The sequence below is a fragment of the Francisella sp. LA112445 genome (assembly GCF_012224145.1).
GTDB lineage: Bacteria > Pseudomonadota > Gammaproteobacteria > Francisellales > Francisellaceae > Francisella.
The window spans coordinates 749730-1211102 of sequence record NZ_CP041030.1 but is presented as its reverse complement, the minus strand read 5'-3'; the positions used below and the strand labels follow the sequence as shown (position 1 = coordinate 1211102).

The window sequence follows — 461373 nt, the reverse complement described above, 5'->3', positions numbered from 1 at the left end:
TAGACAGGTTGATGTAGGCTTACCAACAGTCAAAGGTCGTGAATCTATATTAAAAGTACATATGAAAAAAGTAGCTCTTGGTGATGATGTGAGAGCAGACTGGATTGCTCGAGGAACTCCTGGTTTCTCAGGTGCAGAGTTAGCAAACCTTGTTAATGAAGCAGCTTTATTTGCAGCTAGAGAATCAAAAGAAAAAGTCACAATGGCTGATTTTGAGAAAGCTAAAGATAAAATCCTTATGGGTTCTGAAAGAAGAACTATGGCTATGACTGAGAAAGAGAAAAAACTTACAGCTTATCACGAAGCAGGCCATGCAATTATTGGTAGATTAATGCCTGAACATGATCCTGTTTATAAGGTAAGTATTATCCCTAGAGGTAGAGCATTAGGTGTAACTATGTATATGCCACAAGGTGATACTGTTAGCCAAAGTAGATTAGTACTTCACGGACGTCTGTGTAGTATATTTGGTGGTAGGATAGCAGAGGAGCTAATTTTTGGTTATGATCATGTAACTACTGGAGCATCTAATGATATTCAAGTAGCTACAGATATCGCGCGTAATTATGTAGCTCGCTGGGGCCTTTCGGACTCTATGGGTACAATCTTATACGATGTTGAAGATGATGGTCCATTCGGTGGTAATGGTGGCAAATCTGCTAAACTTTCAGATTCTACAATTCGTGAGGTTGACTCAGAAGTACGTAAGCTTATTGAGACAAGTTATCAGAAAGCTAAAAAGTTACTTGAAGAAAATATAGATATATTACATGCAATGGCAGATGCTCTAATGAAATATGAGACTATAGATGCTATGCAGGTAGATGATCTAATGACAAGACGAGATGTACGTGAGCCTGGAGATTATGGTGATAGCTATAAGCCAAAAGAAGAAAATGCTAAAGTTATTGCACCTATTGCTGCCGAGCAAAATGATTCAGATAATACTTCTTCAGAAGATAATCTTTAATATATAAACTCTTAATCTTAATTTAAATATTCCTTGTATAAATTAAGCATTTCATATAAATTAAAAATAATTAATTGTATAAATATATTAGAAAAATAAGAAAATTTTTTTAATTATGCTAATATAAACCAAGAGTTTTAAATATTACTATAAATAAGGAAAGAGATATGTCATTACCTACTCCTCATATAGAAGCACAAACAAAAGAAGAATTTGCTAAAACTGTAATAATGCCGGGAGACCCTTTAAGAGCTAAATATATAGCTGAGAACTATTTAGAAAATATTACTAGAGTGAATGCAGTTAGAAATATGTTTGCTTATACTGGTACTTATAAAGGTAAGAAAGTAAGTGTAATGGGTTCAGGCATGGGTATGCCAAGTATGGGTATTTATGCTTATGAGCTTTTCAAATACTATGATGTTGAGAATATCATTAGAGTTGGTTCTGCAGGTTCTTATAAAGCAGAATTAGAAGTGTATGATGTCGTTCTAATTAATGAAAGCTATGGTGAATCTGATTATATAAAAATTACTACTGGTGAAAATGTCCGTAATGTTTCTGCTAGTGAGGAGTTAAATCAAAAGCTAATAAAATCAGCAGAAAGGTTAAAGGTTGAACTTAAAGTTGCCAAAGCACACTGTAGTGACGTTTTTTATAGAAAAGATGAGCATGATTACAAACAAATAGTTAAAAATCATAAGTGTGGCTTAGTAGAGATGGAAACAGCAGCATTATTTGCTACAGCTAATGAGCTTGGTAAAAAAGCAGCTGCAGTTGTTACTATTTCTGATAGTTTCATCACAGGTGAATCAACTACTTCTCAACAAAGAGAACAATCATTTACAAATATGATGGAAGTTGCTTTAGGAATCGTTGACGAAAAATAACCTATAACTTTAAATCTTTTTTTAATTTTTCTATCGCTTGTTTAGTATATTTATTCACTGGTATAGCTTTGTCATTTTTAGGTTTACTATAATCTATAGTTATATCTATCCTATTCACTTTTGAAAAAAAAGTAGTTTTATTTAACATATTAATAAACTGATCATGAAGTTCTTTAATTTTTGATTTTAATATCTCTCTATCACTTTGTAGAATAATTTTTTGAGGAGAATAAAAAACAACTTCTGTTTCATTCAAATATGGTAAATTTAATTTTTTTAATTCTTTATTTGCAACTTCTAGAGTCGTTTTTAGATGTGAAACTTTACTTATAAGTTCTTTGCTAGCATAAGTTGAATTGGTTATTTTTGTGCGAGTTTTGTGCAAGTTAATTTTAGCGACTTTTTCAGGGACTACTTTTATGCTCATTATTTTTAGTAAACTCTTTTTGCATTCTCTAACTGAGAATAGAATATTTGAACAGCTTTGTCTATAGCTACTGACCGACCTTGTTTTGAGCATGCTTCAATTTTGTATTGTTTTGGATATATTTGTCCTGAATTTTCATCAGAAATTTGAAGTTCAACTTTATTGTTAATGCAGTAATTTTTGTTAATATAAGTACTGTTATAGTTCAGTAATTTTAGTGTAATATAAATATTTGCAAGATCTTTGTTATTAACAATTGTATAGTTATTAACTTTTAGGAACTTTTCTAATGAATTATAAAAAAATCCACTATTTTGTTTATCTACATATATTTGTATGCTTCTTTTAAAATTTATAAGTTCATTCTCTATATTATTTAATTCTAGTATTTGTTGATCAATATTTATATCAGGAGCTAGTATTAGTAATGTTCTGAGGCTACTTTTTATAGTTTTAACATTGCTATTTATTCTTTGTGCTATATCAAACCTATAAAGATAGCTTTTATTTTGTGTATTAACTAAAGATTTAGTTGCTTGTTTAATATTGCTGTTTATTATGTTTTGTAAGTCGATGATAGTTTGTCTTTTATTTATTTGTATTTCAATATAATAGGTGTTGTACGATTTTGCTTGATTGACAATATTGTAATTAGGGATGTTAAGTTTAGCTGTTTGAGTTGTGACTTGTTGGATTAGCCTTTGTGAGACATTATTGTTATTTATAATATTTTCAAAGCTTGTAGTTGAAGAAACTATAACCTGTAGCCTTTGGGTCATATCAGCTAAAGCATTGCTAGTTGCTTGATCTAGACTATCTCCTGTTCCAAAGCCATATAATAGATTATCTGAATTATTTTGTTCATTTATATACCAATTTGGGGCTATAGGGTTAGGCTTGTCTATAATATGATCAGGAGTTTTTATTGTATTTATTTTTGTTTCACTATTATTAAAATTAAGCGGATTATAATACTCATGTGCGGTACTACATCCTGAAAGTGCTATACAGGCTAAGCTAATAAATAAATACCTCATTATTATAAGTTTTTGCCTATAATTGTTATAATATTGTAACTATCTTAATTTAAATTTCTCACAAACTCTATATAATGTATGTTCAGAGTATTATATTTATTATAATTTTATAAGAGAGTTGGTTAAATAATAATGTTAGGTTTAGTTCAAAAAATTATTGGTAGTCGTAACGATAGATTTATAAAAAAGATTTCTAAAACAGTTGAAAAGATTAATTCACTTGAGTCTGAAATAGAAAAACTTACAGATCAAGAACTTAAGGGTAAAACAACTGAATTTAAAGAAAGGTTAGGTAAAGGTGAGACTTTAGATAGTTTACTACCAGAAGCTTTTGCTGTTGTTAGAGAAGCTGCAAAAAGAACTAAAAATATGCGTCATTATGATGTTCAGCTTATTGGTGGTATAGTTCTGCATCAAGGTAAAGTGGCTGAAATGAGAACAGGTGAGGGTAAAACTTTAGTTGCTACATTGCCTGCGTATCTAAATGCTTTGACTGGTGAAGGTGTTCACGTAATAACAGTGAATGATTATCTTGCCAAGCGTGATGCTGAATTAATGAGTGAAATTTATGAGTTTTTGGGTCTAACAGTCGGTGTAATTGTTGCTGATCTAGATCCTGAGCAGCGTAAAGAATCTTATGCCTGTGATATTACTTATGGTACAAACAATGAGTTTGGTTTTGATTATCTTAGAGATAATATGGCTTATGAGAAAGATCAACAAGTCCAAAGAAGCCGTAATTACGTAATTATAGATGAAGTTGACTCAATTTTGATTGATGAGGCGAGAACTCCTCTAATAATTTCTGGCGCCTCTGATGATAGTTCTGATATGTATAATCTTTTTAATAGATTAGTACCTTTCCTACAAAAGCAAGATAAAGAAGAAGTAGAAGAAGGACAAGAGCAGAAAGATTTTTACGTTGATGAAAAATCAAAAAATGCATATCTAACAGAAAAAGGTTATGCAAAGATTGAAGGTATGCTTAAAAAAGAAGGCGTACTTGAAGAAGATGATAACCTTTATAGCCCACATAATATTACAAAAATGCATTATTTAAATGCTTGCTTAAGAGCACAATCTTTATATCAACTAAATGTTGATTATATTGTGCGTGATCAAGAAGTTGTAATTATTGATGAAAGTACAGGTAGAGCGATGCCTGGACGTAGATGGTCAGATGGTTTACACCAAGCTATTGAAGCAAAAGAAGGTGTTAAGATAAATGCTGAAAACCAAACAATGGCATCTATCACATTCCAAAATTTCTTTAAGCTATATAATAAAATAGCAGGTATGACAGGTACTGCAGATACTGAGGCTTTTGAGCTTCATTCTATCTATAATCTAGAAGTTATAATTATACCAACAAATAAACCTCTAATTAGAAAAGATCATCATGATGAGATCTATGGAAGTGTTAGAGAAAAGTTTGATGCTATAGTTGTTGACATCAAAGAGAGAATTTCTAGAGGTCAACCTATATTAGTTGGTACAGCTTCTATTGAAGCATCAGAAGTTCTATCAACTTTATTGAAAAAGAAAAAGATTAAGCATAATGTCCTAAATGCTAAGCAACATGAGAAAGAAGCTGGTATTATTGCAATGGCTGGTTATCCAGGTAATGTGACAATTGCGACAAATATGGCAGGTCGTGGTACAGATATTATCCTTGGTGGTAACTGGGAAGTTGAGGTTGCAGAGCTAGAAGATCCTACAGAAGAAGATATTGCTAAAATCAAAGCTGATTGGCAAGAACGTAATGAGACTGTAAAAAAAGCAGGTGGTTTATGTATCATAGGTTCAGAAAGACATGATTCGCGTAGGATTGATAACCAGTTAAGAGGGCGTGCAGCTCGTCAGGGTGATCCAGGTGAGAGTAAATTCTATTTATCTATGGATGATAATCTTTTAAGGATTTTTGCATCTCAAGGTATGGCTGAGAGAGTTAAAAAAGGTCTTAAAGGTGGAGAGTCTTTAGCATTTGGATTTATGTCAAAAGTTATCTCAAAAGCTCAAGGGAAAGTAGAGAACTATCATTTTGATATTCGTAAAAATCTTTTAGAGTATGATAATGTTGTAAATACTCAGCGTAAGGTTATCTATGAGCAAAGACAGGCTTTCTTAGATGCTGATGATGTTAGTGATATTTTAGCTGATATACGCATAGATGTAGCAGAGCAATTATTCCATGATTATATCCCTGCAGGTTCTATGCATGAACTATGGGATTTAGAAGGTTTAGAAAAAGCCCTTAAATCAGACTTTATGATAGAGGTTGATTTACAAAAATTATATCAAGAAAATGATAATCTTGGTGAAGAAGATTTAAAAAAACTTGTAAGAGATGCAATTACTCTAGAGTTCGATGAAAAAACAAAAGAGTTAGAACCTGAAGCTGTTAAACAGTTTGAAAAATTCTCGTTATTACAAGGTCTTGATAATCACTGGCGTGAACATTTAAGCTCGATAGATCATTTACGTAATAGTATCAATTTACGTGGCTATGCACAAAAAGATCCTAAGAATGAATATAAGAAAGAAGCTTTTGAACTTTTCTCAAGTATGCTTGATAGTTTTAAATATGAAGTTATATCTTCTTTAGCTAAGATTAGAATCTCTACAGAAGAAGAGACTCAAAGAGCTCAACAAGAGTGGAAAGAATCTATGGGCGATATCATAGCAGAACATGAAAGTGTCATTGATAATAACCAAAGAGAAGATGAGCATGAGCAACAACAAGAAGAAGCTCCTAAAGTTCAGCAAGTCAAAAGAGAAGGTCCCAAGATAAAAAGGAATGATCCTTGTCCATGTGGTTCCGGTAAAAAATATAAACAGTGTCATGGGAAAGTAGAGTAGTTTCTTTATCGGGTTATACGATTTATCTTTGATATAATACTCATTTATTTATATATAAAAATTATGAAAAATTACTTATTACAAATAGAGTATTTCGGTAAAGACTATTGTGGTTGGCAAAGACAGTCTCATTCTCCTAGTATTCAAGAAGAGTTAGAAAAAGCTCTATCTAAAATTGCAAACCATCATATAGAAGTAACTTGTGCTGGTAGAACAGATACAGGTGTACATGCTACTTCTCAGGTCGTTAACTTCTATTCTGGTGCTGAGAGATCTTTAAGTGCATGGCAAAGAGGAGCTAATGCATTACTGCCTAAAGATATTAAAATATTAGATGTAAAAGAAGTAGCTAGTGATTTTAACTCAAGGTTTTCTGCTATAAATAGAACGTATAACTACATTATATATAACTCTACCATAAGTTCACCTATTTTTGCGGAGCATTGTTTATGGGAAAACCGCCAACTTGATATTAAAAAGATGAATCATGCTTGTAAATATCTTTTAGGAGAGCAGGATTTTAGCTCTTTTAGATCATCACAATGTCAGTCTAATACACCCTTTAGAAATATTCAAAAAGCGGAGTTTATTAAACAAGGTAATTTTATAGTTTTTGAAGTTATTGGGAATGCTTTTTTACATCATATGATTAGAAATCTAGTAGGCTCACTACTAAAAATAGGCTTAGGTTTGCAGTCACCAGAATGGATAAAAGAGCTTTTAGACGCAAAAGATCGAACTCAAGCTGCTGAAACAGCAAAAGCACATGGTTTATATTTTGTAGGAGTCGAGTATCCTAGTTTTCAATTTAAGCGCCAGATAATCAATTTATTTCTCTAATTAGCCCAGCTAACAGTTATTTTATTTGTATTACTTTTACAATCTATTGGTTATACTGATATATAGGTACAAAAACATAGATTTATAAGTATGAAAAAATTATCTACAATGGCTGTGATATTTATATCTACAGGTGGGATGATTGGAAGTGGCTGGTTATTTTCACCATATTATGGTTTCCAGACAGCCGGTCAAGGTGTTATAATTTCATGGCTTATCACAGCTTTACTTACTTTACTTGTAGCATTATGTTTTGCTGAAGTTGCATCTATGTTGCCGATAGTTTCTGGGGCAATGCGTTTTCTACGGATTACACATTCTCGAACATTAGGATTCTTATTTGTTGCTTTAGGATGGATAAGCTATTTGGTTTACTTACCACTTGAGGCTCAGTCAGTAGTTCAGTATTTAGGTTTTTGGTTTCCAAGTTTTGTTGATTCGGGGTCTAAAGGAGTATTCTTATCATACTCAGGAGTTGCTGTAGCATTTCTAATTATGCTAAGTTTGACATACTTAAACACTTATCAGCTAAAAAACGTTGCTAAGATTAACTCTATAGTTAGTATTTGGAAGATTTTCTTACCAATAGCTATTGCTGTTGGAATGTTAGCTGTTTATGGATCTTTTAAGAACTACCATGCTAATACCTCGCATATTACAGTTAATTTTGAACATATACTATTAGCTGTTACAGGCTCTGGCTTAGCCTTTGCTTTTTCTGGATTTCAAAATGGTTTAATTGTAGCAAACTCTGCAAAAAATCCTAAGTTAGCAATTCCTTTATCTTTAATAGCTCCAGTAGTAGTTGGCTTGACAATGTATATATCCTTATCTCTTCTTTTTATGTTTTGTATACCTGGATCGGTAAAAGGTTTTGATGGTGGTGTAGCTCCTTTGTTAGGTTTACTAAGTTTATTTAGTTTACATATTATTTATACCATATTATTTATAGATGCTATGGTTGCACCATTAGGTACTGGTAATGTTTATACGGCTGTAACGGGTAGGATTCTTCAAGCATTTGGATTAGAATTTTTTAAAAAATCAGTTTTAACAAGACTAAATAAAAACCATGTGCCAATATTTTGTATATGGATAAACTTTTTTGTTGGTTTGATATTTTTATTTCAATTTCCAACTTGGACAGCTTTAGTAAACTTTTTATCATCTTTAGTTTTATTTAGCTGTTTATCTGGACCTGTTGTTTTGATTATTTTTAGAGATAAGTTTCCTGAGATAGAGAGAAAATTTAAATTACCTTTTTATCAACTATTTGGCTATTTAGGATTTATATCTTGCTCATATTTTATATATTGGTCAGGTACTTTTAATTTATTATGTTTAGTTATACTTGTTATGCTAACTTGTATTTTCTATTGGTTTGTCTTTATGCGCAATCGCTTTATGGATGTGCTTAAACAAACGTGGTTTGTATGTGCATATATTATATGCTTATGGGGAGTGTCATTTGCACATGAGTTAAAATTAATAGCATTTCCTTATGATAACTTAATTGTCGCTATACTAAGTGCTGTATTCTTAAAATTATTTATCGTTACTCAAGCCTCAACAGAGACTATTCAGGAAAATATACAAGGTGTTATGTCAGAGGTTGAGAATCTTAAAAGTATGTAAATAATCATTTTTTCTTGTCAAAACCTAATTACAATTAAGTCCTTTTAGGATAAAATAACACATTAATCATTTCTTTATTTTTAGAAAAAATAATGACAGATATACATAATCATAAAATTTTGATTTTAGACTTTGGCTCGCAGTATACGCAGCTTATCGCACGTAGAGTTAGAGAAGTTGGCGTTTTTTGTGAGATTTTTCCTCATGATATAGATGATGAGTTTATTAAAGAGTATGGCGCAAAAGGTATAGTCCTTTCAGGTGGGCCTGAGTCTGTTTATGACTCTGATGTAAAAGCTCCTGAAATAGTTTTTGATCTAGGCGTTCCAGTACTTGGTATTTGCTATGGTATGCAAACTATGGTTATGCAACATGGTGGTGAGGTTAAAGGCTCTGATCAAAGCGAATTTGGTAAGGCAATGATCGATGTTTTAAAATCTGATAATAACATCTTCTCTAATTTAGAGAGTGAGCAGTTAGTTTGGATGAGCCATAGTGATAAAGTTACACAAACAGGTGAACATTTTGAAGTGATTGCGTCTTCAGTGAATGCTCCTGTAGCAGCTGTTGCCCATAAAACTAAGCCTTTCTTTGGTGTACAGTTCCATCCTGAGACAACTCATACAGAAAATGGTAAACAAATTGTAGAGAATTTTGTTGTAAACATCTGTGGTTGTGACACTTTATGGAATATTGATAATATTATTGAAAATGATATTGTTGAGATTAAAAAGAAAGTTGGTTCTGATAAGGTTATTTTAGGTTTATCAGGTGGTGTGGATTCATCTGTTGTAGCTGCAATTTTACATGAGGCTATAGGCGATCAACTAACTTGTATATTCGTTGATACTGGTCTACTTCGTTTGAATGAAGGTGATCAGGTAATGGAAGTCTTTGCAGAGCATATGGATATTAATGTTATTCGTGTAAATGCAAAAGATAGATTCTTAAGAGCTCTAGAAGGAGCTTGTGATCCTGAGCAAAAACGTAAAATCATTGGTAAGCTTTTTGTAGATATATTTGATGAAGAAGCTGCAAAAATTGAAAATGCTAAATGGCTTGCTCAAGGCACTATATATAGTGATGTAATTGAGTCTGCTGGTAACAACAAATCAAAAGCTCATGTTATAAAATCTCATCATAATGTAGGTGGTTTACCTAAAGAGATGAAGCTAAAACTTTTAGAGCCTCTAAGAGAGCTTTTTAAAGATGAAGTACGTAAATTAGGCTTAGGTCTAGGCTTACCATATCATATGCTTTATAGACATCCTTTCCCAGGTCCTGGCTTAGGTGTGCGTATATTAGGTGAAATTAAGAGAGAGTATGTAGAAACTTTACAAAAAGCAGATGCTATATTTACAGAAGAGTTATATAAGCATAACTTATACCATGATATTTCTCAGGCTTTTGGTGTCTTCTTACCAGTTAAATCTGTAGGTGTTGTTGGTGACCAGCGTAGATATGAGTATGTGATAGCTTTAAGAGCGGTTGTAAGTATTGATTTTATGACTGCAACATGGGCGAATTTACCTTATGATTTCTTATCTTTAGTATCTAATAGAATAGTGAACGAGGTGAAAAAAGTTTCTCGAGTTGTTTATGATGTGACAGGTAAACCGCCTGGAACTATTGAATGGGAATAGATAAACTCCCATAATATAAAGTAAAAGTTTAATTAGTATATATTTTTATACTTTTAAATTAGGTGAACATTTTTATACTATGTCAAAATATAAAATTTTAGATAAGATAAACACTCCAAAAGATCTAAAGCATATTCCTGAAAGTCAGCTTAAGGAATTATCATCAGAGCTAAGAAGTTTCTTGGTTGATACTCTTGATGTTAGTGGAGGACATTTTGCTAGTAGTCTTGGAGCTACTGAGCTAACAGTGGCTTTGCATTATGTTTATAATACACCACATGATAATATCGTTTGGGATGTTGGACATCAAACTTATATTCATAAAATTCTTACAGGAAGAAAAGATCAGTTAGTAACCATCAAAAAAGATGGTGGTATATCTGGTTTTCCAAAACGTAGTGAGAGTGAGTATGATACTTTTGGTGTAGGGCACTCTAGTACTTCTATTAGTGCGGCTATTGGTATGGCAATAGGTGATAGATTAAAAGGTAAACCATCTAACACTGTAGCTGTGATTGGTGATGGAGCTATTACAGGTGGTATGGCATTTGAAGCCCTAAATCATGCTGGTGGTATAAAAGAAGATGTATTAGTAGTTCTAAATGATAATGAAATGTCCATTTCTGATAATGTAGGTGGACTTTCTGCACATTTTAGTAAAATTATTTCAGGTGGTTTTTACAATAGTATTCGTGAAAAAGGTAAGGAAGTTCTAAAAAATATTCCTCCGATGTTTGAATTTGTCAAAAAAATTGAAACTCAAACAAAAGGAATGTTTGTTCCGGCAAACTTTTTTGAAGATTTAGGCTTTTATTATGTTGGACCTATAGATGGTCATGATGTTAATGAGCTAGTAAAAACTTTAAGAATTTTAAAAGACCATAAAGGACCTAAGTTATTACATATTATAACAAAAAAAGGTAAAGGCTATACTAAAGCTGAATCAGATCCTATTAAGTTTCATCATGTAGCACCAAGCTTTCATACTGGAGAGAGTAGTTCTAAAGCTTCAAAACCTACATATTCAAATATTTTTGGTAATTGGATTTGTCAAAAAGCAGCTCAAGATGAGCGTTTAGTAGGTGTTACTCCTGCAATGAGAGAAGGTTCTGATCTAATAAGATTCTCTCAAGAATATCCAAATAGATATTTTGATGTCGCTATAGCAGAGCAGCATGCTGTGACATTTGCTGGAGGTTTAGCTTGTCAAGGACTAAAACCAGTTGTAGCTATTTACTCTACATTTTTACAAAGAGCTTATGACCAGGTTATTCATGATATTGCTATACAGGGTTTAGATGTTTTATATGCAGTTGATAGGGCTGGTTTAGTTGGTGCCGATGGTGCAACACACGATGGTAGTTTTGATTTATCATTTATGCGCTGTATTCCAAATCATGTGATAATGACACCAAGTGATGAAAATGAAGCTCATCATATGCTTGATTTAGGTTATGAGTATAATGGACCAGCGATGGTGCGTTATCCACGAGGAGCTGGTATAGGTGCCAAAATCACAGATAAACTAGATTTAGAGTTGGGTAAATCAAAATTAGTAAGAGAAGGCTCTAAAATAGCTATATTAAATTTTGGAACTTTACTTCCAGTTGCTAAGCAAATTGCAGATAAGTATAATGCTACAGTTATAGATATGCGCTTTGTAAAACCTTTAGATGAAAAAGCTATAGATGACGTTTGTAAGTCACATAAAATAATCTTAACTTTAGAAGAGAATTCTATTGCAGGTGGAGCTGGATCTGCTGTTAATGAATATCTAGTAGCTAATGATTTGCATAAAGATCTAATTATAAGAAATTTTGGCCTTCAAGACCAATTTTTAAATCATGGAACAAAAGATTTACTATTAGATCAAAGTAATCTTTCTTTTGAGAAAATATCTAGAGAACTTGATAGTATTCTTAAATAATTAATTCAAAAGTCATATATATGTCTTATACTTATAATTAAAGCTATTTTAGTATAAGTGTGTAAATGAGAAAAATAATTATAGTTATTGTTGCTTGTATTATAATTTATCTAATTTATTATATCTTTTTTGCTACTAGTTATAATAATTGGCATATTATTAATAGCAATCCAAAAGGCAAAACTATAGTTGCTTTTGGAGATAGTCTAACAGCAGGTTATAGAGTCGATAAAAAAGATAACTATCCATCACAACTGTCTAGAATGATTAATAAGCCTATAATAAATATGGGAATATCTGGTGAAACAACTCAACAGGCTTTAGAGAGAATTAATAGTGTAGTAGCCAAAGATCCTAAAATTGTTCTTATAACTTTAGGTGGTAATGATCTTAAAAAAAGAGTTCCTGCTGGAGAGGCTTTTGATAACCTTAAGCAAATAGTCGATATTTTACAAGCAAATGGGGCACTTGTTGTTATAGGAGGGTTAGATATTCCATACTATACTAATGATTATGCCAATGATTATATTAAATTTGCTAAAGATAATGGTTGTTTGCTTGTTCCTAATGTTTTAGATGGATTGTTTGGTAATAAAGAATTAATGGTTGATACAGTTCATCCTAATGCAAAAGGGTATACAATTGTAGCCAAGGAATTTTATAATGTGATAAAAGATTATGTTAGTAGATAATATATTATGAAGGGAAACGAGTAATATTTCCTATTCCTTCTTTTTGATATACATGAGAAACATCTATACCTAATTCTCTTCTAATAAATGGCAATGAGAAATAGCCTCGAATATATTTTTCACCATTCTCATCTTTATCATAAACTACTATATGATGATATGCAGAGTGAATTAGTGTATTTAGTATATGCCCAATCTTAGCTCCCTTGATGATTGAGTAGGATACTACATTTACTTGTGAGATATGTAGTTTTGCATCATCAGCTGTTAGATCAGCAGGCTTAACTCCAGCATCTCTAGCTCTTTCTTGTAAAGCTTGACCTTCAATATAATGTAAAGCAATAGTTCCTGTGACTTTACCAGAAGCACTAGTTACTAAGGTAAAGTCCTTATGATTATCAATTAGTTTAGCTTTTACATCTTTTAGGTGAGTGTCTCCTCGTACAACTAAAGCTTTGTGTTTTTTGTAGTCTCTAAAAACTTCTAAAGCTGGACTGTCTAAATATAATAATTGATTTACATCATCATTAAGATATTCAACAGATTTAGCATCGTTAAAGTGAGAAAGTTCAATTTGTTTAAATTCTTTTAGATCCACTAGTTTCTCCTAGTATAAAGGTATGGAATAATAATTTAAATTTTAGACAAAATATTTGTCTTTTTCAAAGCTTATCAGCTATTATTTACTCAAGATAATATTTTAGTTGATATAGCATGGCAAACTATTTAGTTACTGGAGGGTCAAATGGAATTGGAAAGGCTCTTATTGATATACTAAAACAAGATGAAAATAATCATATTTTTAATGTTGATCTTGCTGAACCGCATGATAAAAGTAGTTCTAAATTTATCAAAGCTGATTTAACTAAAGAGCAAGATATCCAAGAAGTTGTATCTAGTGTTAAGAATATTTCATTTGATGGTATTTTTCTAAATGCAGGAGTATTAATCAAAGGGTCAATTTTTGATATTGATATAGAAAGTATCAGAAAAGTGTTTGATGTGAATGTTTGGTCTAATATCTATTTAATCAAAGGTTTAAAAGAAAATATCCGTCAGGGTGCTTCTATTGTGTTTAATGGTTCTGATCAGTGTTTTGTTGCTAAATCAAATAGTTTTGCTTATACAACAAGTAAAGGTGCTATAGCTCAGATGACAAAGTCATTAGCCATTGATTTAGCTAAATATAATATCCGTGTAAATGCAGTATGCCCTGGAACTGTAGATACAGATTTTTATAGAAATCTTATACAAAAATATGCTCAAAACTCAGGAATATCATTTGAACAAGCTCATAAAGGTGAAGAGAGCGAGTTCCCTTTACAGAGAATTGCACAACCACAAGAAGTAGCAAATTTAGTGTATTTTTTACTTAGTGATAAAAGTAAATTTATGACTGGAGGCTTGATTCCTATAGATGGTGGTTATACAGCTCAATAGTTTTACGATAAAATATATAACAGTGTTATACTTTTAGTGTAAGTACCTATAATTTATAGATTAAGATATGATTGAAACAGATAGAATAATTTCAGCAAATACTGTTCAGAGTAATGATGAAAATGTTATAGATAGAGCTATTAGGCCAAAGACTTTATCTGAGTATGAGGGTCAACCGACAGTTCGAGAGCAGATGGAAATATTTATCGAAGCTGCAAAATCTCGTAATGATGCGCTTGATCATACACTTATATTTGGTCCTCCAGGTTTAGGTAAGACAACTTTATCAAATATTATAGCTAATGAAATGGGTGTTGAGCTTAAACAAACAAGTGGCCCAGTATTAGAGAAAGCGGGCGATCTAGCAGCACTTTTAACAAATCTTGAAGAAAATGATGTTTTATTTATTGATGAGATTCATCGCTTAAGCCCAGTTGTTGAAGAGATTTTATATCCTGCAATGGAAGATTATCAGCTTGATATAATGATTGGTGAGGGTCCTGCTGCTAGATCAATAAAGATCGATCTACCACCATTTACATTAGTAGGAGCTACTACAAGAGCAGGATTACTCACATCACCTCTTAGAGATAGATTCGGTATTATTCAGCGTTTAGAGTTTTACTCGGTTGAAGATTTAGCAAAGATTGTTTATCGCTCAGCTAAGTTACTTGAGCTAGATATAACTGAAGATGGGGCACAAGAGATAGCCAAACGCTCGAGAGGAACTCCTAGAATAGCTAATAGACTATTGCGTCGAGTTAGAGATTACGCTCAAGTAAAAGGCTCTGGTGAAATAAATTATGAAACAGCTGACAAAGCTTTAACAATGTTAAAAGTGGATCCTGTGGGCTTTGATCATATGGATCATAGATACTTACTAACACTTATTGAGAAATTTGCTGGAGGTCCTGTTGGACTAGATACTATAGCTGCTGCATTAAGTGAAGAAAAAGGTACAATTGAGGATGTTATTGAGCCTTACTTGATTCAACAAGGTTATATAATGCGTACAGCAAGAGGTAGAATAGCTACTTTAATTGCATATAATCATTTTAAGTTAAAAATCCCAGAAAATTTAAGTTCAGATAAACAACAGAATTTATTGATTTAGTTCATCATCTTGGTATATAAGAATATCTCCTGGTTGACAGTCGAGATATTTACAAATAGCCTCTAATGTAGAAAACCTAACTGCTTTAGCTTTTTGATTTTTGAGTATAGAAAAGTTTTGTTCGGTAATTCCAATAGCTTGAGCTAATTCTTTTGATCTAACTTTCTTATCTGCCATAATAGCTGCTAAATTAATTTTTATAGCCATATTTAAAGTTATACCTTTTAGATTGTTAGTTCATTTTCTTCAGAGATTTCTTTGGCTTTTTGCATTATATATGCAATTATTATAACTCCACCACCAATTACAAGGTGATATATATCATCTGTATTAATTCCAAAGTATATCTGACGATCACTTGTATTATAAGTATAAATAATAGCTTCTATTGGTGTTAAGATCAGACAAGTTATAACCCAGCAAATTATACTCCATCCTAATTTTTTATATAAAGAAATAGTTTTTGATGAGAATATTTCTAGTTTTGTGTATTGATTAAAAAGGTTTATTAAAATAAGTATTATATATAGCACAAAAGCAAACGGTATCAGATCTATTAGAAATAACAAGAATTTACTAATAAAAACGATCTTTTCTGAAAAGTATTCGGTTGTCATATATATCGTAGTGTTATTAAAACTAAATTTATATTCACCATATAATGAATACCATATTTCAGCTACGATTTGAAAGATTAAAATAATGAATAAGATCCATTTAAATAATCTACTGATTTTTTGTATTTTTTCCATTTTTATTCTCCTTGGGCAAAGGTTATTATTAAAGTTTATCTTCTGTTTAAATTTAATATTTATTTAATTTTATTCGTAATATATATTAAAAAATATTGTTATTCAATAATAAATTATTGTTAAACAGTAAGTTTTTGTATTATTATAGAGAATGAAACAATAAATTAAGATCATAAAGGATATAAAATATGAGGCTTTTAATTATTATCATTCTCTGCTTTTTTATAAACACTTTACAGGCAGAAGATTTAGGAAATTATCTGATACGAAAATATGACTATCAAAAACTAAGCTTACTTGATAATTATAAAAATTTTCCTGCTCCGTATTTAATAGGAAAGATTAATAATAACAAAGCTTATATTTTGTTTGATACAGGCTCTAATGGGATAAGTATTTTTAATAGCGCTGTTAAACAGCTTAAGCTTAAAGAAGGCAATAGTTTAAATCATTCAAAGAATATGGCAGGTCAAACAAGTATTAATCATAATGTGATTTTGAAGCGAATAAAAATTGGTAATATTATTTTAAAAAATGTCAAAGCTGGGATAACTAACCAGCCTAAAAAAAAGCAATATCCGACTATTGTTATAGGGACTAATTTTTTAAATAAATACAATGCTATATTAAACTTCTCTAATAATAGTATATATCTAAGTACTAGGCAGATAACACCTAAAAATCATTATCTAATTAGTCAGAAATTACAAGCTAATAATTATTTATTAATTAATCTAACAAAACTACTTTCACAACATCAGATTATACCAATAGCATTTAATAAAAATTCTCCAGTGAATTGTTTGCTTGATACAGGGACTTCAGATCTTACAGTATCGGATGAATATAGTAAGAGTATTGGTTTAAAAACTACCTCTAAAGAGACAATTAAGGCAACAGATGGAACGCTTACAGTTGCTGATACTAGTATTGCTAGTCTTACACTTAATCCTTTAAACACATTTTATCAAAAGAGATTACAGTTATTTAATCTTAAGGCAACTTCAGCAAATATAGAATCTTTAAGTAAATTCCTAGGAGTGGTTTGTATTTTGGGATTTAAGGAGTTAAAAGAAACTAAGTCAATTTATGACTTTTCAGCAGCAAGGCTCTATATTCAAAGTGATTTATGATTTATTTTTCACTAAATACTTTTTTATAAAAAAGTAAAATTATCAGTGCTGCTAAAACTTTAGCAAGACAAGGCAATATACAGTAAATTAATCTTAGAATAGTATCAAGATTTGCAGGAGTTGAATAGCTAATAATAGGAAAGGTAATAATAGTAGCTATGGCAAAGCTAAATTTACCTATAAAAGCTAAAATTGCATAGTAACCATTTCCAAGATCCCTACGTTCAGGATAGCTATCTATCCATTTAGCTAATAATATACTTGGCAGTATTAATTCTGCTGCTAATCCAGCTCCTGCAAATAGGCAAATTAGTGTAAAAGCTATAAATTGCCCCGCAGATAAAATAAATACAAATGAAAAAACTAAAGCGTAAAGTATCAATACCATAGCCCAAATTTTTAAGATACCAAATTCTAAGGCTAGTTTTTTTATAATAGGAATAAATATAATAGCTCCTAAAAAATATGTAAAAAGATATACACCAGTAAAATCAGGAGTCTCTAAAACATATTTACTAAAAAAAACTAATGTAACAGCAGGCAGAGTAGAACCTACAGCACTTATTGTATATACAATGAACAATAAGACACCTTGCTTATCAAAATGGCTGATGTAGTTTTTTATATTAAAACTATATATTTTCTGTGTGTTATTATCCGTTAGGCTAGCTTTGTCTAACCATTTGAAGAAAAATATACTAGAGATAATTATCAAAATAATTGAGACAATTGCATAGAGAAAATAGCCACGTTGACTTGGTAGATAGATCAAAAATATTGACAATAATACTGATGCTGTCAAAACACCAATGATATTTGAGATTTCTCTAGCACCAATTATTATTGATTTACTATTATCATCCTTTAACCATAATGCACCTTTTGTAATAGAGAATATTGTTATATAGCTAAAAGCAAATGTCGATAAGAATATACCTATTGTGAGGTTCAATATTTTATTAGAAAATACAGGTACACACATAATATACACACCGATTATAAATGCCAGTATAACTACAACTAGGCTTATCTTACTTAGTTTATGAAATCTATCACAATACCAACCAATAAATGGATCTAGTACTGCGTCTAAACATCTAAGTATAAATAGAACAATGCTTAGTAATGTTAGATTTATAGCATAATTTGTATGGTAATAATCAGGTAAAAAGATATATATAGGAATACTAGCAAATGCTACGGGTAGGGCAATAAAAGCGTAATTAAAGATATCTTTTTTTTTCAATGACATAATTAATATCAAAATGCTTTGGTATTAATTAGGATAACATTATTAGAAATACTTATAGATTAAATGTTTGTAAGGTAAAGAGATACTACCAATTTATTTTTTTCTTAGGAACCCACTTGTCTAGTAGGGCTGTATATTTTTTCTCTAAAACTTCTTTAGGTGGTAGTTCAGGTAATTTTGAATACAAGTCAGCTTTCTGGAAAGCTTTTAATAAAGGTAGTAATAACCAATCTTTCTCACTAGCAAGCTCTTGATATGCTAATCCACCTGTTTGTGGTGTATGCCAAGGATAGAAAGAATGGTAGCGAAGAAGGTATAAACCTTCATAAGGTATATCACTACCTTGTTCAAAAACTTTATAAATATATTCATCATGGCCAAAACTCATATCAACATCATCAAAGCCACATCCTTTTTCATATTTTCCATAATGAGTTTCTGATTGTGAATTATATTTTTCATAATCTTTAGATTCTTTTACAAACTCTCTATGAGAAAAAACATTTGCATTAGCAAAAGGACAAGCAACTGGATATGTGTCTCCAACAGTTGACCATTGTGGTAATTGACCATACTCAGGTAATGTCATGATCTTACCTAAATCATGTACAAAACCAACTAATGGAAACCATGACCAATCTTTTATATGGCTATATAAATTGCTTAAACTTTGTTTCTCTGTATAGAAATCTTGCCAAACTTTAGGAAGACTTTGCCATTCATGATCTCTAAATAATGATCTAATTAAAGCGTTATCTCTAATTTCAGTGTCATTTTTCAAAAACTTATTTTGGCAAGCTTCAGCTGTTTGATATGCATGTTCAATTTGCGGTAGATCATTGTCAGGATCACTCTCATCATGAACATTTTCAAGAAGTTTAAATACTTCATAAACATCCATATTACCTAATTCAAGTTTAAAGTACTTCTCCTTCATTTGAGCAACATAATCAGGATTTTGATTAATATGCATTTCTCGATAAGTTCTTTCTACGCGGTCTTGGAACTTACTATCTGTATAATTACGAAATTCTCCAAAAGTATTCTCTGCTGCTTGAGACATTGTATTTCTCCTTAAAAATTAATTTGTAAATTTATAATCATCTTTACCTAAATATCTTGTTGGCACACCTTGATTAAGATTATTCTCAATAGTTTCAAGGTGTACACCTTTAGTTTCAGGAACAAAGAAATATGTAACAATAAAGGCTAAAGCTGCGATACAAGCATATATTCCAAAGGTAAATGATATTCCTAGGCTTGTTAATATAGTTAGGAAAGTTGCTGCAACAACAAAATTAGCTAACCATTGAATTGATGCAACAAAACTCATAGCAGAAGCTCTTACATTTAAAGGGAAAATCTCTGAGATAATTAGCCAGAAAAGAGATCCGACACTTATACAGTAACCTACTATATATATTAATAGGCATATCAAAGCTAGTATTGCAGTAGCTCCATTTGTAACATTATGTAGTAGATAAATCATACTAAATAAGCTCAATGCTGCCATAGCAGATCCAATTAGTAAGAACTTTCTTCTACCTAGTCTATCTATATATATAATTGTAACGATTGTAGCAATGAAGTTTACGAGACCTAAAGATAGCGTCATTAGCATCTTCATTTCATTACCCTGAAAACCTATATTTGACATGATATATGGTCCGTAATACATAACGGTATTTATGCCAAAGAACTGTTGAAATATACCAAGTGCTAAACCTATATAAAGAACAGGGCGAACAGTTTTATTAAATATAGCCGAGAATTTAAGTCGACTAGAATTTTCTAAATTATTTTTAATAGCAGATAACTCTTCAGAAACATCATGTTCAGTCTCACGGATTTTAGTCAAAGTTTCATAAGCTTCATTTTTTTTACCTTTAGAAAATAGCCACTTAGGCGAATATGGCATAAAACACATGCCTATGAAAAGTAAAATAGCTGGAATTAATCCTGTAGCAACCATAGCACGCCAGCTACCACTACTTGTGAAATAATAATCAACTAGAAAAGCAATAACTTGCCCACCAGTAAGAAAAGCACCATTCCAAAGTACTAAAGATCCTCTTTTAGAAGCAGGAGCAACTTCTGCAATAAATAAAGGTGCAGCAAATGAAGCAATACCTATAGCAGCTCCTAAGATAAATCTACCAAATATTAGAGTTTCTATATTTGGTGCCAACGCAGCTATTAAAGTACCAATTACAAAAAGTAGGCTTGTAGCAATCATTGCTTTCTTACGACCAAACTTATCAGTAAAATAACCACTTGTAAGAGCGCCAAAGAATGCCCCTAAGACACAGAAACTAACGACTAGCTCTAACTGCCAGTGTTCAGCTGAAAATTCTTTTTGGACAAATGGTGTTGCTCCGGCAATAATAGATGTATCAAAACCAAATAGTAAGCCACCAATTGCTGCTACAGCAACTATTATAATTACATATAACTTAGCTGATTTTTGTTGAGGTTGCATTTTATTATTTCTCCCTAATATTCATATTAAATATTTTAATAGATTGGGTATAAGTCAAGTCATAAGCTATATCTAAGGCATCTTGCTTAGATATCCTACCTAAAAGTACCATCTCAGCTAGATACACAGCATCAACACGTCGAGCTATATCATGTCTAACAGGGATAGATAATAGGGCACGAGTATCATCTATAAAACCTGAACAATTATAAAAACCAGCAGTTTCTGTTACAGCGTGACGGAATCTTTTCATCCCTTCAGCTGAATCATTAAACCACCATGGAGGACCTAAGAAAACACTAGGATAATGCCCAGCTAGAGGTGCTAGCTCGCGTGAGTATGTTGACTCATCCATTGTAAATAAAACTGTTTTAAAATTACGGTTATTTCCTACTTTATTTAGAAGAGGATATAAACCATTTACATAATCACATTTAAGAGGTATATCACAACCTTTATCATTACCGAATTTTCTTTGGATTCTTGTATTATGGTTTCTAAAAACACCAGCATGGATTTGCATAACAAGTCCATCATCTGTAGCCATTTTTGCCATTTCTGTAAGCATTTGCCCACTAAAAATCTGTTTTTCTTTAGCTGAAGCCGTATTAGATACAATTTTTTTAAATAAATTACGACGTTCGGTCTTATCTAAGTCATAAGTATTTGGCACTGTAACTCCATGATCTGAAGCTGTGGCACCATTAGCTTTAAAAAATTCACGTCTTTCTGCTAGGACTCTAATAAAGTCATCATATGAATCAATTTTTGTATTAAGTTTTTTAGATAGTTTTTTGATATTTTTATGAACAGGGTGTAACTCAGGGTTTGTAACACTATCAGGACGAAATGTGGGGATTATTTGACAGTCAAAATCAGAGTTAGCAATATTTCGGTGATGTGTTAAATCGTCAGCTACATCATCAGTAGTTGCGATAGCTTTTATGTTAAATCTATTACATATTTTACGAGGAAGAAACTCTTTCTGTTTTAAGCAGTTATCAATATGCTGATATAATTCATCAGCAGTTTCAGGTGTAAAAGGTTTGTTATAGTTAAATACGGTTTTTAATTGAGCATCAAACCATAGACCAACCTGTGTACCTCTAAATAAATACCAGTTTTGGGCAACTTTTTGCCATATCTCTTTAGGGTCTGTTTCAACTGCTTTGCCATCTTTTCGTGAAATACCAAAATCTTCTAATCTTAGCCCTTGAGAGTAAAACATTCTAAAAATGTAATGATCAGGTTTTATAAGTAACTCAACAGGATTTTCAAAGGGTTTATTTTCATCAAACCATGCAGGATCGGTATGTCCATGAGGGCTGATTATTGGTAGATTTTTGATATGATGATAAATCTCAAGAGCTAAATCTCTTGTTTGTTTATCAATAGGCATTAACACGTTATCGCTCAACATATATTCTCTCCTTTTATATTAACGATGAACTTCCTATCGCAATAACATTCTCCAGATCTAGATATTCCTGTTGGTTTTGAGAATTAACTCCTCCAGTAGCACAGAATTTTACATCAGCAAATACGAACTTATAGTTTTTTAAAACCTTTACTCCACCAAATGCTTCAGCTGGAAAAAATTTAACAGTCTTAAAACCATAGCTCATAGCAGTCATAATTTCAAAAGGAGTTATAGCACCTGGTAAATATTTAAGGTTGTGTTCACGAGCAAAGTCTAGTAAATCATGACTACTACCAGGAGAAACATAGAAATCAGCTTCAAGATACATAGCCTTTCTGAATTGTTCAAAAGTCGTTATAGTTCCTACACCAATAATTAAATCATGATTAGATCTAATGACTTGTCTAATAACATCAAAAGAGTTTGGAGTTCTTAATGTAAACTCAACTATATTAAGACCTTTTTCTTTAACTTTTTTGATTATATCATTTGCCTCTTCAAGAGTATCTGCCGAAACTACAGGAATTAGGGGGTTTTCTTTAAGTAATTTAGCTATTGGCATTTGTTAGCTCCTTTAACTTATTTATATATTTATCAGTATGCTTTTTATCAATTATAGCGCCATGATGCTGAATAATTTCAGCAGCGAAGTTTTGAGCAAATTTAATACTTGTTTCCAAGTCTAATTTGTTTGCAAAAGCTACTAAGAAAGCAGCATTAAAACTATCTCCAGCCGCTGTTGTATCTATAGGTGAAACAATCGTACTAGCCTCGATCAGATTGATTTGATCTTGATATTGTAAGACAGTGGGGTTTGTACCATGCTTTATAATAACTATTGGAATATTGAAGTTATTATACCTATCAAGAGTTTGCTGATAGTTAAGATCATCAAAAAGAAGCTCTTCATCATCAAAAGTCGTTAAAATTACAGTTACATATTTTAAAACCTTATGTAAATAAGCTTTTGTTTGCTCTTTTGATTGCCAGCACTTCGGACGATAATTTAAATCAAAAATAATCTCTTTATCTTCACCAGAGGACTTAAAATCTTTTAACCAGTTTACAAATATTTCTAACTGTTTATCATCCCATCTAGAAAGTGAAATACCAGAAAAATATAGATATTTATATTCTTTAGTATATTGCTTTAGATCTTCTACTGATAGATAGTTAAAGATTTCCTTAATAGGAGCTTGCTCGCGCCAGTAATAAAAACTTCTTTCTCCTTGCTTATCTGTTTGAATAGCGTATAAACCAGGGACTTTGTCTTTAATTTTTAAAACTTTTGAAGTATCAATATTTTCAGTATCCCAATGAGATATCATTTGAGCTGAAAAGTTATCGTCACCAAGAGCTGTAAGAAAAGATACATCTCCACTAAGCCTTGCAAAGTACAACGCAGTATTTAAAACATCTCCACCAAAGTTTAGTTTAGCCTGAGAGCCTAGCTCGATTTGACCACTAAGCTCAAGCATACACTCACCAATAGCTAAAAGTTTATTTTGACTCATTTTCTAATTCTCTTTTAACAGCATATGCAACACCACGAACTTCAGCAAGACCTTTCATACGTCCAATGCATGAATATCCTGGGTTAGTTTTTTTGTCTAAGTCTGAAAGCATTTGTTGTCCATGATCAGGACGCATATATATTGGTTGTGAATCTTTCTCAATCTTTAGTATCTCTTTGATAAGAGCATACATATCTGTATTGCCACATAAATGCTCAGCTTCATAAAAACTGCGATTATCAGGATTAAGCGCAACATTTCTTAAATGAGTAAAGTATATTCTTCTGCCAATTTTTTTAGCCATAAGAGGTAGGTCATTATCCCATCTAGAACCTAGTGATCCAGCACAGAATGTTATTCCATTAGCCATAGATGGGATATTCTCAAATAGCCAATCATAGTCCTTTATAGTACTAATAATTCTCGGTAAGCCAAATAGCTCAAAAGGAGGATCGTCAGGATGTATAGCAAGTTTAGCACCAACTTCCTCAGCTACAGGAATTACTTTTTTAAGAAAATAGATTAGATTTTCACGTAATCTTTCTTGATTAACATCTTTATATTCATCAAGGGCAGCTTGGAATTGCTCTAATGAAAAACTCTCTTCAGCACCAGGTAGACCTGCAATTATATTAGCAGTAAGTTTTTCTATTTCATCATTAGACATATTATTAAAATATTCTTTTGCTTGAGAGATGATATCAGCTTTATAATCGTTCTCAGCATTTTCTCTTTTTAGAATATGGATATCAAAAGCTGCGAATGCAACCTCGTCGAAAGATAATGTTTTTGCACCTTTAGATGTTTGCTTACCTAAGTCTGTGCGAGTCCAGTCAAGTACTGGCATAAAGTTATAGATAATTAGTTTAATACCACATTTTGCTAAGTTACGAATACTTTGACAGTAATTATCTATGTATTCATCACGAGTGGATTTACCTTTTTTGATATCTTCATGAACTGGTATACTTTCAACAACAGACCAAGTTAGGTTTGTTTTCCCTAACTTGGTAGAGTTTTCAACCTCATGTTGCCTTTTTTGAATTTCATCTATAGACCATACTTTACCATTAGGAATATGGTGAAGAGCAGTTACAATATCAGTAACTCCAGTTTGCATAATATCTTCAATACATACAGGATCATTTGGCCCAAACCAACGCCATGATTCTATCATTTTATTCTCCTAATTTAGCTAGAGTTTTAGTGACACTATTTTTATTGATTTGCTCAATAAAAAATATTATTTTTTCATGTAAGTTTTTATCTGTAGCAATCTTATCTGGAAATATACTTTTTAGTGATAAGAAGCTGTTAACTATATCTTTATATTGATTATTGTCTTGATATATGGATTTGTAAGTATCTTGTAATGGATCGCTAATTTGTAGATCTTTACCATGCTGATCTTTTCCACTACAGAATAATATCCATCCAGCTATACCAAGAGCTAAAATATCGTAATTTTGTTTGTTTTTTAAAAGGTGCTCTAAAGAGCCTAACCATCTTTGAGGGATCTTTTTAGAGCCATCCATAGCTATTTGCTCAGTTTTATGTTTTAGATGAGGGTTAGCAAATCTATGTAAAAGCTTATCAGCATATTCTGAAGTTGAGACTTCTTGAGGTAGACCTTCAACTAAAGGAGCAGCGATTTCTAACATATATTTTCTAATAAAGGTATAAAACTCAGGTTGGGATATAACTTCATCTACAGTTTTTAAACCTGCATATGCTCCAAGATAAGCAATCAAACTATGACTACCATTTAACATAGTTAGTTTTAATTTCTCAAATGGCTCGATATCTTTCACAAATTCAACCCCAACTTTTTCTAGAGCAGGTCGACCATTAGTAAAATCATCTTCAATCACCCATTGAGAGAACTCTTCAGTTGCTACTGCTGAGATATCTTTTTGGCCAATCATAGTTTCAATATTATCTAATGTTTGTTGTGTAACAGCAGGAACAATTCTATCAACCATAGAGCTAGGGAAGCTTACATTTTTAGATATCCATGAGCTCAACTCATTATCTAATTTGTTTGAAAACTCAAGAATAGCCTTTTTTAGGATCTTACCATTGTTTGGCATGTTATCACAACTTAGTAGAGTAATAGTCTCAGGGTTTTCTTGCCAGCGTTTATATAATCCAGCAACTGTAATCCCTATAGCAGTTTTGGGAGTTTTCATATTATCCAAATCATGAATAATATCTGGATTTTCAAAATCTAATTCTTGAGTTGATAAATCAACATAATAACCTTTTTCTGTTACTGTATAAGTGATTATCTTAATATTTGGATTTGAAATTTTAGCAATTAAATCTTGAGATTGGCCATTACCTGCAAAGTAGACATCTTTTAGAGCTCCTATTACAGTGTTTTTAGTTCCTGACTCATCATTAGTAGATAATGTATATAGGCAATCATTTGCTTTTAGATCATCTATTAGTTTTTGGTTAGTCCGAATAGTGCCACTTATATAGCCCCAGTTTAGGGCATCTTTATCGCCATTATTAAGTAGCTTATCAATATAAAATACTTGATGGGCTCTATGAAAAGCTCCTATACCAATATGTAATATTCCTTGCTTTAAATTATTACGCTCATATTTTGGTAAACTACAGTTGTGTAATTCTTGAAGATTAAGCATTATATTCTAAATCCTTATTCATATTAATTATTTCAGGTTGAGTAACTTTGAAGTTCTCGTGACCATTATATTTCCAACTAATATTCAGTTTAGCATTTTTATTTATCACTTTAATATATGTGATACCACTTTTATCATTCAGATATTCCATAGTCTCACCATCATCTAGATATATATGGTGATGTGTTGTTTCATCTTTTAAAGAAGGATAAACCTTATATGCTAAATCTTGCTTAAAGTGATTAAATTGAGCTTTTGATTTATTAACAACGATTATACTTCCTTCTTTGACGAATATAGGGATACTTTCTATATCGACGTTTAGACTAATAGTTTTACCACCTGGGTAAATTTCTCCAGTGTAGTAGTCATACCAGTTAGAGCCTTTAGGCAAATATATTTCACGAACTCTTTGGTGTTTTTCTAAAATATTTGCTATGAGCAGGTCACCAATCATAAAATCTGGGTTTTCTTGGAATGTTTTAATATCAGCTTCAAAATCATAGAATGTTGGTTTTATAATAGGTTTAGCATTTTTATGAGCTTGGTAGCAGAGTTGATAAATATATGGTATTAGTTCATTACGTAAATCAAAAGCTTTTTGTATAGTCTCTAAAGCTTCCGGATACATCCATGGAGTATTTACCGACTTATCGTCATTCCATGAGTGAATAGTGAATCTAGGGTAAAAAATACCATGTTGAATCCAACGTATTAGAAGTTCAGGTTCTGGAGCAGGACCACTAAATCCACCGATATCATGTCCAAAATTATAAATACCAGATAAAGATAAGCCTTTAGACATTTCTAAATTATATTTTAGAGTTTTCCATTCAGTATAGTTGTCACCAGTCCATGTTTGAGCATATCTTTGTAGTCCAGCGCATCCAGATCTTGTAATTAGGTAAGGGCGTTTATTAGGAGCAAAAGCTTTTTGAGCCTCAAAACTAGATTTAGTCATAAGAAGCGATTGAACTGGTTTAATATGTTTGATTTTTATCTCTTTACCAAAGCCGTAACATATAGCATCGCCATTATAGACTTCGTATTCATTATTATCATTCCAAGTAGACTCTATACCCTTTTCTAGAAGCTGTCTTGTAACGTTATCTTGCCACCAGTGAATAGTCTTTGGATTTGTAAAGTCTAGATAATAGCCTAACTCATCCCAGTATTGTACAAGCTCAGGTTTGGTATAGTACTTGTTATTAATAAAACCATTAAAACTAGCTACCTCATCTAATTTGGGGTGATCTTGGAGTAAGCATGGTTTAATGTTTGCACACAATCTAATGCCATTATTAAGATATTTTTGTGTAAAATCCTCTATATGAGGAAACTTTGAGTGGTTCCAATTAAAAACATATCTTTTATCACCAATAGAGGTATATCCCGAGCTTAACTGAAAAGAGCCGCATTGGATATTATATTTTTGGCAATCATTAATAAAGTTATCCATTTGAGATTGAGCGTCTGGAAGATCTGTATAAGTCATTGTAGAACCAGAATAATATAAGCTCCAGTAGGGTGGTAAGATGGTTTTACCAGTAATGGAACTAAAAGTTTCTGTAACATCAGCAATTTTATCACCGAGTATAAAATAGTAATCAAGGTCTCCAGCTTTTGCCTCATAGCTAATATATGGACCATGATAGTTATCAATCTCTTTACCAAAGTTAAAAGAACTATCACTTAAGTTATCATAAAAAATACCAAAAGATGTTTTAGCTATAGGATTGTGAGAGATGAAAAAAGGGATATGTTTATATAAAGGATCTGAGCATTCTGAATCATAACCCATAGGATCAATAGATTTCATCTCATAACGTTTTTTATCACGATTAAGAGAGCCAGTTTTTTCACCAAGACCAAAAAACATAGCATCAGAATCTTTCTTAATCGCGTGATAAGAACCTCTATCTGACCAGAAATCTAAGTTATATGCTTGAGTTTGTAGGTCTTGGGAAACTTTAACCCATTTGTCTAGATCTTTTTTGTACCAACTAATAATAAAACCATCTAAATCTATTTCACATTTTAGTTTGTTAGTTTGTATTGAAGCAAAAGTATCATCACCAAAAGCTTCAAATTCTGGACAACTAAAGCTAGATGTATCTAATCTATCAACTCCTTCAAAAGGTATGTCATCTTTTGTGATTGACCATGTTTTATCTAGAATTGGTTTTAAAGATTTAGTAAAGAGTACTCTAAAAATATTTTCTTCTAATACATAAACTCTTACAAAAATCTGTTTTTCTGGGAGCTCAAATAAAATATGATCGCCACGAGTGTCTTTAAGTTGAAATTTACAAATGTCTAACATAATTTAAAATCCTAAAATGCGTTGTTTCGGCCCCAAGTTTTTTTATGTGGCCAGCCAGTAAGTTCTTCTACGACGTTAATTGCTTCAACAGGAGCATCCTCTAAATCACCTCCATTTCTAAGTCGCTCTAGTTCACTAACTAATACCAAATGTTTTGCTTGAGTTAATCTAAATCTTGAACTTGCTATTGCCCCTATAATACAAAATAATATAGTTCCACCAATAAAACATATATTTATACCTAATAAGGCTGAACTAGATTGAACTGAAGCACCAGCTTTAAAGTTAAATATAGATAATGTAAAGCCCACAATTGCAAAGGCTAATGCTTGGATCAATTTACGAGATACAGTCATAGTACTTGCAAAAGTTCCTTCTCTTCTCTTTGTAGTTAAAGCCTCATCTATATCTGCAATAAAGTTATAAACATTCCACGGAGTAAAATAGCAACCAGCTCGAGCAAATCCTAATACAAATATAATTAAAACAAAAAGTATTAATGAAACAGTAGGGCTAAATATTGGAATAATTATAAAGCTAAACATACTTAAAATAAGACAACCAATAGAGACACGATAGCTCATAACACTACCAATTTTTATACATAAATAAGCAATTATTGGTACTGAGATTACTTGAATTATCGAAAAGCATGTATATACAATAGATGCTGAACTGACATCATAATGAAGAATAAATGTAAAATAATAAGCAAAACTTGCACCAAAAACATCTAGAGCTACAAATGCACCTATATACATTAAAAGATTAAGTCTAAAAGCTCTAACTCGAAGAGTTGAGAAAATATTAATAAAAATAAACTTAATTTCTTTGAATAACGAAGTATGTTCTTTTTTTGAAATTTCAATATCTCTTTCCCATGTGAATTTATATACAAAGATCCATGGCAACATAAATAAAAACGAACAGATAAGCCCCATAATTATAAAAGAAGTTTTTTCATTAGCAAAAAAGTACATAATTGCTGCAGGTAAAAAACCAGCTACAATATTTGAACTTTGTGAAAAAAGCATTCTAATCCCAGTCATTTTTGATCTAATATCATAGCTATCAGTCATCTCAGCTGCTAGAGTTTCATAAGGAACTTGAATCATTGAAAAAATAAAGTTAAATGCGATATATCCAACTAAGTAGTACCAAAAGCCAAATCCCGGTATCCATAATAAAGCAAATACCCAAACTAAAGGAGCACCTATGACAAAAAAGAACTTTCTTCTGCCGATAGGGCCACGCCAATTATCAGAAATATAACCCATAATTGGGTCAGCAAATACATCTAGACCTCTCCCTATGGCTACGATTAGCCCAGCCTCAGCAGCTGATAATCCAGCTATATTAGTATAAAAATACATTAACCATAAACCAAGAATAGTAAAGGCACCACCACCAAAGAAATCGCCTGAACCATAGGCAATCATATTAGGTAATCTTACTTGTTTATTTGACATTTGAAATATAAAAGCTAACAACACTGATAATTCAAATATAGAGTATTAAGTGATTTATTTAAATAAAAATAATAAAGTTTTGTACAAATCTATTACTATAAATGTTGTTCAAAAAATCTAAAAAAATTAAACATATAATATATAATCAATTTCAAATAAATCTTATATGGAAATCTTAATGTTAAATATTAGAAAGCAGAATCCATTCTTTTTATTATGCTTTTTTGAGTACTTTGAAAGGTTTGGCTACTATGGTTTTAGTTATACATCAATACTATTTTTCATGAGCTCTTATGGTTTTAATTTTACAGAAAAACAAGCTGTCGTATTATTTGGTGCATTTGCAGCATTAAGCTACGCCTTTAATGCTGTAGGTGGCTATATAGCAGATAGTGTACTAGGTATTAAGAGAACTATGTTTACAGGTGGTGTACTATTATTGTTAGGCTATGCTATGATAGGAGTAGGCGCCTTTGTAGCATTTAAAGGGCTTATATATATTGCTATAGCGCTAGTCATATTAGGTGCTGCATTGTTTAAGCCTGCCCCAACTAATCTTATATCTAGAATTTATACTGATCACTCGAAAATTGACTCTTTATATACTATATTTTATATGTCAATTAACTTAGGCTCATTATCAGCATCACTACTAATACCTGTATTATCAGCAAGATTAGGATATACATTTACGTATTTCTTATGTTCCTTTGGTTTTGTGATAGCTATTGTAAATACATTATTGAGCTACTCGAGCATCAAAGATATTGATAATGGTGTAGGTAGTGCAAAGTTAGATACTAAAATAATCTATGGTTTTATAATAGGGCTTCTGGTAACGATATTTGTCTTAAGCTATGTACTAAGGTATGGTTATTTATCAACTATTATTCTTTGGGTTGGAGCTGTATTTATATTTTTTATCTTTGTATCACAAATCTTTATTGAAAAAGATTCTATGGCAAAGAAAAAGATTATGGTTGCGATAGTTTTACTTTTCTATGCAGTAATATTTTATATAATATATCAGCAGAAATTTACAACAGTTTTACTATTTAACCTTCATCATGTAAATTTACACTTCTTGGGTATGGATGTGAATCCTCAACAAATTCCAGGAGTGTTAGATACACTAGGTGTTATTATATTCTCACCAATACTAGCTTTAATATATACAAAATTAAAAGATAGGGATCTTTGTTTGCCACATAAGTTTGCACTTGGTTTATTTTTATGTGGTTTGGCATATGGAACTATGTATTTGGCTTGTATATTTAATGCTCCAACAGCAAAAATAAGTATTTGGTGGGAAGTTTTATCTATTACAGTATTTTTTGCATCTGCAGAGCTTCTTATTGGTGCTTTAGGACTAGCTCTAATGGCTAAACTTCTGCCAAGAAGAATAATGGGTTTTGCAATGGGAACTTGGTTTGTGACATCTGCTATAGGTATCAAATTAGGGACTATGATTGCAGGATATGTGAGTAGTGGAGTTAGATATAATGCTAAAGTAGGTTTTGATACTCAAATGACTATTAATAGTTACCATAGTTATCAGCATTTATTTGCGATGATATCAATAATAGCGATAGTTATTTCTATTTTTGCTTTTATAATAGGTAAGAGATTAAATAAAATGATCCAAGAATAATTTTTATGCAAAAATATCTATCGATTAATAGAGCTTTAGCTTTATTACTAATAACTATTACTATGTGGTCAACTGCATTTATTGGTATACGCTATTTAATGTTAGAAGGTTTTAGTGCTGGGGCTTTATCTTTAGCTAGATATGCTATAGCAAGTATAGTTATGCTAATAATCTTTATTAGGCAAAAAAATAAAACTATTCCTACTTTTATGGATTTAGTCAAATTTGCGGTATTGGGCTTTTTTGGTTTTTTTTCATACAATGTTTTTTTAAACTCTGGTGAAGCTAGAATTACAGCTGCTAGTGCAAACTTTATTATTGCTCAAGCTCCTATCATTGTGGCTTTATTAGCTTATCTCTTTTTTAGAGAGAAGATTACAAAAGTTGGTATTTTTGGTTTTTGTATAGCATTAGTCGGTGCTGGCATAATCTTTTTATCAAATGATGATACTTCTTTTGAATTTGTAGGTATTTGTTTTGTTTATCTAGCATGTTTTTCAGGTGCAATATATTCTGTTTTTCAAAAAAGTGTATTAGCAAGATTTCATCCTATAGAGGCTGTGGCTTATTTTATCTGGTTTGGTACAGCAATGCTTTTGGTGTATTCAAAAGATGTCTACGTAGATGTTAGTTCTGCAAGTTGTACAAGTATTTTAGTTATAATTTATATAGGAGTTTTTCCAGGAGCTTTAGGATATCTGTTTTGGGGTTATGCATTTAGAAATTTAAAAGCAACAGTAGCTATAGCATCATTATATTTTATGCCAATAATATCAATATTTCTTGGTTGGATTTTTTTACATGAAACAGAAGACAGCTTAGGAATAGTCGGTGGAATAGTAAGTGTGATAGGGGCTTATATAATTAGTAAATATGGATTGAGTAAAAAAACTGATTAAAACCTTAAAAGTTTGTTAGTCTCAACATTTTAATAAAACCCTTTTTTGTCTATAATATCTCTCAAGTTTTGAAATAAAGGATAAATATGCAAATAGTTGATCAAATGAAAGATAAAGCTTTAGAAGAGCTTAATCTTGTCAAAGATAAAAAATCTCTAGATGATATTCGAGTAAAATACCTTGGTAAAAAGGGCGAGCTAACAGGTATGATGAAGCTAATAGCAACTCTACCTAATGAAGAAAAACCTAAGCTTGGTCAAGCAGTAAATGTAGCTAAACAAGCTTTACAAGAAGCAATCAATGCGAAACTATCTCATTTTGAAGAGGCTGAGCTAAATGAGAAATTAGCTAACGAAAGAATTGATGTGACATTGTCTGGCGTAGGACAAAACCAAGGTTCTTTACATCCTGTGACAAAAACTCTAAATAGAATAGAATCATTCTTTAAACAAAATGGTTTTGCAATTGAGTTTGGTCCAGAGATTGAAAGTGATTATTATAACTTTGAGACATTAAACATTCCATCACATCATCCAGCTCGTGCTATGCATGATACTTTTTATATTGATGAAACTCATGTTTTAAGAACTCATACATCTGGTGTACAGATTAGAACTATGGAAAAACAAGAGCCACCAATTAGAATAATTGCTCCAGGTAGAGTTTATCGTTGTGACTCAGATGTTACTCATACTCCGATGTTTCATCAGGTTGAAGGTTTACTTGTAGAGAAAGATGTATCTTTCGCTGATTTAAAAGGCTTATTACATGCATTTTTAAACTCATTCTTTGAAAAGGACTTAAAAGTACGCTTTAGACCATCATATTTCCCATTCACAGAGCCATCAGCAGAGGCAGATATGGAGTGTGTAATGTGTGATGGTAAAGGTTGTAGAGTTTGTAAACATACAGGTTGGTTAGAAGTACTAGGTTGTGGTATGGTTCACCCTAAAGTTTTAAAAGCTGGAAATGTAGATTCAGAAGAATATCAAGGCTTTGCTTTTGGTATGGGTGTAGAGAGATTATCAATGCTTAGATACGGGATAGATGATCTAAGAATGTTCTTTGAAAACGATTTAAGATTTTTAAAACAGTTTTAATTATTATTTGAGGTTTATAAATGAAATTTTCACATAATTGGTTAAATGAATATCTAACTGATACTCAAGATAGCCAAAACTTAGCAGACACTCTAACTTTAGCTGGTTTAGAAGTTGATGCTATAGAACCAGTAGTAGCAGAGAAAGTGACAAACGTAGTTGTCGGACAAATCAAAAGCATTATAAAGCATCCTGATGCTGATAAATTAAACATATGTAGTGTTGATGTTGCAGAAGGAGAACCTCTAACAATTGTTTGTGGTGCTAAAAATATCTATGAAGGTATGAAGGCTCCTGTAGCAAAAATAGGTGCTGTACTACCTGGTGATTTTAAAATTAAAAAGTCTAAGCTACGTGGACAGGCATCTTTTGGTATGATGTGTTCAGAAGAGGAGTTAGGCTTAGCAGAAAAAGCAGATGGATTGATGGACCTACCTGTAGATGCTCCTGTAGGTGAAGATATTAATGAATATCTAAAATTAAATGATAATATAATTGAAGTTGATTTGACACCAAATAGAGCAGATTGTCTAAGTGTATATGGTATTGCTAGAGAGGTATCAGCTCTTACAAAAGCTCAACTTAAAGAACTAGAAACTCCAAATATTGAAATAGATATCAAAGATACTAAAGAAGTAAATATCTCAGCTATTGATGCATGTAAGTCATATTACGGATGTATCATTAAAAATGTAAATAATGATATTCAGACACCATTATGGATGGTTGAAAAACTAAGAAGAAGTGGCATTGGAAGTATCTCATTTTTTGTAGATGTGACAAATTATATTATGCTTCTTACAGGTCAGCCAATGCATGCGTTTGATCTTGCTAAGTTAGATGGTAGTATAAATGTTCGTTATGCAAAGCAAGATGAAGATCTAACGCTCTTAGATGAAACTCAAGTTAAACTTGACTCAGATACTTTAGTAATTGCAGATGATAAAAAAGCATTAGCAATAGCGGGTGTTATGGGAGGACTTGATTCATCTATAACTTCAGGTACTAAAGATATATTCTTAGAAAGTGCTTTTTTTGTTCCAGAAAAAATTGCTGGTAAAGCGCGTAAATATAATCTACACACAGACTCTTCTCATAGATTCGAAAGAGGTGTGGATCCTCAGCTTGCCAAAAAAGCTATGAAATTAGCTATTAAATTAATTACAGAGTATGCAGGTGGGGATGTGGCTCCTATTCATGGTAGTGAAGATTTAGAAAGTCTGAATAAACAAGTTAAAATAAATCTTTCTATTGAAAAGCTAAATAGTGTTTTAGGTACTGATTTGACTATTGATTATGTTACAGAAGTTTTAGAATCTTTACATATGAATGTTGATATAACTTTTGATAGTAACTGTATCGAGGTAGTAGCTCCATCATATCGTTTTGATATGGAAATACCTGAAGACTTAATTGAGGAAGTTGCACGTATTTATGGATATTCAAAACTTCCTGAAACTATGCCTAAATATGCTGCTTCTAAAGTAAATATCTCAGAGACAGAGCTATCATTAGAGGTTTTAAATAATCGATTAGTTGATAGAGGTTATCATGAAGCTATTAATTATAGTTTTATAGATCCAAAATATGATGAATTTTTCTTTGAGCATAAAGGTATTGCTATTCAAAATCCAATATCTCAGGATTTATCTATAATGAGACAATCTTTGATACCTGGTTTGATAAATTCTTTTAAAGCAAATACAGCTCGTCAGCAAAATAGAATAAGAATATTTGAAAAGGGTGCTTGTTTTAAATTAGAGAATAACCAAAGAGTACAGTTTGATAGAATAGCTGGATTAGCATATGGTGAGTTATTAAATATAAATTGGTCAAATACTAAAAAAGTAGACTTCTTTGATGTTAAAGCAGATATCGAAGCTTTATGTAATGATATCACTGATCTAAGTTTTGAAGTTTGTGATGATGTTAACTGGCTACACCCTGGACAATCTGCTTATATCCTATCAGGCGACTCTAAGATTGGCTTAATAGGAACAACTCATCCAAGTGTGTTAAAAACTTTCCAAATCAAAGCTAAAGCTCCTGTTGTATTTGAGATTGATTTAGCAGTTTTAACCAAAAAACAAATACTAAGTTTTGAGAAAGTATCTAAATATCCATCAGTATCAAGAGATATTTCATTCTTAGTAGATAAATCTGTACTTGCTGGTAATATTACAAAAGCAATAAAAGATTTGGATATAAACATTCTAAAAGATGTTAGTATTTTTGATATTTATGAATCTCAAGAGAGTGACAGAAAAAGTATAGCTCTTAGTATGCTTTTCCAAGATAATACACAAACTTTAGATGATAAAGTAATTACTGAGAGTACTGATAAAGTTTTAGAAACTTTAAAAGCTAGTTTTGATATTGAGCAAAGAGTATAAATTATCTAAGATATATCTTTAATAAAATACTCACTTGCTCAAACTTTGGGGGAGTTAAAGATAAAGAGTTGGACAAGGAGTATTTATTAATATTTAGAAGGCTTGCGCTATGCTTGTAAAATTAAGTTTTCCTGTTTGCCTAAGCCTTCTATTTCTAGTTCAAGCACATCATTTTCTTTTAAGTAATGAGTTTCTTCACCAAGGATTTCATTCTCTAACTGCACACCTTGAGGTGTGCCAGTTAGAATAACATCACCTGGTTCTAAGGTGAAATATTCACTTAATTTAGATATTAGATGAGAAATACTAAAAATCATTGTTTGTGTAGAGCCATATTGAACAAATTGATTGTTTACTTTAGTTTTTATAAATAGATTTTTTGGATCTATTTCATCTTTAGTAACTAAATATGGTCCAAGAGGGCAGAAAGAGTCACAACTTTTTCCCATATTAAACTGTCCTAGTTTTTGAAATTGTAAGCTTCTATCTGATACATCATTGCCAATACAATATCCAAGAATATATTCATCAGCATTATCTTCTTTAATATTTTTTGCCGTTTTACCAATAATTACAGCTAATTCATTTTCATAATCTAATTTTCCACCAATTTTTGGAATGTATATAGGATCATATGGGCCTGTAATACTACTTGAAGGCTTTTGGAAAAATATAAAATTCTCAGGTTTGACTTTTGGGCCACCTAGAAAATCAACTCTTTCTAAATGATCTAAATAGTTCATGCCGATAGCAACAATTTTTCCGGGATTGTATATACAGTTTTGTATATTTTCTTTTTGGATTTTGTCTGTAAGTATTGGTAATGAATCTAAATTGGAGCTATTTATTATAGATTTTAGATTATCAATATTCTTAGGAGATATTTCTTGGATAAGATCTTTAATATTATATAGAGTATTATTTGATAGAATGCATGGATATATATTATTATTATATTTGTAATGTAAGAATTTCATGATATGTTCCTTTTATATAGATATCTGATTGAAAGAGAGCTTTCAAAAGGTTGTATTAAATTTAATATTTATGATACAGTGTATTGAAATATGGTACAATATTTTTTAGTAATTTATTGGTAAAGGATTAAAATTTTATGAATCAAATTAAAAAGGCTATATTAATTACTTTTGCTTCATGTATATCGATTTTAATTTTATATCTATTAGATATAAGTGATTTTATGATATATTTTTGGGCTATTATTTTTTCTATATTCTCAGCGGCTACTTGCTCAAGAGTAACTAAAATTGATCAGTTTTGGTTTATCTTAAAGTCTAGTCTTTTAAGTATTTTGGTTATTTTTGTAACTTTATTTAGTCTATATTTTTCATTACCAGTATTTTTGTTAGTATTATTTTTAGGTGTTTTTTTCTGTTATTCGATTCCTGCTGTTTTTAACTATTGTGATAGGCTAAGTGTTTTTTTAGTTGTTTATATTGTTACAGCATTTTTATTTAAAGCACAAGTACAGTTAGATTTTTGGTTAAGTGTGAGCTACTTTATATGTGGCGTATTCTTAGGGACAGCAACTACTATATTGTGCTTATTAATTTTGCCTAGAATTGATTTTCCAGAGGTTAGTAAAGTAGGATTTAATCAATATCATTTAGCCCTTAGAGCAGCATGTGCTATTTGCTTAGGTTTTTTAATATTTAATATAACCCCTTTATATAACTTTGCTTGGATTTGCTATTCTATCTTGGTTTCTTTGAGGCTTAATGTTGCTGATTCAATTAAAGTTAGTATCCAACGCTTATCAGCAACAATAATTGGTATAATATCAGGAAGTATATTCAGTTATGAAATTTTTATTTATTTTCCAAGTTCAATATATGCAACTACTATTCTATTATTGTTTTTAACAATAGTTTTTATTGAGAAGAATTATTTTTTGGGAGTATTATTTGCTACGATGATACTATCAAATGTTTTTTATATTATTAACCCTGTCGGATATACGATTACTAGCTATCTGTTAGTGAGAATTAGTGATACATTAGTTGGTTTGAGTATAGGTATATTTTGTTCTTTATTGATATTGCCAAAATATGTTTTTTATGAGTTAAGGCTAGAGTTGATAGATATTTTGATAGGGCTAAGTGAGATATGTAAAAACTCTAAGAAAGAGAATTTTGAAAATTTAGATTTATCATTTAATTCATTTAATACAAGCTATATTAAGTCTAAATATGAACCAGTTTCACTATTTTCTAATAGATTTCCTTTTTTAGAGGAAATGATGCCACATCTAGATCAGGTCTATAGGTTGATTAAAGACAAAAACTTTAAAAAGGCTAATAACTTAGATTTAGAAATACTTTCTAATAAGCTAGAGAATTTAATATACCTAATACAGACAAGAGGTAATCCAAGATTCCCTAGTTATCTATTAGATAAGAAAATTAATAGTAAGATCATATCAGATATTGACGGACATATTTGTGAAATACAAAAAGTTTATTTAGCTATGATAAAAGTTAAAGAATGGAAATTCGATTTTAAATAAGTATTTACAAATAAGCTTCTACAATGCCAAGATATTCATGAACTATTCTTTGAGTTATATAAAAATTATAAGCACTTGGTAATATTTTAAGATCAGGAACAAGTTTAGATGAAGCTAAACTAATAGTATTAATATTAAATTTATCAAAAAGTATTTTGGCTCTTTTATAATGAATGCCTCCAGTAACTAAACAATAAGTTTTATCCTTTTCTAAGAGTTCTTTAGTATATTTAGCATTTTGATATGTATTTTTAGATTTTTTTTCTAACAATATCTTCGAGTCAGGCACTCCTAATTTTTGTAGCTCTTTTGCATAGATCTCTGCTTCTGATATTTTCTCTCCACTAGGAACACCACCAGTTACTATAACCTTTTGTGGATATCTATTATAAACTTCTGCAGCTTTAAGAATACGGTCATATGCTCCAAGACTAGGCTCTATTTGTCCAAAAGCATCGTTTAGGCCAGCACCTAATAATATAATTCCATTTGTTTTAGCACATGCTTTGATATCTGATGTTTCTGACTGAAGAGGCTTTGCTAAAAAATATCCTATAATACCACTACCAATTAAATAGTAAATTATTGTTAAGGCTATTAAGAAATATCGTAAATATCCTTTTGAACAAATAACACAGATGATTAAAGCAATTAAAAACAAGCAACCGATATCTAATAAATGACTCATATTAAATCCATATTTATTTTGCAAAGAAACCACCAAGCATCTGAGTATAAGTTTCAGTATCTTTATTATTACAACCACGAAATGATACACAAGTATGTTTAGCAGATATTTTTACCGAAACATCTTCTGTACCAAGGATGAATTTTAGACTTTCAAATATTTGCGCTGTCATTCTTTCTTGTATTTGAGGGCGTCTTGCAAAAAAATCACAAATACTATTTATGCGACAAAGACCTATAATATTATTATTCTTTGGGATAAATGAAACCTCAGCAGTACCTTCAAATGGTACAAAATGATGTTCACAAAATGACATTATTGTAATGTTTTTTTGAGTTAAAATTCCATCATATTTAAATTCATTTTCATATAAAGCACAAGCCGGGAAGTTGTTATAATCTAGACCATTAAAGATCTCTTGAGAGAACATTCTTGCGATTCTAAAAGGGGTTTTGTCGAACTCTGAAGTATCAAGACCAAGAGTATCTAATATCTGTCGATATGCCTTAGAGATTTTCTCTATTTTTGTATTATTGTCTATGTTGAACTCTCTTGGTTGTTCTAAGCCTAGTTTTATAAGATGGTCACGAACATTTTTACCTAGCTCAGAGCAGTATGTATTTGCCATTTTTAGCTTTAAATCTCATATAATAGAGTATTAGCGATATTATATTATTTAATAAATCATCTTTATAGAGTAAATGTTGATTATTAGTGTTAATATAGCTAGGTTAAAAAATATAGGAAATAATAATATATGCAATTCTCAGACTTAGGTTTAAATTCTTCAATTTGTAGTGCTTTAGATAAAAAAGGTTACACAAAACCAACTACCATTCAGGAAAAGGCGATCCCATTAATTTTAAAAGGTAATGATGTTATGGCATCAGCACAAACTGGTACTGGTAAGACAGCAGGCTTCACATTGCCAGTTATACAAAAGCTTTTAGATCAACCTAAAGCCCAAGCAAATAAAATTAAAGTTTTAGTTCTAACTCCAACTAGAGAGCTAGCAGCTCAGATTCAAGATCAAGTTAGATTATATGGGGAAAATACTCATATACGCTCAGCAGTTGTATTTGGAGGAGTAAGTATAAATCCACAAATGATGAAGCTACGTAAGGGTGTAGAAATATTAATAGCTACACCAGGTAGGTTACTTGATTTATATGGTCAAAATGCTATTAAATTTGATAGCTTAAATACTCTAGTTCTTGATGAAGCAGATAGAATGTTAGATATGGGATTCATAAATGATTTAAAAAGAATTCATAAACTTTTACCTAAAAAGATCCAAACTTTAATGTTTTCAGCTACCTTCTCACCAGAGATTAAAAATTTAGCCCATGAATTTCTTAGTAACCCTCAGTCTGTATCAGCAGATGTTGTAAATACTACTGTCAAAAAAATTACACAGAAGATCTACACTTTAGATAAAGCCAATAAAATTAACGCATTAATAGCTTTGATCAAAGAGCAAGACTTGCATCAAGTATTGGTTTTTTCTCGCACAAAGCATGGCGCAAATAAAATCTCAGAAAAACTTAACAATGCAGATATAACAAGTAGTGCTATTCATGGTAATAAAAGTCAAACTGCTCGTACAAAGGCATTAGCAGATTTTAAAAATAAAGAAATAAATGTACTAGTTGCTACAGATATAGCTGCCCGAGGCATTGATATTGCACAACTTCCATGCGTTATAAATCTTGATTTACCAAATGTGGCTGAAGATTATGTTCATAGGATTGGTAGGACTGGTAGGGCAGGTCAAGATGGTTTAGCAATCTCTTTAGTTAGTGCAGATGAGGTAGAATCATTATCAAATATTGAGCACTTAATAGGTCATCTTTTACCACGTGAGGAGTTAGAAGGATTCGAGGCTACTCATAACGTACCTGTGACTAGTATGTCGCGTAAGACTAAAGCTAAAAAAATTGATGAAGTTAAAATAATTGCAGCAAAAAGAGCTAATAAGAATAATAGAAATAGTACTCAAAAGAAAACTTCTAACCATAATAACGACTTTGCTAAAAAAATTAGACAAAAAATTAACGCTAATAAAAGTGTTAGAAAATCAAAAGGTGAAGTTTCAAATTAAAAAATGATTAGATTTAAGTACAAGCCTTAAATTTTTCAGTTTTAATTTCTACATCTAAGTCTTTAATCTCTGCTAGGAAATTTTGGACGTGAGTAGATTCTAAATGAACTTTATGGCTATTATCATCTGTAAAAGCCATAACTTCAAATACCGTTCCTTCGCTATTACAACCTAATTCGTAATGAATGCATCCTAACTCAGCATTTATTGGTTTTATAAGTTTTTTAGCTAGGTCATAAAGTTCTTCATTTCGCCCATTTTTAGAGTGTAACCTAACAAATACAATTATCTTTTCTGACATAAATTTTCTATTGTTACATATAATGTAAATCAGTGTAGCATAACTTGGGCAAAATAATTACTTTATGAGGATCTAATCAATAATACAAATAAAATTTTATTAAAAATATTTTAATTTTGCCTTTAAATGTTTTGACAAAAAGCTTAGTCTTTTATACTATTCGTAACTAATAATCATTATCATGCCGAAATTTTTACTATATTGATTATTTCTTATATCTATATAGTCAACTTAGTCGGTATATTTAATATGTTTTAGGAGAGTAAATGCCTGACCAAACTAAATCGGCTTTGAGCTTTGTGCTATTAACTTGGTTCTTAGGAAATCTAAATGTTTATTTTTTCATGCCATTTTTACCATTGATTAAACATGACTTTATGGCTTCAGCAGTAATAGTGCAATACACCATCTCAATATTCTATATCTGTAAAGCTAGTGGAATGCTAATTTTTGGTACTGCTGGAGAAATAATAGGCCGTAGAAAAGTTATGCTGATTGGTATAGCTATGATTTGTATAGCTAGTTTTGTGAGCTTATTTATCACTGATATGAGAGTGCTTTTAGTTTGTAGAATGTTCCAAGGCTTAGGTGTAAGTGCTACAGTACTAATGGGTCGCACGATTATTAATGACATTTATGAAGGTAAAGAAGCTGCTCGCGTATTTAGCAAGGTAATGTTCGCTGCATGTATTATTATTACATTATTACCGATATTAGGTGGATATGTAGCCAAACTAAATAGCTATAGAATAGCATTTTTTGTAATAATGGCTTATACGTTAGTTATTGGATTATTCGCTTACTTTTTCTTACCTGAGACTTCTAAGCCAGAAAATAAAGATAAGTTTGAAATATCTGCAGTATTTAAATACTATCTAACAGTTATTAGAGAAAGATATTTCTTAGCATTTATTTTATGTACTATTTTTGTAGTAGCAGGGGAATCTGTATTTGATACAGCTTCACCATTATTAATGATGAATACATATGGTTTTTCAACTATTAGTTATGGGTATTTTGTAAGCTTTATGTCACTAATTAGTTGGATTGGTATTTTAGCGGCAGGCATGTTGCTTAAGAAATATTCACTAGAAGAGATTATGGGGATAGGTGCTATATTATCACTTATTTCTGGTTTAATTATACTTTTACAAATATTCTCAGGAACTATTCATTTAGCTTTCTTTATAATAAGTATGGTTGCATTTTTCTTAGGTAGTGGCTTTATACTTACAGTATTTAATGTTGGGGTAGTTAAAAATCACCAAAAAACAGTAAGTATTGCATCTTCAGCATCGCTTTTCTTATATTTTTCATGCTCTGCATTAGGAAGTTTTATCATTAGTCATTTCTCTAATAAGACTATTATGCCTCTTGCGATTGCAATGATTATATTGTGTTTTATTGTATTTTTATTCTGGCTTGTACTTTTAGCACCATTAATAAGACTAAATTCTGAACAGAATTATGCATAAGAGTTTATAAAAAAATAGACATGATAACCTATCTAACAACTACTGCTGTTCCATAGCAGAAAACTTCTGTACCGCTAGTGTTACCACCAAGGCTACTAGAGTCATATCTAATAGCAATAATAGCATTAGCACCTAGTTTCTTAGCTTCCTCTATCATCTCTTGTTCAGCATGTAGTCTAGCTTCCTTACAAACATTTGTATAGGAAGTATTTTTACCACCAATAATATTCTTTAGGCCTCCTAAGATACCTTGAGTAATAGTTGGTGTACGGACAATAATTCCTGTAACTAAGCCTTTATGCTCAAGAATTTCTCTTTTACCAAGATTATCTGCAGTAGTTAATAGCATGATGATATTTCCTTAATCGATAATAACTAGTATCAATATATCATCGATTAGTTTACTTTTTTAATAAATACAAAATTATTTTTTCTATTTTTAGGATCTACTTTAATTAGGAGATCATACTCTCTATTACAAGCATCAACAACCCACAACTCATTCCATATAGGGTGAGAATATTCAGGAGCTCCAGAAAGCCCATACCAATGAAGTGTAGTTGTACTTACTGAGGAGGCAATATATTTATCTATGTTGTTTACTCTACTAGTATTACAACTATATTTTGATAGCTCTTTTAAAATCAGAGGCTTCATATCATTTGTAAGAGCTCTACTCATTATACTACCTTTCATAATAGCTCCTAATGGAAGTCTATTTCTACCTATAGTATAAAAAGTAGTTGGATTATTACTAAAGCTATTCTCAAAGTAGTTTACAGTAGTTGTATGAGATACCCCACATGAGTTATATGACCATATTTCCTGCCAATTTATAAATTCTTGGTTTTTAATATATTCTCTATTAACTATTGAGGTATTTTTTATATTTTTCAGCTGTATCTTCTCTGAGCAGTGAAAGTCTAATAAAGACATTAGCGCAATATTTGAATATACTTTCTCACGTAGTTTGATCATTTTACCTTTATTTAATAAAATAGATTTATCACTTACTTTTGACTGAGCAAATATAGTGCTTATAAGTAAAGACAGAAGTATTACTAAGAATATTTTTTTGTTCATAATTTTAAACTAGAGTTACCAACTCCTCTGAACTAGTAGGGTGGATAGCTATAGTGTCATCAAAATCACGCTTAGTTGCACCCATATTAATAGCTACTGCAAATCCTTGAAGCATTTCATCAACATTTAGTCCGATCATATGACAGCCAACTACTTTTTCATTTTCACCAGTTACAACTAGTTTCATTACTGTTGGCATTCTATGACCTGAGATAGCACAGTATAAAGCTGTAAAACGAGATTTGTAAACTTTTACATTATCATCGCCATATTTTTCTCTAGCCTCTTTCTCAGATAGGCCAACAGTACCAATAGCAGGGTGAGAAAATATTACTGTAGGAATATTTTGAAGATTTGCTTTTAGGTCAGTTTCACCATTGAAAAGTCTACGAGCTAGATACCTACCTGTTTTAATAGCTACTGGCGTTAGTTGAGGAACACCTGAGGCATCACCTAGAGAATATACACCTTCAACATTTGTTTCAGACCACTCATTAGCAGGAATTATACCCTTGTCAGTTATTTCTATATCTGTGTTTTCTATACCTAGATTATGAGTATTAGGAGCACGACCTGTTGCCCATATTAGAGTATCAATATCTTCTAATACTTTACCAGTATCAGTAGAGATTTTTAGAGTTTCACCAACTTTTTCTACTTTAGTAATATTTGTATGGTTCATTACCTTAAGATTAGTCATTTCCATACATTCAACTAAAGCATCACTAATATCATTATCAAATTCCATTAGAGGCTTATCTCTGCGTACCATTATAGTAGTATCAGTACCATGAGCATTTAACACACCAGCAATTTCAACACCAATATAGCCACCACCAACGATAACAGCTTTTTTAGGAGTTTCTTCTAACTCAAAAAACTCATCTGATGTAATACCTAGTTCAGATCCTTCGATATTTTTTAGTACGATAGGGTACGCACCTGGAGATATAAAAATATGATCTGCAGTTATCTCAGTGCCATCATCTAGAACTATAGTTTTATTATCTTTGAATTTACCCCAGTTATTAAAGTGAGTGATATCCCACTTATCAAGTAATCTATCATAGAAGCCATGGATATTTCCGATATACTTAGCTCTTTTTTCTTTTAAAGTAGCCCAGTTAAAACCTTTAACCTCAACATCAAAACCATAACCTGCAACATCATGCTTTAACTGCTCTGCAATCATAGCACCATAAAACATTGCTTTTTTAGGAACACAGCCACGGTTTACACATGTGCCACCAAGTTCACGTTTTTCAATAATTGCAACTTTTTTACCAAATTTAGCAGCTTGTACAGCAGATGCTATGCCTCCAGAGCCACCACCTAAACTTATTACATCAAAGTGATTATTTTTCATTTTTCTTTCCTATATTCTCTTATTCTTGTTCAAAAAATATTTTTCTATTATCTGATTTTTGAATAGGTCTATCATTATTAAAAGTCAGAATATCTCTAAATGTTTGAACTTCTTTTTTAGATATCTTAGCTTTTCTTTTTAATATTATCCACTTAACTCCTTCAGTACATGGTGGAGTTGTCAAAGATCCTGTATATTCATAAAAAGAATGATGGCCATTAGGAAGTGGACTATCAGTCTTATTTACAGTAAAGCTAAATGTATTAGTTTCACCAACTTTTTTAGGAATATGTGGCCATATTTTGTTTATAAAAGGATTAGTTTTTGTATCACTATATTGATAAAGCAATGCTAATACAGCTATTTTGCCATCTTTTGATATATTTACAAAGTGAGCTTCAAAAGGATATTCTTTACCATCTACATAATTTTCACTAGGAGTATGGAAATGCATTTGCTTTAATTCATATTTCTGTTTTCCAATAAATATATAGCTACCTGGCTTAAATAAAATTTGTATTGTGTGGCCGTTATTTAGTATTGATTCAACATGTAAGTGATAATCAATTTTTACTTTATCTGCTTCACTACCTTTTACTGCTTTTGTTGTGACTAAGTTTATTGGAGATTGTTGTTTTCCTATAGCGCACTCTTTATATTTTTTAGACAAATCACCCCAATGTTCAGGGCCTTCAGCTCCAACATATCCCCATTGAGCAGTTTCTGTAGTTTTACTATTTGAATATGCAAAACTAAAAATACTAAAAGAAGATGCTAAAATTAATCCTTTAAAAATATTTTTATATTTCATTTTATTCCTTTGCTATAACTTCACTATTAAATTAAAAACTTTATAATTTTAACCTTTTAAACTATAAATATGTAGTGATTTAGTTACTTGGCCGTATTTATCTACTTCACCAAAACCTATAGCTTTTATTTTAAAGCTTTCTGGTTTTAGTTTGGTCTCTTGTATTATTTGGTTAAAATCATTTTCAAAACTAGCTCTAGCTTTATCACTATCTAAATTAGCTGCTAATATACTTAGATGAGGATTAAACTGATTAAATGTATTCGGTGAGCCATATTCTTTGAAAGATTTTAGTTTAGTTGGATAATATTTTACCCAACTAGGAGTAGGGTAGTCTTTATTTCTATATTTAGACAAATCAGTTACAACTTTATTCGATAATTTTTGAAGCTTTGGCGAGTTCTGAATATCTAACATTACAAAGCCACTTTTACCAGCGATAAACTTATCTGTTTTAATATCAAACGGAGATGTGTTTTTTGCAATTTTTACTAGTTGTTTTTCTATATTTGTAATATTTTTCTTATCAAAACTTGTTAAATAAAGCGTTAAATGTACAGGGTGGTTTTCAATAAAAGGCCTAGTATTATATTTTTTGAGAACATCTGTTTTTTCTATAGAGTTATCAAAACTTCTAACATATTTAGTTGCCTTATTAGAAAGTATAAGATAAATATTATATTGCTTAAGATTTTCTGCAAATACATTACAAGTTATAAGTATTATAGATATAGTTAGTAATAGTTTAGAAAATATTCTTTTGTTCATTATATTAATACTCCTTTATTTGATCTATTAAGATTTTAAACGAGTCTTCTATACTAGAATTTGCTGTATCAATTTTAATTATAGATTGATCCCAAGCTTGATAATTTCTACATAATACGTCTTGCCAAGTAGGGTATTTATTTGAACCTGATTTATATCTAGCTTCTACTCTATCTTGATGAGTTTGTTTATCACTACATATAACTTCAATATTTATTACTTTAGTGGAATTTACTTCAGATAGTTTATTCCATAATTCTCGAGATTCTAAAACAGGATTACAACAGTCTATAATCACACCTTTACCAAGCTCAAGATTTTCTTTTGCTTGATAGAATGCTATTTCATATCCTTGTTTAGTTAGCTCTTGAGGATATTCTTTTTTAAGATAGTATTCGATTGTGTCAATTCTAAAATAGGCAGTATTAGGTATAGCTTTTGCTAGTTGCTTAGCTAAAGTTGTTTTGCCTACTCCTGGTAAACCTGAGAATATATAAGCATTTGGCATATATTAACCTTTTTATTTAATGCTATAAGCTTCCACCACCATCAACACAAATAACTTGTCCAGTTATAAAGGATGCTTCTTTTGATAGGAGGAAAGCTATTGTTGCAGCTATTTCTTTAGGTTTACCTATACGATTCATAGGAATAGACTCTAAGACTTCTTTTTCTTCTTTGCTACCAATAGGTCTTGTTTTTCTAAATAGTTCAGTATCTACAGGGCCTGGTGCTATAGCATTTACACATATCCCATACTTAGCAAGCTCAAGAGCCCATGTTTTAGTACATCCAACTAAAGCTGATTTTGCAGCAGAGTAACTGGTACGATTCTTAACGCCAAAAATAGCTCTACTTGCAATATTAACTATTTTGCAATGTTTTTTTGATTTCATTTTCTCAATAAAAAATTGTGTTACTTGAACAGCACTTCTGACATTTAAGTTATAAACTTCATTTAGTGCAGAAATAGAAACTTTTTCTAATGCTTCTGGAATTGCAATACCAACATTGTTAATAATAGCGTTTGGACATCCATGAATTGCATTTATTTGAATAAGTGTTGATGCGGTTTGTTTTTCATTAGCTAAATCACATAGGAATAATTCTCCAGGAAAGCTTTCAACATAAGATCTTGCTATTCCAATTACTTTCCATCCCTGTTCTTTTAGATATAAGCTTGTAGCTAATCCAATCCCTTTTGTTGCACCTGTAATTAAAACAACCCTATAATTCATATTGAATACCTTTTTTAAAACTAAACCTCATAATCATAACTAATAGTCAAAGGCGCATGATCTGAAAACCAGTTTTCTTTGTAGATATAATCAGATTTGGGTACTACTTTATCTTTTAAAGCAGGTGTTGAAATATGATAGTCAATTCTCCAGCCGACATTCTTTGCTCTAGCTTGACCACGATTTGACCACCAAGTATAGTAATCAGGCTCTTGGTTAATAACTCTAAATGTATCAACCCAACCTAAATCATCAAATATATGATCTAACCAAGCTTGCTCTTCTGGTAATACCCCAGATGTTTTACCATAGTTAGATTTCCAATTTTTGATATCAATCTCTTTATGCACGATATTAAAATCGCCACAAACTATAAAATCTCTACCAGATTCAACTTGTTCTTTTAGTATCTCTTTGTATTTCTCAAGAAACTGCATTTTATATTCTTGACGTACATCGCCGCTAGAACCACTTGGCAAATATAAACTAGCAATACTAAAGTTTTCATAATCTAACTGTATATAGCGACCTTCATCATCTGCCCAATCAAGCCCAAGCTCTTTGATAACTTTTAGAGGCTTTTTCTTGGCATAAATAGCAGTACCACTATAGCCTTTTTTGACAGCATCTTTAAAGTAGCAATGATAGCCTTCGGGGAAATATTGATTATCTCCTTCAAGTTGATGAAACTGTGCTTTTGTCTCTTGGATACATAAAAAATCTATATCTTGTGATTCAAACCATTCCCAAAAACCTTTGCGTGTAGCCGCACGAATACCATTAGCATTAAAACTTGTTACTTTAATCATTATAAATTTAGATAGTTAAAATTATTTATTAATTAGAAATTCTAACATTTTTAGCGATGAAAAAGAGGGTGTTTTAAATAATAATTAGAATAAGCCTTTAGCTAACATCTGTATTGCAGCTAAGATAATTACAACAAAGAATGTTATTCTAAGAGCTTTTGTTGGAATATGAGGCATTAATTTTGAACCAATCATAGAGCCTAATAACGTACCTAAAGCCACTGGTAAAGTTATTAAACTATCTATATAACCAGCAAAATAATAAGTCGAAGTAGCAGCAAAAGCAGTAACTCCCATTATAAAATTACTTGTAGAAGCACTAACTTTAAATGGGATTCTCATAATATTATCCATAGCGATAACTTTAAAAGCACCTGCACCAATACCGAGTAGGCCACCAATAAATCCAGCTCCAGACATACCTAAAAAACCTAAAAGGGGTCTTTGGACATTATATTTTTCTTCTACACCATCTATATTAATACTATCATTAAGTTGTAATTTAACAGCCATCTTAGATATTTTTTCATTCTCCTCAGATATAGAGGGCTCTTTCTTTAAAAAACTTAATATGGCTACAAGTATTAATATCCCACCAAAGATTATAAATAGAGATTTAGATTGAAGCATAATAGCAATCTTAGCACCAAAGATAGAACCTATTGCTGTTGCTAATGCCAAGAATAATCCTAATTTTTCTTTAGTATAGCCATGAGATTTTAGTGAAACTATAGATGTTGCGGTAGATGTACAGATTATAGCAACTAAAGATGCGCCTATAGCATGATGGATAGAAACCCCCAAGACAGTTGAGAGTAGGGGAGTTATAATAAGAGCACCACCTAAACCGATTACAGATCCAATACTTCCACCTATTATGGCGATGACAAAAATAGCTATCTCAAAAAATACTTGTTGATCCATTCTACTATTATTAATAAGCTTTTTAATTTAGTATAACCTTTATTTTTAAAAGATTTGTATTTTAATTTAAATTCTTTTAAAATATAGGCTTATTGTTTTGTCTAAACGTATATTAACTAAAAATTTAACAAACTGGAGAAGAGGCCAATATGGCAAAAGAAGATTGTATCGAAATGGAAGGAGTTGTATTAGAAGCTCTTCCAAACACAATGTTTAGAGTTGAACTTGAGAATGGTCACGTTGTGACTGCTCATATATCAGGTAAAATGAGAAAAAACTATATCCGTATTTTAACAGGTGATAAGGTAGTTGTTGAAATTACTCCATACGACCTAACTAAAGGGCGTATCAAATTCCGTAGCAAATAATCCCAATCTCTTTATCTAGAGTACTATACTTTCTAATATTAATAAAATCGGTGTTAGGATAGTAAATATTAGTCCTATTGATATCGCTAGTGGTACTACTTTTGTACCATAATTATCTTTGATAACTGGTAAGCAAAAGTCCATAGCTGTATTTGCAGCATATCCAACTAATTCTACAGATAATATTCTCCTAAGTAATGGAATAAGTGTTATGACAAATATTTCACGCAAGAAATCTATCATAAAAGTTATCATACCGTAATATTCACCAAGGAAATTAGTATTAAGAACTACTGATAATGAGTACCATCCTAATCCAGAGCAGATCATAATACTTTGCTTAATAGATATGCCTGTAATGAGACTAATAATTAGTGCTGATGCTATAGATGTTAAAATGACTATAGTTACAATAATTAAGGCTGTCTTATTCTTAAAGATATCTTCTAAAGGTATTTTTTCTAACTTTAATAAAATACCAATAATAAGCATTAGACCTAAGAGCATTACAAATACGATATTATCGATAAATTTTGTTATATCAATATTTACTATTTCACCAATTATATATCCTAGAACCAAATAGATTAGGTATTTACTAGCTTTAAAAATATTCCAAAGTATATTACTTTTAATATTCTTTTGGGGAGTTGTTATAAAGTTGGTTTTTATATGTTTATTATAATAGCAGTATAGAGAAACACCAGAGATGTTTGCTATTAAAATGACTATACTATAGCCAAAACTTATACCAATAATTTCTAAAACAATACTATTTGTATTAGTGAAAATACTAAAATTATAACCAAGTAAGAAAATTATTGAGATAACAATGAAATTTAAAGATAAATCTATATATCTAATAGTTTTTTTAGCTGGCTTAAAGTTAAATAAGTAATAGCCAATAATTAATGTGACAAAAAGTAATAAAGATTCGAGCATTTATTTTTATCTATAGATTATTTTAGTTTGATTTTTCTGTATATCATAAATAGAACTACAGGAATAATAGAAAGTACAAAACACACCGAAAGTGTTTTTACAAAGTCCATAGGGTTATCATACATATTATCAGGTGGTATAAAGCCAATAAATACACATATTACAGTCCCTAATATACCTAAAAGACATGCAATAGACATTCCGACTTTGCCAAAAGGAATATTAAAATCATCTGTGTTTCTATTAGCATCTTTATTTGTTAACTTGAGTTTTAAAGCCGCAAAAAACATCATTAGATACATCAAAGAATATATCTGTGTGCTAAGCGCAGTCAATAACCAATAATAAGCTTGAACTGATGGAACTAACTCTAAAAGGGCACATATTATTGTCATGATAATAGCTTGAAGGATTAGGATCCCTCCAGGTACATCGTGCTTGTTTGTTTTATCTAAAAAACGCGGTAAAAAATTATCATCAGCAGCTTGTAGCAAACCTCTAGCTGGAGAAATCATCCAATTAATCATTGATCCTACAGATCCTACAACCACCATTAGACCTAATATATAGTAGAAAAATACAGGAATATCTAAGCTTTCTAGGTAAATTTGAAATGTTTTGATTGTGCCATGTACAACATCTATCTGATCTTTAGGGAATATAATAGCTACAGCTAGTGCTCCTAAAACCATAGTAAAAACTATAAAAATAACAGCTATTAGTAAAGCTAGGGGGAATGTCTTTTTAGGATTTATAACTTTTCTAATATGTACTGTTGCTAGCTCAAGTCCTAAAAAAGAAGCGATAATAGCTGTTAGACCCATCCAAGAGTCTGTTGTGGTGAAATCTGGTATAAGGTTATTTAAGTGAAAATGTATATTAAGAGAATAATTGTTTAATAACCAAATTAAAGCAAATATAACCATCAATAACATTGGGATAACCATACCTAAGAAAGTACAAATACTAGCAAAAACAGCAGATACTCTTAATCCTTTGAGGTTTAGTATAGTTAGTGACCAGAAAACAACTGTTATAAAAACTACAGTAAACTTTATATTTTGAGCTAGATCTGGATTAAATAAATAAGCAATAGTTCCCGCAAGGAAAGTCAAGATACTTGGAAACCATATCAAAGTATTTACCCATTGAAACCATATTGCTAACATTCCAACATTTGGTCCAAAAGCTTTCTTAACCCAACCATATACTCCTTCTTCACCTTTCTCTGTATATGTTGCGGTCATTTCTGCAGAAACTAATGCAACAGGTGCTAGAAATAATACTACGGCTATAGCAAAGAAAAAGAATATATAAGTTCCTGAAGTAGCTGTTGAGGGTAGGTTTCTAATATTATCAATAGCTCCTGTCATTAATAATATTAATAATATTAAGCCAATTTTTTCTTTTCCAGATACATTTGCTGTCATGGATTACCAACTAGTTATTATGAAATAATGCATATTAAAACATAATACTCAAGCACGTATAATTTAGCAATTGTTTAAGCTATATATAGAGGCATTACTTGAAAAAGTTTTTCAAGAATCTCTAGAGCATTTCTATTGTCTACTTTAACTATAAGTCTATCACCATCTTCAATTAATAAATCATCAGCAAAGAATAATGGTGTATTATCATTTTTCATTATCGAAAGTATTCTTATACCTTTAGGAAGTTTTAGTTCAGAAATATTCTTGCCTATCACGGTAGACATATTTTCTTGACCATGTACCTTTATTTCAATAAACATTTCTTCACTATCCTCTACCTCATACATTTTTAACATATCTACCTGAGTTAGAAATGCCTTAATTGTGGTATAAGAGAAATTATGAGGAGAAATAGATATATCAATAAGTTTTAAGTCACGAGTTATATCATAGTATTCAGCACTATTAACAGTTGCTATGGTTTTTTTAGCACCTAGTTTTTTTGCAAGAATTGATGACATTATATTAATTTCATCTGAATTAGTTAGAGCAAAAAACATATCTGCTTCATCAATTCCTTCAGCAATCAATAGATTATTGTTTACAGGGTTGTAGTGCAAAATAGTCGACTTTGAAAGCTCATTTAAGGCAAATTCACACTTTTTCGCACTAGGATCTATCATTTTTATGATATATCCTTTGGTCTCTAGAGATTTTGCTAGAGTAATACTTGCGTGGTTGATCCCTGCAATAAATATTTTTCTGACATTAGCTTTCTTGGGCTGAAATATTGATAAAATCTGAGATGAATATGCTTTTTCTGATAAATACATAACTCTATCACCAGGTTTTACAAGAGTTTCAATATCATCTATATCTAGCTTTTGATTACCTCTATATACAGAAATAATATCAACTTTAATATCACCTAGACCAAGATGTATGTCTTTGATAGAAAAACCAACTAGTGGTGAATCATCAGAAACCTCAACACCAATTACTTGAACTCTTTTATCAAAAAAACTTGAGATAAAGAAAGCCCCTGGTAAAAATATAAGCTGCTCTAGTCGTTTAGTAGCTTCGAAAAATGATTTTATAACTAGATCAATATTATTTAGTAGTTTAGGGAATCGGTTATATTCAGTATCTCTAATTCGAGCTATTTTGTATGGAGTTTTATAAAGTTTGTATGCCATGTCACATACAGCAATATTTGTAGTGTCATCAGATGTCACAGCTATGATCATATCTGTATCTTTGAAGTTTGCTTCCATCATGATGTTTGGCTTTGTAACGTCACCAACAATAGTTTGGACATCAAAAGCAGAGGATATAAATCCAAGTTTTTCTTCATCTAAATCGATAATTGAAACTTGGTGATCTAAGCTAAGTCTCTGAGTCAAATATATCCCTAATTGACCAGCACCTAAAATAGCAATTCTCATAATTACTTGTTATAATACCAAAATTGATAGTCTATTAGTCTAGCATACTAATCTAAGGCATTAAAATAATCAATTTTTTATTTACATTCAGCTCTTTTAAGACTATTATTGTACCAAAATGATACTAAATTGGTATAATTATGTAATCATGCTTAGGATAAGTAAATTACTTGACTACGGATTATTAGTTGTAGTAACAATAGCAAAAAACAATTCTGCTCCTTATAGTGCTGCAAAAGTTGCTGAAGTTACGGGGTTAAATATCCCTACGGTAAGAAAGTTGCTTAATCAACTTTCGATTGCTGAAATAGTAGCTTCAAAGCGCGGTATTGAAGGTGGATATATATTAGTTAGAGATTCTCGTGAGATTACAGTTTTAGATATAGTTGAAGCTATTGAAAAAGATGTTAACCTTACAGAGTGTTGTGATATCCACAAACAATGCAGCTTAAAAAGTTGTACAGTTAGTAGTTACTGGAAAGTTCTAAATAGCCAGCTATTAAAGATACTTTCAAGTACATCAATTTATGATATTGTCAACAATAAAGGCAAGAGCTAAGTAAAATGAGTGAAAATTTAGATAAAATTATAGAACAAGACTATGAACATGGTTTTGTAACAAATATTGAACAAGAAACAATAGCAGCAGGACTTAACGAAGATGTTATTCGTTTAATATCTGCAAGAAAAAATGAGCCTGAGTTTCTATTAGAATGGCGTTTGAAAGCTTATAAAAAATGGCTAGAAATGAAATCTCCTAGTTGGGCAGATTTAAACTATCCACCAATTGATTTTCAAGCTATTAGTTATTATTCATCGCCAAAGTCAATGAAAGATCATCCTAAAAGTTTAGATGAAGTTGATCCAGAAATTATTGATACATATAACAAGTTAGGTATTCCTTTACATGAACAAGAAATGCTAGCAGGGGTTAAGAATATAGCTGTTGATGCAGTATTTGATTCAGTTTCAGTTGTTACAACTTTTAAAGAAAAACTTGCTGAAGCAGGAGTTATATTCTGTCCAATATCAGAGGCTGTACAAAAGTATCCGGATCTTGTTAAAAAGTATCTTGGATCAGTAGTTCCTCAAGGAGATAACTTCTTTGCAGCATTAAACTCAGCTGTATTTAGTGATGGCTCCTTTGTATATATTCCAAAGGGCGTGACTTGTCCAATGGAGCTATCTACATACTTTAGAATTAATGCTATGAATACTGGTCAGTTTGAAAGAACTCTTATCGTAGCAGATGAAGGTAGTTATGTTAGTTATCTAGAAGGTTGTACTGCACCTATGCGTGATGAAAATCAGCTACATGCAGCAGTGGTAGAACTAGTTGCTCTAGATGGTGCTGAGATCAAATACTCTACAGTACAAAACTGGTATCCAGGTGATAAAGATGGCAAAGGTGGTATTTATAACTTTGTGACAAAAAGAGGAGTTTGTCATAAGAACTCTAAGATTTCTTGGACACAGGTTGAAACAGGTTCAGCTATTACTTGGAAATATCCTTCAGTTGTTTTACGTGGCGATAACTCTATTGGAGAGTTTTATTCAGTAGCTCTGACAAGACATGCTCAGCAAGCAGATACTGGTACTAAGATGATTCATCTTGGTAAAAACTCTAAAAGTACAATTATCTCTAAAGGGATTTCAGCAGGTAGAGCGTCTCAAGCATATAGAGGTTTGGTTAGAATATCTCCAAATGCATCTGATGCGAGAAACTTCTCACAATGTGATTCATTACTAATAGGTAATAAATGTGGTGCTCATACATATCCATATATTGAAAACAAAAGCAACTCATCGCAAATAGAACATGAAGCTACAACTTCAAAGATTTCTGATGATCAGTTATTTTACTGTAAGCAAAGAGGCTTATCAGAAGAAGATGCTATTGCTATGATTGTAAATGGTTTTTGTAAAGAAGTATTCAAAAAACTTCCTCTTGAATTTGCCGTTGAAGCACAAAAACTTATGGAAGTAAGTTTAGAAGGTGCTGTTGGTTAAGATTGTAAATTTTACATAATTGATGATTAAAAAGGTTAAAAAATGTTATTAGAAATAAAAGATCTACATGTAAGTGTTGGAGATAACAAGAAGCAAATATTAAAAGGACTAAACCTAACTATGAAAAAGGGTGAGGTTCATGCAATTATGGGGCCAAATGGTGCTGGTAAAAGTACTTTAAGTAATGTTTTAGCTGGTAAAGATGGTTATGAGATCACTCAAGGTTCTATTAAGTTTGATGGCAAAGATCTTGATGATCTAAGTATTTCTGAAAGAGCTGCTGCTGGAATATTTCTAAGCTTACAATATCCTATAGAGATACCAGGTGTTAGTAACGTTCAGTTTCTTAAAACAGCTCTAAATAGTATCAGAAAGCAAAATGGCGAAGAAGAAATCAATGCTATTGAGTTTATGAAAAAACTTAAGCAAAATATGCAGGTTTTAAAGATCGATCAAAAATATATGTCTCGTGGTGTTAATGAAGGTTTCTCTGGCGGTGAGAAAAAACGTAATGAGATGCTTCAGTTAATGATGTTAGAGCCTAAGTTAGCAATTCTAGATGAAACTGATTCAGGTCTTGATATTGATGCTCTTCAGGTTGTTTCCCAAGGTGCTAATACTATGAGATCTCAAGATAGAAGTTTCTTAGTCATTACACATTACCAAAGACTTTTAGATCATATCGAACCTGACTTTGTTCATGTTTTAGCAGATGGTCAAATAGTTAAGACTGGTGGTAAAGAACTTGCACTTGAATTAGAAGAGAAAGGATACTCTTGGTTAAACAGCTAAAGGTTAAAAAATGTTAATAGACAATAAATCTCTACCTACTACTAAGCAAGAAAGCTGGAAGTATACAAATATTGCTTCAATATATTCTAAAAATAATATTACAGAGATATTAAAAGAAGCTCCAAAAACAAAAGACTATCTTGAAGGTTTTAAGTTTGATACTCAAGAGAATGTAGTTATTATCTTAGATGGGTCTTTAGCTATTGATTATAACAAAAAGCTAAACCATATTAGTGCTCTAGAGTTTCATAAAGACAATAGAAATATGTCAAGATTAGCTATCGAGAACTCAAAGCACTTTGGCATAAAAGTGCCTAAAGATACTAAAGATACTCTTAGCCTTATTTTTATAAATACTGAAATGGCTAAGAATAAACTATCAAATGTTTCTTTAAAATTAGATGTTGGTATGTTTGCAAACCTTGATTTAGATATTGACTTTGTAAACCTAACAGAAGAATCTGCAATAAACTTATTTTTAGATATAAAAGTCGCTGAATCTGCTAAAGTTAATTTTACAAACAATGCCGATAATGCAAATAACACAAAGTTATTTACTACAGCAAACTATCTAATAAATCTTGATAGAGCTGCTGAGTTTAATGGTTTTAATTTACTTAATAAAGATGCTTTGTTGAGAAATGATTTTATTGTAAATCTAAATAAAGAGCACTCAAGGTTTGATATTAGAGGTTTGTATTTGGTTAGTGATAATGCTATTGCGAATGCTTGTTTCTTAGTTAATCATAATGCTTCAAATACCTATAGTAATGTTAATTTTCGTGGTGTTGCAAATGGTTCTGCTAAAGCTTGGTTTAATGCTAAAGCAGTTGTAAATGAAGGCATTGAGCAAATCCAAGCATTTCAAAATAATAAAAATATCCAACTAAGTAACAAAGCTGAGATAAATACAAAACCTGAGTTAGAAATTTTCTCAGATGATGTTGTTTGTACTCATGGTGCTACGGTTGGTCAGCTAGATAAAGATGCTTTATTCTATCTACAATCTAGAGGTTTAGAACTACATGAAGCTCAACACTTACTTTTAGAGAGTTTTGTTAAGTCTCAACTGACATCTGATGATTTTCCTTTTGAGAATGAGATCAAAGAAGAAATATCTGAATCTTTAGATGATGTACTAGACTCTATAATATAAAAATATTCTAATCTTTTTTATCTTTCTAATTAATTATATTTAGTAATCTGTTAAACTGAAAATAGTAAGTAAACGATAATAAAAGAGGGTATTATCTATGAAAAAAATTATTCCAATTACTTTAGTGAGCTTTTTAGCAACAAGTTCAGTTGCCTTAGCTTGTAATAAGGCTCAAGATTTTAATACTATCCAATATACAACTCAAGCTGAAACAACTGTTAAAAGCGATAGTATACTTGTTCAAGTTACAGGCTATGCAACAACAACTTTACAAGATCAAAATACCATTCAAAAACAAATTTCTGATGAAGTTAACAATATTGTTAAAGCTGATTGGAAAGTTAAAAATGTTGAGCAAAACACTAGCAATAGTGGTGCATTAAATATCACTTTACAATTACAGGCTAGAATATCACAAAAAAATCTTAACAGCTTACAAAAAGCATTAGAGAATCAAAAAGCTTCTGGTAAAAAGTTAGTTGTACAAGTTCTTGACTATAATCCACCTGCAAAAGCTATCCAAGCAGCTAAGCAAAAGCTTATGATTAAAATCTTTAAAAACACTCAAGAATACTTAAAAGATTTTAACAAAGAAACAAATAATAATTATACTATCCAATCAATCAAATATAGTGATACGACAAATGACTATAGACCAAGAAGTACAGTAATGTACATGAAAGCTGCGGCTAATGAAATGGATTCTAGCGCTAATAGTAATCCAGTAGCAGTTTCTCAAGATATAAATATTAGAGCAAATGTAACATTTATGGAGAAATAATATGGCTTTAAGTAATGTTATAAAAACTGATGAAGCTAATTTTGAAAAGCTTATAAATAGTACAGATAAACCTGTATTGGTAGACTTTTATGCTGATTGGTGTGGGCCTTGTAAAACTTTAGGACCTATTCTTGATCAGCTATCAAAAGACTATAAGAATGCACTAATTGTTAAAGTAAATGTTGATGATAATCAAAACTTAGCTGGACAGTTTGGTATTAGAAGCATTCCAACCATGATTATTTTTAAAAATGGTAAACAAGTTGAAACCTTAAATGGTGTTCAGACTGGTTCACAATTAGAGCAAAAACTTAAGGCTTATGAGTGATACTTTAGATCAAAATAATCTATTAAAATGGTACTTTCAGACAAGGTTTGAAATACCTATAAAACCAAAACAATATCCTAATCAGTTTGCTATTATCACAGCATATAATCCAATGAATCAGCTCCTTAGTGACTATCAGAATAATGTCAGAAATAAAATTTTAGAAGAAGAACTAAAACAGAAATATGATTGGGTTTATAAAATTAATGGCTTTGATGAAACTACAGATCATAAAGAAAATGGTTTTATGTTTAATTGTAATACCCTATATGAAGCTTGCAAGCTTGGTGAAAAATATTCTCAAGATGCTATTTATTATGTTTCAGATAATATACTCTTTGTCTCAAAATGTTCTCCAAAAGAAAGAAAGCTTGTACAAGTAGGAGATTTTTTAGGTAGGATAAAAGATTAGTTTATCTTTTAGGTTCTGTGCACAAAAAAAGCTAAATTAGATTGAAAATAGCTAAACCGTTGTTATTTAGAAGTTGAAAGACAATAAATACCAAGGGTTTAGCAAATGCATTATCATATAAAAGAAGTATTCTGGTCAAGTATTTTATTATTCTTAAAATCACAAAAAGGTATACATACCAATGATGAAGACAAATTAAGATTGTTTATTGAAGCAGTATTTTATGTATTACGTACAGGCTGCCAATGGAGAATGTTACCATTTTATTATGGTAAATATAGATCAATACATAAGCGTTTTAAGGATTGGAGTGATAAAGACATATTCTCTAAATTATTTAAGTCAGTGCAAAATCCTGATTTACAAGAAGTTATGCTTGACTCAACGATAGCAAGAGCACATGCCTGTGCTACAGGATATGACAAGAATGATAACCAAGCAATTGGTAGATCAGTTGGTGGAGTAACCACCAAGATTCATGCTATGACCGATGCTTTAGGCAACCCGCTGGAAGTATTACTGTCAGAAGGTAAAACTCATGATAGTAAAGTGGCAATAGACCTACTACAGAAGGTATATAATACAAAAGTTATCGCTGATAGAGCATATCACTCTAATGAAATTAGAGAACATATTCAAAATATATCCTCTGAAGCTGTTATTCCCTGCAAATCAAATACTATAAACCCTATAGATTTTGATATTCAAATATACAAAGAAAGACATTTGATTGAGAATTTCTTTTCTAAAATTAAGCATTTTAGAAGAGTATTTTCTAGGTTTGATAAAACCATTTCAGCATATCTGGGTATGATTAAATTAGCTTGTACTTTTATTTGGCTTCGATGAGAATTTATTTTTGTGCACAGAACCTATAATATTTCTTATATAAAATTGAAAATATAACTATCAATACAATACCTGAATATACAACCATTCTTTGATCTGGATCCCAGAACATACCGAAGATTACACATAAGTTAAATAATATACTTAAATATGGAATTATAGGAAAAGCCCAGGCCTTAAATTTTAAGTTTTTAACTTGTTCCTCTGATAGAGACTTTCTAAAGTATATATGGCACAAACTAATTATAATCCATATCATACAACCAACCATACCTGATGATGACACTATTAAAATAAATACTTTTGAGGCTCCTATAAATTTAGTGATTAAACAGAAGCAAGATAGAATAGCAACAAACATAACTCCATAAATAGGAACCTGCTTCTTACTTATCTTAGCAAAGATTTTGGGAGCTTGTTTTTCTTGAGCCATTGACCACATCAATCTTGCACATGTGTAAAAACATGAATTAACTGCTGATAAACTTGCTGTTAGAATTACTAGCTGCATTATAGTATCAACATATTTTATATTTACTAACTGTAGGACAGTTATAAACGGAGTATTTTCAACACCAGAATCTTTATATGGAATGATATAAGCAATTATAAATGATGAAAATACAAAAAATAGAAGAATACGTATAGCAACACTTTTTATAGCTTTACGAATATTCTTCTCTGGATCTTTTGTCTCCCCAGCTGCTATACCTACTAATTCAGCACCTTGAAATGTACATACTATTATCACTAATCCAAAAAGGAATGCTCTAAAACCATTAGGAAATAATCTATCAGCATAGAAATTAACCAATCCAGATATTGGTTTATTTGAATGTAAGAAGCCAGTTATAATTGCAATCCCTATAATTATAAAAACTAATATAGTGATAATTTTTATTGCAGAAAGCCAAAACTCGATTTCAGCAAAAACCTTTACTGTACATAAATTTAATAGACTAACAATAATTATTATGGCCAGACAGAATTGCCAAACAGTAATTCCAGGGTAGAAATTATGACAAATAATCCCTGCAGCCACTAAGCCTCCAGCAGCGGCAGTTAACCAGTTAAGTAAATACAGCCAGCCAGTTAGAAATCCTGAGTATGGTGATATAAATTTAGTAGCATAAGCTTGAAATGAACCACTTATTGGCATTTCTATAGACATTTCAGTAAGGCTAATCATTACAAGCATCATGATTAAACCACCAAGAAAAAAACCTAATACTGTACCAAAAGCCCCAACTGAATTAAGGATACTACCAATACCTAAGAAAAAACTTGCAGAAATAGTCCCACCTAAAGAGATCATTACAATATGGCGAGCAAGAATATCTCTTTTTAGTGTATTTTGGTTATTACTCATATTTTTAAAGGATCTATGTTTTTATTTTGATTATCCATAATATTTATATTTAAAGAAAGATTTTTTGATTATAGAAATTACTTTTTTGCTATTATTAATATTAATAAACAGATAAACATTTGGATATGTATGAAAAAAGTTTTATCCTTGGCAATAATAGCAAGTATTTGTTCATCTTGCTCAACAACTAATTTTTTTAGTAGTAAGTCTCAAAATAATCAATCTAATATATATAGTATTGATGAAGAAAAATATGATAGTCAAGCAGATAAACTTATATCACAAATGACTTTGGAGGAAAAGTTAGGTCAGTTAAACCTTGTTGATGCAGGTCAAGCAACTACTGGAGTTAGTAAAAAAGAGGATTTCTATAAGCTTATAGAGCAGGGGAAAGTAGGGGGGATATTTAACTTAAAATCTCCACAAGATATAAAGAAAGCTCAAGAAATAGCTGTTAATGATACTCGCCTGCACATTCCTCTTTTGATTGGTATGGATATTATTCATGGTTATAAAACAACTTTCCCTATCCCTCTAGGATTGTCGACTAGTTGGGATTTAGATATGATCCAAGAAACTGCACGAATAGCTGCGATAGAAGCAAGTAGTCAGGGGATAAACTGGACATTCTCACCGATGGTAGATATATCAAGAGATCCACGTTGGGGTAGAATTGCTGAAAGTAGTGGTGAAGATACATATTTAGGTAGCCAAATAGCAAAAGCTATGGTGCGAGGCTATGAAATGGATGATTTAGCAGATAATACAAGTTTACTTGCATGCGTGAAACACTTTGCATTATATGGAGCTGTTGAGGCAGGGCGTGATTATAACACGGTAGATATGAGCAAAGTTAAAATGTATAACCAATACCTACCTCCATATAAAGCGGCGATAGATGCTGGAGCTGGTAGTGTTATGGCGGCTTTTAATGATATCAATGGTATTCCAGCTACTGAAAATAAATGGTTAATGACAGACCTACTACGTGATCAATGGGGCTTTAAAGGCTTTGTTGTTTCTGATTATGCAGGTATTCCAGAGATGATGAATCATGGAGTTGGTAAAAACTTACAACAAGTATCAGCAGATGCATTAAATGCTGGTGTTGATATGGATATGGTAGGTAATGGCTATCTCACAACTTTAAAGAAATCTCTTAAAGAAGGCAAAGTATCAATGGCTGAGATAAATAAAGCCGTTAAGCGAATATTAATAGCTAAATTTGAGCTAGGATTATTTAAAAACCCATATAAAAATATTAATACCAAAGATGCTAAAAAACTAATTTTCTCTGCAAAACATAGAGAATTTGCGCGAAAAGTTGGTTCTGAATCTATGGTTTTACTAAAAAACCAGAATAACTTGTTACCTTTGAAAAAAACTCAAACAATCGCTGTAATTGGACCTCTAGCCAATGCTGCTAATAATATGGATGGGACATGGAGTATCACCGCCGATCAAGATAAATCTATATCATTATTAGAAGGCTTAAAAGAAGAAGTAGGGCACCAAGGTAAAGTTTTATATGCTAAAGGTAGTAACTTATCATACAGTAAGACATTTGAGAAAAATGCAACAATGTTTGGTAAATCTTTAGGTAGAAATAATGAAACTTCAGAGCAGCTATTAAAACATGCGTTAGAAGTCGCTAAAAAATCTGATGTAATTATTGCAGCATTAGGTGAATCTGCAGAAATGAGTGGTGAAAGTACTAGTAGATCACATATAGATATACCTAAAGCTCAAAGAGATTTACTTAACGCATTGCTAAAAACTGGTAAACCTGTCGTATTAGTACTATTTAATGGAAGACCTCTTGTTTTAACACAAGAAAGTAAAACTGTACCAGCTATACTTGATGTATGGTTCCCTGGTAGTGAAGCTGGATTATCAATAGCAGATGTATTATTTGGTAAAGTTAATCCATCAGGTAAACTAACAGCTTCATTCCCTCGAGATGTTGGGCAGATTCCTATTTATTATAGTCACAAAAATACAGGTAGGCCTTTAACAAATAAAGATAGTTGTAGATTTGAGAAATATCATTCTAATTATATGGATGTTTGTAATTCACCATTATATCCTTTTGGTTATGGTTTAAGCTATACTACATTTGATATTTCTAAGCCAGTTCAGAATAAAGAGATCATCAAAAAGGGTGATAAGTTAATTATTAAAGTTAATATCACAAATACTGGTAAATATGATGGTGCTGATGTGTTGCAACTGTATATTCATCAAAAAGTACGCTCAATTACACCTCCAGTTAAAGAATTAAAAGCTTTTAAAAAGGTATTTTTGAAAAAAGGACAAACTAAGACTGTAACATTTGAATTAGATGTTAATGATCTTAAGTTTTACAATAATGATCTAAAATATGTTTATGAACCAGGTGAGTTTGAGTATTTTATCAGCGATAGTTCTGATGGGAAGTTTACAAATACATTTACTGTTAAATAATTCTATTATAAACTTTCATACTTAGTAAGAATTCTAAAAGACTCAAAATGCTAGATACTATCAATAATAATCAGTTCTTGATGCAAAATATCCAAGAATTTACTGTTTTAATACAAATTTCTTTAGTTGCCCTTACTATAACTTCAATTATTGTTTCAGGATTATTTATATTATCTCAGCAAAAACTAGCTAAAAATCTCGCTAAGATTAATAATAGTGAAAAGATTCATCCAGCATGGTTATGGACACAGTTAATTCCAATATGGTCATCAATTGCATTTGTTGTAGCAGCTGTGAAGTTAGATGAGCATGTAAAAAAATATAACACAAATTATAATGAGAAATTAAAGTTTAAAGCTTCACTTGTTTATTGGTATGTCGGATTTTTAATATTAGGATTAGTCCCAGTAATCAATATTATAGCTGGCATAATTAATTTTTTTATATTTATAATTATTTGGTCAAATATTAGTAGTTCATCAAAACAGATCCAAAACCATTTTAAAAAGTAATAAATAAAATAAGTAATATAGTTTCCATAATTACTAATACATCATTTCGCATAATATATATTATGTTAAATTACTGGTTCGGTAATAAGAAAGAAGTTTTAAAACTAACCTAATATCCATAATAATATTTACTGTATTAGTTAGATGTACTCTCTTTTTAGTCTTTCAATTATTTCTATACTTGCAGGTAAAAAATTATAATTATTAAGCTCAGAAATATTTACAAGTTTTAATTGTTGGTTTTCTTTTGAGTATGGAATACCTTCATAGCCATCAATAATAAAAAATTCTAAATTAACTTCGATATTGTCTTTATTTATATGTTTCTTCTTTATATATGGCTTTATAGATTTAACAATAATTCCAACTTCCTCAAAAACTTCTCGTTTTATGCAGTCTGCAAAAGTTTCATTTTTTTCTACTTTTCCTCCAGGAAATTCCCAGTAATCACGATAGGTTTGAAATTTTTGTCTTTGACTTATGTAGACTTTAGTATGATATTCATCTAAAATAATCGCCACTGCAGCGTTTATACGTTCCATTTTATAAAAAATTAACATTGTTATTAAGAAATATAATATGTTCCAAAACCATAAAAGTGAAATTTTATTAGCAACACCTTTAATTAAAGATGATGCTATATTTACTAAATCTGTTATTTATTTATGCCAAAATGATCGTCATGGGGCTATGGGCTTGATTATAAATAAGCCTTTAGATGATAAATTAAAAGATGTTTTTGAGGAGTTAGATATACCTCATAATAATACTTTTGAAGAAATATTGAACCACCCTCTTTATATGGGAGGTCCAATAAGCCCTCATAAAATATTAATACTTCATACGACAAATGGGCGTAACTATAATTCAACTATAAAGCTTGATGAGGGTTTAGCTATTACAGCGTCTATGGATATCTTAGAAGATTTGGCAAATAATATTTTACCAGAATACTTCCTGCCGATAGTTGGATATAGCTGTTGGACAGCTGATCAGTTATCAGATGAGATAAAAGCTAGTGACTGGATTGTGACAGATAAGTTAAGTAAGAAAATACTATTTAATTATGAGAATAAAACTAAGTGGCAAAATCATCTAGAGCATGCTGGATATAGTTTGCAAAATTTAGATTCTCTATTTGAAAATATAGGTAATGGTTAGATGTTTCAATCTTTAATAGCTATAGATTTTGGCAAAGCTAGAATTGGCTTAGCTAGTGGCCAGATGATTACAAAGACGGCTACTCCTATTGGCACTGTTGAAGCTTATGATGGCGTACCAAACTGGATTGAGCTTGATAGAATCATTAAACGTTGGAACCCTTCAGATATAATAGTTGGTCTACCTCTAGATACACAAGATTTTGAGACAGATATTACTAAAGCTGCGAAAGATTTTGCTAAAGAGATAAAAGAGAGATATCAACGAAACGTTCACCTTATAAATGAGGCTTATTCTACTCGAGAAGCAAGGTGGCGTCTTGAAGAAGTCAAAAGTAAGAAAGTCAGTCATATAAAAGTAGATGCTCTAGCAGCCTGTGTAATTCTTGAAACTTGGATGGCAGAGAATTAAATAATTCTTTAACATAGTAATAATCTAGATATTTACTAAGTTTTAACTTAAAATATTCAGCATAATTTTTCATATTTATTATTAAAAATAAGGTTCTGTAATTCAATGAGTGAATATAATTTTGATCAAATAGAGCAACAAGCTCAAAGTTATTGGCGTGAAAATAATTCTTTTAAAGCTGTAGAAGATAAAAGTAAAGAAAAATTCTATTGTTTAGAAATGTTACCATATCCAAGTGGTACTTTACATATGGGACATGTAAGAAACTATACTATCGGTGATGTAATCGCTAGATATCAAAAAATGCAAGGTAAAAATGTACTTCACCCTATGGGATGGGATGCTTTTGGATTACCCGCTGAGAATGCTGCTATCAAGCATAAAAGATCACCGGCTGAATGGACAAAAAGTAATATTGCCCATATGAAGAAGCAACTTGATTCTTTAGGTTTTGGTTTTGACTGGTCAAGAGAAATTGCTACTTGTGATGAGGATTATTACAGATGGGAGCAATGGTTTTTTATCCAACTTTATAAAAAAGGTTTAGCATATCGTAAAAACTCAGTTGTAAACTGGGATCCTGTAGATCAGACAGTTTTAGCTAATGAGCAAGTTGTCGATGGTAGAGGTTGGAGATCTGGTGCCTTAGTTGAGAAAAAAGAAATACCACAATGGTTTTTGAAAATCACAGATTATGCTGATGAGCTTTTACAAGATATATCTAAGTTAGATAACTGGCCTGATGCTGTAAAAACTATGCAAACAAACTGGATCGGTAAATCAAAAGGTTTAACTGTTAAATTTAAGATTCAAGGCTCTGATGAAGAAATAGAAGTTTTCACAACTCGTCCTGATACTTTGATGGGTGTAAGTTACCTTGGAATTGCAACTGAACACCCTCTTGCTTTAGCAGAGGCTAAAACAAATTCTGAGTTAGCAAGATTTATTGAAGAATGTAGAAAATCCTCAACAATGGAGGCTGATTTAGCTACACAAGAAAAAAAAGGCTTTAAAACAAATATAAAAGTAATTCATCCTATTTCTGGTGAGACAGTAGATGTTTGGGTTGCCAACTTTGTGCTTATGGGATATGGTTCTGGTGCCGTGATGTCAGTTCCTGCTCATGATCAAAGGGATTGGGAATTTGCTAAGAAATATAATATCCCTCTAAAGCAAGTTATTAACTCTGATGATAAGAAAATCAAAGTTGATTTAGATGTTGAAGCCTTCACAGAAAAAGGAATATTAATAAATTCTGGTGAATTTGATGGATTAAACTTCAAGAAAGCTTATCAAGCAATTAAAAAATACCTTTTTGATAATAATAAAGGATATGAAACTACAAACTTTAGAATCCATGATTGGGGTATCTCTCGTCAAAGATATTGGGGCTGCCCAATTCCAATGATTCATTGTGATAGCTGTGGTATAGTTCCTGAAAAAGAAGAAAATTTACCGGTTAAACTGCCTACGGATGTAACCCTTACAGAAGCTGGTTCGCCGTTGAAAGATTTACCTGAATTTTTAGATGTTAAATGTCCAAAGTGTGGCTCTCAAGCAAAAAGAGAAACAGATACATTTGATACATTTTTTGAATCATCTTGGTATTATGCAAGATATACATGCACTACTGCGAATGAAATGTTAAGTGATGAGGCAAATTACTGGTTACCAGTAGATAAATATATTGGTGGTATTGAGCATGCGATTATGCATTTATTATATGCTAGATTTTTCCATAAATTAATGCGTGATGAAGGTCTGGTAACATCTGATGAGCCTTTTGTAAACTTACTTACTCAAGGTATGGTGTTAAAAGATGGTGCTAAGATGTCTAAATCAAAAGGCAACACGGTAGACCCTCAAGAACTAATAGATATGTATGGTGCTGATACTGTGAGATTATTTAGTATGTTTGCAGCACCTCCTGAGCAATCATTAGAGTGGTCTGAAACAGGTGTTGAAGGAGCAAATAAATTTTTACGTAAAGTTTTTAACTATGCTCAATCAAATAAAGAAGTATTATCGAAAAAAATAAATGTTGATATAAACAAATTATCAAAAGAAGACAAAAAAGCTCGCTTTGAAATACATTCAAACTTAAAGCAAGCTGTTTTTGATTTTGATAAAAGTCAGTTTAATACTGTAGTTTCAGCTTGTATGAAAATTCTAAATACTTTAAATAACTATGATAATCTTTGTGATAGTGTTAAGGCTGAGGGATATAGTATCTTATTAAGAATACTAGCACCATTTACTCCACATATTTGTCATTATTTATGGCAAGAACTTAAGTTAGGAGATGATATTTTACATACAGAGTTTCCTGTAGTAGATGAACAAGCTCTAGTCAAAGATGAGTTTTTGCTAGTTGTACAAATAAATGGTAAGCTAAAAGCAAAGTTAGAATTAGATGCATCATTAACTAAATCAGAAGTCGAAGCTGCTGTTTTAGAAGATGAGCATGTAAAATCATTTGTTGAAGGTAAGCAAATTATCAAAGTAATTTATGTACCTCAGAAGCTTATAAATATAGTAATCAAATAGAGAGACTAAAATGAAAAAATATATAATTTTAATATTTGCACTTTTATTAGGCTCATGTGGTTTTCATCCTCGTGGTGTTGTGAGCTCTTCGAATGCGGGAAATTATAGTAGCTTAGTTGGAACTAAGTTTTATATTGCTGCGAATGGTTATAATTCTTGGGCTAGTGATATTAAATCGGGATTACAACCATATAAAGCTATAATAGTAACTGATGAGAAACAAGCTGATTATATAATAAATATACAAGATGTTAAGAAAGATTCTAAGCTTACAAGTGTTGTAGGTGGAGCATCGAATAACACTTATCAATTATTCTACAACTTTACATATAATGTTGTTAAGCCTAATGATAAGACACCAGTAATACCAAATAAGACTATTTCTGCACAACAGTTCTGGCAATCAAACTCTGGTACGCAGCTAGCACAAAATGCTCAAGCTCAAAGAATATATGACTATCTTCAGTCAGGTATGGTAACAAATGTTATTAATCAAATTGCGGCATTATTACCAAGTAAGACCCCAGATATCTCATCTCAAGATAATGATGATGAATCTTAAAACTTATAAAGAGATAATCTAAATATAATCTTTAAAAGGACTTTATATGAATCAATTAAAAGATTTTTATGCAAACTTGCTTAGTAGTTATAGCGGGCTTGCAGGAATACTAAGTTTTTTGACAATATTTTTAATAATATTAATTTGTTCATGGGTAATTAATAAAATACTCAAACAATATATAGTTAATATCGTAAATAAATTTGTAGCTAAACTTGGCCCAAATTTGGGTGAAACCTTAGTAAAGTATAAGGTTTTTAATAAGTTATCTCATATAGGGCCTGGAATATTTATATATTTAGCTATAAATCTTGGAGTAAGCTCTGAGCATAACTGGACAGTAAGTGTTGTTGATGCAATTCAGTTAGTAGCACAAGTATATATAACATTAACTATAATACTATTTTTTATATCTTTTGTTGATGCTATTTTTAATTACTTTCAAAAGCTTCCATATTTTAAGCATCACTCTTTGAAAAGCTATGCCCAAGTTATAAAAATAATTTTATATTTCATAGCTTTTATATTGATAGTTTCTCAGTTGCTTAACAAATCTCCGATTGCTTTTTTAACTGGCTTAGGTGCTTTGTCAGCCGTATTAATGTTAGTTTTCAAAGATACAATATTAGGATTTGTTTCTAATATTCAGGTTGCTGCTTTAGATTTAGTACGAGTTGGCGACTGGATAACTATTCCATCGGCGGGTGTTGATGGAGATGTTATGGAAGTTTCTATTAATACTGTAAAAATACGTAATTTTGATAAAACGATCTCGACCGTTCCAACTTACACATTAATTAATAATAGTGTACAAAACTGGCGTGGAATGGTTGAAACTGGTGGACGTAGAATTAAACGCTCAGTAAATATTGACATCGATACTATAAAATTTTGTGATGAGAATACTTTAGAATCGTTATCTAAAGAGCCTCTTCTACAAGATTTTATTGCGAGTAAAAAAGGTGAAAAGCTGACTAATATAACTTTATTTAGAGCATATATTGAGAATTACTTACGTAAACATCCAAAGATACATACAGGATTGACTTTCCTAATTAGAGAGCTACAGCCTAGTGAAACAGGTTTACCAGTTGAGTTATATATTTTTACAAATGATACAAACTGGGTTAACTATGAAAAAATTCAAGCAGATATTTTTGACTATGTTTTTGCTAGTTTACATATGTTTGATCTAAAAGCTTTCCAGGCTATAACTGGTAGAATCTCTAAATAAAAATCATAATTTTCTGATATTATTTCCTAATAAAATTTTAAATTTAAAGAGAAATTATTATCTAATGAGCTTAAAATCTTTTACAACCTTTATACTATTGTTTATAGTAAATGTATCACTATGCCTTGCTGCTAATGTACCAATAGAGATGTTTGATTTATCCAAATACTCACAAGATGTAAATTATTACATTCCTAAGTCAGAGAAAGGATATGATAAACCTCTATTGACTAAGCCTCAGCAAGATAAACTTCTCAAAAAACTAATATCTCATTCTGTTGGCAGTGATTCTCCATGGTCAGAATCTTTCTATAAAGAGTATTTGCAACAAAATAGTCTAAAAGAATGGGCTACGGAGCAAATTAATGATATCAATAATAGTAAGCTACCAGATGATGAGAAGATTTATAAAGAAAATTTTAGACTTTTTACTAATCATGAATATCAAAATATTATTAAAAATATAAATTTTGATGATATTGATAACTTACATAAATATAACGTCAATAATAGAGCTATAGTTACAAGAACTGCAATGGGATACTCTGTGCCTTATGATAGACCATTATTTTTAAACTTCACATTGCCAGGTCAGGGATATCCATTTAGTAATATTAATGTTTCATCATTAAATATTGGTGAAGCTGTATATATAATTTCTGAGTCAAAAGATAAGCGATGGTATTTAATTCTTAGCTCTTCTTTTTATGCTTGGGTAAAATCTAACAGTATTTCTAGAATTTCAGAGAATAAAGTTAAAATTTGGAAAAGTGCTTTTATAAAGAAAAGTATATCTGTTAGACGTTTTGAAACTCCAGTATTTAATTTAGATAATAAACTAGTTAAAAATACTTATCCTGGAACAATATTGCCAGTATTAGAGAATGATAATAATTATTATAAAGTGTTGCTTCCAACACAAACAAAAACAGGAAGTCTAGCTTTCATAGATGCTAAAATAATAAAGCATGATGCTACAGAAATACCAACTCTAACTACACCTGAAAATTTTGCAAAAATAATTAAAGAAACTCAAGGTTATCCTTATGGTTGGGGAAATCAATATTTCTATAATGACTGTTCATCTGAATTAAGAGCTATATACCAAGCTTTTGGAATATGGTTACCAAGAAACTCTAAGGATCAATATAAGGCGTATAGTTCGTTAAATCTTGATCAAGATACTTTAGAGCAACGTAGTCAAATTTTATTAACAAAGGCGCGCCCTTTCTTAGATTTTATATATATAAAGGGACATGTGATGCTATATATTGGTAAAACTTCAAATCCATATAATCCAAAACAAATTGTTCCAGCAACTTATCAGCAAGTCTGGGGGTTAAAGGATAAAGATAATACTAAAAGATCTGTTATAGGTGAATCAGTTTTTTTACCATTATTAGAGAAGTATCCAGAAGATCCTACTTTAGAAAGTGAGCTAAAAAAACAACTCTTTAGAGTTATTCAAATAGCATAATATTTTTATCAACATTTAGGTAGTGTTACGCCCTCTTGACCTTGGTATTTACCACCTTTATCAGCATATGATGTTTCACACTGTTCATCTGATTGGAAGAAAAGCATTTGTGCAACACCTTCATTGGCATATATTTTTGCAGGTAATGGAGTTGTATTTGAGAATTCTAATGTTACATAACCTTCCCATTCAGGTTCTAAAGGTGTTACATTCACAATGATCCCACATCTTGCATAGGTTGATTTACCAAGACATACAACTAAAACATCTCTAGGGATTTTAAACTTCTCAACAGTACGTGCTAGAGCGAATGAGTTAGGAGGAATAATACAAACATCGCCTTTGAAATCAACAAAGTTTTTATTATCGAAATGTTTTGGGTCTACTATTGAAGAGTTAATATTTGTGAAAATTTTAAACTCATCTGCACAACGTACATCATAGCCATAACTAGATGTACCATAAGAAACTATCTTTTCATTATTAGCAACTTTAACTTGTCCTGCCTCAAAAGGTTCTATCATTGAATGCTCTTGGGACATTTTTTTTATCCATTTATCTGATTTTATAGACATTTTCTCTCTCTTAATTTTCTAATTTAACACCAATAGAATCTAAAGTACTTGCTTTAGGCAGTTTTTCAATCTCATTTAATATATTTTCAGCTACTGTCATATAGCTTGTATTAATATTATCATCTTTATCTAAGCTTACATAAGGTTTACCATGATCTGCATTCTCACGAATATCTTTATGCAGCGGTAAATTACCAAGAAATTCAATATTGTTTTTGCCACATAATAAATGTGCACCATCTTCACCAAATATATGATCACTATTGCCACATTTTGGACAAATGTAGTAGCTCATATTTTCTATAACACCTAATGTTTTGATATCAACTTTCTCAAACATGGCAACAGCGCGTCTTGCATCTATCAAAGATAAATCTTGAGGAGTAGTTACAACTACGGCTCCAGTTACTGGCATATTTTTAGAAATTGTAAGCTGAATATCGCCTGTACCAGGAGGTAAATCTAAAAATAGATAATCTATTTCTTCCCAGTTAGTGTCATTTAAAAGTTGCATTAAAGCTCTAGAAACTATAGGTCCTCTCCAGATCACAGCAGATTCTGAATCTATAAGATTTCCAATAGAAATCATTTTAACCCCATAACGTTCAAGAGGAATAATTTTTTTCTTATCTGTAGTTTGAGGATTTTCCTTTAAATCAAAAAGAGTTGGTTGGCTTGGACCATAGATATCAGCATCTAGAACTCCTACTTTAGCTCCCATTTTGGCAAAGCTGACAGCTAAATTTGCAGTAACTGTCGACTTACCTACTCCTCCTTTACCAGATGCTACTAAGATTATATTTTTAATATTAGGTAAGAGCTTTTGTCCTTTTTGAACTTTTCTTTTAAGAGTCTTTTCAATATTTATCATACTTTTTTACTAGCTTTTAATAATTAATTAGCTATTATCTATATAATTTGGGTTTAATTATACTTAAATAAATATGCTTAAAAAAGAAGATTTTAAAACGATTTTACTTACTAGTATAGGCGGAATGCTTGAGTTTTATGATTTTGTAATATTTGGTATGTTTGCAATCGTATTAGGTAAGACTTTCTTTCCACATGAGGGATCACCAGCATTAGAGGCACTATCGGCATTTACAGTATTTGCTGTAGGATATTTTGCTAGGCCTATAGGAGGTATATTTTTTGGTCATATAGGTGATAAATTTGGGCGTAAAAAATCTTTTATATTAACAATACTATTAATGGGGTTAGCTTCTTTTCTTATTGCGCTATTACCTTCTTATAGTAGTGTTGGGATTTTAGCTACATTATTATTTGTCTTGTTGCGTATTATTCAAGGAGCTGCAATTGGTGGAGAGATTCCTAGTGCGGTTGTCTTTGTAAAGGAGACCTTAGTTAAAAAAGGAGGTCTTGCGTGTGGTATTATATTTTGTTTTATTAATTTTGGAATATTTTTTGCGGAAATTACAAAAGTAATCACAACGTATTTCCTATCTGATCAATATGCTTGGCGTGTTGCTTTTATGCTTGGTGGTATTGCCGCGATTATTAGTTATTTTTTTAGAAAAGAAATACATGAGACAGAGACCTTTTTAAATAAAAAAACTGAATATAAGATTCCGTTAATAAGCTTATTTCAAACGGAGAAATTAGCAATCCTTAGGGCTATTGCAGCTATCTCAATATTTGCTATGGTTGTAGGCTTTTTTTCTCTTTATTTACCAACTTATTTTAAGTTAAATAATATACCGAATGCCTCTAGTTTAATACTATTAAACTTATTTACTTTTTCGATTATTTCAATTCCAGCGGGATATCTTGCAGATAAGTTTGGGCCATTAAGAGTGCTATTTGTTGGAGGGGTTGGATTGTTAATCTTTGGCAGTGCTTTTTACTATGCGATTGTTACAAACTCTAGCTATCTACTTATAATTATGCTTGTAAATAATATTTTCATGGGTCTAGTCGTTGGTGTAAGTGCAAATTATGCAAGTACTCTTTTTACTCCTGGTGTTCGCGCTAGTGGCTTAGGATTTGGTTATAATATTAGCTTTGCAGTTTTTAATGGAGCTTTTTTAGCTCTAGCAAGTTTTGGTGTGGCCGAAGGGATTATGTTAACACCATTGTATCTAATATTATCAGTGATAATTGTTTCTCTATTTATCTTAATTTTTACCTCAAAAGCATGCCAAAACATTTCTATATAGATCTACTATCTATGTGTTAGAATTTAACTATTAGCTTTAAAGATAAATATTAAAATATGGATAATTTTCTGTCTGGATTAATATATGTTTTAGAAGCAAACACTATTTTATTTATCTGTCAGGTTTTTACCATATTTGTTGTTTTGAAACTTATTGTTGATAAAAAATCAGCATCTAACATCATCGCTTGGATTTTAGCAATATTGTTTGTGCCTTATGTAGCAATCCCCTTCTTTTTTATATTTCAGCGTAAAGATAAACGCCGGTTTTGGCAAAAAAAGACTATGAGTATTAATGGCTCATCATCTTTTGAAAAGGTATGTCTTAATACTAATCATTGCCAAGAGCTACCTATGAATGTTATTACTACTTTTTTAAATCTTGAGTTACCAACGCTTACTATGCATAACTCTTTTGAAATATATACAGATGGTGTCCGATCTTTTGAAGCATTTATGCAAGCTATTAACTTAGCAACAAAAAGTATATATATCCAAACTTATATACTTAAAAATGATACAACTTCTAGGCTAGTTATAAATGCATTAGAGAAAAAGGCAGCAGAAGGCGTTGATATCAAAATAATGATTGACTCTTTAGGATCATTGTATGTTTATTTTCACAATAAAAGAATATTTAGAAATCTACGTTCACTAGGTGCAAAAATAGTATTTTTTATGCCTATACTTACAAACCCTTTACGTAATTATATTAACTATAGAAATCATCGTAAGATTTTTATCTTTGATAATAGTTTGGCTATGAGTGGTGGGATTAATATTGGTGATGAATATATGTCTGCCATGTATCATGATGGTATGTGGAGCGATCTTTTATTTAGTTTAGAAGGAGAATCTGTAGAGCATTTTCTAAAAGTTTTTCGCTCAGATTGGCACTTTGCTACAAATCAAGAGCTAGATTTTAAAGTAGAAAATATTATTAGTAAAAAATGCTTTACTCAAGTTGTACCATCTGGTCCAGATATGTATAGAAATCAGCTATATTCAGGACTTTTAACAGCAATAAACTCTGCACAAAAAAGACTTTGGATTATAACACCCTACTTGATTCCATCTTTAGATTTATTACAATCAATAACTCTTGCTAAATGTCGAGGAGTTGATGTAAAAGTAATTACCCCTAAAAACTCTGACCATAAAATAATTAATCGAGCGAGATCTAGCTATATTAGAGATTTGTTGGCTCATAATGTAGAAGTTCATTTTACTAAAAAAATGATTCATGCTAAGGCTATACTTATAGATTCAAATATTGCGATACTTGGTTCTATTAACCTTGATAATCGAAGTTTATTTTTAAATTATGAAATAGCTACTTTTATATATACTCCTAGTGAAGTAAAAAAACTTTATTTATGGGCTCAAAATATACTTAAAGATGCAAGTCAAAACTCATCGCATTTACCAACTAAACGTAGTAGCCTAATAATTGAAAGTATTATGAAAATTCTTACACCATTGATGTAATTCAAATGCTAAACTATCTAGAATATTTACACTATGCTAGAATTCATATAATAACGCTTATTTTTAAAAAGTTCGATAAATGGAAAATTTCTTTTTAAGTTTACTCTATATAGTAGAAGCAAATATCGTTTTGTTTGTCTGTCAAGCTTTGACAATTCTAGTTGTATTAAAGCTTATTGTCGACAAGAAATCTGCATCAAATATTTTAGCTTGGCTTTTAGCTATACTCTTTATTCCTTATATAGCAATCCCCTTCTTTTTTATATTTCAACGTAAAGATAAGCGTAGCTTCTGGCAAAAAGAGACTATGGATATTAGCCAACCTGCTATTCAGGAAATATGCTTAGCAAAAGAGCATAAATGTCAAAACCTACCTATGGATATTATCAATGTTTTTTCTAGTATGGGGTTACCAACTTTAACAGGAAAAAACTCATTTGAAATATATACAGATGGTGTTAAATCTTTCCAAGCATTTATAGATGCTATCAATTCAGCAGAAAAAAATATCTATATACAAACTTACGTTTTTAAAAATGATACAACATCTAAACTTGTTATAAATGCTTTAGAGAAAAAAGCTAGTGAAGGTGTTGAAGTCAAGATGATGATAGATTCGCTTGGTTCTTTCTATGTTTATAGACATAATAAAAAAATATTTAAAAACTTACGAAAGTTAGGTGCCGAAGTTGTTTTCTTTATGCCTGTTCTGACAAACCCTCTGCGTAATTATATTAACTACAGAAATCATAGGAAAATATATATTTTTGATAATAAAACAGCTTTTAGTGGTGGTATGAATATTGGTGATGAATATATGTCACCAATAGAGCATGAAGGAATGTGGGATGATTTATTATTTAAGATTCAAGGTGAGTCATTACTATATTTTTTAAAAGTCTTTTGCTCAGATTGGCACTTTGCTACAAATCAAGAATTAGATTTTAAAGTAAATACGGATACCTCACAGGACGGCTTCATACAAGTAATTCCATCAGGGCCTGACTTACAAGAAGATCAGCTATATTCAGGATTAATTACTGCCATAAACTCTGCCAAAGATAAGCTATGGATTATAACACCCTATTTAATCCCATCTGCAGAATTATATCACTCGATAGTTTTAGCTAAAAAAAGAGGAGTTGAAGTAAAAATTATAACACCAAAAGAGTCTAATCATAAAATAGTAGATAGAGCTAGAGCTAGCTACATACGAGATTTTCTAAAATATAATATAGATATCCACTTTACGAAGAATATGGTACATGCAAAAGCAGTTTTAATTGATAATAATCTTGCAATGTTAGGTTCAGTAAATTTAGATAATCGTAGTCTATTCTTAAATTATGAAATAGCTACTTTTGTTTATACTCAAAGTCATCTTAAACAGCTATATGATTGGGCAAATAGAATTTTAGCAGACTCTACAAAAGATACAAATCATATGACAACAAAACGCAGTAGTCTATTGATAGAGAGTTTAATGAAGATTTTAACCCCTCTAATGTAATTAATTTTTTTAATTTACTATATAATAATTATTAACAACTTAGACAGTTTTGGAGATATTAATGTCTGTAAAGAATAAAGTTACACTAATAACAGGTGCAGCCTCGGGTTTAGGCTTAGGTATGGCAACAGAGTTTGCAAAACAAGGAGCAAAAGTTGTAATAGCTGACTTAGATTTAGAAAAATCTCAAGAAGTAGCTAAAGATTTATCATTAAAATATGATGTAGAAACTTTAGCAGTACAAATGGATGTCACAAATGAAGACCCAGTAAATGCTGGTGTTGATAGTACTGTAGAGAAGTTTGGACGTATCGATACTGTAATCAATAACGCGGGTATTCAGATAATTTCACCAATAGTTAGCTTTAATGTTTCATCATGGAAAAAATTATTTGATATACATATGACTGGTACTTTACTAGTAACTCAAGCTGCAATGAGACATATGATTGATCTAAAAACTGGTGGTAGAATTATTGTAGTAGGATCTGTTCACTCTGTTCTTGCATCAAAAAATAAAGCAGCATATGTAGCAGCTAAACATGCTCAAGTTGGCTTTGTAAGAGCTCTAGCAAAGGAAGGCGCTGAACATAATATATCATCTAATTTAATTGGTCCTGGCTTTGTTTTAACTCCACTTGTTGAAAAACAAATTCCAGAACAGGCAAAAGAGCTAAATATCTCTGAAGAAGAAGTAGTCAAAAATATTATGCTTGGTGGAACTGTTGATGGTGAGTTTACAACAGTTCAAGATATTGCTGATACTGCTATATTCTTAGCTGGATTTAAAACAAATGCTCTTACTGGACAAAAGTTTTTAGTTAGTCATGGCTGGGGAATGTAAATTTAAACTATATTAATAAAATAGGAGAATAATTATGAAAGAAAATAATAATAATAACTCTTTATATATACCTAAATGTCTTTTAATTTTAATATTAATTCCTTTTTCCATATTAACTCTTTTAGCTGTTTGGCAAAATGGGATTACAGGTATATTTAAGCATGAATTTGCAAATTTAGGAGGAATACAGGTTTTAGTTGATTTAATAATCTCATGCGTCTTTCTTTTAGTATGGATGTATCATGATGCTCGTCGTAATAATAGAAAATTTTTACCATGGTTAATATTAACTTTAATTGCAGGATCTTTCGGCCCGCTATTATATTTACTATTTGATAATAATAAAAAATAGCACATAATGTATTCAAAAATAAGGAAAAAACTTGGTCAATTAATTATGATGGATTTTCGCCACTGGGGTGAAAATTCAGATAGTCAACCTATTCCTTTTATTAAAACAAATCAAACTATTAATAATCTTTTTAAGAATTATAATTTAAGTGGTTTTATTCTTTTTAAAGAAAATATTGAAACTAACGAACAGGTAATTTCTCTTTTAAGAGATATTCAATCAAATATAGCCACCCCACTCTTTTTTGCAACAGATCAAGAAGGTGGTCGAGTTAATCGTATCAAGCAAGGTACAAGTGGCTGTGGTAATATGGCTCTTGCTGCTACAAATAATCCAGAAAATGCCTATATTATAGCGAAGCTTATCGGTGATGAGTTGTATAGTTTAGGAATAAATACAAACTTTGCTCCAGTTATTGATGTTAATTCAAATAAGAATAATCCTATTATTGGAGTTAGAGCGTATTCTGATAATCCAGAGACTGTCATAGAATATGCTAATTATACTATTGATGGGTATCATGATGCTAAGGTTATCGACTGTGTTAAACACTTTCCAGGTCATGGTGATACATCTTCAGATAGTCATTTGGGCAGTGTCAGTGTAAATAAGAGTTTAGGTGATTTGGAAAAAACTGAATTATTACCCTTTCAGAAGTTAGTTAATAAATACAGTATGGTTATGTCGGCACATATCAGTATGCCCGCTTTAGATAATACTACTTATAAATCAGTTTCAACAGATCAAGATATTAGTATACCAGCTACCTTATCTCACAATATAATTACAAATCTCTTAAAAGAAAAAATAGGTTTTAAAGGGTTAGTTGTATCAGATGCTATGGATATGAAAGCTATTGCTACTCATTTTGGTTCTATAGAAGCTACTAAATTAGCAATATTAGCTGGAATTGATATTGTTCTTATGCCGGTAAGAGTATGGTCAGAGAAAGATATTTATAAACTTGAAGAGCTTTTTAAATCTCTTGAAAGTGAGTATACAAATAATACTGAATTTGCACTAGCAGTTGATAAGGCTTATGATAAAGTTTTGGAGTTTAAGCAGAAGCATAGTTTGCATAAGTCATATATCTATAAGCTTTCTAAAGAAGATCAAATTAACAGAGCAAATCTAGTTGTTAACTCTAAAAAACATCAAGAAATATCATTAAAGATAGCTAAACAAAGCATTTCTATAATTAAAAATTCAGGAATCATTCCATATCAATTAAATAGCAACCAAAATATTTTGATTGTAGATTCTGATAGACAAAGATTGAGTGAGTTTTATGAAATATTAGAACAAATAACTTATAGTCAGAAGTTAAATATAGATATTATTGCGAAACATATTGATGATGAGCTTGAAGCAAATATACAAAATAGCAATCTAATTATATTAATATCTGAAAGTTTAAAGAAGTATAGCCAACGATATTCTACTCTAACGTCTATAGCATCTAATAAAACTATAAATATAGCTGCTTTAACCCCTTATGATATTGATTATATTGATAATGTGAAAAATTATGTTTGTATATATGGTGCAACTTCTGTGGACCAAACAAATTATACTGTTACTTCTTTAAAAATAAATATCCAAGCAGCTTTAGAAAATATTTTTTGTAGTTAATTTTAGAAAGTTTTAGAGCCAAAAAATTCAAAATGGATATTATCATTATTTATGCCATTTTTTAATAATCCCTCTTGAATAGAAAGCATAAAGTCTGTAGGTCCACAAAAGAAATATTGTGCATTTGAAGCTTCATTTTCTAATTGTTTATTTACTATGTCTAAGTTAACTAGGCCTAGTTTAGCTTCATCTTTTTCAACACTTTCATAAAAGAAAATAGTCTTTAATCGAGGATTCTCTTTTGTTAATCTTTTTAATAGATCTGCAAATGGATGCTCTAATTTACTTTTCTTACCACAAACAAAAACTACTCTTCTAGTGTTGTTTGTTTTTAATTCAGATAAGAGCATACTTATTAGAGGAGTTATACCAATACCTGCAGATATAAAGACTAAAGGAGCATCTGATTTTTGTTCAAGATCTAAGAAAAATTCGCCTGATGGTGGTGCAACCTCAATACTATCTCCAACATTTATATCATTAAAAAAGTGCTGTGATATATTTCCTTTTTGTTCTTTTTTAACTGTTATTCTTAGATAATCTTCATTTGTTGCTGATGAAATACTATAGTTTCTCATAGTTGTAGTATTTTTATATGGGAATCTTACAGTTATATATTGACCAGGTTTGAAGTTAAAATTTTTAATAGAATCATTTTTCAGATAAAATGAGTATGTATTTATACTTTCTTTTTCTTTTTTGACAACACTAAACTTTTTAAAGTCATTCCAGCCATATTGTTCTAATTTCTCATTATAAATATTTTTTTCACGGTTTATTAATACTTCTGCTAGTAAATTATAAGCTTCAGTCCAAGCTATAATAACATCATCGTTATCAGATAAGTTTAATAGTTCTTTGATTGACTCTATTAGATTAGTTCCAACAATAGGATAATGCTCAGCTTTAACTTGTAAAGAAGCATGTTTTTGTGCAATTAATTCAACTGCTTGACCAAGAGCATCTAGGTTATCAATATTTCTAGCATAAGCTAGGATCGCTGCAGCTAGAGCTTCAGGTTGATTAGAGTTTTTCTGGCGAGATAGATTAAAGAATTTCTTAACTTCTGGATTATGTTCGAACATTCTATTATAGAAATGTCTTGTTAGAGCTACTCCATTTTCTTCTAACACTGGAATTGTTGCTTTTATTGTATCTACAGTTTTTTGGCTTAGCATAATTATTACTCCTGGTTAAACTTAAAATATAATATGCATTATAGATGCATATTATATTTGATGCAAATTTATTTTATACTTTCTAAAAATATTTTAGAAAATCTATATATGAACTTAACGTCATTTACTGACTATTCATTAAGAATTTTGATAATTCTAGGATCAAATCCAACGCAAAAATACAAAACTAAGGATTTGGTAAATATCTTAGATATAAAGCTTAATCATGCTACAAAGATTATAAATAATTTGTCGAATTTAAATTATATACAATCATATAAAGGTAGATTTGGCGGAATATCTATATCTCCTAATATTTACGATATTAAATTATCAGAGATTATTAAGAAATTAGAACCAATAAATATAGTTGAATGTTTCAACAAAGATAAAGCTTTAACATGTCCATTAGTACAAAACTGCAAACTTAAAGCTATTCTAAATCAGGCAACTAACGATTTTATTAAAAGATTAGGTAATTATACTTTTTCAGATATTTGTACAATTACAAGTGATACTCAAATTTTACCTAGTTAGAATTCTCATAAAAGAAAGTTTTAGCAAGATCGATAGTTTTTTGAATATCTTCATCGCTATGAACTATTGAAATAAATCCTGCCTCATAAGCTGAGGGCGCTAAATATACACCATTATCTAACATATATGCAAAAAACTTATTAAACATACTTAGGTTTGTTTTACCTAAGTCTGCAAAAGTATTAACCTCTACTTTCTCGCTACAGAAGAATAAACCAAACATTCCACCTAGGCATTTAGCATGAAAATTAAAATCATATAATTTTGCTGCTTCATTTAAACCATTTACTAGCTTCTGAGCTTTTGATTCAAGTTTATTATAAAAATCATCTTGTGATATTTTTTCTAAAGTTTTTAACCCTGCTACCATTGCAAGAGGATTTCCTGATAAAGTCCCTGCTTGATATACAGATCCAGCAGGAGAGATCATTTGCATAATATCTCTACGACCACCAAAAGCCCCTACTGGCATACCACCACCAATAACTTTACCTAAAGTTGTAATATCAGGCTTAACACTATAAATACTTTGAGCTCCACCTAATGCTACTCTAAAACCAGTCATAACTTCATCAAATATAAGTAGAGCATTATTTTCATCACATAATTCTCTAAGCTTAGCTAAGAAGTTATCTTTAGGAAATATCATATTCATATTACCAGCTATCGGTTCAACTATAATACAGGCTATCTCATCTTTATACTTCTCAAAAAGTGCTTTGATAGAGTCAATATCGTTAAAACTGGCTACTAATGTATCTTTGACAACATCTTCAGGAACACCAGGAGAATTTGGTTGACCTAATGATAGAGCTCCAGATCCAGCAGCTACTAGAAACTCATCTGCATGACCATGATAGCAGCCTTCAAATTTAATTATCTTATTTTTATTAGTATACGCTCTAGCAAGTCTAATAGCACTCATAGTAGCTTCTGTACCTGAGTTTACAAAACGAACCTGTTCAATATTTGGCATAATTTCTATTATCTTTTTAGCTAGCTCTATTTCTTGTTTACATGGAGCACCATAGCTTAGGCCATTTTCTAGCTGGTTTTGCATTGCTTCTAAAACATCTTCATCACCATGACCTAAAATCATTGGACCCCAAGATCCTATATAATCTATATATTTATGCCAATCCACATCATAAAGATAAGCGCCTTTTGCTGATTTGATGAATTTTGGATGATCTTGTCCGACACTTTTAAAAGCGCGCACTGGGGAGTTTACTCCTCCTGGAATATACTCTTGAGCTTGCTTAAATAAGTTTTCTGATTCTTCTATTTTCTTATCCATTTTCGTATCCTAGTCTAAAATTTATATCAAATAATTTCACTTTCTAAAATCTTTTTTGTACTTGCTTCAGCTAAAATATTATTCAAAAATCTTATTAAAAAGAAAAATATTGCAGCTATTATAAAAGCAACAAGTGCCATTACCAAGAATATATGCATATACATAGGATTAGTTGCCTGATATGACAATGTGGTAGCATTATCAGTTGATGCAATTGCATAGTTTGATATCGGTCCTGCTAAGTTAATACCAAAAGCTACATTTAAAAATAAATATCCTGTAAATAAGCCCTGGTGTTTAGGATCCATCATCTCACCTGCCATGGCATAATTTACGGCATTTACATGAATTTCTCCCATAGCAACAATAATCAATAATAAAATTGGGAAGATAACATTTGATTTGCCACCACCAGCTAAAAATATACCTAAAGGTATCATAAGAAAAGCTATAACATATACAGCTAAACCTTTAACAACTAAGAATCCTGGCTGATATGGATTATTATTTCTTTGTCTTCTTTTCATTGACATAGCAAGAATAAAACCAAATATAATAACTCCAAGACTTTCAAACATGTTTACTGTAGCTGGTGCCATTGGTATACCAAATAATGACTTTGTCGTATTAAATTCAACAAAATTTTCTAGTGCTGTTGATTGTAAGCCTTGAACACAAGCAAAGACCATACTTGCAACTGATAAAATTAGATAAACGTAGATTTTTAGCTTATATTGGTGCGACTGTTTCGCTGCAAAAATCAGCATAAAAATTAGAATCGCGATAAATGCTACATAGATAAGATATGATGCAAATACTGGATGATGCATTAGAATATAAGCAAAGACTAAACAACCTATTATTATCAAAGGAGCCACAAAAAATTTTTTATCTAATAAAGAAAACGTTTCGACAAAATATGTAGATTTGTCATTAACATACTTCCATGCAGATAAATGAATTACTGTTGCTATTAATAAACAAATAGCTGCAAAATAAAATGCTGCACTATATGAACCAATCCCTTGAAGATATCCAGCAATAAAGAAGCTTGCTACAAAGCCAATATTCATAAAGCTATAGTTTACTGAAAATGCTATTCTACGACGTTTATCATTTTGGTCAAAAAGTTGAGTCAGCATCATGTTTATACAACTAACGTTTAATCCAGATCCTGTAATAAAAGTTGCCATACCCATTAAAACGATTGCTTTAGTATGTATAGCAATTAGACATAATCCAACAAACTGTAAGAATAGACTTACAAAAAATAAGCCCCTAAAGCTCAAATATCTTCCACCAACAGTACCACCTAAAAAGTGAAATAGGAAATTAATTGCAAAAAAACTAGAAGTAAGAGTATTTGCTTCTGTTTTGCTTATACCAATATAGTTTGTTAGATAAAAATTTAATAATCCCATTAGCACAGCATAGCCAACTGTTGAGAATATTTGTATCAAGTTAATATGTAATACTCCCTTAGGAAGTTCTTTATAGTTAATCATAAGATTTACACCTAATAAGTTTAAGTTAAAATAATATTTTTAAAGAGTTTTTATAATAAAAGAGAGGTTTACTCAGTAAGTAAGCGAATCAGTATTTTTGACTTATTCACTATCCTTATTTTCTTCTCTCATTTTTTCAATTTTTTGTTCTACGGCTTGCATTAATAGGCTTGCGGCATTTATTTTTGTAGCTTTGTAAATCTCTTGTATGCCTGTTGGACTTGTAATATTAACTTCAGTAAGTTTATCGCCTATTACATCAATACCCGCAAACATTACGCCTTGTTTCTTAAGTTTTTTAGCAACTTTCTTAGCGATTTTATAATCACTATCTTTTAGTTCTCTAACTTCAGCTGTAGCTCCTGCTGCTAAGTTCCCTCTATTATCTTTTTCACTTGGAACGCGAGCTAGTAGATATTTTATAGGCTCCCCATTAACAATCAATATTCTCTTATCACCTTCTTTGATTGCTTTTTGATAATCTTGAACCATTATATACTTTGATTGATGTTCTGTTAAAACTTCTAAAATCACATTTTTATTTTTATCACCATCTTTAATTCTAAAAATAGAACTACCACCCATACCATCTAATGGCTTAACTATAATATCTTTATGTTTTTCATAAAATTTATTAATTTGATTGTAGCTTCTAGTGATTAGTGTATGTGGAGCAAATTTTGGATAATTTGAAATAGCAACTTTTTCATTAAAATCTCTTAAAGCTTGCGGATTATTAACGATTAAAACCCCATTTTTCTTAGCTAAATCTAGCATATATGTCACATAAATATACTCCATATCAAAAGGAGGATCTTTACGCATAAATATACAATCTAGATCTAATAATGAAAAATCATTATGCTGAGATAAAACCTCGTACCATGTTTGTTTATTTTTATGAATTTTTATTTTAAGAGAATTACCTTTCGGATCACCATTTATAATATATAAATCATCAAGATAAAATGTATAAACTTCCCAGCCTTTGTCTTGAGCTGCTTGTAACATCATAAAAGTACTATCTTTTGAAATATTAAAAGAATTTAAGTTATCTATTATAAATCCAACTTTCATAATCTATCCTATCTTATGTCCAATATATTTGCTTAAGTCATTACCATTTAAAATATCAGCTATTTCTAGCATTTTCTTATTTGGGAACTGTAACTGTTTAAATCTTATAACTTTATCACTAGTACAGATATCAAAACCTAATTTTGATATATTAAGTATCGTTCCAGGTGTTTTGTTACATGACTGCTCTAATATTTCAAACTGCCCTACTTTAACAGTTTGATTATCTAATATGAAAAATGCTGATGGCCATGGAGTAAATGCTCTTATATGACAGCTAATTTGCCAAGATGTTGTATTAAAATCTACCAAGCCTTCTTGTTTAGTTATTTTATGAGCATATGTTGGTTGACCTTCTTGAGGCTTATGCTTAATTGTTTCAATGGTATCTAGAGTTTCCATTAGAGGCTGTATTGATAATCTAGCAAACTTATCATATAAAGTTTGTGATGTGTCAGTATCTTGGATATCAACTTCTAGAATATTTAAGATATCTCCAGTGTCTAGGCCTTCATCCATTTGCATAATACAAATGCCGGTTTTTTTATCTCCTGATTGAATAGCTCGCTGAATTGGAGCTGCACCACGCCATTTTGGTAATAATGAAACATGTATATTTAAACAACCATATTTTGGAATGTCTAAAAATGCTTTTGGTACTATAATTCCATAAGCTATAACAACAATCACATCAGGTTTTAGCTCTTTGATTTGCTCTAAAACTTCTGGATTTTTCTTAAAAGACAGCGGTTGAAAAACTGGAGTATTATTTTCCAAAGCAATTTCTTTAACTGGTGAGAACTGAACTTTTTTACCTCGCCCTTTTGCTCTATCTGGTTGCGTAAGTACTGCTTGAATATTATGTTTAGTATTATATAAATCTTTTAGGAGTTGAGCTGATATATCGGGAGTCCCTGCAAAAATTATATTTAACTTACTCATTTATATTAGTTCCTAAATGCATACGCTCTTAATGAAACACTACTTAGCTCATTAATTTGTCCTTCTGGAAATAAGCAAACATATTTAATCTCATCTGCGCCATTTTCTGCAGCTAATAGTATTGCTTTATGAAGATTTTCATCACATAGACTTTGGAAATCTTTTTGGTTACTTACATGAATGGAAGTTCTAATTTGGCCTATGTTACCTTCAGTATCACTTTGATAACGTAAATTAAAAACTTTCATCTTATTAGGATCTGTAGGAGGTAGTTTTGCTGAATATGCTGGTAAATAAATTCCTTTTACCTCGTAACTACGGTTAAAAGTAAAAAAGTAGATACAAATAACAAAGATTACCACTAAGATAATCACATACATTAAATTCTGCTGAAGTCGTCCCATTAAGCTTTGTTTATTAAATAGTATTTATGCTAGCTTGATTTTACCATATATAGATAATATTGGCTAAACTATTAATGCTTAGATATTATTTATATTTAATCTCCCAACAATTATGAATATTTTTATTAGACAGGAAGTCTCTTGAAAGACATTTTTTATCAATATTTTCACAGCTGAACTTATCAATGATTTCTTGAGAAATTTTAAAGCGTCTATAGTTATTTGAAAAATATAGTACTCCATCCTTCTTAAGTGAATCCATAGCCAGATTTATAAGTAGCTCATGATCTCTTTGAACATCTAAAATATCATCCATACGTTTTGAATTTGAGAAAGTTGGTGGATCTAAGAATATTACATCAAACTTCTCAGTATTAGCTTTTAACCAACCAATACAATCAGCTTGGATAAAGTTATGCTTTTTATGATCGATATTATTTAGCGTAAAGTTGTTTTTACCCCACTCTAAATATGTATTAGACATATCTACGCTAGTTGTTTTAGCGCCTTTTAAAGCACTATGAACACTAGCTGTACAAGTATAGCTGAAAAGATTCAGTAAAGTTTTATTTTTAGCTGCTTTAGCAACTAGTTGTCTAATCTTACGATGATCTAGAAAAATTCCAGTATCTAAATAATCATCAAAATTTACATAAAACTTAGCATCAAATTCATTTATTACATGAAAATTATTTTTATCATTTTCTTTTTGATATTGCTTTTTACCTTTTTGACGTTGACGCACGCGAGTATGAATATTTTCATAAGCAATACCTAAAGTATTATGTATCTGGTAGATAGCTTGATAGAATCTTTGTTTAGCAATATTTTGATCTATAGTTGCATCAGCACGATATTCTTGTAAAAACACGTGCTCACCATATATATCTACAGCAACCGCAAAAGTTGGAATATCCGCATCATACAAACGATAACACTCAACTCCAGCTTGTTTTAACCATGGTTTTAAACTTTTAATATTCTTTTTAAGCTTATTTGAAAAATCTATATGTTCTTCAGATTTTTGTGCACTTGCTTCTGCTATACGGATATTTTTTTCAAGTTGACTTTCATGCTTAAACTTTGCATGCTCATTTATATCAAATTGATAAAGAGTTGTTTCAATAGCACCATTATAGAACTTATTGCGTTTTGTAGTACGAAGTTGCATTTCTTTGATTGAGTCAGCAAAGCTTGTAAGAATAGCTACTTTCCAACCATGAAAATCCTGAGATAATCTATCACCAAAGCCATTAAAAATATCTAAAAGTTCATCAAGTTGATCACCATATAATCTCTCACCATATGGAGGATTTGTAACTATTAATCCTTCACTATCAAACTCATTTTCAAGATCTCGAATATCTCTGCGTTTGATGTTTATAACATCATCAACATCAGCTTGATAAATATTTTTCTCTGCCTTATCTAATACATTATTATCAATATCATAACCTTGTATGATTGCATTAGTTGATATTTGAACTTTCTTTGCTTCATTTATAAGGTTTTCCCAAAGAATTTCGTCATAAATTTTTGAATCAAATATTTTGAATTCTTTATTCAATAGAATAGGAGCAGTATTTTTTGCCATAAGTGCAGCTTCGATAAGGATAGTCCCTGAACCACACATAGGATCTATAAGTATAGGTTGATCTTTTTTTAGCTCATCTAACCACCCTGCTTTTAAAAGTATAGCAGCTGCTAGAGATTCTTTAAGAGGAGCTTGACCCTGGAATTGTCTATAGCTACGCTTATGTAAGCTATCGATATTTAAACATAAAAACACATTTACAAACTGTTTATGTAAATGAAGTTTGATTACATTACTTGGGTTTTCAGTATCGATATCTGGACGTTGGTTTGTCTCTCTACGAAATTGATCAACAATAGCATCTTTTGTTTTTTGTGAGACAAACATAGTATTGTTAAAATCATAGTGCTTACCAGAAATTATGATTTTAAAAGATTTATCTACATCAAAGTAACTCAGCCAGTTTATCGAAGATATAAAGTCATATAAGCTTTGCTGATCAGTAACTTTCTCAGTAGCTATTTTTAGCATAACTTGGCTTGCTAAGTGTGAATATATACAAACTTTGTAAGCTTGTTCTAGTGTTCCTTCAAATTCAACACCAGCTAGTTTTTCATATGATGTGATATTTAATCTAAGTAATTCGTCTTTTAACAGTAGTTCGATGCCCTTTGCGCAACTAACAAAAAATGTGTATTTTTGCATAGAAAATATAATTTATAGAGATATGGCTTAAATAATATATTAATTAATATAAATAACAATTAGTATTAGGAAAGTTATTTTTTTTGCTTAGTACGAAAGATAATATCCCAAATAGGAAATGCCACTGAAAAATTTACATTTGGATTAGTATGATGCATCGCATGATGTATCTTGTACCAGTGCAATACTGACCCTTTCTTTGATCTAACATGATGTGTCGTATGATGAACTATAAAATATAGTAGTAGATCTAACAAAAAGGCACTAAAAATGATACTAGCATAGGCTATATTAGCAGTAATAATACATAATGGCATAAAAACACAGACCGTATACACAGGCAAAGATACATATGTAGGACTACCTATAAGCTCAATTGGCTTATCATGATGTAGTCGATGAAGCTCTTTAAATACAGGACAATGATGAAAAAGCACTCTATGAATAAAATACTCAATAAATGATCCAAGAATAATACCAATTATAAATAATACAGCTACAGTTTTTATATTAAAATTAAGTGTATATAAGCCATAGCAAAAAAATATAATTGTAGCTATTGGATAGACATAAAAATCACTCCAGTAACCAGTACTAAGAATATTTTTGAATTTAGCAGCATTCATAAAATAACTTAAAATATCTATTAATATAGCTATATATTAAATTATTTATAAGATTATATAAATTAGATTAGTCAAAAATAGTTACTTTATTAATAAATAGTATTGATTTTAGGAGATATGAAACTATAATATCGTCTTACATACTCGCATAGCTCAGTTGGTTAGAGTACTACCTTGACATGGTAGGGGTCACTGGTTCGAATCCAGTTGCGAGTACCACAAACTCTTCTCATTCATTCCCATCAAATCCTAAAACATAATAAAATAAATGCTTTCATAGGATTTTATGCTCTTAGCAAGTCTTGACATATCCAGCCAAATTCTGGACTTAGGGTATACAAAAAGGTATACTAAATCAGTTCTAAAAATTATGTATACCAATTATGACAATTGCAAAAGAAAAAACAGCACCTAAAAAGATTACAAAAGATGAGCATATTGAAGACTTAAAAGCTGAAGATAAGGAGTATAAAAGGTCTATAGGAGACGGACTCTATCTTAGAGTAGATATAAATGGTAAAAAAACATGGCAATCTCGATATACTATCGACAAAAAAAGAAAATGGTTTTGTCATGGATCTTTTGACAATATCAAAATTGATGATGCTAAAATTAAAAACCTAGAATTAAAGAAAAAAATTGCTAGTGGTGAAGATTTAGAAGTCAAAACTGAAAAACCAGTAAAAATAACCGTAGCGGATATGGCTAGAGAATATATTCTATTTCAAGAATCTAATAACCGTACTCCAGATTTTATCAAAAAAATGACTAATGTTATAAATAATCATATTATCCCACAAATTGGTAGTAGAAGTGTCAAATCAGTAAAAAGAAAAGATTGTATAGAATTACTATGGCTTCTAGCTGATAAAGGAGCAACAAGGAAAAAAACATTATCAGCTCTAAAAGGTATTTTTAGAACTGCTATATACAAAGACTTGATAGAACATAGCCCTGCTAATGAGCTATCTGATGCCTTGCCCAAGTATCAAGCTAAGCCCATGTCTCATATAAGTCCATTACACAATAAAAAACAGCTTAAAGCGTTACTAATAGATCTAGACAGCTATGATAAAGGAACGACTGTAATTAAACATGCTCTAATGCTACTACCATATATAGTATTACGACCAAAAGAAATAGTATCTCTCAAGTGGGATCAATATGATGCTGATAAATCTAGAATAATAATACCTGCTGAGGTAATGAAAATGCGTAAAGATCATATTGTTTGCTTATCAAAACAAGCTAAACAGATACTTGAGAATCTTAGAGCAGAAAGTTATGACAGTGAATATATATTCCCATCGTTTTATAGAGATAGGACTGGTCATATTTCTTATGAATCGCTTGGTAAGGCTATTAGGCTAATGGGTTATAATGGAATTGATAAGCCTAAGCAAACATTACATGGCTTTAGACATATATATAGTACGGCAATTCATGAGCTACAAGAGCAACATCATTTCAGTGAGTTAGCTATAGAGCTTGTACTAGCTCATAGTGATAAAAACAGATCTAGAGCTAGCTATAATTTCGCAGATAAACTTGGTGAGAGAGCTAAAATAATGCAAGTATATGCTGACTGGATAGATAATCTAAAAAACTCTTAGGTTCACCCTATTTAGCCGTGACAGCGTGACTTTCCAAGTAGCTTGGTATCTCAGCAAAATATTTAGTTCTGATTTTATGTTGTAGCTTTTCATCATCTCTAATAAATCTAAAAACTCTGTTTTTATAATTTGTAATAATTTTATTACCAACGAAACCTAGCATACCTTTGTTATTGTAATGCTTTAATGCCTCATCATAGTTTTGCTCAGCAATGATTTTATCCAATAATTCTAGATGCGCATCATAAAACTTTTTAGGATTAATTTTATTATTAATATTTTCAACAATTTCATCTTTAACCCTATTTATATCTTTAGCTGTATGGAGAGCATCTGTTAGAATCTCTTTGATTTGATGATCCATACACTCTCTAGATTGATGATCTTTTGTTTCCTCAATTTTCTTAAAGAGCTCTAATTTGGCATTTTCTAGATCTCCAGGCTCAGCTTTAACCTCATTTGAGATAAACTCAAGAATATGAGTGTCACAAAGTAAGTTTTCTACCTCCATCACATCTAAAACGTAAATAGAATCATCTTTCCATGCTAATATTCTTGCATCCGAATAAAAATCTTTATCAATTATAGCAATTGCCTCATTATCAAAAATCTTTTTTTGTTGATTAAAGGCTTTACAGTAAGCAATCGCCTGTTTGTGCCCGCCTGCTGGTACAACAGTATAATCACCAAATAAAATTGAATAAAGCTTATAATCAGCACTTGTTCTATCATTACCTTCACAAAATAATATAGGCTTTTTACTGCCAACAAGCTCAACAACTAATTCTTTTGATAATTTTCCATTATTATCGGTTATCTCCGTATAATCCCAAGTAGATGGAGCTAAATATTTTTTGACCCAATATATTTTTGCATTATTCCTAGCTGTTGCAAAATTTGGAGTATGTGTTAGATAAATAAACTGACAGTCTGGTCTGATTTCTTCTAATTTATCCCATAGTTTATTGACTATGTTCATATTGAGATGATTTTCAGGCTCATCAACTATTACATAACCATTCTCCTCTACGGTCAGTACATTAGCTATACAATAAAAAATACATTTCTCACCATCACTTAGTTCAATAAAATTATATGATGAATAGTTGAGCTTACTTTTAGCTTTAATACTTCCTTGTCCATCATATTCTAACTTTATATGATTAATTAAACTTTCCCATATTCCTATAGTTTTTTCTAATATAGAAGATTCTTTAGATAATCCTTTATGGGTATTATGAGCAACCTTTTGATACTCAGCAATTAGATAATTTATTAAGTTCTGAAAGTCAGAGTATAAAAAGTTTTGTTCCTTATAGTTTTTAAATAACTTATCTTGCTTTTGAGTTTTGTATAGCTCTGGTTGTGCTTTTCCAATTAAAGGTATAGCACTATTATTATCAATGAAAAAAGTTCTTTGAGCTGGAATAACAATAGTCGTATTATTCTTATAGTTAGAATTTATTTTTTGTTTTATATTTCGTGAAAATGTACTTTTCCCAGAGCCATTTGCTCCTATAAGTATTAAATTTTGATTAATTTCTTTTATTAAATCTAATGATATTATTATGTCTATGTTTTCTTTTAATTTTTGTAACCTACTTCTTAGAATTATTAAATTCGTACTCAAATTATAAATTTTAATATTAGCTTGATCACCGTTAATGATTAGAATTAGATTATCTAGGAATGATTTTTCTGATTCTAATATTTGAGCTAATAATCCTTCTGTAACATTTTTATAGTTATCTGATATTTTTGGATTCGTATAATCTTTTTGAATTGTATTAAGGTCACTTATAATACTATTAAAATTACACTCTTTAATTTTTTCTAAATTATCATTATAGTTCTTTTTATTTGTATGATAGCTAGATAGTTCTTGTTCATGAATTATACTTTCAATATTAAAAGAGTCAGTGTTCAAAGCTTCTTTAAATTGTTTTGCTTTTTGTATATATTCAATTATTTGAGGAATATTTATCATTATCAAATCTCTCTTAACTTATAAAACAACTCTCATACCAATCAAGCAACCTTAACTTGTCCATTCATAAGCATAGGTAAAAGCCAATCTCTAAGTTTTGCTAGTTCTTGGTTTTGTTGTTTATTATTTTCAATTTTATTAAATAGCAAACTTCCTACTTCCTCATATTTATTTAAATACTTCTCTGGAGGAATAATTACTTTTAATTTTGAAACTTGAGGAACTGTTAATTGTTGTTGTACTGAGCCTGAATTTTCAAAAACTAGTGTTTTTATTGATTGATAAAAATATACGATTTGGTTATCACTTTTTGGAGTTATTGAAATTAATCTTACAATAGGCAAATAAGGTTTAAATCTTATGCATGTATATCCAATTGTTCCTCTTGCGGATATTGTTATACTAGGTAATAGTACTCTTGCCTTATTTGTAAATCCATACAGCCCTTCGTTTTCTATACCATTTGAATATATAGGAATTGAAAAGTTTGTAGTTTCTACTGGAGAAAATTGCTTTGGCTTATCTCCTCCAGCCATAATGTTTGAAATCTTTTCTAATTCTTTAACCTCCCAACCCTCTGGAATCTCTTTTTTTAGCTCTTGATTATAAACCATCTTACCGCCTGATGATTTATACGGCTTACCGTCTTCATCTGGAAAATCAAACTGTACAAACCAATAGTCATAAAGAGTCTTAGCCATAGCTTCTAGTTCTTTATTGATTTTGTTGTTTAGTTCTATTTTTGCATCTAGGGATGATAGGACTTTTGCAATTTTTTGTTGTTCCTCAGAGGTAGGAAAATCGATTTTTAAATCTGTAATATGATCTAATCTAAGAGATGGAACTGTACTTCCAACGTTAACGTTTCTAAAATGTTTAGTCAAAGTTTTTAGTTTGTAAAATAAATATTTTGGTAAAAAACTATCATTAAAGCCATAAATCACATAGCATCTTTGATGTAAATTAAATTTTCCATTAAAATACTTAGGTTCAAATATCTGTCTTGAATCTTCACCAGGTATAATTATTGCCTCAGTATCGAATAAATATATATTACTTTTTTTAACTATTGAAGATCTATCAAAAAATAAATACTTACCATCTTCTATAGCATCTTTAACATCACTTTTGCCATTTGTAACCTTTGCAATATCTTTTATGAATAATGTATTACTCATATATAAACCCCAATAGATGATTTTTTATTTCATCTTCAAGTTCATTTGACTCTGCGAACATAGTGTTTAGATTGTCATTAAAACTTTTCATCTTAGCATCAAACTCATCTTTGGTAATATCAACATACTCAATCTTGACATCAAAATATTGACCTGCTGAGAAGCTATAGTTTTTAGCTTTGATATCATCATAAGACACAACAACCGAGAAATCATCTACCACTTCTTTATTATTAAAAGTATCTATAATTTGTTTTTCTTCTTCAGGTTGTAAAACTGTTTTTTGATTTTTGCCTTCTTTGATAGTTTTACCAAGATTTGAAGCATCTATAAGTACAACATCATCTTTGTTTGAGTCATCTATAAATACTATAGATACATTAGTTCCAGTAGTTGCAAAGATATTGCTAGGCATAGATACTACGCCACCTAGCATTTTATTATCTATCAAATATTGTCTTATTTTCTTATCTATACCACTTTGAGCTGTGATAAATCCAGTAGGCACTACAACAGCTGCTTTACCGCCTTTTTTTAGGCTATAAATTATATGTTGTAAAAATAGACTATATATAGCCATTCCTTCTTTTTTCTTAGCTGGAGTTTTTGGAATCCCTGCAAAAAATCTATCGTTATTTTCTTTAGTATCTATATCATCTCTAAAATCAGAGAAGTCCATCTTAAATGGTGGATTAGATACAATATAATCAAATTTTTTAAGTTCTGCTCCATCTTTATGGAATGGATGAAGTATTGTATTTCCTTGAATAATATTAGAAATAGAATGAACAAGATTGTTTAAAATAAGATTTAGTCTCAAAAGACTTGATGATTTCCGAGAAATATCTTGAGAGTAGATAGTACACTTATCTTCGCCTATAGCGTGAGCTATATTCATTAGTAGTGTGCCAGAACCTGCCGATGGATCATAACAAGATACATTTTGCACATCTTCTTTTACTAATATCTTAGCCATAATTTTTGCTACTGCATGAGGTGTATAGTACTCGGCATATTTACCACCACTATTTGTATTATAATCTTTGATTAGATATTCAAATATAGTCGCAAAGAAATCAAACTTTTGGTCAAATATATACTCAAAACTAAAGCCTGCTACTTTATTTATAACAGCTTTACAAAAACTATCTTTCTTTGAATCTGTATCTGAAATAAGATTACTTAAACCATCTTTCTCAAACAATGTTGTTTTTGCACCATCTTCATCTTTGACGGCAAAAACATCATTGTTTATTTTTGCTACACCTCTTAAAGCATCATCAAAGAGATTATGAAAATTTGCTTCATTTTGATGTCTGAAAAGATAAGAAATTAATTGTTTCGGCTCTAAAATAGCTACATCTGCACCTAGAGATAGAGCTAGCATTTCTCGATCATCATCACTTAGATTTGTATAAACCTCTTCCCACTTATCAGCCTTTGCTATATTTTCATCAATTTGTTTTAGCTGATACGCAAACTTATCATTTAAAAATTTATATAAAAAAATCTGGGTGATGATTTTAAACTCATTACCATCATTACCAAGACCATAATGAGCACAAGTACTTTTGAGATCATCAATTAACTGTTTTGTTCTTTGTTCGAATTCTACTACCAAGTTGATACTCCATTAAATTCATCAATATATTCTTTGACTACTAAATTATTTATATATTTTATTGTTTCTGGTGTTAGCTTGATTTTTTGTTCTTTATAAAATCTACTAACTATATTAGGAGACATAAGTCTACCAAAATAATCCTCATTATTTAGCATACTTGAGTTAGCTATTACTTTTTCATCTATATCATGCTTAACCCCAACTAGAGCTTCATATATCTGCGACTCTTTTTGTGAGATTTTGCCATTTTCTAATAATCTCTTGTGCAGGCGTACATATTTATCATCATTTTGATATTTGATTTTTAATAACTCATTTTGACGATTTAGCTCTTTTATCTTAGCGTGTATATCATCAAGCTCTGCTATGTTCTTAATCATATCGTCTTGCGAAATCTCACTGAGATTTTTCTTTTTAAAAAGTCTTTCTAATTCATCTTTTAGAGTTATAAACTCAGGATCTTTTTTATCAAGATTGCTAGCTAATGCCTCTCTAGTTTTCTTTAAAGCATTTTTTAATTTATCTGCTATTACAAGCTCTTCTTCACCAACTTTTTTAAAAGAAAAGATTACATCTTCTAAAGCCGAGTTAAGAAGTGTTTTTGTATCTATATTTCCAGAGTTTAGTTTAGCTCTTAGATTAATAGTTGCAAGCCTATTATTAGCTTCTCTATATAGTTGAGTTAGTTTTGCAAAATCTAGTTTTTCAAGTAAATCATAGTGCCCAAATAGTCTAATAAGATTATATAGGTTTTTAGCATGACCTAGAACTTTTACGACCTCTTGCATTTTGCTTGCATCATTTATCTGATCTATTTGCTGTCTAAAAATTTCAGCATTTTGTGTTTCAAATCTGAATAGTACATCTTTAATATCTACTATTTCACTCTCTATCTCTTCTTTTGATTTGAAAAGATTTGAGTAGTGTTCAAACTCATTACCCAACTCACTTTGCAATTCATCAAAATAGGCTTTGTTAGTAGCATCAAATTCACTCTTAATATCTGCAAAATCAACTACATAACCATATCTAAAATCTTTGTATGTTCTATTAACTCTAGTAAGTGCTTGTAATAAATTATGCTTTCTTAGAACTCTGCCTATATAGAGTTTTTTTAATCTCTTTGCATCAAAACCTGTCAAAAGCATATTAAAAACAAAAAGAAAGTCAATTTTGCCTTCTTTGAAGTCTTCGACCATCTGTTTTCTTTCTTCTTTACTACCAATATCATGGAGAATAAGCTTTGCTGTTTTTACAGTTTTTTTATTTGAGCTGGATCTATTAGCATATTTTTCATTAAAAATTTCAAACATTTGTTTAGCTTGTTTTGAGCTGTCGCAAATAACCATACCACCGATAGTGCTATCACCTGTAGCAACACGGCTTCTTTCAAAATCATTAATGATATAGTCTAGCATTGGCGAGACAAATTTTTCATGAGCATATAGTTCGGTTCTATCTAGATCACCTTGTAATATTTCAATCTCTTTTAATGCTTCTTCTAAAGCTAGTTTATAACTTGTTTCAACATCTTCTCTAATAAGCCTTAGAGTATAACCATCTGCTATAGAAGCATTATAGTAGTACTTATGGATATAATCACCAAATAGAGATTTTGAATTATAATCATCTCCTAATAATGGTGTACCTGTTAAACCAATTTTTATAGCATTAGAGTCAGATTCATTTAAATTTGCTAAGAAACTACCTTGAGGGTTATAACTTCTATGCACTTCATCTAAAAAGTAAACTCTTTGAATACTTATATCATAGTCATTTCTAGATATAACGCTTGGATCATCTTTAAACTTATGGATATTTACTACGGTTATTTCATTTTTGCCACTATCATTATGTACGGCGATATTATTTTTAATATCTTTGACAAAATCTTCTTTAGAGCTTATTGTATGAACTGTCAAACCTCGACTAGTAAACTCTCTATGAGCCTGTTGTAATAAATCTAATCTATCAACTATAAAATAGAACTTTGGAATGACTTTTTTATTTTGGAAATAGTCTGTCAAGTGCCTAACATTATAATAAGTAAGAGCTGTTTTACCACTTCCTTGAGTATGCCAAATAATTCCTTTTTTGATACCTTCATTAAGTTTATTTTCAATCGCTTTAGTTGCAAATATCTGAGGATATCTCATAACATGCTTTTCAATAGATTTACCTCTTACATAAGCAATTGAATATCTTAAAATAAATGCTAGCCTATCTTTAGATAATAACGATGTAGAAAGCCTATTAGTCGGAGTTTGCGGATCTTTATTTGTAATAAATTCTGCACTATGTTTTATAGCTGTATAATTTGTATCTCTTAGTACAAAATTTTCAATATTATCATCATGTGGTGATAATAACTTGCTTAAGTTAAGTTGCTCCTCTTCTCTGAAATAATTAAAAGATGGTTTTGAATAAGACGGTGTAGCATAAAATGCTCCTTCTATAGGCTCTGATGATTCATTATCATATTCCATATTATTTGAAAAAATCATCAACTGAGTGATATTTATAAATTTCTTAAAAGCTTTATTTTGAAATCTAGTTTCTAATCTATTTCTCTCAGCTATGACACCATCTCTATTATTTGGCTTTTTGACTTCAAGAAAAACTAAAGGCATACCATTTATTAATAGCGTAATATCTGGTCTAAATTCATCTTCACCATTTTTACATGGTAATTCCGTTACAACATGAAAACTATTGTTTTCAAAACACTCAAAATCAATAAGTTTAATTCCTGATTTTTCAGTTAATCTATTGTAAAAAGCCTCTCCTAAGTCATCATTCTCAAGAAGTAGAGATATATCATCAAATATTCTATTTATATCATCATTATTAAGTTCTATAGAGTTGTTTATCTTTTTTAGACTATCAATAAAAATATCTTTAAAGATATTTGTTTGTTTATCCCAAGAGTTATCTTTCAATGATAAGTACTTATACCCCAGCCTTATAAGATGTAATAATGCTGGTATTTTAACCCTAGAATCTTCATTGAAATTATTATTACTCATTATACAAACCCTATATTGATAGATATAAATTTTTGCTACAAGATTTATATTAATTCTTTTAAGAAAATATGTCTATATAAAGCTTATTCTATATGGCTTTTTGATCTTGTTCGAGACCATAAATATCTGCTGCATAAGATAGCCAACGGCAATAGTCGTAGTTGAATCTGGCGGTAATATTAGCTAAGTACCTATCTCGTCTTTTTGATTTGATATCAATTAACTTTGATATAAAACACGGAACATTCATACTATTAAATATTTCATCATATATAAATACTACCAGCATATAAAGATGACCTTGATCAATCCAAAAGTCATTTAACTGTTCTGTTAAGAGTTCTTTATTTTCTTGTAGTTCATTTGATTCAGTATAGAATTCTTCATATAACTCAGATGTTTTTTTTGTTTTATACTTTTGAAATATACTTAGTTTTGATAACTCATTTCTATACTCAGTAATAGATAATTCTATATTGCCAGCAATGCCCATTGAGTGTTGAATAAATGCATTTTGTGATTTTATGTTTGATTTAGGAAGTCTGTCATCATAAATAGCATCTTTATTATCTGTAGCAAAAGGGTTTGTTACACCTGATATATCATGAGAGTTAAATGTAAATATTTTATCTTGAATGTCTTTACCGTCTTTGAGGGATTTTAAATACTCTAAAACATACTCTAGTTTTGCGACTTCAATATCAGTTGTTGCTCCTTTTTCATACTTTCCATCATTAAGTTTCTTTTTTAACTTATCTGCTTCATAGAAATTTATGTATACTTTTGCATAGTTACAATAGCAAAGCAGTAATGAGAAAATTATATTTCTTAGCTCTCTAATTTCAAGATTTTTAAATTGTTTCTTAGATTTAGGATTTACTGAAAAAGTTAGTTTAGCCGGTCGGCTTAACTCGCTTCTCTTCAGAATAAATTTACTTATATTCATATCAAAATAATCAAATATTTCTCTAGAAAAACGGTTCTTACCCCAGTTATCTTGAAATATTTCACACATGACTTTTGTATGATACCCATATATAACTTTAGGAATAGTATTGTTTTCCAGATTATCATTATCCAAAAAATGATTTTCTATGCATATATTCTCAAGTTTATTTGGCTCAAAAACTATCTCTTTATATTCAATATCTTTGATTGGATAAATATCTTGATTATATTCATGCCATTCAAGAGCTGGTATATATTTTTTCTTCATCTTTAGGAAAAAATGAACAAATAAAGAAACATATGTAAGTATGAAATTATCATATTCTTTAAAAAGTTGAGTTTCTTTTTCAGATATTGGGGCTGAATTAATCTTTATAAGATTTTCATCAAAAGTATGCTTATGGTACATACCTATTAATTCTTGAATATTTAAAACAACTTCTGTCAGAATCGCTGAAAATATATACTTAGAGACACTTTCTTTATTATATGACACATTTAACTTACCAACATATCTAGATATATTCATATACTCATGCTGTAAAAATTTCTTAGCAGATATATTTGTATAACTCGTAAGATCAATATTATCTACATAATCTTTTATTATGTCTTTTATGGGAAGTAGTTCTTTTATTTCAGACAAGAAAAATTCTTTTTGACTGATTGGATATCTTATAATTAACTCTATTGGATTTTTTTCTTTCACTTCTGATTAACTTTTTAGTTATTTTACATGTTACTATAACATCGTAATATGACAGCATGTTGTCACATTTTTTGAGATTTCAAATATTCTTTCATATCACTAATAAGCTTATCTCTAAGAAAAACTGGTTCTAAAATATCTATTTTTGGTAGCCATTTTTTTATTATTGGTAAAATTTCCATTTCATGACTAATACTTAACGAAAGCTCGACATCTCCATTTTGATGTATTTTTTCAATCTTTTGTGATTTTGAAATAGGTAGTCTCTCAAAATACTTAATAATATCAGATCTGATAAGTAGCCTAACCTTAAAGTATTTATTTGAATTGCCAAACCAAATAGATAGTGACTTATCTAATTGTTGGTCAATATTGGTAGAAATATCAAAATTTATATTTGTTTTTTGAACATTGGATATATTCTTTAAATAATACTTTTTGATGATATTTTCACTCAAGGATAATAAATACCAATATCCATCATAATTAACTATCTTCAAGGGTTTTAGCTCAACTTCATAACTAGCATTATCTACTCTATATGTACATTTTAAAATTTGCTTTTTATCTATAGCATGCTCAATCTCAGATACTTGAAAAGCAATATCAGAGATATCTTCGATGTTTAGCTTAGTATATATTGAACTAATATTTGTATTAGTTACATTTGATAAAATTCTCTTAGTAGTTTTATTAAAATCACCTCCGATATTTTCTGCAAATTTATCAATGATAGATAATATTAAGGCATCCTTTGTACTCATATTATTATTCAAATCATAGCCTTTAACAAATCTCCATTTTCGAGCTTCTTTATATATTGGAAATGCTGATAATCTCTCAGATAAATCTCGTTGAATAGTTCTTATAGAAACATTTAACTCTGATGCTAGCTCACTTGATGTATAACCGTTTGGGTTATTATTTAGATAGTTTAAAATTATTAGAAGCCTATCAAGAGTTTTATTGTAATCACTTTTGCTTTTCATTTAAAAATAGCTTTTTAATGAGTTTTTACTTGTAGTTTAGCTAGGTTCTGTGCACAAAAAAAGCTAAATTAGATTGAAAATAGCTAAACCGTTGTTATTTAGAAGTTGAAAGACAATAAATACCAAGGGTTTAGCAAATGCATTATCATATAAAAGAAGTATTCTGGTCAAGTATTTTATTATTCTTAAAATCACAAAAAGGTATACATACCAATGATGAAGACAAATTAAGATTGTTTATTGAAGCAGTATTTTATGTATTACGTACAGGCTGCCAATGGAGAATGTTACCATTTTATTATGGTAAATATAGATCAATACATAAGCGTTTTAAGGATTGGAGTGATAAAGACATATTCTCTAAATTATTTAAGTCAGTGCAAAATCCTGATTTACAAGAAGTTATGCTTGACTCAACGATAGCAAGAGCACATGCCTGTGCTACAGGATATGACAAGAATGATAACCAAGCAATTGGTAGATCAGTTGGTGGAGTAACCACCAAGATTCATGCTATGACCGATGCTTTAGGCAACCCGCTGGAAGTATTACTGTCAGAAGGTAAAACTCATGATAGTAAAGTGGCAATAGACCTACTACAGAAGGTATATAATACAAAAGTTATCGCTGATAGAGCATATCACTCTAATGAAATTAGAGAACATATTCAAAATATATCCTCTGAAGCTGTTATTCCCTGCAAATCAAATACTATAAACCCTATAGATTTTGATATTCAAATATACAAAGAAAGACATTTGATTGAGAATTTCTTTTCTAAAATTAAGCATTTTAGAAGAGTATTTTCTAGGTTTGATAAAACCATTTCAGCATATCTGGGTATGATTAAATTAGCTTGTACTTTTATTTGGCTTCGATGAGAATTTATTTTTGTGCACAGAACCTAGATAAAAAATAAAAAGATATAAGATATTTTAAAAGAAAACAGCTACTTGATTATCAACTGCAAAAGTTGTGATATCACCTGATAGTTCAATATCACGAGCTAGTGATTCAAAGTCGATATAGTATCGTAGATATTCTGGAACTGATGAAATATCCGTAGTTTCTTCTGCATAGTCTTCAACTGAGTCATATAAGCCTATGAAACGATCGTTTATCATTTCGATAGCTTCATCAAGATGATTGGTGTATTTATAAGCTTCTATGAAAAGCTTACCATGTTCTACAATGTTTTGAGCTACTTGAGAAATAGTCTCTAAGCTTTCATACTCTGACAAACCTAAATTATCAAAATCTTCATAATCATGTATTGCCCATTCTTCAGCATCTGGCATAGGTGAATCTGCTAAAATCTCTTGGATTTCTTCTTCTAAAGCAGAAACATCTTGGTTTGCGTCAATCCATTTACCGTATAGGATACCATTGTTATAGCTTGCTAAACACGCGATATAAATTTGAGGCTCGTAGTTTGTTGTCATTTTTTGCTCCTTTTGCTTTCACTGTTACAACAGCTTGAAGGACAGCCAATTACAAAACATAGAAAATCATGGTGGAACTCACAGGCAAAACCTTGATTTTATATGGTATTGGCAAACTGGTTTGGTGTATTACAGTGATAAAAGGTATTAGTCAAAAAATACAAACGAAGAGCTTATTTTAGTCATCACATTAACTAAAACTATACGGTGATTATCTAGGTACTTATGGATTAGCAAAGTTAGATGTTTTTAGAAGTTAGAAATATTGGTTTTAGTAGTAACTATGATGGTGCTGTTTAGATGTTGCTTGATGAGTATATTTTATAATCATCTTTAGTTATTATATTTGCTTCATGATATGCAAATCTTGGTTAATAGTTTCAGATTCTAATAAACTTTGTCGCTGATGGTACTTTTTCCAGTATAAAAAACATATTTTAGCAATATCACATTGAATTATGGACTGATTTCTTGATTCACAAGCTTTACAGAATTGCTCTAGAGATGGTGTTGTTGCATTAACAATATTATTATATGCTGCAAAATAAACATTCATATTTTCGACTAAAATCTCTATTTCATGGTCTTGAAATGCTCTAGATATTGCTTCACAAACTTTATGCTCTTGATTTGCAAGCAAATATTTGCGATAAAGTTTTTCATAATCAGTAATTGGTTCTTTAACGTTATTTGCAACATCAATAAATAGGTTTTGTCCTTCTGTGAAAGCAGGGATCTCCCTATTATGAAGAGCCTCAAACCAACATAAATATTTTTGTAATGTTTGTAACTCACAAGTATCAAATATATTTTTGTATATATTTAATTTCTCAATAGAAGTTTTATTATTTTTGATGTATTCCTTATGCCTTTGTTGAATTATAATCGATATATTCATTTATGAAACTACCCTTCTCTTAAAAGCTCTTCTTTTAGGTGATTTATTTTTTCTTTACTATAGTTTTTAAACTCTTCAGTTTTTTTATAAACAGTCATCTGCTCATCTGATTGCTGATGTATTTTTTTTAACTTTATCAGACTTTCTTTGCTTAATAATCCGTTGGGTAAGATATCCCAACTCTGCTTTTGTGAGTCTTTTATAATCAAACTCATAACCAACCTCTTGTCTTATTATACTACTTAATACTTTCTCAAAATGTTTCGTAGCAATATTTTGTTTTGATTTATTAATTGCTTTATTATTAATTGCAATATTCTCAACACGAGCAGATATAGCTGTAGTAGCTATTACTCGTCCTCCATTAGTTTCTATATAACCTATTAAATTAGCAAATGTGGCTCCCATACTTGAGTGATCATCTACTAAAATATAATCTTGGTTTTTTATAACTTCACCAATAAATAACGGTTGATTTTTCATTCTATAACTTGGGTTTTTACCTGTTCTTTGTGGTGAGTTAATTTGATAAATAGATGTATCTACATCACAATCAAGGTAGTCTGACAATAAATTTGCTAAAGCTCTAGGGATTTTATTTACCCCTACTTCTTCTAATGAAGATATAGGTAACAGTATTATATTTTTATTACCAATTATTTTATTTAGCGTCATGATTGCATTAGCAGATAACATATCAATAGCTATTTTCATAGCTGCTTCATTGTTTCCTGCTTTTGCTAACTGATAATCAGCGTGTGTTTTTCTAATTATTGATTTTTGATGTGTAATTATTTTTGGATAAAAATGTTCTGTCCACACTACTCTTTGAGGTTTTAACAAAGTTGTGGTTGACTTAGTTTGTTTCTTCAAATATTTCTTTATCATCTGTATAATAATTAGCTATGAAAGTTAGGCTTGTAAGATAAGAAGTTATTAGAAACTTTTGAATCTTCAAATACATCTAACTTATTTCTTTGTAATAATGCGCGATTGATAAGTACACCAGGAAATTCCATAATTTTATCATTAAAAACCTGTACTGTTTGATTATATGCGCTTATTGCAGCTGTAACATTCTCTTGTGTATCTTTCCAATCATGCATTAATTGCTTGTATAATTGACTAGATACTAGTTCTGGATAGTTTTCTGCTTGTAATATAATTTTAGGATCAATTTTTGATATATTGTTTTGTATATCTTTAAGCATTTTTATATCTATGTTGTCACTGTCTAGCGAAGCTATTTGCTGTCTTATTTTAGTTATATTTGTAAGTAAACTTTGTTCATACTGTTTATACTCTTTTACAATACTTTCAAGCTTAGGAATTACTTCAAGGCGGTTTCGTTCATAAGTTATGATATCACTCCAACCTCTTTTTGCCATATTTTCAGCTCTTATAATTCCATTATAAACAATCATTACAATCATCATAATCACTAAAAAAAATATTACTAAAATCATGTTTTTTCCTCAGTAGTTAAATTCTTTTCATTACCTTGCCAAATATCATATATCATTTTGTTAAGTGCATCATAACAAGGAAAGTTTAAGTTTTTTAAATAATTTTTAAATTGATCTTTTTTATTGAGTAAATATTTTGGTCTAAGATCAACTATTGGCTTACTGCTAATAGCACAGATATATTTTTGTGATACTACTACACTAAGTACACTATTTAAATCAGGAGCTAGCTGTGTGATCTTCTCAGTATTTCTTGGTGTAAATAGTTTTGCTAAATCTATAGATCTACCTGAATTAATATAAAAGTTTTTTCTAAAATCTACAGATACAGGCTGATATGTGGTTTCAGAAATTATTGACCTAATAAGCTTTGTTATTAGTGATGATTTTCTGCTAATAGTAAAGCATGGTAGTTCATGACCATTAATTATAAATCCATAAATATTATGTTTAGTGGTTGTAGTTTCTCTTTTGATATTACCATCTGTATCTGTTGTGCTTGTCTCTTCTTTTGTATAGTAAAAGTATTCAAAATGAAACTGTCTAGAGTCTTTATATATTAATCGAGCTTGTGACTCTATACCATAACTTCTATCTCCTGTATTAAGTCCAAAAGTATCTACTAAAAACTCTTTTTTTAGACTTTCTATAGGTTTGAAGTGATATTTAAAGCTCATAACTTTTGAAAAAATTATATAACTAATTTTATTTAGTTCCTCTACGTATGGCTGGATCTTAGTTACATAGACTACAATTATTCCTAAAACAAGACCAACACTTACAATTATAGCTAATCCACCAGCATCAATATTCAAAAAAGTAGGAAGAAGCAAAACCAGTAAAAAACCTAATCCCCAACAAATATTTTTGTAGAGTTCAATATTCTGATTTTCAGAAATTTGAGAAAGTTCTTTATCACTAGCTTCAATATATGGATCTAACTCTTCTAAAGTTGATACCTCTTGAATTTTATTGATTAGTTGCTGTGAATTGCTAATAAGTTTAGACATTATATTTCCATATTAAAATAGTTTGCTTGATAAAAAATGTAGATAATTATCGATTACAGTTTTTAGTCTATTATCATCAAAAACAGGACAGCCATTGTCATTAGAGAATCCTATTGCTTTATTTAGTGAAAGATATTCTACAAAATTTTTAACATCTAAGTCTTTGTAATAGTATTTTTCTAGATAGTCAATTAGTAAGTCTTTAGCTTTTTGACTTCTTGATTTTCTAATTTGAGCTGTTCTAAATTTATCTGAAAGCATTAATTTATATACATACTCAAGATTACTTATTTGTTTCTTGGTTTCCTCTATAAAGTTTTTAGAAATATATTCTTTAGCAATTCTTTTAATGTTAAAATTTTTATATTTAGAAATTAAGGCATCAAATCCTTTGTCAGAACTAAAAATAAAAATATTTATAGTATCTTGGATTTTTTTATATTTTTCAAAAAAAATACCGCATTCAGCAGAAAGTATACAATCAAGACTATTTTTATCGCATTTTGTTACTTTAATAATTTCAATGTTTGTACTTACTTCTAAAGCAGGCATTAATACTTTGTCTTGATGATAGCCAACAAAGAGTTTTACTAAGTCAAACTTAGCTTTTAAAATTAGCTCTAAGTTATGAAAGTTTTCATAATCAACGAAAGCTATTTTCTTGATTTTATTTTTTTTATACTTATTTTTCCTAAAAAAACCAAACATTGAGATAATGAAGTACTGTTAATATTCAGTAATTATTGTATTACAGTATTATAATGTCAACTGTAAATTTTGTAAATTTGGTATAGAAATCATAATTATCTCTATGTAAACTAAATTAAATTTAATCAATTTTTAGTATCAATGTGGAAGACAGCTATAGATGATCAATTAGATAAACAAATAAACAATAAAATCAAAACAACAGAGCTAATCGAACAGCTAAAGAAAAGTTTAGACTGGTATGCTAATCAAAGTATAGAAAGTTTGCAGAATAATTTCCACACACTAAAAAACAAAACTAATCAGCTAAATCTAAACCTTGAAGAAAAAACATCTTATAAAGATTCTTTAGAGAAAGATATAACAAACGTATCAAAGAACATAAAATCAATGTTAAACCCTAAAAACTGGTTTAGTATTGAACAAAAAAACTATAAAAAACAAAAAGATTGTTTAAAAAAACAGCTTAAAAGTGTTTTAGCAAATATAAATAAGCTCGATGCTAAACTACAAGATACTTCAGAGCAATATAAACAAGCTGAGACAGATATTAAGAAGTACAAAAAATTTGATATAATAAAAACTAAGTCAAGTTTAAGCTACAATAAATCAAAATTAAAAAAAATAATAACATCAATTGAAGAGCTAAAACAGCGTAAAGATTCTCTTAACAAACTAATTGAACCAAAACTAAAAATCCTTGAAGAAAAGGCTCTTTTAATAAATAATCACAAAATAAGAATCGTAGAAGCTGAAAAATATCAACGAAGACTTGATAATGCTCGTAATGGTAGAGATAGAGCAATAGCTCATAGTGATTGTGAAAAAGCATTAGGTTATAGTAATCCTAGAAAGATTATCAGTGATGAGACTCGTAGCATAAATAGATTACAAAGAGATACTGATAAAATCAAAACTAAGCTAGATGATATATCTGCTAAGCTTGCTCGTCCTATCAAAAAACTTATTATAGATGGGAACAACATGTGCTACGAAAAGGGTCGTGATAAATCAAACTTTATAGGTCTAAAAGCTCTAATGCCGCTAACAAAAGAGCTAGCTAAGTCTTATGATGTAACAGTTATATTTGATTCGCAGATTAGAAAAATCCTTAAAGCTGGAGACAAAGAAATAGCTCAACAATTTGATAAAACTGTTAAAGTCCATCCAGTTGCATCAAAACAGTTAGCTGATGAAACAATAGTTCGTATAGCCTCTGATGATAATACAACTTATATCATTAGTAATGATAGGTATGCTGACTATGCTGATTTAGCCGCTGTGAAAATGAATAAATTAATTAAACATGAAATTATTAATAATAAGATTATAATTAATGATTTACTCCTTGAGGTTAGTTATTGATAGATTAGTTAATTACTCAACTTAATATCAAAGAATTTTTAAATTAACTTAGAAAATAAAAAAGTGTTGAAAAGTTTGTTTAACTTAAAAACATTTATCAAATCCTTAGGAAAGGCTTAATCTTTTTTTATAATATTAGTATACTTATTTCAATCACTGTACTGAGCATTATTTTTTTTCTATAATTATGAAACTAGTCAAATATATTAAATTCTTTTTATTAGGAATATATGTTCTATCATGTTGGTTTATGCCAATATCTAAAATAGAGTTATGCAACATCATTTTGTTGCCTGTCTATTTTATTATTGTTTATGAAATTCGTAAAGAGCTAAAAGTCCAGAGTAGATTTTAAATTCACAAAATATCATATTTACAAGCTAGTACAAAAAGTCCTTGACTAACTTCTAAGTTATAAATAAAATTCATTGTATTACAATATTTTTTTAAAGAAAATGTATTTTGAAATTTCAGAAAGGAATCTAATTGAGTGGTATTTCGACAGTGATGAGAAACTAATCGACTGTGGAATGATGACAATAAACTTATCATCTAAAGAAGTTAATAGCATAAAAAAATACTTAAATAATGAAAATATAAAGAATACTTCTAGATTAGATTTTACAGATGATTATTTTTATTATCATAATAGTAAATTTAAAATCCTTTTACATAAAGATAAACAATTGACTAAAGCACTGCAATATAAAAGAATTATGGATTTATTTGAGGACTATAGTAATCAGTTATCCCAAAACTGTGATAGTGATATTTCTAAAGAAACAATAAGAAAAATTAAAGATCTTAAAATACTTCATAGAATAAAGTTCAATGAAGATTATTCAAGAGGTAAGAACTTTACAGTATTTATTTGTAATAATGTTACCAAAAATAATCTTGATGAATATACTAGACATTTCTCTAAATCTGCTAAGGCTGAGCAATATTACGCACAACTTGATAGAGACAAAGGCTTACATAATTTAGACATTACGATAATGCTTAGAGATAATAATACTAATACAATATGTAAAAGAGGAGATATGACGAGCTATCCTCAATTAGAGTCATAAATGAAAGCAAAGAGTTTTTTAGAGAAATCTAAAAATATAAGAAAAAATCTTCGGCAAAATCTAAAAAATGATATAGCTAAAGCATACAGAGATTATGGTAGACTGTTCGCAACCTATCATCATGTACCCCCCGATTCTAGTTGGATAGATATATCATTCTTAAGCAAAGATAAAACCAAGATATATTCATGTGCTATTCGTAATGCAATAGTTGCAATAGATGAAAAATCTGGGCAATTAGCACATAATGAAGCTTATGAAATAGTTCTTTATAATCCTGAACTAGAAGATCCTGTTTTTAAACATTTTGTTGAAAATGGTAAAAGCTATTACAAAATGGAGTTAAGTGACCAAAAGTATCCTCAATTTGATAATATGCGAAGATCTGAGTGGATTTCTAAAAGAACTGAAGAGTTAACTAGCCAAGTATCTGTTAATGAAAAAATTGAGCTTAATACTAAATATAGATCTAGCATTGGTGTATATGTAACCCTCAATACTGAATGTTTAGATACGGATAGGATCAATCGTTTTATTATTGATTTTATAAGAAATGGTGAGAAAGAATATTCTAGTAACAACTCTATAGATTTAAGTACTGCTCTTAAACCTGCCCCACTACCTGCAAAACCAGAAAACATATCGGATTATCAATATTATAAGCAACTTGAAACTTATGCAACACAACCGATACCAGATGATATTTTAAAGATCTTTGGGCTTAGTAATACAAAATATAGTCTTCAGCAGCAGTATATTCAAGCCAACGAAGAGATAGATTTTGGCTTAGATGAAGTTTTTGATTTTAGTGAGTGGGATTTTAATTCTTAATTCCAATATTGTATTATCATATTATTATATTTCAATATACTAGCAAATTGATATTACAAAAGTAAAAGAGTAAAGTACTGTAAAAAACATGAGTATTGATATAGTTAAAAGCAGTATTTTTAGGGCATTACCCCGCAGTTTTATATTTTTATCTTTTCGACTCATCATTTATTATTGTAGGAGTTGTTCTTTTACTCACAAACCCTATTAATATATTTTTTAACTCAAGAAAAAGACCTAATGAAAATCCTTGGTTACAACCAAAAAGTTATTTTATACCAATCAAGATTAAGATTTTATCAGAATTTCTAATTATCTGACCAGCCTTTTAAACTAGCAACAGCTTCCTTTAGATATTTACAAAAAAATGGATGAGCAAGAGCCTTTCCAGAACCTACAAAGTCAACATCAAGAGTATCTAATAAAAACTCCATTATAGCTGAGCTATTTTCTGCTTCAAGTAGCCATATTTTTGCTTTATTAGTTAATTTAAACTCTTTATTTCCTCCAGCAGATTGACCAACTTTATATGCTAGAGTCTTATTACCATTTTTATTAAGGTAATTAAAATAGTGAATATCAAATCCTTCTGAGTTGATCTCCTGATATTTAGACTTAGATTTATCTTCTATATGAATATCTCTACTTTCTAGAGTATTTTTTAAGCTTTTATGTTTATCTCTAGATTTGCCATATAACCCTTTTAGTAAAGATTTTTCAAAAGATTTTTTAGTTAGATTAGCAAGATTATCAGTTGCTAAAATATTACTTGCCAACTGATAATAAAAACCATTAGTATCATCACCATGAGAGAGATCATACTCCTCTGCTCGTGGTGGCGCATCTAAGTTTTCATAAATATAGTTAAAAAATTTAGTATAAAAATCACTAATATCATCAAAACTTAAAATAATATCCAAAAGGTTTTTAATTAAATAGTTTTTAGGATATTCATTTCGCTCATATTTTTTTACAACACTTTTACTATAATTATCTATATAATGTAATGATGATACATTACTTTCTTTCAAAAAATTAACATCCTCTTTATATTTAAAGACATAACGACACCCTTGTTTATATAGATTTTCTATAATTTTACTATTCAAAGAGTAATCTGTCTCGAAAAATTCAGAACTGCCATCTGGACGAATAGTCATCGAACAAGCTTCGATAATAGCATCCTTGCCTTTGATTTTACCAAGCATAATAATTTTAAATGGCTCAGTTAAGTTCAGTTTTGCATAATCAAAAACTGTTATTTTGCGTTCTAGAATATCATTTTTAAATAATGTTTCTCTTACGCAGGCGCTTAATCTTGTGATTATATCATCCTGTTTACCTAGTAAATTTTCATAATAAATATGTTGCCTAACTTCACTAGCGAGATAACTGAATCTCTCATAGCTATCTTCTTGTTTATTGTCCTCGTAACTATCTTTATTGTCGACACATACAATATTTAACTGTTTAGGTTTTACCTCATCAACAAATTCAAATAAGTTATTATATGGTAGTGATCTATCAATATTTCCTCGAGACTTATTAACAAAATATATTTTTGTTTTATTTTTGATTTTACTATCTAGATATTGCTTGGATGTTTTTCTAATTGAAACCTCTTTTCTATATGCAAGCTTATTTTCTTGTGTGATATTTAAATACTTACCTAGATATTCTTGAATATAGTCATAAGCACTCTCATATACTGCAGACCTACTTTTATAATATTTTTCTTCGCCTACCCCAATACTTACATGCTCAGTTCTTTTTGGTTTATCATATGTGATTTTACTACTGCCATAAAAAATATATGCATCTTTATCATCACGCTTATTAACCATAAGAGCCCTAGCTTTAGGATCAAGCTTTAGTTTGTTATATTTTCTGGTTTTTTGTAACTCTCTAGGAGAAAGTATTTTTTTAAGATAGCTTAGTTTACAAGCAGTCCTTTCTTCTTCACTAAAAACTAATTGATTATACTTGTTATCAATATCAAGAGTACTATTTTCAAATTTGATATGATATGCCTGTATATAATTAGGCAGATTCTTAGATAATTTTGATAATGTTTTAGAATTAAGTATATATAAACCACCAGCAACATTATCACCAAAACGGCGAGCATAACCGGATTTTTCTATAGACTTTGGTAGACTATTTAGCAGAAGATTCACCATATTCATCTTAGACTTTGGATATTTAACAAAGTCTTCTCTTGGCATTTTCTCAACATCATACAAATTACTATCTACACTTTCTTTAAGGTTTTGAGCATTTTTTTTGAGCAATATCCATATTCGCCCATCATAAGGCTTAAATACCGCCATAATTTTATCAAAGCCTATTATAGTATCCATATCACTATATGAAGCATATCTTTTACCTTTTTGCTTAATAGTCCATATATCAAAATCCTCATAAATCTTGTCAAAATCAATATCTACATTAAAAAGATTCAAATTTAATAACGTTTGACCACTAATATCATTTTCCATATTAAAATACCTCCTTTGATAAGAGTTTTAGAGCATTGTCACAAAACTCATTTTCCCTATTAATTAGCCATGATATTACAAATACTTTGACACCATTTTCTAACTCTATAGGTGCTTGAAACTGCTGCTGAATGGCAATTGTTTCAGTTTCATATACATTTATGATAATTAACTTCTCTGCTTGTAGTTTTGTAGACTTTTTTAGTAAATCTTGTCTCAAATCTTTATACTCAATATTATCACTAAACCTATGTAGTTTTGCATCAATATAAATATCTTTACCTAAAACCTTGAAGTCCATAGCTTCATAATTATGAGCTGGCAAAAACTCTAGCTCACAGCCAGTTAATTTTGTAAGTACAAACTCAACTACTGCTTCGCCTAATGCTCCTTTATAAATATTGTTATATATTATCGGCGACATAATATATCTAGCTGCTGTATCTATTGAGGTAGCATAGCCCTTTTGTTGAAAATATTTTCGCAAAACATTATGGCTCATTAACTTATCAAGTCCACAGTTATAGTCAGATATGCTAATACCTTTTTCCTTTACTAGCTCAACACTTTTATAGTCAGTATCTTGCTTATACTGAATAATTCCTGTTTTAGGGTCTCTATATTCTGGGATTATATACTGCGTATCTATGTATAATTCTTTAAAAATATTATCTTCAACATTATTTATGGTCGGATTTTTTAGAACTACTTCTCGTAATACTTGCCAGTCTTTGAGAGCTGAGTCTTCATTATTATTCAATTCCATCAGCATACCATTTATTTGATATCTAGCTCTAAAATTAGTTTTATAAACATGATTATCCATTATATTTTTATCTATATCACTATCAAAGACACTTCTTTTGGAGGTTATATTTTCATATAGTGTTTTAAATTCACGAGTAACCAAAAAATCCTCTAGGGTATATCTGCTTATAATATCATTCACATCTTCACTATAGCATATTCTAGTTACATCCTGTTTATTATCTGTTCGAGATATTCTTCCTATTGCTTGGATCAAAGTTGCTACTGCTCTATTATTAACAGCTGGAAGTTTATAAAAATCAGTAGTCTTTATAAATCGTCTTTCTTGTAAACTTTTTGTTATACGCTCATATTGATTGTATGATAGCTGACTGTTTTCATATAAGTACGTATAAGCATATAAAGCGGCTATCAGATCTTGATCTCGATTTATGTCTTCATAATTGTTGTTTGGTAATAAGTTAGTTACACCATCTAGATATAGCATATCAATGTCAATTTCTGTACCACTGGGCTCGCCACACTCTAATATACCTTTATCATAGTGTATATTTATGCCTGTAGCTGCTGAACCATAGGCTGTTACTATTAATAGTTTCTTTTTTAACCTTTTGTCATATATAGTCTGTAACCTTTCATTTATTCTATCATTGTGCTTTATAGAGTTTCTAAAGCTACTAGCATCTATTTTGATTAGATTATCGCTATCTAGCCCATATTCCTCAAGACAATCTTCAATCTTTGACTGCTGAAAGCTAATATCATCACTCATAGCTTTATTAAAAAATGCTAAAGCTACAGTAGAATCTGATTCAGTGAATATCTTGATAAACCCAAAACAGTTTTTATACCTTGTTCTTTGATCTTGACGTAATTCTATATGATCCAAAATTCCATATTCATCAGATGGTTTGATGCACAATGGTTCAATTTTATTATCTACAACTCTTTCATTATTATAATACTCAGTAAGTTTATGCTTTATAGATGGTGGTATTGTAATGTACCTATCGCCCATAACTTTTTTTAGATATTCTAAATCAAAATTCACCATAGGATTATAGACTTCTGCTGTAGCAGATACACAAAATACTAGATTATTCTTAGCTAATTTTTCTAAGACCTTTTCCTTTGTTAGAAAGCATCTATATGTATAAATATTTACAGCATTACTAATATTTGCTGTAGTACAACTTGTAATATCTAAACCACTCTCATAAAAACTTTTAAACTTGATGCCAAGTATATTTTTTTGGTGCTCGGTCTTAACTTGATTAAATGAATTAAATATATATTTTTTTAGACTAGATTCTTCTACGCCTAGATAGCAATCCAAAAAAACTTTTAATTCTTGTTCATCTGTAGTCAGATTTTGTTGGGTTAGATTAGACTTTTCTGTGGTTCGGAACCTAGCATAATTATAGGCAGTACGTACAAACCGTTTATCTATAAAGTTGATCACCTTAGAAATAAAATCTGATATTCTAAAATCATAATTTTCTTCTAAATTATTCATATAAATATAATTCTGCAAGTCAGTATCAAATTTTCTAACATAAAAATCTTTCGATGTCATATACGAGGAGTTTAGATATTTAAACAATCTAATCTCTGTTTTTGATGGTTCATCATCTATATAAAAAGTATTTTTAAAACCAAACTCTTCGTTTAATTTTTCTGAGATATCAATAATATCTTGGGCATATTTAGTTATACCTTTGTTATCAAGAATATCTCTAAACTTTTGAGGTAAAAAATGAATATGATCGTTAAGTCGTCTCATGCTACCAAGTAGATCAATACTTCGGGTATCTTCAAATAGTGATTGCTGAATAGTATCAGCAACGGCGTCAGACTCATCGAAAAAAACTACAGCATTTTTATCTTCTGCAATATGTTCCCAGCCAAATTTAGGACTTTTATAAAGATAATTAAACTTCGACATCATTCTTTTTGTTGTCATAACAACAACTTGCTTATCATCTAATATAATCTCTGGAAATATTTGACTAATTTTTTTACCTTGATAGCTAGTCTTTAACCATTGTTTGTATTTTTCTTGATTATTATTATCATCTTTAGTTTTTAATTCATCTAAGAACAACCGATATATAGCTTCTCTAATTTCTGAAATAGCACTACCTAAAATTTTACCTTTATGGTCAATCTCTAGCGTTTCTTTTGTAATACTAAAAACTCTAGTATCTCTAATATATTTATCAGGAATAATTTTTTCTATAAATTGAGAAAGATTGGTAATATTATTTTCTTTTAAAATGTCAATTATTAGATCTCTTCGTGACTTGATATATATTCTAGAACTAATATTTAATATTTTATTAAAAACACTTTTTATGTTTATATGTTGATCTGTAATATAGTAAAACTTCTTATTATTTGTTGTTTGGCAATGATTATTAATCACATCATAAATTGATGTAGTCTTACCTGCTCCTGTGGCTAACCCTAATACTATTAAGCCGATATTATGAGTTGAAATATTTTTTGAGAAAAATTCGCTTATCATATAATAAATATTGTATTACAATATTTACAAGATAACTAATATTAGGTATAAAATCAACAGATTAAATATTTTTCATGTAGAATATACATCAATCTCAAAACCATAGACTAAAGACAATATGAAAGAAGTACAAAATAGGTACAGATTTATACTATTCTCTTTAGGTAAATTAGACTTAGACGAAGTTACAGCCTATAGTGTAAACGCAAAAATATTAAAACAAAAATATAACTATTGTTACTTTTTTATATCAAAAGATAAATTAAATAAGTATATAAAAACAAATATTGATAGCAAAAATATACATTTAGATACATTTTCATCAATTGGTAGAAGATTAAAAACAGAGAGTATAGTTCTACTTTATAATTCAACTATAGATACTTTACTAAAACAACAGTTATATGAATTAATTGATGCTAGAAATACTGTTATTAAAGCACAAGAAAAACTGAAACTTAAAGGTGTTGAGTTTGCTAAAGTTTTTTCCGTAAGACCTACTGATGTAAATATATGGCGGAATATGATTACAAAGCCAGACTCGTTTAAGCTTGAAATCATGAAATATATTTTAAATTCCAAAGATATCCAAAACAATAATTTTATTAAGTACTTAATGACTAAAGCAGATAAATCCTATACAGTTACAATAACAAATATTAAAACCAAAAAAGTTATAGAGGTATACACAAAAAAATTTAATAATAAACTTGGCGCAACAGAATATTTTGAAAAGCTCAAAAATGATGATCAATTTATAGGCTTAAAGCTCGAAATAAAAATGTTAGATCATTTTGATGAGGTTGTAGAAAAAATCTTATCATAAGAATGCTTGGATTATTTCAAACATATAAACTCAAACCATTTCCAAACATCATCTGTTAGACTAAATTGTCTTTTCTGCCCATTAGTTGAAATAGTCACTAACTTTATTGACTTAATAGCTTTTTCAACCATTTGAGCCTTAGCTTGATCTGGCATTACATACCTAACCTTTGTTATTTGATTAGCTTTTATCATTTTCAGATATTGAACTATTATCTGCTGATAGCGATATTTACTCTTTATAGTTCGCTCTGCTTCTATAGCTATTTTTTGGTTATATTGTGTAATGATAATCGCATCTGGTCTTTTGACATTTTTACCACCAAACCATTCATCAGTTAGCCATCTACCACTAATATATTTGTGGTTTTGTTTAATTGCTTGTAAATGTATCTGCTGACAAAGAAACTTATGCAATAGCTGGCTATGTTTAAGTTTGCTTATCTCAAAACCTCTTCTATCAAGATGATTAGCTTCAGCCATACCTTGTGAAGTTATACCGATTATCTTATAGATTTTATTTGGTTCTTCTACACTTGGTAGATTTATCTCTCTAGCAAAACCTAGTTTTTCTAGTCTTTTAATAAATCCACCAATACCTTGAGATGAAGTGATTCCAGTCACTTCTTTCAAGATCTGTCTATTGGTATATACTTCATCAGCTAAGAAATTTAAAGCAAGCTTAACTCGTTTATTGCCTTGCTCTATAAGATCTTTTCGCCCTCTTGTTTCAATCATTATAAAGCCCCCATTATGTCATTACTTTCAATTGGCTTTTTGTCTTCTTGATATGGAGTAGCCTCGATAAGATTTGGATACTTTGTATCAGCTGGATATTTGAGCACCTCTGTTTGTACTAGCTTTGGTAAACCTACACCAATGAGAATGCCAACCTTAGCAGGTAGATTTTCTATAAGTGTTGAGCTAAACACATTAGTTTTTTGTGCAAATTGAGTTGTTTCAGATACTTCTTCAAGCTCTTTTAATGCTTCATTTCTCTTAATTTGGTGCCTTTCTACCTTGATTATTTTCTGCCCAGTCATATTACTAGCCTTAGCTGATATTTCTTCATGTGGTTGCTGATAAATAAGTTTGATTGTATTTATCTTGACAGTATCAATAACTGCTGAACCTTTGATATCTTTAGAAATTCCATCAAGATTTTCGAAACTTGTCATATTCATCAAAAGTGTACATCCCTTTTTTCTCACTTTTTCGATAGTTCCTTTCATTGTTTTATTAATGAAATCTGCGAACTCATCTACAAAGAGAAATATATGCTTGGTTACAAGTTTAGGATTATCTTTAGATATGATTTGTAACACTCTTAAGAAGAATGCTTTACATAAATATGTAATCTCATCATCTGCTGACATATCTGGACATGATATATAAATAACATCTCCATTATTTAGTGCGTCAGCTATTGATAGACTATCTGCAACCTTAAACATTGGAACCTTCGCGAAATTACGCCACTCATTTACAAATTGTGGTAATTTACCAGTTTCATCAAGTAAGGCTTCTTCACCATACTTCTTAAAAACCTTACAGTGTAAGTCATACATTGATTTTACACCTTCTAGTTCTGGCTCATAAAAATTACTTCTAGCATCTCGTGAAAACTGAGAATAATAGTTACCATCCGTTTCTTTAATTGCCAAAGCTGGAAACAATAGGTTGGTCAAAGCTCTAAACTCAGCGGAATTACATCCCTGAAGCAGATCTATCTGTGGGTTGTCATATTCATTGAAATTTATCCAGTGAAATTTTTTGTCCATTTTTTCAGCATTATACTTTAAATTTTTCATCATATGTTCATCTTGATTGGGATCAAATGCAACTACTGGGAAGCCTTTGGTTATCATCTGTACCAAAAAGCTTTGACTAAACACGCTTTTACCGGAACCCGATGAACCGACGATAGCAACGTGTTTAAGCTCTTTATCCAAAATCAATTTATCATTTAGATAAATTGGTTTATTGGTATCAATATCTTTACATAGGAATATTTGTCCATCCTTGAAGTACTGCTGAGGGAGAAACTTTTTGATATTTTTCAATCTTTGTTGAAGCTCTTTATATTCATCTTCTGAACTTTTAAGCCCTTCTGATTTTTTATTTGCAGAGGCTTTATTAGAAATATATTCGCTAAAGAATGGTTCAATTTTACTAGGGTAAATAGTTTTAGATAGTACTAAGTGAGCTATACTAAAAATAGCTAGAGTTATATAAAAGCATACTAAGTTAGCCCAGATATAATCTTTTAATAAAGAGTATGCTTTTGTGTATGGATACTGATTTGTTAAAGTTGCAACTCTATCAAGTAGATTCCCATAGAAATCCATAAAATTCATAACTTTAGATACGTAGACTGCTATTACCCAGCCAACCCCTATCAAGAAACATGAAAAGACAAATATAAATAATGCTTTAATGCTTAATCTTAAACTCTGAATACCAAAAGTTTGTTGTTGATATTTAAGCATTGTAAAACCTATATAGTATGCAACGCTTAAAAATGGGAAAAATAGTACAGCTCGCCAAAGCCAGCCATAGTCAGAATGAAATCCAAAACCTCCTGATATTCTCTCCAAAATTGCAAATAGCCCTTGAAGATTTGGGCTTCTTGCCGAAATTAAAATTACTATAGCTGAAATCACTGGTAATAAAATCAGCATAAATGGTAATAGCTCTATATTGATACTATTTTTGTTTGTACTTTTGTATGTATGTTGTTTCATTTTTTTAACTCCTAATCTGAAACGCTAGTAGATTTAGATGACCGCTGGGTTATATAAATCTTTTACATTAGCGTTTCTAAGTATTAAATTATGCGAAGCATTACGCCTTGCCCACCGTCGGCCCGATAGGGTTGACCAACGGGTTTTGCCAGCTTCCGCGTGATGGAACTTAGACTAGCAAACTTGTTACTGTGCCCTTAGCCTGCGACAGGGTGCTTTGCTCGGCTTTAGTCCATCGTGTGAAACTCGTTGGTCAAGCGTAGCGCAGACGGTGGGCTGAGCATTCCCCAAATTCTTGGGGAAGCGGCGAAGAGTTAATCAATAATCGGCTCTGTCTAACGCCCTGCTTACAGCTAAGGGCGGACGATATTGAGAAACTCTAGCCTTTGGGGTTTATTTAATAGCTTAATAAATTAGCTTGATTATTTACTTACTTTGACAAAAGTAATAAGTCATCTAAAAACTCACCCAAAGTCAATACTTTGCCGTTATGTTTTGTTTCTAATTTATCTAGCTATTTCGGCTCAAATACCTATTAAATGCATCTTCAAAATCTGAACGCTTATAACCTTTTTTACGGTTATAATCTCGTCTAAGAGTTGAAGAATATATCTCAAATCCTGCTAACATTTTAGCAAGAGCGTTCGCATTTATAGGTTTACCATGGAGCCAACTAACCCAAGGTCTTTCCTCCATTTGTATGAGATGAGAAATTAGTTCAGCTGTAAAAATACGCTCGTAATTTGTAACTTCAAATATTTCTGCTATATCTTCGAGTAGCTGTATTTGATGAGTTTTCTGATCTCGATTAAATGTAATGACCTTGTAAGCCTTGATGCATTTATCAAGCCAATCACTATCTAAATTCTCAGCAATACAAAATAGTGGATGCCAATTATCCATAGCTCGATCATTTTCAATACGCGGTAAAGATACTTTGGCAAAGCGAATATCATCTTGATGATCAGTTCCCCACTTTAAAAGTTTAGAGCGAATTTCTAAACATTGATCCTTAAAGTTTACTGGTAAACGATCTACAATTTCGTGGATAGTTTTTCTACGAAGTCGTACCTCAATAGATCTATCCATAACTGTTCCTTGTAATGGTTTAATAGATGCAAAAACCTTAGGTGACCATGTAGAAAATTTCTTCGAGTCGTAATTATCTCCGACTGTACGAATTATTACAGCTCTATTTTTTGCATGACCAGAGTTAATAATTCCTATCATGTCATCGTTCCTACCAGAGACAAAAGTATCAGCTTCATCAATAAGAAGCGTTGGCTGATATTTTTCTATTAGTCGAAAAATAGCTGCTGGCGTAATGTTACTAGTTAATAGTGACTTATTAGCTAATGCCTCAATTAGATCAAGAGTTGAACTTTTACCACATCTGCGTTCGGGACTGGTGATTGACAGATTAGGGAATATTCTAAATGAATTAAACACATAGGTTCCCATGATCCATAATGTAATAGCTGTATTACCACCCTCAGGTAAAAATACATATCTATCAAATATACTCTCAATTTGATCAGCTAACTCAACTCCACAGACAGATCCATCAAAACCGTCAATACTCTCAACGATATCATCATTTTCTTTTCTTGCTAATGTTTTGATTTTTTCTACCTGTTTAGTTACAAAAGAAGGCTTCACATTGAGTTCCTTTGCTTTCTCTTCATATATTTGCTCGTACTGAAGGTCATCAAGTTTAGCTAACTCTTCAAATATAATCTGAGCATCTTTAATATTAGTTATCATATTAAGCCTCGTCTCTTTGTTTAATCTTCTCATCGAGCCACTCAACTACTTCAGACTCAAGCCAAGCTACCGAGTTCTCTCCAAGCCTTATCTGTTTTGGAAACATGCCTCTAGACATATAATCGTAAATCGTAGATCGTGATAATCCTGTTAATTCTATTACAGCTCGTAATTTTATTATTTTCTTCATTCTAGTCTCCTTCAATTCATTCTTAACGTATTTAATCTTTTTAGGTCAGGACAATTCCGACCTATGGAAAATTATGAATAAAAAATTAAACTCCTTTTGACATTGAACAGATTAAACTTTGTCAAGAAATTACAGCATTAGTTATTGACAGAATATTTAATTCAAGATAGCGACCTTCGGTCTTTACTTGTTGCGAATATTAGAAATTAAAAATTTCAAATATTCTCACAAGTTCAGCTACTGGTTTTGTCACATAAGTTCAAATATCGGGTGTACCTGCATGTATTGGATAAATCAAAGCTTGTCACGATGTCACGCTTTTGAAATGATAAAATTCTTTCTTTTTTTAGAAAAAATATTCCTTATCGGTAATATTTAAAGATAAATATATGAAAAACATATACAATAATACCGTACGGTAATAAATATTACCTCTCTTGAGTTTTATAGTATAGATTCTTACCGATAGGGAATATAATATGCAAAAAAATATATTTGATAGTAAAGACTTAGGTCTATTAATTAGGAAAGCTAGAAAAAAGCAAGGCTTAACTCAAACTGATCTTGCTGGTATTTCTGGATTAGGGACTAGATTTATAGGTGAAGTCGAAAATGGTAAGAGTACAGCTCATATTGGAAAAGTTATACAACTTGCTAGTAGTTTAGGCTTGGTAATTTCTGTTGGATGTGATTGGATGGAGGATTGATAATGTCTAGCCAACTAAATGTATTTTTAAAAGACATACATATTGGATATCTAAAAAAACAAGGTTCAAAACTAAGCTTTAGCTATTCAAAAGAATATTTAGATTTAGAAAATGCTCAAACTATATCCATAAGTATTCCTTTATCTGAAAACGAGTATAAGCATGATGTAGTTCACCCATTTTTTTCTGGACTGTTACCTGATGAGCCTGCTAGATCAAGATTAGCAAAATATTTACATATTTCTAATAAAAATACTTTTGAGCTTCTCAAAGCTATTGGTGGCGAGTGTGCTGGTGCTATATCAGTATATGATGGACAACCATCAGTTGATAACCATACAGATAATGATTATCGTATTTTAAAGGATGATGAAGCTTATAGGCTTTTTAATGAACTTAAAGTTCGTCCTTTGCTTATTGGTGAAGATGACTTTAGAATCTCTGGGGCTGGTGCTCAAGATAAAATGATGATTGCTTTCGTAGAGAATCAAGTTGCTATTCCTTTACACAATACTCCATCTACTCATATTATTAAACCGGCAATTGATGAGCTAGATGATACTGTTTTTAATGAATTTTTTTGTATGCGATTGGCTAGTGCTATGGGATTAAGCGCTTCAAAGCCAGATATTATTTGGTTAGGAAATAATCCTTTTTATATAGTAGAGAGATATGATAGAGAAGTCTCACCTGACGGAAAAATTATTAGACTTCATCAAGAAGATTTCTGTCAAGCTTTGGATATTGAACCAGATATTAAATATCAAAATGAAGGTGGGCCTTCACTTATTAACTGTTTTGAATTAATAAATACTCTTATTAAACATGGTAAGATGTCGCTAACTAATAAAGTAGCTCTGTTTGATGCTAGTATTTTCAATTTTTTAATAGGAAATGGTGATGCTCATGCAAAAAACTTTTCACTATTATATAAAAATTCAAAAATAGAGCTTGCTCCTTTATATGATATTTTATCAACTATAATTTATGGTCAACCATATCAAAAGGCTAAAATGTCAATGAAGGTCGATAGTAAATATAAGTTTTGTCAAATACAAAAAAAACACTTTGCAGAGCTAGGTAAATCTATTGGTTTTAAAGAAGCATATTGTATAAAAAGAATACAAAATATGACTAGTAAAATATTACCTATTGCAAAACAACTTCAACAAGACTTAAATACTGATAATAAATATAAATCTGAAATTTATCAAAATATTATAGGGCTTATAGAAAAAACATCTAAACAAATAAGCTAATTCAATATAGAGGTATACAAAGTATGGTATACAAAAAATTACACAAAGCTCGAAGCATTGTAAATAAAGACTTTTGCTTTGTTGTTAAAATCCAGTTGCGAGTACCATTTTAACCTCCTTATTAATATATTTTAAATTTAAAAACATAAAAGAAACTAAAAAAATCTCTTACTTAGTAAATAAAAGTAATTAAAAATACATTTAATAACCTCCTACTTATTTACTGTATGTAAAGTTCTTGTAATGATCAAATCCTCTAAGTATTATTCATAATAGTTATGTTTAATAAATAACAAAGAAAGGATAAATATGAGAAAATTAATAAAAATATCACTTGTTGCGGCATCACTTTTGTCACTATCAGCGTTAATAACTAGCTGTAATACAGATAAGACTAATGTTCAAAGCCCACCTAAAATGGTAGGCACTAATTCAGGGACTTATACTCCTAAGTATTTATCTGTACCTGAGTATAAGCAATGTTTAGAAACACATGATTTTGGAACTTGGAAAGGCTATTGTCTTCCTAGCAAAATAAAAAATGGTTGCCCTACTTCATCATTTAAAGAATTAGGAAAGCTTAATTTGATCGCTTGTCAATATGATGATAGAACTATTAAAAAACTTCCTTTAGAACCTGGTCCTGTAATAGCAATCAATGGAAAACCGATAGATACATCAAAGCTAAATAATTAAAAATATTCTTTAGAGATTTTTTATCATACATCAAATTAAATAATTATCTAACATTTATCGCATTTAATGTCTTTATTATTCATTTTTTTAAATAAAAATTCACCTTAACTTATTAATTTAAATTTAATATTATTCTTAATGTTTGCTAGAAACAAATTGATTCTGCATTTGTAACTGTGGTAAAAGTATTAGATGTTCGCAAGAACAATTATGAAAAATAATTTATTAATGATAATGATTATTAAAATAAATTTGCCGTAATAATAAACCATAAGGATTAAATATGCAATACAAAAAAACATTATTTTTAATGGTGGCAACGGGACTACTATCAATGACTTTAGCCAGCTGCGATTCTAGTAAAAGCTTGGATTCATCTAAAGCAAGTATTTATGCTCCTGCTGGCAAAGATACTTTTGTTAGAGCAAATGGCTCAGAACCTGATTCGTTAGATCCAATGCATGCGCAAACTAATGTAGCATTGAATATACTATTTGATATCGGTGAAGGTCTTTTATCTCTAGATCAATCAAATACACCAGTTCCTGGTGTTGCTAAATCATGGAAAGTATCAGATAATCATTTGGTTTATACTTTTTATCTGCGTAAAGATGCTAAGTGGTCAAATGGAAAACCTGTAACAGCCGAAGACTTCGTCTACTCACTCCAACGTAATGTTACTCCTAAAAATGCTTCTGAAATGAGCTATAAGCTTGCCCCTATAGAAAATGCTCAAGCGATCATGGATGGTAAAAAACCTGTTTCATCATTAGGTGTTAAAGCATTAGACCCTCATACTTTACAGATTACACTATCACATCCAGTTTATTTCTTCCTAAGCATTATGGCTGATCCAATTTCATATCCTGCCTATAAGCCAGGTGTTGAAGAAGATGGCGAAGCTTTCTTCCAACCAGGAAGATATGTTTCAAATGGTGCATACTATCTAAAAGAATGGGTTCCAAATGGGCATATTACGGTAACGAAAAATCCATACTATTGGGATGCTAAAAATGTTCATATAAAAAACGTTGAATTTTTACCTATCGTAGATAGAACATCTGCATATAATGCATATGCAGCAGGTAGAGCAGATTTTGTGATGTATGTTCCAACAAGTAACCTTGGAGAAATTAAGAAAAAATTCCCTGGCCAGCTTAAAACTACTCAATGGTTAGACATGGAATATTTAGATTTTAATCTAGAGAAAGCACCATTTAAAGATAATGTAAAACTACGTGAGGCTCTATCTTTAGTAATTAATAGAAGAGATATTACAAAATATGTTACAAAAGAAGGTGATATTCCACTTTATAGTTTATTCCCTACTAGTATAGAAAATGGGCGTTATAAAGATGTTACATATAAATGGAAAGATTGGCCAATGCAAAAGCGTATCGCATTAGCTCAAAAACTATATAAAGAAGCTGGTTATTCAAAAGAGCATCCTTTAAAAATATCTATAGAATACAACACAGATTCTGTACATAAAAAAGTGATGGAAGCTATTGCTCAAATGTGGAAACAAACTCTAGGAGTAGATAGCACTGAAGCAAACTCTGAGTTCAAAGTTTTCCTTAAAGTTAGACAAGCACATGAGTATCAAGGTGTTGCTAGAGATGGTTGGATAGCGGACTTTAATACGATTGATAATTTCTTAGATATGTGGACATGTAATAATCCACAAAATAATCCAGGCTATTGTAATCCCGAATATGACAAGGTGATTAACCAAGCGGAGCAACAACCTACAGCTAAAGCTGCGCAACCTTATTATACAAAAGCTACAGAGATAGGCATGAAGGATTATCCAATTATTCCTTTATATTCAAATGCTATCGTACATCTTGTTAAACCATACGTACAGAATTATCAAATGGAAACAAACCATCAAGATTTTATTTATGATAAGTGGTTGTCATTTAAGTATAAGAAATAAATTTGATACAAGGAAAATAAATGCTTAGTTATATTTTAAGAAGGTTGTTAGGTGCTATCCCTACCCTTTTTATAGTTATCTTAATTAGTTTTTTAATGGTACATATGACACCTGGTGATCCTTTTGCTTCAGATAGAGCATTGTCACCTGAGGTTTTGAAACAACTACATCATCAATATCATTTAGATTTACCATTATGGAAACAATTCTTCTATTATCTTGATGATTTATTTCATGGCAATTTAGGATACTCTTTTAAGTATCAAGGTCAATCTATAAATAATCTTGTGTTTCCCAATGGTGGTCAAGGTGGATTTTGGGTTTCTGTTCAGTTAGGTATTTATAGTATTATCATTGCGACTATTTTTGGAGTTATCTTTGGTATATTTTCAGCGATAAGCCGTAATACAAAAGTCAATTTTATCGATCATATTATAACTATTATTGCAATGTTATTTATTTCTACACCTGTTGTTGTAACAGCTCCTATTGCAGTATTAATATTTTCTGTAATACTAGGTTGGTTTCCTTCAGGTGGTTGGGGTTCATGGAACGATATGATCCTACCAGTAATTGTATTAGCAATTCCATATATAGCTATTATTACACAGATTACACGTAGTAGCTTAATTGAAATAATTAGTTCTCCTTTTATTCGTACAGCTAAGGCTAAAGGCTTATCTATGCCTCGTATTATATGGAAACATGCCTTGAAGCCTTCTTTGATGCCTGTAGTATCTTTCCTAGGTCCTGCTGTTGCTGGTATTTTAACTGGTTCAGTAGTTGTTGAGACAGTATTTACTATCCCTGGAATTGGTGTTCAAGTAGTTCAAGGAGCAACAAATCGTGACTATAACCTAGTACTTGCGTTGACAATTGTATATAGCGTTTTAGTAATCCTTTTTAATCTAGTCGTTGATATTATCTACGCCTTTTTAGATCCAAAAATTAGATATTAGGAGGTAGATTATGGTTCAGAGTTTTACATTAAATCAAAAAAAGAAAAATGCTGATTTTTTAAATAATATTGCAGATCAGTCTCATGATGAAGCTTTTAAGGGACGTAGCCTTTATCATGATGCTTGGTTGCGTTTTAAGAAAAATAAAACCGCAATGATCAGCTTAGTAATACTAATCTTAATAGTTTTAGCTGTAATTATACTTCCATGGTTTTCACCATATAGTTACGCAGATCAAAACTTACTCCAAGTTGACCAAGCACCTAGTGCTATACATTGGTTTGGTACAGATGATCTAGGTCGTGATGTTTTCACTCGAGTAATGGTAGGTGGGAGAATAACTCTAGAGATAGGTTTTGTTGCAACTCTTGTAAGCGTTGTAATTGGTACACTTGTCGGTGCGACAGCTGGGTTCTTTGGTGCTAAGATTGATAGTGTCTTAATGCGTATAGTAGATATATTATATGGCCTACCATTTATGTTTTTCGCAATATTATTAGTCACTATCTTTGGTAGAGACTTTGTATTAGTATTTATCGCTATTGGGGCTGTAAGTTGGCTTGATATGGCTCGTGTTGTGCGAGGTCAGACTTTAGGGCTTAAGAGTAAGGAGTTTATTGAAGCAGCATATGTCTGTGGTGTCAAAGAAGGAACTATTATTACTCGTCATATTGTCAGAAATCTTATAGGTATTGTGGCTGTATATATTACTCTAACTGTTCCGATAGTTATTATGACAGCTGCATTTTTAAGTTTTCTAGGTTTAGGTGTACAACCTCCTATGACTGACTGGGGTGGTTTGATTAGTGATGGCGTTGCTGTGATAACTTTCAATTATTGGTGGATTTTAGTTATTCCTTCAATATTTTTAACAGTAACACTATTGTGTTTTAATTTTATCGGTAATGGTTTAAGAGATGCCTTGGACCCACGTGAACATCGTTAAGGAGGATTTATGTCATTATTAGAAGTTAAAAATTTAAATGTAAAATTCAAAACCAATGATGGTTTGATAAGTGCAGTTAATAATATTAGCTTTACACTTGATGAAAGTGAAACTTTAGGAATAGTTGGTGAATCAGGTTCAGGAAAAAGCCAAACAGTTTTAGCTCTTATGGGACTATCAGCCCCTAATGCTGTTATTACAGGTTCTGTAAAGTTAAATGGTCAAGAGTTAATTGGTATGAAGACTAAGGCTCTAAATCAGATTCGTGGGAATGATATTTCGATGATTTTCCAAGATCCTATGACTTCATTAAATCCATATATAAATGTAGAAGCACAGCTCTGTGAAACTATGATGATTCATAAAAACTGCTCAAAAGCGGAAGCAAGAAAACATGCTATAGAAATGTTAGATGCAGTACATATTCCTGATGCTAAAAATAGAATCAAATTATACCCTCATGAATTCTCTGGTGGAATGCGTCAACGTGTAATGATCGCTATGGCTCTTATGTGTAAGCCCAAGCTTTTAATAGCGGATGAACCAACCACTGCTTTAGATGTAACTGTACAAGCTCAGATCTTAAAACTATTAAATGGACTTCAAAAAGAGTTTCAAATGGCAACTATTTTGATTACCCATGACATTGGTGTTGTTGCAGGAGCTTGTGATAGAGTCATGGTGATGTATGGAGGTTCTTTAGTTGAATCTGCGGATATTAACGGTTTATTTAATAACCATTATCATCCTTATACTACGGGACTAATGGCTGCTACTCCTAGAGTTGATTTGCCAAAATCACAATTACAAGCAATTCCTGGTGAGCCACCTGATTTATCACATCTACCTAGAGGTTGTGCATTTTCCCCAAGATGTACTTATGCAACAGAAGCATGTATTGAAAGTGCACCTATACTTGAAAATATAGGAGCTAATAATACACATTTAGTAGCATGTTTTAATAGTAAAAATATTATAAGTCAGAGAGGTTAATAAAATAATATGACTGAAAATTCTTTATTAAACATTAGTGACTTAAAAATCCACTTTCCTCTTAAAAAATCATGGCCTTGGCAAGAAACAAGGTATGTTAAGGCAGTTGATGGTGTTTCTTTTGATGTAATCAAAGGTGAAACATTAGGTATTGTAGGTGAATCAGGCTGTGGTAAGTCAACATTAATTAGAGCTATTGTTGGACTTGTCAGTGCTACAGAAGGTAGAGTTGTTTGGGCAGGTAAGGACTTAACTGCTCTTAAGACAAAAAAAGCTTGGCAATCGGTAAGAAAAGACATACAAATGGTTTTCCAAGATCCCTTTGCATCATTAAATCCAAGAATAACTGTTGGTAATATTATAGCCGAACCTCTAAAAGTACATGAACCTAACCTATCCTCAAAAGAAAGGCGTCAAAGGGTTGAAGAAATTATGAAAATGGTAGGTTTGTCTCCTAAGCATGTAAACCGTTATCCTCACCAATTTTCAGGTGGGCAATGTCAGCGTGTTGGTATAGCAAGAGCTCTAATTTTAAAACCTACGATTCTTGTATGTGATGAGCCTGTTAGTGCACTAGATGTTTCGATCCAAGCACAAATAGTAAATTTGTTAAAAGATTTACAAAAAACTCTTAACCTAACTATATTATTTATTGCTCATAATCTAAGTGTAGTTAAGCATATTTCAGATAGAATTATGGTAATGTATCTAGGTAATGTGATGGAAATTGGCGAGTCAAAATCACTTTGTGATAATCCCCTTCATCCATATACTAAAGCATTATTATCAGCAGTACCTTTACCAGACCCTCACCTAGAGCGTAATAAGAAAATTCAGATTCTTGAAGGAGATTTACCCTCACCGATAAATCCTCCATCTGGTTGTGTTTTTAGAACTCGTTGCCCTATTGCAACACAAGATTGTTCTATATCAAAACCTGAGGTAAAAGAAACATCTGAAATACGAAAAGTCGCATGTATTAGAGCTTAAGCGCTATCTTTCAATCAAACTTATACTAGTCTTAATATCTAATCGATAAAATAAATTTCTACTATACCTTTGTTATTTTAAAAGTATAATTTGTTGTATTTATAATACTAAAATTTTTTAAAATGTTTAAAAGTATAAAGTTTCTACTGTTTTTTATAATATTTATAAGCTTTGGATATAGCCAAACAATAAGCGTTGCAGCTGTTCAAATGGTTATTAAGCAAGAATCTTTTGATCAATTTGCGAACAATATTGAAAGACTATCTAAGCAAGCTAAAGCTAAAGGAGCAGAGATAGTTGTTTTCCCTGAAGATAATTCCGTAAATCTAATTAATGACCTACCATGGAATAAACAAAGTATTGTTAAGCTTAGTAGTTATTATTCAAAAACAAAGAAATTAATTTCTCAACTAGCTAAAAAATTAAATATTGTCCTAATAGCTGGAACTATAGCTAAAAACGATAATGGTAAAATATCTAATACTGTTATAGTAGGCTTACCAAATGGAGAGATTGTAGAGAATGATAAAATATATCTGACTCCTGAAGAGAGAAATGTTGGTTATACAAAGTTTGGTAAAGATATTCTAGTCTTAAATTATAAAGGCACTAAAATTGCAATTTTGATATGTTATACAAGTGAGTTTCCAAACATATCTCAGAAGCTTTCAAAAATTAACCCTGATATAATTATAGTTCCATCATATACAAATGATCTTTATGGTTTAAATAGAGTTCATACTGCTGTAAAAATGTTATCAATACAAAATTTTGCTTATGGTGTAGTTGTTGGTATGGCTTCTGGATTAGATAAGGATCATACTCAAGGTGTAGATGGAGTTAGTCAAATACTATTTACTTCACCACAAAATAAGGCTTTTCCTCTTAACTATTTGGCTAAGGGTAATTTTAATAAAGAAGATGTTGTCATTGAAAAACTAAACATTTCTAAACTACACAAAGCACGCGTTGGATATGATGCCTTTCCAAATAAAGATATAAAATATAATACTAATCTAAGTTATAAATCTATAAGCTATCCAAAATAATCTTATTTAAAACAGTCTCACTTTATAAATATTTGCTATAATTTTTCCAGTATTAAATTATTCTAGTAGAACTGCTATGAAGTATACAAAATTAGGCAAAACTGATATTGATATTAGTAGAATATGTTTAGGTACTATGACTTGGGGTAGGCAAAATACCCAAGCAGAAGGTTTTGAGCAAATGGATTATGCTTTATCACAAGGTATTAATTTCTGGGATACTGCAGAAATGTATGCAATTCCCCCTACTGCTAACACATACGGAAAAACAGAAGAAATAATCGGTAACTGGTTTAAATTTACAAACAAACGTGATGAGGTAGTTTTAGCTACTAAGTTTTCCCCTATGCCATGGGCAAGAAATGAAAAAGATCCAATAACCAATAAAAATAATATTGTTGAAGCTGTAAACAATAGCTTAAAGCGTTTAAAAACTGACTATATAGATCTGTATCAATTTCATTGGCCCACAAATAGACCACATTATCACTTTGGTAATTGGTGGGATTTTGAACCTCTAGCAGGACAGCAAAATAAAGATCAAATAGTAGAAAATATTTACGAGATTCTGCTTACATGTGATGAATTAGTAAAAGCTGGAAAGATCAAGTATTTAGGACTATCTAATGATTCGGTTTGGGGTATTAATCAGTTTATTCGCTTAGCTGAGAAATATAACTTACCTCGTATTGAAAGTATTCAACATGAATACAATCTTAATAGGCGTAGAGATGAAACAGATGTGATGGAAACTTGTGCTTTAGAGGATATATCTTATTTAGCATGGTCTCCCCTTGAGCAGGGAGTTATAACAGGTAAATATCGTAATGGCGCACGCCCTGCTGGCACAAGAATGTCAGTGGAAATTTTAGATGGTCAAGAGGATCGTTATGGTTTTAGATTTGCAACTAATGATAATGCCGTAACAGAGTATATTAATGTTGCTAAAAAGCATAACTTAGATATCTGCCAAATGGCGATAGCTTTTACACTTAGAAAGCCATATATGAATTGCAGCATAATTGGAGCAACTACTATGTCACAGCTTAAGACAAATATTGATTCCATAAATTTGCAGCTATCTGAAGAAATACTTCAAGATATTGAGAAAGTCAGAAGAAAATATCCAGTACCTTTTTAAAACTCGCTAGCAATATTATTTGTTATAATGTCATAAAATTCAAAATTTACCATGATTTATGAAATATACAAAACTTGGAAAAACAGATATTAATGTTAGCAGAATATGTCTAGGAACTATGACTTGGGGAGAGCAAAACTCTCAGTCAGAAGGTTTTGAGCAAATGGATTATGCCCTATCTCAAGGAGTAAATTTTTGGGATACTGCTGAAATGTATCCAATCCCACCAAATCCTAAAACTTATGCTAAAACAGAAACAATCATAGGAAATTGGCTTAAGTCTAGACAAAAAAGAGAAGAAATTATTTTAGCTACTAAATTTTCGCCACTTCCTTGGGCTCGAGGTGAGGAAAATCCTACAATCAATAAGCAAAATATCATTACAGCTGTAGATAATAGTTTAAAAAGGTTAAAGACCGATTATATTGATCTTTATCAATTCCATTGGCCTACTAATAGATCTCATTATCATTTTGAGAATTGGTGGAATTTTGAACCATCACAACAGGGAGAATCTGCTAAACAACACATTTTAGATAATATCTTAGAAACTCTACAAACATGCGATGAGCTTATAAAAGCTGGTAAAATTCGCCATATAGGTCTTTCAGATGACTCTGCTTGGGGCGTAAGCCAGTTTCTAAAGCTTTCAGAGAAGTATAACTTGCCAAGAATAGCTAGTTTGCAACATGAATATAACTTATTACGTCGTAGAGATGAAACAGATGTCATGGAAACTTGTGCTTTAGAAGATGTTTCATATTTATCATGGTCACCTCTTCATGCAGGAATATTAAGTGGCAAATACTTAAATGGTAATGCTCCTGAAGGTAGTAGAATGAGCTCTCCTGAACGTAGATCTAGATATGCTGCAAAACTAAATCCTATAGTTGATGCAGCTGTAGAGCAATATATTGCAGTAGCTAAAAAACATAATCTAGATGTATGTCAAATGGCATTAGCTTTTACAATTAGAAAGCCATATATGAGCTGTAGTATAATTGGAGCAACTAACTTACAACAACTTAAAACAAATATTGGTGCTATAAATTTAGAACTATCTCAGGATGTACTTCAAGATATTGAGAATGTTAGAAGAAAATATCCTGTTGCATACTAAATTTATAATACTCAATTTTTTATTTCTTAACCGTACATTTTATTTGTTATAATCTTTTCAAACTCAAAAATTATTATTTAAAATGAAATATACTAAATTAGGAAAGACTAATCTCGATATCAGTAGAATATGTCTTGGAACTATGACTTGGGGATTGCAAAACTCACAAGCTGAAGGTTTTGATCAGATGGATTATGCATTAACTCAAGGTGTAAACTTTTGGGATACAGCTGAGCTATATGCAGTACCACCAACTCCTAATACTTATGGTAAAACAGAGGAAATTATAGGAAACTGGTTTGAATCTAGACAAAAAAGAGAAGAAGTCATTCTAGCTACTAAATTTTCACCTATTCCTTGGGCTCGAGGAGAAGAAAGCCCTATAATTAATAAGCCAAATATTATTACAGCTGTTGATAATAGTTTAAAAAGATTAAAAACTGACTATATTGATCTTTACCAATTTCATTGGCCCGTTAATAGACCTAACTATCATTTTGCTGATTGGTGGGACTTTGAACCATCACAAGGTGAGTCTACAAAGCAACAAATTTTAGATAATATCTTAGAAACTCTACAAACATGTGATGAACTTATAAAGGCAGGTAAAATTCGTCATATTGGCCTTTCGGATGATTCTGCTTGGGGTATTAGTCAATTTATAAAGCTTGCTGAAAAATATAATTTACCCAGAATTGCGAGTATTCAAAATGAGTATAACTTGCTGCGTCGTAGAGATGAAACTGATGTGATGGAAACTTGTGCATTAGAAGAGGTTTCATATTTACCATGGTCACCTTTACAAATGGGAATATTAAGTGGTAAATATCTAAATGGTAAAGTCCCTGCTGGTAGTAGACTTTCTGATGAAGTAATGGGTTCTGAAGAACAAAAGGCTAGATTTGCAACTAGACATAATCCAACGGTAGATAAAGCTGTAGAAGAATATCTTGCTGTAGCAAAAAAACATAATCTAGATGTTTGCCAAATGGCTATAGCATTTACAATTAGAAAATCATACATGACTTCTAGTATCATTGGCGCAACCAATCTGCAACAACTTAAAACAAATATTGAAGCTATAAATTTAGAGCTATCTGAGGATGTACTTGCAGATATCGAGAAAGTCAGAAGAAAATACCCTGTCCCATTCTAAAAAAGAATATCTATTTTTTTCTTAACCAGCTATATTATTTATTATATTTTTTAAATTCACTTTTTTTGTAAAGTATGAAATATATAAAGTTAGGAAAAACAAACATCGATATAAGTAGAATATGCCTTGGCACTATGACTTGGGGACAACAAAATACTGAGTCAGAAGGTTTTGAGCAAATGAACTATGCTTTATCACAAGGTGTAAACTTTTGGGATACTGCAGAAATGTATGCTTTTCCTAGAACTCCAGAAACTTATGGTAAAACAGAAGAAATAATTGGTAATTGGTTTTCAAAATATAAAAAAAGAGATGATGTTATACTTGCAACTAAATTCTCTCCGGTATCGTATATTAGAAATGAAGTTAATCCAGAAACAAATAAAGTCAATATTATTCAAGCTGTTGATAATAGCTTAAGGCGTCTACAGACAGATTATATCGACTTATATCAATTTCATTGGCCTACAAATAGACCTCATTATCATTTTAATTTATGGTGGGATTATGAGCCTACTAAAAATAATTTTGATAAATCTCAAATTATTGAAAATATTCTAGAGATTCTACAAACATGTAATGAGCTTATTAAAGTGGGTAAAATTAAACATATTGGAATATCAAATGATTCAGCTTGGGGAATTAATCAATTTTTAAACCTTTCTGAAAAATATAATTTACCACGAATCCAAAGCCTTCAAAATGAATATAATTTATTACGCCGTAGAGATGAAACTGATATTATGGAGATATGTGCACTTGAGAATATTTCATATCTAACATGGTCCCCTCTAAATATGGGAGTATTATCAGGGAAATATCTAAATAATAAACGCCCTAGTGAATCGCGCATGTCAAGTAGATTCCTTTCTAATCAAAGTTTAAAAGATATGCTAGCTTATAGACTAAATGTAAAAGATGAGGTTATAAATAGTTATATTAATATAGCTAAAAAACATAACTTAGATATATGTCAAATGGCAATAGCATTTACAATTCGTAAACCATATATGAGTTCTAGTATAATTGGTGCAACATCAATGGAACAATTAAAAACAAATATTAGCGCTATTAATCTTGAGCTATCACAGGAAGTATTAGCAGATATAGAAGAAGTAAGAAAAAAATATCCAATTCCTTTTTAAAATGAGTAATAAAACGAACAATCAAATATATTTTTTATTATTTATAATATTTTTTAGTGTTGTTGGTGCCTCAATGCCCTATGCTATTTTTGCACCTTTATTTATTAATGATCATAGTTTATTTCCTTATGCATCCCAAGAAATACTAAATATTGGACTAGGGTTTACTCTAGCTGCATATCCTATGGGACAGTTTATAGGAGCACCTATTATTGGTAGATTTTCAGATAAATATGGACGTAAAAAAATTTTAATAAATACACTTATTTTTTCAGCTATTGGGTATTTTTTATCTTTTATTTCAATATCTAAAGGTAGTGTATTCTTGTTGATTATAACAAGATTTATGACAGGAGCTTTTGAGGCTAATTATGTTGTAGCTCAAGCATTTATTGTTGATATAACAAAAAATAAACAAAAAGACTTAGGTAAATTATCCGCAACAGCATCTTTAGCCTATGTTCTTGGTCCTATTATAGGTGCGGTATTATGTAATCATCATATAATATATTGGTTTGACTATGCTACCCCTTTTCTTTTTGCAGCCTTTGTGTCTATTATATTAATGATATTAGTGAAATATAAACTTACAGAGAGTATGCCAAAAATATCTTCAAAGAAAATAAACATATTTGAAGAATTTAGGATTATTAAAAATTTGTCAAATATTACTAAGAATGATTCAATAAAAATACTACTATTTAGTAGTACATTTTTATCATTATCTATTCTAACCTATTATGAGTTTTATCCAGTAATACTTGCTAATAATTGGAATATGAAATCTATGACTATTGCAATACTAACAGCAGTATATAGTATAAGTCTTTCTATAAGTGTGTTGTATCTTCCTTCATTCTTAAATAGAAGATTCTCATTAAAGAAGAATTTATATTTGATGTTTAGTATTATGCTCATAGGCTATCTTTTATTAGTCTCTAATAATATTTATTTGGTCATTTTACAGTTTGCCCTTCTTGGGTTGGCATTTGGTACAGCTAATAATTTACAACTAGTTATGCTTTCTGATATTGCGCCAGATGATAAGCAAGGTGAAATCCTAGGTTTACGCGCTTCTTTATCAATGTTTGGAAATGCTATTGTATGTATATTTGGTGGATTTATTATTATATTTTCTGTTAATTTTACAGCTCTAATAAGTATAATTTTTATATTACTAACTACTCTTGGAATAACTCTTTTAAAGAATAAGAAAGCTTAGATCTCTAAAAAGTTCTTTAAAGTCTCTAAACCACTCTCTGTTAAATATGCTTCGGGATGGTATTGAACTCCATAGATTTTTGCTTGTTTATGTTCAAAGGCCATAATCTCATTATCACCTGTCATAGCTATGATCACTAAGGGATCTATAATTTTATCAACTATTAGCGAGTGATAACGCGTAACATCAAAGCTATCGGCAAGATTCTTATATAGTTTAGATTTTTTTATTTGAGAGATTCTGGAAAGCTTTCCATGATATATTTGTTTAGCTTTTATTATATTAGAGCCATAATATTGAGCTATTAATTGATGACCTAAGCATATTCCTAGTAAAGGTATATTATTTTGCTCACAGTACTCAATAACTGAGTATTTATCTTTTAGCTCATTAGGATGTCCTGGACCTGGACCAATTATGATATGACTATACTGAGTGATATCATCTATTTCCTGATCTGTTTTTTTGATACATACCTCATGCCCAAGGTAGGTTATATAGTCAACTATAATATTAGTAAATGAATCATAATGATCAATATATAAAACCATTTTAGACCTCTAGGTATGCAGGTATCAAACCTCTAACACTATTAATAAGATATATTTTATCTGCTGAGTTTAAATCATTTATAGTTAAATGCTTAGGCTCTAATTTTTTTTCAATTATCATTGATCTTCTAGCTACTCCATCTAATACACCATCATCTAGCTTTGGTGTATAGAACTGTTTATCTTTTTGTATAACTATATTATGAAATCTAGTTTCTGTAATATAATTATTTTCATTTAAAAATATCAGCTCACAATCTGTTTCTGTAGCAATATACTTACTATGCATTTGAGTATAAAAACCACGCGTAGAATCATGAGTTGTTTTATATTGAAATAATTTGTATTTAGAGTTTATTTTTTCTGGACAAATTATTAGTTTTATAGGCTTTATGACTCTTGTGTCGATATGATTATGCTCAATAATAAAAGACTTATCATAATTACATTCAAGACGTATCTTATATTCTTTATTTTTCTCTAGTTTCGTAGAATAAGTTTCTAACCGGTTTTTAATATAATTTATATCTACATCAAAAAACAATCTTCTAGCAGAGCTTTCAAGACGCTCTAAATGTAAATTTAAATATTTAAATCCATTATGGTAATAAAGACTCTCAATCAAAGAAAAGCTTGGCTTATAAATCTTTTTAATAAACCCTATTTTCGTATCCATCTCATGCCATTCAGATTCTGCATCCGAGTATACAGTTATACCGCCACCAACTCCTATTTGCATATTATTTTGATATTTTTGAATAGTACGAATTGCTACATTAAAGCACATATCATTATTAGGTAAAATATAACCAATACTTCCGGTATAGACACCCCGTTTCTGTCTTTCTATTTTGGCTATCAATTCCATAGTTCTTCTTTTAGGAGCTCCTGTTATAGAACCACATGGAAATAAATTATCTAGAATTTTCTTAAATGATATTTGTTTGTCAATGTTAGCAGATACTTGTGATGTCATTTGTAGAAGATTTTTATATTTTTCTATTGAGAAGAGTTCATCTACTTTAACTGTATGAGTATCTGCTATTGCTGATAAATCATTTCTTAATAAATCCACTATTATCAAATTTTCTGCTTTATTCTTATCACATGACTTTAACTCTTGTAATGCTTCTAGATCTTTTTGCTCATCTCCACTAAGTCTAGCAGTTCCCTTCATAGGATTTACAACTATCTTATTGTTTTCTTTTTTAAAAAATAGTTCTGGTGAAATAGAGATTATATCTGGTTTTAAAAAAGGTAGATATGCTGCATATTTGACAAGTTGTGTTTGTTTTAAACTCTCATATAATCCTAAACTATTAAACTTAGAATTTGCGTAAATATTTTTAGTTAGGTTAATCTGATAGCTTTCACCATTAATAAGTGCTTGCTGAACTTTCTCAAAATCTACTAAATAATCATTAAAACTAATATTATCTAACATTAAATCTAAAGATTCTTCATTACAGAAAGAACTAGGAATATCATAGCTAAGGTTTTCAAATGCTACAAAATGGAGTAAATTCTCATCATTATTAGGTAACCGTAAGTCTTTTAGTTCATCTTTAAGGTAATAGCCTGCTTCATAACTAATATACCCAGCTAAATATAGTCCCTGTTGTTGTAGCATCTCTAGCTCACAAAAAGCTAGATCTAAAGAATCTTTATCACAAGCAATAATTTCTTTAATAGGATTGTAAAAATAATAGTTTTTACTATTTGTCAAAGTATCTTCAAATATAGCAAACTGAGGAAGTGTTTTAGAGCTCATTGTTTATTAATTCTTTTAGCTTTTTTCTATCTATCTTACCTGTTACTGTCATAGGGATCTTATCAAGATATAAGATGCCATCTAGCTTCTTATATTCAGATACATATTTAGTAAGCTCTTTATTTATAGAGTCTAACGAATATTTATTTTCAGTAACTAAAAATGCCCAAATATTTTCTCCCCATATTTTATCGTATTTTCCAACAACTACACAGCTTTTAATTCCAGGTATTTTTAAAATAGAATTTTCTAATTCAATTGGTGATATATTTGAGCCACATTTGATTATAATATCTTTATACCTACCATAAAAAGTAAGCTCATATTTTTGATTATCAAAACTGCCAATATCCCCAGTTTCTAACCATTCATCCTTATTGTTTAAAGGAAGAATATTATTTTTAATAAAGATCTTACCATAGTTATTATTTGTAAATTTAGAGATCTTCACTTTAGTATCTGAGAAAATCTTTATAGTATTAGAGCTACTAGCATTTATATTTTGACCGTAGCCAAAAACTTCTGTCATACCAATTCCATTTAATAATGGTATACCTAACTTTTGTTTGACTAAATTACTCAAAGATTCTGATGCTATATCTCCAGCAACACTTAAATAGCGTAAATTGTGATTTTTAGTAACATTCTCTTGGGTTAAGAAATGATACATCGTTGGTAATAACGCTAAAGCTGTTATATTAGATTGATTAATAATTTCAGCAACTAGTTTGGGGTTAAACTCTGGAATAATTGTAATATCTAACCCCATAACTAAAGCTGGCAAAATCTGGTATGAAAATGCAAATGCATGATTTATTGATAAGGCTACTAAAAGATGATCATTAGATTGCAGACCTAAATCATCAACTCTATTTTGTGCATATTCTATAATCTGATCAATATTGTGGAGATGTTTCTGATAGAAACCTGTTGTTCCTGAGCTTACATGAGCTACTATAGTTTTTTCAAATATTTTATAGTCTTGTGTTTTAGGTAAGTTTTTAAAAAAGTCTACTTCATTTCTTATATAAAGTATTTCCAATTTATCTAATTCTAAATGAGATGCTTTATCTGTTATAAATAGTGAATTATCCTCTAGTATTCCTTCAAGCTCTGAATCAATTAGTCGAGGATTAATTGGTACAAAAAGATCTATATCTGCTATCCAGCTAGCTATATATAAACTAATTGATAATGGTGAATTTTTTAGATTAGAAAATATTTTTTTATATTTATAAGATTCAAGAAATCTTGCTAAACGATAAGATTTTTCTAAGATTTCTTTATATGAGTATTTTCCATTAGCAAAGAAAATATACCTATCTTCATTATGATTTTTTATATTTTCTAAAAAATTTCTAAGTTGACTCATTTCTAAGTAATTGATTATCTAAGTAATTGCTAATATGATATATTAAATTAAAATTTTATATTTAACATCTTTTAATAAAATGCGACAATCTTTATTTTTAAATGAATTAGAAATTTATGTTAGTCTAGGCTGTTCTGCTGAAGAAAGAGCTTATAAACAAATGATTAAGCTTGATATAGAGCTAGAGTTTACTGAGAATTATTCTGCTAGTGATACTGATAATTTAGAAGAAACTATCTGTTACTATACGCTGAGAAATAATATCCAAGAGTTTTGCAATAATATAAGTTGTAACCTTATTGAATATTTAGCCAAACAAATATTCTTATTTATTCAAAAAAATTATACTAATGTAAATCTAAAATATTTAAAACTTATAAAAGCTCCTCCTGTTTCTCAAATGAAAACGGCTAGTTTTATTATTAGGAATTAATATATGCAATATATTATAGGAATTGGCACAAATGTAGGGTTTACTCTTGAAAATATACATCTAGCTATACAGGCTTTAGACTCACATAAAGAAATAAAAGTTATAAGAAAAGCGAGCTTATATAGTAGCAAAGCACTACTTAAAGAAGATGCTCCTAAAAATTGGGATATTAATTTTATAAATACAGCTGTAAAGATTAGTTCAACTCTAGATCCTAATAAACTTTTAACTATTCTAAAAAATATTGAAAAAAATATTGGAAGAGATCCAAATGCCCCTGTCTGGTCGCCAAGAGTTATTGATCTAGATATTCTAGCTGCTGAAGATTTGATTCTAGAAACTGATGAGCTTACAATCCCTCATAAAGAGCTACTTAATCGGAATTTTGCTTTAGCTCCGTTATTAGAGTTATCCAAAGGTTGGCATCATCCTCAAAAAGTAGAGATAGATCTAAGCTTAAGATTAAAAGAGCTTGATAATATAGATAAACTAAAACAAACTCTCTCAAATACTATGCGTATGGGTATTGTAAACTTATCAGACCAATCTTTTTCAGATGGGCATTTTGATGATGATAAGCGTAAGTTTAATTTACATGAACTTATTGAGAATGGAGCTGAAATTATAGATATCGGAGCTGAATCAACTAAACCTAATGCTAAACCAATATCTATAGATGAAGAATTTAAAAAGCTTGATATGATTCTAGAAGATATTAAAGCAACTGCTGCAGATCTAAAATATAAACCTTTAATAAGTATTGATACGCGTAAATTAGAGGTGATGCAAATGATCTTAGATAAACATCATGATATTATCTGGATGATAAATGATGTTGAATGTAATGATATTGAAGAAAAAGCTAAGCTCATTGTAAAGTACGATAAAAAATATGTCATAACTCATAATTTAGGAATAATAAACAGAGATCAATATTTAGATAAAAATGGTGCAATAGAAAAAGTTTGTCAGTATATTGAGCAGAAAAAAGATATTTTACTAAATTATGGAGTACCAAAAGATAATATATTCTTTGATGTTGGTTTTGGTTTTGGTAAAAAAGCAGATACTGCAAAATATTTATTAGAAAATATTGTTAAAATAAAAGATATATTAGGTTTAAAAGCACTGATTGGTCACTCTCGTAAACCATCAATATTAGGATTAACAAAAGATAGTGATCTAAAATCCTTAGATAGCGCAACTAGAGAGCTTTCAAGAAAGTTAGAAAAATTAAATATTGAAATTATAAGAGTACATAAAATTTAAAAGGAATTAAACAATGCCATATCATCCAAGTTTAGAAGCAATATTAGATACTCCTGAAGTTCGACGAATAAAAAAGTTAGATTTAAGAGAGCAGCGTGAAATCTTTAAAAGTCTATCTATTGATCAAATTAAAAGAATTCCTCGTCCTGATATTCTCGAAGAAGATATAAAATTAGAGAATAATACTATACTAAGACACTATAGGTCTAAAAAGCCAAATGGTAAAGCTCTGCTTTTTATTCATGGAGGTGGATGGTCTCTAAATTCGATTGATACTTATGATCATGTATGTCGTTATCTTTGTGATCAAGGAAATTTTGATATTTTCTCACTTGCTTATGGTTTAGCTCCTGAGCATAAATACCCTGCTGCTGTTGATCATGCATTATTTGCTTATGATTGGTTATATCAAAATATTAGCAAATTTAATATAGATCCTAAAAATATCTTTGTAATGGGAGATAGTGCTGGGGGAAATCTTGTGACTATAATTTGTCATGAGCGCCAGCAAATTATGCCTAAAGCACAAGTACTATTTTACCCAGCAGTTGATATGTATACAAAATACGAAAGTAACCATAAGTTTGATGAATACAAATATCATTTAACTGCAGAGTGGTGTGAAATGATGCTTAAAGCTTATCTTGGTGATGAAATATTATCTCAACCTAAAAGATTAAGAGAGCCTAAGATTTCTCCTTTGTTTTATGAAGCAACAAAGCAACCTGATACATTAATAGTATCGGCTACTCATGATATTTTAATTGATGGGGTCTATGCTTATGAGAAAAAACTTAAAGAACAAGGAACTTTAGTTGAAACTCATTATGATGACGAGATGTATCATGGTTTTATGACAATAATTGGCATTAGTCCATTACCAAATGCTAAAATAGCTTTAGATAAAACTATAGATTTTATTAATAAAAGATAAAAATTAATAAGATATGAATCCAATCTTTAAAACAGATAAGAAATCAGGTGAGCAATCTGAGCAGCTTATAAAAAGATTTAATGAATTACCCGCTTTTGTAGCGACTGGTGGAGAAATTTTATTTGTATCTAACGATTTTCTTGAAGTTCATTTGAGATTTAACCTAAATGAAAATACTAAAAACTATCATGGTACAGGTTTTGGGGGTGCAATATATTCTTCATTAGATCCAATATATCCTATTCAATTATGTAGGATTCTTGGTGATGATTATGTTGTATGGGATTTATCAGCAAGCATAGATTATCTTAAACCAATTACTGATCATGTATATGCTAGATTTTTATTATCTGAGGAAACTATAACTAACATCAAAAAAGATGTTCAAACTAAAAATAAATCAATAGTTAGTTTACCTGTATGCTATGAAGATCTAGAAAAAAATATCTATGCTAAAGCCACTAAAACAATATATATAGCAGATAGAGAGTATTTTAATAATAAGCATAAATAGTTTAAACCATACCAAGGACAACTTTTATATAGTTTTGAAGTCGTATACCTTTCGGTTTTGTTACCTCATAATGCTTATAATCATAAAGGAAAATCCTAAATATTTTTATGAGGCTGAAATTAAGAAAATTGTTATTGATTTTATTCTTTTGATGAATGCTTATTATTTATATTTACTAAGCATTTTATTTCTTTGAGCTAAAGCATTATTAACTAGTTTATTAAACTTATCATAGCTACAATAACTCTTATTGTCACATGCTGGAATCTTAATGTCTTTACCATTATAAGTTATATTCACTCTATAATTATTGTTGATTTTAAATAACTCAAAATTCATATATGATGCATAATGAGGGTTTTTATATATAGGGTCACCAAGAGCACTCATCACTATTGCTATAGTAGTATCATGACCTCCATAAACAACGTACTTAAGCTTCGTATTCTGATCATTAATTTTTGATGACAAATATTTATTTAAGTTACCTAAGAATGGTGATCCAAGTAAATCTCCAATATTTTTTGGACCAAGCTCATATAAACCTGCCCAATTACTTAATGGATAATACTTATCATAAGTTTTCATGCTAATACCTTTAGGGAAAGGAACATTGTAGATAGTACGAACATGTAAATCATCAAAAAATCCACCTGCATCAGAAAGATTTGTTATTTTATATCCTGCAATTTTTGACCATTTGTCTAACTGTTTATTAGATATTTCATCATTATATTTTTTCCATACAGCTTGTGTGTGAACTTCTTTTTCTGCAAGTTTATTAAATACTTGAGACTCTTTTCCAGATCCAATATCAAATACTGGAGCATTTGGCAAAGTAAATATAGGAATTGGATTTAACGCCCCTGGCAATGCAGGTAAGCCTGAATCTAGTTTTGGACCTGTCCCAAGAGGATATAGACCATATAAAAAGGATTCAGTACTAACAACTAGTCTATTTTCTTGTCCTGCTAAAGATATAATTGTTCCATTAGAGTATGTTTTTGGTAAAAGATGATATTTATCCATATAAAGTTGTCTTATATGCTTTCCAAGTTTATACTCTTGTCTCATTCCAAGAGGTGTTAATTCGCCATTACCGCCTTTCCATGAATAGCTATATTGAGGATTTTTAATTGGCATATATGGAGTTCTATCTCCATGCCTAATCAAAGTCGCAGCGAATATAAGTTTGCCATTAGATATAGAGTTATCTTTTTTTACAGTAACATTATCTGCAGAAAACCCCATTGATATACTGAATAAACCAGTAGCTAGTAATGTAGTAACCTTTTTTAAATTCATGTAAATATTCCTTTAGTTAAAAGTTTATTTTTCTTATCTATTAAATAAATTTGTGATTAAATTACATAACTATTAATTATCTTTGATAGACTAGAAAGTTTCCAAATACACTAATAAATAAATCATAAAAGTTGCTATACAACAATATTAAATTAATATTAGCAAACCATATCAGGAACTATTTTTATATAACCATTTTTTCTAACACCTTCGGGGGTTGTTAATTCATAATACTTGAAAGCATAAAGTAGAACTCTAAAAAGTGTTCTCTTTTTATTGTTAGAAAAGTCCTTATACTCAGTACGAGCATGCATTGTTTTAAAAGAGTTAAGAAAAACAATATCTCCTTCTTTTTGGTCTAAATTAAAAGAATATTGATCACTATTAACTAATTCAATAAAGCTATTTAAAGCCTCAATTTGTGACTTTGACATACAAGGAATATTCTTATCTTCTATTGCTGCAAGAATTGATCCAGGAACACAGTGTCCCATTAGTTTTCCTTCATTAATACTAAAAACTGGCAAACTAAAAAAGTCTTCTTTCTTCCCTAGATTTAAAGGGTGCTGTTTATAATAAAATGGTTTACATAACTCATTAAGTGTATCTGGGTTATTATAAAAAAAATAATCATATAAGGCTAAGCTATTTGCAACAAAAAGCTCGCCACCCTGCTTTGCTTTTTGTAAATAAAAAAGACAATTAATGTCACAAATAATATCTGTATGGAACTGTAAAAACTTTGTAGATCTTGGCCAACTAATCGTTTTGCCATCCTTAGTAGTATTTCTTGAATCATCAAGTGTATCAATAGTAGATAACATTTCTCCAGAAAATTTAGATGGTACAGGAGAGCCTAGCTCTAAACATATAATATAAAAAATTAACTTTAACTCCCCATGTGAGTATTTGCTTATAGGAAGCCCTCGCAGCCTGACAATGCCACTACCATTTTCAATAATTTTGCGAAACTTTAATAACTTATTTTTAAAATTGCCAAGACAAATATCGCCTTTTCGTAAAGCAAAGTATGGTAAATTTAATTCAATTGCCTGATTTAGTGCATGATTAATATCATCTATATCATTACTATTTAAATCATAGAAACTTTCAGGATGCTTATCAAAAATATCATTATTTTTCCATAAGTTAGTATTTAACATTTAAAATGTCTTTATAAATTTAATTTACTATATACCAAATCATAAAATTTGCTATACCTCAATATTTACTGGCGTACTATATTTATTTTTAAATTGACTTTCTAGATATAATTAGAGCTTTTCAACAGCATTTATAATTGCTTGTTTCGTAACTTGTTTTAAATTAATAATATCATCTGGCTTTGAATTTAAAGGTGGTAGCCAATAAAGTGTATTACCAAGTGGTCTGAGTAATGCGCCTAATTTAATAGATTCTTTATAAACATCAAAGCCAAATCTATATTTATCTATATCTAAATCCGCGGCAATCATACCTCCAAGATTTCTAATATTTTTTAAAATAGGAATTTCTTGTTGTATCTCTGAGAAGTAATTGTGCATTAGAGTTTCTAGATTAGTTACATTATTTAATATATTTACCTGTTCAAAAATATCTAAAACGCTATTTGCTGCTACTACTCCAAGAATATTGCCACTATGAGTATGTGAGTGTAAAAAAGCTTCAGACATTTTATCTTTATAAAACATATCATAATATTGGTTTTTTGTTAGAGTAACACTAAAAGGTATGACTCCTGATGTAATACCTTTTGATATACACAAAAAATCTGGCGAAATATCTAAATAATCTAATGCAAATAACTTACCTAGCCTTCCAACACCTGTCATAATTTCATCAAAAATAATATAAATATCATTTTGCTTACACCATTTACATAGTCTGCTAAGATAGTCTTTACTATATAGCAACATACCTCCAGCTCCTTGACATAGAGGCTCAACTATTAGTGCATTTATACTTTGCTTATTTTGTTCTAAAAACTCCTCTGTCTTATCCCAATGATGTTTTGCATCCTCCCACAGAGGATCTGTTTTACCATTAACGTATGGTATATCTCTTATGACTAAACTATCAAACAAACAAGCTTTATAAGGATCAGAATATAAACCACAATCACTAACACTCATAGTTGCTAAAGTCTCACCATGATAAGAGTTTTCAAGACAAACAAACTTAGTTTTAGACTTTTGATCTCTAAGTTGGCGTAAATGTATCGTCATTTTTAAAGCAATTTCTACAGCACATGAACCATCCGCAGCATATAATGTTTTATCCATTGATGTTAATTTACATATTCTATTACTAAAATGTTCAACTTCTTCATTAGTTGTATTAGCAAATATTGTGTGCTCAAACTTATCAAGCTGATTCTTTAATCTATCTACGATATATGGATGTCTATGTCCTAATGACTTACACCACCAACTAGATATAGCATCAAAAAGCTTTCTATTATCTTTTGTATATATATAGCTACCTTCTGTCTTATTTATACTTAGAGGAGGAACTTTTTCAAAGTCTTTCATTTGTGTACAAGGATGCCAAATATTAGTGCTATACTTCATTGTAAACTATTTTTATATTTATTGGTTGACATAAATTATATACAAGATATACAATAATTTACAACTTAAAGTTATCAACCATATAAACATGAATTTAGAACAAGTTAAAGCAATATATGACACACCTCTTACAGAATTAATATTTAATGCTCTAGAAGTTCATAAGAAAAATTTTAATAATGATATAGAATTGTGTTCATTAAAAAGCATAAAAACAGGAGCTTGTCCTGAAGATTGTAAATACTGCCCTCAAAGTGGGCATTACAATACAAAGATACAGAAACATAAACTTCTAGATTTAGATAATATTTTAGAAGAAGCAAAACAAGCTAAAGCTAGTGGTTCTAAAAGATTCTGTATGGGAGCCGCTTGGAAAAATATACCTAAGAAAGATCTAGATAAAGTTACAAATATTATATCTGAAGTAAAAAAACTAGGCCTAGAAACATGTGTAACTCTAGGTAGTATCAATGCTGAAGAGGCAACAAAACTAAAAGATGCAGGTTTAGACTATTATAACCATAATTTAGATACTTCAAGAAGATACTATCCTGAAATAATTTCAACTCGAAAATTTGAGGAAAGAATTGAAACTATAAGAAATGTAGCTAATGCAGATATAAATGTTTGTTGTGGTGGTATATTAGGAATGGGAGAATCCCTTGATGATAGACTTAGTTTATTATTGGAATTATTAGAGTTACCATCACCTCCCAAAAGTATACCTATCAATACTTTGATACCTGTAAAGGGAACGCCTCTAGGGGACAAGTATTCAGAAGCACAGATTGATAATATAGAACTTGTGAGATTTATAGCAACAACTAGAATTCTTTTTCCTGAAGCTAGACTTAGATTATCAGCAGGTAGAGAAAATATGTCTATAGAGACGCAAACATTGTGTTTTCTTGCTGGTATTAACTCTATTTTTTATGGTAATAAACTTCTAACTGAGAATAATGCTACTGTAAATTCAGATAACTATCTGTTATCGAAATTAGGATTAACAGCTTAGACAGAAATCATGCTAAATCTAGAAAATAAGTATATTCAGTATCAAAAAGATAACTTATTAAGAGAGTTAGCTATTAGTGATGTTCATAAAGAAAAATCTACTATAGATTTTACTAGCAGTGACTACTTAAATTTATCTAGTTCTATTAATCTAAAACAATGTTTAATCGATGGTTTTGATAGATATGGTTTTGGCAGTAAAGGATCTAATATTGTCTGTGGCTATACTGATGAGACTCAAGAGTTTGAAACTACTTTTGCGAAATTTGTTAATTATCCTAGAGCTATATTTTTTAGCTCAGGTTTTATGGCAAATTTAGCTATTTACTCAACCTTATTTGATAAAAGTCAAATAATCTTTGCTGACAAATATATTCATGCTTCGATTATAGATGGTATCAAATTATCACAAGCAAAATTAAGAAGATACAAACATCAAAACCTAGCTCATTTAGAAAATATTTACGATAATAAAAGCTATATAACTACAGAAGGAGTTTTTAGTACTTATGGAACAGTTAGTCAACTAGATAAGATATCTACTGCAGCTAAAGGCAAATTAATAGTTGATGAGGCGCATAGTTTTGGTGTTCTGGGGAAAAATGGTAAAGGCTCTATAGATAAGTATAAACTCAGATATACAGATTGTCCTATCAGTATATTTCCTTTAGGTAAAGCTTTTGGTGGAGTTGGTGCTATGGTATGCACTACAGATAGAATTGCTGAATACCTAATCCAATTTGCTCGAAACTATATTTATACAACTGCCCTGCCCCCATTAATACTAAAAACTTCTATTTTACAATTAGAAAACTTAAAATCGGCATCTAACCAAAGGATAGCTCTTTGTAAAAATATATATCTCTTTAATAAGTTATGTAAAGAAAAAAGGCTAGAGTTATTGTCTGATGATATATCCCCTATTAAAAGCATCTTAATAAAAGATAATAATTTAGCGATAAGTTTAAAAAATAAGCTTTATGCTAAGAATATATTAGTTTCATGTTTTAGGTATCCAACAGTTCCTAAAAACCAAGCTCTTCTTAGATTTTCATTACATTCAAGTAATACACTAGACCAAATTCAAGAAGCTCTAGAAATTATCTCTAAGGAGGTAAATTATGGATTTATACAATAAAGTCGAAATAAACTTCTCTAATGCAAATCAATATGCACAAAAAAGTAGTATTCAGAACAAAGTTAGGCAAATACTTTTAGCTGAAACATTAAGATATTCAAAACTACTAAATTATAATCATATACATAAAATACTAAATTTAGGAGTTCGTGATCTTAGCGAACCTTTAGAATTAAACAAAACATTCAATCCTGATAAAATTGATATTGGAGATATTGCTCCACCACAAAACTCTAAAAGTATAAAAAATTTAAATGCATATAAGCTCAATTTTGATAAAGATTTGAATATAGTTGCCAATGATTATGACTTAATATTTTCAAATATGTCATTTCAATGGAGCCAAAATTTTGAATACCTAATGAAAAATATCTCAAATAAACTAAATAATAATTCTATTTTAGCTTTTAGTACAATTCTGGATAATAATTTTCATCAACTAAAAGATATTCTTCGCATAAATAAAATGCATAGCAAAGCATCTATTTTAGAGTTTATTAATAAAGTTAATCTTGAATGTTTATATGATAACAGTTTTTATTTAAATGAAAGTTTTAACAGTTTTAGAGAGGTTATTAAGCATTTAAAGTCTACTGGCGTAAACACTTATACAGGCGACAAGACTAACTATAATTATAAGAAAATAAAACAACTATATTCAAATCAAAATCAGTTTAATCTTAGTTATCATATTGGTTTATTTATTTGTTTTAAGGAATAAAATCATGAAAGAAATCTTTATTATAGGGACAGATACAGAAGTTGGTAAAACATATGTCTCAACTAACTTAATTAAGGCTTATGAATCACAAAATATTAAATCTCTATGTCTAAAGCCAGTAGCCTCTGGTAAAAGTAAAAAATCAGATCTTTGTGAAGATGTTGAGAGTATCGTAGAAGCATATAAATATAAATTCTCAACTGATGAGATAAACCTAATATCTTTTAAAGAAGCTATAGCTCCTCATATAGCCGCAGCAAAATCTAATACAAATATTTCTTTAGAAAACTTAGAATCATTTATTAAAAGTAAATATATTAAAGACTTAGAAATACTCTTAGTCGAAGGAGCTGGAGGATTACTAACACCATACTCTAATCAAATAACACAATTTGATCTGATAAAAGTCCTAAAAATACCTGTATTATTAGTTTCAGCTATAAAAGTTGGCTGTATAAACCATACACTACTAACTATGAATGAACTAAAAAAACATAATGTAAAACTAGCAGGCTGGGTAGCTAATTGTAATAATCAAAATGTTAGTTTTATAGATGAGCAGATAGAGACTATCGAAAAGTTATCAGAATATAAGTGTAGCGCAAAAATAACGCATAATGCCGACTATTTTAATTTTATAGAGCTATCTAAAATACTAATATCTCCAGAAGAGAATGAATAAGAGCCATTACTATTTTCAATAATTATTTCACCTATATCAGATAAACTTTTATATTTGCAATTAGTAAATTTCTTATCTGCTAATACTAGAGTAAACTCTTTGTCTTTTAAGTAATTTAAATTCTCATATTTTTCCTTAAAAGAAGAAAATCCTTCCTTTATGAAAATCATTATATCTTCTTTTATAGCATTGATTATTTGTATAAGTAAATTTGTCCTATTCGCATGTCGGTCAGATTCTAATTTTACTGAGGTCCAGTTTTTTGTGATATCTTGATTATTTCGCATATTTACATTTAAACCAAAACCGATAAAAAGCTTTGCTCTATCATTCATTTCCGCCGAAATATTTATGATTACCCCACCTATTTTCTTATCACTAATATAGATATCATTAGGCCATTTTAGCTTAGCATCTAAATTCAACCTATTTAAGACTTTAGCTATACTTATAGCTATCACTAGAGATAAGCCATTTAGCTTAGATATATCCAGATCAACAATCTCAACTAATGTACAATAAATATTTTTTCCAAAAGGAGATATCCATTTTCTATTAAATCTACCAAAACCATCAGTTTGATGCTCTGTAATAATAACGGTGTTATCTTGAAAGCGACTTTGATTATCAATAGCATATTTTGAAGTAGAGTCTATGGAGTAAAAATAGTTTACATTTTTAAAAACTTTCTTAAGTTCATCTAGCTTAATTAGATCAAGCTTTTCATCTAGTATATAACCTATCTTTGAATTAGAAAAGATATCTATCTGATAGTTATCTTTTAGTGCTTTTATATTTTTTGATATAGCAGCCCTAGATATACCTAAATTATCGGCGATATCTTGACCACTAACATATTTTTGATCATCTAAAGAGTTTAAAATTTCTATCTGAGTTTTATTCATAATGCTTATATTTACAATAATCTAAGGCGTTTTAAATAGTATATAAAAACTAACAATTACAATACAGGTTTTATTATCGAATAAATTTATAAAGCTAAGCATTTCTCATAGTTTTATAAATGCCTAAAGATCCTATTGTACCTGCTACAACTAATATTAATGTATATAATGCTAATCCAGAGATTCCATATTTAGCTGTAAATATACCAGCCAATAAAGGAGCCGCCCCACTTATACCATTACCAATACTATAACTAATAGCACATCCAGTAGCTCGCCATTCATTCTCAAAAACTAATGCAAAAAATGGAGATACTGCTCCTTGGATAGCTGCCATGATAATACAAAATATTAAAATAGCTAAAAAACTTATAACAAAGTTGTTCACTGCTATTAACATGATCAGTGGATAGAATAATAAAACTAAAGCTATTAGTGCTATATAAAAGACTTTTATATACCCATATTTATCAGCAATGTAACCAAACACTGGATAAAAAATACATGCGAAAAATAGCACTATACTATTTAAAAATAAAGCTCTACTCTCTGATATATGTTGATATTCAATTTGATAGTTAACAAGGTAAGTAAAAACCATATAATATAGAGAAGCACACATACAAGTTATTAATGAAACTATTATTATTTGCTTATATTGTTTAAATAATGCATCTACTAATTTTGTTTGATGCTTTTGTTTTGGCGGTTGCTCAGTATAATTTTCATTTCTATTTATATATATGTAAATCGCAAAAAGTAAGCCACTTAATATAAATGGAACTCGCCAAATCAACTGATGATGATTAGCAAAGATAACTTCAGAAAAAGTTCCAACAACAGATGCTAAAAGAAATCCAGCTGAAGATATTGCAAATATAATACCAACTGATAAACCTGCATTTTTCTTTGAATTAGTAACTCCTAATGTTATAAGCGTCGGAAACTGTCCACCTACAGACAAGCCTTGTATGACTCTCAATATTATTAATAAACAAGGTGCTAAAATGCCTATGCTAGAATAATTTGGTATTACTCCTATTAATACTGTTGATATACCCATAGCAAGAGTACATGCATTTACAACATATGCATAACTAAACATATCAGCTAGATACCCCATAATTAGGGCTCCTAGAGGTCTTATAACAGTACCTATAAAGAAAACTGCAAAAGTTAATAATAAAGACAATTGATGATTTCCTGTAGGAAAAAAGTTAGCTGATATAAATGTTGCGAAGTAAATATATAATGAGAAATCATACCATTCTAGTATGTTCCCATATGAAATCTTTAAAAAAGATATGGTTTTTTGATTCATGTAAAACTATTTTTTTGCAGTTTTACCAAATCAGTATACAGAACAAAAAAGCTGATTAACACTTTAAAACCAAATAAATAGTACTTGTTATTACCAATAAAAATATTTTCAGACTATAATGTATATTAACAATTGACTTGTTTTGGAATTAAAAATGAAAATAGAAGATGTAAAGAAAAATGTTTTTTCAATGCCTTTAGTTTCACCAACTGCAAATAGAATTGCTTATAAATTTACTAACAGAGAATATTTTATTATTGATTATCTAGCTGACATAGAAGTTTTAAAAAAATATGTCCCAGAACCACTTCAACCAACTGGTCTTGTAAAATTTGAATTTATGAAAATGCATGATGCTAACGGTTTTGGTAGTTTTAATGAGGCTGGTCAGCTTATAGAAGTTGAGCTTGATGGCAAAAAAGGCTTATATTCTCATATTATGCTATTAGATAATTTGCCATCTATAGCTGCTGGTCGTGAGATTTGGGGCTTTCCAAAAAAATATGCACACCCTACTCTAACTGTAGATTCAGATACTCTACTAGGTACTGTCAAATACAATAGTATTGATGTAGCTTTTGGTACTATGGGCTATAAATATGAAGAGCTTGATAAACAAGCCGTTAAAAAAGCTCTAGAAGAAACGCCAAACTTCCTACTTAAGACTATTCCTCATGTAAATGGTAAAGATGTAAGTATCTGTGAACTTGTAAAATATCATGTAAAAGATGTAACTGTCAAAGGTGCGTGGACAGGACCTGTTGAGTTACAAGTATTTAATCATGTACAGGCAGCTCTTCACCATTTACCAGTTAAGGAAATTATAAAAGGATCTCACTTTATTGCAGATGTAACTTTAGGGTTTGGTGAGGTTGTTTTTGACTATTTAAAATAAACCTTTTAAATGAACCTTTCTGAATCTAATTCTTTGCAAATATTAATCTCAAATATCTAGAAGCTATTATTATAATAGCAACAATCACTATTCCTATCATAGTATATATTAATCTAGAAATACTAATATCATATCCTGACATATGTGCTAATTTTAGAAGCATTGCCACAAATATTGTTAAGAATAATACATAGCTGCCATAATGCTTGATAAAGCAACAAATTGTAAAAAATGTAGCTACAATTAAAACTAGCCAAATAATATATGGATCAAACAAATAAATAGCTAAAGGTATAGCAAATAATGAACCTATCAAAGTACCAATTAATCTATGCTTTATAGCTTTTGAAGATCTAATAATATCAGGTTTAAATATTAGTAACACTGTCATTGGTATCCAGTATCCTATCTCGATATTAAAATATATTGAAATAAAATTACCTATTATCAAACCCAATGAAAGACTTATAGCATATAATGTCGAGTCTATATCAGGAATAACTTTAATTGACCTTTCTATATTATTGTTTCTATCTAGTATTTTTGTTTTCTTAGTTAAAAAAGCAAATACTAAAATAAATAACATCGCTCCAATAAAAGTTATTCCTCCCATTACTAAAGAATCTAAAAGATTAAAACTAAAACCTGTACCTATCACATACATATCAGCAACAAAAAGTGTCCCTAAAGAAAATACTAAGTCAGATTTTGCGGTATATCCTATTACAAATGAAAAAATTAATAAAATAATAGAGCTTATAATTAAATCAGTAGAATAAAAGCTACCTAATGCTGTTGCTAAACTAACAAGTATAGAGAATATAACTCCAGCAATTAGCTTAAATTTAATGTTATGATCACGTATTGAAACTTGATGTAATGTTGCGATAAAACATCCTAATGTTGCAAATAGACCATAAATATTCTGCGGATCAAAGATAATTTGATACACCGTGAAAAAGCCTATTGTCAATGCAGATGACAGTCCTAAAACAACGCTTGATTTTTTAAGACAAATGAATTTATTTAACAACTTTAAACTTCTAGATTTTGATAGGAGAATTTAACCTAGAATTATATATCGTAAACTTATAAATTGCCTCTTATTTTTAACTAAAATATAAAATAGTAAACTTTCTTAAATTTGCCAATATCAACAATCCATAATAATGTTGTTTTACCCTGTTTAATATCTATTTTTTGACGAATATTATTTACTTGGATTGTATAGTTGCCACTATCAAGCTCATCTTCAAATAAATCAATACTATTTGGTATTAGTAGCCAACTTCTTAAATCTGCACGCTTAGGATCAGTATTTGAAAGGTTAAATTTCAAGTGACTTCCTAGTAACCCTCCTAATGCAAAACCTTTATCAATCTCATGCTTAACAACTTCGATTACAACATTTTGTGTAATTATTCTAGGGTACTCTTCTACCAGAGATTTAACAGCAAAAAGAGTTCCATCTAAAAGTGTTTCTGTATATGTATCAACTAATTGTTTACCTTCAGTAGAGATTGTTACTTTTTTAGGTCCAAAGAAATTATAATCAGTTTTATAAATTGGAAAATCTATCTTTTTAATTCCTGCATCTTCTAAATCTAGAGGCACTTTTTCAGATTTTCTTACATTAACTAGTCCTTGTTCATAAAACACAACAACCCTACCCATTCCCATAGGAAATGGCGATGTCTCACTTGCTATTGCAGTTTGATATTCATTTTTAGTTTGATCAAGGTATTTATTTCCAACAGTGTAGCTTTGAGCTTTAGCTAAATCAGCAACTGCTTTTTTATAGTCCTTGGAAACTGCAGATTCTAAAATAGCTTTAAAGTAATAGCTCATAGGATTACCATAAGAGTTAGGAATTCTATTAGAAAAGCTTGCCATTGTTTTTAATGTTTTAAAATTTTCACTACGAAGTTCTTTGTCTGTAAAATCATCTTCTTTTAGACTTTTCTTCGCAAGTTTCTTCATTTCATAAGCAAGTACTTGCTGTTGGTTATACCACATAGTTGCATTATCTAAACTATCTAAAGACATTAAAGCTTCTTTAACATTATTTGTCTTTAAATAATTTAATGCTTGATAGGTATATAAAAAAGTTATTTCATAATCAGGAATATTATACGCTGATTTAATATCATAATAGCTATAAGTATCCTTGCCTAATAATATAGATTTGGTTTTTTTAATGAACTCTTTTTTATTCGTTGGTATAGTTTTTATAGCTTCATTATATGATTTTATTGAGTCTTGATAATGACCATCAAGCTGTAAAAGCCTACCAGCTTCAAGTTCATTTAATGTTTTTAACTGCTTAACATTTCCTATATCATTATTCTGCTTAATAGCTTCTTGTAAATTAGATTGGATAATATCTTTACGTACAGAGCCAAATATCCAAGGATAATTAGTAGATGCAAACTCAAGATCTGCTTTATTTTTTTTAATATCATTCGATACGCTACTACAGCTACCTAAAGCTAAAAGAGAACATGATAAAAATAATAGCTTTTTAGTTTTTTTCATTTTGATAACACCAGTGCCAAGGCTCATAAATAAATCCATATTTATTGTTAGGTGGAAAGCTCATTTTAAAACCAAATTTATAAGCATTCTTTGTTAACCATTCAAACGCTTGCGTCTTTTCAAACTCTTCTGTCAAAACTTCTTTCTCATCAGCTGTAGTCAAATCTAAAGCTCTACCAGTATGATGCTCACTTTGACCAGGCAAAGCATTTACTTTACTAATTTGCTCAAGAGTTTGTCCACTAGCTAACTTCCTATCAATAATTTTCTGTTGATATTCATAGCTTCTAAAACCAGAGACTATAAACAGCTCTATTTGATCTATTCTAGCAGCCTCTTTAAGAGCAAGCCATGCTTTGTATGTAGCACGCTCTAAAAATAAATCTCTACCAAAAAAGTCTTTACCTGCTGATATTAACTCACTTTCTTTGGCTTCTAAGAATATTACTTTTTCTACCATATATTATCTTCTTGCAGTTTTAAGACATTTTTTAAATATTCTTGATGTTTACTTATATCCTGAACAGTCTCATCTGCTTTGCGTAAATTTAGTTTACTAAGATCTATTTCAATATTATTTTTACTAGCTGTTTTTGTAGTTTGTAATGTCAAATTAGTCTGTCCGCCTGTCATTGCAAGATATACATCTGCTAACAACTCACTATCTAATAATGCTCCATGAAATGTACGGTGATCATTTCTTATTTGATACCTTTTGCATAAAGCATCAAGATTATTTTTCTGAAGTGGGTGTTTTTTTCTAGCAATCTCTAAACTATCAATAATTTTTGTAACATGGTTTTCTAAAGTTCCATATTTATTATCTTTTAGAAGCCCGAGTTCCCAGTTTATAAATGGTACGTCAAAGGCTGCATTATGAATAATAACCTCAGCATCTTTTAAAAACTCAATCATTTCGCCTGCTTTTTCTTCAAAAAGAGGTTTATCTGATAAGAAATCATTTGTTAAACCATGGATAGCTAATGCTCCAGCTTCTACTTCATAATTTGGATTACAATAAAAATGTAACGTGTTACCTGTTATTCTTCTATCAATAACCTCAACTGCTCCAAACTCGATAATTCTATTACCTATCTTAAAATCAAAACCTGTTGTTTCAGTATCTATAAAAACTTGTCTAGACATTAATATTTTATACTCAGAGAAAATCTATGCAGATAATTATAACAATAGATCACTATAAATATAATGTATAGTTTAAAGAAAGATAGTTTTGTTGCTCATTAAAATGCGTACTACGTGAATTAATATTCGTATAATCAAGACCTAGCCAGGAGCCATAAAAAACATTGTACCTAACACCGGCACCATATTGATAAGAGTAATTTTGTGCATTTTGCAGAATATGTGAATAATCAATATATGGAATAAGCCTTTTGTTAAAAACTGTAGCAGTATAACTGGCTTGAGTTGACCATGAGGCTACTACACCTCCAGAGCCTAAGAATCCATCATATATTAAATTAGCACTTGGTCTTATTGAACCAAAAAATGGAACGCCTGCTATGTTTTGAGGACTCACAGATGAAGAATTATTGATCCCACCAACACCATTGTCTGTGATTAAGGCTTCTGCCTCAAAGTTTATATCTGAAATTGCTAAACCATAGTTTAAATCAAAGGATCCAACATTACCGCCATTAGCTGTCTGAAAGCCAGATACATTTGAGTATGCCGCGCCAAAAAATTGATAGTCACCAACCTTATCCATCTGATAAATATATTTGGCATTCAAGCTAAAACCTACCCCACTTTTGCTTCCAGCATTTGTAGCACCAAAGTAGTTGTTTGGATTAGCATCTAATATTACAGCGTTTAAATGTAAATCTGGAGTATGATATGAGAAATTAATATTTCCCCCCGCCTGCATAAAGTATGTACGTGTCAAAGTTGGAACATAGTTAGAAACAATATCAAAGTTACCAAACATAACTGTTGAGTTGGCAACATAACCAAAAAATGGACTTTCTGATAAGTTACCAACGATCAGATATATAGTATTTGGGGTAACATTAAACCCATCATGATGATCTTGATAAAGCGTAAAGCCAAGTAGCGCACTAAACCATGGGGAAATTGTCGAAGCTGCATATGCATTTATAGCATATGAAAACTCCATATTTTCTCCCCCAGGAGGTACTTTATTTAATCTAAACCAATCAAGTAATGCCAGCTTAGCACCAAAATATATATAATCATCCGCTAAAATACCTTGTTGCCTTGCTTGAAGCATAAATAAAGGATCGCCGGTATCTTGTTGGGTGTTTAGCATAGCATGAGAGAAGGTCTCGCTAACTCTAAAACCATTAAAAAAAGATGTTTTTATCGCATTATAATTTAGAGCTTCATTAATTTTATTATCGATACTCTTTTTTGCAACAGCTCTTTTTTCACTATCTGAAAGGGCTTCACCCTCTTTCACTGCTAAATCTTGAATGGCTTGTTTGGCCATTTTTTCCTGCTGTTTGGCTTGTTGTTTATAGCTTAATGGTGTTATATCATCGAGAAAATCCTCATTTGGAAAGACTCTTCTAAAAGCATTAGACTCTAATTCTCTCATAAAGTTAGGAGAATATTTACTACTTTGATCTTCAGAGCTATCATTACTCTGAGATACGTCATTTGCCATAGCTATATTGGATATAGCAAAAACTACAAAGATATTAAAAAAAGTAAATATTCTTTCAAACATAAGTTAGATGTTTATTTTAAGCTCGAACCACTAGTTGTTTCGATGATATTAATAATCTGCTTGTGGCTTAAAGCCTCACCTTCTTGCATCTCAATATCATCGATTAGGTTTGCTTGCTTACTTGAAACATTAATAGTATTACCATTATCATTGACAATATAAGCATAGCATAAACCAAAAATAGCTATTAATAATATTAAAAATAAAACTCTCTCAAGCTTCATAACTTATAGTTATACTTTTTTCACAAACTGTGATTTTAATTTCATTGCACCAAAGCCATCAACTTTACAGTCAATATCATGGTCACCTTCCACTAGGCGAATATTTTTAACTTTTGTGCCTACTTTTATAACTTGTGAAGATCCTTTTAGCTTTAAATCTTTTATTACAGTGACCGTATCACCATCTTCTAGTAAGTTACCATTAGAATCTCGTATAGTTAAGCTATCATCAGCAATCTCACTTGGCTGCCATTCATAACCACATTCTGGACAAATTAATAACTCTCCATCCTGATAAACATATTCAGATTGGCACTTCGGACACTGTGGTAAAGATTGCATATTTATTCCTATACTACTTAATAACGATAGTAGTTTAACATAAAATTAAAAATAATTTATTTTAAATAAATATTCTCATATATAGCGCCAGAATATTATCCTGTTGAGAAAAGTCTTTTGCTTTACCTCTATTATACCCATAGCTAAACCCTATCCAAGCATCTGAAAAAGCATTATATCTAAAGCCTGTATTAATCATAGCCGCATAGTTATTAGCTGACTGTTGGATCTGAGAATAGCTCACATAAGGAACAAGATCTTTATTATATAAATCAAAAGTATAGTCTAACTGTGATGACCAGGAATATACTCGGCCACCACTTGTTAAAAAGTCTTTAGACTGTAAACCAGGAAACATCGAAGCAGCAAAAGACTCTCTAAGATTAAATCCTGCTGAAAGATCAGTAGTCTTACTTACACCTTTATCAGTAAATACAAATTCATTTATAAACTCAAATTTATTAATATTCATACCAAAGTTAAGATCTACCACACCTACATTATCATTATTTTGATTTGTAAAACCTGATACATTTGAATATGCTGCACCAGCATACCAATAATCTCCAACTTTATCTAAATCTTTAGTGTATTTTAGGTTTACTGAATATCCTAAATTTGTATTACCATTATAAGCATTAGCAACTTGCAATAAATTATTATTACGTGAAGATCCTAAGAAAACAAAATTTGCCTGTAATCCATATTGATTATAAGAAACATTAACATTACCTCCTGACTGCATAAAATATAATCTAGTCAACGTGGGTAAAAAGTTAGTCGTCTCATTAAAGTTACCAAAATTAACCGTAGATAGAGCTGCATATGAATATATAGGAAACTTATTAAGGTTACCTAATATAAAAAATATATTTCCAGGAGTTACATTCCATTGGCCATCTGTGGTATAAGTATTTAAAGACGCATAGACAGAAGTCCATTCTCCAAGAGTACTTAGTACATAATATTCTAAAGCATAATTATTGACTGAGTTTGAGGATAAGTTATTCTGAGAATCTCTACCCCATACTGGTGTAAAAGATCCCATACCACCTAAATATAGATAGTTATCTTTTAAAAGTCCATTTTGTCGAGATTCTAAGATAAATAATCCATCTCCTGTTTCTTGTTGTGTATTAAGTAATGCTTGTGAAAATATAACATTATTATCTATACCATCAAAAAGTGGTGGTTTAACTTTATTCAAATGAGTAACTTTTAATAATGACTTACCAACATCAAATGTGCTACCTGAAGAAATAGATTCACCTTCATATTCCTCAACATCATCAATAGCAGAATTATCTTTTTGATCAGCTTGATTTTTATCTGTAGTAGTTAGTTTTTGTTGAGTATTTATATCATCACTAGCTGCATAAATATTATAAGTAAGTAAAAACAAACTTATAACGACTAAGAAAAGTTTTTTCATCTATGCAGCTTAGAAAATAAGGAATTTTAAAGAATAGTACTTTATTGAAAATTATTCAAATTATAAATCTACAACGTGACCAGATAAGTATTCTGCAACACCCTCAGGAGAAGCTTTCATACCTTCATCACCTTTGTTCCAACCAGCAGGACAAACTTCACCATGCTCTTCATGGAATTGTAAAGCTTCAACCATTCTGATAACTTCATCCATATTTCTACCTAATGGAAGATCGTTAACCACTTGATGACGAACAACACCATCTCTATCAATCAAGAAAGTACCTCTAAATGCCATACCACCTTCAGACTGAACATCATAAGCTTTTACGATTTCTTGGTTTATATCTGCAACCATAGTGTATTTAACTGGTCCGATACCACCTTCATTTACTGGAGTATTTCTCCAAGCATTATGAGTAAAGTGAGAGTCAATAGATACAGAAACAACTTCTACACCTAGCTCTTTTAACTTAGCTGTTCTTTTATCTAAAGCTATTAGCTCAGATGGACAGACAAATGTAAAGTCTAATGGGTAAAATACTACTACAGAATATTTACCTTGAATAGCTTTTGCAAAATCATAATTATCTACTATCTCACCATCGCCTAGTACAGCTGGTGCATTAAATACAGGAGCTTTTTTTCCTACTAATACCATAATACATTCCTCCATTTAGTAAATTTTTATGGTTATTTATCAAATTTAACGATACTAATTTTGCGCATTATTTACTCTTATGTCAACAACATTTATTGTATATAATACTTTGCACTTAATGTAACAATATAAAACACTATGCTTTTACCTGTTCATAAAAATACTAAACTTTTAATTTTTGATTGTGATGGAACTATTGCAAACAACATGCACATACATACTAACGCTTGGATAGATGTCTTAGGTAGAAAAAATATCACTATCACACCGATCGATCTAGAAAAATATAATGGCTTACCAAGTGAAGCTATTCTGAAAAAAGTTTTTAATTTTGATAGTAAACAAACCCCTATTATTGCAGAAGAAATTAAAACTACTTCTTACAGGTTTCTGGATAATACTACCCCTATTGAACCGGTTGTTGATTTAGTTAGACATTACTATAAAAAAATCCCAATGGTAGTGATATCAGGAGGTAAAAAAGATAATGTATATAAATCTTTAGATATATTAGAGCTTACCGATTTATTTGATGAGATCATTACTGCTGATGATAACCACCCAAGTAAGGACTCTCCTAAAGCTTTTACTCTATTAGCCGAGAAATATAATGTTAAGAGTCAAGAGTGTCATGTTTTTGAAGACGGCGTTCCTGGTTTGATAAATGCTTTAAAAGCAGGTATGACTGTTACTGATGTGAGAAATATTAACTTAGATTAACAAAAGTAAGACATCTAATATAAATAATTGATAAAATATACTTTATATCTTTTAAAATAATTTATAGCGATGAAAAAAACTGCCTTACTAACTAGTTTATTTCTAATATCCACACTGGGATATACAAAAATCGTTGATACAACTGTATGGAAAACTCAGGAAGTTGAAAAAAACTATCTCACAAAATATTTCTGCAATAAAAAGCTCTCTAAAGAAGATTGTCAAAAAAATATACAAAATGTTAAAAATTACGGTATCAATGTTGAGTCTCTGGCTAATAAAAATATTAAAGATATCGAGTTAAATAAAGTAACTTATAGCACGACAAACTCTTTCCCTGCTACAGGTAAAGTTGAGTCTAATGTATCAGGACTGTTAATGTTACCTGAAACAAAAGATCCAAAAGGAGTAGTAATATACTATCATCCTACTATTTTTGATAATGCAGGAGTCGCTTCTAATTTAAGTAAAGATAATAAAACAAGTACACTTTTTAATACGATTTATGCAGCTATTTATGCAGCTAATGGATACATCGTTGTTGCTCCAGATTATATAGGGCAAGGAGATGATTATAAAAATTTCCATCCATATGTTCTCTACCCAAGACAAACAGTAAATACCGCGGTTGATATGTTAAACAATGTTAGTCAAGACATTCGTGATAAATATAAATTTACAAAAAACAAACATTTAAACCTTTATTCTGTAGGATATTCAGAAGGTGGAGCTTATTCAATATGGAGCGCCAAATGTTTAGGGTGGCGAGGTAATTGTAAAGGTGTTAGTAAGTTAAATAGTCTATACAAATATAGGGCAGCTGCAGGTTTAAGTGGTGCTTATGATATCAGTCAAACTACACTAAATTTTATGACTGATAATAATGACTCTGATAAATATGCTATACATAGTAAGCTGATAACAACTATTTTAAAGCCTGGGCTTATGTCTAACACTTTTATGAGCTATTTACACTATGGAAATACTTCAAAGGATATTAGCATAAGAGATTTTGATAGTGCATTCTTTAATATGCAATGTTCAACTTTCTCTCAAGGTAAGTGTAATCTCCAGGGCAAACATTATACATTTGCTAATCTTTTCCTACAGAAACATATTCCTAATACAGCTTTTGCCACTGCTATATTTAATAGTGCATTATATAAGAAATATCCCAACCAAGAGTCTGCTTCACACTATGGTATACCTACTGGCAACAATTCAATGTATGACTTATTTAACCAAAAGATATTTACCAATAAAGAGTTAATAAAAGCAATGAAACAAGCAGATATTGTAAATCAGGGTGAAAAAACTAGAACACCTATGTATTTATTTGCTCTTAAAGAAGATTCTGTTGTTACCCCTCTAAACTATTATAAATTTATGAAAAATGCTAATGCTATAGTAGATGGTTTTGTATTAGATAATGATAAAATTTTAACCAGTAGCATTGATTGGTTACCAGTTAATCTTGATATAAATGAAATAGATCATGTAACTGGAGAAGTTTATGCTAACTTATTTGCATATAATTATATAAATGATATGAATAGGGTTTACTCATAATATGATTAAAGAAATAACAGAAAGAACAGGTATTTTAGTTAATGATCAAGGTATAAAGAAATTAGAGGATGCTAATATCTTTATAGCCGGTTGCGGCGGTGTTGGATCATTTGTTATAGAAGCATTAGCACGAGCAGGTGTAGGTAATTTAACAATAGTTGATATGGATGTTGTTGATCCATCAAATATTAACCGTCAACTTATAGCATTGCAAAGCACTGTTGGTATGCCTAAAGTTGAAGTTATGAAAAAGCGTATAAAAGATATAAATCCAGAATGTAACGTTAATGCTCTAGAAACTTTTATAAATCCAGAAAATACTAATGAACTACTTACTCAATATAAATATGACTATGTTATAGATGCTATAGATACATTAAATGCTAAAGTAAATCTAGTAAAAACTGCACATGAGTTAGGATTAAAAACTATATCAAGTATGGGAGCTGGAGGAAAAACTGATCCTACACAGATTAAAGTTGCCGATATTTATAAGACAGATGTTTGTGCATTAGCAAGGGCTATGCGTACTCGTCTAAAAAAACAAAAAGTCAAAAAAGGTATAAAAGCTGTTTTCTCAACTGAAAAAGGTATAGCCCCCCTACCTCCTAAAGATCCTGAACCAAACCAACTAGGTAGATCTAGAGCTACAAATGGTACTCTGAGCTATATGCCCTCTTTATTTGGCCTAACTATAGCTGGAATTGTTATCAAATCAATTATAGGAGATGATTTTAATCATTAAATATTTTCATTATCCCTAGAAATGTAAATCTATATAATTTACCCTTATATGTATTAGCAGTTGATTTAAATTTAATATGCAAAAAACTTTTAACTTTAAATATTTATTACTAATATTTTTGATCATTATAATCTCAAGTTGTTCTGAAAATACAAAAATTGATGATAAAATGGGGGCTTGCGAAATATTAGCTCAGTACTCTAGTTGGAAAAAATCTCTAAAAACAGCCCAAGATAAATATAACCTTCCTCCTGCTTTTGCTATGGCAATTATTTATCAAGAATCTAAATTTGATGCAAATGCTAAAAGCAAATACTCTTCAGCATATGGTTATGCTCAAGCAGTTGATGGTACCTGGAAACATTTCCAAGAGGATGTCAAATCAAATGCTAAACGGAATAATTTTGATGACAGCGTACAGTTTATAGGCTGGTATATGTCGCAACTTTCAAAGAGTTTAAAACTACGTATGACAGATAGCAAAAACTTATATATGGCATATATGCTTGGAGCTACAGGATTTAAACGTTACAAATCAGGCACATTTAAAAATAAAGCAAAAATACAAGAAGATAAAAAAATAGCCGAAAAAGTTAGTAACTATACTAGAGTTTACCAATCACAATTTAAAAACTGTAAAATCTAAAACTTTAATGAAAAAACTATTTTTAATTACACTTATATTATTTGTTCTAAATCCAACAAATATTTTTGCTAAAACTGATTATCCATCGAATACAAATATTTGCCAAATATTGAAATATCACCCTAGTTGGAAAAAGTCTTTAATCAAAGCTAATAATAAATATAATATTTCTCCAGCTTTTACTTTAGCTATTATACATCAAGAATCAAAGTTTCATGCAAATGTAAAAAATTCTCACTCATCGGCATTTGGCTATGCTCAAGCATTAAATGGTACATGGAAAGTTTTTCAAAGAGATGTTGAGCCTAACGCTAAACGTAATAATTTCAATGATAGTGTTGAGTTTGTTGATTGGTATATGGCACGATTAGCTCATAAACTCGATATAAAAGCCTCTGATAGCTTTGATCTATATTTAGCATATATGCTAGGAGAAGGAGGCTATAGAAACTATATGGATAATCCACATAAAAGCAGCTCCATGTTACATAGAGAAGCAATAGCTGCGAAAGTAAGACTTAAAAGTCAGGTATATAACCTAGAACTTGAAGATTGTAAAATCTAAAATCTATACGCAAGAGTTGTCATAACTTTTGATTGTAGCTTCATAATCATTTTAACAGGTTTAGGAAGTTTTTTACCTCCTGCCTTTTCTGCTTCAATCGCATGCTCTGACTCATCTATATACATTTGTTTAAGTATCTCACGTGAGCGATTATCATTTACAGGTAAGCTTTTTAAATGTGAGTCTAAATGCTTCATTACTTGTTTTTCTGTCTCAATAACAAACCCATAACTTAAACTATCACTTATTGAGCCTGCTGTTGCACCGATCCCAAATGACGCCCAGTACCAAAAAGGATTCAGTAAGCTAGGTTGAGCATCTAACTCTTGAAGCCTTTCACCACACCATGCTAGATGATCGTATTCTTCATCTGCGGCCATGTATAAATGCTCCTTAGTTTCAGCTGATTTTGCTACACTAGCTTGCCCTCTATATAAACCTTGGGCACAAATTTCTCCAGTATAATCAACTCTCATCAAACCAGCAGCATGTTTCTTATCCTCATCAGATAATTTACCATCAGCTATATCACTGCTAGGCGATTTTCTATTAGGATTCAAAGGAGCTTTTGTAAACCTTGCATAACTATCAAGTTCCTCAATAACTCTATCTAAAAATGATAACTTTCTCATAATCGATTACCCACTTAATAAAATCCGTATAATGCATTAGCTGCGACTATTGCAAATAAGATATTGAGTATCAAAAATACCCAACCTACACTAAAACCTTCTTTTATAGAAAATATCGCATAAATTGCTAAAACAACCCCACATACAACCATTGGCTCATTTCTACCTAAAAGTATACCTAAAGATAAAGATATCAGACCGATAAAAGCAAACACTCTTGGTATATTTAATTTGTGTTTACTAAAATAGTAAATACAAAATACAACTACTAGAAATATAAAAACTCCTAAGTTATATGTCTTTTGTACTTGAAAAAAAACCATAATAGCACTAATAAACGCTATAGCCTGCGAACCACTGAAAAATGGCTCTTTTTGTATAGCAGCTGAAATAAATAAGAAAAATGTCGCTACTAATACAATTACATTCTTATCAGAAACATTCGTCTCAGTTAGGCCAAACATAAATATTATAAGACCTATAATACCTAAGTATAAACCTATATTTTGTATATATTTCTTTTGCATATATAAGTAGATAAGTTTATTTGAATACTATTATAAATATAAACTATAGTTGTTACAAAAGTTTTCATTGAATAACAAGCAAATAATTATGTATAATTATAAATATATTTCTTGTATTCACTTTTTAGCATAAAAAAGGAGATTTTAATGGCTAGAAAAAAAATAGCACTTATCGGTGCTGGTCATATTGGTGGTACACTTGCTCATTTAGCACTTATCAAACAACTAGGCGATGTAGTTTTATTTGATATTGCTGAAGGTATGCCTCAAGGTAAAGCTCTTGACTTATTACAAACGTGCCCTATTGAAGGCGTTGATTTTAAAGTTAGAGGTACAAATGATTTTAGAGATCTTGAAAACTCTGATGTTGTAATCGTAACAGCTGGTGTTGCTAGAAAACCTGGTATGTCTCGTGATGATCTTTTAGGTATCAATATCAAAGTAATGCAATCAGTTGGTGAAGGTATAAAACACAACTGCCCTAATGCTTTCGTAATATGCATCACAAACCCTCTAGATATTATGGTTAACATGCTACAAAAATTCTCTGGCGTTCCAGATAATAAAATAGTAGGTATGGCAGGAGTTTTAGACTCAGCTAGATTTAGAACTTTCTTAGCTGATGAGTTAAATGTTTCTGTACAGCAAGTTCAAGCTTATGTAATGGGTGGTCATGGTGATACTATGGTACCTCTTACTAAAATGTCTAATATTGCTGGTGTTTCTCTTGAGCAACTTGTAAAAGAAGGTTCATTAAAGCAAGAAAGATTAGATTCAATTGTTGCTAGAACTAGAAGTGGTGGTGGTGAAATTGTAGCTTTACTGAAAACAGGTTCAGCTTACTATGCACCTGCAGCTGCTGGTATTCAAATGGCAGAAAGCTATCTTAAAGATAAAAAAATGATCCTACCATGTGCTGCTAAAGTAAAAGTTGGTATGTATGGTTTGGATGAAGACCTATTTGTAGGTGTCCCTACAGAGATTTCTGCAAACGGTGTAAGACCTGTAGAAGTTGATATTTCTGATAAAGAAAGAGAGCAATTACAGATATCTATCGATGCAGTTAAAGAGCTAAATAAAGCTGCTGCTGAAATTTTAGCAAAATAAATTTTTTATTAAGGATCTAACTAATCCTTATACTATCTACATCTTAAAACTCATTCTACAAAGTCAAGAATAATATTTAACTATTTAGTATTTTAAAATCTAAAAAAATTGATAAAATTTTACATATAAATTCGAATGTATACCATATTAGTATACATTCTCAATATTAAAAATACATTAAAGTAGGTTTTACTATGTCTGACAAAAACTATCTTGGCATTAATATTAATTTATCCAAAGATCGTGAGCTTTCAGAGCAAGCTTTACAACTTCTTACAAACTACTATTGCTTGGAGAATGAGCCTTCTCCTCAATATGCTTTTGCTAGAGCTGCTGTGGCGTACTCATTTGGAGACACTAATTTAGCACAACGTATATATGATGCTGCATCTAACGGTTGGTTTATGTTTGCATCACCTGTACTTTCTAACGCTCCTTTACCTGGTGCAAAAGTTAAATCGCTACCTATTAGCTGTTTCTTATCATATGTGCCAGATTCATTGGAAGGACTTATTGAGCACTCTTCTGAATTAAGATGGTTATCTGTAAAAGGTGGTGGTGTTGGTGGACACTGGTCAAATGTAAGAGCTGTCTCAGATAAAGCTCCAGGTCCAATACCATTTATGCATACAGTTGATGCTGATATGGTAGCTTATAGACAAGGTAAAACTCGTAAAGGCTCATATGCTGCTTATATGGATGTATCACATCCAGATATTGTTGAGTTTTTAGGTATCCGTGTACCTACAGGTGATGTTAATAGAAAATGTCTTAACCTTCATCATGCTGTAAATCTTACAGATGACTTTATGCAAGCGGTAGCTAATGATGAAGATTGGAAACTTGTTGATCCTGATGACAAAACTGTAAGAGATGTGGTTAAAGCTCGTAAAATTTGGGAAACAATACTTGAGACTCGCTATCGTACAGGTGAACCGTATCTAAACTTTATAGATACTGCAAATAGAGCATTGCCAAAATCTCAAAAAGAACTTGGATTAACTATCAAAGGTTCAAACCTATGTAATGAAATCCACTTAGTTACAGATGAAAATCGTACTGCAGTATGTTGCCTATCTTCTGTAAACTTAGAAAAATATGATGAGTGGAAAGATACAACACTTATCAAAGACTTAATTAGGTTCTTAGATAATGTATTACAATTCTTTATTGATCATGCTGGAGATGAGATATCTAAAGCAAGATATAGTGCATCTCGAGAGAGAAGCCTTGGTCTTGGAGCTATGGGCTTTCATTCATACCTACAAAAACACCGCGTAGCTTTTGAATCTCAAAGAGCTAAAGAGATTAATGAAGAAATATTTAAGAGAATAAAAGACCAAGCTGTAGAAGAAACACTAATCTTAGGCAAAGAAAAAGGTGAGGCACCTGATATGGCTGGCAGTGGTCGTAGAAATGCACACTTATTAGCTATTGCTCCAAATGCTAATAGCTCTTTAATCCTTAACACTTCTCCTAGTATTGAGCCTTGGAAAGCAAATGCATTTACATCTAGAACAAGAGTTGGTTCACATCTAACAAAAAATAAATACCTAGAGCAAGAGCTTGAGAAAGTTGGTAGAAATAATGAAGAAGTTTGGTCTGATATTATTACTAATGGTGGTTCGGTACAGCAGTTAGACTTCTTAAGCAAAGAAGTAAAAGATGTATTTAAAACAGCTATTGAAATGGATCAAGACTGGGTTGTATATCTAGGTGGAGAGCGTCAGAGATACCTATGCCAAGGTCAATCTTTGAATATTTTCTTCCCTGCTGGAGCATCTAGAGAATATTTACATAAAGTTCACTTTAATGCTTGGAAATATGGTTGCAAAGGCTTATATTATTTAAGAACAGAAACTTCTAATAGAGCCGAAAATATTTCTAAGAAAGTAGAGAAACAAAGACTTGTTGAGTTCTCTGAGATTAAGCAATCTGAAAATGAATGTATCGCTTGTGAAGGATAAAATATGAAAGTAAAAATATATAGCAGAAATGGTTGTCCTTTTTGTGTTTGGGCAAAGCAATGGTTTGATGAGAATGATATAGCTTTTGATGAAATTGTTATGGATGATTATGCTCAACGTGCTAAGTTTTACGATGAGATGAATCAAAGTGGTAAAGTTAGCTACCCTATCTCAACAGTACCACAAATATTTGTTGATGATGAACATATCGGTGGCTTTACAGAATTAAAGGCTAATGCTGATAAAATCTTAAGTAAAAAATAGGTAAAAAATAGTGGAAGTAAAAATATATACAAGAACAAACTGCCCTTTTTGTGACCTTGCAAAAAGCTGGTTTGGTGCAAATGATATCCCTTTTACACAAATAACTCTTGATGATGATGAAAAAAGAGCTAAATTCTATGATGAAGTAAATAAAAACATACTTCTTATCGAAGAACATGTTAGAACAGTACCACAAATATTTGTAGGTAATGTACATATCGGCGGTTACGATAATCTTATGGCTAGAGCTGGTGAAGTTATAGCTAGAGTTAAAGGCTCATCTTTAACAACATTTTCAAAAACGTATAAACCATTTAGCTATCCTTGGGCAGTTGATCTGACAGTTAAACATGAAAAAGCACACTGGATTGAAGATGAAATTGACCTTTCAGAAGATGTTACTGATTGGAAGAATGGTAAAATCACAAAGGTTGAAAAAGAATATATAACAAATATTCTAAGATTATTTACTCAATCTGATGTTGCAGTTGGTCAAAACTACTATGATCAGTTTATTCCTGCATTTAAGAATAATGAAGTACGTAATATGCTAGGATCATTCGCTGCTCGTGAAGGTATCCACCAAAGAGCATATGCCCTACTTAATGATACATTAGGTCTTCCTGATTCTGAGTACCATGCTTTCTTAGAATACAAAGCAATGACAGATAAGATTGATTTTATGATGGATGCCGACCCTTCAACTCGTCGTGGTTTAGGATTATGTCTAGCTAAAACAGTATTTAATGAAGGTGTAGCATTATTTGCTTCATTTGCAATGTTACTAAACTTCCAACGTTTTGGTAAGATGAAAGGTATGGGTAAAGTTGTAGAATGGTCAATTCGTGATGAATCAATGCACGTAGAAGGTAATGCAGCATTATTTAGAATATACTGCCAAGAGAACCCATATATAGTTGATAATGAATTCAAAAAAGAAATTTATCTAATGGCTACTCAAGCTGTCGAACTTGAAGATAGATTTATTGATCTGGCGTATGAGATAGGTACTATTGAAGGTTTAAATGCAAATGAAGTAAAAGAATATATTCGCCATATTACTGATAGACGTTTAAACCAACTAGGTCTAAATGAAATATACAATATTGAAAAAAATCCTCTAACTTGGTTAGAGTGGATCTTAAATGGTGCTGACCATACTAATTTCTTTGAAAACCGTGTAACAGAATATGAAGTTGCTGGTTTAACTGGTAACTGGGATGAAGCTTACCAATAATTTTTCTATTATTTCAACAATGACTTTTAATCAAAAATTTAGCAAATATAGTTAGTTATTTTTTGCTTTATATTGAATATTTGAATACTTAAAAACATTTAATAAGTAAGATTATAAAATAGGTTTAATCATTATTTTTTAGACTCTCTAACTCTTCTAAAGCTTCAAACCACTCTAACTCAGTTTCTTCTATTTTTTCTTTTAATTGAGAATGCTCAACTAAAGTTTGTTGTAGTTTTGTTTTATCATCATATAAGCTTTGATCTTGAAGAGCTTCATGCATTTGTAAATCTTGTTGCTGTAATTTTTCTAATGACTTTTCAAGTTTTTTGATTTTATCTTGTAGTGGTTTTAACTGCTTGCGCTTATCTGCTGATAATTTTCTAGTCTGCTTTTTAGGATCATTACTAGTTTGAGATGATGAATTTGATGTATTATTTTCTGTTTTTTTGACCTCTAAAATATACTTATAATAATCTCTCATATCACCATCAAAAGGCCTAACCTGACCTTCGCCAACTATCATATATTCATCAACCGTTGACTCTAATAAGAATCTATCATGTGAAACTAAAATAATGGCTCCTTGAAAACTCTGTAATGCTACTGTCAAAGCCTCTCGCACACCAATATCTAAATGGTTAGTTGGTTCATCTAGTAAGAGAAAGTTTGGCTCTTGATAAACAATCATAGCTAAAGCTAAACGGGCTTTTTCACCGCCAGAGAAGGTTCCAGCTTTTGCTAAGGCTTTATCACCTACAAAATTAAAACTACCTAAAAAAGTTCTAAGTTTTTCTTGAGTTGCTTTAGAATCTAGTCGTTGCATATGTAGTAATGGTGAAGCTTGAGGATCAAGCATATCTAATGAATGCTGAGAGAAATACCCTACCCTAAGGTTTGGATGCTTTTCAATCTTACCTGATAATATATCAATTTCGCCAATTAGTGATTTAATCAAAGTTGATTTACCCGCACCATTTAAACCTAAGAGACCTATACGCATCTCATTATAGATATTTAATTTTACATTATCTAAGATCTTTTTATCACCATAACCAAGATTAGCACTTTGTAAACTGACTAAAGTCCCTCCTAAATGCTCTTTGACTTGCTTAAATTCAAAGCTAAAATCAGATTCTGTTTTAACTGCTTCAACTCGCTGTATTTTCTCAAGCATTTTAACGCGACTTTGAGCCTGTTTTGCTTTAGATGCTTTGGCTTTAAATCTATCTACAAAACTCTGTAGATGTGCTATATGTTTTTGTTGTTTTTCAAATTGCTTTTGTTGTAAAACTTGTTGCTCATAAGCTTGCTTTTCATACGATGAATAATTACCAGTATAAGTAGCTATAGTTTTATTCTCGATGTGAAATATTTGCTTAACAACATTATCTAGAAAAATCCTATCATGTGAAATAAGCAATAATGATCCTTTATATTCTTGTAAATATTCTTCAAGCCACAAAACTGCATCTAGATCTAAGTGGTTTGTAGGTTCATCAAGTAATAAGATATCTGACTCTTGTAATAAAGCTTGAGCTAAGTTTAGACGAATTTGCCAACCACCTGAGAGTTCTTTTACCTTTTGTTGTAACTGAATAATACTAAAACCTAAGCCTGAAAGTAATTTACCTGCCTGTGACTCTATAGCATAACCACCTAGAGATTCATATTCCTCATGATATTTTGAATAATCAACAAAATTCTCTGTTGCTAATGATTCTTGCATCTTTATCTTTAACTGCCTCAAAGACTCTATACCATTAACTACATAATCAATCACTTTAGCTTCAAAATCATCGACTTCTTGTTTAACTGTGACTATACGAGTATTTTTCGCAATCTCAATATCACCTTTATCAGGAGTTAAATTACCCTGTATTAGATTAAAGAGTGTAGTTTTACCTGTACCATTTTTACCCACTAAACCTATTTTTTGATTAGGGAAAATTGAAAAGTTAATATCATTAAATAATTCTTTTATCTCAACTTGATAAGATACATTTTTAAAGAAAATCATTAGTTTTAATATAAATATTTAATTACATAAATTATATACACTAAGTATATATATAAAAGGAGTTTATTAAAGATAAGTTAGCGATTTAGCTTATTTAGAAATAGTAAATAAATAAAACAAATAATATAAGCAACTATTGTACCTAAATTAATGCCTATTGCTGGGTATAGCCAGAAAATTAATAGATCATATACCACTAAAGTGGATACTCCATATGAGAAGTGTTTAAGTACATTTGGATAAATTTGATCACCATAGCTAAAGATTAATACCGTAATTACTGAAGCTAACATAACAGGGAAAGATGAAAATATTCCAGCCCACTGATGTCCCACATATCCAGATACACCAGTTATTAATAAAACTACAGCAGAGACAAAAATAATTCTAAATATAATTATAATGATTCCATTAATTGGTTTTGAAGTACTTTTTTTAGTTATGTTTACATTCTTTGGTATTTGAGAAAAGAAAATAATACTAACAATCATAGACAATATAAATATTACAAAACCTAATAATAAACTTAGATCTAGTAAAGTTACTAAATAACCGCTAATAAAATAAACAATCAACGCAATTATTAGCGCACTAGCAGTATTTAAGGAACGACTCTTTATAAAAAGTTTACCTCCAAGATAAAATGCTATTGTAAATAACATCATGTTAGCAAACCCAGCGATTGCATAAGGCATAGAACTAACTAAAAAGTCAACGCCATTTTGTTTAGCATTAAAATAAGTAAATATACCTACACTTAAAGGCAGCCCAGAAAATAAACCGCCTAATCGAGAATTTTTTTCTGAAATATAAATAAGCCCTAGTACCATAGCTACTGAGAGTATTAGTTTAATAATTATTAACATCATAAAAGATGTTCTCCTGTTGTATTTTTAAATCAATTTTTAAAATTATATTCTACGCTATATTTCGCTTAGCTATATATTTTTTGTGAGTTTACCCTACTTGTAGTTTATAAAAGTAACTTATTAGCACTCATGATATAATGATTAGCATGAAACTAGTATTAAATAGCTAAAAAATGACAGATTTAGTAATTGTATTATTTAATGATTTTGAGACTTTAGACGTATTTGGTCCAGTAGAAGTCTTAGGAAGTTTTAAAGAGCATTTTAAATTAGATTACTACTCTCTAGAAGGAGGAAATATAACTAGCAGTCAAAATGTCTCAATAATTACTAAAAAACTTAGTCAAATATCTGGAAAAGACTATATATTATTTGTCCCTGGAGGTATGGGCACTCGCCAGTTAATACATGATAAAGAACTAATAACTGAATTAGCTAGATTAGCAACTAAAGCTAAATATATACTTACAGTTTGTACAGGATCTTCTTTATTTTCACAAACAAATCTACTAGATAATAAACATGTCACTTCAAATAAAAAAGCTCTAAACTGGACAAAATCTATAGCTCCAAATGTACAATGGATTGATAAAGCTCGATGGGTAAAAGATGGAAATATTTACTCAAGCTCAGGAGTTAGTGCTGGTATAGATATGAGTTTAGGATTTATTGCAGATTTATTAGGTTATGATGTTGCTAAGCAAAAAAGTATCGAGATCGAATACTCATGGCAAGAAGATGCAACTATAGATGAGTTTGCAGATATTTATAAATAATAGTCATGGATAAAATCAGAAAAATCATACACTTTGATATGGACTACTTCTTTGCTCAAGTGGAAGAGAAAGCAAATCCAGGCTTAAAAGATAAGCCCTTTGCAGTTGGTGGAACAAATCCTAAACGAGGTGTAATCTCCACGTGTAACTATATTGCACGTGAATATGGTGTCCATTCTGCAATGCCTACATCTATTGCACTACAAAAATGTCCCAACTTGATACTTTTAAATACTGATTTTGCCAAATATAAAGCTGCTTCTGGTATTATTAGAGAGATATTTCATTCTTTTACAGATAAAGTCGAGCCTCTATCTCTTGATGAAGCATACCTTGATGTTACAGATGTACAAGAATATAAAAATAGTGCAACTCTAATTGCTCAAGCTATCAAACAGCAGATATTTAATAAGACTGGTCTAACTGGCTCAGCTGGTGTAGCTCCAAATAAGCTTTTAGCAAAGATAGCTAGTGATATAAATAAACCAAACGGACTATATGTCATAACTCCTGAGCAAGTTGATAACTTTATAAAAGATTTACCTGTTAAAAAGCTCTTTGGTGTTGGTAAAGTATCTCAAGAAAAGCTAAAAAGCATGGGGGTTGAGACATGCTCACAGCTGCAACAAATTAGTTTAAATACGCTTCTAGATAAGTTCGGTAAATTTGGTGCTAGTTTATACAACTATGCTCGAGGTATCGATAACCGAGAAGTTAACCCTATCCGTATTCGTAAATCTGTAAGTGTTGAAAATACATATCTAGATGATTTAAAGACTTTAGAAGCTTGTCTAAAAAAACTACCTAGCTTATATGAAAAGCTAACTAGTCGAATGTCAGATAGGCATTATAAAAGTATCGTAGGTATTTTTGTAAAATTTACTGATACAAGATTTAATAAAACAAGTCTAACTAGAGTGGCTAAAACTCTAGATAAAGAAGCCTATAAAAATCTAATAATTGACTTACATAAAAAACAAAAATATCCCATTCGTTTAATGGGTATTGGTATACGCCTTGGAGAAGTTGATGATAGGCAGATGGAATTATTTTAGTACTGCTTCAATCTCACCTATTAGTTTATCTATCTCAGCGGTATTTTGTTTGATTTCATTGACTAATTCTAACGGCGATTTATGCTCGATAGCTTCAATTTTGTTAGGATTTTTAGCTGATATATCATAATCTTTGATATCTTCTACTTTAACTATCCAACTATTTTCTGTAAGTTTACGTGACTGCCAAATTTCTAAAAACTCTGCAAAATGCTCAAATTGAATCGGCTTATTTTTGGTTAGTTTGTATGGTGGTGTAATTTCATAATAGAAAATATCTGTAGTGCTACCCTCTCTATCAAAGAAAATCACATTTGTCTTAACACCACTATACGGTAAAAATACCCCAGCAGGTAATGAAACTATAGTATGGACATTATAGTTTTCAAGTAATTCTTTTTTGACATTCTTAAAAGCGTTATTTGTCTGAAAAAGCACACCTTCTGGCACAACTACACCACATCTACCACCTAGCTTGAGACTTTTGTAAATATGTTGTAAAAATAGTAGCTCAGTAGCATTTGATTTGATTGGAAAGTTAGTTTGAATAGTTGCTTTTTCTTTACCGCCAAATGGTGGATTAGCAAGGATGATATCATAACGATCTTTCTCCTCAAGACTACGAATATCTTTGACAAGTGTATTAGCCTTGTTAATATTTGGTGATGTTATACCATGTAGGATCATATTCATCACACCCATTACATACGATAAAGGTGTTTTTTCTTTACCAAAGAAAGTCTCTTCATTAAGAAATTTCAACTGTGTAGTTGATAGCTCTTTGCTATACATATGCTCATAAGCATCTATCAAAAAGCCACAAGTTCCAGCTGCTGGATCATAAACAGTTTGCCCAGCTTGAGGATTAACAACATCTACGATAGCCTTGACTAATGGTCTTGGCGTATAGAACTCACCACTATTTCCACCATCAGAACCCATTTCTTTAAGTAGATTTTCATAAATTTGCGATAGTTGGTATAGATCTTCTTTTTTATTAAAATTTAGCTCATCAATCTCATTGATAACATCGCGTAGAGTATGACCACTAGCTACACGGTTATCTATATACTCAAATACTGCACCAATTTTATACTTTAGGCTTTTGACATCTTCATCTATTGATTTAAAAGATTTCAGATATGGAAAAAGCTCTTTATTAACAAACTTTAGTAAATCATCACCACTATCAGCATTGATAACATCAAGCTTGCCATCTGCACCTTTTGGAGCTGCCCAAGTATTCCAGCGATATTTTTCATCTAGGACAAATATATACTCTTCGCCTATTAGATCTGCCTCAAAGGCTTTTTCATTTTCATAGTCATTCAAAAATTTTAAAAAAAGAATCCAGCTGACTTGCTCAGTATAGTGCATCGCTCCGCTGATTCCGTCATCTCGTCTTAGTATGTCTGTTATTCTATTTATCTTTGATTGCATTTTTGTTCTCTCTTTTTTTTTAAGACTACCTACTACTTAAATAAAATATATACAAAACCGTCATCCTGAACTTGTTTCAGGATCTCACTATAGACTATCATATAGATCATCTAAATCAGGGTTACTCTGTTTAATCAAATTAATTTTCCAATCTTTATGCCATCGTTTGAGCTGTTTTTCTCTTAATATAGCAAACTCAATATTTTCTGCTATTTCATAATATACTAACTTATGAGTACGGTATTTCTTAGAAAAACCTTCTATTAGCATATTTTTATGCTGATAAATTCTTTGTTTGAGGTTTGATGTAACACCTATATACAAAACTGTTTGATTTTGATTTGTCAGTATATAAACAAAACCTCTTTTATTCATTAGTTCTTTACTTCCTAAATATTCATAGCTTACAATAAATTATTTCAATATATTACCATTTTCTCAATCCTAATGAGATCCTGAAACAAGTTCAGGATGACTATAAGGAATAAGTGCGTCATTCTATCGGCTTGTCCATGGAATCTCAGAAGTAACCTTTTAAGGTTATTTCTGCAAGCACTTATTTACTTATCATATATTTTTTATTGTCATGCTGAATTTAGTTCAGCATCTCACCATATTCTCAATCCCAATAAGATCCTGAAACAAGTTCAGGATGACTATGTTTTTTTATTTTACCCATAACATTTTTTATCGTCATGCTGAATTTAGTTCAGCATCTCACCATATTCTCAATCCCAATAAGATCCTGAAACGAGTTCAGGATGACTGTAATTTTTGTTCTTTCTATTATCTCGTCATTCTATGGCTTGACCATAGAATCCATTTTTTATACCTATATCATCATTTTGTCTATGGATACTACGGTCGGTGCCGTAGTATGACAAATGTTTGTTTTTTATAAATACCCCGACCTGCTTCGCAGCCCACCCCTTCGACACTCGAAGGGGAATAGTCCAAATTTTAGCTACTAGCCAATTCCCCTTCAAATATTGAAGGGGTGGCAGTCGCTAGACTGACGGGGTAGTATTTTTTGTAGGGGCAAATTCTATATCTGCCCTTGTATAATCATATTTCATATTTTTAAATTAGGGTCGAAATAGATTTACAAATTATATAGAATATAAGACTATCTATGTGTCTAAAATTTCTGTTATCAAACTACCAATATTTGAACCTAACTTATTAAAAATATTATCTAGATTATTTTCAAAAATCTTCTCTTGGCTTAATGCTAACTTTACAGATTCTTTTGAAACAAATTTTGAAGGTTCATATCCTTTATTTTTCTTATTATAACCTTCTAACTTTAAACTTAATTCATTATCTATATATCTTTTTGTATGGGGCTGTCCTAGATAAGTTTACTTTAAACTCTCTCTAACCCAGTGTTTAATTAGCTTTAGCTGTTCCTTAGAATCACTGTGATTAAATCTCCACTCACATTCCTTCAAAAACAAGTAAAAATGGTCTCTAGGAATACCATTAAATTTTCTCAAATGTCTCTTAGCTTGATTCCAGAAGTTTTCTATACCGTTTATATGATTATGCTTCTTTGCAAACAGCTTACTATGGTTAATTCTATAATGTTTAAACTCTGAAACATCTAAGGCATTATAACTCCTAAAAGTATCAGTGTAAACGATACAATCAGGTTTAACTTTTTCTCTAATTATTGGTAATAGAGTATCACTCTTAGCATTTGGAATGATTACTGTATATACCTTACCATTACGTTTAAGTAAGCCAAATACAGGAACTTTACCACCAGCTCCTCTACCTCGTTTCCCTTTACGAGTTCCTCCAAAATAGCTTTCATCTACTTCAATCTCTCCTGTAAACATTTCTAAATGCTCACTATTTTCATAAATTAATAATCTTAATCTATGAAAATAATAGCTGGCTGTGGTTTTATTTACTGATACTAATTCTGATGCAGTTCGTGCTGTACTTCCTGCTATAAATAACTCTATTAATTTGTCTTGCTTGTATGTACTTAATCTACTTTTCCTCATCAAAACCATCCTAACATAACTTAGTTATCTAGGACAGCCCCTTTTGTATTACTAACTTTTTTATTTTCAAATAAAACTTCATGGCAATATTCAGAAATATCAAAATGAAGTAAGAGCCAAAAATCAAAACATGGATTCGTAAGAAAGAACTTAATACTATTATCATTACACGCTTTAATAGCTTTATTTAGATTAACTTTTCTATCATTTGATTTTTCAATATCAGCGACTATTCCTAAAATATCGTACTCATTATCAAAAACATCACCTTTAATTTTCTGTATTTTCTTAGAGTCTCCTAAAAAAGTTTGAAGTTCGTTAACAAGGTGCGTTGGTGCACTTTTACCAACATCTTGAGGATCTCTTTTTAAGACCTCTAGCCGTACAATAGATTTAAAATCAAAATCTTGCTGATTCTTTTGTAGGTAATTAAAATATATATGCTCTGTAACAGCTCCCTCAACAGCTAAAACAATAAGCTTTTTTGGCTCTACAGATTTTTCTTCATAAGTAGTTTTTTCAAAAGGTCTATTTATAAACATAACATCCCTTATATATCATCATAAATGTTTATAATAGGTACAGCATCAAACCTTCCAACTAAATAGTCTTTCTCAATTTTCTTATCATTTCTTATATTAAATTTACTTAACGGATAGGTTTCTGATACACCTTGCTTGTTCTTTTTCACAAACCAAATTTCGTCTCTTCTTAACAAATCTAAACTCAATAGTTTTGATTCATGAGATGTCACAATTAATTGTGATTTATTATCCTCAGCTTTCTTATAAAAAATTTCTAAAAACTTTTCTGTAAGATTTGGATGTAAACTTCGTTCAAACTCATCTATAACTATTGTCATATCAGAAGAAAACATAGAAATTAAAGGTATCAAATCAAATAATCTCTGTGTACCATCAGATTCATCAGCAAGATCAAAGAAATCATCAATATTAGTATTATGCACTAAACCTAAACGCTTAACTTTTATGTGGCTATCATCATCTTTAACGAAGGTTAAAAGCTCTCCTTTATAAGGTATCGGGATACTTTTATTTTTATCTCTAAGATATTTTTCAATAAATTCTTTTAATGGTTTATCTATATTTATTTTATCAAAATCTTCATCTATTGACTTTATCTCTTCTATTCCTGTATCAAAAAGTTTCAAATACTCTAAAAAATGAGCTTGTTGCTCCTTATTATCGTGTAAAGAAGTAACACGAAATTTATTATCAGGATAAATTAATAACAATTTTTTCTCAAACCAACCAAAAATTTCACTAAAAATTTTTACCTCATCATCTTTAAGGTTTTTTCCAGCAATTTCTTTTAAAAAAAGAAATTCTTCTTTCATATCTTCTTTATATATTTCAAAACGAGGCTTTAATTTAGGTTCTTTTATATCTACATCTATATTACAACCATTTCTTTCAAAAATTTTCTTTGGCTTTGCTATACCTATTTGATACAACCATTCAGATTGAATAATTCCTTCATTCATACTGATACTAAACCCATAAGCATAGAACTTATTATCAAATTCTAATTCAAAATCAAATTTAGTATGATTATTCTTAGATTGTTCATCTAACCTAAAATACTTTTTGTATGTACTTACATCTTTAATACCATTTAAAATCAATTTTCTACTAAAGCTTAAAGCTTTTACTATATTTGATTTTCCTGAAGCATTAGCTCCATATATAACCACACCTTTTAAAATACCAACGTCTTTAAACTTATGTACGTGCTCAGAATGCTCTCTAATTCCTGTTGCAGTTAAATCTAAAGTAGACTCATCTTTAAATGACAAATAATTCTCAAAAGAAAACCTTTTTAACACAGAAATAGCCTTTTTTTATTAATTTAATGAGATTTTATCGTATTTTTGCTACTTTTCATAGCGATCATCTATAAATCTCCCTTTGCAACTGCAAATAGCTTTCTTTTAACTGTGCCATACCACCAAAATCATTAGAAAGCTCCGAAACTGTCCCAAGTCCACTTAACTCAACTAATGACGGTAGCCTTTTTTGCTCTAGCTCAACTACACCATCTTTTTTATACTTGTCTAAGACAAAAAGTAGAAACTCCCTCGCCTTAGCATTTTGTAACTGCTGTATAAACTCTGATGACTCTGCAGCAACTGCCCTTTGCTCACGAGTAATGATATCTTTACTAAATACCAGATGATTGAGTACATCATAGATATCACTATCTTTAGCTTTAAAGATCGCTTTGATATTATCAATATTTTGCCCAAAGCTTAGCATCTCCTCGAGGTTAGCTAATAGTGTTTGCCTATATTTAGGATTTGCCCAAGCATCTTTGAGAGCTTGTTCATCATTTTGGCAATATTTACCTAATACACCGATTAATTGCTCAAGATATTCTTGCGTTGCAATTGGTCGCCCATCGACACCAACATAACTAGTCTCTATATCTAGTACTTTAAGCTTACGCCCTTTTATGGTGATATTAATTGGCTCATACTTTTTAGGCTCATCATCCTTTTCTTTAAGATTCTCTATAGGATCTATTTCTTTAACTTCTTTTACATCATCTTTAGATTTGCCATCAGCTTTGACATCTGTAACTACATCAGCGACACCATCCCAATCTTTATCATAGAACTTATCACTAGCTTTGACAAAATCTAGGATTGTAAAGAAATCTTTACCCTCAAAAGTTCGAGTACCTCTACCGATTATCTGCTTAAACTCAATCATTGATTCTATCGGAGCTGTTAGCACGATATTGCGGACATTTTTAGCATCTACACCAGTAGTTAGCATTTTTGATGATGTTAAAATCACAGGTATATCTTTATCATTATCTTGAAACGGCTCGAGATAATCACGCCCAATTTGTCCTTCATCAGAAGTCACACGCACACAGTAGTCAGGATTTTTGACTTTTTTAAATCTATCTATAGCAAGCTTTAGCTCGAGAGCATGTGGCTGATTTTTACAAAAGACTATAGTCTTATCCATCTTATTGATATTATCAAGTACAGTCTTTGCAATTAGCTCATGGCGTTGTTGACTTGTGATAGTTTTCTCCCAATCGTTGATACCATAGACCTTATTTGGCAAATCTCCATCTACACTATCATGAGTATTTGGTCGATATTCATCAATATTTGTTGTAATGCGTTTAACCTTATATGGAGTCAAGAAACCATCATTAATACCATCTTTAAGCGAGTACTCATAAATAGGATCGCCAAAGTAGCTATAAGTGTCACCATTAACATCCCTTTTAGGTGTAGCTGTCAGCCCTAGATGTACTGCACTAGAGAAATACTCAATAATCTCACGCCATGAGCTATCATCATTGGCACTGCCGCGATGACACTCATCTATAATTATCAAATCAAAGAAATCTGCTGGATACTGCTTATAATAAGCTGTGAGGCTATCATCTTCACTATCTGTAGTTAAATACTGACGATTTTTATTCTCGGCTACTGCTTGATAAATCGCAAAGAAGATATTACCACTAAATGGCACTTTACCACCGTTTTTCTTAATAGATACACCTTGTAGCCTTTTACAATCATTCTCTAGCGGATTAAACTCATTCATAGCTTGCTCTATCAAGATATTTCTATCTGCCAAGTACAAGATTCGCGGCTTTTTATTACCTATATCATTCTTTCGCCATCTTGATTCAAGCACTCTATATGCTATCTGAAAAGCTATATATGTTTTACCAGTCCCTGTCGCTAATGTTAGTAAGATTCTATCTTTTCCACTACTAAGAGCATCTATAGTTTTTTGTACTGCTATCTTTTGATAATAGCGAGGTGTCTTTGTACCATCTGAGAAAAACTCTTGTGTAACTACATTTTGTCTGACTTTATTAATATTTGGATATTTACGCTCAAAGAGTTCTCTAGGAGTTGGAAACTCATCTATATCTTGGCTTTGACCTGTTGGGATATGGTACTCAAGGATATTATGTCCATTTGTAGAGTAGACATATTCAACATCTAGTGCTCTACCATAAGCTATAACTTGTTGTAGACCTTGCTTATAGTTTACATCTTCTTTTTTTGCCTCAACAATTGCTAAGTTTATATCTTGATAACGCAATAGATAATCTACAAACTTTTTCTCACCTCTAGCACCACCAGCTTGTTTACGCCCATCTGTAAAATAATACTCACGGGTAATACTGCGTTCATCCCAACCACTATCACGTAGTTTTGGTGTTATAAGCTTAGCTTTGGTATCTGCTTCTGAGTAAGGCATCTATGGTAAAATTAAGTATATATAGGTTATATGATATGATTATTGACTTATCATTTCTAGCAATTAGAAATTAAAAACAGATAAAATTCTATTTTGAGCTCACTAAAAAATTCTTATACTCTTCTAATAGGCTAAATATCTCCCCTTCATTATCTAACTGATTTAATTTCTGACGAAACTCTTTTGAACTAGGCAAATCTTGAAGGTAAAAGCTAGCGTGAGTGCGAATCTCTTTAACAGCTACTCTTGCAGTTTTTAGCTTAATTAAACGTCTTAAATGTTCACCTAATACATCAACTCTCTCAACTGGTGTAGGATCTGGCACTAACTCACCAGTATTTAGATATTCTGCAATCTGTCTAAAAATCCATGGATTACCACGTGATGCACGCCCTACCATCACAGCATCTACTCCTGTATGATCCATCATTGCTTTTGCGCTGTGAGGACAAAATACATCTCCATTACCAATCACTACAGTATCAACAGCTTTTTTAACATCTCGGATAATATCCCAATTGGCTTTACCGGTATACATCTGCTCTCTTGTGCGTCCATGTAATGCTATAGCACTTACGCCTGCATCTTCACAAGCTTTAGCTACCTCAATAGCATTGATATTTTGATCATCCCAGCCGATACGCATCTTTACTGTAACTGGTTTATGTACAGCTTTTACTACTGCTGTAAGAATTTCATGGATTCTATCAACATCTTTTAAAAGTGCCGCTCCTGCTTGGAGTTTCTTAGCAATCTTTGGCATTGGACAACCCATATTTATATCAAGAAAATCGCATTCCGTATTCTCAGCTATATATTTAGTTGCCCCTACAAAGCTCTCAAGATCTGTACCAAATATTTGTATCCCAAGTGGTTTTTCACTATTTTCCATATAGAGCATTTCCATTGTTTCCCAGTTACGCTCTACTACAGCTTTATTACTTACCATCTCAGTATATATTAGTCCTGCGCCATGCTCTTTGCATATAGTACGAAAAGCACTATCACAAAAGCCTGCCATCGGCGCAAGTACGACATTATTTTCTATTTCAATATCAGCTATTTTAAAGCCCATCTTTTATACCATCTAATAAAAACCATTGTCCCATCTGTTTTGGTTGGCTAAAGTTTATGCCATATTTTTCAAATTCTGCCTGAACTTCATCAACTTGGTTTTCTATTATCCCAGATAAGGCTAATCTACCACCTTGCTTTAAACTACCTGTAATACTTTTAACTAAGCTTATAAGTACATTAGAAAAAATATTTGCCACAACTAAATCAAACTGCTGTGTTGGAGGATTATCATCAAAACTCGTTTTTTCAGTTACATTATTTTCTGCAGCATTTTTGATAGATGACTCTATAGAATTTGGATCTATATCAATCCCTTGAGCAAAGCTAGCTCCTAACTTCACAGCTCCAATTGCTAGAACTCCGGTACCACAACCATAGTCTAAAACTTTAGAATTCTTGGTCACATGATCTTCTAACCACTCTAGACACATCTTGGTAGTCTCATGATTACCACAGCCAAAAGCTATACTAGGATCTACAATAATATATGTATGATCCTTATCATTTGGCAATTCACGCCAGTTTGGATAAACTATAATATTCTTTCCAATCTTAATTGGATCATAGTCATATAGCCATGCAGCTTCCCATTGTTGATCTTTTATAACTTCATAATCTATTTCACTCTCTAGGATATTTTCAAATTCTTTTCTAAGAGTATCAATTATAGAATTTATATTATGATGATTCTCATATAATACTACCACATTTATAATATCATCAGGCTTATCAACTCTTGTTATGGAGCCAGCATTATTGTTAAAAAGATAATCTTCAATAATATCAAAAAACTTAGATTTAACACTAAATTGTAATTGGTGCCACTGTTGCATTCTATAAAAATAACTCAAAAATTCATATATCGTAGAATGATACTAAATAAAGTAGTTAACAGCTAGATTAAATTAATTATTTAAAATATTGATAATGCTAATTTAGTTTAGTTAGTGACTCTTGTTCTTAATACGTTGATTTAATCTAATTTTTCTTAGCAAAGTATGATTTATGAATCCTAATATATATACTGCTAAAAATCCAGCAGTTGCTATAAGTAAACCAGCTACAAAACTACCTAAAAACAATGGTTTCCAAAACTCGTGTAAATGATTTAGCATGTAAGATCCAAATGTTTCCCAGTCTGAAATATTAACTTTTTCCCCAAGTAAAAAACAACCAAAAATATAATTTCCTAGATACATTGGAACCCAAGTTAAAGGATTACTAATCCATACAGTTGATATAGCTGTTGGAATATTTGCTCTCAAAATTATAGCTGAAAAAATTACAGGAGTCATTTGTAAAGGTAAAGGGATCATCATCCAAAAAAAACCTACAAAAACACCTCTTGCAACAGTATCATAACTAGCGACCCAAAGACTTTTATTTGTAAGCTTGTATGCTACAAAGCCTAAAAATCGCGAACTCTCTAACCTTTTTCTTTTTTTGATTAATCTTCGAGCTCTTTTTGTATTCATATTTTTAATTTTCTTAGGTAAAGGGTTTAATTATTGATACCTTTTATTTTAATCATTAGATTTAGGAAAAATCACCTTAGTTATTATGGCTGACTATAAGACCAGAAAAGCCTAGTAGCATCTTGACCAGGTCTAAACTCTGTCTCTCTATTGTCAATGTATTCACCATATTTTGAGTTAATAAATTCTCTATCTGGTGGAACATATGCTGAACCCTCTGCTTGTTCCTCTTGTACTTCTGGACCATCATACATATATGGGCTATATGGTCGCATATACCCATAACTGAGCATAACACCCAACATCCCTACACATATTAAAATAATTTTTTTCATACCTTCTATATCTCCTTATTAAGACTTTAGTAGTCTATCTTCCATTATAACTTTTTTGACTCTTTTATGAAGAAAAATTAACTTTTGAATAAATATTTTTTGTTACAATAACAACTAGATAAACACTATACTTAAAACAGCAAAATGCAAGAATATAGCAAAAAATATAATAAAAAAGCAATCTTACTGGTCAATCTCGGCACACCAGATAATTTTGATGCTAAATCTATAAAGAAATATTTAAAAGAATTCCTATCAGATAGACGAGTAATTGAAGCAAACCCTATTTTATGGAAATTGATATTAAACCTAATTATTTTACCAATACGTTCAAAAAAGAATATTCACTCTTATGAATCAGTTTGGAATAAGCAGCATAATAAATCTCCATTATTACTTTATACAGAAAATCTTGCTAAAGGATTAAATGAAAAGTTAGATAATTATATAGTTGATTGCGCTATGCGTTATGGTAATCCAAGTATAGAAAGTAAGATTAAGTGCCTACAAGAACAAGGTGCTACTGAAATAGTAATTTTACCGTTATACCCACAGTATTCAGCAACTACTACAGCTACAGTTTACGATGAGGTTTATAGAGTTTTATCAAAGTTAAGATGGCAGCCTACTATTAAAGGGATAAATCCTTATTATGATAATAAATATCATATTGAAACTATTAGCCAGCAACTAAAAGATCATTTACATAATTTAGATTATACTCCAGATACAATCTTATTCTCATTTCATGGTTTACCACAAGAATATTTTGAAAAAGGTGATCCCTACTATTGTCATTGTCATAAAACTTACCGTTTAGTAAAAGAATCTCTACAAGATAACTATCCAAACATAGATTTTGAATTATCATTCCAATCACGTTTTGGCCCTAAAAAATGGCTAGAGCCGTACACAACTGTCAAACTAGAGGAGTTTGCTAAACAAAATAAAAAAGTAGCTGTAATAGCTCCTGGATTTAGTGTTGACTGCTTAGAAACTTTAGAAGAGTTAGCTATTACTGAGAAGCAAGCATTCTTAGATAAAGGTGGTAAAGAATTTAGTTTAATACCTTGCCTAAATGATTCTCAAGAGCATGTAGAAATGTTATACAATATAATTATAAATGAGTAAGCTAATGTAAAGGATATGAAAATCTATATTAAAAGTTTGATTACAATTGTAGCAATAGTTCTCTCTAGTAGCTTATGCTTCTCTTATGGCAAATACGGTAATATAGAAAGAAACGATGCCATAATCAAAGAAATCCAAGATGGCGGTCAAGAATATATTTCAAAACAAACAACTCAAGCAAACTCTAGTAAACCACTATCAATAATATGGGTACAAAAAAACTACCTAACTAAACAACAAGCTTTGAAACTGCAACAAAAAATTGATAAAGCTATAGTAGAGATTCGCAATACTTTAGAAATTCCTGAGAATGAAAGAGATTTTACGATACATTACTATGTGTATGGAGCTCATGAAGCATCACATGCTATAACAGGATATCATATGCTTGATAAAGCTCATCCAACAACATTTATTACATGGTATGCTCAAGGAAGGTCTCCTTATGTACATGAAACGGTACATATTATTGCTTGGCACTGGCGTAGTGTTTGGATCAAAGAAGGACTTGCTGTGTATCTTAATCAAAAACTTGGCGGAGAACCAACATTCCCTAACTTTGGCAAAAATCTTAACTTTTTAGCAAAAAAACATATTGAAAATATAAGTTCAAATAATGACTTAAGTAATATATTAGCTAATAAGTTTGAAGTTGGAGAAGATGGCTTAGTTTTCTTTAAAGGTCCTAAAAAAGAACGCATTCATAAAAAAAGAATCTTTTATATATTATCTGGATCTTTCACAGAGTATTTATTTACACAACTTGGTGCTAGTAAATTTATGCAAATTTATAATGCTAATAATACAAAACAGGCTATAAATAAAGTTACAGGCAAAACTATTTCTCAATGGGAAAATGCTTGGGCAAATTATTTAAGAAACACAAATTTTACAGAGTATGAAAAAGAAAACTAATCCTAATAAAACAGTAGCGATACATTGGTTTAGACAAGACTTACGTCTAGCTGATAATCCTGCACTATATCAAGCTAGTCAAACAGATAAAACTATTGCGATTTTTATTCATGATGAAAAATATCCAATAGGTGTCGCAAGTAAATTATGGTTACATCACTCTCTAAGAAGCCTTAATAAATCACTTGATGATAAGTTAAATTTCTATATTGGAAATCCTCTAGAAATTATAAAAAAGCTTGTTAAAGAAAATAGTATTACAGATTTTTATTGGAATAGATGTTATGACAAATATAGCATAGATCGAGATACTCAAATCAAACAATTTCTTCAAGAGCAGAAGATAAATGTAAAAAGCTTTAATGGAAGTCTACTTATAGAGCCTTGGGAATGTAAAAAAGATGATGGCACACACTACAAGGTTTACACACCTTTCTACAAAGAACTTATTAAAATTAGGAAATATAGATCAAATATTGCTCAACCAAGTTTTAATAATCTAGAAAAACTTAATGGCTCTAGTGATCTAGACTCATTAAAGCTATTAGAACCACAACATTCTTGGCAAAATATAATTAAACAATGGCAAGTTAGTGAAGAATCAGCAAGTAAAATACTTGAAGACTTCTTGGCAGATAAGGTAAAAACTTATAAAACTGCCAGAGATTATATGAGCCTAAATGCTACATCAGCACTATCTCCATATTTACATTTTGGTGAGATTTCACCAAATCAAATCTTTAATGCTGTACAAAGCTTAGATACTATTGGTAATAATGAAGAGCACTTTATAAAAGAACTTGTCTGGCGTGATTTTTCATATTATCAAATATATTATTATCCAGAACTACATAATAAAAATATCAATCAAAAATTTGATAATTTTGAGTGGGATAATAACCCTACCATCCTAAAAAAATGGCAACAAGGACAAACAGGTATACCTATAGTAGATGCCGGCATGAGAGAACTTTGGCAAACTGGCTATATGCATAATCGTGTACGCATGATAGTTGCGAGCTTTCTTATAAAAAATTGTCTGATTCATTGGAAGTATGGTGAAAAATGGTTTTTTGATACTTTGTTTGATGCTGATTTTGCTAGTAATAATGCTAACTGGCAATGGGTTGCTGGATGTGGTTTAGATGCGGCACCCTACTTTAGAATATTTAATCCTGTATTACAATCTGAGAAATTTGAAGCTTATGATTATATTCGTAAATATGTGCCTGAAATAGCTAAATTACCTAACAAATTTTTAGTAAAACCATGGGAGGCTCCTGAGAACATTTTAAATGATGTAAATATCACTCTTAATAAAGATTATCCAAAACCTATCATTGACCTTAAGAGCTCTAGAGATAAGGCCTTAGAACTACACAAAAAAATCAAATAATTTGTTTTCAAGATCATCAATTGTTTATTCTCTCTAATTTATAGTCTATAGTAGAAAAATATATATCTTATTTTTCATAAGAATTCCCAACTATAGGAGATTAATATATGAGTGATAAAATAAAATCTATCCAAGCAATGGAAATTTTAGACTCTCGTGGTAACCCAACAGTTCGAGTATACATAGAACTTGAAGATGGTACCAAAGCCACAGCATCTGTACCATCTGGAGCTAGTACAGGTGAAAATGAAGCAGTTGAATTACGTGATGGTGATAAGTCTCGCTATGATGGCAAAGGTGTCTTAAAGGCTGTAGCAAATGTTAGTGAGGTCATAGCTCCTGCATTAATTGGCATAAATGCACATAAGCAATCATTAATCGATCGCATAATGATTGAACTTGATGGTACAAAAAATAAATCAAAACTTGGAGCTAATGCCATACTAGGAGTATCAATGGCTGTTGCAAGAGCCGCTGCACTATCTCATAAAATACCTCTATACCAATATCTTGGTGGTGCAGGAGCAAGAAGAATACCTGTACCATGCATGAACATCCTAAATGGTGGCGAGCATTCAGATAATAATGTTGATTTCCAAGAATTTATGGCTGTACCAATAGGCGCTAAATCATTTAGTGAAGGCTTACGCTATGTTGCAGAAACCTTCCATAAATTAAAGAGTATTCTTAAAGAACGTAATTTAGTTACTAGTGTTGGAGATGAAGGAGGATTTGCTCCTAATGTTGCAAATAATGAAGCCGCTATTGAGTTAATAATAGAAGCAATTGAAAAAGCTGGATACGTCCCTGGTAAAGATATTTCTATAGCTATTGATTCAGCAGCAAGCTCATTCTCGCCAAATATTGATGATAAATATGATTTAAAATGGTCAGGTAGTGGCAAAAAGACAAATACTGATCTAATAAATCTAGCAAAAGAATGGGTAGAAAAATATCCAATTATATTATGGGAAGATCCTTTATCTGAAGCTGACTGGGCAGGTTTTAGAGATTTTACAGCTGAACTTGGTAGTCATATTGAAGTTGTTGGTGATGATATCTTTGTTACAAATACTCAGTATATATCTCGAGGTATAAAAGAAAAAACTGCAAACTCAGCATTAATAAAATTAAATCAAATAGGTACCGTTTCTGAAACTATAGAAGCTGTTAGAATGTGTCGTGATAATGGTTGGAGATATTTTATATCACATCGTTCAGGTGAAACAGAAGATGATTTCTTAGCTGACTTTGCAGTAGCTATGGATGGTGGACACCTAAAAACTGGCTCAGCATGTCGCAGTGAACGTATCGCAAAATATAATCGCTTATTAGAAATAGAAAGAGAACTTGGAGACTGTGCTCTTTATTATTGGTAATCGACACTATTATTCTTTCTATATAGAAAATATATTATGCTCATACTTCAAATTTCATCAAATATCTCATGAACATTTTTTAATTAAAAAATAAAATGTATAATAACTATATAACGATTTAATCTTTGTTGTACATGACAAATAAATTAAAAAAAAGTTATCCTAACTTATCAACACTGGAAGTTAAAGAAAATAACTTTCAATGTGATTCGTCATGTAAAGGTAAAAACAAAGGTATTACTTTAGTTGAGCTGATAATAACAATTTCAATAATAGCCATATTAGCTTCGATATCTATTCCTATATATTCTGATTATAAAACCCGAGCAAAAATTGGGGGAGAAATTACTAAGATAGGCAATGTAAAAATGCAAATTAACGAAATAATTTCTCTAAGTGATTTAACGGAAGGAGATCAAATTAGAAATATATATATTACCAACATTCCTAAAAATATTGGTATCGCTACAAATGGCATTATTACTATTAATCTTGGTAACTCTGAATATTTGGGCATTCCAGCTTCAGATACACCGATTATTTCAAGTGCTATAGCTGCAATTCACTTAGTCCCATTCATTGTAAATACTACATTAATATGGAGTTGTGAAAATGCTGCTAACTCAACATTAACAGCTGACCTTCTGCCGAATAGTTGCTTAGAAGAAACATTGGTTGATCTTAGTAACACATGTGTATCTACCATAAATAGTACTTGTAGTCCAAGCAGCAATGGTAACGGTGGCGGAAATAGTAATGGCAATGGTAATGGTAATGGTAATGGTAACGGTAATGGCAATAACTAGACTTATTTTAAATAAATCTAAAAATCTAATCTTATAAAATGCTTATATTCTTGATCTTTGCTTAATTTAGCAGGATGGTCATCATAGTTACCATCAAAAGCACCTACATATTGTGGCTCAAAGCAAATAGCGTCATATTGTTTTAGTACATTACCATTTGAAAGTACATGTCCCCTACTAAAATTACACGTATAAATTTGCATAGCAGGATATGAACTTGAAATTTTTAATTTTCTACCACTATTATAATCTTCAAGAAGAATACTACCATCAACAAGATAGCAATGATCAATACCACCTTTGCGGAAATATTTAGATTCTTGTTTATCTAATTTATCACCAATTTTAGATTTTTTATTAAAATTCATTTCTTCGGGTAAAGATATAATCTCCGTTGGAATTAAATCATCATCAACATTTACAAATCTATTAGAAGGTACCTCAAGATGATGATCAATTATATTTGTTTTACAATCACCTGATAAATTATAATAGCAATGATTTGTCATATTTAAAACAGTATCTAAATCTGATACAGCGTCAAAACTTATAACTAGCGAGTTCTCTAAAAGCTCATATGTCACATTGATTGTTACATTTCCTGGGAAGTTATCAGTTGATGATTTTTGAATATGTGTAAATTTAATTTTAGTATTACTTATAATTTCAAAATCAAATTTTTGATATGATACACAATTAAAACCACCATGAAGAGTATGTCTATCTTGATAGTTTTTTTCTAAGTCATAAGTTTTATCATTTAATCTAATTTTGCCATCTTTAATTCTACCAGCGACTCTTCCAACAGTTGCTCCAAAATATGATGGGCTCTTAGCATATTCTTGAATATCTTGATACTGTAATACTATATTTTCTAGTTTTCCATTCTTATCTTTAGTTTTAAGCGAGTAGATAACAGCACCTAAGTCTAAAAAAGTTACTTCTACATTATCATTTTTTAATGTTATTAAATTACTTGGCTTATCTGCTATGCAGACTTCTTTAATGCTCATATTATCTCCTTAGCAAAATCTAGTATTAACTTAGCTATTTCTGATTTAGTTTTATTGGAATATTCTTTATTATTACTTTCTGATAAAATCGTTACAGAAGAGTCATCCTTACCAAAAACACTTGTCGAATTCGCAACAATCATGTTTAAATTCTTCTTTACTAGCTTTGCTTTTGCATACTCAATTATATTTTGCGACTCAGCTGCAAAACCTATAGCAAAGATATTAGGATAATTTTTCTTACAATTTGCTAAAACGTCAGGATTTTTAATGAACTCTAAAGTCAATCCCTCATCAGTTTTTTTGATTTTATTATCAAATTTATTTTTTATTTTATAGTCAGCAACTGCGGCACAACCAATAAAAATATCATGATTTTTTGCTTGTTGTAGCATAGCTTGATTCATATCATCAGCACTTCTAGTACTGATAATATCTAAATTACTATGAACGATATCAAACGATATTGAAGTTTTAGCTTTCAATACTGTAACCTTTGCCCCTCTATTTAATAATTCTTCTATTAATGCAAAGCCCATTTTTCCAGAACTATAATTAGATAGATATCTAACTCCATCAATATCTTCTACTGTTGCTCCAACTGTTATTAAAACTTTTTTATCTTTAAAATCTTGATCTACTGATAATAGCTTAAATAACTGCTCAGGCTCATGTAGTCTACCTCCCCCAATATCACCACATGCTTGTAAACCGCTATCAGGAGATATTAAATTAAAACCTATTTTTTTTAGCTTCTTAACATTATCTTGAGTTAGAGGATTCTGCCACATATTTACATTCATAGCTGGGGCAATATAGACTTTTCGAGTTTGTTTATTAGCTAGTATACATTGACAAAGCAAATCATCTGCAAGACCATTAGCTAATTTAGCGATAATATTGGCAGAGGCTGGTATTATAAATATTTTATCTGCCCAGCGTGAGAGATTAATATGCGCCATACTCTGCTCATAATCATGCATATCAAGTGAATCATCAGTATAAACATTACATCCAAGAGCTACTAATAATTCTGGTTTTATAAACTGTTGTGCTCCCTTTGTTATGATAGCTCTACATTCAACTCCACTTTTAATATAAAGACGTATTAAATTTATAGTTTTAAAAGCTGATATGCTTCCTGTAATTCCAAATAGGATTTTATGTGCCATAAATTACTCTCTATTTATTTAAAACTTTCTTTCTTTTATAAAAAACAATTATTGATAAAACCATAACAGCTACAACAATCGCTAATATATTTACATTTTGTCTAAATACTTGTTCACTAGTCAACCAAGAAGCAAAAATAATCCCAAAGAATATACTACTAGTTCTACCTAGTGCAAATATCATATTACAAGCTAATGAACGAACTTCTGTTGGAAATTCAGTTGCAGCATATTGAGCCCACATAATATTATATCCACCACCAATAAGACCGATAAGAATACCGTAAAAGAAGACTACATCACTTGATATATATTTATAACTAAAGATACTAACTAAAAATATAACGATATTTATTATAAAAAATAGATTTGGCGATTTAAAATATTGATTATAAAACCCACTAATAATACAACTAATAATATTTCCAGCAAAGAAACCAAATAAGAAAATTTTTACTAAACTTGCAAAGTCAACATCTGAGGCGATAAATCTTACTAACGCAAACATTACAGTAATAACAAAGAAATAAGGTAATGTAATTAAAAAATTCAAGATCAAAGGTTTACTATAATTTTTAAATAAAAAAATTATATTCCCTGCATTTTTAAATCGATCAGACTCATACATCTCTATGAAGTATGGTGATTCTTCGAGCACTCTTCTAAAAGCGTATATAACTAAGCCAGCTAAACCTCCAAATACAAACATTATCTGATAAGAAAAAACTCCAAATAATGTTGCTACGATTCCACCCAAGACTCCTAATATATATAAAAGACTCATTCCCCACGCTGCTATTTTAGGAGGGAAAAATTCCACTATTAATACACTAGAAACAGCAAATTCACTAGCTAATGCAAGATAAGCTAAAAATCTCAGTAACATAAACATATGTAAATTAGTTACAAAAATACAACATATAGTCGAAAATGAATAAAGTAATATACTATATTTAATAACTGTTATCCGACCGAACTTATCTGCTAATATCCCAAAACCTATAGCACCTACTAATATACCAGCCATTTGAATATTATTGATTAAATAATACATCTGCTGTATTTTTGTCAAATCGTGCATATTAAACTGCTGTTTGAATATATCTACATAAGACACACTAAATACAGTTAAATCATAAAAATCAATAAAATATCCTAAACAAAGGATAAGAAGAATCCATTTTGCATTTTTCATTAATTTTGAAGAAAGTCTCTATAATATTAGATGTATATTATAGATTGTAAGTTAGGATATAACTAGGTAAGATTTATTATTTTAGTCTACAATAATATTTTTTTCATTAGCTGTAGCTTTACAGAATGCCACATAACGTTTATCAGTAGCAAACCAATAGAATATGACACCAATAATACCATTTAATAAATAGCTATCAATAGGTGAAGTTATACATAAGAATAATAGAAAAGGTGCTGCTAAATAGAAAAGATTTTTAACACCTACTCTTCTAAACTCAATAGCTCCATATATAGTCATAAGGACTATTAATATAACACTCATATTGATATTAGTTTGAATCTCGACTGTATTTAAAAGTAATGCTAATATCACAAACACAACCAAACCATATAATCTAGTTTTTGGTGCTAGTGCTCCCATACTAACAGGAGCCGCCATATAACCTATAATATGAAACCCTGTTACCACAAGCATCAATGCAGTCCAGTTATCTGAGAAAAGTAAAAATATAGCAGCTAATATAAAGTTTGCTATTAATGATCTACGTGAGATATTAACAATCGGAGTTATCTTTGCAAAATATCTTGGCATTTGTCCTTCTGAAGACATTGCATATAGCATTCTAGATGAAGCACCTAGGTAACTATAACCAGTAGCTGATGGACTAATAACACTATCAATTATTAATAATACAGATATATATCCTAGGCCTAATATCGTTGCTAATTGTAATAGTGGGGATTCAAAGTCTAGACCAGCCCAACCACCTTTACTTACTAGATAGCTATGGGGAACTGCCTGCATAAATGCATATTGTAAACAAAGATATAATACTAAAACTAACGCTAAAGCAAATACAATTGCTAATGGTACATTTCTACCTGGATTTTTAACTTCACTTGCATAGGCAACTACTGTCTGGAAACCATTAAATGTATAAATAAGACCACCCGCAACGATTGCTGTCAAGGCAGATGTAAAACCAAATTGGCTATTACCAGGAATATCTGCAGAAAACATACTTACATGATTATCACTATGCATCAAAGCATGAGTAACAAATATTAAAACAATAATAGCAGGAACAGCCATTTTAAATATTGTAATAGCATTATTAACTCTTGATAAAAGCTTTACCCCATAGAAATTAATAATTAAATATAAAACTAAAACAAAAAGCGAGAAAGCCGTACCAGCTATAGTTAAAATATTATCATGCATAAGCCAATCCATTGACTTAACACCAGCAAGATACTGAGTCGTTGCAAGAGCTTCTGAGGAAATTACAACAACAATACCAAACCAGTTAGCAAAAGCAAAAGGCATTGCAAAAATATTGTTATGCGATATTGCACTTGATCTAGTAGTAGCTCCTCTCACAGGATACATAGATACTACTTTACCTAAACATAAAGCTATCATTAAAACCAAAATAGCTGCAAATATCCATGCCAAGAATGCCCAGTTACCTGCATTTTTAACTGTTAATTGAGCACTAAAAAGCCAACCAGATCCAACCATTGAAGTAGTACCAATCAATACAGCACTAAACAATGACATCTTTTTAACAGATACATCACTCATTATTTTTTTCCTTATAATTAATTAAAGAATTTCTTAGAGAATAATCATCTCTAAATTATTAAAACATTTTCCTAATAAAATCAGAATCAACATTCCTATTAGGAAAAAGCCATAAGATTTAAATTATCATTAAGAAAATGAGTTTGCAATATCTTTTTTTATTCTTCTAAACTCATTAAAGAAGCATTACCACCTGAAGCTGTTGTATCTACACTGACCGTTTTTTCAACAACAAATCTACGTAAATATAATGGTGAAGCAGTTTCTATTGCTAAACTAGTACATTTACCATCTTTAGCAACACTTTCAGCAACAAAAGGTATAATAGCTCCTCTTCTAAGCGCTAAAGCTTGATGAACTTGTTTAACTCCAGGTACACTACCAGAGAATGTCACAAGAGCTACTTTGCTGTTAAATAATAATGCTGAAGATATTTCTTCCTCATCAGATATTATTAGATGTATAACTTTTGAGCTTAAGCCAGCTTTTAGCATTAATTCAACAATCTTATAAGCAGTTAAATTACCTGTATATGCTGGTCTTGCAACTACAGTGTTACCAGCAAGTAACGCAGCTGTAGCTTGACCAACAAATCTAATCAATAAATCACAGCTAGAGCACATACTTACTGCTAACCCACGCCCTTTTAAGCTTAACTCATCAATTTCACCTGTAGGTCCTGGTAAAAGCTTAGGGTGTGCAAATTCTTTTCTTGCTTGTAAACAGTAGTATGCTACCTGCTGGATAGTTTTATCTATCTGAATTTGAGCATCTTCAATAGAAACATTTGATTCTACAACAAGACATGATGCTATTAGATTACGCTCTTTTTCTAATAACTCTAAGAACTTCTCTATAATTTCAGCTCTTTGCTCAGCATTTATAGAATTCCAAGAATCAGCTTCTTTATTAGCTATATCAATAGCCTTCTCAACACTACTAACTGAGGCATAAAAAGCTTTACCTATAACTTTTTCATTTGCTGATTTAAGATCTTTAGTATTACCTTTTTTAACTTTCTCACCATTAATAATACTTGCTATAGTATAGTTATCTTTTATAAGCTTATTAGTAGCTTTCTCATCATTAGCTATTTTCTCAGGATTATATATTTCCTCAACAGCTCCAACACCTGATAATTTTTCATTTGCTAAACGATGCATGTAGAAAGGTCCACCTGCTTTAGGTCCTGTTCCAGACTTACCTTGGCCACCAAAAGGCTGTACACCAACTACAGCTCCCACAATATTTCTATTTACATAAACATTACCAGCTTTGATATTATTTTTAACATAGTTCATAACTTCATTAATTCTACTATGTACACCTGCTGTCAGACCATAGCCTGTAGCATTAATATCTCTAATAAGAGTATCTAACTGGTTAGCTTTGAATCTCAATATGTGTAAAATCGGACCAAATTGTTCTCTGCCTAGGTCTGATAACTTATCGATTTCAAAAGCTGTAGGCATTACAAATGTGCCATTTTTAGTATTCTCATTAGGCTGTGACTGATATACCAGTTTAAACTGATTTTTCTTTTGCTCAATGTATGCATTTAAATTATCAGCTGCTTCTTTATCAATAACAGGTCCAACATCTGTATCAATATACTTAGAATCACCTACTTTAAGCTCCTTCATCGCTCCAACTATCATTTTGATATAGTTATCAGCAATATCTTCTTGTAAACACAAGATACGAAGAGCCGAACAACGTTGACCTGCACTATCAAATGCTGAACGCATAACATCAGCTGTTACTTGCTCAGGAAGTGAAGATGAGTCAACAATCATCGCATTTTGACCACCTGTTTCAGCAATAAATGGAACAATTTCGCTCGATTTGTTTGCTAAAGTTTGATTTATTATTCCAGCGACTTCAGTTGAACCTGTGAAAATAACACCTTTACAAACAGGGCTTTTAACTAATGCAGTACCAACTGTAGCACCATCGCCAGGAGTAAACTGTAATACATCTTTTGGAAGGCCTGCTTTAAATAAAAGCTTAACAGCCTTATATGCAATAATCGATGTTTGCTCAGCAGGTTTTGCTACAACAGTATTACCAGCAGCAAGAACAGCTGTAACTTGACCTAAGAATATAGCTAATGGGAAGTTCCATGGGCTAATACATACCATAGCCCCACGTCCACTAAACTCTATTTGTTTTAGATTTTCTGATAACGCAGGTAAATCTATAGGTCCGTTAAACTCTTCTCGTGCTTGAGCTGCATAATAACGACAGAAATCAACTGCCTCTCTAACCTCATCTATAGCATTAGCTAGAGTTTTTCCAGCTTCGATCATTGCAATAGCAATAAACTCATTAGTATTTTTTTCTAAAAGATCTGCAAAGCGTTCTAGTATCTCAGCTCTTTGAGTTGCTGGAGTATTATTCCAATCATTAAATGCACTTTGAGCATTTTTCAATGCTCTTTTTGCTGTTTTTGCATCTGCATTTATTACACTACCAATGACTTCATTAGTATTTGGGTTAATTACCTTTTCCAGACCTTCTTCTTTATCGATCTTAACTCCTGATACTATTGGTTTTGCTTTATATGTATTTTTAGAAGCATATTTTTCAATATCACTATACATAGTCTCTAATACTGCAAAATCATTAGTATTATAACCCTGAGAATTTAATCTAGGAGCCACAATATTTTTTGGATAAGGAATATTTGGATGTTGATCACAACCATGATCTAAAGCTTTCTTAACTGGATCTTCAATTAACTCTTCTATAGGTAAGTTCTCATCAACGATTCTATTTACAAAAGAGCTATTAGCACCATTTTCTAGAAGTCTTCTAACTAAATAAGCTAAAAGATGTTTATGACCACCAACAGGAGCATAAATTCTACAAGGAATCTCTTCATAGCCATCTTTACCAACTATATTATCGTATAGAGGATCTCCCATACCGTGTAAACATTGGAACTCAAAATCTTTGTTTCCTTGAGCTAACTCCATTACAACGGCTACTGTCTGAGCATTATGTGTTGCAAACTGAGGATATATGTATTGATGGCTTTCAAAAAGCTGTTTAGCACATGCTTGATAAGATACATCAGTATGATACTTACGCGTAAATACAGGATAACCTTCTAAACCTTGCTCTTGAGAATGTTTAATCTCAGCATCCCAATAAGCACCTTTTACAAGACGCACCATAAATCTTCTATTAGTTTTCTTTGCAAGGTTTGCTAGATATTCTAAAACATAAGGAGCACGTTTTTGATATGCTTGAACAACGATACCTATCCCATTAAAACCTTCTAATGATGGTTCATGTGCTAATCTTTCTACTAGCTCTAATGATATCTGAAGTCTTTCTGTTTCTTCAGCATCAATGTTCATACCTACATTGTATTGTTTAGCTAGCTCAGTTAGTTTCAATAACTTAGGATATAATTCAGCGTGAACTCTTTGATGTTTTGTCACCTCATAACGCGGATGTAATGCAGATAGTTTTATTGAAATTCCAGGATTTTTTTTAATCTCTTTGTTTACTGCATATTTAGAAAGCTCTTTAATAGCATGTAGATACTGATCATAATAATACTCTGCATCCGCCATAGTCATTGCAGCTTCACCAAGCATATCATAAGAGTAACTATATCCTCTATCAACCTTAGCTTGAGATACTTTTAAAGCCTCTTCAATAGTTTCACCAAGAACATATTGTTTACCAACTATTTTCATAGCTTGCTTCATTGCTTGTCTAATAACAGGCTCACTTGTCTTTTTAAGGAAGTTTTGGAAAACTTTTCTATAAGATCCTCTACTATCTTTTAAGATCTTACCTGTTAGCATCAAACTCCAAGTTGCCGCATTTACAAATAGATGCTTCTCCATACCAACGTGCTCTTTCCATGCAGCACTTGTTAGCTTATCTTTAATAAGTAAATCTATAGTATATTTATCAGGAACCCTTAATAATGCTTCAGCAAGACACATTAGGACGATACCTTCTTCTGAAGATAAATCGTATTCAATCATAAAAGCATCTATACCTGATTTTTTGAGCCTATTCTTTCTAACTTGAGCAACTAGGTCATAAGCTCTCTCACGAACTTTAGCTTTTGCGACACTAGAAATTTGTGCTTTTTCAACAAGGTTTGTAACCGCTTTTTTTTCGTCTATTAGCCAGTATTGAGAAATATTCATTATTTCCTTAGAAATAGGATGCTCACCAGTGTGGTTTAGTAAGTTGTTCATAAAACTTCCTCTTCTCTATTTTAAGTTATTATCATTAAACCTTTTCTTTTCATCTACAATTTTCTTTATCAATTCCTGATACTTTTTTGGAGCCTCTACTCCTTTAAAAAGCCAGTCGAACAAATCACTATCTTCACTTGTCAAAAATTCAACAAAAAGCTTTTTATTCTGTAGATCTTCTTTCATATAACAGTTGTTTAAATATGGAGCCAATATGATATCAAGCTCAAGCATTCCTCTTCTTGCTGAGTATTTTATCTTTTCAACAGAGCTAAATATAAGATTATCGTTGTTTATTAACATATTATAATTGACCATAAAAACAAGAATTACACTAGTTTATACCATACATGCCATACAACCAATACAGTTAACGAAATTATTTAAAAAAATACTCTTTAAATTGACCAAACAATTAGGTATTATTTGTTTAGTTTAATAATCAATTCATTAACTGTTAATTTTCTCTATAATAGTTTTACCAAAAAATTTATAAGGACTGAAATCTAATGGCTATTAGTCAAAATGCTATAAAAATACTTCAAGAAATAGATGAGTTAGATCTATTTAGTAATATATCAGAAGAATGGTCAACATTGCTAAATGAACCAAATGATGAAATAAAAATCAAAAAACTTTATTCGGCTTTAGTTAAAGAAAGTATTCGTCGTGAAACAGCTGAAAGATTAGCTAAAGATGCAAAATCATATTGTGATCTGCTTCAAGAGCAATCAAAACAAAGAATTTCTGACTTAAAAGAGAGTCTTGAAAGTCAAATCACTTTCTTAACTCAACAAATAAAAGACTTAAAAGATGAATCTTCTAGAAACTTAGACTATTACAGAAATGAGTTAAAGAAGGCAACAAGAAACTTAATCGATAGCAAAAGCTAAGAATAATAACTACTTAAATATTTTTTCATCAAATATCTAGCTTTAATTTAGAGCTAAATTATACTGCTTTTTATCAAAAGATTAATTTGAAATAGAATAATGATTTTATTTTTCTAAAAATTTTTGGAGATTATCTTGAGATTCTGCTAACAATCTTAAGTCACCAATATCATTGATTAAAATGAACTTAAGCATTTTATTACTATTTTTCTTATCTAGAAGCATCGCATCAAGATATTCTTTCTTATCAAGATCTTTAGGAAACTCTATAGATATATTAAAACTTGTAATAAACTCTTTAAATTCTTTAGCTTGCTGATAACTCAACATCCCTAAGAAATATGAAAAATCAATGGCTTGAGCCATACCAACACCTACAGCTTCACCATGTTTCAACCCAAGGTATCTTTGGCATTTTTCAATAGCATGTCCAAAAGTATGACCAAAATTAAGTATAGCTCTGGCACCAGTTATCTCTTTTTCATCTTCAGCAACTACTTTTGCTTTGATCTGACAGCTTCTTTTTATCATTTCTATCAAAGTCTTTTGGTCTTTCTCTAAGATCTTCTGTCTACTAGACTCCAACCAATTATAAAACTCTCTAGATATAAATGCATATTTTACTACCTCTGCCATACCAGATATAAATTCTCTAGGAGGTAATGTTTTATAAAACTCGACAGATGTATAAACAAGTTTAGGTTGATAAAACGCTCCTATCATATTCTTGCCTAAAGTATGGTTGATTGCTGTCTTACCACCAACAGAAGAATCAACTTGAGAAAGCAATGTGGTTGGTATTTGAATAAAATCAACACCTCGTTGATATATAGCAGCAGCAAAACCTGTAATATCACCTATTACTCCACCACCTAAAGCTATAAGTACAGTTGAGGAGCGTGTAAATTTATTTTCTAATAGAGTCGATAATATTTTATCTAAACTTTGCTGAGATTTATATTGCTCTCCATCAGCTAAAACACAAACATGAGTATTTGTTACTTTAGATACAAAATCCAAGATATTCTTCAAATATAACCTTTCGACAGTTGTATTTGTTACAATAAGAATTTGTTTATTTGTTATATATTGATTGATATGAGAATAGTCTAATGATGAATCTATAATTATCTCATAGCTCTCACTAGATGTAGGATTTACTTGTAGTTTATCTATCACAGGATTGTTTCTTCAACTAAAAATGTAGATATTTTATTAACGATATTTTTTACTGTTGCACCATTTGTCTCAACAACAACATCAGCAATACTTCTATATAAAGGCTCTCTCTCCGCCATTAACTCTTCTAAAACTGGTCTTTTATCATCAACTCTTAACAAAGGTCTTTTTGTATCTTTTGCTGTTCTTTCAAGTTGCTGTTCAATAGTTGCTTCTAAATAAACAACTTTACCTCTTGATGATAGTAGAGATCGCGTATCTGGATCTAATATAGCTCCACCACCTGTTGCTAATACTATATTTTGCTTTTCAGCTAAAATCTCAGCTATAACATCTCTTTCACGGTTTCTAAAACCTTCTTCCCCTTCTAAATCGAAGATCCAATTTATATCAACACCACACTTTTTTTCGATAGTTTCATCAGAATCAACAAATTCTAATTTTAATTCTTTAGCTAATTGTTTGCCTATAGTAGATTTACCAGCACCAACTGGACCTATTAAGAAAATATTTTTTGTTCTTATCATTTTTGACTCAAAATTATAAGTTGATTATACACTGTGATAGTTAGTTACTAATCACCCCTTTTATATAAAAATTATAGCTATATAAGATACATAAATATCAATGTTTTTGCAACTATTATATGCTATTTATCTTTGTATTTTTGTTTCTATAATTTTTGGAGTTATAAATATCAAAAGCTCATTATCTTCATCAGATATCTCAGTATAACTAAATAAGTAACCAAGATATGGAATATCACCTAAAACAGGTATTTTGGTACGGATTTCATTTTGTTTCTTCTCATATATACCACCGATAACAACAGTTTGACCATCTTTAGTCATAATTTTTGTAGTGATTTCCCTTTTATTAATTGCCGGTGGATTACCTGCCCCTGTATTTGTAGTAGGGTTAACACTATTTTTAGTTACTAATAAGTCCATAACAATATTACCATCTGGTGCAATTTGAGGAGTTACTTGTAACTCTAGCACTGCTTCTTGGAAAGCAATAGAAGCTGCACCTGATGCTGTAGCTTGATTGTATGGTATATCTTCACCTTGTTTAATAAATGCTGTCTCATTATTTGCAACTACTAGATGCGGCGAAGCTACTTGGTTCGCAAGTGTTTCATCTTCTAAGGCTTGTATTTCAACAGTTAATTTAGCACCTCCAAAAATAGCATAGCCAAGCTCAGCTGTAGCACCAGCTAAGTTAGTAACAGGGGTTTTTATTGGCGCATCGCCACCGCCACCACCAGCTTGAGCTGCTGGCAAATTAAATGTGTTAAAAGCCACATCTGTTCCACCACCTTTGAAGCCATAGTTAAAACCTAATCTTAAACCACTCCGTCTACTTACTTCAACAATTCTAGATTCTATCAAAACCTGATCATTAGGAACATCAATCTCATTTAAAACTTCTTTGATGCGTGGCATTTTTTCTTCAGTATCTGTGACAATAAGTGTATTTGTTCTTGCATCAGAGGTTATACTTCCCCTTGGCGACATTATACCACCATTTTGTTTAGCCATAGAGGTAATAACAGTTTGTGCTGCTTGAGCTGTAGTATAGTTTAACGGTATAAATTCAGTTACTAAAGTAGCATTATTTTCTAAAGAACGTTTTGTTTGTAACTCTAGCTGCTCCTGAGCAGCAATTTCAGCAGCAGTAGCAACATACAATATGCTATTCATTTTCTTAGTTGCTAAGCCCTTACTAACAAGGACAATATTCATTACCTCATTCCAAGGAACATTTTTTAAATCAATAGAAATATTTCCTCGAACACTACTGCTTACAACAAGATTTAGACCAGCAAACTCAGATAAAACCTGTAATACTGTTTGTACAGGAGCATCTTTAAAAGAAATCGAAATTGGCTCGTTGATATTAAATCCTTCGACACGGCTATTACGTCTATCAATTTTAAATTTAAAAGCATTACCCTCTTTTAAATCACTCAAAGCAATTCTATCAAGAGAATGTATAACAAAGACTACACTATGATCTTCTTTATGAACTTTAATAGAGTCAACAATAGTATTAAATACTTTAGTATCTATATTACTAACCCATCTATCTGATATAGAAGTATTATCAAATGTTATAGTTAGAGTATAGCCATCTTGTGATAATTTAGTTTTATAATCTGAGAAATTACTTACATTTTCTTCAAATAAAACTTTAAATACAGCACCACCATTTAAACTACGATGAAACTCAAGATCTTTTATATGTTTTTCATTATTTCTATTTTGATTCTGATCACGTCCAACTATTTTAGTTTGTGGTTCTGCTGTTTTTTGAGTTGGATTAACATTAGTTGTTGCTGAACTACCTGCTGAAGTTTCAGCAAAAGATGATTCATACCCAAGAATTCCACCTAGTATCGTTAAAACTGCTAATAATTTCTTTTTCCTAAAAAACATCATTTTACCTTAATGTATAACTACCTGGGTTTTTTCCCAAACTCTTTTATTTGTATTCTTTTTCCATTCACTTACAACAATGCCTTCTTTTGTGACATTATAAACCTGGCCATAGCTATTACCTATTAGCTCTCCTGGTTTTATGTAAATTGGCTGTTTTTCTTGAGGGTTTTCTACAACACCCCATTTTTGGTTATTTTGATAAACAGTTCCTTCAAATCTAAATGAGTTGATTGGATACTGCTGTAAATTTGTTGGTTTAGTTTCCATAATCTTTTGCAGTTGTGGAGGGATAACTATAGGTTTTAGTTTTACCACTTTCTTTTGTTGGGATTGTACTTGCTTCTTTTTTTCAAATGGTAAACTATGATTTATATCAAATAAGTTTCTTATTTTTGATAATCTTTCAAAACTTAAAGTATCACCTTTATATTCTGGAATTTCTAACTTCTCTGAACTTTTTATAGTCCTCATTTTATCTTGAATGAATTGATCAATTTGTTTAACTCTAGAATCATAACTAGCAAAACTTAAACTATACGTTCCTAAAAAAATAATAGTAGTAAAAAATAATAAAGAAAATCTAACCATCTGACCTAAGCCCCCACCCCTTGACGTGAATAGGTCTGTAAATTTAGTTCTACAAGCAACTTAGTATCAGACTCTTTTTTAATATTTATGTTTGTAATAACTGCGATGTCTTTCATATCAATTAAAGCAACAAACAGTTTTATCATCTGTGGAAAACTTCCACTTAGTTTTGCTTTAAAGTTCAGAGCATATAAATCTAAATATTTATTTTTTTCAACACCTGCTGGCGATAAATCTATAACAGTCATCCCTGAACCACTAATTGCTTCATTAAGCGTTGATAGAAATATTGGTACCGAATGCTTTTCTGGAATACTATATCTTTCTTCAGCATTATGATGTTCTAGTATCTTGATTTCATTTTTTAATGAAACTAAGTCTTTTTGCTTTTTTATTAAACTTGGAATCCTTGCTTGCATAGATTTAATCTGAGATTGAGCTCTCTGCTCTTCTAATAAAACAGGGTTTACTAACATTAGATAAAAACAAAACATAAAAACAGCAAGTACTACTATCATTACAGGAAGCTTAATCTTCAAAGGAGTATCTATAATTAATTTAGAGTACTTATTAGATAAAAAAAACTTTTCTACTCTTTCCTTCATCTAACACTATCTCCCTTAAATGCATTATCTTCACCAAATTTAAACTCTAAGGTAAAGCTTCTCTGTCCATTTTTTTCTGACCCTAGACTCTTAAGTTCAACTTTATCAACCCTAAACTCTATCTCTAAATTTTTCATAAATACAGAAAGAAGCTTAAGATCTTTAACTTCTCCATTTAGTATTAAAGTATCTGAGCTTGTGACATAATTCATGTTTGTTATGTAAAGCTGATCTGTAATAGCTCGAGAAATTTTTTCAACACCAAGTAGAATATAGTACTGACTAGCTTTAATATTTGCTAAATCTGAAGACATATCAAGCAGTTTATCTCTCTGCTTTTTAACATCTTTATACTCTAAAGCTTGTTTATTTAGCTTTAAAATTTGTGTTTGAAGATAATCTTTTACTTTTATGTCTTCATCACTTGACCATGAGAATATCACAGAAAGAGAAAACATCAAAACAAATGCAACTAGTCCTAGAAAAGCAAAGTCTGTTACTATATATATTAACTGTTTCCTTCTCCAACGGCCTCTTATAAAATTTAGGTCTCTCATCTATAATGCCTCCCTCATAGCAATTGCTATAGGAATCATATAACGATATGGTTGATCTATCGTATCAAAACTACCATGATGAATATTAATAAATGGATTTAATATTTCACATTTTTTCTGAGATAAATCTCTTATTGATTCAAAAACACTCTCAAAGTTTTGTTTAAGTCCATATATATACACATGTGTATTATCCACATCCTCAAATGAGTCAAAATCACTATCGCTCATATCTAGCGACATGAAATCAATAAATCTTAGTAGAAGTTGAATAGCCTCATCAATGTAGTTAGCATCTGAAATTTCAGTATTAAAGATCTTTACAGTCTCATAACTTTTAAGCTCGCCACTTCCAGAAAAGCTACATATAGATAATTTATCAGCATATAGCCCAAGAAAGACACTATCTGCTTTATTTTTAGAGATTTCAGATAAGAAAAGTTCTTTCACAAAACTACTAATTGCTAACTTATCTAAAGTACACACAGATAATGCTTTTTTTGCTTTTGTTGCAATATCACGTAACTGATTAATCTTATCCACATTTGAAATATAATATACAGTTAAGATACCTTTTTCGCTAATATCATCATAAAAATCAAAAGCAACATCCATATAGTTATCTGGATATCTTTTTTTCAAAAAATGTTCAACAATATAAAATATAACACCCTGCTTTTCTATGATTTCTAGAGCCTTTTTATCACAGGCGATCTCTTCTTTTATAACATCTATATCGTTATAGCTTGTGAATCCTAATTTTGTGAAGCGACCTAATCTATTAATAGCTATAGTTTCAGCTAAGATACCACCTACATAGTCAGAGGTTAGCTGTCCTTCAAAATATGCCTCAGCAGGAAAGGTATCGCTGTAATAACTTACAAGTGAGTAACCATCAGAAGTTTTATCAAGCTTAACAGCTGATAAGGATTTAGTATCAAACTCAACCCCTAAAACTGTTTTTTGTGCTTTTATACGTCTTTTCTCAAGTAAAAACGATATCATATTTCTCTACTACCCACTTAACCCAAAAATTAGCTACTCTTAATATAAAAATTAACTACTATTAATCTAAAAATTAATGTTCTATTTATAGATATATATTGGTATTTATTTTATAATTAAATGCATGTTATGTAAACTATTCTTTCAAGGTTAAGGCTAATAAAACTATGCGTATAATACTTCTAGGAGCTCCTGGTGCAGGTAAAGGAACTCAAGCAAAAATAATTGAACACAAATACAATATCGCACATATTTCGACTGGTGATATGATTCGAGAAACTATTAAATCAGGTAGTGAAATTGGTAATGAGCTAAAAAAAATCCTTGATGCAGGCCAATTAGTTTCAGATGAGTTTATTATAAAGATCGTTAAAGATAGAATATCTAAAGATGACTGTAAAAATGGTTTCCTACTTGATGGTGTACCTAGAACCATAACTCAAGCTGAACAGTTAGATAAGTTAGGTATAAATATAGATTATATAATTGAAGTTGATGTTGCCAATGAACTTCTAATAGAAAGAATCACAGGTAGAAGAGTCCATCCAGCATCTGGTAGAACTTATCATATCAAATTCAACCCTCCTAAAGCTGCCGATAAAGATGATGTAACTGGAGAGGCTTTAATAACTCGTACTGACGATAATGAAGATACTGTAAGAGAAAGACTTTCTGTATATCACCAACAAACAGCTAAGTTAGTTGATTTCTATAGAAACTTCTCTTCACATAACACAAAAACACCAAAATATATTAAAGTTAATGGTGATCAAGCTGTTGAGAAAGTATCTCAAGATATTTTTAGTAATATAGATTAATTTTTATCTTCCAAACATTCTATCAATAATTCTGTAAAAGAAATATATTTTACTCTTCCGTGATAGGATAATCCTATTTGACAACTTCTATTAAAACTAACTCCTATATCACAACCTTTTATTTGATTATTTAATGAGCCTAAACTAGCTTTATTTAACTCAGGAGTTGTAAACCCCTTATCTCCGGCAAAACCACAGCAATATATTCTTTCAGGAACAACGACCTCATCGCAACACCTACTCAAAGCTTTGATATATTTATCATCTATATTTTGCTTCCTAGTTGAACAATCTATATGCAAAGCTATTTTTTTAAATTTTTTCTTTAAATTTAATTTATCGAGGTTAGTTAGAATTAGATTATTAATATTTAATACCTCAATATTTTGACTTTTAATAAAATTTGCACAAGAACTATTATCTGTAACAACATAGTTATAACTTTCAAAGCTAATACTATCCTGCAAAAGCTTTTGCGATGCCTGCTGTTGCCCATAATTTGCTTTTGAGTGATACATTTGTCCACAACACTGCTTGTCTAAGCTATTAGGATATTCAACATCAAAACCAAGCTTTTCTAAAATTATTTGACTAGGATATTTTTGATAATTTTTATCTGCTGCAAAAATTCTATTTGGGCATGACGGTAATAATAAAACTTTTTCTTTACTTGATGCTTGTGAATTAGCAAATTTAGATTTTTGGACTTGAGGCATAGTCTCTAAATATATAGGAATAGATTTAAATTTACTATGAAGATGTTGAGTCACTTTTTGCAAATTACCTCTACCTAAGATATTTCCTGCTAAATTACCTAATTTGACCTTTTGTTTTGCAGCATTTATTTCTTTGGCATGGTTTACTAAACTATTCGCTATTTCCTTTTTACTAAGAATAAATGCTCCAGTATCAATATCTACTGGACAACGAGTTTTACAAAGACTAGTTGTTGCGCAAGTACCAATTCCATAATATTGATAATCTTTTAGCCATTGTTCTTTCTGCTTACCATCTAATGTTTTTATTTTTCTTGCCACAGTATTTCTTTGTCTTGGGGTTAGACTTAAATTGCGTGATGGGCACACAGGTTCACAAAAGCCACATTCCATACATTTATCAATCTGATTATCTACATTATTTAACTCTTTAAGATTCTTTTTATGTAAGTCTTTGTCCTTTGTTAATTTAACATCTGGATTAAGGATATTTTTTGGATCAAATAAGCTTTTTATTTGCCACATAATATCCCAACATTTCTCTCCCCATTCAACTATTGCAAATGGTGATATGTTTCTACCACTACCATGCTCCGCTTTTAATGAACCATTGTATTTTTTAGCTACTAGTGAAGTCAGTTCATGCATAAACTCATCGTACTCTATAACTTCATTTTCATCATTAAAATTAGGTGTAAGAACAAAATGAATATTACCAGCTAAAACATGACCAAAAATAGCCGCGTTAGAGTAGTTATATTTTATAAACATTTTTTTTACATCTTTAATAAGGTTTGCAAGATCTAAAATATTTACCGCAATATCCTCAATTAAAACACTAGTTCCATCCGGCCTTTGTCCTGCTACTGTTGGTAATACACCATTTCTAGTTTTCCATAGAGTTTGTATCTCACCCTCATCTTTTCTAAAGCCTACTTGATGAATAATATTTGTTTGTTTTATGTAGCTATCTATTTTAGTCAATTTTGATTCTAAAGTTTGCGAATCTTCTTCAGCAAGCTCCACCATAACCGCTGCTATATTTTCATTTTCTAGAGGTATTAAAAATGGTTGTAAATCAGCAACATCTGAAACTGATTTCAACGACAAATAGTCTAAAAGCTCAACTGATGAGGGGTTAAGTGGAGCTATCTTTGTCGTTAAATCTATAAGATCATCCAGCTGTCCATAAATAAGATTTAAAGCTTTTTGTTTATATTCTGGAACTGTATTTAATATGACACTACTAACAAAACCTAAAGTTCCTTCTGAACCTATTATTAACCGTTCAATAATTTTTATAGGATCTTCAAAATCTAAAAATGCATTTAAGCTGTAGCCACTAGTATTTTTAATAGAGAATTTTTTTGTTATAAACTCTACTAACTCTGGATTATTTATAATTTGTTGGCGAATATTTAAAATCGAGTTTATAAATTCACTTTTATTGTTTTTAAAGTTAGTAATACTAGTCTGATCTGAAGTATCAAGGATCTCCCCATCAGCAAAAACGACCCGCATAGAGTCTAATGTAGCATATGAATTCTTAGCAGTCCCACAACACATGCCACTTGAATTATTTGCTATAATACCGCCAATTTTAGCTGTATTAATCGATCCTGGATCTGGACCAATTTTTCTATCATAGATCTTAAGATACTTATTTGCTTCAGCTCCAATGATACTTGGTTGTAGTTTGATTTTTTTACCGTCGTCTAAAATTTTATAATCCAGCCATGAGTCTATGGCTAAAACAACTAATACCTCATCTGTTACTGCTTGACCAGAAAGACTAGTACCTGCTGTTCTAAAAGTAAGCTTTATATCATACTGACTAGCTAAGTTTATAAGCTTAATAATCTCTTGCTCATTTGAAACAATCAGAACAAGTTTTGGAATCATTCTATAAAGACTAGCATCAGTAGAATATGCATATCTTAGAAGTTCATTTACAACTATTTGATTACTATTTAAGAAATCACTAACCTTAGATTTAAATTCTTGTAACATTATAAAATATATGATGAAAATATCTTAATCTAGAGTATACACAATACCATAATAAAGATTAATTATTTTGAGCGAATAAAAGGTATCTAGCTAAATCTCTAATACTGTTTTGATTATTAAAATTTGACCTATGCAACCATAATTTTAACTTTTTATTAGAACCTTGCTGAGTTATATATAAATAGATCCAGCCATTTATTACTATATACTTTCTAACTAACCAAAAGTCACTTAATTCATTATCAATAATAAGTTTTAAACTATTATCATCAGATTCAGGTAAAACTATAGCATTTATCGATAATTTGCTGTCTCTGAATTCAAAAAATATTGATGCTAAGATCAGTAGAAATCCTAAATATTTGATTTTACTATTATTAAAATAAACTATAACAATACAGCTCGTCAAAAATATCAAACAACCATAAAAGATGGTGCGATATTTACGTGATTTGTTAATAGTAAGTTTCTGCATATTTACATTAGATCATAACCAAGAGATTTAAGTGCCCTATCATCATCAGACCAACCACTTTTAACTTTTACATGAGTTTTAAGATTTACTTTCATATCGACTAAACGCTCAATATCTATGCGTGAATCCGTACCAATCTTTTTAAGTTTAACTCCCTTAGCTCCGATAACTATACCTTTTTGACTATCGCGCTCAACTAGTATACTTGCATATATATCAACTATGTTTTTCTCATGATCAACTTTATAACTATCGATCTCAACAGCTATTTGATACGGTACTTCATTACCTATAGTACGCATAATCTTTTCACGAATAATCTCTGAAACCAAAAATTTAATACTTCGATCTGTAACCTGATCATCTTCATAAAAAAAATACTCTGATTCGGGTAGTAATTTTTCAATTCTTGATTCGAGCTCATTAATATTATGTCCCTGCTTAGCTGAAACATAAATCACATCATAAAAACTTAATTTTTCTTTGATTGACTCAATAAACATTGATGCCTCAAGAGATTTCTTCTTATCAACCTTATTAACTACTAAAAATATAGGTATTTCTGAATACTTCAACTTTTCAACGATATTATCTTCAAGCTCAGTCCACTTACCCATCTCAACTACAAATAAAATCACATCAACATCTTTTACCATTGTTGTTGCCGCTTTATTCATAAACTTATTAATAGCTTTTGGTTCTTTAATATGGATACCTGGAGTATCTACGTATATAAACTGAGTATCTCCAAGAGTTTTCACACCTGTAATCTGATGTCTTGTAGTTTGAGGCTTTCGCGAAGTAATACTAACTTTATACTTAAGTATATTATTTAATAAAGTTGATTTACCAACATTAGGTCTACCAATTATTGAGATATAACCACATTTTTTCATATAAAAACTCTAAAGAGCAGTAATAATATGATTTTAACAGTAATTACTTAATGTGTCGAAGCTATTTACAAAAATTGAATCAAGTTAAAGAATTATTATTTAGAATTAAAATTATTTAGAAACGTGTCTAACTACAAATTTAGCTAATCTATCCATAGCCTTTTCTAATTCAGACATTTCATTTGCACAACTAATTCTAGCAAAACCTGCTAAACCAAATGCAATTCCTGGCATCATTGCCACATACTCTTCTTTTAATAGTGCACTACAAAGCTCAGCATCATCTTTAAAGTTTGTATGTTCAATTAACTTACGTAAATCAGGGAATAAATAAAAAGTACCATCTGCACTTTTAACATCAATATGAGGCATATTCTTTAGGCACTTTGTTACAAACTGCTCTTTCTCCTGATATGACTCAGCAAAATAAAGTAGATCTTCAGCTGGCATATTTAATGCTGTTATAGCTGCATATTGAGATATAGAACAAGCACAAGTAGCAGATTGTGATTGAAACTTTTTCATTGCATTATTTAAAAGCTTAGGTGCTATGGTAAAACCAACTCTCCAACCTGTCATCGCAAAGTTTTTTGATACCCCACTAGCAATCACATATCTATCTGCCAGATCTGGAGCTACTTCTGTGATTAGTGTAATTCTATCTTTAAAAAATAATTGATCATATATATCATCACCAATAATCCAAATATTTGGATATTTTCTTAGAAGGTTAGCTAAGTCTTCTATACATTTTTTTGAATAAATTAAACCTGTTGGGTTGTTTGGTGAATTAATTATTACAGCCTTAGTCTTCTCTGTAATATGTTTCTCAAGATCAGCAACATCGATTTCAAAGTTATTTTCAAATTTAGTCTCAACAGCTACAGGTTTAGCACCTGTTAAAGCAATCATATCAGGATAAGACACCCAGTATGGTGCAAAAAAGATAGCTTCATCACCCTCTTCTAATATACAGTTAAAAATATTATGTAAACTGTGTTTAGCCCCAGATGTTACACATACTTGGTCAGCTGCGAAACCAACTCCATATTCTCTTTTATAACGAGCTACTATTGCTTCTCTTAGCTCTTTTAAACCATCAACATTAGTATATTTTGTAATATTTTTATTAATAGCTTCAATACCTGCTTGTTTAACAACATCTGGCGTATTAAAGCCAGGCTCTCCAATAGCAAGTGATACTACATCATTGCCATCATCTTTAATCTGCTTTGCTAATGCCGCCATTGCATTAGTTGGTGAAGTTGAAACATTCTGAATCTTAGTATTTAGCGATGCCATTTTTGTTCCTTATAACTTTTCTACTTTAAATTTATTTTCTTTAATTTCAATACATGTGTAATTATCTACATAGGTATATAAATCAGAATCTACTAAAGGCTCTGATAATACCACAAAACCATTCTTTTTCTTACCCTTTTTCTTTACATCAAGGGTATCTATAATATCGTTATAGCTTATATAGTATAACGATGGCTTATCTCCAATGGTAGAGATTTTTAGCGAACAAGAAGCTTCTCCATTTGAATATGCAATACTTGCTTTTACTTTTTCTTCTAAACCATTTTTTGCCTGAATTTTCTGAATTTGGTCTATTGATTCAACTATAGCCTTTTTAGGATCATTTTCTAATCCATTTGATAAAGCTAATAAAAATAATGCTTCTGAATCAGTTGAACCAAATCTAGATTTAAAATACTGAGGTTTGATTAATTGCTCAACTTCTTGACGAATATCATCAAAGTCACCTATCGCGCCATTATGTACAAACATATTTCTTCCAGATTTAAAAGGATGACAATTTAAACGTGAAGTAGGTGCGATAGTACTAGCTCTAACATGAGCCATAAAATTTCTACTTTTTATATGTTCTGCTAAGGATATTAGATTTTCATTATTCCAAGCAGGTAATGGATCTCTATATATGCCAGGCTCCTTATGTAGGCTTGTATACCAACCAATTCCAAAACCATCACCATTAACTGGAACTGCTCCTTGAGAAGAATGTATACTTTGATGCATTAACGAGTTTTCTGGATCCACTAAGAGATCACTCATTTTTATTTTGTCACCATGATACATAATCCATCTACACATAACTACTCCTTAGTTTTCCAATGTGATGTACCCCTAAGATATACCGGAAATACTTCTTGTGTTAGAGCTTTTTGAGTTTTTTGCTTAATGTATAAGCTAGAAACATATTCAATAACATTACCAACATCTAGTTGAAAATCATCATTTTGAATATCTAATTCAGAAATACTATCACCAACAAGGTTATATCCTGAGTAAATATCCTTAGAATATTCATCTAACTTATAAACATCTTCTGATACTATTTCATTATTGCTCTTATTATATAATCCTAGGTAAAAATCTCCCATCCTTGCATCAAGGATAACAGCTACTTTTTCTGAATTGGTTTTTGTACTTTTTGCAATAGCAAACATACTTGAAAAGCCAATAATAGGAATGTCTAATCCAACTGCAAAACCTTGACAAACAGCTGCAGCTAGCCTAACTCCAACAAAGCTACCTGGACCGACACCATAAGCAATAAAATCTAAAGATTTTTTATCAATATTTGCTTTTTCAAAAACACCTTTGATCATTTCTAAAAGATATTTATTATGTTGACGAGGTATTTCTCTCGTATCATTGTAAACTTTACCATCTACTGATAAAGCGACTGAACAATATCTACTTGATGTATCTAATACTAAAAAATTCATCTTCTAACCAATAACTTGTTTAACTTGATAGTTTTTGTCTAAAACAACAAACTCTGCATCAAAGCCTACTTTAATCTGACCTTTCTTTAACCCTAATGATTTTGCCTGATTCGTGCTACTCATTTTAACAGCATCATGCAGGTTACAGCTTGTAAACTTTATAATATTTTCTAAAGCTTTATTCATACTCAAAACACTTCCTGCAAGCACGCCATTTTCTAGTCTTGCCTGACCATCCTTTACTATTACTTTTTGTCCGCCAAGTTCAAAGATGCCTTCTCCTGCATTCTGAGCTGACATAGCATCTGTAATAAGAGCAATATTATCTGAACCTTTTATTTCATAAGTAAATTTAACCATATCCGGGTGTAGATGTATACCATCAACAATCAACTCAGCTAAAACTTTCTTTGACATTAATAAAGCAGTAGCTGCTCCTGGGTTACGGTGTTCGATAGGACTCATAGCGTTAAATAAATGTGTCGCGTGACTACATCCTTGATCTATTGCTTGAAAGGCTTGTGCCATTGTACAGTTAGTATGACCTATAGAACTTATTATGCTTTTATGATTACAAAACTCTATTACTTTGTTAGCATTTTTTATTTCTGGAGCTATAGTTATCTTTTTTATCAAATTATTACAAGCTGTATGCCAGTTAGCTAACTTATCAACATCTGCTTCTTGAAGATAATTTGGATTTTGAGCACCGATCTTTCCAGGAGATATAAAAGGTCCTTCTAAATGAACTCCAGCTATCTTAGCACTGAGATTGTTAGGTTGCTCATTATATAGTTTAATGGCATGCATTGACTTTAAAATTTGTTCATTAGGGGCTGTCATAGTTGTTGCAAGATAGCTTGTTACTCCCTGCTTATAAATAGACTTAGAAATCACATCAAGAGCATCAATATCGCCATCCATAACATCAGCACCTTTTGAACCATGAATATGAATATCGATAAATCCAGGTATAACATAGTCATTCGAATCTAAGCCAATTATAGGAAGATTAAAATCCTTTGCTTTTGCTTGATCAACTATAGCTTTGATAAGATTATTCTCAACTACTATATCTTTATTTTCAAAACCTGTTTCAGTATAAATTTTTGCATCTTTTAGAATATAGCTTTGCATATAAAAGCCCTAATAGGTAAAATCTTGCTTTATATTAACTAAATTTATTATTTTTATCTACAATGTTACATTGGTTTCCTGGGCATATGCATAAAGCCACTAAAGAGTTTCGCAAGAAAATGCCCTCTATTGATATAGCTATTGAAATAGTTGACGCTCGTATTCCTGATTCTAGTAGTAATCATGTTCTAGAAGAAATTGTTGGTGATAAACCGATTATAAAGATACTTTCAAAGAATGACCTTGCAGATCCAAAAATTACTAAAGAGTGGCTAAATCACTACCATGGAAGTGCTATTGCAGTAAATACCCTACAAGATAAAAATATTGTTAAAAGAATTATAGATCTTGCACAAAAGAAATGTCCGAATAGAGGTACTGTGCTAAAGCCAATTAGAGCTATTATCTTTGGGCTGCCTAATGTTGGTAAATCTACAATGATAAATAAACTAGCGGGTAGAAAAGTTGCAAAGACTGGTAATGAACCAGCTGTAACAAAGCTACAGCAACGCATTGATATTAGCAAAAGTTTTATGATCTTTGATACGCCTGGGATTATGTTTCCTAGCCCTAAAAGTGAAACTAGTGGCTTTAGAATCGCAAGTATTGGCTCTATTAGAGATACTGCTATGGATTATGAAGCTACAGCATGTTATTTATTAAACTTTCTTAAAGAAAAAAATACCAAGAACTTCTTAACTCGTTATAGTTTTTTAAATGAAAAAGAATTTCTTGAGAAACATCCTCAAGAGATCATTAAAGATATCTCAGGGATAAAGACAAACTTTAATATCAAGCAAGCTGCTAAAAATATAGTCCATGATTTTAGAGCTGGACATTTTGGCAAGATTTCTTTGGAAGATCCGGATACCGTACAAGCTGAAAAAGAGCAAATGTTAATAGATGAAACTAACGAAAACACTCTCTCTTAGAAAGAGCTTATATTTATACTAAATTTTAATTTAATCATTACACTTTTATATACAGAAAACATCTAATTGTCTTAAATATAAGATAAAGCTATTATATAATTTAAGTAATATATTTTATTAAAAGCTGTAATAGATGTCTGAAAAAGATAACCCTCTAGAAACTACTAAAGCAAGAAGCAAACTACTAGCTTCACAAAAAAAAGATAATAATAAAACCTCTAGTAAGAAAGATAAGCTGCTAATACCCGAAAACAAAAGTAGCGAAAAAGTTTCTAGCAAAAAGAAAAGACTTCTAATATCTGAAGAGGAAAGTGATAATAAAATCTCCAACCAAAACGATAAACATTTAGTATTTGATGAACAAGATGATGATAAGACTTTTAATAAAGATAGTGAATCTCTAGTATCTGAGAAGCTAAATAGTGTTGAAGCTTCGAATGAAAATAACGAGCCTTTAGCAACAACTGAAGATAAAAATAATAATGAAACTCTTAATGAAAATGAGGAATCTATAGCACCTAAGAATGAAGGCGATAAACAAATTCCTAGCGAGGTTAATAAGTCTTTAGCATTTAAAGATCAAAATGAAAATGAAACGTCTAATGACGATAATGAACATCTAATAACTGAAAATATAAATGTTAACCAAAGTACTAGTGAAGATAATCAGCCGTTAGTCTCAGAAGAGCATAATAATAGTGAGCCTCTAGTATATCTTGAAGAAGATCGTGTTGAACCAACTAAACCAACCACATCAAAAAAGAAAAAAATTATTAGAGTCTTAATTGGTGTAGCAATAGTCGGTGTTTGTGCTGTTGGAGTTAATAAATATATAGATTATAGACATGAAGTATTTTTACAAGAATATAATAAAGCTATTGCTGATATTAATAGTAAGAATGTAAAAGGTTACGAAGCTGCTTTTGAGATATTACAAGACTTAGCAGATGACGATGAAGCTACACCTTCAGACTACTATTATCTTGGGTACTTGTATCAATATGGGTTTGGAACACAAAAAAACTATTCTAACGCTTATAAATATTATAAAAAAGCTAATAATGCACAAGCATTTTATCAAATAGCTATCTTGTACAAATTTGGTCAAGGCGTAAATAAAGATAACGATAAAGCTCTAGAGTATTTTAAGAAATCATATAAAGCAGGTAATAAAAATGCCATAATTGGCCTAGCGAAACTTCTTGAATCTAACCCTAGACTTATATCTGCAGCTGACCCAGAGCTCTTATATCAAATCTACTTGGCATATCAATCCAATAAAATAAAGGAAATTAAACCTAACGAAAAAGATAAATATCTTTCAATAGCTGTATCTAAAGGCTATGATCCAGCAACTATTAAACAAGCACAGATCTTTGCACAAGATAAAGATTATCATAGAGCATCAATATTATGGCAAACATTACTATATAGCTCTAACCCTAAAACAGCTGATCTTGCAGAAAAAGAAATGACAAAAATAGAAACATTGATCAAAGAGCAGCGTGAAAAGGAGCTAGAGGAAAAAACAACTAAAAAAGAAATCATAGAAAAAAAATCTGAACCTAAAAGTGAAGAAGCCAAGCAGAAACTGATCGAAAATAATAGAAAAATCGGCCTGTCTATCCCTAAAAAAGAACTTGAGAGTCTAAATGGACTTGTCTATATTAATCTCTTTAATACTGATAAAGAAAAGCTACAGAACTTTTATAAAAGTCTATCGGGCATAGAAATTGAAAATGGTTGGATAATTAACTCAAAAGACAATAACCCTAGTTATATTAATAATCTAATAGATCTCGCTCAATTTAAACATAACAAATCATCTCTAAGATTTGATTTTGGAGATAAAGATAATACTAATAAATATGAAGGTTTAGTTTATTATTTTTATAACAATAAAAATGAGCTTATTCAAAATACAATTAATAATATAATCCAAAACAAGCCTAAACAATCATCTTTAACACCGAGACTAAATAGTAATAATTTATTAAGTAAAAATATTGATAATAAGTCAAGCACACAACAGGGTCAAAAAAATATTTTAGATCAACTACAAGAGAGAAAAACTGTAAACTCTCAGAAACAGAATCAAGAACACCAAAATCAAAACAAACAAGAAAATAATCAAATACAACTAACTTACAAAGAAAAAGTCCAAAGAATGCAAGTATTTGCTCAGAAAGGTGACTATAAAGAGTTATACAAGCTTGAACATGCCGCTAGTGATGGTGATGTTTATGCAATTTACTATACTGGGATCTATTACTACAATCTTAAAGACTATAAAAAAGCTATGGAGTACTTTGAAGAAGCTTCTAGCAAAAACTATGGTCCTGCAGATTACATGCTTGGAAACATGTATTATGATGAACAGGAAAATGGTATACCTTACAATAAAGAAAAAGCTAAAATGTATTATAAAAAGGCTGCCAACTTAGGCGTTAAAAATGCAGAACACTTATTAATGCTTATGGATTAAGAGATATAAGATAAATAGTTTTCAATTATTCGTAAACACCTTCTTTCCAATGCTTACGACATACGGATACATATTTAGTATCTGTTTCTTTTAATGAATCATCATCTACAACTATAGGATTACCCTCTTTTATAGCCTGGCCATTTTGTACTATCATATTAAAACTAGCTTTCTTACCACAGTGACAAATCGTTTTGACCTCTTCTAAAGTATCAGCTATAGCTAATAATAAAGCTGCCGTTTCAAAAGGTTGACCTAGATAATTAGTGCGTAAACCATAGCAGATTACTGGAATGTTTAATTCATCAACAATTTCTGCTAACTGCCATACCTGCTCAGGTTTAAAAAAATGTATTTCATCAATTAATACACAATCAACAGACTCTTGCTGATTATACTTTTGTACAAAACTATAAATATTATCGTGATCAGTCAAAGAGTAAGCATCTTGATCAATACCTATACGTGATTTGACTTTATTTAGCCCTGCTCGCTTATCAACTGCTGAGGTTAAAATTAGGGGGTTCCTACCTCGATCTTCATAGTTATAAGCTACCTTTAAAAGATCTAATGTTTTTCCTGCATCCATTGATGAATATCTAAAATATAACTTTGCCACAATTATTCCCTTGATTTATTGCCAGCTACCGTACATTGGATTAGGCATAATAAAATATTTAGAACCAAACTTCTTGAATGCTTTTGCATCTGCTTTTTGCATATTCTTTTGCTTCAAATTAGGGAAATCTTGAATATTATCACCAAAGTAAGCTATAACTTTATGAGCTGGAAGTTTATTAGTTAAAATTATATTTTTATTATATTCTCCTGTTTGCACAGCTTCAAATCTTGGATTTTTATTAAACTGCTCTTTACCGTCATCTTCATTTGAGAAAAGAACCTGGTCAAAATAAATATGTTGCTGTTTTAGATTTCTAACAGTTGCATCAAACTCCTTCTTATCATTACCGCCTCTATTAGTAACAAAGCTCACATAACCTCCAAGTTTATGGATTAGATGCGTAAATTTAGCAGCTCCAGGAGTAGCTATAGCATCTCCTTTTTTAAGCATATCTTCATTAAACTTATAGTTTTTATAATTATTATATTCATCTGCAGAGTTATCTAATGCAGTCTCATCTATATCTAATATGACACCCCAAGTGTCTTTTTTAAGGTTATATTTTTTGACTTCATGCTTTATTTTTTCACTCGCCACATTATATGCTTGATAATATAGTGCTTTTTTCTCAGCTGAGACATGATACCACTTAACACCATCAACATTAGGGTTACAACCAACAGCAAATACTGTACTTGACGCCCCTACAACCAAAAATAATGCTAAATTTACCTTCTTTAATACCATAAATTTCTCCTAAATCTAAACTTTCCTAATTATATTAATACCATGACGGATTGGTAAAACCAAAGTTTCTAAATCATCTCTTTGACTTACATACTTATTAAATTCATCAAGAGCCTTCGCTCGCTTATCCTGTGGATCTAAGACTTCTGCACGCCATAAAATATCATCAACTATTATTATGCCTCTATCAGACATTTTATTTATCAATATATCAAAGTAGCTCTGTGTTTGTTTTTTATCAGCATCAATAAATGCTATATCAATATTATTAGGCAAACTTGGAAGTATATCTATTGCATTTCCTTCAAGATACTTTATGTTTGGATATTTAGATATAAACTCTTTTGCTACCTTCTCGCCTGATTGATTAGGCCTATCAATAGTATACACATCAATATCTGCTGAAACCCCAGCCATAGCTATAGCTGACATTCCTGTAAATGTACCCACATCAACACATACTTTGGCTTTACTTGTAAACACAAAGAACTGAAGTAATTTAGTCACTATTTTTTCAGATAGCATTTGAGCACCATGAACTTGCTCTTTTGTTTGAAGACCTAACTGGTTAAGATCTAGCGATAAATCACTAGTATGATCAAGACAATATTGCCAAATATCATCTTGAGTAAATTGATTTTGCTTCATTATGAAGTTATTTTTTATAAAAAACTTTTAGTATTTTGCATTAATAGTAATGATTAGTCTAGCCTCAAAAAGTGCTTTTATTTTATTTTTATGGTAGAATTTGTGCGCATTTTACTATAAATAACTCTCTCATATTTAAAATGAGAAACAACTAAAATTAAAGGTTTTAATAAATGAAAGAACAAAAAAAGGTTTTTATAAAAACTTTAGGCTGTCAAATGAATGAATATGATTCTGCTAGAATGCACGAAGTTCTAGATGAACATTTCCATACGGTTAAGACAGATGATTATAAAGATGCTGATATCATTCTAATCAATACATGTTCTATTAGAGAAAAAGCTCAAGAAAAAGTATTTCATGAGTTAGGAAGATGGAAAAATCTTAAAAAAACTAAAGAAGATCTAGTTATAGGTGTTGGTGGTTGCGTTGCATCTCAAGAAGGTGAAAACATCATTAAAAGAGCTCCTTTTGTTGATTTAGTTTTTGGTCCACAAACTATCCATAGACTTCCAGAAATGATCAAACAGAAGAAACAAACTCAACAATCTCAAGTTGATATATCATTCCCAGAAGTTGAGAAGTTTGACTATCTACCTGAGCCAAAAGCTGAAGGTGCTAAAGCATTTGTTTCTATAATGGAAGGATGTGATAAATATTGTTCTTACTGTGTAGTTCCTTATACTAGAGGTCCTGAAGTAAACAGACCATTTGAAGATGTATTAGCTGAATGTGCAATACTAGCAGAGCAAGGTGTTAAAGAAATCACTCTACTAGGACAAAACGTAAACCATTATTTAGGCCCAATGGAAAATGGTCAAATAGCTGATCTAGCGTTATTGATACATTTTATTGCAGAAATTGATGGTGTTGAGAGAATTAGGTTTACAACTTCTCACCCTGTTGAGTTTTCACAAAACCTAATTGATGCTTATGGTAGTGTTCCAGAGTTGGCAAATCATCTACACTTACCTGTACAGCATGGTTCAGATAGAATTCTTACAAATATGAAAAGAAACCATACTATCTTAGAGTTCAAACAAAAAATAAGAAAGCTAAGAGCTATTCGCCCAGATATAACTATATCATCTGATTTTATAGTTGGTTTCCCTGGCGAGACAGAAGAAGACTTTCAAAAACTTCTTGATCTAGTAAAAGATGTTAACTTTGACCAGTCATTTAGCTTTATTTATAGCAAGCGTCCAGGTACTCCAGCTTCTGATCTACCTGATGATACTCCTATGGAAGTGAAAAAAGATAGACTAAAAAGATTACAAGACTTACTAAATAGTAATTCTCAGATCATTTCTAGACAAATGGTTGGGACAAAACAACGCATTCTTGTTGAAGGCACATCTAAGAAAGATGATGATGTTCTAGCTGGTAGAACTGAAAATAATAGAATTGTTAACTTTAAAGGTGATAAATCTTTGATTGGTCAGTTTACTACGGTTACAATAACAGAAAGCCTACCAAATTCTCTAAGAGGAGAGCTTGTTTAATATATGAATAAAACTCAATTTGTTTTAGAGCCATACAGTTATGATGCTATGATGCAACTGTGTGGCAACCTTGATGAAAATATCCGTGCTATCGAAAATTATTTTAGTGTTGAAATTAAACATCGTGCTGATGAGTTTGAAATATCAAGTGATTCAAGTGCAAATAATACTCAAGCAAAGAGATTTATCAAATCATGTTATGCTGAGATTTTAGCTGGCAATACAGAATTAGATTTAGAGCAAATTACAACGATTCTAAATGCTACAGCAAAAGAAAAAACTCCTCAAGCCAAATCTAAAAAGCAACTTGAAGAAGCTGAAGTACAGCTTAGAAGCAAAAAGCTAAAAGCTCGTACACACAATCAAGCGGTATATCTTGATAATATCAAAAACAACTTTGTAACTTTTGGTGTTGGACCAGCTGGTACTGGTAAAACATATATGGCCATAGCTTGTGCGGTATCTGCATATGAAAAAGGCGAGGTTAGAAGAATTGTACTTGTGCGCCCTGCTGTTGAAGCTGGTGAAAAACTAGGCTTTTTACCTGGTGATCTTACACAAAAGATTGATCCATATTTACGCCCTATGTACGATGCTCTTTTTGATTTTATGGGTGTTGAGAAAGTCACAAAATTAATCGAGAAACAAGCTATAGAGATTGCTCCATTAGCATATATGCGTGGTAGAACAATTAATGACTCTTTTATAGTTCTTGATGAAAGCCAAAATACTACAAAAGAGCAAATGAAGATGTTTTTAACAAGGATTGGCTTTAATACTACTGCGGTTATAACTGGTGATATTACTCAGGTTGATTTACCTAAAAATGTAACTTCTGGTTTAAGACATGCTTTATCAATTCTTGATAATATTGATGGTATAGCTATTAGCTATCTAAAATCGGTAGATATTGTCCGCCATCAAATAGTTCAAAAAATTGTTAATGCTTATGATAAATATGAGAATAAGGATTAGATATTTTTAGCTTTTATAGCTAGAGGTTTTTTCTAAGCAAATTAAGAATTTAAATAATGTTCGTCGATTGTACAAGTTATACGTTGAAAATTATCTAACCCTCCTTGAACAATTGAGTTTTGTATTAAAAATACTTTATTTCTAACTTCAATAAATTTGTCAAAAATTTCATCTGAATACTCAATATTGAACTCTTGACAAAAGATATTAATCCAATAATCTAAAGTATTTCCATAAAAATCTTTATATAAAACTTTTCTATCTTTAAAGAATTTTTTTAATTTATTTTCTAAATTAGCCATTTGATATTTCCTTGTCATCTATTAAATTTTTAATTAAGACCTATATGTAAAAGTCTTAATACTGATTAATTATTATTACTTGTAGAATTATTATATTGGATGCTAATAAGTTTTAAATCGCTAGACAAAACACTTAAAAGCAATAAATATATTTAATTAAATATCATTGTAATGATTAGAAAAGCTTATTTTGCTCATCTCCAAAATTCTTTTCTTCTACATATAATAATATCACGCTAATATAAGGTTCATTAAAGTTGTTAATAATTTTTATTTTTGAAGAATAACTATAATAATTAGAACCTATAGGATATTTTTATCGTTTATGATATTCTAACGAAACGAAATAATTTAGCTTCTGAATTATAATGTATCAGAAGAGCTTAGATTTGCTATAAGCATTTTGTTTATCTAAGAAATAATATAAAGTACTAAACATATACTATAAAAGTATAAAGAGAAACATATAGGAATGGATAATTTAACTCTAAATATAATCAACGATGATGAACACCCCATACCGGGTAAAGATCTACTAAACAAATGCTTTAAACTTGTTGCAGATAAACATAATATTGCCCAAGCTGAAGTAAATGTAAGCATTGTCTCAAATGATGAAATCCAACAAATAAATAAACAGTTTCGGAATAAAGATAAACCTACGAATATAATATCTTTTGAATTTGAAAAACCAGAGGGTTTACCAAATGATATAGTAGATGATTTCTTAGGTGATATTGTTATTGCTCCTAAGGTACTAGAACAAGAGGCAAAAGATCAAAATAAAACTTTGGAAAGTCATTGGCAACATATATTTATACATGGTTTGCTTCATCTGTTAGGATATGATCACCTAGATGATCAAGAAGCTGAAGAAATGGAAAGTTTAGAAATAGAATTACTAGCTAAACTAGGAATAGCTAATCCATACATTATACAAGAGAACTAATTAATGTCAGAGAATAACCCCTTCATAAAAAAAATTACATCTAGTATTTTTAATATTAAAAGTGAAGATGCTCTTATAGATGCTATCAATAGAGCTGCCGATAATGAAGTGATTGATAAAACTTCACAAAATATGCTTATTGGCGCAATGGAAATATCATCTTTAGATGTTGGTGATATTATGATCTCACATACTAAAATAGTAGCTGTAGATATGGCTATGTCTATCAAAGAGATCTTAACAAAAACTATAAACTCTAGTCATACGCGTTTACCCGTATATTGTGAAGACAAATCTGAAGTTTTAGGGATATTACATTCAAAAGATCTATTAAAACTGATTTTTGAAAAAGAGATTGAGTCAAATACAGATGATGAGTTAAAAGCAGAAGATATTAAAAATATCCTCCGCCCTGCTATATTTATACCAGAAACAAAAAAGCTAAACTCAATGCTAAAAGATTTTAAAAATAGTCAAAACCACATAGCAATTGTAGTTGATGAGTATGGCGCTATTTCTGGCCTAATCACAATAGAAGATGTTTTAGAAGAAATTGTTGGTGATATCGAGGATGAGTTTGATACAACAAGTGAAAATATTGTAAAAATAGCTAATAATAAATTTATAATTGATGCTACAACTTCAATAGAAGATTTTAATGAGTATTTTAATACACAAATAGATGATGATAATGACTATGACACTGTAGCGGGTATGATTATCCAGACTCTAGAGTACTTACCTCAAAAAGGTGATAGCATTATTTTAGAAGGTTTAAAATTTACAATTCAAGAAGCTGATAACCGTAAGATTATTAAAGTTTTAATCGAAAAATTAAAGAATGATGAAGAATAATATATTTAAAGCAATAGTTACTGTTTTAAGTGGTGCTCTGCTAACTTTAGCATTTGCTCCCTTTCGTATAGATATATTAGCAATAATATCTCTAGTTATCTTTTTCTATATACTAAATGATTCTAAAAAGGTTCGTAGTGCTTTTTTTACTTCAGTTTTATTTGGATTAGGATTCTTTGGTACTAGTATATCTTGGGTATATATAAGTATTCATCTATTTACTCAATCTGTAGCTGCTGGATTGGCTGCAGCTGTTGCTTTAGTTATTTTATTGAGTTTTTTGCATATTATTCCCTTTGGGACTTTTAGCTATATACTTACAAGAAAGGCAAATAGTTTTACCAAAATAATAATATATCCGGCACTTTGGACTTTGTTTGAGATTGTTAAAGCCAACCTCTTATGGGGGGGCTTCCCTTGGGTTTCATTAGGATATTCTCAAACTGAATCACCTCTAATATGGTTTGCAAATATTGGTGGTGTATATCTAGTTAGCTATATTGTTGCTTTTATTGCTTGTTTGATAGCTTTTTATATCTGTAATAAAAGTAGCCTTAAAAAGATTATCTCTTGCATAGCTATTATCTGTGTTTTATATATCTGCGGATTTATTATTGAGCATAATCAACCTCCTATAAAAACAACCCAACCTCAGAAGGTTGATTTAGTACAAGGTGACTTTATTCAAGGATTTAAATGGGACCAAGATAACTTTGTGAAAATGGAAAAGTATTATGAGAATGTTGCAAAAGAGCATAAAAATGCTTTAATCATATTCTCAGAGAATGCTATCCCAAGCTACAGACAATATTTAGGTCCTTACTTTAACAACCTCGCTAAAATAGCAAACAAAAACAATAGTGCTTTACTAATTGGCTCCCTAAGTATAGAACAGTCACAGAACTCTTCTAAAATTTATAACAGCTCTATTATAATTGGTAAAGGTCATGGCATTTATAACAAACATCACCTTGTCCCTTTTGGTGAATATTTCCCAATTAAGTTTTTTGGTTATGTTGATAGTGCTGGTCTTAGTAACTTTAATGCAGGTCATGAAGTCCAACCGATAATGAATGCTTTTGGTTACCCTTTAGCTAACTTTATTTGTTATGAAGTTGGCTATCCTGAACAAGTCAGAGATCAATTACAAGGAGCTAGAATAATATCTGTAATTAGTGATGATTCATGGTTTGGTGACTCTATAGCACGTGATCAGCAGTTACAAATATCTCAAGTAAGGGCTATTGAAAATGCAAAGTTTGTATTAACTACAACAAGTAATGGTATAACCTCTGTTATAAATACTAGAGGTGAAATAGAAAAAGAACTTCCTAAAGATACTCGAGGTATACTTGAACAGACTGTATATTTAAATAGTTATAAAACTATATGGATGGAAATAGGTATGAACCTTATCTTTGGCCTTATAATACTTAGTTTGATTATCGGTGTGATCTTAAAAGAGAAGTCTGAACGATTGAATAAAAATTCTACTATATAAATTGATTAAACTGCTTTCTTATTGACTGCTGCATTTGTCATATAAACACCTAAAAATACCACGCCACCAAATAATAGCGATAAAATAGAAATAGTTTCTCCATAAAAAAGAAACCCTATAAAAATAACTAAGAATGGTAATGTATTTTGAAAAACTGCTGTTTTATAAACACCTATTTCTTCAAGTGCTCCGAGATACCAGACATAAGCAGTTACTGTCGCAAACACAGCTATATAAAGCATACTCCCCCAGAATTTAACATCAGTATGAGCAAGCTGAGAAAAATCTGATTTAACTAAACTAACTATTGCAAACATTATCATGCCTACAATTGCAGCATAAGTATTTATAGTAATCATATGAATACCTTCTCTTACACAACATTTTCCTAATATTGCATAAGCCGCAAAACATACTACAGCTAAAACACTTAATACTTCACCAAAATTTATCTCAATGCCATTTAAACATTCTGCAGCTCCATTAGAGAACAAAACTACTCCAATAGTACCTAGCAGTGCAACAAGTATACCAACCTTAGCTTGCTGATTGACTTTCATACTAAAGATATAACTTGATAATACGGTAATCAGACATGGTGTAAATGCATAGATTATGGCTACTATATTTCCTGATATAAGCTTCTCAGCCCATAAGAATGTAATGTTGTATAGGAAAACTCCAAAAAAACCTACCGCTATAACATACATCCACTGTCTAATATTTAAACGAGGAAAAAATGTCTTTGTAAAATAATAGTGGATAAAGATAAATATTATTGAAGCAAAAGCATAACGTATCAAACCTACTAAATATATATCAACATATTTAAGTGGTAAAGGAGCTATATGGTATAAGCTAGCCCAAAAAACTAAAGCTAAAACTATTTTCAAATAACCTTTTACTAAAGAAGTATTTTTCATGATTCATTTTTATCTATTCCTTTTCAGATACTCTACTATATCTGGGTTTAATAGTGTAGAGGTATCTCCGAAATTTTCAAAATCTTTGGCTGCTATTTTTCTTAGGATTCTACGCATAATCTTACCTGAACGAGTTTTTGGCAGCTCTGGAGTAAACTGGATAATCTCTGGTGTAGCAACAGGTCCAATTTCTTGACGAACATATTTGACTAAAGATTTTCTTACTTCATCAAGAGTACTTTGACTACCATCTGTATTTTCTTTAAGAATGCAGTAAACATATATAGCCTCTCCTTTAATATCATGAGGCATACCTACGACCGCACTCTCTGCAACTGAAGGATGAGTATTTAAAGCTGCTTCAATTTCTGCTGTAGCCATTCTATGACCTGAAACATTTATCACATCATCCATACGTCCTTCTATCCAGATGTAACCATCACTATCTCTTCTAGCAGCATCACCTGAGAAATAGTTTCCTTTAAAACTAGAAAAATAAGTCTGCAAATATCTATCGTGATCACCAAAAATAGTTCTTGCCATTCCTGGAGTTGCTCTCTTTATACATAAAGCTCCTTTACCTTCTCCATGTATTTCATTACCTTCTGTATCGAACAAACCAACTTCAACTCCAAAGAAAGGTTTTGAGGCAGAACCAGGTTTTAACTTGTGTGCTCCTGGAAGAGGTGTAATCATATGCCCACCTGTTTCGGTTTGCCACCAAGTATCGACTAATGGAGCTTGATTATTACCAGCTTTTTCTACAAACCAATGCCATGCTTCTGGATTTATCGGCTCACCGACGGATCCTAATATACGCAAAGATTTTCTTGTAGTAGTTTTAAGATAATCATCACCAACTTTTAACAAAGATCTAACTAAAGTTGGCGCTGTATATAAAATACTAACATTATGCTGATCTACTTCTTGCCATAGTCTTGAAGCATCAGGATACGTAGGTACCCCTTCAAATATGACTGAAGTTGCACCATTAGCAAGTGGGCCATAGACTACATAAGTATGTCCAGTTATCCAACCAATATCTGCAGTACACCAATATACATCATGATCTTTATGATCAAATACTAGTTTATGAGTCATACTTGCGTATACTAAATAACCTCCTGAAGTATGCACTAATCCCTTAGGAGCACCTGTAGAACCTGAAGTATATAGCATAAATAAAGGAGTTTCTGCATTAAAAGATTTTGGCTGATGCTCATTTGAAACTTTTTTTAATTCTTCAGAGTAACAAATATCAACATCTTTATTCCACGATATATTTTCTGTTTCAGTATTTCGCACTACAAGGACTTTTCTGACAAAATCGATATTTGATATGATCTTATCAACACTAGCTTTCATAGGAATTCTCTTGCCAGATCTAACAGCCTCATCAACTGTAATTACGAAATCGCTTTTTGCATTTATGATACGTTGTTTTAATGATTCCGCAGAAAATCCACCAAATACAACAGAATGAGTTGCTCCAATACGAGCGCATGCTAGCATTGCATATATTGATTCAGGTACTAATGGCATATAGATAGTTACAACATCCCCTTGTTTTACACCATTATTTTCTAAGACATTAGCCATCTCACAGACTCTATGATATAGCTCTCGATAAGTTATTTTTTTTGATTTTTTTGGATTATCAGCTTGCCATATAAAAGCTACTTGATTAGCACGTTCAGGTAGATGTCTATCTATACAGTTATAACAGACATTTAACTGACCATCTTCAAACCACTTAATACTAACAGGATCAAAGCTACTATTACATGCTTTGGTGAAAGGTTTATCCCAATGTATACGATTTGCCTGTTTAGACCAAAACTCTTCTGGATTATTTAAAGATTCTTGATAAAGTTTCTCATACAGTTCACTATTAATATGAGAAGTATCAATGAACTCTTGAGATACCTGAAATTTTGAATATGACATTACTTACTATTAAATAAATTTAACCTTAAGTTTCATATTAGCATATTTAAGAAAAATTGTAAGAATAAGATATAACAGAATACTAATAAATTTACTGTTTATTTTTAAGGTAACTCTTGAATTTTTCTCCTAACTCTTCGTGCTGTAAAGCTATCTCATAATTAGCAATTAAAAAGCCTAACTTACTGCCACAATCATAGCGAGTTCCTTTGAATTCATAAGAAAGTATTTTCTCTTCCTGCTCTATAAGCTTAGCTATAGCATCAGTAAGTTGAATTTCACCACCAGCTCCTTCAGATGTTGTTTCAAGACATCTAAAAATTTTATTGGGTAATAAGTATCTACCAACAACAGCATTCGTTGAAGGTGCTTTTTCTGGGGATGGCTTTTCAACAATACCTTTAATAATATTTTCCTTATCTTTCGCAACTATTCCATATGAGCCAGTTTCATCTTTTTTGACTTGCTGAGTTGCTATACACCCCCTAATATCACTACCTTCGACAGACTGAACCATCTGTTTTAAAACCCCTGTCCCACAATCATGATTATAAATAAGATCATCAGGCAAGATAACTGCAAAATCCTCAATCCCAACCAATGGTTTAGCACACAATACTGCATGGCCTAAACCTAATGCTTCTGGTTGACGCACAAAGAAAAAACTGACATCTTTAGGAATAATATTTCTAACCATATTCAGTAGTTCATACTTCTGTTTTTTCTCCAGTGAATATTCTAACTCAAAGTTTCTATCAAAGTGATCTTCTAAAGATTTTTTATTAGAGCTTGTAACAAATATTATTTCCTTACAACCTGCCTCTATAGCTTCTTCAACAGCATATTGAATTAAAGGCTTGTCAACTACTGTTAACATTTCTTTAGGACATGATTTTGTTGCAGGTAAAAACCTCGTGCCCCAACCCGCAACAGGAAAAACTACTTTTCTAATTTTCATTTCTTTATAAGACCTTATAAACTAAGCATCAGTAAGCTGACAATATAAGTTAATACTAATATTATAGCCTTTATATGCTATATTCTTCAATTCATTTGCATATCTTTTTAGATCATTTGATCTTTTGACATAGAGATCAACTATAATTTCATTGTCAAAATAGTATATAGAGCTTCTTTTAGGCAAGATTGCATTTGTATCTAAATTATTTCTAGCAAAAAATTCTGATATAACCCTAAAAATATCTTGTCTTGCTGGTTCAAAATTTTCTAATTTTATTACACTGTCTTCGTGGTTTGTAACATCTACATGTACTGTTATATCTTTGATATTTTCAACATTATGATAAATATTACTTTTGACAATTTCTGCTACATAATGACCTTCAGAAGCTGTACTAAACTTATTTACTAAAACATGAACATCTAAAACAATTTTTCCAGCCATTTTTCTTGTTCTAAGGTAATGAAAATCTTCAACTCCCTCAGTGTTTGCAATTATTGTTTTAATAGTTTTACGGGTATCATCATCAACTCCTTCATCAATAAGTTCAGCAACTGCAGAATATCCCCATCGAATACCCATTTTAACAATCATAAAACAAACAACCAGAGCAGCAAGAGCATCCATCCATGTAAAACCTAAGAAAGCTCCAGCTAAGCCAATTAAAACAACTACTGATGACCACATATCTGAACGACTATGCCATGCATTTGCCCTTAGCATATCTGAATCAATCTTATTAGCAGCTCTCATGGTATACTGATAAATAAACTCATTACCAATTATAGAAAAAATAGCCGCAAAAACTGTAAACCTATCAGGAGTTACATACTCACCACTAATTAAATCCCCTAATGAATGATAGACAATCATAAAACCAACAACTATAAGTAAGCATGACAACACTAAAGTAGCCAATGTCTCAAGCCTCTCATGTCCATATGGATGATTATGATCTTCTCCCTTATTCGCATATTTAGCTGCAAATAAAACCATACAATCACTAAGTAGATCTGAAAAAGAATGAATACCATCTGCAAATAAAGCTGGAGAACGACCAATTATTCCTACTATTGTTTTAGATATTGCAAGTAATGCATTTATAAACATACCTACAATAGTTACCTTCTTTGTTATTTGATATCTATTATCTGACATATTGTTCCTCTTATTACACATATAAGAATATTTTAAAAGATAATAATAGTTAGTAGTCTTAAAGTCTAGATTTATTAAATTTTTATTAATCCTTAGTCATTACTAATTTAAACAATAGTATATGAGCAATGATTGAGAAAGCTATAGTAGATAGCCACCATTTTATAGGGTTTTCTAAACCACTAATTGTAATATAATAAGCTGCAAAAATAGATACAATAAATTGGAAACTAGCCATTACTAAACCAGGATTCCAAGCTTTACGTTTAATACCTTCTGCAATATGTGTTAGACAATTCATAATGCTAAAAATAATTATTAATAAACCAAAACCTAAATTTATAAAACTTAATATTCCAAAAATAGCAAAAGCTAACCAAACCATTAAGATATTTATCCAAAATATTTTAATATCAGTAAGTTTCTCTTGACCATCGGGCAAATTCATAACAACACGATTCATAAACTTTTTAAATCCACCAGGAATATAATGCTATTCTGTCTGATGAAACAAATACAAAGGAATATTTACTAATCCCCAAAAATGAGGATCATAGATCGAAAAGTTCATAAATAGTAAAATTAAAAGAATTATTCCTGCCCATGGAGCTATTTTTGCTCAATTTTGATTTTTAGCTAAAAAACTTATCATCATAAAACCTCAATAAAGCCCATTAATTATATTGATGATATATCATCTTTTGTTAAGTAGCACATTTTTTAAATATATTGATTTTTTTAGTAAAAATAGCCTTGCAAAGCAAATAAATAATTGTATAATATACTCCATCAGTTCGGAGAAATGGCTGAGTGGTCGAAAGCGGCGGTCTTGAAAACCGTTGACTGTAACAGGTCCGGGGGTTCGAATCCCTCTTTCTCCGCCATTTATTAAAAGCCCTTAGAAATAAGGGCTTTTTTATGTCTAAATGTTTTTATATTCAATATAACGTTAAAACTAAATAAGAATATCTGTCACATAATATTCTACGATTAAATTAGAGCATTTAACTCTTTATAAAAATCTATATTTATATCGAATTAAGATCTGTAATAACATAAGATATTTGAAAATATACAAATATAATAAAAATACAGATTACTTTAGGAGTATAATAAGCATCTACTAATTAATAATAGTTACTTGAATGATCGATCCAAAGAATAAATTTATAGATTTTGAAAATAACAAAATATTGGAGATTATATTCCATGACATACTTTCTTTAGTAAAAAGAATAAAGAAAACAAAAAAGATAAGTATCTCTCAAGCAGCACAAATGAGTATATTAAATACTGAAATGATGGAACAATTTATTAATCTAATCAATCATATGACAGATAAAAACTTTGATGATGATAAAGAATCTCAAATGTTAGAAAGTTGCTTAGATTTTCAAGACTTGTGTTTATATATCAAAAACATAGATAAATATGAGGATGATTTTGATCTAACCAAAAGGCCTAGTTTTCATTAAAAAGCATATATATGATTATTCATTATCTATGAGTTATCTGATTTATAATAAGACAAAGTTAGAATTGAGTATATAGATTATGAATAATTATCAGAAGTTAAAGATGGATATGATTTCTTTATTTTTTCAGATACTTTTAAATCAATATTAGCGGTTATTACAGTCTCTGTATTACCAGCTAATAGAACAGTCTTACCTTCAGGATTTACTATACATGACATACCACCCAACTCACTAAAACGTTTAGAAAACAAGCAACCTTGGCTAGGATTCTCACCTATATAGTTACAAGCAATCATAAATATATGATCTTCGTAGGCTCTTGCTTTAATTAAAGTATTCCACATTTCAGTTCTAAAAGTACGTATTGTGGAAGGAATTATAACAGCATCAACACCAGCTTTAGCGTAGTTTCTAAATAATTGCGGAAACTGTATATCATAACATATTGCTAGTCCTATTTTACCCCACGGCGTATCTAATATAACAGGAGTGTCACCCTTAACGAAACAATCAGGTTCATCTGTAGTTTCTATCAAATGAGTTTTAATATACTCTCCCTGAATATCACCATTATTATCAAAAACAAAAAGAGAGTTTGATAGCTTATTTTTAGTTATATTTTTATAAATGATACCTGCACAAATCCATAAATTATATTTTTTTGCAAGAATACTAAATATTTTAATACTATCTTCTCTATTTTTCACAGAAGATAATCCTTGCTCATTGATAGGTACATTACTATATTCAGGAAAAACTACCATTTGAGCCCCTTGATTTGCAGCATTAATAATATAACTTTCAAGTATATTGTTAAAATTATACTGTTCATCATTAAGCATTGGAGCTTTTTGGACAATAGATACCCTTAACATAAGCCCTCCTTATGTTTCATATTTGTTAAAATTTAAATTAAAGAATTATTTTATTAAGATAATGTAGAAATTTTAGATGGAGACTTACACCATTCCAGAGTCCCAAGTTAACTGATGCTCTAGTCCATACTTTATAAAGATATCATCACTAACTTTATCTTCTGTAGTAAATATTCCTAGACCTAGTGGATTATCTTGCATACGCTCATTCATTAGTTTTTTCTCAAGATCTAACATTTCCTGTCTATCCATATCAGGTTTTAAGAAATCTATTACCAATGCAATTCTTGGCTCTTCCGTACGATTGTGTGGGCAATGAGGTAGAGAGTGATCAAGAACAAGCATTTCTCCATTATGCCATTTTAGATGCTCACCACAGATTTTCATAGCAATATCACCTTCTGGAACTTGAAGACCTAAATAACCACGATACATATGAGGGTTCCAGTTAACATGTAGCTTAATGTCTGTACCTGGTTTTAATACAGAGAAAAGAACATTTCTAAGACATCCATCAGAAGCTTCTTCTGCTTGTTTAATAATTTTACGAGTCTCATGGAAATGATTTTCTTCTAGATATCCTAAAATATCAGCAATCTCTTTGTCACTAATTTCTGGCCAATGCAACTTAAACTCTTTAATAAACTCACCCATTGGTAAACCTTGGCAATATAATGTAAAAGCACTATAAATAGAACCTTTTTTAGCTTTAAGAGTATTACTTCTTGGCGTCATAAAAAGTTGAGCTCTTTCAAAATCAAACTTCTCATCTGCTATAAACTCATTGTATTCTTTTTTAAGAGTTTCCCAATTGTTAGTAAAAATGCTTAAAAAACCGTAATCATTTGGATTTCTATTGTATTCGTTATATTCGCTCATGATAATCTCCTTTGAATGATTTATCTTATATTTATAATTGAGTGTTATGTTTTAAGCACAATGTAAGCATAGCTAACATAGCTTATAATAACCACTTACCTGAAACCTTTTATTTATAGGCTATTTTTTTAAAAAATGTAAGTAAAAATAACACCTGTTTTCAAGAATAAGCATTATAAAAAGTTTTTTCAAATTTTTTCATAACATTTTTTCATTTTTTATTGTTAAATTTACTTACATAAAATAGAAAATAAACTTACATATACAGTCAATACAGGGTATTCCATACAAATGACAAGTGAGTAAAAATAATGTTATTACAAATAAGTTTTGAGAAAATATAGTTAAAAGACCCTAATCATTCTAACTTAAATAGTGAAATTTATTAAAATTAGCATCTAATAAAAACAAAATAGGGATTAATTTTTAAAAAAGCTAGAAAGGACTGTCTAATTTTAAAGTATTAATACCCCCCAGCTTTACCTGTACCTGTAAATACAAATGAGCCATGTATAGTATATGGTCTAAAGAATGGTCCTGTTCCTGTTTGTTTATCAGTATGGCGATAGAAGCCTCTCCAATCTGGTGGATCAATCTCACAAGTCTCATCATACTTACCTGGACCATCTAGTTGTACATTTCTACCATAATGAGGACCATCATTAGCTACCATACTCATCATAGAGAAAACGATTCTCCAATCTGAATGTTCCTTACTAATTGTACACGCTATCTCACAATCAGGAATCCATCCACCTGCTCCAAAGCCCATTTTATCACCTTTGATAGCATGTTGATCAATCTCATTATGGATTGTTGGTTTAAAATTTTTCTTCATTGTCGGCATTGGAGCCATTGTTACAGGCTCAACCCATATTAGAGCTGTTTCTACTTTATGTTGATATATTTTAGGTGCCGCAATCGGATGATCTGCATACGCAGTTCCTCCAAATGCTGCAATAGCCGCTACAGATAATAACAATTTTTTATTCATTTTATTCTCCTTATTTTTTATTATTCTGGGACAACAATATGCTGTCTTATTTTTTCAACATCTGAGATATATGCTTTATTAAAGATTGCTGGCCACCAAATAAATGATATAAGCGCAAGATTTATAATTAGTAATCCAGCAACAAAAATAGTTTTAATCAAACTTAGACTTAACACTTTTTTTATAGCTTTATACAAAAGCAAAATACTCCAAATAATACTTAGCATAAATAAAGTTAACTTGATCAAATCTGAAGTTGATTGCAACATACCAAAATCAGCTTGCATAACTTCAAAGAACTTACCACACAGACCAATCACTATGGTTAGCATTGCTACAGGTGTAAATTGATAAGTAAATAGATAAAAAACTTTCTTGAAGTTCTTTTTAGAAGATGATTTAGCTATAAGTGAGGCTATGGCTATTAATACACCAGATATTAGTGCTGTAATAAAACCATAAAGCAACATATATATACTAATAGTAAATATATCTAACCAATTAAAGTTCTGATTCCAAGTTTGAGAAGATAACAACCAAGGCGCTATATTAAAAGGCCATATAATATTATGATTTATTAGATACGTTGCAACATCATCTCTAAGCAATTGATACTGATGTAAAATTAACCACAAAAATCCTCCAGCTGCTAAACCTGGAGATAACAAAATAAATGCTACTTCACTCCAATTTGGATCTCGATCTAAAACATTAGTTAGCTCAATACCTGGAGATCTAAAGTAATTACCTAAACCAGCTTTTTTTTGAGTAGTTACACACTTACCACATGTAATACAGTTATTTGTTGAGATTTTATAAGGTAAATTATAATCTGTTGGACATAAACGACCTTGTACAAAATAATCTTTATTTTTCGGCAAAGCTTTAACACCTCTATTTGGTGATATTTGGACAAAACTCAAGCGTGATATTACACCGAGTATTTTACCTATTGGACAAAAGTAGCGACACCATGGTCTACCATTGTTTTGGCTATATACCAGTCCAATGATAATAGCCAATAAAAATACAAATCCAAATAGCTTAATCATACCCCATGGATCATCTCTGACATCTAGGGTTTGCCCCATTACCGTAATAGCCGTAAACATTAATACAAGCCAAAATTCGCTTTTCATCCAGTTTGGTATTTTTCTTTTAAGACCAAACTTGCCAGCCCACTGTGCAAAAGCTCCTAAAGGACATAACATTCCACACCATAATCTACCAAAAGGTATAACAGATAGTAGACATGCTCCATACCAGACACCCCAAAATAGGAATTGACTTAGCAATATCACATTTGTAAATATAGTATCTGTAGACTTAGGATTCTTAGAACATACAGGGGCAATTATCAAGAATAAAAAAGCTAGCAACATAAAAAGCTGTACACAAAAGAAATAGCGATGAAGCTTCTCAAGAAACTTATCAAATATAAATATTCTTTTATTATTCGAACTATCTAATATTTTAATACTTGATTCTTTTATTCGAACTTCCATACTACCTATTAAAGCTTCTCTGTTTGATATATTCTTTTAGCAAATCTAATGCTCTATAAAACTGTTTTATGAATAATAATCCTGTAGACATTAAGAATGTCACAATAGCAATCAAATACTCCTGACTCGACTGAATATGGAAATAGTCATTATTAAACATCCATTCAACATTATGAAAACCTAACACTCCAGCTTCTTGGAAAGCATTTATAGCATTACCAATACACATTAGAGCCAGTAAAAATATAAAAAATGGTGTAACATTAAACATAAAACGATTGAGTATTTTCCATTGCGCTGTAGCCGTAAAATATACATATATAATTAAAGCTAACAGCACTATTCCTAGAATTAACCCAGCAAGAGTTCCTAATTGTTGCATTGACGAGCCAGAAAATAATGCAAAGTAAAATAAAATAGTCTCTATAATTTCACGAAAAACACTAATAAAACTAAGAAAACCTATACTAAATAAGCTTAAAGTTGCTAAAGATTTCAAGCCTTGAAATGCAGTGAAATTAACATATAAAAGCATTGCTAATGCTATCAAGCTTGCAATAGCTTCACTCATTTCACGAGCTCTACCTAATACTGCATTATGGAAAAATACACAAACAATTGCTAGAACTATGCCTATAACCAAAGCTGCTATACAGTTTTTGTATACGCATGATACTTCTTTTGTTCTATCAACTTCTCTAAGAGCAGAACAAATCATTGTAATAATTATAAGGGCTTCAGAACCTTCCCTAGGAATAATCCAAAATGAAGATGATAATGCTGCCAAAAAATCACTCATAAATAATTCCTTAAGATTGTTTATTAAGAATCTTTGCTTCTTTGCTTAACTCTTTGCAAATATCTAAACGAGCTTTATTTATTTTTACAAGTTGATTCTTAGAGGCCGGTTGCTTGAGCATATCAGAGTAACCATGAAATGAATTTTCTATACTAAAGATATCGGCTGGAGAAGTATATGATCTATATTTAATTTCCATAATATTGTCATAAACATCCCAATATGCACTATCAGAAACTTTTACTGCTTTTATACTATTGTTATTTTGATAAAGAGCACTCGCCTGTTGTAGCATTGAGCAGATTTTTTCAGTTTGACGATCATATAGTGATCTCTTACTAATAACTGTGGAGTCTGACTTTTTAGTTGTAGTATTTAATGCTCCAAGAACAATAACTACTATAGCAAGTATAATAATTATAGAGATAGGAAGTATTATTTTTCTCATATATGGAAGTATTTGCAAAACATTCCAACATTATATGAAAATGATAACCATTATCAAGGATGTTACAGCAATAAAATACGCCTATTATTCAGCTTCCTTTTACATTTTTAAAAATAACTAAACTTTAAAATTCAAGCTCGTTTTGAGAAAAAGCTATCAGGTGAGTAAATTATTTGATACCGACATCAGACAAGATTATATTTTTTACCTTTTCTAACTCCTCAATATAAAAGTTTTTATTATCTGCAAAACGATGCTGTGGTACAAGTATAGAAATTCCAAAACTTCCTAAAAAGGTATTTATTGCGGTAGCTATACTTACTATACCTTCCATAGTTTTGCTATGGTCATATTCTACGCCATAAACTCTTATTTTAGCTATTCTCGCAAATAGATTTTTATTATCGGCAATCTCTTCTCCTAAAAGCTCTATAATTTGATCATCTGTATATAAAGATAAAAGAGCTCTACCTGGAGCTGTAGTATAAATAGGTTTATCAAGGACACCTATTCTTGGAATAACTTGCAGTTCGCTATTTGCTATAAATCTATGCATAACAATCAAATCGGCATTATTTGATTGAGTCAATACAACTGTTTCTCCAGTTTTTTCACTAAGTTTACGTAACAAATTTTGTGTTAAAGAAACAATATCAGCATATGATGATGAAGCTAACTTGAAAATCCCCGCTCCAAGCTGAATTTGCCCAGCCCCTTCACTTCTCACAAAACCTTCGATCTCAAGAGCCGCCACTATCCTTTGCACGGTAGATCTTGGTAAATCAACTTCTTTTGCAATATCTCCCAAACTCATGCCTCCAGGAGCATTACTAATACTTTGCAGAACTTTAACTGCCCTACTTATTACTTGAATCTTTTTGCTTTCACTCATTAATTAACTTTGAAAATATTAATTATTAATAATTTTATCTTTTTTATTGCAAAATTGCTAAAACAATATTGCACCACAATTCAATACACTGTATCATAATTTATGATATTAAGATAAAATGTATAAGATGTCAAAATGATTGTAATTTCTATCAATGGTTTATTAATTTCTCCTATTGTTCTATACATAGGGCTTGCTTGTATATTAATAATTATAACTAATTTAACTATCTCAAAAACATTATGCTATTACACTAATTTAAAGCTCTCTTGGTTAAACTTATTATTATTTATATGTTACCTTGGTGTTGTTATGTTCTTGCTTGGAGCCTAATATGCCTACTAATAAAAAGATAAGTTCTATAGCTGGATTTTTAGTTATTCTACTAGCAATTTTTTCACTGTATTCAATATGGCAACACTATTTTTATTCTCCATGGACTAGAGATGCTAGAGTTAGAGCTAATATAATAACAATATCTCCTGATGTCTCTGGATTTGTTACAAAAGTTTATGTAAAAGATATACAGAAAGTAAAGAAAGGCGATTTAATATTCTCTATTGATGATGAAAGATATGTCGCAGATTTTAAAAAAAACAAGCTATTGTTGATCATGCCCAATTAGCTTTAGATCTTGCTCAACAGCAATATAATAGAAGAGAAAAGTTAGGTAAAACTGGATCTATAAGTAGAGAAGAGTTAGATGATTACTTAATGACTGTTAAACTTAAACAGGCAGCACTTGAAAAAGCAAAAGCCGATTTTCTGACAGCAGATATAAATCTAAAAAGAACTAGAATATATGCCCCTGTTAGTGGAACCATAAATAATATCAATTTAAGACAAGGTAATTATGTAAATGCTGGAAAACCAGTAATGTCTATAATAGAAAAAAATTCTTTTTACACTACAGGATATTTTGAAGAAACTAAAATTCCAAATATAAAAATAGGGAAAAAAGCAGAAGTTCAGCTAATGAGTGGTGGTAAACCTTTATATGGATATGTAACTGGGATCGGTAAAGCTATAGCAGATGATAATACTAGTTTAAATAGTCAACTTTTACCTAAAGTACAAGAAACATATGATTGGGTGAGACTATCAAAAAGAATTCCCGTTGATATATCTCTAATACAAATACCAAAAAATGCAAACCTAGTAGCAGGGATGAATGCTTCAGTTAAAATATTATGATAGAAGAAATTTTCACAAAAAATAATTTTATATATACTTTCAAATCATTTCTTGCTTTAACTCTTGCCCTCATAGTATCAATAGGTTTGGATGTCGATAAACCTATGTGGGCTATGATTACTGTTCTTTTTATACAAACTAGACCTGAAACAGGCTTTATTATTGAGAAAGGAGTTCTTAGAATAATCTCTTCTTGTGTAGGGATTATTGTAGGCTTTATAATAATCAATTTATTTTTACCATTCCCTACTTTAGCAATATTTTTCTTATGTGTGTTTATTTCTATTACAATGTTTTTTTCTGTAAGTATGTCTCATCCAAATTTTATCTATGCTTTAGCTATAGCAAACACTACATGTACAATAATTATCTTTGATTCTATGGCAAAGCCATTATTAACGAACTCTGAAAGTATTTTCCATATTGGATATTCTAGATTTACAGAAATAATGATTGGATGTTTATGTTCTTTCTTAGTTAACTATTACATATTCCCCGTAAAAATTAAAGATAGGCTTAAAAGCAATGCTGATGAGTCTCTTAACCTAACCGTTAACTATATAAAGAATGTCTTTTCTATAAAAAATTTTTCTAATAATGAAAAGCACAATAAAGAGGTAGAAAGTATTCTTAATAGCCTTATAGTTTTAGATAATGAACTAAGTGCTAGCAAATATGAAAGTTATAATAGTAAAATCTACAATGATTTTACTATCAAGATTATTGAATTAATTCAATCAGCTCATTTCTTAAGAAAATATACTATAAAAAACAAACTAAACACCTCTTTTAGAGAAAAACTAAACAAAATTGGACATAAGCTAAGTAGGTTTGATTCTGCTAAAGATAAATCTATTCTAATATCAGATAATAAGCTAATAAATGAGGTAATTATAAGATTTAATTCAGTTGTAGAAAACTATAACTTAATAGTTAATAATGAAATGCCGAAAGCAAGAAATGGAGAATACTTTAAGTTCAAAAATTATAATAATGTTGCATTAGCATTTTTTACTATTTCTAAAGCTACGTTTTTAATTATGCTGCTAGCATTTATCTGGATGAATACTCAAGGTAACTCAAGTCTATTTTCAATGTTATTCTTACCTTGTCTTCTATCCCAACTAATGATACCTGCTCCGAATGGTGCTAAACTAATTAAAGAGAATATTATTGGAATAATAATAGCTATTCCTATTGGTATATTCTTTACTCTAAATTTATTGGCTCAAGTTGAAGGTTATTTTGAACTACTTATATTAGTATTACTCATAGCACTCTTTTTTTCCTATTATTATAATGCCTAATCCTAAGTTTAGAGAATATAGTCTTGGATTTTGTATAAGCTTAATTTCTCTTGTACAACCAAGTAATCACATGAACTTTGATATTGCTAGATCTTTAACTATAGGATTAAGTGCTATAGTTGGCTGCTCCATGTTATGGTTAATTTTTATGATATACCCTCACTCACCATATACAATTACAAGAAAGTTCGCTGTTAAATCAATCATTAAAGATAGAAAAAGTTTAAGAACCGGAAGGATATCAAAAAATAAATACAATGCAACTATTATAAAAAAAATACTTTGTATATACAAAAACAGAAAGGATGACGATTCTTCAGAAAGAGATATCGACTTTGCTCTTAATAGCCTAGCAAAAGCTATTTAATAACTTTTGACATTAATATATATATTACTAGAAATATATACAAACCTTAATCGTTTTTCCAAAAAATGCTGGATTGTGTTATACAGTAGCACAATGTAATATAAATTATTAGATTAATGCTCAAGAGAAGTCTGGGATATTTGACAAGTCATATCTCTTTCTAATAAGGACTTAATCATGATTGTAACTTCTATTAATGGTCTAATTTTCTCTCCTATTATATTATTTATAATTATTGCCTGTATATTAACAGCTATAAGTAGCCTAACTATATCAAAGGTATTATGTTACTATACTAACTTAAAACTATCCTGGGTAAATCTATTACTATTTATCTGTTATTTAGGTTTAATAATATTTTTATTAGAAGGTTAAAACTCAAATGCCAAATAAAAAAACCAAATCTTTACTTAGCGCAGTTATTATAGCACTTGCCTTATTCTCACTATATTCAATATGGCAATATTATTTTTACTCACCATGGACAAGAGATGCTAGGATTAGAGCAAATATTATAACTATAGCCCCAGACGTATCTGGATTTGTAACAAAAGTTTATGTAAAAGATATACAGAAAGTAAAGAAAGGCGATTTAATATTCTCTATTGATGATGAAAGGTATGTCGCAGATTTCAAAGAGAAAGAAGCCCTTGTTGATCATGCAACATTAGAGCTAAAGCTTGCACAGCAACAGTATGGAAGAAGAGAAAAATTAGGCAAAACTGGATCAATAAGCAGAGAAAAATTAGATGACTATCTAATGGCAGTTAAGCTTAAAAAAGCCGCCCTAGAAAAAGCAAAGGCTGACTTTTTAACCGCAGATATAAACTTAAAAAGAACACGAATTTATGCACCAGTCAGTGGAACTATTAATAACCTAAGTCTAAGACAAGGTAATTTTGTTAATGCTGGGAAACCTGTAATGGCTATAGTTGAAAAAAATTCTTTTTATGTCACTGGATATTTTGTAGAAACTAAAATCCCTAATATAAAAATAGGTGAAAAAGCTGAAATAGAATTGATGAGTGGAGGAAAACCACTATATGGTCATGTAACAGGAATTGGTAGAGCCATAGCTGATAACAATACAAGTTTAAATAGTGAACTATTGCCTAAGGTTCAAGAAACCTATGACTGGGTAAGGTTATCAAAAAGAATACCTGTAGATATATCTCTTGATACAGTACCTAAAGATATAGATTTAGTAGCGGGTATGAATGCTAGTGTAAAAATATTATGATAGAAGAGATTTTTACACTAAAGAACCTAATTTATACTTTTAAAGCATTTCTTGCTTTGACTATAGCTCTTTATGTATCAATGAGTATGGGGCTTGATAAACCTATGTGGGCAATGATTACTGTTCTTTTTTTACAACGTAGACCAGAAACAGGGTTTATAGTAGAAAAAGGATTTCTTAAGATTGCAGCATCAGCAATAGGTATTATTGTAGGTTTTATAATAATTGATTTATTTTTACCATATCCAGCATTATCAATATTCTCTCTATGTATTTTTATTTCTATTACAATGTATTTTTCTGTAGGGATGTCTCACCCTAACTTTATATATGCTCTTGCATTAGCAAATACAACTTGTACAATAGTTGTTTTTTTCTCTGTTGCAAACCCTTCTCTTACAACATCTGAAAGTGTATTTTATATTGGATACTCACGTCTCACAGAAGTGACTATTGGATCTTTATGTTCATTTTTTGTAAATTATTTTATTTTTCCTATAAAAATAAAAGATAAACTTAAAGAAGATTCATCAAAAGTTCTTGATCTTACGATTAACTATATTAAACATGTATTTAATATAGATGACTTTTCTAATAACTCAAAGCATAATAAAGAAGTCGAGGATATTCTTGATAATCTTATAAATTTAGATAATGAATTAAGTGCCAGTAAGTATGAAAACCTTAATAACAAGGTTTATAATGACTTCTCCATTAGCATAATAAAACTAATTCAAGCTGCCCATTTTCTAAGAAAATGGACTGTAAGAAATAAACAGAACAAAGTATTTAAAGAAAAATTAGATAGAATCGCTCAAAACTTAACTAATCTTAACTCTGATACATATACCTCTGATTTTGAATCAAAAGATAAATCAATAAGTGAGGTCATCAAAAGGTTTAGGACTGTCATAAAAAACTATGATTTAATAAACAAAAATGAACCTTCCGAAAGAAATCATAAAGAATATCTAACGTTCAAAAATTATAATAATCCAATATTAATATTTCTTACTGTCTCTAAGACTATATTTCTATTAATAATTCTAGCCTTATTTTGGATGAATACACAGAGCAATTCAACTCTATTAACTATGCTAATTATACCTTGTCTTTTATCACAACTTTTTATCCCAGAGCTTAGGGCTACAAAATTGATAGGTCAAGCTATTACCGGTATGATTATTTCTATTCCTATTAGTATTTTCTTCACACTAAATTTATTAGCACAAGTTGAGGGATATTTTGAATTATTAATGTTAGTTTTGATAGTAACTTTATTTTTACCTATGATGACTATGACTAATCCAAGGTTCCAAGCTTATAGTCTTGGATTTTGCTTAGGAGTAATCTCTCTTGTCCAACCAAGTAATCATATGAATTTTAATATTTCTGGTACTTTAACTATAGGATTAAGTGCTATATTTGGCTGTATCGTATTGTGGCTAACTTTCAAACTATATCCTCATAGACCATATGCTATTACTAGAAAATATACTATTAAATCAATAATAAATGATCATAAAAAATTACGCCGTAAAGAATTGTCAAAGGAGCAATATCAAGCAACTCTTATAAAAAAAATACTTTGTATCTATAAAAATAGAAAAGATGATTACTCTTCTGAAAGAGATATTGAATTTGCATTAGAAAGTTTAGCAAAATCTATATAGTATAATTGACTCTAGAATATTTTTGATTTATAAAATCAACTTGATAATTCGCCTTTCGAAAGCTAAATGGATATTCGAGTTTCAAATTATGAACATCATTATATACTTGTTCTATCAACTTTATCCTCTGCTCTCTTAAAGGAGTTTTTTGACCTACAATATCAAGTAAATTAAGATTATATTTCCATTGCTCATCACCAAGCATATGATAGTACTTTAATGAGCTACTATCAAAATTAAATCTATGAGTCTTACTATCTTTCATTCTAGCAAGAGTTCTAATTAAATCATCTTTATTTTGCTGCCAAAGATTAGCTAAAAATATTGCTTGGCATTCGGATAAAACAAAAGGTAATGTTTTCCAAGGTAGTCCTACAAATGCAAGATTTGAATATTTCTCATGGAGTAATTGATTATATAATGGCTCTACGATATTATTTTTTGTCGAAACTATATCTTGAGATAAAAAAGGAAAATCATATTTATAACCAGTACAAAATATTATTTCATCAATTTCTATTTTATTTTGATTCGCTGTTATTGCTAGACAACCATCTTTTGTTTTCTCAATTTCTTGTACACCAGAAATAAACTTGATTCCTTTTTTAAGATTTTGTAAATTATGCAGCTCTTTTTGATTATCTAGATCTCTTAAGGAAACATAAACTTCTCGATTACTGTTTAATAATTCGTGAGATATATCCATACCAGATGATGAATAACCAATACACAAAACTCTCTTACCATGATTATCAGGAGATCTATAAATTTTACTATGAGTAATATGATCCTTTACACTATCGATTCCTTCAACATCAAAAGGAATTTTAGGCATATTAAAATGACCATTACATACTATAACAAAATCAAATTTTTCCTTAAAATTCTTTTGATTCGTAAAATATGTAAGCTCCCATATAGTTTTATCTGATAACTTTTCTATAGGTTCTAATTTAATAACTTCACTATTTAACTGAACAAGCTTATCTACTTGCCAAGCTTTTGCATTATCTTCTAAATAAGCTCTAACTTTATCATAATTTATAAAAGATTTATCTACCTTATAGGAAACTATTGCATTCTCAAAAGCCATTATCTCCTTGGGCAAATTAGTTCTGAGGCTTTTGTATAAAACACCCTCTTGTTCACGATAATTCCAGACTCCTGCAACATTATTAGTTTTTTCAAAAACTTTTACATCGAAACCGTTATCCAAAAGAACTTTTGCACTAATTAGTCCACTAGCTCCTGCTCCGATAATAGCTACTTTATTCATAAAGCTACCCTGAAATATTACATTTATACCCACTAAATTTACGTATATTTATTACTCCAGTATCAAATATTAAATACTGCCCTTTTATACCCATAAGCTTAGCATTAATAACAGGATCTTTATCCAAATTAAAAGATTTAATTTTTGTAGGATACTCAAGCACAGGATAATTTATATTTTGAATACTCCCTTCTACTGGCTCAACACTATTTTCGCCATGTTTAGCTTTTATTTGAGCTATTTTATCATTTGATTTTTTGATCAACTCATCTCTTAAAGCAGCAAAATCAACACTATTATCTGGATCGCCTTGGAGCATCTTACGCCAATTAGTCTTATCAGAAATATGTTCTTTTATAGCAACCTCTACTAGTCCTGATATTAACCTACTCTCAACTGCGAATATTGGAATAGCTTGACTAGCTCCTTGATCTACCCAACGTGATGGTACATTTTTCAACTTAGTGATTCCCACTTTAGTATCTCCAGTATTTGCCAAATAAACTATATGCGTTTTCATACAGTTTTTCTCACCCCATTCTGAGTCTCTACAAGTACCTTGAGCAAAGTGACATAGCTCTGGCTTAACAATACAGATATCACATTCTGGCAATCTCCTCATACACATAAAACAGTGTCCTTGAGAATAGCTTTTTTTTGTCTTAGCCCCACAAGAAACACAGTTAATCTCATTTAAAAATTCTATTTTTAGATTCTTACCAATATAATCATTTATACAAATATCTTCTAACTGATAAATAGCATTATTTTTATCATCTAAAGATGTATCCATTTTATGTAAATTAACAATCTTATCCATTTTATTGTTTTTCTAAGTATTAAACTATCTTTTAGAATATCAGACTTTAAAACTAGTTAAAATGCTTGATTTTATTAGCTATAATCAATTTATACAAAATAATATGCTTTAAATATGAGTGTCAGACTAGATAAATGGTTATGGGCTGCTAGATTTTATAAAACTAGAGCTTTAGCAAAAAAAGCTATCGAAGGTGGTAAGGTTCACTTTCAAGGCCAAAAAACAAAAGTCAGTAAAACTGTAAATATTGGTGATACCTACGAGATTCAACAATCTCATATAAAAAAAACTATAGTTGTTGAAGCTCTAGACGAAGTTAGAAAATCTGCCACAGAGGCGCAAAAGCTCTATACCGAGACATCTGAAAGTATTGAAAAAAGAGAGAAAGAAGCTCTGCTAAGAAAAACAGCGAGTCTACAAAGTCACGAAAAACCAACTAAAAAACAACGTAGGCAAATAATTGGTTTTAAAAGAAATGATTAGTTACTAAACTTCTCAATCATTTTTAGAACTACATAGATTATCGCACTAATTATTAGTGAAATAATACAAACCTTTAATGCTATAGGAAATAAGTGAATAAATATTGTAATAATTGTAACAATAATTAAAACACCTACAAATATCGATAAAAACTTATCCATTTTCAACAACCCCTTATTTAATAATAATTTTTGCAAACTTACGCTTTCCTACTTGGAAAACATTCTCAGTACCTTTACCATAAACAGCCTTATTATCACTAACTTTATCACCATCTATTTTGACAGCTCCTTGCTTAATCATACGATTAGCTTCAGAAGTACTAGAAACTAATCCAGCCTCTTTCAGTAAGTTAGCAATAGGTAGCTCTTGATTTAATTCTACAACATTTATGTCATCAGGTATCTGATTTTTTTGAAATCTTTGTATAAAATCTTGATGAGCCTTCTCAGCATCTTCCTTAGAATGGAACCTCTCTATCAACTCTTTAGCAAGTTCTATCTTTATATCTCGAGGATTTGCTCCATTCTTAACCTTTTCTTTTAGCTCTGCTATGAGTTCTAAAGATTTAAAGCTTAATAGCTCATAGTAACGCCACATAAGGTCATCAGATATAGACATAACTTTACCAAAAATATCATTAGCAGGCTCTTCTATACCAATGTAATTTTGACTAGACTTAGACATTTTCTTGACACCATCTAGACCCTCTAAAAGAGGCATAGTGATGATAACTTGTGGCTCTTGACCTTTCTGCTTTTGTAGCTCTCTGCCCATTAGTAGGTTAAACTTCTGATCTGTACCACCTAGTTCAATATCAGCATTCATAGCTACAGAATCATAGCCCTGTACAAGTGGATACAAAAACTCATGAATTGATATTGACTGACCACCTTTATATCTTTTTGAAAAATCATCTCTTTCAAGCATTCTAGCTACTGTAGATTTTGAAGCTAGTTTAATCATGTCACTTGCTGACATTTTATCAAACCAGTCGCCATTGCGACGTACAACTGTTTTTTCTTTATCCAAAATCTTAAAAACTTGCTTTGTATATGTCTCAGCATTTGCAGCAACTTCCTCAGCTGTAAGAGGAGGTCTTGTAGCGTTCTTACCAGTCGGATCACCAATCTGAGCTGTAAAATCACCAATTAAGAAATGAATTTCATGCCCTAAATCTTGAAGTTGTTTTAACTTATTAATAACAACCGTATGACCTAGATGAATATCTGGAGCTGTCGGATCACATCCAAATTTAATAATTAATGGCTTATTTTTTTCTAGCTTTTTTACTAATTCTTCTTCGATAAGGACTTCATCTGCCCCTCTTTTGATAATTTCTAAAGTCTGCGCTATAGTCGACATTATAGTTTTAATATATAAATTTCTTTCAATAAAGCAAAATTATATCACAAAACTCTTTTATACACTTAATAAAACCTTATACTTATCTTAAAGTGAAAATATTTTATAAATAATGAATATCTATATTTCTCAAAGTAACAATATTTACTTTAACCTAGCATTTGAAAATTGGCTTTTTTTAGAAAAACTTCAAGATAAGAAGATACTATTTTTATGGCAAAATGCCCCTTGTGTTGTCATAGGTAGAGCACAGAACCCATGGCTTGAATGTAATCTTGATGGTATGCAAAAAGATAATATCATAATGGTCAGGCGTCAAAGTGGCGGAGGCACAGTCTATCATGATTTTGGAAATTTAAACTACACCATTATTTCTCCTAAAAATGAACATGATATAAAAGCTAATCTAGATTTAGTTTGTAGTGCTGTAAAAAAGTTAGGTATTGATGTATATGCGAATGAAAGAAATGATATAGTTGTAGATCATCATGGATTTACTTATAAAGTTTCAGGTAGTGCTTTCAGAGAAAAAAAAGACAGAGCATTCCATCATGGTACTCTACTGATAAATGCTAATACTAGAAAGCTTTACGATTATCTTCATCAACCAATTGATACGTCTTTAGATACAAAAGGAGTAAAATCACATCGTTCTAAAGTTATAAATCTAGCTGAAATAAATCCTGATATACAAGTTCAAGATGTTACAAAAGCTTTTTTGACTAGTTTCAATAGCAGTGAACTAAGTTTAATAAATGAAGAGACCCCATTAGAAAACAAACGAATAATAACTAATGAAATAGAAAATCTCAAAGATTGGCAATGGCGATTTGGTAAGACATTGCCTTTTAATAAAGTTTATACTCAAGGTGATAAAGAAATTAAAATAAAAATTGAATCTGGATTTATAACTGAAGTTAATGGTAACGATAAGAACATAAATATTTCAGATAAAAAACTTAGATTTAAACAATCATATGATTTTGATTTTTTTAAGAAGTTATTAGATTAGTAAAATAAAATTCTTTTTAATTAGGTTCTGTGCACAAAAAAAGCTAAATTAGATTGAAAATAGCTAAACCGTTGTTATTTAGAAGTTGAAAGACAATAAATACCAAGGGTTTAGCAAATGCATTATCATATAAAAGAAGTATTCTGGTCAAGTATTTTATTATTCTTAAAATCACAAAAAGGTATACATACCAATGATGAAGACAAATTAAGATTGTTTATTGAAGCAGTATTTTATGTATTACGTACAGGCTGCCAATGGAGAATGTTACCATTTTATTATGGTAAATATAGATCAATACATAAGCGTTTTAAGGATTGGAGTGATAAAGACATATTCTCTAAATTATTTAAGTCAGTGCAAAATCCTGATTTACAAGAAGTTATGCTTGACTCAACGATAGCAAGAGCACATGCCTGTGCTACAGGATATGACAAGAATGATAACCAAGCAATTGGTAGATCAGTTGGTGGAGTAACCACCAAGATTCATGCTATGACCGATGCTTTAGGCAACCCGCTGGAAGTATTACTGTCAGAAGGTAAAACTCATGATAGTAAAGTGGCAATAGACCTACTACAGAAGGTATATAATACAAAAGTTATCGCTGATAGAGCATATCACTCTAATGAAATTAGAGAACATATTCAAAATATATCCTCTGAAGCTGTTATTCCCTGCAAATCAAATACTATAAACCCTATAGATTTTGATATTCAAATATACAAAGAAAGACATTTGATTGAGAATTTCTTTTCTAAAATTAAGCATTTTAGAAGAGTATTTTCTAGGTTTGATAAAACCATTTCAGCATATCTGGGTATGATTAAATTAGCTTGTACTTTTATTTGGCTTCGATGAGAATTTATTTTTGTGCACAGAACCTATCCAAATATTGTTTAGTCTCTTCTACAAATCCTTTTGTAATGAGCTGAGGTCTTGTAATTGCTGAACCAATCACTAAGCTATAAGCTCCTACATCAAATGCACTTTTTGCTTCTTTATGTGTTGATATACCACCTTCAGCTATTACAGGAATTTCTAAACTCTTCGCTAGTTTACTAATAAGTTCAATATTAGGTAAAGGTTGTTCTTTCGTCTGACGAGTATAACCACTTAGCGTCGTTGCTACTAGATCAAAACCTAACTCTTGAGCATATATGCCTTCCTCAAAGTTTGAGCAATCAGCCATAAGCAATAGTTCTGGAAATTTAGTATTAATTTCAGCAACTAGATCTTTTAAGTTTTGACCATTTGGCCTTGTACGAGATGTTGCATCTAGAGCTATTATATCCACACCTGAGCTAGCAATCTCTATTACCTCTTTGATAGTAGGCGTTATAAATACTTCTGAGTTAGGATATTCTTTTTTTAAAATACCTATAATAGGCAAATCTACTTCTTCTTTGATAGCTAATATATCTTTTTTAGAATTCGCTCTAATTGCTACTGCTCCTCCCTGTTTAGCAGCTAATGCCATTTTTGACATTATAAAAGGACTATGAAGAGGCTCATCTTCTAATGCTTGGCATGAAACAATTATTCCTCGAGGCAAAATATCTATTACATTTTTTTTTTCATCACTTAAGTTTTTCCTAATAATAATAGTTACGATTTTTTGTTATATAGTATGCTCCTATTAATCCTGCAGTATTTTCTAAATGAGCTTTGACGATTTTAAGCTTGCTATGTATAGGTAATGCTTTTTCCTGAAAACTAGTATTTATATCATCAAACAACATCTCACCTTGTGAGGATATACCTCCACCTATAACAATAAGCTCTGGATCAAACATATACGTGATATTTAACAACACTTCAACAATATTATTAATAAAATTCTCATATACAATGACAGCTTCTTTTTCTGAATCTCTTATTTTTTGAAATAACTCTATGCCATTAATCTCTTTATTAGTCAGAGTTTTATAATTTTCAAGGATTCCCTGAGTTGATACTATTTTATCAAAACAGGAATTATTAACTGGAATATACCCTGCTATAACTGCACTGTTGTTACTACCTTTATATAATCTTTGATTTAAAATAAAAGCCCCTCCAACACCTGTACCAAGTGTTAGACAAATAAAGTTTTTACTATTTATAGCAGCTCCTTGATACATCTCCCCTAGAGCAGCACAATATACATCATTTTCAACATAGGTTTCTATGTCTATTTTAGATTGTATCTTTTCTGCCAGATTGCAACCAGTATAATCAGGAAGATTATCATTAGTATAAATAATTTTTCCAAGCTCAGCATCAACTTGACCAGCAGTACTAATACCTATTTTTTGAATATTGTATGAATTTAGAATTTTCTTACTATAATCAATTAACTTATTAGGAATAGTATCTCGACATGAATTTTTAGGAGTTGGAAACTTACCAAAGTTAATTATTTGCCCATAAGTATTGATAACACCATACTTAATATAAGTTCCACCAATATCAAAGCATAAAGTATTCATATTTCTTCTCTTTGTAGTTTATTTTGCAGATGATATAGGTTCATTAACACTCTTGTACGTTAAACCATAGATAGGTTTAGCATCACGTAATACAAAACTAAGTAGATAACTTATAACTACACTAGAGATAACTCCAATTAACCCATAATACATAACATATATACTTGTTTGCTTAACAAAATATAAAACTACTACACTAGCTAACACACCAATAAAAGCCGCATTACCAGTAACTCTTTTAGATAAAATACCTATAATAAATGCCCCTGCAATCGGCCCACCAAATAATCCTAATATTGACTGAAATAACATTTGTAAATGAGCTTGATTAGTTATAGTCATATATAAGGCAATTAGAGTACCTATAATTCCTGCAATAATAATTACAATTCTCGCTAATAGAACAGAGCCTTCTTCACTAACATTTCTAAAGAAGCGATCCTTAATATCTGTAACAAAACAAGCTGAAATACTATTTAAACTACTAGATATTGTTGATTGAGCTGCTACAAAAATCGAAGCAACAATAAATCCAGCTATTCCTGTAGGCAACTGTGTCACAATAAAGTAAGGTACAATTGAATCAATATTTAAACCTTTAGGTAAAATAGCTGAATTTTGCTGATAGAAAATGTAAAGTAAAGTTCCCATCCCAAAGAATATAAATATAACACAAAATGCTAGCTTTGCATTAAGATATACAGCTTTATTTGTTTGGTGAATATCCTTAGTTGTATTATATCTTTGAACTACATCTTGACTCCCTATATATTGATATAAACTATTAAATATCCCTCCAATAAAAATACCAACAATAGTTGCATGAAAAAGACTTAAGCCAAAATCTGCGTGAGTTAGAACTTTTCCTTGATTAGCAACAGCATTATATATTGCATGCTCTGGGTGATTAATTTTAAATAATAAAAATATTATAATTAAAAGTGCTCCCCCAAGAAGTAATATACCTTGGATTACATCAGCCCATATCACGCCCTCTATACCTCCTAAAAAGGTATAGACAACACATAACACACCTATAGCTATTGCTAAAAAGACAGGATTAATATTTATTACTGACTCAAGAGCAAGAGTTGGTAAATATATGACAGTTGCAACTCTAAAAATATGAAACATCATAAAAACGATACTTCCTAAAAGTCTCATTTTTATATTAAAACGACATTCTAGATATTCATATGCACTAGTTACTTTTAGCTTCCTAAAAAAAGGTACTGCAAATATTACAACTAATGGAGCTATTGCAACTATTGATAAATTATTAAAGCCCATAACCCAATTTTGACGGTAAGCTAAGGCAGGTATCGACATAAAAGTAATCGCACTTAATGTGGTTGCAAAGATACTTATCCCCGCAGCCCACCCAGGAACTCGTCCACCAGCTTTAAAGAAATTATCTGCACTCTTACCACTACGCTTAGAAAAATATACTCCTATAAGTAACATTCCAAGCAAATATAATATTAAGACAATATAATTTATAAAACCTAGCTCTACTTTCATGTGCCAACCTCCTTTCAAACTAGAACTTTTTAGATATTAGAAATATTTAGCATTTAACTGTTTAAGTTGATTAACTCTACTTTCAGATATTGCTTTAAATGGTTTCTTACATATCCCAGCATTGGCACCTTGTATATGTAACATAGTCTTTAGTGACTGGAAAAAACTTTCCTTTAATAAGCCTGAGATAATATCATTACACTGATGCTGAATCTCTCTTGCTTGAGCTACTTGACCTTTATTAACAAGACTAAAGATTTCTTTTGCACGCTTACAGTTTATATTGTAAGTACTCCCTATGGCACCATCAACGCCTAAAGAAACTGATGATAATAACAACTCATCAAAACCAGCATAAATAATTTTATCTGGAAACTGGTATCTAATTCGCTCAAGCAAAAATAAATCTGCTGCAGTAAACTTAACTCCTACAACATTCTTAATAGCAAATAATTCTGAGAATTGCTCAATAGTCATATTAACCCCAGTCAACATTGGGATTGTATAAATCACCAATTTATTATCAACTTCGCTAGCAATTGTTTGGTAATAATCTTTGACCTCCTCAAAATCAAACTTATAGTAAAAAGGAGTAACTGCTGATACAGCATCATATCCTAAAGATGTAGCATATTGTCCTAGCTCTACTGCCTCTTGTAAATTAATAGAACCAATTTGAGCAATTAATGTAACTTGATCTTTAGCTTCATCTTTAGTTATTTTAAAAATTTGTTTTTTCTCTTCTGTTGAAAGCATGAAGTTTTCACCTGTACTTCCTCCAACATACAATCCATCAACATTTTGTACATCTATGTTAAAGCGAATTATTTCTCGCAACCCATTTTCATCAATTTGCCCATGCTCATCAAAAGCCACCATTAATGCTGAAAATATACCCTTCATATCTGAATCCTCTCTTATATTTGTATAACCTACAAATAGTTGGTTTTTATTAAAAAATACAAAATGTTCTCGTGAACATTTTTTTGAAATAAAATTACTCTAGATTTGATCTAAAAATAATCTTCGGTTCAATAAGTTGATGTCTACTTTTATTCTCATCTAAACTCCCATGCAATAAAGAAAACATTTCTTTAGTTGCTAAATAGCTCTGTGTAGCATGATTTTCCTTGACTGTTGCAAATATATCTCCACTAGATATAAAATTATAAATATTCCCATTCATCCCATTACTAACTACAAATAACTTAATATTAGGTATACGAGTTTTTATTGCTCTAACAATTTCTGTCAAATAACGACTACTATAAATTGCAACAACATCTTCTGTTATATACTCATCAATAATTAGATCGATATTAGCTAAAATATTTTCAATATAAACAGGCCCAACTATATTTAAGTTTTGAGATTCTGCTTCTTTATAAAAACCTTCCAAATACTTACTAGACGATATTTCATCACTTTTTGTATCTAAAATAAGAATTTTTTCATTGTGTCTGATCAATGGTGAGATAATATTTGCTGATATTTTCCCTGATTTATTATAGTCACTACCAATATGTGGAATATCATTACTAATAGCTATATCTAATGTTATAAATTTAATTTTTGGATTTTCTTTTATTATATCTCCTATTTGTTTTTTCAATTGAGGAATTATAATAATTCCATCAGGAGCTTCTTCTTTAATAACCTTCTTAAGCTGATAAATCTGCTCTTTAGGAGTATCAATATTTGTTTCTATAATATTTAACTACAACATTATAATTTTTAAGTTCCCTAGACGCTCTTAATAAACCATCTTTAATATCTAAACAGTAATTTTCATTAACTGAGTTAATAATAAAAGCATATATTTTTTTAATTTTTTTTGTTGCTAAAGAACTGCCTATTAGATTTTTACTATAGCCAAGATTTTTTGCTAAGTTTAAAACTTTCTGCTTAGTCTCTGGTCTAATACTACCATTACCCATCAATGCTCTAGATACAGTAGTTCTAGAGATATTAAGCTTTTTAGCAATATCTTTTTGAGTTGCCATACAGTTAATTCTATCTAGTTAATACTCGTGTGTATTTCTACGCTAAAACAACGCATAAGCATTGTCAATAAATTAATCAGCACTTTAATCATCATATTTTCTATTTAATTTTTTGAAAATTTAAAAACTCTAGATTTATAACATAAAAGACTTTTTGATTATGGCTAAATATTTAGAAAAATCATGAAATATCAATTTGATTGAATTGTTTTTTAATGCTTACTTTTTGTAGAAAAGAAGGCTCCCACACTAATAGCAAATATAAAAGGCAAAATAAAAGCATCAACCACTGTTACAACAATATTTTGTATACTCATTTCTAATGAATTAACTTCGGTGTTCATATTTTTCAAAAGATAAATCAAACCAAAAGTAAGTAGAGGTTTTACAATCATAAGAGCTAATACAGTTACTGCTACTCTAAGCATATAAAAGAAATTATTTTTGATTATAGCAAAATTACTAGATATTGATTCAAAAACACCTTTTTGATCTAAAAGTACCGCAGGCATCACAGTTAGGAATAACAATATAGTTATAAAGATACCTATATATTGTAAAAACATTGTCAGCACTGACATTACAATCATCGAAAGCAAGAAAATGCCTATAAAAGGAAATACTCTTTTTGGAAATATTTGTAGAGCTACTCTTATAGCATCAGACGCTTTCATCTCATGCTTAACCATAATCCCCTGTAATATAATTATCATTGCATAGACAAATATAGTTGCTACCATGATTACTAAAATCATTAGCGCTAAGATATTTCCTCCTGGAAAATTATCAGGAAGGTTCTTTCCACCACTTTCGATATACTCAGCCATACCATGCTGCATTAGATATACTAAGCAAAACTCTGATATAAAAGAAAGCATAAACGCCAAAGCAAAAGTTATCTTAAATGCTCTTTTATATATAGTAGTAGCTAGTGAAATTGTTTCTTTAAAGTTTAAATTACTCATACCCAAAACACTCTTTTAACAAATAAAACAAGCTAAAATATAACATAATTTTTAATATTTTTGTGCCTTAAAAGTAAAGACATGCAATAAAGTTAAAAAATAATACTAAAAAAACTTGTAAAATCTGACATCAGTACCACCTTATATTAAATAGATTATTTTAACAACGCCGAATAAAGGAATAATAATATGGAAACAATGAAAGGAACTACTATTCTTTGTGTTAGAAAAGGTGATAAAGTAGTAATCGGTGGTGATGGTCAAGCAACTTTAGGTCATACTGTAGCAAAAGATAATATTGTAAAAGTTAGAAAATTAAATGGTGGTAAAGTACTTACTGGTTTTGCAGGCTCAACTGCAGATGCTTTCACACTATTTGAAAAATTTGAACAAAAATTAGAATTTTACCAAGGAAACTTAGAACGTGCAGCTGTTGAGATGGTTAGGGAATGGCGTCTAGATAGAATGCTAAGTAAGCTAGAAGCTATGATTATAGTAGCTGATGAAAAACTATCTCTTTTAATTTCTGGGGTTGGTGATGTAATGGCTGCAGATAAAAATGACATTATATCTATTGGCTCAGGTTCTACGTATGCACGTTCTGCAGCTACTGCTCTTGTTGAAAACACAGATTTTTCAGCAGAAGAAATTGTTAGAAAAAGTCTAACTATCGCAGCTGACACTTGTATTTATACAAATCATAATTTCACTATAGAAAGTTTAGAAAACAAAAAAGGATAGTTATACCATGGCAGAAATAATGACTCCAAAAACAATCGTACATGAATTAGAAAGACATATTATTGGTCAAAATGATGCAAAGAAAGCTGTAGCTATCGCATTACGTAACAGATGGCGTAGAATGCAACTTGATAGTGAAATGCGTCAAGAAGTCACTCCTAAAAATATCTTAATGATTGGTCCAACAGGTGTTGGTAAAACAGAAATAGCTCGTAGACTTGCAAAACTAGCAGATGCTCCATTTATCAAAGTAGAAGCTACTAAATTTACAGAAGTTGGCTACGTTGGTAAGGATGTTGAGTCTATTATCCGTGATCTAGTTGAAATGGCTGTAAAAATGAAGCGTGAAGATGCTAAAAAGCAAGTTACAGAAAAAGCTGCTAGATTAGCTGAAGATAGAATTCTAGATGTTCTAATTCCACCAGCAAGAGCAACTGAATCTAAGGTTGGATTTGCTAATGAGCCAGCAGAAGATGCTTCTTCTAAGAAAGAAAAAGAAAATAAAACTCGTGAAATTTTTAGAAATAAAATAAAAAATGGCGAGCTTGATGATAAAGAGATTGAGATTGAAGTAGCTGCTGCACCTAAGAGTATAGGAGTTATGGGACCTCCAGGAATGGAAGACATGACAAACCAGCTTCAAGATTTATTTTCTAGTCTAAGTAGTGACAAGAAGAAAAATAAGAAGATGAAAATTAAAGATGCTATCAAACTTGTTCAAGATGAAGAAGCTGCTAAGCTTATCAATGAAGAAGATATAAAAGCTCGTGCTTTAGAGTCAGTTGAACAAAATGGTATTGTATTTTTAGATGAGATTGACAAGGTTTGTAAAAAATCTAGTAACTCTGGAGCTGATGTATCTCGTGAAGGTGTTCAACGTGATCTACTACCTTTAGTAGAAGGCTCAACTGTCTCTACAAAATATGGCATGATTAAGACAGATCATATACTATTTATCGCTTCAGGGGCGTTCCATGTTGCTAAGCCATCTGATCTTATCCCAGAGCTACAAGGTAGATTGCCTATTCGAGTTGAACTAAAATCACTAGAAATCGAAGATTTTGTAAGAATATTAAAAGAACCTGATTGTTCTATCCTTAAGCAATATATAGCTCTAATGAAAACTGAAGGTGTTGAACTCAGCTTTGATGAAGATGCTATTAGAAAAATAGCTGAAATATCTTATCAAGTTAACGAAGAAGTTGAAAACATTGGAGCTAGAAGATTACATACAGTTATGGAAAGACTTTTAGAAGAAATATCTTTTGATGCTCCAGAACTTGATAATAAAACTATTAACATAACTACTGAATATGTTAACGAGAAGTTAGGAACATTAGTTAAAAATAAAGACCTAAGCCAATACATCCTATAGTACTAACGTCATATAGCAAATACTTATTCTTTATCGTATAATTATCTACTCTTTTAATTACAATCATTTAGAATGTCAATAAATTTTTCATTATTTAAAAATGCTTCGAGACTATTATTAATAACACAACTTGTTTCAACAATTAGTTTTGCTGTTCTTTACTCTACTCTAGTTTTATTTATGACTCAAGGACTTGGATTTACAGTTACTAAGGCTAGCGCTGTGATGGGAGTTTTTGTAGCATTTAATTACGGACTTCATCTTTTAGGTGGCTATGTAGGTGGTCGCTTAATTAGTTATAGATCTCTTTTTCTAATCGGCATGTTATTACAAACAATAGCCTGTTTATTTTTATCATTTCCATCTACAGAAAACCTATATATTGCTTTAGCATTATTTTTATCAGGTAGTGGTATGAATGTGCCATGTATAAACATGATGCTAACACAACAGTTTGAGAATGATGACAGTAGTCGAGAAAGTGCTTTTTACTGGAACTATGCTGGGATGAATATTGGCTTTTTTATAGGATTTACTGTTGCTGGGGTATTCCAACAAGATAATAGCTACAACACTTTATTTCTATTAACAGCTATCACAAATGTTATTGCATTTATACTTTTAGCTACTAGCTGGAAGACAGTTGCAGATAGAACAACTCCTCTAGTTAAAAATGTTGAAAAACTTGGAGCACATATCTTAGTAAAAAATAATTCATTTGCCTTTATTATTATACTTTTAGTGATTGCTTTATTATTTTTAGCACTTCAATACCCTCTAAATACCAACTATATAGTCCTTGGTATCGGTATATTATTACTAGCTATGTTTATTCCTATAGCAAATGCACAACGACAGAAAGAACAAAAAGAAAAAGTTTATGCCTATTTTATATTAGCTTGTTTTGGTCTTGTTTTCTGGTCGGCTTACTCCCTTGCTCCAATGGCACTTACTGTATTTACAGAAGCAAATGTAAATAGACATTTTTTAGGGTTTTTAATACCTACCCAATGGTTCCAAAATGTAAATACTATAGTTATAGCTATAGGTGGCATGCTACTGCCAAGTATATTAATAATCATCCGTAAACGATTTATTTTTTCTTTCCCAATGCAGTTTTGTTTTAGTATTATTTTTATGGCTATTGGGTTCTTAATGCTTATCATAGGTATATTATGTGCAAATACCGCAGGGTATACTGCTGCTATCTGGCTAATCTTAAGCTATGCTTTCCAGTCTATTGGTGAGCTACTAATTGGCCCTACTGGTTATGCAATGGTTGGTAAACTTGCAAATCCAAAGCTTCAAGGTTTAATGATGGGATCATGGATGGTTGTAACTGGCGGCACATCAGGGGTTATAGCTAGTTTATTATCAATGCTAGTTGCATCTCCAGATATACATGCTACACCGACTCAAACAAATTCAAGCTACCTAATATTATTCTCTATTTTAACTTTAGTAGCAGCTATTGCAGCATTTTTAATGTATCTAATAATCCCAAGAATTAGAAAACTTGCTCACATCTAAGTATAGATTAGCTATATTTTACCCCAACTATATCTTATAATTGATTAACTAGATTTTTAAGTTAATATTTTGTTGATGACTTTTAGAGAAAAATATTCAAAATATATTCCCCTATTTATTTCTATTACCCTTACCTTAAATGGTTTTATTACAATATTAGCAGTTGCTATACCCATTATTAATCGAATTTTTTCTATAAATATAGATACACAAATCCCTTCAGATTTATATGATATTGGTATGAAATACAATACTGGACTAGGGGTTTTTTTACCTCTTCTTCTAGGGTATTTCATGATAATTATTGCTCGAGGTGTTTATCTTAGAAAAAGATCTTTTTGGTTTTTAGCTGTTATATTTATCTGCCTATCTATAGTTGGTGATTATATCCAAGATAGACATATATCCTATAATATTGCATTTTTCACACATATTATTGAGATTATATTACTAATAATCTTTAGAAAAACATTTAATAAAAAGAACTCAAAAAAGCTTACATTCTATCAGTTTGTTTTAGCAATTACCTTTTTTCTAGCTATTGGCTATAGTGTTATCGGCTTATATTATTTAAAGGATCAATTTGATGGTATAAAAACTATATCTGATGCTATTTACTTTACTATAGTTACATTTAGTACTGTTGGATATGGTGACATCCACCCTCTTACAGAAGAGGCAAAACTTTTTACAGTATCTATTATGATTATAGGTATTGGACTATTTGCAACAATTATAACTGTATCAGCTGGCAGCATTATCAGCAAAATTACTGAAAAATTTAAACAAAAAGATGGAGTTCTTTTTATGAAAGATCATATTGTAATTTGTGGTTACACTGAAATTACTAAATGCTTAATAAAAGACTATTTAGAGTCACATATTGATAATCTTGTAGTTATTGAAAAAAACTATCTACAAAAATTTGTAAATATAGATGTTGAAGAAAAAAAACACTTCATAGATGCTGAATCATATGATTATGATGCTCTTAAAAAAGCAAATATTGCTACAGCAAAAAGTGTTTTTATCCTAAATGAGAAAGACTCAGATAATATTCTAACTTTATTAGCTATAAAAGAAGTTTTAAAGGAGCTTCATAAAGACTCTCAACCTAAAATCTCTATCAAACTAGATAAGAATGAGAGTATTAGCATAGCTAGTAACATAGGAGTAGATCAAATAGTTTCACCTACCAAAAAAATTGCTGAAATGCTTATAAAATATAAATAATTTAATCAAAATATACTTAATATAAGATCATACTATGTTATCATTTCTTTTATAAATTCTATATGCAAGATTTGGTGTGGAGTTAAACCATGGAATACAATTACGATATTATTATTATAGGTAGTGGCCCTGGTGGTGAAGGTGCTGCTATGAAAGCAACAAGAAATGGTCAAAAAGTAGCTATCATAGAAGATGATGCTATTGGTGGTGGCTGTAATAACTGGGGTACAATTCCAAGTAAAGCATTAAGGCAACTTTCACGAGAAATTTGGCATGATAATAAACATTATGACTTCCCAGAGATGCTTGATACATCTTTTGAAATTGTTCTAAAACAAAGAGAAATCAAAAAAAATCGCTATGCTGAAAATGAAATTGATGTATTCTATGGTTTTGCAAGTTTTATTGATAAACATAAGATAAAAATTTCTCGTAAAAATGGCTCTACAGAAGTAATTACTGCTAAGAAATTTATATTATCCACAGGATCTCGCCCATATCATCCTAACGATATTGATTTCACACACCCAAGAATTCTAGATAGTGATAAACTGCTAGAATTAAAAGATAAACAAATAAGATCAATTACTATATATGGGGCTGGTGTAATTGGTTGTGAGTATGCTTCTATACTAGGAACTCTTAATATTCAAGTAAACCTTATAAATACTCGTGATAAATTAATGTCTTTCCTAGATAATGAGATTATTGAAACTCTTACAAATCACTTTACAGTAAACCAGAAAATACACTTAATCCATAACGAAACATATAAAAGTATTAAAGCTAAGGGAGATAAGGTAATAACTACTCTTAATTCTGGTAGAATTATAGAATCTGATTACGTTTTATTTGCCCTAGGTAGAGCTGGTAATACTGAAGGATTAAACCTAGATAAGATCGGTGTTGAGTATAACCCTCAAAGAGGACTTGTCCAAGTCAATGATAATTATCAGACAACTCAGGAAAATATCTATGCAGTTGGAGACGTAATTGGCTTCCCATCTTTAGCATCTTCTGCTTTTAACCAAGGTAGATTTGCTGCGACACATATTATAGATGGTTCTTGTAATGATAAATTAGTCGAAGATATCCCAACAGGTATATATACTCGCCCAGAGATTAGTTGTATTGGTAAAACAGAAGAGCAACTAACTAATGAGAATATCCCTTATGAAGTTGGACGTGCATATTTTAAAGATCTAGCTCGTGCTCAAATATCAAATAGCGTAACAGGTATGCTAAAAATACTATTCCATAAGGAAACTTTTGAAATCCTTGGTATTCATACTTTTGGTCATAGAGTATCTGAGATTATCCACATTGGCCAAGCTATCAAATCTATGCCAGGTAAACATAATACTATCAAATACTTTTTAAATACTACTTTTAACTACCCTACTATGGCTGAGGCTTATCGTATTGCTGCTATTGATGGTGTTAATAAGCTAAGACCTAAAAATGGTGTATTGCCTAAGAAAGAAAATAAGTAAAACTTATGCATTACGATATCTACATAATATTTCTTTTTATTTTTCTATTTGGAGCTGCTATAGGTAGTTTTTTAAACGTTGTAATCTATAGAGTACCAAATAAACTTTTTTCTGAAGAGAAAGCTATTGCTCGAGAAATATTAGAGCTCCCAGCAGAACCTTCTAAAAACTTTAGCCTTTTAACTCCATCAAAATGTCCAAAATGTGACAATAAACTAAAATATCGTCACAATATACCTATTTTAGGCTGGCTTATTTTAAGAGGGAAATGCTATTTTTGTCATGAGAAAATATCTTTTGAATATCCTTTAATCGAACTTATTACCGCTCTAGTATTTGTTGGAATATTTTATTACTTTGGATTCACTGTACAAAGTCTAGCCCTTATTGTTTTAAGTGTTTTCTTTATACCTTTATTTTTTATTGATGCAAAACATAAGATATTACCAGATTCTTTTACTTTAACTCTATTATGGATAGGAATTATCCTTAATTATTATGGTGTCTTTACAACACTAGGGCTGTCAGTTTGGGGAGCAATAATAGGATACCTCTCACTATGGGTAGTATTTTGGGTGTATAAAATATTTACAGGTAAAGAAGGCTTTGGCTATGGAGATTTTAAACTTTTAGCTGCTATAGGTGCTTGGTTTGGGTACCCTATGCTTTTATATACGATATTTGCAAGTTGCATATTTGGCATTATTATTGCAATTTTTGTAAATATTATAGGACGCAGAACAAATATAATACCATTTGGACCAGCTATAATTTTAGCTACATTTTTTTATCTGCTAACTAAAGATAATATTTATGTATGGTATAATCACATCATGCTAATTAATATCCAGTAGAACTTCTTACATGCAAAAAAAAGACCTATCTATTCTAGCTTTAGTTGTTATTATTGTTGTGCTCATATTATACATATTTAGTACAACTAGTATTAACAGTTCACTATCAGGAAATAAGCAAGGCTTATATATTGTTGAGCAAGCATTCCCTCAATATAAAGTTATCAAAACTTTTGATACTGGACTTCATCTTGAGGCATATATTCTTGAAGATAAAAAAGACCCTAATAAACGCACAGTTACTTTTACAAGTGAAGATGGTAGTGTAATCGTTAATGGTGAACTTTTAGTTTGGGATAGAGGTGAAAATAAACTAACTAGCCTAAACAAGATTTATGCAAATTACTTCACGTCAAACTCCAAGGCTAATGAACTATATTTAAACATAAAGAAATATGCTTCATATATCCAGCAAGGTAGCAATGATGCTCCTCATAAGTTTTATGCTGTAATAGATCCAAGCTGTAGCTACTGTAATCGCTTATTTGAAGCAACACAGCCTGCGATCAAGTCTGGCCAATTAGCAGTGCGTTGGATTCCTCTTGGCGCACTACATAACAGTCCAGCTATAGTTAAAAGTTTATTTAACTCAAAGGATCCTTTGAAAGCATTGATCAAATATCATGAAACAAAAACTTATGATAAAAATAATACTCAGGCAAACGAAAAGGCTGAAAACAATATGAAGCTTTCTAAATATATAGAAGGATTCCCTACTATATTATATAAAACGCCTCAAGATGCTTTAAAAATATCTGGAGGCAGTAAGTTACCTCTTACAGATGCAAAAATTGCTGAAAAAGATAATGTTAAGAAAATTAATGAATTTTTACTTTTAACATCAAGTCAATTTTAGGTTTATCTGATATGAAAAAAATAATTCTTAGCTTACTACTTCTTTCGATTGTAAATATTACTTTTGCGGTATCTACAGAGGATATTCGTATATCTAATGATATTCATAAAATTGAAAAACACTATGGTGGTAAAGTTGGTGTATATACTATAAACCGTAACAACTGGAATAATTTTACTCATAATGAAACTTTCTACTTTCCAATATGTAGTGTTTATAAATTTCTTGTTGTTGGAGCTATCCTTAAAGAAAGCATGACTGATAAAAACTTATTAAATGAAAAAATAAGAATCTCAAAGAATCAATTAGTTGGATATACTCCTATAACAAAGAAATATGCTGGCAAAGAAATGACCGTTAAAGAACTTTGTAGAGCTTCAATTTTAAGTGATAATACTGCTACAAATCTTTTGATATATAAATTAGGTGGTCTAAAAAAACTAGACTCCTTTATATTATCACTTAATGATCATGCTACAAAAATTACAGAGCTAGAGCCTGATGTTAATAATATTAGTTTAAATAATAATTTAAATAAAACTACTACTAAGATAATCACTAGAGATCTAAATAAGATCGCTTTTAGCAATGATATTCTTGATAAAAAGCACAGAATATTATTTAAAAAATGGCTAAAAGAAAATAATACAGGAAGTAATCGTATAGCAGCAGAACTTCCGAAAGGTTGGGAAATTGGTGATAAAACTGGAACCTGTGATTACGGTTCAACAAATGATGTAGCTATTGTATGGCCTAATAATTCTCGAGCAATAGTAATGTCAATTTTATATACCCAACCTATAAAAAATGCCAAACCTAAAGATAAAGTCATACAAGAAGTAGCTAAACTACTTTTTGATAACTTCAATATTAAAAATAATAGTAAAAAAAATGCCTAAAATAAAAATGATAGTTGGCCTAGGAAATATAGGTAAAGAATATGAAAATACTCGCCATAATGTTGGTGAATGGCTAATTGCAGAGATCGCTAGGGAACAAAGTGAAAGCTTTAGCGCAAACTCAAAACTTAACTCAAATATTGCTAAAGTTAGCTTAGCTTATAATAACGTTATATTAGTATTTCCAACAACATATATGAATAATAGTGGTCTTGCTGTTAGCAAAGTAGCTAATTTTTATAAAATTACACCTGAGGAAATACTTGTTGTTCATGATGAGCTAGATATAGACTGTGGTCAAATTCGTCTTAAAAAAGGTGGTGGTCACGGTGGTCACAATGGTCTTAGAAGTATTCATCAACATTTAGGAACAAATGATTATTTACGTTTAAGGATAGGTATTGGTCACCCTGGTCATAAATCAAAAGTTTCAAACTATGTTCTATCAAATCCATCTATCCAACAGAAAAGCCAAATAGATGAAGCTATTAATAATGCTATATGTGTTTTAGATGATATAATAAACTACAAACTTGAGCCTGCTATGCAAAGGCTTCATACTAAATAAATATTACTTCTTTAAAGTATAGAAATATAAGGAATAAAATATGGGATTTAAATGTGGTATTGTAGGTTTACCAAATGTTGGTAAATCAACTCTTTTTAATGCTTTGACAGAAGCAGGTATTGACGCTGAGAACTACCCTTTTTGTACAATTGATCCAAATGTTGGTATCGTTTCTGTACCAGACCAAAGGCTCAATGAATTAGCTAAAATTGTTAATCCTGAAAAAATACTACCAACTACGATGGAGTTTGTTGATATTGCTGGGCTTGTTGCTGGAGCTAGTAAAGGCGAAGGTCTAGGTAATAAATTCTTAGCTAACATTCGTGAAACTGATGCTATCGCTCACGTAGTTAGATGTTTTGAAGACGATAATATTATTCATGTAAGTGGTCAAGTTGACCCTATCGATGATATTAATACTATTAATATGGAATTGATATTAGCAGATATTGAATCTTGTGATAAAGCTATCCAAAGATTTGCAAAAATGAAAAAATCTGGAGATAAAGAAGCTCTTGCTAAAGCTGAATTCTACACAAAATTAAAAGAACATCTAGAATCAGAAAAACCAGCTAGAACTTTTGAAATGAATGAAGATGAAACTAAGTGGTTAAAGCAAACTCCTCTACTAACAAGTAAACCAGTATTATATATTGCTAATGTTAATGATGATGGATTTGAAAATAACCCTCTTCTTGATAAAGTAGTAGAATATGCCAAAGCTGAAAACTCAAATGTTGTACCTGTTTGTGCAGCAATGGAACAAGAAATCTCTCAGTTAGAGCCTGAAGAAAAGCTTGAGTTCTTAGCAGATATGGGACTTACTGAAACTGGTCTTGATAGAGTTATCAAAGCTGGCTATGCTCTTTTAAATCTGCATACTTATCTAACCGCTGGTGTTAAAGAAGTTAGAGCCTGGACTATACCTGTTGGCGCTACAGCTCCACAGGCAGCGGGCGTTATCCATACAGATTTTGAAAGAGGCTTTATCCGTGCTGAAGTAATCTCATATGATGATTATATCCAGTACAAAGGTGAAAAAGGTGCTAAAGAAGCAGGAAAAGCTCGCCTTGAAGGTAAAGAGTACATAATGAAAGATGGTGATGTTGTAAACTTTAGATTTAATGTATAATAACTCACAACAAATATAGCCTATCTATATGATAAAAAAAATAGTAAATTTTTACACTATTGTTATTTGTCTATCAATTATAGTCATTGGTTGTAATGCAACTTTTACTCTTCCAAACTATCAGTTAACTGGTACATACTACAACCCTGATTACTCTGACTATAGTAAAGATGATTTGATTAATCGTTACTTTCACGAAAATGTTGAGCAAATGGAAACTAGTCCTTATACATACCAAGGACAATACTATGAAGAAACAGGATATACTCAACCAAGTCCCTTTATGCAGAATATTAACTTTAATAATATGTATGAATAATAATACTTAAATCAACCATATTACTGATTTAATTCATTATTAAAAATATAACTAAGTTTTATAGAAACTATCTTGTTATCAACAATACTCGTTATTTCAAGAAGAGTATTTCCATACTTAATGCAACAAGGCCCAGATGGTAAATTTTCAATTTCTTCTATAATAAGACCTGATAAAGTTTTAGCATCCTCACTTTCAAACTCTATACCTATATGACGATTTATTTCTCTAAGAGTTGCACTACCACCTATCAGATAACTGTTTTCATCAATTTTGCGGATATTATTATTTACATCAAATCTATCAGAAAATTCTCCAACTATCTCTTCCATAATATCTTCGATAGTTACCACTCCTGTAACATCTCCATACTCATCAACAACTACAGCGAAACGTTTACTCTTTTTCTGGAAATTTATTAGCTGAGTTTGCAAAGAAACAGTTTCTGGAATAAAATAAGGCTGTTCAGCAATTTTACGTAAATTTGCTTTAGTAATATTTGATCTTTTAGATGCTATCAATAGATTCGTGATATCCTTAAGCTTAACAACTCCAATTATATTATTTACATTATTCTCACAAAGAATTATGCTCAATGACTTAGCTTTTGATAACCTTGCTAAAATCTTCTCTATAGAGTTGTTTAGATCAATATACTCAATTTTATTATAATGAGTCATTACCTCCTGAACTAAGATCTTATCTAACTCTAAGACACCTAGAAGCATATTTTTGTTTTTAGCACCTAACTTTGCATTTGATTCATGTACAACAGTATGAATTTCTTCTTTATCTAATGATTCATTATTTACCGGCTCAATTTTAACCCCAAAAATTTTTAGAGTTAATTTTGAAATTGTACTTAAAAAAATAACTACAGGATATAAAGCCAGCATTATTACTTTAAGAGGCAATGAAAAAGGAAATGCTAATCTTTGTGGATATACCGCAGCAAAGGATTTAGGGATTATTTCACCAAATACAAGAACTAATATTGTTACAACAATAGTTGATATTAGTAAACCAAGGTCGCCAAAATGATCTTCAGAATATGATGATATTACAGTTCCTGCAAAAATATTAGCAAAAGTATTACCAATAAGGATAGCGACTAAAAGCTTTTCAGGATTACGGACTAAAGATAAACTTCTTTTTGCTGAGCGATGATTTTTTTTCGCCAAGTGCTTTAATTTATATTTGTTCAAAGCCATCATCGCAGTTTCAGAACTTGAAAAGAAAGCTGATGTACAAATAAGAATAAATAAGATAATAACTACAGAATAAGTACTCATATTTTTAATTATAAACTAATAAGTAAAACTTATTCTAACACAAGATTTTTATCAAAAAAGAATATATAGAAGATAAATAGATAAAATTTATACTCTCATGAAGTCAGCGTGAACTAGCTTAACTTTATATGGATGTCTTTGTAAAGCTTTGATTATAACTTTTTCTTCTTTACCATCAATCTCTAAAGTGATTTCACTTGAGAAGAATGCCTTATCTTCTGTAGAGTGTAATACTTTATCATGATCCATAACTACAGATACAGCTTCTTTGTCACCACCATATACAACAGCTGGGATTTTACCAGCTCTTCTTAGACGGCGGCTCGCACCAGTACCTAAGTCATCTCTTTTTTCTGCTTTTAAAACGAAATTTGCCATTGTTAGATTCCTTTTATGTATTATTATTTATTTAGTAAATAAGCTTGATAATCTATGCGACCCTAGATTAACTGTGCTATTGTATTAGATTACGATTACTAATTCAAGTAATTAATCAACTAGACCATCAGTTCTAAATATATCACTTACAGATTCTTCGCCATTTGTTTTCTCAACAATCTGAGCTAACAGAGGCGCTAGAGATATAACTTTAATTTTTTTACAAGCTTCTGCATGAGATTTAAGAGGAATAGAATCAGTAACAATAAGCTCTTCGATTGATGAATTTTCTATATTGCTAATAGCATCTCCTGAAAGTAAAGGATGAACACAGAATGCTGAAACTTTTGCAGCGCCACCCTTCTCAACTAAAGCTTTAGCAGCCTGGCACATAGTTCCACCAGTATCCATAATATCATCAACAAGGATACAGTGCTTACCTTCAACTTCACCGATAATATTCATAACTTCCGCAACATTTGGCTTTGGTCTTCTTTTATCTACAACAGCGATCTCAACACCTAGGTTTTTAGCAACGGATCTAGCTCTAACAACACCACCCATATCAGGAGATACTATTTTAATATTTTCATACTTCTTAGGATTATTACGTACGTACTCTAAAAATATCTTTGTTGCGAAAGCGTTATCAAAAGGAATATCAAAAAAGCCTTGTATTTGTTCTGCATGAATATCTACAGATAATATTCTATCTAAGCCTACAGCTTGAAGTAAATTTGCAACAACTTTAGCAGATATAGGAACCCTAGCTGACTTTGATCTTCTATCTTGTCGTGCATATCCAAAATATGGTAATACCGCGGTTACTCTCTCAGCAGATGATCTTTTAAGTGCATCAATTAGAAGTACTAACTCCATTAAGTTGTCAGATGGCGGACAAGTTGATTGAATAACAAAAACATCCTTACCACGAACATTCTCATTTAATACAACTTGTATTTCACCATCTTTAAATCTATCAACAGTAGCATTACCTAACGTTGCACCAAGCTCTTTAGCTACTTCACAAGCAAGCTTTTTAGAAGCATTACCACTAAAAATCATCAAATCTTCAGACATTTTACCCAAACCTTCAAATTACACACATAGACACCCCCTAATTTTAATGTTTTTTTTTAATATTAGAAAGATACAATTGTTAATTTTCAAAAATATTTACTTACAATCGATTTAAATAAAAAATAATAAGTTTATGTTAATAGAAGCTATTTTGAATTAAAAAAGATACTTTGCTATACTACAAACCTATCTAAAATAAACTTTAAGTCCTAAAGTATTTATATAACTTATGAAATTTAAAATCTTTGATAAAGTTTTTCAACCTGGTGAAATGGCTACATTAGCTATGCCATTACCTAGCCAATACTCTTGTGCTCCGATGTACCTTCCAATAAAAATCCTAAATGGTGTAAAAGAAGGCCCTTGTATCTTAGTCTTTGGAATGGTTAATGGTGATGAGTTTAATAGTATAGAAATTATTAACTCATTATTAGAAGAAACTAACCCTAAAAAACTTCATGGAACTATTGTTGCTATCCCTGTACTTAATATTTTTGGGCTAGTACACTCGGTTAAGCACTCTACCCTCTTAGAACAAGCATTTCCTGGTGATGAGTATGGATCTTATATGCACCGTTATGCTTATAGAGTTACTCAAGAGATCATTAAAAAAGTAAACTATTCTATTCAAATTAAAACTGGTGGATTAAATAATGAAATATTGCCTCAAGTTTACTTTAATGCTGATGATGAAGAGTCAATAACTATGGCTAGAGCATTCCAAGCTCCAGTGATTACAGCTGTAAATATGAATAAATCAAGTGTGAGAAAAATTCATCAAGACTTACATATTCCTTTTATTTGCTATGAAGCTGGAGAAGCAAATAAGTTTAATGAAGAAGATATTCATGTAGGTATTGTCGGAATTCAAAATGTCATGCGTAAACTTGAAATTCTAAGAGATGCAGAGTTTGTTCAACAGGTTAAGCCTGTTGTTTCTGAAGATACTGAATGGACAGTATCTGATAAGCCAGGTATTTTACGAACAGAAATAGAACTAGGTACAAGAGTTAAAGAAGGTGAGAAAATAGGTAAACTGATTGATCCTTTTGGTAATGATGATAGCATCCATCTGAAATCACCAATTGACGGTATAGTTTTAGGTATCAACAACTATCCTATGATTAAAGAAGGTGATCAAGTTTTTAAAGTTTCATCGTTCCAAGATGATGAAAAAGCAGAAGCTAAAATAGAAGATTGGGAAGAAATAGCAAAAGAAAATTTTAGTGATGAATAATAGATTATCTTTTTTGGCATTAGTAATATGGCTTACTTGTGCTGTATTTTTTATGTATGAGTTCTTACTTAGAACTATCTTAGGAACTTTCGAGCATCAAATTATATCTGATCTTGATCTTAGTATACTTACTTTTAGTATTCTAAGCTCAACAGCATATCAACTTACATACGGTATAATGCAAATACCAGTAGGAATAATAACTGATAAGCTTGGACTTAAGAAAGCTCTTACTTTAGCCATATTAGTGTGTGCGTTAGGTGTTGGCTTATTTGGTCTATGTAATAGCTTTGCAGCAGCGCTTATATATAGAGTTATGATAGGTTTTGGTGCTTCATTTGGTTTTTTATGTTTACTTATAGCTGTTTATGACTGGCTACCACATAAACATATCGGATTATTTATAGGCCTTTCTCAGTTTATTGGTGTTATGGGTCCAATGCTAGCTGCTGGACCGTTAAACTCTCTATCTCAAGCAGGAGGTATAAACTGGCGCTATGTATTTATTATACTAGCATTTATAGGTGTTGCTTTAGCATTACTAACCGTGTTTATAGTTAAAAATAATGATCAGTCATCAACAAGTTCTGGCAATCATAGATTTATTCTTTTAGAAAGTCCTAAGTCTATGATCACAGAGATAAAAAGTATTTTCTCTAATAAACAGGTTTGGTTAATTGCAGTATTTTCTGCTACTACTTACTTAGCTATAGAATACTTATCTGAAAATGCCACTACAAGTTTTCTAAAACTTAATGGTTTTGACACTAAATTTGCATCTTACCTAATTACCCTAGCATGGCTTGGTTATGGTATTGGCTGTCCTGGTTTAGGAGCTGTTTCAGATAAGATTAGAAGAAGAAAGCCTATAATGATTTTTGCTGTTTGCTTAGCTTTTATCTCACTTGTGACAATAATATTCTTCCCAGTTAATAAAGCCATTTTATATCTAGCATTTATCTGTTTAGGTATAGGTGCTAGTGGGCAAAGTATTGGTTTTGCAATAATAGCTGAGCAATCAAGCTCTAACTGCAGAGCCGCAGCACTTGGTGTAAATAACTTTTTAATCATGTTTTCTGTTGGAATTGGCTCACCAATTATTAGTGAGATATTTGACCTATTTTCTAACCAAGGTAAAAATCCAACTATTCATAGTTACCATTCAAGCTTAAGTTTACTACTAATTATTACAGCTATGGGAATATTAATTAGTACATTTTTCATTAAAGAAACATTCTGTCGATCTACTAAAGAAGTTATTTTCTTAGAAAAATGATTTTTGAAATTCTTAATCAAACTTATCTAGACTAATTGTTCTTGCTCTAAATTTATCTAGAACTAATATGAAAATTATAATGGTACTAAATAATAAAGGTACTATTAAGTAAACAAATGCTTTATCAAAAACTTTTATATCTATATTAGCATGTAATGGACCTCCATTTAAATACACACTAATATAGCTAATCAGATACTGGAATATAGCTCCACATAATCCTATAACCATATTAACTATAGCTAAAGCTGTTGCCTTGATCTGTACAGGGAAAATCTCTTCAACAACTGAAAATGCCAGTAGCATACTAGATACACAAAAACCTATTACAAAAAACATTATATAGAGAAAATCTGTTGATATAAGTCTTGGAAAAATTATTATTGAAGAAAAAGCTAATATCGTAATTATATTACAAATAAACATCCAAATTCGTTTCTCTCCAAAGAAGCTAGCTATAAATCCATGAGATGGTCCACCTACAGCTATACCTATAAATAGCATTACACTGATATTAGCAGCTATATGATCTGATAAATGATACGCCTCTTGTAAAAACAAAACATCATATAGTTCTGAAAATGAATTAACTACTATACCAACCATCAAGCCAGCATATATTGCTAACAGCCAAAGCTTCTTATTTAATAAAAGCTTCAAACTTTCTGAAAAGCTTAGGTATTTAAATTTGTTATTTGTTGGTTGGTCAAAATTTTCTGAATATTTTAGGAAAAGTATAATAATAACACTCCAAACTATTCCAAAATACCCTATTGCTGCTAAAGCTAATTGCCATTTATATAACTCAACCAAATGTACTAGCAAGACTTGTCCAAATATACCTCCAAGAACACCTATTGTATTTGTAAGCCCTACAGCTATTGGAAAATATCTTTCTGGTAGCACGTCTGCCGCCACTTTTAATGTGCCTATAAAAGCTACTGCTGAGCCTATTGCTATGAGAACTCTACCAACAAACATAGTATATAAGCTAGGATTATATACAAATAAAAGTATTCCTAAGCTCATTATTAGACAAGATATTGTCAGCATCAGTCTTGGACCGAATTTATCAAGTAAGATTCCAGCAGGAACTTGAGATATAGCATAGATCGGAAAATATATACTCATTATATAAGCTATATCTTCAATACCAACTCCCATATCACTTGCTATTGGTTTTATCAAAACACTTGGAGCTGTATGTTGGAAATAATCTAACCCATAAAATATTGCAGCAATTGACCAGATACTCCATCCTACTGCTAAACTAAACTTTGAAACTTTCATTTATTTTCTTACATATTCTATTAATCTACCTATATAGAGCATATAAGAAATTGACTTTATTTTATAGTTATAAACCTAAAAGATTAACTCCCATGGCTTTTAAATTATTAAAAAGTTGCTGTTTAAGGTCATTATTTGTTAATTTATCATCTTTAAAATTATCATAAAAACTAGGAATAGACATCGAAAAACATAGCTCACCATTAAATATTGGTGCCGATTTTTTAGCTATTTCTAGAACATTTTTGCCCCCCATTTCTCCTGGGGATGTCGCTAATAGCACAAGTTTTTTACCTTGAAATATATTTGTTGATACACGTGAACACCAATCAAGTAAGTTCTTATAAAATACATTATAGTTTCCATTATGCTCAGCATGAGAAATTACTATCAAGTCAAACTCTGCTATCTTATCAAGAAATTTCTGAGCTTGGGCTGGAATACCAACCTCTGTTTCATAATCTATCGAATAAATAGGCATCTCATAGTCTGTAATATTTATTAATTCAGCTTCATCACTAATATTAGATAAAACAAATTTCACTAATTTATTATTTATTGAGTTTTTACTATTAGATGCAGCAAAACCAAGAATTTTCATTCTTATCTCCATGATTAATTTAAAAATTATCTTTATGAAGTATACTAAACTAGAAAAATTATTAAATCTAATTTATTCAGTTATAAATATATTAAAATCAAATATAGCTTATTTTAGGCTATAATATTTTTTATAAAAGTTACCTATAGTTTTATAGTATGGTTTTATATACTGAAATACTTGTTAACATAGTTACAACGATAACTAATATTATAGTAATAACTATAATAGCTAGTCTTAGTTTTTATCTACTCAAAAGACGGGCTAAATCAAATAGACAAATAAAAAAACTTAAATCAAGAACTATATATATTAGTCTAATAATATTCTTTTTAGCCCTCATAAAAATTTGGGTTGGAGGAATTGGGCATTTACTAACAATGCTAAGCTTAGTTGCAGCTGGTTTAGTAATAGTTAATAAAGAAACCGTTATGAACTTTGTTGGTTGGATTATTATTAACTGGCGTAGCCTATTCTCTGAAGGCGACTATATACAAATTCAAAACTATCATGGTTATATTACTGAGATTAAACTTTTTTACTTTAGAATGTATGAAACTGTTGATCATGGAGATAAAAAAACTACAGGAAAGCTACTCAAACTTCCTAATGCTCTTGTGATAACAAGTCCGATATCCACTTTTACTAGCGATGATAGTGTTATTCTGCATAAGATACCTTTTTTAGTTAATACTGAAAAAGATGTGCTAGAAATAGCTGAAAAAGCAAACTCTATAATTAAGGGTATTATTATTGAAAAATATCATTTTAATAAGGATTTCTCTAAAAGCACTGTCATTAACAAAAGTAAATTAAAACATTGTGAAATTCATGATTTTAGACCTGATATTGAAATAAAGACTCTCATTGACAAAGAAAACACTATAAATATTCAAGCTAACTTCTACTGTTATATTAATGATAAGAAAGATATAGAACAGTTATATATCAAAGAGCTCTTAAAGGAAATAAGACCTAACCTCTCTTCCTCTTTATAAAATTTCTTGTATAGAAATTAATACTACTAATCCATAATGGACTAAACAATAATGATAGAGATATTAAAGTAATACTATACTGATATATACTAATATCTAATATACCTGAGACATACCCCATAGATATTAACACAAAACTAAACTCACCTATTTGTGATAGCATAGCACCACCTATCAAAGCCTCATCTAATCTTTGCCTTAAAGCCTTAAAAATTAGGGTGTTTATTATTGTATTAAGTATAAAAATCAATAATAAAAATAAGACAAACATTAATATATGATCCCAAAATAACTTAAGATCTATCAACATCCCAATAGAAATAAAAAATAAAGCCATAAAGATCGTTTTAACTGTTGATAGACTATGCCCAACCCACTCTGTTTCTTCTACAGTTGCAACTATCATCCCACCGACAAATGCTCCTAGAGCAGAAGATAATTCAAGTGATTCTGTTAGAGCAGCCATACCAAAGCAGATAACTAATGCTGCAAAAACTCTCATCTCCTCATCTCTTCCTAAAACAGAAATAAAAGGAATCTTAATATTCTTTTTTACAGCCATAACAGCAGCAATAGCTATTACAAAAATACCTCCTAAAATCTGAATTATTATTTGCGTTAGATCTGGCGACTCACCACCTATTATTCTGATAATAATCAGCATAGGGACTACAGCAAGGTCTTGTATCAATAAAACCCCTAGTACATTCTGGCCTAAGCGGGTTTTCATACTACCATTATCATGCAGAAGCTTAAGAACAACCGCTGTACTACTTAAACTTACAACTGCCCCAAAAAGCAGTATCTTTGCAATACTCCAGTTTAATGTTATACCAACAATTGAAACTACCAAGCTAGTCACGAGCATCTGCAATATAGTTCCAACTGTAGGAACTTTCCAATTCTCTGCAAATTTGCGTGGTGAAACTTCCATACCAGCAAAAAATAGTAGAAGAATAACACCTATCTCACCTAATCGAGATAGACTTTCTTGATCTTGAATAAGCTTTAGTCCATATGGCCCTAATAATATACCAGTTAAAAGATAAGCCACAACATATGGTTGCTTAAACTTTTTAATAACGATAGTAACAACTAGAATACCTAACATTACAAATACAAATATTGGTATTAAAGGCTCATTATGCATTTTTATTTTTTATAACAAATTACTTATAATAAATAATACGTTATATGTGAAGTAAATTACACAGTAATAAACATTTTTAAAGGTTTATAAAACGATAATAAATGGACAAGCTAAAAGAAATATTAAAACTAAATACTATAACAGTTGCTAAGAAGTTACTTGGACATTATTTGGTTACTAAGAAAGATGGATATCTATTAATAGGTAAAATAGTAGAAACCGAAGCATATTTAAATAATGATCCAGCCTCTCACTCATTCTCAAAGATGACACAAAGAAATGCAATGATGTTTGAAAAGTCTGGAACCTCATATATTTACTTTACCTACGGAATGCATTACTGTATGAATGTTGTCACTTCAGATAATGGTATTGGAGAGGCTGTACTTATTAGAGCTTTAGAACCGATACAAGGTATAGATCAGATGCAGATTAATAGATCAAAAACTAAACTTAAAGATCTATGTTCTAGTCCAGCCAAGCTTACACAAGCATTAAACATAGAACTCTCTGATAATGGTCTTGACCTACTTAATACAAATAGTTGCATACATCTTAAGTTCAATGATAGATTAGATAACTTTAATATAGTTGAAACTCAACGAATAGGAATCTCTAAAGCAAAAGAAAAACTCTTGAGATTTTATATACAAGATAATAAATATATTTCTAGTAAATAATATAAAGCAGGTCCTCTAAAAAAACTAGCCTTAATATATATCTCAATGATAAAATGAGTATAAAATTCTATAATAATAAAGAAACATGTCTACAGAAAAAGTTTTTAGAAAAAAGTTGGCTATTTGTCATCACGTGATTCACCACTATGGTTGGGATGATTTACTAGCTACACATATCTCCGCAAGACTACCTAATGGCAATATAATTATTACCCCGCACAACGTTTCTTTTGATAAAGTTACTGAGAAAAATATAGTTACTGTAACACCTGATGGCGAAATCCTTTCAGATAATGGTCACAAAGTAATGCCCCAAGCAGCTAATATCCATTTAGAAACATATAAAGCTAGAGGTGATATAAACGCTATAATTCATACTCATAGTAAATACGCTGTTATCTTATCATCACTAGAATGTGGTATGCAGTTCACTAACCAACAATCACTAAGATTTTATGATGATATATCGTATCACCACTATGATGGACTAGCTCTAGACAATGAAGGCAAAGCTATTGCAAATAGTCTCGGTGAAAAAAATAGCATGATGATACTTGATAATCATGGAATAATCACAACCGCTGAATCAATAGAGAAAGCTATATATAAGCATTATTATTTTGAGCAATCGATAGAAATAGAGGTAAAAACTCTATCTAGTGGTCAAAAAATTAAACCAATTCCAAAAGATGTATGTAAAAAGACTTCAGAACAATTTGCTAAAATAAATACTTGTCATATTGAATTTGAAGTATTTAAAAGAATAACTAAAAAATATAGATAATTATTTAACAATCACTTTATTTGTTTTCTTAGAAAGAGCTTTTTCATTTATCTCAATACCAAGCCCTGGAACATCAGGAGCTTCAAAATAGCCATTCACAGGTTGAGGATCTTGAATACAAAGCTCTCTATTAAAATCTTTTAGAGCATAAGTATGATGCTCATGTATTATAAAGTTTGGAATAGCTGTTTCTAAGTGCAGGCTTGCTGCTGTTGCAATTGGACCACCACAGACATGGGCTTGTATTTTAACATCATACATATCTACATAGTCACAAATCTTTTTAGCCTCTGTAAGACCTCCACATAGTCCAATATCTGGTTGTAGAATATCAATAGTCTGCTTTTCTATATACTCTCGTACTCCATGCCTTAAATACAATCTTTCACCAGCTGCTATTGGAACACGTAGTTTATCTTTTAATGGTTCATGTAGCTTACTATTTAGATAATTAACTGGCTCTTCAAAATATAGACAATTAAAATCCTCTGCTATCTCACCTAATTGTAGTGCGGATGTTAAGCTTGGTAAACTATGACATTCAAAAATAATATCTCCATTCTCCCCAAGCACATCACGGATAGCTTGCATTCTTTGACAGATCAGATTCAAATGATCTCTACGAAATGGTAATGTACAATTATAAAGAGTATCACCTTTGTGATCAAACATCATCGGATCAACTTTGATTGCATCATAACCTTCTGCTACAGCTTTCTCTGTCGCTTTTGCATAATCTTCTGGCTTAAATAGTGTCTTACGCTCATACTCATCCCAATCAAACTGTAACTGACTGGCATAAGTTCTAAGTTTCTTATTAGTTTTTCCACCAAGAAGTTGATATACAGGTATCCCCAAGGCTTTTCCTTTAATATCCCACAAGGCGATATCAATAGCACTCATCGCCGCATACACAACAGGGCCTCCACCAAGTCCCCAAAAACTCTCACGTAGCATTCTATCCCACAGCCTTTCACTCTCAAAAGGATCTGTACCAAGTACCATTTCTTCAGCAAATTCTCTAATCATATTTGCTGCTGCTGAGTGTCCTAAATCATAAGCTAATCCGGCCTCACCAACTCCCGTTATCCCTTCATCTGTAATTACTTTCACAAATACTGGTGACCAAGCTGGCCTTTTGTCACAATATACATCAAATATTTCTACTGCTACTATTTTCATAATTTGGACCTTATTATTTTAATTATTAAAATAAATGTTCTGTGCTACATTTTTAAAGACATTCTTTGATATCGTATCATTATTGATATATTTATGTAAAAAACTCTGCCAAAAACTATAATTATTTTGGTTAGAAACTGGAAAATTTGACCCATAACATAACTGATTATCATGTATATTTTCAAAAATAAAATCTAATGCTTTATTAACATAAGAAGAATCATTATTTAATTCAAACCCCGATAACTTTAGATTCCAGTTACTATTTTGTTTACATTCATTTATTAAGCTATACCAACACTCTAGGCTATTTTTATCATTAAATATTGGTAAACCAAAATGCTCTATTACCATAGTTACTTGAGAGCTATCTATACTACTTAAAATAGTTAGAAACTGCTCTGGATACATTTGAGCTTCAAATACTAGATTATTCTGTTGTAGAATTTTTAGTTTATCTTGTAAATCATTTGGAATATCTTTTATAAATGGACTATAGCTAGACTTATTTGTTTTTGCCATAATCTGGCGAACTCCTACTATATCTTTATATTCCTTTAACTGAATAACTTTTTTTTCAAACTCAAGAATATCAGATGTGAAGTCAAGAAATGCTATTACCTTAATATCTTTATCTAAAAACTCTGACTTAAGCCACTTATACTCACATAACGGATTAAAAATTTCACTATGAGCTTCAATATGCACAAACGCTTCTACATTTAAGTCATCTGGAGCTACCCTGCTTGGAAGATCTGTATTCTTAACCCAATCGTTATAGCCATTTTTAATATCCCAAAAATGTATATGTGAATCAATTATTTTCATAGAATTATAAACTTATCTTAATTTGAAGATGATCTACATAAATTATAAACATATTTATATTTTTTTAAAAAAGACTTTACAAACAAAATTTTAAGAACTACAATACATGAAAATTAAAACATATATTATGATTCATATTTAATTAGAGAGGAGAAAAATATGACTAGACAAGATATAGATAATGCACTTGCTAAATGGAAAGATGGTTTATTAGAAATCTCTAAAACTTATAGAGAAGGAGGAGACTATAAGCAGTTGGCTCATAGCCTTATCAAAGATATATATGCTTATGATAATAGTAACGTTCTATTTAAGCCTACTTTAGCTTCTAAAAAAATGTTTAGAGGTGATTTAGAAGGTGCAGTATCTTATTTTGTTGCAGGTAATGAAAAATACAGCGAAGACAATGGTTTTGCTATTAGCCCTTGGGCAGAACTAGAGTTTGAAAATGCTGGATACATTATCGAAGATAATATTGGTATGGTTATGGGTAACAAGCATCTAACTCAAACTGATGGCACAAAAGTTGTAGCTAACTATACGATGGCATTTAAACCAAATGAAAAAGGTGAACTACAAATCGTACTTCACCATTCATCTTTACCATATACTCCAGTATAATAACAAAAGATAATTAAATAACTACAAATACCCAATGGCTACAAAAAAAAATCAAAGCTGGACTTTTTTAACAAACCACTCACACGTGTTATGTCTCATTAATAGTAACCCAAACATTACTATTAGAGATATGGCTATCAAGGTTGGGATCACTGAAAGAGCAGTCCTAAATATACTTAGTGACCTAACCGAGACAGCCTACTTAACTGTTACAAAAGTAGGAAGGAATAATCATTACGAAATAAATAAAGAAAAAAGATTACGCCACCCTATTGAAAACCACTGTACTATTGATGATTTTTTAGAGCCTCTAGTAGCGAAAAAATCGTAGCTATTCTTAACCAAAAAGCTTAATATTTATAAAATGAAAACCTTTATTTATAAATAATGCTCGTACAAATCATAGACTCAATATTACCTATATTTATTATTATCTTTGTTGGTTGGCTAACTGGATATCTAAAAATAGTTGGTGAAAATGCACATAAGACATGTGCGAAGATTGTCACAGTATATGTATTCCCTGCATTACTATTTATGCAAACAGCTACTGCAAGGCCAGAACAAATATTTGACCTACGTTGGATGTCTGCTTTTCTAGTTTCTATAGCTATTATTTGGGCAATCTGTTTTAGCGCTAGTATTTTTATTTTTAAAGAATCTAAAAAGAACAGTGTTATGCAAGCTATGATAAACACTTTCACAGATATGGGTGGTATGGGAATTCCATTTTTTATGAGTATCATAGGTTCAACAGCTCTTATATCTGTAGCTAAAGCAAATTTTGTAATATCACTAACTCTTATACCTTTGACTATATTTTTATTAGAACTTTATTCAGGATCTAGAGAATCTAAAAAAGGTATAATACTTTATGCACTATCCCAGTCACTTAAAAAACCTATGTTTTTAGCTGTTGTATTTGGTGCTATTATTAGTATATTACATGTATACACAATGATACCAAAACCAATCACAGACTCCATAGACCATGCATCAAAAGCGTGTGTATTTATGTCACTATTTACAGTTGGTTTAGCTCTATATGGAATTAGACTGCACCTAAGTAAGATGTTTGTATTTAATATAATAATGAAAAGTTTAATTAGCGGATTTATCGCTTGGGGAATTGTAATTCTTTTTGGAATTACTGGAGATTCTGCTAAAGAACTAGTTTATCTAGTGGCTATGCCAACAGCGACAATAGCAACTATATTTGCACTACAATGGCGTGCAATTCCAGATGAAGCTACCAGCTTATATTTAGTTTCAACTGTTTTATCTATAATTACATTGCCAATGTGGATGTTTCTATTAGGTTAAAATCTAACCTTCTGCTTTAATTTCACTAATAAATTGCGGAAAATATCTTTGTAAAACATAGTGTAAAATACCCATGAAAGCGTGAGCATAAATATATATCTCAACAGGGTCGACTAATGTCTTATGTATTTCTTCTAAATCATGCATATAAGGTGATTGCCAGTTCCAAGCTGTAAACCAAAAGAATCCAGAGACCCATGCTATAGTTAATGCAAGTAAACCAAGACCTTGTACTATTGCAGCAAGGCTTCCACTTCTAGAGTTTGGTAGTTTTAATTTACGTAATTCAGATAGGTCTAGTTTAATAGCTGAATAATCATTATACAAATATGGGAAGTAATAGCGTAATCCCCTCTTATCCAAAGCCATAATAACCAAAAGCACACTCAAAGCACATAGTGATAATCCACAAAACATATGTAAATATGCCCAAGCATTAAGTCCAAACTTAACATGCATAAAATTACTATCTATAATCTGTAAAATAACTGCCATACCTACAACAATATGTAGTATACGAAAGTTTTTATCTTGAGATTGACCTAGATATTCCCAGAATGATTTTATAAAAGAATACGGTTTTTTAAAAAGTTTCATTTCTAATTATTTCCAGTTTAAACTCGCTTTATGTTTGTAAATTGATTTAATATCTCATCTAACTTAACTTTTTGTTCTTCATTACCATCTTCTTGTAGCTCTATCATAGCTTCTATTAAATTATCTCTATATTCTTCAAAGCCAATAGGATTTTTGAATCCATTGAGCCAATCAATAAAATTTCTTGAGCTCAACATAAAGTTGTAGTCGTTAAGTAAGTATTCTTTTAAATCACTAACCTTAACCTTAGATAATAAAATACAATCTTCAGAATCCCAGCCTTCTTTTACAATCGGCTTAAGCATTAAGTTCAAAACTCCATCTTTTTTATCAATGATACCTTTTTCATCAAGACTTTTTAATTTAAAATAGTATTCTTCTAGTTCTGAATCAAACTTTTTGATTTTATCAACTCTTTGTATATCAAAGCTAAACATACTTTTTATAGATGTCAATTTATCTAAATACTCTTTCAAAACATTTATTGCAAAATCTTTATACTTTTGAGCGCTTTTATTATCAAATTTAATAAGTTCTTCTATATAAAACAAAAAACTATCCGAACTTAATATCTCAACTAAACTATTACTATTTTGTTTTAGTAGCAAAAAAATATCTTTAGCATAATTATCAAATGAGTATTGTAAATCATTTCGTGATCTCAAAACAAACTCCTGCAATTTATTTTGCATATCTGACTTATTTTTTCTATCGATATCTTCTGTAATTAAAGCATTAAACTCATCTCTACCAACTATTGAACTTTTAACTGCTAAAATTACATTTCTTTCTTTTGGTAGAATATTAAATCGATAATTATTTAAATATTTTAATAATTCTTCAAGTCGAAGCTGAGTATCATCCTCAGATTTTATAGAAGACTCTCCAATGGGTTTATTACTAATATTATGCCATTTACGATTACTATAGCTTTCTAACTCCTCAAAACTAACTTGACTAGAGGCATTAACATAGGCTATTCCCATAATCATATTTATAATATCTCTTTCAAGATCTTTATATTCACCAAAACTACTTTCAATAAAACTATAGTCATTAAGAGCATTTATTACTCTTTTAATATTTCTTATATTTTTTATACTATGTTTTTTAAAGAAATCTTGTGCATATGTATGAAAGACCTGTAAATCATCTTTTACAAGATCAAAAGAGCTTTCTGGTGATGGATCATAATCAAGTTCATAATCAATTATTTTATCTTTATAAATTGCTAAGCTATTATCTTTACGAATTTTATCACCATTAAATATCATAACTACATGGCAATTCTTTTGTTCTTTTAATTCAGATATTAAACCAAGAATATCTTTTACATCTAGCTTCTCTGATAATCTTTCAAAGTCATCAAAACAAACTATAATATCGTTAAAATCTTTCTTTTCGAAAAAACTAAGAGTTGCTGTTACATAAAGTCCATATAAGTTTAAATTTCCAACACGATCTTTTATTCTTTTAATCCAACTATTTTGACTATATATCTGTAGTAACAAATCATTTCTTATTTGTTGAAGTGTTTCCTTTCCAAAAAGTGATATATAGACTGCTGCTTTTGTATTTTCATCTTTTATTTGCTGTCTCCTTACATTTAAAATAGTATCTTTAACTGCAAATATAGAAGAAGGTTTATTTTCATACTTTTTAGAAATTTCTTTCCAATAAAGTGACAAATAAGTTTCTCTTGTCTTTTTAAAGTTAGATTCAGCAAACTTTGTCCAAAAGTAAGTTTTACCTACACCCCACTTACCATTGATTGCAATGCATAATGCAGTATCTCTTGTTAATAGGTCACTTAATCTTTTTGAAATAGCACCTTTATCCATTAGTTACTCACTATCACCCATAGCATTTTCAACTAAATGATTATCAAGCTCTTTTTTAGGTTTTATATTTGATATTACTTTTAGTTTTTCAACTTGACCAATTAAGTTTCCACGACCAGTTTTTAATTTATTAAAAGCATTTTCATAAGATTTATTAGCATCATTTATAGATTTACCAACCTTTTCTAAATCATCAACAAAACCAACAAACTTCTTATATAGCTCTTCCGCCCTACTATAGATATCTGTGATGCTCTGAGCCTGCTTCTCATAACGCCAAGTATTCTCAACTGCTCGTAATGCTACTAGTAAAGTTGTGGGACTAACTAAGATTATCTTTTGCTTAAATGCTTCATCATAAAGATTAGTATCATTATCTAAAGCTAGAAGCAAAGCACCCTCTACAGGTATAAACATAAATATAAAATCTAATGAATTTATACCTTTTAAATTCTCATAGCTTTTATTTGCAAGACCTTTTATATGCTCTCGTATTGATCGAATATGAGCTTTTAGATGAGCTTGTTTTTGCTCTTCATCTGCTGCCATATAATCATTGTATGCAAATAATGAAGTCTTAGCATCTATAATTATATCTCTATTATCAGGCAACTTAACAACCACATCAGGACGATATGCTTTGCCTTCATCATCTGTAGTATGCTTTTCTCTGAAATATTCAAAACCTTCACGAAGACCAGATTTTTCAAGAACATTCTCAAGCACCATCTCACCCCAGATACCTTGCTGCTTGGTACTACTTCTAAGAGCATTTGTAAGGTTATGAGCCTCAGCAGTCATTTTTTGATTTAACTCTTTGAGAGTTTTTAGCTCATTCTGTAAAGCTCCTCTAGCAGTAGATTCTTTATCATAAACATCTTCTACTTTTTGCTTAAAATCTTTTAGCTGCTCTCGCACTGGATTTAAAACACTATTCAAACTTTCTTGATTACGCTCATTAAGTTTTTTTGAATTATCTTCAAAGATCTTACTAGCTAAATTCTCAAATTCTGTTTTTAATTTAGCCTCACTATTTTGTAACAACTCTAGTTTATCTTGCATAGCAGTATTTTGCTCTTTAAGCTGAGTTTCAAGCATTGATACTTGAGACCTATAGTTTTTTATCTCTTCGATATAATTATAAGATTTTTCTCTTTCTTCTTTAAGCTCTTGTTTAAGTTCACCTATACGCAAAGTATTATCTTGCTTCAACTCAGCATTTTTTTGCTTCTCTTGATCTAAAAGTGTATCAAAAGTGACATTTTTACCACGTAACTCGACTAGTTCATTCCGTGTTGAATCTTTATATTGCTCATAGTCTTGGCGAATAGTTTCAACTTCTTTAGTTTTTTTACTAAATATTGAAAAAAACACTATGCTAACAATCACTAATAGCACAATTAATGCTATTGCTAATATCATCTTTAATTCCTTTTTTTATTATCTTTTTGATTTAATAGATCCTTGTAAAGCTTTACGAATAGCTTCAGCTGGTGTTTTAGCATCACCTATAGAACCACGAATCATTTTTTCAGCATCCTTTTGTTTATACCCTAGAGCTAATAATGCATCTACTGATTCATTAAATATAGAGTTTGATATAGCTGCTGGGGTTGATGCTTGTTCAGAGCTTGATTCAACATTTGTTGTACTAGAACCATCAGATTGCCCATAGATCTCATTAGCCATTTTCAATAACTTATCGTAAATCTCTACAACTAGACGCTCAGCTGTTTTCTTACCAATTCCTGGTACTGTAGCTAATAAACCATAATCTTTATTTTCAATGCAATGTAAAAGAGTTTTCGAATCCATACCCGACAAAATTGCCAATGCTGTTCTAGCCCCAATACCACTTACTTTAATTAGCTCTTGAAAAACTTTCTTATCAACTTTTGACTTAAATCCATAAAGCTGCTGAGCATCTTCTCGAACTACAAAATGCGTATATAAACTTATAGTAGCTCCTGTCTCACCTAATGAGTAAAAAGTAGTCATAGGTACAAAGACTTCATACCCTAAACCATTTACATCTATCAATAAAGCTGTAGGATCTTTCTCGATCAATACACCTTTTATAAAACTTATCATCGATAATATTCCCTAGTTCTTCTGAACCGTTGATAATTTTAAACTTATTAATAATGAAATTAAAAATGCTATTGGAAGAATAATTAACGCCATAGAAATATCTAAATTAAAACTATGGACTAGCATACCAACAATAATTGGTACAACAAACCCAGATAACATTACCACAGTATTATTAATACCAAAAAATATTGATTTAGGCTTATCTTCTCTATAATTTGCAATAACTGTAAATGACAGTGTTTGACCTGCAGCTGCACAACCTATCAAAAATAGCAAAACCATACTTAAAGTTTCATTTAATTCTAAAATAAGCAATAACGAAACACAAACTAAACCAAGAACAGATACTACCGCTAAAATATTTACTCTTTGTCTAAGCTTATCATACATAAGACCAAAAGCAGGACTTCCTATACCAAGACCTAACCATAAAAATGCTATTGCATAAGAAGCTTGAGTTATACTAAGACCTTTACTCTCTAGTAGAGTAACTCCCCAAATAGCCCCTAATGTAGGAATTGTGCAATAGATAAAAAATGCATACAGATAAATAGTAATTAACTTTTTATTTAAAAGATTACATTTTATATCACTAGTAATTTCATTTTTACTTAGCACTTGAGTACTTTTTGGACTCTCTTTAACAATAATTACAATCAAAACTGCTAGTATAACGCCTATAATAGCCGCAATAAATATTACCAATCTCCAACTATCTAGATAGCTAACAAAAAATAACAGTGGCCCGCCTGCTAAAATCGGACCCATTGTACCTAATATCTGAGTTGAGCCAGATAAGATTCCCATATATCGCATTGGAAACCACTGTGTTGATATTATCAATAATCCCAGAAATCCAAAAGCAGCGCCAACACCCATTAAGCATCTAGCAAATACAGCAACTTCTAGGCTAGATGTCACTGAAAAAAGCAAAGCCCCTAAAGAGCATGTTATCGCAGCGAAGAATAGTGATTTTTTTATACCGAATTTATCAAATATAAAACCTACAGGTACCTGCAATAACGAATAACATAAGTAAAAAGCGCCACCAAATAAAGAAAAACTAAAAGCTGTAGCATGAAAACTATTAACAATATCCTCATGCAAAGAATTTGGTAATACTCTCAAGAAAAACTCATAGAAGAAAAACATAGCTCCAATCAGCCATATTGTACAAGCTCTAAGATAATATTTTTTATCCATTTACAACCAACCTAATATTATTGATAAAACCTATTATAGGTGTGACTCATAATATTACAAACGCTTTTTGAAATTTTATTTGATTCTTTTTTGAGCTACCCTACTTGCTCCTGAAATTTTTGCTAGAGATTTACTACTATGATAGTGACATATTGCTATTGCAAGAGCATCTGCTGCATCCTCTGGAGGCTTTTTACTTAGTCCTAACAATGACTGTACCATATGTTGAACTTGAGATTTAGCAGCACCGCCAGTTCCTACAACTGCTTGCTTAATTTGTTTTGCTGAGTACTCACTAACTTCTAAATTATTTATTGCTAGAGTACACATTGCTACACCTCGAGCTTGACCTAATTTAATAGCTCCCATAGGGTTTTGAAACATAAAGATTTGTTCTATTGCTGATTCAGTTGGTGCATATATATTTATGACTTCTGTTATACCATCAGCGATTTGTTTTAGTCGCCTAGCAGTTGCTGTTTCTGTAATACGGATACACCCACTAGCGACATAATACATTTTATTAGCTTGGATTTTAATAACTCCAAAACCTGTTATTCTTGAACCCGGATCTATTCCTAAAATGATCATGCGTTTTTAAATTTTATATAAATAATCTAACTAGAAAAATTTTATTACAGATAACCTCTAATAGATAGAAGCATATATGAAATTAAATAAATATTTGTAGTGACAAGTCGTAACTCACTACTAAATAAAATACTAATAATAAGACTAACCTAACTGCTCCATAAGCTCTTGAGTAAAATTAGCATTAGAATAAACATTTTGTACATCATCAAGATCTTCTAACTTATCAATTAGATTCATAACCTTTTCAGCAGTTTCAACATCTAAATCAGCTTTTGTCTCAGCATCAAATGTAACTTCTGCATTCTCAGAATTAAAACCTTTCTCTATCAAAGCTTCTTGTACATCTGAAAAATTTTGAGGATCTGTAATTACATCAATACTACCATCTTCATGAGTAACTACATCTTCAGCACCAACTTCTAATGCTACTTCCATAAGCTCATCTTCATCGACACCTGGAGCAAAAGATATAATGCCTTTCTTAGTGAACATATATGCTACTGAGCCATCTGTACCAAGATTACCACCACTTTTTGTAAAAGCATGGCGAACCTCTCCAACTGTACGATTACGATTATCTGTCATACAGTCAACCATAATAGCTACACCACTTGGACCATAGCCTTCATAACGCACTTCTTCAACATTAGCACTATCATCACCGCCAGCGCCTTTTAATACAGCTCTTTCGATAGTGTCCTTACTCATATTATTCGCTAAAGCTGTAGCTATTGCTGCCCTAAGTCTTGGGTTAGCATCTTTATCACCACCTCCAAGTCTTGCAGCAACAGTAATCTCTCTAATTAGTTTAGTAAAAATCTTACCTCTTTTTGCATCTTCTTTTGCTTTTTTATGCTTAATATTAGCCCATTTACTATGACCTGCCATTTTTACACCTTTGTTTAATATTTAAATATAACTAACTATTTTCTCTACTAATTTCTCAATACCTTGTGATGCTTCTAATATATTTTTTGCACACATATAAGCAGGAGTTGAAACTACTTTAACACTTTCATCAACACATATATCAGTTGCATCCATAATTACTGCTTCAGCACCTTTTTTCTCTAATACAGCTGAAGTACTTGGATCTGTACCAACAGTTGCTTTTGTACCTTCTGGATACACCAAAGGTATCATCAAAGGTGCTATACATATATATCCAGCTGGCTTATCTGCTAAATAAAATGCTCTAGCAAAAGTCAGAACATCTTCATCCATTGTATAACTTTCATCACCTACAAAGGCAAAATCCATAATATTTTTTGCTGCACCAAATCCACCAGGAAAAATCACAGCATCATAATCATCACTATCAGCCTCTGCTATATCAATAACATTTCCACGTGTTATACGAGCAGATTCTTCTAATATATTACGAGCAGATGCTTTATTATCAACAGATTGATGTAAGTGATTGATCACATGTTTTTGATTTTTGTTCAAAGCAATACCTTGCCACTCTAAACCATTTTTTTCTAAAGCCAATATAGTCAATACAGTTTCGTATATTTCTGAACCATCAAGATATCCGCATCCAGACAATACTACCGCTACTTTTGCCATTTTAATTCACCTTTATTTTTAGTTTTTTTGATTTTACAAATCTAGATTATTTCTTTTGAAAACTCTGTCGGCTCTATAACTTGATCTAACCATCGGTCCTGAAGCAACCTCTAGGAAACCTTTTTCTAAACCGATTTTACGATACTCTTCAAACTGTTTTGGAGTTACAAATCTCTCTACACTTAAGTGATGTCTTGTTGGTTGCATATATTGTCCAAGAGTAATAATATCTACTCCTGCTTCTCTAGCATCATCCATTGTTTTATAGATTTCTTCATCAGTTTCACCAAGTCCTACCATAATACTAGTCTTAGTTAAAATGTTAGGAGCCTTTTGTTTAACATACTTTAAAAAATCTAATGTTTGTCTATATCCTGCTCTAGGATCACGCACAGGATGAGTTAGACGCTCAACTGTCTCAATATTTTGAGCTATCACATCAACTTTTGTATTGATAATCTTATCAACATTTTCTTTGACTCCTGCAAAATCTGGGGTCAAAGCTTCTACTTTAATATTCTCATCAACATTTTTTATAGCTGTAATAGTCTCTGCATAATGCCCAGCCCCACCATCTTTTAGATCATCTCTATCTACTGAAGTAAGCACTACATATTCTAAATTCATTAGTCTAACACTTTCTGCGGTATTTTTAGGCTCATCTTTATCAAGCCATCCTTTTGGATTACCAGTATCAACAGAGCAAAATTTACACGCTCTAGTACATACAGCTCCCATTAGCATAATAGTTGCTGTACCATGAGACCAACACTCATTTATATTAGGACATTTTGCCTCTTCACAGACTGTAGCTAATTTATGTTTCTTTGTGATAGATTTAACTTTTTGGTACTCTTTCGAATCTTGTCGCTGTACCTTTAACCACTCTGGCTTACGTATCTGCACAGAGTTTTCTTTTTTATTTCTAATACCATCCTTTACAGCATGGAAACCATGATCAGTTGTATACTTATTACCGCTTTCAACTTTTACCTTTATACTAGATATTTCTTTCATAACATTTACAGAATATTTGATGAGACTATAATTTTTAGTACATTATAAAATATTAAGTACTAATTATAAATATTTAGTTTGATATTATACTGCATCACAAATATTATTCAGCAATAAATTTGAACATATAATAAAAAATCATTAAACTCTTTATGAATATACAAAAATAAGGAATAATTAAATATGCTATCGAAAAAACTATTAAATGCTTTAAATGATCAATTTAACTACGAATTAGAATCTGCAAATATTTACCTAGCTATGGCTGGTTATACAGAAGATCTTGGCTTAGGTGGTTTTACAAACTGGTTTATGGCTCAGTATGAAGAAGAACTTTTCCATGCTAAGAAAATCATGAAATTTATCAATGATAAAAATGGTCGTATTGAAGTAAAATCAGTAGCTGCGCCACAAAATAACTTTAGTTCTTTACTTGAGGTTTTTGAAACAACTCTTAAGCATGAAGAAGAAGTTACTACTAAGTTTTATGACTTGATGGACATTGCATTAGAAGAAAGAGAACACTCTACGAAAAGTTTCTTACAATGGTTTATCGATGAGCAAGTTGAAGAAGAAGCTACAGTTTGCGATATGATTAATAAAATCAAACTTGTTAAAGATAGCGGCTTATATCTACTTGATCAAGAGGCTGCTAAAAGAAGCTTCAACGCTCCTTCTTTAGGCTAATCTATTATACAAAATCTATATTTCTTGCCTTCATATATTTTATCATTGCAAATGTTAAAAAACATATAACAATTCCAATTACTAATATTGTAGTTCCCATATTTAAAAAGTAATTTTGATATATTGTAGCGCTTGCAAAAGTTGATACACCATCTTTAGGTAAAGCAACAACCTGGTTTACTAAACCTGTAATAGAATTTGATAATGAGCATGCTATATACCATGCTCCCATTGCAAAGCCCATAGTTTTAGAATCACAATATATTCCAATCATGCTTAAACCAACAGCACTTACAAATAATTCTGCTATTGAAAGTAAGACAAATGTGAGTCCAATATAGTTACCATTTATAACACCAGTTGAGGTATTTAAAAAAGCATAATATAGAACTAGAAGTGAAATTGCTGATAATAAAACTCCTACGGCAAATTGATACGGTATATAAAATCTTGGTATAAGAGGATAAATTTTAATTAATGCCATTCCACCAAAAATTATTATAATTGGGTTTATCAAATTATAACTTGCTGGTTTAACTGTTAAGCCTAAAAGGTTTAAATCAGAGTTATTTTTAGCTAAAAGTATTAATGTTGAACCCATTTGATTATAAACAACAAAAAATACTACTGCTATCACAATCAAAAATAGTCCAATTACTTGTTTAATTCTTACTTCCGCTTTTAACCCTGTGACTGTTCTTAATAAGAAAGCTAACAAACAAATAATACTAATCGTGCCTAAAATAACATTAGCCTGATTTGGAATTTGATAAAATATAAGAGTTAATACATAAGCTGCTACTAAATATGAGATAACTATAAGCTTTGATTTGTAAGGCATAGGATCTTTATCAATTTTATCGACAACATTATCATACATCTCAAAACGATAATAAAAGTTTAGCGCTGCGATAGTCTTACCAACAAAAACTATTGCTAAAATTGCTAAAGCCCCATATTTATAGCCTATCAATATCGGTGAAACAGTAAACGCTATTAGGCTTCCTAAGTTTATCGCAATATAAAATGAAGTCATAGCTCCTTTTGCTGCTTTAAAATCTGTACTATATATTTTAGATACCATACCTGAAGATGTGCCTAAAAATAAAGATGAACTAGCAGGAATTAAAGCATAAGAAAATATAAAGAACTCATTCGTGTATTGAACAAAAAAACCACTTATAAAAATAAGCAAATAACTAAAAGCCATAAGTAAGCTACCTACTAAAATAGCTCTTCTTAATCCTAAATATCTATCTGCTATATATCCACCTATCATGAGAATAGCATATCCCATAGCTTGACTAACTCCTTGGAATGAGTAAGCTCGATGCTCTGAAAAGCCCAAACCATAATGAGCTGTTGATTTAGTCAGATATAAGATTAATATAGATATAAGGCTATAAGTTGCAAACTGTCCCCAAAATGTAATAGCCGCAATTGTAAAGCTTTGCTTGGATTTTAGATCTTTAAACATTGTGTTTCCTAATAACAATAAATTTTATATTAATCTCTTTTTATAAAGAAATAAAACATAAATTAATAAATTTGCTATTTTTTTAACTTCTCATTGTTATGTTTATCTAATCTCAATAAATGATATAATTAGTAAAAATATAAAAACTATACAAATAATTTATTATGAAAATATATTTGTACCATCATTGTCCTTTTTGTATAAAAGTAAGACTAGTTGCAGATTTAAGTAAACTAGACTATGAAATGATATTTTTAGCAAATGATGATGAAAAATCTCACATAGATAGAATTGGATCTAAGCAAGTACCATTTTTAGAAAAAGATGATGGTAGCTTTATTAAAGAAAGTGATGAGATATGTAATTATATCGCTAAGTTACAAGATTTTGAAATAGCTACATCAACTATAGATAATGTTGTCAAAGAATACATTTCTGAATTAGCTCCTCATTATCGCAGAGTTGTATATCCTCGTATACCTCATCATCCAGCTAATGAGTGCGATTTTCCTACCCAAAGTGCTAAAGACTATTTTATAAATAAAAAATCTCAGTACATTGGTGATATGGATACCCTACTAAAAAACCCTCCTTATGACTCAATAAAAGCTATAAATAAACTATTAGAAGAAATTGATCCCTATGTGAAAACTCCATTTATTAATGGTGAGAGCTTCTCTTGGGATGATATCAATATTTTTCCAATATTCTTTATTTTAACAATGGCGAAAGGACTTATTGAAATACCTAATAATGTAGCTAATTACATAAAAAGTATAGAAAGTAAAACAAACATAAAATTATATTAATATGATTACATCAGTAGATTCGATTGATAAAGTATTACCTCAAACTCAATGCCAAAAATGCACATATGAAGATTGCTATAGTTATGCTAAAGCTATAACAAATGGTGAAAAACATAATAAATGTATCACAGGTGGAAAAAAAACGCTTAAAGAGTTATCAAAATTATTAAATAGACCTGAGATTCCACTAGATAGCACTCTAGGTCAAGAAAAACCACGAGCTGCTGCAAAAATTGATGAATCAATGTGTATTGGTTGTATGAAATGTATATTAGCATGTCCTGTCGATGCAATCTCTGGAACAAAAAAATTAATGCATACGGTGATTGAATCAGAGTGCACAGGTTGTGAGCTTTGTATTGAACCATGTCCTATGGACTGTATTTCTCTAGTAGATATTGCACAAGAAAAACAACCTATAAATCTATCTGAAGATGAGTATGAAACTCAAAAAGATTACTATCGTAATAGGTATGATTTTCATAAACAACGAGTTGAACAATCAAAATCTAAACAACGAGATGTTTATAAAAATATTGCTACAGCTCAAGAAATGGATAAAAAAGCATATATCGCTGCTTCATTAGCTAAATTTAGAAATAAAAAGAAAAAGCCAAGTGTAGATGAATAAGCAGAAAAGAATCCAAATATTTGAAACTTGGAAACAAAATGATCCTAGTCCAACTACAGAGCTTGAATATACAAGTAATTTTGAGCTTTTAGTAGCTGTAATATTATCTGCTCAAGCTACAGATGTTAGTGTTAACAAAGCAACTGAAGTTTTATATAAAGTTGCTAATACTCCTGAGCAAATATATGCACTAGGCGAGCAAAAATTAGCTGAATACATAAAATCAATAGGACTTTATAAAACAAAAGCTAAAAATGTTATTGCGACATGTAAGGATCTTATTGAAAAATTTGATAGCCAAGTACCTGAAAATTTTGATGATCTAATTTCTCTAGCTGGGGTAGGAAGAAAAACTGCTAATGTGGTTTTAAATACTGCTTTTGGTAAACCTACTATGGCTGTGGATACTCATATTTTTAGGTTAGCAAATCGTATTCCTCTTGCTAAAGGTAAAAATGTTAATGAAGTTGAAAAGAAACTTCTTCGTGTTATACCAAAAGAATACCTCCAAGATGCCCATCATTGGATAATATTACATGGTAGATACATATGTACTGCACAAAAACCAAAATGTCGAAACTGTATTATATATAACTACTGTGAGTTTAAAGATAAGGAAAAATACATATGATTTTTTCTCAAGATAGGCTTCAGCTACGCAAACTTTTCATAGATAGCTGGGATAAATTTCAAAATAAACAACCACTAACTGCTATTGAAGAGCAAATTGCTAGAATCATAGAACTACATCCTGAATATCATAAGGAAATTGTTTTTGATAATGTTGATAAAGACTACTCTCCAGAAATGGGACAGATAAATCCTTTCTTACATATCAGCTTACATCTAGCTATAATCGAGCAAGTTCAAACTAATCGCCCATTTGGTATAAATGAAACTTACTATAAACTAGTTAATAAATATAATAATGATGAGCATAAAGTACATCATCTTATGATAGACTATTTAGCTGAAGAGATGTGGAAATCTCAAAAATATAATACTCTACCTAATGAAAATGAGTATTTGATAAAACTACAAGAATTACTACTTAAATAGATATGAAAAAAACCTTAGACCTTTCAAAAGTAAATATTCATTTTAAACAACCAAGTGGTATACATATTATTGCTTTTATGGTTTTTTGTTTATGTCTAGCTATAGCACCTTCAATAACAGTTCTTAGCCAGTATGGTAAAATTGATTTCTTCTATAATCGTGATGATCATCTTTTTGTAATATTCTTTGCCGGAATTTTTGGCTGTATTAGTAATTACTTTTTTGGCTCAACTAAATCAATAATTCATGGTTTACAGTTTACAATAGTTGCTGTTGCATTATCTTTTGTCCATAATATGCTTCTTTTTAGCTGTGCTGCTTTGTGGATTGGAATAGCAACAGTTCTAGTAAACTTAATTTTCAACTTATCTGCATTTTACCTAAAAACTGATTTACGTCGGTTATATGGATTTATTGGAGTATATTCAAGTGCTCTACTAGGTATTGCTGTCGGAACCGCTATATACTTTATAGTTTTTAACAACTTATTCTATTTTAAGATATTCTACTTGATAGTCGCTATATTCCTATTAATATTTTTCTTAAAAAATAGTTATCGACTAAACACCTCTTTAACAAACCAAACAGAGAGAGTTAATATTAGCTTCTATGGAGTTCTTACAATATTTTTTATCTTCTCTCTTATTCTATTTTATCTATTTCTACACCTTAAAGTTTTTAGTAGCTTTAACCTAATTATACTACCTGTATCTTTAATATATTTACATATCTTGACTGTTTCTAATAATAAAGAAAATGGTATAAATCTTCTAAAATACATCTATTTCAGCTTAGCTTTAATAATTGTAAATAAAGTGATTTATCTTAATTTCTTAAAGTATGAAAATCTAGTAAACTCGATAAACCCAGCATACTTAAACTCTTCACTTAGTACTTTTCTATTTCTAATAGCTGGCTATCTTATGTGCTTGCTAATATATGCAGGATGGAGATTTAATCTTATAACATTAAAAATAGAGTCAATTGTTAATACTCGTTTAATTAAAGCTATGCTATATATAGAAATTATTAGAGTATTTATGATTGCTGTCGGTGTTTTTGCTGGTGATAGATTAATTAGTAACCTGATGCTAATATTTGCAACACTTTTAGCTTTGGTTTTAAATGTACTAATAGTTCCTATCTACTTCTCGCTTGGAAAAATACTAGCCGGCGGTAAAAATGAAGCCGTCACAACAACTCTGCTTTACTTAATCTTCTCATCATTAATATTTGTGTCATTTTTATATGATATTTATATCAGTATTTAGAAATAAGCACTTGAAAAATTCTTTTTACACTCCATATTTAAGATTATAGATTTATGGTATAATCCATATCGAGTTAATACTTTATTTACACTATATAAGACTAGTTAAAAGGAGAAAAAATGAATAACTTTGAAAATAACACTCGTGTAATAGACTCTCTATCACAAGAGTCTGCTCTAAGAGCGAATAAGGTTCTTAGAAACACATACTTACTACTATCAATGACACTACTATTTAGTGCTCTTACAGCATTTGTAGCTATGAATACTGGTGCTGCAATTATGAATCCTATTCTAATGTTAGTAGTTTATATTGGTTTATTGTTTGGTATCAATGCAACAAAAAACTCTCCTTGGGGTATTGTTTTAACTTTTGCATTAACAGGACTACTTGGCTACTCTCTAGGTCCAATACTAAATCTATATATCCATCAGTTTAAAAATGGTGCTGAACTAATAATGATGGCATTTGGTACTACTGGACTTATATTTTTAGGCTTATCTGCTATATCTATGAGCCCAGCTAGAAACTTCAATAGAGTTGGTTCATTCTGTGCAATAGGTGCTATTGTTGCTATCGTTGCTTTAGTACTAAATATATTTTTACAAATACCTGCTTTAGGCTTTGTAATTTCAATAGTATTTGCATTTATCTCTGGTGGGTTTATTCTATGGCAAACAAATGCTATTGTTAGAGGTGAAGAAACTAACTATATACTAGCTACAGTAAACATCTATGTTTCATTATTCAATATCTTCATAACTCTATTGCAAATCTTTGGTGCAGTTGCTGGTGATAGAGACTAATTTATATTATCATTTATCTTATAATTTTTTTAATCTAATATTTTCTAATGCTCAACAATCAAATATCTGCAAAAGATACTATTGTATCTAATGCTTATGGATCATCTTTTAGTATCTTATTTAATGAGTACCTAAAACAAAATACTAAATTTAATCTAATAATTGCTGAAGATTCTCAACAAGCACATAAAATATATGATGAACTAAAATATCTAAATAAAAGTTCAAAAATTGAAGTTTTATATTTTCCTAATCTAGAAATACTTCCTTATGATAGATTCTCAGCTGCTATAGATATTATATCTAGACGTCAAGAAATTTTGCATAAGCTTACACAAAATCCTAGAAATACAGTCGTTGTTACAAGTATCTCAAATACTTTACGAAAGCTCGCCCCTGCTAAATTTATAAAGGAACACAGTTTAATACTTAGAACTGGACAAATATTAGATATAACTAAGCAAAAAATGCTCTTAACTGAAGCTGGATATACTTTAGTAAATAACGTTTTTGAAAAAGGTGAATTTAGTATTCGAGGTAGTATTATTGATATATTCCCAGTTGGTTCAAAAATAGCCTACCGAATAGATTTATTTGATGATGAAATTGATACTATCAAAGAGCTTGATACAGAAACTCAACGCTCTGGTAAAGAAATAAAATCAATTAATATTATGCCTTCACATGAGTTGATTTATGATAGCCAAAATACTAACCTAGCATTAGAAAAACTTGAAGTATTCTGTGGTAAAAGCTCTCTAAACTCAACTATTGCAACATATATAGAAAATAATGAATACTTCAACGGTATAGAGTTTTACCTACCATTATTTTATACAGCGCTTGCAAGCATTTTTGATTATTTACCAGAATCTACTAATGTTCATTTAATAGATAATATCAGTAATTCTATAGAAGCTTTTACAGAAGAAGTCAGGTTTAGATATGATGAGCTTAAACATGATATTGATAGACCGATCTTACATTACCAAGAGCTTTTTTATTCTCAAAAAGAAGTAAAAGCTATTTATGACAAATTTCCAACCATCAAGTGGTTTCAACAAACAAAATCTAAATCAAAAACTTTAAAAGTAAATCATTTAGATAAAATTTCAGCAAACTACAAACTTGCAAATCCCTTTAGAGATTTACAGCAACTCTTAGATAAATCCAACTTTAAAAAAGTTGTTTTTTCTACTGATTCAAATGGTCGTGCTGAAGTTCTTTTAGAGCATTTAAATAAATTACAGCTAAATATAAAAATTGCCAAAAGTTTTGATGATGCTCTTATACTTGATGATAAGTTTTGTTTAATAGTTTCACCTTTCCAAGAAGGTGTAATTATAGATAATCAAATTGCTTTAATTACAGAAGCAGATTTATTTCCAGAGCATATTCAAAATACTGTTAAAATATCTGAACACGATCATCACCCTACTGTCGATTTAAAAGACTTAACCGATCTAAAACCGGGCATGCATGTTGTACATATAGATCATGGTATTGGTAGATATGAAGGCTTAGAAAGTATTGAGCTAAACGGCAAAAAAGATGAGTTTATCTTACTTCTGTATGCAAATGACGCCAAAATCTATGTGCCAATAACATCATTAAACTTGATCTCGATCTATAACTCATCTTTAACTGAGAAAATAGCTCTAAATAAGCTTGGCTCAGATAAATGGAAGAAACAGAAAGAAAAGACTATCAAGAAAATCATTGATGTTGCAGCAAATCTTCTAGAAATCTATGCCAAAAGAGAAATGCGTCAAGGCTTTAGTAATTCTCTAGATGAGGAAGATTATTTAAGATTTTGTGCTGATTTTCCTTATGAAGAAACCCCTGATCAGCTTTTAGCAATTAATGATGTTTTCAAGGATATGATTTCAGCAAAACCTATGGATAGACTAATTTGTGGTGACGTTGGCTTTGGTAAAACTGAAATTGCCATGCGAGCAGCTTTTTTAGCTACGCAAAATCAAAAACAAGTAGCAATATTAGTACCTACAACTATCTTAGCTCAACAACACTATAATAGCTTTAGAGATAGGTTTGCTAACACAGCTGTAAATATCGAAGTTATAACTCGTTCAAAAACAGCTAAAGCTCAAGAGCAACTTTTTGAAAACCTTAAAAATGGCACTGTTGATATAATTATAGGAACACATAAATTAATCTCATCAAAGATAGATTTTAAAAACTTAGGCTTACTAATTATAGATGAAGAACATCGCTTCGGTGTTGCCCAAAAAGAAAAGTTAAAATCACTAAAAGCAGAAATTGATATTTTAACAATGTCTGCAACGCCAATACCGCGTAGTTTAAGTATGGCATTTTCTGCTTTGAGAGATTTATCAATTATAGCTTCTCCTCCAGCGAAACGCTTATCTGTGAAAACATTTGTTAAAGAATATGATAATAACATTATTCGTGAAGCTGTAAGTCGTGAAACTATTCGTGGTGGACAAATATTTTATTTATACAACAAAGTAGAAACTATTCAAAAGAAAAAAGAGATTCTTCAAGAGTTATTCCCGCGTCTAAGAATAGCTATAGCTCATGGACAGATGAGTGAAAAAGAGATCCAGAAAATTATGTTTGATTTTAAACATAATAAATATCATATTCTACTTTGTACTACAATTATTGAGACTGGTATTGATATACCAAATGCAAATACTCTAATTATCGAAGATGCTAATAATCTAGGTCTTGCACAGCTTCATCAACTAAGAGGTAGAGTTGGTAGAGCTCATCATCAAGCTTATGCTTATATGCTTATACCTAGTGAAACTGGTATTACTAAAGATGCAGTCAAAAGACTAGAAGCTATTGGTAGCACAAAATCTCTAGGTGGTGGCTTTACGTTAGCTAATCACGATTTAGAAATTCGTGGTGCTGGAGAAATATTAGGTAAAGAACAAAGTGGTAATATTGATGGTATTGGTCTAAACCTTTATATGGATTTATTGGATAAAACAATCGCTAATCTAAAAGCTGGAAAAGAGCTCAATATCGAAGAAGTAATTAATTCAACTATATGTGAAGTTGAGCTCAATATCCCGACTCTAATCCCTGATTACTATATCCACGATGTAAATACACGATTAAATATTTACAAACGTATATCAAAAGCTGATCATAAAAATCTAGTAAATATCAAAATTGAGCTTATAGATCGTTTTGGTAAGTTACCTTTAGAGGTTATATATCTTTTAAAAGTTGCTCATATTAAGATAGATGCCATTGCATTAGGAATTGGTCAAATCAAAATGTTTGCTACTTCAGGTAAAATTAGTTTTTCTGATACTTCAAAGTTTGAGCCTCAGAAAATAATAAAATTAATACAATCTCAACCTGCTGACTTTAGACTTACAAAAGAGCAAGACTTACTAATTACAAAAGCAACTAAGACTGCTGAACAGAGAATTGAATTTGTTGAGAATTTTTTGAAGAAGATAAGTTAAAAATATCAATAACAATATGCCTATAAAAGACTATTTTGTAATATCAAAAACCTTAACATCTATAGATAAACTTTCACTACCACTACCTCGATAGATTGTTCCTGTTGTTGGAGTAGCATCAATATATGTTCTGCCACAAGCTATACGCACATGATCACTATTTACTTCACAACCATTTGTAGGATCATATCCTATCCAACCAACCCATGGAATATACAGTTCTACCCATGCATGCGTAGCATCACTCATCGCCGTATTACTATAATGCCCACCATTAAATATATAACCAGTTCGATAACGCGCTGGAATACCTAAAAGCCTTGCTAGACAAATAAATAAATTTGAGAAATCTTGACAAACACCCTCTCTACTAACATAAACATCATAAGCAGTAGTTGTAAAATTAGTAGATCCTGAAACATAATTATATTCATAATAAATAGTTCTATTTATATCATCTAACACTGCCATAATATCACTGTCATTTCTTTTAACAAATGAGACTGCATATTCCATTAACTCCTCAAGTTGAGTTTGTGGTAGCTCTACAGACAGTAAATACGGCGTCATCATTTGTCTCTGCCATGGCATCCATGTTATTGGCATTGTTGTCCGTGTACTTATAGATCTTTTACGTACACTATGATCTGTGCTTACAGCAACCTTTGCTTTCATTTCTATTATGAATTCTTTATAGGGCTCTTTAGTTTTTAAAAATACAACATCGTTACCAAAAACATCAGTATACTCTTCTTGATCACATGCTACAGATATATTCAGATCATAATCAAGAATTCTCTGTTTTGTATCAACGATTGGTTTCATACGAATATTATGTTTACTTAAAGTTACTGGAAATTCATAAGTATATTTTGTGGTATGGATAATCTCTAAGATCCTCTCAGGAACTTTAAGTCCCTTATTTTCAATAGGAACATTTAATTGTTGAGGCTGATATTTATGTCCTCCAAAATTACTACTATTTTTATCACTATTCCATACAATACGTCCATGAGAAGCTACCACCATTTGACCTGGTAATAATTTTCGCCACTTGTCTTTTACATTAACATTATTTGAAAATATTGTATAAGTCCTAAGTCCATCCTCATATAAGCCTGTAGCTATATTTATATATCCCACATCTAAATTATTAGCATTTCTTGGTGGGAAAAATTTCTGATAATAAATCGGATTAAAATCTTCTTTATCTTGATAAACTATTGTTATATCACCATTAGATAGAACCAAATTTACCTGTCCTACTTCATTGACTTGTTTCAATAATTCATGAATATAAAAAAGACTATCATCATCTAACTCTCTTATATTTTTCTTTCTTAGCTGAGATAAAACCCAGCATAATATATACTCAGAATCCGTTTTGCCTACAGGCTCATAGTCAGAAAAGCTTAAGGGCAAGGTACTTTGATATACTCTATTTAAATCACCATTATGAACAATAGTCCATTCTCTACCAGCATGTGGCTTCATAAAAGGTTGAAGATTCAGACTAGTTTTATCAAATAAACTATGGCTGTAAATGTGTCCAATAAAAGTACTAGAGCAAAAATTAGGATTATCTTCAAAAAAAGTACTTAAAGAATCTACATTCTCAACATAGCTATCTTTTAAAATAGAAACAGCATTATGATCATTACTATACCAACCTATCCCCCACATGAACTCTTGTAAAGTTTCTGCATTATCGGCTAAAAAATTAATCCTAGGTGATATTGGACAATCCGAAGATATAGCCAAGATATTACTAAACATTAGATATTTTTCCTTTTATTTCTACCCTTCTAACATTGCTACGTAGAAATCTACATCAGATATAAAGAATTCTTTTGAGATAATAGTCGTCAGTTCCGCCATTGAGTTTATTATATAAGTAATAAATTCATGATTTTTTTCTAATAACGATTCTGTCGAGTTATTTTCAATATATTTTATTATTTCTTCTACTTTTTCTCTTGATTGCATGCCTATTTTAGTTGAGTGATAGTCATATGACATTCTTTTCAATACAGCAAGACAATCATTTAAACAAAAAGCAATAGTTCTAGGATAATCATCTGATTTTAGCAAAAATTCTGCTACGTCTTTTCTATTAATATCTAAATCCGCCTTACGCATGAATGCATCTTTAGACATAGTATTTAATAACATTTCTTGCCAATATTGAGACTCATCCATGCTTTCATTTTTTGATGCAAGGCTTATATCTCTTTGATGATGAATATCTCCAAGTCTTAATGTAAAATCAACTCTCTCAATAAGCATGCCTAACTTCATAAAATTATAAGTATCATTTCTCAAAATAAAGTTATGATAAAACCCTATCCATAGAAAACAAAATTTAATAATCTTCTTACAGAAGTCATCTAGATTTATCATAGAAAACCTATGTGTTTCGGCTGAGTTGGCCCACAACCATAACTCATTTATTTCTTCCCACATATCTGCTGCAATTAAATCTCTAATTATCCTAGCATTTTCACGTGCTGAAGATAATGATGAATATATTGAAAATGGATTTTCTCTATCCCAAATTAAAAACTCTTGAATCTTTTTAGCATTAGATACAGCACTATAACCATATCTTTTGATGAACTCATCTTTACATCCTAATACGACTATCAAAGGATACCAAATATCTTCTGCATCTCCATATATCTCAAGCTCTACATTATATGCTACATTTATAGCATTTGTTAACATTTGCACCCTTTCGATATTTCTACTTAACCAAAAACAATTCTCTGCTGTACGAGATATCATCATTTTTTATCTCTCCCTAAAACCCAAGTATCTTTTGAACCACCACCTTGACTAGAATTCACAACATATGACCCTTCTTTAAGAGCTACTCTTGCAAGCCCTCCTGGTAAAACCCATGTATTTTTACCTGTAACTAAAAATGCTCTTAAATCAACCCTTCTAGGTACCACTTTTCCATTTATAAATGTTGGACTTGTAGACAACTCAACTAGCGGTTGGGCAATATAAGCTCTTGGTTTTTCTTTTATTTTAACTGCAAATTCTTGTAACTCTTCAGCTGTAGCTTGAGGTCCAATCAACATACCATAGCCACCAGAACCATTAGCCTCTTTCACAACTAATTTATCAAGATTACTTAAGACATAATTCCTATCGTTTTCCTCACTACAAAAAAATGTTTTAACTTGAGCTAATATTGGTTTTTCATTTAGGTAATATTCAATCATTTTATGCACATATGGATATATTGCTTTATCATCGGCTATACCATTACCTACAGCATTTGCCAGAACAACATTACCAGCCTTATATGCTTCGATTATACCAGGTACGCCTAGCATACTTTCAGGATTAAAGAATTCTGGATCTAAGAACTTATCATCTATTCTTCTGTAAATTACCGTTACAAGCTTAGGCCCTTTTGTAGTTTTAAGATACACGTAATTATTATGTACAAATAGATCTGTACCTTGAACTAGCTTACATCCCATTTTGCGAGCCAAATAGCTATGCTCAAAGTATGCTGAATTATATTGTCCCGGAGTCAATACTACACTTAAACCTTTTTTGCCATCGACAACTGGAGAGATACTTGAGAATGCTTTTCTTAATTCGGTTGGATAATCTACTACTTTTCTAATATTTGTATTTGCAAAAGCTTCTGGAAGTGCCTTAATTAAAGAATTACGATTTTCTAAGACATAAGATACTCCTGAAGGAGTCCTTACATTATCTTCTAGAACCATAAAGCCAGTTTCATCTTTGATAAGATCAATACCTGCTATATGACAATACACGCCATGAGGAGGTTTTACCCCTCGCATTTCTGGAAGGTATTCTTCAGATGATTCTACAAGTTCTCTTGGTATAACACCATCTTCAAGTATTTTTTGATCACTATATATATCATTTAAAAAAGCATTTAATGCTCTAAGTCTCTGTTTTAGTCCTTTCTCAAGTTCTTGCCACTCTTTTTTAGAGATCACTCTTGGGATCAAATCAAATGGAAAAATCTTCTCTGTACCTTCACTATTATCATAAACTGTAAACGTGACACCAGTTTTTAAAAAAGATGCATCAACGAATTTTTGTTTTTCATATAATGATTCTTCACTTAATTCATCTATAGTTTTAATCGCTTGATAAACATCATTGCGAACATTTCCTTCGCTAGAAAAAATTTCATCATATACTCCAGGATAAGGAGTATAACCAGAAAAAACACTACTATTTGACATATATGAGAAATCTCCAACTAAAATAATTTAATAAATTTAAAGCATTACAAATACTGACCTTTATACACAAGAACTTATATTCACTAATTTTAGTTTGACACAATATTATTATTTTCTCAATAAATCCGTATCTTTATAAGTTAGATTATATTCTCAAAGTTTAAGTTATTTATATCAATTAATAAGATAAAAATATGCTAAACTTCACTTAATTATCTAGAAAATAAATATTGTAAGGAAATTTTTTTGATATTTAGTAGAAATTTTTAAGCAGCTTTTCTATGATTCGCTATTTTAACATTTTGAGGAACATCACTAATAACTGACCCTTGCAAAGGTAAACAGTTTGTAATATTAATATCTATTACCTCTATTACATTCGCAAGTTTCTTAACTATCTTTTCAATCTTATCCTGAGTTCCATGAACAACAAGATTAAAATGAGAAATACCCTTATTAGCTGTTTCAAAAACTGTCAATTGCTCTATATTTATACGATTACGTGAAAGAACAGAAGAAATTCTTTGTAGCACGCAAAGGGTATTTTCAGTATTCATTGTTATAAAATATATATTTTCATTCATAGCGCTACTCCTCTATTCCTAATTTAGTATTACTAATTGATTCACCAGCAGGTACCATAGGGAAAACATTTTCCTGATTCTCCACCATTACCTCTAGTAAGTATGAACTATCTGAGTTAAGAAATCTAGCCATTGCATCTTTAAGATCTTTTCTTTCTTTAACTCTCTCACCTTCGATACCATAAGCTTCGGCAACTTTAACAAAATCAGGAGAAGATATATTTGTATAAGAATATCTACTTTCAAAGAATAATTCTTGCCACTGACGTACCATGCCCAAGAAAGTGTTATTTAATATTAATATTTTAACATTAATACCTTCTTGATTTAGCACCGCTAGCTCTTGAATATTCATTTGGAAACCACCATCACCTATTACAGCAACAACTGTTCTCTTATCCTTAACACCCATCTTCGCCCCAATAGCTGCAGGTAAAGCAAATCCCATAGTTCCTAATCCACCAGAACTAATATGAGAGTTAGTTTCTAAAAACTGGTAATATCTCGCAGCAATCATTTGGTGCTGTCCAACATCAGATACAACAATAGCTCTACCCTCTGTAGCTTTCGATAATAAACTTATTACCTCTGCCATTTTGATTTCACCAGAAGTTGGATTTGTTTCACTCTCAATAATAGCCTTAACCTCTTTTTGATGCTCAGATGCAAATACATCATGCCATCCTTGATGAGAATTATTTGCTATATATGGTAATAAACACGTTAATGCTTCTTTAGCATCAGCATTTATACCGATGTCTGCTTTGACGTTCTTGTTAATCTCAGAAGGGTCTATTTCAATATGAATAATCTTAGCATTCGGTAAATAATGTCCAAGATCACCTGTAACTCTATCATCAAACCTCATTCCGACAGCAATTACCACATCTGCTTCATTACAAAGTACATTAGCAGCATAATTACCATGCATTCCAAGCATACCTTTATATAGTTCATGGTTGTATGGAAATGCTGATAGCCCTAGTAAAGTACTTACTACAGGAATATTTCCTTTTTCTGCAATTTTTAAAACTGCTTCTTCAGCCCCAGATAACATAACACCATGTCCAGTTATCATTATAGGCTTTTTGGCATTGTTAATATACTCTGACGCTTTAAGGATATCATCCATATTTATAGTTGGTTTATGAAGCCACTTACCATGCTTATTGCCAACAGCATCTTCATATTCCATCATACCAACCTGAGCATCTTTAGTAATATCGATTAATACAGCACCCGGTCTTCCATTTGAAGCTATTTCAAAAGCTTTTTTAAAAACTTCTGGAATTTCATTAGGATCTGTAATTTGATAATTCCACTTAGTTGCTGCAACTGACATACCTATGATATCAGCCTCTTGGAAAGCATCTGTCCCTAGTAAAGGACTAAAAACTTGCCCTGTAATACAGACTATAGGAACAGAATCTATCTGTGCATCTGCTATACCTGTAATGAGGTTTGTTGCTCCAGGACCAGATGTTGCAATTGCAACACCAACTTTTTCAGTAGCTCTAGCATAACCTACCGCAGCATGAACTGCACCTTGCTCGTGTCTAACTAAAACATGATGAATTTGATCTTTTGATTCATGAAGAGCATCATAAGTGGGCATAATAGCTCCACCAGGATATCCGAATATACAATCAACGCCTTCTGCTTGAAGTGATTTTACTATGGCTTGAGAGCCAGTTATTTTCATACTTTAGCACTCTCCTTTCAATCTATTTTAATTTTATTCAATTTAAATATTTAGCAAACATATACTAAATATCTAGTACATTATAGTCATGGATTAGCTATATTTAAATAGAAAAGATGATTTTATTGATTTTTTTTATAAAAAATGCTAGAAAAGATATTTCTTTTAGTCTAAATCAGTTACACAACCTGTAGAAGCTGATGATACTGTTCTTATGTATCTCTTAAGAGTTCCACGAGATGCTTTTGGTTGTGGTTGTTGCCATTTTGATTTTCTTTGCGCTATTTCTTGGTCTGACAGCTCAACATCAATAACATTGTTAATAGCATCAATAGTGATCTTATCACCATTTTCAATCAAAGCTAACATTCCACCATCAAAAGCTTCAGGAGCTATATGTCCTACGATAAAACCATGAGAACCACCTGAAAAACGACCATCTGTAATCAAAGCAACATCTTGACCTAGTCCAGCACCCATTATTAAAGAAGTTGGTTTAAGCATCTCTGGCATACCAGGACCACCTTTAGGACCTTCATAACGAATAACGATTACATCACCTTTTTTAATTTTACCTTGTTCAACTGCAGCAACCATTTCTTCTTCTGAATCAAATACATTTGCTACACCCTTAAAGACTTCACCCTCTTTACCAGTAATTTTAGCAACTGACCCCTCAGGAGCTACATTACCTTTTAAGATTTGTAAATGTCCAGTTTTCTTAATAGGATTATCTAAACTTTGAATGATTCTACCATCATCAGAAAGATCCGCTACATTTGCTAAATTTTCAGCTAAAGTTTTACCTGTTACAGTCAAACAATCACCATGAAGCATACCTTCTTTTAGTAACATTTTCATAACCGCAGGAGTACCACCAACAGCATGTAAATCAGCCATTACATATTTACCACTTGGTTTAAAATCTGCTAATACTGGTGTTTTGTTAGCTATTTCTTGGAAATCATCTATATTAAGATCAACACCTACTGAGCTTGCTATTGCAAGTAGATGAAGTACAGCATTTGTAGATCCACCCATAACAGTGATTAACACCATAGCATTCTCAAAAGCTTTACGAGTCATAATATCTCTAGGTTTGATATCTAGCTCTAAAAGGTTTCTGATAGTTTCACCAGCTTTATCACATTCTTGTACTTTTTCTGGTGATGTCGCAGGAGTAGATGAGCTAAATGGTAAACTCATACCTAAAGCCTCAATAGCACATGCCATAGTATTTGCAGTATACATACCACCACAAGCACCAGCACCAGGACATGCTTTTTTAATAGTCTCTTGACGCTCTTGCTCTGTAATTTGCCCTGATAAACATGCTCCATAACTTTGGAAAGCTGTAACGATATCAATTGGTTTACCACGCATAACACCTGCTTGGATAGTACCACCATAGATAACAAATCCAGGTCTATTAAGTCTACCTAAAGCCATCATACAGCCAGGCATATTCTTATCACAACCAGGGATAGAAACTAAACCATCATACCAATGTGCTGACATTACAGTTTCAATAGAATCAGCAATAAGGTCTCTAGATTGTAATGAGTAGCTCATACCATCTGTACCCATTGAAATACCATCACTAACTCCGATAGTATTAAATCTCATTCCCTTTAAGTTTTCTTTCTCAACACTATTTTTGACAAATTGTGCTAATTGATTCAAATGCATATTACATGTATTACCTTCATACCATACACTAGCAATACCAACTTGTGGTTTATGCATATCATTATCATCCATGCCTGTACCATAAAGCATAGCTTGAGAAGCGCCTTGAGATTTATCTTCTGTAAGACGTCTACTATATTTATTTAATATTTTTTTCATAATTCACTCACCCTTAGACATATCTTATGCATAAGCAATATTATACGCATCAATAAATGCTTCAACCGAAGCTTGTATTATATCTGGAGATACTGATTTACCAATACTCTTTATACCTTCTTTCTCTAGACTCATTTCAACGTAAACAACGGCATCTGCACCCTGTCCACGTATCTTAACTTTATAGTCTGTTAGGTTATAAATAATATTGCTAGGACATGCTCTACATAAAGCATTTAAAACAGCATCAACAGGACCTACACCAGAGCAAGAAGCAAAATACAGTTGATCTGCAATCTTAACTGTAACTTCTGCCACAGATTTTTGATCAAGCTCAACATTGACTTTAAATGACTGGACATCAAGAATATTTTTACTCACAGCATCTGTCATCTCTGTAGCATCTTGAATAATATCCTGAATATCAGAAACACTAATTGTTTTACCTTTAACTAAGAATCTTTCAATTAACTCTCTAACCTTAGATAAAAATCCTTCATCATAGTTAGCTCCAAAAAGCTCGCCTAATGTTTTTTTGACTTCTTCTAAAGTTGGTAAACTATCAAACACCACTTCATTTTGCTCAATAAATAGCATTGTCTTATTATCAAAGAAATGACTATTGTAAAGTCTATCAAAATCAGTTTCTGACGGATGTATAATCGGTGGTTGGATTGCTGATTTGAGTACAACATTTGGATCTTTAAGCCCATCACCTGATAGAACACAAACTACTGTACTACCCTTTTGAAGCTTACCATCTTTGTATTTTTGAAGTAAATGAGCAATAGTTGATGCTGAAGCTAACTCAACAAATAATCCTTCTTTTGTTGATAATAAATACTGAGCCTCAAGCATTTTCATATCTGTAACTGCTGTTGATTCTCCACCAGTGTTATAAATAGCATCTATAGCCTTATCACCATCAATAGGATATGGCACTGCTATTGCAGTAGCAATTGTATTAGCAGCTTTTAGTGGTTCAACTCTATTTTGATTTTTTTGATATGCTCTAGCTAAAGTATCTGCTCCAGTAGATTGCACACCCGTAAGTTTTGGTAATGAGTTAATAAAACCTAGCTCTTTATATTCAGAGAAACCTTTATAGTAAGCTGTCATATTAGTACCACAACCAATTGGTACTATAACTTCATCTGGCACTTGGAAAAGAAGCTGATCAACCAACTCAAAAGCTGCCGTTTTTTGTCCCTCAACTCTAAAAGCATAATCCCCTGCAAGGAAGAAATCTTTTGACTTTGCAATATCAAAAGCTAACTTAGCAGCCGCATTATAACTTCCTTTTACCTGAACTATCTTACCGCCATATGACATCACTTGGGCTAACTTAGATGTTGCAACACCTTCTGGCACAATAATAAAACATGGCATTTTTGCAGCAGCTGCATAACAAGCACAAGATGCCGCCATATTACCTGTTGAAGCTAAAACTATACCTTTTGCACCTAATTCTTTAGCAACAGTGATATCTACTGCAGATCCTCTATCTTTAAATGATCCTGTAGGATTTTTACCCTCAACTTTAAAATAAAGATTTATACCTAACTCTTTACCTATAATTTTACTCTTTAATAATGGAGTAGGCGCCTCTCTAAGAGATACAAAACTTGATGGATCTTTTATGGGCATAAATGGTATGTATTTAGATAGACAAGGAGATGCTTGAGTAAAGTAGTCTTTATTAATTTTTTTGCTGATTTTGTCGATATCCATCTGGATTTCCCAGGGTTCATTTTCTCCAGCAAAAACAAAACTATCAGTAGAAACTTCTTCCTTTGTATAGAAATTTAGTATTTTGTACATTCTATAGAATTACCTCATAAATTTGATCATAGATTTATAAACTTACTTTATACTAATGCATTTTAAATAATAATTAAATAAAGTGTTTATGCTATTTTTTATTTCTAGTAAAAATATTCTGAAAACGTGAACATATTTATACAAAATATCAAAATGTATTAAATATTTGAGAATTGAGTAAATACTATAATTGATACCAAGAATCTAATCTTTCTTTTAGTTTATCTAGACCCATTTTACTTAATGAAGAAAATAACTGATATGAGATCTTATCTGTTGAAATAAATGTTTTTAGAAAACTCTCAATCATTCTATTGGCTTGAGCTCTTTCTTTATTATTTAGCTTATCAGCTTTTGTAAGAAGTATATGTAAGTTTAAATCAAATGATATAGCCATCTCAATCATCAAAGAGTCAAACTCTTTTAGTGCGTGACGTGAGTCAACTAGAAGAACAATCCCTCCTAAACATTGACGTGATGTTAGATAACTCTCCATTTCGCTTTGCCATTGTTTTTTAATAGCTTCAGAAACTTTAGCATAGCCATAACCTGGTAAATCGACTAGTCTTTTATTATCACCAAGATCAAATAAGTTTATTAACTGTGTTCTACCTGGAGTTTTACTTACTCTAGCTAAACCTTTATGATCAGTTAATGTATTTAATGCGCTAGATTTACCAGCATTTGATCTACCTGCAAATGCTACTTCAACACCTGTATCTTCAGGAAGTTGAGAAACTTTTGCAGCTCCCATTATATATTTTGCGTTACGATAATTCATAATTTATGCTCTAATTTTATTTTTTCAAAAAGTTCCTGACAAGCAGTATGAATCATCAGAAAAACTTTATCAAAGTTATTTTCATAATATGGATCAGGTACATCTTTTATAGAAATTGTTGATGCATACTCAAGCATTCTTGATACTTTTGAAAAATCAGCTTTTGGGAACATCTGTCTCATAGTATCAACATTTTCTTGGTCCATAGCAACTATATAATCAAACCTATCAAAGTCTGACTCTTCTAGTTGTTGCGACTTTTGATCTGAAAGATCACAGTCATATTTTTTGGCTGTTTCTAATGATCTCATATCAGCACCATGTCCCTCATGTCCCCACATACGTGAACTAGTGCCACAAGACTCTACGCTAACTTTCTCTTCAAGATTATTCTCTCTAATGATATCTCTAAAAATACCATGAGCTGTCGGAGACCTACAAATATTACCTTTACATACAAAAAGCACTTTTACCTTATTCATAATCTATTTAGCCTCTTTCATAGCTTCAGCAAGTTGACTATTAGGCTCTAACTTAAAGCCTTGAAAAAACTTACTATCAGGCTTAAGCATAAATACAACTTGATTTTTACCATCGAAGCTTTGCTTATAGGAGTTCATGCTCTTTAAAAACTCATATAAAGGAACTGAGCTAGCATAAGTATCTGTGAAAATTTTAGCTGCTTTTGCATCTGCTTGGGCTCTAATAATCTTAGATTGCTTTTCTGCCTCTGCTAGAGTTACTGTTACTTTCGCATCAGCTGCTGCTTTTGTTTTTTCCGCAGCTCTTTCACCTTCAGCTCTTATACGTGAAGCTTCCTTATGTCTTGATGATTTCATTCTTTGGTATATAGATTCTGTAATTGTATCAGGTAAGTCAATTTGATTAACCCTAACATCTACTATAGATATACCGATTTCTTTAGCCTGCACTGCAACATCTTTTGTTAAAGCAATCATCAGCTTATCACGATCATTATTAACCAAACTTTGGATATCATTTTTACCAACTTCAGCTCTTAATGATGATTCTAAGAATTGCTTTAGTAAAGTTTCTGCTCTGAAGACTTGCCCACTTGTACTAATAAAGAATTTAGAAATGTCATTAATTCTCCAAACTACATAAGCATTTATTAGTACATCTTTTTTCTCTTTTGTAACTACACGAGATGAATCTGTAGTTAAAACTCGATTTCTCATATCATAGTTTTTAACTGTATCTAAAAATGGAATTTTGATATGAATACCTGGCTCATACTCAATAACCTTTCCATTTTTCTTAACAAGTTCACCTAATCTTAAAACTACAGATTCTGTACCTTGCTTCACAATAAATTTACTACTAAAAACTAATACTACCGCGATTACCACAAGTACTAAGATTATTTTTAAAAGTTTACTCATCTTAGTTTCCTCCTTGTGTATTTGATAATAATGCTTGTTTCTGCTTACTTCCTAGACCATAGAAAATGTTTTTCGCGCCATCGCCATCGATTATGAAGACTTTATTATGCTGTAATACATCTGAGATAGTATTAAAATACATTTGATTCATAACAATATCTGGTGATTTTTTGTATATTGGTAATAATTGTTCAAACTCAGCTACTTCACCTTGGGCTTGTAATACTATTTCTTGTTTATAGGCATTAGCTTGATCTACAATTCTTTGCGCCTTACCTTCAGCAACAGGGATAACTCTATTTGCATAAGATTCGGCTTCATTTTGTAATCTAGCCTGATCTTCTCTTGCTTTTATAACATCATCAAAAGCATCTTTAACAGCATCTGGAGCTTGAGCTGGTTGCATAATAACATCACTTATATAAATACCAGATTTATATTCTTTTAATAAAGCCTCCATCTCTTGTTTAACTTTACCTGCTATCGATGCTCTTTGTGTTGTTAGAATATCAGATAAATTACTATGCCCAATAACCTGTCTAACAGCACTCTCTAATGATTGCTGTAGTAGCTGAGATGGATCTGTATTTGCAAATAAATAATCTTGAAGATTAGAAATACGATACTGTACTGTAAATGAAACATGAACAATATTTTCTTCTGAAGTTAGCATATCTCTTTTTAATGAGATAGTTTTTAACTCTTGGACATTTTCTTTACGAATTGTATCAACTCCTAATGGATACCAATGCAAACCTGGCTGAACCATTTTTGTAAACTTACCAAACCTAAGTACAGCTGCTTGCTCAGCAGGTTGAACAACATAAAAGCCAAAACCTACCCATGCAATAATTAAAACACCAATAACAATAGCTGCTATTTTCTTAATTGGTGGCTTCTCAAATATTGGGTTATTTTTATTGGCATTTTTAGAGTAGATACTTTCGTTATCATCATTATTTTTTTTCTTCTTACCAAAAAATTTTTTTATAATTTCTTCTAAGTCTGGAGGCCCCTGCTCAGAGTTCTTGCTCCAAAACCATTTTTGTTTTAATTTTTTAATCATAAATAAGTATTCCTATATATTTCACAATAGTTTTTTTATGCTTACGACTTAACTATTATATATAAAAAATCATACAATTTTTGCACTATCTGCAAATAATTATCAAATGCTTGCATCTATGATATTGAATAACTAAAGATATAGCTCTAAAATTGAAAGTTAGACTAATTTCTAAAGGAAAAAACATGAGAATTGCGATAAATGGAATTGGTATAGCAGGACCTACTTTAGCATGGTGGCTTAGAGAGTATGGTTTTGAACCTGTTATCTTTGAAAAATCTCCTGAATTTAAATCAGGTGGCCATCTTGTTGACTTTTGGGGACACGCCTGTGAAATAATGGAAAAAATGGGACTTCTTGAACGATTAAAAGAAAAATCTTATCAAATAAAGCACATTCATTGTTTTGATGAAAATGGCAGAAGATCATCAAAGGTAAATATTTCTTCTCTTATCAAAGAAAACTATGGTGAGTTCCTAAGTGTTAAACGAGGAGATATTTCAGAAGTTATCTATAATGCATGTAAAGGAATTGATATAAGATTTGGCACTTCCATAGAAAGCCTAGAAGAACAAAAAGATGGAGTAATTGTTCATCTTTCTGATAAAACTACAGAAAAGTTTGATCTAGTCATAGGTGCTGATGGTTTACACTCACATATTCGCTCGTTAGTATTTGATAAATCAGAATATGAAGAATATGATTTAAACAAGTATATTGCCGCATTTTCTCTAAAAGATTATAACCACTTTGAGAAGTTTACTTATGCTGTTAGTGTTGGTAATGATAAGCAAATAGCTAGAGTCTGTTTAGATGAAGATGAAACTTTATTTATGTTTACTATTGACGCAAGTTTAGTTAAAAAATTTCCAACAACTACAGAAGAAAAAAAACAGCTTCTAAAATCAGTCTTTAAAGATAATAAATGGGAGACTCCTGACATACTTGAAAGACTTGATAATGTTGAATATATTTATTTTGATAATGTTAGCCAAGTAAAAATGGACAACTGGCATAAAGGTAGAGTTGCTTTAATTGGAGATGCTGCATCTTGTCCTTCTATCCTAATGGGCCTAGGAAGCATATTTGCAATAGTTGAAGCATATGTACTAGCTGGTGAATTATATAAAGCCAAAGGCGACTATAAAGTAGCTTTTGAAGAATGGCAAGATAAGTTAAAAGATATAATAAATAGAAAACAAAAAGTTGGACTTTCAAATCTATCTTTAGCCGCATCTGATGAAATTATGAAGAAGTATCTTTCTACAATTACAGTTAAAATATCTTCAACTCCTGTCATTTCAAAATTTATTGGTGCAGGGATATTTAATGATACTATTGATCTTCCTGAATATAAGAAAGATTAACATATTAACAAAAAAACTCTTCTAGATTTAAATCAAAATCTCGATTAAATCTTTCAAAATCATCTTCTGATATCTTTATATCTAGCAAGTAATTGCCATGCTCGGAAATATCTTCATTATCAACTACACCTAACTCATACATCATCGCTCTAACTTTTGAATATTTAGGAGGTAATTCTAAAGTGCCATTTATCCATGATTTATTAAAAAATGTAGCTAATGCTTCATAAAACTCGTCAATACCTTGACCTGTCTGAGCTGATAGATAAACTCTAGCTACTACACTGCTATCAGAATCATCTAATTGAACAAAGCTTGGAGAGATATCGTCTAGCTTATCAATCTTATTGTACACACAAATCATTTCTTTATCTGCAATACCAATCTCTTTTAGCACTCTTTCAACTTGCTCAATATAACTTTTATGATCTTCATCTGCATAGTCAATAACATGAACTAACAGATCTGACTCTATTGCCTCCTCTAAAGTTGCATGAAATGCTTCTACTAAATCATGTGGCAGATTCTTAATAAAGCCCACTGTATCAGAAAATATAACTTCTCCTAGCTTAGGAACTATTACTTTACGCAACGTAGGGTCAAGTGTTGCAAAAAGCTGGTCTTTTGCTAAAACCTGAGCATCTGTAATTTTATTGAATAGTGTTGATTTACCCGCGTTTGTATAACCTACAAATGATATTGTTGGGATATTATTTTTCTTACGTGATGATCTACTTAAATCACGATGATGTTTTACTTTATCAAGTTTTTGTGTAATTTGTTTTATTCTTTGTCTGATTAAACGTCTATCGATCTCTAGCTGAGTCTCACCTGGACCACCTCTTACACCAATACCACCTTTTTGTCTCTCTAAGTGAGTCCAACCTTTTACAAGACGTGTTGATTGGTAGTTTAGCTGTGCAAGTTCAACTTGGAGTTTACCTTCATGTGTCTTAGCCCGTAATGAAAATATCTCTAGAATCAATCTAGTTCTATCCATAATTTTACACTCAAGTAGCTTTTCAATGTTACGCTCTTGAGATGGACTTAGAGGATGGTTAAAAACAACAAGATCCGCTTTTATTTCATCTCGTTTATTCTTTATCATTTCCATCTTACCCATACCACAGAAATATTTGATATCAGGCTCTGGATGATTAAAATCAAGACTTTCTAAAACTACTTTATCAGCAGCTAAAACTAAGCCTTCAAGCTCAGCTAAATCTGCATTAAGCTCACGATGATATTTAAAATTTATATTTACAAGTAGACATTTGCTACCTGCCTCATAAGATTGGAAAAATTCCATTTAATCTAATCTACTCCCAATAAATAATTAGTCAACCTAAGACAAATACGTATTCTACAAATTAATCTTAGAATTCTTTTTTAAAACCTTTAACCTCAAAATTCATGATCAAATGCCATAAACTAACAAAGATAGATTTTAAAATATATTAAAGTCAACTATAAATAGTTTTGAAACAAGTATATCAGCTAATTATCTCTACGTCAGGAGATGATGCATACAATGTAAAAGATATTTGAAAATTTTATCTAAGAATTTAGATAGTTTAAAATTATTACTTTAAACTAATTTGATAAATATTCGAGCTAATTAAATTACTCGTTAACATTACCTTCGTTTTCTTGAGCTTCAAGCTCATCAGAATGAACATCATCAACATTATCATCTTGATCTTCATTTGAGTTTTGGTGGTATGGGTTAAAAGAGCTATAAACCATTCTTACACTCTTAGCTGGTACGATAGTTGAAATAGCATGCTTATAAACCATTTGGTTTACAGTATTTCTAAGTACAATACAGAATTGGTCAAAAGCTTCTACTTGACCTTGTAGTTTGATTCCGTTTACAAGATAAACTGATACGCTTACTTTTTCTTTTCTTAAAGCATTTAAGAACGGGTCTTGTAAAGATGATATTCTAGACATTGTTTCACTTCCTTTTAATTATTTTGTTATAGTTATTATTTTATCAAGTTTAACAATTAAACTTCGCCGTATATTCTAACAATATTTGAACTTATCAGCAAATATTAATTTTAGGCAATTCAAAGATACACTTTTTTAAATACTTATCAGCAAATTATATTAGCCACACAAGTAATAATGATAATTAATCTCATCTTTACCATTCCAATTTAATTATTCTTCATATAGAATTATCATCAGACCTCTTAATATTTTCTTATATTACTCAACAAATAGGAAGATTCTAGAACATTTAAGGAAGATTTTGATGGCATATATCTTCAGAAGTTTTGCTATGTATTTTTTGTATATACTTAGTTTTGAATGCTTATCAGCCCAACCTAAGAAAGAATCATCAGTTAAAGATACGGCAATACAGTTACAACAACAGATACAAAGTCTTCAAAATGAAATCAAAGAACTGGAATACTCAGAATTTCAAGAAAATAATAATTCTTCATTCTCCACATACTCATCTGTAGTAACTGATAACTCTGAAACTTCTGAAAATCCTCTTGATAAAAACTTGATAAAACAAGATAGAATAGAAATAATGCAAAATGTAGATGCAGATAACCAAATTGTAGACTTAAAAAATGAACCTTTAGGAGGTATTTTTGATACTAAAGGAGGTATTAATGTAGGAAATATGCCAGCTATTACAAATAGAGGTCAAGTAGCATTCTTGGGTGCGTACTCTGGTAATAACGAAATTCCAATTGGTCAAATTTCTTCCACACTATTTGCTACAACAGTACTAGGACAAAGAGATAAATTCAGTGATTATGAAATATTTTTAGGTGGATTTATTGGTATAGATGCTCAAACATGGTTTGGAGATAATCTAAAAAGAGTAGACTTCAATAGTAATCCAACGACCTCTTTCTCAAAAAATGGGCAAAATATATATCTAACATCAGCTACACTATACTTTTTAGCAAATGCCGGTGAATATCTTACAGCATCATATGATGTTAGCGCGAATGAGAATGGTGATTTTTCCATAAACAATGCTTTTGCAATATTTGGTAATCTCACAGTTTCTCCATTTTTTGTAACCGCGGGAAGAAGTCCTCTTACGGTTGCTAATTTTGGTGGAGGTGGTACTTATGTTGGAAGTGTTGCTGACTATCTTGGTGTAGGTCGAGCGACAAATGTATCTTTAAACTATAAAAGCGACACAACAAATATAAGTGTAGCTGCATTTGGAACAAACGATCAAACAGCAAATTTCTCGGCTGGTTTCTTTTATGGTGATTCATGGACAAAAGATTTATCGGTCGGTTTTAACACAGGCTACGTGTATAACCTAAATGGTGCTGAGAATCTTAGCATACCAATGATTGCTCCAGGAAAAACTATAGGGGCTTATAATATTGATACTAACGTAGCATACAATATCGGTACAGGAGTATTGCAGGTTAATGTTGGATGGGTAACAACTACTGGAGCCGCTGACTTTAATGGCACAGGAAATGATGTTTTTACAGGGGCATGGTATATAGGTGGAAACTATTCTTTAAATCTTGCTGAAAGAGACACCAATTTTACTGTTGGCTATGGCCAAACATACAATGCGGCGGCTGTTCCTATGTCTATACCTGCTAGCCCTTTTCAAGATGGTTTATCAGCATCAGGCATAAAAAATCAATTAGTTTTTTCTGCTCAGCGTGCTTACTTCGACAATAATGTACTATTTGGGCCAGAATGGGCTTATCAGAAGTTTTATGGAGGTAGTAGTATGAATACAATTACTTTAGATATATCTATATACTTATAAATTTATTTAAGTAGTTTTAACTAATGAAAAAACTTAAAACTTCTGACTCTTTGTGATCATTCTCCATCTCGATAGTCTCAATCTCACCCTGCCAATTACGAATCCATGTAAGTTGACGTTTAGCAAGTTGGCGAGTTGCTACTATGCCTTTTTTAACAAACTCATCATAGCTAATATCACCATATAAATACTCCCAAGCCTGACGATACCCTACACTTCGAATAGCTGTAGTATCTTTTGTTAGTTTTGTATTTTTTCTTAGCTCTTGCACTTCATCTAAAAATCCATTATCTAGCATCTGCCTAAATCTAATCTCAATATTTTTATGAAGTACTGATCTATCATTTGGAACTAAGGCACAAAGTTTTAGTTCTTCTTCTAAACCTCCAACTTTTGAAGTTTTGACAAGTTCAGAGTACTTCTGACCACTTATCATAATCACTTCTAAAGCTCGAAAAATTCTTTGTTGATCATTTTGATTTATTTTCTGTGCTGATTCAGGATCCATTTTTTTTAATTGCTGATGAAGATATTGTAGCCCTTTTGCTTTTTTCTCTAGCTCTAAGGTTTGTCTTATTTCTGGGCTACTTTCTGGCAGGCTAGATAAGCCTTCTATTAAACCTTTAAAATAAAGCATAGTCCCACCAACCAGCAAAACTTCTTTGCCTCTAGACCATATTTCTTTTTTAAGCTTATTAACGCTTGATATAAAGTCTGCAACAGAAAAATTCTCCGTAGGCTCTATAATATCTATAAGATGATGTTTTATGCCAGCTTGCTCTTGTAATGTCGGCTTAGCAGTACCAATATCCATCCCTTTATAGACAAGCGAAGAATCAACACTTATTATTTCAGCATTAATCTTTTTAGCAACAGATATTGAAAGAGATGTTTTACCAGAAGCTGTTGGTCCAGCTATCGCATAAATTGATTTATTCATTTAGATATTTTTATAATTAACTTTGACAGGTATTTCTTTTCTAAGAGCTTGCAAATAAAAGTTTAACTCTTCTTGCTTATAAGTATTAGTTACTTGACTAGGAATTGTATTTTTCTTATCTGTTTTAACTGGCTCAACTTTAGTAACTTTATAAATGTAGATATCATTAGTATTACTATCCTGATAAAGATGATATTCACTATTATTGTTAAATAGAACATCATTAGCAAATCCTTCAGAAAAGTTTTTGGCTTTAGATTCACTTGATATAGTAGCTTTACCAAATGATTCATCTATTTTTTTGCCGCTCTCAAGGTTACTTAATAGCTTTTGTGACTTTTGCGTTGCTAATTCTTGAGATTTTTGCTCTACATATGATTTTGTTACAGTATTTTTAACTTCATTAAACTTTTGTTGTGTAGCTGGCTTTGAGCTATCTATTTGATAAACTAAGACTTTATCATCAGAAATAGGCAAGCTGTAGTATTTATCGTTATTTATAAAGAATAAGCTATTTTTCACTCCATTTAGTGAAGAATCAGCATTATTGCTAATATTTGTAGTTTTTGCTTTACCTAATTTAGTTTCTAACTTACCAAACTTAATACTATCAATATTTTGAGAATAAGAGTTAAATTGCTCTAAAGCTTTTCTATTTTGGATAATCTTAGTAATGGTTTGTTTTGTTTTATCATCAAATTTTGTAAATAAGTCTTGATGAGTATTAAAATAATTTTTTAATGTCTCATCACTAATTTTATTTTTAGAGATAAAATTATCTTTAGAAATTATAAAGTAACTAATTTTTTTACTCGCAGGAGTAACATATTCAGATTTATGTTGACTGTAATAATTTTCTAATTCTTTATTAGCTAGTTTAATTTGTGCTTTTAAAGAACTAGGCTGAATCTTGATATATTTTATTTGCTTGTCTACAGAATAAATACTAGACAATGATTTATTCTCATAATCAGTAATAAATGAAGTTTGAGTTATTGTTTGAGGAATTGTACTAGCTAAAACATTTTGTGATACTAATTGCTCTAATTTATCCATACCTCCAAGATATCCTACAACTTGCTTTAGTTTATCACTAGAGAACTTGCCATCTTTATCAAAAAACATTGGATTATTAAAAATAGCTGACTGTAAAGCTAACTTAGATACTACGATATTTTTTTGTGCTGCTGTTAGTATTAAATACTGATTTATCATTTGTGATAAAACTTGAACTTTTTGTTCTTTAGTTTTAGCATTTTGAGCATATTGCTGAAACTGCTGAGAACTTATCTCATTATCACCAACTTTTGCAACATAAGCACGACTCCCTCCTCCTATATTAGTTAAAAAGAAAGTCATGCCTGAAATCACAAATATAAAACTTATAGAAATAACCACAATCCAAGTAAATGGACCTTTTAGTCTATCATTAAAAGACTGCAACATTTTTTCAACCTTAAATTAAATAATTCTTATTAAATTTATAAATATTATAGATAAAAAAAAGGCATACTGTTAAGCATGCCCTTTAAAAAAACTAATTTTTTAAAAGTTTTTTTATTTTACTGCGTCTTTAAGACCTTTACCAGCTTTGAAGCTTGGTACTTTAGAAGCAGCGATTTGAATTGTCTCACCTGTCTTAGGGTTTCTACCTTCTCTAGCGCTTCTTTCTTTAACTTGGAAAGTACCAAATCCTACAAGTGTTACGCTATCGCCTTTCTTAAGAGCTTTAGTAATCGCTTCAATAGTAGCGTCTAAAGTACTCCCAGCAACTTCTTTAGTAACATCAGCTTCTTTAGCTATAGCACTTACTAGTTCACTTTTGTTCATCTTTAAAACTCCTTTTGTTTATAAATCGATATATTACCAATTAACTTTATAACACTAAAAATATATGGTTTCAACAAAAAACACTAAAAAACTCTTTCTAGAACCTCTTTTATGTTATTTACAGGGGTTATTTCGAGTTTTTCTGTAATTTCTTTATCAACATCTGCTAAATTCTTAACATTCTGTTTAGGTATTAAAACCTCTTTAATTCCACCTCTTAAAGCAGCTAAAAGTTTCTCTTTTAAACCACCAATTGGTAATACATCTCCTCGTAAAGTCACCTCACCAGTCATTGCGATATCATTTCGTACAGGTTTGTCTGTATAAACAGAAACTAACGCTGTAGTCATTGCAATACCAGCACTTGGTCCGTCTTTAGGAGTTGCACCTTCTGGAACATGAATGTGAACATCTTTTTTCTCATAAAAATCGTCAGCAAGCTTATAATCTTTAGAAATTGAACGCATCACACTAAATGCTGCATCAATAGATTCTTTCATTACATCACCTAGACTACCTGTATATTTAACTTTACCTTTACCAGGCATAGCTAGAGCTTCAATCGTAAGAAGCTCACCACCTACAGACGTCCAAGCAAGTCCTGTAACTTGACCCACTTTTGCTTTTGCATTTTTAACACCATAATCAAACTGATGAACACCTAAATATTCTTCAAGATTTTTCTGAGTTATAGAAATCTTACCATGATCAGGATCTTTAAGGAGATTTTTAACCGCTTTGCGACAGATTCCGTCTATCTTTTGCTGTAAATTTCTCACCCCTGCTTCTCTAGTATAATATCTAACCACATCTAAAATAGCTTTTGGTGTGAAGTTAATTTCTTGTTTAGTTAAACCATTATTATCTAAAGCCTTTGGCACAAGATACTGCTTAGCAATAGCTTGTTTTTCAAGCTCTGTATATCCAGATAAATTAATAATCTCTAACCTATCTCTTAATGCAGGATCTATATCTAATGAGTTAGCTGTAGCAACAAACATCACTTTTGATAAATCATAATCTATCTCAAGATAATGATCATTGAAAGTACTATTTTGCTCTGGGTCTAACACCTCCAACAATGCTGCTGAAGGATCTCCTCTAAAATCAGAAGAAACCTTATCAATTTCGTCTAATAAAAATAGTGGATTCTCAGTTTTTGATTTAATTATCTTTTGGATAATTTGTCCCGGCATAGATCCGATATAAGTACGACGATGACCTCTAATTTCAGACTCATCACGAACTCCGCCTAATGCCATACGTACATATTCACGTCCAGTAGCTCTTGCTATAGAATGACCTATAGATGTCTTACCAACACCTGGAGGTCCTACTAGACATAAAATAGGCGCTTTAGTATTGCTATCTCTTTTAATTTGAACAGCTAAATGCTCAAGTATTCTTTCTTTTACTTTCTTAATACCATAATGATCTTTTTCTAGTACTTTCTCAGCTAAATTAATATCTTTTTTAACTTTAGCTCTTTTACCCCAAGGTAAAGAAAGAATAGTTTCGATATAGTTTCTTGATACAGCTGACTCTGAAGAGGATGGAGGCATAGCTTTAAGCTTTTTAAGCTCCTTTAAGCATTTTTCTTTTGCTTCTTCAGACATTTTTGTATTTTCAATTCTCTTTTTAAGCGCAGAAACCTCAGACTCCTCATCAGCCTCTCCAAGCTCTTTATAAATAGCTTTTACTTGCTCATTTAGATAGTATTCACGTTGGTTTTTATCAACTTGTGACTTTACTCTATCTTTAATTTTAGCTTCAAGTTCAAGTATTTCTAACTCTTCATAAAGACATGAAAGCAACAATAATGCTTTTTTCTTTATATCTGATGCTTCAAGAATTTTTTGCTTTTTAACAATCTCTGAATTAAGAATCGTAGCAATTTCATAAATGAACTTATGTGGCTCTTCTGTGTTTATTAAAGTCGCTAAAGTTTCTTTAGATACCTTACCACTAATATCAACAAACTTCTTAAGAGAATCAGATATAGATAGTAGGATAGCTTTTAATTCTTTATCAACCTGATCTGGATTATAGTTATCATCGATATGTAAGTTATCTAAACTTGCATAGATACAGTCATTCTCGAGTGTATATTTAGACACTAGCCTTTTTGCAACACCCTCAACAATAACCTTCAAACTCCCATCCGGAAGCTTCATAATTTGAACTATTTTAGCTAATGTAGCTATATCATAGATATTATCTACAACATCGCCTGAACTAGAGCCATTTTTCTGAGTTGCTAATAAAATATAATTATTATAATTATTAGATGCCTGTTTAACTGCTTCTATCGACTTTTTACGCCCAACATTAAGTGGGATAGTCATCGATGGATATATAACCACATCTCTTAAAGGGATAACAGGAACAACATTTAAGATTTCTGACATAAACTCACTATACTCCTGTAAATTGTTTTAGACTATATCTTTTAACTGCTTTTGCTCTTTATTTTTACTAATTAACACAGGCTCTTCATGTTCTAATATAACTTTTTCATTGATGATGATTTTTTCAACATCTTGTGAAGATGGTATATGAAACATCAACTCAAGTAGAACATTTTCAAGAATAGTCCTAAGACCCCTTGCGCCTGTCTTCTTAGCTATTGCTTTTTTAGCTATCTCTATAAGAGCTTCATCTGTAAACTCTATTTCAACATCATCAAACTTAAATAATTTAATATACTGTTTGATAAGAGCATTTTTAGGTTCTTTTAGTATTTTAACTAAATCTTCTTCTGTTAATTCATTTAAAACTGTAACTATTGGTAAACGACCAATAAGCTCAGGAATCAGACCGAACCTAGTTAAATCTTCACTTTCAACTTTTTGCATTAGCTTTTCAGTATCAAGATTATCTTTCTGACGAATAACATCCGCATTAAAGCCAATACTTACCTTATCCATTCGATGTTTAACAACCTTTTCTATACCAGCAAAAGCTCCTCCACAAATAAATAGTATATTTGAAGTATCTACCTGAATCATATCTTGATTAGGATGCTTTCTACCACCCTTTGGAGGCACAGAAGATACTGTTCCTTCAATAAGTTTCAATAAAGCCTGTTGAACACCTTCACCAGAAACATCACGAGTGATGGATGAACTTTCTGATTTACGTGCAATCTTATCTATTTCATCAATATATATAATTCCTTTTTCTGCTTTAGCAACATCAAATTCAGCATTTTGCAATAAACGTACGATAATATTTTCAACATCATCACCAACATATCCAGCTTCTGTAAGAGTTGTTGCATCTGCTATAGCAAAAGGAACATTTAATTGTTTTGCTAGAGTTTGAGCAAATAATGTTTTTCCTGATCCTGTAGGACCTATTAATAAGACATTACTCTTTTTAAGTTCTGTATCATCATCTTCTGTGATATCAGATGTGATTCTTTTATAATGATTATAAACAGCTACAGATAATACTTTCTTAGCATTATCTTGACCAATTATATAATCATCAAGATAATTTTTTATTTCTATAGGTTTTGGCAACTTATCAAAAGTGATGTCTAATGTAGTATCAACACCATTAGTGCTTTTAATCTTAGTTGCACATTTACTAACACATTCGTTACAAATATTCCCATCTCTACCAGAAATAATACTTTTGACTTCTTGTTGTGATTTACCACAGAAAGAACAATATAGAATTTTAGCCATTTTTAAAACTAGACTTCCTTTATTTATTTGATTATTGCATCACGAGATTCAATAACATGATCTATCAGACCATATTCTTTTGCTTCATCTGCCATCATAAAATTGTCTCTGTCAGTATCCTTAACTATAGTTTCAAGATCTTGACCTGTATGATGAGCTAATACCTTATTTAGCCTTTCTTTGATACGTAAGATATTTTTAGCATGAATTTCAATATCTGATGCTTGACCTCTAAAACCACCTAAAGGCTGATGAATCATAATCTGTGAACTTGGCAAGCTATATCTTTTACCCTTTGCTCCACCAGCTAACAGCAATGATCCCATACTAGCAGCTAAACCGATACAAATAGTATTAACATCTGGCTTAATAAACTGCATAGTATCATAGACACCCATACCTGCTGTAACCATTCCTCCTGGAGAATTTATATAAAAATAAATATCTTTATCAGGATCTTCAGATTCTAAAAATAAAAGCTGTGCGATCACTAAATTAGCTGAATGATCATTTACTTCACCATTTAAAAAAACTATACGCTCTTTTAAAAGTCTTGAGTAAATATCAAAAGCTCTTTCACCACCAGCAGTTTTCTCAACAACTGTAGGAACTAAATTATTAGTTATCATTTATAACCTCTCTTTATAAGCCAGCTTAGAATCCAGCTTGTTGAGCTTGCATATTTTGTTTAATAACTTCAAAGAAATCTTCTTCTTTTTCTGAAACTTGTGCTTGATCTAAAACCCAGTCAGTTAGTTTGTTTTCAATAACTAAAGCTTTTAGATTAGCGATTTCTTTTTCATTTTTCTTGATTTGTTCTTTAGTTTTTTCTGGCTCTTCATAAGCTTGAACCATTTCATTTAATAAGCTATCAACTTCTTCTTCTGTTGCTTCAAAGTTTTGAGACTTCATAACACTGTCAAGTACTAAGCTAGTCTCAACTTTTTGTTTAGCATTATCTTCAAATAAATTATCAGGTAATTGATTAACATCAAAGCCTTTCGCACCACCCATTTGTTGAACTAAGTTTTGCTTAGCTGCATCGATTTCTCTTTTGATTAAAGATTTTGGAGTTTCAAACTCAGCAATCTCTCTTAGACCTTTGAAAACTTGCTCTTTTACTTTTCTTTGTAAGATAAACTTAAGTTCACGTTGCATATTTTCTTTGATCTCATCTTCAAAAGTATCTACGCCACCTTTTACACCAAACTTCTTAACGAACTCTTCGTCAACTTCTGGTAATTCAGCTTGTTGGATCTTCTTAACTGTAATATCAAAAGTAGTTTCTTTACCTGCAAGATCTTTGTTTTGATACTCTTCAGGGAATGTTACAGTAATAGTTCTTTGCTCATCTTTATTCATACCAATGATACCATCTTCAAAACCTGGGATCATTTGACCAGAACCAATTACAAGTTCTTGATCATTTGCTGAACCACCTTCAAAAACTTCACCGTCTTTTTTACCTACAAAATCGATAACTACTTTATCATCTTTCTCAACAGCTCTTTCTACTTCTTTAAAAGTTGCTAACTGTTTTCTTAGATTTTCGATCATTTGTTTAACTTCATTATCACCAAGCTCAACTACTGGCTTTTGAACTTCGATTTTTTCAAATCCATTAACTTCAAACTCTGGGAAAAGCTCAAGATTTGCTACAAACTTAAGAGGTTGCCCTTCTTGATTCTCTTTAAGATCAACTTCGATACCAGCAACAGCTAATTTCTCATCTTGAATAGCTTTTGAATATTTCTGAGGAATTAAATCAGAGATAACTTCCATACGGATTTGCTCACCATACTTCTTCTTAACCATGCCAGCAGGTACTTTACCTGGTCTGAAGCCATCCATTTTGATAGTTTTTGCAGTTTGGTTAACTCTTTTATTTACTTCAGTATCTATTTCATTAGCTGGCACTTCAATTAGTAATGAACAATGAATCCCTTCTTTCTTCTCTACAGTAACTTGCATTATTAAGTTTTCCTTTTATTTATTTAACAATTTTCTAATAGCAAATTTTAACTTTCATCTATCAGATTGTCTATATCTTTATTATCAAATATATGACAAGCCAACGCTTTTATTGTAAAATCTAGCTACTCTAATAAAATCACTATCACTATGGTAACCATTATTATAAGTACTTGTCTACTCATAACACCATTTATAATAGCTTTTTTGCATTCAAGTATTATTTACAACAAACACTATGCTAGTGTCTATGCGAATTACTTTATTGCTAGCAACATAAGTCTTATGACTCTGATAAATAGCTATGCTTACTTAGTATATGGAGACAGCATGAGTAAATTTCAAGGATGGATTTATACTCCAGCTGTTTTTCAGATAGGAATTTTCCAATTATGCCTCTTTATATTCTCTGTTTTAGCACTATTTAAAAACCCTCAATTTAAAGCTGCTTGTCTAATTTTCTTTACCATTTATACAATATTTGACTCTCTGACATTATTTAGTGGCTCTACATATAACAACACTGTTGAAGCTATATTCTTCATAAATATAATTGCTGCTTTAATATCATATATTTTATATAGATTTTTGGGTAAAATTGATAATAGGTAATTCAAATATATATTATCTATTAAATTTTACTTCATAATTAGTCCAGGAGGATAAATCATGAGCATTCAAAAAAAAACATTAGTCATTATAGGTGCTGGCCATGCAGGCATATCAGCAGCACTATCAGCAGCAAAAATAAGAAGTAGACTCAATAAAAAATCTGAAATCGATATTATTGTAATAAGTCGTAATTCATATATGACAATACGACCAAGAATGTACATAAAAGAGCTAGAGGAAGCTACTATAAGAGTCAAGAACTTTTTAACTCCGATAAAAGTCCGCTTTATCGAAGCTGAAGTAACTAATATTGATAGTCAAAAGCAATCTATTATTATAAGTGATTCTGATAAGCAACAAAAAGAACTGCATTTTGATAGTCTAATACTTTGTGCAGGTAGTGAACTAGCTCATCCAAGAATCAAAGGGATAGAAACTGTCTATAACATAGATACTTATAAAGCTGCTTTACACCTTAGAAATGCATTAACAGACTTCTTACTTAAAGCAGAATCTACTAAATCCCAAAACAATAAAATCAAAGTAGCTGTACTTGGCGGTGGAATAACAGGAATTGAGCTTGCGTGTGAACTTCCAGTTACATTGAAAAAACTCACTTTTGAACTTGGATTAGAGTCAACTTTTGACCTTGAGGTTTCAATAGTTGATCGTGGTGATGTTACTTACTCACTAGGAGAAGATCCTCAGAAGTATCTTGTAGATGCATTTAAGCTAGCAAATGTTAAATGTATAAATCATGCATCTATTACAGAGGCTACTCAAATTGAAGCTGATAAAGGATCTGTGATAATAAATGATGAAGTTCTTGAATTTAACTTTATCGTTTCTGCATTAGGCATGAAAGCAACAGATCTTAATAAACTACTACCTTATGATAAAGATCCAGCAGGCAGAATAAAGGTTAATCAATACTTACAAACACCAAATGAGAATATATTTATAGCTGGCGATGCTGCAAATGTAAAAGTTGATGATGAGCACTATGCTGTAATGTCATGCCAACAAGGCAGACCTCAAGGCAGACTTGCTGGACATAATGCAATACATCATTTACTAGGTATCCCAGAAATGGAAGAATACTATCAGCCGAATTATGTAACATGTGTTGATTTAGGTGAGTATGGTGGCTTATATACAGAAGGATGGGAGAGAAAAGTTAAAAAGTTTGGCATGGAAGCTAGGGAAATCAAGAAACATATCAACCTTGAAAGAATATATCCACCAAACAGAAGAGATGAAATAGGCATTTTTGAAGAGGCTGGCGAACTTCAGTTTATTGCTCCTCATGAATCTCATGAAATTGCTAAGAAGACTAAATAGATTTAGAGTTTCCAAAATATTTATACAACTTCATTTATAATAATAACCTTATGACTTATCTCAAAAGTTTGATTAGGGGCTGAACTATAATTATAGTTTTATAATTAATGAGAGTTTAAAGTATTCGATCAAAATATTAAGAATAAAATTACTGACAATATCTAGACTTAATAGCTTCTATAGCTTCAGCATATGTAGCATCCATTTCAGCTCTTGAGCCAACACCACCACCAATCTCATATAATCTACCATCTCCAATACCATAGATAGCAGCATGTATAGTGAAGTTAAGGCCTTTTGCCCAAGCATCTTTAACGACTGTAGTCTTACATAAATTTAAAGCCTGATGAAGTGCATTAAGCTCACACATCATATCAACCTTTTTCTTCATATACTCTTCTTCATTATCTTTATAACAAGCTAATGATTCTTCAATGAACTGTTTGTTTTTTTCTTTAACCTCATGAATTGATGTTAGCCAGTTATCAATAAGACCATAACTCTTATTCTTCACAACTGTCTCAACACCACCACAGGCATAATGTCCACACACAATTATTTTTTTAACTTTAAGAACTTCAATAGCAAATTGTAATACTGAAAGACAATTTAAATCTGTAAGAGAAACGACATTAGCAACATTACGATGCACAAACACTTCTCCTGGTATAAGACCACAAACTTGATTAGCTGGTACACGACTATCTGAACAACCTATCCAAAGATATTCTGGAGATTGGCCTTTTGATAATGTTTCAAAAAACTCTGGATTAGTTTTTTTAATTTCTTCAGCCCAAGCTCTATTACCTTTTATCAACTCAGCGATATTACTCATATTTTCTCCTTATATTATCTGAATATTTTTTCATATATTATATTTCATATACTATCTTAGAATATATCAATGAACAAGTTTTTATTAGCTTGATCTAACTAGATTGTTACTTCACCTTGTAAAGAAACATTAAAAGCATCTTTAATTTGTTGTTGAGAAATGCCAGGTTGACTAAGTAGATAAAAAAGTTTACCTAACGCTGCTTCATCAGTCATATCATACCCTGATACAACCCCAGCTTCTACAAGCCCTCTAGCTGTTTTATAAGTATGCATTTTTACACTACCATATAAGCATTGGGTACAGTTGACTATTACAACCCCTCTTTTATCAGCTTTTGACAATGTCTTATGAATATTAGGATCATCCATCATATTGCCTGAACCATATGTTTTTAGGATTAAACCCTGTAGAGGAGGCTCTAATACAGCTTCTAATATATCATTATCCATACCTGGAAAAACACTTAGGATAGCTATTTTAGGTACCCCAAAAGTTTCTAATGTCGGCAATTCATAATTATCCGCTCTCTGCCATAGTCTTCTTTTTTTAATATCTATATCGATCCCTACTTTTGCTAAAGTCGGATAATTTGGAGAATCAAAAGCTTCAAAATCTGTAGCTGATATTTTAGTAGTTCGATTACCACGCATAAGCCTTTGACTGAAATACACACAAACTTCTTTTATATCATCGCTACATGCAAATATTAGGCTATTTAAAATATTCGATATTGCATCAGATCTTATCTTTGAAATAGGAATTTGTGAACCTGTAACAATTACAGGTTTTTGAATCTCACCAAGCATAAAAGATAGTACTGAAGCTGTATATGCTAATGTATCTGTACCATGTAAAATTACAAAACCATCATAATCTTTATAGTTTTTTAATATATCTAAAGCTAGAGACACCCATCTCTTAGGATTTATATTTGATGAGTCTATTAAGTTTGTATATTCCTTGATTTTAAACTCAGGCATATTGTACTCATAAAAATCACGAATGCCTTCAACAGTCTTTGTTAAATATCCTGGCTCAACATCATAGCCCTGCTCTGTATTGATCATACCGATAGTACCGCCAGTATATAAAACTAAAATTTTCTTATGGCTAAAGTTTTCCATTTTTATCTTTCTCCATTAACTCTGCTATAGCCTTGTTTGCAAGCTCATCTGCTTTTTCGTTGCCTTGATTACCACTGTGTCCTTTAACCCAGCTCCAAGTAATATTATGAACCTGACTTAGACTATCAAGCTCTTGCCATAAATCTTTATTTTTAACTTCTTTCTTAGCTGCTGTCTTCCAGCCATTAGCTTTCCAATTTGCTAACCACTGGTTAATACCGTTTTGTAGATATTTAGAATCAGTAAAAATGGTAATATCACATTTTCTTTTTAGGCTCTCTAATGTTCTAATAGCAGCTAAAAGCTCCATCCGATTGTTAGTAGTTTCCTTCTCTGCGCCATATATCTCTTTCTCTACACCATTATAGCTAAGTATAGCTCCCCAACCACCTATACCAGGATTGCCTTTACAAGCTCCATCAGTATAAGCTATAACATTATTTTTTCTTGTGAATATCCCCATATATCTCCTTCATACAGTTACCACTGTATACTCGTTTCTTTTTCGATTCGGTTACTAAATCAGATACTTTGAGACCATCTACTATAAAATAATTATCTTTTTTGAAGATCGCAACGAAGTTTTTACTTACTACACGTTTAAATAAATCAATAAAGACATTTCCCGTTGGATTTATTAATTGAATTTTTTTACTAACAAATCCGTTTGCTAAGAATTTTGATAGCAACTTATAAAGCCTAATATCTCCTGAACATGTAGCTATAACCTCACCATCATCTGCTAGACAAAAATGTAATTGTTGCAATAAAGATTTCATCTGTTTTGAGCAAGGTAAAAAATCTTGATCCAAAATTATTAAATCAAAAAACTTATGTTCAAACGGCCACGCTTCAACATCAAAGATACAGCCCTTTTGAGACTCTGTTTTTAAATATCCTGAGCAAACAACCTTTCTTAAGACATTAATTCTATCAAGATAGCTGTCATCATTATTTGTGATAATAAGAGCTTTTTTATACCATCTTTGTGCAAGATATCCTGTTATAATTCGCTCTTTCACATTCATAAGATTTTTAACCTACCAAGTTTCTCATTCTTTCAAAATAATCTGGACAAGTCTTACTAACAGCCTCCGCATTATTTATAACAACACCATCATTTCTTAACCCTAAAAGACCTAATGACATAGCAATTCTATGATCATTAAAGCTATCAACTTCTGCAGGTTGGAATTTACTTTTAGATGGCGATATTAAAATACTATCTTGTGTCGTTTCAACATACATACCAAGTTTTGTAAGCCCTTCTGCCATAGCAGATACTCTGTCTGATTCTTGACCTCTAGTATGGCTAAGTCCTGAAATATAAGTATCTGAATCAGCAAAGCAAGCTATAGCAGCCAAAGTCATAAATGTATCTGAGAAATTACGCATATTAACATTTACACCCTTTAATTTCTTAGCTCCTGTAACTTCAACACCATCATCAAAATATTTAACTTCACAACCAATCATCTCAAGAACATCTAAAAACTTGATATCTCCTTGCTTAGATTCTTTAGTTACATTCATTACTTTTATAGTAGATCCAGTAATAGCAGCAAATGCCCAGAAATATGAAGCAGTTGAGACATCTGGCTCAACTACATATCTTCCTGGAGATTTGTAGCTAGATTTCTTAGTTTTATAAATATTATTTTCAATATCCACATCAATACCAAACTCTGCCATAACTTTTGCTGTCATATCTAAATATGGTTGCTTATGATCTGTAATTGAATTTAAAACTAGACCATGCTGCATAAATGGTGCTGCCATAAGTAAGCCTGATGCAAACTGAGAACTTTTTTTGCCATCTACTTCGATACTACCACCTACTAAAGAGTTTGCATTAATAGTCATTGGCATTGCATGAGCTTTTTCATGATACTGAGCCTTCATTCCTAAATTCTCTAACGGCTTTAATTGATCTGCTAACGGTCTCTCCATCATTCTTTGTTTAGCATAAACATAGTAATCACCAGATCCTTGTACAGCGCACATAGGGATTATAAATCTTGTCAATGTACCAGATTCATTACAAAATATCTTTGCTTTTTTATTCTGAAACTTTCCGTTACAACCACCAATATTTAAAGTTTTACTATCTTGATTATGTTTTATATCACAACCTAGCTCTTTTAAAGCTGCAACACATGCCAAAACATCTGCACTATTTGGTAGATTTTCAAATCTAGTTTCTCCATTTGCCATAGCTGCAATAATTAAAGATCTATTTGAGATACTTTTAGAACCATCTAAATAAACATTTTGCTTTACCTTTGTTGTAATTTTAGGTATAAAGTTTTTCATTAGTTTTTTGAATAAGAATTTAAATATATAACGAATATATTACCATAAACGAACTAGTTTTTATTCATCATAATAAGCTCTTATTAAGACTTTTTAAAAAGAAAGTTTTTATTTCAAAATTAAACTAACTATACAAGATATATTTATATTTTCCAATAAAAGAAGATATTGATTTTTTATATAAAAGAACTCAAACTTAGATAAATAACTTTTAAAAAATATAATTACATGTCAAAGAAAAATTGCGAATGTTGTTTCATGCCCTTATCAAAAGATAAAATAGAAAATGGATCAAATATTTATTGCAGTAAGTGTTTTCAAGATAATCAATTAAAAGCTGAAAATATGTCTTTAAATGAATTTCAAAGATATGCTTACGATCAAATGCAGAAAGATGGTAAAAATAAAATGATAAGCTATATTTTCTCTTGGATGATTAAATTTGCACCCTATTGGAAAACACGAAAATAAAACGGCGTCTAGCTCCTATTTTTAATAGCTTTTTTTAATTTAGCTAATGCTTCTTCCTCTATTTGTCGGACTCTCTCTGCTGAGATCTTATACTTAGCAGCTAAATCCTGCAAAGTCGCTTTTTTCTCAAGCAAATATCGAGACATAATAATATCTTTTGTACGAGTATCAAAACTACCTAAAACATCCTTTACAACTGCTTTAAAATTGTCATAATAATCTTGCTGTACTATCTGATGCTCAATATTAGATGATTTATCTTCAAGATATAAGCTCTGCTGGCTAGACTGCCCACCATCATCATCTGTATATGGAAGATCAAGACTTGCATCGCCTTGACACATCCTTTTTTCCATCTCAATGACAGTTTCTTCTTTAACATTAAGCTCTTCAGCCAACTGTTTAATCTCATTTGAACTTAACCAACCAATCTTCCCTTTGGAGCTTCTAAGATTAAAAAACAGTTTTCGTTGTGCTTTTGTTGTAGCTACCTTTACAATTTTCCAATTTTTTAAGACATAATCATGCATTTCTGCCTTAATCCAATGGACAGCAAAAGATACCAATCTAACACCTTGTTCTGGATCAAACTTACTTACAGCTTTCATAAGCCCAATATTACCCTCTTGGATCAGGTCTGCTATTGATAAGCCATAGCCAGAAAAGTTTTTAGCAATTTTAGTTACAAATCTTAAATGAGATAAGACTAACTGCTGTGCAGCTTCTAAATCTTTTTGATATTTATAACGTTTTGCTAACTCTTGCTCTTCTTCTAGAGATAATATCGGCAAGCTATTGACAAAGTTTAGATAAGAATTGAGGTTATTATCAGATACAACAGGTAGAGTCTTAGGTTTTGCAACTGGTAATAACTTTTTTTTAGACATATAGCGCCTTACTAAGTTTCAATTTACTGATAGTAATAAGCCTTACTTAATTGGTTAATTTGTGCTTGCTGTTGTTGTAATACATTAGCAAATTCTTTTTGCATTTGTATCATCATCGCATGTAATTGTGCTATTTTTTGATCCTGTACAGCAGTATATTCTACTAATTTTTTTATAGTATCTTTTTTCTGCATATAGCTAGCATACTTTTGCTGAGCTTGTTTAAGTTGATCTAAACTTACCCAACCAGTATCTCCATTAGTTTTATTAACTACTTCACACCAACCAGTATTTTTACAATAGAAAACATTATAATTATCTTGGTTTTTAAATGTAATATGTCCAGTAACTTTTGATGCTTCATCTTCTTTTGTATAAATATTTACAAGTTTATGCTGAGCTTTATCTTTTGCACAATTACTTGACTGTTCTTGTTTTGTAGTTGTTACAGGCTTATCACTAGACATAGCCAAGGCTAGACTTGATCCTAAAACCAATAAGCTAAAAGTTAAAATGATTTTTTTCATTGTTTATCCTTCTTTTGAATCTCTTAATTCCATTATACACTATCTAATTGCCATAAATTATTAACAAATATTAAAGTATAGGAATATCTTCTTTATTTACCTGTTTAGGCAACAATGATTCTCTATTTAACCCTAAAGCTACAGCAACGACACCTGCCACATAAATTGATGAGTAAGTACCTACAACGATACCTAGAATTAAAGCCAAAGAGAAATTATGCACAGAACTTCCACCAAACAAGAATAACACCACAACAACAAGCATAGTTAAACCAGATGTTAATATAGTTCTTGATAGCGTGTCGTTAATACTTCTATTAACAACTTCTGTAACATTAGAATTACGCATTTTTCTAAAGTTTTCACGTACTCTGTCATAAATTACAACAGTATCATTTAGTGAATAACCAATCACAGCTAAAATTGCTGCTAAAACAGTTAAATCAAACTCTAACTGAAAAGCTGAGAATATGCCGAGTATAACAATAGGATCATGTATTAACGCAATACAAGCACTTATACCGAACTTCATCTCAAATCTAGCACTTATATAAATTAAGATACATACCATAGCAATAATTATTGCCAGTACACCATTGCTTGCTAGCTCTTTACCTACTTGAGGACCAATATAGTTTATACTTTCTACTTTGGCTCCTAAAGCTGTTTCTACATCTTTTTGTAGCTGCTGTTGGGCATCTTCAAGATTTTCAGATTTAGAGTTAACTTCATCTGGAGCAAACTTAATCAAATAGTTATCATTGTCGCCAAAAGTAGTTATAGTTGTATGCTTAAAACCAATCTCTTCTAATTTCTTAGACATAGATTCAGAGCTTAGCATTTTTGAAGTTTGCAGCTGAACCTGATAACCACCAGTAAAATCTAAACCAAGATTTAGACCTTTAGTAAATATAAAGAACAAAGAGATAACAATCATAAGCACTGAAAAAGCAGTCGTATACTTTTTGATACCTAAGAAATCAATCTGAGTCTTTTGTTTAAAAAATTCCATTATAAAACCAACCTAAAATTATATTCCTATAGAGATTTTTTCTAGTTTCTTTTTCTTACCATAAACAAAATTAGTCATAGCTCTAGAAACAGTAACTGATGTAAACATAGATGTAACAATACCAATCATCAATGTAATAGCAAATCCTTTAACAGCCCCTGTTCCAATAAAGAAAAGAATAACTGCAACAATTAAAGTTGTAATATTAGAGTCAACAATTGTCGTAAATGCCTTCTCATAACCTATATGAATTGCACTTTGACGTGGCATACCTGCACGAATCTCTTCCCTAATTCTTTCAAAAATCAGTACGTTCCCATCAATTGACATACCAAGGTTAAGAACAATACCTGCAATACCAGGTAATGTTAATGTTGCCCCTGGAATAATTGACATAACAGCTACGATCAATACAAGGTTCATAACCAAAGCAATATTTGCAATGATACCAAAGACTCGGTAATAGATTAGAATAAAAATAATAACAGCTAAAAGAGCTACAACTATAGATAGCATACCTTTCTCAATATTAGCTTTACCTAAACTTGGTCCTATTTGTGATTCTTGAACAATATGAACAGGTACCTGTAATGAGCCAGACTTAATCATTAAAGCAAGATTATTTGCCTCTTTTTGACTTAAGCCCGTAATCTGAAAATGTGAACCAAGAGCAGATTGAATAGTAGCTACATTTATTAACTTCTCAGTTTTATTAACTACATTTTTCTCTTTGCCATCTTTAGTTTTGACTTTCTCATAAGTAGTATTCACAAGCATTACACCCATAGGGTTACCAACATTTTTGCCAGTAATTTTTCTAAAGTGCGTTGCAGCTGATCTACTTAATTCAACCATAACTATTGGCGTACCTGTTTGGCGATCTACTGATGGACTTGCACCAATAATATCAGCACCACCTGCTACTGGAGCTCCTTTTAAACTATAATAACTTTGATAACCTCTAGAGTTATCTAGAGAGTAGACTTTATAGCCTTGCTCTTCTGTAGCAAGCCTATTTGTAACAGGATCGACTAAATAAAAACTTGCAGTAGATGTACCACCTAAAATCTGTTTAGCTTGAGTAGCATCTTGCATACCAGGAATCTCAATAACTACACGATTCTCACCAGCTTGAGCAACTGAAGCTTCCGCAACACCTAAAGCATTAATACGATTACGCATTACTGTTACAACTTGAGATATAGCACCCTGTTTTAATTGAAGAATCTTAGCACTATTATAAGTCACAAATACAGTATTAGCTTTAGTTGTGCTTGTAATATTTGGATCTTGAATCTTTTTAAACTCCGAGTTTAAATATTGATTAAGCTTAGTAACATCTGCAGAATTATCTAACGTAATAGATACATAGCCATTAGCAATATAATCTTGTGGAGCTTTAACACTAGATTTTTCATCAGCTTTAGTCGAGCTAGAAACACCTATATTATTATCTTTAGCTGCTGCTAAAATCACATTTAATGTATTATCTAATTGTGCATTTATAGCTGTTTTTGTATCAGCCTCTAGCATTAAGTACATTCCACCACGTAAATCTAATCCTAAATTCATAGGGTTAGCACCTAATGCTGAAAGCCAGCTTGGTGAATTAGAAAGCATATTCATAGCAATAATATAATTATCACTTAAACTTTCTTTTAATATTTTTTTCGCTTTAAGTTGTTCTTCCACATCTTTAAATGTAATTGAAACATTATCTTTATTATTAGTTATTTGCGCCTTTTCATAAGCAACTTTATTTTTATCTAAAGTATTTTCAACTTTAACTAATAATTGAGTACTAATATCACCATCTTTTTGAGATATTTGTAAAGCTGGACTTTTACCAAAGATATTAGGTATAGCATAAAACAATGCTAATGCTAAAATTAAGACTATTAAAAGATTTTTCCATAAAGGAAATTGATTTATAGGAAGATTCTTATTATTACTCATTGAAAAATCCTTTGTGTAAAAAAGAAAAAAGTTAAAAGATTTCTAGAATGGCTAACTAAGCCTTAGTAGCACCTTTTGGTAAAATATTAGAAACTGCATTTCTTTGAATTTTAACAGTAACATTTTCTGCCACTTCTAGATCTACAAAAGTATCATCAATTTTAGCTATTTTCCCTATTATGCCACCATTAGTCACAACTTCGTCACCTTTAGCTAACTCTGACAACATTTTACGTAAGTCTTTATTCTTCTTTTGTTGTGGTCTAATAAGTAAAAACCAAAATATTGCAAAAAACACTACTAACATTAAGATTGAGCTTAATGGACTACCAGCTGAAGCTTCACTACCTGCTGCAAAAGAACTTGAAGTAAATAACACAACAGCTGCTAACGATAATAATATTTTTTTCATTTTTTCTCCTAGAAAATTTAGTTTTATATTTTTTAAACAGATGAATTCTACATTAGTAATACCGTATTATCAATGGATATTTTTTTGCTAAATCATTAGGTGACTATGGTTTAAAATAACTTTATTCTATAATAAAACTTTCACTAACTTTTACTCGTATTTAAAACTACAAGGAGTATTTCTTTTGCAAAATCTAAAACTAAGAAACTATATATCTTATGGAATGGGTGATATTTTTGGAGGTGGCGCTTTTGCCCTTATAGGCACTTTCTTTATGATTTTCCTAACAAACAATGTTGGCTTATCACCTGTATTAGCTGGACTTTTGTTTGGTTTGGGTAGATTCTGGATGGCTATTACAGATCCATTTTTTGGAAACTTATCTGACAAAACAAACACTCGTTTTGGTAGAAGACGTATCTTCTTCTTAATCGGTATAATTCCTATTATAATTACATTTATCCCTATGTGGATGACACCATTAAAAGTAGGTGTTAATGGTGTCACAGATACACAAGCTTTTATATATTACCTAGTAATGTACTGTATATTTGATGTTGTATATTCTATGGTTATTACCCCATATGCTGCATTAATCGCAGATATGACTCATGAATACAAGGAACGTGTTCGACTATCTGCTTTTAGAATGGGCTTCTCACAGTTTTCATCAATACTAGCAACATCAGTAGCTCCAATAATATTAGCAGCTTATACATATAGTGATAAGGCTTATGTTGTTATGGCAACAGTATTCTCAATACTATATGCAATAGTTTGGGTTGTTGTATTTTTAGGAACTAAAGAGATAACTACCAACACTAACGAAGTAAAAAAAGAAAAAGAATCTTTTATATCAAAGTTAACTGGTCTACTATCTTCATTTGCATCTGCATTTAAAAACAAATCTTTCCGTGCACAACTAGGATTATATCTTGCAGCATTTACAGCTTTAGACTTCTTAATGACATTAAGTGTATACTTTATCAAAACTTACCTTGAAAGCCCTCAGTTAGTATCTTACATAAGTACTATGTGGATTGCTCAAATCTGTGTTTTACCAATATATGTCTTTATCGCTAACAAATTTAGTAAAGCAACCAGTTATCGAATTGGAGCTACAATATGGGTCCTATCGATGCTAGGATTACTACTTCTAAATCAAACAAATGCATCTGCTTTAACTGTTTCCGCAGGATTTATCTTAATAGGAATTGGTCTTTCACCATGTTATATGATACCTATGGCAATGCTTAGCTTTGTTACAGAAGTAGATGTATTACTTAGTAAGCAAAGAAGAACTGGTGTTTACGCTGGAGCAATGTCTTCAGCTCGCAAAATCTCTCAGGGGCTTATTGTTTTACCATTAATAGGTCTCATTCTACAGTTAATTGGCTATGATTCACACCTAGCTCATCAATCAGCAAGTACCCTTTCTTCATTAAGATATGTATTTATATTTATACCTACAGTACTAATACTTATTGGTATATATTTTTCAACAAAATTTAAAATAACACCTGAAAACTTTGAAATAATTAAAGGCGAAATCTCTAGACTAGAAGATGGAGGCTCTAAAGATGAAGTAAATGAAGATGTCAAAACTATATGTGAAAACCTGACGGGTTCAAAATACGAAAACTTATATAAATAGGAGATAAAAATAATGTTACAGATTAATAACAGCAATAATCAGTTAGAAATAATCTACAACAATAGAATATTACTGAAACATAGTGCTGAAAAACCTGCTTTCTTTATTGGCAAAGGTCAAGACTCAATGGAAATGTATCGTGGTAACTTTAACATATCAGACTATGTTATAGAAAGGTTACCTTTAGCAGGTGCTATCTCTAAAAATAGCAATTCTTTTGAGCTTTTATATAATGGTAAACCTGCATTAAACATATCATTTAATAGCAAAGATGATCAACTTAAAATATCTTTTGAAGCTATAGATAGCTCATTCAATCGCTTCTGGATAAGAATTAATGCTGATGCTAGTGAAAAAGTATATGGATGTGGAGAACAGCTTTCATATTTTAATCTTAGAGGTAGAAACTTCCCTCTTTGGACTTCTGAACCTGGTGTAGGTCGTGATAAGAGCACTCTTGTGACATGGATGGCAGATGTTAAAGATAAAGCAGGTGGTGATTACTACAACACAAACTACCCTCAGTCAACTTTTGTCTCTACACATAAATACTTCTGTCACATGGATAGTACAGCTTATATGGATTTTAACTTTAAAAATGATGATTTCCATGAGCTAGAGTGTTGGGAAATACCTCAAAATATAGTATTTAGAACAGCTGATAGCTATATTTCTTTGCTAGAAAAGCTAACAGAATTCTTTGGTAGACAACCAAAACTTCCTGAATGGGTATATAACGGTCTAATTGTAGGTCTACAAAATGGTACAGAAACAGTCTTAGGAAAAACTAATGATGTTATCAACAAAGGTGTAAAAATAGCAGGCATCTGGGCTCAAGACTGGCAAGGCAAAAGAGTTACAAGTTTTGGTAAAAGACTAAACTGGAACTGGCAATGGGATAAAGAAATGTATCCAAACCTAGATAAAGAAATCCCTAAGCTTAAAGAAAGAGGTATTAAATTCTTAGGTTATATTAATCCATACCTTGTAAAAGGTTATCCCCTATATAACGAAGCTTTTGAACTTGACTACTTTGCTAAATCGAAAGATGGCGAAGAGTACTTAGTAGATTTTGGTGAATTCTACTGTGGTGTTGTAGACCTAACAAATCCTGAAGCATTTGAATGGTATAAAAATAGAGTGATCAAAAAAGAAATGATTGATTTCGGTCTAGATGGCTGGATGGCAGATTTTGGTGAGTATCTACCTGTAGACTGTACTTTATATAGTGGCATAGATGCGAAAAAAGCACATAATGATTGGCCAAGACTTTGGGCTAAAGCAAACTATGAAGCAATTAAGGAAGCTGGCAAATTAGGTGAAATCATGTTTTTCATGCGTGCAGGATTTAATGGTTTCCAACCATACAATACTCTATTATGGGCAGGCGATCAATGTGTTGACTTTAGTTTACATGACGGCCTTGCTTCTGTTGTTCCAGCAGCATTATCAGCTGGAATGAGCGGGATGGGGCTACATCATAGTGATATTGGTGGTTATACATCTCTACATGGCTTAAAAAGAACAAAAGAGTTATTTATGCGCTGGAGTGACATGGCTGCATTCACTTGTGTTATGAGAACACATGAAGGCAACAGACCTGATGAGAATTTCCAATTTGAACAAGATGATGAAGCTGTAGCTCATCTAGCAAAAATGGTTAGTACATATACAGCTCTTAAACCTTATATAAAATCATTAGTAAATGAAAATCATGAAAAAGGAATACCTGTTCAACGTCCTTTATTTATTCATTATGAAAATGATGAAACTTGCTATGATATACAATATCAATATTTACTAGGTAAAGATCTGTTAGTAGCTCCTGTTCATAAAGAAGGTGTAACAGATTGGGATGTATATCTACCTGAAGGTGATGATTGGGTACACATCTACTCAGATAAAGAGTATAAAGGTGGTCAAAATGTAACTGTAGAAGCAAAAATTGGCTATCCTCCAGTATTCTATAAAAAAGGTTCTGCTCACAGTGAGCTTTTTGCATCACTTAAAAATATTGACTAACGCAGTCCCTTAGAAACAATTATTTTTCCAAAGCTATTATTTAATATTAGCTTTTTCTGATTAGGTTTACATAGTTTACTCTCTATAAGCAGTACATTTTATAATCCTGAACTAGTTTCAGGATTATAATAAGATCAATACTCTCTGTGAAATGTGAAATAAGTTCAGCGTGACATTTTTATATGTAGTTAGATATACATAAAATACTATGCTAAATACTAGACCAAATTGTACACACCTATACTAATACATCACTATAAGAATTAGATTTACAAAGACATTAAAACGAATTTAAAACAGCTAAGATTATACTTATTATTTCTTAAGTTGGATATTGATATACCTAAATCGAACCTAATATAAATCTATAAAACTATGATCAAATAATAAAATACCCATAAAACTAAATAAAGCTTTTAATTATATGGCAATAAAACCAACATAACTTAAAATTATTTACCGATATTAGAATAAAGTAAATATTATACTTCCAGTATCCTCAGATTTGGTAAAGCTTATTATTTTGAAAACTATAAAAAGACTGTAGCTAATTAACATACACTTACACATCTAATCTTAGCTTTCAAGGGGGAGTTACTCTAAGATTAGATGCGTAAGTGCACGAGCACATAAAATAAAGTTAGTTTATTTTTTAAATAGAAGAAAATATTCAAAGTAATAAACTAGATTTTTTTAAAGATTAGTTACTTGATAAGAACTCTTCAGCTGTAACAACTTTAGAAATGTGAGCTAGGCTCTCAAGACTCTTGTTGTGACCTTCTTCAGTTCCTGCATTACATGCATCTGAAATAACTGTTACATTATAGTCTCTATCATGTAATTCTCTTACTGAAGATTCAATAACATGCTCAGTAGATACACCAAAAACTATAATATTTTCAATCTTGTTAGCTCTTAAGATAGCTTCACAATCTGTAGCATATACAAAACTAATTCTATGCTTAGTTATTACGATATCATGATCTTGTACATCTACATCTTTATGGAATTCTGTAGCCCATGTACCAAGCTGAAGAACTTTATATTCTGGAGCTTGTCCAAAGATAGGTGAGTTTCTTGGACACTCATGATAGTCTTTACTAAAACCTACTTTAACGTGAGCAACTTTAACATCATTCTTACGAGCCCATGCTATAATCTTATTAGCATTCTCTATTGTATGACAATTTTTAACTCTCTCTGCATTAAATGCTCCAAAAGCACCTTTCTCATCAACTATTTCATTTATGAAATCAGCTGCAATAACTATTGTATTTCCCATTTTAAAATCTCCATTTTTTATTTATATTATTTAATAATCATTCTCATATGATAAAGTACAGATGCCTAAAGTAAAGCGATTTAAAGTTACATAAATGTAAGTCCTACTTACATAAATATATCAAGGTAATTACTTTTATATATTTAGGTCTCATACTATTACATTAATATGAAAGTTTAATTAGCAAAAGCATAAAGATTAGTTACTTGATAAGAACTCTTCAGCTGTAACAACTTTAGAAATGTGAGCTAGGCTCTCAAGACTCTTGTTGTGACCTTCTTCAGTTCCTGCATTACATGCATCTGAAATAACTGTTACATTATAGTCTCTATCATGTAATTCTCTTACTGAAGATTCAATAACATGCTCAGTAGATACACCAAAAACTATAATATTTTCAATCTTGTTAGCTCTTAAGATAGCTTCACAATCTGTAGCATATACAAAACTAATTCTATGCTTAGTTATTACGATATCATGATCTTGTACATCTACATCTTTATGGAATTCTGTAGCCCATGTACCAAGCTGAAGAACTTTATATTCTGGAGCTTGTCCAAAGATAGGTGAGTTTCTTGGACACTCATGATAGTCTTTACTAAAACCTACTTTAACGTGAGCAACTTTAACATCATTCTTACGAGCCCATGCTATAACCTTATTAGCATTCTCTATTGTATGACAGTTTTTAACTCTCTCTGCATTAAATGCTCCAAAAGCACCTTTCTCATCAACTATTTCATTTATAAAATCAGCTGCAATAACTATTGTATTTTTCATTTTAAAGTCTCCTTTATTTGTATTTTAAATATTATTTTTTCTTAATTACTGAGAATATACTAGCTCCACACACAATCAATATCCCCAAAACTTCAACTAGAGTTAGACTCTTATTATATATATATGCATCCATAACAGCAGCAACTACTACTGAGAAGTACATCCCAGGAGCTATAAAAGATGGGTCTGCAGTATACTTAAAAGCTTTCACTCTAAAAAGCTGAGCACTTACTCCAAATATTACAGTTCCAATACCAGCCCAAACTAATAAAACATTAGAGAAACCATAACTAATACCTGAAAATGTAATATGAGTAAATGGCAATCCAATTAACATAAGAATACTTATAAAAGTAAATATCCATAAGTTCATTGTAAACAAATTCTCTTTTTGACTAGCCGTATGTAATACCACTTGAGAACCCGCATTCAAAACACCTGCAACTAAAGCGCTCAAAGCCCATAGATCTGCATGACCTCCTGATTTACTTCCTAAAATCAAATAGATTCCAACAAAACTTATAGCCAACAATATCCAAGTTCCAACACTAACCTTAACTTTAAGGAAAATCCATCTAATAATTGGTATAAATAGAGGACTAGTATTAAATAATAAAATAGGCAATAACAATGATGAACTATGCAATCCTAAAAATAAAAAGTACTGTGCTGTAATACTTAAGATAACCCTAATAAAAATAGGCCTCCATTCAAGAGGGCGTATTCTATCAAATGAAGAGATGCTAACAATCCACCACATCAATATAGCACTCCCTATGAAATATATAAGCATTACTGAATAAATAGAACAACTAGCCATTATAAACTTTGTATTAAACCCTACTAAAGAAATAGCTGTTGCTGATAAAAGCATTAATAACATAGCTAATGAATCACGCATCACTCTCATTTTTTAGACCCTAATCGTAACAAAACAATAACTAAATGATAGACTAAGTACATATAAAGTAAAACGATTTAAACTTACACATTAGTAAGATTTACTTACATAAATAAAAATTAGTAAAGCTAGATAGCGATAACTTAAAAATTTAATGAATCATTTATATAAAAATATAAACTAACTATAAGATTTTTAACATTATAAATAGCAAAACTAGATAAAATATTGCATATTTATTTAGAACAATCTATCATTAAAGCAAAGTAAGTTTCCCTTACACGATTATGATAAAAAGAAATGATTTACCTCCATTGAATTCTTTGCCAGTTTTTGTAGCTGTAATGAAAACAAAAAGCTACACAAAAGCAGCCGAACAATTATTTATGACTCACTCAGCTGTAAGTCAATCAATTAAAAAATTAGAAACATATTTTGATAAAAAACTTTTTTTAACTCAAAAAAGAAGACTAGTAATTACAGATTTAGCGAAGCAATATTATTCGAGAATAGATCCGTTAATAACCGAAATTTATCAGTCAACTAATCTTTTTAAAGAACAGCATATAAATAAAATATCTATCAACTGTCTTGCAACCCTATGTGCAAATTGGCTAATACCTAGGTTTGATAACATTGTTGAAGCCTTTAAAGATATAGATATACAGTTTATAACTAAAGGAAGAAGAGTAGATTTTGATAATGATGATATAGATCTAAGTATAGAATATGGCTCTGAAGAAGAGTTCGAAGGTACGAACAAACAAAAGCTAGTAGATGGCGAATTAGTATTGATATCAAATAACAAACAAGCAGGCAAAAGTTTTGAAGAGATTATTTCGTCTCAAAAACTTATTTTCGTCGATGATCAACTAAGATCTAATGATTATATTCACTGGTGTAAACACAACAATATAGCCCATACCCATAACAAAAAAATAGCCTTAAAAAACTCCATTCAAGCGATAAATGCATGCTTTTCAGGAGTAGGTTATTTTGTAACAGAGAAACTTTTAATCAAAGATCTTATTAAAAATGGATTAATATATTTACCTAAGCAAAAAAGTCTTCCTGCAAATAAGTCTTACTATTTATTATCTAAAGAACCTAATTCTAAAACTTTTATAAAAATGAATGAGCTATTGCATTCATTCCTAAATGAGTAACTATTTATAACTTTCTAAAAATTCTTTTCTAAATCTCTCAAACCTTCCCTCTTCTAAAGCTTTGCGAATATCCTTCATAAGGTTTTGATAAAAAGTTAAGTTATGAATAGTATTTAGTCTTGAGCCTAAGATTTCTTTAGTTTTATCAAGATGATGTAGATAGCTTTTACTAAAGTTTTTACAAGTATAGCAATCACAGTTAGGATCTAGTGGAGAAGTATCTTCTTTATGCTTAGAGTTTCTAATTTTAATAACTCCTTCCGATGTAAAAATATGGCCATTTCGAGCATTTCGTGAAGGCATCACACAGTCAAACATATCTACACCACGGTACACTGCTTCAACTAAATCTTTTGGAGTTCCTACTCCCATTAGATATCTTGGCTTATCTTCTGGCATTTGATGAGCAGTATGATCTAATATTCTAATCATATCTTCTTTTGGCTCTCCTACAGATAAGCCTCCAATAGCAAAACCATCAAAATCGATCTCTTTTAATGCTTTTAACGACTCATCTCTCAAATGTTCATACATCCCACCTTGGATAATACCAAATAATGCCGAAGGATTATCACCATGCGCATCTTTTGATCTTTTTGCCCAACGCATTGATAGCTCCATAGAATCTTTTGCTTCTTTCTCAGTTGCTGGATATGGAGTACATTCATCAAAACACATCACAATATCAGAACCCAGGTCTCTTTGAACCTGCATTGATATCTCTGGCGATAAAAACACTTTTGAACCATTTATCGGCGATTTAAAAGTCACACCCTCTTCAGTAAGCTTGCGCATTTTACCTAAACTAAATACCTGAAATCCTCCTGAGTCAGTCAAAATAGGCTTATCCCAACCATTAAAGCCATGTAAAGAACCATGCTTCTTAATAATATCAGTACCAGGGCGTAGCCATAAATGAAAGGTATTACCTAAAATAATATCTGCCCCCATTTCTTTTAGTTCCACTGGTGATAGTGACTTTACAGCACCATAAGTACCTACTGGCATAAAGGCTGGCGTTTGAATATCTCCTCTAGGAAAACTTATTTTTCCTCTTCTTGCTTTACCTTCTTTTTTAATTAAATCGAACTTCATTACAGTCATAAAATCAAACCTTTTGATATAAAAATTGATAAATATGTTTTTTTAAGCTACTAATCGTATAATAAAGCAGAAAAAATAGCTAGCCAAGATATTACCTAGATAGTATTATAATAGTTTATTTGGACATTTTTTTAAAAAAGGAATAAAAGGAATATTCATGATCTCTTTAAATTTTGGTGTTCTCATATTTGCATACCTACTTGGTTCAATAAATAGTGCAATTATAGTTTGTTACATTTTTAGACTACCATCACCAAGAAGTGTTGGTTCTGGTAATCCTGGTACAACCAATGTACTAAGAATAGGAGGTAAAGTCCCTGCTATTATTACATTAGCTTTTGATATTCTAAAAGGCCTAATCCCCGTAGTTATTGCCAAGGTTCTAACTGGAAATGACTTTATAACAGCGTGTACAGCTTTATATGCTATTCTTGGACATGTATTTCCAATATTTTTTGGCTTTAAAGGAGGCAAAGGTGTTGCAACACTTATTGGCACACTATTTGGCTTTAGCTGGATTTTAGGTTTTATATTTGTAATTACATGGTTATGTGTAGCTGTGATAACTCGCTATTCTTCACTATCAGCATTATTAGCTACTGTTATAGCAAGTTTATCTGTAATATTTACATCAGATTTCCAAACAGCAGCTCCTTTTTTAATTATAGCTATTATTATCCTTGTTAAGCATAAAGGTAATATTCAAAGATTAGTTAGTGGACAGGAAAGTAAAATAGGTGATAAAGCTAAGGCAAAAAATGATACAAATTAAGAATCTAAAAAAAGAATACTATACTAACAATATTAGCAACCTTGTTCTAGATAATATTAATCTTGAAATAAAGCAAGGTGAAATATTTGGTATAATCGGACATAGCGGTGCTGGAAAAAGCTCATTGTTAAGATGCTTAAACTTACTTGAGCAACCTACTGATGGCTCTATTTTCATAGCAGATGAAAATATCACTAAGAAAAACCCAAAACAACTTAGAGAATTTCGAAGAAAAGTTTCAATGATTTTTCAACATTTCAATTTACTTTCTTCACGAAATGTCTATGAGAATATTGCTCTACCTCTTGAGATCCAAGGTATCCCCAAAGCAGAGATAAAAAAAAGAGTTTATGAACTTTTAGAGCTTGTTGAGTTACCAAATAAAGCTACAGCATATCCTAAAGAACTTAGTGGTGGCCAAAAGCAAAAAGTAGCTATTGCTAGAGCTTTAGCTCTTGATCCATTGGTATTACTATCTGATGAAGCAACTTCTGCACTAGATCCCACTTCAACAAAGCAGATATTAGCACTGCTTAAAAGATTAAATAAAGAGCTTGGCTTAACTATAGTTCTAATTACTCATGAAATGGATGTTGTTCGAAGAATATGTGATAGAGTCGCTATTATTGATAAAGGTCGTATTGCAGAAATAGGTAAAACTCTTGATATATTCCTAGATCCTCAGACTGAGGTTACAAAATCTTTTGTCGAAACTAGTATTCATACAAAAGTCCCTGAATTTATAGCCCAGAAACTTCATGATAATCCATATAGCAATGATCATACATACCCTGTTGTACAACTAACTTTTTATGGTGACAAAGGCAAGATGCCAATCATAGCCGAGATATCTCGCCAATTTAATGCTTCAGCAAGTATCATCCAAGCAAATATTGAAACTATCCAAGAGCAAATAGTTGGTATTGCAATTTGCCATATAACTGGTGAGCGTAAAGATTGGGAAAACGCTCTAAAATTTCTTTCAAATCAAGATGTTAATTTAAAGGTGTTAGGCTATGCAACAGCAGACAATATTTAGTTTACATGAGTTTAACCAGATAGCTATATCCACATGGGAAACTATTTTTATGGTTTTCATTGCCACTTTAGTAGCTGTTATCGGTGGTATATTACTGGGTATTTTATTGTATATTACTAAAGATAGTAAAAATATCTTAGTTAAAAGTTTTAATAAAGGTTTTAGTGCGATAATTAATATAACTAGAAGTATTCCATATATTATCTTACTTATTTTACTATACCCTTTAACAAAGTTAATCGTAGGTACAACTATTGGCACAACAGCTTCAATAGTTCCACTTGCTATAGCAGCCCTACCATTTTATGCCCGTTTAACTGAGTCAGCACTAAGAGAAGTAGATCATGGTTTAATTGAAGCTGCTAAAGCTATGGGCGCAACTAGAAACCAGATCATTTTCAAAGTTTTATTACCAGAATCTAAGAATCTTCTTATCGATGCAGCATCTCTTACTTGTATTTCGCTTATAGGCTTCTCTGCTATGGCAGGTATCGTTGGTGGTGGAGGTCTTGGAGATCTAACCTATTTCAAGGGATATAACTATGGTAATTATACGCTATTACTTGGTGGTGTAGTAATGCTAGTTATACTAGTACAACTAACACAATCTTTTGGTAATTATCTACTTGCAGCAAAAAAATTAACATCTCTTTGGATTGTTACAATTATTTTACTAATAGCTAGTGGTACACAACTATACGTAAACGCATCAGCTGCTATAAATCCAAATCAAATAACTATCGGCTATATAACTAGCCCTCCTCAAGATAAAATTATGGAGCTTAGCCAAAAAATAGCTAAAGAAAAATATGGTCTTGATGTTAAGTTAGTTTCATTTGGTGATTATAATCTGCCAAATAGAGCTTTAAATGATAATGAAATCCAAGCTAATGCTTTCCAGCATATACCTTTCTTAGAAAACCAAAATAAGAAGTTTGGCTATCATATAGTCTCTATTGGAAAAACTTTCCTTTACCCTATGGGTATATATTCGAAAAAATATAAGCATCTTGATGAAGTTCCAGATGGTGCAACTATTGCTATACCTAATGACCCGACAAATCAAGGTCGTGCGCTTATGATATTAGAAGATGCTGGATTGATTAAACTTAAGAAAGGTGTCACTTGGAAAGCTACTCCAGATAGCGTAATTAGTAACCCTAAACATCTTAAGATTATAGCTTTACAAGCAGATCAGATTCCTAACAATTTAGGGGTTGTAGCTTTAGGTATTATAAATAATGACTATTTATCAAAAGCTGGACTTACACATAAAGATGCGTTATTTGTAGAGCCAACTGATTCTCCATTTACCAATATTATTGCAGCAAATGCAGATCAGAAAAATAACCCTAAGCTTAAAGAATATGTCAAAGCATTCCAAAGCCCTGCTGTTAAAAAATTAGCAGAAAAAGTATATCCAGATGGCGCAGCAATCGCTGGTTGGTAAAAAGTAAAAATTATTGTTTCATAATCTCATATTTATATGTTTTAATTATTCTTAAGTTAAAAAATAAAAGCCTAATTTGTGACAACAAGTATAAACAAGCAAGTTGGATGTATTTTTTTAATAATCGGTACATCTTTAGGTGGTGGTATTCTTGCTATACCAATGATTCTTTCATATTTTGGTATTCTTATTGGTTGTATCATAATGTTTCTAATGTGGCTTTTAATGACATATTCAACTCTAGCTGTTGCAGAAGCATGCCTACATTTTGAAAAAGGAATTAGTTACCTAGGTCTTGCTCATAAACTTTTTAGAAAACCTGGAATTATTCTTGTATATATTTGTGCCTTTGGAATTCTCTATGGCATGCTTGCTGCGTATATATCTGCTATAGGAGCATCTTTTGAAAGTTTATTAGATGTTAATTACATAATTATAGAAATATGCTTTGTTATTATTTTCGGAGGTTTTATCTTAAAAGGTACTGGACATGCTGAGTGGTTAAATAGGCTTTTCTTAACTTTAAAACTTATAATCATATTATTTACAATTATCCAACTATTTAAGTCTGTACAGCTAGAAAATTTAGATAAATATGGCTTTAGTAACTTCAAAGAACTAATTATTGCACTGCCTATATTAGCAACAACTTTCTCAGCACATATCATAGTACCTACTGTAGTAAGTTATGTAGGACCTCACTCTAAAGATATTAGAAGAATTATCATGATAGCTTCATTGATAATCTTATTAATCTATACTTGTTGGATTATAGCTATCTTTGGTAATATTGCTATTTATGGTAATAAAAATAGTTTTGCTGCGATTCTTAGTGGCTCTTTAAGCTCTGAAGATAGTGTGACTCAATTAATATATATCCTTAAAGCAAATATTAAATCTCATGAAATAATAACATTGATATACAGCTTTATATCAATATCTGTAACTACAGCATTTATTACACTCTCTCTAGCACTAAAAGATCTAATTTTAGACAGATTTAAGATGAATAGCCTATCAAATATAAATAAAAATATACTTCTTGGATTTTTACTTTTTATCTTACCAATTGTCTTAAATTATTACTTTAAACAACTGTTTTTGATTGCATTATCAGTTGTAGGACTTTTCTCTTTAATAATGCTTGTTTCTTGCCCTTTAAATATGGTTAGAATTTTGCGTAACAAAAACTATAAACTTATATATTCTTCAATGAGAAATAAAATTCTAAATGTAGTAGCTCTAACTATTGCAATAGTTATTATAATATTCCAAGTTATAAGTTATCTTTTATAGATATTCTTTTTAGTTGAAGAAAAATATAAAATATCAATTTAGATAAACACAAAAGTTAAGGTGATAAAGATGCAACACTCTCAAGGATTCTTAAAAAAAGTAAATGAAGCAAAAGCAAAAATACAAGAATGTACTGTTGATGATATTTATGAGATGAATCAGAATAATTCTCTTGATGGTATTTTGGTAGACACTCGTGAAGAGTCTGAATTTGCAAATGGCTATATCCCAAATGCAATCCATATAAGTAAAGGAATTATCGAAAGTGCTATTGAATCAGCAATACCAAACAAAAATCAAAAAATGTATTTTTACTGTGGTGGTGGTTTTAGATCTGCATTGGTTGCTGAGACATTAAAAGAAATGGGATACAACAATGTAATATCAGTTGATGGTGGATGGAGAGCATGGAATGCAAAAGGTTACCCTACTCTTTCACCAAATAATGCTAGACCAGTAGAATTTTTAAAACTTGTAAATAATGCAAAGTCTCAGATCAAAGAATGCTCAGCTAGTGATTTATTTAACAAAATGAACTCGGATAATCTTGATGGAGTAATTTTCGATGTAAGAGAAGACTCTGAATTTAATAGATTTCATATTCAAGGAGCAACTCATCTAAGTAAAGGACAAATTGAAGTCAAAATTGAGAGTCTAGTGCCAAACAAAGATCAAAAAATGTACTTATACTGTGGTAGTGGTTTCCGTTCAGCTTTAGCAGCTCATAGTTTACAACAAATGGGCTATACAGATGTTGTTTCAGTTGCTGGTGGTATCCAAAGCTGGTTAAATAATAACTATCCTATTACACAGGGCTAAAACTATGTTTCGAGTAGGTCATGGTTATGATGTCCATAAATTCACAGATCAAAAGCAAAACATCATCATTGGTGGTATAGAAATTCCCTATCATTTAGGTCTAGAAGCTCATTCTGACGGTGATGTACTTATTCATGCATTATGTGATGCTATACTTGGTGCCTTAGGGCTTGGTGATATTGGCAGACACTTCCCAGATACTGATAGTCAATATAAAAATACTGATAGCAAATTTTTCCTAGCTGAAATAAAAAAAATGTTAGATGAAAAAAGCTACCATATTGGCAATATTGACTGCACTATAGTTGCTCAAGCTCCAAAGATGTTACCTCATATTGAAACTATGAAATCTTGTCTAGCAAATATATTAGATATAGAAATTAATCAAATAAATATCAAAGCTACCACTACTGAGAAATTAGGTTTCGTTGGTAGAAAAGAAGGTATTGCTACTCATGTAGTTTGTTTACTGCATAGAATCTAACTTTTTCATAAATCTAAAATAAGAATTTTAACAAATGTCTAATTCAGAAAATAAACAAAAATGTACTATTAATGGCTGTAATTTATATGTTTATAAAGAGCATCAACAATGTGTTTTGCATTGTAGCAAAACCAATTCAGATCAAAACTTAATTAATGACTTCATTGAAGAGCTAAAACTATATATTCAACATTCGCAACAGTTGCCAACAGAACTTAATTTTGTAACAGAAGATATACATTTTCCTAAAAAAAGTAACAGCCTAATTAATAATAATTATTTTGATCTATATAATAAATATGGAAAGCTTGAATTTATTAACTGCCATTTTTATATTGATCAAGTAGATATTAACTTAACTATTCCTGTTATTTTTAGTGAATGCCACTTCTATGATGATTGGACTTTAAATAACTATACAAATTGTGAACAAAATGCTATTTATGAGAAATGTTCTTTTAAAAAGAATATTTATGCATCAGATAAAGATTTAAGCTACCATCAATTTAATAAGTGCTTTTTTACTGAGGATATTTATTTTGAAAATATAACATTCAAGCAAAATATAGAAATAATACAAGAAGAAAATATAAGTTTAAGTACTAGTCTATCTATTATTGAATGTACTTTTGAAAAAAATTTTGAAATAATAAATATAAATCAATTTAATAAACATAACAGCTTTAAAAAACTTGATTTAAGTAACTCTAGTTTCAAAAAAGAATTCAAGATTGAAAAATGTAATATTGAAGATAAAATAGAAATTAATGAATGCAATTTTGATGAAATATCTTTTCTAGAAAATAATATTAATATTTTAAAAATAAATAATTCAATTATAAATGAAGCTAAACTCAGAAAAATCACTTTCAATGATAAATTTGAATTTAAAAATAACGAGATTAATGAAAATCTAATAATTAATGATTGTAACTTTATTGGAATAGCTGATTTCCACGGCACTGAAGTACAAAAGACTACAAATGTAGAAAAATGTAATTTTGAAGCTATTACAGTTTTTGATAAGTGTGAGTTTAATGATTTCATAAAACTTGAGTATGTCACTTTTAAAGATTCTGCAATCTTTAGAAATACTAAATTTTATAATGGAGTGGATCTATCAAAATCTAATTTCAATTATGTAGCTGGTGCTAATTTCTTAGGTTGTGAAATAGAAGATAATAAAAAAGAAAAAGGCACTAATAGAGAAACATTTAGAGTAATCAAGCATTGCTTTGATAGTATTGGTAACCACCTTGAGGCAAACAAATTTTTCGCAGAAGAAATGAAAGCTAAAAAGAGAGAATTAATGGAGCCTCTTAACTCATTACAGAAGTTTCTTTTTAATGATATTTTATTCATATTATTATTTATTCTAATGTTTTCAATATCACTTGTTACACCAGAGCATGGAGTAACAAAAACTATTTCTGTTATATATTTATATTCATATATATACATACTTCCTTTTAGATTAATAAATAACTTAAAAAAAGAAAAATTAGAAATTGATAAACCAAGATATTTTGATTTAATAGTTTTTTTATTTAACGAAAAAATTTCTAATTTTGGTCAAAGCTATATAAAACCAATAATAATATTTTTGATAAGTTCATTCTTATTTTACTCATTGAAAAGCTTTCCTTTTCCAGACTTCATAAATAATATATTTGCTAATATTCCATACTTAACTAAGAGTGCTTGCGATAAATCAGCATTTATAAGTTTTGTTTTCTATGTATGGTTTGCTATTTTAATTTGGCAAATTATAGTAGCTTTTAAGCGCCATACTAGAAGATAACTTATTCATTCAATCACTAAAAAAATATAAACATAATTGTGAAATCTATATTTTGAATTGTTGAATATTATTTTTAGAATTAAGAGATGATTTAAAAGATACAGATAAAATTAAAGATTTATACTAGTTTTTCTAGATACTCAATAACATCCGCAACTTCTGCCTGACAACACAAGATAGCCATATCATTATCTTCAAGCTTATCAACTATATATTTAACACCCTCAAGCTCTCCATGAGAAACATATGTCTTAGATATATCAAAGCCCTTATCATCTAGATCTTTACGTATTAGTAGAGGCAACTCCATTGGTTCAGCACCACGTAAATACATCTCTGTTTCTTTTAAAACAATAAAATCTATATTATGCTTTAAAATCACATCATTAATACCAGGTATTAAATATTTACGATCTCCAGTAGTACCAATCATTAGATAAGTTTTACCACCTTTATCATATGCTTTCATCATATTTAATAAAGCATCAATCCCAGCCTCATTATGAGCATAATCAACTACAGCTACTTTATTATCCCACTCAAAGATATTTGCTCGACCTCTATTTACCTTTGTATCATTTGTATAGCTTTTAAGAGCCTTAGCTACAGTATCTAAATCAATACCTAACTTAAATGATAAGCAAACAGCAATCATTGCATTTTCTATATTATGCTTAGCAAATCCTCTAACTGTCAAAGGTGCATCTGCTACAGGTATAATAGTTGTTTTTGAATCTCCATCAACCCAAACAAAATTACCATTTTCAACAATACAAGCATAGTCAGCTTTTGATAAATAATATTCCATATTATGATCTTGAGGATTCTGAGTAACTACTATCTTGTCGCAATCAAGAGTATCAAATCTTTCTTTCATATATGCGTTATCAAGGTTGATGATAGCATGAGAACCTTTACCCATAGTACGAAAAACAATTGATTTAGCTTCTGCTAGTTCAGCAACTGTTTCAATACCGTCTTCACCTAGATGATCTGCAGACACATTTGTTACAGCAGCTGCATTTACAAAAGTCTCAATTAGTCCTCTTTTTAACAATCCACCTCTAGCAGATTCTAATAACGCTACTTCTACTTTTTTATTTGTTAAAACAAACTGATGCCCCGTTGGACCAGAATAATCGCCTTCATCAATCAGCTCATCATTTACCTTAACCCAATCTGTAGAAGTATAGCCTGTAACTTTACCTGCTATTCTACAAATATAGTCAGTAAGTCTAACAGTAGTAGTTTTACCATTTGTACCTGTAACGATCACAGCTGGTATATCATATATATCCTTCCATTTAATATCATCTATTGAATCTTTAGTTAAATCAAATTCATAACAACCTGTACCAGAACCTATAAAAGCTTTGTTCTTATCTCTAAAAGCATTAAAGCCTTTTGATTTAGCAAGCTCATATAACTTACGATAAGTTAGATTTTTATCTTCATCAATCGCTGGCATAAGCTCTTTTTTAGCTTCTTCAATAGATTTAAATTTACCAGTTTCAAAACCTTCTCGAGCAGACAACCAAGCAAAGTCTATAACATCACAAGCAGGCATTGTTATATCAACTGGAGCAATAAAAGCAAATCTAACACCATTATTAAAAAATTTATGTGTTATTTTAATTTGCTCCCATCCTAAAGCCGGTAAAAACTTCTCTGCCTCTTGATAGAATAATTTTGTTAGCTCTTCTCTATTTTTTACTAAAGGAACATCTAGAACAGTTCCAGTTTCTTTAAAAAATAGATTAGGTCCTACAAGCCTACGTGAATAACCTTCAGGAATCATATTATATTTCTCCATTTATAGACCTAACTAGTCATTATCCTCTTCTTCATATACGACTCTTATGCCACTCTCATCAGCAATAATACCAGCTTTTATAACTTCTGATATTTCTTCTGATAAACTAGCATCTTGAGCAATTACAGATGCAGAGAACATTTCTTTCTTTTCAGGCTTATCATCTTTATCCGTTTCTTCCTTATCTTTATTAAAATAGATAATCTGCTTCCAAGTTCTTTTTAGTTTATCTGCAAAAATAACTACCAAGTCACCTTCTTGAGCCATAGCTAAAGCAGCATCTACAGCCTCTTTTTCACTTTCTATAGTTTCTATATTATTTGCAGAAACTCCAGAATTGATTAAAGATTCTTTAAGAATTCTTGGTACTTCATCAGGTGCTCTACCTCTTAGAGTGTCATCTCTCTTACAGATAAAATAGTCATAATAAGGAGCTGCTGTTGCTGCTATTTCTATAATATCCTCATCTCTTCTATCACCTGGTGAAGCTAAAACACATATTTTCTTACCCGCAAATTCCATATTATCAATCATTTGGCTGACTAATTTTATTGCCGCAGGGTTATGCCCATAATCCATTAATACCTTAAACGGATGCTCTTCAAACCAATTCATACGACCAGGTGCTTGGTAGAATGATGTAACAAATGTTCTTAGACCATCTCTAACATCATCTAAGCTCATACCCATACTATATGAAATAGCTATAGCAAACATAGAGTTTTGAACGTTATGAATAGCCTTACCTTCCATCGTTGCTGGAATCAGGTGAGTCCATAACACAGGGATGTGAACATGATTATCAAAAATTGTAATCATATCGCCATTAACACCTTTTTCAATAATACAAGCTTTACCACCAGCTCTAATATGTTGTTTAACTAAAGCATGCTCAGGGTTCATAGTTACATAGAAAATATGTTTAGCTGTAACTTTTGCTGACATTTTCAATACATTAGGGTCATCAGCATTCAAAACTGCTACATCTTTAGCAGCTTGAACAACAATACTCTTAACTTTTGCTAGATCATCTAAAGTATTTACACCTTTTAATCCTAAATGATCAGATGAGATATTTAGACAAGCACCTACATTACAATAGTCATAACCCATACCACTTCTAAGTAAACCACCTCTAGCAGTTTCTAAAATAGCCATTTCTACAGATGGATCTTTTAAAACCATCTGAGCTGATGCTGGACCTGTAGTATCGCCAGATACTGTAAGCTTACCATTTATATAAACACCATCAGTAGTTGTCAGACCAACAACTTTACCAGCATTTTTCCACATATGAGCAACCATACGTGATGTTGTAGTTTTACCATTAGTCCCTGTAATTGCAGCAATTGGAATTCTTGCATTACCAAACTCTTTTGGAATAAGCATATCGATAACCGCACCAGCAACATCTCTTGGCTTACCTTCACTTGGAGCCACGTGCATTCTAAAGCCTGGTGCTGCATTACACTCACAAATAGCACCTCCAATATCATGATAAGATTGCGAGATATCATCAATAAGAAAATCTACACCACCAACATCAAGACCTAAAGCTTTAATGGCTCTTTCTGCCATATCTTTATTATCTGGATGTACTATATCTGTCACATCTATTGCTGTTCCTCCAGTAGATAAATTTGCTGTAGATCTTAAGTAAAAAACTTGACCATCTTCTAAGATTGTATTTTCGTCATATCCTGCAGCATTAAGTAATGTTTTTGCTTGGTAGTCAAGTTCAAGTTTTGTTAGAACTTTTTCATGCCCAACACCTCTGCGAGGATCTTCATTAACAATATCTACAAGCTCAGCAATTGTATGTTTCCCATCACCTACAACATGGCCAGGAACTCTTTTAGCAACAGCTATTAACTTACCATCTACTACTAGCATTCTATGATCAAAACCAGTCGCAAACTGCTCAAGCAGAACGTAGCGAGAAACCTTATTAGCTTCGACAAATGCTTCTTTGATTTCTTCCATAGTATTTAGGTTTATAGAAATACCTCTACCATGATTACCATCTAATGGTTTAACAACTAATGGAAAGCCTAAGATTTTAGCTGCACGTAAAGCTCCTTCTTCGGAAGTAACCATTCTTTGCTTTGGCATAGGAAGTCCTAAACCACTTAATATTGTGTTTGTTTGCTCTTTGTCACAAGATAGATCAACAGCAATACTTGTTGTCTTACCAGTAATTGTTGCTCTAATTCTTTGCTGATATTTACCATAGCCAAACTGAACAAGAGAATGATCATTTAACCTAATATATGGAATATCTCTTTTTTTAGCAGCTTCTACTAGAGATCCAGTACTTGGACCGAATTCCTTACTTTGTGCGAACTTTATAAATCTGATTTTTTCATATTCAAAATCAAAGTTATCATCACTGTAGCCAACCTCTTTCTTAAGATACTCAGGCAATAAAGAAAGCAATAGATCTCTAGCCAACTCCATTGCTCTTAGACCTACGTCTCTTTGCTTATATTCATAAACCATATTATACTGACCAACTTCTCCAGTAGATCGTGTACGACCAAAAGTTACATCACTACCAGCTACACTTTGAAGTTCTAATATAACATGCTCCCAGATATGTCCCATCCAAGTGCCATCATCTTCTCTAAGTCTACGTACAAAGCCTCCATGCTCTCTATAAGAACACCCATGCTCTTGGATTCCAGGTAAACTTTCTACAAGCCCATTGATAAAATCTTCACCTATTTTAGCCGAAGGCCACTCTTCTAATACACCAAGATCAATCTCATGTCTTATAACAGGGAAATTTGCATAAATATTAGGACCAACATACACATTAGTAGCCAGTATCTTCATTCAGTTCTCCTTAGAGTTCAATATTACACATCAATACTATATACTTCATAATACATAAAAATTTTTTCCAAAAATAGTTAGATTTTTATAAAACTTTAAATATTAAGGGTAACTTAATGAAATATGATTTTGGATTTATCGCCATCGGTGATGAAATAACTGATGGCGATATAACTAACACTAACTCCGGTGTATTTGCAAAGCATCTTGTAGCTAAAGATTTTAATATTGGATTTCATATTAGTTGTAAGGATGACTCACAAGATATTATATCTAGTTTAGACTTTCTAAAAACTGAGCATAAAAATATTATTACCATAGGTGGTTTAGGACCAACTGAGGATGATTTAACAACACAAACAATAGCTAGTTTTTTTAATGAGGACCTTTTACTACATCAAGAATCATGGCAAAAACTTGAAAAAAGAATGCTTGAAAAATATGGCAAAATTACCCTAGGTACGCAAAAGCAAGCGACCTTCCCTAAATCTGCCGAGATTCTATTAAATGAAAACGGTACAGCAAATGGGTTTAAGCTAAAGTTTGACACTGATAGGTATATATATGTATTTCCAGGTCCTCCTAGAGAATGTATCCCTATGCTTGAAAAGCTTAATCTAACAAACAACAAACATGATAAAAAAATTATTCGTAAAATATGGAATGTACATAATATTGGCGAGAGCTTTCTAGCTGAAAAACTACAAACTATAAAAAATGAATATTCTTTTGTAACTTTTAAATACAGAATCACCGACTCATTTGTAGAGCTAAAATACTTCTATCCACAGGGATGTCCGTATAGTAGTAGCATAATAAATAAAGTAGAAGAAATATTAAAAGATTATCTAGATTAAGTTCAATTGCTGCTTCTTATCTATAAACATTGCATCTACTCCCCAAGATAAAAGATTTTTAACTTGCTCATCAGTACGTACTGAATATACGAAGATCTTACCAAATTTTTTCTTAATGTAAGCTACTCTTTCTTGATCTAAACACTCATTGTTTACTATTAATGCAATATAGTTATTTTTCACGAATACTTTATAAAGATCAGTACTTAAATACTCAAAATCCTTTTCCCAGTTAGAGACTTCAAAAAGTTTACCTTTTTTATAAAGATGATCTTCAGCTAAATTACTCATAACAACATCTGAAAAACTTGAAATTAGTATTTTATCTTTTTGTTGTGGATACTCTTTCAAAAGATTTAGAGTATTACAAACTAGTTTAGCTTTGTATTCATCACATGGGTTTGTAACCTTAAACTCCAAATTAGTAAAAACATCGTTCTGACTAGCCCACTCAAGATACTCTCTAAGAGTAAGTACTCTAGATTTTTGCCCATTTTTAGGGTGGCTAAGCTCTAATTCCTGTAACTCTGAGATTGTCATTTCCGTAACATTTTCTGTACAACTTGAGAACCTCTCAGGTGTTTTATCATGAAATAGAAATGGTTCACCATCAACGCTTAATTGAACATCTGTTTCAAACCAACTAAAGCCATATTCTTTAGCATCTTTAAAAGATTCTATTGTATTTTCAATAAAATCTATATTATTCCCACGATGAGAAATAAATTTATCAACTTTCATAAATTTTCATATAATGTAGTAACAATCGCGATTATACATCAAAGATAATAATTTCATAAAAGCTTTTTTATCCAAAACATTTGTTTTTTTAAAAAATGTTTATCATGCTATACTTTTAATAATTGAGATATTTTGTTTTTGTAATTAATGGTTGGTAATCCTCATATTGATAAAAAGTTAGCATCGTTATTATTACATCGCAAACTTATAACCAGACAGCAGCTTGAAGAAATTAGTTTAGATGTCTCTTTAGCTAAAGAAGGATTTCTAAACTACATTATTGAGAATGAATTTGTTAGTAGCAAAGATTTCATGATTCAGTCTGCGACCTTATTGCGTCTACAGTATATTGATCTAACAGCTATTAGCATAAAATTTATTCCTCAAAAATTCTTTGATATTGATTTTTGTAGAAAAAATCTTTGTTTACCTTTATATACTAAAAAAAATACTGTCTATGTAGCTATTGCTAATCCTATAGAAAGCCAACAAATACTAAAAAAACTTCGTAACAAGTATGATTGCCCTTTCGTAGCTATTGTTGGAGAGCTTAACCTCATAAAAGAAAAAGTTGAAGAATATGAGCAGTTTCTAAAAGATGAAGGTCAAAAAGAAGATGACTCCAAACTTAATGCTCAAATGGAGGATGCTGATCTTGATATTGACTTTGTTGAAGAAGGTGAAAGAGAAGGCGATGCGATAATTGGTAGCGGTGAAGATGAAGAAGCACCTATTATTAGATTTATCAATAATACAATTGTTGATGCTATTCAAAAAGGAGCTTCAGATATTCACTTTGAACCATATGAAAAAAACTTTAGAATACGCTACAGAATAGATGGTCTTCTAATTGAAACATTTAATACAACTAAAAATCTTGGACCTAAAGTAGTTTCTAGACTTAAGATTATGTCTAGTTTAGATATTGCAGAGAAAAGGATTCCTCAAGATGGTAAGTTCAAAATTTCTCTATCACGCGAAAAAGCAATCGACTTCCGTGTTAGTACATGCCCTATTAGTTTTGGTGAAAAAGTTGTACTACGTATTATTGATGCGAGTTCTACTCAAATACCAATTGAACAACTCGGTTTCTCTGAGCATCAAAAACAAACTTACTTAAAATATATCCAACAACCTCAAGGCATGGTACTTGTAACAGGTCCAACAGGTTCCGGTAAAACAGTAACATTATATACAGGTATAAATATCCTAAATAAACCTGAAAAAAACATATCTACCGCAGAAGATCCTGTTGAACTTGTTGTAAAAGGTATTAATCAGGTTAACGTAAATAATAAACAAGGATTAACCTTCGCAGCTGCCTTAAAGTCATTCTTACGTCAAGATCCAGATATAATCATGGTTGGTGAGATTAGGGATATTGAAACTGGCTCAATTGCAATTAAAGCCTCACAAACAGGTCACTTAGTTATGTCAACACTACATACAAACAGTGCTCCAGAAACTCTAAATAGACTTGTTGATATGGGATTACCAAGATATAACATTGCAACATCTGTTACATTAATTATAGCTCAGCGACTTACCCGTAAACTTTGTCCTAAATGTAAGTTAAAAGATACAGAAACAGAGTTTTCACTACTTGTTGAAGATAGTGGTCTAAACGAAGACATTATAAAAAAATGTTTTGAAACATCATATGAAAAGGTAAAAAATGCAACTATATATAAACCTAATCCGAAAGGCTGTCCTAGATGTTTTAAAGGTTATAAAGGAAGACTTGGTTTATACGAGGTAATGCCCGTCTCTAGAGAAATATCAAGAATGATTTTAGAAGATAAAAATACGATGGAGATTGCCAAACAAGCTCAAAAAGAAGGTGTTGCTACAGTTCGACAATCTGCTCTTGTAAGAGTAGCTCAAGGCTTGACATCAATGGAAGAAGCATATCGTGTAAGTTAAAGGAAAAATATAATTATGCTATTTGGTAAAAAAAATAAAGAAACGATTACTATAATATCCTGGAAGTATAAGGCTAAACTTAAAAACGGTAAAACCACAAAGGGAGAAATAGATGCCGATACAAAGGAAAAAGCTGAAATACAGCTAAGACAAAAAGGCTATTCTAATATAAAAGTTAAAAAAATGCCGAAAGATCTTTTACCTAAAAAGATTTCTTATCAAGATATTACAGATATGACTCGACAGCTTGCAACAATGACAAAAGCAGGCATCCCAATAATTAAGTCATTTGAAGTTTTTATAATGGGCGTTAAAAAACACACTAAGCTAAAAGTTTTAGCATTACAGTTAAAACAATCTATAGAAGGTGGTGAATCTCTTTCAGTAGCCCTGTCACACTTCCCAAAAATATTTGATAAATTATATATAGGTTTGATAACTGCTGGTGAAGAGTCAGGAAACCTAGATCTGATGCTTAATAAAATTGCCGAGCAAAGAGAAGCTTTACAAAGCATAAAGAAAAAAGTAAAAAAAGCCCTATCCTACCCTATTATAGTGTGTATAATTGCTGCTGGTGTAACAGGTATATTATTAACTTTTGCTGTACCTGCCTTCTCTGCAATGTTTATTAACTCAGGAAAACCTCTTCCAGCAATTACTCAAATAACAGTAAATGCATCGAATTTTATGCAAGAATCTTGGTGGAAGATTATTTTATTTATCTTTATTGCTGTAACGATATTTAAATCTTTAAAATTTAAATATCCTAAGATCCAGATTGCGCAAGATCACTTTATGCTTAAGATACCAATTATTGGTGAAGTAATCTTTAAATCTGCTTTAGCAAGATTTGCAAGTACATTAGAGATTACAGTACAGTCTGGTATGAGCCTAACAAGAGCTCTTGATATGGTAGCTTTAGCAACAGGTAATGCTAAATATGATCAAGCGGCAGTTGATATTAAAAAGAGTATTAGTGAGGGTGCTTCATTTAAAGAAGCAATCGTAGAGACAGGTAAATTCCCATTCTTAGTAGAGCAAATGGTAGCTGTTGGTGAAGAGTCAGGAGCCCTAGAAACAATGCTTGGAAACTTAAATAGAGTTTATCAAGAAGAGGTTGATACTCTTGTAGGAAGCTTAAGTTCTATGCTAGAGCCTATAATTATGATAGTTCTTGGTGGTGTAGTAGGTTTCTTAGTTGTAAGTATGTATATGCCTATGTTCCAAATGGGTGATGCTATATAACAAATTTCTTTATATTATAAAATTTATCTCAGTTTATTTATTTTTTAGTCAGATATATAGTTTCACTATATGAAATAAATTATATTTTTATAATAGAATATTTAAAATAATATATAGAAATAATCTCTCTAGAACTTTGCATTACCTGGTGTACGAGGGAAAGGAATAAGCTCACGGATATTTGGCACACCTGTTATATATCCTAATAATCTTTCAAAACCTAGACCAAAGCCGCTATGAGGGATAGTACCATAGCGACGTAAGTCACGATACCAGCCAAGAGTACTAGCATCAATATTCATTTCTTCTATACGCTTATCTAAAACTTCTAAACGCTCTTCACGTTGGCTTCCACCAATGATCTCACCAATACCAGGCACAAGAACATCCATAGCTGCAACAGTCTTACCATCATCATTTAAGCGCATATAGAACGCTTTAATATCTTTTGGATAGTTCATAATCACAACAGGAGCATTAAAATGTTTTTCACATAGGAACCTTTCATGTTCAGATTGCAAATCAACACCCCACTCTACAGGATATTCAAATTTTTGACCAGACTGTTTTAAAATATCTATTGCATCTGTATATTCAACTCTCACAAAACCTTTTGAAACAACACTCTCAAGCTTTTCTAATAAGCCTTTCTGTACAAACTGATTAAAGAAGTTTAAATCATCTTTACAATTGTTCATCACTGTTTGAATAACAGATTTAAGCATTTCTTCTGCTAAATTAGCATCATCATTTAAATCAGCAAAAGCTATTTCCGGCTCTATCATCCAGAACTCTGCTAGATGTCTACTAGTATTTGAATTTTCAGCTCTAAATGTAGGACCAAAAGTATAAACTTTTGACAAAGAGCAGCAATAGCTCTCAACATTTAACTGTCCTGATACTGTTAAGAAAGTTTCTCTACCAAAGAAATCTTCTTTAAAATCAACTTTACCTTGATCATTAAGGGGAGGATTAAGGCTATCAAGTGTTGATACTCTAAAAAGTTCGCCTGCTCCTTCACAGTCATTAGAAGTTAGAATAGGCGTGTTAACCCAAAGAAATCCTCTATCACACATAAAGTTGTGGATAGCATTAGCTAGTTGATTTCTAATTCTTGCTACAGCTCCGATAATATTTGTTCTAGTACGAAGATGAGCTACTTCACGTAAATGCTCCATTGTATGACGCTTAGGTGATACAGGATATGTTTCAGGGCTTTCAACCCAACCATAAACCTCAACTTTTTGGGCTTGAATTTCAACACTTTGGCCTTTACCTTGCGATGCTATTAGCTCACCAGTAATTGCGACAGAGCAATCTTTCGTTAATTTTAAAACTTCTTCAGAGTAATTATCAACTGAACTTGGCACAATTGCTTGTATAGGATCAAAACAAGAACCATCATGAACAGCTACAAAAGAAAATCCAGCCTTTGAATCTCTACGGCTACGAACCCAGCCTTTTACGGTTACTGTTTGTCCAATTAAATTAGGTGAATTAAATAAATCTTTATTAGAATAGTATTGTGACATTTAATTTTAAATAAATTATTTACAAGTGGACAAATTATATAACAAGCTTATATTTTTTTACATAGTTTCACATTAGATAAGAATGAATAAAATAAATTTAAATTATGTAAGGAGTACTAGAAAAGAAAATTATGGAAAAATATTAGTTCTGTTTTAAAGGTGCTGAAACACTAGCCTCAACACGTTGATTACGAGCATCAGATTTGCTTATACCAGGAATAGTACTAGTATAACCAAAACCTTTAGTTATTATTTTGCTGCTATCTAATCCTAATTCTTTCATATAGTTAGAAACAGCTTCTGCTCTCTTCTTAGAAAGTTTTTTATTATATAGTTCAAATTCTTGACCAGTTTGACCTTGAGAAGCATACCCTTTAATAGTTACAGAAGCAATATTTTTGTTTTTCATATATTTAACAAAAGATGAAATAGCTTCTTTACCTCTTGAATTTAAAGCAGTACTATCATAAGCAAACTTAGTATCTAAATAGACAGTAACATCATCACCATTTACAGTATAGCATGCAACTCCATCTTTAGTTAGATTAAAGTTACCTTCACATTGTTTGATACCTTGTGGAAGCTCATATTTAGATTCATCAATTGTTGGCATAACTGCTGCAGTAGTTTCTGCTGCTGTTTTAGCACCATTATCCTGAATATTAGCAGTATCATTATTTGGATTAGCTTTGCCACCAAAGAACCATGTTAAACCAGCACCTATTACGTTAGTACCTGCTCTGCCATTTTCACCAGAAACATTAGGAGCCATTGTTTGAATATATCTATAGTCAACACTTGCTTGAACATCTCTTGATAGCTCAAACTTAAGACCACCACCAGCATCCCACGCACCAGTTGCTTTTCCAGCTAGATTACCCCAACCAGCACCAGCTGCAGCATATGGTGTAAACATTGTACTATTACTAAAGTTAACAACACCTTCACCTAGTCCAGCAAAATCTCTACCTACTAACTGGAAGTATTGAACTGCAAAATATTTATTTATATTATAACCAAGAGTAAAGTTAGCAGCTGCACCTGAAGGTGAATTCGGAGTTCCTGCAAGACCACTAGCACCAACACCTAAGTACCACTGACCTGTTCTATCTTGTGGTCCCCATGTATTATTCTCATTAGTTAAAGAGCTATAAGTATTAGCAAAAGGTTTGATGAAAGAATTTGACTCAAAGCTGCTGTTTGAAGCAGCTGTTGCAGTGCTAGTATCTGTTGTTGTAGCTGCATTATCAGTGCTAGCGGCAAAAGACATCGTAGCCGTACCTAATAGCACAGATGTAGTCATAATAATTTTTCTTAGTTTCATCAAAAAACTCCTTTAAACTTGTTTTAATATTTATAATATTGAAATACGCGACTTCTGTATATTACATTATTAACAAGTTTTTTCAAGTTTTTTTTAAAGCAATTTTAAGAAACTAGCTTATGGTACTTTTCCAAGAGTTGTTCTTGAGTTTCTACTCTTTCAGGATCAGTAATTATACATCTAATAGGGCAGACTTTAGTACATTGAGATTCAGAGAAATGACCCACACATTCTGTACATTTGTCAGGATCAATTTCATAATATTCTTCTCCTTGAAATATAGCTTCATTAGGACACTCTGGCTCGCAAATATCACAGTTTATACAATCATCGGTAATTAATAAAGCCATAACCTTACCCTTTATTGCTATATTTTGCTTTTATTTCTCGAAATACACACTCAGGAACAAATTCATCAACACGCGTGTAGTTATGAACCGCTACTGCTCTAACTAAAGTTGAAGATATACATGAGAATTTTTCACTTGGCGTAAAAAATATTGTTTGGATATCACTATTTAGTTTATGGTTCATACTTGACATCTGATATTCATAATCAAAATCTGAAACCGCCCTTAGACCTCTAACAATAGCACATGCATTATGTTTGACTGCTGTATCTACAAGCAATCCCTCAAAACTAACCACTTTGACTCTTTGATTATCATTAAAAACTTCTTTGATCATTTGCTCTCTATGTTCTAAATCAAAAAGAGTATTTTTACCATACGCTGTTGAAACTGCTACAACTATTTCATCAAACACATTTAAAGCTCTATCAACTAGATCAATATGACCATTTGTTATAGGATCAAAAGTTCCAGGATAAATAGCTATCTTATTCATAATATAATTTAAAACAACCCTAGCTCTAGTTTTGCCTCTTCAGTCATTAGCTCTGAATTCCACGGTGGATCAAAAACCATAACTACATCAACTTTATCAACATTTGGTAACATTGCTACACGTCTTTCAACATCAGTCATAAGAACTGGACCCATACCACAACCAGGAGCTGTTAGAGTCATATCTATAATAACATGAAAATTACCATTCTCTAATTTTCTAGTAACAACATTATAAATCAAACCAAGATCAACAATATTAACAGGTATCTCTGGATCATATACAGTTTTCATTTGATCCCAAATAGCATCCATATTTATAGGATCTCCTGGTTTAATGTTATATCCTTCAACAGGATATTTAACTATTTGCTTACCTATAGCATCAGCGTCCTTACCATCTAAATGAAGTAAATTACCATTTACATTTAGTGTAAAACTACCACCCTTGTCTTGGGTTACTAAAGCTTCTTGTCCTGGCATAAGCTCAATTTCATTTCCAAAAGGTACAGCAATAGCTTTAACTTGCCTTCTAATTATAGTTACATCTGTTGTTTTCATTTAAAATATTCCCTAAACTGTAAAACTCTCACCGCATCCACAACGCGCTGATTCATTTGGATTAGTATACTCTAGTTTATACAAACCAAAATCATGCTTAACATAATCAATCTTTAGACCATTTAAGAAGTCCATAGATTTATTAGATACAAAAAACCTCAAACCATGTTGGTCAACTTCTGTTGTATTATCAGGCTGTTTTGCTACAAAATCAATATCATAAGCCAAACCTGAACAGCCCATAATTTTTGTACCCACATATATCCCTATATTTGCAGAACCTTTAGCCAAATGCTTTTCAAAGTGTTTAGCTGCAGCTTGAGTAACTTCTAAAATACTATTATTAGGATCAAAAACTTCAACCATAAACTTAATCCTCTAAAATTATTATTGTTTATTTTAATTGAGATATTACTTTTTTCAATGCTTTAATAAATAAGTCAACCTCTTCAAAAGTATTATACATCCCAAAAGACATACGAACTGTTGCTGTTACACCCATTCTATAAAGTAATGGATGAGCACAATGTTTTCCAGTTCTTACACACATACCTTTAATGGCTAAAAGCTCGCCAATATCTCCAGCATTACACCCATCTACCACAAATGTAACAACACCAGCTTTATGTTGAGCCTCGCCAATTATTCTTAGTCCATCTATTTTTTTTAACTGTTCAGTTGCATATTTTAAAAGGTCTTGCTCATAACTAGCAATATTATCTATACCAACTGAATTAACATAATCTATAGCTTGTCCAAAACCTATTGTTCCAACAATATCAGGAGTTCCAGCTTCAAATTTATATGGAGGTAAAGCAAATGTTGTTTTATCAATTGTCACATCATCAACCATATCACCTCCATAATTATAAGGTGGTAGTTTTTTTAATAAATCATATTTACCATACAAAACCCCAACTCCAGTTGGACCATATAATTTATGACTTGAAAAAACAAAAAAATCACAATTTAAATCTTGAACATCAACTTTAGAGTGGATAACTGCTTGAGCTCCATCAACAACAGTTAATATCTTTGGATTTATTTTTTTAACTTCTTGTATAATCTCTTTAATAGGATTAATTGTTCCGAGTACATTTGAACACAGGGTTATAGCTAATACCTTAGTTTTTTCAGTCACTAGAGATAATAGATTTTTTACATCTAATTCACCATTATCATTAACTTTTGCAACTTTAAAATCTAGACTTTTATCTTCACACAGCATTTGCCAAGGTACAAAGTTAGCATGATGCTCCATTTCTGTAACTATAATTTCATCACCAGCAGAGACCATAGATTTACCAATAGAGCTTGCTAAAAGATTAATTGCTTCTGTTGTACCTTTGGTTATAACAACCTCTTCCGATGATTTAGCATTAATAAATTGTTGCACTTTTAGGCGTACATTTTCATATTTATCACTAGCTTCTTGGCTAAGTGAATAAACGCCCCTATGAACATTTGCATAATTAAATTTATAAGCTTCAGCAACAGCATCTATAACAGCTTGTGGTTTTTGTGCTGATGCTCCTGTATCAAAAAAAACAACGGGTTTTTCATTAATAGTTTGCTTGAGAAATGGAAAATCATTTCTAACTTTTTTTACATCATACATACTTTAGATTGCCTATTTAATAATAAATCACCTAAATTATACTAAAATAGTATAATTTTACTAGTGGTATAAATTTTTAGTTAAGATAAAAGAAATAGAGTTTGAAATTATTTACTAACAAACTGGAACATTAGTTGCTAAGCCACCTAAAGAAGTTTCTTTATATTTGCTACACATATCTAAACCTGTTTCATACATTACCTTGATAACATAATCTAGACCAACAAAACGCTTCTCTCCACTATCTAAATATGCCAACTTAGCAGCATTTATAGCTTGAACAGCCCCCATAGCATTACGTTCAATACATGGAATCTGCACCAACCCGCCTATAGGGTCACAAGTCAAACCAAGGTTATGCTCCATACCTATTTCAGCTGCTGATTCGATAGAATCAAGGTCTCCACCAAGTAAAGCACAATACCCCGCAGCAGCCATAGAACAAGCAACACCAACTTCTCCCTGACATCCTACCTCTGCAGCAGATATTGAAGCTCCTGACTTATAAAGAACTCCTATAGCTGCACATACTAGAAGATACTTATTTATTACTTCTTTAAGCTCGCTTTCATTAATAATTTCATGAGTTTGCAAGTAATATTTAAGCACTGCTGGAATTATACCAGCAGCACCATTTGTTGGGGCTGTCACAACTCTTTCACCACAGGCATTCTGCTCATTAACAGCAATTGCAAAAGCATTTAGATAGTTAAAATCTGTATTTTCTATATTGTGCTCTTTTAATTTTTTAATCATACTAGGGGCTCTTTTTCTTACTTTAAGCCCTCCTGGTAAAGTAGTCTCAGCACAAGTTAAGCCTTTTTCAATTGATGTATCCATCACATGCCAAATCTCAGCTAACTTTTTAAGAGAATCTTGTTCTCCATAAGCTACCTTTTCATTCTCAAACATTATTTGATCAATTGTTTTATTATCTCTTTGACAAAGCTCTCTTAATTCAGCCATACTTCTAAACTTATATGGCTTATTACAAGGTACTTCTGTAGGAACCTCATCTTTCTTAATTTGTTTTTTATCAACGATAAAACCACCACCTATTGAAAAGTATTCTTTTTCACAAAGCAATGTTTCTCCATTAAATAAAGAAAATCTCATTCCATTAGCATGTTCTGGTAAAAACTCATCATAATGAAAAACTAAATCTTTATCATAATCAAAATCAATTTTAAACTCTTGATTAAGATTTAGTTTTTTTTGAGTAATACAATCATCATATAGTTTTTTTGCTAATTCAATATCTACAGACTCTGGTAAAAAGCCCATTACACCTAAAACAACAGCATAATCAGTTTTATGTCCTTTACCTGTTAATGCTAATGAACCAAACAAATCAATTTTAATTTGTGTAGTACTAGGTAATTTATCTTTGTACAGATTAACAAAGTCACAGCCAGCTCGCATTGGTCCAATAGTATGTGATGAAGAAGGACCGACTCCTATAGAAAAAAGTTCAAAAGTACTTTCCATAAAATCTCCTAAAAAGATATAAATTTCTGAAAACTGCAAAACAGTTAATTATATCTCATTTTAATCTTTTTTCTCGAATTTTCCAATCGGGCATATAGCTCTCTATGTAATTATAGAACTCTTTTGAATGATTTGGGTGTGTCAAGTGAGCAATTTCATGTAAAACGACATATTCTATTGCCTCAATATCTCTTAAGATTAGGTTGAAATTCAAGTTAATTGTCTTCCTGACATAATTACAAGAACCCCAACGGGTTTTAGTTTTTTTTATAATAACTCTTTGTATTTCTTGATTTGTTATTTTTAAAAATTTTGCAACAAGATTATTTAATATAATGTCTGCTCTATCTCTATAAAACTCTTCTAATAACTCTAATTTAAAATCTCTATTGCCAATAACACTTGGATTTAATAAGAACTCAAAATGATCGTCATATTCACAAATCAAATTCTGTTTTGATGGTGTGAGTTTCACATAATACTCTCGCCCTAGAAAATAGATTTTATCGCCATGATCTAGCTCATAATCATTATAATCATATTTTCTACTAGCGCTAAGTCTTTTACTATGCTTTTCTATCCAGTTTTTTTTTGATTCAAGTAGTGCAAAAATTTCTTTTTTAGTTACACCTTTTGGAGAAGTTACAGTAACTAAACCATCTTTATTTAAAGAGATCTTTAGATTTTTAACATTTTTATAAATTATATCAATCTTATATGTCATTCTTTGTCAGTTAAAATTATATGTTTGATAAGAACCTAAAACCTTCAAGAAAGTACTTTTCTTTAGCACCTCTAACAAAGTCTTTTGAATATGTTCATCATCCTCAGAACCTTCAAAATCAACAAAAAATAGATAATCCCAAGCTCTATCTCTAGATGGCCGTGACTCAATCTTTGTTAAATTAATGTTATATTTACCAAAAATATTCAGGGTGTTAACTAAAGCATTTGGCTTCTCTTCAACAGAAAATATAAGAGTTGTTTTATATTTGTTATTATCAGGGTCAACTGCAATTGAGTCATAGCCCATCAGAAAAAAACGCGTATAATTAAAATGCTCATCTTCAAATTGATTTTGAAAAATTTTCAATCCATAAGTCTCAGCAGCTAGCTCACCAGCTATAGCAAGATGATTTTTTTGTTTAGTTTCAAAGATATGCTTCGCTGCTCCTGCAGTGTCAACAAAAGCTTCTGGTGTTAATTTTAATCGCTTCAGACTTTTAGTACATTGAGTTAATGCTTGTGGATGAGAAATAACACTCTTTATATTTGCAATATCAGCATCTGGTAACCCCATCAAACAGTGTTTAATTTTTAAAACTACTTCAGCCTTAACCTTTAAACTACTTTTAATCAACTCATCATATGCCGGAACTACAGATCCTCCTAAAGAATTCTCTATAGGAATCATCGCAAAATTTGATTTACCTGCGATAGTATGTTCGATAGCATCTGCAAAAGAAAAACAAGGTATAGTTTGAAAGTTTTTTATGCCTTGCTGATTTAAGAAATTAGTTATCGCTTGCTCGGAATATGCTCCATGCTCACCTTGAAAAGAAACTTTAATCATAGAAATTTTTTATGATAATTATTTAATAAATAATAATACAGTTATTTGAAAATTATTAAAACAACAACCTATGCAACTAGATAGATAAAATATAGATTAATGAGCATTTTGTTGATGCAACGCATCATCAATGCCTTGTTGTATTTCATCTGCTGTCAAACAATATTGTTTAGCGATTATACAAGTAATAAAACTGACAACTAACAAGACTACTGCTGCCGAATAAAAATCTAAAAGACCTATCCCACCAAAATCACTCAAATATGAAACTATTGATACAGCTATAATATAAAACCAAAACCAAATTGATTGTTTAAAGTGCCAAGAAATTTTTTCTGATTTATCAGCTCCAAAGTTTCTATATGCTCCAAGCATAAAAATAGCAATACAAATAGCTATACCTGATTTAGACACAATTCCCCAACCACTCCATAAGAAAACTAACGTAGATGAGAAAACTCCTAGTAGAGATATTAAAAATACTCCTTTTAATTTAAAAGGCCTATAAATATCAGGAAGTCTATGTCTCATAGCTAATGTTGAAGTTGCTCCTGTTAAATATGTTAAAGATATTAACGAAGTTAAAAATGTTGTCATTGTCTGCCACCCTGGAAACGGAGCAAACATTATCATAGCTATTAAAAAATTAAGAATAATCGCATAAAGAGGCTTACTTGTAACAGGGTTTAACTTATTCAAAACCTTTGGCATATACCCATTTGAAACCATTGCGTTTAAAGAATTTAGCGCTACACAAAAGTACAATAACCCTGCTACTAATGGGAAAAGTATCGCTCCAAAATACAAGAAGTACATAATCCATGTCTGACCTAAATTTTGAGCAATTAAAGCAAATGCTCCAAAGCTAGAGTTACCATTAGTAAATATATCTTGCATACCCCACTGATTATTGTGTACGTATTTAGATGCTATCATGACATATGCAATTTGTAGAAATATAAAAATAAACAGACAAACTAGTATTGTTCCTATAGTAGCTATAGGGATTGCTTTTGAAGGATTCTTTGTATTGCCCGCCATCTCAACAATGGTTTTAAAACCAACAAAAGCATAACCAATACCACCTAAAGATATTGCTGAAAACACACCATTTATACCATAAGGCATAAATTCAAAGCCATGTTCAACGGTTCTTGAACTTAGTTGTGGTAGTGTATAGCACAGTGCTAACAACGATCCTCCAATAATTATTGGAACAACAACTTTAAATAAAGTAATTATATTATTGATCTTTACCAACCATCTTAAAGAATAAAAATTAAAAGCACAGAATACTAACAGTAACACTACAGCTAGAGGTGTTCCATACCCTGATAGAGCACCTGTTTTGACATTTATTAAATCAGGGTAAAAAACTGCTAAGTACTGTATTACAGCTTGTACTTCTATGGGAGCTAAAACTAAATAAGAAATCCATGTAATCCACGCAAAGATATAGCTTAGCAATGTTCCATGTGTTATGTGTGGAATTCTAGATGAAGATCCTTGTACAGGAACAATAGTACAACTTTCTGCAAATGTTAATGCAATAAACACCATCAAAACTGCACCAATGATCCAAGATAGTATCGAAGCTGGACCAGCATACTCAGAAGTGTATTGTGCTGAGAACATCCAGCCAGAACCCATAATAGTCCCTATACCTATCGCTATAAGGCTACCCACAGTTAGCTTATTTTTTGCCATAAAACAATGTTTTTTTATATACCGTAACTTTCAGTTTATGTCCGTAGTATTCAAAAGTAAAGTTTTATAATTGTTTTAAAGCTAGGTTTCTCTTCTGATAATTCTTTGATTTAACGTAGCTATAACATCGTACTCTATGGTTTGTAAGTTTTTAGCTATAGCTTTAGCACTATTTAGCCTTGCAGGCTTATTTGATATAAGCTCAACTTTTTCACCTACTTTAAAATTTTGCTCATTACAACCTAGAGATATTGCTAATGCATCCATATTTACTCTACCAACTATTGGATAATATTTATCTTTAATATAAACAAAACCATTATTGCCAAGAGCCCTAGGAAAGCCATCTCCATAACCTACAGGAAGTATAGCTATATACTCATCTTTTTTGCCTACATAGCTTATAGAATATCCGACCTCAAATATTTTATCTAATTTTATTAGCTTAACTATTTGGGTAACTAGACTCGCAACTGGTTTAATAGCCTCTAATTGCTTAGAAACACTAAAGTCTGGTAAAAAACCATAACTTAATATTCCTGGTCTAACCATATCAAAGCTAATTTCATTCTGCCCAATACATCCATATGAGTTTGCTAAATGGCACATTATTTGATTATCAACAGATTTTACAAACTTTTGAATTTCTATAAACCTATCTATTTGAATTTGATTAAAGAAATTATCTTTCTCATCTGCACAAGCTAAATGGCTATATACCCCTTCTAGATCAATATATTTCGATCTTTGAATTTTCTCTACCACATCTACAATATGCTCACTATTTATTCCTAGCATATTCATACCTGTATTAGCAAAGATATGTACTTTAGCTTTTTTTGAGCTTTGCTTTGCATAATATTCTATTTCTTGAATATCTCTAAAACGATGAATACTAAGCCTAATTTCTTTATCTATTAGCTCTTTAAGGTAGCAAGTTTCAATAACTCCAAATATTAGTATAGGCATAGTTGAAGCGTTTTTATAAACTTCTAAAGCCTCACTAGCACACGCTGTAGCATAAAAATCAACAAGATCTTTTGTATTCTTGACAACAATATTTAAATCATGACCGTAAGCATTAGCCTTAACTGGTAGGCACAGCTTCGTCTGTGTGTATCTTTTTATTATAGAAATATTATTTCTTAATGTAGCTATATCTAACTCAAGAAAATTTATATCCATTCAAAAATCACCTAAATATTAAATGTTTGTTTCATGTTATCAATAAAAGCAAGCATATCTAAACTAGCTAAAAAGTTTTGTAGACGTTTTCCGCAACTTCCATCATAAATCATAATAACAAAACTAAACACTACAATATCAATTAAAGAAACTTGATCATTAAAAAAATATTTCTTGACATTTAAAAAGTCAGCTATTGCTACTAAGTTTTCCTCAGCTTTAGAGTAAATCTCATCATTGGTTAAATTAACAACCCCAACGGCTTTAAGCTGACGTAATGTATTTCTTTTAGCTACAGGATAAATAATACTAGCCATTGCTTTAGGTAGTTTTGTAGCTTCTATAAAATCTTTTTTCCAGTTAGAGTTATTTTTATCTGCCCAACGGCTATATACACCAACCCAATATAAACTATCTTCACACAATCGGATAAAAGCCTTCGAAATAGCTTTTTGCTCTAAGTTTAAATGATCATCTATACCTACTTGATTTTGTTGCTCAAGCATCTTTATTATAAGGTTACTATCAGCAAACTTCTTACCCATAGTTTCTATATATGGCATTTTACCTGTTGGTGATTTATTAAACTCTAAATTAAAGTGATTTTTATAACTGATATTCATAGCTTTAAAATAAAGCTCTAATTTCAAACAAAATGGACTACAGCTATAACTTCTGTCTTTTAAAGGAGGTAGCTGGTGTAAATGAATCATATATTATCCCTAATTATCAAAATCTATAATATTATTTGCTGGTTTACGTGATGAGATTTCTTGCTCTGATATGATGTTTTCTTTCACAATATCTGCCTTTTCAAAATCAGATATAACAATTTCATCAAGTCGACCATTTCTTATGACAATATACCCTCGATATCTGTCCTCAGAAGTTACCGAATTATAATCAAACGAATATACTCTATAAAAAACTATTCTTTTATTCTCAAATTTAATAGTGATTTTACGTAAGCACACAGTATCATCTAATAAATCGAGATTATGCTTTTGTGATGAGCGCTCTGCAACATCTATAGCATACTCCTTATTCTTCATAAAATTTCGCCATGCAAAAAAGCATACCGCCAAAAAAATTAATGTATATAATGCTATCGACATACTTATTGTCTTAAAATCTCAATTAATAAACTATTATATGGTAAAATCTATCCGTTATAAAATATAAGAACTAAGATACTTTGAAAAATTTAAAATATTTCTACGGATCGATTATAGTAACTGCTATTGGTATAGTCCTTGGTGAGTGCTTATATCCCTCAATTCCTCTAGTTACAACATATACAGTATTAATATTAGCCGCACTAGAGATATCGCTAAGTTTTGACAATGCTATTATAAATGCAAAAGTTCTAGGACAAATGTCAAAAAAATGGCAGAAGATATTTATATACCTTGGTATGCCTATAGCTGTATTTGGAATGCGTCTAATATTTCCTATTTTATTAGTAACACTATCAAGTGGTGCTCATTTTTTAAGCGTTATACATCTGGCATTACATGACCCTGAAAAATACCAACAAATATTAGAACATTCTATGCCATATATTTGTAGCTTTGGTGGTAGTTTCCTACTTATGGTATTTTTAAACTTTTTCCTTAGTGAAAATGAAGGACATCACTGGATACCTCTAATTGAAAACAACCAACTAACAAACAAGGTTCGCCAATATAATGGTGGCTATATTTTCTTTGCTGTTGTTATCGGGCTTATTGTAATTTATATTGCAGATACCCCATACCAAGGCGAGCTAGCTATAGCATATCTCTTAGGTATAATTGTTCATGAAGGCTTAGGCTTACTTAACTCATTCTTTGATTCAGCTAAGGTTAGCACACTGGATGTAGCTCGTAATGGTTTAATGGGCTTTATTTATCTAGAGATAATTGATGCTTCTTTTAGTTTTGATGGGGTTGTTGGTGCTTTTGCAATTAGTACAAATATTATTATAATAATGATAGGTCTTGGTATTGGTGCAATGTTTGTTAGATCATTGACTATACTTTTTGTTGAGAAGAAGACATTAGCTAAATATATATACCTTGAGCATGGAGCTCATTATGCAATAGGATTTTTAGCTGCAATACTACTATTAAAGATATTTATTAATATTCCAGAATGGTTTAGTGGTTCCATAGGCATAGTAATATTAGCAGTCGCATTTATTCATTCAATTCTTAATAATAAAAAATTAAATAATTAACTCTCTTAACTGAGTAATATTTTTTGCTATATTATCAGCAATATCAATAACCTTTTGTCTAGATACATGCTCTGTATATGTTATAAACTCATTAGCAAATCCAACCTCATATAACTGATAATCAGTATAACCATCTCCTACTGCAATAACTTCACCGTTAATTAAATCTTTAGTTTTTTCAAATGCTTTTAGTTTAGAGTCACAAGCACCATTAGAGTTATTAAGAGATGCAAAATTACCATTATTATCCCAATTTATATCAACTGCGAAGATATTTTGTCGAGCGATTCCTAGATAGTCAGCAAAAGGTTCTATACTCTCTGTTAATCCTCCGCTAAATATCCAAATCTGATAACCATTATGTTTTAATTCTTCAATTAGCTCTGATATTCCTTGGGTTAATAGACTTGGACAGTATTTATCAGCAAAATCTCTTATACTCTGTTTAGTTGGGCTTGCTATAGCTAACCTTCTTTCTAAAGATTCTCTAAAATCAAGGTCGCCTTGCATACCTAAATTTGTGATATTTTCAATTTCTAGTAGCTTCTCTGGAGAGTCTTTTAATAGAGGTTCTAAAATTAGTTCTAATGATTCTTTTTTTATTAAAGTTGAGTCAAAATCAAATATTATATTTTTCATAAAATTTCTACTTTAGATAAATCCCATGTAGTGCTGGAGGAATTTGGATTGGTAAATATGCTTTATATATTAGACTTAAATCAGTAGCATTTAAATAGACAATATAACTTAGTTTTTTACTACTATCGATTACATTAGCAAAGATTAAACCATCATCTTCGCTCTTTGCTTTTGGATTAGCAATAAAAATAGGCTCTGAAACATAATCATCCCCAAAATTATGTTCAGAGATACTATTACTATATAAATCTATTTTTATTATACTATTAAAAAACTCAGCTTGATCTTTACGATTTGCCAAATACATAAATTGATAATCATTAGTCAAAAATTTTTCATTAATCCTTACAAATTCAGCATTTTTATCAGCAATTATTACTTTACTAACTAAGTTATTCTCAAGGTTTATAATCACCCTACTAACTTGCATTTCAAGCTTACAATCATCATTATTTATATTTTCAAAATAAAACCTTTTGTAAGGCTCTAAGTTATCTGTATATTCTATAAAATCTAAATGAATTTTTTGACCTTTCTCAAAAGCATTTGAACTATGCAACATAACAAAACTAGGAGCATCAACTAATTTTGTTTCATGTGTATTTCTATTTACTATTAATAACTGACATTTTGCATCACTATCATATGATATAACTTCTGAAATTGGTTTAGACAGAAAGTCTATGGGATTGGCTCTTAGTGGACCTAAATATAGTACCACATAATTTTCTGTCAAGAACAAAGTGTGGTTATAAATAAACTGCTGATTAGAAAACTGGTGTAATACTTCTCTTTCACAACTATCTTTTGAAACTTTATAAAGGCTATATTTACAATCTTTAGAAATATCAACAACAAAATTAAACTGCTCTTTTGTAACTGGATCAAACTGAGGGTGCGCACAGCTAAACTGCCCTTTCAGACCATCAACAAATTTAAATTCTTTTAAAGTTTTAAGGTCTTTTCGATTAAACTCAAGCATTGTAGTGACTTCACTAGTCGCTAATAGTTTATTTTTTATACTAATAATATTTACATTAAAGCTTGGTTTCTCAGTTTGTAGCCCCAAAATTGTCTTTATTACAGCTGCTATTTTACTAATCTTTGAAGGAACCATAGTGCCAAACTCATCATATTTCATCCTACCTTTTTTTGCAGCAATATACTGTTCTGATTCTAGATATTTATTAGAGAAGCAAATATCTTTTCCATTACTATTAAAACTATATAGCATAGCTAAACCATCAAACCAGTGATTTAGTTTTATCTTGCCATACTCAAACTTAGCAGGGCCAACTCGTAATACTTGTCCACTAAACCAACTCGGCAAATTTGATATTTCAGGCTTTAATTTATAATCTAAAAGTTCTTGATCAACACTAGTAAATACTGAAGATAGCTTACCCATATAGTTACCCATAAACAAAATATCAATAATATTATTATACATTTTTATGTAATTTATTGTTCAATATGATACTTTTGAAAGCTTATATTTATAGACTCTAACTTTAACTAAATCTGCTAACAAAAATAATTAACTAGCAAAATTTACTTTTTTTCTATTAAAAAATTGCTTATTATTAAGCATTCTTATTAAACTATAGAACCTAAAGATGCAAAGATCTTCAAAAAAACCTTTGGTTTCTATAAAAAACCTATCAAAACAATTCGATGATGGGCATCTTGCTGTTGACTCAGTCAACCTGGAGGTTTATCCAAAGGAGTTTTTTTCGCTACTTGGAGGTTCAGGTAGCGGTAAAAGTACTCTTCTAAGAATGTTAGCAGGTTTTGAAAAACCAACTGATGGCAAAATTATTATCGATGGTGTAGACATGTCGAATACACCTCCATACAAAAGACCTGTAAACATGATGTTTCAGTCATATGCATTGTTCCCTCATATGAATATAAAACAAAATATCATGTTCGGACTTAAACAAGAGAAATCCCTAAACAAAGAAGATATTGAGAAAGCTACAGATAGAGCCCTGAAAATTATAAAAATGGATCATCTAGCAAAAAGAAAACCTCATCAATTATCTGGGGGTCAGCGTCAACGTGTTGCATTAGCAAGGTGTCTAGCAAAAAGACCTAAATTGATTTTGCTTGATGAACCATTATCAGCTTTAGATAAAAATCTTCGTGACCAAATGCAGTTTGAACTGGTAGATATCCAAGAGCAAACAGGAAGTACCTTCATAATGGTAACTCATGATCAAGAAGAAGCTATGACAATGTCTACACGCATAGGTATAATGTCTGAAGGATGGCTAGAGCAAGTTAGTACTCCTTCTGAAATATATGAATTCCCTAAAAGTAAATTTGTTGCTAATTTTATTGGTAAAAGTACCATATTTGAAGGTCGTGTCGAAGAGGTTGGTAGAACTCGAAGTGTTATAACTTCAGAGGAAGCAGGGACTTCTTTTGTATTACGTAGAAATATAGAAGCCATTGAAGATCAAGAAATTTGGATTGGTTTAAGACCTGAGAAAATAGTTATAAGTAAAGAAAAACCTGAAGGCTATAATCCTCAAAATCCTATTAATTGTATTAAAGGTGTTGTTGAGGATATTGCTTATATGGGTGGCTTATCTACTTATCATGTAAGGACGACAACTGGCTCTATAGTAAAATCTACAGATTTTAATATAGAAAGAAATGCTGATCACCCTTCTTGGGATAATGAAGTATATCTTACTTGGGAATCACAAAATATCATGGTGTTGTACTCATAATGCAAAACTTAGAAAAAAGCTTTAGACACGCACTAGTCTATCTAATACCTTTTGTATGGTTTGTAATATTCTTACTTGTGCCATTCTTGTTTGTACTTGGAATAAGCTTTACCTTACCGGCAGATGGTACTCCTCCAGTAACTCCACTATTAGCATATAAGCAAGCAACTTTACATTTTACTTTATACTTAAGTAACTATATTGAACTAGCTCATTATAACTTAGTATTTATATCTTTACTTAAGTCTTTTAAAGTTGCGCTAATTACAACAGTACTATGTATTTTGATTGGTTATCCTATGGCTCTAGCTCTATCAAGAGCTAAAAAAAATACACAGCTTTTTTTCCTAGTATTGATAGTTATACCATATTGGACTTCTTTCTTACTTAGAACTTATGCATGGGTAACTCTACTTGGTAACCATACTTTTAATAAATTTTTAATGAGCTTGGGTCTTCCTAGTATGGCATTACTTTATAATGACTTTTCAATGTATCTTGGTATGGTATATTGCTACTTACCATTCTTAGTATTGCCTCTATATAGCACTTTAATAAAGATTGACCCAATCTTATATGATGCAGCTGAAGATTTAGGTTCTAAACCTATTAACTCATTCTTCAAAATCACGTTACCTCTATCTATGCCTGGGCTAATAGCTGGAAGCTTACTAATATTTATCCCTGCAATTGGTGAAGTTGTTGTACCTCAGATTATGGGTGGTATGGGCTCTCTAATGATTGGTAATGTTATTTGGGAAGAATTTTTCACTTCTAATAACTGGGGAATGGCTGCAGCAATATCTGTTGTCTTAATAGTTGTATTAGTATTGCCTATCTTATGGATGCAGCGTATCCAAACAAAAAGAACTTTTGTATAAAGGAGAATAAGCAATGAAAAAATTTACATTTAGTAATATTATGCTTATTTTTGGTTTAATATTTCTATATATACCTCTTATTATACTAATTATTTTCTCATTTAGTAATTCGCAAATAATTAACCTATGGGGTGGTTTTACTTTTAACTGGTATCATGAAGTTATTCATGATGAAGATATTATTAATGCAACATTTACTAGTTTAAAAATTGCTGTTATAACATCCATTATCTCAACGATATTAGGTACAATAGTTGCATATGCTATGACTAGATTTAAATTCTTTAGATCTAGAACATTCTTATACGGTCTTGTTGCAACTCCATTAGTACTTCCTGACATTATTCTTGGTGTTGCTTTACTATTAATGTTTACAACCCTTCAACACCTAATTGGCTGGCCCCATGAACGTGGCACAACAACAGTTGTTATTGCACATGTAACAATGTGTACTGCTTATGTAACAATTGTGATGCAATCTAGAATAGCTAGTGTAGATATATCCTTAGAAGAAGCTGCTTTAGACTTAGGTGCAGGTCCTATAAAAACATTTTTCTCGATTACCTTACCTCAATTACTTCCAGCCCTTATCACATCTATGCTACTAACATTTACATTGTCTATTGATGACCTTGTTGTGACGGAATTTGTTGCAGGAAGTGATAATCCTACTCTACCTATGTATATTTATTCAACTGTTAAAAACGGTCCTACTCCTGAGATAAATGCTCTAGCAACAATTATGATCAGTATAATTGTATTAGGAGTATTAGCAGGAATGTTTATTTCTATGAAGTTCCAAAAAAAGACTAAATAATTATTATTCAAAAATCATCATTATAATAGATAAGATAAGTAATACTCCTAAACATAAATTAAATATTTTTAGATGCTTTTTATCACTTAAAATTCTTTTTACAAAATCTCCCCCAAATAACCAAAAAGCTGTACAGCAAAACGAAGCAATCATAACAACCGCTGATATTATAATCACTTGAGAAAATAAGCTCACATTAGTATTAATTATAGTATAAGCAGATATAACACTAATAGCCATCACCCATGCCTTAGGGTTTACCCATTGAAATAACACAGCATGTTTAAAGCTTATTGGTCTGCTCTCTTTTTCAGCATGATAATTAGTAGATGATGAAACTATTTTAAACGCTAACCACACCATATATATTCCACCTATAACTTTTATAACTAGATGAACTGTTGGATGGTTCATAAAAATAGATTCTAAACCAGTACCAATAACTAAGACCATTAAAGGAAATCCTAGACATACTCCTAAATAATGAGGAAATGTCCTTCTAACACCAAATTTAATTGATGAGATTAATAACATCAAATTATTTGGCCCAGGAGTAACTATAGTTGAAATACAGAATAAAAATAGAGGTATATAATATTGCATCTGCTAAAATCTTTTATTATTTAAGACTTTTAATTATAACTAGAAAAGAAAAAGCTACAATGTTTTTTTAAAAAAACTAAAAGTTTAAACTAATATATTTTTAACAACATTCTGCTTTATTTAATTTTAAAGTATTATAACTTATGTTATTCATACTGTTAATCCGTCTTGTCTCAACTTGACTATTAGGGATTATAATAGCAATAATTAGACCAACAGCTCCTACTACGACCAACAATAAACAAAGTCCAAAAGTGGCTGATGTATACTCCATAACAACTGTTGCTAACATTGGTGCAAATCCAGATAATGAAGCACCTAAACCAAATCCTATCGAACAGCCTGTTGCTCTAACTCTAGGTGGAAATATCTCTGTATAATACGGAGTAGATACTCCTTGAATAATAGCTGTCAACATAGCCATTGATATAACCATTACAGCAACTAAAACTATACTTTGCAGTTGCATAAACATTACCATAGGAATTGCAAATATTATTAGCAAGAAATATCCTATTATATGAGTTCTTTTACGGCCATATATATCAGATAAATAACCAAAGAATGGCATAACTATACACATAGCTACAATGCTCAAAGTATTTATTGCTAGAGCAGATGACAGACTTAGATTAAGTTCTCTTTCCATATAAGTAACCATATATGTTACATCTAGATAATAAAGAATCATCGCTGTAGTTGACAATACAACAATTAAAGATAGTCTCCATTTGTAATGTTTGAATAACTGTTCCATAGGTTTTATCTCAAGACTAGTATTCTGCTCAACCTTTATTTCTTCTTGAATTTTGTCATTTTCACGGAAAAATAAATATAGTAATAATAAGATAAACCCTAATGCAAAAGGAACTCTCCAAGAATAATACTGCCATTCTTGAGGTAACAAATTAATACTAAGAAAGCTCACAAAAGATGCTATTAAGAAGCCAACAACTGAAGTTGAATAAGCCATAGCCAAACTAAAACCTCGATGAGTTTGGTCATCATCTTCAGATGTTATTGTCATAAGATTACCAAACTGTCCTCCAGCAGATAATCCTTGAACAACTCTTACTATAACAAGTAAAATTGGCGCCCATATTCCTATAGTTTTATAACCTGGCAAAAATGCCATTATAACTGTTGGCACTGCCATCATAATAATAGCAATATTCATAGAATAATAGCGCCCCAACCTATCTCCAAGTCGACCGAAAAATATTGATCCAACAGGTCTTGCTATGAATCCTGCCGCAAATGCTCCAAAAGTTGCTATTAGAGCTACAAAGGCATCTTGATGTGGAAAAAACTGAACTGATATTATTGTGGCAAAGTACCCATATAATGAAAAATCGTACCACTCAATAATATTACCAAACGAATTTTTGAGAGTTGTTTTTATTTGATTAAGCATAACGATATTAATAACGGTCTATATGAAAAGATAATTTGACCGATTATAAAAAGTTACTCCTTTTTTTAATTTTATTAATGTAACTTAATACCATACATATATAAAATGCAAATATCAAATTATCCAATATAGCATAATTAAAACTACTATAAGAAAATAAGCTAGAAATTAAATATAGGAAATACTAGTAAGAATCAATTTTTAGCAACTTAACCTATGACTATAACATAATAGTTTCTTAGAAAAAACTCTTAAAGCATAATAACTTTACAGATACTTAATCATAAACTACGTTTAAACATAAAGACACTTTCTTTAATTATATAAACTAAGCTTTCTTAGTAGCCACAGTTACAGGAAATTAGAAATATTTTTGCAAGAAAATTATTTGAAAAAAATAAATATTATTCGTCGATTGAAACAAATTTGCGGTTTAAAGCACCACCAACATGAAACTTAACAGTACCATCTTTAAGAGCAAATAAAGTATGATCTTTACCACAACCTACGTTTACACCAGGATGAGTTTTTGTACCTCTTTGACGCAGAATAATTGTACCTGCTTTTACAAACTCACCACCATATCTTTTAACACCTAAATACTTAGGGTTTGAATCTCTTCCGTTTCTAGTACTACCACCAGCTTTCTTATGAGCCATTTGTATACTCCTTAAATATTCTTAATAAAATTATAAACTAATAGATGAAACTTTTACCGCTGTAAAATACTGACGGTGACCTTGCTGCTTCATGCTGTGCTTACGACGACGGAACTTCATAATTTTTACTTTTTTATGACGACCTTGTTCTACAACTTCACCAACAACTTTAGCACCTTCTACAACAGGAGCGCCAATTTTAACTTCGCCCTCTGCAGTTTGTCCCATTAAAACTGTATCAAATTCTACCTTCTCACCAATTCCAAGGTCAAATTTCTCAAGCTTAACTACTTCGCCTTCTTTTACCTTGTATTGCTTACCGCCATTTTTAATTATCGCGTACATTTATTACTCCATTTATTAGATTTTAAATTCTCAGAACTGACTATATTAAATATAGACTTCTGACTTTTTGTTATTATTCCAACGTGCCTAGATAAAAACTAGACACCGTATTATAACAAAAAATACGATAATGACAAACATTAGATTTCTCTTTTTGATGTTTTAGTTAGAAATATGTAAATTAAAATAGCTCCTATTAAAACAACTGCTGCTACCATATATAAAGCAAAAGATATAGAAGCTGTAGAATCAATGATATAACCTACTAAATATGGAGTCACAAAGCCAGACAAATTGCCCACAGAATTTATAATAGCTATCGCAATTGCTGCTGCCATACCACTTAATATTACTGCTGGTAAACTCCAAAATAGTGGAATTAAAGTTAATATACCAGCTGTTGCTAAAGACATGAATATTAATGCCAAATAAGTATTACCACCGAATAAACCAATTCCAACAAAACCTATAACTGCCATTACACTTATTCCTACCAAATGATACTTTCTTTCTTTGAAGTAATCAGAACTTGCACCAACAGCTATCATCACAATTACAGCGAAGATATATGGTATTGCCGATATCGCACCGATCATGAAAATATTTGTTACTCCAGAATCCTCAATCAAAGTTGGTAGATAAAAGCTAATAGCATATAAACCTGTGATTCCACAGAAATAAATTAGTGATAGCCACCATACTCTAATATCTAGAAAGATAGTCATTTTTTTATACTGTTGATGATTTAGCTGATCTTGTTTTAATTGCTGGTGTAGATACTCTCTTTCCTGTTGATTTAACCATTTTGCTTTATCAATTGAGCTTAAAATCTTCGGTGCTAAAAATCCCAAAATAATTGTAGGAATCCCCTCAATTAAAAATAACATTCTCCAACCATCATAGTGATATTGATTAAAAATATCCATTATAAAACCTGAAATCGGACCTCCCAATATACCTGAAATAGCCGTCGCACTAAAGAATATAGCTGTTACTTTAGCCCTCTTATATGAAGGATACCATTCTGATAAATAGTAAATAACTCCAGGAAAAAATCCTGCTTCTGCTAAACCTAATGTAAATCTTAAAACATAATACTCATTAGCTGAGTTAATAAACATAGTACAAGCTGACAATACCCCCCAAACCACCATCAAAAAGCCTAACCATCGGCTTGGACCTATTTTGACTAAAAGGTAATTACTAGGGACTTCAAATATGAAATAACCAATAAAAAATATCCCTGCACCAAAACCATAAACAGTTTCTGATAAGGATAAATCAGAGACCATTTGTATTTTAGCAAATGATACATTAACTCTATCTAAGTATGCTAATGTATAACAAATCAAAAGAAATGGCATAATCCGCCAACTAACTTTTTTATAGATACTATCGTTCATGACTAAAAGATTTAATTCTAAGTGGTAAATTTAATTATATGAAATATTAAACAAATAAAATACAATAGTTTTAGCCCACTAAATGGTTATAAAAATAAACTCTTATGAAAATAGTAATTGCACCTGATTCTTTTAAGGAATCACTATCTGCCATTGAAGTATGTAATGCCATAGAAAGAGGCTTTAAAAAAGTCTTCCCTTCCGTAGAATATATTAAAATACCAGTTGCAGATGGAGGTGAAGGATCACTTGACGCCATATCACAAAGCCTAACTTTAGCAGAGAAGGTCAATATTAAAGTCAAGGCTCCCCTTGGTAACATCATCTCAGCTAATTACCTAATTAATAAAGATACTGCAATTATAGAGTTAGCTCAGTGTTGCGGTTTAAATTTATACTCCAAGAATCAGCGAAATCCTCTAAAATCAAATACATATGGTTTTGGTCAAATTATCAAAGATGCCTTAGATAAAGAAATTAGGAAATTTATTTTAACTCTAGGTGGTAGTGGAACTAATGATGTTGGAATTGGCTTATTACAAGCACTAGGAGTAAAGTTTCTTAACGATAAAAATGAAGTCATCACAAATTGCTGCCCAGATAATTTATCTAGCATAAAAAGTATTGATTTAAGTGACTTTGATAGTAGAATCAAAGACTCAGAGTTTAAGATAGCTTGCGATGTAAATAATATTCTATGTGGTAAAAATGGTGCAACACACACTTTTGGAAAACAGAAAGGACTCGCTGATAACCAACTAGATGAAGTAGATAAAAAGATAAAAGTATTTGCAAAACTATGTGAAGAAAAATTAAATAAAAATTACGAAAACATCGCTGGTGTTGGAGCTGCTGGTGGTGTTGGCTTTGCTTTAGCAACTTTTCTTGACGCTAAACTAGTCTCCGGTGCTGAACTAATTTTGAATACTATCGAGTTTGATAAATATCTAAATAATGTAGATATAGTCATAGTCGGTGAAGGCAAAATGGATAAGCAAAGCTTATGTGGCAAAATTCCTATTACAGTTGCTCAAAAAGCTAAAGATCATAATGTCAAAAAAGTAATTGCCATAGTTGGTAGTTATGAGCTTAAAGATACCAATATAAATAACTCTCCAATGGATGCTATATTCTCATGTATAACTCACTATACAGATTTAGAAACTATCCTTGCTAATGCAGCTGAAAATATTGAACTAACAGCCACAAATATTGCCAAAGCCCTTAAATAATCATATAGTAAAAGCGTATTTTAAGCGGCAGTAACAACATTCTCATGAAGAAACTTCCATTTTGGAGCACCATTAGAAAAACATATTAATGCTGTACAGCGCAAAACCCTATCTTCACCATCATAGTTTTGTTTCTCTAAGAAATTTAGGGCCACCAAGTCATCACTAGATGAGATAACATCAAAGTCCAGAGCTTCTATTTTTATATTTGGTTTCTTTCCAATACAGCTCTCTAGCCCATTTCTAAGCTCATCTGCACTAACTTTATGACCTGTGGCACCTACTATACAAAATTCTGGTAAAGCATCATTCATTAATCTTTCTACTGCTAAATATCCATCATTATCAGAAAAAATATTTTCCATATTTTTAAACGTCCTAATAACTGTTTCACGAGCAGCAAGCTCCTTAGATTTAAAAGTTCTCATCTCATTTCCTCTCAAACAAGTTTCAATCATAACAATTGATATATAATGTATTAGGAAACAAAGTCTAAGAATAGAGTTTATATAGCAAAACTATATAAGTTTCATATTTAATTGTACATATATCATAAACATACTCTCAGCTCATAGAACTATACTAATGGAAATAGTAATATTATAGAAAGTCAGTCATAGACTATTTATTTCTAAAATTATTATTTTAAAACAAGAACATCGCACTTAGAGTTATTTACAATATAATCAGCAACAGAGCCTATTCTTGTGAATAAATTATGCTTATGCCCATTTAGACAAATCAAATCAACATTTAATTTATTAGCTTTATCTAGGATAGATACTCTGATATCAGTAGATATATCAATAATTAAATTATCTTCACTTAATCCATGATTAGAAAGTATAGGTAAGAGCTTTTCCTTTGCATTATTAATCATTTGTTCCTGAATATCCTCTTCTTTAGAAAGGTTATAAGAAAAATATGCAGGATATGTACTAACTAATGATTGAATATAGTGAGCTATGGTTAGTTTTGTATTATTTTGTTTGATTGAATCTATAACTTTCTTTATAGCTTCTTCAATATTTTTATCTGAAATATCTATAGCATATAACACATGATTATATTTAAACATTTTATTCACCTTCTTAAGTTTGTTTAAATTTACAACTAGTATTCAACAATTTAGTCAAAAATCAGTGCCAAATAAATTGTTTTATACTCCCTAACCCAGTTGACTCATTCTTAACTACTCAGCAAATAACATTAGTTACTTTTAAATGTAAAAAAATAACCTTCTAAAGTTTTCTCAACTAACACTACCATACTATTTTATTAAAAATTAAATAAGTTTAAATTCTGATAAATACCCTCAACTGGGCTATATAAAAATATTAGACAAACCCACTATATAATTCAATTTATGTTCAGCAATATGTTCATACTCTAGAAAATGATATTTTTAAAACTAAACCTCTTTGCTAATACAATCAAAACTCACCTCTTTTTATAACACCAACAATCTACCAAATGATCATTTACTATTCCTGTAGCTTGCATATAAGCATAAATAATTGTTGGACCAACAAAGCTCATACCTCGCTTCTTCAAGTCTTTCGAGATCTTCTCACTAATATCTGTAGATACTGGGACATCATTGTGAAATTGCCAACTATTTTTAATAGGCTTATAATTTACAAATGACCATAAGTAATTACTAAAACTATTAAATTCTTTTTGAATTCTAAGAAAGACTTGAGCATTCTTTCTAGCAGAATAAATCTTTAATTTATTACGGATAATTTCTGGATTTGATCGTAAAGATTCAAGCTCCATATCCGACATATTAGCAACTTTTATAGGATCAAAGCCATAGAAAGCATTCCTATAGCCCTGACGTTTTTTTAGTATAGTTTCCCAATTCAAACCCGCCTGAGCTCCTTCTAATATAAGAAGTTCAAAAAGCTCTCTATCATTATACTTAGGAATACCCCATTCATTATCATGATATTCTGCGTAAATTTCTTGGCCTTTTTTATTGCCAAAACAACGGTTTCTGATTTCCAAGACATACTCATAATTTAAATTTACTATATTTAATTATAACTAAAAAGACTAATTTCCAATAAGCCTTAGACATGTAATCTCAAAAATTAGTTAAGCAAGTCCTATTTATAAGATAATTTTTTTAAACATTTTGATTATTATTAAATAATTTACAAGAATAAGTATTGTGCATACTAGCTCTAACAATATTAATTTAAAGAAAGTCAAGAAATATATCTTTAAACTTTTTACCATAAAGCATTCAAACAATAGCTTCTGTAATTTATAATAGCCATGTAATTTAAAAGTTTAGTTGTCTGGATTATTAGTGGTTTAGCTACAATCTTGAGCCGATACTAATTAGAATAGGGAGTTTTGGTGTTTTAACTAGAGAGCAAGCTTTGGTGCCCTGCACTTACAAAGAAGCCCAACGTTGAAACTATGACACCCACTTGATACCAAAGGGATCAAGAACATTGAGCTAAAACGGTAGTCTGGACAACTATTTTATTATATTTGAGAGTGTTACTATGGATAAAACTCAGATTCGTAAACACCTACTTAACATTAGAAACAACTTAGAAAACAAAGATCTCTTATCTAAGAAAATAAATCAAAAAGTTATATCATATATTCAAAATACCTTTTCAAACAAAAATATAACTATAGCTAGCTTTTTATCACTAAAAAATGAAATAGATACTTCATTAATAAACTCTCATTTTGATAATATCTATTTGCCGATAGTTCACCCTTTTATAAAACATGGGTTATGGTTTGCTAAAGACTCTAAAAGTTACTATTTAAATAAATATAAGATCAAAGAACCTATTTATAAACCTCAAGATATTACAGCTGCTTGGGAACTAGATGTAGTTATAGTTCCTATAGTGGGATTTACCCAAAATAAATATAGAATGGGTATGGGTGGCGGCTTTTATGACTATTCTTTAAGCTTCAAAAAGAATAAAAAATCACCCATAACTATAGGCATAGCCTTTGATGAACAACAAAATAATGCTATTATCATAAATAACCACGATATCAAACTTGATACAATAATTACACCAACAAGGATTTTATGAAATGGATAGTATTACTGTAACAAATCAAATTAAGGAGTTAATACTGTCTAAAATAGATCCTCAAGCAAACATAGAAATAATTAATGAAACACATAAGCATGTTAAGCATAGAGGATATAGCGAAGGTAAGTACCACTTTGCATTAAATATCTCATCACAAAAGCTAAGTGCTATGAGAAAAATCTCTTCCCATAAAGAGATTTATAAAGCAGTTAACGATTTAATGCCATATATTCATGCTTTATCAATAAAAATCAAACCGGAGTAAGTTGTCATGTTTGATTTTATTATACATTTTAATGAATATATTAATTATTTTATCAATTCCTTAGGAATGTGGTTTTATATACTCTTATTTTTCATAATCTTTTGCGAGACAGGATCTGTGTTTGGAATATTTTTCCCTGGAGACTCTCTACTATTCACAGTTGGCTTAACTGCAGCAGCGACAAATTTGAACATCCACCTAGCAGTACTAGCAATATGTTTAGGAGCGGTAGTCGGCGACAGTTGCAACTACATCACTGGCAAATTCATTGGTGAAAAAATATTTAGCAGCCATGCTAAAATTTTCAAAAAAGCATATTTAATCAAAACAAAAGACTTCTTAAACAAGCACGGTAACAAAGCTATCATCTTCTCACGTTTTGTTGCTTTTGTTAGAACTATAACTCCTTTTGTAGCAGGAGTTAGTAGCATGAACTATTTCAAATTTGTCACCTTTGGTATTATTTCTGCTATGATATGGTCTTTTTCAATAACATATACAGTGTATTTCTTTAGTGACTTCCCTTTTGTAAAAAAATATTTAAGCCTTATTATAATGCTTATAATTGCATTTGTTTTAATTCAAATCTCTTATAAAGCACTCAAAAACAAAATAAAAGCAAAAAAGTCTTAACCTTTTTGAATTATTTTTTTATAATCTAACGACAAATAATTGAAAGGTCATCCTCATGGATACTATCTTAGCATTATTACATATTGTCTTACACTTAGATCAATATATAAGCACTTATATAAATATTCTAGGCGATTGGACATATTTATTACTTTTTGTAGTTATTTTTTGTGAAACTGGATTGGTTATAACACCTTTCCTACCTGGAGATTCCCTTTTATTTGCTCTAGGTCTGACAGCTGCAGCAACAACTCTCAATATACACTTAGTAGCTCCAATTTTAGTTCTAGCTGCTATATGTGGTGATTCTTGTAATTACTTTTTAGGTAGAATGGTCGGTAAACGTATTTTCAAAGATGATGCTAGAATATTAAAAACTGCACATTTAGAAAAAGCCCAAGAGTTCTTTGATAAATATGGTCCTATGGCTATAATCCTAGCTAGATTTACCCCTATAGTTAGAACATTTATGCCTTTTACAGCGGGTATGGCTCGTATGAGATACCCTAAATTTGTAACTATGGGAGTGATCGGTGCTTTTATTTGGGTTTACTTAATCACATATATAGCATTTTTCTTTAGTAATAATGCTTTTGTTAAAAAATACTTTGGCTTATTTATAATCTTGATCATTGTTATATCTTTGATACCACCTACAATATCCTTTATAAAAGCATTCAAGAACAAATTATCAAATAAGAACTCATCTTCTCTTTAGATTTAAATAGTCAACTAGTAACTCTCGAGATTTAAGCTTTTTACCCGCTAAAACATTATCTATACATACGCGAGTTACTCTTGAGATAATCCTTAAATCATCTTCTGTCCACATACTAATAGGTTGATTAATCTTTAAAAGACTTTCACCTCTAACAGTATTAGCCAAAACTTCTAAGGATTTCCTAAAACCATAAGGAAAAATATAATAGTTACAATCACATTCTATTGGTAAGTTTTCAGTATCACAGTCAACATATATTCCTTGACCTAAACTCTCTAAAAGCTCTAGTTCGAACATTCTTAATAAGTATCTGTAATTATTTTCATCAATATTTCTTAAGATAAATGCATACTTATCAAATAAAAGCTCTTCTTCATGTGAGTAGCTTAATAACAAATATATAAGCTCGTTAATATACTGTAGCGACAATAGATTAATATATGAACTTTGATAAAAAGATTCTATAAACTCAATATTATATATTTTATTAAGTCCACCCTCTTTTTTTGCAAAACTAATTTGACCTCGAAGTTTTACTAAAGGTTGATACAAGTTAAGTGTCTTTTTACTAGTCCTTAGAATAGCTGATAGCTTGCCAAACTCTTGCGTAAAGACACTAACAAGTAATGTATTTTCTTTATATTTACGCTGATGTAATATATAGAAATTATGAAGTTGATCTCTCATTTATTCTCTCTATTAGCTCAACTATTTGCAAAGCATTTCTATACTTAACTTCCGGCAAATCAAAATCGGCAACTAAGCTTTCTAAGGTTATGTTTTTTAGCTCTTGTTTATCTTGTAGTTTGATTTGTAGAAACTTCACCATTGCCATAATATATGCATCTCCTAAAACTCTATAAGAAATTTTATCATCAGAAATATACAGCTCTACTGTTAAAAAACTATCTTTGACTTGGTATTTCTGTTGATCAGGATAAATATCGCCATCTTTAATCATTATTTTAGACAATAGATCTTTTACTAAATTATTATACATTTGCTTCTCCTTGTGGAGATAGTGCTCTTAGAAGCTCTACTTGATATTTAATATTAGATGCTGCCTGTATAACTTGTTGCTTTGTAGCTTGTAAACCAAATGAAACTCTAATGGTCGCTTCAGCCTCATTTGAAGTTAAGCCTATAGCTGTTAAAACATGTGATGGTTCAACTGCTTGGGAGTTACAAGCTGATCCCATAGACAAACAAACACCTTCTAACATAGCTAATAATGCCTCCCCTTTTATACCTAAGAATGTAATACTCAAAATACCTGGGTAGCTATTATCAAGGTTTGTATTTATTTTTATATCTTTAATTTCAGATATCATTTTCAAAAACTGAGCTCGTAGTTCTTTTACATGTTTTATATTTAATTCTTTATTAGCAAACATTTCTTTGCAAGCTACGCCTAAAGCAAATATTTGATAGTTTGCTAATGTTCCAGCTCTTAAGCTAAACTCTTGCGCTCCACCATGAATTTGCTTGAGTAGTTTAACCTTAGGTCGCTTTGACCTTACATATAGAAAACCAACACCTTTAGGAGCATATAGCTTATGTCCGGAAACTGATAACAGATCAATATTCATATCTTTTATATTTATATCAACCTTGCCATAACCTTGGGCAGCATCAACGTGAAAAACTATTCCTTTTTCTCTAGTAATTTTGCCAATTTCTAATAAGTTATTTTTAGTTCCAAGTTCATTATTAACAGCCATTATACTTACAAGTATAGTTTGCTCTGTAATTGAACTTCTTAGTTGCTCAACATCAACCTCGCCGAATTCATCAACATCTAAGTATGTAACTTCAAACCCTTGAGTTTCAAGGAAACCATATACATCTAGCACAGCTTTATGTTCTGCTTTTGAAGTAATTAAATGATTACCCTTGCTTTTATATGAATATGCAACACCTTTGATAGCAAGATTATTAGACTCAGTAGCACCAGAAGTAAAAACTATCTCTCGAGGCAAGACATTTAAAGTTTCTGCAATATCTGACCTTACCAGCTCAATTTTAGACTTAACAAGTTCGGCCTGCTCATAAGTAGATGATCCAGAATTGAAAAAATCACTATCTCCACTTATAGAATCTAGCATAGTCTGTTTAACTTTAGCATTTAATGGAGTTGTAGCTGCATAATCTAAATAGATAAGACTCATTTAAAACTTAATTATTCTTTCATTTAATATCCAATATTGCTATTATATCAAATAATTGCGTACATAGTACTTTAACAAGATCGCGACTAATATTAAGCATATGATTAGAGATGGTAAATCTAATCAGTTTCTTATGAGAAATTTGGCTTTGAATATATAGCGATTTTAAAAGAAGGCCAACAAATGGTCAAAAGCGAGTTGACTCGTTAAACAGTCAACTATGAATTACACTTATTGAAGGAATTAAGAATGAAAAAAATATTAATCAATAGCAAAAGTAGCGAAGAAACGAGGATCGCTACCTTAGATAATGGAAAACTTATAGACCTAGATATCGAAAATGTAGATAGAGAACAGAAAAAAGCTAATATCTATAAAGGATATATCTCTAGAATAGAACCTAGTTTAAATGCTATTTTTGTAAATTATGGTGAAGAGAAAAACGGTTTCCTACCATTTAAAGAAGTTTCAGAATACTATCTAAAAGATGTTCCTAATGGCGAAAATATTGCTCCTTTATTATCTGAAGGCCAAGAACTATTGGTACAAATAGACAAAGAAGAACGTGGAGATAAAGGTGCTGCTTTAACTACATTTATCACACTAGCTGGTTCATACATGGTACTACTACCAAACAACCCTAATGGTGGTGGTATTTCTCGTCGTGTTGAAGGAGAAGATAGAGAGAAGTTAAAAAAATATTTAAAAGATCTAAATATCCCTAAAAACATGAGCGTAATCGCAAGAACAGCGTGTGTTGAATGCTCTTTTGAAGAACTAAAGCATGACTTTGATACTCTAGTTGAGCTATGGTCTTCTATTTCACAAACTTATCACAAAATTAAGAAACCTGCCCTTCTACACAAAGAAAGTGACATTATTGTAAGAACAGTAAGAGATCACCTAAAAGAAGATGTAAGAGAGATTATCGTTGACTCTAAAGAATGTTTCCAAGATGTTAAAAGACAACTTGGTCTATTAAGACAAAGTTTTGATATAAATAAGGTTAAATTCTACAACGAAGAACTACCTTTATTTACACAGTTTGGTATAGATCAGCAAATCGAGAATGCATATAAAAGAGAAATTCGTCTACCATCTGGAGGTTCTATAGTAATTGATACTACAGAGGCATTAGTTGCGATAGATGTAAACTCATCAAGAGCTAACAAAGCTGAAGATGTTGAAACTACAGCATTTAAAACTAACCTAGAAGCTGCTGAAGAAGTTGCTAGACAGCTTAGAATTAGAGATCTTGGTGGTCTTGTTATAGTTGACTTTATTGATATGTCTTTCTATCCAAATAGAAAACAAGTTGAAGAAAAACTAATGGAAGCTTTACAGCAAGATAAAGCTCGTATCCAAATGTCACGCATTTCTAAGCTTGGACTTGTAGAGATATCAAGACAACGTTTAAGCTCTTCAATAAATGAAAGTGTAATGCAAAAATGCCCTCGTTGTGAAGGTCATGGTTTTATAAAAACAACTCAAGCAACTGCCCTTACAATCTTACGTAAGATCAGAGCTGAAGCTATGAAAGATGATACTAATGAAATTAGAGTTCAAGTTCCTGTAGATATAGCAGCTTATATTCTTAATGAAAAAAGAGATAGCATAGTTGATATCGAAAGAATTTCAGAAGTTAGAATTATGATAATACCTAATTTCAACATGGAATCTCCTAAGTTTCAAATGCAAAGAATTTGGGGCTCAAGCTACAAATCTAATCGCTCAAGCTCTGATTTGATTGAAGATGTTTATAATGTTGAAATTCCAAAAGCTGGAAATAAGAAAGTTGCAGCTGTTGATCTAAGCAAAGCTGTAGATAGAGAAGTCTCTGCTAAAGTTGAGAATAAAGCTAAACATAATGAGCAAAGAAATCAACAAGCACCTCAACAAAAAGAAGAAACTACTACACCTAAGGCTAAAGAGCAACCTAGCAAAAAAGGCTTCTTTGCTAAGCTAGCTAGCGTTTTCACAGGTACACCTTCAAAACCAGTTGAAACAGCTAAAGACTCTCAAAAACCAAACAATAAAAATAATAACTCTAATAACAATTCTCAAAGAGCACAAACTAATAAGCCTCAAAGAGATAATAAACAACGCAATGATCGTGATCGTAATAACAATAATAACAACTTAAATGATCAGCGTAATAAAAATAAAAACAATAAAGCTCAAGATAACTCTCAAAAGCCTCAACAAAGAGAGAACAATCAACGTAATGAGCGAAATAACAGCGATAACAGATCAAATGATCGTAATAAAAATAAAAGAAATAACGATAGATTTGATAAAAAACCAAATAATAAAAATAACAACAGAAGCAATAATATTAGCCTTAATAACGCTGAAGAAGTTATTGATATTACAAAGGTTAAATACAGTAACCAAATATCTGAGAATAATGTTGATAATATCAAAAAGGTTATCTCTAAAAACCCTGATGAATTTGTCTCTGTAATGGTTAAAGATGTCTTAGAGAACTACGATAGTTTAAAAGATGATGGGGCTACAAAAGTCAACACAGAAGAAAAAGTAAAAACTCAAAAATACTTAAAGTTTAATACTATATCTGTTGATCATGAGATAAATGCTATTCATGAAGCTAAAAAAGAAGCTGAAAAAGCTCTAAAAGAAGCTCAAGAAAAAGCTAAGGCTGATCAAGAGAAAAAAGTTGCTGTTGAAGAGCAAGAGAAAGTAGTTATTGAAGAAGTAAAAACTGATAAAGAAGAAGTAATTTCTCAAAAAACAGAAAACAAAGATGCTAAAAAGAAATCAGCTGAGCCAAAAGCATCTCAAACTAAAGAAAAATCTGTTGAGAAAAATACTAAAAAAGAAAGTGTTAAAAAAGACAAACCTGTTGAGAAAAATACACAGACAACGCAACAGTCTGAGTACATTAATTACTCTCCAGCTTTAGACTTTGAATCTCAAGCACTTATATAAGGTTAAATAATGTTACATTACCCTCACATCAATCCGATTGCATTAAAACTCGGACCTATTGAAATACATTGGTACGGCTTAATGTATTTATTTGGAATTTTCGCAGGTTGGGCTTTACTTAAATACCGAGCTAAAAGAAAACCTTGGGCTCCAGTAAAACCTGAGCAAGTAGGAGATTTAGTCTTCTATGTTGCCTTAGGTGTTATTCTTGGTGGTAGAATTGGCTATATAATTTTTTATAATCTACCTTACTACTTCCATAATCCTACACAAATGTTTTACATATGGGATGGTGGAATGTCATTCCATGGTGGCTTTATTGGAGTACTTATAGCATTTGGTCTATATGCACGAAAAATAGGTGCAAACTTCTTTGATCTAGGAGAGTTTGTAGCTCCAGTAGTACCGATAGGACTTGGTGCAGGAAGAATTGGTAACTTTATAAATGGCGAACTTTGGGGAAGAGTAACAGACTCTCCTATAGGTATGGTTTTCCCAACAGGCGGACCTTTACCAAGATACCCTTCGCAATTATTTGAGTTTTTCTTTGAGGGTGTAGTATTGTTTACAGTACTATGGCTTGTAACTATGAAAAAAAGACCTCGTTATTTAGTCTTAGGTCTATTTATGTTTTTATATGGTTGTGCTAGATTCATTTGTGAATTCTTTAGGCAACCAGATCCACAGTATGGCTATATTTTCTTTAACTGGATGACTATGGGTCAAATCCTATCTATACCTATGATTATACTAGGAGCAATAATTTTAGTTGTTCTGTTTATCAAGTTAAGAGGGAAAAATAAATGCGAGAATATTTAAATTTCTTAAAATATATAAAAGATAATGGTACTGTTAAAGGTGATAGAACCGGTACAGGTACAAAAAGTATCTTTGGCTACCAAATGCGTTTTGATCTGCAAAAAGGTTTTCCTCTAGTTACTACAAAAAAAATTCACTTACCTAGCGTTGTTCACGAACTACTATGGTTTCTAAGTGGTAGTACTAATGTTAAATACCTTAATGATAATAAGGTCCGCATCTGGAACGAATGGGCTACAGAAGATGGTGAACTAGGCCCTATTTATGGTAAACAATGGCGTGACTTCAATGGTCAAGGAATTGATCAGATAGCTGAAGTTATCGACATGTTAAAGACAAACCCTAATTCGCGCAGGATCTTAGTTTCAGCTTGGAACCCTTGTGTTGTACCATCTGAAAAAATATCTCCTCAAGAAAATGTTGAGATTGGGAATTCTGCACTACCTCCATGTCATGCTATGTTTCAGTTTTATGTTGCAGATAACAAGTTATCTTGCATGCTTACTCAGAGAAGTGCTGATGCATTTCTTGGTGTGCCGTTTAATATAGCAAGCTATTCACTACTTACGCACATGATTGCTCAGCAATGTGATCTAGATGTTGGTGAGTTTATTTGGTCTGGTGGCGATTGTCATATTTATAATAACCATATTGAGCAAGTTAATGAACAGCTTAGCCGTGAGCCTCTAGGACTACCAACATTAGAAATATTAAGAAAACCAGAATCCATTTTTGATTATAATTATGAAGATTTTGAGTTTAAAAACTACACCCATCACCCTGCTATTAAGGCACAAATATCAATATAAAGGACTATCTAATGAGTCAACTATCTCTTAACAAAAAGAAAATACCCATTTTACTTCTAGAAGGAATTCATTTGAACGCCTTAGAGTCATTTAAAGCAGCTGGTTATGAAAATATTGAGCTACTTAATACGGCTTTAGAAGGTCAAGAGCTTATCGATAAACTTAAAGACTTTAAAATAGTTGGATTACGCTCACGTACACAACTAACTAAAGATGTTCTTGAACAGTCACAGCACCTTACTGCTATAGGATGTTTCTGTATTGGGACAAATCAAGTAGATCTAAAAACGGCTCATGATTTTGGTATACCAGTATTTAATGCCCCTTTTTCGAACACTCGAAGTGTTGCTGAACTAGTATTAGCTGAGGCTATTTTACTAATTAGAAATGTTATTGATAAAAATGCTAAGGCTCACCGTGGACAATGGCTAAAATCTGCTGAAAATGCAAATGAAATTAGAGGCAAAACTCTAGGAATCATTGGCTATGGTCATATTGGTATGCAGCTTAGTGTGTTAGCTGAAAGTATTGGTTTTAACGTAATCTTTTACGATGTTGAGGAAAAGCTACCATTAGGAAATGCCGTACAAGTAAGTAGTCTAGATCAACTTCTAAAACAATCAGATGTAGTATCTCTACACGTACCTCAACTACCTACTACAGCAAATATGATATCAACTAAACAATTTGATGCCATGAAAGAAAACTCTGTTTTAATAAATGCTTCACGAGGAAACGTTGTTGATATAGAAGCTTTAGTTAAAGTGCTAGAAAGTGGTAAATTAAAAGGTGCGGCTATAGATGTTTTTCCTGTAGAACCATCTTCTAAAGGAGAAATATTTGAAAGTCCGTTAAAAGATTTTGATAATGTCTTTTTAACACCACATATTGGTGGTAGTACACTCGAAGCTCAAGAAAATATTGCTAATGAAGTTAGTGCAAAGCTTATTAAATATTCTGATAATGGTTCTACTTTAAATGCAGTAAACTTCCCAGAGATATCTCTACCAGTACATACAGATACGCATAGAATATTACACATTCATGAAAATATTCCTGGTATGATGAATGAACTAAATAAAATATTAGCTGCCAAAAACATAAATGTAGAGGGGCAATATTTAAGAACTCTAGAGAATATTGGTTACGTAGTTATGGATATTCGCTCAACTTCAGATGAAGCTAGAGATCTTGTTGAAGAGTTCAAAAAGATCAAAGCAACGATCAAAACTCGCTATTTAATATAAAGGTATTAGCAATAGACATGCTATTACTCTCAATTTTCGCCTTGCTGTGATAAATTTGATCTAGGTAATCTACATACACATAGTTTTCAGAGGTACCCTTAAATGTCTATAGATAAAACTCTTGTCTTAAATGAAATAAAAAAATTCTCGCCTTCACATATAATTATTGGTTACAGTGGAGGAATTGATTCAAGTGTTTTATTAAATATTGCTAAAGACCTAAATATCCCTATAATTGCTATTTATATAAATCATAATGTTCATCTAAATGCTTTAGAGTGGCAAACACACTGCCAAAAAACTTGTGATAAATATAATGTTAAATTTATTAGTCACTCTCTAGAGCAAGTTCCAAAAGGTGAAAGTTTTGAAGCATGGGCAAGTAAACAGCGCATGAGTTTTTTTCAACAAGTAATGAAAAACTATCCAAATCCTCTGCTACTACTAGGACATCACCTAGATGACCAAGCAGAGACATTTCTTATTCAGGCTATGCGAGGTTCTGGATTAGCTGGATTAGCAGGGATACCTTATTATAGAGAACTAAATACTGGCGCAGTGCTACGTCCATTGCTTAAATTTAAAAAATCAGATATCGAAGCATTTGCTCAACAAAATAATATTAGTTATATTTATGACGATAGCAATCTAGATATCAAATATAGACGCAACCTAATTCGTAATGAAGTGATTCCTATTTTACAACAAGTGAATCCAAATATTAGTGAAACTCTCTCTCGTAGTGCTAATATTTGTGGGCAAAGTAATAATATCCTGAATAAACTAATAGCTGAAAAACTAAATCAAATATCTCAAAATGATAATATTGTTATATCTAAACTTACTAGCCTAGATGATGATATACAAAAAAGTATCATTCATTTTTGGTTTAAAAAAATCACATCTCAAAGTCTTAAGAATAAGCAAGTTCAAGATATATTTTTAGGAGTGAATAACGCAGCTACAGGCTGGAAAATAAATATTAATCAACAATACGATATCTATATTGAATATAATCAGCTTTTGATAAAAGATGTATTAAAGCCTATTAGACTTTCAGCAAACCATACTGAGATATTAAAATGGTTTAAAACTCAAACTAATAAAGATTACGATCTGAATAAACTAACTATTAGAGATAGACAATCAGATGATAAATGTAAATATCCAGGAAGAAGCAAAGCTAATAAACTAAAAGTCTTATTCCAGGAACTTAAAATCCCTGCATCAGAGCGATCAAACACTAAAATCATTTTATATAATGAAAAAATAGTCGCTGTGTACCCTTTTTTTATATGTCCTGATTAAAAACTAATCCGATTACCTTCTTTGTCTTTTCCAATTACCAATAATAATTGAAATTATAATTAAAAGCATTGCTAATGTTTGAATAAGATTAATGGTTTCATTTAAGAATAACCAAGATATGATTAAAGTAAAGATCGGCATCAGTGCTGTCATCATACCAGTCGTTGAAGCCTCTAAAAACTCACTTCCTTTAGTCCAAAATAAATAAAACAAACCAGATACTATACCTAATAATAGAATAATCCAATATTGAAGGCTTGTAAGATTCTGCAAAGTATCATAGTGAGTAAAAAACATAAAAGGTGCAACAAAGATTGCATTAATAATGTTAACTAAAAGAGCATTACTTAATGGCTTAATATTTAATGGCATAATTTTCACAAGTACGTAATACATTGCTTCAGGTACCATTGCAATAAATATAATGAAATCCCCTAATAAGTTTAATGCTGTAATCTTAGGTTGAATCATCCCATTAATATTAATAATAATTAAACCTATTATAGCTAAACCTACACAAATAATTTTTGATGACGTTAAACGTACACCTAATATAAAAAACATTAACACCAATATCATTGCAGGTAATGTACTTGTTATTACTCCTGCCATACTAGCAGAAGTAAACTGGACACCTGCCAACATAATTAGGTTAAATAAAGCACCTCCGCCCAATGCTTGACCAATCAATACTAGCCACTGTTTTTTATTTAATGCTTTAATTGCAGCAAATTCAGCTTTTTTCTTTTTCTTACTTATAAAGAGAAATACAATAGCAAGAAATAAAGCACCTATAACAAACCTAGATTCAACTAGAACTAATATAGGGGTCGTTTCAATAATATATTTCGATCCAGTAATATTTATTCCTGTAACTAGCTGTGCTAATAAAACAAAAATAACAGCTATTAATATATGAATTCTAGTGTGATTTTGCTGTACTTCCATTAACAATTTTATTCCAAATTTATGATTAACTCGACAAGATTAAAACATCTTTTGATTTTATGCTAAGTATAAACTATTTACTTAAAAACGATATCTAAAACCTAGCATTTTATAATTATAAATAAATATAATTAAACTAGATGAAACACCTGAATATTATATCTAGCATAAGAATAAGAAAAGACTATTACTATTTAAGAATTTATTTATAAGATAAACGTATTTATTTTAGTTTCTTAATAAAAAATGCTACTACAAACCACAATAATAACGTTATAAATATTACTAATATAATATTCATGAACAATCCTTGGAAGAGTTTTGCTTGACTAATTAGATCAAGAGTCTTTGAACCAGTATTTCCAAGTGAAGCAAAGTCAGCAACTTTAGCACCAATAAATCCTGCTATACTTCCTGTAAAAAGCATATATGCTGCTGCTAAAAATCCAGTATATTTCTTGTCTTTAATCGATGTAATTTCAGATAACGCTATTGGGTCAATAAACAACTCTGATAATCCCAAGCAAGCCAATGCAATTATAACAAACAACGCTGAAGTTGTACCATCTACACTTGCATTCTTTGCTGCTATAAAGAACAGAATAAAACATAGTAACTGGAAAATAAAACCAAAAGAGAATTTAATCATTCTACCGAAATCATTATCTAGTGATTTCACCCTCTTCCATATCCATGCAACAAGTAAACCTCCAAATAAAATAGATAATGGATTCATTGATGTAAAAGTACTTGCTGGTATATCTATACCTAATAAATATGTATTGACATTTCTATGAATAAATACTTCTACAGAAGTATAAAGCTGCTCGTCGAACATCCAAAATACTATACCAAAAATGAAAAAAGGTACTAAAATAAGTAGAGCCTTTCTTGTAGAAGAATCTATTTTAAATAAAATTACAACAAAATACACTACTGTAATAGCTGTAACAACTGCTAGCAAATAACCATCCCATAATAAATCTAATGCAAAATACCCAACACATAGTACAGCTAAGATACTTAGAAATACCACTGATGATTGTAATTGTTTTGATGTCGAGTTCTCTGGAATAATATCTGGAATATATTTAGATCCAAATAGAAAAACAATCAAACCAAAAATCATTCCAATACCTGCAATTCCAAAACCATAATGCCAACCATAATAATGAGCAGCTAAGCCACAAAGTGCCGGAGCTATAATGCCTCCAACGTTTCCACCTAAATACAATAGTGTAAATGCAGAATCTTTTTTGGGGTCATGTGAGGAATATTGTTGTCCAAGTAAGCAAGATACATTACTTTTAAAAAAACCATAACCACAAACAATAAATGCCATGCCATAGAAGAGCGTGCTATCACCACCAAAGCCTAAAATAAGATGGCCTATAGACATAAGAGCCGCACCATAAATTACTGCTTTTTTATAGCCTAAAATCTTATCAGCAACAATACCCCCTACTATTGGTGATAAATAAACCAATGTAACATACGCACCTGCAGTAGCATAAGATCTTGTATCCCCTAACTTAAGATAATCAATTAAATATAAAATAAGCAAAGCTCTCATGCCATAAAAACTAAAATACTCCCACATATATATAGCTATAATGTACCAGAGTGCTTTAGGGTGTTTTTGCTTAGAAGTTTCTACCATTTATCATTTATAATGTCTGTTTTACTTATCAAATATAATATAGCAATATCAAAATATAACTAGTATTTAACTGTAAAATTTATGTTACTATTTAATATGCAAATAAAGTAACTTCAAGGAGCTCTTAATGAGAAGTTTATCTAAGAAACTATTTACATGTACTTTGATATTTTCAATGCTTTTTTCTCAATCTATAGCTTGTACAGCTATAACTTTAGTAAATAAAAAAGGAGATGTAGTTTCAGGAAGAACTATGGAATGGGCTCTTAACTGGAATTGGCAGTTATTGTATATCCCTAAAAATACTCAGCATTATCTTACAGCACCTAGTGATTTAGACCTCCCTAAACACCAATATAAATCCAAGTATTCTGTCTTAGCAACAGGACTATCAAAAGATGGTCAAACTCTTGTAATAGATGGTCAAAACAGTCAAGGACTAAGCCTTAGTGCTAACTACTTACCTGGCTTTACAAAATACCAAACAGTAACCAAAAATGATACAAACTATGCTTCAATCATTGAGTCTACTATGTTTATATTAAGCCAGTTTGCTAATGTTAACCAAGCGAAACAAGCACTAAAAAATTATAAAGTATGGTCTGATAAAAGCATAATGATTGATGGTATATCTCCAGAAGTTCATTTCTTAATTACAGATAAAAGTGGAGCTGGTCTGGTAGTAGAATATATTGATGGAAAAGTTAAGTTTTATAATGTTAACTCAAATGTCAAAGTAATGACTAACGCTCCTACTTATGATTGGCAACTACTTAACCTAAAAAATTATTTATCATTAGATAATAAAACTCCAACTAATCTTAAAATTAGTGATGTGGTTAATACTGACAAGCATGAAAAGACTTTACAGGATCTAAGTGGCTTTTTAGGTGGTGGACTACTAGGAATTCCTGGTGACTACTCTCCTCCATCAAGATTTGTTAGAACTGCAGCTATAGGGTACTATTCAAATAACCGTGCTCCTAAAAATGATGCTGATTTAGTATCAAAGGTTACACATATCTTGCATAATGTCGATATTGCAAAAGGTGTTGTTGCAGAAAATCTAAAAGGTAAAAAAATGTTTGATCATACAGCTTATGTTGTGATTAAAGATTTAAATAATAATAAACTTTATATATCTACATACTATCATCCTAATGATCCAGTAGTAGTTGATCTAAACACTCTTGATAAGGATAACTCTAAAGGTTTTGATATAATTTTAGAAAAGCTTCCTTTCCCAAATAATGATATTACAAATGCTTTAGTAAAGCTTAATAAATAGGCTTACTTAATATTCTTTTCACTCAACAATTTATCATAAATTTTTTGGATACCTTGAGCTTCGTTTTCAACTGTATACTTCGATGTAACTAGCTCATAACCATTCTGTGCAATCTTTTTTCTTAATGAATCATCATTTATAAGTAGATTTAACTTCTCAGCTATTTGCGCTGATGATTTAATATCAACTAAGAACCCATTTTCTCCTTGCTTTATAATGTCTTTCCAGACTCCTGTTTTTGTTGCAATCACAGCACATTTAGATGCCATGGCCTCTAAAACAGGAATACCAAAACCTTCCGTGTAGCTAGGGCAAACTACAATATCTAATTCTCTATAGCATTTAGGAGTATCTTCAAAGTTAATGAATCCCTTGAAAACAATTCTATTCTCTAATCCTGCAACCTTAATTTTATCTTTTAATTTTTTCTCAAGATCATAGTTTTTAGAAGTTGTTTCTCCGTAAATATTAGCTTTCCAACCAGGATTATTAGGTAAAACATCAATCATAGCATCTACAAATTCTTCTATTCCTTTTGTCTTTTTAATCCTTCCAAAAAAACCTATCTTACGGCTATTTTGAGGTTTTGTAGATGGATAAAAATTTTGAGGATTTATTCCATGAGGTACTATCTGCAGATTTTGTTCAAATCGTGATGCTGCTATCATAGATACAGGAATTATTGCATCCATTTTATTACAATAGAACTTCTGAATCTTTGATCTTTTTCTAGCCCCTGCAGTTGTAAAAACAAGTATTAACTTATATCTAAAAACATATTTAAGGATAATTCCGACAAGCATTTCAATATTTCTTCTTGCATGCCATATACGCCATTCACCTCGCCAACATCCAAATAAAAACTGTTTAAATGTAATTTTGGCTATCGTTTTAGAATCTAGATTAAATCCTAAACCAACTATATTAATTAATTTTTCTTGTTCTGGAATCACAGCTAACATGCTCGCATTAATACCAGAAAACCTACGCCCTAAAGATGGAGCTATTACTTTAATATTCTTCATTAGTATCTCCTTTTATTAATATGATACATCATTCATTAAAAATACATGAACAATATTGTAATTAAACAAATAATGATCAAATTAATGTTATAATTAGAGAAATATTATTTATTTTTATATTACATGTATTTACGTAAGATTAAAGAGTTACTACCTGTATTTCTTGTGACTGCTATTTTTATTAGTATATGGTTATGGGCAAGGTTTATAATATCAGTTGGAGTTATAGCAATAATTATACTATTTCTATTTTCTAGAAATGGATTTACTATATCTAAAGTGAAGAGAGCATTGAAACAAAACCCTTCTTTTATATTCTTTATTTTTGCTGGAATACTATATTCTGCTAATTGTATCTACTTAGCTATTATCAATCATGAAATCCATAATATTCGATTACTTTTTGTTTTTGCAAACCCTCTAGTTCTAAGCTTATATACACTTGCCTTATCACATCTATTATCTAAAAATAAAAAGTACTCAGAATACCTTTTAAATATTTTTTGTATAATTGTTTCAGTTATAGCGATTCTAGCTTTTACATATTTCATTTATTATAAACTTAATGGTCGGAGTTTTTTAATTAGAAATTTTTATACAAATCTTGATCATGCAGGACAATCTCAAGATATAGTTGCTTTATGCTTCCCTCTAGCTTCAGTTTTACTATTTAGTAAAGTATTAGACATAAAACATTTTATATATAAAGTTATAATAGTAATATTAGCCTTAATAATAATATTCTCAGACTTATTTCTTAATCAAAGTAAGATAGGCTACCTTATAGAGCTAACTGTACTTATATATTACTCTTTTTTCCTTATAAGAAAGTTTTCTTACAAGAATAATAAAGTTATTTTTAGAAATCTTACTATAGCTTCGGTTATAGCTATACTTACATTAGGAGGTGGGCTATACACCACATATAAAACTTCTGAGATATTTCATCAAAGAGTTTCCTCTGGAATTCATGGATTTGATAAGTTTTTTAATAAAAAAGATAATAATGCCCTAATAGATGGTTCAGTTGAAGTAAGACTAATATACTATACTAATTCAATTAAAATATTTTATGAATATCCAAAAATCTTTATATTCGGATGTCCTCTAATTAAAAAAACCATAAACCCATGGCTATGTAGCCAAAAAATTATAGCTGAACACCCTAGAATTAAAGAAGATATGGATAGATTGAAGCAAATCCCACCTCATAATGAGTTTATAAACTATACATATCAATCTGGGATACTTGCTAGTCTTAGCTTATTGGCATTCTTAATACTACTATTTAGAGAATCAAGAAATATTAAAAGCGAATATCATATATCTATGAGATGTCTAATTATGGCGTTTTTCATAGGCTGTTGTTTTGAATTTTTTATTACACGCCAAACTAATGTTGCAACATTTTTTACATTATTAGGAATATTTCTTTCAATGCACAAAATAAGAAGTTATAAGGATTAAAAGTATGAAAATAGTAAAAGTATTAGGAGGCTTAGGAAATCAAATGTTCCAATACGCTTTTTATCTAAACCATGCAGATAAATCCCCTAATAGAAAAACACTACTTGATATAACCAGTTTTGCTAAATATAAACTTCATAATGGCTATGAATTAGAAAAAGTATTTGAAAATATAGATAAAAAATATGCCTCTGATAAAGACTTTAAAGACTTATTCGGTATATTTTATTACCTAAGTAAAATAATAAAACCATTATATAAAAAGTCAAACAAATACATAAAACAAAAAGAGCTCAAGTTTGATCAAAATTACTTAGAAATATCAAATGGCTATTTTAATGGTTATTGGCAGTCTGAAAAATATTTTAAGGATATAGAAGGTCTGATAAGATGTCACTTTAAGTTCCCAAATCTTGACATAAAAAACCAAAAATTTATAGATAGCTTATCTACTAAAAATACTGTATCAATACATATTAGAAGAGGTGATTATGTAAATCATCCAGATTATAAAGATATTTGTACTCTCAACTATTATAAAAAAGCAATACTCCACTTTACGAGTATTGATAAAAACTGTCACTTTGTAGTTTTCTCAAATGATATTAATTGGTGTAAGAATAATTTAGATATACCAAACGCCAGTTACGTAAATTGGAATAAGAACAATAATAGCTACAAAGACATGCAATTAATGAGCTTATGTAAGCATAATATAATTGCAAATAGCTCTTTTAGTTGGTGGGGTGCATGGTTAAATAATAACAAAAATAAGGTAGTTATTGCTCCAAAAAAATGGGTTAATAAAAACTTTATAGACCCTAATGATATATGTCCTTCAGATTGGCTAAGGTTTTGATTTTCAATTATCTAAATCCTTAATAATCTCCTGAGTAATAGTTTCTGCGAAATACTCGGCAGTAAATGGCTTGATCTTATCACTATTTAAATACTTTTCTATATTATTCAAATATTCCAAATACTTTTGATCTGACATGGAGGTCATGTAACTATATAATTCCTCATAACTATCAAACTTTCTCTTATCTATAAAACAGTTTTCTGGAATATAATCTGTGATATTATTAGCACCCCAATATACTGGTACGCAACCTGCAAAAAAACAGTCAAATATCTTTTCCGTTATATAACCTGGTATATCTCTAGCATTTTCATAGCAAATAGCAAATTTATACTTTTCTAGAACTTCTTTCTTAACCTCTACTTTACCTTTATATGAAGGATAATTATTTTCTTTTCTTAAAGATTTAATTTTATTAAGTGGTTTCCCTATAAAGCCATGACCAAACCGATACTCATTCCATCTAGTTCCATAAAGATCAAAATCATTAGGATGATTTTTCTCAAACCACCTTATAGCCTCAATCCTTTTTGAATATAGCTCTAAAGGGTGCTTAAAATACTTGTTTCCAGCAATTAAAGTACATAAACTTTTTTTATGCTTTATATCTTTATTTATAGATTTAGGAAAAAGATGAGAAAAATTGATTTTAAAGTATTTTTTATTATCTACTAAGCGATCGTCCCATGTAAAAATTTTTTTAAAAAGCTTATGCTTTTCTAAAAGCCAATTCCTTGGTTTAATAACATTACATTCAAATAACATTAAGTATGACTTATCTATCTCATCTTTTCTTGGTGATTTTTTAGGCATATCATTATATAAAACAGCCTCTGCTTGATCTATGGAAATAATATCTTGGGTTGATAAATCAAAACCTTCTTTAGCAAAAGTATCTTTTAACTTCCAATGTGGATAGGCAAAATTATTAATATTTGCAATAGGATCACTAAGATCAAAAACTTGATTATTAATAAATGGTTTCGTGTAAAAAGTAATCTTTTTCATTTTCTCTCCAAGAGTATAAGTTTAGAAACTATCTAACACTGCTAATAAAGTATTAATCTCATCTTTTAAGCAAACCTGACTATTTCCGACAAAAAAACCATTATCATGTAGGTAATCAGCATTCTTTAAATCATCATGTATCTCATAGTCAAAATACTTAAGCACCTCATTTCTAGCAAAGTTCCCCGTAACTATAGGCCTACACTCAATACCATTTTCTTGAAGCTTTTTAATTACATCTTTTCTGCATAATTTAGATTCTGGTCTAATAATAAATGAGAAGCCAAACCATGAACTGTTATCAATATCTCTTTGGATGATAAAATCTTTATGATTTTCAAATAACTCTACAAAAAGCTTTGCGTTTGTTCTTCTTTGCTCTAGGAATCCTGGAAGCTTTTTTAGTTGTTCTATGCCTATAGCTCCACTCATCTCGACAGGTCTTACATTATAACCAGGTAAAATAAATCTAAATGATTCTTCAAACCAGTCATCACTTTTCTTACAAATCAAATTCTCTTTAGGAAGGTTCCTAGTCCAACCATGTGCTCTCAATGAAAGAAGAATATGATATAACTCTTCATTATCAGTAATAACAAAACCACCTTCCATAGTTGCCATATGGTGTGAGAAGAACGTCGAAAACGTTCCCATAACCCCAAAAGTTCCTGCTTGCTTATTTCTATACTCAGCTCCCATAGACTCACAGTTATCTTCGATATAAAAGATATCTCTATCACCTATTATTCTCTCTATAGCATCAAAATCATTAGGATTACCCAACAAGTTTACTACCATAATCATTTTAGTCTTATCTGATATCGCTGACTCAAGCGCTTTTAGGTCATAATTTAAAGTCTCAAGATCTATATCCACAAACTTAAGCTTTAATCCATACTGTTGTAAAGGAGAATAGGTTGTAGACCATGAAACTGCTGGCACAATAACTTCATCACCTTTCTTAAGCATTGGATTTTTGGTATAAAATAACGCTGCTGTCGCAATAAGATTAGCTGCTGAACCTGAGCTAACCATTACAGCATATTTACTACCTACGTATTTACAAAAATCAGCTTCAAATTGGGCAACATAGTCACTCATACTATACATGTCTTTTTTTATAACATTATTAATAGCTTCAATTTCTTTATCATCCCATGTAGATGTTGCTAATGGATATCTCTTAATCATTCAGAACCTCTTTCAAATAATACTCATATGTCTTTTTAATACCTTCTTCTAAAGGTGTCTTATGTTTCCAACCAAAATCTGTTAGTAAACTATCATCTATCAATTTCTGTTTCATCCCGACTGGCTTAGACAGATCATGTTTAAACTCAGCATTACAGTTTAATACTTTAGCTACAGTCCTATAATATTCATTTATTGTAAAATCAAATCCCAAACCTACATTTATATTCTGAGGCATTCTTTGGATATTTTCTAACGCATAATATGTAAAATCAGCTAAATCCTCGGCAAACATAAACTCTCGTCTAACCTCACCATCTCCCCAAATTTCGATATTACCTAAACTTTCAACTTTAGCTTTATGAATCTTTTTAATAACAGCTGGAATCATGTGAGACTTATTATCACCAAAACTATCATATCTACCATATAAGTTACATGGAATAATAGTTTTATAGTTACAACTAGGATTTTCTTTATTTACATATTCACACAACCTTGTAGAGAATATTTTTGAAATAGCATAGCCCTCATTAGTAGGCTCTAATTCACCTTTTAAAATCTCATCTTCTTTTAATGGGTTTTTAGCACTCCTTGGATACATACAAGAGCTTCCCATATTAAGGAAATTTTTCACTCCATTTTCAAAAGCTGACATTATGATATTATGTCCCATCAAAGTATTCTTCGAGAGAAATTTAACAGGGTTATCTATATTTGCCTGAATACCTCCAACAATTCCAGCACAATGTATTACAATATCAGGCTTGTTATTTTTTATATATGAATCTACACTTTGGATATCTAAAAGATTAAGTTCTTTACTCGAAGGACTAAGAACTTTATATTCTCTTGCTTTATCAAACTCAAGTATGTTTCGCCCCACCATACCTGAAGATCCTGTTATTAGAATTTTTTTCATAATAATCTCTACTACTCGTAATAACTCATAATCTGATAACCACCCTCTTTAAGATATACATCTTTAGTCATCATTTTCAGATCAGAGGCCATCATATCATTTACAAGATCTTTAAGATTATACTCTCTATTCCAACCTAATTTTTGCTCTGCTTTAGTAGGATCGCCAATTAGTAAATCAACCTCAGTAGGTCTAAAATATCTCGGATCAACACAAACTAACTCTTGCCCTATCGATAAGTGACTAAGATCAAGATTTAGCTCTTTTGCTCTATTTTCATTTATAGATTCAATAACTCCAACTTCATCAATTCCTTCTCGTTTAAACTGTAAATTAATCCCAGCATACTCAAACGATAGCTTCACAAAATCTCTAACTGTAGTTGTCTGACCTGTAGCAATTACCCAATCTTCTGGATGATCCGCCTGTAGAATCATCCACATCATTCTGACATAGTCTTTTGCATGTCCCCAATCTCTTTTCGCATCGAGGTTTCCTAAATAAACTTTCTCTTGTAAATTCAAAGCAATTTTAGATGCCGCTCTAGTAATCTTACGTGTTACAAAAGTTTCTCCTCTTACTGGAGACTCATGATTAAACAATATCCCATTACATGCATATATACCATAAGCTTCACGATAGTTAACCGTTATCCAATATGCATACATTTTTGCAACAGCATATGGCGATCTTGGATAAAATGGTGTAGTTTCACTTTGTGGTATCTCTTGAACCTTACCATATAATTCAGAGGTACTAGCTTGATAGATCTTTGTTTTCTTCTCAAGTCCTAACAGCCTCACAGCTTCAAGTATTCTTAAAGTTCCTGTTCCATCTGCATTAGCAACATATTCAGGCATCTCAAAGCTTACATGTACATGACTCATTGCAGCTAAGTTATATATCTCATCAGGCTTAACATCAGCAATAATCCTTGTTAGATTCATTGAATCTGTCATATCTCCATAATGAAGTATAAAATTTAAATCCTTAGTATGTGGGTCTTGATAAAGATGATCTATCCTATCTGTGTTAAATAGTGATGTTCTTCTTTTAATTCCATGAACCTCATAACCCTTTTTTAAAAGAAACTCGGCAAGATACGATCCATCTTGACCTGTTATACCTGTTATTAATGCTACTTTCTTACTTACTGTCATAATATTCCTTTATTATAGCTTATAGCTAATTAGTTATTTTTTTGATCAAAAAAATAAATTGACTTAAACCATTTACTTTGACTATTATCTAATACTAGTAAATATATCAAAAAAAAAGCTTTATGAAAATATTTAAAATCTTTGTTATCAACCTTGCTAAAGATACTGTAAGAAGAAAATACATTGAAGATCATTTAAAAGAAAAAAAACTATCTTATGAAATCATAGAAGGAGTATATGGAAAAGATTTCTACAAAGATGAAATAAATCAAATTGCTGATTTAAAACTCTCCTATAAAAAAATGGGAAAAATGATATCTGTTAATGAAATAGGATGTTCCTTAAGCCATCAAAAGATATATAAAAGAATAGTATCTGAAAATTTACAAGGTGCATTCATCATAGAAGATGATGCTATGTTTTGTTCAGATATAAAAATGATACTTGATTCAATATATAACAATATAAACAAACTTAAAAGTAATTGCTGGGTTGGATTATTTAAATCTCATATTGATATAAAAAATAAATCTTTTACTATAAATAATAATTTCAGTATTTATAAAAGCCCAAGAGTAAGATGTGCTATTGCCTATTATATCGACAACACCGCTGCTCAAAATCTACTAGAATATAATAAAAAAATCACATATGTATCAGACTGGTTCTTTGGAGGATACCTAAATAAACTAAATCTATATGCCATAGATAAAGTATGTGTTATGCCTAACCCTAATTTTGAGTCGACTATAGGTGAAACTAGAAAAAAAGAAAGGAACATCTTAAAAGCTATTCACATTTACTTTAGAAAAACATATAAAAGAATGTACTATTACAAATATAACTTTGGTGTTCTAGCGGGTAGGTATAAAAAGACAAAACTTTGTGATGAGCTTGAAAAAATAAGGGGCTGTCCTAGATAAGTTTACTTTAAACTCTCTCTAACCCAGTGTTTAATTAGCTTTAGCTGTTCCTTAGAATCACTGTGATTAAATCTCCACTCACATTCCTTCAAAAACAAGTAAAAATGGTCTCTAGGAATACCATTAAATTTTCTCAAATGTCTCTTAGCTTGATTCCAGAAGTTTTCTATACCGTTTATATGATTATGCTTCTTTGCAAACAGCTTACTATGGTTAATTCTATAATGTTTAAACTCTGAAACATCTAAGGCATTATAACTCCTAAAAGTATCAGTGTAAACGATACAATCAGGTTTAACTTTTTCTCTAATTATTGGTAATAGAGTATCACTCTTAGCATTTGGAATGATTACTGTATATACCTTACCATTACGTTTAAGTAAGCCAAATACAGGAACTTTACCACCAGCTCCTCTACCTCGTTTCCCTTTACGAGTTCCTCCAAAATAGCTTTCATCTACTTCAATCTCTCCTGTAAACATTTCTAAATGCTCACTATTTTCATAAATTAATAATCTTAATCTATGAAAATAATAGCTGGCTGTGGTTTTATTTACTGATACTAATTCTGATGCAGTTCGTGCTGTACTTCCTGCTATAAATAACTCTATTAATTTGTCTTGCTTGTATGTACTTAATCTACTTTTCCTCATCAAAACCATCCTAACATAACTTAGTTATCTAGGACAGCCCCAAAAATAAAGCAAGAACACTCTAATTAATTGATAATTCTCTTAATACTTTAAAAATCTCTTTAAATGATTTTCTCGACTTATCTTTCTCAACTTCTTTATGGTGGTTTCTAATTAACTGTCTTAACTTTTGGATATCCAAATCTGGAAATTCTTGTATCAGTTTTTCAAAAGTCTCATTTGTCTTATTAGGATCTAAAAGGTTATCTCTAATATTTTCTAGCCTTTGAAACTGTAAGTTAGCTTGCTTATCCTTATTTACAAGGACATCATAAGCTTTATGAATATCATCGAGATTATCTGTTTTTCGCAAAAGCTTTCCTATAAACTGAATCTGTCTTTTTAGCGCTATCTTTTGTAGGTTTTTTGCTGAGATAATATTAGATTTTAAACTTTCAGATATCGGTAACTTATCTAACTGTTGATTATTAAGTTCTGTAAGAGCCCTTCCAAAGTCAGTAACCTCTAAAGCATCTTTTTTTATTGTTGTTTTACTTTTTACAGCCTTATAATGAGAGTTTTCTTCCTCTCTTTCTAGGCGCTCTATTTCATCTAAATCAATAACTTTACTCATAGCTTTTATTTTAAATTGTTTCTATATACATATAATATAAGTTATAATTTTAAACGTTTAATTTATTTTATCCACCTAAAAAATATCAGGAGATCTCCAAATATGTTTAGCTTTGAAAAAAATAGCTTAAGAAATACAGACAAAGAAATCTTTGACGCTATAGAACTTGAGGTTAAAAGACAACATGAACATGTCGAACTTATTGCCTCAGAAAACTATGCAAGCCCTGCTGTTATGGAGGCGCAAGGCTCTCAACTTACAAACAAGTATGCAGAAGGTTATCATGGCAAAAGATACTATGGTGGCTGTGAGTTTGTCGATATAGCTGAAAGATTAGCTATTGAAAGAGCACAAAAACTTTTCGGTGTTGATTATGCAAATGTACAACCTCACTCTGGCTCTCAAGCAAATGCTGCTGTATATAATGCTGTTCTTAAACCAGGTGATACAGTACTTGGTATGGATTTAGGTGCTGGTGGACACCTAACTCATGGCAGTAAAGTTAATTTCTCAGGTAAAATTTATCATTCTATCCAATATGGCTTAGATGAAAATGGGGATATAAACTACAAACAGGTAGCTGAACTAGCTAAAGAACATAAACCAAAAATGATTATTGCTGGGTTTTCTGCGTTTTCAGGAATAATTAACTGGAAAAAGTTTAGAGAAATCGCAGATTCTATTGATGCTGTATTAATGGCTGATATTGCTCATGTTGCTGGACTAGTTGCTACAGGGCTATACCCTAACCCATTCCCACATGTAGATGTTGCTACAACTACTACGCACAAAACATTAAGAGGCCCAAGAGGTGGATTAATACTTTGTAACAACAATCCTGATTTAGCAAAGAAATTTCAATCTGCTATTTTCCCAGGAATTCAAGGTGGTCCTTTAATGCATGTGATTGCAGCAAAAGCAGTAGCATTCAAAGAAGCCTTAGAGCCTAGTTTTGTTGAGTATCAAAAACAAGTATTAAAAAATGCAAAAGCTCTTGAGAAGGTTCTAAAAGAACGTGACATTAACATCATCTCAGGTGGTACAAATAATCATCTACTACTTCTTGATATTACAAATACAGGGTTTTCTGGTAAAGATGCTGAAGCTGCATTAGGTAGAGCAAACATAACTGTTAATAAAAACTCTATACCAAATGATCCTCGTTCTCCTTTTGTGACTAGTGGCTTAAGGATTGGAAGTCCTGCTATTACAACTAGAGGATTTAAAGAAAAAGAATGTGAACTAATAGCTAATTTACTTGCAGATGTAGTTTTTAACTGCGGTGATGAAAAAGTAGAGAAAGACACAGCTAAAAAAGTTTTAGAGCTTTGTGATAAATTCCCTGTATATAAATAATTCTTGCTATATTTCTAAATGGCTAAATACTAAAATATACACATCATTCTAAGAGGAAAAAATATGAAAAAGACATTTATTGTTTTATCTCTATCAGTCTTTGCTCTAGTTGCATATGCTGATAGTGGAGAAAATGCCTTATTAGCACTTAAGGGTAAAGACGCATTTAAATATGAGAAGCTTTATAGAAAAAATTTAGTGGTTCATAACTGTGCAAAAGATGCAAACTTTACAAAGAATCAAAGTACAGGGAAACCAGAAAGATGCCAACAACATTATAAAAATATGATAAATAGTCTTAATAAAGACCTTGGTATTACTGGAGTAACTGCTAAAGATATAGAATCTGATAAAGTCAACAATCATATTACTCAAGAAGCTGATAAATACATGGCTCAGCACTTAAATCAGTTTATGAACAAAAAAGATATAAACAGTTAAGCATCTATTGATATAAAGAATTACTATTCTTAGCCTTCTATTTTTTACACATACCTCCATCTTGCCAATATTCACTACCAACACAGTGATGACAATAGAATAATCCATGCGGGTCATACTTATTTTTGATATCAAGCAAGCGTGGATAGTTATTTCCCCAAAATATTTTTTGCCAATTCTTTTGGAAGTAATCTGCTTCATTAGCATATGTACCAGCGTCTGGGGCTAAATTTTGAATCATTGACATGGCTTTATAGATATCATCGACTTTTTTCTTAATTTCAGGTGTCATTTTAGACTTACCTATTTGTGGCTTATCACTACTATAACTCATAATAGCTAAAGCTCCAGCATCAAAGACACCTGGATGCATAGAGGTTTGTTTAGTAAGCTCTATAGCTTGCTTAGATGCTCCTGCTAAACCTTTGTTTATTTGTATTGATACTGGTGCTAGACGAGATACTTTATAAAAGGTATCTGCAGTTTTTGCAAGGTTTTTAGAGTCAAATAAAGATTCAGGCAAATACCATGATTGATAAGTATACCAATAAGCAAAAACCTCTCCTGTATTTGATGCCCACCAGAATTCACCATCTCGAGCATCTGGTCCGGTATTTTTGACTACCATATTCGGATAATTTTTATGCCAAAAATCATAATTCCAAATTTCTTTTGGTGGTATATCTATATATTTGATTTTATAATGCAAGTTTGGTTGAGCATTAACCCAAGCCTTAAAAGATTCCCATACATCTAGGGCTTTCTTTTGAGTCAAGTTTTGAGTAACCATAGCAATAGTTAGCTTATCATCAGGACGGAAAGCAAACTGTTCTCCCCAATGCTTGTTGTTTAAATCTGAGTAATAGAATGAAAGGAATTTTTTAATTAATGATTTATATGCTTTATCATTATCTGCAACTATTTCACCACTCATTAAACCAAAGTGTTCAGGAAGCTTATGCGTTCTTAGAGTTAGTTTAGTAACTACTCCGAAGGTTCCACCACCTCCTCCTTTAATGGCCCAAAATAAGTCTTGATTTTGACACTCATTAGCAACAACCACTTTACCATTAGCTGTAACGACTTCAGCTTGAACTATTCCTCCAGCACCAGTACCAAACTCTTTTGACCAACTTCCAAAGCCACCTCCTTGAGGAAAACCTCCAGCAGCGCCTACTGTTGTACAACCGCCACCTTGAACGTATTCATTATGCTCATTTGTAACTACATTATATGCTTCAAGCCATCTTGTACCTGCACCAACCGTTACAGCAGAGTATTCTTTAGATTTAGGACAGTTTTGAGGGTGAAAATGCTTATTGTAAGTAATATCTCTCATATTATGAGTCCATATTAATAAAGAATCTGGAGCATTTGAACGTCCTAAATAATCATGTCCTGCACCTTTAATGACTAAACGTAGATTATGTTCCCTAGCAAAATCTACAGCTTTAACAACATCATTTGTATTAGCTGCTTCAACAGCATATGTACTTGCCTTATTATCCCAAGCTCCATACCAACCTTGTGATTCATTCCTACCAGGATCTGACTGCAAATAAAAGGGATTTTTAACTTTTGCTATAGATGACTTACAAGCTTTACTACTTGTATCTAATTTACATTTACCTAATGATGTTGAAGGTTGAATCAACTTTCCTTTCAACGAATTTGCAAATGCACTCCACTGTTGTTCATTAGGCCAACATGATTGTGATGGCAAACAACGACAAATAGTGGTTGATTTAACTTTAGTTGTCACTGTATCTGCATAGACAAAAGTTAAAGAAGATAACAACAAGGAAGAGGTTAATAGTTTCTTATTCATAATGCTACAAGGCTATAAAATCAACTATATAAAACAATATAAATTATTTTTTTATCAAAAAATAGCCATTTTGATTATAAATCTCAGATAAATAAGAACTTATGTTATCTCAAAAAAATAACTAAAAATATAAAATTAATACTTTAAGAACTATAGCTTACAAAAGATTAAAACTATAACCACCCAAACCAGCGTTCATACCAGGTAGGCTCTTCTGTTCCATCAGGTCTAAGATTCTTCAAGAACTGGTTTTTAGGATAGTTTTTCTTAAGAACTCTAATATTATCCTTCGCTTGATCATATAATTTAAGCTTATTATAAGATCTGATAGTTAATACTAAAGCATCTTGCACTACTGTACTTTGAGGATAGTTTTGTATAACTTGCGAAGCTCTATTAATCGCAGCATTATAAGCACCTCTTTTAAAATAAAAATGGGCAATGTCATCATAATGTTGAGCAACAGTATTATTTATAAATACCATTCTACGTTTAGCATCAGGAACAAAACTACCTGTAGGATCTAACAATATAGCTTTTTGGAAATTAGTATAGGCGTCTTCATAACCTGTAGGATCATGATAATTCATATCATAAGGTGCATATGTCTGTAGCATACCTCTACCATCTTCAAAACCTACAACACCAATCATATAATAAACATAGCCTTTATATTTACTGTATGGATACATTTTTATAAATTGCTTGCCTAAAGCTAAAGCCATAGTAGATTCATCATCCATATAATATACATATACTAAATCAACCATTCCCTTTTCTGCTAAAGGAGTAAATGGATACTGCGCAACAAGAGATTTATATGAGCGAATAGCATCAAAATACTTCTCATTCTGCATTTGTTGATGAGCTTTTGCATAAATAAAACTTGCTGTATATCCAGTATATACCTGAGGTAGTTCAGGATCTTTTGTAGGCCCACATGAGCTTAATGTCAAAACAACCAGAATAAGAGTTATTAAATATAAAAACCTAGTCATTAAATTAACTATCCTTAGAATTTTCTTATATAATCCTATAATAGAATTATTTTTTATAAAAAACATACAAAACACATAACATGCCAAATGATACACTATCTAACAAATTTCATCAAAATATTATTCTACAACCTGAAGATGCTGGTAAGCGCATAGATGTAGCTGTAAACGACCTATTTGATCAGTTTTCTCGTTCTCAAATACAAAAATGGATAAAAGAAGGTGCTATAACAATTAATGGACAAGCTACTAAGCCTAAACATATAGTACTAGGAGATGAGCAAGTAGATATAAATATTGAGTTTCTGCCAACTAATGAATGGTTTCCTGAAGATATTGAGCTAGATATAGTCTACGAGGATGATGATATTATTGTAATAAATAAACCAGTAGATATGGTCGTACACCCTGGTGCTGGAAATATGACCGGTACAATATCAAACGCTCTACTATATCGCTATGAAAACCAAGACAAACTACCTCGTGCTGGTATAGTACATCGCTTAGATAAAGATACTTCAGGATTAATGGTAGCAGCTAAAAGTACTATCGCATATCATAGTTTAGTTAAGCAACTTTCAAACAGAGAGGTGTCTCGTAGATATCTAGCTATTGTTGAAGGAGAGATATACTATGAAGGTACTATTAATGAGCCGATAGGTCGAGATCCAAACAACCGTACTAAGATGGCTATTAACTATAAGGGAAAAGAAGCTATTACAAAATACACTCCTATTGAAGTTTACGATGGATTTACTTTAGTTGAATGTAAGCTTGAAACAGGCAGAACTCACCAAATAAGAGTTCATATGAAAAGTATCAAACATCCATTAGTCGGAGACCAAACATATAACAAATCGTCAGTGAAATTAAAAAAACTTGGTATAGAAGACTTAGATAGGCAAGCCTTACACGCTTATAAATTATCATTCATTCACCCTATTACAGAGAAAGTTGTTAAATTCAAAAGCAAACTACCTGAAGATATGCTAAGTTTAAAGTCTCAACTTAGGGAAACTATAGAATATTTTGAGGAAGAAGACTATGAATATGATGAATAGAAAAGAATTTATTAAATATTTTAGTGTTTCTTTATGCTTAGTATTACTTGCTCTAATATTATCTTTTGAAGGAGAAATTAAATATCCTACCGAAAACTTCTTCATAGCATCGAGTCATCATCAAATACTACAAAAGCCTGACTTTTCAGAGATTAAAGATTTTTCAGAAAGAAAAGCTAGTTTTATAAATTATATGCTATCAGCAATAAACATTGCTAACAAAGAAATATGCCTAGAGAAAAAACAAATATCATCACTAAAAAAAGCTTTTATCAAAAAGCAAACACTCAATAAAAAAAATCTACATATACTAAATGAATATTTAAAGTATTACAAAATAAAAACAGATACTAATATACCTACTCAACTTAAACTTCTAGAGTTAAAAGCAAACACCGTCCCTACTAGTTTTATTCTTGCTCAAGCTATATTAGAGAGTGGTTGGGGAACATCTAGGTTTGCTGAAAACTACAACAACTACTTTGGATTACACTGCTACTACAAAAACTGTGGAGTAAAAGCTCTTGAAGCGGATGTTTACTTAGAGGTTTTTGATAATGCAAGTGACAGTATCTTAGGTTATTATCATAGGCTTAATACTGGTTCAAACTTCAAAGATTTTCGAGTTATAAGAGCTAAGGTGGAACGTAATGAATTACCTACTACAGCATTATTTGATACTCTAGAGAATTACTCAGAAATAGGATCTCAAGAATATAAGCAACGCCTTATTAATATTATTACAGTCAATAATTTAACACAGTATGACTCTATTAATTACTGTTAAACAGTGCTCTAACTATTGGTATTAATTACCTTTTTTAGTATATTTAACTTATGAAGGCTTAAACTCTTGTATAGAGCAGATGGATTTTAAAATAGATAAGGACATAATTTATTTTGAAGGCTTGCTAACACTTAAACAAGTTAAGCCGAAGATAATCGAAAAAAACATAAGTAAGATAACAAGTGAAATAAAGCTTTTAGACATCTCAAAAATTGAAGCTCTAGATACTGCAGGTGCTTATTTTATACTCAAAATAGCAAATAGACTGAATCTAACAAAAGATCAAATAATAACTAACGATCAAAGAAATAAAAACTTAATTAATATTGTTAATAAGAACTTTCCATCTAAGGCCGATGAAGAACTTATTGGAAAATCTAATAATGTTGTATTTAACAGTATTTATACCTTAGGAAAAAACACTAATAATCTTTTATCTGAAATAAAAGCTAGTATTGGATTTCTTGGCGCTATATTTATTGCGTATTTAAATCTTATCCGTAAACCATACAAATCTTTTTTTTCTATCGTATTGAATATTACTTATGACTCAACAATTAAAGCATTAAGTATAGTTATACTTTTATCATTAATCGTAGGATTAGTTTTAACCTATTTACCTTTAGGATTAATGCAACAGTATGGAACACAAATATTTGTTGTCGATATGCTAGGAGTTTCATCTTTTAGAGAGTTTGCTCCATTATTTACAGCTATTATTATCGCCGGAAGAAGTGGTTCTTCCTTTACATCAGAAATAGGGATTATGAAAGTCAATGAAGAGATAGATGCTCTTCAGACAATTGGTGAAGATCCTATACAACGCTTAGTTTTACCAAGAATTACAGCATTAGTTATAAGCCTACCTGTACTGACAACTATAGCAATGGTTGCTAACATAGTTGGTGGTATTATAATTATGGATACCATAGCGGGGATAACGCCTCTACAATTTATTGATCGATTATTTACTCATGTTGGTGTTAATCACTTCTATATAGGACTACTTAAAACACCTTTCTTTGCTTTGGTAATAGCTGGGATTGGCTGTCATCAAGGCTTATCAGTAAAAAGAGATTCACAAAGTGTTGGTAAAGCTACTACTACAAGTGTGGTTTATTCAATTTTTTTAATAATTGTCGTTGATGCTATTTTTGCAGTAGCGCTAAATGGATCATAAACAAGGGAGTATTATAATGAATGAAAGCATTATTCAAGTAAGAAACCTGTGTACAAAGTTTGGCAAGGAGTGGATTCATAAAGATCTAAACTTAGATATCCCCCCAGAAAAGATAAGTTGCATTATTGGTGCTAGTGGATGTGGTAAAACTACCCTAATGAGAGAGATCCTAATGCTACAACCTATTTACTCTGGTAAGATTTTCTTACTTGGTCAAGAGATCTCAAAACTAGTAGACAATCCAATTAAGCGCAAACAAATCTCTAGTAATATGAGTATGATGTTTCAACATTGTGCTCTATTTTCATCACTAACTAACTTACAAAATGTAATATTCCCTTTAAAACAACACACCAAGCTTCCTCCTGATGTGCTGACGGATATTGCGGTTATAAAGTTAAGAATGGTTGGCCTTAAAGAAGAAGCTTTTAATAAATACCCTTCTGAAATAAGCGGAGGAATGTTAAAAAGAGTCGCTCTAGCTAGAACTATTGCTCTAGATCCTAAAGTTGTTTTCTTGGATGAACCTCATGCAGGGCTAGATCCCTATTCAATTAAGGCGATGGATGAGCTTATTTTATATTTAAAGGAAGAACTTGGAATATCTGTTGTTATGATCACCCATGATCTAAACACTATTTGGCGAATTGTTGATGATATAATATATATGGATGAAAAAAGAATAATGTTACACGATACGGTTAAGTTTGTTTCTCAACAAACCCAATATGAAAGTATAAGAAACTTTTTTGACCCACATAATGAAGGAAAATATTAGGAGCTTATATAATGAATGAAAATAGTATAAAGAACCTAATCGCAGGACTATTTGTGATTTTCATGGTATTTGTAATGATCTTTATAGGCTTCTTTCTATCTGGAGGCTTTAAAAATCAATCTACAACTACTTATATGACAAACTTCTCTAGTATTTCTGGGCTAAATGTCGGTTCAAATGTCTCATACAAGGGTTTCAACATTGGTAAAGTTAGTGATATAGCTATCAACAAAAATAATCCTAAATTAGTTAGCGTATATATGAAGATAGATAGCAGTATTCCTATTTATAAGCAAACAGTTGCAACTCTACAAACAGTGGGGATAACAGGCCAGTCAATTGTTGAGCTTTCCTTAGACATTAATAAAAATGATATGGGACTTGATTTAATAGATAAACATAAAAATAAAATAACTATTATAAAATCAAAACCTTCTCAACTTACAAATATTATGAAAAAAGTCGGAGCAATAGCTGACTCACTAGAGCAAATATCTGCCAAATTCAATAGAATGATGTCTCCACAAAATATAAATAAATTTAATGAGTTTACTGATAGCATAAATATACTTCTTTATAACCTTAGTAACTCATCTATTTACTTTAATAAAACTCTTATGAACCTTAATGATACAATGACTGAAAGCCAAGAAACTATTACGCGCCTAAATGACGTTATGAGAATTCTTCAATATGATCCTTCAATAATTGTTAGAGGAGTAGAGCATGATAATTAATAAAAATATTAGAACTTTTTTACTAATCTTTCTAATAATAACCTTACCATTAAAAATATTTGCATTTTCTTTACTTGGAGATCCTGTAAAAGTACCTAATGAAAAAGAATTTATTATATATGGTAAACAAATTGAGAAAGAGTCTCTTCCTAATACAAAGAATGCTGATATCGATACTACATTACTTGTTTATAACATACAGACTCAAGTATCAAAATCAACCCAAATGTTTTATGTTAAAGATGACCAGTTACATAATTTCAAAAATAGTTCATGGGCTATACCAGTTTCAAAAATGCTTACAGTAGCTACCTTTGAATATATTTTAGATAATAATATTGTTAATAATTTAGCTTTCCAAAATATTAATATCCGCCAAGATTTTACACTATCTGGTACAACCCCTTATGGACCTGTTTTAGATTTAGATCATAATCAATTTTTCTTTTATATAACTTTTTATCTAAAAAATGAGAAAACGGGTAAAGCTGTTATCAAAACAATAAAATATAACCACAAAATTACTAGTAATGATGTTAGTGCTCATAGATATGCAGAACTAACAAATATAGCTCTAGCAAATATTCTAGCTGAACTAAGACCTTGGTTAATTGAAAACCTTAAAAAACAAAAAAATCATAATACAAAAACTCTAAAATCAGACCCTCCTAGTTTGTTTAATATAACGACTAAACAATAAAGCTAGCTACTAAACCTATTAATCCTCCAAATACTCCTCCCCAAACAACAAGCCAACCTAAATGTTCACGAATAATTTTTTGAACTATTTCCTTTATCATTTGTGGAGTTAGCTCTTCTAAACGCATATCTATTAATTTTTCTATTTTTTCACTAGCTTTTTCTGAAATAGTATTACTATCTATTTTTAACCCATCAACTAGCTCTAGAATCTTTGTATCTAGTTTTTTTATGAAAGGTTCTCTTAAACCTTCTAAAGCATCTCTACCTCCTAGAAACATATCTATCATAGAACCATATTTACTAGTCATTAACATATCAACAAAACTATCAAAAACTTTATTTAAATCTATTTTTGAAGTTACTATATTTCCTATATATTTTTTAATTTCATCACTAGCTAAAAATTTATTTAAATTTTCTGGAGAGAAAAACTGCTCCATAATCATATCCTTTATAGTCCTTTTAAAACTTTCAAATTTATTTGGGATAATCCCAGAACCATATAAGAAGGGAATCTTTTCAAATAGCATGTATATAGCAAGCCAATTAGTCAGTGCCCCAGATAAAGCATAAAAACCAATATTTTGAATATGCTTATCTGCTAAAAACCATCCAAGTAATGCTAAAAGTAAAGCAATCAAGTTAGTTATAAAGCTTTTATTAAATATTTTCATATTTTCCTACTTTTTGATTAGTTTAAAATTTATAATAAAGGATAAATATTTTAACAAATTTTAATTTTATGAGAACTATTAGAGGTTTTTTTGCTGAAATTTCACAGAATACAAAAAATCTTTCAATATCTGGAGAATATTATAACTATTTCAAAAATGTTCTTAGACTTAAAAAAAACGATATAGTTGAATTATTTAATAACTTAGATAGTGTCCAATACCAAGCAAGAATATTTGATATAAATAATAAAAATATCGAACTTGAGGTAATTTCTTCAAAAGAAATAAAAAATGAAAATAGTTACAATATAAACTTATACCAATCACTTATTAAGAATGAGAATTTTGAACTTGTTATTCAAAAAGCTACTGAGCTAGGAGTAAATAACATATATCCTATTATCACAGAATATACAAATCACAAGTTTGATAAAAAAGGCTTTGATAAAAAATTAGAAAGATGGAATAAGATAGCCATATCTGCAACAGAACAGTGTGCCCGTGTTTTTATTCCAAAAATACATACTCCTATAAACCTACCTGATATAAGTATAAATACAGATGTCTTGAATCTCACACTCTGCCCATATTCTAAAACTATAGAAAATTTTGAATCTTACGTAAAAAACTCGAATGATTTTAATATCTTTATTGGACCAGAAGGTGGATTTAGCGAAACTGAAATGAATCATTTTAGAAAAAATAATTTTTTCATGATAAACCTTGGAAAAAGAATACTCAAAGCAGAAACAGCTCCTATAAATATAATTTCTATAATCAACTTTCTCAAATAATTAACCTTGCAAATAAATAATCCTAGTGATTAAATTATTTTTTTAAATGTTAAGAAAGTTTTTTATGCAAAAAAGTTATAGAACCTTATCTGCTCCTTTCTGGGTTGTTTGGGGTATAGAGTTTTGGGAAAGATTTGGCTTTTATGGGTTTCAAGCAATTATTGCTTTATATTTTACTCAGAATCTAGGTTTTAGCGAAAAACAAACTATCTATCTTATGGGTTCATTTTTTGCATTTACTTTTGGATTTATATGGGTTGGTGGTTTAATTGGTGATAAAGTCTTAGGTGCTAAGAGAACTATAGCTATTGGTGCTACTATACTAGGACTATCGTATCTTAGCTTTACTTTTTGTGATAAAGAATCAATATACTACATTTTTTCTGGAATTATAGTTGGTAATGCCTTTTTTAAAGCAAATCCATCATCTTTAGTGTCAAAAATGTTTGATAAGGGAGATGGTCGACTTAATAGTGCTATGACTCTTTATTACTTAGCCATTAGTATGGGAGGATTAACCTCTATGGCTTTAACACCTATCATTTCGCAAGTTTATGGCTATACTGAAGCATTTATAATATGTGGCTTTGGATTATTCCTCGGCTTATTTGGTTTTTTATTTTTTTATAGAAAAATGCAAAACCTCGATACTGAACCAGGTAAAAACTCAATAAGTAAGAAAGCTTTAGTTTATACATTACTTGGCTTAATAATTGCTTTTGTTATGATCGCAAACATTTTATCAAATACAACACTATGTATTAGTTTAACCTCATTTGTTGTAACAATAGCAACTATATATTTTTTATATATTGCTTTACAACTAAAGCCCTCTGAAAGAAATAAAATGCTGGTTGCTTTTATATTAATAATTGAGGCTATATTTTTTTATTCTTTATATTTCCAAATGCCTACGACTTTAACATTTTTTGCACAGCATAATGTTTCTTTAAATATTTTAGGTTGGCATGTTCCTGCTACACAATATCAATTCCTAGTCCCCTTTTGGATTATAGTATTCTCTCCTATTCTGGCATTTGTGTATAAAAGAGTCAAAATTTCTTATGTGACTAGCTTTTGTATTGGGATGGCTCTAATGTTTATGTCATATCTTACATTATATTGTTCAAAGTATTTTGCAGTAGCATATATTGTTTCTGGGAATTGGTTAATCCTTTCTTATGCTTTTACATCATTAGCTGAGTTATTAATAATTGGACTTGGATTAGCAATGGTTGCTGAACTATGCCCTAGTTTCATATCAGGTTTTGTTATGGGGTTTTGGTTTTTAGCAACAATGATTGCTTCATACACAGCATCATTTATTGGCTCATTCATAGCATTACCAAAGAATATGGCTAACATAACTAAACAACAAAGTTTAGCTTTATATACTAGCGTATTTGGATACATTACTATTAGTATACTAATAATAACTATTATAATGTTTGCTCTTGCTTCTATATTAAACAAACATATTAAATAACTGAAATTAAGAAAAGAGAAGTTTAATCTTTATCCAAATATATATTCCAATATTATTTCAATAAGATATTTTTTTGCTAAAATAACTTTTAATATCTAATTTTATTTTTTATCATGAGTAAGTTTTCTAAAAAGACTTGGTTGTCTAACTATCCTGAGAATACACCTAAAGATATAGAGCCGAATATATATACACTTTTAGAATTATATGAAAAGGCAATACTTCAGTACCCTTATCGAGATGCTGTATCTTGCCACGATGTTAACCTATCTTTCACACAACTTGATGATCTAGCGACTAAAGTAGCTAGTTTTCTACAAAATGATCTAGGTGTTGAAAAAGGTGATAGAGTTGCGATAGTTTTACCAAACTGTCTACAGTTTACTGTTAGTATATTTGCGTGTATTAAGATAGGAGCTGTATTTGTTAACACTAACCCTCTTTACAAAGCTGATGAACTAGAGGCTATTTTTAACAACTGTAATGTGAAAGTAGCAATTGTTATGGATATGTTTGCTCACCATATTCAAAAAGCTCGAATAAGAATTAGCTCTTTAGAGAATGTTCTTGTGACAAATATCGCTGACTTATATCCATTCCCTAAAAAACAAGTTATAGGACTAGTGTCAAAGCATCTAATAAAAGATAAACCTAAATATAATAAAAATACATTTATCCAATTTACAAAAGCTCTAAAAGCAGATAAAAGACTATATAAAAAACCAAATATTTCTAAAGAAAATATTTTATGTTTACAATACTCTAGTGGTACTACAGGTCAGCCTAAAGGTGCAATTCTGACTCATGATAATGTTGCTTCAAATATTCAGCAAGTTTGGGCATGGATTAATCATGATATGAATGTTTTTGAGCAAGTTCTTATTACAGCTCTGCCTCTTTATCATATATTCTCACTCAGTGCTAACTTATTTTGTTTCTTTTTTGCTGGTGCTAAAAATATCTTGATTCCAAATGCTCGAGATATTAAAGATCTAATTAAAACAATGTCAAAAAATGAATTTACTATTTTTAATGGTTTGAACACCCTTTATATGGCTATGTTAGAGCATCCTGATTTTGACAAAATAAATAAAACTAGATACCAGTATTCTTTAAGTGGCGGAATGCCTATATCACGTAAAATATATTTACGATGGCTAGATAGAACTGGTGTAGAACTTAAAGAAGGTTATGGAATGACTGAAATGTCTCCTGCAATATCTTTGAATAAATTTAATGAGTCTGAAGAAGATTACTTTGGTACATGTGGCTACCCTATTCCAGGTACTGAGTTAAGCATTAGAGATATAAATACTTCTCAAGAGATCGACGAATGTTTTAAAGAAGGAGAAATTTGGCTTAAAGGTCCTCAAAGATGTCAAGGATTCTGGAATGATGAAAAAAACAATGAATTATACTTTTCTGAAGATGGCTGGTTGAAAACTGGAGATATTGGCTATATTGACAAAAAAGGACGTCTAACTATCTCTGATAGAATTAAAAATATGATTATCGTATCTGGATTTAATGTCTATCCTCGTGAAATAGAAATATGTATTTTAAAACTAGAAGATATCAAAGAAGTTGCTGTCACAGGTGTAGAGTCAAAAACATCAGGAGAAAGAGCTATTGCATTTATTTCTCTAGAAAAAGATTCTAAATTAACTGAAAAAGATATTATTGCTCACTGTAGAGAAAAACTAGCAAGTTATAAAGTTCCAAAGACTTGTATCTTTGTAAGCACTTTACCTAAAAATAATACTGGAAAAATTGATATCAAAAAACTTAAAAACGATTTTCTATAAATTAATTTTCTTTATTTGAAAAATACTGCTTAGGTGTCTTTCCAAAAGCTCTTCTAAACATCGCAATAAAATTACTAGATGATGCATAACCTAAAGAGTCTGAAACCTCAGTAACAGGTATATCTTGTGCTAACATATCTAGACCATGAGCTAATTGAGCTTGTTGACGCCAACGCGAGAAACTAAGTCCAGTTTCTGTTAAAAAAGCCCTTCTTAAAGTTCGTGGTGACATAGCTCCAAATGATGCCCATTGCTCTAAACTCTTATTAAGAGATGGATTATCAATTATCGCATTTGCAACTTTTATTAACCTATTTGATTTTGGCATTGGTAAATGTAGAGCTTCTTCTGGAGCTCTCCTAATTTCGTTACAAATTATAGTTGCAATATATTCTTGTTCTTCATTCAAGGTTTGTTGCTTATCCCACTCAACAGCTCTTAAAGCTAATGCTCTAAGCACCATACTCATAGGGATAACACGAGAAGTATCTGGTAAAGTCTCACAAATACTTGGTAATATAAAAATTACCCAACCACGAACAATACCACTAATACGTATTTTATGTGAAGTATTTGGAGGCACCCAGCCAGCTCTATTAGACGGTAAAACCCATGATCCATTTGGCGTACTCACATGAACTAAACCACTTTCTACACAGAATATTTTTCCACGTAAATGATGGTGCCAATCAGTCTCTTTAGTATTTATCTGATTCTCGCTTTCTGGGGAGTTTCCTCCCTTTATTGCAACAATTGATGGACCATCTAACCAGTCCCCTAAAGAGAATATTTCTGCATCAGAATAACTTTGGCCACTTTTCAATATTTTTTGTCCCTATAATGTTATGATACCTTGCTTAAATTGTGCAATAATTCTAAAATAATTTAAACACCTAAAATATTTTTATTCTCTCTACTTAAAATTTAGTAAGTAGTGCGAGTTGTGTTTTTATAAAAATTTTAAGAATACTTTCAATTATGCAAACAAATATAACTAATACAACAGGATTCTGGAGCCAAAAAAGATCTATAGTTGCAATAGCTATAAGCTTACTTGCTCTAGCTGAGATTGTTGACTTAACTATTGTTGCAGTTGCAATACCTCAGATTATGGGGGCAATTGGTGCAAACGTCGAAACAATAGCTGATGTTACTACAGTATATATTGTTACCGCAGCGATTTTTATTTTACTCTCAGGGCTTGTAATTGAAAAATATGGTATTAAGCGTGTTGCCTTAATCTCTTCAGTTATCTTTGGTGTTTCATCGATAATGTGTGGATTATCAACATCTTTGACAGAGATGATTATCTTTAGAGCTTTTCAAGGTTTAGGTGGAGCATTTTTGCCTTCTGTTGCCCAAACCTATATTTCGACTAGCTTTAAGAATGAAGAATATAATAAGATGATGACTGTATATAGTATGGTTATCGTTATGGGACCTATCGTTGGACCTGTTTTAGGTGGTGCGATTTGTGAAAACATGTCATGGGAGTGGATATTTTATGTAAACGTTCCCCTTTGCCTAATAGCATTTGTCATAATTGCCTTTATGATGGAAACAACTAAAATAAAGAAGATCAAAATAGACTATATCAGCTTTGGATTTATGGCTATTGGTGTAGGCTGCTTAGAGTTTTTCATAGATAATGGTAATACAGATGGCTGGTTTGACTCTATTAAAATAATAATCTTACTTGCTATATCAGTAGTTTCTCTAGGATTTTTCATATGGCGCGGATTGATTTACTCATCTGTTGTTAAATTTAGAATCTTTAGAAATATGAACTTTGTCATAGCTTGTTTTTTATGCTTTATGTTTGTACTTTTATTCTCAGCTGCAATGGCATACCTGCCGACAATGCTACAGCAAGTATATGGCTACCCTGTTGATTTGGCTGGCTATATTACAGCCCCTAGGGGTATCGCAGCTGTTATTGGTGCTGGTCTAACTCAAGCGTTTTTAGTAAAAAAGCTAGGGGTTAGAAAAACAATTAGTTTAGGAATGATCGTATTTGGAATATCTTGTTTAATGCAGGCTAACTTCTCTGCTACTGCAAGTGAATTTGATATTATTTTAACAACTGCTATTCAAGGCTTTGGAATGATGATGTTCTTTATTCCTTTTATGAGTGTACTCGTCGTTGGGGTTGCTGATGAAGATATGGGTGATATGTCTGGATCATTTAACTTCTTTAGAAACTTTGGAAGCTCTGTTGGTACAGCTTTTGTTGCAACGTTCATATCAAGAAATCAACAAACAACATACCAAGAACTATCTCAAAATATATCTTCACTTAACCAAAATTTTCAATCTTGGGCTCATACCTTACCTATGCCTGAGTCATCTACTGTTGCTATTGCAAAACAGCAGATTTTACATCAAAGTAGTTTATTAAGCTACATTAATTCATTTTATGTTGTAGGTATAATGAGTCTAATTTTGGCTATTGTACCATTTTTATTAAAAGAACCACCTAAAGATGCTCCTGTTCCAGTAATGCATTAAAATTATTATAGGATTAATTAGAATGTCAGAAGAAAATTTACAACAAAACCAAGTAGAAAACACAAAGAAAGAATCTAAGTTTTCTCCTAAAAAAATAATTATCGGCTGTATAGTTATAGTTTTAGTAGCACTAGGCATATATGGATACTATAAGTATAATAAAATTTTCCCAAGCACAGATAATGCTTATGTAAGTGCTGATGTTATTAGAATATCACCTAAAGTTGGCGGGTATATTGAGAAAGTATATGTGCAAAATAACCAATTTGTACATAAAGGAGATAAACTAGTCCAGATTGATCCAAATGATTATCAGCTACAAGTATCTCAAGCTAACTCAAAAGTTATCCAAGCGAAAGGCCAACTATTTGTAGCTCAAGAACAAGTTGGCTTTGCAAAATCTAACTTAGTTAAAGCAAAAGCTTCTTTAGATACCGCTGAAAAGATGGCAAATAGATATGTTAAGCTATATAAAGAAGATGCTGGATCATTACAAGATGCTCAAAAATATATTGATCAAAAAATTCAAGCTGAAAAAGCAAAAGATCAAGCTGCATCATCTTTAAAACAAGCATTAATACAAGTAGAAATAGCAAAAGCTCAAGTTGGTGCTGCTAAGGCTAATTATGATAATGCTAATTTAAATCTTGGCTACACTACTCTTAGAGCTCCTGATGATGGCTATGTTTCAAATATGAAGTTATATAAGGGACAGCTTGTTTCACCAGGGCAATCATTATTTGGTTTTATTGATAATCAAAAATGGTGGATTGATGCTAACTTTAAAGAAACAGACCTAAATAGAATCAAGCCAGGACAAGAGGTTGAAGTTGAGCTAGATATGTATAATCATTCTTATCAAGGTAAGGTTGATAGTATTAGTTATGCAACTGGATCAGTATTTTCACTACTTCCTCCAGAGAATGCGACAGGAAACTGGGTAAAAGTTACACAACGCTTCCCAGTAAAAATTGCGATTAAAAATGATCCTAGCTTCCCACTTAGAGTTGGTGCAAGTGCAACTGTAAAAATAGATACATTATAGGCAGACAAATATGATTAAAAAAAATATATTTCGTACAGCCCTAGTTGCTACTATACTAATAACTTCTAGCTGTAGCTTTTTCAACCCAAAATATGAAAAGCCAAAAGTAAAAGCCCCTGCTCTTTGGAATAGCCAAAGTAAAGCTGCTGGTGAAATAAGTAAAAACTGGGACTTAACACAGATCGCCTGGTGGCGCAAGTATGATGATCCAACATTAAACAACCTTGTTACAACCGCATTAAAAGATAATAATAAGATTCAAGTTAGCATTGGTAATGTTTTACAAGCTCAAGCTGAGATTAATAAAGCTGACTATGGTTGGTTACCTACAGCGAGTGTTGGTGGTGGAGGCTTTATTGCCCAAACATTTGATACTAATTCCAGTGTAAGTGTCCCAAATGTAAATCCACCAAGCTCATCTTTATTTGGGGGATCTCTTGCTGGTGTAATTCCAAGTTACACAATAAACATTGTTAGAGAATTCCAATTGGGTAAAATAGCTAGATTTAGTGAAAAATCTCAAAGAGATGTTTTAAATGCAACTCGTTTGACAATTATCACTCAAGTTACAGGAGCATACTTCTCTTTAATAACAGCAAAAGAACAGTTAATACTACAGAAGCAACTTGTTGATAAGATGCAAAAGTTATACTACTATGCTGAGCGTCAACATCAACTTGGTGCAAGTTCTCCTTTAGTACCTGAGTTAATCAAACAACAGTTAGAAGCTCAAAAAGGAAAAGTTGCTACAATACAAAATGATATTACTCATTTTAATAACACTCTTAAAATTTTAACAGGTAGAAATCCAGGGCAAATTAATACAACAAGAACTCTTGATCAAATTAATGCTAACATCAAGAATCCTGTAAATTTACCTTCACAAGTTTTAGAAAATCGTCCTGATATAGCTATTGCAGAATATAAGTTAAAAATTGCTAATGCTAATATTGGTCTAGCAAGATCACAATTCTTCCCAAGTATTGATCTTACTGGAACATTTGGTAACGCTACTTTAGCTCTTGGACAGCTTGCTACTTTCAATGCATGGGCATGGGCTGCTGAAGCTGTTGCAGCTGTACCGATATTTAACCTAAGTATTTTAGCAGATAGTGATAAAGCTAAATCTCAATTCTATCAGGCATATTACGATTATATTAATACTTTACAAAAAGCATTTGAGGACGTTGATAATAACTTATCACAAAGAGCTGCTGATACGAAAAACTATAACAAACAAATGTTGTCACTAGAATCAACTAGAAAGCAAGAACAAATCCTTAGAAGAAAATATCAGTTAGGTGCAATTAGCAAGGCTCAATATCTTGGAATTTATCTAAATGTTCTTAATCAGCAAATGCAGGCTAATCAAGCTAAATTAAAATCATTAATTAGCGTTTCAAATCTATATCAATCTCTAGGTGCTGGATATAATGTTGATAACTATGACAAACCTCATATGGATAACCCTGCTTTCTCTAAATAAAACAACATCTTATAAATGGTTATATTCAAATAGTGATATAATAAATTCTATAATATGAAATCTAATTATAATTCCAATGACAGATTGTGAATTTACACTTAAAAAAGCTGGTAGAATAGCTAGACTTACAAATAAGACATTTCAATTTGATAGTCATATATCAACAGGTTTTTACTCAGCAAAATACTTTATAAAAACCCAAAAAATACTAGAAAACTCTAAAGATCTTGTTTTAATGCAGTTTTTCCAACGCCATGATAAAGTTGTACTCTGTGGTATTGATGAATCACTAGCTTTGATTAAAAAATTTGCTCTAAATTATGATGACTTAGAGATAAAAGCTCTTAATGATGGTGATGAAATCTCTGCATTTGAACCAGTACTAACAATAAAGGGAAAGTATAAAAATTTTGGATTTCTTGAAGGAATAATTGACGGTATCTTAGCAAGAAGAACAAGTATAGCCACAAATGCATATAGATACACAGAACTACTAAAAAAAGATCAAGAAATAATATTTATGGGAGACCGTGAAGATATTTATCTGACTCAACCTGGAGATGGCTATGCTGCGAATATTGGAGGAATCACGAAAGTTGCTACAGATGCTATGGGCGCATGGACTGGTCAACTAGGTATAGGAACTATGCCTCATGCACTAATACAAAGCTTTGGTGGAAGTCTTATAAATGCTTGCCAAGCATATATTGATACATTTCCTGAAGAACCACTTATTGCTTTAGTTGACTATAATAATGATGTTATTACTGATTCGCTTGCTGTAGCAAGAAAATTTACCAATAAACTATTTGCTGTTAGAGTCGATACATCCCCAAATATAACTGACAAATATTTCTTAAATAATCCTCTGCTACTAAAAAACTGTGATTATAGTGGTGTAAACCCAGAGCTTATAAAAGCTTTACGAAAGTCTTTTGATGCCGAAGGGTTCCAACATGTCAAAATTATTGCATCAGGAAACTTTGACTATAATAAAGTAAAAAAATTTAATGACGAAAATACACCTGTAGATATATTTGGTATTGGAAGCACTTTATTAAAAATAAACATTGGCTTTACAGGTGACTGTGTTGAGCTAAATAATAATCCTCAAGCTAAAGTAGGTAGAAAGAAAATTGACTCGGATAGATTAAATTTAGTAAATTAAATAAAGGATATGAAATGAATATTGTGAAGAATTTCGAAGTAAGTGATTATTCAAAGAAAATTACAAAATGGCTAAAAGAAAGTTGCCTAAACTACCCTGCTGAAGGTTTTGTAATCGGTATAAGTGGTGGTATAGATTCAGCAGTAGCTGCTTCATTAGCTGCCAAAACAGACCTTCCTGTAACAGCACTAATAATGCCCTCAAAAAATAATCAAGACCAAGATATGCATGATGCCATAGCGCTTATAAATAAATTAAATATTCCTCATCATATAGTTCCTATTCAACCTGTTTATGAAACATTTTTAGACTCTACACAAGCTTTTACAAATTCTGATAACAATCGTCAGCATGTAATTAAAGGTAATGCTCAAGCACGTTTTAGAATGATGTATTTATATGCTTATGCCCAGCAAAATAATCGCATTGTTATTGGTACAGATAACGCTTGTGAATGGTATATGGGATACTTTACAAAATTTGGTGATGGTGCAGCAGATATTCTTCCATTAGTTAACCTCAAAAAATCTCAAGTTTTTGAGCTTGGTAAATATCTAGAAGTTCCTCAAAACATTTTAGATAAAGCTCCTTCTGCTGGATTATGGCAAGGTCAAACTGATGAAGATGAAATGGGAGTTACATATTCTGAAATTGATAATTTCTTAGATGGTAAAGAAGTCTCTGAACAAGCTTTAGAAAGGATAAGCTTTTGGCATAATCGCAGCCATCATAAAAGGACATCTGCCCTTACACCGAAATTTGATAAATAGTACAATCTAACTCTCAACTCGAATATTATTAAAATTTTAATGGAATAAACTCTTTATGAATAAACTCTTTGGTAACGAATTTACATCATACAAAGTAGAACTAATTGCAGGACTATCAACCTTCTTAACAATGATTTATATTATCATCGTTAATACAAAAATCTTAAGTCAAACAGGTATGCCTGCTAATGCTATAGTAACTAGTACAGTCATGATTTCTGCTTTATCTTCAATCGCTATGGGATTGTATGCTAAAAATCCATATGCAGTAGCCCCAGCAATGGGTATGAATGTCTTTTTTGCATACACTATTGTTGATATTTGGCATATCCCTTGGCAAACAGCTTTAGGAACAGTTTTTTGGTCTGGAGTAATCTTTGCACTGTTAGCAATCTTTAATGTCCGAGCTAAAATCTTAGATGCAATCCCTGTTGGCGTAAAAAATGGTATAGGTGCAGGTATTGGTGTTTTTGTTGCTTTAGTTGGCTTTTACAATGCTGGGTTTATTGAAAAATCACCGTCTTCTCTCTTAGAGATAGCACCAATCTCTGTTCATACAGGAATTTTCATAATTTGTCTATTTTTACTAATTATCCTAACGTGTAGAAAAGTTAAAACAGCAATGCTTATTATGATATTTGTTGGATGCTTGTTATCCTTACCTTTTGGTAGAGTTATAGGTACAGAAACTGTTATGGAGATTCCTAAACACTTCTTTTCTATGCCTGACTTTTCTCTATTTTTCTCTATAGATTGGCTTGGGAGTTTAAAGATAGCGACTATACCAGCAATCTTTTCCTTTTTATTTATAAATATCTTTGATAGTACTGGAACTATTGTAGGCTTAGCTAGTGTAGCTAATACTCTAGATGAAGATGGTAATCCTATTAGAATGAGAGAGTCTTTACTTGTAGATTCTTTTTCATCTTTATTTTCTGGATTATTTGGTACATCCCCATCTTCTGTATACGTTGAGTCTGCGGTTGGGATTTCTATAGGTGGTAAAAGCGGCCTAGTCGCAATAACTGTAGGAGTATTATTTTTACCATTTTTATTCTTATCACCTGTTGTAGAAATGGTACCTATGTTTGTTGTTGCTCCAGCATTAGTTATTATTGGTAGCCATATGCTTTCTTCTGTTAGATTTATAGAGTGGGATGATCTTTCTCAGACTATACCAGCATTTTTAACTATTGTACTAATGCCACTAACTTTGTCTATTTCTCAAGGCATCATATGGGGAATGCTAAGCTGGTTAGTAATATCTTTAGCCACAAAGAAATATAATTTTAATATAATTACTTTAGCAATCTGTTTTTGTTGTTTTTTAATGATGTGTGAATCAATGAGTATTTTCTAAGCAGATAGTAATATCTTATTAAAAGATAACCATTTATGTTTTTCTATAGCATATATTAACTATGGATACTATCCTATAACTTATCTATACTTTAAATATCTTATTAAAGAATTAAATAAAATGAAGATTAATATAAATGATATTAAAGAGCTAGAAAACTTTAAAAAGGGAGTTTCAAAGAGACTCCTAGCTAGAGATGAAGATAGAAATTTTCAAATAGATACCCACGGGTAAACCCGTGGTGCTTTGTCTACGACCGCATAGATTTTATTCGTTTAGATCCTTCTGCTAAGTTGAGTAAACATATCCACCCTGATATAGAATGGGTATATGTCATAAAAGGATCAATGACTGATGAAAGAGGAAGTTTTAAGGCTGGAGATTTCTTTATCAATCCTATTGAATCAGAGCATTCTGTAACCTCTGGTCCCGATGGTTGTAATATACTATGCTGTTGGTGTGGAGAAATAAAACTTCTTTAAAATTAGTTATTTCTTACTAATCATACCATTTAAATTTTCTCTATATATATTTGCTCTAGTTCTAATCTCATAAAGCATAAATGTTAACTTATCACGAGTCCATGGTTGGCCTGAATATTTATCATAAGTATCTGGTAATTTATAACCTTTTGGAGCAAATGCTTTTATACCCAAAGCTTGGGATGTTCTTACCGCTCTTAATTCATGCTCTTTAAAAGCAATTACTACAGCTGTACCAAGATTATTTACTCCTTTTACTTCTTTTATTGCTTCTTTAGCAACGCCTTTGGTATCTAGGTATACTAAATTACCTTGACTATCAACTTTTGGATAAATAGTATGTAAATCTTTTTGTGGTATTCTATTACCGATTGCTTGAGCTATTTCCCACTGAGCATATACTGGAAGATGTGTTTTATTATAAATACTGATGACTAAATCAGCTAATTCATAATTCATTTTTCCTGGTTTTTGATTACCATTTTTAGCATATGCATTACCAAAAGAGAAAGCTAATATTGAGTTAGCTTTTGATATATCAATACTCTTAGCTTTCCATGTTAATACATCAGACATAATAAACTTAGTCAACTCCTGAGATACTTTTTTATCTCCTGTTTGCTCGTATAATCTTTTTTGTATAGCATTTGTTAGCTGATCTTGATTAATAGAATCACTTGCAAAACAGCCAACGACAATAAACATGCCCAATAGCAAACCTGCTAAAATCTTTCTCATAGGAATAAACCTCCTCTATTTGTTAAATTCTTTAATTAAAATAACTACTCTCTTACTAAGCATCTAAAAAGAATAAGCAAGATATTAATCATCTAATTATATGCTATACGCTAGTGTAGAAATATTAAATATAGACCAAAAATAGTATTTTAATTTTTGATAGTTTAAATGAACCAGTTAACCAGCATAAACCTTGTCAATTAACTTATTTGTTCTTGCTGAGATTTCTGCTGATGATAGAGTATGGTTTTTATTATCTAAAATTGAATTAACAACATCTTCAACCATATCGATAGAAACATTTTTTGGATGTTTTAAAGAAATACTTTGTGTTTGAGATTCTGTCTCAATTTTTATAGGTCCTTCTCCGAACATGGAAAAACTAATCTTACCTTTATCTCCAACGATTTCTATATTGTCATAATTAGTATAACTACTAAAATTCCAAATACCTGTCCCTACGACACCATTTTCAAAAGAAAAGCTAATAGCAACACTATCTTCGACTGGATACTTATTAATTTGATTTGTCACCTGTGACTCTACATCAACTATCTTACCTAAAAGATAATCTAAAATATCTAAGGTATGACAACCAACGTCCATAAATAAACCACCTCCAGAAATCTCTTTGATAACATGCCATGGTAAGTTTTCTGGATCTTGGTATCTTTTTTCAAAAGGATCATAAAGTACAGAATTTACAAAACGTGGATTACCTATTACTTTCTCATCATGTATTAATGATCTTATCTTTTGATACCTTGGTAATGACCTTTTATAATACGCCACATATAATGGCACATTGTTCTCTTTACAAGCAGCTATCATCTCTAAGCATTCTTGATAGTTCATTGCCATTGGCTTTTCGACATACACAGCTTTACCAGCGTTTGCTGCTTTTATAGTATATTCTTTGTGAGAGGACGGTGGTGTCGCGATATAGATAGCATTAACATCAGCATCATTAATCAAATCATCAGCATTATCATAATATTTCGGTACATTATGTCTTTTTGCATAATCTTTAGCTAATTCAATATCTCTTCTCATAACAGCTACTAGCTTAGAGCCTTTAACTTTATAAAAAGCTGGTCCGCTTTTAACTTCAGTCACTTTACCACAACCGATAATTCCCCACCGCACTTCCTTCATTACATTACTTCTCCTTTGTTTCAAATGCGCTATTTATAAACTGCTGATGTAATTGGTAAAACCTTTCTACCTCAGGATGTTGCTCTTTTTCAATGATATGATCTTGTAATAATTTTTCAACTCTGGCCGACAAACTATTTAGATATTCTGGTGTAAACTCATGATGATTTATCACACAAAAATTAAATGTTGGATCATACTTATTCGAATGATAACCCAAATGAACAACCATTCGATCAGATTTTAATGTTCCTGCATAACCTTTATGTAGAGCATTATTATTATAAAAAGCTGCTTCTCCAGGTTTTAACACTACCTTTTCAGCATTTGGTAAATCTTTATACTTAACATCTGCTATCACTTTTGAATCACCGAAGATCTTTTTCTCCTCTTCAGTAAATTCACGATTATGAGAACCTTTAATAAACCAAAGATTCTCATCATGATTTAAAGCTATATTTATTTGCACATTATTATGATGATAGCCTTTTGTAAACCAAAAATCATCTATCTCATCTTCCGGCACATGTAGTAAATCCCTATGCCAACCTTGAACATACTCTATGCCTTTTTCGCCATAAAAAAGCGAAGCTCCTCCAATGACAGGCTCTCCACCCTCTAGTAATTTTGAGCAGGCTTCTAGAATATCTTTATTTGCAGCAACTTCTTGTAAAGCATCTACTCTATTTCTTGGTTGTAAGAATTGAATATTTGCCATTTTTTTTTCTTTCTTAACATACTCAGGAATAAAAGAATCATAAACAGCTTTTTTAAGCTTCTCTACTTGTTCTTCAGAAAAAAGTTTTTTTATAACAACACCTTCTTCTTTAAATTTAATTACATCTTCATTAGTTATAAACATTAAATTCCCCCTTATGCTTTATATAGGTTATCTTCAATATCTTCTAGAGATAAATTACCAGTTTCAGGAATATTCTTTCTAACAAGAATATGATATATCAATGCAGAAATAGCACTTATAACAAATAATCCCGCAAAACCAATATGCGCTGATAAAGGTAAAAATAAAGAGCCATATAAGAAAGACATTCCAGAGTTTAAGAATAAAGCAATGGACATCCCTACACTTCTCATCTTATTTGGAAGAGGCTCTGATAACAAAGCCCAAATACACACACCAGGACCTACTGCATAACCTATGATAAATACACATAAAAGAATTAACATACAGTAGCCTTTTAGTGAGCTAGCACCTAGAGAGTAATAACAAATTGCCATTAAAGCTAACGCTAAAAACACTACAAAGGTTCCAAATAAAACTAAAGGTCTTCTTCCAGCATAATCAATCAAACATAAAGCCACAATAGTGACTACAAAGTTAATTAGCATTATTGCAGTAGAACTAAATACCGCTGTTGTTGAAGCTGTCAAACCAGACTGGACTAACAAGCTTGCACTATACTGTAAAAATGTATTAATCCCAGTTAACTGCTGAAGCATAGCAATTAAAGCTACAGATACAAAAAGTACCACTACTCTTTTATCTTTAAATCCTGCTAAAAAATCCTTAAATGTTGCTCCTGCACCAATACTTTTTTTTATCTTTTCATACTCATACTCAACTATATTTTCATTATATATCTTACGTAAATTAGCTTTTGCTTTCTCAGCTTTTCCTTTCATAAATAACCATCTAGATGATGTAGGTAGAAATATCAATCCTCCAATTAAAAGAATAATTGCAGGTACCATAGATGTTCCAAACATATCTCTCCAGTGGCCATTACTAGGAAACCATTTAGTAAATTCATATCCTACATAACCAGCACCCACAATACCAAGTGTAAGCATTAGCTGAAATAGCGCAATACCTTTACCTCTAAGATTTTCTGGCATAACTTCTACTATATACAAAGGAATTACTATAGTAACAATACCAACAGCTATACCTTGCACTAATCTACCAATTAATAAACTATCATAACCATGTGCATTCATAATAATAAATGTACTTAAAATAAAGATCACACAAGATATTAAAATAGAAACTTTTCTACCAATAATATCTGACACCTTACCTGCAAATAAAGTAGCTAAAGCGCCCCTCCTAAAACGGAGCCTAAAAGTAAAGACTCTTGCCCATGAGACATTATTATTTCTTTATTTATAAAAATGACTGCTGCATTCATTACACCTAAATCATAGCCATATAAGATCCCACCTAAGGCTCCTAAAATCATTATAATATAAACATATCCTTTTGTTTGTTTCATAGATACTCCACCTTCTTAATGTTATTTTAAATAAAACTTAATAATTTTAGTCTACCAAGTATATTTACTAAATAAGTAGCTTTATACAGCTATTTTTTGTTTTTTTATTATTTGTTTTATGAGTATGACCCCCTCTTTAAAAGGTATAGTTTGTAGTTATCTTGAGATATTTATTGGCTTGCCAATTACTCCAATATTCTAATAAAATTGCTAATTATCTATATAAATATGATCTTAACTTTAATAAGATAAATTTAGGAAAAATTTGTAAAATACTGAATGCTAAACAAAACACCTTTACTGACTGATAGGTTTGAATTAGAACCTCTTAAACAAGAACATGCAAGGAAAATATTTAATTTATTACAAGATAAACAGATATATGATTATATAGATGACACACCGCCATCTTCTCTAGATAAATTAGAAATCAAATATAAACAGCGAGAAAAACAAATATCTCCAGATAATAAATATATTTGGTTAAACTGGATAATCAAATGTAAGAAATCAGAAAAATATATTGGATATGTCCAAGCAACTATCCCTATTTTAGAAAAAACAGCTATTTTAGGATATGTTATTTTTCCAGCTTATTGGAGAAAGGGAATTGCTACAGAAACCGTAAATTGTGTTATAACAGAGCTATTTAAAACTTATAAAGTCATAGAAATAAAAGCTTCTATAGGTAAAAGAAATATAGCGTCAATCGCATTAATTAAACGTCTAGGTTTTCTAGAAGGTGGTAAAGAATGTTATTTTCTCAGAAATAACTATTAAAGATAAAAGTTATGATTAATTATTCAAAGAAGCTCTTAGCATAGTCTTTTACATTATCAAACCAAGATTTACTTTTTGGCGAATGCTTACTTTGATAATCTTCACCTAAACTATCAGCAAATTTTTCTAAAAGTTCTTTTTGTTCAGCATTTAGATTTACAGGTGTTTCCACTACTACCTTACAAAGTAAATCTCCTCTTCTATGACCTCTTAGAGATTTCATACCTTTCTCTCTTAAACGGAAAACTTTACCTGTTTGAGTTTCTGGAATAACTTTTAATACAACCTCACCATCTAATGTTGGAACCTTAATTTCTCCACCAAGACAAGCTTTAGTAAAGCTTATCGGCATCTCACAGTAAAGGTTCATTTCTCTTCTTTCAAAGATTTTGTGATCTTTGATTAAGATCTGGACATAAAGGTCACCATTCATGCTGCCATTAGATCCGGAATCTCCTTCACCATGTAATCTGATTCTATCTCCGTTATCAACACCTTCTGGTATTTTAACTTTTAGAGTTTTTTGCTTCTTAACCTTACCATTTCCATAACATGCATCACATGGGTCTGAAATATTAGATCCAGAACCGTTACAAGCTGGACAAGTTTGCTCAAAAGCAAAAAAGCCTTGCTGTCTTCTGATTGTACCTTGACCATGACATGCGTGACAAGTTGTCTTGCTCTTAGATTTTGATCCAGTACCTTCACAAGTATCACAAGCAGCCATTCTTGGTATAGTTATCTCTTTTTCTACACCAAAGAATGCCTCTTCTAATGATATCTCTAGTGTATATTCTAGATCACTACCTCTAGATGCTCTAGATCTCCCAGCACCGCCACGAGAAGCACCCCCACCAAAGAAAGTGTCAAAGATATCTTCAAACCCACCAAAACCACCAGCACCTGCTCCAGCACCACCTTGTTGGTTAACACCTGCATGACCAAACTGATCATATCTTGATCTTTTTTGATCATCGCTTAATATTTCATAAGCTTCAGAGACTTCTTTGAATTTAAGCTCAGCTTCTTTATCATCAGGATTACGATCTGGGTGATATTTCATTGCAAGCTTTCTATAAGCTCTTTTGATCTCAACGCCCGAAGCTGTCTTTGATACATTTAGAATTTCATAGTAACATTTCTGTTGCATTTTAATTAACCTAAAATTTTGGAACGTATAATTATAACAAAAAGATAAGTGTGGATAAACCACACTTTAGTGATTACTTTAAAGAATTATTTATTTTTTCTCGTCTTCAACATCTTCAAAATCAGCATCAACGACGTCTTCATCCTTCTTAGGCTCTTCAGCTTGAGCTCCACCTTGAGCACCTGCTGCTTGATCTGCATATGCTTTTTGAGCTATTGGAGCAAAAGCTTCTTCTAAGGCTTTAGTTTTAGCTTCGATCGCATCTTTGTCATCACCTTTAACTACTGATTCTAGATCTTTACAAGCTTCTTCAATTTTATCTTTTTCTTCAGCTGTTACTTTATCACCTAGCTCTCCAATTGCTTTTCTAGAGCTATGAATTAAGTTATCAGCAGTATTTCTAGCACCTACAAGATCATGGAACTTCTTATCTGCTTCAGCGTTAGCTTCTGCATCTTGCACCATTTTCTCGATATCTTCTTCAGATATACCACTAGAAGATTTAATTACAATATTTTGCTCTTTACCAGTAGCTTTATCCTTAGCAGATACATTTAAGATACCGTTTGCATCTATATCAAATGTTACCTCGATTTGTGGCATACCACGAGGAGCTGGTGGGATATCTGCTAAATCAAATCGACCTAAAGATTTGTTTGCAGAAGCCATTTCACGCTCACCTTGAAGTACATGAATAGTTACCGCAGGTTGGTTATCTTCAGCTGTAGAGAATACTTGTGACTTCTTAGTAGGGATAGTCGTATTTCTCTCGATAAGCTTAGTCATAACACCACCCATTGTCTCAATACCTAGAGAAAGTGGAGTTACATCTAGTAAAAGTACATCTTTAACATCACCCGCTAATACGCCACCTTGAATAGCTGCACCTACTGCTACAGCTTCATCAGGGTTTACATCTTTACGTGGCTCTTTACCAAAGAACTCTTTTACTTTCTCTTGCACTAGAGGCATACGAGTTTGTCCACCTACTAATAGTACTTCTGTGATATCAGATTTGCTTAAACCAGCATCTTCTAAAGCTTTTTTACAAGGCTCTAAAGATCTAGCAACTAAATCACCAACTAAAGACTCAAACTTAGCTCTAGTTATCTTGATGTTTAAATGCTTAGGCCCTGTAGCATCAGCTGTAATATATGGTAGATTTACATCTGTTTGGCTTGCAGATGATAATTCTACTTTAGCCTTTTCTGCTGCTTCTCTAACTCTTTGTAGAGCTAACTTATCATTATGAAGATCTATACCTTGCTCTTTTTTGAACTCGTCAATTAAATAGTCCATTAAAGCTAAATCGAAATCTTCACCACCTAAGAAAGTATCACCATTTGTTGATAATACTTCGATTTGGTTATCACCATCAACATCAGCAATTTCAATAATTGAGATATCAAATGTACCACCACCTAAGTCATAAACTGCTACAGTTTGCTCACCTTTTTTAGAGTCAACACCATAAGCTAATGCTGCAGCTGTAGGCTCGTTGATGATTCTTTTAACATCAAGACCAGCGATCTTACCAGCATCTTTTGTAGCTTGTCTTTGGCTATCGTTAAAGTAAGCAGGTACTGTAATTACAGCTTCAGAAACTGTTTCACCTAAAAACTCTTCTGCAGTTTTTTTCATCTTTCTTAAGATTTCAGCAGATACTTGAGGTGGAGCCATTTTCTTACCTTCTTTAGTAGCAACCCAAGCATCACCATTATCAGCTTTAACTACTGCATAAGGAACTTTCTTTTTGATATCATCTTGTACTGCTTTGTCATCATACTTACGACCAATAAGTCTCTTGATAGCAAAGAAAGTATTATCAGGGTTTGTTACAGCCTGTCTTTTAGCTGATTGACCTACTAAGATTTCGCCACCATCAGCATATGCTACAACTGAAGGAGTAGTTCTGTGACCTTCAGCATTTTCAATAACTTTAGCATTCTTACCATCCATGATAGCAAGACAAGAGTTAGTAGTTCCTAAATCTATTCCTATTATTTTTCCCATTTGTTTCTCCTGTTTTATAATTTATTTATTTTAAAATTAAGTAATTTTCAAAACCATCTAGCTAATAGATGGATGTAGTTTATTTTTTTTCAAGAACTTTTTTAATTTTTTACAACAACAACTTTTGCCGCTCTAACTACTCGACCATTTAATAGATACCCTTTTTGGAAAACTTCAAAAACAGTATTATCTTCTAACTCAGGGTTTGGTATCATAGCCATAGCTTCATGAATATTTGGATCGAACTTCTCCCCTTTTGGATCAAGCTCTTCTAAACCATTGTTTTTTAAGATATCAAAAAGCATTTTAGCTGTAAGCTCAATACCTTCTTTCATAGCTATAGCTTCTTCAAGTTTCACCTCATGCTTTAGAGCTTGATCGATACTATCTGTTACAGGCAAAAGCTCTTTAACAAATTTCTCTATACCAAACTTACGTGCATTAGAAACCTCTTTTTCTGCTCTTCTGCGAACATTTTCCATCTCTGCTCTAGCTCTTAGAGCCTCATCTTTCATAGCATCACAAGTTTCTTCAAGTTCTTTTATAGCATCTTTTGATCTTTCTAGTTGTTCTTCTACAGATAACTCCTCAACAGCATTGTTAGAAACTTCCTCTTGTGCTTCTGCTTCATTTTTTAGGTTTTTATCTTCTACATTACTTTTTTCATCTTTACTCATAAAACAACCTTTTACTTTTAGTTCTGTTAATACTACAATTTGTTAGATGTTTTATAGATTGTGATTATTTCGATATTTTCAAGAAATTATTATCGTTTTTTTTAATATGAGTATTAAACAAACAATGAAGGCCTTTAAAAAGATAAATATTATTTTACTTACTTTAGTAGTATCAAGCTGTGCAAATTTTGCTAATAAGGAAAATATTAAAGAAAAACCCACAAATATTGCTACAGCTAAAAAACCGGTTATTAAAAAGCAAAAGAAAATAAATGTTGCTGATTATTTTGCAGACAAATATTCAGACAAAATCACATATAAACAATCTACTTTTAAAAATCTAAAAAACTGGAATAATGCTAATCAACTAAAATCTCTTGATGCTCTAAAGTTATCATGTAGCAAAATACTTGAAGAAAAAAAACCAGAGTATAAAAGTTGGTTTAACATCTGTAACAAAGTAGAGAAAACTAATTTTAAAAAATCTAAGCAAGCAAGATTATTTTTTGAAAAGAACTTCACCCCATTTCAAATAATTATAAAAGATAAAAATAAAGATACTGGAATTTTCACTGGATATTACGAACCTACAATGAAAGGAAGTCTAGTAAAAACATTACAATATGATGTTCCAATTTATAAAACTCCAAGTAATCTAGTCAAAAAGTCAAATGGTGATGATAGTTTCTCTTATGGCATATATAATAAAGATGGCAAGCTAGTACCATACTATTCAAGAGAGCAAATATCTGATGGTAACCTATTTACTAATAAAGATGTACTTGTTTGGGTAAAATCAAAAGTAGATCGTACATTCTTACAGATCCAAGGTTCTGGAAGGATACAAACGAGTAGTGGAGATATACTTCTAGGATATGATAGTCAAAATGGACATCCTTATAGACCAATAGGTAGATACCTACTTGAGCATAACTACATGACTGCAAAAGAAATGTCTATGCAATCAATAAAAGAGTGGCTTGATAACCATAAAGATAAAGTTGATGAGGTACTAAATTATGATCCCTCATTTGTCTTTTTTAGATATATTGATTATAAAAATGCTGTAGGAGCTCAAGATGTTGAACTAACACCTGGCTACTCTTTGGCTGTTGATCATATATACTACCCATATGGTATACCAATGTGGTTAGAGACAGACTATTATAAAGAAAATCATAATGATACAGTTCCTCTTGATAGATTAATGATTGCTCAAGATACTGGGGGCGCTATTCGTGGTGCTATTCGTGGAGATGTTTTTTGGGGGCATGGCAAGCAAGCAGAGTTCAATGCTGGGCATATGAATAATAGAGGTAAATTATGGGTCTTATTACCAAATGAGTAAAATTAATACAGTAATTATCGGTGGTGGAATATCAGGAATTAGCTTTTCAAAAAAGCTAAATGATTTAGGTATCGAAAATCTCATAATCGAGAAAAATAAAAATGGTGGTTGTATCGATACTCAAAAATATGAAGATTTTTGGTTTGAGATGGGAGCTCACACGATATACAATTCTTACTCTGATACGATAAATTTTATAAAATCAAACAATCTTACAGATAGCATTATTACTCGTAAAAAGCATCCTTTTTTATTAGTTAAACCAAACAATCAAATTGAAAGTATCTTCAAAAACTTAAACTTTTTTAGCCTTGCGTATAACTATATTAAAAACAGAAAAATATCTAAAAATGATAAAACTGTAAAACAGTACACCTCAAAGCTTTTTGGCAAAGACAATTACGATAATACATTAAAATATTGTTTTAATGCGGTACTTTCTCAAGATAGCCAAGACTTCCCTATGGAATATCTCTTTAAAAAATACGATAGAGATACAAGTATCCCAAGAAGCTTTACATTAAAAGATGGACTTTCGAGTATAATAGAAAACTCACAGCTAAACTCTGTTAAGGGTAATGTTTTAAAAATTTCTTATGAAGATAACCAATGGTTAGTCACTACAGATAAAGCTAGTTATACCGCCCAAAGAGTTTGTTTAGCAACTCCATGGAATGTAACGAAAGAACTTTTAATAGAAATATTGCCTAACATAGCTAAGCATAAATATTCACCAACAATGTCTGAACTTACAAGTATTGGAATAGTCGTTGACAAAATTAGACTTAGTCATATTAAGAACTTAGCCGGCTTGATTGGTAAAGAACAATTCTTCTTTTCTGCCGTTTCTAGAGATGTTGTTGATGATCCTAATTATAGAGCTATAGTTTTTCATTGTCATACTAATGCCACTACAGAGGAACTAATTGAAAAAATCACTAAACTTCTAAAAATAGATCAATCTGATATTCTACACTCATATCAAAAAACTAACTTACTACCCTGCTACCATAGTAATCACAGTATTTTCTTAGAAGATTTAGAAAATGAGCTTTCACAAATATCTGACTTATATATAACTGGAAACTTCTTCGATAGACTAGCTATTGAAAACTGTATTAGAAGGTCAAACAAAGAAGCTGACAGATTAGTTTCTAGTTAAGACTTGATCAAGAGTTTCTATATTTATCACCTTTTGATATCTCAAATCTACTTTAAATATTGCAAAAATATATTGAATGACTATTATAAAGTTAAGACACCTAATCAAAAAGGGGTACCATGAAAAAATTACTACTAATATTAGGTCTTTTAACTATTTCAAATTACTTATTTGCTTCAAATATAATCTATCAAGCAGGTACAATAACATCATTAACAAACGGTATATACTCTAGTGACACATCTCTAAAAGATTTAGAAAGTAAAGGTCAATATGGCCTTGGAACAATAGAGGGTGCTAAAGGTGAAATGATAATATTTAAAGATAAAGCTTACCTTAGCGATATTAGTGGCAAAGCAATACCTCTAAAAGGAAATATCACCGTTCCATTCGCGGATGTGTTTAGTTTCTCAAAACCACAAATAAGCACTAATTATAATAGTTTAACTATCTCAAAGATACTATCTATCATCAAAAACAAATTATATGGAGATAATTATTTTTATATAATTAAGATTACTGGAAAATTCTCAAAAATTCATGCTAGAACAATTCCACCAGCTCAAAAAGGATATACTTTAAGCCAGTGGATTACTAAAAATCAAAAATTCCATGATTTAAAAAATGTTGAAGGAACTCTTATAGGCATATATAGTCCGAAATATTTATCTAGTGTAGCAGTTCCAGGATTCCATTTTCATTTTATAACGAAAGATAACTCTCATGTTTATCATGTATATAGTTTTCAGTCAGCTCAAGTTAATGCTCAAATAGAAAAAGTAAATAACTTCCAAATTATACTTCCAGATACTAAAAAATATCAAAACACCAATATAGAGAATTTCAGCCACGATACAATTAGTAAAATGGAAGAAGGCAAATAAAAAATATTTGATAAATAATTTGCTTATCCACCATAGAAAATGTATTATATAGACTGCTTAAATTTTTAAAGTGGTGCGAGCTATATTTACTCGCAAAGTTAAGAATTTTTTGCAAAAACTGAGTAATTGACAACAATAAATAAAGGAAAAAAGATGAAAACGTTTACTGCAAAACCATCAAATATCAAAAGAGAATGGCTTTTGATTGATGCTACAGATAAAACTTTAGGTCGTCTAGCTACAGAAGTAGCAATGATCCTAAGAGGTAAAAACAAGCCAGAATATACTCCTCATATGGATACTGGTGACTATGTTGTTATCGTTAATGCTGAGAAAGTAACTGTAACTGGTAACAAAAGAAAAGGTAAAATTTACCACCACCACACAGGCTATATTGGCGGTATCAAATCAGTATCTTTTGAGAAGCTAATAGCAACTCATCCAGAAAGAGCTATTGAAAAAGCTGTAAAAGGTATGCTTCCTAGAACTCCACTAGGTCGTGCAATGTTCAAAAAGTTAAAGGTTTATGCAGGTGAAAATCACCCACATACAGCTCAACAACCTCAAGCTCACAATATTTAATAAAGGATGGTAAAAATGTCAGAATATAATTATGGTACAGGTCGTCGTAAAAGTTCTGTAGCTCGTGTATTTATGAAAAAAGGTACTGGTCAATTCATCGTTAATGGTCTTCCATTAGAGCAATACCTATGTCGTGAAACAGATTGCATGGTTGTTAAACAGCCTTTAGAACTTACTAACAATACAGATAACTTTGATTTTAAAGTAACTGTAAAAGGTGGTGGAACTACTGGTCAAGCTGGTGCTATCCGTCTTGGTGTTACTAGAGCTCTTATCGAGTATGATGAAGATCTTAAACCAGCTCTTCGTGAAGCAGGTTTCGTTACACGTGACCCTCGTAAAGTTGAGCGTAAAAAGCCTGGTCTTAGAAAAGCTCGTAGAAGAAGACAGTTCTCTAAGCGTTAATATATCTTTTTTATATTACACTCTTTTATTATTCTTTTTATTTTATTATCACTAGGAGGATAAAACCTTGGTTTTATACACAAAAAAGGATGATATCTATAGCGACATCGTACGCATGATACTATCTATCAAAGGTGCTAATGCGAAAATTGTAGATGTTTCAGATCCAAACAACTCAAAACATCTAGAAGAATTAAATATCATTACACCAAATGGCAATATTCCTACATTAACTACAGAAGACTTTGCTGTATATAGACTTAATGTAATTATAGAGGCTATTGAAGACTTATACCCTTTCCCTCCTATGTTTCCTGTTTTCCCAAAACAGCGAGCTAATGCGAGAATTCTATTAGAACACGTTAATAAAACATTCTTACAAAACATCACTTCTCTGCAAAATCCTTACTTAGGTGAAGAAGAAGCAGAGGAAATTAAAAAAGCGATGCAGAAAGATTTGATTAGCACATATAGAACAATTGTTAATGAAAGAGAAGTAAATGCTGAGAGCAATCCAGATGCTCAAAACATTAATGTTTTAACTCTAATAATAACTTTTGTTTTTTATTACTTCATTAAGTTAAAGATTTCTATTCCTACAAAAGATAAGAATATTATTAAAGAAATTAAAGAATTACTTAGTGAACCTAGTTTCA

At 30.9% G+C, this 461373-nt stretch carries 433 protein-coding genes, 2 tRNA genes, 1 other RNA gene and 2 pseudogenes (2 of these 438 running past the window's edge); 196 read left to right on the top strand and 242 right to left on the bottom strand.

Annotated elements, in window-relative coordinates:
- Both ftsH and deoD read left to right on the top strand, forming a co-directional pair.
- A protein-coding gene (gene ftsH / locus FIP56_RS05895; protein ID WP_192578016.1) for an ATP-dependent zinc metalloprotease FtsH crosses the window boundary here: on the top strand, positions 1-970 show its final stretch. 971 nt of this gene lie to the left of the window's left edge; only the last 970 of its 1941 coding nucleotides appear in the window; the start codon falls outside the window, past its left edge; its stop codon occupies positions 968-970.
- A gap of 167 nt (positions 971-1137) precedes the next feature.
- Positions 1138-1860, top strand: coding sequence for a purine-nucleoside phosphorylase (gene deoD / locus FIP56_RS05890; RefSeq protein ID WP_192578015.1), 723 nt, complete (start codon positions 1138-1140; stop codon positions 1858-1860).
- Between the two features lies 1 nt (position 1861).
- On the opposite strand, the gene FIP56_RS05885 is transcribed toward deoD, so the two are convergent.
- Both FIP56_RS05885 and FIP56_RS05880 read right to left on the bottom strand, forming a co-directional pair.
- Positions 1862-2287 (bottom strand): hypothetical protein, encoded by a 426-nt coding sequence (locus FIP56_RS05885; RefSeq protein WP_192578014.1) that lies wholly within the window; start codon positions 2285-2287, stop codon positions 1862-1864.
- A 5-nt stretch (positions 2288-2292) separates the two neighbouring features.
- Entirely contained in the window at positions 2293-3324 is a 1032-nt protein-coding gene (locus FIP56_RS05880) for an LPP20 family lipoprotein (RefSeq protein WP_192578013.1), read from the bottom strand.
- Positions 3325-3456: 132 nt separating this feature from the next.
- Here FIP56_RS05880 and secA point away from each other — a divergent pair, with 132 nt between their 5' ends.
- The 6 genes from secA to FIP56_RS05850 all read left to right on the top strand — a co-directional run bounded on the left by secA (position 3457) and on the right by FIP56_RS05850 (position 12920).
- The gene (secA, locus tag FIP56_RS05875; RefSeq protein WP_192578012.1) at positions 3457-6183 is read left to right on the top strand and encodes a preprotein translocase subunit SecA; all 2727 of its coding nucleotides are present in this window, start codon (positions 3457-3459) and stop codon (positions 6181-6183) included.
- Positions 6184-6246: 63 nt separating this feature from the next.
- A complete protein-coding gene (gene truA, locus FIP56_RS05870; RefSeq protein WP_192578011.1) occupies positions 6247-7023 on the top strand; it encodes a tRNA pseudouridine(38-40) synthase TruA in 777 nt (258 codons plus the stop codon).
- 90 nt (positions 7024-7113) lie between these two features.
- Positions 7114-8658: an APC family permease gene (locus tag FIP56_RS05865; RefSeq protein WP_192578010.1), complete on the top strand. Its 1545-nt coding sequence runs from the start codon at positions 7114-7116 to the stop codon at positions 8656-8658.
- A gap of 92 nt (positions 8659-8750) precedes the next feature.
- A complete protein-coding gene (guaA, locus tag FIP56_RS05860; protein WP_192578009.1) occupies positions 8751-10301 on the top strand; it encodes a glutamine-hydrolyzing GMP synthase in 1551 nt (516 codons plus the stop codon).
- Between the two features lie 79 nt (positions 10302-10380).
- The gene (dxs, locus tag FIP56_RS05855; RefSeq protein ID WP_192578008.1) at positions 10381-12228 is read left to right on the top strand and encodes a 1-deoxy-D-xylulose-5-phosphate synthase; all 1848 of its coding nucleotides are present in this window, start codon (positions 10381-10383) and stop codon (positions 12226-12228) included.
- Positions 12229-12293: 65 nt separating this feature from the next.
- On the top strand, positions 12294-12920 hold the full coding sequence (locus FIP56_RS05850) for an arylesterase (protein WP_192578007.1): 627 nt from the start codon (positions 12294-12296) through the stop codon (positions 12918-12920).
- 4 nt (positions 12921-12924) lie between these two features.
- Here the strand turns inward: FIP56_RS05850 and FIP56_RS05845 are convergent, their stop codons facing one another.
- Entirely contained in the window at positions 12925-13518 is a 594-nt protein-coding gene (locus FIP56_RS05845; protein ID WP_192578006.1) for a hypothetical protein, read from the bottom strand.
- 116 nt (positions 13519-13634) lie between these two features.
- Between FIP56_RS05845 and FIP56_RS05840 the strand changes: the two genes are divergently transcribed.
- Both FIP56_RS05840 and ruvB read left to right on the top strand, forming a co-directional pair.
- Complete coding sequence (locus FIP56_RS05840; RefSeq protein ID WP_192578005.1) at positions 13635-14360, top strand: SDR family oxidoreductase; 726 nt, start codon at positions 13635-13637, stop codon at positions 14358-14360.
- A 67-nt stretch (positions 14361-14427) separates the two neighbouring features.
- Positions 14428-15474 (top strand): Holliday junction branch migration DNA helicase RuvB, encoded by a 1047-nt coding sequence (gene ruvB / locus FIP56_RS05835; RefSeq protein ID WP_192578004.1) that lies wholly within the window; start codon positions 14428-14430, stop codon positions 15472-15474.
- Here the strand turns inward: ruvB and FIP56_RS05830 are convergent.
- On the bottom strand, positions 15463-15681 hold the full coding sequence (locus FIP56_RS05830; protein WP_192578003.1) for a helix-turn-helix transcriptional regulator: 219 nt from the start codon (positions 15679-15681) through the stop codon (positions 15463-15465). The genes ruvB and FIP56_RS05830 overlap by 12 nt on opposite strands.
- 17 nt (positions 15682-15698) lie before the next feature.
- Positions 15699-16226: a DUF2975 domain-containing protein gene (locus tag FIP56_RS05825; RefSeq protein ID WP_192578002.1), complete on the bottom strand. Its 528-nt coding sequence runs from the start codon at positions 16224-16226 to the stop codon at positions 15699-15701.
- Positions 16227-16414: 188 nt separating this feature from the next.
- Between FIP56_RS05825 and FIP56_RS05820 the strand changes: the two genes are divergently transcribed.
- On the top strand, positions 16415-17359 hold the full coding sequence (locus FIP56_RS05820) for an aspartyl protease family protein (protein WP_192578001.1): 945 nt from the start codon (positions 16415-16417) through the stop codon (positions 17357-17359).
- Between the two features lies 1 nt (position 17360).
- Here FIP56_RS05820 and FIP56_RS05815 read toward each other — a convergent pair whose 3' ends face one another.
- The 10 genes from FIP56_RS05815 to FIP56_RS05770 form a co-directional block, all read right to left on the bottom strand.
- Entirely contained in the window at positions 17361-18611 is a 1251-nt protein-coding gene (locus FIP56_RS05815; RefSeq protein WP_192578000.1) for an MFS transporter, read from the bottom strand.
- Between the two features lie 85 nt (positions 18612-18696).
- Complete coding sequence (locus FIP56_RS05810; protein ID WP_192577999.1) at positions 18697-19674, bottom strand: inositol oxygenase family protein; 978 nt, start codon at positions 19672-19674, stop codon at positions 18697-18699.
- 18 nt (positions 19675-19692) lie between these two features.
- Positions 19693-21090 (bottom strand): sugar porter family MFS transporter, encoded by a 1398-nt coding sequence (locus tag FIP56_RS05805; protein ID WP_192577998.1) that lies wholly within the window; start codon positions 21088-21090, stop codon positions 19693-19695.
- A gap of 4 nt (positions 21091-21094) precedes the next feature.
- Positions 21095-22510: a glucuronate isomerase gene (gene uxaC / locus FIP56_RS05800; RefSeq protein WP_192577997.1), complete on the bottom strand. Its 1416-nt coding sequence runs from the start codon at positions 22508-22510 to the stop codon at positions 21095-21097.
- A gap of 13 nt (positions 22511-22523) precedes the next feature.
- Positions 22524-23072, bottom strand: a complete 549-nt coding sequence (gene eda, locus FIP56_RS05795) for a bifunctional 4-hydroxy-2-oxoglutarate aldolase/2-dehydro-3-deoxy-phosphogluconate aldolase (protein WP_192577996.1) — start codon at positions 23070-23072, stop codon at positions 22524-22526.
- Complete coding sequence (locus tag FIP56_RS05790) at positions 23059-24024, bottom strand: sugar kinase (protein WP_192577995.1); 966 nt, start codon at positions 24022-24024, stop codon at positions 23059-23061. The genes eda and FIP56_RS05790 overlap by 14 nt, the downstream gene beginning before the upstream one ends.
- Entirely contained in the window at positions 24011-25201 is a 1191-nt protein-coding gene (gene uxuA / locus FIP56_RS05785; protein ID WP_192577994.1) for a mannonate dehydratase, read from the bottom strand. Before uxuA ends, FIP56_RS05790 begins: the two co-directional genes overlap by 14 nt.
- Position 25202: 1 nt before the next feature.
- Entirely contained in the window at positions 25203-26675 is a 1473-nt protein-coding gene (locus tag FIP56_RS05780; protein ID WP_192577993.1) for a mannitol dehydrogenase family protein, read from the bottom strand.
- On the bottom strand, positions 26668-28998 hold the full coding sequence (locus FIP56_RS05775) for a TIM-barrel domain-containing protein (RefSeq protein WP_192577992.1): 2331 nt from the start codon (positions 28996-28998) through the stop codon (positions 26668-26670). Before FIP56_RS05775 ends, FIP56_RS05780 begins: the two co-directional genes overlap by 8 nt.
- A gap of 11 nt (positions 28999-29009) precedes the next feature.
- A complete protein-coding gene (locus FIP56_RS05770; RefSeq protein WP_192577991.1) occupies positions 29010-30467 on the bottom strand; it encodes an MFS transporter in 1458 nt (485 codons plus the stop codon).
- A 178-nt stretch (positions 30468-30645) separates the two neighbouring features.
- On the opposite strand from FIP56_RS05770, the gene FIP56_RS05765 reads away from it, so the two are divergent.
- The 4 genes from FIP56_RS05765 to pheT all read left to right on the top strand — a co-directional run bounded on the left by FIP56_RS05765 (position 30646) and on the right by pheT (position 36510).
- Entirely contained in the window at positions 30646-32118 is a 1473-nt protein-coding gene (locus FIP56_RS05765; RefSeq protein WP_192577990.1) for an oligopeptide:H+ symporter, read from the top strand.
- Positions 32119-32123: 5 nt separating this feature from the next.
- Positions 32124-33017 carry a DMT family transporter gene (locus FIP56_RS05760; RefSeq protein WP_192577989.1) on the top strand — a complete coding sequence of 298 codons (894 nt, stop codon included), beginning with the start codon at positions 32124-32126 and terminating at the stop codon, positions 33015-33017.
- An 86-nt stretch (positions 33018-33103) separates the two neighbouring features.
- Complete coding sequence (gene pheS / locus FIP56_RS05755; RefSeq protein ID WP_192577988.1) at positions 33104-34117, top strand: phenylalanine--tRNA ligase subunit alpha; 1014 nt, start codon at positions 33104-33106, stop codon at positions 34115-34117.
- A 20-nt stretch (positions 34118-34137) separates the two neighbouring features.
- Positions 34138-36510, top strand: a complete 2373-nt coding sequence (gene pheT, locus FIP56_RS05750) for a phenylalanine--tRNA ligase subunit beta (protein ID WP_192577987.1) — start codon at positions 34138-34140, stop codon at positions 36508-36510.
- Between the two features lie 107 nt (positions 36511-36617).
- Here the strand turns inward: pheT and FIP56_RS05745 are convergent, their stop codons facing one another.
- The gene (locus FIP56_RS05745; RefSeq protein WP_192577986.1) at positions 36618-37487 is read right to left on the bottom strand and encodes a fumarylacetoacetate hydrolase family protein; all 870 of its coding nucleotides are present in this window, start codon (positions 37485-37487) and stop codon (positions 36618-36620) included.
- A gap of 137 nt (positions 37488-37624) precedes the next feature.
- Here FIP56_RS05745 and FIP56_RS05740 point away from each other — a divergent pair, with 137 nt between their 5' ends.
- A complete protein-coding gene (locus FIP56_RS05740) occupies positions 37625-39037 on the top strand; it encodes an FUSC family protein (protein WP_192577985.1) in 1413 nt (470 codons plus the stop codon).
- A 4-nt stretch (positions 39038-39041) separates the two neighbouring features.
- On the opposite strand, the gene FIP56_RS05735 is transcribed toward FIP56_RS05740, so the two are convergent.
- Both FIP56_RS05735 and folE read right to left on the bottom strand, forming a co-directional pair.
- Positions 39042-39725, bottom strand: a complete 684-nt coding sequence (locus FIP56_RS05735; protein ID WP_192577984.1) for a YdcF family protein — start codon at positions 39723-39725, stop codon at positions 39042-39044.
- A 13-nt stretch (positions 39726-39738) separates the two neighbouring features.
- On the bottom strand, positions 39739-40353 hold the full coding sequence (folE, locus tag FIP56_RS05730) for a GTP cyclohydrolase I FolE (RefSeq protein WP_192577983.1): 615 nt from the start codon (positions 40351-40353) through the stop codon (positions 39739-39741).
- Positions 40354-40482: 129 nt separating this feature from the next.
- On the opposite strand from folE, the gene FIP56_RS05725 reads away from it, so the two are divergent.
- A complete protein-coding gene (locus FIP56_RS05725) occupies positions 40483-41826 on the top strand; it encodes a DEAD/DEAH box helicase (RefSeq protein WP_192577982.1) in 1344 nt (447 codons plus the stop codon).
- A 13-nt stretch (positions 41827-41839) separates the two neighbouring features.
- Here FIP56_RS05725 and FIP56_RS05720 read toward each other — a convergent pair whose 3' ends face one another.
- A complete protein-coding gene (locus FIP56_RS05720) occupies positions 41840-42127 on the bottom strand; it encodes an antibiotic biosynthesis monooxygenase (RefSeq protein WP_192577981.1) in 288 nt (95 codons plus the stop codon).
- Between the two features lie 266 nt (positions 42128-42393).
- Here FIP56_RS05720 and FIP56_RS05715 point away from each other — a divergent pair, with 266 nt between their 5' ends.
- Positions 42394-43602, top strand: coding sequence for an MFS transporter (locus tag FIP56_RS05715; protein WP_192577980.1), 1209 nt, complete (start codon positions 42394-42396; stop codon positions 43600-43602).
- A 28-nt stretch (positions 43603-43630) separates the two neighbouring features.
- On the opposite strand, the gene FIP56_RS05710 is transcribed toward FIP56_RS05715, so the two are convergent.
- From FIP56_RS05710 to FIP56_RS05670, 9 genes are all read right to left on the bottom strand, one after another.
- Positions 43631-43951, bottom strand: a complete 321-nt coding sequence (locus tag FIP56_RS05710; protein WP_192577979.1) for a YbjQ family protein — start codon at positions 43949-43951, stop codon at positions 43631-43633.
- A gap of 47 nt (positions 43952-43998) precedes the next feature.
- Positions 43999-44685 (bottom strand): hypothetical protein, encoded by a 687-nt coding sequence (locus FIP56_RS05705; protein WP_192577978.1) that lies wholly within the window; start codon positions 44683-44685, stop codon positions 43999-44001.
- A gap of 4 nt (positions 44686-44689) precedes the next feature.
- Entirely contained in the window at positions 44690-46051 is a 1362-nt protein-coding gene (gene gorA / locus FIP56_RS05700) for a glutathione-disulfide reductase (protein ID WP_192577977.1), read from the bottom strand.
- A 19-nt stretch (positions 46052-46070) separates the two neighbouring features.
- Positions 46071-46862 (bottom strand): carbonic anhydrase family protein, encoded by a 792-nt coding sequence (locus FIP56_RS05695; RefSeq protein ID WP_192577976.1) that lies wholly within the window; start codon positions 46860-46862, stop codon positions 46071-46073.
- 48 nt (positions 46863-46910) lie between these two features.
- On the bottom strand, positions 46911-47630 hold the full coding sequence (locus tag FIP56_RS05690; protein ID WP_192577975.1) for a 2'-5' RNA ligase family protein: 720 nt from the start codon (positions 47628-47630) through the stop codon (positions 46911-46913).
- A gap of 4 nt (positions 47631-47634) precedes the next feature.
- Positions 47635-48138, bottom strand: coding sequence for an AAA family ATPase (locus FIP56_RS05685; protein WP_192577974.1), 504 nt, complete (start codon positions 48136-48138; stop codon positions 47635-47637).
- Between the two features lie 22 nt (positions 48139-48160).
- The gene (locus tag FIP56_RS05680; protein WP_192577973.1) at positions 48161-48868 is read right to left on the bottom strand and encodes an SDR family oxidoreductase; all 708 of its coding nucleotides are present in this window, start codon (positions 48866-48868) and stop codon (positions 48161-48163) included.
- A 20-nt stretch (positions 48869-48888) separates the two neighbouring features.
- Complete coding sequence (locus FIP56_RS05675; protein WP_192577972.1) at positions 48889-49677, bottom strand: exodeoxyribonuclease III; 789 nt, start codon at positions 49675-49677, stop codon at positions 48889-48891.
- Between the two features lie 84 nt (positions 49678-49761).
- Positions 49762-50601 (bottom strand): sulfite exporter TauE/SafE family protein, encoded by an 840-nt coding sequence (locus FIP56_RS05670; RefSeq protein ID WP_192577971.1) that lies wholly within the window; start codon positions 50599-50601, stop codon positions 49762-49764.
- Between the two features lie 149 nt (positions 50602-50750).
- On the opposite strand from FIP56_RS05670, the gene infA reads away from it, so the two are divergent.
- Positions 50751-50969 carry a translation initiation factor IF-1 gene (gene infA / locus FIP56_RS05665; RefSeq protein ID WP_004287780.1) on the top strand — a complete coding sequence of 73 codons (219 nt, stop codon included), beginning with the start codon at positions 50751-50753 and terminating at the stop codon, positions 50967-50969.
- 15 nt (positions 50970-50984) lie between these two features.
- Here infA and FIP56_RS05660 read toward each other — a convergent pair whose 3' ends face one another.
- The 3 genes from FIP56_RS05660 to trkA form a co-directional block, all read right to left on the bottom strand.
- Entirely contained in the window at positions 50985-51911 is a 927-nt protein-coding gene (locus FIP56_RS05660; RefSeq protein ID WP_192577970.1) for a lysine exporter LysO family protein, read from the bottom strand.
- Between the two features lie 17 nt (positions 51912-51928).
- Positions 51929-53341, bottom strand: a complete 1413-nt coding sequence (locus FIP56_RS05655; protein WP_192577969.1) for an APC family permease — start codon at positions 53339-53341, stop codon at positions 51929-51931.
- A 74-nt stretch (positions 53342-53415) separates the two neighbouring features.
- Complete coding sequence (gene trkA, locus FIP56_RS05650; protein WP_192577968.1) at positions 53416-54789, bottom strand: Trk system potassium transporter TrkA; 1374 nt, start codon at positions 54787-54789, stop codon at positions 53416-53418.
- Positions 54790-54937: 148 nt separating this feature from the next.
- On the opposite strand from trkA, the gene FIP56_RS05645 reads away from it, so the two are divergent.
- The 8 genes from FIP56_RS05645 (at position 54938) to FIP56_RS05610 (ending at position 61117) form a co-directional block, all read left to right on the top strand.
- Positions 54938-55348 carry an SUF system Fe-S cluster assembly regulator gene (locus tag FIP56_RS05645; protein ID WP_192577967.1) on the top strand — a complete coding sequence of 137 codons (411 nt, stop codon included), beginning with the start codon at positions 54938-54940 and terminating at the stop codon, positions 55346-55348.
- 5 nt (positions 55349-55353) lie between these two features.
- Positions 55354-56799, top strand: coding sequence for a Fe-S cluster assembly protein SufB (gene sufB / locus FIP56_RS05640; RefSeq protein WP_192577966.1), 1446 nt, complete (start codon positions 55354-55356; stop codon positions 56797-56799).
- A gap of 42 nt (positions 56800-56841) precedes the next feature.
- Positions 56842-57591 (top strand): Fe-S cluster assembly ATPase SufC, encoded by a 750-nt coding sequence (gene sufC / locus FIP56_RS05635; RefSeq protein WP_192577965.1) that lies wholly within the window; start codon positions 56842-56844, stop codon positions 57589-57591.
- Positions 57592-57601: 10 nt separating this feature from the next.
- Positions 57602-58747 carry a Fe-S cluster assembly protein SufD gene (gene sufD, locus FIP56_RS05630; RefSeq protein WP_192577964.1) on the top strand — a complete coding sequence of 382 codons (1146 nt, stop codon included), beginning with the start codon at positions 57602-57604 and terminating at the stop codon, positions 58745-58747.
- Positions 58748-58844: 97 nt separating this feature from the next.
- Positions 58845-59528: a hypothetical protein gene (locus FIP56_RS05625; protein WP_192577963.1), complete on the top strand. Its 684-nt coding sequence runs from the start codon at positions 58845-58847 to the stop codon at positions 59526-59528.
- A 1-nt stretch (position 59529) separates the two neighbouring features.
- The gene (trxA, locus tag FIP56_RS05620; RefSeq protein WP_192577962.1) at positions 59530-59856 is read left to right on the top strand and encodes a thioredoxin; all 327 of its coding nucleotides are present in this window, start codon (positions 59530-59532) and stop codon (positions 59854-59856) included.
- A complete protein-coding gene (locus FIP56_RS05615) occupies positions 59849-60268 on the top strand; it encodes a DUF3293 domain-containing protein (protein WP_192577961.1) in 420 nt (139 codons plus the stop codon). Before trxA ends, FIP56_RS05615 begins: the two co-directional genes overlap by 8 nt.
- 105 nt (positions 60269-60373) lie before the next feature.
- A complete protein-coding gene (locus FIP56_RS05610; RefSeq protein ID WP_192576991.1) occupies positions 60374-61117 on the top strand; it encodes an IS5 family transposase in 744 nt (247 codons plus the stop codon).
- 4 nt (positions 61118-61121) lie between these two features.
- Here FIP56_RS05610 and FIP56_RS05605 read toward each other — a convergent pair whose 3' ends face one another.
- Positions 61122-62486 carry an amino acid permease gene (locus FIP56_RS05605; protein WP_192577960.1) on the bottom strand — a complete coding sequence of 455 codons (1365 nt, stop codon included), beginning with the start codon at positions 62484-62486 and terminating at the stop codon, positions 61122-61124.
- 129 nt (positions 62487-62615) lie between these two features.
- On the opposite strand from FIP56_RS05605, the gene bglX reads away from it, so the two are divergent.
- Together bglX and FIP56_RS05595 are read left to right on the top strand one after the other, a co-directional pair.
- Complete coding sequence (bglX, locus tag FIP56_RS05600; RefSeq protein ID WP_192577959.1) at positions 62616-64949, top strand: beta-glucosidase BglX; 2334 nt, start codon at positions 62616-62618, stop codon at positions 64947-64949.
- Between the two features lie 47 nt (positions 64950-64996).
- The gene (locus tag FIP56_RS05595) at positions 64997-65461 is read left to right on the top strand and encodes a hypothetical protein (RefSeq protein ID WP_245323056.1); all 465 of its coding nucleotides are present in this window, start codon (positions 64997-64999) and stop codon (positions 65459-65461) included.
- 140 nt (positions 65462-65601) lie between these two features.
- Here the strand turns inward: FIP56_RS05595 and FIP56_RS05590 are convergent, their stop codons facing one another.
- Positions 65602-66003: a (deoxy)nucleoside triphosphate pyrophosphohydrolase gene (locus FIP56_RS05590; RefSeq protein ID WP_192577958.1), complete on the bottom strand. Its 402-nt coding sequence runs from the start codon at positions 66001-66003 to the stop codon at positions 65602-65604.
- Between the two features lie 37 nt (positions 66004-66040).
- On the opposite strand from FIP56_RS05590, the gene FIP56_RS05585 reads away from it, so the two are divergent.
- The 6 genes from FIP56_RS05585 to FIP56_RS05560 all read left to right on the top strand — a co-directional run bounded on the left by FIP56_RS05585 (position 66041) and on the right by FIP56_RS05560 (position 72853).
- Positions 66041-66622 (top strand): YqgE/AlgH family protein, encoded by a 582-nt coding sequence (locus FIP56_RS05585; RefSeq protein WP_192577957.1) that lies wholly within the window; start codon positions 66041-66043, stop codon positions 66620-66622.
- Positions 66623-67033: a Holliday junction resolvase RuvX gene (gene ruvX / locus FIP56_RS05580; RefSeq protein WP_192577956.1), complete on the top strand. Its 411-nt coding sequence runs from the start codon at positions 66623-66625 to the stop codon at positions 67031-67033.
- Between the two features lie 105 nt (positions 67034-67138).
- Positions 67139-69580 (top strand): leucine--tRNA ligase, encoded by a 2442-nt coding sequence (gene leuS, locus FIP56_RS05575; protein ID WP_192577955.1) that lies wholly within the window; start codon positions 67139-67141, stop codon positions 69578-69580.
- Positions 69581-69590: 10 nt separating this feature from the next.
- Entirely contained in the window at positions 69591-70142 is a 552-nt protein-coding gene (gene lptE / locus FIP56_RS05570) for an LPS assembly lipoprotein LptE (RefSeq protein WP_192577954.1), read from the top strand.
- Between the two features lie 46 nt (positions 70143-70188).
- Positions 70189-71376 carry a mechanosensitive ion channel domain-containing protein gene (locus FIP56_RS05565; protein ID WP_192577953.1) on the top strand — a complete coding sequence of 396 codons (1188 nt, stop codon included), beginning with the start codon at positions 70189-70191 and terminating at the stop codon, positions 71374-71376.
- A gap of 64 nt (positions 71377-71440) precedes the next feature.
- The gene (locus FIP56_RS05560) at positions 71441-72853 is read left to right on the top strand and encodes an SH3 domain-containing protein (protein ID WP_192577952.1); all 1413 of its coding nucleotides are present in this window, start codon (positions 71441-71443) and stop codon (positions 72851-72853) included.
- Positions 72854-72861: 8 nt separating this feature from the next.
- Here FIP56_RS05560 and dcd read toward each other — a convergent pair whose 3' ends face one another.
- A complete protein-coding gene (dcd, locus tag FIP56_RS05555; protein ID WP_192577951.1) occupies positions 72862-73428 on the bottom strand; it encodes a dCTP deaminase in 567 nt (188 codons plus the stop codon).
- Between the two features lie 10 nt (positions 73429-73438).
- On the bottom strand, positions 73439-74299 hold the full coding sequence (locus FIP56_RS05550; RefSeq protein ID WP_192577950.1) for an Mrp/NBP35 family ATP-binding protein: 861 nt from the start codon (positions 74297-74299) through the stop codon (positions 73439-73441).
- 73 nt (positions 74300-74372) lie between these two features.
- Here FIP56_RS05550 and FIP56_RS05545 point away from each other — a divergent pair, with 73 nt between their 5' ends.
- From FIP56_RS05545 to FIP56_RS05520, 6 genes are all read left to right on the top strand, one after another.
- The gene (locus FIP56_RS05545; protein ID WP_192577949.1) at positions 74373-75605 is read left to right on the top strand and encodes an MFS transporter; all 1233 of its coding nucleotides are present in this window, start codon (positions 74373-74375) and stop codon (positions 75603-75605) included.
- Positions 75606-75661: 56 nt separating this feature from the next.
- Positions 75662-77092 carry a cardiolipin synthase gene (cls, locus tag FIP56_RS05540; protein ID WP_192577948.1) on the top strand — a complete coding sequence of 477 codons (1431 nt, stop codon included), beginning with the start codon at positions 75662-75664 and terminating at the stop codon, positions 77090-77092.
- 79 nt (positions 77093-77171) lie between these two features.
- A complete protein-coding gene (cls, locus tag FIP56_RS05535) occupies positions 77172-78602 on the top strand; it encodes a cardiolipin synthase (protein WP_192577947.1) in 1431 nt (476 codons plus the stop codon).
- Positions 78603-78663: 61 nt separating this feature from the next.
- Complete coding sequence (locus FIP56_RS05530; protein ID WP_192577946.1) at positions 78664-79446, top strand: 3-hydroxybutyrate dehydrogenase; 783 nt, start codon at positions 78664-78666, stop codon at positions 79444-79446.
- Positions 79447-79480: 34 nt separating this feature from the next.
- Positions 79481-79798 (top strand): DUF2834 domain-containing protein, encoded by a 318-nt coding sequence (locus tag FIP56_RS05525; protein ID WP_192577945.1) that lies wholly within the window; start codon positions 79481-79483, stop codon positions 79796-79798.
- 6 nt (positions 79799-79804) lie between these two features.
- Positions 79805-81430 carry a glycoside hydrolase family 3 protein gene (locus FIP56_RS05520; protein ID WP_192577944.1) on the top strand — a complete coding sequence of 542 codons (1626 nt, stop codon included), beginning with the start codon at positions 79805-79807 and terminating at the stop codon, positions 81428-81430.
- 2 nt (positions 81431-81432) lie between these two features.
- Here the strand turns inward: FIP56_RS05520 and hmpA are convergent, their stop codons facing one another.
- Positions 81433-82608 (bottom strand): NO-inducible flavohemoprotein, encoded by a 1176-nt coding sequence (hmpA, locus tag FIP56_RS05515; RefSeq protein ID WP_192577943.1) that lies wholly within the window; start codon positions 82606-82608, stop codon positions 81433-81435.
- 60 nt (positions 82609-82668) lie between these two features.
- On the opposite strand from hmpA, the gene FIP56_RS05510 reads away from it, so the two are divergent.
- Complete coding sequence (locus tag FIP56_RS05510; RefSeq protein ID WP_245323055.1) at positions 82669-83145, top strand: Rrf2 family transcriptional regulator; 477 nt, start codon at positions 82669-82671, stop codon at positions 83143-83145.
- Here the strand turns inward: FIP56_RS05510 and hemL are convergent.
- The 7 genes from hemL to FIP56_RS05475 form a co-directional block, all read right to left on the bottom strand.
- The gene (gene hemL / locus FIP56_RS05505; protein WP_192577942.1) at positions 83138-84442 is read right to left on the bottom strand and encodes a glutamate-1-semialdehyde 2,1-aminomutase; all 1305 of its coding nucleotides are present in this window, start codon (positions 84440-84442) and stop codon (positions 83138-83140) included. The genes FIP56_RS05510 and hemL overlap by 8 nt on opposite strands.
- A 26-nt stretch (positions 84443-84468) precedes the next feature.
- Complete coding sequence (locus tag FIP56_RS05500) at positions 84469-85947, bottom strand: MFS transporter (RefSeq protein WP_192577941.1); 1479 nt, start codon at positions 85945-85947, stop codon at positions 84469-84471.
- A 102-nt stretch (positions 85948-86049) separates the two neighbouring features.
- Complete coding sequence (gshB, locus tag FIP56_RS05495; RefSeq protein ID WP_192577940.1) at positions 86050-87024, bottom strand: glutathione synthase; 975 nt, start codon at positions 87022-87024, stop codon at positions 86050-86052.
- A gap of 3 nt (positions 87025-87027) precedes the next feature.
- A complete protein-coding gene (gene fmt, locus FIP56_RS05490) occupies positions 87028-87966 on the bottom strand; it encodes a methionyl-tRNA formyltransferase (protein WP_192577939.1) in 939 nt (312 codons plus the stop codon).
- A gap of 5 nt (positions 87967-87971) precedes the next feature.
- Complete coding sequence (locus tag FIP56_RS05485; RefSeq protein WP_192577938.1) at positions 87972-88370, bottom strand: hypothetical protein; 399 nt, start codon at positions 88368-88370, stop codon at positions 87972-87974.
- Between the two features lie 85 nt (positions 88371-88455).
- Entirely contained in the window at positions 88456-90609 is a 2154-nt protein-coding gene (gene rlmKL, locus FIP56_RS05480) for a bifunctional 23S rRNA (guanine(2069)-N(7))-methyltransferase RlmK/23S rRNA (guanine(2445)-N(2))-methyltransferase RlmL (protein ID WP_192577937.1), read from the bottom strand.
- Between the two features lie 74 nt (positions 90610-90683).
- Positions 90684-91235, bottom strand: coding sequence for a sterol desaturase family protein (locus FIP56_RS05475; protein WP_192577936.1), 552 nt, complete (start codon positions 91233-91235; stop codon positions 90684-90686).
- 142 nt (positions 91236-91377) lie between these two features.
- Here FIP56_RS05475 and FIP56_RS05470 point away from each other — a divergent pair.
- Positions 91378-91454, top strand: a tRNA-Val gene (locus tag FIP56_RS05470).
- Positions 91455-91618: 164 nt separating this feature from the next.
- Positions 91619-92848, top strand: coding sequence for a site-specific integrase (locus FIP56_RS05465; RefSeq protein ID WP_192577935.1), 1230 nt, complete (start codon positions 91619-91621; stop codon positions 92846-92848).
- A gap of 7 nt (positions 92849-92855) precedes the next feature.
- On the opposite strand, the gene FIP56_RS05460 is transcribed toward FIP56_RS05465, so the two are convergent.
- From FIP56_RS05460 to FIP56_RS05435, 6 genes are all read right to left on the bottom strand, one after another.
- Entirely contained in the window at positions 92856-94835 is a 1980-nt protein-coding gene (locus FIP56_RS05460; RefSeq protein WP_192577934.1) for a DUF4435 domain-containing protein, read from the bottom strand.
- A 41-nt stretch (positions 94836-94876) separates the two neighbouring features.
- Entirely contained in the window at positions 94877-96013 is a 1137-nt protein-coding gene (locus tag FIP56_RS05455) for a restriction endonuclease subunit S (protein ID WP_192577933.1), read from the bottom strand.
- Positions 96006-97634, bottom strand: coding sequence for a class I SAM-dependent DNA methyltransferase (locus FIP56_RS05450; protein ID WP_192577932.1), 1629 nt, complete (start codon positions 97632-97634; stop codon positions 96006-96008). The genes FIP56_RS05455 and FIP56_RS05450 overlap by 8 nt, the downstream gene beginning before the upstream one ends.
- Positions 97628-100663 carry a DEAD/DEAH box helicase family protein gene (locus tag FIP56_RS05445; RefSeq protein ID WP_192577931.1) on the bottom strand — a complete coding sequence of 1012 codons (3036 nt, stop codon included), beginning with the start codon at positions 100661-100663 and terminating at the stop codon, positions 97628-97630. The genes FIP56_RS05450 and FIP56_RS05445 overlap by 7 nt, the downstream gene beginning before the upstream one ends.
- Positions 100664-100751: 88 nt before the next feature.
- Positions 100752-102320 carry a hypothetical protein gene (locus FIP56_RS05440; protein ID WP_192577930.1) on the bottom strand — a complete coding sequence of 523 codons (1569 nt, stop codon included), beginning with the start codon at positions 102318-102320 and terminating at the stop codon, positions 100752-100754.
- A 62-nt stretch (positions 102321-102382) separates the two neighbouring features.
- A complete protein-coding gene (locus FIP56_RS05435) occupies positions 102383-103309 on the bottom strand; it encodes a transcriptional regulator (RefSeq protein WP_192577929.1) in 927 nt (308 codons plus the stop codon).
- 137 nt (positions 103310-103446) lie between these two features.
- Between FIP56_RS05435 and FIP56_RS05430 the strand changes: the two genes are divergently transcribed.
- Complete coding sequence (locus FIP56_RS05430; protein ID WP_192576991.1) at positions 103447-104190, top strand: IS5 family transposase; 744 nt, start codon at positions 103447-103449, stop codon at positions 104188-104190.
- 54 nt (positions 104191-104244) lie between these two features.
- Here the strand turns inward: FIP56_RS05430 and FIP56_RS05425 are convergent, their stop codons facing one another.
- The 6 genes from FIP56_RS05425 to FIP56_RS05400 form a co-directional block, all read right to left on the bottom strand.
- Positions 104245-104751 carry an antirestriction protein ArdA gene (locus FIP56_RS05425; RefSeq protein ID WP_192577928.1) on the bottom strand — a complete coding sequence of 169 codons (507 nt, stop codon included), beginning with the start codon at positions 104749-104751 and terminating at the stop codon, positions 104245-104247.
- Between the two features lie 340 nt (positions 104752-105091).
- Positions 105092-105649 carry a hypothetical protein gene (locus FIP56_RS05420; protein WP_192577927.1) on the bottom strand — a complete coding sequence of 186 codons (558 nt, stop codon included), beginning with the start codon at positions 105647-105649 and terminating at the stop codon, positions 105092-105094.
- Between the two features lie 102 nt (positions 105650-105751).
- Complete coding sequence (locus FIP56_RS05415) at positions 105752-106537, bottom strand: phosphoribosyltransferase (RefSeq protein ID WP_192577926.1); 786 nt, start codon at positions 106535-106537, stop codon at positions 105752-105754.
- 11 nt (positions 106538-106548) lie between these two features.
- Positions 106549-107115 (bottom strand): LemA family protein, encoded by a 567-nt coding sequence (locus FIP56_RS05410; protein WP_192577925.1) that lies wholly within the window; start codon positions 107113-107115, stop codon positions 106549-106551.
- Positions 107112-108125, bottom strand: coding sequence for a hypothetical protein (locus FIP56_RS05405; protein ID WP_192577924.1), 1014 nt, complete (start codon positions 108123-108125; stop codon positions 107112-107114). The genes FIP56_RS05410 and FIP56_RS05405 overlap by 4 nt, the downstream gene beginning before the upstream one ends.
- 12 nt (positions 108126-108137) lie before the next feature.
- The gene (locus tag FIP56_RS05400; protein WP_192577923.1) at positions 108138-108833 is read right to left on the bottom strand and encodes a PIN domain-containing protein; all 696 of its coding nucleotides are present in this window, start codon (positions 108831-108833) and stop codon (positions 108138-108140) included.
- 141 nt (positions 108834-108974) lie between these two features.
- Here FIP56_RS05400 and FIP56_RS05395 point away from each other — a divergent pair, with 141 nt between their 5' ends.
- From FIP56_RS05395 to FIP56_RS05385, 3 genes are all read left to right on the top strand, one after another.
- Positions 108975-110198 (top strand): hypothetical protein, encoded by a 1224-nt coding sequence (locus FIP56_RS05395; RefSeq protein WP_192577922.1) that lies wholly within the window; start codon positions 108975-108977, stop codon positions 110196-110198.
- A 455-nt stretch (positions 110199-110653) separates the two neighbouring features.
- Positions 110654-111271, top strand: a complete 618-nt coding sequence (locus FIP56_RS05390) for a hypothetical protein (protein WP_192577921.1) — start codon at positions 110654-110656, stop codon at positions 111269-111271.
- Positions 111272-112102 carry a hypothetical protein gene (locus FIP56_RS05385; RefSeq protein WP_192577920.1) on the top strand — a complete coding sequence of 277 codons (831 nt, stop codon included), beginning with the start codon at positions 111272-111274 and terminating at the stop codon, positions 112100-112102.
- Between the two features lie 308 nt (positions 112103-112410).
- On the opposite strand, the gene FIP56_RS05380 is transcribed toward FIP56_RS05385, so the two are convergent.
- Entirely contained in the window at positions 112411-114600 is a 2190-nt protein-coding gene (locus FIP56_RS05380; protein WP_192577919.1) for a hypothetical protein, read from the bottom strand.
- A 1-nt stretch (position 114601) separates the two neighbouring features.
- Positions 114602-117895, bottom strand: coding sequence for a hypothetical protein (locus FIP56_RS05375; protein WP_192577918.1), 3294 nt, complete (start codon positions 117893-117895; stop codon positions 114602-114604).
- Between the two features lie 118 nt (positions 117896-118013).
- Between FIP56_RS05375 and FIP56_RS05370 the strand changes: the two genes are divergently transcribed.
- Positions 118014-118721, top strand: a complete 708-nt coding sequence (locus FIP56_RS05370; protein ID WP_192577917.1) for a hypothetical protein — start codon at positions 118014-118016, stop codon at positions 118719-118721.
- An 11-nt stretch (positions 118722-118732) separates the two neighbouring features.
- Here FIP56_RS05370 and FIP56_RS05365 read toward each other — a convergent pair whose 3' ends face one another.
- The 4 genes from FIP56_RS05365 to FIP56_RS05350 all read right to left on the bottom strand — a co-directional run bounded on the left by FIP56_RS05365 (position 118733) and on the right by FIP56_RS05350 (position 123418).
- On the bottom strand, positions 118733-119458 hold the full coding sequence (locus FIP56_RS05365) for a TriL protein (protein WP_192577916.1): 726 nt from the start codon (positions 119456-119458) through the stop codon (positions 118733-118735).
- Complete coding sequence (locus FIP56_RS05360) at positions 119458-121464, bottom strand: DUF87 domain-containing protein (protein WP_192577915.1); 2007 nt, start codon at positions 121462-121464, stop codon at positions 119458-119460. The genes FIP56_RS05365 and FIP56_RS05360 overlap by 1 nt, the downstream gene beginning before the upstream one ends.
- A gap of 510 nt (positions 121465-121974) precedes the next feature.
- Positions 121975-123228: a DUF3631 domain-containing protein gene (locus FIP56_RS05355; protein WP_192577914.1), complete on the bottom strand. Its 1254-nt coding sequence runs from the start codon at positions 123226-123228 to the stop codon at positions 121975-121977.
- A 1-nt stretch (position 123229) separates the two neighbouring features.
- A complete protein-coding gene (locus tag FIP56_RS05350) occupies positions 123230-123418 on the bottom strand; it encodes an AlpA family transcriptional regulator (protein WP_192577913.1) in 189 nt (62 codons plus the stop codon).
- A 479-nt stretch (positions 123419-123897) separates the two neighbouring features.
- On the opposite strand from FIP56_RS05350, the gene FIP56_RS05345 reads away from it, so the two are divergent.
- From FIP56_RS05345 to FIP56_RS05280, 14 genes are all read left to right on the top strand, one after another.
- Positions 123898-124125 (top strand): helix-turn-helix transcriptional regulator, encoded by a 228-nt coding sequence (locus tag FIP56_RS05345; protein ID WP_192577912.1) that lies wholly within the window; start codon positions 123898-123900, stop codon positions 124123-124125.
- A 2-nt stretch (positions 124126-124127) separates the two neighbouring features.
- Positions 124128-125384: a type II toxin-antitoxin system HipA family toxin gene (locus tag FIP56_RS05340; RefSeq protein ID WP_192577911.1), complete on the top strand. Its 1257-nt coding sequence runs from the start codon at positions 124128-124130 to the stop codon at positions 125382-125384.
- A gap of 309 nt (positions 125385-125693) precedes the next feature.
- A complete protein-coding gene (locus FIP56_RS05335) occupies positions 125694-126080 on the top strand; it encodes a hypothetical protein (protein ID WP_192577910.1) in 387 nt (128 codons plus the stop codon).
- Positions 126081-126363: 283 nt separating this feature from the next.
- The gene (locus tag FIP56_RS05330; protein ID WP_192577909.1) at positions 126364-128019 is read left to right on the top strand and encodes a peptide ABC transporter substrate-binding protein; all 1656 of its coding nucleotides are present in this window, start codon (positions 126364-126366) and stop codon (positions 128017-128019) included.
- A gap of 20 nt (positions 128020-128039) precedes the next feature.
- A complete protein-coding gene (locus FIP56_RS05325) occupies positions 128040-128978 on the top strand; it encodes an ABC transporter permease subunit (protein ID WP_192577908.1) in 939 nt (312 codons plus the stop codon).
- Between the two features lie 10 nt (positions 128979-128988).
- Positions 128989-129924: an ABC transporter permease subunit gene (locus FIP56_RS05320; protein ID WP_192577907.1), complete on the top strand. Its 936-nt coding sequence runs from the start codon at positions 128989-128991 to the stop codon at positions 129922-129924.
- 9 nt (positions 129925-129933) lie between these two features.
- The gene (locus FIP56_RS05315) at positions 129934-130917 is read left to right on the top strand and encodes an oligopeptide/dipeptide ABC transporter ATP-binding protein (protein WP_192577906.1); all 984 of its coding nucleotides are present in this window, start codon (positions 129934-129936) and stop codon (positions 130915-130917) included.
- A gap of 9 nt (positions 130918-130926) precedes the next feature.
- On the top strand, positions 130927-131907 hold the full coding sequence (locus FIP56_RS05310; RefSeq protein WP_192577905.1) for a dipeptide ABC transporter ATP-binding protein: 981 nt from the start codon (positions 130927-130929) through the stop codon (positions 131905-131907).
- 122 nt (positions 131908-132029) lie between these two features.
- Entirely contained in the window at positions 132030-132956 is a 927-nt protein-coding gene (locus tag FIP56_RS05305; protein WP_192577904.1) for a nitrilase-related carbon-nitrogen hydrolase, read from the top strand.
- Between the two features lie 76 nt (positions 132957-133032).
- Entirely contained in the window at positions 133033-134097 is a 1065-nt protein-coding gene (locus FIP56_RS05300; RefSeq protein WP_192577903.1) for an aldo/keto reductase, read from the top strand.
- Between the two features lie 58 nt (positions 134098-134155).
- Positions 134156-135217 (top strand): aldo/keto reductase, encoded by a 1062-nt coding sequence (locus FIP56_RS05295; RefSeq protein WP_192577902.1) that lies wholly within the window; start codon positions 134156-134158, stop codon positions 135215-135217.
- Positions 135218-135299: 82 nt separating this feature from the next.
- Positions 135300-136373, top strand: coding sequence for an aldo/keto reductase (locus tag FIP56_RS05290; protein ID WP_192577901.1), 1074 nt, complete (start codon positions 135300-135302; stop codon positions 136371-136373).
- A 74-nt stretch (positions 136374-136447) separates the two neighbouring features.
- Positions 136448-137518 carry an aldo/keto reductase gene (locus FIP56_RS05285; RefSeq protein WP_192577900.1) on the top strand — a complete coding sequence of 357 codons (1071 nt, stop codon included), beginning with the start codon at positions 136448-136450 and terminating at the stop codon, positions 137516-137518.
- A 1-nt stretch (position 137519) separates the two neighbouring features.
- Entirely contained in the window at positions 137520-138740 is a 1221-nt protein-coding gene (locus tag FIP56_RS05280; protein WP_192577899.1) for an MFS transporter, read from the top strand.
- Here FIP56_RS05280 and FIP56_RS05275 read toward each other — a convergent pair.
- The 3 genes from FIP56_RS05275 to FIP56_RS05265 are packed head-to-tail and all read right to left on the bottom strand — an operon-like array spanning position 138737 to position 142434.
- Positions 138737-139291 carry an aminodeoxychorismate/anthranilate synthase component II gene (locus FIP56_RS05275; protein ID WP_192577898.1) on the bottom strand — a complete coding sequence of 185 codons (555 nt, stop codon included), beginning with the start codon at positions 139289-139291 and terminating at the stop codon, positions 138737-138739. The two genes, FIP56_RS05280 and FIP56_RS05275, sit on opposite strands and share 4 nt — an antisense overlap.
- A 1-nt stretch (position 139292) precedes the next feature.
- Complete coding sequence (locus FIP56_RS05270) at positions 139293-141062, bottom strand: chorismate-binding protein (protein WP_192577897.1); 1770 nt, start codon at positions 141060-141062, stop codon at positions 139293-139295.
- Positions 141052-142434, bottom strand: a complete 1383-nt coding sequence (locus tag FIP56_RS05265; protein ID WP_192577896.1) for a class I adenylate-forming enzyme family protein — start codon at positions 142432-142434, stop codon at positions 141052-141054. The genes FIP56_RS05270 and FIP56_RS05265 overlap by 11 nt, the downstream gene beginning before the upstream one ends.
- 79 nt (positions 142435-142513) lie before the next feature.
- Here FIP56_RS05265 and FIP56_RS05260 point away from each other — a divergent pair, with 79 nt between their 5' ends.
- Genes FIP56_RS05260 through FIP56_RS05245 form a run of 4 tightly spaced genes read left to right on the top strand, consistent with a single transcriptional unit; the run spans position 142514 to position 145584 of the window.
- Positions 142514-142867: a dihydroneopterin aldolase gene (locus tag FIP56_RS05260; RefSeq protein WP_192577895.1), complete on the top strand. Its 354-nt coding sequence runs from the start codon at positions 142514-142516 to the stop codon at positions 142865-142867.
- Between the two features lie 3 nt (positions 142868-142870).
- On the top strand, positions 142871-144136 hold the full coding sequence (gene folP / locus FIP56_RS05255; protein ID WP_192577894.1) for a dihydropteroate synthase: 1266 nt from the start codon (positions 142871-142873) through the stop codon (positions 144134-144136).
- A 13-nt stretch (positions 144137-144149) separates the two neighbouring features.
- The gene (gene bioJ / locus FIP56_RS05250; RefSeq protein WP_192577893.1) at positions 144150-145070 is read left to right on the top strand and encodes a pimeloyl-ACP methyl ester esterase BioJ; all 921 of its coding nucleotides are present in this window, start codon (positions 144150-144152) and stop codon (positions 145068-145070) included.
- Between the two features lie 13 nt (positions 145071-145083).
- Entirely contained in the window at positions 145084-145584 is a 501-nt protein-coding gene (locus tag FIP56_RS05245) for a DUF4442 domain-containing protein (RefSeq protein ID WP_192577892.1), read from the top strand.
- A 162-nt stretch (positions 145585-145746) separates the two neighbouring features.
- Here the strand turns inward: FIP56_RS05245 and FIP56_RS05240 are convergent, their stop codons facing one another.
- From FIP56_RS05240 to bioA, 3 genes are all read right to left on the bottom strand, one after another.
- Positions 145747-146889, bottom strand: coding sequence for a histidine-type phosphatase (locus tag FIP56_RS05240; RefSeq protein WP_192577891.1), 1143 nt, complete (start codon positions 146887-146889; stop codon positions 145747-145749).
- Between the two features lie 158 nt (positions 146890-147047).
- Positions 147048-148052 carry a TauD/TfdA family dioxygenase gene (locus FIP56_RS05235; RefSeq protein ID WP_192577890.1) on the bottom strand — a complete coding sequence of 335 codons (1005 nt, stop codon included), beginning with the start codon at positions 148050-148052 and terminating at the stop codon, positions 147048-147050.
- Positions 148053-148163: 111 nt separating this feature from the next.
- On the bottom strand, positions 148164-149459 hold the full coding sequence (gene bioA / locus FIP56_RS05230) for an adenosylmethionine--8-amino-7-oxononanoate transaminase (protein WP_192577889.1): 1296 nt from the start codon (positions 149457-149459) through the stop codon (positions 148164-148166).
- Positions 149460-149547: 88 nt separating this feature from the next.
- Between bioA and bioB the strand changes: the two genes are divergently transcribed.
- Genes bioB through bioD form a run of 4 tightly spaced genes read left to right on the top strand, consistent with a single transcriptional unit; the run spans position 149548 to position 153014 of the window.
- Positions 149548-150474 (top strand): biotin synthase BioB, encoded by a 927-nt coding sequence (gene bioB, locus FIP56_RS05225; protein WP_192577888.1) that lies wholly within the window; start codon positions 149548-149550, stop codon positions 150472-150474.
- Positions 150475-150483: 9 nt separating this feature from the next.
- Positions 150484-151611: a pyridoxal phosphate-dependent aminotransferase family protein gene (locus tag FIP56_RS05220; RefSeq protein WP_192577887.1), complete on the top strand. Its 1128-nt coding sequence runs from the start codon at positions 150484-150486 to the stop codon at positions 151609-151611.
- Positions 151595-152332, top strand: coding sequence for a biotin synthase (locus FIP56_RS05215; RefSeq protein WP_192577886.1), 738 nt, complete (start codon positions 151595-151597; stop codon positions 152330-152332). The genes FIP56_RS05220 and FIP56_RS05215 overlap by 17 nt, the downstream gene beginning before the upstream one ends.
- 4 nt (positions 152333-152336) lie before the next feature.
- Entirely contained in the window at positions 152337-153014 is a 678-nt protein-coding gene (gene bioD / locus FIP56_RS05210) for a dethiobiotin synthase (protein WP_192577885.1), read from the top strand.
- Here bioD and FIP56_RS05205 read toward each other — a convergent pair.
- Entirely contained in the window at positions 152957-153919 is a 963-nt protein-coding gene (locus tag FIP56_RS05205) for a biotin--[acetyl-CoA-carboxylase] ligase (RefSeq protein ID WP_192577884.1), read from the bottom strand. The genes bioD and FIP56_RS05205 overlap by 58 nt on opposite strands.
- Before the next feature lie 94 nt (positions 153920-154013).
- Positions 154014-155240, bottom strand: a complete 1227-nt coding sequence (locus tag FIP56_RS05200) for an MFS transporter (RefSeq protein ID WP_192577883.1) — start codon at positions 155238-155240, stop codon at positions 154014-154016.
- A gap of 154 nt (positions 155241-155394) precedes the next feature.
- On the opposite strand from FIP56_RS05200, the gene FIP56_RS05195 reads away from it, so the two are divergent.
- Positions 155395-156135, top strand: a complete 741-nt coding sequence (locus tag FIP56_RS05195; protein WP_192577882.1) for an acetoacetate decarboxylase — start codon at positions 155395-155397, stop codon at positions 156133-156135.
- A 25-nt stretch (positions 156136-156160) separates the two neighbouring features.
- Here FIP56_RS05195 and FIP56_RS05190 read toward each other — a convergent pair whose 3' ends face one another.
- The 9 genes from FIP56_RS05190 to FIP56_RS05145 form a co-directional block, all read right to left on the bottom strand.
- Positions 156161-157168: an FUSC family protein gene (locus FIP56_RS05190; protein ID WP_192577881.1), complete on the bottom strand. Its 1008-nt coding sequence runs from the start codon at positions 157166-157168 to the stop codon at positions 156161-156163.
- 80 nt (positions 157169-157248) lie between these two features.
- Positions 157249-158670, bottom strand: coding sequence for a hypothetical protein (locus FIP56_RS05185; RefSeq protein ID WP_192578858.1), 1422 nt, complete (start codon positions 158668-158670; stop codon positions 157249-157251).
- The gene (locus tag FIP56_RS05180) at positions 158657-159130 is read right to left on the bottom strand and encodes a M15 family metallopeptidase (RefSeq protein WP_192577880.1); all 474 of its coding nucleotides are present in this window, start codon (positions 159128-159130) and stop codon (positions 158657-158659) included. The genes FIP56_RS05185 and FIP56_RS05180 overlap by 14 nt, the downstream gene beginning before the upstream one ends.
- Positions 159124-159816: a DNA polymerase III subunit epsilon gene (gene dnaQ, locus FIP56_RS05175; RefSeq protein WP_192577879.1), complete on the bottom strand. Its 693-nt coding sequence runs from the start codon at positions 159814-159816 to the stop codon at positions 159124-159126. The genes FIP56_RS05180 and dnaQ overlap by 7 nt, the downstream gene beginning before the upstream one ends.
- A 52-nt stretch (positions 159817-159868) precedes the next feature.
- Complete coding sequence (locus FIP56_RS10310) at positions 159869-161383, bottom strand: hypothetical protein (RefSeq protein WP_209451860.1); 1515 nt, start codon at positions 161381-161383, stop codon at positions 159869-159871.
- Between the two features lie 11 nt (positions 161384-161394).
- Complete coding sequence (locus FIP56_RS05160; RefSeq protein WP_192577878.1) at positions 161395-161607, bottom strand: hypothetical protein; 213 nt, start codon at positions 161605-161607, stop codon at positions 161395-161397.
- A 9-nt stretch (positions 161608-161616) separates the two neighbouring features.
- The gene (locus FIP56_RS05155; protein ID WP_192577877.1) at positions 161617-161949 is read right to left on the bottom strand and encodes a zinc ribbon domain-containing protein YjdM; all 333 of its coding nucleotides are present in this window, start codon (positions 161947-161949) and stop codon (positions 161617-161619) included.
- Positions 161950-162010: 61 nt separating this feature from the next.
- Positions 162011-163381, bottom strand: coding sequence for a hypothetical protein (locus tag FIP56_RS05150; RefSeq protein ID WP_192577876.1), 1371 nt, complete (start codon positions 163379-163381; stop codon positions 162011-162013).
- A 60-nt stretch (positions 163382-163441) separates the two neighbouring features.
- Positions 163442-164044: a peroxiredoxin C gene (locus FIP56_RS05145; RefSeq protein WP_209451874.1), complete on the bottom strand. Its 603-nt coding sequence runs from the start codon at positions 164042-164044 to the stop codon at positions 163442-163444.
- Positions 164045-164179: 135 nt separating this feature from the next.
- Here FIP56_RS05145 and FIP56_RS05140 point away from each other — a divergent pair, with 135 nt between their 5' ends.
- The 5 genes from FIP56_RS05140 to FIP56_RS05120 all read left to right on the top strand — a co-directional run bounded on the left by FIP56_RS05140 (position 164180) and on the right by FIP56_RS05120 (position 168286).
- Positions 164180-164761, top strand: coding sequence for an HAD family phosphatase (locus FIP56_RS05140; protein WP_192577874.1), 582 nt, complete (start codon positions 164180-164182; stop codon positions 164759-164761).
- Positions 164762-164830: 69 nt separating this feature from the next.
- A complete protein-coding gene (locus FIP56_RS05135; RefSeq protein WP_192577873.1) occupies positions 164831-166330 on the top strand; it encodes a lysophospholipase in 1500 nt (499 codons plus the stop codon).
- Between the two features lies 1 nt (position 166331).
- On the top strand, positions 166332-167075 hold the full coding sequence (locus FIP56_RS05130) for a tRNA threonylcarbamoyladenosine dehydratase (protein WP_192577872.1): 744 nt from the start codon (positions 166332-166334) through the stop codon (positions 167073-167075).
- Between the two features lie 76 nt (positions 167076-167151).
- The gene (locus FIP56_RS05125; RefSeq protein WP_192577871.1) at positions 167152-167721 is read left to right on the top strand and encodes a transglycosylase SLT domain-containing protein; all 570 of its coding nucleotides are present in this window, start codon (positions 167152-167154) and stop codon (positions 167719-167721) included.
- Between the two features lie 7 nt (positions 167722-167728).
- The gene (locus tag FIP56_RS05120) at positions 167729-168286 is read left to right on the top strand and encodes a transglycosylase SLT domain-containing protein (RefSeq protein WP_192577870.1); all 558 of its coding nucleotides are present in this window, start codon (positions 167729-167731) and stop codon (positions 168284-168286) included.
- On the opposite strand, the gene coq7 is transcribed toward FIP56_RS05120, so the two are convergent.
- Both coq7 and FIP56_RS05110 read right to left on the bottom strand, forming a co-directional pair.
- A complete protein-coding gene (coq7, locus tag FIP56_RS05115) occupies positions 168283-168918 on the bottom strand; it encodes a 2-polyprenyl-3-methyl-6-methoxy-1,4-benzoquinone monooxygenase (protein WP_192577869.1) in 636 nt (211 codons plus the stop codon). The two genes, FIP56_RS05120 and coq7, sit on opposite strands and share 4 nt — an antisense overlap.
- Before the next feature lie 14 nt (positions 168919-168932).
- The gene (locus FIP56_RS05110) at positions 168933-169445 is read right to left on the bottom strand and encodes an MFS transporter (protein ID WP_192577868.1); all 513 of its coding nucleotides are present in this window, start codon (positions 169443-169445) and stop codon (positions 168933-168935) included.
- Between the two features lie 147 nt (positions 169446-169592).
- Between FIP56_RS05110 and mdh the strand changes: the two genes are divergently transcribed.
- From mdh to FIP56_RS05090, 4 genes are all read left to right on the top strand, one after another.
- Positions 169593-170552 carry a malate dehydrogenase gene (gene mdh / locus FIP56_RS05105; protein ID WP_192577867.1) on the top strand — a complete coding sequence of 320 codons (960 nt, stop codon included), beginning with the start codon at positions 169593-169595 and terminating at the stop codon, positions 170550-170552.
- Between the two features lie 194 nt (positions 170553-170746).
- Positions 170747-172519 (top strand): ribonucleoside-diphosphate reductase subunit alpha, encoded by a 1773-nt coding sequence (locus FIP56_RS05100; protein WP_192577866.1) that lies wholly within the window; start codon positions 170747-170749, stop codon positions 172517-172519.
- A gap of 3 nt (positions 172520-172522) precedes the next feature.
- Positions 172523-172783 carry a glutaredoxin gene (locus FIP56_RS05095; RefSeq protein ID WP_192577865.1) on the top strand — a complete coding sequence of 87 codons (261 nt, stop codon included), beginning with the start codon at positions 172523-172525 and terminating at the stop codon, positions 172781-172783.
- 7 nt (positions 172784-172790) lie between these two features.
- Positions 172791-174020 (top strand): ribonucleotide-diphosphate reductase subunit beta, encoded by a 1230-nt coding sequence (locus tag FIP56_RS05090; RefSeq protein WP_192578856.1) that lies wholly within the window; start codon positions 172791-172793, stop codon positions 174018-174020.
- 124 nt (positions 174021-174144) lie between these two features.
- On the opposite strand, the gene FIP56_RS05085 is transcribed toward FIP56_RS05090, so the two are convergent.
- Both FIP56_RS05085 and FIP56_RS05080 read right to left on the bottom strand, forming a co-directional pair.
- Entirely contained in the window at positions 174145-176040 is a 1896-nt protein-coding gene (locus tag FIP56_RS05085) for an ATP-binding cassette domain-containing protein (protein ID WP_192577864.1), read from the bottom strand.
- A 77-nt stretch (positions 176041-176117) separates the two neighbouring features.
- Entirely contained in the window at positions 176118-176909 is a 792-nt protein-coding gene (locus tag FIP56_RS05080; RefSeq protein WP_192577863.1) for an MFS transporter, read from the bottom strand.
- A 173-nt stretch (positions 176910-177082) separates the two neighbouring features.
- Here FIP56_RS05080 and FIP56_RS05075 point away from each other — a divergent pair, with 173 nt between their 5' ends.
- Positions 177083-177685 (top strand): DJ-1/PfpI family protein, encoded by a 603-nt coding sequence (locus tag FIP56_RS05075; protein ID WP_192577862.1) that lies wholly within the window; start codon positions 177083-177085, stop codon positions 177683-177685.
- 5 nt (positions 177686-177690) lie between these two features.
- Entirely contained in the window at positions 177691-178740 is a 1050-nt protein-coding gene (dinB, locus tag FIP56_RS05070; RefSeq protein WP_192577861.1) for a DNA polymerase IV, read from the top strand.
- Here the strand turns inward: dinB and FIP56_RS05065 are convergent.
- Together FIP56_RS05065 and FIP56_RS05060 are read right to left on the bottom strand one after the other, a co-directional pair.
- Positions 178732-180180, bottom strand: coding sequence for a class I SAM-dependent DNA methyltransferase (locus tag FIP56_RS05065; RefSeq protein ID WP_192577860.1), 1449 nt, complete (start codon positions 180178-180180; stop codon positions 178732-178734). The genes dinB and FIP56_RS05065 overlap by 9 nt on opposite strands.
- Before the next feature lie 87 nt (positions 180181-180267).
- On the bottom strand, positions 180268-180555 hold the full coding sequence (locus FIP56_RS05060; protein ID WP_192577859.1) for a GIY-YIG nuclease family protein: 288 nt from the start codon (positions 180553-180555) through the stop codon (positions 180268-180270).
- A gap of 759 nt (positions 180556-181314) precedes the next feature.
- On the opposite strand from FIP56_RS05060, the gene FIP56_RS05055 reads away from it, so the two are divergent.
- Entirely contained in the window at positions 181315-181476 is a 162-nt protein-coding gene (locus FIP56_RS05055) for a hypothetical protein (protein WP_192577858.1), read from the top strand.
- 65 nt (positions 181477-181541) lie between these two features.
- Here FIP56_RS05055 and FIP56_RS05050 read toward each other — a convergent pair whose 3' ends face one another.
- The 8 genes from FIP56_RS05050 to FIP56_RS05015 form a co-directional block, all read right to left on the bottom strand.
- Positions 181542-182192, bottom strand: coding sequence for an IS1595 family transposase (locus FIP56_RS05050; RefSeq protein WP_192576968.1), 651 nt, complete (start codon positions 182190-182192; stop codon positions 181542-181544).
- A gap of 20 nt (positions 182193-182212) precedes the next feature.
- Positions 182213-182734 carry an RloB family protein gene (locus tag FIP56_RS05045; protein ID WP_192577857.1) on the bottom strand — a complete coding sequence of 174 codons (522 nt, stop codon included), beginning with the start codon at positions 182732-182734 and terminating at the stop codon, positions 182213-182215.
- 8 nt (positions 182735-182742) lie between these two features.
- Positions 182743-184038: an ATP-binding protein gene (locus FIP56_RS05040; RefSeq protein ID WP_192577856.1), complete on the bottom strand. Its 1296-nt coding sequence runs from the start codon at positions 184036-184038 to the stop codon at positions 182743-182745.
- A 64-nt stretch (positions 184039-184102) separates the two neighbouring features.
- Positions 184103-186451, bottom strand: a complete 2349-nt coding sequence (locus tag FIP56_RS05035) for a DEAD/DEAH box helicase family protein (protein WP_192577855.1) — start codon at positions 186449-186451, stop codon at positions 184103-184105.
- 88 nt (positions 186452-186539) lie between these two features.
- A complete protein-coding gene (gene dusB, locus FIP56_RS05030) occupies positions 186540-187526 on the bottom strand; it encodes a tRNA dihydrouridine synthase DusB (RefSeq protein ID WP_192577854.1) in 987 nt (328 codons plus the stop codon).
- Positions 187516-188361, bottom strand: a complete 846-nt coding sequence (prmA, locus tag FIP56_RS05025) for a 50S ribosomal protein L11 methyltransferase (RefSeq protein WP_192577853.1) — start codon at positions 188359-188361, stop codon at positions 187516-187518. The genes dusB and prmA overlap by 11 nt, the downstream gene beginning before the upstream one ends.
- A gap of 111 nt (positions 188362-188472) precedes the next feature.
- Positions 188473-189003 (bottom strand): DUF2062 domain-containing protein, encoded by a 531-nt coding sequence (locus FIP56_RS05020; protein WP_192577852.1) that lies wholly within the window; start codon positions 189001-189003, stop codon positions 188473-188475.
- 83 nt (positions 189004-189086) lie between these two features.
- Positions 189087-189338, bottom strand: coding sequence for a hypothetical protein (locus FIP56_RS05015; RefSeq protein ID WP_192577851.1), 252 nt, complete (start codon positions 189336-189338; stop codon positions 189087-189089).
- A gap of 144 nt (positions 189339-189482) precedes the next feature.
- Here FIP56_RS05015 and hemH point away from each other — a divergent pair, with 144 nt between their 5' ends.
- The 5 genes from hemH (at position 189483) to FIP56_RS04990 (ending at position 194965) form a co-directional block, all read left to right on the top strand.
- Complete coding sequence (gene hemH / locus FIP56_RS05010; protein WP_192577850.1) at positions 189483-190469, top strand: ferrochelatase; 987 nt, start codon at positions 189483-189485, stop codon at positions 190467-190469.
- A 15-nt stretch (positions 190470-190484) separates the two neighbouring features.
- Positions 190485-191384, top strand: coding sequence for a hypothetical protein (locus tag FIP56_RS05005; protein ID WP_192577849.1), 900 nt, complete (start codon positions 190485-190487; stop codon positions 191382-191384).
- Positions 191368-192780, top strand: coding sequence for a deoxyribodipyrimidine photo-lyase (locus FIP56_RS05000; protein ID WP_192577848.1), 1413 nt, complete (start codon positions 191368-191370; stop codon positions 192778-192780). The genes FIP56_RS05005 and FIP56_RS05000 overlap by 17 nt, the downstream gene beginning before the upstream one ends.
- A gap of 107 nt (positions 192781-192887) precedes the next feature.
- Positions 192888-194159: a phosphopyruvate hydratase gene (eno, locus tag FIP56_RS04995; RefSeq protein ID WP_192577847.1), complete on the top strand. Its 1272-nt coding sequence runs from the start codon at positions 192888-192890 to the stop codon at positions 194157-194159.
- 134 nt (positions 194160-194293) lie between these two features.
- Positions 194294-194965 carry a prepilin-type N-terminal cleavage/methylation domain-containing protein gene (locus FIP56_RS04990; protein WP_192578855.1) on the top strand — a complete coding sequence of 224 codons (672 nt, stop codon included), beginning with the start codon at positions 194294-194296 and terminating at the stop codon, positions 194963-194965.
- Between the two features lie 17 nt (positions 194966-194982).
- Here FIP56_RS04990 and FIP56_RS04985 read toward each other — a convergent pair whose 3' ends face one another.
- The 6 genes from FIP56_RS04985 to FIP56_RS04960 all read right to left on the bottom strand — a co-directional run bounded on the left by FIP56_RS04985 (position 194983) and on the right by FIP56_RS04960 (position 204461).
- Complete coding sequence (locus tag FIP56_RS04985) at positions 194983-195978, bottom strand: aldose epimerase family protein (protein ID WP_192577846.1); 996 nt, start codon at positions 195976-195978, stop codon at positions 194983-194985.
- Positions 195975-197150, bottom strand: coding sequence for a bifunctional phosphopantothenoylcysteine decarboxylase/phosphopantothenate--cysteine ligase CoaBC (coaBC, locus tag FIP56_RS04980; RefSeq protein WP_192577845.1), 1176 nt, complete (start codon positions 197148-197150; stop codon positions 195975-195977). The genes FIP56_RS04985 and coaBC overlap by 4 nt, the downstream gene beginning before the upstream one ends.
- A 10-nt stretch (positions 197151-197160) precedes the next feature.
- Complete coding sequence (locus FIP56_RS04975) at positions 197161-198345, bottom strand: MFS transporter (protein ID WP_192577844.1); 1185 nt, start codon at positions 198343-198345, stop codon at positions 197161-197163.
- Between the two features lie 81 nt (positions 198346-198426).
- Positions 198427-199935: an APC family permease gene (locus tag FIP56_RS04970; RefSeq protein WP_245323108.1), complete on the bottom strand. Its 1509-nt coding sequence runs from the start codon at positions 199933-199935 to the stop codon at positions 198427-198429.
- A 155-nt stretch (positions 199936-200090) separates the two neighbouring features.
- On the bottom strand, positions 200091-204158 hold the full coding sequence (putA, locus tag FIP56_RS04965) for a bifunctional proline dehydrogenase/L-glutamate gamma-semialdehyde dehydrogenase PutA (protein ID WP_192577842.1): 4068 nt from the start codon (positions 204156-204158) through the stop codon (positions 200091-200093).
- Between the two features lie 15 nt (positions 204159-204173).
- Positions 204174-204461 carry a succinate dehydrogenase assembly factor 2 gene (locus tag FIP56_RS04960; RefSeq protein ID WP_192577841.1) on the bottom strand — a complete coding sequence of 96 codons (288 nt, stop codon included), beginning with the start codon at positions 204459-204461 and terminating at the stop codon, positions 204174-204176.
- A gap of 206 nt (positions 204462-204667) precedes the next feature.
- Between FIP56_RS04960 and FIP56_RS04955 the strand changes: the two genes are divergently transcribed.
- A complete protein-coding gene (locus tag FIP56_RS04955) occupies positions 204668-205051 on the top strand; it encodes a kinesin (protein WP_150467459.1) in 384 nt (127 codons plus the stop codon).
- A gap of 105 nt (positions 205052-205156) precedes the next feature.
- On the opposite strand, the gene aroB is transcribed toward FIP56_RS04955, so the two are convergent.
- From aroB to FIP56_RS04920, 7 genes are all read right to left on the bottom strand, one after another.
- Positions 205157-206230, bottom strand: a complete 1074-nt coding sequence (gene aroB, locus FIP56_RS04950; protein WP_192577840.1) for a 3-dehydroquinate synthase — start codon at positions 206228-206230, stop codon at positions 205157-205159.
- On the bottom strand, positions 206227-206757 hold the full coding sequence (gene aroK, locus FIP56_RS04945; RefSeq protein WP_192577839.1) for a shikimate kinase AroK: 531 nt from the start codon (positions 206755-206757) through the stop codon (positions 206227-206229). The genes aroB and aroK overlap by 4 nt, the downstream gene beginning before the upstream one ends.
- Positions 206758-206883: 126 nt before the next feature.
- Positions 206884-208668 carry a type IV pilus secretin PilQ gene (pilQ, locus tag FIP56_RS04940; protein WP_192577838.1) on the bottom strand — a complete coding sequence of 595 codons (1785 nt, stop codon included), beginning with the start codon at positions 208666-208668 and terminating at the stop codon, positions 206884-206886.
- Between the two features lie 9 nt (positions 208669-208677).
- On the bottom strand, positions 208678-209259 hold the full coding sequence (locus FIP56_RS04935) for a pilus assembly protein PilP (protein WP_192577837.1): 582 nt from the start codon (positions 209257-209259) through the stop codon (positions 208678-208680).
- Between the two features lie 5 nt (positions 209260-209264).
- Positions 209265-209864: a type 4a pilus biogenesis protein PilO gene (gene pilO / locus FIP56_RS04930; RefSeq protein WP_192577836.1), complete on the bottom strand. Its 600-nt coding sequence runs from the start codon at positions 209862-209864 to the stop codon at positions 209265-209267.
- A complete protein-coding gene (locus tag FIP56_RS04925; RefSeq protein ID WP_192577835.1) occupies positions 209861-210421 on the bottom strand; it encodes a PilN domain-containing protein in 561 nt (186 codons plus the stop codon). The genes pilO and FIP56_RS04925 overlap by 4 nt, the downstream gene beginning before the upstream one ends.
- Entirely contained in the window at positions 210422-211426 is a 1005-nt protein-coding gene (locus FIP56_RS04920) for a type IV pili (protein ID WP_192577834.1), read from the bottom strand. It lies immediately after the preceding gene.
- A 167-nt stretch (positions 211427-211593) separates the two neighbouring features.
- On the opposite strand from FIP56_RS04920, the gene adk reads away from it, so the two are divergent.
- Positions 211594-212244: an adenylate kinase gene (adk, locus tag FIP56_RS04915; protein WP_192577833.1), complete on the top strand. Its 651-nt coding sequence runs from the start codon at positions 211594-211596 to the stop codon at positions 212242-212244.
- Here the strand turns inward: adk and FIP56_RS04910 are convergent.
- The 7 genes from FIP56_RS04910 to nagA form a co-directional block, all read right to left on the bottom strand.
- Entirely contained in the window at positions 212241-214970 is a 2730-nt protein-coding gene (locus FIP56_RS04910; protein ID WP_192577832.1) for an FAD-binding and (Fe-S)-binding domain-containing protein, read from the bottom strand. The two genes, adk and FIP56_RS04910, sit on opposite strands and share 4 nt — an antisense overlap.
- A 58-nt stretch (positions 214971-215028) precedes the next feature.
- Positions 215029-215445: a hypothetical protein gene (locus FIP56_RS04905; RefSeq protein ID WP_192577831.1), complete on the bottom strand. Its 417-nt coding sequence runs from the start codon at positions 215443-215445 to the stop codon at positions 215029-215031.
- 2 nt (positions 215446-215447) lie between these two features.
- The gene (era, locus tag FIP56_RS04900) at positions 215448-216341 is read right to left on the bottom strand and encodes a GTPase Era (protein WP_192577830.1); all 894 of its coding nucleotides are present in this window, start codon (positions 216339-216341) and stop codon (positions 215448-215450) included.
- Positions 216342-216452: 111 nt separating this feature from the next.
- Positions 216453-217643 carry a pyridoxal phosphate-dependent aminotransferase gene (locus FIP56_RS04895; RefSeq protein ID WP_192577829.1) on the bottom strand — a complete coding sequence of 397 codons (1191 nt, stop codon included), beginning with the start codon at positions 217641-217643 and terminating at the stop codon, positions 216453-216455.
- Between the two features lie 9 nt (positions 217644-217652).
- Positions 217653-218459 (bottom strand): class II glutamine amidotransferase, encoded by an 807-nt coding sequence (locus FIP56_RS04890; RefSeq protein ID WP_192577828.1) that lies wholly within the window; start codon positions 218457-218459, stop codon positions 217653-217655.
- A 2-nt stretch (positions 218460-218461) separates the two neighbouring features.
- Complete coding sequence (gene tsaB, locus FIP56_RS04885; protein ID WP_192577827.1) at positions 218462-219097, bottom strand: tRNA (adenosine(37)-N6)-threonylcarbamoyltransferase complex dimerization subunit type 1 TsaB; 636 nt, start codon at positions 219095-219097, stop codon at positions 218462-218464.
- 3 nt (positions 219098-219100) lie between these two features.
- Positions 219101-220234, bottom strand: coding sequence for an N-acetylglucosamine-6-phosphate deacetylase (nagA, locus tag FIP56_RS04880; RefSeq protein WP_192577826.1), 1134 nt, complete (start codon positions 220232-220234; stop codon positions 219101-219103).
- A 62-nt stretch (positions 220235-220296) separates the two neighbouring features.
- Here nagA and ylqF point away from each other — a divergent pair, with 62 nt between their 5' ends.
- Both ylqF and FIP56_RS04870 read left to right on the top strand, forming a co-directional pair.
- Positions 220297-221166 (top strand): ribosome biogenesis GTPase YlqF, encoded by an 870-nt coding sequence (ylqF, locus tag FIP56_RS04875; protein ID WP_192577825.1) that lies wholly within the window; start codon positions 220297-220299, stop codon positions 221164-221166.
- A 133-nt stretch (positions 221167-221299) separates the two neighbouring features.
- Positions 221300-223651 carry an SEL1-like repeat protein gene (locus FIP56_RS04870; protein ID WP_192577824.1) on the top strand — a complete coding sequence of 784 codons (2352 nt, stop codon included), beginning with the start codon at positions 221300-221302 and terminating at the stop codon, positions 223649-223651.
- Positions 223652-223676: 25 nt separating this feature from the next.
- Here the strand turns inward: FIP56_RS04870 and FIP56_RS04865 are convergent, their stop codons facing one another.
- Genes FIP56_RS04865 through FIP56_RS04855 form a run of 3 tightly spaced genes read right to left on the bottom strand, consistent with a single transcriptional unit; the run spans position 223677 to position 225668 of the window.
- On the bottom strand, positions 223677-224270 hold the full coding sequence (locus FIP56_RS04865) for a thymidine kinase (RefSeq protein ID WP_192577823.1): 594 nt from the start codon (positions 224268-224270) through the stop codon (positions 223677-223679).
- Positions 224271-224285: 15 nt separating this feature from the next.
- A complete protein-coding gene (locus FIP56_RS04860) occupies positions 224286-225020 on the bottom strand; it encodes an HAD family acid phosphatase (protein ID WP_192577822.1) in 735 nt (244 codons plus the stop codon).
- Positions 225021-225035: 15 nt separating this feature from the next.
- On the bottom strand, positions 225036-225668 hold the full coding sequence (locus FIP56_RS04855; RefSeq protein ID WP_192577821.1) for a class I SAM-dependent methyltransferase: 633 nt from the start codon (positions 225666-225668) through the stop codon (positions 225036-225038).
- A 173-nt stretch (positions 225669-225841) separates the two neighbouring features.
- Between FIP56_RS04855 and miaB the strand changes: the two genes are divergently transcribed.
- Both miaB and FIP56_RS04845 read left to right on the top strand, forming a co-directional pair.
- Complete coding sequence (miaB, locus tag FIP56_RS04850; protein WP_192577820.1) at positions 225842-227170, top strand: tRNA (N6-isopentenyl adenosine(37)-C2)-methylthiotransferase MiaB; 1329 nt, start codon at positions 225842-225844, stop codon at positions 227168-227170.
- 3 nt (positions 227171-227173) lie between these two features.
- Positions 227174-228145 carry a PhoH family protein gene (locus FIP56_RS04845; RefSeq protein WP_192577819.1) on the top strand — a complete coding sequence of 324 codons (972 nt, stop codon included), beginning with the start codon at positions 227174-227176 and terminating at the stop codon, positions 228143-228145.
- Between the two features lie 41 nt (positions 228146-228186).
- On the opposite strand, the gene FIP56_RS04840 is transcribed toward FIP56_RS04845, so the two are convergent.
- Positions 228187-228447: a hypothetical protein gene (locus FIP56_RS04840; protein WP_192577818.1), complete on the bottom strand. Its 261-nt coding sequence runs from the start codon at positions 228445-228447 to the stop codon at positions 228187-228189.
- Positions 228448-228919: 472 nt separating this feature from the next.
- On the opposite strand from FIP56_RS04840, the gene ybeY reads away from it, so the two are divergent.
- From ybeY to lnt, 3 genes are read left to right on the top strand one after another with little or no spacing between them, the layout of a single operon-like run.
- Positions 228920-229396 carry an rRNA maturation RNase YbeY gene (gene ybeY, locus FIP56_RS04835; RefSeq protein ID WP_192577817.1) on the top strand — a complete coding sequence of 159 codons (477 nt, stop codon included), beginning with the start codon at positions 228920-228922 and terminating at the stop codon, positions 229394-229396.
- 3 nt (positions 229397-229399) lie between these two features.
- Complete coding sequence (locus FIP56_RS04830) at positions 229400-230251, top strand: transporter associated domain-containing protein (RefSeq protein WP_192577816.1); 852 nt, start codon at positions 229400-229402, stop codon at positions 230249-230251.
- Positions 230241-231752, top strand: coding sequence for an apolipoprotein N-acyltransferase (gene lnt, locus FIP56_RS04825; protein WP_192578854.1), 1512 nt, complete (start codon positions 230241-230243; stop codon positions 231750-231752). Before FIP56_RS04830 ends, lnt begins: the two co-directional genes overlap by 11 nt.
- A gap of 5 nt (positions 231753-231757) precedes the next feature.
- Here lnt and FIP56_RS04820 read toward each other — a convergent pair whose 3' ends face one another.
- The 5 genes and pseudogenes from FIP56_RS04820 to FIP56_RS04800 all read right to left on the bottom strand — a co-directional run bounded on the left by FIP56_RS04820 (position 231758) and on the right by FIP56_RS04800 (position 237354).
- Positions 231758-232675 (bottom strand): DMT family transporter, encoded by a 918-nt coding sequence (locus FIP56_RS04820; RefSeq protein ID WP_192577815.1) that lies wholly within the window; start codon positions 232673-232675, stop codon positions 231758-231760.
- 9 nt (positions 232676-232684) lie between these two features.
- Positions 232685-234622, bottom strand: a complete 1938-nt coding sequence (gene acs / locus FIP56_RS04815) for an acetate--CoA ligase (protein ID WP_192577814.1) — start codon at positions 234620-234622, stop codon at positions 232685-232687.
- Positions 234623-234713: 91 nt separating this feature from the next.
- A complete protein-coding gene (gene galU / locus FIP56_RS04810; RefSeq protein ID WP_192577813.1) occupies positions 234714-235580 on the bottom strand; it encodes a UTP--glucose-1-phosphate uridylyltransferase GalU in 867 nt (288 codons plus the stop codon).
- Positions 235581-235601: 21 nt separating this feature from the next.
- Positions 235602-236741, bottom strand: a complete 1140-nt coding sequence (locus tag FIP56_RS04805) for a cation diffusion facilitator family transporter (protein WP_192577812.1) — start codon at positions 236739-236741, stop codon at positions 235602-235604.
- An 85-nt stretch (positions 236742-236826) separates the two neighbouring features.
- Positions 236827-237354: pseudogene (locus tag FIP56_RS04800) on the bottom strand (HXXEE domain-containing protein).
- 183 nt (positions 237355-237537) lie between these two features.
- On the opposite strand from FIP56_RS04800, the gene FIP56_RS04795 reads away from it, so the two are divergent.
- A tRNA-Ser gene (locus FIP56_RS04795) sits at positions 237538-237625 on the top strand.
- Between the two features lie 261 nt (positions 237626-237886).
- Entirely contained in the window at positions 237887-238216 is a 330-nt protein-coding gene (locus FIP56_RS04790) for a hypothetical protein (protein WP_192577811.1), read from the top strand.
- 77 nt (positions 238217-238293) lie between these two features.
- On the opposite strand, the gene FIP56_RS04785 is transcribed toward FIP56_RS04790, so the two are convergent.
- From FIP56_RS04785 to FIP56_RS04755, 7 genes are all read right to left on the bottom strand, one after another.
- Positions 238294-239094 (bottom strand): nitrilase-related carbon-nitrogen hydrolase, encoded by an 801-nt coding sequence (locus tag FIP56_RS04785; protein ID WP_192577810.1) that lies wholly within the window; start codon positions 239092-239094, stop codon positions 238294-238296.
- A gap of 84 nt (positions 239095-239178) precedes the next feature.
- A complete protein-coding gene (locus tag FIP56_RS04780; RefSeq protein WP_192577809.1) occupies positions 239179-239973 on the bottom strand; it encodes an aspartyl/asparaginyl beta-hydroxylase domain-containing protein in 795 nt (264 codons plus the stop codon).
- 463 nt (positions 239974-240436) lie between these two features.
- Positions 240437-240967: an iron transporter gene (locus tag FIP56_RS04775; protein ID WP_192577808.1), complete on the bottom strand. Its 531-nt coding sequence runs from the start codon at positions 240965-240967 to the stop codon at positions 240437-240439.
- Between the two features lie 20 nt (positions 240968-240987).
- The gene (locus FIP56_RS04770) at positions 240988-242472 is read right to left on the bottom strand and encodes a 4Fe-4S binding protein (RefSeq protein WP_192577807.1); all 1485 of its coding nucleotides are present in this window, start codon (positions 242470-242472) and stop codon (positions 240988-240990) included.
- A gap of 1 nt (position 242473) precedes the next feature.
- Positions 242474-243271: an FTR1 family protein gene (locus tag FIP56_RS04765; protein WP_192577806.1), complete on the bottom strand. Its 798-nt coding sequence runs from the start codon at positions 243269-243271 to the stop codon at positions 242474-242476.
- A 10-nt stretch (positions 243272-243281) separates the two neighbouring features.
- Entirely contained in the window at positions 243282-243719 is a 438-nt protein-coding gene (locus tag FIP56_RS04760; RefSeq protein WP_192577805.1) for a hypothetical protein, read from the bottom strand.
- 169 nt (positions 243720-243888) lie between these two features.
- Positions 243889-244611, bottom strand: coding sequence for an IclR family transcriptional regulator (locus tag FIP56_RS04755; RefSeq protein WP_192577804.1), 723 nt, complete (start codon positions 244609-244611; stop codon positions 243889-243891).
- Between the two features lie 334 nt (positions 244612-244945).
- Between FIP56_RS04755 and FIP56_RS10440 the strand changes: the two are divergent.
- The 5 genes and pseudogenes from FIP56_RS10440 to FIP56_RS04725 all read left to right on the top strand — a co-directional run bounded on the left by FIP56_RS10440 (position 244946) and on the right by FIP56_RS04725 (position 250392).
- Positions 244946-245805 (top strand): annotated as a pseudogene (locus FIP56_RS10440) (HlyD family secretion protein).
- Positions 245802-247112, top strand: a complete 1311-nt coding sequence (locus tag FIP56_RS04740; RefSeq protein WP_281062970.1) for an FUSC family protein — start codon at positions 245802-245804, stop codon at positions 247110-247112. Before FIP56_RS10440 ends, FIP56_RS04740 begins: the two are co-directional and overlap by 4 nt.
- Positions 247105-247479 carry an FUSC family protein gene (locus FIP56_RS10400; protein ID WP_281062969.1) on the top strand — a complete coding sequence of 125 codons (375 nt, stop codon included), beginning with the start codon at positions 247105-247107 and terminating at the stop codon, positions 247477-247479. Before FIP56_RS04740 ends, FIP56_RS10400 begins: the two co-directional genes overlap by 8 nt.
- A gap of 382 nt (positions 247480-247861) precedes the next feature.
- Positions 247862-248719, top strand: a complete 858-nt coding sequence (locus FIP56_RS04730; protein WP_192577801.1) for an HlyD family secretion protein — start codon at positions 247862-247864, stop codon at positions 248717-248719.
- The gene (locus FIP56_RS04725) at positions 248716-250392 is read left to right on the top strand and encodes an FUSC family protein (protein WP_192577800.1); all 1677 of its coding nucleotides are present in this window, start codon (positions 248716-248718) and stop codon (positions 250390-250392) included. The genes FIP56_RS04730 and FIP56_RS04725 overlap by 4 nt, the downstream gene beginning before the upstream one ends.
- Here the strand turns inward: FIP56_RS04725 and FIP56_RS04720 are convergent.
- Positions 250385-251668, bottom strand: a complete 1284-nt coding sequence (locus tag FIP56_RS04720; protein WP_192577799.1) for an NAD(P)-binding domain-containing protein — start codon at positions 251666-251668, stop codon at positions 250385-250387. The two genes, FIP56_RS04725 and FIP56_RS04720, sit on opposite strands and share 8 nt — an antisense overlap.
- 4 nt (positions 251669-251672) lie before the next feature.
- Positions 251673-252488: a DUF2797 domain-containing protein gene (locus FIP56_RS04715; RefSeq protein ID WP_192577798.1), complete on the bottom strand. Its 816-nt coding sequence runs from the start codon at positions 252486-252488 to the stop codon at positions 251673-251675.
- Positions 252489-252602: 114 nt separating this feature from the next.
- Here FIP56_RS04715 and FIP56_RS04710 point away from each other — a divergent pair, with 114 nt between their 5' ends.
- A complete protein-coding gene (locus tag FIP56_RS04710) occupies positions 252603-252971 on the top strand; it encodes a S4 domain-containing protein (protein ID WP_192577797.1) in 369 nt (122 codons plus the stop codon).
- Here FIP56_RS04710 and FIP56_RS04705 read toward each other — a convergent pair.
- Both FIP56_RS04705 and tyrS read right to left on the bottom strand, forming a co-directional pair.
- Entirely contained in the window at positions 252968-253132 is a 165-nt protein-coding gene (locus FIP56_RS04705) for a hypothetical protein (protein WP_191092495.1), read from the bottom strand. The genes FIP56_RS04710 and FIP56_RS04705 overlap by 4 nt on opposite strands.
- Before the next feature lie 13 nt (positions 253133-253145).
- Positions 253146-254336, bottom strand: coding sequence for a tyrosine--tRNA ligase (tyrS, locus tag FIP56_RS04700; RefSeq protein WP_192577796.1), 1191 nt, complete (start codon positions 254334-254336; stop codon positions 253146-253148).
- Positions 254337-254448: 112 nt separating this feature from the next.
- Here tyrS and FIP56_RS04695 point away from each other — a divergent pair, with 112 nt between their 5' ends.
- Entirely contained in the window at positions 254449-255348 is a 900-nt protein-coding gene (locus FIP56_RS04695) for a lipoate--protein ligase (RefSeq protein ID WP_192577795.1), read from the top strand.
- A gap of 117 nt (positions 255349-255465) precedes the next feature.
- Positions 255466-256209, top strand: a complete 744-nt coding sequence (locus FIP56_RS04690; RefSeq protein WP_192576991.1) for an IS5 family transposase — start codon at positions 255466-255468, stop codon at positions 256207-256209.
- Positions 256210-256213: 4 nt separating this feature from the next.
- Here the strand turns inward: FIP56_RS04690 and FIP56_RS04685 are convergent, their stop codons facing one another.
- The 7 genes from FIP56_RS04685 to FIP56_RS04655 form a co-directional block, all read right to left on the bottom strand.
- Positions 256214-256903 (bottom strand): N-acetylmannosamine-6-phosphate 2-epimerase, encoded by a 690-nt coding sequence (locus FIP56_RS04685; protein ID WP_209451859.1) that lies wholly within the window; start codon positions 256901-256903, stop codon positions 256214-256216.
- A 40-nt stretch (positions 256904-256943) separates the two neighbouring features.
- Complete coding sequence (locus FIP56_RS04680) at positions 256944-257819, bottom strand: ROK family protein (protein ID WP_192577794.1); 876 nt, start codon at positions 257817-257819, stop codon at positions 256944-256946.
- Positions 257820-257837: 18 nt separating this feature from the next.
- The gene (locus tag FIP56_RS04675; protein WP_192577793.1) at positions 257838-259340 is read right to left on the bottom strand and encodes a sodium:solute symporter; all 1503 of its coding nucleotides are present in this window, start codon (positions 259338-259340) and stop codon (positions 257838-257840) included.
- 36 nt (positions 259341-259376) lie between these two features.
- On the bottom strand, positions 259377-260243 hold the full coding sequence (locus FIP56_RS04670) for an N-acetylneuraminate lyase (RefSeq protein WP_192577792.1): 867 nt from the start codon (positions 260241-260243) through the stop codon (positions 259377-259379).
- A 94-nt stretch (positions 260244-260337) separates the two neighbouring features.
- Positions 260338-260994 (bottom strand): substrate-binding domain-containing protein, encoded by a 657-nt coding sequence (locus tag FIP56_RS04665; protein ID WP_245323106.1) that lies wholly within the window; start codon positions 260992-260994, stop codon positions 260338-260340.
- Between the two features lie 37 nt (positions 260995-261031).
- A complete protein-coding gene (locus tag FIP56_RS04660) occupies positions 261032-261343 on the bottom strand; it encodes a LacI family DNA-binding transcriptional regulator (protein ID WP_192577791.1) in 312 nt (103 codons plus the stop codon).
- 212 nt (positions 261344-261555) lie between these two features.
- The gene (locus FIP56_RS04655; protein WP_192577790.1) at positions 261556-262308 is read right to left on the bottom strand and encodes a hypothetical protein; all 753 of its coding nucleotides are present in this window, start codon (positions 262306-262308) and stop codon (positions 261556-261558) included.
- Between the two features lie 189 nt (positions 262309-262497).
- On the opposite strand from FIP56_RS04655, the gene hslV reads away from it, so the two are divergent.
- From hslV to FIP56_RS04600, 11 genes are all read left to right on the top strand, one after another.
- A complete protein-coding gene (gene hslV, locus FIP56_RS04650) occupies positions 262498-263049 on the top strand; it encodes an ATP-dependent protease subunit HslV (protein ID WP_192577789.1) in 552 nt (183 codons plus the stop codon).
- A 7-nt stretch (positions 263050-263056) separates the two neighbouring features.
- Positions 263057-264424, top strand: coding sequence for an ATP-dependent protease ATPase subunit HslU (gene hslU, locus FIP56_RS04645; RefSeq protein WP_192577788.1), 1368 nt, complete (start codon positions 263057-263059; stop codon positions 264422-264424).
- Between the two features lie 72 nt (positions 264425-264496).
- Complete coding sequence (locus FIP56_RS04640; protein ID WP_209451858.1) at positions 264497-265954, top strand: oligopeptide:H+ symporter; 1458 nt, start codon at positions 264497-264499, stop codon at positions 265952-265954.
- Positions 265955-266029: 75 nt separating this feature from the next.
- Positions 266030-267187, top strand: coding sequence for an ion channel (locus tag FIP56_RS04635; protein ID WP_192577787.1), 1158 nt, complete (start codon positions 266030-266032; stop codon positions 267185-267187).
- Positions 267188-267276: 89 nt separating this feature from the next.
- A complete protein-coding gene (sthA, locus tag FIP56_RS04630) occupies positions 267277-268680 on the top strand; it encodes a Si-specific NAD(P)(+) transhydrogenase (RefSeq protein ID WP_192577786.1) in 1404 nt (467 codons plus the stop codon).
- Between the two features lie 5 nt (positions 268681-268685).
- The gene (locus FIP56_RS04625; RefSeq protein ID WP_192577785.1) at positions 268686-269534 is read left to right on the top strand and encodes an A24 family peptidase; all 849 of its coding nucleotides are present in this window, start codon (positions 268686-268688) and stop codon (positions 269532-269534) included.
- Positions 269535-269544: 10 nt separating this feature from the next.
- Positions 269545-270390 carry a DsbC family protein gene (locus FIP56_RS04620; RefSeq protein WP_192577784.1) on the top strand — a complete coding sequence of 282 codons (846 nt, stop codon included), beginning with the start codon at positions 269545-269547 and terminating at the stop codon, positions 270388-270390.
- A gap of 11 nt (positions 270391-270401) precedes the next feature.
- Entirely contained in the window at positions 270402-271289 is an 888-nt protein-coding gene (bla, locus tag FIP56_RS04615) for a class A beta-lactamase (RefSeq protein ID WP_192577783.1), read from the top strand.
- Positions 271282-271857 carry an aminoacyl-tRNA hydrolase gene (gene pth, locus FIP56_RS04610; RefSeq protein WP_192577782.1) on the top strand — a complete coding sequence of 192 codons (576 nt, stop codon included), beginning with the start codon at positions 271282-271284 and terminating at the stop codon, positions 271855-271857. Before bla ends, pth begins: the two co-directional genes overlap by 8 nt.
- Positions 271858-271897: 40 nt before the next feature.
- On the top strand, positions 271898-272989 hold the full coding sequence (gene ychF, locus FIP56_RS04605) for a redox-regulated ATPase YchF (protein WP_192577781.1): 1092 nt from the start codon (positions 271898-271900) through the stop codon (positions 272987-272989).
- A 28-nt stretch (positions 272990-273017) separates the two neighbouring features.
- A complete protein-coding gene (locus FIP56_RS04600) occupies positions 273018-273308 on the top strand; it encodes a hypothetical protein (protein WP_192577780.1) in 291 nt (96 codons plus the stop codon).
- Between the two features lie 20 nt (positions 273309-273328).
- Here the strand turns inward: FIP56_RS04600 and FIP56_RS04595 are convergent, their stop codons facing one another.
- From FIP56_RS04595 to FIP56_RS04585, 3 genes are all read right to left on the bottom strand, one after another.
- Positions 273329-274600 (bottom strand): CNNM domain-containing protein, encoded by a 1272-nt coding sequence (locus tag FIP56_RS04595; RefSeq protein WP_192577779.1) that lies wholly within the window; start codon positions 274598-274600, stop codon positions 273329-273331.
- An 87-nt stretch (positions 274601-274687) separates the two neighbouring features.
- Positions 274688-274978 (bottom strand): 50S ribosomal protein L25, encoded by a 291-nt coding sequence (rplY, locus tag FIP56_RS04590; RefSeq protein WP_150466246.1) that lies wholly within the window; start codon positions 274976-274978, stop codon positions 274688-274690.
- 111 nt (positions 274979-275089) lie between these two features.
- The gene (locus FIP56_RS04585; protein ID WP_192577778.1) at positions 275090-276058 is read right to left on the bottom strand and encodes a ribose-phosphate pyrophosphokinase; all 969 of its coding nucleotides are present in this window, start codon (positions 276056-276058) and stop codon (positions 275090-275092) included.
- Positions 276059-276287: 229 nt separating this feature from the next.
- Here FIP56_RS04585 and FIP56_RS04580 point away from each other — a divergent pair, with 229 nt between their 5' ends.
- Positions 276288-277295, top strand: a complete 1008-nt coding sequence (locus tag FIP56_RS04580) for a succinylglutamate desuccinylase/aspartoacylase family protein (RefSeq protein WP_192577777.1) — start codon at positions 276288-276290, stop codon at positions 277293-277295.
- Entirely contained in the window at positions 277288-278571 is a 1284-nt protein-coding gene (locus FIP56_RS04575; protein WP_192577776.1) for an MFS transporter, read from the top strand. The genes FIP56_RS04580 and FIP56_RS04575 overlap by 8 nt, the downstream gene beginning before the upstream one ends.
- A 12-nt stretch (positions 278572-278583) precedes the next feature.
- Here the strand turns inward: FIP56_RS04575 and FIP56_RS04570 are convergent, their stop codons facing one another.
- Positions 278584-279861 carry an MFS transporter gene (locus FIP56_RS04570; RefSeq protein WP_192577775.1) on the bottom strand — a complete coding sequence of 426 codons (1278 nt, stop codon included), beginning with the start codon at positions 279859-279861 and terminating at the stop codon, positions 278584-278586.
- Between the two features lie 67 nt (positions 279862-279928).
- Complete coding sequence (locus tag FIP56_RS04565; RefSeq protein ID WP_192577774.1) at positions 279929-280462, bottom strand: NAD(P)H-dependent oxidoreductase; 534 nt, start codon at positions 280460-280462, stop codon at positions 279929-279931.
- Between the two features lie 158 nt (positions 280463-280620).
- Here FIP56_RS04565 and FIP56_RS04560 point away from each other — a divergent pair, with 158 nt between their 5' ends.
- Complete coding sequence (locus FIP56_RS04560) at positions 280621-281460, top strand: mechanosensitive ion channel domain-containing protein (protein WP_192577773.1); 840 nt, start codon at positions 280621-280623, stop codon at positions 281458-281460.
- Here FIP56_RS04560 and FIP56_RS04555 read toward each other — a convergent pair.
- Complete coding sequence (locus tag FIP56_RS04555) at positions 281438-282610, bottom strand: cation:proton antiporter (protein ID WP_192577772.1); 1173 nt, start codon at positions 282608-282610, stop codon at positions 281438-281440. The genes FIP56_RS04560 and FIP56_RS04555 overlap by 23 nt on opposite strands.
- 101 nt (positions 282611-282711) lie before the next feature.
- Between FIP56_RS04555 and FIP56_RS04550 the strand changes: the two genes are divergently transcribed.
- Positions 282712-283290, top strand: a complete 579-nt coding sequence (locus FIP56_RS04550) for a DNA-3-methyladenine glycosylase (protein WP_192577771.1) — start codon at positions 282712-282714, stop codon at positions 283288-283290.
- 85 nt (positions 283291-283375) lie between these two features.
- The gene (locus FIP56_RS04545) at positions 283376-284074 is read left to right on the top strand and encodes a class II aldolase/adducin family protein (protein WP_192577770.1); all 699 of its coding nucleotides are present in this window, start codon (positions 283376-283378) and stop codon (positions 284072-284074) included.
- On the opposite strand, the gene FIP56_RS04540 is transcribed toward FIP56_RS04545, so the two are convergent.
- Both FIP56_RS04540 and FIP56_RS04535 read right to left on the bottom strand, forming a co-directional pair.
- Positions 284075-285256 (bottom strand): mandelate racemase/muconate lactonizing enzyme family protein, encoded by a 1182-nt coding sequence (locus FIP56_RS04540; protein ID WP_192577769.1) that lies wholly within the window; start codon positions 285254-285256, stop codon positions 284075-284077. It abuts the gene before it with no gap.
- Positions 285257-285274: 18 nt separating this feature from the next.
- Positions 285275-286084 carry an amidohydrolase family protein gene (locus FIP56_RS04535; protein WP_192577768.1) on the bottom strand — a complete coding sequence of 270 codons (810 nt, stop codon included), beginning with the start codon at positions 286082-286084 and terminating at the stop codon, positions 285275-285277.
- Positions 286085-286243: 159 nt separating this feature from the next.
- On the opposite strand from FIP56_RS04535, the gene FIP56_RS04530 reads away from it, so the two are divergent.
- Genes FIP56_RS04530 through FIP56_RS04520 form a run of 3 tightly spaced genes read left to right on the top strand, consistent with a single transcriptional unit; the run spans position 286244 to position 288028 of the window.
- On the top strand, positions 286244-286705 hold the full coding sequence (locus tag FIP56_RS04530; protein ID WP_192577767.1) for a phosphoribosyl-AMP cyclohydrolase: 462 nt from the start codon (positions 286244-286246) through the stop codon (positions 286703-286705).
- A gap of 34 nt (positions 286706-286739) precedes the next feature.
- Positions 286740-287036, top strand: coding sequence for a winged helix-turn-helix transcriptional regulator (locus tag FIP56_RS04525; RefSeq protein WP_192577766.1), 297 nt, complete (start codon positions 286740-286742; stop codon positions 287034-287036).
- 56 nt (positions 287037-287092) lie between these two features.
- The gene (locus tag FIP56_RS04520; protein WP_192577765.1) at positions 287093-288028 is read left to right on the top strand and encodes an AEC family transporter; all 936 of its coding nucleotides are present in this window, start codon (positions 287093-287095) and stop codon (positions 288026-288028) included.
- Positions 288029-288031: 3 nt separating this feature from the next.
- On the opposite strand, the gene FIP56_RS04515 is transcribed toward FIP56_RS04520, so the two are convergent.
- The 9 genes from FIP56_RS04515 to lipA all read right to left on the bottom strand — a co-directional run bounded on the left by FIP56_RS04515 (position 288032) and on the right by lipA (position 296943).
- Complete coding sequence (locus FIP56_RS04515; protein WP_192577764.1) at positions 288032-288625, bottom strand: cytochrome b/b6 domain-containing protein; 594 nt, start codon at positions 288623-288625, stop codon at positions 288032-288034.
- Positions 288626-288642: 17 nt separating this feature from the next.
- Positions 288643-290466, bottom strand: a complete 1824-nt coding sequence (locus FIP56_RS04510) for a P-loop NTPase fold protein (protein ID WP_192577763.1) — start codon at positions 290464-290466, stop codon at positions 288643-288645.
- A gap of 3 nt (positions 290467-290469) precedes the next feature.
- Positions 290470-291888, bottom strand: a complete 1419-nt coding sequence (gene rmuC, locus FIP56_RS04505; protein ID WP_192577762.1) for a DNA recombination protein RmuC — start codon at positions 291886-291888, stop codon at positions 290470-290472.
- An 18-nt stretch (positions 291889-291906) separates the two neighbouring features.
- A complete protein-coding gene (ruvA, locus tag FIP56_RS04500; RefSeq protein ID WP_192577761.1) occupies positions 291907-292557 on the bottom strand; it encodes a Holliday junction branch migration protein RuvA in 651 nt (216 codons plus the stop codon).
- A 12-nt stretch (positions 292558-292569) separates the two neighbouring features.
- Entirely contained in the window at positions 292570-293763 is a 1194-nt protein-coding gene (locus FIP56_RS04495) for an MFS transporter (RefSeq protein WP_192577760.1), read from the bottom strand.
- Positions 293764-293838: 75 nt separating this feature from the next.
- The gene (gene ruvC / locus FIP56_RS04490; RefSeq protein WP_150466222.1) at positions 293839-294354 is read right to left on the bottom strand and encodes a crossover junction endodeoxyribonuclease RuvC; all 516 of its coding nucleotides are present in this window, start codon (positions 294352-294354) and stop codon (positions 293839-293841) included.
- Between the two features lie 144 nt (positions 294355-294498).
- On the bottom strand, positions 294499-295245 hold the full coding sequence (locus tag FIP56_RS04485) for a YebC/PmpR family DNA-binding transcriptional regulator (RefSeq protein WP_192577759.1): 747 nt from the start codon (positions 295243-295245) through the stop codon (positions 294499-294501).
- A gap of 21 nt (positions 295246-295266) precedes the next feature.
- On the bottom strand, positions 295267-295926 hold the full coding sequence (gene elbB, locus FIP56_RS04480) for an isoprenoid biosynthesis glyoxalase ElbB (RefSeq protein ID WP_192577758.1): 660 nt from the start codon (positions 295924-295926) through the stop codon (positions 295267-295269).
- Positions 295927-295959: 33 nt separating this feature from the next.
- Positions 295960-296943, bottom strand: a complete 984-nt coding sequence (gene lipA, locus FIP56_RS04475) for a lipoyl synthase (protein ID WP_192577757.1) — start codon at positions 296941-296943, stop codon at positions 295960-295962.
- Positions 296944-297126: 183 nt separating this feature from the next.
- Between lipA and FIP56_RS04470 the strand changes: the two genes are divergently transcribed.
- The gene (locus tag FIP56_RS04470; protein WP_192577756.1) at positions 297127-297630 is read left to right on the top strand and encodes a ferritin; all 504 of its coding nucleotides are present in this window, start codon (positions 297127-297129) and stop codon (positions 297628-297630) included.
- 4 nt (positions 297631-297634) lie between these two features.
- On the opposite strand, the gene FIP56_RS04465 is transcribed toward FIP56_RS04470, so the two are convergent.
- Complete coding sequence (locus FIP56_RS04465; protein WP_192577755.1) at positions 297635-299107, bottom strand: oligopeptide:H+ symporter; 1473 nt, start codon at positions 299105-299107, stop codon at positions 297635-297637.
- A gap of 164 nt (positions 299108-299271) precedes the next feature.
- Here FIP56_RS04465 and grxB point away from each other — a divergent pair, with 164 nt between their 5' ends.
- The 7 genes from grxB to mfd all read left to right on the top strand — a co-directional run bounded on the left by grxB (position 299272) and on the right by mfd (position 307150).
- Positions 299272-299916, top strand: coding sequence for a glutaredoxin 2 (gene grxB / locus FIP56_RS04460; RefSeq protein WP_192577754.1), 645 nt, complete (start codon positions 299272-299274; stop codon positions 299914-299916).
- A gap of 1 nt (position 299917) precedes the next feature.
- On the top strand, positions 299918-300547 hold the full coding sequence (locus tag FIP56_RS04455) for an RnfABCDGE type electron transport complex subunit B (protein ID WP_192577753.1): 630 nt from the start codon (positions 299918-299920) through the stop codon (positions 300545-300547).
- Positions 300540-301178 carry an endonuclease III gene (gene nth / locus FIP56_RS04450; RefSeq protein WP_192577752.1) on the top strand — a complete coding sequence of 213 codons (639 nt, stop codon included), beginning with the start codon at positions 300540-300542 and terminating at the stop codon, positions 301176-301178. The genes FIP56_RS04455 and nth overlap by 8 nt, the downstream gene beginning before the upstream one ends.
- Positions 301175-301606, top strand: coding sequence for a DUF1841 family protein (locus tag FIP56_RS04445; RefSeq protein WP_192577751.1), 432 nt, complete (start codon positions 301175-301177; stop codon positions 301604-301606). The genes nth and FIP56_RS04445 overlap by 4 nt, the downstream gene beginning before the upstream one ends.
- 2 nt (positions 301607-301608) lie before the next feature.
- The gene (locus FIP56_RS04440) at positions 301609-302877 is read left to right on the top strand and encodes a hypothetical protein (protein ID WP_192577750.1); all 1269 of its coding nucleotides are present in this window, start codon (positions 301609-301611) and stop codon (positions 302875-302877) included.
- Positions 302878-302996: 119 nt separating this feature from the next.
- Positions 302997-303683: a Bax inhibitor-1/YccA family protein gene (locus FIP56_RS04435; protein WP_192577749.1), complete on the top strand. Its 687-nt coding sequence runs from the start codon at positions 302997-302999 to the stop codon at positions 303681-303683.
- A 47-nt stretch (positions 303684-303730) separates the two neighbouring features.
- On the top strand, positions 303731-307150 hold the full coding sequence (gene mfd, locus FIP56_RS04430; RefSeq protein WP_192577748.1) for a transcription-repair coupling factor: 3420 nt from the start codon (positions 303731-303733) through the stop codon (positions 307148-307150).
- 30 nt (positions 307151-307180) lie between these two features.
- Here the strand turns inward: mfd and FIP56_RS04425 are convergent, their stop codons facing one another.
- From FIP56_RS04425 to hflK, 11 genes are all read right to left on the bottom strand, one after another.
- A complete protein-coding gene (locus FIP56_RS04425) occupies positions 307181-308926 on the bottom strand; it encodes a class II glutamine amidotransferase (protein ID WP_192577747.1) in 1746 nt (581 codons plus the stop codon).
- A gap of 21 nt (positions 308927-308947) precedes the next feature.
- Positions 308948-309874, bottom strand: coding sequence for an alpha-E domain-containing protein (locus FIP56_RS04420; protein ID WP_245323105.1), 927 nt, complete (start codon positions 309872-309874; stop codon positions 308948-308950).
- Between the two features lie 59 nt (positions 309875-309933).
- Positions 309934-311391, bottom strand: a complete 1458-nt coding sequence (locus FIP56_RS04415; protein ID WP_192577745.1) for a circularly permuted type 2 ATP-grasp protein — start codon at positions 311389-311391, stop codon at positions 309934-309936.
- Positions 311392-311657: 266 nt separating this feature from the next.
- Positions 311658-311975: an acetolactate synthase small subunit gene (locus FIP56_RS04410; protein WP_192577744.1), complete on the bottom strand. Its 318-nt coding sequence runs from the start codon at positions 311973-311975 to the stop codon at positions 311658-311660.
- Between the two features lie 4 nt (positions 311976-311979).
- The gene (gene ilvB, locus FIP56_RS04405) at positions 311980-313677 is read right to left on the bottom strand and encodes a biosynthetic-type acetolactate synthase large subunit (protein WP_192577743.1); all 1698 of its coding nucleotides are present in this window, start codon (positions 313675-313677) and stop codon (positions 311980-311982) included.
- A gap of 165 nt (positions 313678-313842) precedes the next feature.
- Positions 313843-315525 (bottom strand): dihydroxy-acid dehydratase, encoded by a 1683-nt coding sequence (gene ilvD / locus FIP56_RS04400; RefSeq protein ID WP_192577742.1) that lies wholly within the window; start codon positions 315523-315525, stop codon positions 313843-313845.
- Between the two features lie 24 nt (positions 315526-315549).
- Complete coding sequence (thrC, locus tag FIP56_RS04395; protein WP_192577741.1) at positions 315550-317346, bottom strand: threonine synthase; 1797 nt, start codon at positions 317344-317346, stop codon at positions 315550-315552.
- A 184-nt stretch (positions 317347-317530) separates the two neighbouring features.
- On the bottom strand, positions 317531-318127 hold the full coding sequence (yihA, locus tag FIP56_RS04390) for a ribosome biogenesis GTP-binding protein YihA/YsxC (protein ID WP_192577740.1): 597 nt from the start codon (positions 318125-318127) through the stop codon (positions 317531-317533).
- Positions 318124-318609 carry a low molecular weight protein-tyrosine-phosphatase gene (locus FIP56_RS04385; RefSeq protein ID WP_192577739.1) on the bottom strand — a complete coding sequence of 162 codons (486 nt, stop codon included), beginning with the start codon at positions 318607-318609 and terminating at the stop codon, positions 318124-318126. The genes yihA and FIP56_RS04385 overlap by 4 nt, the downstream gene beginning before the upstream one ends.
- Before the next feature lie 3 nt (positions 318610-318612).
- Positions 318613-319530, bottom strand: a complete 918-nt coding sequence (hflC, locus tag FIP56_RS04380; protein ID WP_192577738.1) for a protease modulator HflC — start codon at positions 319528-319530, stop codon at positions 318613-318615.
- Between the two features lies 1 nt (position 319531).
- The gene (hflK, locus tag FIP56_RS04375) at positions 319532-320596 is read right to left on the bottom strand and encodes an FtsH protease activity modulator HflK (RefSeq protein WP_192577737.1); all 1065 of its coding nucleotides are present in this window, start codon (positions 320594-320596) and stop codon (positions 319532-319534) included.
- Positions 320597-320781: 185 nt separating this feature from the next.
- Between hflK and FIP56_RS04370 the strand changes: the two genes are divergently transcribed.
- Positions 320782-321963 (top strand): FAD-binding domain, encoded by a 1182-nt coding sequence (locus FIP56_RS04370; RefSeq protein WP_192577736.1) that lies wholly within the window; start codon positions 320782-320784, stop codon positions 321961-321963.
- A 4-nt stretch (positions 321964-321967) separates the two neighbouring features.
- Here FIP56_RS04370 and hflX read toward each other — a convergent pair whose 3' ends face one another.
- Both hflX and hfq read right to left on the bottom strand, forming a co-directional pair.
- Positions 321968-323272 (bottom strand): ribosome rescue GTPase HflX, encoded by a 1305-nt coding sequence (gene hflX, locus FIP56_RS04365; RefSeq protein WP_192577735.1) that lies wholly within the window; start codon positions 323270-323272, stop codon positions 321968-321970.
- A gap of 314 nt (positions 323273-323586) precedes the next feature.
- Positions 323587-323916 (bottom strand): RNA chaperone Hfq, encoded by a 330-nt coding sequence (gene hfq, locus FIP56_RS04360; protein ID WP_192577734.1) that lies wholly within the window; start codon positions 323914-323916, stop codon positions 323587-323589.
- 307 nt (positions 323917-324223) lie between these two features.
- Here hfq and FIP56_RS04355 point away from each other — a divergent pair, with 307 nt between their 5' ends.
- Positions 324224-325735 carry a DUF3573 domain-containing protein gene (locus FIP56_RS04355; RefSeq protein ID WP_192577733.1) on the top strand — a complete coding sequence of 504 codons (1512 nt, stop codon included), beginning with the start codon at positions 324224-324226 and terminating at the stop codon, positions 325733-325735.
- 16 nt (positions 325736-325751) lie between these two features.
- Here FIP56_RS04355 and miaA read toward each other — a convergent pair whose 3' ends face one another.
- From miaA to tig, 7 genes are all read right to left on the bottom strand, one after another.
- Positions 325752-326675, bottom strand: a complete 924-nt coding sequence (gene miaA / locus FIP56_RS04350) for a tRNA (adenosine(37)-N6)-dimethylallyltransferase MiaA (RefSeq protein WP_192577732.1) — start codon at positions 326673-326675, stop codon at positions 325752-325754.
- Positions 326676-328121, bottom strand: coding sequence for a SurA N-terminal domain-containing protein (locus FIP56_RS04345; RefSeq protein ID WP_192577731.1), 1446 nt, complete (start codon positions 328119-328121; stop codon positions 326676-326678).
- Between the two features lie 111 nt (positions 328122-328232).
- Positions 328233-328505 (bottom strand): HU family DNA-binding protein, encoded by a 273-nt coding sequence (locus tag FIP56_RS04340; RefSeq protein ID WP_150467747.1) that lies wholly within the window; start codon positions 328503-328505, stop codon positions 328233-328235.
- Between the two features lie 83 nt (positions 328506-328588).
- Positions 328589-330913: an endopeptidase La gene (gene lon, locus FIP56_RS04335; protein WP_192577730.1), complete on the bottom strand. Its 2325-nt coding sequence runs from the start codon at positions 330911-330913 to the stop codon at positions 328589-328591.
- Positions 330914-330940: 27 nt separating this feature from the next.
- Positions 330941-332197, bottom strand: coding sequence for an ATP-dependent Clp protease ATP-binding subunit ClpX (gene clpX / locus FIP56_RS04330; protein ID WP_192577729.1), 1257 nt, complete (start codon positions 332195-332197; stop codon positions 330941-330943).
- A 23-nt stretch (positions 332198-332220) separates the two neighbouring features.
- A complete protein-coding gene (clpP, locus tag FIP56_RS04325) occupies positions 332221-332826 on the bottom strand; it encodes an ATP-dependent Clp endopeptidase proteolytic subunit ClpP (protein ID WP_192577728.1) in 606 nt (201 codons plus the stop codon).
- Positions 332827-332851: 25 nt separating this feature from the next.
- A complete protein-coding gene (gene tig, locus FIP56_RS04320; protein ID WP_192577727.1) occupies positions 332852-334168 on the bottom strand; it encodes a trigger factor in 1317 nt (438 codons plus the stop codon).
- A gap of 150 nt (positions 334169-334318) precedes the next feature.
- Here tig and FIP56_RS10435 point away from each other — a divergent pair, with 150 nt between their 5' ends.
- Both FIP56_RS10435 and FIP56_RS04310 read left to right on the top strand, forming a co-directional pair.
- Positions 334319-334780, top strand: a complete 462-nt coding sequence (locus FIP56_RS10435) for a DUF6790 family protein (protein WP_192577726.1) — start codon at positions 334319-334321, stop codon at positions 334778-334780.
- 57 nt (positions 334781-334837) lie between these two features.
- Positions 334838-336121, top strand: a complete 1284-nt coding sequence (locus FIP56_RS04310) for an FAD-dependent oxidoreductase (protein ID WP_192577725.1) — start codon at positions 334838-334840, stop codon at positions 336119-336121.
- 148 nt (positions 336122-336269) lie between these two features.
- Here FIP56_RS04310 and FIP56_RS04305 read toward each other — a convergent pair whose 3' ends face one another.
- From FIP56_RS04305 to yajC, 10 genes are all read right to left on the bottom strand, one after another.
- Positions 336270-336956, bottom strand: coding sequence for a carbonic anhydrase (locus tag FIP56_RS04305; RefSeq protein ID WP_192577724.1), 687 nt, complete (start codon positions 336954-336956; stop codon positions 336270-336272).
- A 98-nt stretch (positions 336957-337054) separates the two neighbouring features.
- Entirely contained in the window at positions 337055-338083 is a 1029-nt protein-coding gene (gene ansA, locus FIP56_RS04300; RefSeq protein WP_192577723.1) for an asparaginase, read from the bottom strand.
- On the bottom strand, positions 338070-338546 hold the full coding sequence (gene rnhA, locus FIP56_RS04295) for a ribonuclease HI (RefSeq protein WP_192577722.1): 477 nt from the start codon (positions 338544-338546) through the stop codon (positions 338070-338072). The genes ansA and rnhA overlap by 14 nt, the downstream gene beginning before the upstream one ends.
- Positions 338521-339111 carry a class I SAM-dependent methyltransferase gene (locus FIP56_RS04290; RefSeq protein ID WP_192577721.1) on the bottom strand — a complete coding sequence of 197 codons (591 nt, stop codon included), beginning with the start codon at positions 339109-339111 and terminating at the stop codon, positions 338521-338523. The genes rnhA and FIP56_RS04290 overlap by 26 nt, the downstream gene beginning before the upstream one ends.
- Before the next feature lie 7 nt (positions 339112-339118).
- Positions 339119-340396 carry a 3-phosphoshikimate 1-carboxyvinyltransferase gene (aroA, locus tag FIP56_RS04285; RefSeq protein ID WP_192577720.1) on the bottom strand — a complete coding sequence of 426 codons (1278 nt, stop codon included), beginning with the start codon at positions 340394-340396 and terminating at the stop codon, positions 339119-339121.
- 479 nt (positions 340397-340875) lie between these two features.
- Positions 340876-341754 carry an RNA polymerase sigma factor RpoH gene (gene rpoH, locus FIP56_RS04275; RefSeq protein WP_192577718.1) on the bottom strand — a complete coding sequence of 293 codons (879 nt, stop codon included), beginning with the start codon at positions 341752-341754 and terminating at the stop codon, positions 340876-340878.
- 23 nt (positions 341755-341777) lie between these two features.
- Positions 341778-342281 carry a hypothetical protein gene (locus FIP56_RS04270; RefSeq protein ID WP_192577717.1) on the bottom strand — a complete coding sequence of 168 codons (504 nt, stop codon included), beginning with the start codon at positions 342279-342281 and terminating at the stop codon, positions 341778-341780.
- Between the two features lie 70 nt (positions 342282-342351).
- Positions 342352-343293: a protein translocase subunit SecF gene (gene secF, locus FIP56_RS04265; protein WP_192577716.1), complete on the bottom strand. Its 942-nt coding sequence runs from the start codon at positions 343291-343293 to the stop codon at positions 342352-342354.
- Positions 343294-343311: 18 nt separating this feature from the next.
- A complete protein-coding gene (secD, locus tag FIP56_RS04260; RefSeq protein WP_192577715.1) occupies positions 343312-345249 on the bottom strand; it encodes a protein translocase subunit SecD in 1938 nt (645 codons plus the stop codon).
- 55 nt (positions 345250-345304) lie between these two features.
- On the bottom strand, positions 345305-345661 hold the full coding sequence (yajC, locus tag FIP56_RS04255; protein WP_192577714.1) for a preprotein translocase subunit YajC: 357 nt from the start codon (positions 345659-345661) through the stop codon (positions 345305-345307).
- 184 nt (positions 345662-345845) lie between these two features.
- Here yajC and FIP56_RS04250 point away from each other — a divergent pair, with 184 nt between their 5' ends.
- Both FIP56_RS04250 and FIP56_RS04245 read left to right on the top strand, forming a co-directional pair.
- Positions 345846-347315 (top strand): MFS transporter, encoded by a 1470-nt coding sequence (locus tag FIP56_RS04250; protein ID WP_192577713.1) that lies wholly within the window; start codon positions 345846-345848, stop codon positions 347313-347315.
- 12 nt (positions 347316-347327) lie between these two features.
- On the top strand, positions 347328-349337 hold the full coding sequence (locus FIP56_RS04245; RefSeq protein ID WP_192577712.1) for an alpha-glucosidase: 2010 nt from the start codon (positions 347328-347330) through the stop codon (positions 349335-349337).
- A 700-nt stretch (positions 349338-350037) separates the two neighbouring features.
- Here FIP56_RS04245 and FIP56_RS04240 read toward each other — a convergent pair.
- The 3 genes from FIP56_RS04240 to FIP56_RS04230 all read right to left on the bottom strand — a co-directional run bounded on the left by FIP56_RS04240 (position 350038) and on the right by FIP56_RS04230 (position 352309).
- Complete coding sequence (locus FIP56_RS04240; protein WP_192577711.1) at positions 350038-350619, bottom strand: isochorismatase family cysteine hydrolase; 582 nt, start codon at positions 350617-350619, stop codon at positions 350038-350040.
- Positions 350620-350817: 198 nt separating this feature from the next.
- Positions 350818-351399 (bottom strand): isochorismatase family cysteine hydrolase, encoded by a 582-nt coding sequence (locus FIP56_RS04235; RefSeq protein ID WP_192577710.1) that lies wholly within the window; start codon positions 351397-351399, stop codon positions 350818-350820.
- Positions 351400-351430: 31 nt separating this feature from the next.
- Entirely contained in the window at positions 351431-352309 is an 879-nt protein-coding gene (locus FIP56_RS04230) for a DMT family transporter (protein ID WP_192577709.1), read from the bottom strand.
- A gap of 278 nt (positions 352310-352587) precedes the next feature.
- Here FIP56_RS04230 and FIP56_RS04225 point away from each other — a divergent pair, with 278 nt between their 5' ends.
- Positions 352588-353466, top strand: coding sequence for a LysR family transcriptional regulator (locus tag FIP56_RS04225; RefSeq protein ID WP_192577708.1), 879 nt, complete (start codon positions 352588-352590; stop codon positions 353464-353466).
- Here FIP56_RS04225 and tgt read toward each other — a convergent pair whose 3' ends face one another.
- The gene (gene tgt / locus FIP56_RS04220; RefSeq protein ID WP_192577707.1) at positions 353467-354570 is read right to left on the bottom strand and encodes a tRNA guanosine(34) transglycosylase Tgt; all 1104 of its coding nucleotides are present in this window, start codon (positions 354568-354570) and stop codon (positions 353467-353469) included.
- Between the two features lie 157 nt (positions 354571-354727).
- Here tgt and plsY point away from each other — a divergent pair, with 157 nt between their 5' ends.
- The 7 genes from plsY to FIP56_RS04185 all read left to right on the top strand — a co-directional run bounded on the left by plsY (position 354728) and on the right by FIP56_RS04185 (position 362231).
- Positions 354728-355342: a glycerol-3-phosphate 1-O-acyltransferase PlsY gene (gene plsY, locus FIP56_RS04215; RefSeq protein WP_192577706.1), complete on the top strand. Its 615-nt coding sequence runs from the start codon at positions 354728-354730 to the stop codon at positions 355340-355342.
- A complete protein-coding gene (locus FIP56_RS04210) occupies positions 355329-356381 on the top strand; it encodes an ATP-binding cassette domain-containing protein (protein WP_192577705.1) in 1053 nt (350 codons plus the stop codon). The genes plsY and FIP56_RS04210 overlap by 14 nt, the downstream gene beginning before the upstream one ends.
- Positions 356359-357831 (top strand): MetQ/NlpA family ABC transporter substrate-binding protein, encoded by a 1473-nt coding sequence (locus tag FIP56_RS04205; protein ID WP_192577704.1) that lies wholly within the window; start codon positions 356359-356361, stop codon positions 357829-357831. The genes FIP56_RS04210 and FIP56_RS04205 overlap by 23 nt, the downstream gene beginning before the upstream one ends.
- A gap of 78 nt (positions 357832-357909) precedes the next feature.
- Positions 357910-359127, top strand: a complete 1218-nt coding sequence (locus tag FIP56_RS04200; protein ID WP_192577703.1) for an aromatic amino acid transport family protein — start codon at positions 357910-357912, stop codon at positions 359125-359127.
- A gap of 69 nt (positions 359128-359196) precedes the next feature.
- A complete protein-coding gene (locus tag FIP56_RS04195; RefSeq protein ID WP_192577702.1) occupies positions 359197-359946 on the top strand; it encodes a rhodanese-like domain-containing protein in 750 nt (249 codons plus the stop codon).
- 4 nt (positions 359947-359950) lie between these two features.
- Positions 359951-360430 carry a 2-C-methyl-D-erythritol 2,4-cyclodiphosphate synthase gene (ispF, locus tag FIP56_RS04190; protein WP_192577701.1) on the top strand — a complete coding sequence of 160 codons (480 nt, stop codon included), beginning with the start codon at positions 359951-359953 and terminating at the stop codon, positions 360428-360430.
- A 34-nt stretch (positions 360431-360464) separates the two neighbouring features.
- Positions 360465-362231, top strand: a complete 1767-nt coding sequence (locus FIP56_RS04185) for a hypothetical protein (protein ID WP_192577700.1) — start codon at positions 360465-360467, stop codon at positions 362229-362231.
- Positions 362232-362349: 118 nt separating this feature from the next.
- Here FIP56_RS04185 and FIP56_RS04180 read toward each other — a convergent pair whose 3' ends face one another.
- On the bottom strand, positions 362350-364029 hold the full coding sequence (locus FIP56_RS04180; protein ID WP_192578850.1) for a Mur ligase family protein: 1680 nt from the start codon (positions 364027-364029) through the stop codon (positions 362350-362352).
- A 27-nt stretch (positions 364030-364056) separates the two neighbouring features.
- Entirely contained in the window at positions 364057-366879 is a 2823-nt protein-coding gene (cphA, locus tag FIP56_RS04175; protein ID WP_192577699.1) for a cyanophycin synthetase, read from the bottom strand.
- 116 nt (positions 366880-366995) lie between these two features.
- Between cphA and FIP56_RS04170 the strand changes: the two genes are divergently transcribed.
- Positions 366996-367736, top strand: coding sequence for a competence/damage-inducible protein A (locus tag FIP56_RS04170; protein WP_192577698.1), 741 nt, complete (start codon positions 366996-366998; stop codon positions 367734-367736).
- Here FIP56_RS04170 and FIP56_RS04165 read toward each other — a convergent pair.
- Positions 367728-368477, bottom strand: coding sequence for a glycerophosphodiester phosphodiesterase family protein (locus FIP56_RS04165; RefSeq protein WP_192577697.1), 750 nt, complete (start codon positions 368475-368477; stop codon positions 367728-367730). The genes FIP56_RS04170 and FIP56_RS04165 overlap by 9 nt on opposite strands.
- Before the next feature lie 147 nt (positions 368478-368624).
- Between FIP56_RS04165 and pilB the strand changes: the two genes are divergently transcribed.
- Both pilB and FIP56_RS04155 read left to right on the top strand, forming a co-directional pair.
- Positions 368625-370400, top strand: coding sequence for a type IV-A pilus assembly ATPase PilB (gene pilB, locus FIP56_RS04160; protein ID WP_192577696.1), 1776 nt, complete (start codon positions 368625-368627; stop codon positions 370398-370400).
- A gap of 15 nt (positions 370401-370415) precedes the next feature.
- A complete protein-coding gene (locus tag FIP56_RS04155; RefSeq protein ID WP_192577695.1) occupies positions 370416-371645 on the top strand; it encodes a type II secretion system F family protein in 1230 nt (409 codons plus the stop codon).
- A gap of 128 nt (positions 371646-371773) precedes the next feature.
- On the opposite strand, the gene asnS is transcribed toward FIP56_RS04155, so the two are convergent.
- The 14 genes from asnS to FIP56_RS04085 all read right to left on the bottom strand — a co-directional run bounded on the left by asnS (position 371774) and on the right by FIP56_RS04085 (position 384593).
- Positions 371774-373177 (bottom strand): asparagine--tRNA ligase, encoded by a 1404-nt coding sequence (gene asnS, locus FIP56_RS04150; protein ID WP_192577694.1) that lies wholly within the window; start codon positions 373175-373177, stop codon positions 371774-371776.
- A 142-nt stretch (positions 373178-373319) separates the two neighbouring features.
- The gene (locus FIP56_RS04145; protein WP_192577693.1) at positions 373320-374501 is read right to left on the bottom strand and encodes an OmpA family protein; all 1182 of its coding nucleotides are present in this window, start codon (positions 374499-374501) and stop codon (positions 373320-373322) included.
- Between the two features lie 104 nt (positions 374502-374605).
- Positions 374606-374851 (bottom strand): YfhL family 4Fe-4S dicluster ferredoxin, encoded by a 246-nt coding sequence (locus FIP56_RS04140; RefSeq protein ID WP_192577692.1) that lies wholly within the window; start codon positions 374849-374851, stop codon positions 374606-374608.
- 4 nt (positions 374852-374855) lie between these two features.
- Positions 374856-375347 carry a pantetheine-phosphate adenylyltransferase gene (gene coaD / locus FIP56_RS04135; protein WP_192577691.1) on the bottom strand — a complete coding sequence of 164 codons (492 nt, stop codon included), beginning with the start codon at positions 375345-375347 and terminating at the stop codon, positions 374856-374858.
- An 8-nt stretch (positions 375348-375355) separates the two neighbouring features.
- Positions 375356-375907: a putative Fe-S cluster assembly protein SufT gene (gene sufT / locus FIP56_RS04130; RefSeq protein WP_192577690.1), complete on the bottom strand. Its 552-nt coding sequence runs from the start codon at positions 375905-375907 to the stop codon at positions 375356-375358.
- A gap of 12 nt (positions 375908-375919) precedes the next feature.
- A complete protein-coding gene (locus tag FIP56_RS04125; RefSeq protein WP_192577689.1) occupies positions 375920-376273 on the bottom strand; it encodes an iron-sulfur cluster assembly accessory protein in 354 nt (117 codons plus the stop codon).
- A 28-nt stretch (positions 376274-376301) separates the two neighbouring features.
- The gene (locus FIP56_RS04120) at positions 376302-377525 is read right to left on the bottom strand and encodes a SufS family cysteine desulfurase (protein WP_192577688.1); all 1224 of its coding nucleotides are present in this window, start codon (positions 377523-377525) and stop codon (positions 376302-376304) included.
- Positions 377526-377639: 114 nt separating this feature from the next.
- Positions 377640-379013, bottom strand: a complete 1374-nt coding sequence (locus FIP56_RS04115) for an L-serine ammonia-lyase (RefSeq protein ID WP_192577687.1) — start codon at positions 379011-379013, stop codon at positions 377640-377642.
- Positions 379014-379068: 55 nt separating this feature from the next.
- On the bottom strand, positions 379069-379737 hold the full coding sequence (locus FIP56_RS04110) for a SprT family zinc-dependent metalloprotease (protein WP_192577686.1): 669 nt from the start codon (positions 379735-379737) through the stop codon (positions 379069-379071).
- A gap of 6 nt (positions 379738-379743) precedes the next feature.
- Entirely contained in the window at positions 379744-380586 is an 843-nt protein-coding gene (pheA, locus tag FIP56_RS04105; RefSeq protein ID WP_192577685.1) for a prephenate dehydratase, read from the bottom strand.
- A gap of 96 nt (positions 380587-380682) precedes the next feature.
- On the bottom strand, positions 380683-382293 hold the full coding sequence (locus FIP56_RS04100; RefSeq protein WP_192577684.1) for an APC family permease: 1611 nt from the start codon (positions 382291-382293) through the stop codon (positions 380683-380685).
- 81 nt (positions 382294-382374) lie between these two features.
- Positions 382375-383472 carry an alanine racemase gene (alr, locus tag FIP56_RS04095; protein WP_192578849.1) on the bottom strand — a complete coding sequence of 366 codons (1098 nt, stop codon included), beginning with the start codon at positions 383470-383472 and terminating at the stop codon, positions 382375-382377.
- Between the two features lie 17 nt (positions 383473-383489).
- Positions 383490-384191 (bottom strand): glutathione S-transferase family protein, encoded by a 702-nt coding sequence (locus tag FIP56_RS04090; RefSeq protein WP_192577683.1) that lies wholly within the window; start codon positions 384189-384191, stop codon positions 383490-383492.
- Positions 384192-384200: 9 nt separating this feature from the next.
- Entirely contained in the window at positions 384201-384593 is a 393-nt protein-coding gene (locus tag FIP56_RS04085; RefSeq protein ID WP_192577682.1) for a DUF3301 domain-containing protein, read from the bottom strand.
- 80 nt (positions 384594-384673) lie between these two features.
- Here FIP56_RS04085 and FIP56_RS04080 point away from each other — a divergent pair, with 80 nt between their 5' ends.
- A complete protein-coding gene (locus FIP56_RS04080; protein ID WP_192577681.1) occupies positions 384674-385696 on the top strand; it encodes a DUF475 domain-containing protein in 1023 nt (340 codons plus the stop codon).
- On the opposite strand, the gene FIP56_RS04075 is transcribed toward FIP56_RS04080, so the two are convergent.
- Together FIP56_RS04075 and FIP56_RS04070 are read right to left on the bottom strand one after the other, a co-directional pair.
- Complete coding sequence (locus tag FIP56_RS04075) at positions 385685-386335, bottom strand: HAD-IB family phosphatase (protein WP_192577680.1); 651 nt, start codon at positions 386333-386335, stop codon at positions 385685-385687. The genes FIP56_RS04080 and FIP56_RS04075 overlap by 12 nt on opposite strands.
- A gap of 7 nt (positions 386336-386342) precedes the next feature.
- Entirely contained in the window at positions 386343-387785 is a 1443-nt protein-coding gene (locus FIP56_RS04070) for a carotenoid oxygenase family protein (protein ID WP_245323095.1), read from the bottom strand.
- Positions 387786-387951: 166 nt separating this feature from the next.
- Here FIP56_RS04070 and FIP56_RS04065 point away from each other — a divergent pair, with 166 nt between their 5' ends.
- From FIP56_RS04065 to FIP56_RS04055, 3 genes are read left to right on the top strand one after another with little or no spacing between them, the layout of a single operon-like run.
- On the top strand, positions 387952-389073 hold the full coding sequence (locus FIP56_RS04065) for an ABC transporter ATP-binding protein (protein ID WP_192577679.1): 1122 nt from the start codon (positions 387952-387954) through the stop codon (positions 389071-389073).
- Positions 389073-389954, top strand: coding sequence for an ABC transporter permease subunit (locus FIP56_RS04060; protein WP_192577678.1), 882 nt, complete (start codon positions 389073-389075; stop codon positions 389952-389954). The genes FIP56_RS04065 and FIP56_RS04060 overlap by 1 nt, the downstream gene beginning before the upstream one ends.
- Before the next feature lie 13 nt (positions 389955-389967).
- Positions 389968-390771, top strand: a complete 804-nt coding sequence (locus tag FIP56_RS04055; RefSeq protein WP_192577677.1) for an ABC transporter permease subunit — start codon at positions 389968-389970, stop codon at positions 390769-390771.
- A 3-nt stretch (positions 390772-390774) separates the two neighbouring features.
- Here the strand turns inward: FIP56_RS04055 and FIP56_RS04050 are convergent, their stop codons facing one another.
- From FIP56_RS04050 to FIP56_RS04030, 5 genes are all read right to left on the bottom strand, one after another.
- Positions 390775-391374 carry a LysE family translocator gene (locus tag FIP56_RS04050; protein WP_192577676.1) on the bottom strand — a complete coding sequence of 200 codons (600 nt, stop codon included), beginning with the start codon at positions 391372-391374 and terminating at the stop codon, positions 390775-390777.
- A gap of 100 nt (positions 391375-391474) precedes the next feature.
- Entirely contained in the window at positions 391475-392788 is a 1314-nt protein-coding gene (locus FIP56_RS04045; protein ID WP_192577675.1) for an MFS transporter, read from the bottom strand.
- A 404-nt stretch (positions 392789-393192) separates the two neighbouring features.
- Positions 393193-393447 (bottom strand): 50S ribosomal protein L27, encoded by a 255-nt coding sequence (gene rpmA, locus FIP56_RS04040; protein ID WP_004288034.1) that lies wholly within the window; start codon positions 393445-393447, stop codon positions 393193-393195.
- 30 nt (positions 393448-393477) lie between these two features.
- Positions 393478-393792 carry a 50S ribosomal protein L21 gene (gene rplU / locus FIP56_RS04035; RefSeq protein WP_192577674.1) on the bottom strand — a complete coding sequence of 105 codons (315 nt, stop codon included), beginning with the start codon at positions 393790-393792 and terminating at the stop codon, positions 393478-393480.
- Between the two features lie 140 nt (positions 393793-393932).
- Positions 393933-395195 carry an MFS transporter gene (locus FIP56_RS04030; protein ID WP_192577673.1) on the bottom strand — a complete coding sequence of 421 codons (1263 nt, stop codon included), beginning with the start codon at positions 395193-395195 and terminating at the stop codon, positions 393933-393935.
- 104 nt (positions 395196-395299) lie between these two features.
- On the opposite strand from FIP56_RS04030, the gene FIP56_RS04025 reads away from it, so the two are divergent.
- Positions 395300-396427: a glycerate kinase gene (locus FIP56_RS04025; RefSeq protein ID WP_192577672.1), complete on the top strand. Its 1128-nt coding sequence runs from the start codon at positions 395300-395302 to the stop codon at positions 396425-396427.
- 20 nt (positions 396428-396447) lie between these two features.
- On the opposite strand, the gene FIP56_RS04020 is transcribed toward FIP56_RS04025, so the two are convergent.
- The 3 genes from FIP56_RS04020 to FIP56_RS04010 all read right to left on the bottom strand — a co-directional run bounded on the left by FIP56_RS04020 (position 396448) and on the right by FIP56_RS04010 (position 398437).
- Positions 396448-396855, bottom strand: coding sequence for a hypothetical protein (locus FIP56_RS04020; protein ID WP_192577671.1), 408 nt, complete (start codon positions 396853-396855; stop codon positions 396448-396450).
- A gap of 212 nt (positions 396856-397067) precedes the next feature.
- Entirely contained in the window at positions 397068-397505 is a 438-nt protein-coding gene (locus FIP56_RS04015) for a universal stress protein (RefSeq protein WP_192577670.1), read from the bottom strand.
- 362 nt (positions 397506-397867) lie between these two features.
- A complete protein-coding gene (locus FIP56_RS04010) occupies positions 397868-398437 on the bottom strand; it encodes a DNA-3-methyladenine glycosylase I (RefSeq protein ID WP_192577669.1) in 570 nt (189 codons plus the stop codon).
- Between the two features lie 290 nt (positions 398438-398727).
- Here FIP56_RS04010 and ssrS point away from each other — a divergent pair.
- The 5 genes from ssrS to FIP56_RS03985 all read left to right on the top strand — a co-directional run bounded on the left by ssrS (position 398728) and on the right by FIP56_RS03985 (position 401120).
- Positions 398728-398921: non-coding RNA, 6S RNA (ssrS, locus tag FIP56_RS04005), on the top strand.
- A gap of 25 nt (positions 398922-398946) precedes the next feature.
- Positions 398947-399501, top strand: coding sequence for a 5-formyltetrahydrofolate cyclo-ligase (locus FIP56_RS04000; RefSeq protein WP_192577668.1), 555 nt, complete (start codon positions 398947-398949; stop codon positions 399499-399501).
- Position 399502: 1 nt separating this feature from the next.
- Positions 399503-399769 (top strand): BolA family protein, encoded by a 267-nt coding sequence (locus tag FIP56_RS03995; protein WP_192577667.1) that lies wholly within the window; start codon positions 399503-399505, stop codon positions 399767-399769.
- A gap of 6 nt (positions 399770-399775) precedes the next feature.
- Positions 399776-400402, top strand: a complete 627-nt coding sequence (locus tag FIP56_RS03990; protein ID WP_192577666.1) for a VTT domain-containing protein — start codon at positions 399776-399778, stop codon at positions 400400-400402.
- A 55-nt stretch (positions 400403-400457) separates the two neighbouring features.
- Positions 400458-401120 carry a VTT domain-containing protein gene (locus tag FIP56_RS03985; protein WP_192577665.1) on the top strand — a complete coding sequence of 221 codons (663 nt, stop codon included), beginning with the start codon at positions 400458-400460 and terminating at the stop codon, positions 401118-401120.
- Here the strand turns inward: FIP56_RS03985 and recO are convergent.
- The 3 genes from recO to FIP56_RS03970 are packed head-to-tail and all read right to left on the bottom strand — an operon-like array spanning position 401106 to position 403291.
- Positions 401106-401810 (bottom strand): DNA repair protein RecO, encoded by a 705-nt coding sequence (gene recO / locus FIP56_RS03980; protein ID WP_192577664.1) that lies wholly within the window; start codon positions 401808-401810, stop codon positions 401106-401108. The two genes, FIP56_RS03985 and recO, sit on opposite strands and share 15 nt — an antisense overlap.
- Positions 401791-402123, bottom strand: a complete 333-nt coding sequence (locus FIP56_RS03975) for a hypothetical protein (RefSeq protein ID WP_192577663.1) — start codon at positions 402121-402123, stop codon at positions 401791-401793. Before FIP56_RS03975 ends, recO begins: the two co-directional genes overlap by 20 nt.
- Positions 402116-403291 (bottom strand): cysteine desulfurase family protein, encoded by a 1176-nt coding sequence (locus FIP56_RS03970; protein ID WP_192577662.1) that lies wholly within the window; start codon positions 403289-403291, stop codon positions 402116-402118. The genes FIP56_RS03975 and FIP56_RS03970 overlap by 8 nt, the downstream gene beginning before the upstream one ends.
- 249 nt (positions 403292-403540) lie before the next feature.
- Between FIP56_RS03970 and FIP56_RS03965 the strand changes: the two genes are divergently transcribed.
- From FIP56_RS03965 to tilS, 5 genes are all read left to right on the top strand, one after another.
- Positions 403541-406240, top strand: coding sequence for an Rne/Rng family ribonuclease (locus FIP56_RS03965; RefSeq protein WP_192577661.1), 2700 nt, complete (start codon positions 403541-403543; stop codon positions 406238-406240).
- A 9-nt stretch (positions 406241-406249) separates the two neighbouring features.
- Complete coding sequence (lgt, locus tag FIP56_RS03960; RefSeq protein ID WP_192577660.1) at positions 406250-407059, top strand: prolipoprotein diacylglyceryl transferase; 810 nt, start codon at positions 406250-406252, stop codon at positions 407057-407059.
- Positions 407044-407868 (top strand): thymidylate synthase, encoded by an 825-nt coding sequence (locus FIP56_RS03955; RefSeq protein WP_192577659.1) that lies wholly within the window; start codon positions 407044-407046, stop codon positions 407866-407868. Before lgt ends, FIP56_RS03955 begins: the two co-directional genes overlap by 16 nt.
- 11 nt (positions 407869-407879) lie before the next feature.
- Positions 407880-409115, top strand: a complete 1236-nt coding sequence (gene serA, locus FIP56_RS03950; RefSeq protein WP_192577658.1) for a phosphoglycerate dehydrogenase — start codon at positions 407880-407882, stop codon at positions 409113-409115.
- A gap of 102 nt (positions 409116-409217) precedes the next feature.
- Entirely contained in the window at positions 409218-410423 is a 1206-nt protein-coding gene (gene tilS, locus FIP56_RS03945) for a tRNA lysidine(34) synthetase TilS (RefSeq protein WP_192577657.1), read from the top strand.
- Between the two features lie 12 nt (positions 410424-410435).
- Here tilS and FIP56_RS03940 read toward each other — a convergent pair whose 3' ends face one another.
- Positions 410436-411371 carry a DMT family transporter gene (locus tag FIP56_RS03940; RefSeq protein WP_192577656.1) on the bottom strand — a complete coding sequence of 312 codons (936 nt, stop codon included), beginning with the start codon at positions 411369-411371 and terminating at the stop codon, positions 410436-410438.
- A 223-nt stretch (positions 411372-411594) separates the two neighbouring features.
- Positions 411595-412971: an oligopeptide:H+ symporter gene (locus FIP56_RS03935; RefSeq protein ID WP_245323104.1), complete on the bottom strand. Its 1377-nt coding sequence runs from the start codon at positions 412969-412971 to the stop codon at positions 411595-411597.
- A 187-nt stretch (positions 412972-413158) separates the two neighbouring features.
- On the opposite strand from FIP56_RS03935, the gene FIP56_RS03930 reads away from it, so the two are divergent.
- Positions 413159-414319 (top strand): linear amide C-N hydrolase, encoded by a 1161-nt coding sequence (locus FIP56_RS03930; RefSeq protein WP_192577654.1) that lies wholly within the window; start codon positions 413159-413161, stop codon positions 414317-414319.
- A 2-nt stretch (positions 414320-414321) separates the two neighbouring features.
- Here the strand turns inward: FIP56_RS03930 and FIP56_RS03925 are convergent, their stop codons facing one another.
- A complete protein-coding gene (locus tag FIP56_RS03925) occupies positions 414322-415350 on the bottom strand; it encodes a glycosyltransferase family 4 protein (RefSeq protein WP_209451872.1) in 1029 nt (342 codons plus the stop codon).
- 117 nt (positions 415351-415467) lie between these two features.
- On the opposite strand from FIP56_RS03925, the gene FIP56_RS03920 reads away from it, so the two are divergent.
- Positions 415468-416811, top strand: coding sequence for a hypothetical protein (locus FIP56_RS03920; protein WP_192577653.1), 1344 nt, complete (start codon positions 415468-415470; stop codon positions 416809-416811).
- A gap of 4 nt (positions 416812-416815) precedes the next feature.
- Positions 416816-417670, top strand: coding sequence for an alpha-1,2-fucosyltransferase (locus FIP56_RS03915; RefSeq protein WP_192577652.1), 855 nt, complete (start codon positions 416816-416818; stop codon positions 417668-417670).
- Positions 417671-417673: 3 nt separating this feature from the next.
- On the opposite strand, the gene FIP56_RS03910 is transcribed toward FIP56_RS03915, so the two are convergent.
- The 4 genes from FIP56_RS03910 to gmd are packed head-to-tail and all read right to left on the bottom strand — an operon-like array spanning position 417674 to position 421954.
- A complete protein-coding gene (locus FIP56_RS03910; protein WP_192577651.1) occupies positions 417674-418681 on the bottom strand; it encodes a glycosyltransferase family 10 in 1008 nt (335 codons plus the stop codon).
- Between the two features lie 21 nt (positions 418682-418702).
- A complete protein-coding gene (locus FIP56_RS03905) occupies positions 418703-419872 on the bottom strand; it encodes a DegT/DnrJ/EryC1/StrS family aminotransferase (protein WP_192577650.1) in 1170 nt (389 codons plus the stop codon).
- On the bottom strand, positions 419865-420794 hold the full coding sequence (locus FIP56_RS03900) for a GDP-L-fucose synthase (RefSeq protein WP_192577649.1): 930 nt from the start codon (positions 420792-420794) through the stop codon (positions 419865-419867). Before FIP56_RS03900 ends, FIP56_RS03905 begins: the two co-directional genes overlap by 8 nt.
- 11 nt (positions 420795-420805) lie before the next feature.
- Entirely contained in the window at positions 420806-421954 is a 1149-nt protein-coding gene (gene gmd, locus FIP56_RS03895; RefSeq protein ID WP_192577648.1) for a GDP-mannose 4,6-dehydratase, read from the bottom strand.
- Between the two features lie 122 nt (positions 421955-422076).
- Here gmd and FIP56_RS03890 point away from each other — a divergent pair, with 122 nt between their 5' ends.
- Positions 422077-422877: a glycosyltransferase family 25 protein gene (locus FIP56_RS03890; RefSeq protein WP_192577647.1), complete on the top strand. Its 801-nt coding sequence runs from the start codon at positions 422077-422079 to the stop codon at positions 422875-422877.
- 2 nt (positions 422878-422879) lie between these two features.
- On the opposite strand, the gene FIP56_RS03885 is transcribed toward FIP56_RS03890, so the two are convergent.
- Both FIP56_RS03885 and yjgA read right to left on the bottom strand, forming a co-directional pair.
- Complete coding sequence (locus tag FIP56_RS03885) at positions 422880-423530, bottom strand: IS1595 family transposase (RefSeq protein WP_192576968.1); 651 nt, start codon at positions 423528-423530, stop codon at positions 422880-422882.
- A 61-nt stretch (positions 423531-423591) separates the two neighbouring features.
- A complete protein-coding gene (gene yjgA, locus FIP56_RS03880; RefSeq protein ID WP_192577646.1) occupies positions 423592-424143 on the bottom strand; it encodes a ribosome biogenesis factor YjgA in 552 nt (183 codons plus the stop codon).
- Positions 424144-424245: 102 nt separating this feature from the next.
- On the opposite strand from yjgA, the gene glyA reads away from it, so the two are divergent.
- The gene (glyA, locus tag FIP56_RS03875; protein ID WP_192577645.1) at positions 424246-425499 is read left to right on the top strand and encodes a serine hydroxymethyltransferase; all 1254 of its coding nucleotides are present in this window, start codon (positions 424246-424248) and stop codon (positions 425497-425499) included.
- A 63-nt stretch (positions 425500-425562) separates the two neighbouring features.
- Positions 425563-425940 carry a hypothetical protein gene (locus FIP56_RS03870; protein WP_192577644.1) on the top strand — a complete coding sequence of 126 codons (378 nt, stop codon included), beginning with the start codon at positions 425563-425565 and terminating at the stop codon, positions 425938-425940.
- 37 nt (positions 425941-425977) lie between these two features.
- On the opposite strand, the gene FIP56_RS03865 is transcribed toward FIP56_RS03870, so the two are convergent.
- The gene (locus FIP56_RS03865) at positions 425978-427768 is read right to left on the bottom strand and encodes an FAD-binding protein (protein ID WP_192577643.1); all 1791 of its coding nucleotides are present in this window, start codon (positions 427766-427768) and stop codon (positions 425978-425980) included.
- A 173-nt stretch (positions 427769-427941) separates the two neighbouring features.
- A complete protein-coding gene (locus FIP56_RS03860; protein WP_192577642.1) occupies positions 427942-428766 on the bottom strand; it encodes an outer membrane protein assembly factor BamD in 825 nt (274 codons plus the stop codon).
- 80 nt (positions 428767-428846) lie between these two features.
- On the opposite strand from FIP56_RS03860, the gene rluD reads away from it, so the two are divergent.
- From rluD to FIP56_RS03830, 6 genes are all read left to right on the top strand, one after another.
- Positions 428847-429827, top strand: coding sequence for a 23S rRNA pseudouridine(1911/1915/1917) synthase RluD (rluD, locus tag FIP56_RS03855; RefSeq protein WP_192577641.1), 981 nt, complete (start codon positions 428847-428849; stop codon positions 429825-429827).
- Positions 429817-430614, top strand: coding sequence for a glucosaminidase domain-containing protein (locus tag FIP56_RS03850; RefSeq protein WP_192578846.1), 798 nt, complete (start codon positions 429817-429819; stop codon positions 430612-430614). The genes rluD and FIP56_RS03850 overlap by 11 nt, the downstream gene beginning before the upstream one ends.
- A 79-nt stretch (positions 430615-430693) precedes the next feature.
- Entirely contained in the window at positions 430694-431794 is a 1101-nt protein-coding gene (locus tag FIP56_RS03845) for an ABC transporter permease (RefSeq protein WP_192577640.1), read from the top strand.
- Positions 431795-431810: 16 nt separating this feature from the next.
- Positions 431811-432572: an ATP-binding cassette domain-containing protein gene (locus FIP56_RS03840; RefSeq protein ID WP_192577639.1), complete on the top strand. Its 762-nt coding sequence runs from the start codon at positions 431811-431813 to the stop codon at positions 432570-432572.
- 11 nt (positions 432573-432583) lie between these two features.
- Positions 432584-433309, top strand: a complete 726-nt coding sequence (locus tag FIP56_RS03835; protein WP_192577638.1) for an MlaD family protein — start codon at positions 432584-432586, stop codon at positions 433307-433309.
- A gap of 7 nt (positions 433310-433316) precedes the next feature.
- Complete coding sequence (locus tag FIP56_RS03830) at positions 433317-434009, top strand: hypothetical protein (RefSeq protein ID WP_192578845.1); 693 nt, start codon at positions 433317-433319, stop codon at positions 434007-434009.
- On the opposite strand, the gene FIP56_RS03825 is transcribed toward FIP56_RS03830, so the two are convergent.
- Positions 433999-434685 (bottom strand): DUF445 family protein, encoded by a 687-nt coding sequence (locus FIP56_RS03825; protein WP_192577637.1) that lies wholly within the window; start codon positions 434683-434685, stop codon positions 433999-434001. The genes FIP56_RS03830 and FIP56_RS03825 overlap by 11 nt on opposite strands.
- Before the next feature lie 68 nt (positions 434686-434753).
- Between FIP56_RS03825 and FIP56_RS03820 the strand changes: the two genes are divergently transcribed.
- The 3 genes from FIP56_RS03820 to FIP56_RS03810 all read left to right on the top strand — a co-directional run bounded on the left by FIP56_RS03820 (position 434754) and on the right by FIP56_RS03810 (position 438770).
- Positions 434754-435479, top strand: coding sequence for a 16S rRNA (uracil(1498)-N(3))-methyltransferase (locus FIP56_RS03820; RefSeq protein ID WP_192577636.1), 726 nt, complete (start codon positions 434754-434756; stop codon positions 435477-435479).
- Positions 435480-435543: 64 nt separating this feature from the next.
- Complete coding sequence (locus tag FIP56_RS03815) at positions 435544-436965, top strand: oligopeptide:H+ symporter (protein WP_192577635.1); 1422 nt, start codon at positions 435544-435546, stop codon at positions 436963-436965.
- A gap of 113 nt (positions 436966-437078) precedes the next feature.
- A complete protein-coding gene (locus FIP56_RS03810) occupies positions 437079-438770 on the top strand; it encodes a long-chain fatty acid--CoA ligase (protein WP_192577634.1) in 1692 nt (563 codons plus the stop codon).
- Between the two features lies 1 nt (position 438771).
- On the opposite strand, the gene FIP56_RS03805 is transcribed toward FIP56_RS03810, so the two are convergent.
- A complete protein-coding gene (locus tag FIP56_RS03805; RefSeq protein WP_209451870.1) occupies positions 438772-439596 on the bottom strand; it encodes a helix-turn-helix transcriptional regulator in 825 nt (274 codons plus the stop codon).
- 152 nt (positions 439597-439748) lie between these two features.
- On the opposite strand from FIP56_RS03805, the gene FIP56_RS03800 reads away from it, so the two are divergent.
- From FIP56_RS03800 to FIP56_RS10330, 7 genes are all read left to right on the top strand, one after another.
- Positions 439749-441278, top strand: coding sequence for an MDR family MFS transporter (locus tag FIP56_RS03800; RefSeq protein WP_192577632.1), 1530 nt, complete (start codon positions 439749-439751; stop codon positions 441276-441278).
- Positions 441279-441300: 22 nt separating this feature from the next.
- A complete protein-coding gene (locus FIP56_RS03795; RefSeq protein WP_192577631.1) occupies positions 441301-442323 on the top strand; it encodes an HlyD family secretion protein in 1023 nt (340 codons plus the stop codon).
- 10 nt (positions 442324-442333) lie between these two features.
- On the top strand, positions 442334-443809 hold the full coding sequence (locus tag FIP56_RS03790; protein ID WP_192577630.1) for a TolC family protein: 1476 nt from the start codon (positions 442334-442336) through the stop codon (positions 443807-443809).
- 76 nt (positions 443810-443885) lie between these two features.
- Entirely contained in the window at positions 443886-444977 is a 1092-nt protein-coding gene (locus FIP56_RS03785; protein ID WP_192577629.1) for a nicotinate phosphoribosyltransferase, read from the top strand.
- Between the two features lie 14 nt (positions 444978-444991).
- Positions 444992-445747: an NAD(+) synthase gene (gene nadE, locus FIP56_RS03780; RefSeq protein WP_192577628.1), complete on the top strand. Its 756-nt coding sequence runs from the start codon at positions 444992-444994 to the stop codon at positions 445745-445747.
- A gap of 55 nt (positions 445748-445802) precedes the next feature.
- The gene (locus tag FIP56_RS03775) at positions 445803-447107 is read left to right on the top strand and encodes an NCS2 family permease (RefSeq protein ID WP_192577627.1); all 1305 of its coding nucleotides are present in this window, start codon (positions 445803-445805) and stop codon (positions 447105-447107) included.
- Between the two features lie 293 nt (positions 447108-447400).
- On the top strand, positions 447401-447589 hold the full coding sequence (locus FIP56_RS10330) for a cupin domain-containing protein (RefSeq protein ID WP_245323093.1): 189 nt from the start codon (positions 447401-447403) through the stop codon (positions 447587-447589).
- Positions 447590-447595: 6 nt separating this feature from the next.
- Here the strand turns inward: FIP56_RS10330 and FIP56_RS03765 are convergent, their stop codons facing one another.
- The 5 genes from FIP56_RS03765 to FIP56_RS03745 form a co-directional block, all read right to left on the bottom strand.
- Positions 447596-448327, bottom strand: coding sequence for a hypothetical protein (locus tag FIP56_RS03765; protein ID WP_209451857.1), 732 nt, complete (start codon positions 448325-448327; stop codon positions 447596-447598).
- Positions 448328-448504: 177 nt separating this feature from the next.
- Positions 448505-449482, bottom strand: a complete 978-nt coding sequence (locus tag FIP56_RS03760) for a Gfo/Idh/MocA family oxidoreductase (protein WP_192577626.1) — start codon at positions 449480-449482, stop codon at positions 448505-448507.
- A 4-nt stretch (positions 449483-449486) separates the two neighbouring features.
- On the bottom strand, positions 449487-450344 hold the full coding sequence (locus FIP56_RS03755; RefSeq protein ID WP_192577625.1) for a phytanoyl-CoA dioxygenase family protein: 858 nt from the start codon (positions 450342-450344) through the stop codon (positions 449487-449489).
- Between the two features lie 11 nt (positions 450345-450355).
- The gene (locus FIP56_RS03750) at positions 450356-451516 is read right to left on the bottom strand and encodes a sugar porter family MFS transporter (RefSeq protein WP_192577624.1); all 1161 of its coding nucleotides are present in this window, start codon (positions 451514-451516) and stop codon (positions 450356-450358) included.
- Between the two features lie 20 nt (positions 451517-451536).
- Positions 451537-451716, bottom strand: coding sequence for a sugar porter family MFS transporter (locus tag FIP56_RS03745; protein WP_192577623.1), 180 nt, complete (start codon positions 451714-451716; stop codon positions 451537-451539).
- Between the two features lie 279 nt (positions 451717-451995).
- Here FIP56_RS03745 and FIP56_RS03740 point away from each other — a divergent pair, with 279 nt between their 5' ends.
- Positions 451996-452496, top strand: coding sequence for a GNAT family N-acetyltransferase (locus tag FIP56_RS03740; protein ID WP_192577622.1), 501 nt, complete (start codon positions 451996-451998; stop codon positions 452494-452496).
- A 19-nt stretch (positions 452497-452515) separates the two neighbouring features.
- Here FIP56_RS03740 and dnaJ read toward each other — a convergent pair whose 3' ends face one another.
- The 3 genes from dnaJ to grpE all read right to left on the bottom strand — a co-directional run bounded on the left by dnaJ (position 452516) and on the right by grpE (position 456336).
- Positions 452516-453646, bottom strand: a complete 1131-nt coding sequence (dnaJ, locus tag FIP56_RS03735; protein ID WP_192577621.1) for a molecular chaperone DnaJ — start codon at positions 453644-453646, stop codon at positions 452516-452518.
- A 90-nt stretch (positions 453647-453736) separates the two neighbouring features.
- A complete protein-coding gene (gene dnaK, locus FIP56_RS03730; RefSeq protein WP_192577620.1) occupies positions 453737-455659 on the bottom strand; it encodes a molecular chaperone DnaK in 1923 nt (640 codons plus the stop codon).
- A gap of 101 nt (positions 455660-455760) precedes the next feature.
- The gene (grpE, locus tag FIP56_RS03725; RefSeq protein WP_192577619.1) at positions 455761-456336 is read right to left on the bottom strand and encodes a nucleotide exchange factor GrpE; all 576 of its coding nucleotides are present in this window, start codon (positions 456334-456336) and stop codon (positions 455761-455763) included.
- Between the two features lie 91 nt (positions 456337-456427).
- Here grpE and FIP56_RS03720 point away from each other — a divergent pair, with 91 nt between their 5' ends.
- From FIP56_RS03720 to FIP56_RS03695, 6 genes are all read left to right on the top strand, one after another.
- Positions 456428-457684 (top strand): MltA domain-containing protein, encoded by a 1257-nt coding sequence (locus FIP56_RS03720; RefSeq protein ID WP_245323103.1) that lies wholly within the window; start codon positions 456428-456430, stop codon positions 457682-457684.
- The gene (locus FIP56_RS03715; protein ID WP_192577617.1) at positions 457677-458846 is read left to right on the top strand and encodes an NAD(P)-binding protein; all 1170 of its coding nucleotides are present in this window, start codon (positions 457677-457679) and stop codon (positions 458844-458846) included. Before FIP56_RS03720 ends, FIP56_RS03715 begins: the two co-directional genes overlap by 8 nt.
- 119 nt (positions 458847-458965) lie before the next feature.
- Positions 458966-459730: an acetolactate decarboxylase gene (gene budA / locus FIP56_RS03710; RefSeq protein ID WP_192577616.1), complete on the top strand. Its 765-nt coding sequence runs from the start codon at positions 458966-458968 to the stop codon at positions 459728-459730.
- A 153-nt stretch (positions 459731-459883) separates the two neighbouring features.
- Positions 459884-460312 (top strand): 50S ribosomal protein L13, encoded by a 429-nt coding sequence (gene rplM / locus FIP56_RS03705; protein ID WP_192577615.1) that lies wholly within the window; start codon positions 459884-459886, stop codon positions 460310-460312.
- A gap of 15 nt (positions 460313-460327) precedes the next feature.
- Complete coding sequence (gene rpsI / locus FIP56_RS03700) at positions 460328-460717, top strand: 30S ribosomal protein S9 (protein WP_192577614.1); 390 nt, start codon at positions 460328-460330, stop codon at positions 460715-460717.
- A gap of 67 nt (positions 460718-460784) precedes the next feature.
- On the top strand, positions 460785-461373 hold the 5' portion of the coding sequence (locus FIP56_RS03695) for a glutathione S-transferase N-terminal domain-containing protein (RefSeq protein ID WP_192577613.1). The gene runs 29 nt beyond the window's last position; only the first 589 of its 618 coding nucleotides appear in the window; the start codon lies at positions 460785-460787; the stop codon falls past the right edge of the window.

What these genes read in the sequence shown, in the direction of transcription:
- deoD (WP_192578015.1), top strand. Translation starts at nt 1,138, where the DNA reads ATGTCATTACCTACTCCTCATATAGAAGCACAAACAAAAGAAGAATTT.
- FIP56_RS05885 (WP_192578014.1), bottom strand. Translation starts at nt 2,287, where the DNA reads ATGAGCATAAAAGTAGTCCCTGAAAAAGTCGCTAAAATTAACTTGCAC.
- FIP56_RS05880 (WP_192578013.1), bottom strand. Translation starts at nt 3,324, where the DNA reads ATGAGGTATTTATTTATTAGCTTAGCCTGTATAGCACTTTCAGGATGT.
- secA (WP_192578012.1), top strand. Translation starts at nt 3,457, where the DNA reads ATGTTAGGTTTAGTTCAAAAAATTATTGGTAGTCGTAACGATAGATTT.
- truA (WP_192578011.1), top strand. Translation starts at nt 6,247, where the DNA reads ATGAAAAATTACTTATTACAAATAGAGTATTTCGGTAAAGACTATTGT.
- FIP56_RS05865 (WP_192578010.1), top strand. Translation starts at nt 7,114, where the DNA reads ATGAAAAAATTATCTACAATGGCTGTGATATTTATATCTACAGGTGGG.
- guaA (WP_192578009.1), top strand. Translation starts at nt 8,751, where the DNA reads ATGACAGATATACATAATCATAAAATTTTGATTTTAGACTTTGGCTCG.
- dxs (WP_192578008.1), top strand. Translation starts at nt 10,381, where the DNA reads ATGTCAAAATATAAAATTTTAGATAAGATAAACACTCCAAAAGATCTA.
- FIP56_RS05850 (WP_192578007.1), top strand. Translation starts at nt 12,294, where the DNA reads ATGAGAAAAATAATTATAGTTATTGTTGCTTGTATTATAATTTATCTA.
- FIP56_RS05840 (WP_192578005.1), top strand. Translation starts at nt 13,635, where the DNA reads ATGGCAAACTATTTAGTTACTGGAGGGTCAAATGGAATTGGAAAGGCT.
- ruvB (WP_192578004.1), top strand. Translation starts at nt 14,428, where the DNA reads ATGATTGAAACAGATAGAATAATTTCAGCAAATACTGTTCAGAGTAAT.
- FIP56_RS05830 (WP_192578003.1), bottom strand. Translation starts at nt 15,681, where the DNA reads ATGGCTATAAAAATTAATTTAGCAGCTATTATGGCAGATAAGAAAGTT.
- FIP56_RS05825 (WP_192578002.1), bottom strand. Translation starts at nt 16,226, where the DNA reads ATGGAAAAAATACAAAAAATCAGTAGATTATTTAAATGGATCTTATTC.
- FIP56_RS05820 (WP_192578001.1), top strand. Translation starts at nt 16,415, where the DNA reads ATGAGGCTTTTAATTATTATCATTCTCTGCTTTTTTATAAACACTTTA.
- FIP56_RS05815 (WP_192578000.1), bottom strand. Translation starts at nt 18,611, where the DNA reads ATGTCATTGAAAAAAAAAGATATCTTTAATTACGCTTTTATTGCCCTA.
- FIP56_RS05810 (WP_192577999.1), bottom strand. Translation starts at nt 19,674, where the DNA reads ATGTCTCAAGCAGCAGAGAATACTTTTGGAGAATTTCGTAATTATACA.
- FIP56_RS05805 (WP_192577998.1), bottom strand. Translation starts at nt 21,090, where the DNA reads ATGCAACCTCAACAAAAATCAGCTAAGTTATATGTAATTATAATAGTT.
- uxaC (WP_192577997.1), bottom strand. Translation starts at nt 22,510, where the DNA reads ATGTTGAGCGATAACGTGTTAATGCCTATTGATAAACAAACAAGAGAT.
- eda (WP_192577996.1), bottom strand. Translation starts at nt 23,072, where the DNA reads ATGCCAATAGCTAAATTACTTAAAGAAAACCCCCTAATTCCTGTAGTT.
- FIP56_RS05790 (WP_192577995.1), bottom strand. Translation starts at nt 24,024, where the DNA reads ATGAGTCAAAATAAACTTTTAGCTATTGGTGAGTGTATGCTTGAGCTT.
- uxuA (WP_192577994.1), bottom strand. Translation starts at nt 25,201, where the DNA reads ATGATAGAATCATGGCGTTGGTTTGGGCCAAATGATCCTGTATGTATT.
- FIP56_RS05780 (WP_192577993.1), bottom strand. Translation starts at nt 26,675, where the DNA reads ATGCTTAATCTTCAAGAATTACACAACTGTAGTTTACCAAAATATGAG.
- FIP56_RS05775 (WP_192577992.1), bottom strand. Translation starts at nt 28,998, where the DNA reads ATGTTAGACATTTGTAAATTTCAACTTAAAGACACTCGTGGCGATCAT.
- FIP56_RS05770 (WP_192577991.1), bottom strand. Translation starts at nt 30,467, where the DNA reads ATGTCAAATAAACAAGTAAGATTACCTAATATGATTGCCTATGGTTCA.
- FIP56_RS05765 (WP_192577990.1), top strand. Translation starts at nt 30,646, where the DNA reads ATGTTAAATATTAGAAAGCAGAATCCATTCTTTTTATTATGCTTTTTT.
- FIP56_RS05760 (WP_192577989.1), top strand. Translation starts at nt 32,124, where the DNA reads ATGCAAAAATATCTATCGATTAATAGAGCTTTAGCTTTATTACTAATA.
- pheS (WP_192577988.1), top strand. Translation starts at nt 33,104, where the DNA reads ATGCAAATAGTTGATCAAATGAAAGATAAAGCTTTAGAAGAGCTTAAT.
- pheT (WP_192577987.1), top strand. Translation starts at nt 34,138, where the DNA reads ATGAAATTTTCACATAATTGGTTAAATGAATATCTAACTGATACTCAA.
- FIP56_RS05745 (WP_192577986.1), bottom strand. Translation starts at nt 37,487, where the DNA reads ATGAAATTCTTACATTACAAATATAATAATAATATATATCCATGCATT.
- FIP56_RS05740 (WP_192577985.1), top strand. Translation starts at nt 37,625, where the DNA reads ATGAATCAAATTAAAAAGGCTATATTAATTACTTTTGCTTCATGTATA.
- FIP56_RS05735 (WP_192577984.1), bottom strand. Translation starts at nt 39,725, where the DNA reads ATGAGTCATTTATTAGATATCGGTTGCTTGTTTTTAATTGCTTTAATC.
- folE (WP_192577983.1), bottom strand. Translation starts at nt 40,353, where the DNA reads ATGGCAAATACATACTGCTCTGAGCTAGGTAAAAATGTTCGTGACCAT.
- FIP56_RS05725 (WP_192577982.1), top strand. Translation starts at nt 40,483, where the DNA reads ATGCAATTCTCAGACTTAGGTTTAAATTCTTCAATTTGTAGTGCTTTA.
- FIP56_RS05720 (WP_192577981.1), bottom strand. Translation starts at nt 42,127, where the DNA reads ATGTCAGAAAAGATAATTGTATTTGTTAGGTTACACTCTAAAAATGGG.
- FIP56_RS05715 (WP_192577980.1), top strand. Translation starts at nt 42,394, where the DNA reads ATGCCTGACCAAACTAAATCGGCTTTGAGCTTTGTGCTATTAACTTGG.
- FIP56_RS05710 (WP_192577979.1), bottom strand. Translation starts at nt 43,951, where the DNA reads ATGCTATTAACTACTGCAGATAATCTTGGTAAAAGAGAAATTCTTGAG.
- FIP56_RS05705 (WP_192577978.1), bottom strand. Translation starts at nt 44,685, where the DNA reads ATGAACAAAAAAATATTCTTAGTAATACTTCTGTCTTTACTTATAAGC.
- gorA (WP_192577977.1), bottom strand. Translation starts at nt 46,051, where the DNA reads ATGAAAAATAATCACTTTGATGTAATAAGTTTAGGTGGTGGCTCTGGA.
- FIP56_RS05695 (WP_192577976.1), bottom strand. Translation starts at nt 46,862, where the DNA reads ATGAAATATAAAAATATTTTTAAAGGATTAATTTTAGCATCTTCTTTT.
- FIP56_RS05690 (WP_192577975.1), bottom strand. Translation starts at nt 47,630, where the DNA reads ATGAACAAAAGAATATTTTCTAAACTATTACTAACTATATCTATAATA.
- FIP56_RS05685 (WP_192577974.1), bottom strand. Translation starts at nt 48,138, where the DNA reads ATGCCAAATGCTTATATATTCTCAGGTTTACCAGGAGTAGGCAAAACA.
- FIP56_RS05680 (WP_192577973.1), bottom strand. Translation starts at nt 48,868, where the DNA reads ATGAATTATAGGGTTGTTTTAATTACAGGTGCAACAAAAGGGATTGGA.
- FIP56_RS05675 (WP_192577972.1), bottom strand. Translation starts at nt 49,677, where the DNA reads ATGATTAAAGTAACAAGTTTTAATGCTAATGGTATTCGTGCGGCTACA.
- FIP56_RS05670 (WP_192577971.1), bottom strand. Translation starts at nt 50,601, where the DNA reads ATGGATCAACAAGTATTTTTTGAGATAGCTATTTTTGTCATCGCCATA.
- infA (WP_004287780.1), top strand. Translation starts at nt 50,751, where the DNA reads ATGGCAAAAGAAGATTGTATCGAAATGGAAGGAGTTGTATTAGAAGCT.
- FIP56_RS05660 (WP_192577970.1), bottom strand. Translation starts at nt 51,911, where the DNA reads ATGCTCGAATCTTTATTACTTTTTGTCACATTAATTATTGGCTATTAC.
- FIP56_RS05655 (WP_192577969.1), bottom strand. Translation starts at nt 53,341, where the DNA reads ATGACAGCAAATGTATCTGGAAAAGAAAAAATTGGCTTAATATTATTA.
- trkA (WP_192577968.1), bottom strand. Translation starts at nt 54,789, where the DNA reads ATGAGAATTGCTATTTTAGGTGCTGGTCAATTAGGGATATATTTGACT.
- FIP56_RS05645 (WP_192577967.1), top strand. Translation starts at nt 54,938, where the DNA reads ATGCTTAGGATAAGTAAATTACTTGACTACGGATTATTAGTTGTAGTA.
- sufB (WP_192577966.1), top strand. Translation starts at nt 55,354, where the DNA reads ATGAGTGAAAATTTAGATAAAATTATAGAACAAGACTATGAACATGGT.
- sufC (WP_192577965.1), top strand. Translation starts at nt 56,842, where the DNA reads ATGTTATTAGAAATAAAAGATCTACATGTAAGTGTTGGAGATAACAAG.
- sufD (WP_192577964.1), top strand. Translation starts at nt 57,602, where the DNA reads ATGTTAATAGACAATAAATCTCTACCTACTACTAAGCAAGAAAGCTGG.
- FIP56_RS05625 (WP_192577963.1), top strand. Translation starts at nt 58,845, where the DNA reads ATGAAAAAAATTATTCCAATTACTTTAGTGAGCTTTTTAGCAACAAGT.
- trxA (WP_192577962.1), top strand. Translation starts at nt 59,530, where the DNA reads ATGGCTTTAAGTAATGTTATAAAAACTGATGAAGCTAATTTTGAAAAG.
- FIP56_RS05615 (WP_192577961.1), top strand. Translation starts at nt 59,849, where the DNA reads ATGAGTGATACTTTAGATCAAAATAATCTATTAAAATGGTACTTTCAG.
- FIP56_RS05610 (WP_192576991.1), top strand. Translation starts at nt 60,374, where the DNA reads ATGCATTATCATATAAAAGAAGTATTCTGGTCAAGTATTTTATTATTC.
- FIP56_RS05605 (WP_192577960.1), bottom strand. Translation starts at nt 62,486, where the DNA reads ATGAGTAATAACCAAAATACACTAAAAAGAGATATTCTTGCTCGCCAT.
- bglX (WP_192577959.1), top strand. Translation starts at nt 62,616, where the DNA reads ATGAAAAAAGTTTTATCCTTGGCAATAATAGCAAGTATTTGTTCATCT.
- FIP56_RS05595 (WP_245323056.1), top strand. Translation starts at nt 64,997, where the DNA reads ATGCTAGATACTATCAATAATAATCAGTTCTTGATGCAAAATATCCAA.
- FIP56_RS05590 (WP_192577958.1), bottom strand. Translation starts at nt 66,003, where the DNA reads ATGGAACGTATAAACGCTGCAGTGGCGATTATTTTAGATGAATATCAT.
- FIP56_RS05585 (WP_192577957.1), top strand. Translation starts at nt 66,041, where the DNA reads ATGTTCCAAAACCATAAAAGTGAAATTTTATTAGCAACACCTTTAATT.
- ruvX (WP_192577956.1), top strand. Translation starts at nt 66,623, where the DNA reads ATGTTTCAATCTTTAATAGCTATAGATTTTGGCAAAGCTAGAATTGGC.
- leuS (WP_192577955.1), top strand. Translation starts at nt 67,139, where the DNA reads ATGAGTGAATATAATTTTGATCAAATAGAGCAACAAGCTCAAAGTTAT.
- lptE (WP_192577954.1), top strand. Translation starts at nt 69,591, where the DNA reads ATGAAAAAATATATAATTTTAATATTTGCACTTTTATTAGGCTCATGT.
- FIP56_RS05565 (WP_192577953.1), top strand. Translation starts at nt 70,189, where the DNA reads ATGAATCAATTAAAAGATTTTTATGCAAACTTGCTTAGTAGTTATAGC.
- FIP56_RS05560 (WP_192577952.1), top strand. Translation starts at nt 71,441, where the DNA reads ATGAGCTTAAAATCTTTTACAACCTTTATACTATTGTTTATAGTAAAT.
- dcd (WP_192577951.1), bottom strand. Translation starts at nt 73,428, where the DNA reads ATGTCTATAAAATCAGATAAATGGATAAAAAAAATGTCCCAAGAGCAT.
- FIP56_RS05550 (WP_192577950.1), bottom strand. Translation starts at nt 74,299, where the DNA reads ATGATAAATATTGAAAAGACTCTTAAAAGAAAAGTTCAAAAAGGACAA.
- FIP56_RS05545 (WP_192577949.1), top strand. Translation starts at nt 74,373, where the DNA reads ATGCTTAAAAAAGAAGATTTTAAAACGATTTTACTTACTAGTATAGGC.
- cls (WP_192577948.1), top strand. Translation starts at nt 75,662, where the DNA reads ATGGATAATTTTCTGTCTGGATTAATATATGTTTTAGAAGCAAACACT.
- cls (WP_192577947.1), top strand. Translation starts at nt 77,172, where the DNA reads ATGGAAAATTTCTTTTTAAGTTTACTCTATATAGTAGAAGCAAATATC.
- FIP56_RS05530 (WP_192577946.1), top strand. Translation starts at nt 78,664, where the DNA reads ATGTCTGTAAAGAATAAAGTTACACTAATAACAGGTGCAGCCTCGGGT.
- FIP56_RS05525 (WP_192577945.1), top strand. Translation starts at nt 79,481, where the DNA reads ATGAAAGAAAATAATAATAATAACTCTTTATATATACCTAAATGTCTT.
- FIP56_RS05520 (WP_192577944.1), top strand. Translation starts at nt 79,805, where the DNA reads ATGTATTCAAAAATAAGGAAAAAACTTGGTCAATTAATTATGATGGAT.
- hmpA (WP_192577943.1), bottom strand. Translation starts at nt 82,608, where the DNA reads ATGCTAAGCCAAAAAACTGTAGATACAATAAAAGCAACAATTCCAGTG.
- FIP56_RS05510 (WP_245323055.1), top strand. Translation starts at nt 82,669, where the DNA reads ATGCAAATTTATTTTATACTTTCTAAAAATATTTTAGAAAATCTATAT.
- hemL (WP_192577942.1), bottom strand. Translation starts at nt 84,442, where the DNA reads ATGGATAAGAAAATAGAAGAATCAGAAAACTTATTTAAGCAAGCTCAA.
- FIP56_RS05500 (WP_192577941.1), bottom strand. Translation starts at nt 85,947, where the DNA reads ATGATTAACTATAAAGAACTTCCTAAGGGAGTATTACATATTAACTTG.
- gshB (WP_192577940.1), bottom strand. Translation starts at nt 87,024, where the DNA reads ATGAAAGTTGGATTTATAATAGATAACTTAAATTCTTTTAATATTTCA.
- fmt (WP_192577939.1), bottom strand. Translation starts at nt 87,966, where the DNA reads ATGAGTAAGTTAAATATAATTTTTGCAGGGACTCCCGATATATCAGCT.
- FIP56_RS05485 (WP_192577938.1), bottom strand. Translation starts at nt 88,370, where the DNA reads ATGGGACGACTTCAGCAGAATTTAATGTATGTGATTATCTTAGTGGTA.
- rlmKL (WP_192577937.1), bottom strand. Translation starts at nt 90,609, where the DNA reads ATGCAAAAATACACATTTTTTGTTAGTTGCGCAAAGGGCATCGAACTA.
- FIP56_RS05475 (WP_192577936.1), bottom strand. Translation starts at nt 91,235, where the DNA reads ATGAATGCTGCTAAATTCAAAAATATTCTTAGTACTGGTTACTGGAGT.
- FIP56_RS05465 (WP_192577935.1), top strand. Translation starts at nt 91,619, where the DNA reads ATGACAATTGCAAAAGAAAAAACAGCACCTAAAAAGATTACAAAAGAT.
- FIP56_RS05460 (WP_192577934.1), bottom strand. Translation starts at nt 94,835, where the DNA reads ATGATAAATATTCCTCAAATAATTGAATATATACAAAAAGCAAAACAA.
- FIP56_RS05455 (WP_192577933.1), bottom strand. Translation starts at nt 96,013, where the DNA reads ATGAGTAATACATTATTCATAAAAGATATTGCAAAGGTTACAAATGGC.
- FIP56_RS05445 (WP_192577931.1), bottom strand. Translation starts at nt 100,663, where the DNA reads ATGAGTAATAATAATTTCAATGAAGATTCTAGGGTTAAAATACCAGCA.
- FIP56_RS05435 (WP_192577929.1), bottom strand. Translation starts at nt 103,309, where the DNA reads ATGAAAAGCAAAAGTGATTACAATAAAACTCTTGATAGGCTTCTAATA.
- FIP56_RS05430 (WP_192576991.1), top strand. Translation starts at nt 103,447, where the DNA reads ATGCATTATCATATAAAAGAAGTATTCTGGTCAAGTATTTTATTATTC.
- FIP56_RS05425 (WP_192577928.1), bottom strand. Translation starts at nt 104,751, where the DNA reads ATGACAACAAACTACGAGCCTCAAATTTATATCGCGTGTTTAGCAAGC.
- FIP56_RS05420 (WP_192577927.1), bottom strand. Translation starts at nt 105,649, where the DNA reads ATGAATATATCGATTATAATTCAACAAAGGCATAAGGAATACATCAAA.
- FIP56_RS05415 (WP_192577926.1), bottom strand. Translation starts at nt 106,537, where the DNA reads ATGATAAAGAAATATTTGAAGAAACAAACTAAGTCAACCACAACTTTG.
- FIP56_RS05410 (WP_192577925.1), bottom strand. Translation starts at nt 107,115, where the DNA reads ATGATTTTAGTAATATTTTTTTTAGTGATTATGATGATTGTAATGATT.
- FIP56_RS05405 (WP_192577924.1), bottom strand. Translation starts at nt 108,125, where the DNA reads ATGTCTAAACTTATTAGCAATTCACAGCAACTAATCAATAAAATTCAA.
- FIP56_RS05400 (WP_192577923.1), bottom strand. Translation starts at nt 108,833, where the DNA reads ATGTTTGGTTTTTTTAGGAAAAATAAGTATAAAAAAAATAAAATCAAG.
- FIP56_RS05395 (WP_192577922.1), top strand. Translation starts at nt 108,975, where the DNA reads ATGTGGAAGACAGCTATAGATGATCAATTAGATAAACAAATAAACAAT.
- FIP56_RS05390 (WP_192577921.1), top strand. Translation starts at nt 110,654, where the DNA reads ATGTATTTTGAAATTTCAGAAAGGAATCTAATTGAGTGGTATTTCGAC.
- FIP56_RS05385 (WP_192577920.1), top strand. Translation starts at nt 111,272, where the DNA reads ATGAAAGCAAAGAGTTTTTTAGAGAAATCTAAAAATATAAGAAAAAAT.
- FIP56_RS05380 (WP_192577919.1), bottom strand. Translation starts at nt 114,600, where the DNA reads ATGGAAAATGATATTAGTGGTCAAACGTTATTAAATTTGAATCTTTTT.
- FIP56_RS05375 (WP_192577918.1), bottom strand. Translation starts at nt 117,895, where the DNA reads ATGATAAGCGAATTTTTCTCAAAAAATATTTCAACTCATAATATCGGC.
- FIP56_RS05370 (WP_192577917.1), top strand. Translation starts at nt 118,014, where the DNA reads ATGAAAGAAGTACAAAATAGGTACAGATTTATACTATTCTCTTTAGGT.
- FIP56_RS05365 (WP_192577916.1), bottom strand. Translation starts at nt 119,458, where the DNA reads ATGATTGAAACAAGAGGGCGAAAAGATCTTATAGAGCAAGGCAATAAA.
- FIP56_RS05360 (WP_192577915.1), bottom strand. Translation starts at nt 121,464, where the DNA reads ATGAAACAACATACATACAAAAGTACAAACAAAAATAGTATCAATATA.
- FIP56_RS05355 (WP_192577914.1), bottom strand. Translation starts at nt 123,228, where the DNA reads ATGATAACTAATATTAAAGATGCTCAGATTATATTTGAAGAGTTAGCT.
- FIP56_RS05350 (WP_192577913.1), bottom strand. Translation starts at nt 123,418, where the DNA reads ATGAAGAAAATAATAAAATTACGAGCTGTAATAGAATTAACAGGATTA.
- FIP56_RS05345 (WP_192577912.1), top strand. Translation starts at nt 123,898, where the DNA reads ATGCAAAAAAATATATTTGATAGTAAAGACTTAGGTCTATTAATTAGG.
- FIP56_RS05340 (WP_192577911.1), top strand. Translation starts at nt 124,128, where the DNA reads ATGTCTAGCCAACTAAATGTATTTTTAAAAGACATACATATTGGATAT.
- FIP56_RS05335 (WP_192577910.1), top strand. Translation starts at nt 125,694, where the DNA reads ATGAGAAAATTAATAAAAATATCACTTGTTGCGGCATCACTTTTGTCA.
- FIP56_RS05330 (WP_192577909.1), top strand. Translation starts at nt 126,364, where the DNA reads ATGCAATACAAAAAAACATTATTTTTAATGGTGGCAACGGGACTACTA.
- FIP56_RS05325 (WP_192577908.1), top strand. Translation starts at nt 128,040, where the DNA reads ATGCTTAGTTATATTTTAAGAAGGTTGTTAGGTGCTATCCCTACCCTT.
- FIP56_RS05320 (WP_192577907.1), top strand. Translation starts at nt 128,989, where the DNA reads ATGGTTCAGAGTTTTACATTAAATCAAAAAAAGAAAAATGCTGATTTT.
- FIP56_RS05315 (WP_192577906.1), top strand. Translation starts at nt 129,934, where the DNA reads ATGTCATTATTAGAAGTTAAAAATTTAAATGTAAAATTCAAAACCAAT.
- FIP56_RS05310 (WP_192577905.1), top strand. Translation starts at nt 130,927, where the DNA reads ATGACTGAAAATTCTTTATTAAACATTAGTGACTTAAAAATCCACTTT.
- FIP56_RS05305 (WP_192577904.1), top strand. Translation starts at nt 132,030, where the DNA reads ATGTTTAAAAGTATAAAGTTTCTACTGTTTTTTATAATATTTATAAGC.
- FIP56_RS05300 (WP_192577903.1), top strand. Translation starts at nt 133,033, where the DNA reads ATGAAGTATACAAAATTAGGCAAAACTGATATTGATATTAGTAGAATA.
- FIP56_RS05295 (WP_192577902.1), top strand. Translation starts at nt 134,156, where the DNA reads ATGAAATATACAAAACTTGGAAAAACAGATATTAATGTTAGCAGAATA.
- FIP56_RS05290 (WP_192577901.1), top strand. Translation starts at nt 135,300, where the DNA reads ATGAAATATACTAAATTAGGAAAGACTAATCTCGATATCAGTAGAATA.
- FIP56_RS05285 (WP_192577900.1), top strand. Translation starts at nt 136,448, where the DNA reads ATGAAATATATAAAGTTAGGAAAAACAAACATCGATATAAGTAGAATA.
- FIP56_RS05280 (WP_192577899.1), top strand. Translation starts at nt 137,520, where the DNA reads ATGAGTAATAAAACGAACAATCAAATATATTTTTTATTATTTATAATA.
- FIP56_RS05275 (WP_192577898.1), bottom strand. Translation starts at nt 139,291, where the DNA reads ATGGTTTTATATATTGATCATTATGATTCATTTACTAATATTATAGTT.
- FIP56_RS05270 (WP_192577897.1), bottom strand. Translation starts at nt 141,062, where the DNA reads ATGAGCTCTAAAACACTTCCTCAGTTTGCTATATTTGAAGATACTTTG.
- FIP56_RS05265 (WP_192577896.1), bottom strand. Translation starts at nt 142,434, where the DNA reads ATGAGTCAACTTAGAAATTTTTTAGAAAATATAAAAAATCATAATGAA.
- FIP56_RS05260 (WP_192577895.1), top strand. Translation starts at nt 142,514, where the DNA reads ATGCGACAATCTTTATTTTTAAATGAATTAGAAATTTATGTTAGTCTA.
- folP (WP_192577894.1), top strand. Translation starts at nt 142,871, where the DNA reads ATGCAATATATTATAGGAATTGGCACAAATGTAGGGTTTACTCTTGAA.
- bioJ (WP_192577893.1), top strand. Translation starts at nt 144,150, where the DNA reads ATGCCATATCATCCAAGTTTAGAAGCAATATTAGATACTCCTGAAGTT.
- FIP56_RS05245 (WP_192577892.1), top strand. Translation starts at nt 145,084, where the DNA reads ATGAATCCAATCTTTAAAACAGATAAGAAATCAGGTGAGCAATCTGAG.
- FIP56_RS05240 (WP_192577891.1), bottom strand. Translation starts at nt 146,889, where the DNA reads ATGAATTTAAAAAAGGTTACTACATTACTAGCTACTGGTTTATTCAGT.
- FIP56_RS05235 (WP_192577890.1), bottom strand. Translation starts at nt 148,052, where the DNA reads ATGTTAAATACTAACTTATGGAAAAATAATGATATTTTTGATAAGCAT.
- bioA (WP_192577889.1), bottom strand. Translation starts at nt 149,459, where the DNA reads ATGAAGTATAGCACTAATATTTGGCATCCTTGTACACAAATGAAAGAC.
- bioB (WP_192577888.1), top strand. Translation starts at nt 149,548, where the DNA reads ATGAATTTAGAACAAGTTAAAGCAATATATGACACACCTCTTACAGAA.
- FIP56_RS05220 (WP_192577887.1), top strand. Translation starts at nt 150,484, where the DNA reads ATGCTAAATCTAGAAAATAAGTATATTCAGTATCAAAAAGATAACTTA.
- FIP56_RS05215 (WP_192577886.1), top strand. Translation starts at nt 151,595, where the DNA reads ATGGATTTATACAATAAAGTCGAAATAAACTTCTCTAATGCAAATCAA.
- bioD (WP_192577885.1), top strand. Translation starts at nt 152,337, where the DNA reads ATGAAAGAAATCTTTATTATAGGGACAGATACAGAAGTTGGTAAAACA.
- FIP56_RS05205 (WP_192577884.1), bottom strand. Translation starts at nt 153,919, where the DNA reads ATGAATAAAACTCAGATAGAAATTTTAAACTCTTTAGATGATCAAAAA.
- FIP56_RS05200 (WP_192577883.1), bottom strand. Translation starts at nt 155,240, where the DNA reads ATGAATCAAAAAACCATATCTTTTTTAAAGATTTCATATGGGAACATA.
- FIP56_RS05195 (WP_192577882.1), top strand. Translation starts at nt 155,395, where the DNA reads ATGAAAATAGAAGATGTAAAGAAAAATGTTTTTTCAATGCCTTTAGTT.
- FIP56_RS05185 (WP_192578858.1), bottom strand. Translation starts at nt 158,670, where the DNA reads ATGAAAAAAACTAAAAAGCTATTATTTTTATCATGTTCTCTTTTAGCT.
- FIP56_RS05180 (WP_192577880.1), bottom strand. Translation starts at nt 159,130, where the DNA reads ATGGTAGAAAAAGTAATATTCTTAGAAGCCAAAGAAAGTGAGTTAATA.
- dnaQ (WP_192577879.1), bottom strand. Translation starts at nt 159,816, where the DNA reads ATGTCTAGACAAGTTTTTATAGATACTGAAACAACAGGTTTTGATTTT.
- FIP56_RS10310 (WP_209451860.1), bottom strand. Translation starts at nt 161,383, where the DNA reads ATGTTTGAAAGAATATTTACTTTTTTTAATATCTTTGTAGTTTTTGCT.
- FIP56_RS05160 (WP_192577878.1), bottom strand. Translation starts at nt 161,607, where the DNA reads ATGAAGCTTGAGAGAGTTTTATTTTTAATATTATTAATAGCTATTTTT.
- FIP56_RS05155 (WP_192577877.1), bottom strand. Translation starts at nt 161,949, where the DNA reads ATGCAATCTTTACCACAGTGTCCGAAGTGCCAATCTGAATATGTTTAT.
- FIP56_RS05150 (WP_192577876.1), bottom strand. Translation starts at nt 163,381, where the DNA reads ATGAAAAAACTTTTCTTAGTCGTTATAAGTTTGTTTTTACTTACTTAT.
- FIP56_RS05140 (WP_192577874.1), top strand. Translation starts at nt 164,180, where the DNA reads ATGCTTTTACCTGTTCATAAAAATACTAAACTTTTAATTTTTGATTGT.
- FIP56_RS05135 (WP_192577873.1), top strand. Translation starts at nt 164,831, where the DNA reads ATGAAAAAAACTGCCTTACTAACTAGTTTATTTCTAATATCCACACTG.
- FIP56_RS05130 (WP_192577872.1), top strand. Translation starts at nt 166,332, where the DNA reads ATGATTAAAGAAATAACAGAAAGAACAGGTATTTTAGTTAATGATCAA.
- FIP56_RS05125 (WP_192577871.1), top strand. Translation starts at nt 167,152, where the DNA reads ATGCAAAAAACTTTTAACTTTAAATATTTATTACTAATATTTTTGATC.
- FIP56_RS05120 (WP_192577870.1), top strand. Translation starts at nt 167,729, where the DNA reads ATGAAAAAACTATTTTTAATTACACTTATATTATTTGTTCTAAATCCA.
- coq7 (WP_192577869.1), bottom strand. Translation starts at nt 168,918, where the DNA reads ATGAGAAAGTTATCATTTTTAGATAGAGTTATTGAGGAACTTGATAGT.
- FIP56_RS05110 (WP_192577868.1), bottom strand. Translation starts at nt 169,445, where the DNA reads ATGCAAAAGAAATATATACAAAATATAGGTTTATACTTAGGTATTATA.
- mdh (WP_192577867.1), top strand. Translation starts at nt 169,593, where the DNA reads ATGGCTAGAAAAAAAATAGCACTTATCGGTGCTGGTCATATTGGTGGT.
- FIP56_RS05100 (WP_192577866.1), top strand. Translation starts at nt 170,747, where the DNA reads ATGTCTGACAAAAACTATCTTGGCATTAATATTAATTTATCCAAAGAT.
- FIP56_RS05095 (WP_192577865.1), top strand. Translation starts at nt 172,523, where the DNA reads ATGAAAGTAAAAATATATAGCAGAAATGGTTGTCCTTTTTGTGTTTGG.
- FIP56_RS05085 (WP_192577864.1), bottom strand. Translation starts at nt 176,040, where the DNA reads ATGATTTTCTTTAAAAATGTATCTTATCAAGTTGAGATAAAAGAATTA.
- FIP56_RS05080 (WP_192577863.1), bottom strand. Translation starts at nt 176,909, where the DNA reads ATGATGTTAATAATTATTAAACTAATACTCTCAGTAGCTATGGTACTA.
- FIP56_RS05075 (WP_192577862.1), top strand. Translation starts at nt 177,083, where the DNA reads ATGACAGATTTAGTAATTGTATTATTTAATGATTTTGAGACTTTAGAC.
- dinB (WP_192577861.1), top strand. Translation starts at nt 177,691, where the DNA reads ATGGATAAAATCAGAAAAATCATACACTTTGATATGGACTACTTCTTT.
- FIP56_RS05065 (WP_192577860.1), bottom strand. Translation starts at nt 180,180, where the DNA reads ATGCAATCAAAGATAAATAGAATAACAGACATACTAAGACGAGATGAC.
- FIP56_RS05060 (WP_192577859.1), bottom strand. Translation starts at nt 180,555, where the DNA reads ATGAATAAAAGAGGTTTTGTTTATATACTGACAAATCAAAATCAAACA.
- FIP56_RS05050 (WP_192576968.1), bottom strand. Translation starts at nt 182,192, where the DNA reads ATGAGGAAAAGTAGATTAAGTACATACAAGCAAGACAAATTAATAGAG.
- FIP56_RS05045 (WP_192577857.1), bottom strand. Translation starts at nt 182,734, where the DNA reads ATGTTTATAAATAGACCTTTTGAAAAAACTACTTATGAAGAAAAATCT.
- FIP56_RS05035 (WP_192577855.1), bottom strand. Translation starts at nt 186,451, where the DNA reads ATGCCTTACTCAGAAGCAGATACCAAAGCTAAGCTTATAACACCAAAA.
- dusB (WP_192577854.1), bottom strand. Translation starts at nt 187,526, where the DNA reads ATGGGCTTTAAAATAGCTGATATTGAAATAGAAAATAATGTCGTACTT.
- prmA (WP_192577853.1), bottom strand. Translation starts at nt 188,361, where the DNA reads ATGCAACAGTGGCACCAATTACAATTTAGTGTTAAATCTAAGTTTTTT.
- FIP56_RS05020 (WP_192577852.1), bottom strand. Translation starts at nt 189,003, where the DNA reads ATGAATACAAAAAGAGCTCGAAGATTAATCAAAAAAAGAAAAAGGTTA.
- FIP56_RS05015 (WP_192577851.1), bottom strand. Translation starts at nt 189,338, where the DNA reads ATGAAAAAAATTATTTTAATATGTGTAGGGATGTTGGGTGTTATGCTC.
- hemH (WP_192577850.1), top strand. Translation starts at nt 189,483, where the DNA reads ATGCAAGAATATAGCAAAAAATATAATAAAAAAGCAATCTTACTGGTC.
- FIP56_RS05005 (WP_192577849.1), top strand. Translation starts at nt 190,485, where the DNA reads ATGAAAATCTATATTAAAAGTTTGATTACAATTGTAGCAATAGTTCTC.
- FIP56_RS05000 (WP_192577848.1), top strand. Translation starts at nt 191,368, where the DNA reads ATGAAAAAGAAAACTAATCCTAATAAAACAGTAGCGATACATTGGTTT.
- eno (WP_192577847.1), top strand. Translation starts at nt 192,888, where the DNA reads ATGAGTGATAAAATAAAATCTATCCAAGCAATGGAAATTTTAGACTCT.
- FIP56_RS04990 (WP_192578855.1), top strand. Translation starts at nt 194,294, where the DNA reads ATGACAAATAAATTAAAAAAAAGTTATCCTAACTTATCAACACTGGAA.
- FIP56_RS04985 (WP_192577846.1), bottom strand. Translation starts at nt 195,978, where the DNA reads ATGAGCATTAAAGAAGTCTGCATAGCAGATAAGCCAAGTAATTTAATA.
- coaBC (WP_192577845.1), bottom strand. Translation starts at nt 197,150, where the DNA reads ATGGCACATAAAATCCTATTTGGAATTACAGGAAGCATATCAGCTTTT.
- FIP56_RS04975 (WP_192577844.1), bottom strand. Translation starts at nt 198,345, where the DNA reads ATGAAAAATGCAAAATGGATTCTTCTTATCCTTTGTTTAGGATATTTT.
- putA (WP_192577842.1), bottom strand. Translation starts at nt 204,158, where the DNA reads ATGAACAACTTACTAAACCACACTGGTGAGCATCCTATTTCTAAGGAA.
- FIP56_RS04960 (WP_192577841.1), bottom strand. Translation starts at nt 204,461, where the DNA reads ATGTTAATAAACAACGATAATCTTATATTTAGCTCTGTTGAAAAGATA.
- FIP56_RS04955 (WP_150467459.1), top strand. Translation starts at nt 204,668, where the DNA reads ATGGCTATTAGTCAAAATGCTATAAAAATACTTCAAGAAATAGATGAG.
- aroK (WP_192577839.1), bottom strand. Translation starts at nt 206,757, where the DNA reads ATGATAAGAACAAAAAATATTTTCTTAATAGGTCCAGTTGGTGCTGGT.
- pilQ (WP_192577838.1), bottom strand. Translation starts at nt 208,668, where the DNA reads ATGTTTTTTAGGAAAAAGAAATTATTAGCAGTTTTAACGATACTAGGT.
- FIP56_RS04935 (WP_192577837.1), bottom strand. Translation starts at nt 209,259, where the DNA reads ATGGTTAGATTTTCTTTATTATTTTTTACTACTATTATTTTTTTAGGA.
- pilO (WP_192577836.1), bottom strand. Translation starts at nt 209,864, where the DNA reads ATGAAGGAAAGAGTAGAAAAGTTTTTTTTATCTAATAAGTACTCTAAA.
- FIP56_RS04925 (WP_192577835.1), bottom strand. Translation starts at nt 210,421, where the DNA reads ATGAGAGACCTAAATTTTATAAGAGGCCGTTGGAGAAGGAAACAGTTA.
- FIP56_RS04920 (WP_192577834.1), bottom strand. Translation starts at nt 211,426, where the DNA reads ATGATATCGTTTTTACTTGAGAAAAGACGTATAAAAGCACAAAAAACA.
- adk (WP_192577833.1), top strand. Translation starts at nt 211,594, where the DNA reads ATGCGTATAATACTTCTAGGAGCTCCTGGTGCAGGTAAAGGAACTCAA.
- FIP56_RS04910 (WP_192577832.1), bottom strand. Translation starts at nt 214,970, where the DNA reads ATGTTACAAGAATTTAAATCTAAGGTTAGTGATTTCTTAAATAGTAAT.
- FIP56_RS04905 (WP_192577831.1), bottom strand. Translation starts at nt 215,445, where the DNA reads ATGCAGAAACTTACTATTAACAAATCACGTAAATATCGCACCATCTTT.
- era (WP_192577830.1), bottom strand. Translation starts at nt 216,341, where the DNA reads ATGAAAAAATGTGGTTATATCTCAATAATTGGTAGACCTAATGTTGGT.
- FIP56_RS04895 (WP_192577829.1), bottom strand. Translation starts at nt 217,643, where the DNA reads ATGGCATCGCTAAATACTAAGATTCAGAATGTTTCAACTTCACCAACT.
- FIP56_RS04890 (WP_192577828.1), bottom strand. Translation starts at nt 218,459, where the DNA reads ATGTGTAGATGGATTATGTATCATGGTGACAAAATAAAAATGAGTGAT.
- tsaB (WP_192577827.1), bottom strand. Translation starts at nt 219,097, where the DNA reads ATGAATTTTTTAGTATTAGATACATCAAGTAGATATTGTTCAGTCGCT.
- nagA (WP_192577826.1), bottom strand. Translation starts at nt 220,234, where the DNA reads ATGCAAAGCTATATTCTAAAAGATGCAAAAATTTATACTGAAACAGGT.
- ylqF (WP_192577825.1), top strand. Translation starts at nt 220,297, where the DNA reads ATGTTACATTGGTTTCCTGGGCATATGCATAAAGCCACTAAAGAGTTT.
- FIP56_RS04870 (WP_192577824.1), top strand. Translation starts at nt 221,300, where the DNA reads ATGTCTGAAAAAGATAACCCTCTAGAAACTACTAAAGCAAGAAGCAAA.
- FIP56_RS04860 (WP_192577822.1), bottom strand. Translation starts at nt 225,020, where the DNA reads ATGGTATTAAAGAAGGTAAATTTAGCATTATTTTTGGTTGTAGGGGCG.
- FIP56_RS04855 (WP_192577821.1), bottom strand. Translation starts at nt 225,668, where the DNA reads ATGAAGCAAAATCAATTTACTCAAGATGATATTTGGCAATATTGTCTT.
- miaB (WP_192577820.1), top strand. Translation starts at nt 225,842, where the DNA reads ATGAAAGAACAAAAAAAGGTTTTTATAAAAACTTTAGGCTGTCAAATG.
- FIP56_RS04845 (WP_192577819.1), top strand. Translation starts at nt 227,174, where the DNA reads ATGAATAAAACTCAATTTGTTTTAGAGCCATACAGTTATGATGCTATG.
- FIP56_RS04840 (WP_192577818.1), bottom strand. Translation starts at nt 228,447, where the DNA reads ATGGCTAATTTAGAAAATAAATTAAAAAAATTCTTTAAAGATAGAAAA.
- ybeY (WP_192577817.1), top strand. Translation starts at nt 228,920, where the DNA reads ATGGATAATTTAACTCTAAATATAATCAACGATGATGAACACCCCATA.
- FIP56_RS04830 (WP_192577816.1), top strand. Translation starts at nt 229,400, where the DNA reads ATGTCAGAGAATAACCCCTTCATAAAAAAAATTACATCTAGTATTTTT.
- lnt (WP_192578854.1), top strand. Translation starts at nt 230,241, where the DNA reads ATGAAGAATAATATATTTAAAGCAATAGTTACTGTTTTAAGTGGTGCT.
- FIP56_RS04820 (WP_192577815.1), bottom strand. Translation starts at nt 232,675, where the DNA reads ATGAAAAATACTTCTTTAGTAAAAGGTTATTTGAAAATAGTTTTAGCT.
- acs (WP_192577814.1), bottom strand. Translation starts at nt 234,622, where the DNA reads ATGTCATATTCAAAATTTCAGGTATCTCAAGAGTTCATTGATACTTCT.
- galU (WP_192577813.1), bottom strand. Translation starts at nt 235,580, where the DNA reads ATGAAAATTAGAAAAGTAGTTTTTCCTGTTGCGGGTTGGGGCACGAGG.
- FIP56_RS04805 (WP_192577812.1), bottom strand. Translation starts at nt 236,741, where the DNA reads ATGTCAGATAATAGATATCAAATAACAAAGAAGGTAACTATTGTAGGT.
- FIP56_RS04790 (WP_192577811.1), top strand. Translation starts at nt 237,887, where the DNA reads ATGATCGATCCAAAGAATAAATTTATAGATTTTGAAAATAACAAAATA.
- FIP56_RS04785 (WP_192577810.1), bottom strand. Translation starts at nt 239,094, where the DNA reads ATGTTAAGGGTATCTATTGTCCAAAAAGCTCCAATGCTTAATGATGAA.
- FIP56_RS04780 (WP_192577809.1), bottom strand. Translation starts at nt 239,973, where the DNA reads ATGAGCGAATATAACGAATACAATAGAAATCCAAATGATTACGGTTTT.
- FIP56_RS04775 (WP_192577808.1), bottom strand. Translation starts at nt 240,967, where the DNA reads ATGAATAAAAAATTGTTATTATCTGTAGCGGCTATTGCAGCATTTGGA.
- FIP56_RS04770 (WP_192577807.1), bottom strand. Translation starts at nt 242,472, where the DNA reads ATGGAAGTTCGAATAAAAGAATCAAGTATTAAAATATTAGATAGTTCG.
- FIP56_RS04765 (WP_192577806.1), bottom strand. Translation starts at nt 243,271, where the DNA reads ATGAGTGATTTTTTGGCAGCATTATCATCTTCATTTTGGATTATTCCT.
- FIP56_RS04760 (WP_192577805.1), bottom strand. Translation starts at nt 243,719, where the DNA reads ATGAGAAAAATAATACTTCCTATCTCTATAATTATTATACTTGCTATA.
- FIP56_RS04755 (WP_192577804.1), bottom strand. Translation starts at nt 244,611, where the DNA reads ATGAGTGAAAGCAAAAAGATTCAAGTAATAAGTAGGGCAGTTAAAGTT.
- FIP56_RS04740 (WP_281062970.1), top strand. Translation starts at nt 245,802, where the DNA reads ATGATAGAAGAAATTTTCACAAAAAATAATTTTATATATACTTTCAAA.
- FIP56_RS10400 (WP_281062969.1), top strand. Translation starts at nt 247,105, where the DNA reads ATGCCTAATCCTAAGTTTAGAGAATATAGTCTTGGATTTTGTATAAGC.
- FIP56_RS04730 (WP_192577801.1), top strand. Translation starts at nt 247,862, where the DNA reads ATGCCAAATAAAAAAACCAAATCTTTACTTAGCGCAGTTATTATAGCA.
- FIP56_RS04725 (WP_192577800.1), top strand. Translation starts at nt 248,716, where the DNA reads ATGATAGAAGAGATTTTTACACTAAAGAACCTAATTTATACTTTTAAA.
- FIP56_RS04720 (WP_192577799.1), bottom strand. Translation starts at nt 251,668, where the DNA reads ATGAATAAAGTAGCTATTATCGGAGCAGGAGCTAGTGGACTAATTAGT.
- FIP56_RS04715 (WP_192577798.1), bottom strand. Translation starts at nt 252,488, where the DNA reads ATGGATAAGATTGTTAATTTACATAAAATGGATACATCTTTAGATGAT.
- FIP56_RS04710 (WP_192577797.1), top strand. Translation starts at nt 252,603, where the DNA reads ATGAGTGTCAGACTAGATAAATGGTTATGGGCTGCTAGATTTTATAAA.
- FIP56_RS04705 (WP_191092495.1), bottom strand. Translation starts at nt 253,132, where the DNA reads ATGGATAAGTTTTTATCGATATTTGTAGGTGTTTTAATTATTGTTACA.
- tyrS (WP_192577796.1), bottom strand. Translation starts at nt 254,336, where the DNA reads ATGTCGACTATAGCGCAGACTTTAGAAATTATCAAAAGAGGGGCAGAT.
- FIP56_RS04695 (WP_192577795.1), top strand. Translation starts at nt 254,449, where the DNA reads ATGAATATCTATATTTCTCAAAGTAACAATATTTACTTTAACCTAGCA.
- FIP56_RS04690 (WP_192576991.1), top strand. Translation starts at nt 255,466, where the DNA reads ATGCATTATCATATAAAAGAAGTATTCTGGTCAAGTATTTTATTATTC.
- FIP56_RS04680 (WP_192577794.1), bottom strand. Translation starts at nt 257,819, where the DNA reads ATGAATACTTTATGCTTTGATATTGGTGGAACTTATATTAAGTATGGT.
- FIP56_RS04675 (WP_192577793.1), bottom strand. Translation starts at nt 259,340, where the DNA reads ATGAAAGTAGAGCTAGGTTTTATAAATTATATTGTCTTAATATTATAT.
- FIP56_RS04670 (WP_192577792.1), bottom strand. Translation starts at nt 260,243, where the DNA reads ATGAAGGGTATATTTTCAGCATTAATGGTGGCTTTTGATGAGCATGGG.
- FIP56_RS04660 (WP_192577791.1), bottom strand. Translation starts at nt 261,343, where the DNA reads ATGGCAACTCAAAAAGATATTGCTAAAAAGCTTAATATCTCTAGAACT.
- FIP56_RS04655 (WP_192577790.1), bottom strand. Translation starts at nt 262,308, where the DNA reads ATGAGTAATTTAAACTTTAAAGAAACAATTTCACTAGCTACTACTATA.
- hslV (WP_192577789.1), top strand. Translation starts at nt 262,498, where the DNA reads ATGGAAACAATGAAAGGAACTACTATTCTTTGTGTTAGAAAAGGTGAT.
- hslU (WP_192577788.1), top strand. Translation starts at nt 263,057, where the DNA reads ATGGCAGAAATAATGACTCCAAAAACAATCGTACATGAATTAGAAAGA.
- FIP56_RS04640 (WP_209451858.1), top strand. Translation starts at nt 264,497, where the DNA reads ATGTCAATAAATTTTTCATTATTTAAAAATGCTTCGAGACTATTATTA.
- FIP56_RS04635 (WP_192577787.1), top strand. Translation starts at nt 266,030, where the DNA reads ATGACTTTTAGAGAAAAATATTCAAAATATATTCCCCTATTTATTTCT.
- sthA (WP_192577786.1), top strand. Translation starts at nt 267,277, where the DNA reads ATGGAATACAATTACGATATTATTATTATAGGTAGTGGCCCTGGTGGT.
- FIP56_RS04625 (WP_192577785.1), top strand. Translation starts at nt 268,686, where the DNA reads ATGCATTACGATATCTACATAATATTTCTTTTTATTTTTCTATTTGGA.
- FIP56_RS04620 (WP_192577784.1), top strand. Translation starts at nt 269,545, where the DNA reads ATGCAAAAAAAAGACCTATCTATTCTAGCTTTAGTTGTTATTATTGTT.
- bla (WP_192577783.1), top strand. Translation starts at nt 270,402, where the DNA reads ATGAAAAAAATAATTCTTAGCTTACTACTTCTTTCGATTGTAAATATT.
- pth (WP_192577782.1), top strand. Translation starts at nt 271,282, where the DNA reads ATGCCTAAAATAAAAATGATAGTTGGCCTAGGAAATATAGGTAAAGAA.
- ychF (WP_192577781.1), top strand. Translation starts at nt 271,898, where the DNA reads ATGGGATTTAAATGTGGTATTGTAGGTTTACCAAATGTTGGTAAATCA.
- FIP56_RS04600 (WP_192577780.1), top strand. Translation starts at nt 273,018, where the DNA reads ATGATAAAAAAAATAGTAAATTTTTACACTATTGTTATTTGTCTATCA.
- FIP56_RS04595 (WP_192577779.1), bottom strand. Translation starts at nt 274,600, where the DNA reads ATGAGTACTTATTCTGTAGTTATTATCTTATTTATTCTTATTTGTACA.
- rplY (WP_150466246.1), bottom strand. Translation starts at nt 274,978, where the DNA reads ATGGCAAATTTCGTTTTAAAAGCAGAAAAAAGAGATGACTTAGGTACT.
- FIP56_RS04585 (WP_192577778.1), bottom strand. Translation starts at nt 276,058, where the DNA reads ATGTCTGAAGATTTGATGATTTTTAGTGGTAATGCTTCTAAAAAGCTT.
- FIP56_RS04580 (WP_192577777.1), top strand. Translation starts at nt 276,288, where the DNA reads ATGAAATTTAAAATCTTTGATAAAGTTTTTCAACCTGGTGAAATGGCT.
- FIP56_RS04575 (WP_192577776.1), top strand. Translation starts at nt 277,288, where the DNA reads ATGAATAATAGATTATCTTTTTTGGCATTAGTAATATGGCTTACTTGT.
- FIP56_RS04570 (WP_192577775.1), bottom strand. Translation starts at nt 279,861, where the DNA reads ATGAAAGTTTCAAAGTTTAGTTTAGCAGTAGGATGGAGTATCTGGTCA.
- FIP56_RS04565 (WP_192577774.1), bottom strand. Translation starts at nt 280,462, where the DNA reads ATGAAAATTCTTGGTTTTGCTGCATCTAATAGTAAAAACTCAATAAAT.
- FIP56_RS04560 (WP_192577773.1), top strand. Translation starts at nt 280,621, where the DNA reads ATGGTTTTATATACTGAAATACTTGTTAACATAGTTACAACGATAACT.
- FIP56_RS04555 (WP_192577772.1), bottom strand. Translation starts at nt 282,610, where the DNA reads ATGCATAATGAGCCTTTAATACCAATATTTGTATTTGTAATGTTAGGT.
- FIP56_RS04550 (WP_192577771.1), top strand. Translation starts at nt 282,712, where the DNA reads ATGGACAAGCTAAAAGAAATATTAAAACTAAATACTATAACAGTTGCT.
- FIP56_RS04545 (WP_192577770.1), top strand. Translation starts at nt 283,376, where the DNA reads ATGTCTACAGAAAAAGTTTTTAGAAAAAAGTTGGCTATTTGTCATCAC.
- FIP56_RS04540 (WP_192577769.1), bottom strand. Translation starts at nt 285,256, where the DNA reads ATGAAAATAGTAGCAGTAGAAATATTTGATGTATATTGTGACAAAAGG.
- FIP56_RS04535 (WP_192577768.1), bottom strand. Translation starts at nt 286,084, where the DNA reads ATGAAAATAATTGATTCACATATACATTTTTGGGATATTAAAAATGGC.
- FIP56_RS04530 (WP_192577767.1), top strand. Translation starts at nt 286,244, where the DNA reads ATGACTAGACAAGATATAGATAATGCACTTGCTAAATGGAAAGATGGT.
- FIP56_RS04525 (WP_192577766.1), top strand. Translation starts at nt 286,740, where the DNA reads ATGGCTACAAAAAAAAATCAAAGCTGGACTTTTTTAACAAACCACTCA.
- FIP56_RS04520 (WP_192577765.1), top strand. Translation starts at nt 287,093, where the DNA reads ATGCTCGTACAAATCATAGACTCAATATTACCTATATTTATTATTATC.
- FIP56_RS04515 (WP_192577764.1), bottom strand. Translation starts at nt 288,625, where the DNA reads ATGAAACTTTTTAAAAAACCGTATTCTTTTATAAAATCATTCTGGGAA.
- FIP56_RS04510 (WP_192577763.1), bottom strand. Translation starts at nt 290,466, where the DNA reads ATGGATAAAGGTGCTATTTCAAAAAGATTAAGTGACCTATTAACAAGA.
- rmuC (WP_192577762.1), bottom strand. Translation starts at nt 291,888, where the DNA reads ATGATATTAGCAATAGCATTAATTGTGCTATTAGTGATTGTTAGCATA.
- ruvA (WP_192577761.1), bottom strand. Translation starts at nt 292,557, where the DNA reads ATGATAAGTTTTATAAAAGGTGTATTGATCGAGAAAGATCCTACAGCT.
- FIP56_RS04495 (WP_192577760.1), bottom strand. Translation starts at nt 293,763, where the DNA reads ATGGATAAAAAATATTATCTTAGAGCTTGTACAATATGGCTGATTGGA.
- ruvC (WP_150466222.1), bottom strand. Translation starts at nt 294,354, where the DNA reads ATGATCATTTTAGGAATAGATCCGGGTTCAAGAATAACAGGTTTTGGA.
- FIP56_RS04485 (WP_192577759.1), bottom strand. Translation starts at nt 295,245, where the DNA reads ATGGCAGGTCATAGTAAATGGGCTAATATTAAGCATAAAAAAGCAAAA.
- elbB (WP_192577758.1), bottom strand. Translation starts at nt 295,926, where the DNA reads ATGGCAAAAGTAGCGGTAGTATTGTCTGGATGCGGATATCTTGATGGT.
- lipA (WP_192577757.1), bottom strand. Translation starts at nt 296,943, where the DNA reads ATGAAAGAAATATCTAGTATAAAGGTAAAAGTTGAAAGCGGTAATAAG.
- FIP56_RS04470 (WP_192577756.1), top strand. Translation starts at nt 297,127, where the DNA reads ATGCTATCGAAAAAACTATTAAATGCTTTAAATGATCAATTTAACTAC.
- FIP56_RS04465 (WP_192577755.1), bottom strand. Translation starts at nt 299,107, where the DNA reads ATGTTTAAAGATCTAAAATCCAAGCAAAGCTTTACAATTGCGGCTATT.
- grxB (WP_192577754.1), top strand. Translation starts at nt 299,272, where the DNA reads ATGAAAATATATTTGTACCATCATTGTCCTTTTTGTATAAAAGTAAGA.
- FIP56_RS04455 (WP_192577753.1), top strand. Translation starts at nt 299,918, where the DNA reads ATGATTACATCAGTAGATTCGATTGATAAAGTATTACCTCAAACTCAA.
- nth (WP_192577752.1), top strand. Translation starts at nt 300,540, where the DNA reads ATGAATAAGCAGAAAAGAATCCAAATATTTGAAACTTGGAAACAAAAT.
- FIP56_RS04445 (WP_192577751.1), top strand. Translation starts at nt 301,175, where the DNA reads ATGATTTTTTCTCAAGATAGGCTTCAGCTACGCAAACTTTTCATAGAT.
- FIP56_RS04440 (WP_192577750.1), top strand. Translation starts at nt 301,609, where the DNA reads ATGAAAAAAACCTTAGACCTTTCAAAAGTAAATATTCATTTTAAACAA.
- FIP56_RS04435 (WP_192577749.1), top strand. Translation starts at nt 302,997, where the DNA reads ATGAATAACTTTGAAAATAACACTCGTGTAATAGACTCTCTATCACAA.
- mfd (WP_192577748.1), top strand. Translation starts at nt 303,731, where the DNA reads ATGCTCAACAATCAAATATCTGCAAAAGATACTATTGTATCTAATGCT.
- FIP56_RS04425 (WP_192577747.1), bottom strand. Translation starts at nt 308,926, where the DNA reads ATGTTTAGTAATATCTTGGCTATATCTTCGGATTGTCCAATATCACCT.
- FIP56_RS04420 (WP_245323105.1), bottom strand. Translation starts at nt 309,874, where the DNA reads ATGTTAACAAATGCTATAAATGTAGCATATAATGTAGAGCTTGAGATA.
- FIP56_RS04415 (WP_192577745.1), bottom strand. Translation starts at nt 311,391, where the DNA reads ATGTCAAATAGTAGTGTTTTTTCTGGTTATACTCCTTATCCTGGAGTA.
- FIP56_RS04410 (WP_192577744.1), bottom strand. Translation starts at nt 311,975, where the DNA reads ATGAATGAAAATATATATTTTATAACAATGAATACTGAAAATACCCTT.
- ilvB (WP_192577743.1), bottom strand. Translation starts at nt 313,677, where the DNA reads ATGAAAATAACTGGCTCTCAAGCCATAGTAAAATCACTTCAAGCAGAA.
- ilvD (WP_192577742.1), bottom strand. Translation starts at nt 315,525, where the DNA reads ATGAAAAAAATATTAAATAAATATAGTAGACGTCTTACAGAAGATAAA.
- thrC (WP_192577741.1), bottom strand. Translation starts at nt 317,346, where the DNA reads ATGTACAAAATACTAAATTTCTATACAAAGGAAGAAGTTTCTACTGAT.
- yihA (WP_192577740.1), bottom strand. Translation starts at nt 318,127, where the DNA reads ATGAATTATCGTAACGCAAAATATATAATGGGAGCTGCAAAAGTTTCT.
- FIP56_RS04385 (WP_192577739.1), bottom strand. Translation starts at nt 318,609, where the DNA reads ATGAATAAGGTAAAAGTGCTTTTTGTATGTAAAGGTAATATTTGTAGG.
- hflC (WP_192577738.1), bottom strand. Translation starts at nt 319,530, where the DNA reads ATGAGTAAACTTTTAAAAATAATCTTAGTACTTGTGGTAATCGCGGTA.
- hflK (WP_192577737.1), bottom strand. Translation starts at nt 320,596, where the DNA reads ATGATTAAAAAATTAAAACAAAAATGGTTTTGGAGCAAGAACTCTGAG.
- FIP56_RS04370 (WP_192577736.1), top strand. Translation starts at nt 320,782, where the DNA reads ATGAGAATTGCGATAAATGGAATTGGTATAGCAGGACCTACTTTAGCA.
- hflX (WP_192577735.1), bottom strand. Translation starts at nt 323,272, where the DNA reads ATGGAATTTTTCCAATCTTATGAGGCAGGTAGCAAATGTCTACTTGTA.
- hfq (WP_192577734.1), bottom strand. Translation starts at nt 323,916, where the DNA reads ATGTCTAGAATATCATCTTTACAAGACCCGTTCTTAAATGCTTTAAGA.
- FIP56_RS04355 (WP_192577733.1), top strand. Translation starts at nt 324,224, where the DNA reads ATGGCATATATCTTCAGAAGTTTTGCTATGTATTTTTTGTATATACTT.
- miaA (WP_192577732.1), bottom strand. Translation starts at nt 326,675, where the DNA reads ATGAATAAATCAATTTATGCGATAGCTGGACCAACAGCTTCTGGTAAA.
- FIP56_RS04345 (WP_192577731.1), bottom strand. Translation starts at nt 328,121, where the DNA reads ATGTTGCAGTCTTTTAATGATAGACTAAAAGGTCCATTTACTTGGATT.
- FIP56_RS04340 (WP_150467747.1), bottom strand. Translation starts at nt 328,505, where the DNA reads ATGAACAAAAGTGAACTAGTAAGTGCTATAGCTAAAGAAGCTGATGTT.
- lon (WP_192577730.1), bottom strand. Translation starts at nt 330,913, where the DNA reads ATGTCAGAAATCTTAAATGTTGTTCCTGTTATCCCTTTAAGAGATGTG.
- clpX (WP_192577729.1), bottom strand. Translation starts at nt 332,197, where the DNA reads ATGGCTAAAATTCTATATTGTTCTTTCTGTGGTAAATCACAACAAGAA.
- clpP (WP_192577728.1), bottom strand. Translation starts at nt 332,826, where the DNA reads ATGATAACTAATAATTTAGTTCCTACAGTTGTTGAGAAAACTGCTGGT.
- tig (WP_192577727.1), bottom strand. Translation starts at nt 334,168, where the DNA reads ATGCAAGTTACTGTAGAGAAGAAAGAAGGGATTCATTGTTCATTACTA.
- FIP56_RS10435 (WP_192577726.1), top strand. Translation starts at nt 334,319, where the DNA reads ATGGTAACCATTATTATAAGTACTTGTCTACTCATAACACCATTTATA.
- FIP56_RS04310 (WP_192577725.1), top strand. Translation starts at nt 334,838, where the DNA reads ATGAGCATTCAAAAAAAAACATTAGTCATTATAGGTGCTGGCCATGCA.
- FIP56_RS04305 (WP_192577724.1), bottom strand. Translation starts at nt 336,956, where the DNA reads ATGAGTAATATCGCTGAGTTGATAAAAGGTAATAGAGCTTGGGCTGAA.
- ansA (WP_192577723.1), bottom strand. Translation starts at nt 338,083, where the DNA reads ATGGAAAACTTTAGCCATAAGAAAATTTTAGTTTTATATACTGGCGGT.
- rnhA (WP_192577722.1), bottom strand. Translation starts at nt 338,546, where the DNA reads ATGGGGATATTCACAAGAAAAAATAATGTTATAGCTTATACTGATGGA.
- FIP56_RS04290 (WP_192577721.1), bottom strand. Translation starts at nt 339,111, where the DNA reads ATGAATGTGAAAGAGCGAATTATAACAGGATATCTTGCACAAAGATGG.
- aroA (WP_192577720.1), bottom strand. Translation starts at nt 340,396, where the DNA reads ATGAAAAACTTTATACCTAAAATTACAACAAAGGTAAAGCAAAATGTT.
- rpoH (WP_192577718.1), bottom strand. Translation starts at nt 341,754, where the DNA reads ATGTCTAAAAAAAAGTTATTACCAGTTGCAAAACCTAAGACTCTACCT.
- FIP56_RS04270 (WP_192577717.1), bottom strand. Translation starts at nt 342,281, where the DNA reads ATGAAAAAAATCATTTTAACTTTTAGCTTATTGGTTTTAGGATCAAGT.
- secF (WP_192577716.1), bottom strand. Translation starts at nt 343,293, where the DNA reads ATGGAATTTTTTAAACAAAAGACTCAGATTGATTTCTTAGGTATCAAA.
- secD (WP_192577715.1), bottom strand. Translation starts at nt 345,249, where the DNA reads ATGAGTAATAATAAGAATCTTCCTATAAATCAATTTCCTTTATGGAAA.
- yajC (WP_192577714.1), bottom strand. Translation starts at nt 345,661, where the DNA reads ATGAAAAAAATATTATTATCGTTAGCAGCTGTTGTGTTATTTACTTCA.
- FIP56_RS04245 (WP_192577712.1), top strand. Translation starts at nt 347,328, where the DNA reads ATGTTACAGATTAATAACAGCAATAATCAGTTAGAAATAATCTACAAC.
- FIP56_RS04240 (WP_192577711.1), bottom strand. Translation starts at nt 350,619, where the DNA reads ATGGGAAATACAATAGTTATTGCAGCTGATTTCATAAATGAAATAGTT.
- FIP56_RS04235 (WP_192577710.1), bottom strand. Translation starts at nt 351,399, where the DNA reads ATGAAAAATACAATAGTTATTGCAGCTGATTTTATAAATGAAATAGTT.
- FIP56_RS04230 (WP_192577709.1), bottom strand. Translation starts at nt 352,309, where the DNA reads ATGAGAGTGATGCGTGATTCATTAGCTATGTTATTAATGCTTTTATCA.
- FIP56_RS04225 (WP_192577708.1), top strand. Translation starts at nt 352,588, where the DNA reads ATGATAAAAAGAAATGATTTACCTCCATTGAATTCTTTGCCAGTTTTT.
- tgt (WP_192577707.1), bottom strand. Translation starts at nt 354,570, where the DNA reads ATGACTGTAATGAAGTTCGATTTAATTAAAAAAGAAGGTAAAGCAAGA.
- plsY (WP_192577706.1), top strand. Translation starts at nt 354,728, where the DNA reads ATGATCTCTTTAAATTTTGGTGTTCTCATATTTGCATACCTACTTGGT.
- FIP56_RS04210 (WP_192577705.1), top strand. Translation starts at nt 355,329, where the DNA reads ATGATACAAATTAAGAATCTAAAAAAAGAATACTATACTAACAATATT.
- FIP56_RS04205 (WP_192577704.1), top strand. Translation starts at nt 356,359, where the DNA reads ATGCAACAGCAGACAATATTTAGTTTACATGAGTTTAACCAGATAGCT.
- FIP56_RS04195 (WP_192577702.1), top strand. Translation starts at nt 359,197, where the DNA reads ATGCAACACTCTCAAGGATTCTTAAAAAAAGTAAATGAAGCAAAAGCA.
- ispF (WP_192577701.1), top strand. Translation starts at nt 359,951, where the DNA reads ATGTTTCGAGTAGGTCATGGTTATGATGTCCATAAATTCACAGATCAA.
- FIP56_RS04185 (WP_192577700.1), top strand. Translation starts at nt 360,465, where the DNA reads ATGTCTAATTCAGAAAATAAACAAAAATGTACTATTAATGGCTGTAAT.
- FIP56_RS04180 (WP_192578850.1), bottom strand. Translation starts at nt 364,029, where the DNA reads ATGATTCCTGAAGGTTATTCACGTAGGCTTGTAGGACCTAATCTATTT.
- cphA (WP_192577699.1), bottom strand. Translation starts at nt 366,879, where the DNA reads ATGAAGATACTGGCTACTAATGTGTATGTTGGTCCTAATATTTATGCA.
- FIP56_RS04170 (WP_192577698.1), top strand. Translation starts at nt 366,996, where the DNA reads ATGAAATATGATTTTGGATTTATCGCCATCGGTGATGAAATAACTGAT.
- FIP56_RS04165 (WP_192577697.1), bottom strand. Translation starts at nt 368,477, where the DNA reads ATGAAAGTTGATAAATTTATTTCTCATCGTGGGAATAATATAGATTTT.
- pilB (WP_192577696.1), top strand. Translation starts at nt 368,625, where the DNA reads ATGGTTGGTAATCCTCATATTGATAAAAAGTTAGCATCGTTATTATTA.
- FIP56_RS04155 (WP_192577695.1), top strand. Translation starts at nt 370,416, where the DNA reads ATGCTATTTGGTAAAAAAAATAAAGAAACGATTACTATAATATCCTGG.
- asnS (WP_192577694.1), bottom strand. Translation starts at nt 373,177, where the DNA reads ATGTCACAATACTATTCTAATAAAGATTTATTTAATTCACCTAATTTA.
- FIP56_RS04145 (WP_192577693.1), bottom strand. Translation starts at nt 374,501, where the DNA reads ATGAAACTAAGAAAAATTATTATGACTACATCTGTGCTATTAGGTACG.
- FIP56_RS04140 (WP_192577692.1), bottom strand. Translation starts at nt 374,851, where the DNA reads ATGGCTTTATTAATTACCGATGATTGTATAAACTGTGATATTTGCGAG.
- coaD (WP_192577691.1), bottom strand. Translation starts at nt 375,347, where the DNA reads ATGAATAAGATAGCTATTTATCCTGGAACTTTTGATCCTATAACAAAT.
- sufT (WP_192577690.1), bottom strand. Translation starts at nt 375,907, where the DNA reads ATGAAAACAACAGATGTAACTATAATTAGAAGGCAAGTTAAAGCTATT.
- FIP56_RS04125 (WP_192577689.1), bottom strand. Translation starts at nt 376,273, where the DNA reads ATGGTTGAAGTTTTTGATCCTAATAATAGTATTTTAGAAGTTACTCAA.
- FIP56_RS04120 (WP_192577688.1), bottom strand. Translation starts at nt 377,525, where the DNA reads ATGTATGATGTAAAAAAAGTTAGAAATGATTTTCCATTTCTCAAGCAA.
- FIP56_RS04115 (WP_192577687.1), bottom strand. Translation starts at nt 379,013, where the DNA reads ATGGAAAGTACTTTTGAACTTTTTTCTATAGGAGTCGGTCCTTCTTCA.
- FIP56_RS04110 (WP_192577686.1), bottom strand. Translation starts at nt 379,737, where the DNA reads ATGACATATAAGATTGATATAATTTATAAAAATGTTAAAAATCTAAAG.
- pheA (WP_192577685.1), bottom strand. Translation starts at nt 380,586, where the DNA reads ATGATTAAAGTTTCTTTTCAAGGTGAGCATGGAGCATATTCCGAGCAA.
- FIP56_RS04100 (WP_192577684.1), bottom strand. Translation starts at nt 382,293, where the DNA reads ATGGCAAAAAATAAGCTAACTGTGGGTAGCCTTATAGCGATAGGTATA.
- FIP56_RS04090 (WP_192577683.1), bottom strand. Translation starts at nt 384,191, where the DNA reads ATGATTCATTTACACCAGCTACCTCCTTTAAAAGACAGAAGTTATAGC.
- FIP56_RS04085 (WP_192577682.1), bottom strand. Translation starts at nt 384,593, where the DNA reads ATGTCGATAGCATTATATACATTAATTTTTTTGGCGGTATGCTTTTTT.
- FIP56_RS04075 (WP_192577680.1), bottom strand. Translation starts at nt 386,335, where the DNA reads ATGAAAAATATAATATTTGATTTTGACTCAACTTTAATAAAAAAAGAA.
- FIP56_RS04070 (WP_245323095.1), bottom strand. Translation starts at nt 387,785, where the DNA reads ATGTATAATAATATTATTGATATTTTGTTTATGGGTAACTATATGGGT.
- FIP56_RS04065 (WP_192577679.1), top strand. Translation starts at nt 387,952, where the DNA reads ATGCAAAGATCTTCAAAAAAACCTTTGGTTTCTATAAAAAACCTATCA.
- FIP56_RS04060 (WP_192577678.1), top strand. Translation starts at nt 389,073, where the DNA reads ATGCAAAACTTAGAAAAAAGCTTTAGACACGCACTAGTCTATCTAATA.
- FIP56_RS04055 (WP_192577677.1), top strand. Translation starts at nt 389,968, where the DNA reads ATGAAAAAATTTACATTTAGTAATATTATGCTTATTTTTGGTTTAATA.
- FIP56_RS04050 (WP_192577676.1), bottom strand. Translation starts at nt 391,374, where the DNA reads ATGCAATATTATATACCTCTATTTTTATTCTGTATTTCAACTATAGTT.
- FIP56_RS04045 (WP_192577675.1), bottom strand. Translation starts at nt 392,788, where the DNA reads ATGCTTAATCAAATAAAAACAACTCTCAAAAATTCGTTTGGTAATATT.
- rpmA (WP_004288034.1), bottom strand. Translation starts at nt 393,447, where the DNA reads ATGGCTCATAAGAAAGCTGGTGGTAGTACTAGAAACGGAAGAGATTCA.
- rplU (WP_192577674.1), bottom strand. Translation starts at nt 393,792, where the DNA reads ATGTACGCGATAATTAAAAATGGCGGTAAGCAATACAAGGTAAAAGAA.
- FIP56_RS04030 (WP_192577673.1), bottom strand. Translation starts at nt 395,195, where the DNA reads ATGAACGATAGTATCTATAAAAAAGTTAGTTGGCGGATTATGCCATTT.
- FIP56_RS04025 (WP_192577672.1), top strand. Translation starts at nt 395,300, where the DNA reads ATGAAAATAGTAATTGCACCTGATTCTTTTAAGGAATCACTATCTGCC.
- FIP56_RS04020 (WP_192577671.1), bottom strand. Translation starts at nt 396,855, where the DNA reads ATGAGAACTTTTAAATCTAAGGAGCTTGCTGCTCGTGAAACAGTTATT.
- FIP56_RS04015 (WP_192577670.1), bottom strand. Translation starts at nt 397,505, where the DNA reads ATGTTTAAATATAATCATGTGTTATATGCTATAGATATTTCAGATAAA.
- FIP56_RS04000 (WP_192577668.1), top strand. Translation starts at nt 398,947, where the DNA reads ATGGATAAAACTCAGATTCGTAAACACCTACTTAACATTAGAAACAAC.
- FIP56_RS03995 (WP_192577667.1), top strand. Translation starts at nt 399,503, where the DNA reads ATGGATAGTATTACTGTAACAAATCAAATTAAGGAGTTAATACTGTCT.
- FIP56_RS03990 (WP_192577666.1), top strand. Translation starts at nt 399,776, where the DNA reads ATGTTTGATTTTATTATACATTTTAATGAATATATTAATTATTTTATC.
- FIP56_RS03985 (WP_192577665.1), top strand. Translation starts at nt 400,458, where the DNA reads ATGGATACTATCTTAGCATTATTACATATTGTCTTACACTTAGATCAA.
- recO (WP_192577664.1), bottom strand. Translation starts at nt 401,810, where the DNA reads ATGAGAGATCAACTTCATAATTTCTATATATTACATCAGCGTAAATAT.
- FIP56_RS03975 (WP_192577663.1), bottom strand. Translation starts at nt 402,123, where the DNA reads ATGTATAATAATTTAGTAAAAGATCTATTGTCTAAAATAATGATTAAA.
- FIP56_RS03970 (WP_192577662.1), bottom strand. Translation starts at nt 403,291, where the DNA reads ATGAGTCTTATCTATTTAGATTATGCAGCTACAACTCCATTAAATGCT.
- FIP56_RS03965 (WP_192577661.1), top strand. Translation starts at nt 403,541, where the DNA reads ATGAAAAAAATATTAATCAATAGCAAAAGTAGCGAAGAAACGAGGATC.
- lgt (WP_192577660.1), top strand. Translation starts at nt 406,250, where the DNA reads ATGTTACATTACCCTCACATCAATCCGATTGCATTAAAACTCGGACCT.
- FIP56_RS03955 (WP_192577659.1), top strand. Translation starts at nt 407,044, where the DNA reads ATGCGAGAATATTTAAATTTCTTAAAATATATAAAAGATAATGGTACT.
- serA (WP_192577658.1), top strand. Translation starts at nt 407,880, where the DNA reads ATGAGTCAACTATCTCTTAACAAAAAGAAAATACCCATTTTACTTCTA.
- tilS (WP_192577657.1), top strand. Translation starts at nt 409,218, where the DNA reads ATGTCTATAGATAAAACTCTTGTCTTAAATGAAATAAAAAAATTCTCG.
- FIP56_RS03940 (WP_192577656.1), bottom strand. Translation starts at nt 411,371, where the DNA reads ATGGAAGTACAGCAAAATCACACTAGAATTCATATATTAATAGCTGTT.
- FIP56_RS03935 (WP_245323104.1), bottom strand. Translation starts at nt 412,971, where the DNA reads ATGTGGGAGTATTTTAGTTTTTATGGCATGAGAGCTTTGCTTATTTTA.
- FIP56_RS03930 (WP_192577654.1), top strand. Translation starts at nt 413,159, where the DNA reads ATGAGAAGTTTATCTAAGAAACTATTTACATGTACTTTGATATTTTCA.
- FIP56_RS03920 (WP_192577653.1), top strand. Translation starts at nt 415,468, where the DNA reads ATGTATTTACGTAAGATTAAAGAGTTACTACCTGTATTTCTTGTGACT.
- FIP56_RS03915 (WP_192577652.1), top strand. Translation starts at nt 416,816, where the DNA reads ATGAAAATAGTAAAAGTATTAGGAGGCTTAGGAAATCAAATGTTCCAA.
- FIP56_RS03910 (WP_192577651.1), bottom strand. Translation starts at nt 418,681, where the DNA reads ATGAAAAAGATTACTTTTTACACGAAACCATTTATTAATAATCAAGTT.
- FIP56_RS03905 (WP_192577650.1), bottom strand. Translation starts at nt 419,872, where the DNA reads ATGATTAAGAGATATCCATTAGCAACATCTACATGGGATGATAAAGAA.
- FIP56_RS03900 (WP_192577649.1), bottom strand. Translation starts at nt 420,794, where the DNA reads ATGAAAAAAATTCTAATAACAGGATCTTCAGGTATGGTGGGGCGAAAC.
- gmd (WP_192577648.1), bottom strand. Translation starts at nt 421,954, where the DNA reads ATGACAGTAAGTAAGAAAGTAGCATTAATAACAGGTATAACAGGTCAA.
- FIP56_RS03890 (WP_192577647.1), top strand. Translation starts at nt 422,077, where the DNA reads ATGAAAATATTTAAAATCTTTGTTATCAACCTTGCTAAAGATACTGTA.
- FIP56_RS03885 (WP_192576968.1), bottom strand. Translation starts at nt 423,530, where the DNA reads ATGAGGAAAAGTAGATTAAGTACATACAAGCAAGACAAATTAATAGAG.
- yjgA (WP_192577646.1), bottom strand. Translation starts at nt 424,143, where the DNA reads ATGAGTAAAGTTATTGATTTAGATGAAATAGAGCGCCTAGAAAGAGAG.
- glyA (WP_192577645.1), top strand. Translation starts at nt 424,246, where the DNA reads ATGTTTAGCTTTGAAAAAAATAGCTTAAGAAATACAGACAAAGAAATC.
- FIP56_RS03870 (WP_192577644.1), top strand. Translation starts at nt 425,563, where the DNA reads ATGAAAAAGACATTTATTGTTTTATCTCTATCAGTCTTTGCTCTAGTT.
- FIP56_RS03865 (WP_192577643.1), bottom strand. Translation starts at nt 427,768, where the DNA reads ATGAATAAGAAACTATTAACCTCTTCCTTGTTGTTATCTTCTTTAACT.
- FIP56_RS03860 (WP_192577642.1), bottom strand. Translation starts at nt 428,766, where the DNA reads ATGACTAGGTTTTTATATTTAATAACTCTTATTCTGGTTGTTTTGACA.
- rluD (WP_192577641.1), top strand. Translation starts at nt 428,847, where the DNA reads ATGCCAAATGATACACTATCTAACAAATTTCATCAAAATATTATTCTA.
- FIP56_RS03850 (WP_192578846.1), top strand. Translation starts at nt 429,817, where the DNA reads ATGATGAATAGAAAAGAATTTATTAAATATTTTAGTGTTTCTTTATGC.
- FIP56_RS03845 (WP_192577640.1), top strand. Translation starts at nt 430,694, where the DNA reads ATGGATTTTAAAATAGATAAGGACATAATTTATTTTGAAGGCTTGCTA.
- FIP56_RS03840 (WP_192577639.1), top strand. Translation starts at nt 431,811, where the DNA reads ATGAATGAAAGCATTATTCAAGTAAGAAACCTGTGTACAAAGTTTGGC.
- FIP56_RS03835 (WP_192577638.1), top strand. Translation starts at nt 432,584, where the DNA reads ATGAATGAAAATAGTATAAAGAACCTAATCGCAGGACTATTTGTGATT.
- FIP56_RS03825 (WP_192577637.1), bottom strand. Translation starts at nt 434,685, where the DNA reads ATGAAAATATTTAATAAAAGCTTTATAACTAACTTGATTGCTTTACTT.
- FIP56_RS03820 (WP_192577636.1), top strand. Translation starts at nt 434,754, where the DNA reads ATGAGAACTATTAGAGGTTTTTTTGCTGAAATTTCACAGAATACAAAA.
- FIP56_RS03815 (WP_192577635.1), top strand. Translation starts at nt 435,544, where the DNA reads ATGCAAAAAAGTTATAGAACCTTATCTGCTCCTTTCTGGGTTGTTTGG.
- FIP56_RS03810 (WP_192577634.1), top strand. Translation starts at nt 437,079, where the DNA reads ATGAGTAAGTTTTCTAAAAAGACTTGGTTGTCTAACTATCCTGAGAAT.
- FIP56_RS03800 (WP_192577632.1), top strand. Translation starts at nt 439,749, where the DNA reads ATGCAAACAAATATAACTAATACAACAGGATTCTGGAGCCAAAAAAGA.
- FIP56_RS03795 (WP_192577631.1), top strand. Translation starts at nt 441,301, where the DNA reads ATGTCAGAAGAAAATTTACAACAAAACCAAGTAGAAAACACAAAGAAA.
- FIP56_RS03790 (WP_192577630.1), top strand. Translation starts at nt 442,334, where the DNA reads ATGATTAAAAAAAATATATTTCGTACAGCCCTAGTTGCTACTATACTA.
- FIP56_RS03785 (WP_192577629.1), top strand. Translation starts at nt 443,886, where the DNA reads ATGACAGATTGTGAATTTACACTTAAAAAAGCTGGTAGAATAGCTAGA.
- nadE (WP_192577628.1), top strand. Translation starts at nt 444,992, where the DNA reads ATGAATATTGTGAAGAATTTCGAAGTAAGTGATTATTCAAAGAAAATT.
- FIP56_RS03775 (WP_192577627.1), top strand. Translation starts at nt 445,803, where the DNA reads ATGAATAAACTCTTTGGTAACGAATTTACATCATACAAAGTAGAACTA.
- FIP56_RS03765 (WP_209451857.1), bottom strand. Translation starts at nt 448,327, where the DNA reads ATGAGAAAGATTTTAGCAGGTTTGCTATTGGGCATGTTTATTGTCGTT.
- FIP56_RS03760 (WP_192577626.1), bottom strand. Translation starts at nt 449,482, where the DNA reads ATGAAGGAAGTGCGGTGGGGAATTATCGGTTGTGGTAAAGTGACTGAA.
- FIP56_RS03755 (WP_192577625.1), bottom strand. Translation starts at nt 450,344, where the DNA reads ATGTTTATAACTAATGAAGATGTAATTAAATTTAAAGAAGAAGGTGTT.
- FIP56_RS03745 (WP_192577623.1), bottom strand. Translation starts at nt 451,716, where the DNA reads ATGAAACAAACAAAAGGATATGTTTATATTATAATGATTTTAGGAGCC.
- FIP56_RS03740 (WP_192577622.1), top strand. Translation starts at nt 451,996, where the DNA reads ATGCTAAACAAAACACCTTTACTGACTGATAGGTTTGAATTAGAACCT.
- dnaJ (WP_192577621.1), bottom strand. Translation starts at nt 453,646, where the DNA reads ATGCAACAGAAATGTTACTATGAAATTCTAAATGTATCAAAGACAGCT.
- dnaK (WP_192577620.1), bottom strand. Translation starts at nt 455,659, where the DNA reads ATGGGAAAAATAATAGGAATAGATTTAGGAACTACTAACTCTTGTCTT.
- grpE (WP_192577619.1), bottom strand. Translation starts at nt 456,336, where the DNA reads ATGAGTAAAGATGAAAAAAGTAATGTAGAAGATAAAAACCTAAAAAAT.
- FIP56_RS03715 (WP_192577617.1), top strand. Translation starts at nt 457,677, where the DNA reads ATGAGTAAAATTAATACAGTAATTATCGGTGGTGGAATATCAGGAATT.
- budA (WP_192577616.1), top strand. Translation starts at nt 458,966, where the DNA reads ATGAAAAAATTACTACTAATATTAGGTCTTTTAACTATTTCAAATTAC.
- rplM (WP_192577615.1), top strand. Translation starts at nt 459,884, where the DNA reads ATGAAAACGTTTACTGCAAAACCATCAAATATCAAAAGAGAATGGCTT.
- rpsI (WP_192577614.1), top strand. Translation starts at nt 460,328, where the DNA reads ATGTCAGAATATAATTATGGTACAGGTCGTCGTAAAAGTTCTGTAGCT.